The 461,373-nt window shown below is 45.9% G+C and carries 454 protein-coding genes, 8 tRNA genes, 2 other RNA genes, 4 pseudogenes and 1 riboswitch (2 of these 469 only partly in view); of the genes and pseudogenes, 322 read left to right on the top strand and 146 right to left on the bottom strand.

The window, feature by feature from the left end:
* Positions 1-227 carry the 5' end (the start) of a cobalamin biosynthesis protein CobW gene (cobW, locus tag ABXT70_RS13415; protein WP_443640964.1) on the bottom strand. 877 nt of this gene lie to the left of the window's left edge, so only the first 227 of its 1,104 coding nucleotides appear in the window; the start codon lies at positions 225-227; its stop codon lies beyond the left edge, outside the window.
* A gap of 206 nt (positions 228-433) precedes the next feature.
* Here cobW and ABXT70_RS13410 point away from each other — a divergent pair, with 206 nt between their 5' ends.
* Entirely contained in the window at positions 434-646 is a 213-nt protein-coding gene (locus tag ABXT70_RS13410) for a GNAT family N-acetyltransferase (RefSeq protein WP_443642525.1), read from the top strand.
* Between the two features lie 13 nt (positions 647-659).
* Here the strand turns inward: ABXT70_RS13410 and ABXT70_RS13405 are convergent, their stop codons facing one another.
* The 14 genes from ABXT70_RS13405 to ABXT70_RS13340 form a co-directional block, all read right to left on the bottom strand.
* Positions 660-1,901: a multidrug effflux MFS transporter gene (locus ABXT70_RS13405; RefSeq protein ID WP_443640963.1), complete on the bottom strand. Its 1,242-nt coding sequence runs from the start codon at positions 1,899-1,901 to the stop codon at positions 660-662.
* 107 nt (positions 1,902-2,008) lie between these two features.
* Complete coding sequence (cobM, locus tag ABXT70_RS13400) at positions 2,009-2,785, bottom strand: precorrin-4 C(11)-methyltransferase (protein WP_443640962.1); 777 nt, start codon at positions 2,783-2,785, stop codon at positions 2,009-2,011.
* A gap of 54 nt (positions 2,786-2,839) precedes the next feature.
* Complete coding sequence (gene cobJ, locus ABXT70_RS13395) at positions 2,840-3,616, bottom strand: precorrin-3B C(17)-methyltransferase (RefSeq protein ID WP_443640961.1); 777 nt, start codon at positions 3,614-3,616, stop codon at positions 2,840-2,842.
* Positions 3,617-3,649: 33 nt separating this feature from the next.
* Complete coding sequence (locus ABXT70_RS13390) at positions 3,650-4,453, bottom strand: cobalt-precorrin 5A hydrolase (RefSeq protein WP_443640960.1); 804 nt, start codon at positions 4,451-4,453, stop codon at positions 3,650-3,652.
* Positions 4,450-5,181: a precorrin-2 C(20)-methyltransferase gene (gene cobI, locus ABXT70_RS13385; protein ID WP_443640959.1), complete on the bottom strand. Its 732-nt coding sequence runs from the start codon at positions 5,179-5,181 to the stop codon at positions 4,450-4,452. Before cobI ends, ABXT70_RS13390 begins: the two co-directional genes overlap by 4 nt.
* On the bottom strand, positions 5,181-6,443 hold the full coding sequence (cbiE, locus tag ABXT70_RS13380; protein WP_443640958.1) for a precorrin-6y C5,15-methyltransferase (decarboxylating) subunit CbiE: 1,263 nt from the start codon (positions 6,441-6,443) through the stop codon (positions 5,181-5,183). Before cbiE ends, cobI begins: the two co-directional genes overlap by 1 nt.
* Positions 6,443-7,084, bottom strand: a complete 642-nt coding sequence (locus ABXT70_RS13375) for a precorrin-8X methylmutase (RefSeq protein ID WP_443640957.1) — start codon at positions 7,082-7,084, stop codon at positions 6,443-6,445. Before ABXT70_RS13375 ends, cbiE begins: the two co-directional genes overlap by 1 nt.
* A gap of 60 nt (positions 7,085-7,144) precedes the next feature.
* Positions 7,145-7,921, bottom strand: coding sequence for a precorrin-6A/cobalt-precorrin-6A reductase (locus tag ABXT70_RS13370; protein ID WP_443640956.1), 777 nt, complete (start codon positions 7,919-7,921; stop codon positions 7,145-7,147).
* Entirely contained in the window at positions 7,918-9,045 is a 1,128-nt protein-coding gene (locus ABXT70_RS13365) for a cobalt-precorrin-5B (C(1))-methyltransferase (RefSeq protein ID WP_443642524.1), read from the bottom strand. The genes ABXT70_RS13370 and ABXT70_RS13365 overlap by 4 nt, the downstream gene beginning before the upstream one ends.
* Before the next feature lie 14 nt (positions 9,046-9,059).
* The gene (locus tag ABXT70_RS13360; RefSeq protein ID WP_443640955.1) at positions 9,060-10,397 is read right to left on the bottom strand and encodes a cobyrinate a,c-diamide synthase; all 1,338 of its coding nucleotides are present in this window, start codon (positions 10,395-10,397) and stop codon (positions 9,060-9,062) included.
* Positions 10,397-10,987 carry a cob(I)yrinic acid a,c-diamide adenosyltransferase gene (gene cobO / locus ABXT70_RS13355; RefSeq protein WP_443640954.1) on the bottom strand — a complete coding sequence of 197 codons (591 nt, stop codon included), beginning with the start codon at positions 10,985-10,987 and terminating at the stop codon, positions 10,397-10,399. Before cobO (ABXT70_RS13355) ends, ABXT70_RS13360 begins: the two co-directional genes overlap by 1 nt.
* On the bottom strand, positions 10,987-12,672 hold the full coding sequence (locus ABXT70_RS13350; RefSeq protein WP_443640953.1) for an ATP-binding protein: 1,686 nt from the start codon (positions 12,670-12,672) through the stop codon (positions 10,987-10,989). The genes cobO (ABXT70_RS13355) and ABXT70_RS13350 overlap by 1 nt, the downstream gene beginning before the upstream one ends.
* Before the next feature lie 71 nt (positions 12,673-12,743).
* Positions 12,744-12,899: riboswitch (cobalamin riboswitch) on the bottom strand.
* A 250-nt stretch (positions 12,900-13,149) separates the two neighbouring features.
* A complete protein-coding gene (locus tag ABXT70_RS13345) occupies positions 13,150-14,292 on the bottom strand; it encodes a cobalamin-independent methionine synthase II family protein (protein ID WP_443640952.1) in 1,143 nt (380 codons plus the stop codon).
* Between the two features lie 94 nt (positions 14,293-14,386).
* A complete protein-coding gene (locus ABXT70_RS13340; RefSeq protein ID WP_443640951.1) occupies positions 14,387-15,706 on the bottom strand; it encodes an NAD(P)/FAD-dependent oxidoreductase in 1,320 nt (439 codons plus the stop codon).
* A 34-nt stretch (positions 15,707-15,740) separates the two neighbouring features.
* Between ABXT70_RS13340 and pip the strand changes: the two genes are divergently transcribed.
* Together pip and ABXT70_RS13330 are read left to right on the top strand one after the other, a co-directional pair.
* On the top strand, positions 15,741-16,703 hold the full coding sequence (gene pip / locus ABXT70_RS13335; RefSeq protein WP_443640950.1) for a prolyl aminopeptidase: 963 nt from the start codon (positions 15,741-15,743) through the stop codon (positions 16,701-16,703).
* Positions 16,704-16,798: 95 nt separating this feature from the next.
* A complete protein-coding gene (locus tag ABXT70_RS13330) occupies positions 16,799-18,112 on the top strand; it encodes a DASH family cryptochrome (protein ID WP_443640949.1) in 1,314 nt (437 codons plus the stop codon).
* A gap of 173 nt (positions 18,113-18,285) precedes the next feature.
* On the opposite strand, the gene ABXT70_RS13325 is transcribed toward ABXT70_RS13330, so the two are convergent.
* Positions 18,286-18,717 carry a DUF4864 domain-containing protein gene (locus ABXT70_RS13325; protein ID WP_443640948.1) on the bottom strand — a complete coding sequence of 144 codons (432 nt, stop codon included), beginning with the start codon at positions 18,715-18,717 and terminating at the stop codon, positions 18,286-18,288.
* Between the two features lie 689 nt (positions 18,718-19,406).
* Here ABXT70_RS13325 and ABXT70_RS13320 point away from each other — a divergent pair.
* Both ABXT70_RS13320 and dtd read left to right on the top strand, forming a co-directional pair.
* A complete protein-coding gene (locus tag ABXT70_RS13320; RefSeq protein WP_443640947.1) occupies positions 19,407-20,279 on the top strand; it encodes an urea carboxylase-associated family protein in 873 nt (290 codons plus the stop codon).
* Positions 20,276-20,710 carry a D-aminoacyl-tRNA deacylase gene (dtd, locus tag ABXT70_RS13315; protein WP_443640946.1) on the top strand — a complete coding sequence of 145 codons (435 nt, stop codon included), beginning with the start codon at positions 20,276-20,278 and terminating at the stop codon, positions 20,708-20,710. Before ABXT70_RS13320 ends, dtd begins: the two co-directional genes overlap by 4 nt.
* Before the next feature lie 40 nt (positions 20,711-20,750).
* Here the strand turns inward: dtd and ABXT70_RS13310 are convergent, their stop codons facing one another.
* Both ABXT70_RS13310 and uvrD read right to left on the bottom strand, forming a co-directional pair.
* On the bottom strand, positions 20,751-22,244 hold the full coding sequence (locus ABXT70_RS13310) for a protein adenylyltransferase SelO (RefSeq protein WP_443640945.1): 1,494 nt from the start codon (positions 22,242-22,244) through the stop codon (positions 20,751-20,753).
* A gap of 9 nt (positions 22,245-22,253) precedes the next feature.
* On the bottom strand, positions 22,254-24,479 hold the full coding sequence (uvrD, locus tag ABXT70_RS13305) for a DNA helicase II (protein WP_443642523.1): 2,226 nt from the start codon (positions 24,477-24,479) through the stop codon (positions 22,254-22,256).
* Positions 24,480-24,746: 267 nt separating this feature from the next.
* On the opposite strand from uvrD, the gene ABXT70_RS13300 reads away from it, so the two are divergent.
* From ABXT70_RS13300 to ABXT70_RS13265, 8 genes are all read left to right on the top strand, one after another.
* A complete protein-coding gene (locus tag ABXT70_RS13300) occupies positions 24,747-25,847 on the top strand; it encodes a TRAP transporter substrate-binding protein (RefSeq protein ID WP_443640944.1) in 1,101 nt (366 codons plus the stop codon).
* A gap of 93 nt (positions 25,848-25,940) precedes the next feature.
* Positions 25,941-26,954: a TRAP transporter small permease subunit gene (locus ABXT70_RS13295; protein WP_443640943.1), complete on the top strand. Its 1,014-nt coding sequence runs from the start codon at positions 25,941-25,943 to the stop codon at positions 26,952-26,954.
* Positions 26,955-26,965: 11 nt separating this feature from the next.
* On the top strand, positions 26,966-29,626 hold the full coding sequence (locus ABXT70_RS13290; RefSeq protein ID WP_443640942.1) for a TRAP transporter large permease subunit: 2,661 nt from the start codon (positions 26,966-26,968) through the stop codon (positions 29,624-29,626).
* Between the two features lie 72 nt (positions 29,627-29,698).
* A complete protein-coding gene (locus tag ABXT70_RS13285) occupies positions 29,699-30,568 on the top strand; it encodes an SIS domain-containing protein (protein WP_443640941.1) in 870 nt (289 codons plus the stop codon).
* A 314-nt stretch (positions 30,569-30,882) separates the two neighbouring features.
* On the top strand, positions 30,883-31,254 hold the full coding sequence (locus tag ABXT70_RS13280) for a hypothetical protein (protein ID WP_443640940.1): 372 nt from the start codon (positions 30,883-30,885) through the stop codon (positions 31,252-31,254).
* A 224-nt stretch (positions 31,255-31,478) separates the two neighbouring features.
* A complete protein-coding gene (locus ABXT70_RS13275; RefSeq protein ID WP_443640939.1) occupies positions 31,479-32,249 on the top strand; it encodes a methyltransferase domain-containing protein in 771 nt (256 codons plus the stop codon).
* 148 nt (positions 32,250-32,397) lie between these two features.
* On the top strand, positions 32,398-32,976 hold the full coding sequence (locus tag ABXT70_RS13270; protein ID WP_443640938.1) for a hypothetical protein: 579 nt from the start codon (positions 32,398-32,400) through the stop codon (positions 32,974-32,976).
* 47 nt (positions 32,977-33,023) lie between these two features.
* Positions 33,024-33,773, top strand: coding sequence for a dienelactone hydrolase family protein (locus ABXT70_RS13265; RefSeq protein ID WP_443640937.1), 750 nt, complete (start codon positions 33,024-33,026; stop codon positions 33,771-33,773).
* 120 nt (positions 33,774-33,893) lie between these two features.
* Here the strand turns inward: ABXT70_RS13265 and ABXT70_RS13260 are convergent, their stop codons facing one another.
* Complete coding sequence (locus ABXT70_RS13260; RefSeq protein ID WP_443640936.1) at positions 33,894-34,223, bottom strand: hypothetical protein; 330 nt, start codon at positions 34,221-34,223, stop codon at positions 33,894-33,896.
* A 167-nt stretch (positions 34,224-34,390) separates the two neighbouring features.
* Between ABXT70_RS13260 and ABXT70_RS13255 the strand changes: the two genes are divergently transcribed.
* The gene (locus tag ABXT70_RS13255; RefSeq protein ID WP_443640935.1) at positions 34,391-35,341 is read left to right on the top strand and encodes an SDR family NAD(P)-dependent oxidoreductase; all 951 of its coding nucleotides are present in this window, start codon (positions 34,391-34,393) and stop codon (positions 35,339-35,341) included.
* Positions 35,342-35,413: 72 nt separating this feature from the next.
* Here ABXT70_RS13255 and ABXT70_RS13250 read toward each other — a convergent pair whose 3' ends face one another.
* The 3 genes from ABXT70_RS13250 to imuA are packed head-to-tail and all read right to left on the bottom strand — an operon-like array spanning position 35,414 to position 40,632.
* Positions 35,414-38,524: an error-prone DNA polymerase gene (locus ABXT70_RS13250; RefSeq protein ID WP_443640934.1), complete on the bottom strand. Its 3,111-nt coding sequence runs from the start codon at positions 38,522-38,524 to the stop codon at positions 35,414-35,416.
* Positions 38,521-39,927, bottom strand: a complete 1,407-nt coding sequence (locus tag ABXT70_RS13245; protein ID WP_443640933.1) for a Y-family DNA polymerase — start codon at positions 39,925-39,927, stop codon at positions 38,521-38,523. The genes ABXT70_RS13250 and ABXT70_RS13245 overlap by 4 nt, the downstream gene beginning before the upstream one ends.
* Before the next feature lie 3 nt (positions 39,928-39,930).
* Positions 39,931-40,632, bottom strand: a complete 702-nt coding sequence (imuA, locus tag ABXT70_RS13240) for a translesion DNA synthesis-associated protein ImuA (protein WP_443640932.1) — start codon at positions 40,630-40,632, stop codon at positions 39,931-39,933.
* A gap of 352 nt (positions 40,633-40,984) precedes the next feature.
* Here imuA and ABXT70_RS13235 point away from each other — a divergent pair, with 352 nt between their 5' ends.
* The 7 genes from ABXT70_RS13235 (at position 40,985) to ABXT70_RS13205 (ending at position 46,992) form a co-directional block, all read left to right on the top strand.
* Complete coding sequence (locus ABXT70_RS13235; RefSeq protein ID WP_443640931.1) at positions 40,985-41,899, top strand: 3-keto-5-aminohexanoate cleavage protein; 915 nt, start codon at positions 40,985-40,987, stop codon at positions 41,897-41,899.
* Positions 41,896-42,897 (top strand): 3-hydroxyacyl-CoA dehydrogenase NAD-binding domain-containing protein, encoded by a 1,002-nt coding sequence (locus ABXT70_RS13230; RefSeq protein WP_443640930.1) that lies wholly within the window; start codon positions 41,896-41,898, stop codon positions 42,895-42,897. Before ABXT70_RS13235 ends, ABXT70_RS13230 begins: the two co-directional genes overlap by 4 nt.
* 155 nt (positions 42,898-43,052) lie before the next feature.
* Positions 43,053-43,994, top strand: coding sequence for an AEC family transporter (locus tag ABXT70_RS13225; RefSeq protein WP_443640929.1), 942 nt, complete (start codon positions 43,053-43,055; stop codon positions 43,992-43,994).
* On the top strand, positions 43,991-44,788 hold the full coding sequence (gene hutG / locus ABXT70_RS13220; RefSeq protein ID WP_443640928.1) for an N-formylglutamate deformylase: 798 nt from the start codon (positions 43,991-43,993) through the stop codon (positions 44,786-44,788). Before ABXT70_RS13225 ends, hutG begins: the two co-directional genes overlap by 4 nt.
* 14 nt (positions 44,789-44,802) lie before the next feature.
* The gene (locus tag ABXT70_RS13215) at positions 44,803-45,597 is read left to right on the top strand and encodes a phytanoyl-CoA dioxygenase family protein (protein WP_443640927.1); all 795 of its coding nucleotides are present in this window, start codon (positions 44,803-44,805) and stop codon (positions 45,595-45,597) included.
* Complete coding sequence (locus ABXT70_RS13210) at positions 45,587-46,009, top strand: GFA family protein (RefSeq protein ID WP_443640926.1); 423 nt, start codon at positions 45,587-45,589, stop codon at positions 46,007-46,009. The genes ABXT70_RS13215 and ABXT70_RS13210 overlap by 11 nt, the downstream gene beginning before the upstream one ends.
* 323 nt (positions 46,010-46,332) lie before the next feature.
* The gene (locus ABXT70_RS13205) at positions 46,333-46,992 is read left to right on the top strand and encodes an RluA family pseudouridine synthase (RefSeq protein WP_443640925.1); all 660 of its coding nucleotides are present in this window, start codon (positions 46,333-46,335) and stop codon (positions 46,990-46,992) included.
* Position 46,993: 1 nt separating this feature from the next.
* Here the strand turns inward: ABXT70_RS13205 and ABXT70_RS13200 are convergent, their stop codons facing one another.
* Positions 46,994-47,365 (bottom strand): response regulator, encoded by a 372-nt coding sequence (locus ABXT70_RS13200; protein WP_443640924.1) that lies wholly within the window; start codon positions 47,363-47,365, stop codon positions 46,994-46,996.
* A gap of 90 nt (positions 47,366-47,455) precedes the next feature.
* Entirely contained in the window at positions 47,456-48,451 is a 996-nt protein-coding gene (locus ABXT70_RS13195; protein ID WP_443640923.1) for an Ldh family oxidoreductase, read from the bottom strand.
* A 109-nt stretch (positions 48,452-48,560) separates the two neighbouring features.
* Here ABXT70_RS13195 and ABXT70_RS13190 point away from each other — a divergent pair, with 109 nt between their 5' ends.
* The 5 genes from ABXT70_RS13190 to ABXT70_RS13170 all read left to right on the top strand — a co-directional run bounded on the left by ABXT70_RS13190 (position 48,561) and on the right by ABXT70_RS13170 (position 52,342).
* The gene (locus ABXT70_RS13190) at positions 48,561-49,076 is read left to right on the top strand and encodes a GNAT family N-acetyltransferase (protein ID WP_443640922.1); all 516 of its coding nucleotides are present in this window, start codon (positions 48,561-48,563) and stop codon (positions 49,074-49,076) included.
* A gap of 86 nt (positions 49,077-49,162) precedes the next feature.
* Positions 49,163-49,783 (top strand): ZrgA family zinc uptake protein, encoded by a 621-nt coding sequence (locus ABXT70_RS13185; protein ID WP_443640921.1) that lies wholly within the window; start codon positions 49,163-49,165, stop codon positions 49,781-49,783.
* Between the two features lie 44 nt (positions 49,784-49,827).
* Positions 49,828-50,508, top strand: coding sequence for an ABC transporter ATP-binding protein (locus ABXT70_RS13180; RefSeq protein WP_443640920.1), 681 nt, complete (start codon positions 49,828-49,830; stop codon positions 50,506-50,508).
* Positions 50,505-51,755: an ABC transporter permease gene (locus tag ABXT70_RS13175; RefSeq protein WP_443640919.1), complete on the top strand. Its 1,251-nt coding sequence runs from the start codon at positions 50,505-50,507 to the stop codon at positions 51,753-51,755. The genes ABXT70_RS13180 and ABXT70_RS13175 overlap by 4 nt, the downstream gene beginning before the upstream one ends.
* Before the next feature lie 14 nt (positions 51,756-51,769).
* Positions 51,770-52,342 carry a DUF3299 domain-containing protein gene (locus ABXT70_RS13170; protein ID WP_443640918.1) on the top strand — a complete coding sequence of 191 codons (573 nt, stop codon included), beginning with the start codon at positions 51,770-51,772 and terminating at the stop codon, positions 52,340-52,342.
* Between the two features lie 303 nt (positions 52,343-52,645).
* Here the strand turns inward: ABXT70_RS13170 and ABXT70_RS13165 are convergent, their stop codons facing one another.
* Both ABXT70_RS13165 and ABXT70_RS13160 read right to left on the bottom strand, forming a co-directional pair.
* Entirely contained in the window at positions 52,646-54,418 is a 1,773-nt protein-coding gene (locus ABXT70_RS13165; protein WP_443640917.1) for a DEAD/DEAH box helicase, read from the bottom strand.
* Positions 54,419-54,905: 487 nt separating this feature from the next.
* Positions 54,906-55,439, bottom strand: coding sequence for a peroxiredoxin (locus ABXT70_RS13160; protein WP_443640916.1), 534 nt, complete (start codon positions 55,437-55,439; stop codon positions 54,906-54,908).
* A gap of 208 nt (positions 55,440-55,647) precedes the next feature.
* Here ABXT70_RS13160 and ABXT70_RS13155 point away from each other — a divergent pair, with 208 nt between their 5' ends.
* Positions 55,648-55,869 carry a DUF1653 domain-containing protein gene (locus ABXT70_RS13155; protein ID WP_443640915.1) on the top strand — a complete coding sequence of 74 codons (222 nt, stop codon included), beginning with the start codon at positions 55,648-55,650 and terminating at the stop codon, positions 55,867-55,869.
* Here the strand turns inward: ABXT70_RS13155 and ABXT70_RS13150 are convergent.
* The gene (locus ABXT70_RS13150; RefSeq protein WP_443640914.1) at positions 55,842-56,522 is read right to left on the bottom strand and encodes an SDR family oxidoreductase; all 681 of its coding nucleotides are present in this window, start codon (positions 56,520-56,522) and stop codon (positions 55,842-55,844) included. The two genes, ABXT70_RS13155 and ABXT70_RS13150, sit on opposite strands and share 28 nt — an antisense overlap.
* A gap of 177 nt (positions 56,523-56,699) precedes the next feature.
* Here ABXT70_RS13150 and ABXT70_RS13145 point away from each other — a divergent pair, with 177 nt between their 5' ends.
* The 7 genes from ABXT70_RS13145 to ABXT70_RS13115 all read left to right on the top strand — a co-directional run bounded on the left by ABXT70_RS13145 (position 56,700) and on the right by ABXT70_RS13115 (position 62,230).
* Positions 56,700-57,032 carry a hypothetical protein gene (locus ABXT70_RS13145; protein WP_443640913.1) on the top strand — a complete coding sequence of 111 codons (333 nt, stop codon included), beginning with the start codon at positions 56,700-56,702 and terminating at the stop codon, positions 57,030-57,032.
* A gap of 188 nt (positions 57,033-57,220) precedes the next feature.
* On the top strand, positions 57,221-57,628 hold the full coding sequence (locus ABXT70_RS13140; RefSeq protein WP_443640912.1) for a c-type cytochrome: 408 nt from the start codon (positions 57,221-57,223) through the stop codon (positions 57,626-57,628).
* Positions 57,629-57,681: 53 nt separating this feature from the next.
* Positions 57,682-58,092: a c-type cytochrome gene (locus ABXT70_RS13135; protein ID WP_443640911.1), complete on the top strand. Its 411-nt coding sequence runs from the start codon at positions 57,682-57,684 to the stop codon at positions 58,090-58,092.
* Between the two features lie 57 nt (positions 58,093-58,149).
* Positions 58,150-58,620, top strand: a complete 471-nt coding sequence (locus tag ABXT70_RS13130; RefSeq protein ID WP_443640910.1) for a c-type cytochrome — start codon at positions 58,150-58,152, stop codon at positions 58,618-58,620.
* A 5-nt stretch (positions 58,621-58,625) separates the two neighbouring features.
* Entirely contained in the window at positions 58,626-59,483 is an 858-nt protein-coding gene (locus tag ABXT70_RS13125) for a c-type cytochrome (RefSeq protein ID WP_443640909.1), read from the top strand.
* A 73-nt stretch (positions 59,484-59,556) separates the two neighbouring features.
* Positions 59,557-59,991: a MerR family transcriptional regulator gene (locus tag ABXT70_RS13120; protein ID WP_443640908.1), complete on the top strand. Its 435-nt coding sequence runs from the start codon at positions 59,557-59,559 to the stop codon at positions 59,989-59,991.
* Positions 59,984-62,230 (top strand): heavy metal translocating P-type ATPase, encoded by a 2,247-nt coding sequence (locus ABXT70_RS13115; protein WP_443640907.1) that lies wholly within the window; start codon positions 59,984-59,986, stop codon positions 62,228-62,230. Before ABXT70_RS13120 ends, ABXT70_RS13115 begins: the two co-directional genes overlap by 8 nt.
* On the opposite strand, the gene ABXT70_RS13110 is transcribed toward ABXT70_RS13115, so the two are convergent.
* Positions 62,231-63,139 (bottom strand): DMT family transporter, encoded by a 909-nt coding sequence (locus ABXT70_RS13110; protein WP_443640906.1) that lies wholly within the window; start codon positions 63,137-63,139, stop codon positions 62,231-62,233.
* On the bottom strand, positions 63,136-63,558 hold the full coding sequence (locus tag ABXT70_RS13105; RefSeq protein ID WP_443640905.1) for a c-type cytochrome: 423 nt from the start codon (positions 63,556-63,558) through the stop codon (positions 63,136-63,138). Before ABXT70_RS13105 ends, ABXT70_RS13110 begins: the two co-directional genes overlap by 4 nt.
* 156 nt (positions 63,559-63,714) lie before the next feature.
* On the opposite strand from ABXT70_RS13105, the gene ABXT70_RS13100 reads away from it, so the two are divergent.
* From ABXT70_RS13100 to ABXT70_RS13090, 3 genes are read left to right on the top strand one after another with little or no spacing between them, the layout of a single operon-like run.
* The gene (locus tag ABXT70_RS13100; protein WP_443640904.1) at positions 63,715-64,122 is read left to right on the top strand and encodes a GtrA family protein; all 408 of its coding nucleotides are present in this window, start codon (positions 63,715-63,717) and stop codon (positions 64,120-64,122) included.
* The gene (locus ABXT70_RS13095; protein ID WP_443640903.1) at positions 64,103-65,152 is read left to right on the top strand and encodes a glycosyltransferase family 2 protein; all 1,050 of its coding nucleotides are present in this window, start codon (positions 64,103-64,105) and stop codon (positions 65,150-65,152) included. The genes ABXT70_RS13100 and ABXT70_RS13095 overlap by 20 nt, the downstream gene beginning before the upstream one ends.
* Positions 65,136-66,587, top strand: coding sequence for an ArnT family glycosyltransferase (locus tag ABXT70_RS13090; RefSeq protein WP_443640902.1), 1,452 nt, complete (start codon positions 65,136-65,138; stop codon positions 66,585-66,587). The genes ABXT70_RS13095 and ABXT70_RS13090 overlap by 17 nt, the downstream gene beginning before the upstream one ends.
* A 21-nt stretch (positions 66,588-66,608) precedes the next feature.
* Here the strand turns inward: ABXT70_RS13090 and ABXT70_RS13085 are convergent, their stop codons facing one another.
* Genes ABXT70_RS13085 through torT form a run of 3 tightly spaced genes read right to left on the bottom strand, consistent with a single transcriptional unit; the run spans position 66,609 to position 68,933 of the window.
* A complete protein-coding gene (locus ABXT70_RS13085) occupies positions 66,609-67,349 on the bottom strand; it encodes an FAD-dependent oxidoreductase (protein WP_443642522.1) in 741 nt (246 codons plus the stop codon).
* Positions 67,346-67,822 (bottom strand): FAD-dependent oxidoreductase, encoded by a 477-nt coding sequence (locus ABXT70_RS13080; RefSeq protein WP_443640901.1) that lies wholly within the window; start codon positions 67,820-67,822, stop codon positions 67,346-67,348. The genes ABXT70_RS13085 and ABXT70_RS13080 overlap by 4 nt, the downstream gene beginning before the upstream one ends.
* Before the next feature lie 28 nt (positions 67,823-67,850).
* A complete protein-coding gene (gene torT, locus ABXT70_RS13075) occupies positions 67,851-68,933 on the bottom strand; it encodes a TMAO reductase system periplasmic protein TorT (RefSeq protein ID WP_443640900.1) in 1,083 nt (360 codons plus the stop codon).
* A 104-nt stretch (positions 68,934-69,037) separates the two neighbouring features.
* Here torT and torS point away from each other — a divergent pair, with 104 nt between their 5' ends.
* Positions 69,038-71,989 carry a TMAO reductase system sensor histidine kinase/response regulator TorS gene (torS, locus tag ABXT70_RS13070; protein ID WP_443640899.1) on the top strand — a complete coding sequence of 984 codons (2,952 nt, stop codon included), beginning with the start codon at positions 69,038-69,040 and terminating at the stop codon, positions 71,987-71,989.
* A gap of 8 nt (positions 71,990-71,997) precedes the next feature.
* On the opposite strand, the gene torR is transcribed toward torS, so the two are convergent.
* From torR to ABXT70_RS13040, 6 genes are all read right to left on the bottom strand, one after another.
* Positions 71,998-72,708, bottom strand: a complete 711-nt coding sequence (torR, locus tag ABXT70_RS13065; RefSeq protein ID WP_443640898.1) for a two-component system response regulator TorR — start codon at positions 72,706-72,708, stop codon at positions 71,998-72,000.
* 310 nt (positions 72,709-73,018) lie between these two features.
* The gene (locus tag ABXT70_RS13060; RefSeq protein WP_443640897.1) at positions 73,019-75,079 is read right to left on the bottom strand and encodes an ABC transporter permease; all 2,061 of its coding nucleotides are present in this window, start codon (positions 75,077-75,079) and stop codon (positions 73,019-73,021) included.
* The gene (locus tag ABXT70_RS13055) at positions 75,076-76,152 is read right to left on the bottom strand and encodes a quaternary amine ABC transporter ATP-binding protein (protein ID WP_443640896.1); all 1,077 of its coding nucleotides are present in this window, start codon (positions 76,150-76,152) and stop codon (positions 75,076-75,078) included. Before ABXT70_RS13055 ends, ABXT70_RS13060 begins: the two co-directional genes overlap by 4 nt.
* Positions 76,153-76,292: 140 nt before the next feature.
* On the bottom strand, positions 76,293-77,231 hold the full coding sequence (locus ABXT70_RS13050; RefSeq protein ID WP_443640895.1) for an ABC transporter substrate-binding protein: 939 nt from the start codon (positions 77,229-77,231) through the stop codon (positions 76,293-76,295).
* A gap of 196 nt (positions 77,232-77,427) precedes the next feature.
* Positions 77,428-79,716, bottom strand: coding sequence for a DUF1989 domain-containing protein (locus ABXT70_RS13045; protein WP_443640894.1), 2,289 nt, complete (start codon positions 79,714-79,716; stop codon positions 77,428-77,430).
* Positions 79,717-79,872: 156 nt separating this feature from the next.
* Entirely contained in the window at positions 79,873-80,586 is a 714-nt protein-coding gene (locus tag ABXT70_RS13040; protein WP_443640893.1) for a FadR/GntR family transcriptional regulator, read from the bottom strand.
* Positions 80,587-80,928: 342 nt separating this feature from the next.
* Between ABXT70_RS13040 and ABXT70_RS13035 the strand changes: the two genes are divergently transcribed.
* From ABXT70_RS13035 to ABXT70_RS13015, 5 genes are all read left to right on the top strand, one after another.
* A complete protein-coding gene (locus tag ABXT70_RS13035) occupies positions 80,929-82,404 on the top strand; it encodes a glutamine synthetase family protein (RefSeq protein ID WP_443640892.1) in 1,476 nt (491 codons plus the stop codon).
* A 94-nt stretch (positions 82,405-82,498) separates the two neighbouring features.
* Entirely contained in the window at positions 82,499-83,434 is a 936-nt protein-coding gene (locus tag ABXT70_RS13030; protein WP_443640891.1) for a hypothetical protein, read from the top strand.
* Complete coding sequence (locus tag ABXT70_RS13025) at positions 83,422-84,267, top strand: hypothetical protein (RefSeq protein WP_443640890.1); 846 nt, start codon at positions 83,422-83,424, stop codon at positions 84,265-84,267. Before ABXT70_RS13030 ends, ABXT70_RS13025 begins: the two co-directional genes overlap by 13 nt.
* Positions 84,268-84,388: 121 nt before the next feature.
* On the top strand, positions 84,389-85,624 hold the full coding sequence (locus tag ABXT70_RS13020; protein WP_443640889.1) for an FMN-binding glutamate synthase family protein: 1,236 nt from the start codon (positions 84,389-84,391) through the stop codon (positions 85,622-85,624).
* Positions 85,625-85,636: 12 nt separating this feature from the next.
* Positions 85,637-86,020, top strand: coding sequence for a hypothetical protein (locus ABXT70_RS13015; protein WP_443640888.1), 384 nt, complete (start codon positions 85,637-85,639; stop codon positions 86,018-86,020).
* A gap of 117 nt (positions 86,021-86,137) precedes the next feature.
* On the opposite strand, the gene ABXT70_RS13010 is transcribed toward ABXT70_RS13015, so the two are convergent.
* The 14 genes from ABXT70_RS13010 to ndhC all read right to left on the bottom strand — a co-directional run bounded on the left by ABXT70_RS13010 (position 86,138) and on the right by ndhC (position 102,398).
* Positions 86,138-87,118, bottom strand: coding sequence for a GlxA family transcriptional regulator (locus tag ABXT70_RS13010; RefSeq protein WP_443640887.1), 981 nt, complete (start codon positions 87,116-87,118; stop codon positions 86,138-86,140).
* A gap of 472 nt (positions 87,119-87,590) precedes the next feature.
* A complete protein-coding gene (locus tag ABXT70_RS13005; RefSeq protein ID WP_443640886.1) occupies positions 87,591-89,045 on the bottom strand; it encodes an NADH-quinone oxidoreductase subunit N in 1,455 nt (484 codons plus the stop codon).
* Between the two features lie 3 nt (positions 89,046-89,048).
* Complete coding sequence (locus tag ABXT70_RS13000; RefSeq protein ID WP_443640885.1) at positions 89,049-90,527, bottom strand: complex I subunit 4 family protein; 1,479 nt, start codon at positions 90,525-90,527, stop codon at positions 89,049-89,051.
* A gap of 5 nt (positions 90,528-90,532) precedes the next feature.
* Positions 90,533-92,395 (bottom strand): NADH-quinone oxidoreductase subunit L, encoded by a 1,863-nt coding sequence (nuoL, locus tag ABXT70_RS12995; protein WP_443640884.1) that lies wholly within the window; start codon positions 92,393-92,395, stop codon positions 90,533-90,535.
* Between the two features lie 6 nt (positions 92,396-92,401).
* The gene (nuoK, locus tag ABXT70_RS12990) at positions 92,402-92,710 is read right to left on the bottom strand and encodes an NADH-quinone oxidoreductase subunit NuoK (protein WP_443640883.1); all 309 of its coding nucleotides are present in this window, start codon (positions 92,708-92,710) and stop codon (positions 92,402-92,404) included.
* On the bottom strand, positions 92,703-93,257 hold the full coding sequence (nuoJ, locus tag ABXT70_RS12985; RefSeq protein ID WP_443640882.1) for an NADH-quinone oxidoreductase subunit J: 555 nt from the start codon (positions 93,255-93,257) through the stop codon (positions 92,703-92,705). The genes nuoK and nuoJ overlap by 8 nt, the downstream gene beginning before the upstream one ends.
* A gap of 33 nt (positions 93,258-93,290) precedes the next feature.
* Positions 93,291-93,857 (bottom strand): NADH-quinone oxidoreductase subunit NuoI, encoded by a 567-nt coding sequence (gene nuoI / locus ABXT70_RS12980; protein WP_443640881.1) that lies wholly within the window; start codon positions 93,855-93,857, stop codon positions 93,291-93,293.
* A gap of 13 nt (positions 93,858-93,870) precedes the next feature.
* A complete protein-coding gene (gene nuoH / locus ABXT70_RS12975; protein ID WP_443640880.1) occupies positions 93,871-94,821 on the bottom strand; it encodes an NADH-quinone oxidoreductase subunit NuoH in 951 nt (316 codons plus the stop codon).
* Position 94,822: 1 nt separating this feature from the next.
* Entirely contained in the window at positions 94,823-97,600 is a 2,778-nt protein-coding gene (gene nuoG, locus ABXT70_RS12970) for an NADH-quinone oxidoreductase subunit NuoG (protein WP_443640879.1), read from the bottom strand.
* On the bottom strand, positions 97,597-98,940 hold the full coding sequence (nuoF, locus tag ABXT70_RS12965; RefSeq protein ID WP_443640878.1) for an NADH-quinone oxidoreductase subunit NuoF: 1,344 nt from the start codon (positions 98,938-98,940) through the stop codon (positions 97,597-97,599). Before nuoF ends, nuoG begins: the two co-directional genes overlap by 4 nt.
* Entirely contained in the window at positions 98,937-99,467 is a 531-nt protein-coding gene (gene nuoE / locus ABXT70_RS12960; RefSeq protein WP_443640877.1) for an NADH-quinone oxidoreductase subunit NuoE, read from the bottom strand. Before nuoE ends, nuoF begins: the two co-directional genes overlap by 4 nt.
* A gap of 9 nt (positions 99,468-99,476) precedes the next feature.
* Complete coding sequence (gene nuoC / locus ABXT70_RS12955) at positions 99,477-101,255, bottom strand: NADH-quinone oxidoreductase subunit C/D (RefSeq protein WP_443640876.1); 1,779 nt, start codon at positions 101,253-101,255, stop codon at positions 99,477-99,479.
* A gap of 5 nt (positions 101,256-101,260) precedes the next feature.
* Positions 101,261-101,899, bottom strand: coding sequence for an NADH-quinone oxidoreductase subunit B (locus ABXT70_RS12950; RefSeq protein WP_443640875.1), 639 nt, complete (start codon positions 101,897-101,899; stop codon positions 101,261-101,263).
* An 82-nt stretch (positions 101,900-101,981) separates the two neighbouring features.
* Positions 101,982-102,398, bottom strand: a complete 417-nt coding sequence (gene ndhC, locus ABXT70_RS12945) for an NADH-quinone oxidoreductase subunit A (RefSeq protein ID WP_443640874.1) — start codon at positions 102,396-102,398, stop codon at positions 101,982-101,984.
* Positions 102,399-102,719: 321 nt separating this feature from the next.
* Here ndhC and ABXT70_RS12940 point away from each other — a divergent pair, with 321 nt between their 5' ends.
* Entirely contained in the window at positions 102,720-103,139 is a 420-nt protein-coding gene (locus tag ABXT70_RS12940) for a CBS domain-containing protein (protein ID WP_443640873.1), read from the top strand.
* A gap of 74 nt (positions 103,140-103,213) precedes the next feature.
* Here ABXT70_RS12940 and ABXT70_RS12935 read toward each other — a convergent pair whose 3' ends face one another.
* Positions 103,214-103,750 carry a peroxiredoxin-like family protein gene (locus ABXT70_RS12935; RefSeq protein WP_443640872.1) on the bottom strand — a complete coding sequence of 179 codons (537 nt, stop codon included), beginning with the start codon at positions 103,748-103,750 and terminating at the stop codon, positions 103,214-103,216.
* 87 nt (positions 103,751-103,837) lie between these two features.
* Between ABXT70_RS12935 and ABXT70_RS12930 the strand changes: the two genes are divergently transcribed.
* Positions 103,838-104,584, top strand: a complete 747-nt coding sequence (locus tag ABXT70_RS12930) for an AraC family transcriptional regulator (RefSeq protein ID WP_443640871.1) — start codon at positions 103,838-103,840, stop codon at positions 104,582-104,584.
* Between the two features lie 69 nt (positions 104,585-104,653).
* Here ABXT70_RS12930 and ABXT70_RS12925 read toward each other — a convergent pair whose 3' ends face one another.
* Complete coding sequence (locus ABXT70_RS12925; RefSeq protein ID WP_443640870.1) at positions 104,654-105,523, bottom strand: hypothetical protein; 870 nt, start codon at positions 105,521-105,523, stop codon at positions 104,654-104,656.
* Between the two features lie 4 nt (positions 105,524-105,527).
* Positions 105,528-106,328: a phosphodiesterase gene (locus ABXT70_RS12920; protein WP_443640869.1), complete on the bottom strand. Its 801-nt coding sequence runs from the start codon at positions 106,326-106,328 to the stop codon at positions 105,528-105,530.
* Between the two features lie 414 nt (positions 106,329-106,742).
* On the opposite strand from ABXT70_RS12920, the gene ABXT70_RS12915 reads away from it, so the two are divergent.
* The 14 genes from ABXT70_RS12915 (at position 106,743) to ABXT70_RS12850 (ending at position 119,737) form a co-directional block, all read left to right on the top strand.
* Entirely contained in the window at positions 106,743-107,003 is a 261-nt protein-coding gene (locus tag ABXT70_RS12915) for a hypothetical protein (RefSeq protein ID WP_443640868.1), read from the top strand.
* 58 nt (positions 107,004-107,061) lie between these two features.
* On the top strand, positions 107,062-107,247 hold the full coding sequence (locus ABXT70_RS12910) for a hypothetical protein (RefSeq protein WP_443640867.1): 186 nt from the start codon (positions 107,062-107,064) through the stop codon (positions 107,245-107,247).
* On the top strand, positions 107,244-107,408 hold the full coding sequence (locus tag ABXT70_RS12905; RefSeq protein WP_443640866.1) for a hypothetical protein: 165 nt from the start codon (positions 107,244-107,246) through the stop codon (positions 107,406-107,408). Before ABXT70_RS12910 ends, ABXT70_RS12905 begins: the two co-directional genes overlap by 4 nt.
* Before the next feature lie 270 nt (positions 107,409-107,678).
* A complete protein-coding gene (locus tag ABXT70_RS12900) occupies positions 107,679-108,683 on the top strand; it encodes a sulfite exporter TauE/SafE family protein (protein WP_443640865.1) in 1,005 nt (334 codons plus the stop codon).
* The gene (locus tag ABXT70_RS12895) at positions 108,680-109,051 is read left to right on the top strand and encodes a hypothetical protein (protein WP_443640864.1); all 372 of its coding nucleotides are present in this window, start codon (positions 108,680-108,682) and stop codon (positions 109,049-109,051) included. Before ABXT70_RS12900 ends, ABXT70_RS12895 begins: the two co-directional genes overlap by 4 nt.
* A 339-nt stretch (positions 109,052-109,390) precedes the next feature.
* A complete protein-coding gene (locus ABXT70_RS12890; protein WP_443640863.1) occupies positions 109,391-110,923 on the top strand; it encodes an acyl--CoA ligase in 1,533 nt (510 codons plus the stop codon).
* Positions 110,924-110,927: 4 nt separating this feature from the next.
* Positions 110,928-111,899: a 2-dehydropantoate 2-reductase gene (locus ABXT70_RS12885; RefSeq protein ID WP_443640862.1), complete on the top strand. Its 972-nt coding sequence runs from the start codon at positions 110,928-110,930 to the stop codon at positions 111,897-111,899.
* A gap of 108 nt (positions 111,900-112,007) precedes the next feature.
* A complete protein-coding gene (locus ABXT70_RS12880; protein ID WP_443640861.1) occupies positions 112,008-112,790 on the top strand; it encodes a fumarylacetoacetate hydrolase family protein in 783 nt (260 codons plus the stop codon).
* Between the two features lie 535 nt (positions 112,791-113,325).
* Positions 113,326-114,300, top strand: a complete 975-nt coding sequence (locus tag ABXT70_RS12875; protein ID WP_443640860.1) for a Bug family tripartite tricarboxylate transporter substrate binding protein — start codon at positions 113,326-113,328, stop codon at positions 114,298-114,300.
* A 40-nt stretch (positions 114,301-114,340) separates the two neighbouring features.
* Positions 114,341-114,844 (top strand): tripartite tricarboxylate transporter TctB family protein, encoded by a 504-nt coding sequence (locus tag ABXT70_RS12870; RefSeq protein WP_443640859.1) that lies wholly within the window; start codon positions 114,341-114,343, stop codon positions 114,842-114,844.
* 40 nt (positions 114,845-114,884) lie between these two features.
* Positions 114,885-116,405 carry a tripartite tricarboxylate transporter permease gene (locus tag ABXT70_RS12865; RefSeq protein ID WP_443640858.1) on the top strand — a complete coding sequence of 507 codons (1,521 nt, stop codon included), beginning with the start codon at positions 114,885-114,887 and terminating at the stop codon, positions 116,403-116,405.
* 195 nt (positions 116,406-116,600) lie between these two features.
* Entirely contained in the window at positions 116,601-117,359 is a 759-nt protein-coding gene (locus ABXT70_RS12860) for an SDR family NAD(P)-dependent oxidoreductase (protein WP_443640857.1), read from the top strand.
* A 213-nt stretch (positions 117,360-117,572) separates the two neighbouring features.
* Positions 117,573-118,049 (top strand): L-2-amino-thiazoline-4-carboxylic acid hydrolase, encoded by a 477-nt coding sequence (locus ABXT70_RS12855; protein WP_443640856.1) that lies wholly within the window; start codon positions 117,573-117,575, stop codon positions 118,047-118,049.
* A 248-nt stretch (positions 118,050-118,297) separates the two neighbouring features.
* On the top strand, positions 118,298-119,737 hold the full coding sequence (locus ABXT70_RS12850) for a hypothetical protein (protein WP_443640855.1): 1,440 nt from the start codon (positions 118,298-118,300) through the stop codon (positions 119,735-119,737).
* 49 nt (positions 119,738-119,786) lie between these two features.
* On the opposite strand, the gene ABXT70_RS12845 is transcribed toward ABXT70_RS12850, so the two are convergent.
* Complete coding sequence (locus ABXT70_RS12845) at positions 119,787-120,596, bottom strand: phytanoyl-CoA dioxygenase family protein (protein WP_443640854.1); 810 nt, start codon at positions 120,594-120,596, stop codon at positions 119,787-119,789.
* A gap of 431 nt (positions 120,597-121,027) precedes the next feature.
* Between ABXT70_RS12845 and ABXT70_RS12840 the strand changes: the two genes are divergently transcribed.
* Positions 121,028-122,575: an exonuclease domain-containing protein gene (locus tag ABXT70_RS12840; RefSeq protein WP_443640853.1), complete on the top strand. Its 1,548-nt coding sequence runs from the start codon at positions 121,028-121,030 to the stop codon at positions 122,573-122,575.
* A gap of 163 nt (positions 122,576-122,738) precedes the next feature.
* Here ABXT70_RS12840 and ABXT70_RS12835 read toward each other — a convergent pair whose 3' ends face one another.
* From ABXT70_RS12835 to ABXT70_RS12825, 3 genes are all read right to left on the bottom strand, one after another.
* A complete protein-coding gene (locus tag ABXT70_RS12835; RefSeq protein ID WP_443640852.1) occupies positions 122,739-123,125 on the bottom strand; it encodes a DUF4149 domain-containing protein in 387 nt (128 codons plus the stop codon).
* Positions 123,126-123,208: 83 nt separating this feature from the next.
* Positions 123,209-123,943: a HugZ family pyridoxamine 5'-phosphate oxidase gene (locus ABXT70_RS12830; RefSeq protein ID WP_443640851.1), complete on the bottom strand. Its 735-nt coding sequence runs from the start codon at positions 123,941-123,943 to the stop codon at positions 123,209-123,211.
* 152 nt (positions 123,944-124,095) lie between these two features.
* A complete protein-coding gene (locus ABXT70_RS12825) occupies positions 124,096-124,494 on the bottom strand; it encodes a DUF2452 domain-containing protein (RefSeq protein ID WP_443640850.1) in 399 nt (132 codons plus the stop codon).
* A 284-nt stretch (positions 124,495-124,778) separates the two neighbouring features.
* Here ABXT70_RS12825 and ABXT70_RS12820 point away from each other — a divergent pair, with 284 nt between their 5' ends.
* Positions 124,779-125,723, top strand: coding sequence for a DMT family transporter (locus ABXT70_RS12820; protein WP_443640849.1), 945 nt, complete (start codon positions 124,779-124,781; stop codon positions 125,721-125,723).
* A gap of 74 nt (positions 125,724-125,797) precedes the next feature.
* Here the strand turns inward: ABXT70_RS12820 and ABXT70_RS12815 are convergent, their stop codons facing one another.
* The gene (locus tag ABXT70_RS12815; RefSeq protein ID WP_443640848.1) at positions 125,798-126,382 is read right to left on the bottom strand and encodes a CIA30 family protein; all 585 of its coding nucleotides are present in this window, start codon (positions 126,380-126,382) and stop codon (positions 125,798-125,800) included.
* A 755-nt stretch (positions 126,383-127,137) separates the two neighbouring features.
* Between ABXT70_RS12815 and ABXT70_RS12810 the strand changes: the two genes are divergently transcribed.
* Together ABXT70_RS12810 and ABXT70_RS12805 are read left to right on the top strand one after the other, a co-directional pair.
* Positions 127,138-127,806, top strand: coding sequence for an HAD-IA family hydrolase (locus tag ABXT70_RS12810; protein WP_443640847.1), 669 nt, complete (start codon positions 127,138-127,140; stop codon positions 127,804-127,806).
* Between the two features lie 102 nt (positions 127,807-127,908).
* Positions 127,909-128,934, top strand: a complete 1,026-nt coding sequence (locus ABXT70_RS12805) for an MBL fold metallo-hydrolase (protein ID WP_443640846.1) — start codon at positions 127,909-127,911, stop codon at positions 128,932-128,934.
* 107 nt (positions 128,935-129,041) lie between these two features.
* Here ABXT70_RS12805 and ABXT70_RS12800 read toward each other — a convergent pair whose 3' ends face one another.
* The 7 genes from ABXT70_RS12800 to ABXT70_RS12770 form a co-directional block, all read right to left on the bottom strand.
* Positions 129,042-129,494: a MaoC family dehydratase gene (locus tag ABXT70_RS12800; RefSeq protein WP_443640845.1), complete on the bottom strand. Its 453-nt coding sequence runs from the start codon at positions 129,492-129,494 to the stop codon at positions 129,042-129,044.
* 38 nt (positions 129,495-129,532) lie between these two features.
* Positions 129,533-131,218, bottom strand: coding sequence for an acyl-CoA synthetase (locus ABXT70_RS12795; RefSeq protein ID WP_443640844.1), 1,686 nt, complete (start codon positions 131,216-131,218; stop codon positions 129,533-129,535).
* Between the two features lie 62 nt (positions 131,219-131,280).
* Positions 131,281-132,144, bottom strand: a complete 864-nt coding sequence (locus tag ABXT70_RS12790; RefSeq protein ID WP_443640843.1) for a DUF6279 family lipoprotein — start codon at positions 132,142-132,144, stop codon at positions 131,281-131,283.
* A 351-nt stretch (positions 132,145-132,495) separates the two neighbouring features.
* Positions 132,496-134,556 carry a CocE/NonD family hydrolase gene (locus tag ABXT70_RS12785; protein ID WP_443640842.1) on the bottom strand — a complete coding sequence of 687 codons (2,061 nt, stop codon included), beginning with the start codon at positions 134,554-134,556 and terminating at the stop codon, positions 132,496-132,498.
* 58 nt (positions 134,557-134,614) lie between these two features.
* Positions 134,615-134,821 carry a hypothetical protein gene (locus ABXT70_RS12780; RefSeq protein ID WP_443640841.1) on the bottom strand — a complete coding sequence of 69 codons (207 nt, stop codon included), beginning with the start codon at positions 134,819-134,821 and terminating at the stop codon, positions 134,615-134,617.
* Positions 134,821-135,597, bottom strand: coding sequence for a Bax inhibitor-1/YccA family protein (locus tag ABXT70_RS12775; RefSeq protein WP_443640840.1), 777 nt, complete (start codon positions 135,595-135,597; stop codon positions 134,821-134,823). Before ABXT70_RS12775 ends, ABXT70_RS12780 begins: the two co-directional genes overlap by 1 nt.
* Before the next feature lie 213 nt (positions 135,598-135,810).
* Entirely contained in the window at positions 135,811-136,032 is a 222-nt protein-coding gene (locus ABXT70_RS12770) for a hypothetical protein (protein WP_443640839.1), read from the bottom strand.
* A gap of 19 nt (positions 136,033-136,051) precedes the next feature.
* Here ABXT70_RS12770 and ABXT70_RS12765 point away from each other — a divergent pair, with 19 nt between their 5' ends.
* Positions 136,052-137,086 carry a phytoene/squalene synthase family protein gene (locus ABXT70_RS12765; RefSeq protein WP_443640838.1) on the top strand — a complete coding sequence of 345 codons (1,035 nt, stop codon included), beginning with the start codon at positions 136,052-136,054 and terminating at the stop codon, positions 137,084-137,086.
* Between the two features lie 232 nt (positions 137,087-137,318).
* Here the strand turns inward: ABXT70_RS12765 and ABXT70_RS12760 are convergent.
* The 3 genes and pseudogenes from ABXT70_RS12760 to ABXT70_RS12750 form a co-directional block, all read right to left on the bottom strand.
* A pseudogene (locus ABXT70_RS12760) lies at positions 137,319-137,432 on the bottom strand (IS3 family transposase); the annotation flags it as partial.
* 332 nt (positions 137,433-137,764) lie between these two features.
* On the bottom strand, positions 137,765-138,424 hold the full coding sequence (locus tag ABXT70_RS12755; RefSeq protein ID WP_443640837.1) for a uridine kinase: 660 nt from the start codon (positions 138,422-138,424) through the stop codon (positions 137,765-137,767).
* A 409-nt stretch (positions 138,425-138,833) separates the two neighbouring features.
* Positions 138,834-140,003 carry an ROK family transcriptional regulator gene (locus ABXT70_RS12750; protein WP_443640836.1) on the bottom strand — a complete coding sequence of 390 codons (1,170 nt, stop codon included), beginning with the start codon at positions 140,001-140,003 and terminating at the stop codon, positions 138,834-138,836.
* A 315-nt stretch (positions 140,004-140,318) separates the two neighbouring features.
* Between ABXT70_RS12750 and ABXT70_RS12745 the strand changes: the two genes are divergently transcribed.
* From ABXT70_RS12745 to ABXT70_RS12700, 10 genes are all read left to right on the top strand, one after another.
* Complete coding sequence (locus ABXT70_RS12745; protein ID WP_443640835.1) at positions 140,319-141,626, top strand: ABC transporter substrate-binding protein; 1,308 nt, start codon at positions 140,319-140,321, stop codon at positions 141,624-141,626.
* 125 nt (positions 141,627-141,751) lie between these two features.
* Complete coding sequence (locus ABXT70_RS12740; RefSeq protein WP_443640834.1) at positions 141,752-142,618, top strand: carbohydrate ABC transporter permease; 867 nt, start codon at positions 141,752-141,754, stop codon at positions 142,616-142,618.
* An 11-nt stretch (positions 142,619-142,629) separates the two neighbouring features.
* Positions 142,630-143,460 (top strand): carbohydrate ABC transporter permease, encoded by an 831-nt coding sequence (locus ABXT70_RS12735; protein WP_443640833.1) that lies wholly within the window; start codon positions 142,630-142,632, stop codon positions 143,458-143,460.
* A 14-nt stretch (positions 143,461-143,474) separates the two neighbouring features.
* Entirely contained in the window at positions 143,475-144,479 is a 1,005-nt protein-coding gene (locus tag ABXT70_RS12730; RefSeq protein WP_443640832.1) for an ABC transporter ATP-binding protein, read from the top strand.
* On the top strand, positions 144,476-145,249 hold the full coding sequence (locus tag ABXT70_RS12725) for an L-iditol 2-dehydrogenase (protein WP_443640831.1): 774 nt from the start codon (positions 144,476-144,478) through the stop codon (positions 145,247-145,249). Before ABXT70_RS12730 ends, ABXT70_RS12725 begins: the two co-directional genes overlap by 4 nt.
* A complete protein-coding gene (locus ABXT70_RS12720) occupies positions 145,249-146,160 on the top strand; it encodes a mannitol dehydrogenase family protein (RefSeq protein WP_443640830.1) in 912 nt (303 codons plus the stop codon). Before ABXT70_RS12725 ends, ABXT70_RS12720 begins: the two co-directional genes overlap by 1 nt.
* Positions 146,079-146,747: a hypothetical protein gene (locus ABXT70_RS12715; protein ID WP_443640829.1), complete on the top strand. Its 669-nt coding sequence runs from the start codon at positions 146,079-146,081 to the stop codon at positions 146,745-146,747. The genes ABXT70_RS12720 and ABXT70_RS12715 overlap by 82 nt, the downstream gene beginning before the upstream one ends.
* Entirely contained in the window at positions 146,744-147,433 is a 690-nt protein-coding gene (locus ABXT70_RS12710) for a nucleoside/nucleotide kinase family protein (RefSeq protein WP_443640828.1), read from the top strand. Before ABXT70_RS12715 ends, ABXT70_RS12710 begins: the two co-directional genes overlap by 4 nt.
* A 223-nt stretch (positions 147,434-147,656) precedes the next feature.
* Positions 147,657-148,478: an alpha/beta hydrolase gene (locus ABXT70_RS12705; protein WP_443640827.1), complete on the top strand. Its 822-nt coding sequence runs from the start codon at positions 147,657-147,659 to the stop codon at positions 148,476-148,478.
* Between the two features lie 212 nt (positions 148,479-148,690).
* On the top strand, positions 148,691-149,641 hold the full coding sequence (locus ABXT70_RS12700; RefSeq protein WP_443640826.1) for a carbohydrate kinase family protein: 951 nt from the start codon (positions 148,691-148,693) through the stop codon (positions 149,639-149,641).
* Between the two features lie 550 nt (positions 149,642-150,191).
* On the opposite strand, the gene ABXT70_RS12695 is transcribed toward ABXT70_RS12700, so the two are convergent.
* A complete protein-coding gene (locus ABXT70_RS12695) occupies positions 150,192-150,554 on the bottom strand; it encodes a tyrosine-type recombinase/integrase (protein WP_443642521.1) in 363 nt (120 codons plus the stop codon).
* A 420-nt stretch (positions 150,555-150,974) separates the two neighbouring features.
* Positions 150,975-151,329, bottom strand: a transfer-messenger RNA (tmRNA) gene (ssrA, locus tag ABXT70_RS12690).
* Positions 151,330-151,554: 225 nt separating this feature from the next.
* Here ssrA and ABXT70_RS12685 point away from each other — a divergent pair.
* From ABXT70_RS12685 to ABXT70_RS12670, 4 genes and pseudogenes are all read left to right on the top strand, one after another.
* Entirely contained in the window at positions 151,555-152,307 is a 753-nt protein-coding gene (locus ABXT70_RS12685; RefSeq protein WP_443640825.1) for an SDR family NAD(P)-dependent oxidoreductase, read from the top strand.
* Between the two features lie 23 nt (positions 152,308-152,330).
* Positions 152,331-152,732: pseudogene (locus tag ABXT70_RS12680) on the top strand (aromatic ring-hydroxylating oxygenase subunit alpha); the annotation flags it as partial.
* A 141-nt stretch (positions 152,733-152,873) separates the two neighbouring features.
* Positions 152,874-153,485 (top strand): RHO alpha subunit C-terminal catalytic domain-containing protein, encoded by a 612-nt coding sequence (locus ABXT70_RS12675; RefSeq protein ID WP_443642520.1) that lies wholly within the window; start codon positions 152,874-152,876, stop codon positions 153,483-153,485.
* A 12-nt stretch (positions 153,486-153,497) separates the two neighbouring features.
* Positions 153,498-154,433 carry a 3-hydroxyacyl-CoA dehydrogenase family protein gene (locus ABXT70_RS12670; protein ID WP_443640824.1) on the top strand — a complete coding sequence of 312 codons (936 nt, stop codon included), beginning with the start codon at positions 153,498-153,500 and terminating at the stop codon, positions 154,431-154,433.
* Here ABXT70_RS12670 and smpB read toward each other — a convergent pair.
* Positions 154,430-154,909 (bottom strand): SsrA-binding protein SmpB, encoded by a 480-nt coding sequence (gene smpB / locus ABXT70_RS12665; protein WP_443640823.1) that lies wholly within the window; start codon positions 154,907-154,909, stop codon positions 154,430-154,432. The two genes, ABXT70_RS12670 and smpB, sit on opposite strands and share 4 nt — an antisense overlap.
* Before the next feature lie 118 nt (positions 154,910-155,027).
* Here smpB and ABXT70_RS12660 point away from each other — a divergent pair, with 118 nt between their 5' ends.
* Positions 155,028-155,456, top strand: coding sequence for a type II toxin-antitoxin system RatA family toxin (locus tag ABXT70_RS12660; protein ID WP_443640822.1), 429 nt, complete (start codon positions 155,028-155,030; stop codon positions 155,454-155,456).
* Positions 155,457-155,463: 7 nt separating this feature from the next.
* Entirely contained in the window at positions 155,464-155,784 is a 321-nt protein-coding gene (locus ABXT70_RS12655; RefSeq protein ID WP_443640821.1) for an RnfH family protein, read from the top strand.
* Positions 155,785-155,809: 25 nt separating this feature from the next.
* On the opposite strand, the gene ABXT70_RS12650 is transcribed toward ABXT70_RS12655, so the two are convergent.
* On the bottom strand, positions 155,810-156,130 hold the full coding sequence (locus ABXT70_RS12650) for an outer membrane protein assembly factor BamE (protein ID WP_443640820.1): 321 nt from the start codon (positions 156,128-156,130) through the stop codon (positions 155,810-155,812).
* Between the two features lie 79 nt (positions 156,131-156,209).
* Between ABXT70_RS12650 and fur the strand changes: the two genes are divergently transcribed.
* On the top strand, positions 156,210-156,620 hold the full coding sequence (gene fur / locus ABXT70_RS12645) for a ferric iron uptake transcriptional regulator (RefSeq protein ID WP_443640819.1): 411 nt from the start codon (positions 156,210-156,212) through the stop codon (positions 156,618-156,620).
* 31 nt (positions 156,621-156,651) lie between these two features.
* Here fur and recN read toward each other — a convergent pair whose 3' ends face one another.
* Positions 156,652-158,334: a DNA repair protein RecN gene (gene recN / locus ABXT70_RS12640; RefSeq protein ID WP_443640818.1), complete on the bottom strand. Its 1,683-nt coding sequence runs from the start codon at positions 158,332-158,334 to the stop codon at positions 156,652-156,654.
* Positions 158,335-158,541: 207 nt separating this feature from the next.
* Here recN and grpE point away from each other — a divergent pair, with 207 nt between their 5' ends.
* The 7 genes from grpE to greA all read left to right on the top strand — a co-directional run bounded on the left by grpE (position 158,542) and on the right by greA (position 168,402).
* Complete coding sequence (grpE, locus tag ABXT70_RS12635) at positions 158,542-159,111, top strand: nucleotide exchange factor GrpE (RefSeq protein WP_443640817.1); 570 nt, start codon at positions 158,542-158,544, stop codon at positions 159,109-159,111.
* Positions 159,112-159,275: 164 nt separating this feature from the next.
* Complete coding sequence (gene dnaK, locus ABXT70_RS12630) at positions 159,276-161,204, top strand: molecular chaperone DnaK (protein ID WP_443642519.1); 1,929 nt, start codon at positions 159,276-159,278, stop codon at positions 161,202-161,204.
* A gap of 121 nt (positions 161,205-161,325) precedes the next feature.
* Entirely contained in the window at positions 161,326-162,444 is a 1,119-nt protein-coding gene (gene dnaJ, locus ABXT70_RS12625) for a molecular chaperone DnaJ (protein ID WP_443640816.1), read from the top strand.
* Between the two features lie 48 nt (positions 162,445-162,492).
* A complete protein-coding gene (dapB, locus tag ABXT70_RS12620; RefSeq protein WP_443640815.1) occupies positions 162,493-163,299 on the top strand; it encodes a 4-hydroxy-tetrahydrodipicolinate reductase in 807 nt (268 codons plus the stop codon).
* A 220-nt stretch (positions 163,300-163,519) separates the two neighbouring features.
* On the top strand, positions 163,520-164,653 hold the full coding sequence (carA, locus tag ABXT70_RS12615; RefSeq protein WP_443640814.1) for a glutamine-hydrolyzing carbamoyl-phosphate synthase small subunit: 1,134 nt from the start codon (positions 163,520-163,522) through the stop codon (positions 164,651-164,653).
* 28 nt (positions 164,654-164,681) lie between these two features.
* Entirely contained in the window at positions 164,682-167,903 is a 3,222-nt protein-coding gene (gene carB, locus ABXT70_RS12610; RefSeq protein WP_443640813.1) for a carbamoyl-phosphate synthase large subunit, read from the top strand.
* A 19-nt stretch (positions 167,904-167,922) separates the two neighbouring features.
* A complete protein-coding gene (greA, locus tag ABXT70_RS12605) occupies positions 167,923-168,402 on the top strand; it encodes a transcription elongation factor GreA (protein ID WP_443642518.1) in 480 nt (159 codons plus the stop codon).
* Positions 168,403-168,469: 67 nt separating this feature from the next.
* On the opposite strand, the gene ABXT70_RS12600 is transcribed toward greA, so the two are convergent.
* The gene (locus ABXT70_RS12600) at positions 168,470-168,772 is read right to left on the bottom strand and encodes a YhbY family RNA-binding protein (RefSeq protein ID WP_443640812.1); all 303 of its coding nucleotides are present in this window, start codon (positions 168,770-168,772) and stop codon (positions 168,470-168,472) included.
* 143 nt (positions 168,773-168,915) lie between these two features.
* Here ABXT70_RS12600 and rlmE point away from each other — a divergent pair, with 143 nt between their 5' ends.
* The 10 genes from rlmE (at position 168,916) to ABXT70_RS12550 (ending at position 177,261) form a co-directional block, all read left to right on the top strand.
* Positions 168,916-169,539 (top strand): 23S rRNA (uridine(2552)-2'-O)-methyltransferase RlmE, encoded by a 624-nt coding sequence (gene rlmE, locus ABXT70_RS12595; RefSeq protein ID WP_443642517.1) that lies wholly within the window; start codon positions 168,916-168,918, stop codon positions 169,537-169,539.
* A gap of 71 nt (positions 169,540-169,610) precedes the next feature.
* Positions 169,611-171,572: an ATP-dependent zinc metalloprotease FtsH gene (gene ftsH / locus ABXT70_RS12590; protein WP_443642516.1), complete on the top strand. Its 1,962-nt coding sequence runs from the start codon at positions 169,611-169,613 to the stop codon at positions 171,570-171,572.
* Positions 171,550-172,413 (top strand): dihydropteroate synthase, encoded by an 864-nt coding sequence (gene folP, locus ABXT70_RS12585; protein ID WP_443640811.1) that lies wholly within the window; start codon positions 171,550-171,552, stop codon positions 172,411-172,413. Before ftsH ends, folP begins: the two co-directional genes overlap by 23 nt.
* Before the next feature lie 35 nt (positions 172,414-172,448).
* Entirely contained in the window at positions 172,449-173,780 is a 1,332-nt protein-coding gene (glmM, locus tag ABXT70_RS12580) for a phosphoglucosamine mutase (RefSeq protein WP_443640810.1), read from the top strand.
* A 110-nt stretch (positions 173,781-173,890) separates the two neighbouring features.
* Positions 173,891-174,643, top strand: coding sequence for a triose-phosphate isomerase (gene tpiA / locus ABXT70_RS12575; RefSeq protein WP_443640809.1), 753 nt, complete (start codon positions 173,891-173,893; stop codon positions 174,641-174,643).
* A 44-nt stretch (positions 174,644-174,687) separates the two neighbouring features.
* Entirely contained in the window at positions 174,688-175,038 is a 351-nt protein-coding gene (gene secG, locus ABXT70_RS12570) for a preprotein translocase subunit SecG (protein WP_443640808.1), read from the top strand.
* An 8-nt stretch (positions 175,039-175,046) separates the two neighbouring features.
* Positions 175,047-175,132, top strand: a tRNA-Leu gene (locus ABXT70_RS12565).
* A 256-nt stretch (positions 175,133-175,388) separates the two neighbouring features.
* Positions 175,389-175,532 carry a hypothetical protein gene (locus tag ABXT70_RS12560; RefSeq protein ID WP_443640807.1) on the top strand — a complete coding sequence of 48 codons (144 nt, stop codon included), beginning with the start codon at positions 175,389-175,391 and terminating at the stop codon, positions 175,530-175,532.
* 434 nt (positions 175,533-175,966) lie between these two features.
* Positions 175,967-176,677: a rhodanese-like domain-containing protein gene (locus ABXT70_RS12555; RefSeq protein ID WP_443640806.1), complete on the top strand. Its 711-nt coding sequence runs from the start codon at positions 175,967-175,969 to the stop codon at positions 176,675-176,677.
* Positions 176,678-176,889: 212 nt separating this feature from the next.
* On the top strand, positions 176,890-177,261 hold the full coding sequence (locus tag ABXT70_RS12550) for a tetratricopeptide repeat protein (protein WP_443640805.1): 372 nt from the start codon (positions 176,890-176,892) through the stop codon (positions 177,259-177,261).
* 378 nt (positions 177,262-177,639) lie between these two features.
* Here the strand turns inward: ABXT70_RS12550 and ABXT70_RS12545 are convergent, their stop codons facing one another.
* Positions 177,640-177,906: a hypothetical protein gene (locus ABXT70_RS12545; protein WP_443640804.1), complete on the bottom strand. Its 267-nt coding sequence runs from the start codon at positions 177,904-177,906 to the stop codon at positions 177,640-177,642.
* Between the two features lie 296 nt (positions 177,907-178,202).
* On the opposite strand from ABXT70_RS12545, the gene ABXT70_RS12540 reads away from it, so the two are divergent.
* Complete coding sequence (locus tag ABXT70_RS12540; protein ID WP_443640803.1) at positions 178,203-179,792, top strand: tetratricopeptide repeat protein; 1,590 nt, start codon at positions 178,203-178,205, stop codon at positions 179,790-179,792.
* A 229-nt stretch (positions 179,793-180,021) separates the two neighbouring features.
* Here the strand turns inward: ABXT70_RS12540 and ABXT70_RS12535 are convergent, their stop codons facing one another.
* The 5 genes from ABXT70_RS12535 to ABXT70_RS12515 form a co-directional block, all read right to left on the bottom strand.
* Positions 180,022-181,185 carry an MFS transporter gene (locus tag ABXT70_RS12535; RefSeq protein ID WP_443642515.1) on the bottom strand — a complete coding sequence of 388 codons (1,164 nt, stop codon included), beginning with the start codon at positions 181,183-181,185 and terminating at the stop codon, positions 180,022-180,024.
* 491 nt (positions 181,186-181,676) lie between these two features.
* Positions 181,677-182,669 (bottom strand): electron transfer flavoprotein subunit alpha/FixB family protein, encoded by a 993-nt coding sequence (locus ABXT70_RS12530; protein ID WP_443640802.1) that lies wholly within the window; start codon positions 182,667-182,669, stop codon positions 181,677-181,679.
* A gap of 9 nt (positions 182,670-182,678) precedes the next feature.
* Positions 182,679-183,491 (bottom strand): electron transfer flavoprotein subunit beta/FixA family protein, encoded by an 813-nt coding sequence (locus ABXT70_RS12525; protein ID WP_443640801.1) that lies wholly within the window; start codon positions 183,489-183,491, stop codon positions 182,679-182,681.
* Between the two features lie 7 nt (positions 183,492-183,498).
* Positions 183,499-184,764, bottom strand: coding sequence for a molybdopterin-dependent oxidoreductase (locus tag ABXT70_RS12520; protein WP_443640800.1), 1,266 nt, complete (start codon positions 184,762-184,764; stop codon positions 183,499-183,501).
* Positions 184,765-184,823: 59 nt separating this feature from the next.
* The gene (locus tag ABXT70_RS12515; protein WP_443640799.1) at positions 184,824-185,279 is read right to left on the bottom strand and encodes a MaoC family dehydratase; all 456 of its coding nucleotides are present in this window, start codon (positions 185,277-185,279) and stop codon (positions 184,824-184,826) included.
* A 299-nt stretch (positions 185,280-185,578) separates the two neighbouring features.
* On the opposite strand from ABXT70_RS12515, the gene ABXT70_RS12510 reads away from it, so the two are divergent.
* From ABXT70_RS12510 to serA, 16 genes are all read left to right on the top strand, one after another.
* Positions 185,579-185,785: a hypothetical protein gene (locus ABXT70_RS12510; RefSeq protein WP_443640798.1), complete on the top strand. Its 207-nt coding sequence runs from the start codon at positions 185,579-185,581 to the stop codon at positions 185,783-185,785.
* Between the two features lie 132 nt (positions 185,786-185,917).
* Entirely contained in the window at positions 185,918-186,046 is a 129-nt protein-coding gene (locus ABXT70_RS12505) for a hypothetical protein (protein ID WP_443640797.1), read from the top strand.
* Positions 186,047-186,177: 131 nt separating this feature from the next.
* Positions 186,178-186,723 (top strand): TetR/AcrR family transcriptional regulator, encoded by a 546-nt coding sequence (locus tag ABXT70_RS12500; RefSeq protein ID WP_443640796.1) that lies wholly within the window; start codon positions 186,178-186,180, stop codon positions 186,721-186,723.
* A gap of 376 nt (positions 186,724-187,099) precedes the next feature.
* Positions 187,100-187,351, top strand: coding sequence for a TIGR03643 family protein (locus ABXT70_RS12495; RefSeq protein WP_443640795.1), 252 nt, complete (start codon positions 187,100-187,102; stop codon positions 187,349-187,351).
* A gap of 2 nt (positions 187,352-187,353) precedes the next feature.
* Positions 187,354-188,196: a sugar nucleotide-binding protein gene (locus ABXT70_RS12490; protein WP_443640794.1), complete on the top strand. Its 843-nt coding sequence runs from the start codon at positions 187,354-187,356 to the stop codon at positions 188,194-188,196.
* A gap of 494 nt (positions 188,197-188,690) precedes the next feature.
* Positions 188,691-188,990, top strand: coding sequence for a DUF1330 domain-containing protein (locus ABXT70_RS12485; RefSeq protein WP_443640793.1), 300 nt, complete (start codon positions 188,691-188,693; stop codon positions 188,988-188,990).
* A 59-nt stretch (positions 188,991-189,049) separates the two neighbouring features.
* Complete coding sequence (locus ABXT70_RS12480) at positions 189,050-189,493, top strand: VOC family protein (RefSeq protein WP_443640792.1); 444 nt, start codon at positions 189,050-189,052, stop codon at positions 189,491-189,493.
* An 88-nt stretch (positions 189,494-189,581) separates the two neighbouring features.
* Positions 189,582-189,658: transfer RNA gene (locus ABXT70_RS12475), tRNA-Met, on the top strand.
* 160 nt (positions 189,659-189,818) lie between these two features.
* The gene (gene rimP, locus ABXT70_RS12470; RefSeq protein WP_443640791.1) at positions 189,819-190,274 is read left to right on the top strand and encodes a ribosome maturation factor RimP; all 456 of its coding nucleotides are present in this window, start codon (positions 189,819-189,821) and stop codon (positions 190,272-190,274) included.
* 38 nt (positions 190,275-190,312) lie between these two features.
* Complete coding sequence (gene nusA, locus ABXT70_RS12465) at positions 190,313-191,794, top strand: transcription termination factor NusA (protein ID WP_443640790.1); 1,482 nt, start codon at positions 190,313-190,315, stop codon at positions 191,792-191,794.
* A 31-nt stretch (positions 191,795-191,825) separates the two neighbouring features.
* Positions 191,826-194,342, top strand: a complete 2,517-nt coding sequence (gene infB / locus ABXT70_RS12460; protein WP_443640789.1) for a translation initiation factor IF-2 — start codon at positions 191,826-191,828, stop codon at positions 194,340-194,342.
* A gap of 9 nt (positions 194,343-194,351) precedes the next feature.
* On the top strand, positions 194,352-194,738 hold the full coding sequence (gene rbfA, locus ABXT70_RS12455) for a 30S ribosome-binding factor RbfA (protein ID WP_443640788.1): 387 nt from the start codon (positions 194,352-194,354) through the stop codon (positions 194,736-194,738).
* A gap of 6 nt (positions 194,739-194,744) precedes the next feature.
* The gene (truB, locus tag ABXT70_RS12450) at positions 194,745-195,722 is read left to right on the top strand and encodes a tRNA pseudouridine(55) synthase TruB (protein ID WP_443640787.1); all 978 of its coding nucleotides are present in this window, start codon (positions 194,745-194,747) and stop codon (positions 195,720-195,722) included.
* 105 nt (positions 195,723-195,827) lie between these two features.
* Complete coding sequence (rpsO, locus tag ABXT70_RS12445; RefSeq protein ID WP_443640786.1) at positions 195,828-196,097, top strand: 30S ribosomal protein S15; 270 nt, start codon at positions 195,828-195,830, stop codon at positions 196,095-196,097.
* A 276-nt stretch (positions 196,098-196,373) separates the two neighbouring features.
* Positions 196,374-198,464: a polyribonucleotide nucleotidyltransferase gene (gene pnp, locus ABXT70_RS12440; protein WP_443640785.1), complete on the top strand. Its 2,091-nt coding sequence runs from the start codon at positions 196,374-196,376 to the stop codon at positions 198,462-198,464.
* 194 nt (positions 198,465-198,658) lie between these two features.
* On the top strand, positions 198,659-199,897 hold the full coding sequence (gene serA / locus ABXT70_RS12435) for a phosphoglycerate dehydrogenase (protein ID WP_443640784.1): 1,239 nt from the start codon (positions 198,659-198,661) through the stop codon (positions 199,895-199,897).
* On the opposite strand, the gene rpiA is transcribed toward serA, so the two are convergent.
* Complete coding sequence (rpiA, locus tag ABXT70_RS12430; protein ID WP_443640783.1) at positions 199,894-200,565, bottom strand: ribose-5-phosphate isomerase RpiA; 672 nt, start codon at positions 200,563-200,565, stop codon at positions 199,894-199,896. The genes serA and rpiA overlap by 4 nt on opposite strands.
* A 143-nt stretch (positions 200,566-200,708) precedes the next feature.
* Between rpiA and ilvA the strand changes: the two genes are divergently transcribed.
* On the top strand, positions 200,709-202,235 hold the full coding sequence (ilvA, locus tag ABXT70_RS12425) for a threonine ammonia-lyase, biosynthetic (RefSeq protein WP_443642514.1): 1,527 nt from the start codon (positions 200,709-200,711) through the stop codon (positions 202,233-202,235).
* A gap of 63 nt (positions 202,236-202,298) precedes the next feature.
* On the opposite strand, the gene ABXT70_RS12420 is transcribed toward ilvA, so the two are convergent.
* The 5 genes from ABXT70_RS12420 to ABXT70_RS12400 form a co-directional block, all read right to left on the bottom strand.
* A complete protein-coding gene (locus tag ABXT70_RS12420; RefSeq protein ID WP_443640782.1) occupies positions 202,299-203,675 on the bottom strand; it encodes an ATP-binding protein in 1,377 nt (458 codons plus the stop codon).
* Positions 203,659-204,363 carry a response regulator gene (locus tag ABXT70_RS12415; protein ID WP_443640781.1) on the bottom strand — a complete coding sequence of 235 codons (705 nt, stop codon included), beginning with the start codon at positions 204,361-204,363 and terminating at the stop codon, positions 203,659-203,661. The genes ABXT70_RS12420 and ABXT70_RS12415 overlap by 17 nt, the downstream gene beginning before the upstream one ends.
* 148 nt (positions 204,364-204,511) lie before the next feature.
* Positions 204,512-204,689, bottom strand: a non-coding RNA gene (gene ssrS / locus ABXT70_RS12410) — 6S RNA.
* A 57-nt stretch (positions 204,690-204,746) separates the two neighbouring features.
* Complete coding sequence (locus tag ABXT70_RS12405; protein WP_443640780.1) at positions 204,747-205,025, bottom strand: cell division protein ZapA; 279 nt, start codon at positions 205,023-205,025, stop codon at positions 204,747-204,749.
* Entirely contained in the window at positions 205,018-205,275 is a 258-nt protein-coding gene (locus ABXT70_RS12400; protein ID WP_443640779.1) for a hypothetical protein, read from the bottom strand. Before ABXT70_RS12400 ends, ABXT70_RS12405 begins: the two co-directional genes overlap by 8 nt.
* Positions 205,276-205,415: 140 nt before the next feature.
* On the opposite strand from ABXT70_RS12400, the gene ABXT70_RS12395 reads away from it, so the two are divergent.
* Genes ABXT70_RS12395 through ABXT70_RS12370 form a run of 6 tightly spaced genes read left to right on the top strand, consistent with a single transcriptional unit; the run spans position 205,416 to position 211,566 of the window.
* Entirely contained in the window at positions 205,416-206,015 is a 600-nt protein-coding gene (locus tag ABXT70_RS12395) for a UPF0149 family protein (protein ID WP_443640778.1), read from the top strand.
* Positions 206,016-206,068: 53 nt separating this feature from the next.
* Complete coding sequence (gene pepP, locus ABXT70_RS12390) at positions 206,069-207,382, top strand: Xaa-Pro aminopeptidase (protein WP_443640777.1); 1,314 nt, start codon at positions 206,069-206,071, stop codon at positions 207,380-207,382.
* Positions 207,383-207,384: 2 nt separating this feature from the next.
* The gene (locus ABXT70_RS12385) at positions 207,385-208,719 is read left to right on the top strand and encodes an FAD-dependent monooxygenase (protein WP_443640776.1); all 1,335 of its coding nucleotides are present in this window, start codon (positions 207,385-207,387) and stop codon (positions 208,717-208,719) included.
* Entirely contained in the window at positions 208,716-209,978 is a 1,263-nt protein-coding gene (locus ABXT70_RS12380) for a UbiH/UbiF/VisC/COQ6 family ubiquinone biosynthesis hydroxylase (RefSeq protein WP_443640775.1), read from the top strand. The genes ABXT70_RS12385 and ABXT70_RS12380 overlap by 4 nt, the downstream gene beginning before the upstream one ends.
* Before the next feature lie 10 nt (positions 209,979-209,988).
* Positions 209,989-210,375 carry a glycine cleavage system protein GcvH gene (gene gcvH / locus ABXT70_RS12375; protein ID WP_443640774.1) on the top strand — a complete coding sequence of 129 codons (387 nt, stop codon included), beginning with the start codon at positions 209,989-209,991 and terminating at the stop codon, positions 210,373-210,375.
* Positions 210,376-211,566, top strand: coding sequence for a class I SAM-dependent rRNA methyltransferase (locus ABXT70_RS12370; protein WP_443640773.1), 1,191 nt, complete (start codon positions 210,376-210,378; stop codon positions 211,564-211,566). It abuts the gene before it with no gap.
* 49 nt (positions 211,567-211,615) lie between these two features.
* Here ABXT70_RS12370 and ABXT70_RS12365 read toward each other — a convergent pair whose 3' ends face one another.
* On the bottom strand, positions 211,616-212,275 hold the full coding sequence (locus ABXT70_RS12365) for an HAD family hydrolase (protein ID WP_443640772.1): 660 nt from the start codon (positions 212,273-212,275) through the stop codon (positions 211,616-211,618).
* Positions 212,276-212,394: 119 nt separating this feature from the next.
* Between ABXT70_RS12365 and ABXT70_RS12360 the strand changes: the two genes are divergently transcribed.
* Both ABXT70_RS12360 and ptsP read left to right on the top strand, forming a co-directional pair.
* The gene (locus ABXT70_RS12360; RefSeq protein WP_443640771.1) at positions 212,395-212,916 is read left to right on the top strand and encodes an RNA pyrophosphohydrolase; all 522 of its coding nucleotides are present in this window, start codon (positions 212,395-212,397) and stop codon (positions 212,914-212,916) included.
* Between the two features lie 23 nt (positions 212,917-212,939).
* Complete coding sequence (gene ptsP / locus ABXT70_RS12355; RefSeq protein WP_443640770.1) at positions 212,940-215,216, top strand: phosphoenolpyruvate--protein phosphotransferase; 2,277 nt, start codon at positions 212,940-212,942, stop codon at positions 215,214-215,216.
* On the opposite strand, the gene ABXT70_RS12350 is transcribed toward ptsP, so the two are convergent.
* Together ABXT70_RS12350 and ABXT70_RS12345 are read right to left on the bottom strand one after the other, a co-directional pair.
* A complete protein-coding gene (locus ABXT70_RS12350; protein WP_443640769.1) occupies positions 215,190-215,813 on the bottom strand; it encodes a LysE/ArgO family amino acid transporter in 624 nt (207 codons plus the stop codon). The genes ptsP and ABXT70_RS12350 overlap by 27 nt on opposite strands.
* Positions 215,798-216,604, bottom strand: coding sequence for an NRDE family protein (locus ABXT70_RS12345; protein ID WP_443640768.1), 807 nt, complete (start codon positions 216,602-216,604; stop codon positions 215,798-215,800). Before ABXT70_RS12345 ends, ABXT70_RS12350 begins: the two co-directional genes overlap by 16 nt.
* A 79-nt stretch (positions 216,605-216,683) precedes the next feature.
* Here ABXT70_RS12345 and ABXT70_RS12340 point away from each other — a divergent pair, with 79 nt between their 5' ends.
* The 4 genes from ABXT70_RS12340 to ABXT70_RS12325 are packed head-to-tail and all read left to right on the top strand — an operon-like array spanning position 216,684 to position 219,595.
* On the top strand, positions 216,684-217,478 hold the full coding sequence (locus ABXT70_RS12340; RefSeq protein WP_443640767.1) for a sulfite exporter TauE/SafE family protein: 795 nt from the start codon (positions 216,684-216,686) through the stop codon (positions 217,476-217,478).
* Positions 217,479-217,486: 8 nt separating this feature from the next.
* Positions 217,487-218,263 carry a prolipoprotein diacylglyceryl transferase gene (lgt, locus tag ABXT70_RS12335; RefSeq protein WP_443640766.1) on the top strand — a complete coding sequence of 259 codons (777 nt, stop codon included), beginning with the start codon at positions 217,487-217,489 and terminating at the stop codon, positions 218,261-218,263.
* Positions 218,264-218,300: 37 nt separating this feature from the next.
* Positions 218,301-219,095: a thymidylate synthase gene (locus ABXT70_RS12330; RefSeq protein ID WP_443640765.1), complete on the top strand. Its 795-nt coding sequence runs from the start codon at positions 218,301-218,303 to the stop codon at positions 219,093-219,095.
* A complete protein-coding gene (locus ABXT70_RS12325) occupies positions 219,092-219,595 on the top strand; it encodes a dihydrofolate reductase (RefSeq protein WP_443640764.1) in 504 nt (167 codons plus the stop codon). Before ABXT70_RS12330 ends, ABXT70_RS12325 begins: the two co-directional genes overlap by 4 nt.
* 38 nt (positions 219,596-219,633) lie before the next feature.
* Here the strand turns inward: ABXT70_RS12325 and ABXT70_RS12320 are convergent, their stop codons facing one another.
* The 4 genes and pseudogenes from ABXT70_RS12320 to ABXT70_RS12305 all read right to left on the bottom strand — a co-directional run bounded on the left by ABXT70_RS12320 (position 219,634) and on the right by ABXT70_RS12305 (position 223,611).
* Positions 219,634-219,813 carry a hypothetical protein gene (locus ABXT70_RS12320; RefSeq protein ID WP_443642513.1) on the bottom strand — a complete coding sequence of 60 codons (180 nt, stop codon included), beginning with the start codon at positions 219,811-219,813 and terminating at the stop codon, positions 219,634-219,636.
* A 138-nt stretch (positions 219,814-219,951) separates the two neighbouring features.
* A pseudogene (locus ABXT70_RS12315) lies at positions 219,952-220,881 on the bottom strand (dihydroxy-acid dehydratase domain-containing protein); the annotation flags it as partial.
* 36 nt (positions 220,882-220,917) lie between these two features.
* Positions 220,918-222,246 (bottom strand): amino-acid N-acetyltransferase, encoded by a 1,329-nt coding sequence (gene argA, locus ABXT70_RS12310; RefSeq protein WP_443640763.1) that lies wholly within the window; start codon positions 222,244-222,246, stop codon positions 220,918-220,920.
* A gap of 84 nt (positions 222,247-222,330) precedes the next feature.
* A complete protein-coding gene (locus ABXT70_RS12305) occupies positions 222,331-223,611 on the bottom strand; it encodes a sensor histidine kinase (protein WP_443640762.1) in 1,281 nt (426 codons plus the stop codon).
* 179 nt (positions 223,612-223,790) lie between these two features.
* Between ABXT70_RS12305 and glnE the strand changes: the two genes are divergently transcribed.
* Complete coding sequence (gene glnE, locus ABXT70_RS12300; RefSeq protein WP_443640761.1) at positions 223,791-226,709, top strand: bifunctional [glutamate--ammonia ligase]-adenylyl-L-tyrosine phosphorylase/[glutamate--ammonia-ligase] adenylyltransferase; 2,919 nt, start codon at positions 223,791-223,793, stop codon at positions 226,707-226,709.
* 28 nt (positions 226,710-226,737) lie between these two features.
* On the opposite strand, the gene lpxL is transcribed toward glnE, so the two are convergent.
* The gene (lpxL, locus tag ABXT70_RS12295) at positions 226,738-227,655 is read right to left on the bottom strand and encodes an LpxL/LpxP family Kdo(2)-lipid IV(A) lauroyl/palmitoleoyl acyltransferase (RefSeq protein WP_443640760.1); all 918 of its coding nucleotides are present in this window, start codon (positions 227,653-227,655) and stop codon (positions 226,738-226,740) included.
* A 135-nt stretch (positions 227,656-227,790) separates the two neighbouring features.
* Here lpxL and msbA point away from each other — a divergent pair, with 135 nt between their 5' ends.
* Complete coding sequence (gene msbA / locus ABXT70_RS12290; protein ID WP_443640759.1) at positions 227,791-229,572, top strand: lipid A export permease/ATP-binding protein MsbA; 1,782 nt, start codon at positions 227,791-227,793, stop codon at positions 229,570-229,572.
* The gene (locus ABXT70_RS12285; RefSeq protein WP_443640758.1) at positions 229,573-229,932 is read left to right on the top strand and encodes a diacylglycerol kinase; all 360 of its coding nucleotides are present in this window, start codon (positions 229,573-229,575) and stop codon (positions 229,930-229,932) included.
* Here ABXT70_RS12285 and ABXT70_RS12280 read toward each other — a convergent pair.
* The gene (locus ABXT70_RS12280) at positions 229,918-230,991 is read right to left on the bottom strand and encodes a glycosyltransferase family 4 protein (protein ID WP_443640757.1); all 1,074 of its coding nucleotides are present in this window, start codon (positions 230,989-230,991) and stop codon (positions 229,918-229,920) included. The genes ABXT70_RS12285 and ABXT70_RS12280 overlap by 15 nt on opposite strands.
* A gap of 64 nt (positions 230,992-231,055) precedes the next feature.
* Between ABXT70_RS12280 and ABXT70_RS12275 the strand changes: the two genes are divergently transcribed.
* The 23 genes from ABXT70_RS12275 to ABXT70_RS12165 all read left to right on the top strand — a co-directional run bounded on the left by ABXT70_RS12275 (position 231,056) and on the right by ABXT70_RS12165 (position 255,362).
* Positions 231,056-232,345, top strand: coding sequence for a 3-deoxy-D-manno-octulosonic acid transferase (locus ABXT70_RS12275; protein ID WP_443640756.1), 1,290 nt, complete (start codon positions 231,056-231,058; stop codon positions 232,343-232,345).
* A complete protein-coding gene (gene thiP / locus ABXT70_RS12270; protein ID WP_443640755.1) occupies positions 232,342-233,949 on the top strand; it encodes a thiamine/thiamine pyrophosphate ABC transporter permease in 1,608 nt (535 codons plus the stop codon). Before ABXT70_RS12275 ends, thiP begins: the two co-directional genes overlap by 4 nt.
* Positions 233,942-234,649, top strand: a complete 708-nt coding sequence (gene thiQ, locus ABXT70_RS12265; RefSeq protein WP_443640754.1) for a thiamine ABC transporter ATP-binding protein — start codon at positions 233,942-233,944, stop codon at positions 234,647-234,649. The genes thiP and thiQ overlap by 8 nt, the downstream gene beginning before the upstream one ends.
* 32 nt (positions 234,650-234,681) lie before the next feature.
* Complete coding sequence (hemG, locus tag ABXT70_RS12260) at positions 234,682-236,166, top strand: protoporphyrinogen oxidase (RefSeq protein WP_443640753.1); 1,485 nt, start codon at positions 234,682-234,684, stop codon at positions 236,164-236,166.
* Between the two features lie 22 nt (positions 236,167-236,188).
* Positions 236,189-236,815 carry an NUDIX domain-containing protein gene (locus ABXT70_RS12255; protein WP_443640752.1) on the top strand — a complete coding sequence of 209 codons (627 nt, stop codon included), beginning with the start codon at positions 236,189-236,191 and terminating at the stop codon, positions 236,813-236,815.
* Positions 236,812-237,570 carry a metallophosphoesterase gene (locus ABXT70_RS12250; RefSeq protein WP_443640751.1) on the top strand — a complete coding sequence of 253 codons (759 nt, stop codon included), beginning with the start codon at positions 236,812-236,814 and terminating at the stop codon, positions 237,568-237,570. The genes ABXT70_RS12255 and ABXT70_RS12250 overlap by 4 nt, the downstream gene beginning before the upstream one ends.
* A 127-nt stretch (positions 237,571-237,697) precedes the next feature.
* A complete protein-coding gene (gene parE, locus ABXT70_RS12245; RefSeq protein ID WP_443640750.1) occupies positions 237,698-239,596 on the top strand; it encodes a DNA topoisomerase IV subunit B in 1,899 nt (632 codons plus the stop codon).
* 166 nt (positions 239,597-239,762) lie between these two features.
* On the top strand, positions 239,763-240,236 hold the full coding sequence (locus tag ABXT70_RS12240) for a Spy/CpxP family protein refolding chaperone (protein ID WP_443640749.1): 474 nt from the start codon (positions 239,763-239,765) through the stop codon (positions 240,234-240,236).
* Between the two features lie 178 nt (positions 240,237-240,414).
* Positions 240,415-242,214, top strand: coding sequence for a translation elongation factor 4 (lepA, locus tag ABXT70_RS12235; RefSeq protein WP_443640748.1), 1,800 nt, complete (start codon positions 240,415-240,417; stop codon positions 242,212-242,214).
* A 47-nt stretch (positions 242,215-242,261) separates the two neighbouring features.
* Positions 242,262-243,065: a signal peptidase I gene (gene lepB / locus ABXT70_RS12230; RefSeq protein WP_443640747.1), complete on the top strand. Its 804-nt coding sequence runs from the start codon at positions 242,262-242,264 to the stop codon at positions 243,063-243,065.
* A 1-nt stretch (position 243,066) separates the two neighbouring features.
* Positions 243,067-243,774 (top strand): ribonuclease III, encoded by a 708-nt coding sequence (gene rnc, locus ABXT70_RS12225; RefSeq protein ID WP_443640746.1) that lies wholly within the window; start codon positions 243,067-243,069, stop codon positions 243,772-243,774.
* A gap of 13 nt (positions 243,775-243,787) precedes the next feature.
* On the top strand, positions 243,788-244,723 hold the full coding sequence (gene era, locus ABXT70_RS12220) for a GTPase Era (RefSeq protein WP_443640745.1): 936 nt from the start codon (positions 243,788-243,790) through the stop codon (positions 244,721-244,723).
* Positions 244,724-244,729: 6 nt separating this feature from the next.
* The gene (gene recO / locus ABXT70_RS12215) at positions 244,730-245,455 is read left to right on the top strand and encodes a DNA repair protein RecO (RefSeq protein WP_443640744.1); all 726 of its coding nucleotides are present in this window, start codon (positions 244,730-244,732) and stop codon (positions 245,453-245,455) included.
* 52 nt (positions 245,456-245,507) lie between these two features.
* On the top strand, positions 245,508-246,269 hold the full coding sequence (gene pdxJ / locus ABXT70_RS12210; protein WP_443640743.1) for a pyridoxine 5'-phosphate synthase: 762 nt from the start codon (positions 245,508-245,510) through the stop codon (positions 246,267-246,269).
* Between the two features lie 21 nt (positions 246,270-246,290).
* Entirely contained in the window at positions 246,291-246,665 is a 375-nt protein-coding gene (acpS, locus tag ABXT70_RS12205) for a holo-ACP synthase (protein ID WP_443640742.1), read from the top strand.
* 20 nt (positions 246,666-246,685) lie between these two features.
* On the top strand, positions 246,686-247,576 hold the full coding sequence (gene cysM, locus ABXT70_RS12200; RefSeq protein ID WP_443640741.1) for a cysteine synthase CysM: 891 nt from the start codon (positions 246,686-246,688) through the stop codon (positions 247,574-247,576).
* A 2-nt stretch (positions 247,577-247,578) separates the two neighbouring features.
* Entirely contained in the window at positions 247,579-249,006 is a 1,428-nt protein-coding gene (gene rlmD, locus ABXT70_RS12195) for a 23S rRNA (uracil(1939)-C(5))-methyltransferase RlmD (RefSeq protein ID WP_443640740.1), read from the top strand.
* Between the two features lie 70 nt (positions 249,007-249,076).
* A complete protein-coding gene (gene relA, locus ABXT70_RS12190; protein ID WP_443640739.1) occupies positions 249,077-251,332 on the top strand; it encodes a GTP diphosphokinase in 2,256 nt (751 codons plus the stop codon).
* Entirely contained in the window at positions 251,325-252,152 is an 828-nt protein-coding gene (gene mazG, locus ABXT70_RS12185) for a nucleoside triphosphate pyrophosphohydrolase (RefSeq protein ID WP_443640738.1), read from the top strand. Before relA ends, mazG begins: the two co-directional genes overlap by 8 nt.
* A gap of 252 nt (positions 252,153-252,404) precedes the next feature.
* Positions 252,405-253,061 (top strand): adenylate kinase, encoded by a 657-nt coding sequence (gene adk / locus ABXT70_RS12180; protein WP_443640737.1) that lies wholly within the window; start codon positions 252,405-252,407, stop codon positions 253,059-253,061.
* A gap of 8 nt (positions 253,062-253,069) precedes the next feature.
* Positions 253,070-253,771 (top strand): tRNA (adenosine(37)-N6)-threonylcarbamoyltransferase complex dimerization subunit type 1 TsaB, encoded by a 702-nt coding sequence (gene tsaB, locus ABXT70_RS12175; RefSeq protein ID WP_443640736.1) that lies wholly within the window; start codon positions 253,070-253,072, stop codon positions 253,769-253,771.
* 26 nt (positions 253,772-253,797) lie between these two features.
* Complete coding sequence (locus tag ABXT70_RS12170; protein WP_443640735.1) at positions 253,798-254,607, top strand: undecaprenyl-diphosphate phosphatase; 810 nt, start codon at positions 253,798-253,800, stop codon at positions 254,605-254,607.
* The gene (locus ABXT70_RS12165; RefSeq protein WP_443640734.1) at positions 254,577-255,362 is read left to right on the top strand and encodes a class I SAM-dependent methyltransferase; all 786 of its coding nucleotides are present in this window, start codon (positions 254,577-254,579) and stop codon (positions 255,360-255,362) included. Before ABXT70_RS12170 ends, ABXT70_RS12165 begins: the two co-directional genes overlap by 31 nt.
* 1 nt (position 255,363) lies before the next feature.
* Here the strand turns inward: ABXT70_RS12165 and ABXT70_RS12160 are convergent, their stop codons facing one another.
* Positions 255,364-255,582: a SlyX family protein gene (locus tag ABXT70_RS12160; protein WP_443640733.1), complete on the bottom strand. Its 219-nt coding sequence runs from the start codon at positions 255,580-255,582 to the stop codon at positions 255,364-255,366.
* Between the two features lie 182 nt (positions 255,583-255,764).
* On the opposite strand from ABXT70_RS12160, the gene ABXT70_RS12155 reads away from it, so the two are divergent.
* The 3 genes from ABXT70_RS12155 (at position 255,765) to ABXT70_RS12145 (ending at position 257,846) form a co-directional block, all read left to right on the top strand.
* Positions 255,765-256,205, top strand: coding sequence for a cold-shock protein (locus tag ABXT70_RS12155; RefSeq protein WP_443640732.1), 441 nt, complete (start codon positions 255,765-255,767; stop codon positions 256,203-256,205).
* A gap of 141 nt (positions 256,206-256,346) precedes the next feature.
* Complete coding sequence (locus ABXT70_RS12150; protein WP_443640731.1) at positions 256,347-257,114, top strand: maleate cis-trans isomerase family protein; 768 nt, start codon at positions 256,347-256,349, stop codon at positions 257,112-257,114.
* Between the two features lie 138 nt (positions 257,115-257,252).
* Positions 257,253-257,846 (top strand): DUF938 domain-containing protein, encoded by a 594-nt coding sequence (locus ABXT70_RS12145; protein WP_443640730.1) that lies wholly within the window; start codon positions 257,253-257,255, stop codon positions 257,844-257,846.
* 226 nt (positions 257,847-258,072) lie between these two features.
* Here ABXT70_RS12145 and ABXT70_RS12140 read toward each other — a convergent pair whose 3' ends face one another.
* Both ABXT70_RS12140 and ABXT70_RS12135 read right to left on the bottom strand, forming a co-directional pair.
* Entirely contained in the window at positions 258,073-258,291 is a 219-nt protein-coding gene (locus ABXT70_RS12140) for a hypothetical protein (protein WP_443640729.1), read from the bottom strand.
* Between the two features lie 89 nt (positions 258,292-258,380).
* Positions 258,381-258,611: a DUF6538 domain-containing protein gene (locus ABXT70_RS12135; protein ID WP_443640728.1), complete on the bottom strand. Its 231-nt coding sequence runs from the start codon at positions 258,609-258,611 to the stop codon at positions 258,381-258,383.
* Positions 258,612-258,747: 136 nt separating this feature from the next.
* Between ABXT70_RS12135 and ABXT70_RS12130 the strand changes: the two genes are divergently transcribed.
* The 15 genes from ABXT70_RS12130 (at position 258,748) to ABXT70_RS12060 (ending at position 272,207) form a co-directional block, all read left to right on the top strand.
* On the top strand, positions 258,748-258,870 hold the full coding sequence (locus tag ABXT70_RS12130) for a hypothetical protein (RefSeq protein ID WP_443640727.1): 123 nt from the start codon (positions 258,748-258,750) through the stop codon (positions 258,868-258,870).
* A 15-nt stretch (positions 258,871-258,885) separates the two neighbouring features.
* Positions 258,886-259,194: a hypothetical protein gene (locus tag ABXT70_RS12125; protein WP_443640726.1), complete on the top strand. Its 309-nt coding sequence runs from the start codon at positions 258,886-258,888 to the stop codon at positions 259,192-259,194.
* A gap of 468 nt (positions 259,195-259,662) precedes the next feature.
* Entirely contained in the window at positions 259,663-261,996 is a 2,334-nt protein-coding gene (locus ABXT70_RS12120; protein WP_443640725.1) for a bifunctional salicylyl-CoA 5-hydroxylase/oxidoreductase, read from the top strand.
* Between the two features lies 1 nt (position 261,997).
* Positions 261,998-262,750 carry an SDR family NAD(P)-dependent oxidoreductase gene (locus tag ABXT70_RS12115; protein ID WP_443640724.1) on the top strand — a complete coding sequence of 251 codons (753 nt, stop codon included), beginning with the start codon at positions 261,998-262,000 and terminating at the stop codon, positions 262,748-262,750.
* Positions 262,751-263,209, top strand: a complete 459-nt coding sequence (locus tag ABXT70_RS12110; RefSeq protein WP_443640723.1) for a MarR family winged helix-turn-helix transcriptional regulator — start codon at positions 262,751-262,753, stop codon at positions 263,207-263,209. It abuts the gene before it with no gap.
* Positions 263,206-264,018, top strand: a complete 813-nt coding sequence (locus ABXT70_RS12105) for an enoyl-CoA hydratase family protein (RefSeq protein WP_443640722.1) — start codon at positions 263,206-263,208, stop codon at positions 264,016-264,018. Before ABXT70_RS12110 ends, ABXT70_RS12105 begins: the two co-directional genes overlap by 4 nt.
* A gap of 2 nt (positions 264,019-264,020) precedes the next feature.
* Positions 264,021-265,184, top strand: coding sequence for an acyl-CoA dehydrogenase family protein (locus ABXT70_RS12100; RefSeq protein WP_443640721.1), 1,164 nt, complete (start codon positions 264,021-264,023; stop codon positions 265,182-265,184).
* On the top strand, positions 265,181-266,800 hold the full coding sequence (locus ABXT70_RS12095; RefSeq protein WP_443640720.1) for a benzoate-CoA ligase family protein: 1,620 nt from the start codon (positions 265,181-265,183) through the stop codon (positions 266,798-266,800). The genes ABXT70_RS12100 and ABXT70_RS12095 overlap by 4 nt, the downstream gene beginning before the upstream one ends.
* Before the next feature lie 72 nt (positions 266,801-266,872).
* Positions 266,873-268,012, top strand: coding sequence for an ABC transporter substrate-binding protein (locus tag ABXT70_RS12090; RefSeq protein WP_443640719.1), 1,140 nt, complete (start codon positions 266,873-266,875; stop codon positions 268,010-268,012).
* A 55-nt stretch (positions 268,013-268,067) separates the two neighbouring features.
* Complete coding sequence (locus ABXT70_RS12085) at positions 268,068-268,988, top strand: branched-chain amino acid ABC transporter permease (RefSeq protein WP_443640718.1); 921 nt, start codon at positions 268,068-268,070, stop codon at positions 268,986-268,988.
* A 4-nt stretch (positions 268,989-268,992) separates the two neighbouring features.
* Positions 268,993-269,961 carry a branched-chain amino acid ABC transporter permease gene (locus tag ABXT70_RS12080; protein ID WP_443640717.1) on the top strand — a complete coding sequence of 323 codons (969 nt, stop codon included), beginning with the start codon at positions 268,993-268,995 and terminating at the stop codon, positions 269,959-269,961.
* A complete protein-coding gene (locus ABXT70_RS12075) occupies positions 269,954-270,703 on the top strand; it encodes an ABC transporter ATP-binding protein (RefSeq protein WP_443640716.1) in 750 nt (249 codons plus the stop codon). Before ABXT70_RS12080 ends, ABXT70_RS12075 begins: the two co-directional genes overlap by 8 nt.
* Complete coding sequence (locus tag ABXT70_RS12070; RefSeq protein WP_443640715.1) at positions 270,700-271,392, top strand: ABC transporter ATP-binding protein; 693 nt, start codon at positions 270,700-270,702, stop codon at positions 271,390-271,392. Before ABXT70_RS12075 ends, ABXT70_RS12070 begins: the two co-directional genes overlap by 4 nt.
* Positions 271,392-271,808 carry an acyl-CoA thioesterase gene (locus ABXT70_RS12065; RefSeq protein WP_443640714.1) on the top strand — a complete coding sequence of 139 codons (417 nt, stop codon included), beginning with the start codon at positions 271,392-271,394 and terminating at the stop codon, positions 271,806-271,808. Before ABXT70_RS12070 ends, ABXT70_RS12065 begins: the two co-directional genes overlap by 1 nt.
* A gap of 9 nt (positions 271,809-271,817) precedes the next feature.
* Entirely contained in the window at positions 271,818-272,207 is a 390-nt protein-coding gene (locus ABXT70_RS12060; protein WP_443640713.1) for a RidA family protein, read from the top strand.
* A 294-nt stretch (positions 272,208-272,501) separates the two neighbouring features.
* Here the strand turns inward: ABXT70_RS12060 and ABXT70_RS12055 are convergent.
* A tRNA-Leu gene (locus tag ABXT70_RS12055) sits at positions 272,502-272,586 on the bottom strand.
* A 269-nt stretch (positions 272,587-272,855) separates the two neighbouring features.
* Between ABXT70_RS12055 and queA the strand changes: the two genes are divergently transcribed.
* The 5 genes from queA (at position 272,856) to secF (ending at position 278,332) form a co-directional block, all read left to right on the top strand.
* Positions 272,856-273,902 (top strand): tRNA preQ1(34) S-adenosylmethionine ribosyltransferase-isomerase QueA, encoded by a 1,047-nt coding sequence (gene queA / locus ABXT70_RS12050; protein ID WP_443640712.1) that lies wholly within the window; start codon positions 272,856-272,858, stop codon positions 273,900-273,902.
* 14 nt (positions 273,903-273,916) lie between these two features.
* Entirely contained in the window at positions 273,917-275,029 is a 1,113-nt protein-coding gene (gene tgt, locus ABXT70_RS12045) for a tRNA guanosine(34) transglycosylase Tgt (protein WP_443642512.1), read from the top strand.
* A gap of 32 nt (positions 275,030-275,061) precedes the next feature.
* Positions 275,062-275,391, top strand: coding sequence for a preprotein translocase subunit YajC (gene yajC, locus ABXT70_RS12040; protein WP_443640711.1), 330 nt, complete (start codon positions 275,062-275,064; stop codon positions 275,389-275,391).
* Positions 275,392-275,477: 86 nt separating this feature from the next.
* On the top strand, positions 275,478-277,358 hold the full coding sequence (secD, locus tag ABXT70_RS12035; RefSeq protein ID WP_443640710.1) for a protein translocase subunit SecD: 1,881 nt from the start codon (positions 275,478-275,480) through the stop codon (positions 277,356-277,358).
* Complete coding sequence (gene secF, locus ABXT70_RS12030; RefSeq protein ID WP_443640709.1) at positions 277,355-278,332, top strand: protein translocase subunit SecF; 978 nt, start codon at positions 277,355-277,357, stop codon at positions 278,330-278,332. Before secD ends, secF begins: the two co-directional genes overlap by 4 nt.
* A 111-nt stretch (positions 278,333-278,443) precedes the next feature.
* Here secF and ABXT70_RS12025 read toward each other — a convergent pair whose 3' ends face one another.
* Positions 278,444-279,232 (bottom strand): inositol monophosphatase family protein, encoded by a 789-nt coding sequence (locus tag ABXT70_RS12025; RefSeq protein WP_443640708.1) that lies wholly within the window; start codon positions 279,230-279,232, stop codon positions 278,444-278,446.
* Positions 279,233-279,417: 185 nt separating this feature from the next.
* Here ABXT70_RS12025 and trmJ point away from each other — a divergent pair, with 185 nt between their 5' ends.
* The 33 genes from trmJ (at position 279,418) to rpoC (ending at position 310,258) form a co-directional block, all read left to right on the top strand.
* The gene (trmJ, locus tag ABXT70_RS12020; protein WP_443640707.1) at positions 279,418-280,173 is read left to right on the top strand and encodes a tRNA (cytosine(32)/uridine(32)-2'-O)-methyltransferase TrmJ; all 756 of its coding nucleotides are present in this window, start codon (positions 279,418-279,420) and stop codon (positions 280,171-280,173) included.
* A 91-nt stretch (positions 280,174-280,264) separates the two neighbouring features.
* A complete protein-coding gene (gene cysE / locus ABXT70_RS12015) occupies positions 280,265-281,035 on the top strand; it encodes a serine O-acetyltransferase (RefSeq protein ID WP_443640706.1) in 771 nt (256 codons plus the stop codon).
* Positions 281,036-281,124: 89 nt separating this feature from the next.
* On the top strand, positions 281,125-281,598 hold the full coding sequence (gene iscR / locus ABXT70_RS12010) for a Fe-S cluster assembly transcriptional regulator IscR (protein WP_443640705.1): 474 nt from the start codon (positions 281,125-281,127) through the stop codon (positions 281,596-281,598).
* A gap of 60 nt (positions 281,599-281,658) precedes the next feature.
* Positions 281,659-282,873 (top strand): IscS subfamily cysteine desulfurase, encoded by a 1,215-nt coding sequence (locus ABXT70_RS12005; RefSeq protein ID WP_443640704.1) that lies wholly within the window; start codon positions 281,659-281,661, stop codon positions 282,871-282,873.
* A gap of 58 nt (positions 282,874-282,931) precedes the next feature.
* Complete coding sequence (gene iscU / locus ABXT70_RS12000; RefSeq protein ID WP_443640703.1) at positions 282,932-283,309, top strand: Fe-S cluster assembly scaffold IscU; 378 nt, start codon at positions 282,932-282,934, stop codon at positions 283,307-283,309.
* A gap of 40 nt (positions 283,310-283,349) precedes the next feature.
* Positions 283,350-283,673, top strand: a complete 324-nt coding sequence (gene iscA / locus ABXT70_RS11995; protein ID WP_443640702.1) for an iron-sulfur cluster assembly protein IscA — start codon at positions 283,350-283,352, stop codon at positions 283,671-283,673.
* A 23-nt stretch (positions 283,674-283,696) separates the two neighbouring features.
* The gene (gene hscB, locus ABXT70_RS11990) at positions 283,697-284,224 is read left to right on the top strand and encodes a Fe-S protein assembly co-chaperone HscB (protein WP_443640701.1); all 528 of its coding nucleotides are present in this window, start codon (positions 283,697-283,699) and stop codon (positions 284,222-284,224) included.
* A gap of 11 nt (positions 284,225-284,235) precedes the next feature.
* Positions 284,236-286,119, top strand: coding sequence for a Fe-S protein assembly chaperone HscA (hscA, locus tag ABXT70_RS11985; protein ID WP_443640700.1), 1,884 nt, complete (start codon positions 284,236-284,238; stop codon positions 286,117-286,119).
* 42 nt (positions 286,120-286,161) lie between these two features.
* The gene (gene fdx, locus ABXT70_RS11980) at positions 286,162-286,500 is read left to right on the top strand and encodes an ISC system 2Fe-2S type ferredoxin (RefSeq protein WP_443640699.1); all 339 of its coding nucleotides are present in this window, start codon (positions 286,162-286,164) and stop codon (positions 286,498-286,500) included.
* Positions 286,501-286,527: 27 nt separating this feature from the next.
* A complete protein-coding gene (iscX, locus tag ABXT70_RS11975; RefSeq protein ID WP_443640698.1) occupies positions 286,528-286,728 on the top strand; it encodes a Fe-S cluster assembly protein IscX in 201 nt (66 codons plus the stop codon).
* Positions 286,729-286,857: 129 nt separating this feature from the next.
* Positions 286,858-287,265, top strand: a complete 408-nt coding sequence (ndk, locus tag ABXT70_RS11970) for a nucleoside-diphosphate kinase (RefSeq protein ID WP_046485207.1) — start codon at positions 286,858-286,860, stop codon at positions 287,263-287,265.
* A gap of 150 nt (positions 287,266-287,415) precedes the next feature.
* Positions 287,416-288,534 carry a 23S rRNA (adenine(2503)-C(2))-methyltransferase RlmN gene (gene rlmN / locus ABXT70_RS11965; RefSeq protein WP_443640697.1) on the top strand — a complete coding sequence of 373 codons (1,119 nt, stop codon included), beginning with the start codon at positions 287,416-287,418 and terminating at the stop codon, positions 288,532-288,534.
* 121 nt (positions 288,535-288,655) lie between these two features.
* On the top strand, positions 288,656-289,624 hold the full coding sequence (locus ABXT70_RS11960) for a RodZ domain-containing protein (RefSeq protein ID WP_443640696.1): 969 nt from the start codon (positions 288,656-288,658) through the stop codon (positions 289,622-289,624).
* A 41-nt stretch (positions 289,625-289,665) separates the two neighbouring features.
* Positions 289,666-290,943 carry a histidine--tRNA ligase gene (gene hisS, locus ABXT70_RS11955; protein WP_443642511.1) on the top strand — a complete coding sequence of 426 codons (1,278 nt, stop codon included), beginning with the start codon at positions 289,666-289,668 and terminating at the stop codon, positions 290,941-290,943.
* A 44-nt stretch (positions 290,944-290,987) separates the two neighbouring features.
* Positions 290,988-291,620 (top strand): YfgM family protein, encoded by a 633-nt coding sequence (locus tag ABXT70_RS11950; RefSeq protein WP_443642510.1) that lies wholly within the window; start codon positions 290,988-290,990, stop codon positions 291,618-291,620.
* A gap of 54 nt (positions 291,621-291,674) precedes the next feature.
* A complete protein-coding gene (gene bamB / locus ABXT70_RS11945; protein ID WP_443640695.1) occupies positions 291,675-292,820 on the top strand; it encodes an outer membrane protein assembly factor BamB in 1,146 nt (381 codons plus the stop codon).
* Positions 292,821-292,831: 11 nt separating this feature from the next.
* Positions 292,832-294,244 (top strand): ribosome biogenesis GTPase Der, encoded by a 1,413-nt coding sequence (gene der / locus ABXT70_RS11940; RefSeq protein ID WP_443640694.1) that lies wholly within the window; start codon positions 292,832-292,834, stop codon positions 294,242-294,244.
* A 70-nt stretch (positions 294,245-294,314) separates the two neighbouring features.
* On the top strand, positions 294,315-295,286 hold the full coding sequence (gene birA, locus ABXT70_RS11935) for a bifunctional biotin--[acetyl-CoA-carboxylase] ligase/biotin operon repressor BirA (RefSeq protein ID WP_443640693.1): 972 nt from the start codon (positions 294,315-294,317) through the stop codon (positions 295,284-295,286).
* A 1-nt stretch (position 295,287) separates the two neighbouring features.
* A complete protein-coding gene (locus tag ABXT70_RS11930; protein ID WP_443640692.1) occupies positions 295,288-296,013 on the top strand; it encodes a type III pantothenate kinase in 726 nt (241 codons plus the stop codon).
* 92 nt (positions 296,014-296,105) lie between these two features.
* Positions 296,106-296,181 (top strand) — tRNA-Thr (locus tag ABXT70_RS11925).
* Positions 296,182-296,202: 21 nt separating this feature from the next.
* Positions 296,203-296,286: transfer RNA gene (locus tag ABXT70_RS11920), tRNA-Tyr, on the top strand.
* A 6-nt stretch (positions 296,287-296,292) separates the two neighbouring features.
* A tRNA-Gly gene (locus tag ABXT70_RS11915) sits at positions 296,293-296,367 on the top strand.
* A 70-nt stretch (positions 296,368-296,437) separates the two neighbouring features.
* Positions 296,438-296,512 (top strand) — tRNA-Thr (locus ABXT70_RS11910).
* Positions 296,513-296,667: 155 nt separating this feature from the next.
* Complete coding sequence (gene tuf / locus ABXT70_RS11905; RefSeq protein ID WP_443640680.1) at positions 296,668-297,891, top strand: elongation factor Tu; 1,224 nt, start codon at positions 296,668-296,670, stop codon at positions 297,889-297,891.
* A gap of 119 nt (positions 297,892-298,010) precedes the next feature.
* Positions 298,011-298,086, top strand: a tRNA-Trp gene (locus tag ABXT70_RS11900).
* Positions 298,087-298,149: 63 nt separating this feature from the next.
* Positions 298,150-298,518 (top strand): preprotein translocase subunit SecE, encoded by a 369-nt coding sequence (gene secE / locus ABXT70_RS11895; protein WP_443640691.1) that lies wholly within the window; start codon positions 298,150-298,152, stop codon positions 298,516-298,518.
* A 31-nt stretch (positions 298,519-298,549) separates the two neighbouring features.
* Positions 298,550-299,083 carry a transcription termination/antitermination protein NusG gene (nusG, locus tag ABXT70_RS11890; RefSeq protein WP_443640690.1) on the top strand — a complete coding sequence of 178 codons (534 nt, stop codon included), beginning with the start codon at positions 298,550-298,552 and terminating at the stop codon, positions 299,081-299,083.
* Between the two features lie 184 nt (positions 299,084-299,267).
* Positions 299,268-299,702, top strand: a complete 435-nt coding sequence (rplK, locus tag ABXT70_RS11885; protein WP_443640689.1) for a 50S ribosomal protein L11 — start codon at positions 299,268-299,270, stop codon at positions 299,700-299,702.
* Entirely contained in the window at positions 299,702-300,397 is a 696-nt protein-coding gene (gene rplA / locus ABXT70_RS11880; protein WP_443640688.1) for a 50S ribosomal protein L1, read from the top strand. The genes rplK and rplA overlap by 1 nt, the downstream gene beginning before the upstream one ends.
* Before the next feature lie 275 nt (positions 300,398-300,672).
* Positions 300,673-301,173, top strand: coding sequence for a 50S ribosomal protein L10 (gene rplJ, locus ABXT70_RS11875; RefSeq protein ID WP_443640687.1), 501 nt, complete (start codon positions 300,673-300,675; stop codon positions 301,171-301,173).
* Positions 301,174-301,261: 88 nt separating this feature from the next.
* Positions 301,262-301,636, top strand: coding sequence for a 50S ribosomal protein L7/L12 (gene rplL, locus ABXT70_RS11870; RefSeq protein WP_443640686.1), 375 nt, complete (start codon positions 301,262-301,264; stop codon positions 301,634-301,636).
* Positions 301,637-301,923: 287 nt separating this feature from the next.
* Positions 301,924-306,006 (top strand): DNA-directed RNA polymerase subunit beta, encoded by a 4,083-nt coding sequence (gene rpoB / locus ABXT70_RS11865; RefSeq protein ID WP_443640685.1) that lies wholly within the window; start codon positions 301,924-301,926, stop codon positions 306,004-306,006.
* Positions 306,007-306,028: 22 nt separating this feature from the next.
* Positions 306,029-310,258, top strand: a complete 4,230-nt coding sequence (gene rpoC / locus ABXT70_RS11860; RefSeq protein ID WP_443640684.1) for a DNA-directed RNA polymerase subunit beta' — start codon at positions 306,029-306,031, stop codon at positions 310,256-310,258.
* Between the two features lie 123 nt (positions 310,259-310,381).
* On the opposite strand, the gene chrA is transcribed toward rpoC, so the two are convergent.
* Together chrA and fusA (ABXT70_RS11850) are read right to left on the bottom strand one after the other, a co-directional pair.
* Entirely contained in the window at positions 310,382-311,677 is a 1,296-nt protein-coding gene (chrA, locus tag ABXT70_RS11855; protein ID WP_443640683.1) for a chromate efflux transporter, read from the bottom strand.
* Positions 311,678-311,921: 244 nt separating this feature from the next.
* A complete protein-coding gene (gene fusA / locus ABXT70_RS11850; RefSeq protein ID WP_443640682.1) occupies positions 311,922-314,009 on the bottom strand; it encodes an elongation factor G in 2,088 nt (695 codons plus the stop codon).
* Between the two features lie 357 nt (positions 314,010-314,366).
* On the opposite strand from fusA (ABXT70_RS11850), the gene rpsL reads away from it, so the two are divergent.
* The 36 genes from rpsL (at position 314,367) to rplQ (ending at position 337,301) form a co-directional block, all read left to right on the top strand.
* Positions 314,367-314,741: a 30S ribosomal protein S12 gene (gene rpsL / locus ABXT70_RS11845; protein WP_443636287.1), complete on the top strand. Its 375-nt coding sequence runs from the start codon at positions 314,367-314,369 to the stop codon at positions 314,739-314,741.
* A 208-nt stretch (positions 314,742-314,949) separates the two neighbouring features.
* The gene (gene rpsG, locus ABXT70_RS11840; protein WP_443628004.1) at positions 314,950-315,420 is read left to right on the top strand and encodes a 30S ribosomal protein S7; all 471 of its coding nucleotides are present in this window, start codon (positions 314,950-314,952) and stop codon (positions 315,418-315,420) included.
* Between the two features lie 29 nt (positions 315,421-315,449).
* Positions 315,450-317,543: an elongation factor G gene (gene fusA / locus ABXT70_RS11835; protein ID WP_443640681.1), complete on the top strand. Its 2,094-nt coding sequence runs from the start codon at positions 315,450-315,452 to the stop codon at positions 317,541-317,543.
* A 20-nt stretch (positions 317,544-317,563) separates the two neighbouring features.
* Positions 317,564-318,787: an elongation factor Tu gene (gene tuf / locus ABXT70_RS11830; RefSeq protein ID WP_443640680.1), complete on the top strand. Its 1,224-nt coding sequence runs from the start codon at positions 317,564-317,566 to the stop codon at positions 318,785-318,787.
* A gap of 190 nt (positions 318,788-318,977) precedes the next feature.
* Positions 318,978-319,745, top strand: coding sequence for an SDR family NAD(P)-dependent oxidoreductase (locus tag ABXT70_RS11825; RefSeq protein ID WP_443640679.1), 768 nt, complete (start codon positions 318,978-318,980; stop codon positions 319,743-319,745).
* Positions 319,746-320,129: 384 nt separating this feature from the next.
* On the top strand, positions 320,130-320,735 hold the full coding sequence (locus tag ABXT70_RS11820) for a helix-turn-helix domain-containing protein (RefSeq protein ID WP_443640678.1): 606 nt from the start codon (positions 320,130-320,132) through the stop codon (positions 320,733-320,735).
* A gap of 76 nt (positions 320,736-320,811) precedes the next feature.
* The gene (locus ABXT70_RS11815) at positions 320,812-322,011 is read left to right on the top strand and encodes a glycine C-acetyltransferase (RefSeq protein WP_443640677.1); all 1,200 of its coding nucleotides are present in this window, start codon (positions 320,812-320,814) and stop codon (positions 322,009-322,011) included.
* A 53-nt stretch (positions 322,012-322,064) separates the two neighbouring features.
* The gene (gene tdh, locus ABXT70_RS11810) at positions 322,065-323,090 is read left to right on the top strand and encodes an L-threonine 3-dehydrogenase (RefSeq protein WP_443642509.1); all 1,026 of its coding nucleotides are present in this window, start codon (positions 322,065-322,067) and stop codon (positions 323,088-323,090) included.
* A gap of 366 nt (positions 323,091-323,456) precedes the next feature.
* The gene (rpsJ, locus tag ABXT70_RS11805) at positions 323,457-323,768 is read left to right on the top strand and encodes a 30S ribosomal protein S10 (RefSeq protein ID WP_046483976.1); all 312 of its coding nucleotides are present in this window, start codon (positions 323,457-323,459) and stop codon (positions 323,766-323,768) included.
* Between the two features lie 135 nt (positions 323,769-323,903).
* A complete protein-coding gene (gene rplC, locus ABXT70_RS11800; RefSeq protein WP_443640676.1) occupies positions 323,904-324,542 on the top strand; it encodes a 50S ribosomal protein L3 in 639 nt (212 codons plus the stop codon).
* 16 nt (positions 324,543-324,558) lie between these two features.
* Entirely contained in the window at positions 324,559-325,161 is a 603-nt protein-coding gene (gene rplD / locus ABXT70_RS11795; protein ID WP_443640675.1) for a 50S ribosomal protein L4, read from the top strand.
* Positions 325,158-325,454 (top strand): 50S ribosomal protein L23, encoded by a 297-nt coding sequence (gene rplW, locus ABXT70_RS11790; RefSeq protein ID WP_046483971.1) that lies wholly within the window; start codon positions 325,158-325,160, stop codon positions 325,452-325,454. Before rplD ends, rplW begins: the two co-directional genes overlap by 4 nt.
* A gap of 10 nt (positions 325,455-325,464) precedes the next feature.
* Positions 325,465-326,292 carry a 50S ribosomal protein L2 gene (rplB, locus tag ABXT70_RS11785; protein WP_443640674.1) on the top strand — a complete coding sequence of 276 codons (828 nt, stop codon included), beginning with the start codon at positions 325,465-325,467 and terminating at the stop codon, positions 326,290-326,292.
* A gap of 18 nt (positions 326,293-326,310) precedes the next feature.
* Positions 326,311-326,586, top strand: a complete 276-nt coding sequence (gene rpsS, locus ABXT70_RS11780) for a 30S ribosomal protein S19 (RefSeq protein ID WP_046483969.1) — start codon at positions 326,311-326,313, stop codon at positions 326,584-326,586.
* Positions 326,587-326,597: 11 nt separating this feature from the next.
* A complete protein-coding gene (gene rplV / locus ABXT70_RS11775) occupies positions 326,598-326,930 on the top strand; it encodes a 50S ribosomal protein L22 (RefSeq protein ID WP_046483989.1) in 333 nt (110 codons plus the stop codon).
* Positions 326,931-326,938: 8 nt separating this feature from the next.
* Positions 326,939-327,619 carry a 30S ribosomal protein S3 gene (rpsC, locus tag ABXT70_RS11770; protein ID WP_443640673.1) on the top strand — a complete coding sequence of 227 codons (681 nt, stop codon included), beginning with the start codon at positions 326,939-326,941 and terminating at the stop codon, positions 327,617-327,619.
* Positions 327,620-327,630: 11 nt separating this feature from the next.
* Positions 327,631-328,044 carry a 50S ribosomal protein L16 gene (gene rplP / locus ABXT70_RS11765; protein WP_443636276.1) on the top strand — a complete coding sequence of 138 codons (414 nt, stop codon included), beginning with the start codon at positions 327,631-327,633 and terminating at the stop codon, positions 328,042-328,044.
* Positions 328,044-328,235: a 50S ribosomal protein L29 gene (gene rpmC, locus ABXT70_RS11760; protein WP_443636275.1), complete on the top strand. Its 192-nt coding sequence runs from the start codon at positions 328,044-328,046 to the stop codon at positions 328,233-328,235. Before rplP ends, rpmC begins: the two co-directional genes overlap by 1 nt.
* Before the next feature lies 1 nt (position 328,236).
* Positions 328,237-328,500: a 30S ribosomal protein S17 gene (gene rpsQ / locus ABXT70_RS11755; RefSeq protein ID WP_046483962.1), complete on the top strand. Its 264-nt coding sequence runs from the start codon at positions 328,237-328,239 to the stop codon at positions 328,498-328,500.
* 103 nt (positions 328,501-328,603) lie between these two features.
* Positions 328,604-328,972 carry a 50S ribosomal protein L14 gene (gene rplN / locus ABXT70_RS11750; RefSeq protein ID WP_046483961.1) on the top strand — a complete coding sequence of 123 codons (369 nt, stop codon included), beginning with the start codon at positions 328,604-328,606 and terminating at the stop codon, positions 328,970-328,972.
* 103 nt (positions 328,973-329,075) lie between these two features.
* Entirely contained in the window at positions 329,076-329,390 is a 315-nt protein-coding gene (gene rplX / locus ABXT70_RS11745; RefSeq protein WP_443640672.1) for a 50S ribosomal protein L24, read from the top strand.
* Between the two features lie 13 nt (positions 329,391-329,403).
* Positions 329,404-329,943, top strand: coding sequence for a 50S ribosomal protein L5 (rplE, locus tag ABXT70_RS11740; RefSeq protein ID WP_443640671.1), 540 nt, complete (start codon positions 329,404-329,406; stop codon positions 329,941-329,943).
* 9 nt (positions 329,944-329,952) lie between these two features.
* Complete coding sequence (gene rpsN, locus ABXT70_RS11735) at positions 329,953-330,258, top strand: 30S ribosomal protein S14 (RefSeq protein ID WP_443636271.1); 306 nt, start codon at positions 329,953-329,955, stop codon at positions 330,256-330,258.
* Positions 330,259-330,412: 154 nt separating this feature from the next.
* Positions 330,413-330,805: a 30S ribosomal protein S8 gene (gene rpsH / locus ABXT70_RS11730; protein WP_046483987.1), complete on the top strand. Its 393-nt coding sequence runs from the start codon at positions 330,413-330,415 to the stop codon at positions 330,803-330,805.
* A 9-nt stretch (positions 330,806-330,814) separates the two neighbouring features.
* Positions 330,815-331,348, top strand: coding sequence for a 50S ribosomal protein L6 (gene rplF, locus ABXT70_RS11725; RefSeq protein ID WP_443640670.1), 534 nt, complete (start codon positions 330,815-330,817; stop codon positions 331,346-331,348).
* Positions 331,349-331,360: 12 nt separating this feature from the next.
* On the top strand, positions 331,361-331,708 hold the full coding sequence (gene rplR, locus ABXT70_RS11720; protein ID WP_046483952.1) for a 50S ribosomal protein L18: 348 nt from the start codon (positions 331,361-331,363) through the stop codon (positions 331,706-331,708).
* 12 nt (positions 331,709-331,720) lie between these two features.
* On the top strand, positions 331,721-332,221 hold the full coding sequence (gene rpsE / locus ABXT70_RS11715) for a 30S ribosomal protein S5 (RefSeq protein WP_046483951.1): 501 nt from the start codon (positions 331,721-331,723) through the stop codon (positions 332,219-332,221).
* Between the two features lie 6 nt (positions 332,222-332,227).
* Positions 332,228-332,419, top strand: a complete 192-nt coding sequence (rpmD, locus tag ABXT70_RS11710; protein ID WP_046483949.1) for a 50S ribosomal protein L30 — start codon at positions 332,228-332,230, stop codon at positions 332,417-332,419.
* Between the two features lie 11 nt (positions 332,420-332,430).
* Positions 332,431-332,865, top strand: a complete 435-nt coding sequence (gene rplO / locus ABXT70_RS11705; RefSeq protein ID WP_046483947.1) for a 50S ribosomal protein L15 — start codon at positions 332,431-332,433, stop codon at positions 332,863-332,865.
* 1 nt (position 332,866) lies between these two features.
* Positions 332,867-334,192, top strand: coding sequence for a preprotein translocase subunit SecY (gene secY / locus ABXT70_RS11700; protein WP_443640669.1), 1,326 nt, complete (start codon positions 332,867-332,869; stop codon positions 334,190-334,192).
* A gap of 35 nt (positions 334,193-334,227) precedes the next feature.
* Positions 334,228-334,344 carry a 50S ribosomal protein L36 gene (gene rpmJ, locus ABXT70_RS11695; RefSeq protein WP_443627979.1) on the top strand — a complete coding sequence of 39 codons (117 nt, stop codon included), beginning with the start codon at positions 334,228-334,230 and terminating at the stop codon, positions 334,342-334,344.
* Positions 334,345-334,450: 106 nt separating this feature from the next.
* A complete protein-coding gene (rpsM, locus tag ABXT70_RS11690) occupies positions 334,451-334,807 on the top strand; it encodes a 30S ribosomal protein S13 (protein ID WP_443640668.1) in 357 nt (118 codons plus the stop codon).
* 20 nt (positions 334,808-334,827) lie between these two features.
* The gene (rpsK, locus tag ABXT70_RS11685) at positions 334,828-335,217 is read left to right on the top strand and encodes a 30S ribosomal protein S11 (RefSeq protein ID WP_046483944.1); all 390 of its coding nucleotides are present in this window, start codon (positions 334,828-334,830) and stop codon (positions 335,215-335,217) included.
* 14 nt (positions 335,218-335,231) lie between these two features.
* Positions 335,232-335,852 (top strand): 30S ribosomal protein S4, encoded by a 621-nt coding sequence (gene rpsD / locus ABXT70_RS11680; protein WP_443640667.1) that lies wholly within the window; start codon positions 335,232-335,234, stop codon positions 335,850-335,852.
* Between the two features lie 35 nt (positions 335,853-335,887).
* Positions 335,888-336,877 (top strand): DNA-directed RNA polymerase subunit alpha, encoded by a 990-nt coding sequence (locus ABXT70_RS11675; RefSeq protein ID WP_443640666.1) that lies wholly within the window; start codon positions 335,888-335,890, stop codon positions 336,875-336,877.
* A gap of 49 nt (positions 336,878-336,926) precedes the next feature.
* Entirely contained in the window at positions 336,927-337,301 is a 375-nt protein-coding gene (gene rplQ / locus ABXT70_RS11670) for a 50S ribosomal protein L17 (protein WP_443627975.1), read from the top strand.
* A gap of 147 nt (positions 337,302-337,448) precedes the next feature.
* Here rplQ and uvrA read toward each other — a convergent pair whose 3' ends face one another.
* Positions 337,449-340,277, bottom strand: coding sequence for an excinuclease ABC subunit UvrA (uvrA, locus tag ABXT70_RS11665; RefSeq protein ID WP_443640665.1), 2,829 nt, complete (start codon positions 340,275-340,277; stop codon positions 337,449-337,451).
* A gap of 219 nt (positions 340,278-340,496) precedes the next feature.
* On the opposite strand from uvrA, the gene ssb reads away from it, so the two are divergent.
* Both ssb and ABXT70_RS11655 read left to right on the top strand, forming a co-directional pair.
* Positions 340,497-341,051, top strand: coding sequence for a single-stranded DNA-binding protein (ssb, locus tag ABXT70_RS11660; RefSeq protein WP_443640664.1), 555 nt, complete (start codon positions 340,497-340,499; stop codon positions 341,049-341,051).
* A 123-nt stretch (positions 341,052-341,174) separates the two neighbouring features.
* Positions 341,175-342,383 (top strand): MFS transporter, encoded by a 1,209-nt coding sequence (locus tag ABXT70_RS11655; protein WP_443640663.1) that lies wholly within the window; start codon positions 341,175-341,177, stop codon positions 342,381-342,383.
* On the opposite strand, the gene ABXT70_RS11650 is transcribed toward ABXT70_RS11655, so the two are convergent.
* From ABXT70_RS11650 to cobO (ABXT70_RS11640), 3 genes are all read right to left on the bottom strand, one after another.
* Entirely contained in the window at positions 342,339-343,544 is a 1,206-nt protein-coding gene (locus ABXT70_RS11650; protein ID WP_443640662.1) for a CaiB/BaiF CoA transferase family protein, read from the bottom strand. The two genes, ABXT70_RS11655 and ABXT70_RS11650, sit on opposite strands and share 45 nt — an antisense overlap.
* 2 nt (positions 343,545-343,546) lie before the next feature.
* Complete coding sequence (gene fldB, locus ABXT70_RS11645) at positions 343,547-344,062, bottom strand: flavodoxin FldB (RefSeq protein WP_443640661.1); 516 nt, start codon at positions 344,060-344,062, stop codon at positions 343,547-343,549.
* Between the two features lie 306 nt (positions 344,063-344,368).
* The gene (gene cobO / locus ABXT70_RS11640) at positions 344,369-344,974 is read right to left on the bottom strand and encodes a cob(I)yrinic acid a,c-diamide adenosyltransferase (protein WP_443640660.1); all 606 of its coding nucleotides are present in this window, start codon (positions 344,972-344,974) and stop codon (positions 344,369-344,371) included.
* A gap of 164 nt (positions 344,975-345,138) precedes the next feature.
* On the opposite strand from cobO (ABXT70_RS11640), the gene cobU reads away from it, so the two are divergent.
* The 9 genes from cobU to ABXT70_RS11595 all read left to right on the top strand — a co-directional run bounded on the left by cobU (position 345,139) and on the right by ABXT70_RS11595 (position 351,327).
* Entirely contained in the window at positions 345,139-345,690 is a 552-nt protein-coding gene (gene cobU / locus ABXT70_RS11635) for a bifunctional adenosylcobinamide kinase/adenosylcobinamide-phosphate guanylyltransferase (RefSeq protein WP_443640659.1), read from the top strand.
* 18 nt (positions 345,691-345,708) lie between these two features.
* Positions 345,709-346,764 (top strand): nicotinate-nucleotide--dimethylbenzimidazole phosphoribosyltransferase, encoded by a 1,056-nt coding sequence (gene cobT / locus ABXT70_RS11630; RefSeq protein WP_443640658.1) that lies wholly within the window; start codon positions 345,709-345,711, stop codon positions 346,762-346,764.
* Positions 346,765-346,780: 16 nt separating this feature from the next.
* Complete coding sequence (locus tag ABXT70_RS11625) at positions 346,781-347,395, top strand: histidine phosphatase family protein (protein WP_443640657.1); 615 nt, start codon at positions 346,781-346,783, stop codon at positions 347,393-347,395.
* A complete protein-coding gene (locus ABXT70_RS11620) occupies positions 347,392-348,195 on the top strand; it encodes an adenosylcobinamide-GDP ribazoletransferase (RefSeq protein WP_443640656.1) in 804 nt (267 codons plus the stop codon). Before ABXT70_RS11625 ends, ABXT70_RS11620 begins: the two co-directional genes overlap by 4 nt.
* A gap of 126 nt (positions 348,196-348,321) precedes the next feature.
* Entirely contained in the window at positions 348,322-349,167 is an 846-nt protein-coding gene (locus tag ABXT70_RS11615) for a methylenetetrahydrofolate reductase (RefSeq protein ID WP_443640655.1), read from the top strand.
* A 59-nt stretch (positions 349,168-349,226) separates the two neighbouring features.
* Complete coding sequence (gene queC / locus ABXT70_RS11610; RefSeq protein ID WP_443640654.1) at positions 349,227-349,904, top strand: 7-cyano-7-deazaguanine synthase QueC; 678 nt, start codon at positions 349,227-349,229, stop codon at positions 349,902-349,904.
* Positions 349,904-350,554, top strand: coding sequence for a 7-carboxy-7-deazaguanine synthase (gene queE / locus ABXT70_RS11605; protein ID WP_443640653.1), 651 nt, complete (start codon positions 349,904-349,906; stop codon positions 350,552-350,554). The genes queC and queE overlap by 1 nt, the downstream gene beginning before the upstream one ends.
* Positions 350,554-350,910: a 6-carboxytetrahydropterin synthase QueD gene (gene queD, locus ABXT70_RS11600; RefSeq protein WP_443640652.1), complete on the top strand. Its 357-nt coding sequence runs from the start codon at positions 350,554-350,556 to the stop codon at positions 350,908-350,910. The genes queE and queD overlap by 1 nt, the downstream gene beginning before the upstream one ends.
* Before the next feature lie 3 nt (positions 350,911-350,913).
* Positions 350,914-351,327, top strand: a complete 414-nt coding sequence (locus tag ABXT70_RS11595; protein ID WP_443640651.1) for a CoA-binding protein — start codon at positions 350,914-350,916, stop codon at positions 351,325-351,327.
* Between the two features lie 119 nt (positions 351,328-351,446).
* Here ABXT70_RS11595 and ABXT70_RS11590 read toward each other — a convergent pair whose 3' ends face one another.
* Both ABXT70_RS11590 and ABXT70_RS11585 read right to left on the bottom strand, forming a co-directional pair.
* Complete coding sequence (locus tag ABXT70_RS11590) at positions 351,447-352,304, bottom strand: PA4780 family RIO1-like protein kinase (protein ID WP_443640650.1); 858 nt, start codon at positions 352,302-352,304, stop codon at positions 351,447-351,449.
* Positions 352,305-352,355: 51 nt separating this feature from the next.
* Complete coding sequence (locus tag ABXT70_RS11585) at positions 352,356-353,051, bottom strand: GNAT family N-acetyltransferase (protein WP_443640649.1); 696 nt, start codon at positions 353,049-353,051, stop codon at positions 352,356-352,358.
* Between the two features lie 212 nt (positions 353,052-353,263).
* Between ABXT70_RS11585 and prfB the strand changes: the two genes are divergently transcribed.
* From prfB to ABXT70_RS11565, 4 genes are all read left to right on the top strand, one after another.
* Positions 353,264-354,362, top strand: a protein-coding gene (prfB, locus tag ABXT70_RS11580; protein WP_443640648.1) for a peptide chain release factor 2 whose coding sequence is annotated in 2 segments (ribosomal slippage) — positions 353,264-353,338 and positions 353,340-354,362 — 1,098 coding nt in all. Because the reading frame shifts where the segments join, the coding sequence is not laid out codon by codon here.
* Positions 354,363-354,439: 77 nt separating this feature from the next.
* Positions 354,440-355,936 (top strand): lysine--tRNA ligase, encoded by a 1,497-nt coding sequence (gene lysS, locus ABXT70_RS11575; RefSeq protein WP_443640647.1) that lies wholly within the window; start codon positions 354,440-354,442, stop codon positions 355,934-355,936.
* A 15-nt stretch (positions 355,937-355,951) separates the two neighbouring features.
* Positions 355,952-356,701: a uracil-DNA glycosylase gene (gene ung, locus ABXT70_RS11570; protein WP_443640646.1), complete on the top strand. Its 750-nt coding sequence runs from the start codon at positions 355,952-355,954 to the stop codon at positions 356,699-356,701.
* Between the two features lie 41 nt (positions 356,702-356,742).
* On the top strand, positions 356,743-357,114 hold the full coding sequence (locus ABXT70_RS11565; protein ID WP_443640645.1) for a hypothetical protein: 372 nt from the start codon (positions 356,743-356,745) through the stop codon (positions 357,112-357,114).
* A gap of 12 nt (positions 357,115-357,126) precedes the next feature.
* Here ABXT70_RS11565 and ygfZ read toward each other — a convergent pair whose 3' ends face one another.
* On the bottom strand, positions 357,127-358,083 hold the full coding sequence (ygfZ, locus tag ABXT70_RS11560; protein WP_443640644.1) for a CAF17-like 4Fe-4S cluster assembly/insertion protein YgfZ: 957 nt from the start codon (positions 358,081-358,083) through the stop codon (positions 357,127-357,129).
* 104 nt (positions 358,084-358,187) lie between these two features.
* Between ygfZ and ABXT70_RS11555 the strand changes: the two genes are divergently transcribed.
* Together ABXT70_RS11555 and ABXT70_RS11550 are read left to right on the top strand one after the other, a co-directional pair.
* On the top strand, positions 358,188-358,454 hold the full coding sequence (locus ABXT70_RS11555; RefSeq protein ID WP_443640643.1) for an FAD assembly factor SdhE: 267 nt from the start codon (positions 358,188-358,190) through the stop codon (positions 358,452-358,454).
* Complete coding sequence (locus ABXT70_RS11550) at positions 358,426-358,869, top strand: protein YgfX (protein WP_443640642.1); 444 nt, start codon at positions 358,426-358,428, stop codon at positions 358,867-358,869. Before ABXT70_RS11555 ends, ABXT70_RS11550 begins: the two co-directional genes overlap by 29 nt.
* On the opposite strand, the gene nadB is transcribed toward ABXT70_RS11550, so the two are convergent.
* Positions 358,850-360,454 carry an L-aspartate oxidase gene (nadB, locus tag ABXT70_RS11545; RefSeq protein WP_443640641.1) on the bottom strand — a complete coding sequence of 535 codons (1,605 nt, stop codon included), beginning with the start codon at positions 360,452-360,454 and terminating at the stop codon, positions 358,850-358,852. The two genes, ABXT70_RS11550 and nadB, sit on opposite strands and share 20 nt — an antisense overlap.
* A gap of 211 nt (positions 360,455-360,665) precedes the next feature.
* On the opposite strand from nadB, the gene rpoE reads away from it, so the two are divergent.
* The 4 genes from rpoE to ABXT70_RS11525 all read left to right on the top strand — a co-directional run bounded on the left by rpoE (position 360,666) and on the right by ABXT70_RS11525 (position 364,312).
* Positions 360,666-361,268 (top strand): RNA polymerase sigma factor RpoE, encoded by a 603-nt coding sequence (rpoE, locus tag ABXT70_RS11540; protein ID WP_443640640.1) that lies wholly within the window; start codon positions 360,666-360,668, stop codon positions 361,266-361,268.
* A 90-nt stretch (positions 361,269-361,358) separates the two neighbouring features.
* On the top strand, positions 361,359-362,222 hold the full coding sequence (locus tag ABXT70_RS11535) for a sigma-E factor negative regulatory protein (protein WP_443640639.1): 864 nt from the start codon (positions 361,359-361,361) through the stop codon (positions 362,220-362,222).
* A gap of 28 nt (positions 362,223-362,250) precedes the next feature.
* Complete coding sequence (locus tag ABXT70_RS11530) at positions 362,251-362,751, top strand: SoxR reducing system RseC family protein (RefSeq protein WP_443640638.1); 501 nt, start codon at positions 362,251-362,253, stop codon at positions 362,749-362,751.
* Positions 362,752-362,887: 136 nt separating this feature from the next.
* A complete protein-coding gene (locus tag ABXT70_RS11525; protein WP_443640637.1) occupies positions 362,888-364,312 on the top strand; it encodes a DegQ family serine endoprotease in 1,425 nt (474 codons plus the stop codon).
* Positions 364,313-364,329: 17 nt separating this feature from the next.
* On the opposite strand, the gene pyk is transcribed toward ABXT70_RS11525, so the two are convergent.
* Both pyk and gap read right to left on the bottom strand, forming a co-directional pair.
* Positions 364,330-365,778: a pyruvate kinase gene (gene pyk, locus ABXT70_RS11520; RefSeq protein ID WP_443640636.1), complete on the bottom strand. Its 1,449-nt coding sequence runs from the start codon at positions 365,776-365,778 to the stop codon at positions 364,330-364,332.
* Between the two features lie 64 nt (positions 365,779-365,842).
* Complete coding sequence (gene gap, locus ABXT70_RS11515; protein WP_443640635.1) at positions 365,843-366,862, bottom strand: type I glyceraldehyde-3-phosphate dehydrogenase; 1,020 nt, start codon at positions 366,860-366,862, stop codon at positions 365,843-365,845.
* 150 nt (positions 366,863-367,012) lie between these two features.
* Here gap and edd point away from each other — a divergent pair, with 150 nt between their 5' ends.
* The 3 genes from edd to pgi are packed head-to-tail and all read left to right on the top strand — an operon-like array spanning position 367,013 to position 371,456.
* Complete coding sequence (edd, locus tag ABXT70_RS11510; RefSeq protein WP_443642508.1) at positions 367,013-368,815, top strand: phosphogluconate dehydratase; 1,803 nt, start codon at positions 367,013-367,015, stop codon at positions 368,813-368,815.
* 33 nt (positions 368,816-368,848) lie between these two features.
* A complete protein-coding gene (glk, locus tag ABXT70_RS11505) occupies positions 368,849-369,829 on the top strand; it encodes a glucokinase (RefSeq protein WP_443640634.1) in 981 nt (326 codons plus the stop codon).
* The gene (pgi, locus tag ABXT70_RS11500) at positions 369,816-371,456 is read left to right on the top strand and encodes a glucose-6-phosphate isomerase (RefSeq protein WP_443640633.1); all 1,641 of its coding nucleotides are present in this window, start codon (positions 369,816-369,818) and stop codon (positions 371,454-371,456) included. The genes glk and pgi overlap by 14 nt, the downstream gene beginning before the upstream one ends.
* A 71-nt stretch (positions 371,457-371,527) precedes the next feature.
* Here the strand turns inward: pgi and ABXT70_RS11495 are convergent, their stop codons facing one another.
* From ABXT70_RS11495 to zwf, 3 genes are read right to left on the bottom strand one after another with little or no spacing between them, the layout of a single operon-like run.
* A complete protein-coding gene (locus ABXT70_RS11495; protein WP_443640632.1) occupies positions 371,528-372,193 on the bottom strand; it encodes a bifunctional 4-hydroxy-2-oxoglutarate aldolase/2-dehydro-3-deoxy-phosphogluconate aldolase in 666 nt (221 codons plus the stop codon).
* On the bottom strand, positions 372,194-372,919 hold the full coding sequence (pgl, locus tag ABXT70_RS11490) for a 6-phosphogluconolactonase (RefSeq protein ID WP_443640631.1): 726 nt from the start codon (positions 372,917-372,919) through the stop codon (positions 372,194-372,196).
* Positions 372,894-374,411 carry a glucose-6-phosphate dehydrogenase gene (gene zwf, locus ABXT70_RS11485; RefSeq protein ID WP_443640630.1) on the bottom strand — a complete coding sequence of 506 codons (1,518 nt, stop codon included), beginning with the start codon at positions 374,409-374,411 and terminating at the stop codon, positions 372,894-372,896. The genes pgl and zwf overlap by 26 nt, the downstream gene beginning before the upstream one ends.
* Positions 374,412-374,538: 127 nt before the next feature.
* Here zwf and hexR point away from each other — a divergent pair, with 127 nt between their 5' ends.
* Positions 374,539-375,408 (top strand): transcriptional regulator HexR, encoded by an 870-nt coding sequence (gene hexR, locus ABXT70_RS11480; protein ID WP_443640629.1) that lies wholly within the window; start codon positions 374,539-374,541, stop codon positions 375,406-375,408.
* A 25-nt stretch (positions 375,409-375,433) separates the two neighbouring features.
* Positions 375,434-375,577 carry a DUF6726 family protein gene (locus ABXT70_RS11475; RefSeq protein WP_443642507.1) on the top strand — a complete coding sequence of 48 codons (144 nt, stop codon included), beginning with the start codon at positions 375,434-375,436 and terminating at the stop codon, positions 375,575-375,577.
* A gap of 104 nt (positions 375,578-375,681) precedes the next feature.
* On the opposite strand, the gene ABXT70_RS11470 is transcribed toward ABXT70_RS11475, so the two are convergent.
* Positions 375,682-376,065 (bottom strand): DUF3461 family protein, encoded by a 384-nt coding sequence (locus tag ABXT70_RS11470; protein ID WP_443640628.1) that lies wholly within the window; start codon positions 376,063-376,065, stop codon positions 375,682-375,684.
* 367 nt (positions 376,066-376,432) lie between these two features.
* Here ABXT70_RS11470 and parC point away from each other — a divergent pair, with 367 nt between their 5' ends.
* The gene (parC, locus tag ABXT70_RS11465) at positions 376,433-378,727 is read left to right on the top strand and encodes a DNA topoisomerase IV subunit A (protein ID WP_443640627.1); all 2,295 of its coding nucleotides are present in this window, start codon (positions 376,433-376,435) and stop codon (positions 378,725-378,727) included.
* An 8-nt stretch (positions 378,728-378,735) separates the two neighbouring features.
* On the opposite strand, the gene ABXT70_RS11460 is transcribed toward parC, so the two are convergent.
* Positions 378,736-380,331 carry a hypothetical protein gene (locus ABXT70_RS11460; RefSeq protein WP_443640626.1) on the bottom strand — a complete coding sequence of 532 codons (1,596 nt, stop codon included), beginning with the start codon at positions 380,329-380,331 and terminating at the stop codon, positions 378,736-378,738.
* Between the two features lie 127 nt (positions 380,332-380,458).
* Between ABXT70_RS11460 and serB the strand changes: the two genes are divergently transcribed.
* Complete coding sequence (gene serB / locus ABXT70_RS11455) at positions 380,459-381,331, top strand: phosphoserine phosphatase SerB (RefSeq protein WP_443640625.1); 873 nt, start codon at positions 380,459-380,461, stop codon at positions 381,329-381,331.
* On the opposite strand, the gene epmB is transcribed toward serB, so the two are convergent.
* Positions 381,328-382,371 (bottom strand): EF-P beta-lysylation protein EpmB, encoded by a 1,044-nt coding sequence (gene epmB, locus ABXT70_RS11450; protein ID WP_443640624.1) that lies wholly within the window; start codon positions 382,369-382,371, stop codon positions 381,328-381,330. The genes serB and epmB overlap by 4 nt on opposite strands.
* A 41-nt stretch (positions 382,372-382,412) precedes the next feature.
* On the opposite strand from epmB, the gene efp reads away from it, so the two are divergent.
* Both efp and epmA read left to right on the top strand, forming a co-directional pair.
* Positions 382,413-382,979, top strand: a complete 567-nt coding sequence (efp, locus tag ABXT70_RS11445) for an elongation factor P (protein WP_443640623.1) — start codon at positions 382,413-382,415, stop codon at positions 382,977-382,979.
* A 17-nt stretch (positions 382,980-382,996) separates the two neighbouring features.
* Positions 382,997-383,965 carry an EF-P lysine aminoacylase EpmA gene (gene epmA, locus ABXT70_RS11440; RefSeq protein WP_443640622.1) on the top strand — a complete coding sequence of 323 codons (969 nt, stop codon included), beginning with the start codon at positions 382,997-382,999 and terminating at the stop codon, positions 383,963-383,965.
* Between the two features lie 12 nt (positions 383,966-383,977).
* Here the strand turns inward: epmA and asd are convergent, their stop codons facing one another.
* Together asd and rsgA are read right to left on the bottom strand one after the other, a co-directional pair.
* Positions 383,978-384,829 (bottom strand): archaetidylserine decarboxylase, encoded by an 852-nt coding sequence (asd, locus tag ABXT70_RS11435; RefSeq protein ID WP_443640621.1) that lies wholly within the window; start codon positions 384,827-384,829, stop codon positions 383,978-383,980.
* A gap of 9 nt (positions 384,830-384,838) precedes the next feature.
* Entirely contained in the window at positions 384,839-385,876 is a 1,038-nt protein-coding gene (gene rsgA / locus ABXT70_RS11430; RefSeq protein WP_443640620.1) for a small ribosomal subunit biogenesis GTPase RsgA, read from the bottom strand.
* A gap of 95 nt (positions 385,877-385,971) precedes the next feature.
* On the opposite strand from rsgA, the gene orn reads away from it, so the two are divergent.
* Positions 385,972-386,520, top strand: coding sequence for an oligoribonuclease (orn, locus tag ABXT70_RS11425; protein ID WP_443640619.1), 549 nt, complete (start codon positions 385,972-385,974; stop codon positions 386,518-386,520).
* Between the two features lie 40 nt (positions 386,521-386,560).
* Here orn and nudC read toward each other — a convergent pair whose 3' ends face one another.
* Together nudC and queG are read right to left on the bottom strand one after the other, a co-directional pair.
* Positions 386,561-387,412, bottom strand: a complete 852-nt coding sequence (gene nudC, locus ABXT70_RS11420) for an NAD(+) diphosphatase (RefSeq protein WP_443640618.1) — start codon at positions 387,410-387,412, stop codon at positions 386,561-386,563.
* A gap of 166 nt (positions 387,413-387,578) precedes the next feature.
* Entirely contained in the window at positions 387,579-388,751 is a 1,173-nt protein-coding gene (gene queG / locus ABXT70_RS11415) for a tRNA epoxyqueuosine(34) reductase QueG (RefSeq protein WP_443640617.1), read from the bottom strand.
* A gap of 147 nt (positions 388,752-388,898) precedes the next feature.
* On the opposite strand from queG, the gene tsaE reads away from it, so the two are divergent.
* The 13 genes from tsaE (at position 388,899) to rlmB (ending at position 403,581) form a co-directional block, all read left to right on the top strand.
* Positions 388,899-389,381 (top strand): tRNA (adenosine(37)-N6)-threonylcarbamoyltransferase complex ATPase subunit type 1 TsaE, encoded by a 483-nt coding sequence (gene tsaE / locus ABXT70_RS11410; RefSeq protein ID WP_443640616.1) that lies wholly within the window; start codon positions 388,899-388,901, stop codon positions 389,379-389,381.
* Positions 389,378-390,757, top strand: a complete 1,380-nt coding sequence (locus tag ABXT70_RS11405; protein ID WP_443640615.1) for an N-acetylmuramoyl-L-alanine amidase — start codon at positions 389,378-389,380, stop codon at positions 390,755-390,757. Before tsaE ends, ABXT70_RS11405 begins: the two co-directional genes overlap by 4 nt.
* A gap of 34 nt (positions 390,758-390,791) precedes the next feature.
* On the top strand, positions 390,792-392,666 hold the full coding sequence (gene mutL / locus ABXT70_RS11400) for a DNA mismatch repair endonuclease MutL (protein WP_443640614.1): 1,875 nt from the start codon (positions 390,792-390,794) through the stop codon (positions 392,664-392,666).
* A gap of 39 nt (positions 392,667-392,705) precedes the next feature.
* The gene (gene miaA, locus ABXT70_RS11395; RefSeq protein WP_443640613.1) at positions 392,706-393,611 is read left to right on the top strand and encodes a tRNA (adenosine(37)-N6)-dimethylallyltransferase MiaA; all 906 of its coding nucleotides are present in this window, start codon (positions 392,706-392,708) and stop codon (positions 393,609-393,611) included.
* Positions 393,612-393,711: 100 nt separating this feature from the next.
* On the top strand, positions 393,712-393,945 hold the full coding sequence (gene hfq / locus ABXT70_RS11390) for an RNA chaperone Hfq (RefSeq protein WP_046482115.1): 234 nt from the start codon (positions 393,712-393,714) through the stop codon (positions 393,943-393,945).
* A 66-nt stretch (positions 393,946-394,011) separates the two neighbouring features.
* A complete protein-coding gene (gene hflX, locus ABXT70_RS11385) occupies positions 394,012-395,322 on the top strand; it encodes a ribosome rescue GTPase HflX (RefSeq protein WP_443640612.1) in 1,311 nt (436 codons plus the stop codon).
* A gap of 33 nt (positions 395,323-395,355) precedes the next feature.
* Positions 395,356-396,534, top strand: a complete 1,179-nt coding sequence (hflK, locus tag ABXT70_RS11380; RefSeq protein WP_443640611.1) for an FtsH protease activity modulator HflK — start codon at positions 395,356-395,358, stop codon at positions 396,532-396,534.
* Between the two features lies 1 nt (position 396,535).
* On the top strand, positions 396,536-397,408 hold the full coding sequence (gene hflC / locus ABXT70_RS11375) for a protease modulator HflC (RefSeq protein ID WP_443640610.1): 873 nt from the start codon (positions 396,536-396,538) through the stop codon (positions 397,406-397,408).
* Positions 397,409-397,594: 186 nt separating this feature from the next.
* Positions 397,595-397,789, top strand: a complete 195-nt coding sequence (locus tag ABXT70_RS11370; protein WP_443640609.1) for a DUF2065 domain-containing protein — start codon at positions 397,595-397,597, stop codon at positions 397,787-397,789.
* A 33-nt stretch (positions 397,790-397,822) separates the two neighbouring features.
* Positions 397,823-399,019 (top strand): ATP phosphoribosyltransferase regulatory subunit, encoded by a 1,197-nt coding sequence (locus ABXT70_RS11365; RefSeq protein WP_443640608.1) that lies wholly within the window; start codon positions 397,823-397,825, stop codon positions 399,017-399,019.
* Between the two features lie 85 nt (positions 399,020-399,104).
* Positions 399,105-400,400: an adenylosuccinate synthase gene (locus tag ABXT70_RS11360; RefSeq protein ID WP_443640607.1), complete on the top strand. Its 1,296-nt coding sequence runs from the start codon at positions 399,105-399,107 to the stop codon at positions 400,398-400,400.
* 6 nt (positions 400,401-400,406) lie between these two features.
* Positions 400,407-402,818: a ribonuclease R gene (gene rnr / locus ABXT70_RS11355; protein WP_443640606.1), complete on the top strand. Its 2,412-nt coding sequence runs from the start codon at positions 400,407-400,409 to the stop codon at positions 402,816-402,818.
* 25 nt (positions 402,819-402,843) lie between these two features.
* A complete protein-coding gene (gene rlmB / locus ABXT70_RS11350; RefSeq protein ID WP_443640605.1) occupies positions 402,844-403,581 on the top strand; it encodes a 23S rRNA (guanosine(2251)-2'-O)-methyltransferase RlmB in 738 nt (245 codons plus the stop codon).
* Positions 403,582-403,617: 36 nt separating this feature from the next.
* On the opposite strand, the gene ABXT70_RS11345 is transcribed toward rlmB, so the two are convergent.
* From ABXT70_RS11345 to ABXT70_RS11335, 3 genes are read right to left on the bottom strand one after another with little or no spacing between them, the layout of a single operon-like run.
* Positions 403,618-404,079 (bottom strand): DnaJ domain-containing protein, encoded by a 462-nt coding sequence (locus ABXT70_RS11345; RefSeq protein ID WP_443640604.1) that lies wholly within the window; start codon positions 404,077-404,079, stop codon positions 403,618-403,620.
* 16 nt (positions 404,080-404,095) lie between these two features.
* The gene (locus ABXT70_RS11340; protein ID WP_443640603.1) at positions 404,096-405,478 is read right to left on the bottom strand and encodes an MATE family efflux transporter; all 1,383 of its coding nucleotides are present in this window, start codon (positions 405,476-405,478) and stop codon (positions 404,096-404,098) included.
* Between the two features lie 24 nt (positions 405,479-405,502).
* Positions 405,503-405,937, bottom strand: coding sequence for a YtoQ family protein (locus ABXT70_RS11335; protein WP_443640602.1), 435 nt, complete (start codon positions 405,935-405,937; stop codon positions 405,503-405,505).
* 423 nt (positions 405,938-406,360) lie between these two features.
* On the opposite strand from ABXT70_RS11335, the pseudogene rpsF reads away from it, so the two are divergent.
* From rpsF to ABXT70_RS11305, 6 genes and pseudogenes are all read left to right on the top strand, one after another.
* Positions 406,361-406,708 (top strand): annotated as a pseudogene (rpsF, locus tag ABXT70_RS11330) (30S ribosomal protein S6); the annotation flags it as partial.
* Between the two features lie 328 nt (positions 406,709-407,036).
* A complete protein-coding gene (gene rpsR / locus ABXT70_RS11325) occupies positions 407,037-407,264 on the top strand; it encodes a 30S ribosomal protein S18 (RefSeq protein WP_046482048.1) in 228 nt (75 codons plus the stop codon).
* Positions 407,265-407,277: 13 nt separating this feature from the next.
* Positions 407,278-408,120 (top strand): hypothetical protein, encoded by an 843-nt coding sequence (locus tag ABXT70_RS11320; protein ID WP_443640601.1) that lies wholly within the window; start codon positions 407,278-407,280, stop codon positions 408,118-408,120.
* A 47-nt stretch (positions 408,121-408,167) separates the two neighbouring features.
* The gene (rplI, locus tag ABXT70_RS11315; protein WP_443640600.1) at positions 408,168-408,614 is read left to right on the top strand and encodes a 50S ribosomal protein L9; all 447 of its coding nucleotides are present in this window, start codon (positions 408,168-408,170) and stop codon (positions 408,612-408,614) included.
* 201 nt (positions 408,615-408,815) lie between these two features.
* Complete coding sequence (dnaB, locus tag ABXT70_RS11310; RefSeq protein ID WP_443640599.1) at positions 408,816-410,210, top strand: replicative DNA helicase; 1,395 nt, start codon at positions 408,816-408,818, stop codon at positions 410,208-410,210.
* Between the two features lie 34 nt (positions 410,211-410,244).
* Complete coding sequence (locus ABXT70_RS11305; RefSeq protein ID WP_443640598.1) at positions 410,245-410,838, top strand: hypothetical protein; 594 nt, start codon at positions 410,245-410,247, stop codon at positions 410,836-410,838.
* A 283-nt stretch (positions 410,839-411,121) separates the two neighbouring features.
* Here ABXT70_RS11305 and ABXT70_RS11300 read toward each other — a convergent pair whose 3' ends face one another.
* From ABXT70_RS11300 to tsaA, 3 genes are read right to left on the bottom strand one after another with little or no spacing between them, the layout of a single operon-like run.
* Positions 411,122-411,550: an acyl-CoA thioesterase gene (locus ABXT70_RS11300; protein WP_443640597.1), complete on the bottom strand. Its 429-nt coding sequence runs from the start codon at positions 411,548-411,550 to the stop codon at positions 411,122-411,124.
* Complete coding sequence (bioA, locus tag ABXT70_RS11295) at positions 411,537-412,841, bottom strand: adenosylmethionine--8-amino-7-oxononanoate transaminase (protein WP_443640596.1); 1,305 nt, start codon at positions 412,839-412,841, stop codon at positions 411,537-411,539. The genes ABXT70_RS11300 and bioA overlap by 14 nt, the downstream gene beginning before the upstream one ends.
* A 52-nt stretch (positions 412,842-412,893) precedes the next feature.
* Positions 412,894-413,595, bottom strand: a complete 702-nt coding sequence (tsaA, locus tag ABXT70_RS11290; RefSeq protein ID WP_443640595.1) for a tRNA (N6-threonylcarbamoyladenosine(37)-N6)-methyltransferase TrmO — start codon at positions 413,593-413,595, stop codon at positions 412,894-412,896.
* A 92-nt stretch (positions 413,596-413,687) separates the two neighbouring features.
* Here tsaA and ABXT70_RS11285 point away from each other — a divergent pair, with 92 nt between their 5' ends.
* Both ABXT70_RS11285 and ABXT70_RS11280 read left to right on the top strand, forming a co-directional pair.
* On the top strand, positions 413,688-413,993 hold the full coding sequence (locus ABXT70_RS11285; RefSeq protein ID WP_443640594.1) for a hypothetical protein: 306 nt from the start codon (positions 413,688-413,690) through the stop codon (positions 413,991-413,993).
* Complete coding sequence (locus tag ABXT70_RS11280; RefSeq protein ID WP_443640593.1) at positions 413,990-415,315, top strand: NAD(P)/FAD-dependent oxidoreductase; 1,326 nt, start codon at positions 413,990-413,992, stop codon at positions 415,313-415,315. Before ABXT70_RS11285 ends, ABXT70_RS11280 begins: the two co-directional genes overlap by 4 nt.
* Before the next feature lie 47 nt (positions 415,316-415,362).
* On the opposite strand, the gene ABXT70_RS11275 is transcribed toward ABXT70_RS11280, so the two are convergent.
* Together ABXT70_RS11275 and ABXT70_RS11270 are read right to left on the bottom strand one after the other, a co-directional pair.
* Complete coding sequence (locus ABXT70_RS11275) at positions 415,363-416,631, bottom strand: glycosyltransferase (protein ID WP_443640592.1); 1,269 nt, start codon at positions 416,629-416,631, stop codon at positions 415,363-415,365.
* Positions 416,628-418,790, bottom strand: coding sequence for a glycosyltransferase (locus ABXT70_RS11270; protein WP_443640591.1), 2,163 nt, complete (start codon positions 418,788-418,790; stop codon positions 416,628-416,630). Before ABXT70_RS11270 ends, ABXT70_RS11275 begins: the two co-directional genes overlap by 4 nt.
* 859 nt (positions 418,791-419,649) lie before the next feature.
* On the opposite strand from ABXT70_RS11270, the gene rpsP reads away from it, so the two are divergent.
* The 10 genes from rpsP to recJ all read left to right on the top strand — a co-directional run bounded on the left by rpsP (position 419,650) and on the right by recJ (position 428,782).
* The gene (rpsP, locus tag ABXT70_RS11265; protein ID WP_443640590.1) at positions 419,650-419,901 is read left to right on the top strand and encodes a 30S ribosomal protein S16; all 252 of its coding nucleotides are present in this window, start codon (positions 419,650-419,652) and stop codon (positions 419,899-419,901) included.
* 50 nt (positions 419,902-419,951) lie between these two features.
* Positions 419,952-420,476, top strand: coding sequence for a ribosome maturation factor RimM (rimM, locus tag ABXT70_RS11260; RefSeq protein WP_443640589.1), 525 nt, complete (start codon positions 419,952-419,954; stop codon positions 420,474-420,476).
* Positions 420,477-421,223, top strand: a complete 747-nt coding sequence (trmD, locus tag ABXT70_RS11255) for a tRNA (guanosine(37)-N1)-methyltransferase TrmD (RefSeq protein ID WP_443640588.1) — start codon at positions 420,477-420,479, stop codon at positions 421,221-421,223.
* Positions 421,224-421,239: 16 nt separating this feature from the next.
* The gene (rplS, locus tag ABXT70_RS11250) at positions 421,240-421,602 is read left to right on the top strand and encodes a 50S ribosomal protein L19 (protein ID WP_443636180.1); all 363 of its coding nucleotides are present in this window, start codon (positions 421,240-421,242) and stop codon (positions 421,600-421,602) included.
* Positions 421,603-421,827: 225 nt separating this feature from the next.
* Positions 421,828-422,721 (top strand): site-specific tyrosine recombinase XerD, encoded by an 894-nt coding sequence (xerD, locus tag ABXT70_RS11245; RefSeq protein ID WP_443640587.1) that lies wholly within the window; start codon positions 421,828-421,830, stop codon positions 422,719-422,721.
* Positions 422,722-422,729: 8 nt separating this feature from the next.
* Positions 422,730-423,485 (top strand): thioredoxin fold domain-containing protein, encoded by a 756-nt coding sequence (locus ABXT70_RS11240; RefSeq protein WP_443640586.1) that lies wholly within the window; start codon positions 422,730-422,732, stop codon positions 423,483-423,485.
* Between the two features lie 14 nt (positions 423,486-423,499).
* Entirely contained in the window at positions 423,500-424,279 is a 780-nt protein-coding gene (locus tag ABXT70_RS11235; RefSeq protein WP_443640585.1) for a YdcF family protein, read from the top strand.
* Positions 424,280-424,345: 66 nt separating this feature from the next.
* Positions 424,346-425,647, top strand: coding sequence for a homoserine dehydrogenase (locus tag ABXT70_RS11230; RefSeq protein WP_443640584.1), 1,302 nt, complete (start codon positions 424,346-424,348; stop codon positions 425,645-425,647).
* An 8-nt stretch (positions 425,648-425,655) separates the two neighbouring features.
* On the top strand, positions 425,656-427,044 hold the full coding sequence (thrC, locus tag ABXT70_RS11225; protein ID WP_443640583.1) for a threonine synthase: 1,389 nt from the start codon (positions 425,656-425,658) through the stop codon (positions 427,042-427,044).
* A 13-nt stretch (positions 427,045-427,057) separates the two neighbouring features.
* Positions 427,058-428,782 carry a single-stranded-DNA-specific exonuclease RecJ gene (recJ, locus tag ABXT70_RS11220; protein WP_443640582.1) on the top strand — a complete coding sequence of 575 codons (1,725 nt, stop codon included), beginning with the start codon at positions 427,058-427,060 and terminating at the stop codon, positions 428,780-428,782.
* A gap of 5 nt (positions 428,783-428,787) precedes the next feature.
* Here the strand turns inward: recJ and ABXT70_RS11215 are convergent, their stop codons facing one another.
* Together ABXT70_RS11215 and ABXT70_RS11210 are read right to left on the bottom strand one after the other, a co-directional pair.
* The gene (locus tag ABXT70_RS11215; protein WP_443640581.1) at positions 428,788-429,057 is read right to left on the bottom strand and encodes a DUF1289 domain-containing protein; all 270 of its coding nucleotides are present in this window, start codon (positions 429,055-429,057) and stop codon (positions 428,788-428,790) included.
* A 78-nt stretch (positions 429,058-429,135) separates the two neighbouring features.
* Entirely contained in the window at positions 429,136-430,224 is a 1,089-nt protein-coding gene (locus ABXT70_RS11210) for an endonuclease/exonuclease/phosphatase family protein (RefSeq protein WP_443640580.1), read from the bottom strand.
* Positions 430,225-430,386: 162 nt separating this feature from the next.
* Here ABXT70_RS11210 and betB point away from each other — a divergent pair, with 162 nt between their 5' ends.
* From betB to ABXT70_RS11190, 4 genes are read left to right on the top strand one after another with little or no spacing between them, the layout of a single operon-like run.
* Positions 430,387-431,844, top strand: a complete 1,458-nt coding sequence (gene betB / locus ABXT70_RS11205; RefSeq protein ID WP_443640579.1) for a betaine-aldehyde dehydrogenase — start codon at positions 430,387-430,389, stop codon at positions 431,842-431,844.
* Positions 431,845-431,857: 13 nt separating this feature from the next.
* Complete coding sequence (betA, locus tag ABXT70_RS11200; protein ID WP_443640578.1) at positions 431,858-433,561, top strand: choline dehydrogenase; 1,704 nt, start codon at positions 431,858-431,860, stop codon at positions 433,559-433,561.
* Positions 433,562-433,608: 47 nt separating this feature from the next.
* Positions 433,609-435,225 (top strand): ChbG/HpnK family deacetylase, encoded by a 1,617-nt coding sequence (locus ABXT70_RS11195; RefSeq protein ID WP_443640577.1) that lies wholly within the window; start codon positions 433,609-433,611, stop codon positions 435,223-435,225.
* A gap of 27 nt (positions 435,226-435,252) precedes the next feature.
* On the top strand, positions 435,253-435,384 hold the full coding sequence (locus ABXT70_RS11190) for a hypothetical protein (RefSeq protein ID WP_443640576.1): 132 nt from the start codon (positions 435,253-435,255) through the stop codon (positions 435,382-435,384).
* A 4-nt stretch (positions 435,385-435,388) separates the two neighbouring features.
* Here the strand turns inward: ABXT70_RS11190 and betI are convergent, their stop codons facing one another.
* The 4 genes from betI to ilvC form a co-directional block, all read right to left on the bottom strand.
* Positions 435,389-435,979, bottom strand: a complete 591-nt coding sequence (gene betI, locus ABXT70_RS11185; RefSeq protein ID WP_443640575.1) for a transcriptional regulator BetI — start codon at positions 435,977-435,979, stop codon at positions 435,389-435,391.
* A 24-nt stretch (positions 435,980-436,003) separates the two neighbouring features.
* Positions 436,004-436,336, bottom strand: coding sequence for a DMT family transporter (locus ABXT70_RS11180; RefSeq protein ID WP_443640574.1), 333 nt, complete (start codon positions 436,334-436,336; stop codon positions 436,004-436,006).
* A gap of 68 nt (positions 436,337-436,404) precedes the next feature.
* On the bottom strand, positions 436,405-437,832 hold the full coding sequence (modF, locus tag ABXT70_RS11175; protein ID WP_443640573.1) for a molybdate ABC transporter ATP-binding protein ModF: 1,428 nt from the start codon (positions 437,830-437,832) through the stop codon (positions 436,405-436,407).
* A gap of 12 nt (positions 437,833-437,844) precedes the next feature.
* Positions 437,845-439,320: a ketol-acid reductoisomerase gene (gene ilvC, locus ABXT70_RS11170; RefSeq protein ID WP_443640572.1), complete on the bottom strand. Its 1,476-nt coding sequence runs from the start codon at positions 439,318-439,320 to the stop codon at positions 437,845-437,847.
* Between the two features lie 152 nt (positions 439,321-439,472).
* On the opposite strand from ilvC, the gene ilvY reads away from it, so the two are divergent.
* Complete coding sequence (gene ilvY / locus ABXT70_RS11165) at positions 439,473-440,366, top strand: HTH-type transcriptional activator IlvY (RefSeq protein ID WP_443640571.1); 894 nt, start codon at positions 439,473-439,475, stop codon at positions 440,364-440,366.
* A gap of 12 nt (positions 440,367-440,378) precedes the next feature.
* The gene (locus ABXT70_RS11160; protein ID WP_443640570.1) at positions 440,379-441,446 is read left to right on the top strand and encodes a threonine aldolase family protein; all 1,068 of its coding nucleotides are present in this window, start codon (positions 440,379-440,381) and stop codon (positions 441,444-441,446) included.
* Here the strand turns inward: ABXT70_RS11160 and ABXT70_RS11155 are convergent.
* Entirely contained in the window at positions 441,439-442,083 is a 645-nt protein-coding gene (locus ABXT70_RS11155) for a dimethylsulfonioproprionate lyase family protein (RefSeq protein ID WP_443640569.1), read from the bottom strand. The genes ABXT70_RS11160 and ABXT70_RS11155 overlap by 8 nt on opposite strands.
* Before the next feature lie 194 nt (positions 442,084-442,277).
* Positions 442,278-443,513 carry an MFS transporter gene (locus tag ABXT70_RS11150; protein ID WP_443640568.1) on the bottom strand — a complete coding sequence of 412 codons (1,236 nt, stop codon included), beginning with the start codon at positions 443,511-443,513 and terminating at the stop codon, positions 442,278-442,280.
* A gap of 130 nt (positions 443,514-443,643) precedes the next feature.
* On the opposite strand from ABXT70_RS11150, the gene ABXT70_RS11145 reads away from it, so the two are divergent.
* Together ABXT70_RS11145 and ABXT70_RS11140 are read left to right on the top strand one after the other, a co-directional pair.
* Entirely contained in the window at positions 443,644-444,807 is a 1,164-nt protein-coding gene (locus ABXT70_RS11145) for an alcohol dehydrogenase family protein (RefSeq protein ID WP_443640567.1), read from the top strand.
* Positions 444,808-444,849: 42 nt separating this feature from the next.
* Positions 444,850-445,971 (top strand): mandelate racemase/muconate lactonizing enzyme family protein, encoded by a 1,122-nt coding sequence (locus ABXT70_RS11140; RefSeq protein WP_443640566.1) that lies wholly within the window; start codon positions 444,850-444,852, stop codon positions 445,969-445,971.
* An 8-nt stretch (positions 445,972-445,979) separates the two neighbouring features.
* Here the strand turns inward: ABXT70_RS11140 and ABXT70_RS11135 are convergent, their stop codons facing one another.
* Genes ABXT70_RS11135 through ABXT70_RS11125 form a run of 3 tightly spaced genes read right to left on the bottom strand, consistent with a single transcriptional unit; the run spans position 445,980 to position 449,146 of the window.
* Positions 445,980-446,885 carry a DMT family transporter gene (locus ABXT70_RS11135; RefSeq protein WP_443640565.1) on the bottom strand — a complete coding sequence of 302 codons (906 nt, stop codon included), beginning with the start codon at positions 446,883-446,885 and terminating at the stop codon, positions 445,980-445,982.
* A 3-nt stretch (positions 446,886-446,888) separates the two neighbouring features.
* Positions 446,889-448,259 carry an amidase gene (locus ABXT70_RS11130; RefSeq protein WP_443640564.1) on the bottom strand — a complete coding sequence of 457 codons (1,371 nt, stop codon included), beginning with the start codon at positions 448,257-448,259 and terminating at the stop codon, positions 446,889-446,891.
* Positions 448,256-449,146, bottom strand: coding sequence for a MurR/RpiR family transcriptional regulator (locus ABXT70_RS11125; protein WP_443640563.1), 891 nt, complete (start codon positions 449,144-449,146; stop codon positions 448,256-448,258). The genes ABXT70_RS11130 and ABXT70_RS11125 overlap by 4 nt, the downstream gene beginning before the upstream one ends.
* A gap of 180 nt (positions 449,147-449,326) precedes the next feature.
* Here ABXT70_RS11125 and ABXT70_RS11120 point away from each other — a divergent pair, with 180 nt between their 5' ends.
* From ABXT70_RS11120 to ABXT70_RS11105, 4 genes are all read left to right on the top strand, one after another.
* Complete coding sequence (locus tag ABXT70_RS11120) at positions 449,327-450,328, top strand: TAXI family TRAP transporter solute-binding subunit (protein ID WP_443640562.1); 1,002 nt, start codon at positions 449,327-449,329, stop codon at positions 450,326-450,328.
* A 72-nt stretch (positions 450,329-450,400) separates the two neighbouring features.
* Complete coding sequence (locus ABXT70_RS11115; RefSeq protein ID WP_443640561.1) at positions 450,401-452,764, top strand: TRAP transporter permease; 2,364 nt, start codon at positions 450,401-450,403, stop codon at positions 452,762-452,764.
* Positions 452,757-454,097, top strand: a complete 1,341-nt coding sequence (locus ABXT70_RS11110) for an aspartate aminotransferase family protein (protein ID WP_443640560.1) — start codon at positions 452,757-452,759, stop codon at positions 454,095-454,097. Before ABXT70_RS11115 ends, ABXT70_RS11110 begins: the two co-directional genes overlap by 8 nt.
* Positions 454,094-454,915 carry a 3-keto-5-aminohexanoate cleavage protein gene (locus ABXT70_RS11105; protein ID WP_443640559.1) on the top strand — a complete coding sequence of 274 codons (822 nt, stop codon included), beginning with the start codon at positions 454,094-454,096 and terminating at the stop codon, positions 454,913-454,915. The genes ABXT70_RS11110 and ABXT70_RS11105 overlap by 4 nt, the downstream gene beginning before the upstream one ends.
* Here the strand turns inward: ABXT70_RS11105 and ABXT70_RS11100 are convergent, their stop codons facing one another.
* The 3 genes from ABXT70_RS11100 to ABXT70_RS11090 form a co-directional block, all read right to left on the bottom strand.
* Positions 454,916-455,818: a DMT family transporter gene (locus tag ABXT70_RS11100; RefSeq protein WP_443640558.1), complete on the bottom strand. Its 903-nt coding sequence runs from the start codon at positions 455,816-455,818 to the stop codon at positions 454,916-454,918.
* A gap of 78 nt (positions 455,819-455,896) precedes the next feature.
* Positions 455,897-456,772, bottom strand: a complete 876-nt coding sequence (locus tag ABXT70_RS11095; RefSeq protein WP_443640557.1) for a DMT family transporter — start codon at positions 456,770-456,772, stop codon at positions 455,897-455,899.
* Positions 456,773-456,835: 63 nt separating this feature from the next.
* Entirely contained in the window at positions 456,836-457,726 is an 891-nt protein-coding gene (locus tag ABXT70_RS11090; protein WP_443640556.1) for a LysR family transcriptional regulator, read from the bottom strand.
* Positions 457,727-457,858: 132 nt separating this feature from the next.
* Here ABXT70_RS11090 and ABXT70_RS11085 point away from each other — a divergent pair, with 132 nt between their 5' ends.
* Positions 457,859-460,312: an FAD-dependent oxidoreductase gene (locus tag ABXT70_RS11085; protein WP_443640555.1), complete on the top strand. Its 2,454-nt coding sequence runs from the start codon at positions 457,859-457,861 to the stop codon at positions 460,310-460,312.
* On the top strand, positions 460,305-461,373 hold the 5' portion of the coding sequence (locus ABXT70_RS11080) for a trimethylamine methyltransferase family protein (RefSeq protein WP_443640554.1). 443 nt of this gene lie beyond the right edge of the window; 1,069 of the gene's 1,512 nt are visible here — the first part of the coding sequence; its start codon is at positions 460,305-460,307; its stop codon lies off the right edge, out of view. The genes ABXT70_RS11085 and ABXT70_RS11080 overlap by 8 nt, the downstream gene beginning before the upstream one ends.

Genomic DNA, 461,373 nt, shown 5'->3' with positions numbered 1-461,373 from the left:
CCCTGTTGAGTGCTGGATGGTGTTTCGCCATCGTCATCACAATCTAACGGGCAATTACGTAATAAATCAGCATCAATGTCTAGTTCGCCAAATTCGTTAACGATCACGGCAATACGTTTAGGATCTTTACCGCCAGACACCTGACGCAATACATTAGACAATAAAGTGGTCTTGCCACTGCCTAGAAAACCGGTGACAACAGTAGCGGGGATTTTTTTCAGTTGCATGGGATAACCTTGTGCTTAATTGGGTGCTAAAAGGGTGTAGGAAATTGCCGTCATTTTGTCACAAAAAGCCACTAAAATCAGCCTTCTCTGGGCATAAACTATCCATAACGCGACGCTTTTTTCAAGTGGGTAGAGCTGCTTGAGCAGTTCTCATGATCCAAGTACACATAGGCTGCTGGTTAGGAGCGTAAGTACAGGGCCATGGCATTATAACGAAAGTATGCAAGCATCTGATTAGCATAGTATTTAATGAATTATATATGGAGAAAGTTCAACTCACTTCAGTCGAATATAATTTGCCTAGTAGAGCCGTGGCGCAACGTCTTGGTATGACCTTGAAAGGCATAGTCACCAATACTGAGAAGCGTAATGGACGTATTATGGATCATACAGTTAATGGTTTATTTAAGGAGTCCTAATGAGCTTTCGAGCCTAGCTAGACACACCACCGCCAGCTTTGGGCTTACCAAAACCAAACCGTACCCAGTGCATCACCAACATAGAAAGCAGTGAGCAAACAGCCATGCCCAAGGCCACTGGGAAAATATTTGTATCTAGCGACATGCCAATCAAACCCCCAATAGGAATGGAAATGAACATTGATCCAGCACCAACTACAGAAGCGCCCATCCCAGCTACCTGACCCAAAGGTTCCATGGCCAACGCGTTGAGATTGCCAAACTGAAAACCAATGCCAGAAAAAATCACAAACAAAAAAGCCATTGTGTGCATTAGTGGTGGTACACCAGCGTAAAACTGGGCATACAGGTACAGACCTAAAGAACCCATGAAAACCAATACGTTAGTTAGTTGTACCAGCCTAAACATGCCCCAACGTATGACCAGTTTAGCGTTGAGGTAGGAAGAAATTAAGTTAGGAAATACCAAGGCGCCAAAATATAGAGGGAAGGCATCTCCCACGTCGTAAATTTTCTGGAATAGCCACTGGCTGGAGCTTAAATATCCCAAAAAACCACCAAATACCAAACCACTGACTAAAGTATACCCCGCCGCAATACGGTTGCTTAGTACAAGGACAAATGCCTCCCACAGCACTTTAGGGTGAATGGAGCGGCGTTTTTCGTGGGTTAGTGTTTCGTCAAGCCGCAGCCAAGTCCAGATGCACAACAACACCGCCAAGATAATGTACATGGCAAAAATGGTTTGCCAGGGCCCAAACCAAAGCAATACTTGCCCTAGCATAGGTGCACAAATGGGCACTATCATAAATATTGCGCCAGACAGAGACATGATACGCGCCATGGCCCGGCCGCTAAAACAATCTCTCGCTATGGCCGACACCATAATGCGTGGCCCAGATGCGCCTATACCCTGTAAAAAACGGCCTATAAGCACCATCTCTAAAGATTGTGCAGACATCGCCAATATACAGCCCAGTATAAAGAAGGCAAAACCCACGTAAATTCCAGGTAATCGTCCTACACGATCAGAGACAGGGCCATATATGAGTTGGCCTATGGCAAAGCCAGCAAACAGGCTGGTGATGACCAATTGAATTTCACTTCCGCCGACGCTAAATTCCTGCGCCATAAAACCCAATGCAGGCAACACCGCGTCGATGGACAAAGCCACCACAGACATCAATGATGCCATGAGGAAAATGAATTCAACCATGCCAATACGTATCATTGTTGTGGAGGGCTGGTTAGACATAACGTTGCATACGAAACAATAGGGTTAAATATAATAACGAAAAACCCCCTTCATAGGTTTTTTACTTCACGAAGAGGCCGTTGATCTGTTTTTTGAAGGCTCTTTAATTAACCTACCTTTTTATTATGATCTTTCTTGCGGTAAATATGGGCTTTGTTTTCATCATATAGGTATGAATCATCAAAGTTTTCAGCGTCTAACACATGGCCGACTAGGATCAATGCGGTGCGGGTAAATTTCTTCGCGCGCACTTTAGCTACTATATTACCTAGGGTGCCTGTCACCTTGTCTTGGTCTGGCCAGCTGGTGCGGTAACACACGGCTACTGGGCAGTCTTCTCCATAAAAAGGTAGTAGGTCTTCCACAATTTTGTGAATACGAGTGACGCCCAAGTGTATAGCTAAGGTAGCACCTGTGGCGGCCAGTGCTGGCAAACGCTCACGCTCTGGAAAGGGGGTTTTGCCTTCGTAGCGGGTCAGAATGACAGTTTGTGAAATGCCAGACAAAGTAAGCTCTTTGCCCAGCCATGCGGCCGAGGCAGAATAGGCGGTTACACCTGGGATGATTTCGTAATCAATATCCAATGTTTCTAGGCGGCGCATTTGCTCGCCAGTTGCACCATACAAAGAAGGGTCCCCAGAGTGTACGCGGGCCACATGCTGGCCTTTGGCGTGTGCATTGGCCATTAGCTCTACCTGAGCATCCAGTGCTAAGGCGGCAGTGTCTATTACTAGGGCGCCGCGTGAACGAGCCGTCTCCATATTTTCATCTGGGATCAATGATCCTGCAAAAAGCACCACGGGTGCCGCATCTAATAGGCGCTGACCTTTGATGGTCATTAGCTCTGGATCACCTGGGCCTGAACCAATAAAATATACCGTCATGATTTTGTCCTGTGTTGTGCCAAAAGTTGTAATTAAAGCTTTTATAGATTTTGCTTAAAGTTTCTTTTTATAACCACGTGGAGTGTAAACCCACTCTTTGGTGCCATTAACAATATGGCGTGATTCGCTGTTACCAACGGAGACAAGGGTGAACATATCCACGTCTTTGGCATCTAATTCACCCAAACGAATAATATGGATGCTTTCGTCTGGGCGCGTGAGCTGCCGGCCAATTAATACGGGTGTGGCAGCTGGGCGGTGCTGCAATAAAATGTCACGGGCCTTGTTGAGCTGCCAGTCACGCTTTTTAGATACTGGGTTGTAGAAAGACACGACAAAATCCCCTTCGCCAGCTTTCTCAATACGCTTAAGAATGGTTTCCCAAGGTGTGAGTAAATCTGACAAAGAAATAGTGCAAAAGTCATGGCCTAACATAGCGCCTACTCGGCTCGCACCAGCTTGCATGGCAGAAATACCCGGAATAACTTCCAATTCTACATCTAACCATTCTGGGTGACTCTCTTTACCCTCTAACTGCATATCGAGTAGTTCAAATACCAAGGTCGCCATGGCATAAATGCCAATATCACCACTAGAGATGAGTGAGGTCGTCTTGCCGCTGGCAGCCAAATTTAACGCTAAACGTGCCCGACCAATTTCTTCGCCTAGGGGTAAGTCATGATGTTGTTTGCCATCACATACATCACCTAAAATGTCTAGGTAAAGGCCATATGCAACTAGGTCTGTACTGACAGCAATAGCAGCATGAGCGCGAGGTGCCACTAACTGTGAATCACCGGGGCCAGTGCTGACGATAAATAATTTGCTCATGTTAATCTCGTGCTTATTAAATAGGTTTTAGGATTAATCTTGTTCGCCAATTGAACCAGTGCCGGGCGGGAAAGCTCGGGCTATGGCACAAGTCGCTTTAGGTGTTTTTAGTTTGGCTTGTAGCAGCTCTGCTTCATTGCCGGTGGCTTGTTGAGCCGACCAGAGCGCAGCAGATTCCGCCACCCCATACACACCTACAGTGTCGTATACGTACTGTGAAGGGTTAATGAGTTGGTCATTTACTGCGGCCAAAATCTGAGCGGAATAAGTTTGAAAACTTTTGCCAAGGCTTTGAGCCAAGTCGATAAGGCCCTGTTCATCGGCTTTAATGTCAATGCTATTTATGCTGACAATGTCGTTAATAGTGAGGCCTTGTTGGGACAAGCATTGGTTTAAAAAATCCAACAAGTGCTCTTGGCTGCAACCGCGCTCACAACCCATACCCACGGTATAAACTGGCTGCAGGTATGGCTGAGCAGTCGTCATGACTAACTGTGCATTGAGCAGATCGCTTACTTGGCGGCCCCATTCGTTAGCGCCACCTTCATGGCCAGATAACAATGGAATGACAAACTGGCCTTGTTCGTCGAGCACCAACACGGCAGGATCGCGGTATTTATCTAACAATACTGGCGTCAAAGTACGTACTGCAATACCTGTGGCACAGATTAAAATAAGCCGTTCGCCGTGTGTAAAAGCCCCTTGGATGGTCTCCGCAAAAGGCTGAGGTTTAAGCTCAAATGAAACTGAGGCATTTGAATCCTTAGCTAATAGCAGCACTTTTAAACGTTCACCTAGGCGTGCTCCAGCATCTGTTAAGGCAAAAATGCGGATCACGAATTACGCTCCTGCCTAAGCACTACAAACAACGAAAAGTATGGGCCTGCTTGGTTAGCTAATTGTGCCACATCGGTTAAAATTTCTTCGTTTTCACGGCCAATATAGGCAAGGTAATTGGCATCTGCCGTGCGTCCAGCTTTATCAAGTATAGCAAGGATGCGGGGTCTAGCTCGGCCAGCCTTCATAATCACCACACTGTCGTGGCTAATAAGCGCCTGCTCTAATTGAGCATCGGTGTGGCGCCCGCTCATGACCACAAAGGATTCTTGTAATAGAGTAAGGGGTTGTTGTAGGGCAGATGCTGCTCCGTTTACGGAGGAAACCCCAGGCACTACAAAGCACTCATGGGCATCACTTAAGCGCTCAAGCAGGTAACTAAAAGAGCCAAAGAATAGTGGGTCACCTTCACACAAAAAAACTACAGACTTACCCGTTTTTATTTGTTCGGTAATTTTCTTGGCACCCAAATCGTACGCAGCATTAGCAGCCGTTCGATCTGTGCTCATGGGCATAGGAATGGCTATTTCTGTTGCAGGCTCGTTGCGGCTAGCAATGCTAATGTGCGCAATATCACAGGCTTGTGAAGTGCCAACTTGATTAGCTAAATAACAAATTACATCGGCAGATTGAATAAGGTGGTGGGCCTTTAAGGTGATTAATAAAGGATCCCCTGGGCCAACACCTACGCCATAAAATACACCAGCTTGGGCGTGAAAGTTATGCATTATTTCGATTCCTCTAGAGCTTTATGCCAGCACATTAAGGTAACGGGTAATGCAGGGCGCAAGAGATCTTGCCCAGCAATGATGTCGTGGCGGCTTATGGCCACTTGTAAATAATCTGCTGGCCCTTGGTCAATGTGTTGAGTAAATCCCCACAATGTGGCTTTGCTTGGTTCTGTTACAGCGCTGGCTACAAGGCGTCCACCGGGCTTAAGTCGCTGCCAAGCAAGTTGTAATATGGCGCTGAGTTCACCGCCACTGCCGCCAATAAAGACCTTGTCTGGATTAGGTAGTTCTGCAAGGCAATCGGGCGCTCTACCTTGGATAATGTGTAAGTTAGTACTTACTCCAAAGGCTTCCCTGTTAGCATTTAGGCAAGCGATACGTTGGTCGTGATGCTCAATACCATACACCTGGCCTGTGGCGTTCCATAGTGCCCATTCAATAGCTACACCGCCACAACCGGCACCTATATCCCAAGCAGCTTCTTCGGGAGCGGGCTGTAGTAACGTGAGGATATTGAGCCGAACTTCTCGTTTGGTGAGTAGTCCTTTGCCAGACTCGCCATCAGTAACAAAGTGGGCATCTGCAATGCCTGGGAAGTTAGGCATCACATTACCCACGCCTTGGGTATGGACTACGGTAACGTGGAGTTCGTCAAAGCTGGCGCTTGATGTGGCTAATTCTTTTGCTATAAATTGCTGCTGGTTTTGATCGTCGTAACCTAAACGTTCACATACATGTATTGTTGATAATGCCAAATTGGCAGCCACCAAAGCTTGAGCAATAGCTTGAGGATGACTGTTTTGATCAGTAAGAATCAACAGGTTGCGATTAGGCTGTAAGTAGCGATTAAGATTAGTTAACGGGCGCCCATGCAGGCTCACCAGTTGGGCGTCTTGTAATGACAGACCAGTTAATTCACAAGCGCCCTGTAAACTAGACACACCGCTGATACAGGTGACCTGATCATTAAACTGAGACTGCAAATATTTACCGATGCCAAACAGAAGTGGATCACCTGAAGCGAGAACTGTGACGTGATCAAAACCCTTAATGTCATCGGCAATCTGCTTGAGCTTTGGCAAAGGCAGGCGTACTTGGTTTAAATTGCTCTGGTTTGGCAAAGCGTGGATATGTTCTATGCTCTCCAGTTGTCTAGGTGAACCCATAATACAGTCGCACGAATGCAAAGCCTTAAGGGCTGTGGAATTTAGCAACGGCGGCTGGCCGATGCCTAAACCAACGACAGTGATTTTTGGCATTAGTAGCGCTCGCCTATGTTGCAGCGTAACAGAGCATTAACCACGGAAGACGCAGCGGCACTGCCCCCTTGACGTCCAAGCAGTGTAATACACTCGATTCCCAACTCTTCATGAATATCCCAAAGCGCTTGTTTGGATTCAGCAGCACCCACAAAACCTACTGGAATACCTACAATCAACGCAGGCTTAGGTACACCTGCTTTGATCATTTCTAATAAACGGAATAAAGCCGTAGGTGCATTGCCAATGACCACAACGCTAGCTGCAAGCTGGTCACCCCATAGGTCTAACGCAGCCATGGAACGAGTTTCCCCACGCAGTTGAGCAATGGCTGTCGTGTCTTCATGATTGAGGTAGCACAAAGGTGGGTTTTGAATCATACGCTTAGTAATGCCCTGCTTCACCATTTCCACATCACATAGGATGGCTTGGTGATTATGCAAAGCTTTACGGCCCGCTGCACACGCATTGGTGCTTATGCGCATGTGCTGCGCAACTAAGGGGTCGCCCACACTGTGAACCACACGCATGACAACTTGTTGGGCGTCATCACTTAGGCCTGATAAATCCGTTAACTGGCGAATTTGGCGAAAGCTATCCTGCTCTATTGCGTGGGGGTTGGGCTGGTATTCAAAGCTCATATCATCAAGGCCTAGTGCTTATGATCGTGGCTGTGGCCAATAAATAAAATTGCAGGTTTTTTAATACTCATTGTGGTTTCCTTTATTTGCAGGCCTGATAGGTTTTTGAGCCCATGCCTGTAGACGATCTATAAGTACATCAAATTGTTCTTCTGCAGGCCCAGTGACGGCTGGTCGCTGTAACATAAATACGGGCACGTTAAGTGTGCGTGCGGCAGTTAGCTTTGCTTCAGTAGAGCTGCCACCACTATTTTTACTGGCGATTACTTGAATCTGGTGTCGTTTTAATAAAGCCAGTTCAGAGGCTTCATTAAACGGGCCTATGGCTTTAATCCAGCTTACGTTAGCTGGCAAAACATGGGCAGGTTGCACTGCGGTGCGCAACCAAACGTGCTGGTTTGAATTTAATAGCGCCAGGTCTTCAGGGCCAATTTGACCTAGGGTTAGTAACGTCCGCTGATAGCTAGAAAGGGCACGCAGTAGTTCTGTTCTGGTGCCAAACAAGCGCCAATCATCCCCTGCCTTTTGCTGCCACTGGGGCCGCAAAAAACGCCAATACTCTATACCTACCTCGTTACACGCCTGCTCAGCGTGGTTGCCCATGGTGATGCTGAACGGATGGGTAGCATTGACGATGCCGTTAATGTGTTGATTTTTACAGTAAGCGCCTAATCCACCAAACTGGCTGAATCCACCACTCACCACCGTAGCGGGCACCTGCGGTTGACGCACAAGACCAGCTACGCTGTAGACTAATTCCAAACATGGCTGGATTTGGTGCATGGTTGTAGTTAATTGGCGAGCGTCTGCAGTGCCACCTAAGATTAGTAGTTTCATGCAACGCACCCCACAGCACTGCCTAATAACTGACCTTGTCTATTGACGGCGAATATCTCTAGCTGCACCGTGTTTGGCACCGTTTTTTGGGCAAATGTTAGAGCGTTTTGGCACACAGCATTGGCTAAATCAATGCCCTGTTGTTGGCACAGACCCAAAGCCTCTAGGCTGGTGTTGCATGCTTTAATAGACATCACTAAGTGGCTATCTGCGCCTAATTTGTAGGCAATATCCGCTAAATTCGGTAAATTAATCGAAGATTTGCCACTGTGTAAGTCTAAATGGCCATCAGCCAGTTTACTGATTTTTCCAAAACCACCACAAATGCTTAAACGTTTAACAGGGGACTTTTTAAGGTGTTTCAGAACCGCACCTGCAAAGTCCCCCATTTCGATGAGTTGCATGTCACTTAAAGCGTAATATTTGCCAATAAAGGCTTCACTGGTGTTGCCTGTGGAGGCTGCAATATGAGCATAATCGTTGGCTACTGCAACATCTAACCCTTGATGAATGGACGCTATCCACGCACTACACGAGTAGGGGCGTACAATGCCACTGGTGCCTAGAATCGATAATCCACCGACAATACCCAAACGGCCATTCATGGTTTTCTTAGCAATCTCTGCGCCGTTAGCTACTCCAATGGTGACTTCAAAACCACCAGTGTATTGGTACAACTTGGCAACGTGCCTGAGGTGTTCACTCATCATTTGCCGGGGCACAGGGTTAATGGCGGCTTGGCCTATCTCTAAAAGTAAACCGGAACGGGTGACGGTGCCAACGCCAGCGCCGGCGATAAATGTAATATCCTGTTGCGCAACAAGGCTTACAGATACCCAAATGGTAGCACCATGGGTGGCATCTGGGTCATCACCCGCATCTTTAACTGTCTCAGCATACGCCGTAGTTGATCCACGTTGTGCCAAAGCTATGAGCTGCAAATCTACATGTTTGCTGGCATCTTTGGATTTAGACTTTTTGTTAGGCAAGGTAACGCTAACACTGGTTTTTCGGACATTCCCTAGCAATAAATGCCCCACAGCTAAACAACAGGCCGTAGCACAAGTACCGGTAGTTAAACCGGTGCGTAGGGGCTGCTGTTGTTCGCTAGATTCGGGCCACATCACTCAAATTAACCTTATTGCTGCTTTGGTATAAGCGGTTTGGTAAACAACTGAGCCACAGCTTGCGGATTAGACGGGAAGAATAAATGTAAATAACTTGCGGTTAAACCTTGTTGACGGTAAATCGATTCTCCAGGTGCCAGATGACGCTGGCGCTTGCCATGGGCGATAGGCTCAGGTGTGTTTTGGCTGCGAGAGCGGTGGTGAGCATGGGCACGCACTTCGCCTTCTGGCAACATGGCAGCTTGCATGCCTTGGCAACCACGCTTACCGCGCATTGCGCCTTGGCCTGCTAAAATGCCCGTCATGGTGTAGGTGACATCATTGAGGTCGGTTAAGTTTTCTAGGCAATACAAAAATCCACCACACTCGGCCAGAATAGGTTTTTTATTGGCATTAAACTCACGAACGTCCTTTAACATGCTGCTATTTTCTGCCAGTTGTTTGGCGTGGAGCTCGGGATACCCACCTGCAAACCAAAGGGCGTCTGCTTCTGGTAAGTGCTTATCGTTAAGAGGCGAGAAATAACTTAATTCAGCCCCCATGGCTTCTAATAAACGTGTGTTGGCACTATAAATAAAGCTAAACGCGGCGTCACGGGCAATGCCAATCTTGGTGCCCGCCAAAAGCTTTTTGGGTGGTGCAATGTCTTGGCTGGCAAAAGCCACTGGCGCTGGCAAGTCACAAATAGCTTGCTCACCCAACCATGCTTTACCTAAGTTGAACCTTTGTTCTAACTCGTCACGCACTTCATGGGCTTGTACTAAGCCTAAGTGGCGCTCTGGTAAGGATACCTCTGGGTCTCGTGCTAGGTTAGCCAGTAAGGGCATGCGCCCATCAAGGGCATCACGAATCAGTTGAGCGTGGCGTTCTGTGCCACAATTGTTGGCAATGAGCCCACAAAATTCAACATCCTCTCGAAAGTTGGCTAACCCTAAAGCTACCGCTGCCGCCGTTTGCGCCATGCCTTTAACGTCCATAACTAAAGCCACTGGAATGTTAAAGGTGGCTGCTAGATCTGCACTGGAAGGTTCTCCATCAAACAAACCCATAGCACCCTCTACCAAAATTAGGTCGGCTTGTTGAGCTGCTAAATAAAACTGATGGCGGCAATACTCTGCTCCTGCCATCCATAAATCTAACTGAGTTACAGGTTGGCCTGACGCTTGTTCTAGAATTTGTGGGTCTAGGTAATCTGGGCCCATTTTAAACACCCTCACTTTACGACCAAGATCACGGTGATAGCGAGCTAGGGCAGCGGTAATGGTGGTTTTTCCTTGGCCGGACGCTGGTGCCGCTAAAAATAACGCGGGGCAGTGTGCTACGGCTTCTGTTGGGGTTATTTGTGTCATTAAAATTCAATACCAGCTTGGGCCTTAACACCAATACGGAAGGCATGGCCATCATCTTTTACAGTGCTAATAGTGTCGGCATATTCAACTAACGCTTCGGGCATTACACGGCCAGTAATAATCACCGTTTGGTGATGCGGCCGGTTAGCCAAGGCCGCTAATACTGGGTCCAGCGGCAAGTAGTTGTACTTAAACACATAGGCCATTTCATCGAGTACAAGCATATCGATGCTAGGATCTTGTAATAAGCCTTGGGTGATTACCCATGCCTGCTCTGCAGCGGCAATATCGTTGGCCTTATCTTGGGTTTCCCAAGTAAAGCCGTGCCCCATAACGTGCCAATCTAGGTCTGGGTAGTTTCTAAAAAATTTATATTCGCCAGTTTCAACTCGACCTTTTACAAACTGAACTACAGCCGCTTTTTTACCATGGCCTAAGCTGCGCATCATGGTGCCAAAGGCAGAACTACTTTTACCCTTGCCGTTGCCACGTAACAAAATGGTAACACCACGTTCCTCTGTGGCTTTGGCAATTCGAGCATCAATGACAGCTTTTTTAGCAGTCATACGTTCTTCATGGGTTTTACTCATTAAACAAATCTCGCTTGGGATAAGGTTAAATACTGTGCTTTTAAGGTTTGTGCGATTTGTTGACCACGGCCACGCTTCACTTGGCCTTGTTCGGAGTCTACTAGAATAGATTGTCCCAATAAGTGCAGGCCAGATAAGTCCTGTTGCACACGGCCGTCGGTAATAATGGTATTAATAATATGTGTAGCTGGGTTACGTCTAAGCAACCGAGTTGCAAAGGCACTGGCGTGCTGAAGCGCTTGTTTTAATGGTGTACCACCGCCTGCACCGATATTGTTAAGTAGTGGGACCATGGCTTTCGGTGCACGGCCTTGGCTGTATAGCTCGGATACTTGGTCATTACCAAAACCTAATAACACCAGTTGTTGGCGGGCCAAATAGGCGTGTTGAGCAATACCAGCGACCAAGCCTTTAGCCTGACTCTGGCTATCACCATTTAAGGTTGATGCAGATGTATCAAGCAGTACCAGGTGCATGACCGGATCAGCGCCTCGCTGGCGACGGTAGCGTAGGTTGATTCCAGCGGTTTGATTGCGCCCAGCGATCAAGCTGGAAAACCAATTAATACGTTTAGACCACTGCTTAGTAGCTCTGCCTCTGCCTTGACCCTGTAACCCTTTACTAGCACTGGTGATTAAATTGGGTGTGGTTTTGGTGCTGCTCTTATCATTAGTAATATCGCGTAACTGGCCGGTGGTTTGTTTAGTGGGGGCCATTTGTCCCCAGTCGTGTTCCAGCTTGTGGTTTGTGGTTTGTGGTTTGCTGTCGTTTGGGCGCTCGAAAGGTGGTGGGCTCTGGGGTGACTGATGGTCAGGTGAATTGGGTGCGTTAGTATCGTTACGGCGATGCATCAACACCAATTCTTCAACGGCATCAATATCTGCTAGGGTCACCGTATCGCTTTTTTGAAGCGCGGCATGGGCTTGAGCAGCACGCAGCCAAACCAAATCCCCTCGTACCCCATCTACCTGCGCTGTCACACAGCGTTCCGCTATTTGCCAGCGCATCTCGTCACTTGCTGTGATTAAAGTCAGCTGCAGTTGGGCTTGTTGAATATTTATGCGCAAAGCCTGTTGTTGGTCGGCATAGTCTGCCAAGAATGCTACGGGATTAGCATCAAAGTCTTGACGACGACGCACAATTTCCACCCGTTCATGGGCGCTGTAAGTGTTATCAAGGGCCACACCAAAACCAAAACGATCTAGCAACTGTGGGCGTAATTCACCTTCATCTGGGTTCATGGTGCCCATCAAGGTGAATTCGGCTTCATGCTGGTGGCTAATGCCGTCACGTTCTATGTGGTTCACGCCGCTGGCGGCAGCGTCTAGTAGTAAGTCTACTAAGGCGTCGGGTAAAAGGTTCACTTCATCAACGTAAAGTAAGCCATTGTGGGCTTTGCTTAGCAGTCCAGGCGCAAACTTAACCTCTTGTTCACCGAGCACTTTTTGTAAGTCTATAGTGCCGGTAACCATTTCTTCGCTGGCACCTAGGGGTAGAGTAACCAATTGGCTTAGATTAGCAATATTGAGGTCTGCCAAACTGCGGGCCAAGGTAGATTTGGCGCTTCCGCGGGGGCCACTAACAAGCACACCACCAATCGCAGGATTAATAGCTAGCAAGGTTAAGGCGAGCTTAACTTGGGTTTGGCCAACAACGGCGGTAAAAGGGAAGTTTGATTTGATCATAGAAGTATCCACCGCGCCCACCGCACGACCTATGTGAAACCCAAGGCACATAACTGTACATGGCTAGGTTTCTGATTATATTTTGAGGGGCTGGTATCGGACTAAATCGCCTAACGATTCACCGTTGCGGGGGCAGTGTTGGCTCAAGACCGGTTTGCCGTAATCTCGTCCACGCTTCCCATTTAACTGCCCGTTCGCCAAGCAGAACCACTCATTGCCTTCTATTGTAGGCTTATATGGCGAAGAATAATACGTTTACAAGGTGACTAATGGTTTAGGTGCGGCCTAGGCGTATTCAATATCGTCATGGTTTTAGTTAATGTGTAGATCTACTGTTGAGGCCGCGAAATATGGAGCATTCTTACACTTATTTCCTGACTATTAGGAGCAACTAGTAGGGTGGGGAACGACACAATTTTTCTTTATTTAACTTAGTCGAATTTACTAGAATAGTCAGGTTATGGGAAAATATTAAAACTAGATGCCTCGGATTCGATTACTTACAAGTGCAGCGCCCTCAGACAGTGACTTTAATTTGGCAAAAGCAATGTCTGGATCTACTGCACCAAAACCAGCAAAGGTACCAAATCCACAATCAGAGCCTGCAATCACTCTTTCCGTGCCAACAATGTCGACAAACTTTTGAATGCGCTCTGCAACTAATTCAGGGTGTTCAATAAAATTTGTAGTTGTATCCACCACACCAGGAACAAGTATTTTGTTGTCCGGTATTTCGTTCTTACGATCCCGAAAAACTGTCCATTCATGAGCATGACGTGGGTTCGACGTTTCAAACAAAGTATATCTAGCTTTGGCTTTCATTAAAGTTCCAAACACCTTGTTCATATCAATATCACAACAGTGAGGGCCTTCATAATTTCCCCAACAAATATGGATTCTTACTTTTTCTTCCGGTACATTCTTTAGCGCGTGATTGAGTGCTTCTACATGTGATTCTGCAATCTTTATAAACTCTGAGTCTGACAAATGATTAAATAACATATGCCTAGAAAGAGCCAAGTCAGGGCAGTCTAGCTGCAAATCTAATCCTGATGCGACAATGGTTTCGTACTCATCCTGCATAGCATCTGCAAGAGCTGCTAGATAAGCTCCCCTCGTTGGGTAATAGTCATTTTGTAAGAATAAAGAAATAACGCCAGGTGATGCAGCGTTCATAAAGCCTCTTTCGATGCCATTTGTGGCCATGGCTGCTTTTAAATTAGAGATGTCTTTTTGCAATTCTCCCTGACCTTTTGACTTAACCTCACCAGTGCACATTGGCCTAGCATATTGCGGCGTTCCACCATCATCTGATAGCCGTTTAAGAAAGCCTGGAAAAAGCTTCAAATCTTCAGGAGGGTTACGAGGGCTATCACCTGAAAAGCCTGTATACCTATCTTTCACATAGGTTGCATATGAGATTTTTGATGTCTCTCCATCGCTAACGATGTCTATACCTGCAAGTTTTTGCTTCCCCACAGTGTCCAGAACATTGCTTGTCATGCAGTTGTCAAATTTGCTCTCATCATATTGCTGCTGATTTTCTTTTGAAAAAATATGGTCAACAACTTCTTGAGTTCTTGGTAGTGAACCTACATGGCTAGTTAATATTCTACTCATTTATAATCCCTTGATAAAATTCAAAAATATGTTCTGATCTATTGGTTCATTCTGTCTATAAAACCTATAAGCACATGGCCAATGCAAATTTAAGCTATTCGTTTTTCTGCCTAAGTTTACTAAGAGCCTTAGCACGTTGCTTATTGTCCCACCAATCTCTAGTTCGATACCAAGTACTAACAGCGGGCATGTACCACGGGTTACCTTGATGATAAATACGGCTTTGTAAGGGTGTTTGTTCAAACACTGAGTGTTGCTGATCTGGGTAGAGCATTTTAAGAGCAGCTTTGTGGCCTAAGTAAGGCGCCATGGCAACACCATTACCACAGTAACCCATGGCGTGATAAATACCATTATGGCAGCCTATATTAGGTAATTTACTAAAGCTGAAGCCGGTAAACCCTGTCCAACAATGGCTAATTTCTGTGTTCTTTAGACTGGGGAATATTTCTGTTAATTTAGTCGTCAGAGTGGGTAATGCCTGTTGTGGAGTGATGGCGTGCAAGGCCGCACGGGAGCCGAGCATTATGCGTTTGCCGCATGGAGTAGGTCGATAGTAACAGAAGCGCTGGCGGGTTTCGACCATGCAGTGGCCACCGGGCAGTAATGCCTTCACCACTTCTTTCCCTAGCTCTTGGGTGACAATAATGAAGCTAGGAACTGGCAGGATACGTTTGGCAAGAAACATAGAAACGCTAGATTGTGTGTAGCCATTAGTTGCCATAAGCACCTGTTGGCTATGTATATTATCGCCCTTGGTGCTAATGCAAAAGCCGTCTGATTTAGCTTTAACTGCACGCACAGGTTGCTCACCAAATACCTGTACCCCGGCTTGTAATGCCAGTTGCAATAAGCCGTCGTGTAATTTTCTAGGTTGCACCGAAGCATGGCTTTCATACAATAAGCCACCAAAATACAATTCTGTATCAATGTGCTGAGCCATTTCATCTGGCGGCACCATCCGTGCAGCAAACGCTTCTATGTTTTGTAAGCCAGTATTGGCGCTGGCCATGGCCGTGAAATCTTGTGGTGTCCATGCTGTTCGTAAACGACCACATGCTTGCAAACTACAATCGATGTTATGATCAAGAATAAGGCTTTTGGTAAAAGCTAGGGAGGCATTAGCTTCACAATGTAATTGAGCGGCAATGTCTGGGCCATAGTGTTTCTTTGCATCAGCCACAGACACTTTATGGCCAGACCCCAACATGCCACCATTGCGGGTACTTGCACCAAACCCTATGGCTTCGCTGTCGAGTACAACTACCTGACGACCTGCTTGGGCTAGGGTTAGGGCTGCACTTAAACCAGTAAAGCCCGCACCTACAACAACACAATCAGCTTTGGCTGGTGGCGCTTCAGTGTTACGATATTGGGGCTGATCTTGCCACCAATAAGGTGTAAATTGGGTCATTATTGCTAACCATATTTTTCATTGAGTTGACACCATGCAACAACTGTATCCAGAACTCAAACCCTATCGAGAATTCTTTCTGTCAGTAACTCACGGCCACAGCCTTTATGTAGCACTGTGTGGCAACCCTCAGGGTATCCCGGTAGTGGTTATGCATGGTGGGCCGGGTGGTGGGTGTGGGCCTTCTTCGCGGCGATTTTTTGATCCAAATGATTACCATATTATTTTAATGGATCAGCGGGGTGCTGGACGCTCCTTGCCCCATGCCAGTTTGGAGGCTAATACCACACAGCATTTGATTAGTGATTTTGAGGCGTTGCGCCGTGAGCTAGGAATTTCTAAATGGCTATTATTTGGCGGATCTTGGGGCACTACATTGGCTTTGGCCTATGCGCAGGCGCATCCAGATCAGGTATCAGGGCTTATATTACGAGGTATTTTTTTAGGCCGACCCAAAGACGTTGACTGGCTGTATGAAACTGGTGGAGCTAGCCGTATGTTTGCAGATTATTGGAAAGTATTTCAAAAACCTCTGCTAAACACAGATGCTGAAGCCACAGGACAAATGGTTAACCACTATTATCAGTTGTTATGCGGTGCTGATGAATTGAAACGTTTTGCCGCAGCAAAAGCATGGGCCACGTGGGAAGGCAGCATTGCTACGCTTCACCCTAATCCTCATATGGTAGAAGACTTTGCTGATGCTCATTTTGCTTTAGCATTAGCTCGAATTGAGTGCCACTATTTTGTAAATCAGTGCTTTTTATCATCTAATCAATTGCTAGAAAATATGCATAAAATCAGCCACTTACCAGGTATTATTGTGCATGGTCGTTATGATGTGATTTGCCCTGCAGAGCAGGCTTTTGAAGTTCACGAGCTTTGGGAAGAATGCCAATTGCATATCGTGCGGGATGCTGGCCACGCACAACAAGAGCCAGGTATTGTAGATAACCTCATCAAGGCCACGCGTGAGTTTGCAGTTAAGTACGCTTAGGCCTTGTATATTGGCTTATTGTATTAGCCATTATTAGTGTGGATTTAAGCTCAGTAATAGTTAGTGACACAAAGTTTATTAAAAGGTGAGTATTAATGCCCCATCAGGTTGGCCTCTTTCTGTTTAAAAATGATTTACGCTTGCATGATAATCCAGCCTTAGCACTGGCAGCTGCGGAGGTTGATCAACTGATCTGTATCTACTGTCTTGAGCCCAAACAGCCTCCTTCAAGCTTGCGTGCACCGAGTAATTTATCGCCCCATAGGCAGGAGTTTTTGCAGCAATCGCTGTTAGATTTGCACCACAGCCTTGAGCAGTTGGGCCAGCAACTTATTGTTACTAGTGACCCCGTACTGGATATTATTCCCCAGCTCATCACTCAGCATAATATTAGTCGGATTTATTGCAGTGAACATGCGGGCTATCATGAGCAGCAAACTTGGCAGCGTCTGCTTAAACCTTATCCCTTTATAGTGTTTAAGCGCACACCAAGCCACACCCTATTTGATCAAACGGAATTGCCGTTTCAGCTTAGTGAACTGCCTGATAGCTTTACCAAGTTTCGCAAGCTGGTTGAGCCCCTCAACATCAAAGCCCCATTAGCTGCATTAACCCAGTTACCACCCAGCCCAGTATCTGCCATGTCATGGCCACAGCAAACACCCCCGCCTGCGCATGTACCCTTGTTCGAAGGAGGAGAGCAACATGGCCTTGCCCACTTAGAACGTTACTTCAAGTCTAAGCTAGCCAGCAGCTACAAAGACACTCGCAATGGCCTTGATGGTATGGATTATTCAACCAAATTTTCGCCATGGCTAGCCAATGGCAGTTTATCAGTGCGGCAACTCGTGCATTCACTGCGTAATTATGAACGCAGCGTAGGAGCAAATGATTCAACCTACTGGATTTATTTTGAGCTCTTGTGGCGGGAATATTATCAGTTTTATGCCCATCGGCATGGTAAGCGATTATTTGACTTCAGTGGCATTAAAACCAGCAAACCTGCCACCAGTTTTTACCCTGAAAGATTCCAAAAGTGGTGCCATGGAAATACCCCTTACCCGATTGTGAATGCCTGCATGAAACAGCTCAATAGTAGCGGCTATATGAGTAATCGTGGACGCCAGCTAGTGGCCAGTTGCTTTGTGCATGAACTGGGTCTCAATTGGCGTTACGGTGCTGCTTACATGGAACAGCAGTTGATTGACTACGATGTGGCATCTAACTGGGGCAATTGGCAGTACTTAGCAGGTGTGGGTGCTGACCCACGCGGTCACCGGCGCTTTGACTTGATCAAACAAGGTCAAATATACGATCCCAAAGGTAGCTTTATCAAACATTGGGGTGGAGACCAATATGACGCTGCTCTTGATTCGGTAGACGCGGCTGACTGGCCGATTAGTCGATGACGAGAGGCCAGCGGATTAGTGTTAAGACATTCGAAAATAGGCAGGTGATGTGGCAGGTCTCTGTATACTTCACTAGCATTCCCGCTTGACCAATTATTTAGACCCTCATTAAACTCAAATGGTGTTACGTTTGGGGTTAATGAGCTATGCAGCCAGCGCGCGGTGATGTCGTGTCAGACACTGATATCAGCAACATCCAGCAATTGCACACCTGAGATTTTCCATCCGCTTGGTGTTTGCGTTACAAAATATCTCAAATAGTGGGCGGTCCCAGCAGCGTCAAAGATTTGAACGTCTTGTGTGCGCCCTTGAGGGGTTTCTTTGTGTTCAAGAAATGTCACACCTGCGGGTCTCCATACCATTGGATAACCGCGCCGGACCATCTCGCCAAAATTCTGTGGACTTCCAAACATAGAGCGTATTGAGGGGCTAGCGTAGGTAAACGCCCGACTCATATCGTCTTCTAGAAACGCTTGGAATTGACCGTTGATCGTGGCCTGTACATCTTCTTTTTCACTAGCGGTAACTGGGAGGCAAAACAAAAGAAGTACAAAAATACTTGCAAGATAGCGCGTGGGATGAACAATATATTTCTTTAAATTCATTTGTTTTATCTCTATATAATTGTAGTAACAGACTCAATTGACTGCTAAATCTATGATATTTGGCAAAATCATTAAGCAGTGTTTCAGGTCTATGCTGACGCCTTTTTTCCTTGCAGAACTTCCTCCCGTCCGTAATCATAATTATAAGTATTCAACTGTCAGGGTGGGTGTAAATGCTGAAAAGTAATGCAAAGATAATGCTGGTTTCGTGTAAAAAATTACCCATTCTGGACCCAATACATAGGTGGCGGGGGCAGAAGTTGTCTAGATTTAACTGCTGTAGCCTCACGCACATTAATGATCAGTAACACCGCTGACGCTGCGACGAATGCTGCCCGTAGTTCTATACTCATGTATGCTCCACTTAGGTTGATGTACTATTGCCATTATGCACCATAGTATAAGCCTACTTAAATTAGCAGATTACACATAGTAAAAACATATTAGATCAAGTTGCGATGGATTTCCAAAATTGCTTTGTATAACAATGCTTGTTAAAGCCTAAGGTGTTGCAAGTCTGCTTGGCGCATTTCATCTACCATCCTAGCCACCTCTGTATAAAACAGGACAATACTAAGAGTGTATAGTCAGCAAATTCTATACCTACAGCCATTAGCTGATAACCTTCTCAAAGCGACTTGCGAGTTTTCGGTTAAGTACGCGTAGGTATATCAAGGACAAGTCAAGCCATGAAAAACACACATCAATACTCACCACCAGCAGATGCCCAACAACGGTTAGACGTAGCGCCAGTGGTGTGTTATCCCAACGATACCCTGCCTATGTACGATAAGGCTTTTTACACTAACCTACAGCAGGGAATGCAACTTGTAGATAGTGTCATTATTCCAGCCAGAGACGCTCGCAGTTTTGTGGTTCCAAAGGGCCATGTGTTTCGTATCGTGAGTGTAGAAGGCCCCCAAGTAGGTGATTTAAACCTATGGCACAAAGATAACCTTAAAGAACGGTTTTTTAGTGGCAAAACTCGGGCCTTGCACGGCACCCATGTGAGCACTGGCGACAGATTGTGGAGCAATATTCCTTACTTAAGGCCGATGGCAACAGTTGTTGACGACACGTTAGATTGGTACGGTTGGGACCAGTTCGGTGGTAGCGTACATGATGTCATTGGCACCCGGTGTGATCCCTATACTAATGAGGCCCTAGGTCAGGACGAATACCATCAATGTTGCCATTCCAACCTTACGCGAGCCATGTTGGACTATGCCAAACTACCTCTTGATACAACAGAAGCCTTGGTGCATGACGTATTGAACGTGTTTATGTGTACAGGATTTAGCCATGACACCCACCAGTATTTTATGAAAGCTAGCCCTGTAAGGCCTGGGGATCATTTGGCAATGTTTGCAGAAATTGATTTACTTGGTGCGCTCTCAGCGTGCCCAGGTGGTGATTGTAGTAGTGAGCATTCAAGTGATACCTCCAGGTGTTACCCGTTAAAAGTGGAAATATATCAACCAAGGCCAGAGACTTTAGCAGGTTGGTCTAGCCCTAGCATAAACGGCTACAGCCGAAACCATGGAGTAGATCACAACTCATGAAAGCCTTGATGCAGCGAGTCACCCAAGCCAAAGTAGAGGTAGGTGATCAATGTATAGGCCAAATTGGTTACGGCATCATGCTGTTATTGGGTGTTGATAAGGGTGACGACCAAACTAAAGCAGACCAGTTATTGCATAAAGTGCTGCACTACCGTTTTTTTGCTGATGCAGATGGGAAAATGAACAACAACGTGCAGCAAGTGAATGGCAGTATTCTCATTGTAAGCCAGTTTACGCTGGTGGCAGATACCAAAAAAGGGTTAAGGCCTGGTTTCTCTAGCGCCGCTCCCCCAGCCCTTGGCGAACAAATGTATGATTATTTTGTCGCCCAAGCACGGAAAAAAATCACCGTGGCTACAGGGCAATTTGGCGCTGATATGCAGGTAAGCCTAACCAATGACGGGCCTGTGACCTTTATGTTGGAGGTTTAGAGCGGAGCAGTGGCTATGCATGTAACCGTTTTATGTATTGTTAAGTGCCACAGAAAGTATGTTGCACCACTTCTTGTGGCATGGGAGCAAGGGCAAAATTTCTCAGTGTTTGTTGGTAATCACTGGGGGACTGAACAACTTTGAGCAGCGCGTAAAAGGGTTGGTAATCGCCCTTGTCTTCGGCGGCTCTTATTGCCAGCTCAACTTGGTGATTGCGGGCAATAAAGGCTGGATTAGCACGTTTCATTTGTTGATACCGTTGCGTTTGGCCTTGTGGGTCTGTAGCTAAGCGTTGCTGCCATTGTTGCTGCCACACAACGAGCTCGTTGGGGGCAATAAAAGCATCCCCAAGGGGTTGGTGTTTGGCACCTGTTGCTACTTGATCAAGCAAATATCTAAAACACAAAGTGAAATCTAGCTGATGCTCGGCCATGATGGCCAAGAGTTGTTCCGTCAATGCTTGATCGCCACCTTGTGGCTTGCTAATACCAAGCTTGTTACTCATTACTAGTTGATAAGCTGCACCATAATGCTTGACGTAATTGTCCAACGATTGTTGGGCATCCGCCAATGCTTGCTCATCATCTTTGTGCAATAGCGGTAGCAAGGCTTGGGCAAGGCGAGCTAAGTTCCACTGGCCGATACCAGGTTGCTGGTTATAACGGTAGCGGCCTTGTCGATCAATAGAACTAAATACTTTTTCTGGGTCGAACTGATCCATAAAAGCGCAGGGCCCGTAGTCAACCGTGGCACCACAAATAAGCATGTTGTCGGTGTTCATTACGCCGTGAATAAAACCAAAACCTTGCCATTGAGCAATGAGTTTAGCTTGGCGTTCTATGACTGCATTGAGCAATGCTAAGTAAGGCTGTTGGTGCTTAATTAGATGTGAAAAATGGCGTTTAAGGCAATAATCTGCAAGGGTCTTAACGGCTTCTTCATCCCCTTGCATAGCAAAATATTCAAAGGTACCGACACGAATGTGACTTGGAGCGATGCGAGTTAACACGGCTCCAGGTGCCGGACCTTGGCGCATAACACTTTCACCTGTAGCGATCGCTGCAAGACTGCGGGTAGTGGGCACACCTAAACTGGCCATGGCTTCGCTGATGAGGTATTCCCTGATTACGGGCCCTAGAGGTGAGCGACCATCACCACGGCGGGAGTACGGTGTAGGCCCAGATCCTTTGAGCTGTAAGTCAAAACGCTCGCCATTTGGAGCAACTATTTCCCCCAACAAGTGTGCTCTGCCGTCACCTAATTGAGGATTAAACGATCCAAATTGGTGACCTGCATAGGCCTGGGCCATTGGTGCTGAACCCATGGCGGTTTGATTACCTGCCAATACCTGCAAAGCTTCATCGGATGCCAGCCATTGGGGGTCAATGCCTAGTTCTTTGCCAAGGGTTGGGTTATCAATGATAGGCGTTGCGTGAGCTACGGCAACGGGTTGGGTGTAGCTGTAAAAACGTTCTGGCAGGCTGGCAAACGTAGTGTCAAATTCGGGGCTGACGGCTGAAGAGGTGGTGTTCATGATTTATACCTAAAGGTTTTCTAACTTAGCATAGGCTAACACTAGCCATTTACTGCCTTCGTTTTCAAAGTTCACCTGCACTCGTGCTTGTGGGCCAGAACCCTCGGCATTAACTACAACACCCATGCCAAATAAAGGGTGGCGTACGTTCTGCCCTAAGGCAACAACGGGAGTTTCTAAAACTTGGTGGCGGCCCCAACGGTCGTATTGCCTTGTTGGGGTAGGTCTTGCTGTAACGGGGCGGCTGATGCTGGATTTGAGCCGTACCTCGTTCATTAAACCTTCTGGAATTTCACCAATAAAACGAGAAGGGCGGTTAAAGGTGTCTTGGCCGTGTAAGCGGCGACTTTCGGCGTAGGTGATAAACAAGCGCTGCATAGCACGGGTGATTCCCACATAACAAAGACGGCGCTCTTCTTCTAAACGGTCTCCCTCTTCCAGAGACATCTTGTGAGGGAACAAACCTTCTTCTACACCCCCTAAAAACACCATAGGGAACTCAAGGCCCTTGGCAGAGTGCAAAGTCATCAGCTGCACGCTGTCTTCAGATTCATCAGCTTGTTGTTCACCCGCATCAAGTGCGGCTTGGTCAAGCATGGCGGCTAATGGGGTGGTGGCTACTGGGTCTAATTCGGCGTCGGGGTCATCAGACTGTTGTGCGGGGTTCCAAGTGCTGGCAAAACCTTTAGCGGCACTTACTAGTTCCTTAAGGTTATCGATACGTGTTTGAGCCTTTTCACCTTTCTCTTTAAGGTGGTGTTGAATGAGCCCAGATTGCTGGATCACATGGTCCACCATGTCGTGTAATAAGGCTTCACTGGTTTCTTCATCCAGACGGTTGATGAGGTTAACGAAGCTATCAGTAGCGTTATGGGCCCGTGTAGGAAGTACATTGTTGGTGATGATTTGGTTGGTACTATCCCACATGGAGCAGCCTTCAGCGCGCGCGTTCTGGCGGATTTTAGCTACTGTGGCTGCACCCACTCCCCGAGTAGGCACGTTAAATACTCGCTCCATAGCTGCATCATCGTTGCGATTCTTGATGAGGCGCAAATAAGCTAGGGCGTTACGAATTTCTAGGCGATCATAAAAACGCTGGCCACCATAAATGCGATAAGGCATTTGCGCACGAATTAACGCTTCTTCTAACACCCGAGACTGGGCGTTTGAGCGGTATAAAATGGCGCATTCGGCACGTAGTCCACCCTCTTTTTGCCATTGGTCAATTTGATCAACGATAAAGCGTGCTTCGTCCATTTCATTAAATGCTGCATATAAAGCAATCTGTTCGCCGTCACTGCCATCGGTCCACAAGTTCTTGCCAAGGCGGCCGCTATTGTTAGAAATTAAACCATTTGCAGCTTTAAGTATGGTGCCAGTGGAGCGGTAATTTTGTTCTAAGCGCACGGTAATGGCATTGCCAAAATCACGCTCAAAATACTGAATGTTTTCTATTTTCGCACCACGCCATCCGTAGATAGATTGGTCGTCGTCACCTACGGCCATTACTTTAGCGGCAGAGCCAGAAAGTACACGTAACCAAGCATATTGGATGGTGTTGGTGTCTTGAAACTCGTCCACTAACAAGTGTTTAAATCGGCCCTGGTAATGGGCCAATAAAGCGCTATTGTTTAGCCATAGCTCATGACTGCGCAGCAGTAGTTCACCAAAATCGACTAACCCAGCACGCTCGCAAGCTTGGTGGTAGGCGGCGTACACCTTCACTTGAGTGTCGAGTTGAAAGTCGCCATGGGTTTCTATGTGCTGTGGTCGCTTGCCCTCATCTTTACACCCGTTAATGAAATGCTGGAACTGACGCACTGGCCAGCGGCTTTCATCCAACTGCATTTCCTTGCACAAACGTTTAAGGATGCTGAGCTGGTCATCGCTGTCTAGAATTTGAAATTGTTGTTGTAAACCTGCTTCTTGCCAATGTCGGCGCAGTAGTCGATGGGCCAAACCATGGAACGTGCCCACCCATAATTGTTGTGTGTCCAACCCCATCAGGCTTTCAATGCGGGCGCGCATTTCCCGTGCTGCTTTGTTGGTAAACGTCACCGCCATAATGGACCAAGGAGAAATATTTTCCGCTTCGATTAACCATGCAATACGGTGCACCAGTACGCGGGTTTTACCACTGCCGGCGCCAGCTAATATGAGCAAGTTTTCTTCAGGCGCAGCAACGGCCTCGCGTTGTGAGCTGTTGAGTTCATTTAAAAGGCGAGAAACATCCATTATCTTGTCCGTGTGGGCGCTGTGAGTACGCATTTATATATGATCCAAATGAAATTTTTAGATAACAGCTCAACTGATCTGACCACAATACTTTAGTCTAGTTGCTAGCTTTAGACTAAGGGCGTATGTTAATTTCAGTTAAGACATATTTTTGGTTAAATAAGTCATTAAATTATTACCTATTGTAACCACAGATGAGGTAAATATCACCGTTGTGAGTGAGTTACTTTTCTGTTGTCTAGCTTAATAAAAACAACACTGGAGATCATGGAAATGCAAAGACGTGAAATTTTAAAGAAAGGTTTGGTTGGTTTAGGTGGCGCAGCAGCAGCTTCTACCATTGCTGCGCCAGCTATCGCTAAAGAACGAGTAGAAATAGCTATGGTGGCAACTTGGGGTCGAGATTTCCCAGGTTTAGGTACGGGTGCTCAGCGTTTTGCTCAGCGTTTAAATGACATGAGTGACGGTCGTATCCAAGTGACTTACTACGCTGCAAATGAGCGTGTTAAGGCGTTCGACTCATTTGATGAGGTGGCTTCTGGCAACGCTCAGATGTACCACGCTGCTGAATACTATTGGAAAGGCAAGCATCCAGGCTTTGCTTACTTTACCTCAGTTCCTTTTGGCTTAACCTATACCGAGATGAATGCTTGGATTCGCTTTGGTGGTGGTCAAGAACTATGGGACGAGTTGGGTGCAGATTATGGCCTTAAAGGCCTAATGTGTGGCAACACTGGTGTCCAAATGGGTGGCTGGTTCCGTAAGGAAATGAACAGTGTAGACGACTTCAAGGGTTTGAAGATGCGGATGCCAGGTCTTGGTGGCGACGTATTAGCTAAGCTAGGCGGCTCTCCTGTTTCACTACCAGGCGGTCAGATTTATGAAAACCTTATTTCTGGCTCTATTGATGCAACAGAATGGGTTGGACCTTGGAACGACGAAATAATGAAGTTCTACGAAGCAGCTAAGTTCTACTACTACCCAGGCATGCATGAGCCAGGTGCTATGCTGTCTTGTGGCATGAACAAGACCTGGTGGGATGGCTTGAGTAAATCTGATCAAATGATGATTGAAGCGGCCTCCTCTATGGAAAATGACGTGATGATGTCAGAGTACAACGCCAAAAATGGTGCGGCGCTCAAACGTTTAGTGAATGATCAAGGCGTGAAGCTTCGCCAGTTCAATGACGATATTTACGATGGCTTTGCTGAGGCTTCTGAAGAAGTGTTTGCCGAAGTTCAGGAGCATAGTGATTTGGCTAATCGTATTCATCAGAGCTTTGTTACTGCACGAGCTGATATCGGAGCATGGGCAGAGATTTCTGATCAAGCCTATCTAACACAGCGTAACCGTGCGCTAGGTGGTTAGTGGTTGTACCCTAGGTATACCCGTCCATGACGCAGTTATGGACGGGTTTTTCCGTTTTCAGTTCTATTTATCGATACGCTAGTGGTTTTAACCATGCAACACTCGTCTAGCCCTTTGAGCTCATTGAGTTCTTCGAGCGTTTTACTTAAGCAAGATTTACTGCTTCGCAGTCTCGCTTTTACCGTGGTGTATGCCACGGTTATCTTTGTGCTTAATAATTTTTTAAACTTCTGGGCACTTTGGCCAGGAGCATTGAACACCCTAGGGGGTGAATTACCTACTGGCCCTGCTGCAGGTCTTGGATGGCTTCAGGTATTGAGCTATGTGGCGGCGCCTATATTGGCGATGGTGCACGTATTTAGATTACGTACTGAAAGCTATCAAAACCTTTCAATGAGAGTTTCAGATTGGGCGGCCACCAGTATAAAAGCTGCCTTTTGGATGGTTTTATTGGTGGGCATGGCGGACATGTTAGTGTCTTTCTTGCGTATTGAGTTGATGCTAGAACCTATAGTCGGCAGGGACCTCACCAGTGAATTAGGCAAACCAAAGTTTCGGGGTGCTTATGTGCATTTACCTTTGACGTTATTGGCCTGTTTTATTGCCATACGCAGCAAAGGCTTAGGTTTTATATGGCTGCCTTTGTTAGTGGTTGTGGCTGAATTTCTGATTGTAATTACCCGTTTTATATTCTCTTATGAACAAGCCTTTATGGGTGACCTTGTGCGCTTTTGGTACGCCGCACTGTTCTTATTTGCGTCGGCTAATACCTTGCTCGTTGAAGGGCATATTCGGGTCGATGTAGCCTATACTCATTTTAAGGCCCGCACCCAATCTTGGGTCAACATCTTTGGTGTGAGTTTACTTGGGTTACCACTGTGTTTTACCATTCTTACACTAGGAATGTGGGATAGAACTAGCAGTATTAATAGCCCATTACTTAGCGTAGAAGTGTCCCAAAGCGGCTACGGCATGTATGTGAAATACATTATGGTGGGCTTTTTGGCCATATTTGCTTTTTCTATGGTTATTCAATTTTCAAGTTACTTGCTCAAGCACTTTGGTGTGCTACGTGGCGAAACAGCGACAACAACGGCTAAGCCCTAGGACACTCGGTTATGGAACTTTTGTTTTTAGGGATTTTAGTCCTGTTAATGATTACGGCGCTTATTTCTGGTTTTCCTGTGGCATTCTCTTTGCCGGGCTCTTCTATTATTGCCATTGGTCTAGCTGCCTTAGCAGGCTGGATTTTTGCCGATAACCCAAATGCCTACTTCCACGAAGGTGGCCCAGTACAATGGCTTAGTGCAGGTGTGACAAATTTTAGAAGCCTTTATTGGAACGTTGAGCGGGATACTCTGATCGCGATCCCATTATTTATTTTTATGGGCATTATGCTGCAACGGTCTAAAGTTGCAGAAGATTTGTTGGTGACTATGGCCCAGTTGTTTGGGCCAGTACCTGGCGGTTTGGGTATTTCTGTGGTCCTCGTGGGAGCACTTCTGGCCGCCACAACAGGCATTGTCGGCGCAACTGTGATTGCCATGGGCATGATTTCTTTGCCTGCCATGCTGCGTAATAAGTATTCACACTCACTGGCTACGGGCACTATCTGTGCCTCTGGCACCTTAGGTCAGATTATCCCACCGTCAATCGTGCTTATTATTTTAGCTGACCAGCTCAGTAGTGCAGCCGATCAAGCGAGCGCCATGCGCAAGGCTGCATACCGTGAAATTACTGGTGAATTCTCTATGCCCTCAGCGCTGGACATTTCCTCTGCCAGTGCGGGTGATATGTTTATGGGGGCCTTTATCCCCGGCCTTCTATTAGTGGCCTTGTATATATTGTATATCCTCTTCACCGCCATCATTCGTCCTAAAATGGCACCGCCAATAGGATACTCTGGCGCTTATGATCGCCAGTTTCTAGTCAAGGTATTAATGGCATTATTGCCACCTTTGAGTTTGATTTTTGTGGTTCTAGGATCCATCTTAATGGGCGTAGCAACGGTTAATCAGGCTGGAGCCGTCGGAGCGGTGGGGGCTATGTTGATGGCAGGCTATCGTTTACACCATCGTGACGAAAGGCGCTACTGGCCAGCTTTTATAGCTATTTTTTCTGTTATTGCCCTAGGGTTTATCGTTGCCAATTTTGATCTTAATATTAAGAGCATAAATACTGATAAAGATCGCCTAGGTGTGACCCTGGGTTTCGTTGCTTCAGCTACACTGCTTATGGCAATCGCCTGGAGTGGCTGGAGGGTCTTTAAAACAGGCACCACCCTACATGAAGTGATGGGGGAAACGGCTAAAACTACTTCTATGGTATTTATCATTCTTATTGGCGCAGCTATGCTCACCTCGGCATTTCGTGCCTTTGGTGGTGAAGAGCTGGTGAAGGATATGCTCACCAGCCTTCCTGGTGGTTTTTGGATGCAGTTCTTCGTGGTCATGGTGGTGATCTTTATCTTAGGCTTCTTCTTAGACTTTATCGAAATTGCTGTCGTGGTGGTGCCTATTGTGGCGCCCATATTACTGGCAGACCCTAGTGCCAACATTACGGCAGTGTGGTTGGGTGTGATGATTGGCTTGAATATTCAAACCTCGTTCCTTACTCCGCCCTTTGGTTTTGCGCTCTTCTACTTGAGGGGCGTGGCGGACCAACTAGTAAAGACCATTTCCATCTACAAAGGTGTGGTGCCATTTATTGGGCTGCAGCTATTGGCCTTAGTGATTACCGGGTTCTTCCCAAGTTTAGTCAACTACCTGCCTAATCGTACTTACCTCACTTCTGAATCTGCACCACCACCTATGAATCCGCGTATTCAGCCGTGTTTAGAGGAGCAGGTGCTCTCCTTATACGCAAACCAAGAGGTCAGTTTGATAGCCAGTATTGATACCATGGCTGCGGTGGATGCAAGCTATTTGTCTTCTGCTGCAACGAAAATTTTACAAGACAGCCTAGGCAAAGCGCGTCAAACTTTTGTCAAAGTAGAAGGCATCTATCAATCCAAGGCTGAACTAACAGACTTTGAGCAAAGTTATGAGGCCTTGCATTTTCAGGTGCGAGATATTCAGCTTACTGTGCGCCGCAATAAACGTTTGAGTGAAGATGCACGGTTACAGCTGCGTCGCCTCGATGACATTGAACTCAATGCCACTCGTAAGTCTGACTTAGAGCAACGTATAGTTGATCTTCAGCAATTAAATCAGCATTTAGAGGCTAGTATTCCTGCAACATGGGCAATACAAAGACCTATTTTTGAAAAACTGAATAAGGCAGAGAAGAAGTCACGTAATGACTACCGCCGTAACGTCGATGAAGCCTATGAAGGTATTCAAGAATTACGCTTATGGATAACCCAAGCATCCACATTAGCCCAGACAAAAGCTGATGTGGCTGATCTTGCTTCAAGTATTGATCAATTAGATGCCAATGGAGCCATGGCAGCCATCAAACTGCAAGAAAGAAATATGGGCGAGTTCGCTGGTGTAAGTAGCATTAAGTCTAAACTGTCTAAAGCTCGTCGGGCCTTAAAAGGCAGTAAATATGATCCAGAGAAGGCTAAAGGCTACCATAGCCAAGCCATGGAGATGTTAACGGCAGAAATTCTATGGCGCCAGCGTGCTGTAACGGACATGGCTCCTGCTTTAGTGAGTTATGATATGGCCATTAAAGATAGCATTGGTTTGCGCCTGCAGGAACGTATGAGTGTGGATTTAGCCACCACTGTTTCTGCTTGTATGGCTAGCCATAAGGACGTCTCTCTACAATTTTGAGCATTGGCGGTGGATTGAGCCGAAGTGGATGGGGTAGAATGTTAATAATACCTTATTGCTTCGGCCCATTTCATGCCCACTCCTAACCACGATTTATTCAAAACAATCGCTCAGTCCCACTCGCAGTTGCGCAAATCAGAGCGCAAGGTGGCAGACTATGTGCTGGAACATCGAGCAAAAATTGTGCAAATGCGTATTGTTGATTTAGCCGCGGCGGCTTCGGTAAGTGAGCCCACTGTAGTGCGTTTTTGTCGGGCGCTAGACTTTGATGGATTTCAAGATTTTAAGCTTAATTTAGCCCAGTTTGTGGGCACTAATACGTCGTACCAACAATTTCATTTAGATAGCCGCGACTCAGTGGAGCAATTTAAAGAAAAGATTTTTGATTCCACGATGGGTAATCTAATGCGGGTTAAATCTGATTTAGATGCCGCTAACTTAGAAAAAGCCATTGTGGCCTTAGCCCAGTCTAAGCGCGTTGACTGTTATGGTTTTGGGGCTTCTGCACCCATCTGTAGCGATGCACAACATAAGTTTTTCCGCCTCAATATATCGGCTGCAGCCTATTCAGACCCGCACCTACAAACCATGGCTGCGGTTACCTTACAGCCTGGAGATGTGGTGATCGCGATCTCTCAAACGGGCCGCACTAAAGATCTGCTTCACTCTACACAACTTGCTATGGATGCAGGTGCAACAGTCATTGCCTTGTGTCCAAGTGATACGCCCTTAGCTCAACAAGTACAGATTCCTTTGTATATTGACTTGGATGAAGACAAAGAGCTAAACACGCTAATGTCTTCTCGTATCACCCAAATGGTGGTGATAGATGTGCTGGCCGTGGGAGTCACTATGAAGTTAGGTGAAGAAACCATGACCCACTTAAAAACGATTAAGCGTTCTCTTAAGAGTTTGCGCATACCTGTTAAGCGCACTAAATAGTAAATTCACCCCCAGCCAACTCAATCTAGCAAACTATCCTATTACAGAAAACAGACTATCTAGGCCTATTTAAAGGATAGATATTCAATGCATAAACAAAGTACAGTTTATTATCGGCGTCACTAACCAGAATTAGGCCAGTAACACCTGAGTTTTAGATTTCTATTTCCATTCATCTAACCTTGTTTCTGCATTATTTATTTGAAAGTGGGGGCCTAAGGATGACATATGCCCGTTTTATTGTTCGTCCTAAAATAGTCAAATAAAGCTGGCCGTCTTAGGGCCGAGCTATCCGTTTAATCAGGAGAGTAGCAATGAGTTTGTCTTTAATAATACGAATCAGTGCGGGTTATATTGGCCTTTGGGTATTAATGATGGTGTTAACCCCAGCAATGGTAGCTAGTGATCTATTTGGTGTTGAACTAACTGAGACACTCAAAGAGCAAATGCAGTTTACGGCCATAGCTGCTGTTGGTGTAGGTAGTATGCAGTGGATGGTGACCTCATGGGCGCCAGAGTATATGGCTAAGTTTGGTCGCCTAACTGCTGCTTTTTGGGCTGCTTTTGCAATTCTGAATGTATCTCTAATATCCTCTGGCACTATAATAGCCAGTGGGCAAAACTATAGTACATCACTTATTATGGTGGCTTTAGCTGCGTTGTTATGGATAAAGTCTAAAGTCTAAGCGTATAAGTCAAAGTGGTTGGCTGGTGAGGCCTTCTACCTTGGGCAGTCACCACATGGGTTGTAAAAATATGAGGAATTGGTGGCCACAGATTTTAAAACTGTTAAGACGTTATGCCTTTAACTAGTCCAGCAACGTGACTAGTTATGTTGCACTTAGTCTGGTTAACTTAAGTCATCTGAAACTGCTCTGATTATCTGCGTGGCTGATAAAGGATAATACATATGAAATTTGAAGGTAATGCGAGTTTACTGCAGCAAAAAATGGCTGGCAGTAGTGCCGGCGTGGCGCGGCGTCTTGCCGTGATGAATGCCCTTAGCCTGCAAACTGGTGACACCGTGTTAGATGTTGGTTGTGGAGCTGGTCATTTAGTTGAGGATATTGGCCTTGCTGTGGGCTCTGGTGGAAAAGCCTTTGGACTTGATCCAAGCGAAACCCAGTTAGAGTCGGCAAGGGTCCGTTGTGATTTATTGAGCAATGCCACATTCTTATGTGGCATGGCCGATAAGGTTGATTTGCCCAGTGTGTCTTGTGATGCCATTGCCTCAATCCAGACCCTGGACTATATCGAAGATGTCGGTGCTACATTAGCCGAAGTGGCGCGACTATTAAAGCCTAAAGCTCATTTTGTTAATGTTTCTGTACTGTGGGATAACTTCAAATTTCATGGGGCTGATGAGAAGCTTAACGACTTAATCCATGAAACTTTTAAGGCGCATTGTTACCATCAAATGCTGCCAATGGAGCTGTCGGGCAGGATGGCTAAACATGGCATTGGCAACATCCGTACGGAATCATTGGCTTTTGTTATGACACAACGTCATGAAAATTCACCAGCAACCTACGCAGAAATGGTACTCGCTAATTTTGCTATTAGTCAGGGTGTAGAAGAGGAAAAGGTACAGCAATGGCGGTCTCAGTTAGAGCAAGCAGAAGCTGAAGGTAGGTTTGGCTTCACCAGCTTCCCTGTGCTTACTGTGGGTACTAAGCTCTAGAGCACTGGTTGGAATCCATTAAATTGACTTGTGCATGATTGATGCGACTGCTGCGATTGTAAAAATAAGTAAACCATTAGCGCTTTAAGTGTCATTACTATCACTTGAGCGTAGTGTGAAGTTATAGCAAATTTAACTTTTAAACATAATGAAGAAAATACTTTCTGCAGCGTTTCTCCTAGCATTTTTAACACAGGCTTATGCTCACAAGCCTGTGTTAAATGAAAGCTCAACATACCCTGCTGATGCACCGTACGAAATAGAAGAGCCAGAAATATCAAAAGCCATCTATTCAACCCTTACCGGTGATCCACACTACTATCGAATACAATCTGCAATAGACTTTGATTTTTATGCTGGCATTTTGGCTGCTAAGATTGGCGAATGTGCCCTTGAAAGTAAGTTTTCATTTGAAGTTCTAGATTCTGAATTGGATAAAATCTATCTTGCTGATGGTGAAAACTTTGACTGGGTACCTTGGTATGAAGAGTATGGTAAGCAGTGGTACTGGAATGGACCAGAAGTTGGTGAAAAATTTTTATCCAATGAGGTTTTTAAAGCAGGAACCTATTACATTAAAGTATTTAATAAAACAAATACTGGGCAATATGTTATTGCCGTCGGTGACATTGAACAATTCTCGTTTACTGATATTGTTGGTTTAATTTTCTCGATGGGCAAGATAGAGGATGAGTTTTGGGACCCTGATAAATGTAGTAATGGTTAGGCCTTTTTATTGGTCAAGATAACAAGTCAGTTTCAGGAGCAGTTGTTATGGTTAAATATTTTGTATACAGCCTAGCAGTAATTCTAATCTCAACATCAACAGTATTTGCCGCAGGACACTCAAGCGACTTAAAGTATTCGGTTGGTGAAAAAGATTTCAAAGGATATATTTCTAGGCCTGTAGGAAAGTCTTTGGGTAAAGTCTTTATTATTCATGATTGGAATGGGTTAAACGAATACGAGATCAAGCGAGCCGACATGCTGGCAGAATTGGGTTATGAAGCAGTAGCTCTTGATATGTTTGGCGTAGGTGCGAAGCTGGAGGGTTTCGAGGATTATATGCGAGAGAGTGGTGCTCTTTACAAGGACCGAAATGAATTTCAGTCAAGAATTTTAGAAGCGGTAAAAGCTGCGTCTACAAGTTCAGATACTGATGTAGCCGAGTTTCTTATAGGGTATTGTTTTGGTGGAGCCGCAGTTTTGGAAGGCGCCCGTTTGGGCTTAGATTTAGATGGATTTGTTAGCTTTCATGGCGGTTTAGATACACCAGAGGGTCAAGATTACAGTAAAACGACAGCACCCGTTTTGTTACTTCATGGTTCAGCCGACCCAGTTTCTGGAATGGATGCTTTAGCTTCAATTCTTGATCAAATGCAAAAGGCCGAAATATCACACTCCGCAGAGGTTTATGGTGGGGCGCGCCATTCATTCACTATAGAGGGATCAAGAGATTATAATGCGGATGCTGATGAAAAATCTTGGAAAGCTCTTTTAAGGTTTCTTGAAGGAAATTCTTAGAGTTTAGTAAATAAATCTTACGCAATGATTTGAAGTGATCCTATTTTTAGGACCGTTTTGCGGCTTTGCTAGGATGCATCTGGCCTCTATCCGCGCTGCTTCTAGTATAGTTAACTACTCTTATTCCATCTTCGAAGCACCTGTTTCCATACGCACAATTTTACCATTTTCAATCATTTGTACTATGATAATCGACTCACGGGTGCCGTCAGGAAATCGCATTATTGAATGCTCTACTAGAATATCGTCGTTTTCGTAGATACACCGATCCATCAAGCGATCAAATTTACCGCTTTCCATCATAGCTCTAAAATCGTGTTTAAAATCTGACCATAATATTGATGTGCCCGTTTGATGACGGACAAACACACAATCGTCATGAAAAAATTCAGACAATGTGTCAAAATTTCTTGTGTCTCGGGCTTTCTTCATTTCTCGATATATTTTCATGTTAACTCTCTCAATTATTAGGTCGATGACTTTGCTGCACAGCAATAGTTTATTAATTATGAGTTTTTATAGCTAGTACAAAATCAGGAGTGACTTAGTTGAAATAAATATGTTTAACTAGGATCGATACAAATTAGACTGATTAATTTTCATAGGAGCAATATCTTATGCACAAAGTAGCGATTGTCACTGGCGCGTCAAGGGGGTTAGGGCGAGGTATTGCCCTTACGTTGGCAAAAGAAGAAGGTTATATAGTTTACGCCACAGCGCGCAATAAAAAGGCGCTTGAAAGTTTAGCTGCAGAAGTGGCAGCTTCTAATTCTAGTGGTGGTGTTATTCATGCCTGTCCATTAGATCAAAAGGATGATTCTGCAGTGCAGGCCTTTGTTGCACGGGTGGCCGCTGAACAAAAGAGCATTAAGCTTTTAGTCAACAGTGCCTATAGTGGCTTAATCGCTATTGCCCCGCACTTTGGCAAATCGTTTTGGGAGCGCCCGTTGTCTGTCTATGATGAGGCCTTTGATGTTGGTGTGCGCAGCAGCTACGTAATGAGTAAATTTGTAGCCCCGCTCATGATTGAGCAACAACAGGGGCTGATCATTCAAACCTCCAGCACTGGTGCATTCCACTATGCTTTTGATGTTGCTTACGGTGCAGCCCACTCAGCGATGGACCGCCTAACTGCGGATATGGCTCTGGAATTGAAGGATCATAAGGTTAACGCAATCACCCTCCATCCAGTGGGTGGATGCCAGACAGAAGTCGTATCATTCCCGGGTGGAGAAAGTGCGGTTTATGTGGGTAGGGCGGTGGCCGCATTGGTAGAAAAAGCCACTGAAGCAGAGTTAAAGCAAATGAGTGGTCAAGTGGTTATTACTGGAGAATTATCTGAAAGATATAATTTTTCAGATGATAACGACCCTCAAGGAGAGGCTAAGAAAGCAAAAATTGAAGGGGCTAAGGGCCAGCGCTCAATGATGGAGCAGATCCAGTTCCAAAACCAACAGCAGCGAACTCTTGACGTCTATGACACTGATAATGGCTTACCATTTAAGTTCACTGACCTCAACAGTGCTATGTTTGGAGAAATGTTTTCTGGCGCTAAAGACTTCAGTTAGATGAGTTAGTAGGAGCTATGTGGGGGCTAATATAAGAAATTATATAGAGCCTGTGATATGCACTTGCTAAGATTAATGAAAATCCCGAGAGCTGACTTTTAGTTGTTCTAGTAAGTGACTGCAATCGATGAGTTTACCTGCAATTATGTGGGTTACTTGGCTGTCTGGATCGCGCTCTAAAATGCCTTTTACTTTCAATATTTTGGCATTCAAATAAGCCTGTCTTTGGGCGCGTGCGGTGCCTTGCCAGACCACTAGATTGGTATTGCCAGTTTCATCCTCTAGGGTAATAAAAGTCACACCAGAGGCTGTGCCGGGTCTTTGTCGGCCAGTAACTAATCCCGCTGCAGTGACGAGGCTTTGGTGAGGTTTATCGGTCATCTGGCTGGTGCTTAGGCAACCCTGTAGCAGACCTGCATGGCGTAATAAGGCAATGGGATGTTGTTCTAAACTTAGGTGTAGGCTGGCATAGTCTTCTGTTAATGCATCTAAGGCGGCAGGTCCAGGTAATTGATCTGGGTTGGTTTCTCGAACCTCCCGTAGTAATGGTAGATCTTGATGATTATCCAGCAATTGCCAGCGGGCTTGGTAACGGTGGCCACTAAAACAGGTGAGCGCATTAGCACTGGCGAGGGACTCCAGTTGGCCTTTAGCAAGGTGTAATGACTGCACTTGGGGAAGGTCTTTAAATCCTTGTTTGGGCCTGTGTTTTAATAACCGTTGTATATGATCTTGGCGCACCCCCTTCACTTGTCTTAAGCCTAAACGTAATGCTAATTCTGCAGTCTCAGTGGCTTCTAAGCTGTGGTCCCAAACACTGTGATTAATACACACGGGCAACACCTCTACACCGTGGCGGCGGGCGTCTTGCACTAACTGAGATGCACTATAAAAACCCATGGGCTGGCTGTTGAGAATGGCGCAATAAAAGGCTGCAGGATAGTGGTATTTAAGCCAAGCTGAGGCGTAAGTCAAAACGGCAAAACTGGCAGAATGTGATTCGGGGAAACCATATTCACCAAAACCTAATATTTGTCGGTACAAACGCTCTGCAAACTCTGCCTCATAACCCCTTGCCAACATACCGTCTACCAGCTTATGGTGAAATTTATCCATTTCGCCATGACGCTTCCAGTTGGCCATAGCGCGGCGCAAACTATCGGCTTCTCCACCACTAAAGCCAGCTGCCACCATGGCCAGCTTAATGACTTGTTCTTGAAAAATAGGCACACCCAAGGTGCGTTCTAACACCTCTTGCACTTCCTTTGATGGATAATCCACGGTTTCTTTACCGGCTCGGCGGCGCAAAAATGGATGCACCATGTCCCCTTGAATCGGTCCTGGGCGAACAATGGCAATTTGAATTACAAGATCATAAAAACAAGCTGGTTGTAGGCGTGGCAACATGCTCATTTGGGCACGGGATTCTACTTGAAATACCCCTACACTATCGCCCTGTTGGAGCATGGCATACACCTTGGCATCATCATCCATGCGGGTGATATCGGCCAAGCTAAGTTTACGTCCGTGGTGGTGTTGCACCATGTGTAATGCACGCCGTATAGCGCTGAGCATGCCTAAGGCCAAAACGTCTACCTTGAGTAAAGCGAGGCTTTCTAAATCGTTCTTGTCCCACTGAATCACTGTGCGATCAACCATGGCAGCATTCTCTATAGGCACCAGTTCACTTAAGGGCCCTGCACTAATGATAAAACCCCCAACATGTTGTGATAGATGGCGGGGGAACCCTTGCAGGGTTTGCACCAGCTGTAAGAAGCATTGGCCCACATGGCTTTGGCTGTCTAAACCTAGGCTTTGTAATTGCTTATCCCACCCTGTGCTGCGATCTCGGTGGTCTACATTCTTGATAAACAGTTCAAGTTGGGGCAGGTTAATACCCAGGGCTTTGCCTACCTCACGTACAGCGCTTTTAAAACGATAGGTAATTACAGTGGCGGCTAAAGCTGCACGGTGGCGGCCATATTTTTGATAGATATACTGAATGATCTCTTCACGCCTTTGATGCTCAAAATCCACATCAATGTCTGGCGGCTCGGCCCGTTCTTTAGAAATAAAACGCTCGAATAGCACCTGTATTTGGCGAGGGTCTACAGCAGTGATTTCTAAGCAATAACACACTACAGAATTGGCGGAAGAGCCACGGCCTTGATATAAGATTTGCTGGCTTTTAGCGAATTGAACTAGGTCGTACACCGTTAAAAAGAAGTGTGCATAACCTTCTGAGGCAATAAGGCTAAGCTCTTTATCTATGATCAGGGCAATGTCATGGGGTACCCCAGCGGGAAAACGGATGCCTTTACCTTGCTCTACAAGATGGTGCAAATAGCTGTTGGCATCATAACCACTAGGTACCAGCTCGGCAGGGTATTCATAACTGAGTTCTGATAAACAAAAATTACATTGTTGGGCAATGGTTACACTGGCTTGTATCCATTGGAGCGGATACAGTTTGGTAATTTTATCTAACGGCCGCAGGCTATGTTCGCGGTTGGCTTGTAAGGCATAGCCACAGGCATGTACAGGCATACCAACACGAATGGCGGTGAGTGTGTCGTGTAACATTTGTCGATCGGGGCTGTGCATAACTACTTGACCAAGGGCGACTATGGGCAAATCGTAAGCCTTAGCTATGGTTTGACAATGGGCGTGTAGGCTCTGATCTAAGGCGCTTAAACGTCGGTGGCAGCCTATCCATAGGCGTTCTTTATGTTGGCTACTTAATTTTTCTCCTAACTCATTAGTACTGTTGAGGTCGGGGTTCCAGATAAGTAAGCACTCACTTAAGTTATTGAAGTCATCTCCATAAACTTGGTATTTACCTTTTTCACAACGCCGCCTTGCAAGGCTAATGAGCTGGCATAACTGAGCATACCCTTGGCGATTTTTTGCCAACACTACTAAGCTTTCTTGGGCCTCAGATTGATGGGGTTTAAGTAAAAACTCACTACCAATAATGAGTTTAATATTTAAATCATTATCCTTTTTATGCTGATAAGCTCGCACTACTCCTGCTACTGAACATTCGTCCGTGAGGGCAAGGGCTTTATAGCCTAAAGCATCTGCTTGTTGGAGTAATTCTTGTGGGTGGGAAGCAGCCCGTAAAAAGCTAAAATTACTTAAACAATGTAGCTCAGCATAATCGATGACAGGCTCGGTACTCATGAGAAATACCCATGTAAAAACCACTCTTCCCTAGGCGTGCGAAATAACCAGCACACCTGTCCTATGGGGTTGCGAGCAATAAAGTAGTCACGGCAAATACTCACGTTATCCCACCAACCACTTTGAATGCGTTCAGGGCCAGACAAGATACACCAACGGTGATCAGGCTTATGGTTTAAGGCTTGGGGTAGGGTGAATAATAAACTTGGGCGTAGGGCTCTTGTGGCTTGCTGTGATTGGTAATGACTTTGGGGCAGCCCTTGGTAGAAACTTCGTTCGGGGCGATGATCATCCTGCAAATACACTTGTTGTACGGCATGGTCTCCAAGCTTACTTTGTAAGCGACTAATGAGTTGTCCTGCAGTGAGTTTTCCTCCTGGGGGCTCAAATAACTGTGCTGACAAGGGTGCCCATGGCATTTGCCCTTTGGTTTTAAGGCTAACGGCAATAATGGGTGCCTGTAGTTTTAACTGCTCCAGCCTCAGCATGGATAAAGCTAACCAAGATTCTGCACGGTACTCGCCATCGCTACAGCCTATGTGTAATCGTTCAGAGGCATGTTCTTGGTACTCTAGGCCCAAACTAAGTCCTGCAACCCGTAGTTGTCGGGGAGCCAAAAATGCCTCTAGGTCACTTAACAAACGTTTTAATGGAAAACGTAACGCTGTACTGTGTTCAATTTCATAAAGTAATTCTAAACGTTGACGAAAGCGTTCAGGGGGCTGGTATGCAGGCCAGCTAGGTGCGCTGCTGGTCTCTAGTTGTTGTAAAAAAGTGACTAGGGTTTGGCCTAACCGTTGGCCTAGTGCTGATCGAGGTAATGCTTGAGCTTGACCCAGGGTATTAAGACCAAGACGCTCTAATTGTAGGGATAGTTTATGGTCTAGACCTGCGCGATGGATGGGTAATTGGCTGAGCAATCTTGTGGCTTCGTCTTGGTTTGTTAATAAACGATCGTTGCCTGCGCGGGCCAGCACCTGCGCAGCTAAGGGGCTGTGAGCGCTGGCGTAATGATAATGTAAGCCGCGCTCCATAAGAGGTTGCTGCAGCTGTTGCCAGTAAGGGGCAAGGCCCTTATATAACCTTAGCATATCGCTGGTTTGTAACAACAAACCTTGGGGTGGATCAAGGTATAAGGTGGCGCTGGTTTGATACAAGCGCTGGGCAAGTTGAGCTAGAAGTCGCTGCTCTTGTTTGGATTCGTAGGCAATGACTTTAAGTTGAGCGCATAAAAGTGCAGCTTGGGCTAACCCTGTGCCTATTTTTATGCCTAGTTGGCGTGCTTCTGGGTTGGTTTGCACTACCTCGTTTTTATGAACTAAAACGCAGGCTTGGTTATAAGCTTGTTGATGTAAAAGGCTATCTAGTTGAAGGCTAGGAAAGTATAAATAAAGCCACTGCATACATCACCACAGTTTAGATGGCAGTGCCACAATGTTGTTCATCAGTACAGGGACATGATGAGGGGATGAATGGCCAGGTGTTGCTAAAGATGGCCAAAGCTCATGCATATCTACTTGGCATGGGTGTTGTGGCCACAGGCCTTGGTATTTATAGATTTGTAGGCGCAACCCTGTGGCTACAGGGGCGAGTGATAAACGTGCACTAACCGGTAAAGCGCTGGTGCTAGGTTCGGCCTGAGAGTGTAACCAAAACATGAGGGCTTGGTTGTCTTTGGCAGACACTTGTAAACGTTTAGCTTGGGGAGCCGTTAACCTAAGTGCCCACAAAATAAGGTGGCTACAACAACCACTATTAAGGCTCTGTTCGGCACTCCAAAGGGCTTGTTGGGGATTTTGGCAGCGTATTAATAAAGTTTGGCTTAGATCAATACCATGTTGTGCTAAAGCTTGGCCATTTAACTCTGCCGGTGGATTGATCCACACTTGTAAGCGTGATTGAGCTTGGGCCAATAAAGGTAACAGCAAACGTAATTCACCAATACCTGCAGGGCCACAGGCTAATTCCACTAACCCACTGTGGGGCCAGCCTCCTTGTAGATGTGCATCTAAGGTAGGGTAAAAGCTGCTTTGACGGCGATGATCTGGCCCTGCCACTTGCCGAGCTCGCCAGACCAAGCGCTCTTTTTCGAGTTGTAAGAGAACCATGGTAAAATCACAAATACTGTATATATATACAGTATTCTGACATGTTTTTGGCTCAGGTCAAGGGAAAAGCTGCTTTAGTCTCCTCAAAACATTAGCTCGAACTCTCGTGCAGCTCAAATAGGGACTTCAAAATCTTAAAGGCCTTGGTGGAGCCATTAACGAAGGTCAGATTGATTTTTTTACACCCATAAGTAAGCCCGCCCTAGCCCAAAATCTGTACTAGCAAAAAACAACAAGACAATAGATTGTTCGGTATTAAATAATAATTGCTCCTAAAATATCAATTAAATCTGTATGGGCAATGCCATCATTGCGCCATGCAATTGATGTTAATTAATAGAGGAGCTTAACCGTGCCATTACAAGCTAGTCAAAATGTTTTTATTACCTGTGCAGTAACAGGGAGTGGCGGTTCCCAAGACCGCTCTCACCATGTGCCCCGCAGCCCAGAGCAAATCGCCAATAGTGCCATTGATGCAGCTAAGGCCGGTGCTGCAGTGGTACATTGCCATGTACGTGATCCCGAAACAGGTGCGCCAAGCCGCCGCTTGGATTTGTACAAAGAGCTGACTGAACGCATTCGCGCCTCTGAAGTGGACGTAGTGCTTAACCTCACCGCGGGTATGGGCGGGGACATGGTGTTTGGTGATGCTGAGAACCCATTGCCTTTGCAAGAAGCCAGTACAGATATGGCAGGGGCCAGTGAGCGTGTAGAACATGTACGCCAGTGTCAACCAGAAATATGCACCTTAGACTGTGGCACCATGAACTTTGCTGAAGCCGATTACGTCATGACTAACACCCCTGGCATGTTGCGGGCTATGGCAGAAAAGATGACAGCGATGGGTGCACGTATTGAAATTGAAGCTTTTGATACGGGCCACTTATGGTTGGCTAAAAAACTGGTTGAGGAAGGTTTAATGGCTGAGCCAGTCATGGTGCAACTGTGCATGGGTGTTCCTTGGGGTGCGCCAGACGATCTCAATACCTTCATGGCCATGGTTAATAACGTCCCTAAAGAATGGATTATGTCGGCCTTTTCTATTGGTCGTAATCAGATGAATTACGTGGCAGCTGCGGTGTTGGCTGGGGGTAATATTCGTGTTGGTTTAGAAGATAATATTTGGTTAGAAAAAGGTGTGTTGGCGACTAACGCGCAGTTAGTTGAACGGGCAGTAACCATTGCCACTAATATGGGTTCTAAATTGATGACTCCAGCCCAGGTGCGTGAGTTGATCAAAGTAGAAAAACGGGCTCCTTTAGCATGATCGATATGGTACATAAGGACTATAAAACAGCTGCTTGTATAGGTGGTGGTGTCATAGGTGGTGGCTGGGTAGCAAGGTTTTTGTTACACGGTTGGGACGTCAATGTTTATGATCCTGCAGCCGATGCCCAACGTAAATTGGATGCCGTGCTAGACAATGCCCGTGCTGCTTTGCCTCAGTTAGCCGACGTAGCGATGCCCCGGGAAGGTAAACTTACCTTTTGTGGCAGTTTGGAAGAAGCTGTGGCTAATGCCGATTGGATTCAAGAGAGCGTGCCAGAACGTTTAGAGATCAAACATGCGGTGTTTGCTCAAGTGCAGGCTATCTGCACTGAATCGGCTATTATCGGCTCATCTACTTCAGGCTTTAAGCCTTCGCAATTACAAGAGAATGCCCTAAGGCCACAACAAATCATGGTGGCCCACCCGTTTAATCCGGTGTACTTGTTACCTTTAGTAGAACTGGTGCCTAGCCCAGCTAATGGTGCAGACATTATTGAGCAGGCTAAAGCGCTGTTAACCAGCGTAGGCATGAAGCCGTTGCATGTACGTAAAGAAATTGACGCCCATATTGCCGATCGCTTTTTAGAGGCTGTATGGCGCGAAGGGTTGTGGATGATCAAAGATGGCATTGCCACTACCACAGAAATAGACGATGCCATCCGTTATGGCTTTGGGTTGCGTTGGGCGCAAATGGGTTTGTTTGAAACTTATCGTATTGCTGGTGGTGAAGCAGGCATGGCGCATTTTATTGCTCAATTTGGACCTTGTTTAGAGTGGCCGTGGACTAAACTTATGGATGTGCCGGAGCTTACAGACGAACTCATTGCTACCATTGCAGAGCAGTCAGATGCGCAATCTGGGCATCATTCTATTCGCGAGCTAGAGCGTATTCGTGATAAAAATCTCATTGGTATTATGCGTGTGCAAAAAGACAATAACTGGGGAGTAGGTGAGTTATTGAACCAACATGATGAACGTCTAAAACAGTTAGGTTAATCAATTTTGTTTAACCATGTCGAGTGTAGATATTGGTAACTACTTAGGTTTAGTTGTAAAAACTGTAAGCTGTACCTTAATGCGGCAAAAACTGTTAGTTAGTCATGTGCTTGCTGGTATGATGGGGTTATACACTCGCTGTACTGGCTTATTTAATGAACACGATTCTTCCTATTATCAGTTCCATTCTGCTGGTGATGTTATTAGGCTATGGCCTCTCTAAAAAGCTCCTTACAGAAGCCAGTTTTTGGCAAGGTATTTCAAAGCTATCTTACTGGGTGTTATTCCCAGTATTGATTGTACACACCTTAGCTAACGCCACTATTGATGCAGCATTGCTCTTGCCCTTGTGCACCATATTTATTGGGGCGCTCATATTAATTTTGATTTATTGTGTGGTGGTGGCTCGATTGCTCGGTCAAGATGGGCCATCCACCTCATCTATTGTTCAAGGTGGTGTGCGTCACAATGGGTTTATTGGTCTTGCAGTGTTGTTTGATATGTTTGGCCTGCCTGGTCAAGAGTTGGGCGCCTTAATGATTGCGGTGCTGGTGCCTCCCACTAATGTTTTGTCGGTACTTTCTGTCAGTTTGTTAGTGAGTAAAAAACAACACCAATCGTTGACTGCTTTAATTCTCAAAGAGCTGTTGCGTAATCCAATGCTCATTTCAGTTGCTATTGGTCTTTTACTTAATATTTTAGCCATTTCTATACCTGCTATATTAGATCAGTCCATGGCCCTTATGAGCCGTGCCGCCCTACCATTGTTGCTGCTTAGTATTGGTGCTAGTCTAAAGATTCGTGCCTTAAAGGGTAATTGGCTGCCTTTGATTGCTTCCCTTAGCACGAAACTCTTGGTGTTTCCGGCGCTCTTATTAGGTGGTGCATTGTGGTTTAATCTCGCCCCTTTAGTGACCGTAGGCCTGGTGATTTTTGGTGCTTTGCCAACGGCAGTGTCGGCTTACCCCTTTATCCAGCAGATGGGCGGCAACGCAAAACTCATGGCAGACATTATTACCTTGCAAACCTTAGCTAGCTTGGTAGGGTTAACCTTTTGGACCAGCTTGGCGATACACATCACAGGTTTAACACTATGACTTTTTCCGTGTCTTATGACTTTATTAAAGGAGACTCTCCATTATTGGTTAGCATGCCCCACTCTGGATTGCTGCTCACGTCTGAAGTGGCCGACACCTTAATGCCAGAAGCCTTGGCCTTACCCGATACCGATTGGCACATTCCACAACTGTATGATTTTTTAGAGGCCATGGGGGTGAGTGTGGTTAAGGCCAATTATTCTCGTTATGTCATTGACCTCAATCGACCAGAAGATAATAAACCACTCTATGCGGGCAAAACGACTGGCTTATTCCCTCACATTTTGTTCAACGAAAAGTCTATGTTCAAACCAGGAACAGTGGCAGATAAAATGCATCAACAAGCCTGTATAGAACACATCTGGAGGCCGTATCATCAACAGCTGGCTGCAGAATTAGTGCGGATTAAACAAAAGTTTGGTTACGCCATTCTATTCGATGCGCATTCAATTCCAGCACAAGTGCCTATGTTTTTTGAAGGCACCTTACCGGATTTTAATATGGGCACCAATGGCGGTGCAGCGTGTTCTCCAAAGCTATTACAAGCGGCGGAGCAATCTATGTCTGAAACCTCCTACACCCAGGTGAGTAATGGACGTTTTAAGGGTGGTTATATCACCCGCCGCCATGGTCAGCCCAGTGATCATGTACATGCCTTTCAGTTGGAATTGTCACAAGCTACTTATATGCAAGATACCGTTGGTTATGAAGTAGATAACAACAAATGTAAGCAACTTCAACCCCAACTCAAGGCGTTAATTGAAGCTCTTGTAAGCTGCGATCTAACTAACTAATAAGAGATTTTTTAATGTATTTGAGTGAATCACAAATCAACGATTACGAGCGTAACGGCGCTATTGTTATTAAAGGTGTGTTTAAGGATTGGATTGATTGCCTAAGAACAGGTTTTGATAAAGTGTTGGCTGAACCAAGTGAGCACGGGCGCGAAAATGTTGCTAAGGGCGATGCAGGGCGTTTTTTTGAAGATTACTGTAATTGGCAGCGTATTGAAGAGTTTAAGCGTTGGATTGTTGACTCCCCCGCAGCAGAAATAGCGGCTGAAGCCACCCGATCAAAGCGGATTCAAGTGTTCCATGAGCATATTTTAATCAAGGAGCCTGGCACCGCAAAAGCCACACCTTGGCATCAAGACATGCCGTATTATTGTGTTTCGGGTGAACAAACGGCTAGTTACTGGGTTCCTCTTGATCCGGTGACTAAAACCAACACACTGCAGGTGGTATTGGGCTCTCACCTTTGGCCAAAACTAGTGCGTCCTACGCGTTGGTCTACCAATGAGCCTTGGTACAACAGCGATGTGGATTACATGGATATGCCAGTGATTGATGCAAGACAAAATATTATGGTACCAGAGTTAGAGTTAGGAGATTGTGTGTTGTTTAACTTTAAAACGGTACACGGGGCACCGGGCAACTCATTAACTAGTCGCCGGCGTGCTTTTTCCACCCGCTTTATGGGTGATGATGTGCGTTACATAAATCGAGGTGGCCCAACTTCGCCACCGTTCGACGGACTAGTACAAAGTGACGGTGACAAAATGCCGCTAAATTGGTTTCCAGAGGTGTATAACAATGATAAATAATTCCACAGGAAGCTGCCCATGTGGCGCAGTTAAATATCAAGTACTGGGCCCCTTACGCCCCGTGGTAGCTTGCCACTGTGGACAATGCCGAAAGTCTAGTGGTCACCATGTGGCGGCAACATCTGCTAAGCGCGAAGACTTTGCATTGCTAGAAGAACACGGGCTCAAGTGGTTTTCTTCGTCGGCTGGAATTCGACGTGGATTCTGCCAGGAATGTGGCGGCAATCTATTTTGGGACAAGGCTGAATTACCTAGCATTTCGATCTTTGCCGGTACCTTGGATCAACCGAGTGGATTGCAATTGGTGGAACATATTTATGTCGATGCAAAGGCTGATTATTATGAAATAACTGATGGTTTGCCGCAACGGCAAGGCTTTAGTATTACTGCGAGGGCAGATAATGGCCAATAAATGCCCACATTGTGATTTTAAAATCACTTCACGTAATCAGCTGTGTGAGGATTATAAGGACCCTGAGAGAGCTTATGGTTGCCCTGCTTGTGGCACTTTTTATATTTTGCCAAGAAGTGCTGCACCCACATGGAAACAGTGGATATTGTATTTAACTTTAGGTTTTTCTGGGGGCTTAATCTCTAGCTTAGTGCAGCTGAATGGACACAGTCGGTGGTGGTTTTGGAGCTATGTATTGTTTGTTGGAATAGGTCTTGGCCTACACTACATCAGGTCAAAAGCGGTCACCTTAGAAGCTTCTGGGCATAGAGTCACACCCAATAATGACTGATTTCATTGTGCCCTTTTGTGAACAAAAGGTCACTATCCTTTATGCAGACGACGATATTGTAGTGGCTGATAAACCCAGCGGCCTATTGTCTGTACCGGGTAAAAATCCACTTAATAAAGACTGCTTAATTACTCGGATGCAGCAACAATACCCCGATGTACGTATCGTTCATCGATTAGATATGGATACCTCTGGGGTGATGGTGTTGGCCCGTGGTAAGGCGAACCTATCGGCCTTAAGTCGCCAGTTTCAGGAACGGCAAACCCAAAAAGAGTATCTGGCATGGGTGTATGGTGTGTTACAAGATGATGAAGGCGAAATTAATTTGCCTTTACGCTGTGACTGGCCTAACCGGCCTAAACAAATAGTAGACCATGACTTAGGTAAACCTTCGGTAACACATTTTGAGGTGCTTAAGAGGAAGCCTGCAACATTACAAACTAAGGTGTTGTTGAAACCAGTAACGGGACGCTCTCACCAACTGCGCGTACATATGGCGGAACTAGGGCATCCTATAAGTGGCTGTGAGTTTTATGCCCACTCTGAAGCCCTAGAACAAGCAGGACGCTTGCAGTTACATGCCTGGAAGTTAAGTTTTATTCATCCATCAACTGGAGCTTTGCTGACGCAAATAGCCCCCACTGTATTCTAGCTTAAACGTAGGTGTTGATGACTGCCCACAATTCATCTTCAGAAAATGGCTTGTGCACATAATCTGTGATGCCAGCGGCTTGCCAGTGGGCTAATTCGGTAATGGGGTCCCTTGCGGTGGCAGCAATAATTGGCACATCTGCGCTATTGTTCACGCCTAAAGCACGAATGGCTCGAGAGGCGGAAAGTCCATCTAATTTAGGCATCATTAAATCCATAATAATAATGTCATATTGATTATTTTCCACACAACTGATGGCTTCCAAACCATCAGCAGCAAGGTCAATATTCACTTCGCCAAAGGTGAGAAATTCATAGATGATTTCGCGGTTGATGGCGTCATCTTCGACTACCAGCATTCTAATAGAGGACATGGAGGATTCTCAGTTTAGGTCACAAAGTTAAATACATCACCAAATTGTAACCCGAAATAGTGCTGTTGAAAAATAGTTAATTGGCTAGCATCAGGCCCCGGCGAGACGTACCGCACTATTCCACACCTCTGTATCCAACTCTACAGCATTAGGCAGTACTTTTTTGGACCCAGGAAGCCGTGCACCAGGTTGACTGGTTACGGCTTCTGAGATGGTGCTAAGTTTGTCCCAAAATAGGTCGCCAGCGACGTTAGTGGGATCAATAATGATATAGCACTGCCCTAAGTCGTGAGGTTTACCTTCAGTAGCCTTGAGTGGGTCTAGCTGAGTGCTGGTGCTGCCACCAGTAAAGGCTGCAGCAAGGATTTCTGCCATAAGGCCAAACCCATACCCTTTATAACCGCCTGCAGACACAAGTGACCCCCCATGCAGTACAGCATTAGGGTCCTGTGTGGCTTGGCCTTCGCTATCTACCCCCCAGCCAAATGGGATTTGTTCGCCAGCAGTTGCAGCCATGTTGATTTTGCCAAGAGCAATAGCGCTGGTGGATTGATCGAACTGCATGGCTAGGCCACCTTTGCCGTCTGGAACGGACATGGCGATCGGGTTAGTGCCCAGTACGGCCTTAGTTCCGCCTGGAGGGGATACACAGGATTTCGCATTGGTCATGCCAATAGCAATGTAACCTGCACGAGCAATCTGTTCTGTGAAGTAACCCATGGAGGTGCAGGTGTGGGAGTGACAAATCGCCAACGTGGCCACACCATTAGTTTTGGCTGCTAAAAGCGCAGTGCCTAGGCCGCGGGAAAAAGCCGCCTGAGCAAAACCTAACTTTGCATCTACCACAACGCTGGCAGGCTTAGGTTGATGCACTTCTGGCTCAACGTCACCTTTAACTCGGCCTACCTCTAGTTGATTGCAATAGCTCTGTAGGTAAAAGAGCCCACAAATCTTGTTATCATAAGCCTCAGCTACACGCACGGCATGTGCCACAGAATTGGCGACCCATGGTTTTGCACCGTGAGCCTCTAGCGCTTTTGCTGTGGTGGTTTGAATGGTGTCTAAATCAACACGAATAGTGGCCATAAGCGTTTCAACTAAAATAATTATTTGGAGGATGATTTTATGTTGCTTTGCCCATTTGGGTAAAGTAAAAATAACACTTACTATTCTTTAAAATAATGCGATACGACTCATGAAGCAAATTCCTAAGCTTACCATAAGGCCATTTGTAGCAGCAGATAGTGCGCAGGTACAAACCTTGGTGAGTGATGCCAGGGTAGCAAAAATGGCGGGCAACATTCCTTATCCATACCCTCAAGGTTGCGCCCAAGATTGGATAGCATCCCATGCAGCACAACATCGATCTGGTACTGCAATTATTAGAGCTATAGTTTGTTCGGACACAATGCAATGTGTCGGAGCCATAAGCATTGACCAGATGTCTAGGGGTCTAAATAGTAGTGGCAATTTAGGTTATTGGGTAGGTGTGCCCTATTGGAATAGGGGTTTCTGTGAGTCAGCAGGCCGAGTAATACTCGAATTAGCTGAAAAGGAATACGCTATGAAGCGTTTGGTAGCGGCGCACCATATCGATAATCCTGCATCTTCAAGGGTATTAGAGAAGCTAGGATTCAAGGAGCTAGAACCGCAAAGAATGAGCAACCTAGCCGGCCAGTATTTATTTCGTTGCTATGAAAAACTACTGTAAAAAATAAAAAGATGTTTTGATTTGCTTACTCTTTTATATGTGTGCTAAAATAAATGTTATGTTATAACATATCTTAAAGAGTACTTATGAAATCATTCAAATCAATACCTGTAACAGTTGCCAGCCTAATGCTCACATTACCATTTTACCATGCTATAGCTAGCGAACTAGACGCACATGAACACGGTAGTGCTAGTCTCGACATTGCAATAGACACCAACACTATTGAGATGAGATTTGAATCACCAGCAGTGAATATTGTTGGCTTTGAATATGCCACTGATGATGATCAGCAGCTGTTATTAATTCAATTGGCCAAAAATAATCTGTCCAATTTTGATGCTGTTTTTCAATTAGTAGGAGACGCATCCTGCCAAACAGTTGAATCATCCGCGAACTGGGTGACCAAGCATGGAGAAGAAGGTCATGAAGAAGGTCATGAAGAAGGTCATGAAGAAGGTCATGAAGAAGGTCATGAAGAAGGTCATGAAGAAGGTCATGAAGAAGCTCCTGCAAGTGAACATGCAGAATTCATTGCTGAGTATCAATTAACATGTAAACATGTTGATTATTTAACCGCTATCGATGTTAATTTGTTTGAGTTTTTCCCAGACATTAGTGACCTTGATGTTCAGGTTATTTATTCTGGTGGACAAATCAAACAAGAGTTAGACGCCAGTAATACTCTCATTCGATTAGCCAAATAATGATAGAGGCTGTCTCTAAGTCAACCATAATAGGGCTAAAAGAAGTGGATTTTGCTTGGCATGCCAAAGCAAATCTGACTATTAAGTCTGGCAACCTCTGCGTGGAAGAACACGAGCATGTTTTTATTCGGGGGGCTTCTGGCTCTGGAAAGTCCACACTTCTTAATATTATCGGTGGTATTGTCACACCCCAGCGAGGGCAGGTTGAAATTGTAGGGCAGGATTTTTGCCAGCTTAAAGAATTACAGCGCGACAGGCTTAGAGCAGACCACATTGGGTTTATCTTCCAGCAATTTAATTTGATTCCTTATTTATCAATACTCGAAAATGTCACTTTACCGTGCCGTTTCTCAAAACTAAGACGTGCCAATGCGATTGAGCGCTCGGGCAGTGTTGTAGAAGAGGCTGTCTACTTGTTGAGCCGTTTGTATTCTAAGGGTCGTTGTAGCTTCCACCTTACTACCAGTGAACTCAGTGTGGGGCAACAACAGCGTGTGGCAGCTGCTCGGGCGTTGATTGGCCAACCTCAATTAATTATAGCAGACGAGCCTACTTCATCTCTTGACTATGACGCGCGTGAAGCATTTATGGATCTTCTATTTGATGAAATAAAGCTCAGTGGCTCAACCCTACTCTATGTTAGCCACGATCCCACACATCAACATCTATTTAATCGAGTCGTAGACATATCAGCCATCAATCCGCAACAAGAGACAGATCTATGAACCTCAGATCATTAGCCAGCAAGAGTCTGAAAAATCGGCGCTCCACTGCCATTTTGACGATTGTTTCGATCGCAGTGAGTGTTGTTCTTTTGCTAGGTGTTGAGAAGGTTCGGGTCAACGCAAAAAGTAGCTTTGCAAACACAATTTCGGGTACAGATTTAATTGTTGGAGCTCGTAGTGGGTCTATTCAGCTATTACTCTACTCTGTGTTCCGGATTGGTAGCGCCACCAATAACATCACCTGGGAAAGTTATCAGGACATAGCGCAACAAAAAGGTGTCAAATGGACCATCCCCATATCCCTAGGTGATTCACATCGAGGCTTTCGTGTGATGGGCACCAGCAGGGATTATTTTTCAGTCTACCAATATGGTGAAAAGAGAAGGCTTAAGTTTTCTTCTGGCACTCAGTTCGAGGCGGTATTTGATGCGGTCATCGGATCTGAAGTGGCCAATGCACTGAACTATGCTATCGGTGACCAGGTGATTATTTCTCACGGTACTGGCAGCACAAGTTTTGCGCAGCATAAGGATAAGCCATTTGTCATTAGTGGTGTTTTGGAGCATACGGGAACTCCTGTCGATAGAACTATTCATGTAAGCTTGGCTGGTATAGAAGCGATGCATGTTAACTGGCAAGGAGCTGTGAAAAAGCGCAAGGCGAGCAAAGCCCTAACAGAAGCCAATCTGCAACCCGAATCGATTACCGCTTTTCTTGTCGGTTTGGACAGTAAAGTCGTCTCATTTAAAATGCAGCGTTATATTAACGAATATTCATCTGAGCCATTACTCGCTATTTTCCCTGGAATTGCACTGCATGAGCTCTGGAGTTTAATGTCAGTAGCAGAAAAAGCGTTACTGATTATCTCGTTATTTGTGGTGCTGGCTTCACTTACGGGCATGCTTGCTGTCTCGCTAGCAGGGCTTAATGAGCGTAGGCGCGAAGTGGCTATTCTACGATCGGTAGGAGCTAGTCACTGGCATATTATGGGCCTACTCATAACAGAAACAGTATTATTGACTATTTCTGGTATTTTATTAGGGCTGATATTGCTATATTCAGGCATCTGGTTAGCCCAACCCATTATAGAAAAAAACTACGGTTTGTTTATTCCCATCACTGCACCTAATATTAGAGAACTTGGTATGGTTTGCATGTTACTTGCAGCCAGTTTTATCGTTGGCCTAGTGCCTGCTTATCGTGCTTATAGAAACTCATTAGCAGACGGCATGTCCATCCGCTCATAACACAGAAAAAGAAGATGAAAAGTATCAATGTTGCCTATAAACCCTTGCTGCTCGTCATACTGCTTTCATGTTTTAGCTGGAGTGGTGCCTTTGCCGCTGATGCCAATGAAATTGATTGGGAAAGTTTGATTCCTCAAGATTGGAACCCCAATCAAGTTTTCGAAGATATGACCGATGAACAATACTACGCTCTCTCAGACAGTGAGTTAATGATCCTTGAGCAAACGGTACAAGCCATGTTCGATGCAGCTCCTGTGGTCGATGCTTTTGATGGTCAGCAGGTCAAAATACCTGGTTTTGTGTTACCGCTTGAGTTTAATAGCACACTACTTAAGGAATTCCTCCTAGTACCCTATTTCGGTGCATGTACTCATACGCCACCGCCACCAGCTAATCAGATCATTTATGGCAAACTAGAAACAGGGTCTAAGCTAGAGAGCATATACTTACCTGTCTGGATTACCGGTACACTTAATGTAAGTCGTGTACAAAGTGAGCTCAATGAATCGGGCATTGCCAATGGTGTGGAGGTGCAATCGGCTTACTCAATGGATGTTGAGTTGATTGAACCATACTTAGACCAATGATGATCCAGTCCCAAACACTGTTAATCTACTGATTTTAAATAATAACAGATGAACTTACTGAAAGACTTACTAGATCTGAGGATAACCAACTATTTTAAGGATAGAAGTTTGGCTGCCCTCTCAACCGCCAATAACAATATCCAGGGTTGGGAAGGGTGTGAGAGAAGTTAGGCTTTAACGAACTAGAACCACAAAAAATGACAAATTTATCAGGCCAGTATTTATTTTGTTGCTATGAAAAACTACTGTAAGCAATAATAAAGGGCGCCTCTTCGATGCGCCCTTTATGTTAGCTAGGCAATTTTATGAACGGCGTGCTGGGCGGCGGTTTGGGCCATTTTCGCTGCGGGGATCTCTGCGCTGGTTTGGGCGATCGTTGCTGCGCTTAGGCCGAGGCGTCTTGGCGCCAGGGGTGAAATCGTCAGCAGCACCTTGTGATTGAATATTTAAAGGCTGGCTACGTACACGCACTTTCTTAAGTAGCTGTAGCATTTCTGCAGGCATTCCTGCAGGAAGGTCTACTGTAGAGTGGTCATCAAACAAACTGATACGCCCAATGTAGGCGCTGCTTAGATCTGCTTCGTTAGCGATAGCGCCAACAATATCACCTGGTTTAACTTGATGATTGTGGCCTACCTCTAGGCGGAAGCGTTCCATGGCAATAGATTCGCCACTAAATTCTTCTTGCTTGCGCTCTTTGCGACGTGGGCGCTCTTCATCATTAAAGCCAGGTGTCGTATCACGTGAATCACGACGTTCAGTTTTGTTATTTTCTGGCATTGTTAGAGGACGGTCTTGCTGGGCCATAAAGGCTAGGGCAGCAGCGACTTGTTCTGGTGCAACTTCACGCTCTTTAACAAAGGCCTCTACTAGGTCGCTGTAGATGCTCAAATCAGGCTGTTCAAGCGCTTTGTCGATGCTGGCCTTAAACTGGTCTATGCGACGCTCTTTGACTTGCTTACGGCTAGGCAAGTCCATTGGAGTGATAGCTTGGCGTGTGGCTTTTTCGATAGAGCGCAACATGTTGCGTTCACGAGGTGCTACGAACAAGATTGCGTTGCCAGCTCGGCCAGCACGGCCGGTGCGGCCAATACGGTGCACGTAGGCTTCGGTGTCGTACGGGATGTCGTAGTTAATTACGTGGCTAACGCGCGACACGTCAATGCCACGGGCGGCAACATCAGTAGCGACAACGATGTCAATTTTGCTGCTCTTTAGATGCTCAATAGTTCGCTCTCGCAGCTGTTGGGACATATCACCGTTGATGGGAGAGGCGCGATGGCCGCGTGCTTCTAGTTTCTCAGCGAGTTCCACGGTTAGAGTTTTAGTGCGTACAAAAACGATCACGCCATCAAAGTCTTCCGCTTCTAAGATACGCGTCATTGCATCTAGCTTACTGGTACCAACGGCTTTCCAATAACGCTGAGTAACGCTATCTACAGTAGCAGTCTTGGCTTCAATCTTAATTTCTTCTGGATTGTTAAGGTAGGTATTGGCAACCTTACGAATAACAGCAGGCATTGTGGCAGAGAATAGCGCCACTTGGCGTTCTTTAGGGGTATGATCCAAAATCCAAGTTACATCGTCGATAAAGCCCATGCGAAGCATTTCGTCGGCTTCGTCTAAAACAACGGTCTTTAGTTTGTCTAGCTTTAAGGTGCCGCGACGCAGGTGGTCCATAACTCGGCCAGGCGTACCAACAACTACGTGTACGCCACGTTGCAGTTGGCGCAATTGACCGCTCATGCTACTGCCTCCGTAGATAGGCAGTACATGGAATCCGCGCATATCGCTGGCGTAGTTTTGAAAAGCTTCAGCAACCTGAATGGCAAGCTCACGGGTTGGTGCAAGAACTAGGACCTGCGGTGCTTCAAGTTTTAAGTCAATGTTAGATAGTGCAGGTAGCGCAAAAGCAGCAGTTTTGCCTGTGCCTGTTTGTGCGGTACCTAAAATGTCCCTGCCTTCCAAAAGGTGTGGAATAGCAGCGGCTTGAATGGGAGATGGTTGTTCGTAGCCAATGCGGGTAATCGCATTAAGCACTGGCGTAGAAAGTGCCAAGTCTGCAAAAGTGGTCATCGTGTTATCCTAAAATAAGTGATCTGATGGCTCGATGGATACAAATATCCACAAAGTCCGCTCGTAAACAAAGTCACTCTCCTAGGTGTAACAAAAAAGCCGAGATAAAATAGGAGTGACTAGCGAGGCCTTTGTATGGGGCAGCAGCAAAGCCAAAATGAGATTAAACCTTCCTTGTTAAGGAAAAAATGCATGCAATAGCAAGCTATTGCCAAGTTTTTCAACGACAAGTGGAGAGGTTTAGCCATTTTATTTTGATGTTGGCTCGTACAAGGGCCTCGTGCCCTTTGTTCGGTATACATCGGACTCAACTTAATCTTAATTAAGGTACGCCAATGCCCGGCACCTGCTGGTGCCTTACCGTGCCACTTTATTTTGAAGTGTGGCCGAGATAACGCTGATGCAAGTGATATTACGCGCAGTAGTATACATCGATTGCGCTATAAGTGCCATGATATTGCTGCGTTCATAGTAAGGTTTCTATCTTTTATCCTTGGCCTTTCAAGGCGGCGAGCACGGATTCAGCAGAACTTACAGAAAACGGGTCAGGCCCATTGTTATCTTTACGTCCAGGTTCTTCTAACCAATGTTCAACCACACCGTTATTAACCACCATGGCGTAGCGCCACGAACGCTGGCCAAAACCTAGGTTGTGTTTATCTACAAGCATGCCCATCTGACGGGTAAAGTCACCATTGCCATCGGGGATAAACTTAATATTTTTGATGTCTTGGTCGAGCATCCACTTACGCATCACAAAGGTGTCATTGACAGACAATACATATACTTCGTCCACACCAAGCTGTTTTAGCTCTGTGTAAGCCGCTTCAAATCCAGGTACCTGAAAAGTACTGCAGGTGGGCGTAAACGCACCTGGTAGAGAAAACACTACTACTTTTTTATTACTGAAAATCTCATCGCTAGTAACGTCTTGCCAACGGAATGGGTTATCTCCACCGATACTGGCATCACGCACACGGTATTTAAAGGTGATTTGGGGTACTTTAATTCCAGAGTTCATTTACCTTGCTCCTTTTGTTTAGGGATTTTTATTTAATAAACTTGACACTTAAATTATAGCTACTGCCAAGCGGTACTTAAAATCAGGCGCCCGTGCGGCCGCAGCCGTTAATTACTACTTTGGTCGTCGTAATAAAGCGTTGCAAAGAAACTAGATGAAGGTATTGTATCTGCTTGTTAACGAATAGAGTCAAGTGCAGGTGATACAGATGATAAAAGCTGGACTATACCGACATTATAAAGGTGCTGAGTATCAGGTGATTGATACGGTTCGCCATTCAGAAACTGAAGAAGAGCTGGTGTTATACCGCGCTCTTTATGGTGATAAAGGTCTATGGGTAAGGCCGTTGGTTATGTTTACAGAAACCGTATTGGTTGATGGTAAACAACAGCCTCGATTTGCTTACCAAGCAATAGAGGTTCCATCATAGTTAATAAAACGGCCACTGTCGGCTGGGCCAATATGTTCTAATACTTGGCGCATGCCATGGGCACTGGTTTGAGTATCGATTAAGCCATTAGGGCCACCCATGTCAGTACGAACCCAGCCGGGGTGCAGGGCAATAACGTTGATGCCTCGGTCCTTAAGATCGATAGACAAGCTTTTTACCACCTGATTCACCGCCGTTTTAGACGAGCGGTAGAGGTAAAGAGAACCCCCGTCATTATCGTCAATACTGCCCATCCTTGAACTGATAACCGCAAAAGTACCCTGTTTGGTGGCGAGATTATTGTATAGTGCCTGTGCCAGCATAAGAGGAGCTACGCTGTTTACATTAAGTACGTCTAACCACTGTTGCCGAGAGACCGTACCCAGAGTTTGGTCCCTTGGCCCAAATAGGCCTGCGTTGTTGATGATTAAATCTAAATCTATACCACTTAACTGTTCTCTCAGGGCCAAAATACTCGCGTCCTCGGTCACATCTAATGACAGCATTGTAAGCTGATCACAAGCCAATGCGGCAAGTGCTGTGCCCGGTTGCTGACGGTAGGTGGCATAGACATGCCAGCCATTAGCCAAATATTGTTGGGTGAATTCTAGACCAATACCACGATTGGCGCCGGTAATTAAAAGCTGCTTCATGCTTGGGTGCTCTTTGACTCAGAAGGTGCTGTGATCTTAGAGCAACAATGACGCTTGAGCAAATAATCATGACTTTGTCAGGGGTCATTTACTTCTATTTACAAATAAATCTAGTGGTATTGGGCTGTTTTTGTTGTACTGTAGGCCTTCTCAAGTCGATTGTGCCCGATTCTATATATGGCTCGAATTCTCATAACATCACTCGCATTTTGTTTGTTGCTTTTATCAACAGGAAAAAGCTTTGCTATTGGAGATACGCCAAGATCTGATGGTGGCCATGACGTTATGAGTATGCAGCCATGTGATATGGCTATGGCAGAAACCTGTATTGATATGGACAGTGGTACAGGATTGTTTAGCCATTTCCACTGTCACTTAAATGTGACGTGCTTAATCACTGATTATTCTTCTATTAGTCTTGCCGCCCTACCTTCACCTAATTACAAATATCGATTTAGTAGTAAGGTGCATATACAAGCGTTATCTACCAAACCTCCCCAATTCACTTAACTTTTTCTCTGTCGTTGCTATAGGCGTCGCACTATTAGGTGGGCGCTCTAAAACCCAGACTTAGAGTTGAGTATAGTGCGGTCACGCACTTATCCTCTAATTCTTTAGCAAAACTGATTTTCAGTATTAATTTGGATGGTTTAGCGATGTTAAAACCTACTATTGTTCCTGCCAGATGGACATTCTTTATGGCCATTATTGTCTTACTTTCAGCCTGCGGCGATGTAGATAATACAGCTAGTGATATTTCAACAAGATGGTACACCACAGAACAGTTAGCACAAGGTAAGGTTCTTTTTAGCGATAATTGTGCAGCATGCCATGGTTTTAACGGTGAAGGCGCTGCCAACTGGCAAAACCTAGATAAAAATGGCTTTTACCCGGCCCCCCCAATTAATGGCAGTGCTCATGCTTGGCACCACTCCCTTAAAGTGTTGTTGAGTACCATTAATGCCGGTGGTAAACCACTCGGTGGCAGTATGCCTGCTTTTCAAAACCTGTTAACTGTGGACGAACAGAGATCGGTGATCGCAGCATTTCAAGACTACTGGCCTGATGATACCTATGCCCAGTGGCGTGTTATTGATCGCCGATAGCCAAGCCCAAGTCTATGTAAATCAATTTTAATAGCCAACTATTAGGTGAAATAATGAACAGAAAATTTAACGCAGTGATTTTCATATTATCAGGAATATTCCTTGTTAGTCCTCTCTATGCTGATCATAAGAAAAGCCATGTAAATGTTGAGGTTGGTGACTTATCTTCTTTAGCCAGTAAAGGCCAGCTTGTGTTTAACACTAACTGTGCCTCATGCCATGGTGTTGATGCTGCAGGTGGCATTGGTGGTCCACCATTAATACACGACATCTATAATCCTGGCCATCATGCCAACGAATCCTTTATTCACGCTGTACGCAATGGCGTGCGGCAGCACCATTGGAATTTTGGCGATATGCCTCCACAAAAGCACATCGCATTTGGTGATATGGTGTTTTTGATGAAGTTTATTCGTGAAGTTCAGCAACAAAATGGCATTAAGACAGTGACTCATAAAATGTAAATTTATTGGATTAGTTAGTGGCTAAAGGCGCTAAACCAAAAGTGAAACTAAGAGAAAATGATGATGAGTAATCCAGCAAATAAAATTATCGTTATGATGATGTTCGTAGGCCTGCTGAGCAGTCCAAACGCAAGCGCCCATAGTGGTGCAACTGGCGTGGTTAAACAACGTATGGATGCCATGTCAGACATGGCTGATGCGATGAAAGCGATGGCGTCGGTGGTGAAAGGTAAGCAAGAGTTTGATCCCGTGTTATTTATACAAAATGGCGAGGTCATTGTTGGCCATAGTGACACGTTGCTCGGTCTGTTTCCCGAAGGATCTAATGAAGGGAGCAGTGAATCCTTGCCTGCTATTTGGCAGCAGTGGGACGATTTTGTGAGCATCAGCGACCGCACGAAAACTGAAGCTAAAGAGCTGGTTAAAATGGCTAAAAATGGGTCAGAGTTGCGCCCACTGACTAAACAGTTTGTCAAACTTGCTGGCAATTGCAAAGCCTGCCATAAAGACTATCGAAAGAAAAAGTGAAGACTATGAAAAGCATCTATTACCTCACCCTATTGTGGACATTATCTTTTTCAGCATTGTCTACCTCAACAGTACTAACAACGATGGAAGATAAGGCCATATCCCGTGGTGAATATGTGTTTGATCTAGGTGGCTGTGCCTCCTGCCATACCAAGGACCAGTCCCTTGCAGGTGGAGTAGAGTTGGTCACTCCATTCGGGACCTTTTATGGCCCTAATATTAGTCCAGATTTCCAATATGGTATTGGTGGCTGGACTGATAATGAGTTTATCAAAGCCATGCGTGAGGGTGTTAGCCCTGAGGGGGAGCATTATTATCCAGCATTTCCATATACATCATATATCAATATGTCAAAGCAGGATTTAATTGATCTTAAAGCGTATTTAGATGCACAAGACCCTGTCTCTGAGTCCTCATTGTCTCACGCGGTAAGCTTCCCCTTTAACCAACGTGGACTGTTAGGCTTATGGAAGAGTATCAATACTACCGAACCATGGGCGCCAGATCCTAATCAAGATGCTAATTGGAATAGAGGGAGTTACCTCGCTAACGGGCCTGGTCATTGTACTCAGTGTCACACCCCTAGAAATCTTATTGGAGGGCTAAAAAGCAGCACTGGAATGGTGGGTAACGAGCAAGGCCCAGAGGGGGAAAATGTACCACCGTTACTAGATGTTAATAAATTAGCTTTTGGCAATTGGAGTGAAGAAGATATTGCTTTCGCGTTGGAAATTGGGATGACGCCAGAAGGTGATTTTCTGGGTGGCAGTATGAGCCATGTGCTTGAAAATACCACAGGTAAAATGACGGCAGAGGATATACAGGCGATTTCAGAATACTTGTATTCATTGAACAACCCTTGACCTATGTGTAACACTTAGGTTTTATAGTGTAGTTCTAAGCTATATGCTCACGGGTAACTGTAGGAGACAGTGTATGAAAACTGTAAGTCAGCTCGCCAAAACAGCGCAGGTGAGCGCCGAAACCGTGCGTTATTACAGCCGTTTGGGGCTGTTAAAAGCGCAACGGGATGCCCATAACGGCTACCAGCTATTTGACCAAGATGCAGTGCAAAGACTGGTCTTTATTAGCCAGTCTCGGTCTTTGGGTTTTAGCTTAAAAGATATACAGGGTATCTTGCAACATACGACTAAAGGCGACTCCCCCTGCCCTATGGTGAGAGATATGCTACGTCAACGGGTACCACTGGTAGCGGCAAAAATACGCTTTCTAGAAGAACAAATGGCACGCATGCAGCTAGCTTTGGAACAATGGCAAACTATGCCCGACGGCGTCCCTGATGGGCATCATATTTGTCACCTTATTGAAGATTGGGACACGCCAATAATGGAGGTTAACAGCCATGACTAATGCCGTACAAGACAAGATCACACAATTATCCCTGTCTGGAGTGACTTGTGCTGGCTGCGTGGGGCATATTGAAAAGGCGCTTAACCAAGCCCCCGGTGTAGTGGTTGCGCAGGTGAACCTTGCTAGCCGAACTGCAGAAGTTAGTGGTGGAGACGTTCAGCAGCTTATCAAAGCTGTGCAAGATGCAGGTTATGGCGCGAGGCTGATAGAAGACCCTGCCCTAGCTGAGGAACAACAAACCAATGAATTAGGTCAACTTTTGAAGAGCCGGTCTTGGCATGCTGCTTTAGGTGTTGGTTTAGGTGTTGGTTTGATGTTATTTGGTATGGAGATCGCTGATCCGTTTGTACTCCGTGCTGTTGGCTGGCTTACCCTGGCAATAATGTTAATGACGGGTGAGCATTTTTATAAGAGTGGCTTTAAGGCACTGAAGACAGGCCATGCCAACATGGATACTTTGATCGCTATAGGGACCAGTGCCGCTTGGCTGTATTCTATCTTGGTGGTTTATCGGCCAAACATGTTCCCAGAGGCTGCTCGGGGGGTTTATTTTGAAGCCGCTGTAATGATTATTGGCTTAGTTAACCTAGGCCAAGTGTTAGAGATGCGTGCACGCATTAAAACCCAATCTAGCCTTAAAAACTTGCTTGGCCTCCGGCCCAGCCATGCCTGTTTGGTGGGATCAGGCGGCGCAGTGAGGGATGCTGAGGTGCAGGTTAATATTATCCAAGTTAAAGTGGGAGACTTGTTACGTATTAAACCAGGGGAACGGGTGCCGGTGGATGGCAGGGTCACCCAAGGTGAGAGCTACTTTGATGAAGCTATGCTTACCGGTGAGCCTATGCCAGCAATCAAACGACTAGGTGACGAATTGGTGGCTGGTAGCATTAATGGCCAAGGCAGTGTGATATATGAAGTCACGCGTGTGGGCCGAGACACCGCCTTAGCTCGCATTGTTGAGATGGTTAGGCAAGCGCAAAATAGTAAACCGCCTATTAGCCAGTTAGCAGATAAAGTGGCTACGATTTTTGTGCCTGTGGTGATCGTTATCGCCATGATAACAGCGTTATTATGGTACTTTTTTGGCCCTCAACCTGTCCTTACTTATAGTTTTGTCAGCGCCGTATCGGTGCTTATTATTGCCTGCCCATGCGCCTTGGGTTTGGCTACACCCATTTCAGTAATGATTGGTGTGGGTAAAGCCGCACAAATGGGGGTGTTGGTGCGTAATGCCGAAGCGCTGCAACAAGCCAGTAATATCGATTGGGTGGTGCTGGACAAAACCGGTACCATAACCCAGGGTCATCCCAGCGTTGAAGATTATGCCATCTTTAATGGTGCGGATGAGGTGCAAAGTTTAGCTATTGCCGAAACTATAGAACAAGCATCTGAGCACCCTATTGCCTTGGCGATTGTGGCATATTGTCAGCAGCAGCAATCGCTTAAAGACCCAGACTCATCCTTTGCAGCGCCAACTGCCAAACACTTTACTTCTTTACAGGGCATGGGTGTGATCAGTGGTGACTTTATCATGGGTAGTGTGAAGCTAATGCAGGCTCATAAGGTTGATTTAAGCATTGCAAAAGGTTGGTTAAGGGTACAGAAGCACGCTGCTAGAAGTTTAGTATTACTGGCTCATAAAGGTGAATTGATATCGGCATTCGCCCTTGAAGATGCTTTGAAGCAAGACAGTGTGAAAGCTGTAAAACGGCTTAAAGCCCAGGGCATAAAGGTAATGATGTTAACGGGAGACAACCAAGCAACAGCACAAAGGGTGGCTAGTTTGGTGGCTGTGGACGACTATGCTGCAGAACTCATGCCTGAGGACAAACTAAATAACATCAAACAACTACAGGACCAAGGCTATGTGGTGGCCATGGTGGGCGATGGCATTAATGATGCACCGGCCTTAAGCCAAGCTAATGTGGGTGTTGCTATGGGTCAGGGCACTGATGTGGCGATTGAGAGTGCAGATCTATGTTTACTCAACAGTTCATTGCATGGTGTGGCAGATGCCATTGAATTGAGTCACGCTACTTTACGTAATATTAAACAAAACTTGTGGGGCGCCTTTACTTATAACACCTTGGGCATTCCTATTGCTGCAGGTGTGCTATTTCCACTCACGGGCATGTTACTCAGTCCCATGCTAGCAGCCTTGGCTATGTCCTTGTCATCGCTTACTGTGGTAATTAACGCTAACCGCTTGCGTTTGTTTAAGCCTAGCCCCCGCAACTAGTTAAAATATTTGTGGTTGGGGGTGACGACGGCGGGCGCCGATGGCTTGTACCATAACGCCGAGCATGATGATGCTACCACCGACTAACGTCCAATTACCTGGGTGCTCATTAAATAAAAACCACACCCAAATAGGGCTCAAGATGACTTCGAGCATAGTTAGTAAAGTCAGTTCCGCTGCAGGTACGTGTTTTGACCCAGAGATAAACAACACCAAGGCCAACCCCATTTGAAAACACCCTAGGGCTAGACATATACCAAGGTCTGCCCAACTTATGGCAAAATCATCAATGGCAAGGGCCGCCACTAACATAGAAAAAAAGCTAGCAATCACGACAGCAGGTAACATATCGCTACCTTTGCCACGGCGCATGATCACGCTAAAGGCAGCGTAACAAACGGCCATCATTAGAGCAAAAGCCATGCCAATGATGCCGTCTCCACTCAGGGCATGGCCCACCATGACGCTGACCCCAACACTAGTGAGAGCAATGGCGACCCAGGTACGTTTTTTGACACGCTCACCGAGGATAAGCCAGCCAAGCAAGGCAGCTATAAAAGGTGATGAGCTCAATACGAAGGTCACATTCGCCACGCTGGTGTGAAGCAAAGCAAAAATGTTGCCAAAAAATGAAGCACCCATAAAAAGGCCCGCCAACACGCTAAGTTTATTAGTGCGCTTTAAAGGTGTGACAAGGTCGCCTTTATTGCGCCAAGCCATCACCATAAATATGGTGAGAACTAAGCTAATGGAACGAAAAAATACGATATGCCAGCCTGATGCTTCACTGATATAGCGTACGCCAACACCAGCCGTGCTCCACAATAGGCCACATAATATGACCATGATGGCGCTGTTGCGATACAGGTGGTTAGGTGTTGTTGTATGGGGTGTGGCTAGCTGAGTCATGGATTTGCCTTCGACCAAGCTGTGTAGATTGTGGTTGGCCAGCGGCTTTGAACTGAGGCCAAAATAGCCATAATTTCTTCTTCGGTAAGTGTGTCTTTCCAGGCTGGCATGGTGCCGCGACCTTGAGTAACTGTTTGGGTTAGATCAGCTAAAGAATGATGCCAAGCATGGCCACTGCCATTTAAAGGTGGTGCTGGGCGGTTACCATTACTATCAAGTTGCGTCCAATTTTCTGCACCTTGAGCCTGGGTTCCATGGCACCCTGCACAATGGTCTAAATATAAAATCTGACCTTGGCTTACCTGGCCTGGGCTATACCATATATTAGAGCTATTTTGTTTGGCTAAATAGGTATACGTACTTATTATGGCAACCAGCGCTAAGCAGGTGATTAATAGTAAATTTTGAGTCCTACTCATGGGTCAGAACCTATTGATAAATTCATGTCGCCGCACTATATACCAAGCCGATGATCACGGTCTATGTTTGGTGTACTGATTAATTGTTCTGGGAAGGGAATTATTTTATAATTTTGCACTCTTAGCCCCATTATCGCTCACATTTGGCCCTTATAGATGGCAAACGTCTCATCCCTGTTAAAACTTGTTAAGCTAGTGCTACGTTTTTTGGTAAGCGGTGGCATTGCTACGGCGGTCCATTGGGCCACGTTATGGGGTTTAATTAATCTGCACATAGAGGCAGTGTTGGCTTCGAGCATTGGTGCTTTTGTAGGTGCTATTGTGAACTATGTTTTACAGTATTTTTTCACCTTCAAAACTAAGCGCCAACATAAACAAGCGCTGTTGGCTTATATTCCAACTGTGGCAGTTAGTTGGTTGTTGAATTTAGCGCTGTTCTATAGCCTTTACGGTGGGTTATTTCCAGAGCCATTGATGGCCCAAGTGGTGACCACAGCCGTAGTCATGGTAGTTAATTTTCTGTTATATAAAAAGGTAGTGTTTCGTGCAAAATCAGACACCTAGTCAAGCAGCTAGAGCAACTTCAACCGGCGTGACACCGATGATTTCTCTGGTAATTCCTGTGTATAACGAAATGGAAGTGTTGCCACTGTTATTTGAGCGAGTAAGAAAAGTTATGCATGACATTAACTTAGATTACGAAATGGTGATGGTGGACGATGGTAGTAAGGATGCTAGTGCCAATTACCTGATCCAACAAACGCAAGATGACGAATGCGTAAAGGCTGTTATTTTATCCCGCAACTTTGGTAAAGAAGCTGCTTTGTCTGCTGGTTTAGAGCAAGCTCTGGGTGAAGCCATTATCGTGCTCGATGCAGATTTACAAAATCCTCCAGAGTTAATTCCCGAAATGCTAGAACAGTGGCGTGCTGGGGCTGATATCGTGGCCATGAAACGGCGTGATCGAGAGGGTGAGTCGTGGGTCAAAAAATTGGGCTCTTTCATTTACTATCGCATCATGAACCGTATTACAGGCTCTATGAATATCCCAGAGGATACGGGAGATTTTCGGCTTATGAGCCGCAGATCACTAGATTCCCTTAACCGATTACCAGAACGAAATCGATACATGAAAGGCTTATTTGCTTGGGTAGGTTATCCCACTCATGTAATGGAGTATGATGTGGCAGATCGTGCTGCAGGCGAAACCAAGTGGAACTATTTCAACTTATTTGGCTTGGCCTTTGAAGGTATTACGTCTTTTTCTGTCGTGCCACTCAGGGCTATGGTGCTGTTGGGGCTAGTTACAGCCGCATTAGGTGGCTTCTATGGAGCTTGGATAGTCGTTGAAGCGCTCGTTTTTGGCAATGACTCAGCTGGGTTTCCAACAATTATCGCCATGATTACTTTTTTAGGGGGTGTGCAGTTGCTCTCTATAGGTGTGTTGGGGGAATACGTTGGCAAAACGTATTTCGAGGCCAAGCAGCGGCCACTATTTATTATTCAAGATGTGGTGCAAAAGTCAGCTCAAAGAGCTAACAATCACACCCGTACAGCAGCAGAAGGAACCCCAGTTAATGTTACAACGGACTAATCTTATTTGGTTATTAGGCGTCTTGTTATTGGTGCGTGTTATAGCCATGGTGGTGGTGCCATTTGCTGATACTACAGAGCCTAGGTACGCCGAAATTGCCCGTTTAATGATGACAACCAATGATTGGATTACTCCATGGTTTGAGCCAGGGGTACCTTTTTGGGGCAAACCTCCCTTGTCTTTCTGGGCCCAAGCTATCTCGTTCAAATTATTTGGCATCAACGAATTTGCTGGTCGTTTACCTGCATTGTTGGCGTTTCTAGCCACTGCTTGGATGCTTTGGCGTCTTGCTGTGGGTGTTGTTAATACCCAGGTAGCCGCAGCTAGTTTAGTGGTGTATGGCGGGATGGTGCTTACCTTTGTAGCGGCTGGTACAGTGATGACAGATCCATACTTATCTTTGGGTACCACATGGGCCATGGTGGGGTTTTATTTAGCACCTAAGGAAAATGTGTGGTATTGGCGGTATGGGTTTTTTATTGGTTTAGGTATTGGCTTGTTGGCCAAAGGCCCGTTGGCATTAGTGATTAGTGGCGCACCTATAGCTGTATGGGTGTTACTGCAAGGTAAACTCATGTTTTATTTGCGGTCTATGCCTTGGATTCGGGGCACTTTATTAACCTTAGTTATCACGCTGCCATGGTACATATTAGCTGAATTAAAAACCCCGGGGTTTATTAATTACTTTATTGTGGGCGAGCACTTTATGCGCTTTGTGGACCCAGGTTGGATGGGCGATCTATATGGTCATGCCCACAAAGAACCAAAAGGTATGATCTGGTTGCATTGGTTGGGTGGCTCTGCACCCTGGGGGCCTTTGGCCCTATTATTATTGTTAGGCCACCTGTTTAAGACAAGCTGGCGCCAAACCCTATGGCAGGCCGTTAAACAGCCAGTGGTTATCTATGTGTTGTTATGGGCTCTGGTAACACCGGTATTTTTCACCCCTGCAGGCAATGTTATCTGGACCTATGCCCTGCCTTCTATGCCAGCCTTTGCCTTACTTATGGGTTGGGCTATGGTTAAACTTTATAATGGCGAGAGATGGCGTCAACTTGGCTTTACCTTGGTGATGTGGTTTATGCCTGCAGCTGCATTAGTGTTTAGTGTGGTAATTGCGAATAATAACGATTTGATGAAAACTGAAAAACGCATTGCTGAATACGTGGCACAACAACCTCAAAACGGCGGTCACTCCAATTGGTCCAGGCTTTACTACCTTGGTTCTGACTTAGAGTTTTCTGCGCGCTTTTATAGTCACGACAAAGCTAAACCTGTGCAGCTAGATCAGCTGGACAACTTGGCCATACAGAAACAAGGCATATTTGTGGCCGTGCCAACGGATCAATGGGAAACAACAGTAGCTCACTTTGGCACAAGGCTGCAGCCGCGTATTGAGAATATGCGCTTTAAATTAGCGTTTCTTCAACCCTAATATGTTGGGTCTGTGCAGGGTCTACTCAGACCCTTGCTGCTGAACAAGCCATTGCTCTAGTGTATGGTATTGTTGCTGGCTAAATTTTAGTCCAAGCTTGGTACGCCGCCAAAGAATATCTTCGGCGCTTATGGCAAATTCATGCTGTATCAGCCAAGTCACCTCAGTCTGGCTTAGGTTATGGCCAAAATCTATACCTAGATCACTCGTTCGTTGGGCCTTGCTGGCGCCATCATCGAATAAAGGTCGCACACCTGAATAACTCCAGACAATATCTTCAGCAGTGATTGGTTGCTTGAAGAACTCGTTTGCTAAAGCCATAAGGTATTGGCTTTCTTCAGGGCAGCACGCTGCAGATTCTGGAGTGTGCGGATGGTCTTGGTCTGTGGTGCCAATGAGGGTGTAGTCTTCTTCGTAGGGAATAGCAAAGGCGATACGCTGATCACTGGATTGGAAGAAATAAGCGTGGTTATGTTTAAACAGTTGCTTGACGACAATGTGACTACCCCTAACTAAGCGAATTTTATGTTCGGACTTGGTGCCCAAGTGATCCTCAATGACTTGGTTAATCCAAGGCCCAGCAGCGTTGACTAGCGTTTTAGCTTGCAGAGTTTGCAGTTGTTGGTTAGTTGTGTTTTTAACGGTAACTTGCCAAATTCCGTTTTTGCTGTGAGCGGCCACAAACTCTGTGCGAGTCATAATTTTGGCGCCTAATGTGGCTGCATCCTGAGCATTAAGAGCAACTAAGCGAGCATCGTCTATCCAGCAGTCGGAATACTCAAAGGCCTTGGTAAGGGGCTTGGCTTAAGCGGTTTTCCGGCATAGTGGTTGCGTAAATTAAGGGTACTTGTGGCTGGTAGCAATTTGCGGCCACCCAAGTGATCGTAAATAAACAATCCTAAGCGCACTAACCAGACGGGCCGAATACCTTTTACATGGGGTAGTACAAAACGCATAGGCCAGCTGATGTGGGGCATATTATGTAGTAACACTTCACGCTCTTTTAACGCTTGGCGCACTAGGCCGAATTCGTAAAATTCTAAATAACGCAAACCGCCGTGGAATAACTTTGTAGAAGCCGAGGAGGTGCCCTGGGCGAGGTCATTCTTCTCAGCTAAAGCTACGCTTACACCGCGACCTGCAGCATCACGTGCGATGCCACAACCGTTAACGCCACCACCAATAATGAATACATCGTAGACTAGTTGAGTTTGAGGAATTTCTGTTGTGGTCATGGGTGATAATTAGTCTTTAATTTATAGATCATGGTGAATCTGAAATAACTTCAAAAGTGGGCCAAAAGGACGCAGGGGCAAGGGAATTTTCAGTGTTGAACTGGCCTACGTTATGCTGATCAATCATTAATATGCGTGGGCTAAGGTGTGGTTCTGTGAGCTTTCCTTCAAGAATTCGTACTGCCTGATCCACAGCTAAACGGCCTTGCAATACAGGTGAATCTGTCGGTGCTGCTAAAATATGGCCACGCTTAATACCACGAAATACATTATGGGTGAAATAGGTAGATACAATGCCAATTTTACCACGTAAATTACGACTGAGTAGTTCACTTACAGCCGCGTCTGCTGTTAGCGCTGTGCCAACAATGTAATCAAAATCAATACTTTCTTCCAATACCTCTTGGAGCAAATTACGCTGAATTTCCTTGCCAGTATCACCCCATTTCACTGCGACTATCTGCACACCTGAGCCAGCAATACCATCATGGAAACCGTCATCAATAAATTTTACCCATCCCGATTCTTTAGGGCCTGGAAACCACGCCACTTTAGCGTTATTAGCACCCTTAACAGGGTGGCGTTGGGCAAGGTATTGCCCCACTTTTTGTCCCATAGTGTACCAAGACACCGCGGCCTTAGCACTTATGCCAACGTTCTCAATGTCGTTGACAGCAGCAACAACTGGAGTGGTTTGCGCAATTTTGCGGATGCTAGGCGACAGTCCGTTAAAGGAAACAGTGCCCACAATAATGACATCACTGGCTGTGTCGGTGCAATGCTTAAGCTGTTCTATCTGGGTGGTCAGCTGAGGGTAGCCACCGGCTTCAAGAACCGTCATGTTTACCCCTAATCTCTTCACTTCTTCTACCATGCCATAGTTAACACTAAGCCAGTAAGGGTCTTTAAGATGAGGGTAAGTAACACATAGGTGCCATGGCTTACTAGCGTCTTCTATGGGTTGGTATAGCAATGGTCGCATCTGGCCCTGATAATCAAACGGTGGATCCCAGGCCACAATATCCCATACATTTTCCGTCGCAGCATAGGTAGAGGAACTAACCCCAAGGCATAAAATCAAACTCAAACTATGTGTTAAACGAAAAATCATGGTGTTAACTACCTTAGGTGGCACATTTAAGGATTAAAAGCGGCTGTGGTACTACAGTGTATTGTGGTATTTTACGCCTACGTTAGTCTACCTTCTGAGTGCCTATGGCTGTCAACCTTGGCGTCGGCAGTAAATTACTGTTGGCCATGATCTTAACCATTAGTTTGTTATTAGTTGCTGCCGTAATCGGTTGGCAAGGCTATGAACGCGTCGCCAGTAAACAAAACTCAGTCATCGATGAGGCTATCCCTAGCATTATTGCGGCCCACAGCTTAACAGAGATTAACGCTAGCTTAGCCACTGCCGCCCCTGCACTATTAGGTGTGACTAATGAGCCTGAACGTAAGAAGATTACCGCCACTATCGAATATCAATTACAGCAACTAAGAGATTCATCCATTTGGCATGGGGAGACCAGTGACTACCCTTTCGAAAGCCTAGTATTGCAGAGTATGAGCGTTAACATCAGCAATAACTTAGTGCGGCAAATTAGTCTGGTTGAACGACGACTAGACTATCTACAAAAAGCAGGTGTACTGCAAAGTAAAACGTTGCTTGCCATGAGCAAGATCCATAATATTAGCACCTCTTTGGTGGCTAACGCCAACACCATGACCACTGCAGTAGCGTCTAGCTTGTATGACTTGGCAGATGCCAATTCTAATTCCAATACTGATGCTGGGCAAGATGCCTTATATGTTGCTTTTGATCGCCTCATTGAGGTTGATTTAGATCATATGGACCGGATGTACGAATTGCGCCAACGATCTGCACACTTAATGGATTTACTGACCCGAGTGCCCGTGCAAACCACTTTGACAGCGTTATATAAAATTGAGCAGGACATTCAACTTAATATGGCCGTGCTTCAGCGCCGAGTTGCCGAGGTGAATGACCCAGGCCGCCGGCAACAAGGGTTAGATTTGTTGTCGGTAGTTAAAGCTAATATTGCCTCAAGTACTGCGGATAATCTGTTTGCCTTGCAACGAAGTAACATTAATGTGCACAGCCAATTAGTAGTGCTGAATAATGCTAGTGTTAAATTGACCAAAGCATTTAATGAGCAGGCAGATAGTGCCAGTAGGGCTGCAAGTGCAAAAGTGCAAAAGGCTACAGAAGAGGCGCGCACTGCGGTAGCTAATGGGCGCAACATATTATTGATCGCGTGTTTAATTTTGGCCGTAGTGGCGATAAGCGTATTGTGGTTTTATGTAAAACGTAATCTTTTCCGTCGATTAACCCAGTTAAATCAAGCCTTTTTAGCGGTAGCCCAAGGTGACCTGGATTATCAATTGCAAATTAGTGGCCATGATGAGCTAGGTCGTTTGGCCAAAACTGTACAGGTGTTTAAAGAAAATGCGCGCGCTCGCCAGCAACTAGAGCAGCAACAAGAAGCTGTAGAACTGCGTTTAAGGAACTATCAGTCTGAACTGGAGCAAGAGATCCAGATGCGCACAGGGCAACTCCAGCAGCTCAACCAGGAGCTGTTGGCGACAGCTGAGAAGCATGAACTTGCTCGTACGGAAGCGGAGCGAGCGAACCTAGCTAAAACTGAATTTTTGGCCACTATGAGTCATGAGGTACGGACGCCTTTGAGCGGCGTGCTAGGTACCTTAAAGCTGTTGCAAAAAACGCAATTAGACAGCCAGCAAACGGAATATATAGGATTGAGCCAGGCAGCTGCAGAAGCCTTGCTGGGTATTTTGAATGGCATTTTAGACTACGCCAAGGTAGAGCAAGGGCACATGCAGATGGAGCATCTACCCTATCAGCTAGAAAAGGTAGAGGCTAACATGGTGGCCCTAATGTCTGGTGCAGCGGCAGAAAAAGGGCTGCAGCTAGACGTTCATATTCCGCAGCAGCTTAAACAGCACACCCTTGTAGGCGATCAGGGTAAGGTCCAACAAGTGTTATTCAACTTACTGGGCAATGCCATTAAATTCACCACCGTGGGGTATATCGAGCTTTACATTAGTTTGGTTGAAGACGATGGTTTAAGTGAACGCTTACGTTTTGAAGTGACAGATACGGGTTTAGGTATTCCTGAAAACATGCATCAGACGCTCTTTCAGCCGTTTACCCAATACGATGCGTCAACCTCGAGACGTTTTGGTGGCACCGGTTTAGGCTTATCTATTTGTAAAACCTTAGTGGAAGCCATGGAAGGCACTATGGGTATTAGTAGCCGCGTTGAAAATGATGTGAAACAAGGCTCAAAAGTATGGTTTGAATTACCTTATTGGCCAGATTCAGAATACTTACCGTTAACGCCCAGTTTTGCTGAAACTAATACGGCTGTGCCTAGCATGGATGTACTGTTAGTAGAAGATAATGAGATTGGTCGGATAGTTGTAGAAGGCTACTTGAGTCATGAGGGGCACAAAGTGACGTTGGCCAAGGACGGATTTGAGGCTCTAGCTCTGGCGGAAACACATTTCGACCTTATCCTGATGGATATTAGTATGCCAGGCATGGACGGTGTTGAAACCACCTTGCGAATGCACCAAGTACACAAACGCTTGGGGTTAAAGATCCCGATTATTGCCATGTCAGCGCATATCTTCCCTGAGGAAGTTGATTCTTATCTAAGTTCAGGGCTAGATGGTTTTGTTGGCAAACCCATAGATCCAGAACGGTTAAATGAGTTGCTACTAGGGGTTAGCCAAGCACAGAAGAAGTTAATATCTATGCCTAATGAAGCAGAAGCACAGTTGGTTAACGAGAAATTGCTTAACGATGACCTCAGTGTGTTAGGTAAAGTCTGTCTGTTAGAGATGGTTAACCTTTTTGCTCAAGCTTGTAGTAACAATATGGCAGCTATAAAACTTGCACGGCAACATGAGGACTGGGTGAAATTAAGTGATTTAGCACACAATTTTAAAAATGCTGCGGGAAGTTTGGGGCTTGAGACCTTGTACCAATTAGTTAACCAGTTGGAAAGCCAAACTAAGCATGGCCAACCTACGAGTATAGATTTGATTTTAGAAGACTTGCCTGAGCTGGTAAAAGTTTCACAAAAAGCCCTTAACAATTGGAGCGCTGCACATATAGCCTAGTGTTAAGGCTACTGTTCGTCTAGACCGCTGAACAAATAACCTTCTCCATGGACAGTGGTTAACAGCATAGGTTGTTTATAGTCCCGTTCCAACTTTCGCCTTAAACGCATGATTAACACATCTATGGTGCGATCGTTTGGATCCCAGCTGCGATGGGTGACTTGGGATAATAAACGATCACGGTTAAGTACTTGACCTGGGTGGGTCATAAATACATACAAGAGTTCAAATTCAGCTCTAGTCAATTTAATCTCTTGTTGATCTCGGCCCAGTAAATGGCGACGAGAGGCGTCTAACACTAAACCATCAAAAGGGTAGATGGATTTGTGTTGTACGGGTTCTTTACTATGACTATGAATGCGCCGCAACAGGTTAGTCACTCGTGCTAAAAGTTCTCGTGGGTTAAACGGTTTAGTGACATAATCGTCGGCGCCTATTTCTAGTCCAACAATACGGTCTATGTCGTCAGTTTTACCCGTCACCAATACGATGCCCATATTGCTTGTGGCTCTTACTTCGCGGGCCAGCAATAAACCACTTTCATCTGGTAAGTTAATATCTAACAGAAGCATGCTGATGTCTTCTTGGTTGATGACAATTCGCATTTCTCTTGCACAGCTCACAGCAGTGACACGATAACCCTCTGACTCAAAGTAGCCTGCAAGCTTAGTTCGAGTAATAGCTTCATCTTCTACTATGAGGATGTGATGAGTCTTCATAAGGGCTACTCTTGTTATTATTCCAATCTAGTATAGCAGTAGATATAGACATAAAAAAAGCTCCAGTGGGTGGTTCCTTTTTTGAGCTAGGCTTGGGAGTACTACACTAAATCTAATCACCCTGCTGATGGATTGTGGCACTTTAAAATGCTCCCAAGAACCCTCGTTCACAGAGTCTTCTTTGCGAGATAGAACCGCACATTAGAACATCTGCTTTAATACATCATTAAAAAATTAAATTGAGTTTTGTATCTGGATTACTACTATCAGATACCTAATAGGCCGGGTCATAACCCGGCCTATTACTTTTTTAGTTTAACCCCAGAGCCTGTTTTCTCTGGTTGGCCCAAGTTCGTAAAATCTGATCGATAGCGAGGCCAATACAAGCAACACATATTCCAAGAATTAATCCGTTACCAACACCATTTCTATCGGACAGAGAACCCAGGATCAACTGTCCAAGATCATCTGTACCGATCATCGCTCCGATAATAACCATAGAAAGTGCAAATACTACAGTCTGATTGATACCCAGTGCCATATGTGGAAATGACATAGGTAATTCAATAGACAGCCAGCGTTGCAGACGGCCAACGCCAGACATTGTTCCGGCATCCTGCAATGACTCTGGAACACTGAGTAGGCCTTCTACAGTGTAGCGAAGTGCCGGTATCGTGGCATAGATAATAATAGCGATAAGTACAGAGGTGTCTGTCACACCAAATAGCATCATTACTGGGATTAAATAAATAAACGATGGGAAGGTCTGAAACGTATCACAATAGGTCAGAATAAAACGCGTAGATTTCGGATTTTGAGCACACAGTGTGCCAACAAAAATTCCGCTAAAGCCTGCAATGAGCACGGAAACAGTCATTAGGTATGCGGTAATCAGCGCGCGGTCCCACCATTCGGTCAGTGCGATGAACATAAGGAATCCACCCACAATCAGAGCAGAGCGAATGCCGCCTACAATAAATCCAACACCCATTGCCAGAGTAAAGGTGGCAACTACTGGCATACCTAAATAAGCCGCTTTTACGGGCATCAATACCTCAACGGTTAGCCACTCGTTGAAGGCTTTTAGGGAGAAGAAGAACGTATCCCAAATCCAATCAACACCAGACTGCCAAAACACTGCAGTAGAAATGCCTTTATTGTGTGGAATCAGGTAAAGGTAATTGATCCCTTCAGGAAAAATGAAGGTGCCAATATAAGCAAAAATAATACCTAGGATGAAAACAACACCGAACATTAGCAGGTACTTATATTTTTCAGTAAATGTAGGATTGGAAAAGTAATCGGTTTGCTTATTGGCCCATGCTAGTGACATACGGTCGAGAACAATAGCAATTAAGACAATGCAGATACCCATCTCAATCGCAATGCCAATTTTGAGTTGATTAAGAGCGATCAGTAAGTGGATACCCAGCCCTTTTGCACCGATTAATGAGGCCAATACAACCATAGCCAAGCACTGCATAATGACTTGGTTAACACCAATTAAAATGTCGCGACGAGCGGTTGGAATCAGTACTTTGGTTAATAGTTGCCAGTTGTTGCAGCCACTCATCACTCCAGACTCAGCGACTTCTGGCGGCAGCTTTTTAAGGCCTAATAAAGTTAGACGAACCATAGGCGGTGTTGCAAAAATAACCGTTGCGATTGCACCAGCATGATCACCAATGCCAAAAAACACCATGACAGGAATCAAATACGAAAAATGTGGCACGATCTGGGCCATATTTAGCAACGGATTGAGTATTGCTTCTATGCGTTTGCTTCTGAATGCCCACACACCAAACCAGAGGCCGATAAAAACAGAAACCGGTGCAGCTACTAATACGAATGACAGGGTTTGCATTGACGGTTCCCATTGTCCGAACAATGCAATGTAAGAAGTCGAAAGTCCCACCAATAAAGCAAGGCCACGACCGTTTAGTGCATAACCTAGGATTGTGGCACCACCAGCTACAACAGTCCAGGGTAATCCCGGCCATTTTGCCCATGGGTTAGCCGTTGCCCAGTCCCAACCAGAAAAGGTAACGATTGTTTTCACGCCACCCAACATTATTTCTCGGATGAACTCGATCATGAACAGAATGAAGCCCGATATCATACGCGTGAATTGGCTCACTAGCGGCTTCTGTTCATACTCCTGGATATCTGGGTCATACACTTCAATTGGCCACCATTCGAACATCAAGTAACTAATTGAATCATTGATAAAAATGGGGAACGCTTTTATTAATGGAGGAAAACGCCACAGAACATTAGTTTCAGAAGGCCCAATAGACTGATATAGAATAATAAAAATGACCAGCAATAAGATAAATTGCAGGTATTTTCTTTGTCTAAATAGTTCGATCATGAGGCGTTTTCACTCCTCTGGGTTGAATGGCTTCCAAACAGAACATGAACAATTTTAGCAGCGGTTATAGTCCCGACGGCCTTACCTGCGTCATCGACAACTGTTAAAGGTTTGCTAGAGCTTAGAATGACTTCAGCTACGGTTTCAATGATGGCACTATTTTGCACTGTAAGGTCACTCATTGACTCACTTGAATCAAATGCGTCCATAACAGATTCGATCTTTAGTACTTTTTCGCGTGGTACTTCTTCAGTAAATTTACGCACGTATTCAGTCGCTGGGTTAAGCACAATGTTCGCGGGGGTATCAAGTTGTTCTATGATGCCATCTTTCATGATGGCGATGCGGTCAGCTAGGCGCAAGGCTTCGTCGAAATCATGGGTGACGAATAAGATAGTTTTGTGTAGTACTGATTGTAAACGCAGAAACTCATCCTGCATTTCCTTACGAATGAGTGGGTCAAGTGCAGAAAAAGGTTCGTCAAGGAACCAGATATCAGGTTCAATCACCAGCGAACGGGCAATGCCAACGCGCTGCTGTTGTCCACCTGATAGTTGCCGCGGGAAATAGTCTTCGCGCCCAGTAAGGCTAACTAAATCCACCATTTCTTTGGCTTTTTTAACACTCTCTTGAGTGCTAACGCCCTTTACTTGTAATGGGAAAGCAATATTTTCTAATACTGTCTTGTGTGGCAATAAAGCGAAGTTTTGAAACACCATACCCATTTTATTGCGACGTAATTCAATTAACTGCTTGTTATTCATCGTTAGGATATCTTCCCCTTCAATGAATATTTTGCCAGCAGTGGCGTCGGTCAATCTGGAGATACACCTTAATAGGGTTGATTTTCCAGAGCCAGATAAGCCCATGATAATCAGCAGTTCACCTGCATGTATGTCGAAAGAAGCATTATTTACTCCAACGATGCATCCTGCTGCCTGAAATTTTGCAGCATCAACTACACCATTAGCTTTCTTTAACATGCTTTCTGCATTGTTGCCGAAAATTTTGTAAACTGAGTCGCAACGAATAACGGGTTCGTCCGAAGGAGATATTGCATTTTGCATAGACATAGGCGAATTCATTTTTTAAATTTTAGTGGTTAAGGCTGACATCTTAGGTTAGTTAGTAAAGGCCATTATGTCAAAAAATAACCCTCTGCTTGGGTACCAAGCAGAGGGTTGTGTTACTTCAGGTTGCATTGGTTTAAGTATTACTTAGTCCAACGCTTCCAAACAGCTTCGTTTTCAGCAAGCCATTTTGCACCAGCTTCTTCAGCACCTAAATTTTCAAGGTCAACTAGAGCGGCCATTTGACCGATATGTGTAGTATTGAAAGATATTTTGCTATACGCAGAATACGCAGCAGGGTGACTCTTTGGGAACTTATAGCTTGCGGCTTTCTTCAACCAGCCTTTCGGTGATCCACAACTTCCATCACCGCCATCAACTATACGACAACCATCAGTGTACTCTGGGAACTCAATGAACGTAAAGCCTTCTGCGTCAGTAAAGTTTGGTGTCCAGTTAAAGATAATGGTACCACGACCTTCTTTTTTGGCAGAAGCAAGTTCTGCCCACAAAGCTGCACCAGTACCAGCAAACTTAACAGTCCAATCGTCACCAAGACCTAAAGCGGCAACGCGATCTGGCATCAAAGTACCATGCCAGCTTTGTGGGCCTTCTAACCAACGACCTTTTCCGCCTGAATCAGCTGTAGCAAACACATCTTTACAGTTTTTGAGAGCTTCCCAATTAGGAAGGCCAGGGCATAGGTTTTCATCAATAACCCAAGTTGGAACGCCCATTTCTTCAAGCGTAGCCGCTGAGTGAGTGCCAGCATCGATCAAGCCGCCCTTAGCCATTGCATTGTAAAATGAGCCTCCCATACTAGACTGCCAAACTTCGTGTGAAATAGTAACGTCACCATTACGAATAGACTCGTAAACCGCCTGTGAATCTGCTGGTACATATTCAACGTTGCTGCCCATGCTTTCAAAAATGCCACCAATTACATGAGCCATAACAAGTTGGCTAGACCAGTTATGGAGCGGGATAACAATAGGTTGAGTACTATCGGCCGCTTTGGCTACGCCAGTTGCAGATAATAGAATGGCAGAAGCGCCTGCTATAAAAGTATTTCTAAATTTCATTATTTTTTCCTCGGTATTGTTTTTATTAATTGATATTCATGTATTTACAAATTATTAGTAAGTACATAAGCTGTCAAATAACAGCTTTTAACTACGGGTAAAAACACCCTTTTCTTTTAAAGACAGGCAAAAGCCTGTTTATTTTTCGATTCAGCTATGCAGTTGAATTGAAAAGGCTTGCAACATCAACTCCAAATTAAGCCCTCACGCGAGATTTAGTTGGATCGTAGTGAGAAATGCCCACTACGGTTGCAGGAATACGTTTAATGTGGCCATCAAGCTTACCTACCTCTACCTGAGTGCCAGGCTCTATGTGACCGATGGACATACTACATAATGCAATGTTCTGATTTAATATGGGTGAGCGCACAGCGCTGGTAATAGTGCCCACTTGCTGACGTCCTACACGGACACATTCACCATGGCCTGCAATCTCTTCACCTTCTAATACTAAACCGACCAGTTGACGCTGTGGATTAGCTTTACGTTCAATCAAGGCGTCACGGCCAATAAAATCTTCTTCTTTAGTTTTAAGCGGCACTGTGAAACCGATGCCAGCTTCAAACGGATCGGTCTGATCGTTAAATTCGTAATCAGCAAAAATTAATGCAGATTCGATTCTTAGGTTGTCCAAAGCTTCCAACCCTAATGGTGTGATGCCAAATTCTTGGCCAGCTTCCCATACTGCGTCCCATACTTCATATCCATCTTTAGGGTGGCACCACACTTCGTAGCCACGCTCTCCAGTGTAGCCAGTGCGTGACACAGTCACAGGTGCACCTTGTGGCCCACCAATACGACCATGGGTAATGCGGAATGGACGCAGATCTTCAATAGTGGTTTGAGAATCAGGGGTGAAGATCACCTTCTTCAAGGTTTCGCCACTTAGTGGGCCCTGTACTGGTAAGTTGTGCAGTTGGTCGTTGGAATCTTTAATCACTACACTAAAATTCTTTTCGATCGCTACTTTACGCAGCCATTCAATGGCACCGTCGCAACCACCCACCCAACGGAAATTATCAGTTCCAAGGCGGAATACCGTACCGTCGTCTACCATGCAGCCATTGTGATAACACATGGCGGTGTAGATCACTTGTCCTATGGCAAGCTTACGAATATTACGGGTAACAGCGTAATTCAATAAGTTTTCGGCGTCTGGGCCTAAAACTTCACACTTACGTAATGGGCTTAAGTCCATCAATACCACTTTTTCACGACACGCCCAGTATTCAGCGATAGCGCCATAGTTACTGAAGTGGTTTGCTAACCAGTAGCCATTATAATCAACAAAGTGTTGAGTCATGGTGGCGAAGCGGTCGTGAAATGCTGTTTTCTTAGTCATAGTGGAATCTGCTACGGCGTTTTTACGGAAGGCATTGCCTTTCTCAAAGTTGTTATCAGCGGCGTAAATCCGCACGTGAATGTCTGTTGGGTTCCAGCCGTTTGCTGGGCTGGTGTCGTCTGGGCAAGCCGTAGAACCACAAACAAGGTCTACCTGAGCCTGCATTAATATATAGTCACCCGGGCGAGTCCACGGTTGGCACGAGCTATGTTGATCGTAATCGTCGTAGCCTGTGTTAAAGAAAAAGTTAACTGCTGGCCAGCCTTTACGCGGTGCAACACCCATTGGGCCTAACACTGCATTGAGGTTTTCTGTGCAGTTAGTGTGACCAGGGTAGCCGATGTCATCATAATACTTAGCACTACAGGCTAGGTTAAAGGTATCGTGACGGGCTACTGTGTCTTGGATAACATTAAGCACATTAACTTGATCATCGGTATAAAACTTGTCATATAGGCCAGGGCCTGGGAAAGCAGAGGCCATTAAGGTGCGTGTAGTTAATGGGCAAATAAGTTTTTCTACGCCGTGTGCTAAGCGCGCTGCATCTAAGGCAATAAAGTCCGAGCATTGGCGGCCGGCAACGTCAATAATTTGAATGTATTCACCCGCTTTAACTAAGTAGCCTTGGGCAGTGCTGTTGTTAATTCGAATTTCACGATCTACAACCCCTAACGGCGCTGGCAATTCATCATTAACAATTACCCCGGTGCCACTAACGCCAACAATAATGTCCGTAGGTGGTATCAGTTGCTCTTGGCTCATGTCCTCACCTGGGGCAGCGATCAAACATAAGACATCATTGGTAATGGAGTAGCTTTGCTTGCTTAGGGCTTTTGACTTAACCCCAAAGATAGAAATACCTTGGCAGTTGGCGTGGTTGTTAGCGCTCATCCAGTCACGTAAAGGTGCAATATCACTATTAGCTGTTACACCCAAACTTTCAAGGGCCGGATTACCATTACTGTCAAAGGCCATAAGCTGGACTTCTTGCTCACCTTCGGGGTCGTTCAACGTTAAGGTGGAACCCGCAGCCAATTGCAAAGAAATTAAATGCTGTGCAGGCACTCTGTAGCGTTGTGTGCCGTCATCACCCAATACAGGTGATGGCATGGGGTTGGCACTGTAATAGCTAAGCGGTTTCATAGGCCAGGGGGCTCAAATGGTATTAATATAGTCACTGATCACAGCGAGTGTACAAAACTCACGATAACAATATGATATGAACAACCTTTGTCTGCAGTATGTATAGAATGTAATATTTTGTTAATTTTTTTAACAAATGGCTGATAAAACTGGAGATTAGCGCACTAAATCCTTTTGTGCCTTGTCTAAGTGTTCGGTCATGGTGGCTTTGGCTGTTTGTGCATCACGATGGCTGATGGCCTCGAATATGGTTCGGTGATGGGTATTGTACTGGGCCATGTTCTCAGCGCTTAATACTTTGCCCCGGCTAGCGCGCCATAATTCATGGCGACGAACTTCATTCACTTGCTCGTAAATCCACATCATCAGCGGATTGTCACATGCTTGCGCTATGGCTTGGTGAAAGGCTTCGTCGGCAATAGAGAACTGTTCGGCGGTTCTAGCTGCCTCTACCCTTTCAAGGGCTTGGCCCAGTTGTTCAAGATCACGGCCCGCAGCATGGTGCACTGCAAGATCTATAATAGCTGGTTCTAGCATGTTGCGAACCTGCATAAGTTGCATCGGACTTGTAGTGTCGGCAAATTGGCTAGCAGTCTCGTCTGGCGCCTGTGGTCGCACAAAAGTACCACTACCCACTTTACGCTCTACCAAGCCATCTTGTTCTAACAATGTAAGGGCGCTTCGTAAGGTGCCTCGGGAGACATCGTAATGGGCAGCCAAGTCTCGTTCAGCAGGCAGGCGCTCGTTAGCCCTATAAACCTGTTTGCGTATGGCCTCAGAGATGGCCGTAGCTAATGCCCGAGCGCCATTAGGCTTAGACTGGCGTCGATCTAGGGTTCGGTAGTTTAAAGGTGCCTTGCTGGGGAACATGGTCTGCTACTGCTTTTGGTTATTATTGGTATTAAGATTAGCACGTTTATAATGATAATTGGTATAGCTAATGGTTTATAACAACTGAAAAATTAGTTTTGGAGCAAATTACCCTAAAATAATGATTTAAGGGTCAAATAAAAATATGTTTATAAAACATCAATTTAGTTAAAATTCATATCGTTTGTAGAAATAATTAACAAAAAAAGACTTGCCTCACCAATTTCATAAATGGTATATATTTACGGCGCTTTATATGTACCTTTTCTATACCAATATCGTTTTATTGGTTAGAAATTATAGGTCCTTAAGCCCAAACAACAATAATATGAGGAGGCATCGATGACAGATTTACAGCAATACGTTGACGCTCCAGGCCGTGATGACCTGGTTAAGCAAGTGCGCGCTAAAATCGACGAATTAGGTATTACCTATGTTTATTACCAGTTTATCTCTGTAACTGGCCGTATTGTGGGTAAAGGTATCCCGGCACGTCACTGGGAACGTACAGCGGCCAAAGGCTTTCAGCTTGTATATGGTTCAACAGCTAACTTAGCTATTGACCGTCATGGTGAGTACATTGGTTACGGTCCTGAAGCTTCTGAGCTTGTGGGTATCGCTGATCCAGATACATTTGTGCAGCTACCTTGGGACAAGCGTGTTGCACGCGTGTTCTGTACGCTATTCCGTAACCGCGAAGAGCGTGTTAATCCAGGTCAATTTTTGACTTCAGATTGTCGTGGCAACTTACGTCGTATTCACGCAGAATTTAAAGGTAAGCACGGCCTAGAAATGCGCTGTGGCACCGAACCAGAAATGATGTGGTTGAAGAAGGGCGAAGACGGCATGCCAGATGGCGGCGTGACTAAGCCAACTTGCTACCACATTGATCAGTTTGAAGAATTGCGCCCTGTATTTATGCGCGTCATTGAATACTCTGAGAAAATGGGCTTAGATATCATTCAAGGCGACCACGAAGACGCCCCTGGCCAGTTAGAATTGAACACCCAGTATGATGATGTACTGCAAAACGCAGACCGTTTAACCACTTACCGTCAAATCTGTGCACAAGTTGCACGTGAATTTGGTTTGATTGCTTGTTTCATGAGTAAGCCATTTATGGGTGTGTCAGCTTCAGGCTGTCACCATAACATGTCTCTATGGTCTGGCGGCGAAGACGTATGTCATCCAGAAATCGCGGGTACTGATTCGCTTCCAGGTATGCCTGGTCCATTTACCTACCGCGAAGGTGGTCATAACACCTTTATGCCAGTACTTGATATCCATGAATCTAAGCCAGGTCCTATCGGCCTACAATGTATCGGTGGCGTAATTGCTCACTTGCCAGCATTAACTTCAATTGGTTCTTCTACTGTGAACTCGTTCCGTCGCTTATGGGACACTGGCTTCTGGGCACCGATCTTTGCTGACTGGGGTTACCAGAACCGCACGTGTGCTTTGCGTGTATCTGCACCAGGACGCTTTGAGTACCGCTCAGTAGACTCAATGGTTAACCCGTACTTAATGGGTGCGGCACTACTTAAAGCCTTTGACGATGGTATGGACAACGATCTTGACCCAGGCGATCCGGAAGAACGTAACATCTACGCGGCTATGGAGGCTGGTAAGCAAGTTACGAAATTACCAATGTCTTTAGGCGAAGCCATGAATGAGCTTGCAAATGATGAAGTGATCAAGTCCTCTATGCCTGGTGAAATGTACACTGTTTACAGTGGTCATAAGAATGATGAGTGGGAACGCTTTAATCAAACTGTGACTAACTGGGATACAGAAACGTATCTTGATTGCTTGCCATAAACGGCAAGCTTTCAGAAAACCCCGGCTGGCAAGGTTAATAGCCTGCCAGCCAATTTTATAACTACTCTAAAAGTAAATATTAGGAGACGCGACCATGTGTGGTATTGCAGGCCTTATCCATAAGAAGGCGGGCGGTGCAAACATCGGACAAGAAATGACTGATATGCTTCAAGCTCTGAAGCATCGCGGACCAGATTCTACCGGTTATGCGCTATATGGCTCCCCCATTAGTAACTACATAATGCGTATCAACCTTGCAGAGCAAGCTGATACTAAGAAAGGTTTTGACGTTACATCACAGCTTCAATCACGCAACGACTTAGTCGATGCGCGTATGGCAGAATTAGGTGCTAGCGTAGCTAAAAAAGAAAATTCAACTTCTTACGCGTTGCGTTATGAAGTGTCTTTTGATGGCGACCTTAAAAACTTAATCGATTATATTGAAGACATCGAAGGCGTTGAAGTAATGTCTTGTGGTAACGGTCTTGAATTGATCAAAGACTTGGGCGATGCAGCTGTTGTTTCGGCTCAGTATGGCATCAACTCTTTCCAAGGTTCACACGCAATCGGTCACACCCGTATGGCGACTGAGTCTGACGTAGATATTCGTTCAGCTCACCCTTACTGGGCATATCCGTTTGCAGACGTATCTGTAGTACACAACGGCCAGTTAACGAACTACTGGACTAACCGCCGTGCCCTAGAACGTCTTGGTAATCGTTTTAACTCCAACTGTGACTCAGAGCTTATTGCTGTTTATATCGCTAACCGTATTAGTGAAGGCGACGACTTAGAAAAAGCAATGCGTCGTTCAGTAGAAGACTTAGACGGCGTATTTACCTACCTTGTAGCGACTTCTGACTCGCTAGGTATGGCTAAAGACGTTATGGCTGCTAAGCCTATGGTTATCTATGAGAGTGATGACTTCATCGCATTGGCTTCTGAAGAAGTTTCAATCCGTAAAATCTTCGACCACGATATTGATACATTTGACCCCTATGAAGGCGAGGTGCGCGTATGGCAACTGTAAGCACGTCCGGTCAATCCCATGACATGGGTTTGCACACGGAAAAGCTCACAAACAGAACTCAGCAACGTTTTTTTGATGCTGGCGAATCGGCGAATTTTACTTATGCATGGGCTCCAGTAGTCGACACAAACAAAGTAGGTACTTTGGATTGTGAAGGTATGGATGCAACTGCAATTAACATTCGTATTCGAGAATTGATGGCAGAAGGTTGCGGCACTATTAATCTAAGCAACCCAGGCTCTATGCATGGTTTGTGTGTCGGTATTCTAAGCCGTTTACAGCTTAATGTCACAGGTAGCTTGGGCTACTTTGGTTGTGGTTTGATCGACGGACCTAACGTGAACATCTCTGGTCGTGTTGGCTGGTCATGTGGCGAAAACATGATGGCTGGAACTATTATGGTCCAGAAAAATGCGGGTTCTACCTTCGGCGCAGCCATTCGTGGTGGTGACTTAGTTTGTAGAGGTGACGTAGGTTCGCGTACCGGTATTGACCAAAAAGGTGGCACTATCATCGTTGGTGGTAAGACTGGCGCATTCACAGGTTTTATGATGCAACGTGGTCGGATGATCATTCTTGGCGACGCTGGCATCAACCTTGGCGACTCTATGTACGACGGTACTATCTACGTAGGTGGCAAAATTGAAGGCTTAGGTGTAGACGCCGTGCCCGCTGACTTGAACGACCTTGACCGTAAGTGGTTAAAGTCTAAGCTAGATCTATATGGTATGGAAGCGCCTAACGGCATCGATAACATTCAAAAGATCGTTGCTGGTAAGCAGTTGTGGAACTACGACAACCTCGAACCATCAGAGAAGAAGCTAGTTCTTTAAGAGCAGCGAGGATACTTATTATGGCAGTTGTTAATCAAAAAGAAATTATCGGGAAGAGCTTCATGTTCCCGCCGGAAGTCATGAATGACATCCACATAAAGTCCGACCTGGTCGTTACCGTATGCGTGGTTTTTCATTGTTCAAGAAAATCCCAAGCTGGGACGACTTGACCTTCATGCCTGGTACTTTGACACGCTTCGTAATTGAAGGTTACCGTGAAAAGTGCTTAACCAAAACCGTGATCGGCCCTAGAGCTAAGCGTCCTTTGGTACTCGACATCCCTGTGTACATCACTGGTATGAGTTTTGGCGCATTGTCTTACGAAGCTAAGACAGCATTGGCCCGTGGCGCAACCATGGCAGGCACTGCGACCTGTTCTGGCGAAGGCGGCATGATCCCTGATGAGCGTCGCTACTCTGAAAAGTGGTTTTATCAGTGTATTCAATCTCGTTACGGCTTTAACCCACACCACTTGCGTCTAGCTGATGCTTGTGAATTCTTTATCGGCCAAGGCTGTAAAGTTGGATTAGGTGGTCACTTGATGGGCCAGAAAGTAACCGATCAGGTTGCTGAGATGCGTTCACTACCAGCTGGTATCGACCAGCGTTCACCTGCTCGTCATCCAGACTGGTTGGGTCCAGATGACCTTTCTTTGAAGATCAAAGAAATCCGTGAAGCCACTGACTGGCAGATCCCTATTCAGCTTAAGTTGGGTGCGGCTCGTGTATATGATGATGTGCGTATGGCGGCTAAGTGTGAGCCAGACTCTATCTTCATCGATGGCATGGAAGGCGGCACTGGTGCTGGCCCACACGTGGCTACTGAGGAAACTGGTGTTCCTGGTATTGCTGCTATCCGTCAGGCGCGTAATGCCCTTGATGACGTAGGTAAGACTGGTGAAATCAGCCTTGTATACGCTGGTGGTATCCGTAACGGTGGTGACGTGGCTAAAGCTTTGGCACTTGGTGCCGATGCAGTTGCGATTGGTCACTCTTCGCTGATGGCATTGAACTGTAACCGTGACATTGAAGAAGCTGATTTCCCTAACGAAATGGGTGTAGAAGCTGGTTCTTGTTATCACTGTCACACTGGCCGTTGTCCAGTAGGTGTTGCGACTCAAGATCCTAAGCTTCGTGCTCGTCTAAATCCAGACGAAGCTTCTGAGCGTGTATATAACTTCTTGCACACTTTAACCATCGAATGTCAGTTGTTGGCACGTGCCTGTGGTAAGACAAACATCCATTCTCTAGAGCCAGAAGACATTGCGGCCCTAACCATGGAAGCGTCTGCCATGGCTCAAGTACCATTAGCAGGTAGCCAGCATACAGTTGGCCGTCCAGACATGACGCGTTTCTAGGAGGACATTACAATGTCAAAAGAAGTAGATCATTATTTAACTACAGACGGTCTGGATACAGAACGTGAGAAGATGATTGGTCAGACCATCGGTTACCGCTACGACGTTAACTTGGTACCTGACATGGATCATTGTACTCCGTACCTTACGGAATACATGGCCAAAATGAACTGGTCCGACCTTAACTGGTTGGAAGACGTTCATATGGGCTACGAAGAAGACAAAGCTGCTGTTTTCGATCGTAATATCAACGCTTGGGTAACCATCCCTGATTCGATTGATCTTCCAAACAATCAGCAAGACCGCGACATGATTGCGCGTGAGTTGTTGGTAAAGTTCCAGATGTCTGAAAACCATCCTATGGTTCAGTTGCGCGAAGCTTACGCAAAGTTCTAATGGCGATATCTTGGGGCTAGCGCCCCAAGTCTTCAGCATTAAAAAGCCCAGCAATTGCTGGGCTTTTTTGTGGTTTTCATTTTATGTTACGGCGAAGGAAAAGGGTAATTTAATTAATTAAGCGGACCACATTAATGCTTTTTGATGACGCGCTTTTAACGGTGGCAGTCCAAAACGTTTTTTATAACATTTATAAAAACTAGGCAAAGAAGAGAAGCCACTATGTATGGCAATCTTTTCAACTGTAAACTCAGATTCAAATAATAATTTATGGGCATGATTAAGGCGTTTTTCTAAATAATAAATACTTGGAGAAATGCCAATATATACTTTAAATAAACGTTGAATTTGACGCTTCCCCAAACCAGCATATCCACTTATTTCAGAAAGACTTAATGGTTCATCAATATTATTTTCCATTAATGATGCCACTTGCTGTAAAGAATTAGGCCAACCGTAAGGGCTGATCTTATTATCTAAACGATGCTCTTTTGGGGTCCGTAAAATACCACAATTCATCTCTTCTGCTACGGCTATCGCCAACGATTTACCATGGTGGAGATGGATAATATGTAACATCATATCCAAGCTTGTACTGCCACCTTGGCAAGTGAAGCGGTTATTGTTCACATTAAAGATTGCACGGTTTGGTGTAGCACCTTGTTGGCGTAAATCACCTAAATGGCGGTGATCGATGGTCCATCGGCAATCGTCTAGTAAGCCTGCACGGTAGAGGTAGTAAGGCCCAGTGCCCACACCGCCTAACAAAGTGCCATTTTCGGCTAAGCGCGTCAAAGGTGCAGTAAAGCCTTGAAGAGGGAGCTGATGGATGTCTTGGGTTGCACAAATAACTATTGCGTCAAGTTGATCTAAAGCTAGGTAAGAGGTCAAGGGTAACGTATCAATCTGTATGCCGCATGAAGATAGTACGGGGCCACCGTTTAATGAAAACAATTTCCAGCGATAAAGTTCATGCCCAAGGTGGTGGTTGGCAACTTTTAAAGGCTCGACAATATGGCTCATTTCAGCCAAGTTATAACCAGGGATTAATAAGGCCCCTAGCTGCCAATTTTTATTGGAAATTATATTTAGCGACATACATATTCGGTGATTAAACTAGGGTTTAAATAAAAGTATATTTGTAGATCATTTAAACCATATTAATCCTAATTTGTCGTTTTTACAATAAATTTCACCCTAATAGTGTCGCTCTAGGATAATAATGTATACAGGTAAACATAATATATGAACAATAAAATATAATGAAAAGGATATGTTTTAAAATGCAACAATAGATAAATTTATGTTAATTAAATAAACATTTTTTCGCCCATAATAGAGTCCATCTATAAGGTCATCAAGTACCGAAGGGTATTAATTAAATGGTTATTTTTTTAGAAAATTGGTATAAAAATTATTAGAGGCTACGACTTAATGAGTAAGTGAACCTCTTGCATGTCAGAAATAAAAAGCCCCATGTCACAAGCACATGGGCTGAGATGTAGGGTTTTGATTAACTGTAGTCGAAGCTGTAGAAAGAGGTTCTTCCTTAAGTAGGGATGGTAAGGCCCTACGCAATGGCGAGTTGAACCCATTCGATCACGGGTGTTGGATATAGGCCCAACCAAAGGGTAGTCGCTGCCAACAGCAACAATAGCAGTTTTTCACTAGTGCCAAGAACCAGCTGACGATCGCTAACAGGGGTTTTACACAGCACCAATATCACCCGCAAATAGTAATATAAGCCTAGACTACTGCCTAGCACCAGCAAACCCAACAATAGCCAAAGTTGACTGTCGACTGCTACTAGTACTAAATAATATTTACCGATAAAGCCTGCTGTTAAGGGCATTCCTGCTAGGGCCAACATGGCCAGGATTAAACAGCTTGCTAACAGAGGTTGCTGAAACAGGAGGCCTTCATAATGCACCAAAGTACCACTCTCAAAACGTCGGTCTTGGGCTGCTAGTTGGCTTATAACCGCAAACGCTAACATGGTCATGCTGGCGTATGTGAGCAAGTAGATGCCTGCTCCCTCAAGAGCAGTTGATAAGGTAGTGGCCCCATGGGTTGCACTGGCTGCAAGAGTCACAATAACGTATCCCATATGAGCAATACTTGAGTAGCCCAGTAGGCGTTTTAAATTATTTTGCCGCAAAGCTAACAAATTGCCCATAACCATAGACAATACCGCCATCACGGTTAAACCCAAAAGCAGTAAATCTAAATAGTCACCTTGCGCCATCATTAACCAGCGCATAGCAAAGGCAAACACGGCCACTTTAACCGCTCCCGCCAAGAAGCCGGTAACAGGCGCAGGCGCCCCTTGGTAAACATCTGGCGTCCACATATGGAACGGTATCCACGACATCTTAAAGGCAACTCCCACTAACAGCAGGGCCGAGCCAACAACGAAGTACCCCGATTGTAATTGTGGCCCCCCTGCAACGACTTGAAGGTCTATAGATAGATTGCCTGCATAAGCATAAATCAGAGCCACCCCAAACAATAAGAAGCTTGACGACACTCCCGAAAGCACCATGTACTTAACCCCAGCCTCAAGGGTCGTGTTGGTCTGCTGTTTACTATGGGCCATATAACCCACCATGGCAAACAAGGATACACTCATGAGTTCTAGGCCAATAAACATACTGGCAAAATGGTTACTCGCTACCAGCACACAGGCACCCAAGGCCGCCAGGGAGAGCAATATATAATACTCTTCAGAGATTTCATCAGCTGTTTCTAGATAGGCGTAGGACATCCAAGCACAGGCTAAGCTTACCAACAACACAACTCCTCCCAGTAAGCGACTGAAATCATCTATGATCAACAAGGGGGTCACTTGTTGCGCCGTATTGCCCATATCCGTAAAGGCCAAATATGCAGCCATAGAAAATCCAATACAGGTAACCCAACAGATAAGCTTGTGGTCACGTACGAAGGCTATGAGTAGTAATAATATGACACTAATTGAAGCCACTAATAACAACGGCATGAGTGATGTTAATTCGAGCCAGTTCATATACTAACCTCCTTTGCCTAATTGCATCAGATAATCTACTGGTGCAGCAGTTACGGTAAATATAAGATTAGGCCAAAACCCCAGCAATACGAGGCCTGCTACTAACAACCCTAACATCAACATTTCGCGTGCGTTAAGATCCAACGCGTCAGTTTTGCCATCCACTGCGGCACCAAAAAAACCTTTTTGCATGATGATTAAGGCATAGACTGGTGCCAAAATCATGCCCAAGGCCGCCAGTGAAGCCGCCCAAGGCTCTACCTGGAACACCCCTAACAAGATCATGAATTCACCTACAAAGTTTGCTAAACCTGGTAAGCCTAAGGCTGCTACCGCAAACAACATGCTCAAAGCAGCTAACTTAGGCATTTGGCTCCACAAACCACCCATTTCATCCAAGGCACGAGTATGTAAGCGCTGCTGCAACAGACCAGCAATAGCAAATAATCCGGCAGAGCTTAAACCATGACCGACCATTTGCATCACAGTGCCTTGCAAGCTAAGGTGATTCCAAGCAAATATTCCTAAACTAACAAAACCCATGTGGCTAATTGAGGTGTAGGCGATTAGACGCTTAAGGTCATTTTGGGCAAAGGCTAATTTAGCAGCATAGAGCACACTCAACACCCCTAAACCCATGGCAATAGGTGCAAAAGCGGAGGCGGCATCTGGAAATAAAGGCCACACAAAGCGTAACAATCCATAAGCACCAGTTTTTAATAAAATACCAGCTAACAATATGCTACCTGGAGTCGGTGCTTGGGTATGAGCGTCGGGTAGCCAATTATGCACTGGCAAACCTGGCAATTTGACTAAGAAAGCCACATAGAAACCTAGCATCAACCACATACCTATGGTGCCACTGGTATCGGTTTGGTTTAAAGTGAACCAAGAAAAACTTAAGACGCCGGTTTGCTGCTGGTTTAATAATACCAAGCCCACCATGGCGGCCAACATCAGTAAACTGCTGGCCTGCGTATAGATGAAGAACTTGGTGGCAGCATAACGTCGGCCTTCGTGACCCCAAATGGCAATGATGAGGAACATAGGCACCAGCATGACTTCCCAAAACACAAAGAAAAGGAATAAATCCAAGGCACTAAACACGCCTACCACACCGGCTAAAGTGAACAGAAAGTTAAGATAAAACAGGCCACAACGATGGTTAATTTCATGCCATGCCGACAATAATGCCACGTAGCCCAACACTAATGTTAAACCTATGAGAACTAAGCTCAAACCATCAGTGGCCAACAACAAATGAATACCAAAGCGCTCAATCCATGGCCAATCCATATGTAGCAGCCAGATTGAGGTAGATAATGGATTTGTACTATCGAGCCAAAGGCTAGTGTAGAAAACGCTAGCCACTACCAAGCTCGCCAAACTAAGCCAACGACTGGCGACTGGCGATTGGCGCCCCACCATTAAGGCTAATACGCCACCGCCTAATAGGCTGATGATAATGCCGAGTAGTTGCATAGTGTCTATTCTCCCATAGCCTTATTCACCTGCAGCACTTCGATTGCCAATGCCAATGCCAAGACAATGATGGCGGCAGTGGCTAAGGTGGCAATATAAAAGCGTAATTGACCATTTTGTAATTGGCTAAACAACCTGTGTAAAAAGACGCTTAGATGTATCAATAATTTGGGTAGCCCATCAATAACATCGTTACGGTTGAACTGGGCTAAGGCTGTAAAAGGGGTAAGAAGTAGCCGTCTGTATAGGCCGTCAAAACCCCAGCCTTGAAACAGGAATTGCCGCAATCTTTGCCACTGGGCAAATCTTAAGGCCTGCCACTTATTGCGCACATAGACTTGATAGGCAATACCAATGCCCAGCAAAGGCAATCCAATAGCTACCACCAAGGTCCACATGGGTGGATGGCCAGTGGGCGAAGCTGGCAGTACTGCACCTGTGGGCAACACAAACCAACCTGCCACCAGTGACAAGGCGGCCAAAATTATTAATGGGGGATGGAACTGCCAACCTTTTGGCTCGTGTGGCTGCGCTTTTGGAGGGCCAAAAAACACCAGAAATAATAAGCGGAAACTATAAATGGCGGTGATAAATGCGCCTAAAACGCCACCTGCCCAGAACCAAGGGCCGTAAACGGGCAATTGCCAACTGGCATTGAGTATAGCTTCCTTGCTGAAGAAGCCTGACGTCGGTGGCAAGGCCACCAAACAAGCGCTGCCAATGACAAAACACCAGAAAGGTACCGGCAATTGACGCCGCAAACCACCCATAGAACGGATATCCTGCTCATGGTGCAAGGCTAATATAATTGAACCTGCAGTCATAAATAACAGGGCTTTAAAGAGAGCATGAGTCATCAAGTGAAAAATACTCTCGCTCCAAGCACCTACCCCTAAGGCAAAGAACATGTAACCAATTTGACTCATCGTCGAGTAAGCAAGTACACGTTTGATGTCCGTTTGATTGAGGGCGGTGAAGCCAGATACCAATAAGGTAAAAAGGCCTATGAACGCTACCGCCAACAACACATCTGGGGCTTGCAAAAATACAGCATGAGTGCGAGCAATAAGATAAACCCCAGCCGTTACCATAGTAGCTGCGTGAATCAAGGCGCTCACTGGCGTAGGGCCGGCCATAGCATCTGGCAACCAGGTGTGCAGCGGCAACTGCGCCGACTTACCTAAAGCACCAGCTAATAAAAGGGCGGCAATGAGGGTTGGTCGATTGGCTCCCATGACAAATTGCTCAGGCGCCAGCGCCATGATGGAGGGCAGATCCAAAGTACCTAATTCACGGTATAACAAGAATAATCCGATGGCAAAGGCTGTGTCACCGACGCGGGTTACCACAAAAGCTTTGCGAGCGGCATAACCGTTAGCTGGATCTTGGTACCAGAAGCCAATTAGCAAGAAACTACACAAGCCTACCCCTTCCCAACCCAAAAATAATAGTACTAGGTTGTCCGCCAGTACCAGCATTATCATGGCTGCCACAAATAAATTCATATAGGCAAAAAAGCGTTGATAATCTGGATCTTGCCACATGTAGCCGGAGGCATACCAATGAATCAAGCTACCTACCCCGGTAATAACGAACAGCATGCTTAAGGATAAGCCGTCTAAGTAGAGCCCAAAACTCACTTCAAGCCCGCCTGCACTGAGCCAAGGCCACAGTTGCACTTGATAAGTTTGAGCTGCACCTGGGCTATAAAAATCCAGCGCCACCCACAACGTGACCAAAGCTGCCATGGCCACTGAACCGACACCAACTAACCGTGCTAGTGAGCGACTGCAACGGCCATGACCCAACACTAACAGCAAAAAGCCCACTAATGGTAAACAGGGGATAAGCCACAGTTGTTGCATCATCTTCTCCTAGCCTCGTAACTGGTTCAATTGATCTACGTTGACGCTGTTATGGTGACGAAACAGCAGCAAAGTAAGGCCCAATCCCACGGCAACTTCTGCCGCACCTAAGGTAATTACTGCGAGAAACATAATCTGCCCTTCGGCCTGGCCCCAAGCAGAGCCTGCAGCAATAAAGGCCAGCGCAGAGGCATTGAGCATGACCTCAATAGATATCATCATAAATAACAGGTTACGCCTCACCATAACCCCCACCAAGCCTATGCAAAACAAAATACCAGCTAACACTATGGCATGATCTATGTATTGACTATCCATTTTCGGCCTCCTCCAAGGTACTCTGATTCATGTGGGAAGGCATTTTACGGGCAATATGGAAGGCCCCGATAAGTCCGGACAAGAGTAAGAATGAAGCCAATTCCACCACCAACACGTAAGGGCCAAATAGGGCAATGCCCACTTCTTTTACCGTCACACCGTGGACTCCATAGGGTTGCAAAGGTTGTTCGCTATACATGCCAAGCAGTAACAAAGTGAGCAATATAGCCGCCAGCACCGAAGGCATGATCCAGCCACTAACTGGCAGCCAAGAAGCTTCTTGGGCTGCCGATCGTTGTCCTTGGTTAAGCATCATTACAACGAATACAAATAGGATCATCACAGCACCTGCATAAACGATGACTTCTAAAGCAGCAGCAAATGGTGCGCCCAAGAGATAAAAAATAATCGCCAAAGACAAGGACGAAATAATCAAATACAGCAACGCATGCACGGCATTGTGACGACTTATCATGAGTATGGTGGCCACCACAGTGACCCCACAACTCGCATAAAATACAATATTGTAGAGGTAGGCCCAGATCATGTCCCTGCTCCTCGTTGGTAAGTTAAGTTAGATTTATGGCAACAAGCTCTTTAAATTTACCGGTTGCGCTTCTTGGTTGCCGGCGCCTTTAGCACGGCCTGATACGGCCTTGCCACACATTTCATAAAAATTATAATCAGGGTGTTTGCCAGGGCCATCAATAAGTAAATGTTCTTTTTCGTAAACTAGATTTTGGCGTTCATACTCTGCCAGCTCAAAGTCCTGCGTAAGCTGAATAGCATAGGTTGGACAAGCTTCTTCACATAAACCGCAAAATACACAGCGAGAGAAATTAATACGGAAGTATTCAGCTGACCAACGGCCGGTGTCATCTTCGGTTTTTTGTAACGAAATACAATCTGTAGGACAAGCACTTGCACATAAGTTACAGGCCACACAGCGCTCTTCACCAGTGGGGTCTCTGGTAAGCACAATACGGCCGCGAAAACGCGGTGCCAAATAGGGCATTTGCTCTGGATACTCAACTGTATCGGCTTTGGTGAAGGTGTGGGAAGCCACCTTCACTAAGGTTATTATATTGCTGTAAAAATAATCCCAGACGATATATCCAAGATGCACAAGACCTGTCTTCTGTTGCATATGATCCTGCCTCCTATATAAGTATTAACGCGCCGGTAATAAGTAAGTTGACTAGTGATAAAGGCAACATGAATTTCCAGCCAAAGGCCATCAATTGATCATACCTAGGCCGTGGTAACGAGCCTCTAATCAAAATCATCAGTAGCACCAAAGCAATGGTTTTAAGCAAGAACCACGCTAATGGAGGCAGCCAAGCAGGGCCCAACCAGCCACCAAAAAACAACACCGTAATCATCGCTGCACTCATGAGTACACTGACGTATTCACCAATAAAAAACATCGCGAACTTCATGCCAGAATATTCCGTATGAAATCCTGCAGTCAGTTCGTGCTCGGCTTCTGGCAAATCAAAGGGAGTGCGATGGCTTTCGGCGATTCCTGCCATAAAAAAGATAAAGAAGCCGACGATTTGCGGCCCAATAAACCAGCCGTCAGCCTGCGCTAACACTAGTTCACGTAAGTTAAAGGTACCAGCAAGCATCACCACACCCATAAGGGATAGGCCCATAAATACTTCGTAGCTAACCATCTGCGCTGCAGCCCGCAAGCCACCCAACATGGCGTACTTGTTATCTGAAGCATAAGCACCAAACATTACCGCATAAACCCCCAAAGAGGTCATGGCAAGGAAAAATAATAAACCAATGTTTAAATCTACCACCCCAACGCCTGGCGCCATGGGAATTACCGCAAATGCTGCCACCACCACAAACATCGCAAAGGCTGGAGCGACAATAAAGATGAGTCGATCGGCAAAAGGGGGCACCCAATCTTGCTTCATCAACAACTTGATCATGTCAGCAACAATCTGCAGGGTGCCAAAGGGACCGACACGGTTGGGGCCATATCGGTCTTGCCAAATACCGAGTAAACGCCGCTCAAGCCAGGTGAGCAAGGCCGCTCCAAACACCACACACACAAGGATTAGCACCACATTGAGTAAGCTATTCACAAGAGGGTTCATATCAGGTTGCCTCCTGTGTCACGGCGCTAAGGTTTACTGCTGCAGGTAAATGACCTACGCTAATTGGCGCTTGGTAGTGGCTGGGTAGCAGCAGTATATCCATAGCCATAGAAGCATCTAAAGTTAAAGGTAAGTGCCATTGTGCTTGCGCCAATTCAACACAAACCTCTATCACATTTGTTAAGCCCATTTGTGCAGCGGTAACTGGGTGTATGTGGGCACTGAGGGCGCCACTACGCTGCCTTAGAGCCGTGCTTAAATGACTTGCTTGATCACTTCCAAACAGATGGCTTTGGCCGTGAGCCAGTATCTGCCCTACACCAATGGTAATACTAGGAATAAGTGCAACTGATACTAAAGGCAAAGCCTGGGCACCATCCAACAGCCTTAGACCAGCTTCGCCGCCCTTGAGGGGGCCGTTGATCTCTTGTTGGAACTTGTTGATAGCTTCGTTAGAATTCCAGCCTGGGCTCCAAACCTGTGGCATTAATGCGCTGGGTTTATTAATGGGGGTGCCTTCCATGGTATAGCCTAAAGCGGAATCTAAGTCTTCTGGTTGTTTGGCTTCGCTAACGCTCTCATGGGCATGCAGGCTAGTTCGACCCGAATGTCGATGGCTTTGGCGTGGAATCTTCATCCCAGCAACTCGGAAATCAGCATTTGGTGCCACTTCACTCCAATTGGTAAACATGCCCCCTTGCTGGCTCACTAAGTCGCATAGGTGATCGAACTTTGTACAACTGGCCAGTTGTGTGACGGCCGCACTGCAGGTTCCGGTTTGGCTTACCATACGTGCTAAGTTGGCTAAGCTGCGCCATGCATCTGGCCGTCCTTGTTTGTCATGAACGGCAAAGAAACGCTGGGCACGGCCCTCGTTATTTACATAAGTGCCTTCAGTTTCAAGCGCACTGGCGCAGGCGATAACTACATCAGCTTTTTCACTGGTAGCACTAGGCAAGTGATCCAGTACAATCAAATGCCGCAAATCTTTACACACCGCCTCTGCCTCAGTAGACAGGGCAAACAGATCAGTTTGTAACACAATAAGGGCACTAGCTGTGGTTTGTTGCTGCAATCGAAGTGTTAAGTCGCCCACGTGCTTGGGGTCTTTATTAAGCAGCCCCAAACCCATACTGTTGGCGGCCTCTAAGCAATAACTTAGCCAAGCCTCAGAGCCACTATGACGGCCCAAAGCCAAAGCCAATTGAGCTGCACTATCTATTAATTCAGGACTCTGGCTGCTGGAGCCACTGATCACCAGCGGACGTTTGGCGCCAGCCAGCAAGGCTAGACTTTGTTGCACTTGACTCTGCAGTTCGGCAGATAATCCAGAACTGTCGAGGTGGCCATCAATGCCACTAGTCAAGGCCCAAGCATAGTCACACATGTCACTTGGGCTCAGCTGCAAACATAGGCTGCTAATGTCATCCAAATCTGTGGTGGCACTGGTGACGCTGATAATGGGGCTCAGTTGGTTTTGCGCATGAATGCGTACTGGTTCGTCTTGCCACTTGGGAATCCCAATGGCAGCAGCTTTGGCAAAGCCTAAATTGCGACTAGCTTGGCGCACACTCATGGCCATACGTGGTGCAGTATGTAATAGGTCTTCACCTATAATTACAATGGCATCAGCTTGTTCGATTTGTTTTAGGCTTGGACTATAAATACCTGGCTGGGTTAATTGGTGCAGCACTTGACTTTGAATAGCATCTTGCACTGCATTGTGTCCGGCATAGAAATTAGCCTTGCCGACCAAACTTTGCAAGCCAAAGTTTTCTTCCACCGAAGCCCGTGGAGAGCCCAAACCAAAGACGTTTTCGGCACCCAATTCATTGATGATTTGGGCTACATAGTCTAGTCCATCGGCACTATCACAAGTCACTTTTTTACTTTCATCCAGCGGCTGTACTTGGGCTTTTTGCAAAGCGTGCTCGCTATTGCTATGGGCAAAACCATAGCGGCCTTTATCACAGATAAAATATCCATTCACTTGGCTATGGTAGCGATTAGTTACCCGCTTCACCCGCCCTTCGCGTGCACCTACGGACAAGTTACAGCCTAAGCTGCAGTGACTACAAATGCTGGGGGCCGATTGTAAATCCCATTTACGGGTGTAACTATCACTCAGAACTTTGTCATAAAACACGCCTGTAGGGCAGACTTCAGCCAAATTGCCACTAAAGTGACTGCTTAAACAACCGTCTTCATGGCGCCCAAAATACACATTTTCGCTGCTGCCAAGCACTACCAAATCGTCACCACCAGCGTAATCTTGGTAAAATCTCACACACCGATAGCAGCTAATACAGCGATTCATCTCATGGCCAATACAGGGGCCCAAATCTTGGTTATGGTAGGTCTTCTTAGTCCCTTTATAGCGCCTTTGGGTATGTCCTGATTGCAGGGTCATGTCCTGCAAATGGCACTCCCCGCCCTCCTCACATACCGGGCAGTCATGGGGGTGGTCGGCCATGGTCACTTCAATACATTGCTGGCGGAATTCGCTGGCCATAGGTGCTGAGAGACTCACGCGCATGCCTTCGGCAACCGGCGTCATACAGGCCATAACCATGCGGCCCCGCTGATCATCATCATCCTGATACAGCTGTACTGCACATTGGCGGCACGAGCCTACTGAACCTAAGGCTGGGTGCCAACAAAAATACGGCAAATCTTTGGCTAAGCCAAGGCAGGCTTCTAGTAAGTTAACCCCCGCCTTAACTTTATAGGCAGAGTTGTCAACGTAAATGGTGACAAGATGATCGGTTGTGGCATTCATAGCATAGCCTCTTTATCTAACCCGGTATCAGCCGTAGGTGAATTACCATGGGGGCAACACCCCTGCTCGATATGGGCCACGAAATCTTCGCGGAAATACTTAAGGGCACTTTGCAACGGCTCCGCTGCACCGGGGGCTAAGGCACAGAAGGTGTTGCCAATGCCGATGTAGCCACACAGTTGCAATAGATGTTCAAGGTCTTCATGCTGGCCCCTACCTGCCTCTAGGTCAGTCAGAATTTGTCTAATAAAAGGCAAGCCATTGCGACAAGGGGTGCACCAGCCACAGGATTCTTGAGCAAAGAATTGAATCAAATTAAGCACCATGCCCACCACACAGGTTTGATCATCGAGCAAGACCATAGTGCCGGTACCCATGCGACTACCAGCGTGTTGAATGGTGCCATAGTCCATGGCCAAGTCTAAGTGTTCGTGGGTGAGGAAATCTGTGGAGCCACCACCAGGTAAAAACCCCCGCAATTTAACGCCGTCCTGCATGCCACCAGCGAGGGCAATGATATCTGCTACTTTGGTGCCAATAGGTAATTCCCAACAGCCTGGGTTATTGACCCGACCACTAACCCCATAAATTTTGGTGCCATTGTCATCACCAAGACCTAAGTTGGCAAACCAATCAATGCCGTGATACAAAATATGTGGCAAATTGCATAAGGTTTCGGTGTTATTGACTACTGTAGGGCGACCAAATAAGCCACTAACTTGGGGGAAAGGGGGTTTAAAACGTGGGTGGGCACGCTTGCCTTCAAGGGAGTTAATAAGGGCAGTTTCTTCACCACAAATATAACGACCAGCGCTGGTATGCAACAGCATAGTTAAACTAAAACCTGCCTCATTGAGCTGTTCACCCAGCAAACCAGCCGCCTGCGCCTCATCAATAGCATGCTGCAGGCGCTCAGCACATAAGTCGTAATCGGCACGCAGAAAAATAAACGCTGTGTCTGCCTGCACCGCATAAGCTGCAATGGCCAAGCCTTCAATCAATTGATGAGGATCATGCTCCATTAACCAGCGGTCTTTAAAGGTGCCCGGTTCCATTTCATCGGCATTACAAATGACATAGCGCTGGCCTGGCAATTTTTCTAATGGTGGTACAAAACTCCATTTTAATCCAGCCGAAAACCCTGCTCCTCCACGGCCGCGAAGGTTAGCATTTTTAACCCAATCTACCACCTCACCTGGACTCATAGATAAGGCTTTGGCCAGCCCTTGATAACCATAATTCGATTGATATTCGGCGAGGCTGGTAACGCTACCATCGGCTTTAATATGTTGGCTTAAAGGTTGGTTAATACGCTGATTCATAGTTTGATTATCACTCACGAGGACTGCTCCCGCGCTAGTTGAATGAGCGATGCAGGGGTAAGTTGATGCACCAGTTGATCGCCCACCATTGCCACAGGTGCCTGATCACAGGCCCCTAGGCATGGCGTGGGTAGGAGCGTTAAAGCACCATCAGGTGTAGTTTCACCCAAGGCAGTGTTGAATTCTTTAGTTAGTGCTTGGGCCAAACCTTGATAGCCCATAATCCAGCAACTGACGCTATCACAGAGGGAAATCACTGTTCTGCCTACAGGTTGGCGATAAATTTTATTGTAAAACGTCGCCACCGAATCTACCTCATCAGGGCTCATTTGCAGACGTTGGGCAATGGCCTTTAACTTACCATCAGATACCCAACCTTGTTGTTGTTGGACAATTTTCAAGGCCTCAATAGTGGCTGCTTGAGGTTGCGGATAATGATGTATTTCTGCAGCAATAGCCGCTTCCTCATGCTCGTTAAGGGGCTCAATTTGAAGCCGCCAATCGGCACAATTGGTGGCAGCATCGGTGACGATTATAGGTGTCATAATTGCTCCTTAACGGTCCACGTCAGCCATAACAAAATCAATGCTGGCAACGATGGCGATCATGTCAGCCACCATCATGCCGCGGCTCATGGTTGGAATCATTTGTAGGTGGGGAAAGGATGGTGTACGAATACGTGTGCGGTAGGAAGTAGTACTGCCGTCACTAACTAAGTAATAACTATTCAAACCTTTGGCGGCCTCAATGGGCAAACACACTTCTCCAGCTGGTATGGCAGGGCCCCAACTGGAATGCACAAAATGATGAATCAAAGTCTCAATATCCTGCATAGTGCGCTCTTTTGGTGGTGGAGTAGTAAGTGGGTGATCAGCCTTATAGGGGCCTTCTGGCATATTGTCTACGCACTGTTGGATGATGCGCAGGCTTTGGCGAATTTCCTGTAACCGCACCATGGCTCGATCATAACAGTCACCATTGCTACCCAATGGAATGTCGAACTCAAAATTCTCGTAACCGCTATAGGGCATACGCTTACGCATATCCCAATCGTAACCTGTGGCCCGTAAGCCGCCGCCCGTTATGCCCCAATCAATTGCTTCCTCACTGGTATACCGGCCCACACCCACGGTGCGTTGTTTGATGATGCGATTATCCAGTACCATTTTTTGGTATTCATCTAACCGTTTGGGCATGCGCTCTAAAAATTCTCGCATCATCACATCCCAACCTTGGGGGAGGTCTTGTGCAACGCCACCAATACGGAACCAGCTTGGGTGCATGCGTCCACCAGTTATGGCTTCGATGATGCCAAAGAGCATTTCTCGGTCGGCAAAAATATAAAAAATAGGTGACATTTGACCAATATCTTGGGCAAAGGTACCAAAAAACAAGAAGTGGCTTTGAATACGGAAACATTCACATAGCATCACACGAATAGTTTCCACCCGTTGTGATACCTGAATACCGGCGAGCTTCTCTACCCCCATAACATAGGGCAAGTTATTCATTACCCCACCTAAGTAATCAATGCGGTCGGTGTAGGGCATGTAAGTGTGCCAAGCTTGGCGCTCACCCATCTTTTCTGCACCACGATGGTGGTAACCTATGTCGGCCACGGCATCGACCACCTCTTCACCATTGAGCTGCACCGCTATGCGGAACACACCATGCACACTGGGGTGATTAGGCCCCATGTTGAGGAACATATAATCAGTGTTTTTACCTTCGCGCTTCATGCCCCATTGTTCCGGCACAAAACGTAAGGCTTCTTGCTCTTCGTCTTGCATTTGCTCGTCAATGCTAAAGGGCTCCATTTCTGTGGCACGGGCTGGATGTTCCTTACGCAGCGGATGGCCCTTCCAGGTAGGTGGAATAATGAGTGGGTATAAATTAGGGTGGCCAACAAAGTCAATGCCAAACATATCGTGGCACTCTCGCTCATACCAATTGGCGTTAGGCCACAAATCACATTGACTATCGAGACGCAGTTGCGCATCCATTAACGCCACCTTAATGCGCAAAAAAAAGTTGCCTGTTAGGCTTAACAGTTGATATACCACAGTAAAGTCACTGGTGGGCTGGCCTTCTCGGTGACTGCGCACACGTTCATCAATAGCGGTGAGGTCATATAACATGGCGTAGCCAGGCTGCAACTGGTGCTTGCAGTAATGCAACAGGGCACTTACATGCCCGGCATCCACCCATATACTGGGGATACCATCAGCAGTGCTTTGCTCAATTAAAGGATGAGGGAATTGTTGTTGCAACAACAGCACAAGGTCAGGATCACCCATGGCGCAGTTGTTGGGCTGAAGCAAAGGCACAGTCATAGTAATTAAACCCGATCTGGATTGGGTAAATGTGTCATGCGGATACGCTCTGGTGTATGCAGGTCACGTTGCGAGGGCATGGAAGGCTTTTCTACACCATCTGGCCCTAACACCCAACTCAAAGGTCGATTTTCGTGTCGAATTGCATCTTGCAACAACATTAAGCCTTGCAGCAGAGCTTCTGGCCGAGGTGGACAGCCAGGCACATAAACATCTACTGGGAGGAACTTATCAACGCCCTGCACCACACTGTAAATATCATATAAACCCCCTGAGTTGGCACAGGAACCCATGGAAATAATCCATTTAGGTTCTAGAAGTTGCTCATAGAGTCGTTGAATGACGGGTGCCATTTTGCGGAACACAGTGCCCGAGATTACCATTACATCAGCTTGGCGGGGGGTGGCACGGATGACTTCTGCACCAAAACGGCCGATATCATGGCGCGAAGTAAAAGCGGTGGCCATTTCTACATAACAACATGAAAGACCAAAATTAAACGGCCAAAGTGAATTGCTCTGGCCCCATGCAACCAAGTCTTTAACCTTGCCCAATACTAAGCTGTCTTCCACCGACTGGGCAAAGCTCTGATCTTGCGATGCAATAAGGTTAGCGCCGTAGGCGCCAGATTTTAACTGCGGCATAACAATCCCGTGACTCATCTAGAGCCGGTTATTATTTCTAATACACATTGGGTGCCGGTAGTTTAAGTTAAAAATCCAGCAATTAGCGTGCGTCCAAGTTGCGTAAATCAAGTTTTTGTCTACTGGTACGCCAGTCCAGTGCGCCAAGGCGCCACAGGTAAATGAGGGCTGCAAACAAAATCAGTATAAAGATTAGTGCTTCACTAAAACCTAACCAGCCAGTTTCCTTAACGGCCACGGCCCAAGCAAAAAGAAACACCACCTCTAAGTCAAAGATAACGAAGAAAATAGCAAACAGGTAGAAGGGAATGGGCATACGAATATGGGTAGAACCAGCAGGTACGATACCGCACTCATAGGGTTCGTTAACCGCCCGCGACACTCTTCTGCCTCCCAGGAAGGTTGGCAGCGTCAGCATCAACACAATCAGGCCGGCCAGCATTACCAAGAACAATGCCAAGGGCCAAATGTGGCTAACTAATTCCTCTCCATAGGTCATATTTACTGCCTTTCACCAAAACTAGAGACAAAAAAACTAAAAATATATGGGCAAAATAATCGCTGTTCAACTAGCTCAATAACAACCGTCGCTAGCACCACAAGATGTCAATTAGTATAGAAGAGAAAAATACTATTTTGCAACTCATTCGTTATGTTCCTGTAATTATTATAATTTAATCATATAAAACAAAGGTTTACGATATTTTATAAAAAAGACATTAAATCAATGAAATTGACTAACACTAAGAAGTGGCGTAATACTGAATCCACTGCCATTGATATATCCTTTGGGAGCAACTCAATAAAGGAGTTTTCTTACATGCTAAACTCAATCAATATTAAAGACTTCATGTCGGTCAATCCACTTACCTTAACTCCTGCCACGCATATCATGGATGCTATTCATGAAATGTTAGTTCGCAAAGTGACAGGTGGAACTGTGCTGGATGACCAAGGTCGAGTTGTGGGGATTATTTCAGAAATAGATCTGTTGGATAAGCTAGAACAAATAGCCTACTACCAAGAAGGTGACGCCTGCATTGGTGATTTAATGTGCAGCGAAGTAGATGTGCTGCCTGCGGACATAACATTATTTGAAGCGGCGCGCATTTTAATAAAACATAAGCGTCGTCGTATGCCCGTGGTTGAAGATGGCCGGTTTGTTGGCCAAATTAGCTGTCGTAGTATCTTACAAGCGTTTAAAGACTCGATGTTGGCCCATGACAAAAAGGAGGATTAGTAAGGCCTAACCGAGGCCATCGATTAGGCTACCATCTTCTTAGGTAAACGCCTCTACCATTGCATTGTATGCCTCTAAACTTTACCAGAGTATTCACCTCGTGCAGGGTAATCATTGGCGATGGCAAAATCTAGTGCACCTACTAATTCAGAAAAATGTGGACGAGCAAAAGGCATCGTCTGTACTGATCCATAGTAAAGTGATTGGTCTGGGCTTACTAGAAATAGTCCTGGTTCTGCAAATAACGCTGGTTCTTCAATCCCAATAGAGGTTTTTCCTCTAGAGGTAGAGATATAAAGGCCCCATTCTTTAGCCTTAGCGAGGCTCATGCCGTAGCCAAATCGCAGGCTATCCCCACTAACTTTATCCGCCATTTGCCGGGTGCGCTCTTCTCCATCCGAGCTAACTGCAATACAACTAACGCCTCTTTTTGCAAATTCCTCTACATGACGCTGCAAATCGATTAGCTGCTTTGCACAAATCGGGCAATGTAGACCTCGGTAAAAACAGATGACAACGCCACGTTGAGCAATGTCAGTGGATAGATTAAATTTACCGTGGTCAAGGGTTTCTAATTCAAGGTTTGGGGTTTTCTGACGTGGTAATAGCATATTGTTTTTTCTCTCAAGTATATTTGTCATTTACTATAACTGATATTATGATCGATTAAATACGATTTAATTGATTAAAACGCCGATATGTCCGAATTTGACCGCCTTTCTTCCCTCATCAACCGCTTTTCCTTAAAAGTAACCCCTCAGCAGGATGCCCAGGTTAACCTCATCATCCTGCAGGACAGAATATCTGGGGAGCCTACTAAAATATTACTTGCTCCTCTTAGTTTCTTACCTAAACTGCCCCCAGTGGATGAATGCATAATGTTTAGCGCTCGCACAGACTGGGGTGGCCGTGACAACCCTCTGTTTGCCACTCTGCCAAATTTGATAGAGATCAATATACTGTATAACCCAGACTTATCCATGCTGGTGCGTCTGCTCAAGACCGAAGCTGAAGCACAGCGATGTGGGGTTGGTGGTGTGCTTAATCGCCTGGGTGAAGTGTTAATGATTAGCATCCTCCGACAGCAGATAGAACTAGGGGCTACTGCCCCAGGACTGCTTAATGGGCTGGCTGATAGCAGACTAAGCCGAGCGATAGTATCCATACACGAAGCGCCAGGGAAACGTTGGAACAATGAAGGCCTTGCGGCAATTGCTGGATTATCAATCAGCCGTTTTACAGAATTATTCAACCAGCGGGTAGGACAAACTGCGCAATCTTACCTTCGTCACTGGCGCATGCTTTTGGCCTGTCAGGATATAGAGCGGGGTGACCGTATCCAGGCAATTGCTACCCGCTATGGCTATGGTTCGAGCGAAGCTCTGAGTAGGGCGTTCCGGCGCCAATTCGGTAACAACCCCATAGCTCATCGCAAAAGTTTCTGAAAACTGGATTAACTAAAGCACGATAGAAATATACACATTATTTTGTGTAATGGCCGTTGGAAAAAGTACTTATCCTTCAACCATAACCAGCACCACACCACCAGCCAACAAGATTGACCAGGCTAGCCTTGCCAGCAAACGATCTTCTTTTAGAACCAATGCACCGAGCAAAACTGAGAGGGGGATAGACGCTTGACGGGTGGCACTGACTGCCGCCACTTCTCCACCGGCCTGAAAGGCGAACAAGATGAGCACATATGAAGCGTAGGAGAGTGCCCCTGAGGCAATTACTTGCAGTGGCGTGCTGCGCCAGCAGCCGAATAACTGGAGGCTTAGCGACCGTTTGCTGGGGCGGGTGAGGGTAAAAAATATCGTAAAAACTAGTGTCAACGCTGTATAAACCCAAAATAAGAACGGTGCCGGCGCAATGGATTCCATTGCTGCTGAATCTGCTAGACCATAAATGGCAGAACCGATCATGGCCCCTGTGGCCGTAAGGATTAACTTTGGGTGTTGCAGTAAACCGGCACCTCTTCTGTACTGGATCATTATTGCGCCCACTAATGTTAGGCTGATACCCATCAGCGTTACTGGCGAATAGTATCGTTCCAGGAATAGATAGCCGATGGCCACAATGGCTAATGGGGAAGAACGAATAATGGGGTAGTAGACTGACAGGTCGCCAGCTTTCAGGGTTAGCATGACACAAAGATAATAGATAAATAGGCCCAAGGCTGAACCTGCCACCAAAGGCCAAACCTCGGCGGGCAGGGCAAGAGTCTGGTCAAATAGAACTGCTTGGACCGCAGCAAATATCACCCACGAACCCGTTACCCCCAGATAAGCAGATTCTGGAAAACTTTGACCTTTGATTAGTAAATCGCGAAATGGGTGTAACGCCGCAGAACCAAGCACTAAGGCTATAACCATCAATTCCATAAGGTCACTCGCAGTGTTCGTAGTATATGGGTGGGCGACTTAGGAAAGGCTGCAGATGCACAGTGGTCATGTCGTTAGTGATAAGCACTACGCCATATGAGGGTTCCTCTTGGCACAGGGCGAATACACCATTGTCTGGATCCTTATTCAGCAGAAGTGGAACCTGATGGTTGGTGCCGTGTAGGGCAGAAAAACTAATGCCGCGCCACTGTCCACTTATGGGGCGGTGCACATGACCAAAGAATAGGTGGCGGATATCATTATGGCCAGCCAGTGTCTGCGCGAATGCATCACAATTGCGCAGGCGTAGTGCATCCATGTCAGGGATACCAATATCGAATGGTGGATGGTGCATAAATAAATATACAGGGCAGTCATGGTGCTGTGCCAACTGCTCGCGAAGCCATTGATGCCGCTGTTGGCAATAGACCCCCTCGTCTGTGTTTGGGGCATTGGTGTCGAGGAACAGCAGCACTCCTTCAGAGGTTAGTTCAGACCACTGAACAAATCCATTAGGGTCCCGTGGTCTGTTGCTAAAAACGTCACAGAAGCGTTGCCTATGGTCGTGATTGCCCAGCAGTAGGGAGGTGCGCATGGGTAGGCCGGCCAACAGCTCTTTCAATAATACATAGACATCAGTTTGTCCCGCATCGCTTAAGTCCCCTGTTAACACACATAGATCAGCATCGCCGTGGTGAGTGGCAATATCTTCAAAGCATAGCCTTAGCCGCTCAAACGGATCAAGACCGTGCAGCTTTTCACCAGCAGCGACAAGGTGGGTGTCAGTAACATGAATAAGTTTCATGGTGGGTTTGCCTTTGTAGAATCTGGGTTATGTTAGTAACAGCAAACAACAATAGCAGCCACTTTTGTTAAGATCTATTGTTATTGCGAGTCAGATGAACCTGTGTTTCTATTGGTTAGTTATATTGAGGGTAACGTTAGCGTAACCTGAGGCCAAGATCGCCCATAACGGCCACTGTCTAAAACAGGTCTAATATTCCGTTTTTTTGAATGCATAGTTTTGACGGTATACGGCAGGTATTGCATCTGCAACGCAATACTTTACAAGACTTTACTCATCGTCACCTACCCTGAACCAGTGCCCTTTGATTTAATGGAATTTAAATGATCCTTTTGATTATTTGCTTGGCTATCTATAAGCCTAAGAGGTAATCTTTGGATTCAAAAGTTATCCAGAATATTTTTTTAGAGCAAAATGAAAATTACAACAGTGACCGTGAACGACGACAAAAAAACATCATTAGCTAGCGACGAAGGAAATACTTGGAGCGCACTGCGTGTGGTTGGCTGGGCAGGGGTAGTCATTGCCGCTCCATTTTTTCTGTGGGTGCCGATCGGGCTAACCGGACTAGTACCATCCATGATCGATGTATTTGGTCTCGTTGGGGTTCGCATTCCTGCCGCGGTCACGATCGCTGGGTTGTTGCTAGCTGCTGTTGGATTCCATCGAGTTTAAAGGGAAGAATCCGGGCCCTTATCCGGACAAACGTTAACTATTAGGTAAGGAAATTAGTATGTTCAAACTATCAGATTTATTCATCTTGCTGGCTGTTGCGGTGTCCTTTGCAGTTTCTGGGTTGCTCTGGTTTGAGGGTAAACAGATGGAAGGACTATTCACTGCTATATGGGTGCCTTCCATTCTTGCTTTTGGTATTTACTTCAAGTTGTCGAGCCTCTTGGCCCGGGGGGAGAAGTCATGATTTCTGATAACTTGCTCAATATCGCCATGTTTGTAATGTTCATGATGTTAATAGGTCTGGTGTTAACGATCTTAGAGTTTCGCTACGGTGAACCGAAGCGACAGCAGGAGCGTGCAGAAAGGAACCAAGGGTCTGCAGACGCAGGCAAAAACACCCGCTAGGTTCTTGGCATACGTTGGTGCAAAACCTGATGCAAGAGCAGGGAGAAGGAGCTCCATTATATCATTACCGCGTTTTCGCCCGGTGTAACTTGGCTACAAATTAGTGGAAGTGCGTAGTTAACTTGCAAGTGGTTGCTTTGTTTTAAGTGCACTGCAGAGGTGGGTGATTCATAGTAGTCTCACATGCACCCTTAGGAGACTTCTATTGGATGTATAAATTTGGTTAAGTTATAATTTTTTTGTAATAAAAATTCTTATGGATGAGACCAAATGAGTTTGTTTCTTAAAGTACCTGAACTCACACTATTAATAGTACTTTCAATAGCTTGCTACTTTGCTATTGCTCTCGTAGAGCCAATAGAGGCCAGTGAGTTTTTCTCCCTCGGTTCCATTCTAAGTGTAACAATAGCTTCTTTCATTTTATCGGTGGCAATCGCCATCATCGCAGTCATAGCCGGCATTGGTGGTGGCGTCATATTTACCCCCATTGTTTTAGGATTTACTTCTTTTGACTCGTTGGTGGTCAGAGCTACGGGCCTCGTTGTGGCTATGTTCAGTGGGTTGATCTCTGGAGCGCCACTGCTTAAAAAAGGCCTCGTTGATATACGTCTAGTTTATATTTGCGCCCTTCCTACGGTCATTGGTGGTTTGTTGGGTGCGCTTATGGCGTTCCAATTTGCCTCAACCATGGGGCCTAGCAGTGATGCTTTTGTGCGTATGTTGTTAGGGATATTATTGCTCGGTGTGGCGGTATTATTCATCACTGGGGGAGGCCGAAATGATTACCCAAAGGCGTCACGGTTAAGTGGTCTAGCGCGCTTGTTGTCACTTGATATGAGTTATTATGAAGAGTCTGTACAGACTCAGGTCAAGTACAGTGTCAAGCGTTTGGGTCTGGCCATTATTTTGTTTGTTGGGGTTGGTTTCATTGGTGGCTTTTTTGGTTTAGGTGGCGGCTGGGCCATGGTGCCAGTGCTAAACTTGGTGATGGCGGTACCACTCAAAGCCGCTGTTGCATCCAGTGGTGTGTTACTCGCTTTAGGCAATGCAGCGGCCATATGGCCGTATATGCTGTATGGTGCTATGGTGCCGATTCTGGTGGCACCTTGGATGCTAGGGCAAGTTATCGGGGGTATTATTGGTGCCCACATACTGGCCCAAGTTAAAGTGGTGGTGGTCAGGCGTCTGATGATTTTTTTACTATGCCTAACGTCTCTTAAATTGATTTATCGAGGTCTCCAGGACTTGGACTACATAGGCAGGGTGATATCATGAGTCAAGACTCACTTCGGAAAAGTGGCATTATCTATGGGGTGACTATTTATTGGCTCACCATTGCTGGTGCTGTGATAGTGCTGCTGGGTAGTTTTTTGGCCTTAGGCTTGGGCTGGACCGTGATGCCGGTCAGTGAGCAGTTGAACGTGTTGTTGCAAGGCAACTCATTGTCACTTGATAGCCGCATCAACTCAGGGGACATGCTCATCCAGTTGGGTTTAGGCTTGGCAATCTTTGCCATCGTGCCTGCTATTCTTATAGGTGTGCCTGGGCTTTGGCGCTCTGGTTTTCGTATGATAGCACTTTGCGGCTGCGCTAATGTGGTGTTAATTATAGGGGCTTTTGGCGTCTGCTTTGCAAGCCTTTGAGTATTAGTTATATTGCGCTGCGTGCACCGAGCTGTGTACCAAAAATGCTACCCATCGACTTAAATTAAGATTTCATCTTAGTAGGCCAAACAGTGGTATATCCTAAAAAGCTGCAGTTCGCCAGAATTCTAGTGGCAATGATTATTATTTAGCGGACAATTAAGATCTGTAGGGCATGCTAGAGCAGAATATAGTGTGTGCTGTGACACACTTGTTAACAAAGAATCTTATAAGGTAAACTTTACCGCTTATAATTTGGCCGAATGCATGGTAACTGCTTATTAAAAAGCATTACCAACGTGATCGGATTGACTCTAACTCCCTCTGGAAATAATTATTGTGTCTGTTAATACTACTTGCCAGTTACTAAATGTCGGTCATGATGACGCCATCGCCATTCAGGCCCCAGGTCGACCTCCTTTAAACTATTCCTCAATACGGGCGCTGTCAAAACGTACCCGACAAGCACTTACCCAAGCAGGGATTGCAAAAAGTGATCGAGTTGCCATCGTATTGCCAAATGGACCTGAAATGGCAACAGCATTTGTCACCATCTCGGGTGCATCGACCACAGCTCCCCTAAATCCTGCTTATCGCCAGGAGGAGTTTGAGTTTTATTTGGTCGACTTAAAAGCCAAAGCACTCGTTGTTGAGGCTGACAGCGCTTCACCAGCAGTCGCTGCTGCCCAAAAGCTAGGCATTCCGTTAATCACTTTAGTCACAGATAGTAGTCGGGCTGCTGGTGACTTTGACCTAATATTTGATTCTGCAACACCCAGAGCGCCAACAGCAAATGATGAAGTCAACGAAGACGATGTTGCGCTCATATTGCATACTTCTGGGACGACCTCGCGACCAAAGATAGTGCCACTAAATCACAGAAATGTGACCAATTCTGCGGAAAATATCATGAATACCCTGTTACTAGTCCCTGAAGATCGTTGCCTGAATATCATGCCGCTTTTTCATATCCATGGACTAATAGCGACTGTTTTATCGTCTTTAAGAGCGGGCGCCAGCATTTACTGCACGCCTGGATTTAACGCGTTGAAATACTTTGGTTGGATGGATGACGCAAAACCAACCTGGTATTCAGCGGTTCCAACAATGCATCAGGCGATATTAACTCGCGCATCTCGAAATACAGATATTATCAATGCCGTGCCGTTACGTTTTATTCGTTCATCATCATCATCATTGCCACCCCAAGTAATGACTGAATTGGAAAAAACATTCAACGCACCAGTTATCGAAGCCTACGGTATGACAGAAGCTGCTCATCAAATGGCCAGCAACCCGCTGCCTCCTGCAGTTAGAAAAGCAGGAACAGTTGGTATTGCGGCCGGCCCAGAAGTTGGCATTATGAATTTGGAAGGTGAAATACTCCCCAATGGAGAAATTGGCGAAATCGTTATTCGTGGCAGCAATATAACTAAAGGTTATGAAAATAACCCTAAAGCTAATAAAGAAAACTTTACTAATGGTTGGTTTCGCACAGGTGACCAAGGTGTGCTTGATCCAGAAGGTTATGTCTCTATAACAGGCCGATTGAAGGAGATCATTAATCGTGGTGGTGAGAAGATTTCACCCCGTGAGGTAGATGAAATTTTAATGGATCATCCAGCTGTCCAGCAATGTGTCACATTTGCGATGCCACACCCAAAGCTAGGAGAAGAGGTTGCTGCTGCTGTGGTTTTGAAGGAAGGCATGACCGCAGATGAAAAGGATATTCGAACGTTTACCGCCCAACATCTGGCTGATTTTAAGGTTCCTCGCAAAATTCTTATTCTTGATGAAATCCCAAAGGGTGCGACAGGGAAACTGCAACGTATTGGGCTTGCCGAAAAACTAGGATTAGCGGAACCAAAATAATCATATGAAAATTGCAATTTATGGTGCAGGTGCTATTGGCGGGTATATCGCAGCATTATTGACTCAGTCAGGTGAGGAGGTCTCTGTTATTGCTCGCGGCCCACATCTCGCTGCAATAAAAGCCAATGGACTTGCACTCGATATGAACGGTGAGCGCATTATCACTCATCCTGTTGCTACTGATAATCCAGCTGATCTAGGCGAACAAGATTTTGTTATTGTCTCGCTTAAGGCGCATTCAGTTCCTAATGTAGTCGATGCCATGCAACCATTATTGGGAGAGAAGACGGCGGTCGTAACTGCAGTAAATGGAGTCCCCTGGTGGTATTTTTATAAGCTTCCTGGAGAATGGGAAAACCGAAAAATTGAAAGTGTAGACCCGGGCGGTAAGCAATGGGATGGCATTGGTCCAGAACGAGCCATTGGTTGCGTCGTTTATCCTGCCTGTGAAATATTGGAACCAGGTGTAGTTCGGCACATTGATGGCAACCGGTTCACCCTAGGTGAATCGTCTGGTGAAAAAACGGAGCGTGTCCGTGCATTGTCGCAGGCAATGATTAATGCAGGTCTTAAAGCCCCAGTAAGAAATATTCGGGACGAGATATGGGTGAAGCTATGGGGCAACTTATGCTTTAACCCTTTAAGCGCACTCACAAATGCCACACTAGATATTGTGGCAACGGATCCTGGAACCCGTGCTGTGGCAAGAAACATGATGCTTGAAGCACAAGCAATTGGAGAAAAACTGGGCGTACGCTTCGCCATTGACGTCGACAAGCGGATTGCTGGGGCTGCCGCTGTTGGCGCACACACAACATCAATGTTGCAAGATTTCACTTTGGGGCGCCCAATGGAAATTGATGCGCTAGTGACTGCAGTCCAGGAGTTAGGTCGTATCACTGACGTTAAAACACCCACAATCGACACCGTTTTGCCTATAGTGCAGCTGCGTGGTCGCATTGCCGGTTGTTATTAAAACTAATGTTTACTATTCAAAGCCAGAATGAGATATATCCAGGGCAAGCCCTGATCCTAGAAAGAATCTAATTGTAAGACACTTATTTGATAGTGTGGAAATAAGATAATGAATAAATGGGTAAGGTTTGAGCATAATGGCAATATTCATTTTGGTAAAATGGATGACACACATATTACCCACTATCAAGGCGATATGTTTACTGAAAATGAAGCCTTAGGTAGGGTCTTCGCACTTGATGAAGTTACCCTACTAGCCCCTTGTACTCCAACAAAAATAATTGCGTTATGGAATAACTTTTATGCACTGGCTGAAAAACAGGGCAATGAAATTCCCCAAGCGCCTTATTACTTCATTAAACCAAGTAGTTGTGTTGTTGGTATCGGGGCAGCAATCATTCCCCCAGCATCCTATCAAGGTCGAATTTTTTATGAAGGTGAATTAGGCATTGTCATTGGCAAAAAGTGCAAAGAGATCGACGTTTCACAGGCAGAGGATTATATTTTTGGCTATACTTGTGTCAATGATGTCACTGCGATGCAACTCATACATGAAAAAGAGGCCTTTGCACAATGGAGCAGGGCTAAAAGTTTTGACACCTTTGGGGCCATAGGGCCCTGTATTTCTACTCTCAGTAACGCAGACGCCCTAACTGTCAGAACACTAGTTAATGGCCGAGAACGACAAAATTACCCGATAAAAGATATGATTTTTTCACCTGCCCAACTTGTCAGTCTCCTGTCAGCAGACATGACGCTTGAACCAGGTGATGTGATTGCCTGTGGCACCTCGCTAGGGGCTATGCCAATGAAAGTAAATTCAAAAATCGAGGTCATAATTGATGGTATTGGGGTGTTAGAAAATATTTACTCGCCAGAAGTAAGTCTCTAGTCGATATTGTTATAACGATTAGCGCAATCAATCTTTAATGTGCCTTTATATCCACAAGAATTTTGACGTTACTACGCTATTCTTTATTTTGAGGACTGTGTTTGAACTTTAGAGGGTTGGTAGTTAGTAGTATAGTGGATTAATGTGTGGTCTGAGAAAATTATAATCAGCATAGGAAATAAGTTTCTCACGGGGACGTTTCGATGACCTAGCGTACATGCTAATGCACTGTTCAAATAGCGACACTTAATACACATTTGGTGACACAAAATAAAGTAGAAAACTGTAACGCCTAAGCTTTAAGAGCGCATTTACTTAAATATTTAAAAAACCTAACCAATTGTATTAATTAACTAAATGACTAAAAATGGTTAAAATTTACATCAATTGGTAAATTTTTTACAAAATCTCTTTTAATTCACTCACTTACTTCTAATATTAGCATAATTGTATTTTCCTCTTAGCTAGATATACTCGGTGCACGGGAATAAGTTGCTCCCAGAAATAAAAAAAATAAAGCCTGGAGAATTACAAAATGATTAAAAAACTTACGTTATTAGCAATGGTGGGTGCCCTGTCATCTACTACCTTTACGTCGACAGCGATTGCTGCCTGGACACCAGTTAAACCAGTAGAATTTGTGGTTATGGCAGGTAAGGGTGGTGGTGCTGACAAGGCTGTGCGTTTACTGCAGAGCATAATTGCAGCAGATAATATGGCACCAGTGCCCTTTACTCCTATTAATAAACCTGGTGGTTCGGGTGCTGAAGCACTGGTTCACTTAAAAGGTAGGACGGGTGATGACCATACCATTATGTTTACCCTTAACAGCTTTTACACCACTCCATTACGCCAGCCTAAGCTGGGTGTAGACATTGCTACTTTTACACCGATCGCACGCATGGCCGAAGATACCTTCCTGTTGTGGGTTCATTCTGATCGTACAGATATCAACAATATGGCCGATTTCGCTAAAGCAGCAAAAGAAAAAGGTAAAAAGTGGATTATGGCTGGAACGGGTAAAAACTCAGAAGATAATCTACTGACTGACTTCCTGAACAAGGCATATGGTCTACAAATGAAGTATGTCCCTTATAAAGGCGGCGGTAAGGTAGCTAAGGAGCTTGCTGGTAAGAATGCGGACTCTACAGTTAATAACCCCTCTGAGCAGCTAGGATTTTATGAAGCTGGCACAACCAAAGCACTGGCGTCATTTACTGATAAGCGTTTGCCACTGTTCCCGGATGCTCCTACTTTTAAAGAACTAGGCAAGGATTACGTCTATTACATGCAGCGTACCGTTGTTGGTGCACCAGGTATGAGTCAAGAAGCATCGGATTATTACCAGGACCTGTTCCAAAAGGTATTCAACTCCCAGAAATGGCAGGACTACCGCACCAAGAAAAGTTTACAGGGTGATCTGTTGCAGGGCGATGCTTTAATGAGCTATTGGCTGAAAGAGCGTGATGTCCATGAAGTTATGCTTAAAAATATGGGAGCAATTAAGTAAATATTTTTAACGTTTAGGTAGATAGAGGAGATTCTTCATCGTGACAGTGCGTACAGCTGAATTGTTGATGGCTATAATGATGGGGATCTTCTCCATCTACCTTATGTATAAAAGTGCCGAGTTACCCATAGGCTGGGTAGAGGACGAAGGACCTGGTGGAGGTGCATGGCCCTTTTGGTTATCAGGTATTATGTTGATTTCTTGTTTTGGCATTATCTATAACTGGTATCGTAAGAAAGGGCGAATTGCTAGCTCAAAGAAAATTTATATCCAATCTCACGTACTCACAGAGGTTGGTGCCGTTGCTGCTTCACTCATTATCACGGTCGCATTATTCTCGTTTATTGGTATTTATGGTGCGCTACCACTTTTCCTGCTATTTTACTTACGGGTTTTAGGTAAGCATCCATGGTTTTTTTCCATAACATTTGCGATCGTAACCCCTATAATAATTTTTTATTTTTTCGAGATAACACTCAAAATAATTCTACCAAAAGGTATAACAGAGCCGTTATTCATACCTTTATATAAGATGTTCCTTTAGCTCTTAGAATAGTTAAGTATCGACGTATTGAGATAATAAAATGTTAGAAATTTTAGGGCTGTTAGCAGACGGTTTTACTGTCGTTTTCGAACTGCAAAATCTATTGCTGATTATTGGTGGATGTGCGCTGGGTTTATTTATTGGCGCAATGCCTGGTTTAGGCTCTGTTAACGGTGTGGCAATATTGTTGCCCCTTACCTTTTTGGTCCCGCCTACTGGTGCGATCATATTCCTAGCAGCTATTTATTATGGTGCGATGTATGGCGGTGCTATCTCGTCGATTATGCTTGGCATACCTGGGGCATCAACCGCAGTTGCAACTACCTTTGATGGACGTCCATTAGCAAAAAAGGGATTGGCAGACTTAGCTTTAACAGGTGCTGCGTTTGCATCTTTTATTGGCGGCACTATAGCAGTCATTTTATTTACTTTTTTTGCCCCACCACTTGCACATGTAGCATTGGTATTTGGTGCTCCTGAAGAGTTTGCTCTCATGATGTTAGCCTTTGCAACGTTTGTTGGTTTGGGCAATGATGATATATTTAAAACTTTATTTTCAATTTGTATCGGGCTCGTATTGAGTGCGGTTGGATTTGATATTATCTCAGGAGAACCTCGCCTAGTTTTATGGGATATCGTTGGCTTTATGCATGGCGTTAATTTTCTTGTCCTCGCGATAGGCATTTATGGCATCGGAGAAATGCTCTGGACGGTAGAGGAACATTGTCTGGGGGGTGGTAAAAGTATGCTGTCCGACGCTACTGTGACCGTCAAAAGAACACTTAACAATATTAAACTATTAGCTAAAACCTGGAAAGCAACCATCACTGGATCCTTGTTGGGTTATTTTGTTGGTATTCTGCCTGCAGCAGGCGCCACCCCAGGATCATTAATGGCCTATGGCATCGCTAAACAGATGTCAAAAGAGCCTGAGAAGTTTGGTGATGGTGCTTTAGAAGGTGTTTGCGCACCTGAGGCGGCAAATAACGCAGCGAGTACAGGTTCAATGCTACCGATGCTCACACTTGGCATACCTGGGTCACCAACAACAGCGATCCTTTTAGGCGGTATGGTTATCTGGGGGCTAGAACCTGGCCCCAGATTATTTGTCGATCATGGAGATTTTGTTTGGGGGCTTATTGCTTCATTATACGCTGCCAATGTTTTTGCACTTTTAATTAATATAGCGTTTATTCCTGTTTTTATAAAAATATTAAAAACACCGTTTACTATATTAGCTCCTGTAATTTTTGTGTTATGCCTGATTGGAGGTTACGCACCAACGCAAGATATGCATGATGTTTGGTTAATGTTAGCTTTTGGCATTGTTGGCTACTTGATGCGTAAGCTTGATTATCCATTAGCCCCTGCAGTACTAGCGATCGTACTCGGACCACTAGCCGAACCTGCCCTACGCCAGTCTCTAATTATTAGTGATGGTTCTTTTTCTATCTTCTTTGATCGGACATACTCGGGGCCTATTATTGTAGTGGCAATAGTGTTGTTATTCCTGCCATTATTTAAAATTGGGTATAATAAATATCGTAGTTTAAAAGCTTAATAAAAATAGCTGTCTACTAATGGGACCCTGTGTAATTGAAACATTAGGATGTACCCGTTATCAGCAACCACTTCGATTGGCTGCTACGCGGGCTTTATAGACCTTTTTTAACATTCATCCTCCATCTTGATAGGCACCAATAGTACCCTGACCACCAAAAAACACATAAGGACTAGCCAACAGAGGTAATTCATAGTGACTCAATCAACGTTTGCGACATACCCAAGCCTTAAGGGCAAAACAGTCTTCATCACTGGTGGTGCCTCAGGTATTGGAGCCGAACTAGTGCGCAGCTTTGCAGCTCAAGGTGCAAGTGTAGGATTTGTTGATTTAGATGAGGCCAATAGCCAGACATTGTCAGACACGTCAGATGCCATCACCTATGAGATCTGTGATCTCAAAGATATCAAATGCCTGCAGGATGCTCTGGCTAAGCTAGCATCACGGCTTGGTCCCGCCACCGTGTTGGTTAATAATGCAGCTAACGATGACCGCCATAGTTGGCAAGACGTGACCCCAGCCTATTGGGATGATCGTATACAGACTAACCTGCGGCATCATTTTTTTGCTATCCAATCTGTGGCGCCAGGTATGATCGCAGCTGGCGGTGGTTCCATCATTAACATGGGGTCTAACAGTTGGCATGAAACAGGGGGTGGCTTTCCTGCATACGCAACCTCTAAAGCTGCCGTGCATGGGCTTACTAGAACCATGGCGCGAGATCTAGGTGAACATCGCATCCGTGTTAATACTGTGGTTCCAGGGTGGATTATGACTGATCGGCAAAAACAATTATGGGCCACTCCTGAAACTCTAGAAAAACAGCGGCAAAGGCAATGTTTACCAGATCTAATTGAGCCTGTTTACGTTGCTAGAATGGTTGTGTTTTTAGCTTCAGATGACGCCGCTATGTGTTCAGCTAATAATTATATGGTTGAAGGTGGTTCCATTTAGAAAACAAACCTTAATTGAACTCTCCAAGTAATTGAAAACGCTTATTTTTATTACTTCATGTGGTGTTTGGTGGGTGTTGCAACTATGCTTTATATGACCATATGCTGTTTAAGGTTGACTGATAAAAACCATGCAGGCATTTGTATAGCCCATCATGTCTTGTTAAGTTAACAGCTTGAATTTAAATAAACTTGGATCAGTAAGGAACTTATAATGGGCGACTACGATTCACAAGGCGCGTTATATGAGGCAAACAAAGAGCGTGCACTTATTTATCTGGCTATCTTTCGTGAAATCCAAAAACGTCACGGCAAAGAAGAAGCAATCGACGTGATGCGGACAGCTCTAATCAAGCGAGGTCAGGAGTTTGGCAATACGTTAAAACATTTTGCGCCTAGAGACTTTAGAGGACTATGCGATAGTTTTGCGTATGTCCCAGATGGTGGAAAAATGTTTGCTCCAGAGGAGATTCGATGTGATGGATCAGGTCTGGAACTAAAGATGAAAAAATGCCCACTCAAAGAGGCATGGCAAAGCTCCGGAGTATCAGACGAAGAATTGAAGACATTACTAAAGTGCGCATCAGCTATGGATGTTGGCACTATGGACGCTGCTGGTTTTGCGTTAAAAATAAAAACTTGGCAGCCTGGCGAAGAAGGTTGTTGTTATCTAGAGATTACTGAGAAATGAGTGAGATCATTGCCCATATGCTTCTTAACATATGCTGATGTAAGACTGCTTTTACTACTATATCGATTAAGCACCTGACAGCGCATCTGTGCACTGTGTTTGTTCATCCAGCACTATAACGTTACCAATGCTGATTGGCTCTGCTTAGAAAATGTTGCAAGGCTTAAAATAAGAATTCATCCTATATCTAAATCGATCTTACGGCATTAGTATCTATTATAAAGCTTAAGTTGCTAGAGGTAGTTATCATGAATTTCTGTTTGCGGTTGGTTTGTTTACTCATCGCATTCTTAATGGCAACAAATGCATTGTCTCAAGACCTATCAGGTTGGTCTGATAAGACTGTTTGCCGCTTAGTCAAAAGTGATGTTGGTACAGCATATGTAGAGGAGGCTACTAGTCGAGGTCTTGGCTGCAAAGCACCAATCAAAACGTCTAAAGCCAAACCCACCAAATCCAAACCTAATGAGATCACCATCTTTGGAAGTCCTGGTGATACTGAAATACCCGATAAAATTAAATGGCAACCAAACGATGTAACAATTTCTTATTATTACAAGCAGAACGATACAATTCGTTTACATGCGGATCGAGGATACAAAGTAGATCCATCTAACAACCCTGTCGAATTCATTAAAAAAATTGAACAACATAAAGTTATTGACCGTGAAATGGCGACTAAAACGGCGTTTAGTTATCTGTATTATGAGGATGGCTTAGTGATTTATGATGCAATGCCCCCAGATGGTCGCTTTTCAATGGTATTGGATAATAGTTCTTACTTTTCATCTCACTCAATGGGTAAAAGTATAACGTCCTATATCATTGGTCACGCCATTTGTGAAGGCTACATTGCTTCTATAGATGCACCAATAGCAGATTGGCCCTTAATGGAAAACACACTTTATTATGGCCAACCTTTGATCAAACTATTAAATATGACTGCTGGAGATACGAATGTCATAAAGCGCAATGAAGGAAATTTTATTAAAACAGGACGCAATATCCATGGTGGTGCGGCGGCAGGGGGCCTCAGCGCATTTGCAAAAAACCCACTAGAACTAGCTAATACAAAGCCAATTAGCGCACCTAAATTTTCTTACAGCAACTTAACAGCTGACGTTTTGTTTAACTACATGATGCATCGTGTAGGTCTAGACTTTGACAGTTTCATTACTAACTTTTATCAGAATAAAGTGAGAATAAAACACCCAATTTATTTAGACATGAACCCACTTGAGGATCGACAAAGATTTCCATCTACAGAAGACCGCATAAAGCAGGGTGTTGGCCGCTATGGGGTAAGTGCCACACGTTACGATTATCTACGTATCGCAAAGGCAATGTTGGACGATTGGCAGAATAATACTTGTGAGGGGGTGTACCTAAAAAGTATTTATGATCGACGAGTATCAGCTAACCGCCGTGTTGATACTTGGAACAAGAAAGATCGCAGGTGGGGTGAAGCTAGTTTCGGAAGAGTTTCTACAAAGTATGGGGGTCAGTTTTGGACTGATGCTGCAGGCCTCAGTGGGCGTAATGTCTTGATGATGAATGGAGCTAACGGCCAAACAATTGCTATAGATATGGATAAATCTCGGATCGTCGTCATCAGTGCAGGTAAGTCAAATCACGTTAATGAAAAAAAACTAGCCTATGAACCATTAAAATATGGTCGTATTCGTTAACCTAGCGATCGCTGCGGTATGAAGGGTAGTGGTGAGCTGCAAGGTGAGGTTACGAGTTTAGTTCAGGTTTTTTCCATATCAGAGGAAAATCATTGCAGTCCATTTTTGCCCCATCATCAAGCCCAGGATCACTAGTTGGGATGGCAACTTCTCCAGTTAGACGCTTATAACGAGCGTCATCACCAGTCCAACGGGTTGAGTAAGCGCGGCGACGGTTCGCTGATGATTTGTTGCCGGGCGAGCCGTGAACTGTCATAGCCTGGAACACCAAGCAATCACCGGGCTCCATATCCCACGCTAGTATTTCGTATTTTTCAGGCTCGGCATCAATATCTGGAAGTTCGGGTAAGCCTGTCCCTTCGTAGGGGGTATTGTCAGAAAAGTGGTGAGGATTATATGAATCCCAACGATGGCTAGCCTTTATATACTGAAGAGCTGTATCTTTGCCGACAGCGTCAAGGGGCAACCAAATTGATGCTACCTGAAATCCTTTTACGGCCCAATATGGTTGATCCTGGTGCCATGGAGTTTTCTCTCCCGTACGTGGTTCTTTGACCAGTAATTGGTCATAAAAAAAGTTGACGTTATTGGAGGCCATAATAGTGCCGATGATTTGGGCAGCTGGTGATTGGTGAATGAAATCTCTGAATGGATTTTGCCGCTTAGCGACATCCAAGTCACCAAAAAAGCGTCCCCCACCCTTAGCATATTCCTCGCCGTGGGGTCCTGGGTTTGCCATTGCCACATCAGTAGCTTCTCGCAAATACTCAATCCAACCCATAGAGAAAACACGTGGGAGCATTACAACGCCGTTATTTAAGTATTCCTGAGTCTCATCGTGGGTTATTCCCCGTAACATTTGATTGCTTCGCACCACTTCCCCCCATAACTAGAAACTATCTGAACCTCCCATATTACAAATATACTTACCCAATCAACTAGATACCATAATAAAACTCAATAAAGCGCCCAACAGGCTTATAAAACCCTAATTGAACTCAGCCTGAACGAAATATAAGTGAGTCCAGCTTATAGGGTGTGTATTCCTTGGCTACTCGATTAGTTAATTCCCATTGTTCGGATATTTAGTTTGTAAATAAATCGTATAGTCGAGTTAAATTTTTTAGATTTATGTAAAAATACGACCAATAAAACTTGCTCGAAAGCTGTTTTAAGTTAGACTTTTTTGTTGCCCCTAACTTTATATATACCTAGGTTCTTATCACGCCCAACTTCGGTTCAAAATAATCTTATTAGGCCGAATGCTAGGCAGACTTTAGTGAGCACCCTATGCAGTTAAATTTTCTAGACCAACCCACACCTGTAATTCTTTCTTCTGGCTTCCCAGAAAGCATGGTGTTGCTCGACTGTGAGACCACTGGTGGTAAAGCTATTTATCACCGAATTATTGAGATTGGTTTGTTAGTGATTGAAAAGGGTGAAGTCATTGAGAAATGGCAAACATTTATTGATCCAAAAGTTCCGCTGCCAGCCTTTATACAAAAACTTACGGGCATCAGCCCAGGTATGGTTCATGGTGCACCAGAATTTTGTGATATTGCTAAAGAACTATTAAGTAAACTCAAAGGCCGTACCTTGGTCGCCCACAATGCAAGGTTTGACTATAGTTTCTTAAAAAATGAATTTGAACGGGCTGGGATTAGTTATAACGCCAAACCTCTTTGCTCGGTAAAGTTTAGTCGCAACCTCTATCCGCAATTTAAGCGCCACGGCCTGTCGCAAATTATTGAGCGCTTTGATCTGTCTATTGAGAACCGGCACAGAGCGCTTGATGATGCTGAGATGATCTATCAATTCTTTCAAAAGTCCTCTGGCTTATTTGCGGATGATGAAATTGCTGCCACCTGCAAAGTATTGCTGAAACGCCCCACGCTACCCACCTTACTCGACCCTAAAGAGGTAGAAAAATTACCAGCTAGTGCGGGAGTGTATTATTTTTATGATGAAAAAGGTGGGCTACTCTATGTGGGTAAAAGTGTGCATATACGTAATCGGGTTATGAGTCACTTTAGCTCAGACCACAAGAACCCAAAAGACCTGCAGATGAGCACCAAAATTGCTCATGTTGATTTTGAACGAACACCTAGCGATTTTGGTGCTCAAATTCGTGAGAGTAATCAGATCAAAGCGTTGACCCCACTCTACAACCGGCGGTTGCGCAGGGTGAAAAAATTATTCCAGTATCGCAGCACTGAGGATAATAATGGTTATCTGCGGCTTAGTATTGAAACTGTTGAAACTGCAGACACTGAGGTGGAAGAACAGTATGGTTTATTTCGCTCGCCGCGCCAGGCCTCCAAACAAATGGAAAAACTGGCAGATCAGTTTTTCCTGTGTCATAAGCTGTTGGGGTTAGAGGGGGATAGAACCACTCGACAGGCCTGTTTTCGGTCCCAACTTAAAAAGTGTTTTGGTGCCTGCCATGGGGCAGAATCTGCAGCTAGTTATAACGAGCGCATGGGTGCTGCCCTAAAAAATTATCAGATAAAATTATGGCCCCATGTGGGCCCTATTCTTTTGGAAGAGCGTGACCCCCAAAGTCCAGATCAAGTGGCTTTCCATATTGTGGATCGTTGGCGTTACATTGCTAAGCTGTCAATTTTTGAAGATATCTATGACTTAGGTTATCAACTGCTTGACCCAAATAGCCGCACTCCCACTTCAGTTAATGACGCGATCGATTATCCTGATGACGCCGATAATCGCTTCGACCTAGACATTTATTTTATTCTGGTGCGTTTTTTAGTTAACCAAAAAAAAATGAATATGAACTGCCTGAAAATTTGGCCCCTAGTTGATCAGTCCAGTGCAGACTAGCCCACAAACTTAATCCATCATTTTACATCTAGGCTTCATCTTAATGGGTGAAAGTGAGATAAGTTCGACAACTTTGAAGCCCAAATTGAATTAGAAAATACTAATCCTGTATAGGGTTCTGCGTAACTTCTAGGGCTGTTGTTTAATATTCTGGGCTATTTCATTACACCACTGCACTTGCCAAGTTAATCAAGAGCATGATTACAGTCATGGCCACACTGGCGTTATGCAGACGTTTAAACGCCCTTTCATTATTTTCATCACGGCTCCTATTGGTCATAGGAATTAACAGGTATGCAAGCGAAGCCAGGGCAAATGTGGCAACGCCGATGAATGCTTGGCCATTCATATTAGATATGACAGCCATTATGGCATTGAGCATGCCCACTGTAGCGAGAAAAATGAAAAACTTAGGGAATACCTTACGTAAAAATGGACCCGCACGATCAGGCCCTAAGCCTCCAAACACTGTGGGCGCAATGATGGTAGTCTGAAACAAAATAACCCCTACTGATAGGCCGCTAAAAAGTAATGGCAAATTGCTTAACATGGGTAATCCTTTTGTTATTAAAAACCTATAAAAATTATGCTGCTGCTGATGCCGTTGAGCCTAAGCCCTTGGAAACGTTCAACCTAGACCAGTTCAAAGGTACGATAGGCTTTTGCTTGCTTTATTAAGGCTGCGCGAACGTCTGTTTCGCTATAGCAAGGCTGGTGAAAAGGTATAAAAAACTGGCCTTCAGCAGATAAAATATAATAGCCATCGGTGCACAAGGCTAACATCTGTGCCTTAGGGTCAATAATATCAAACATCCCATTGAGCGCAGAGCAGACGACATTAGAATGATCTTCGTTCATATGCTCAATCATCGATTCTTCTCCGCTTTGCCAGTCGGGAACTGCAGCGGTCCAGTGTGTTGTATCTAACCAACCAATTGCACCAAAGCCACCGATCCATCTAGCCTTCAAAATCGTCAATCTATACAAGTGAAAACCATGGATGTGAGAATAACGTTCACTTTCAGGTAAAAATTTAAAGAACCGGCTTTGGTAATTTTTCACCTCGTCCTTAGCAACTCGGGTTAGATCACCCATTAAGCTGAGCCGGGCGCTAGCCTGTTTGTCTCCATCGTTATTAACTGAGGATATAGTTACACACGCTCTTGAGTCATTGAGAATGTTTTTTGTATGCTCTGCAATGTCACTGGCATATATAAATAGCTCTCGATTACTATTTGAGACGAAGGTTACAAAGCTTCCAAATGGGTAATCATCCGTGCTTTTTGACAGGGTTGATAAGATTGCTGTATTACTGGATCTGAATAGATTGACTGCATTTAGCTCGTACTGAATTTTAGATGTATTCATAATTAATGGTAATGAATCGACAATGAATATAGTTAACTGGTTATTGGATCACCATAGCTATGGATGTGGCTATAGTATTTTTAACGCCAAAAAGTTTATTTGTAACTTAGCTGTGATGGATCCGTTATCAGTTATAGAGTTACAAGTTTAGTTCAGGTTTTTTCCACATCAGATGAGACGTCTATTTTTTCCCATGTGTTATCGGAAGTAAACCTGAAACTTCCTTTAAATGTCATTTTTGGCCATCTAGAAGGTTCAATAATACTAAGAAATAACTTATCGTTATTAATGTATAAACTATAGACTTTGCCCACTATAGGAAGAAAGCGATAAGAAGCGTTGTACACTTGCTGTGTGTCTTCTGCAAGCTTTACAAGTTTAAAGTACTCTTCCTTTAGTTCGTCAAACTTTGTTTCAAAATAATGTGTAGCAGTAACGCCACGCTCTTTTTTGTGCTGTAGTACATCTGGAATAGTAAACGCTGGTGCACCGATATTAGTTGGATACGGCAGTGTAGCAGCGAAGTCTGTTACGTTGTCTGGCTTCTTCATTCATTCTCTCGTTTTAACAAATACACTAGGTATTGGATCTTATTATAAATCAAACCCCAACATTAGTGCTATCCTTGTCCAGCTTTCGGAGCAACTTCTACGGCGCTCTGTCTTTGATAAGGTTTAAAGAATATAAGTATTCTAGGTCTAAGTTTTGCCACATTTGTGGTAGTTTTGAATGTGGGGTAATGTCCATTTTAAATTTATGTCACTAATCGAAGTATGATTTAGTGAGGGCCATTAAATCTTAATCTTGTTTTCAGTATTTTTAGAAAAGGCGGTTTGTGTTGTTAGAAAAATTTACCCCCGCGACCCGCGGAGCGATACTTCTTGTTTCTGGAATCTCTATTTTTGGTTTTTCTGATAATCTAACTTTGCTTGTTTCTGATCAGGTGAGCGTGGGGCAATTCCACTTTAGTCGTTCACTGATTGCAATGTTTATGGTCTTCGGACTTGGACGAGTATTTGGACTTTCCGTCATACCCAAGTACTGGAAACCAATTCTTATAAGAACATTTTTTATGGTGACATCAATGCTTCTTTTTTTTGGTGTCATGCCAATGATGCCAATCGCAGAAGCAGGTGCAGGCCTCTTCACTTCACCAATTTTCGTTTTAATTTTTTCAACAATTTTTTTCAAAGAGCGTATTGGCTGGCGAAGGATAGCTGCGGTAATTATTGGAAGCTGTGGTGTCTTATTGGTTTTACAGCCAGGTGCCGATGGCTTCACCTTTTATCAAATAATGCCAATGATGGCCGGGGCATGCTATGCACTAGGCTCAATAATTACCTACCGTTATCTGCGTGACGAGAGCCCTTTAGCCATTCTTATGAGCTTTATAGTGAGTATAGGGTTATGTGGATTTTTAATTACCACATTGCTAACTCTTTTCCCTGTTGCAACTGATTTAGTCGAACAGGCTCCGTTCCTTTTTATGGGTTGGCAAAGTGTTGACGGCATGTTTTGGCTTTGGATGTTGATAATCGCTGCATTATCTTCATGTGCTTTATCTTTAATGACCCGCGCATACCAATTAACTCTAACGAGCTATGCCGCAGTTTTCGAATATGCTTATCTAATTTCGGTTGGGCTTTTCAGCTGGCTATTCTGGGGAATTGTACCGAATGGCATGAGTTCTATTGGAATTTTACTCATTATTTTCGCTGGGGTTATTATTGTGTTGGCGCCCCAACAGCCCAACGAAGAGAAGTTGTATACTGCCGTTTGAAAACGTCAAAGTGACGTTCCTTTAAAATATAATTGCCTATCAACGTGGTTTATTTTTAGTATCTTGGGTCGCCGCTAGTAGTAAAAATCTATTGTTGCGACAGAAATGTCAGATGTGAAATCACGGCCATAAGCAACAATCGCAAAGGTTCTTATGTTTTTAGCGTACAAGGTAGAATTCCGTACGCGTTTACGTTCGAATGTATTAAAAGGTAAGTCAACGACTTCCCAGTTAGGGTTTGCCTGAAATGAGGCTGAATAATAATCAGAATAAGATCGGGTATCATTAGTTCGAATAAAAATATGATAAGTTTCACCATTCCCGCGCACATTCAAGCGGACACCCTGGAGTTCTTTGCCGCCTTTTTCAGAATTTGCAAATGAGATTCCTGAACGTAATTGAATAAAACCACCATTATTCCTTGTGCTCACATTGCCAGTGAGTTTTGCAAACGATATCTCTCCATCTTGCTCTAGAGTAACCTGTCCATTGGACACGCCCCCCATTGTTCTGTCACTAACATACTGCCAATACTGCGCGCTATTGGGAGTAAACGGAAACCTAAGGTCTTCTTCAGCAGCAGAAGTGGTCGCTGTAAGACTTAACATCATTATAAATAGTGCTTTTTGCATATTAAAATTACACGGCAATTTAATCATAGTAATAATCCAACTTTCGTTTGATATGTTCTATTAGTATTCTTGCTGTAGTCGTTGCCCTAGGAGATTTTATAACGAGCGGCACATCGAGCATATGAAACACCCTTATTGGGTAGGCCGTCACAGCACCTTGTGGCAATTATCTTGCTACACCAATCTACTAATGACTTATTCGTCTCTGATCGTGATTATAACTAAGAAATGACCAACAGGAATCGTTTAAAACTTCTGAGATCCAAACAAGGTCTCCGAGATCTTGCAGAATAAAACTCTAGCTGAGCTCAACTTAATCCTTTTTTAAAGGTTTGGCTTTAGGATTACATTAGTTTTACAAAATTTGACTTATTTTTACAGACCAGTTGTAGGATATGTAAATGTAGATTGTTAACATACTGGTTAAAAATAAGGCAAGTCATCAAGTACAGTCTGACTGCAACTCGTCCCCTCATAGTTACCAAATTTTTGCTACACCATGCGCCTGAAAATTGAATCATGGAGTATTAAATCAGACCAAATAAGAAGGGTTTTAAATTGTAAAAATTATTGTACTGATGCACTTAGCAATGACTGCTTTTTTCCATCTCATCTAATGCTAGCTATGCCGAAAAAAGTCATAATCTTCGATTGGAATAGCATATTTTGGTGGTGACTTAGGCTATTCAAATGTTAAATCCACATCTGCGGAAATGCCATCAATTAGCTATTACCAAACACAGTATGTACAACATTAACAATATTTTCAGGAGACCTATATAATGACCACTAGAGCAATTTTCTTTGGATCTATCGGCACCCTTGTTGAAACATCAGAACTTCAACGGCGCGCATTTAACCAGGCCTTCTCTGAAGCTGGGTTAGACTGGAACTGGGGTGTCGAAGAATACCAACAGCTGCTGATAAAGTCAGGGGGCCGTGAGAGAATTCAAGACTTTGCATCCCAATGCGGTATGGATGTAGATGCGCAACAACTGCATCAGCGGAAAACTGAAATTTTTGATATGTTGATGACTAAAGAAGCATTATTGCTTCGCCCTGGAGTATCCAGAGTGATTAGCCATGCATTAGAAAACAATTTACTGCTGGCATTCGTAACAAGTACATCCCAAGCCAATGTTGCTGCAGTGTTTGTTGCACTTGGTGATCAAGTGAAGAGTAGTGATTTTAATTTTATTGGCAACGATTTAATGGTTTCTAAGTCTAAACCAAGCCCTGATATCTACCAAAAAGCATTGGCTGACCTAAACCTCCATGCACAAGAGTGCGTTGCCATAGAAGATACAGCAACCAGCATGAGTGCTGCATTAGCTGCGGGCATCAGATGTATTGGCTTCCCAGGTGCATTTGCAGTAGCCGATGACTTTAGTGGCGCCCTACATACCACAAACCATCTGTCTCCAGATCATTTGGAAGACCTACATGATTAACCAAAGTTTTCTCTTGCATTGCTGTTAGCTCATCGTACTTCCTGAGCCAGTAACTAAGGGGGTTAAAAAATCTTTATAGAGTTTTTATAGGCTAGATAACGTATGTACCTTGTTAACTTTTTATCATATGGAAGGCGTTATTCCCTAGCGCTATTAGCTGGGGTGCTTGTTGTATTCACGCTACAGTCTTGCACTGCCGCTGAAACCTTTAATAATTCAGACTCAAGTGTCATCCCAAAAACACTTGGTGATGTCATTGAATGGCGAATGACGAGAGACCCATCGCCAGAACCCATTGACATAAAAGTTTCTAATGAGTGGCAGAGTCTTGACGCTAAATCAACTCACTACGCAATTTGGATCGGTCATGCAACATACCTACTTAACACTGGTGATGTAACTGTACTGACGGACCCAATTTTTTCGGAGCGGGCATCACCTGTAGGTTGGGCTGGCCCTAAACGGCTAATTCCACCTGCAATGTCACTAGAGCAGTTGCCCAGTATTGATGTCGTAGTAATTAGTCATAATCATTACGATCACCTTGACTTGCCTAGCCTCAAAGTGTTGCAAAAAAATAACCCCAACTTGGTTTTTTTGGTGCCACAAGGAGACAAAACATTATTAGATTCACACGGCTTGAGTAATGTTTCTGAATTCAGGTGGTGGCAAAACATTCAAATTAATCATACTGAGTTTACCTTTACACCTGTGCAACACTGGTCAGGTAGGGGTATAACTGGACGCAACACCAGTTTGTGGGGAGGTTGGTTTCTGAAGAGCCCAAGTCTCTCAGTTTACCATGCGGGTGATACGGGCTACTCCAATGACTTTGTTGTCACCCAAAAGCGGTTGGGGACTCCAGACGTTGCCTTTATTCCCATTGGAGCCTATAAGCCTAGATGGTTTATGAAAAACCAACATGTTAATCCAGCAGAAGCTGTCCAAATTGCCTTGGATTTGCAAACAACGCGTTCATTTGGCATGCACTGGGGTACTTTTGTGTTGACTGATGAGCCGATCATTGAACCGCGCACAATGCTCGGCCAAGTCCTTAAGGAACGCAACTTGGCGCCTGACTTTTTTATAGCGCCAGCACCTGGTGCCATCCTAAGTATAGCTCGATAGGGTATGACAACTTAAGCCATATCTCACGCTCAGCTGCATCAAAAAAGTTGTTTCGATCTACAGTCTTTTCTCTTATACCGTGGCCAGTTTCACTTGGCCACTACAAATCATATGGTAGTGGCTACTCGGTTAAGCAAGAGGATTTTGCCTTTTGCTTCTGCGACTAGTTCGCCGTTTTGATTGATACAACTGGCAGAAATGATGGCGATACCACCTTTATGCTTAGGCTTGTCAATTTTTTCTTCTATGGTCCAAGTCGTGGTAAGGGTATCCATGGCTCGCACTGGTGCGATAAAACGGCAGTTGTGTTCAAGGTAGGCTACTACTGTGCCAGCGAAATAATTCCCCAAAGGGGCTGTCATTAAGGCTGCTGTTAGGGGGCCGTGAAGGATGCGAGTTCCGAATCGAGTGTTCTTGCTGAACTGCTCATTCACATGCAATGGGTTAAAGTCACCGAACAATCCAGCGCCCATCACAATATGTGTTTCTGTTACCGTGAGGCTGGCGCCGAAGCGTTCATTTAGTTCAACTTCATCGAAGGCTTTGCCTTGAATATTCATATTAATCCTCTGATTTTATGTGAGGTTTAAGGTAATGTTTAAGAATCTAACTCACGTAGTTTACGGCGAATTACTTTGCCTGTCGTGGTCATAGGTAACTCCTCGATAAATGCCACTTGTCGCGGGTATTCATGGGCGGCCAAGCGCGACTTTACATGGTTTTGCAGTTCTCTAGCCAATAATCCTGTGCCTTGATAGCCATCATTGAGTACCACAAAGGCCTTGACTATTTCGGTGCGTTTTTCGTTGGGTACGCCAACCACGCCGACCATCTTCACCGCTGGATGTTTGATCAGGCAATTCTCAATTTCACCGGGACCGATGCGGTAGCCGCTGCTGGTAATTAGATCGTCGTCGCGACCCACGAAGAGGATAGAGCCCTGCGGCTGCTGGATGCCCGTATCGCCTGTTAGCAACCAGTCGCCAATGAACTTCTTGCCGGTGGCCTCGGGATCATTCCAATAACCAATAAACATCACCGGGTCTGGCCATTTAACCGCAATATTGCCTAATGTGCCTATGGGCAAGCGCTTGCCCTTCCCGTCGACAATGGCGACCTGATGCCCTGGAACTGGGCGGCCCATGATTCCAGGTTCTTGGGGCATGATCGAGGTGCAGTTTGAGACGATCATATTGCACTCAGTTTGGCCATAAAATTCGTTGATGCGCACGCCAAAGCATTGCTCACCCCACTGCAGCAATGCACTGCCTAAAGATTCGCCACCGCTGGCGATGGAGCGTAATCGGGTGTTCCAGCGTTGTTCGGGATGGTTTACTGTGCGCATCATCTTAAGGGCGGTGGGGGGTAGAAAGACGTTGCGAATGTGGTAATCGGCAATTAGTTTGAAGGCGGCCTCTGGCTCAAATTTAATGAATCGGTGTGAGACTACCGTGATGCCGTGGTGCCACGCAGGCATTAGTACGTCGTAGAGTCCTCCGATCCAAGCCCAGTCCGCTGGGGTCCAGAAGCGATCTCCCGCTTGGGGCAGGAAATCATGCGACATCTCCACTCCTGGTAGGTGTCCTAGCAAGATGCGATGACCGTGCAGGGCGCCTTTAGGCTGGCCAGTGGTGCCAGATGTATAGATAATCAGCGCTGGGTCGTCTAGAAGGGTTTCCACGGGGCAGAACTGGTCACTCTGTTGTTGCCGTTCGGCGTGAAAATCCACACAGTCTTGGTAAGGTCCTTCAATGTTGAAGATGTGACGCAGTTCGGGCAGCTGCTGACGAATTCGGGCCAGTTTGGCTGCGCCTTCACGATTGGTGATGATTGCACGGGCGCCGCTGTTGCCAATCCGGTATACTAGGGCTTCCTCTTCGAAGAGGCAAGAGAGCGGCACCGCAATGGCTCCCAGCTTGTAAGTGGCCACATGACCATAGCCGGTTTCAGGAGCTTGAGGCAGCAGTACACCGATACAATCTCCTTTGCCTAAGCCCCTTGCTTGCAGTAAATTTGCAGTCTGGTTCGACAAGCGCCGAAGGTCGGCGAAACTATACTCTTGTGTCTCCCTGTCTTGGCCTAGGTGAATAAGAGCCAAACGCTCTGGATCCTGCTCGGCCCACTTGTCACACACATCCACGCCTATATTGTACTTCTCGGGCAGTTGCCATACGAAGGAGCGTTCTAGGTCGGTATAGTTTGTAGCTTGGTTTAGCATTTTAAACCTCTGTTGGAGTATTTCATCGGCGAACATTAAAACCAGTTTAGCTGTTGCCTTGCTCAAGGAAATTTATCAATATAATCGAATTAATATACACATTTTATTACAGAGCTATGGCGCTGTAGTTAATCACTTAAATCACGGAAGTCTACGATAAAGCCATTTAGTTTTTTAACTAGCTTACTGCGCTGCTGGTTTGTTAATGTTTGGTTTAAATCAAATAATAACTGCATTATTAGGCGTTTGTTTTTCTCAATAACGCGACGATAGCTAGCTGACCTAAGTTGGTCGGGGTTGGCGAACAATACCATTAGATTTTTTTCCAGTAGCTGTTCATCGTGGCGCTCAGCTATTGCTGCTTGCATTCTAGTGCGCCATTGAATAGCCTGAACTAATGAAAACTCTTTGGTCGGTACCATGCTCCCCGCCCATTGTGCGATTAAGTCGTTTTGCTCCTCATTTAACTTGCCAATGACGTCAACTATTTTTTTACTAACATAGGATTCACGCTTTTCTAAAGTTCGTGCGCTAGTGCCACTTTCAATATCCTTGGCATCCTCTTCTTCTTTTTCAATTAACATCTCAAAGAAGTCGTTAATTTGTTGATCATTCAGATTTGATATAATGTCTGCAGCAGCAGGTAGGGTTTTAATAACGATTCGTTGCCAGCTGTCTCTGAGGCTATTATAGGACTCTTCCAATTGTTCAACTGTCATGCCGCTCTCTAGCCCTATAGAGAGTTTTTCTAGCTGGTCGGCGTATTGGGGCAATTCATCACTACGATGCCAATCAAGTAGTTGGGAAATCTCGTCTTTAACCAGCAAGCGTTGGTCTCGATTAAATTTAACATAATCTTTTAGCTCCCAGTACAAGCCCCAATCTAGAAAATTATAAGCAAGTTTAATGGTGCACCCGCTAGCAGACACGCTAATAACAAGCACTGCCAATAGAGCACGCAAAGCCTTGTAATTCAGCTTTAGTATTCCCATTGATCAAATTACCTCTTAGTTGTTATTAACTTAACTTAACTCACATAGGCGTTGAGGAGTTTGCTAATGCCCGAATGACCAAACTATTTATGACAATATTTACCGTCTACTGCTTTGACATTTTTTATCTGCGTATCGAGGCTAATTATGAGTCTCAATAACAACGCTTGAGACTCATGAGTGCTGGGGATAGGGGAGTCGGAAGTATTATTTATAGCGCTATATATTTGATTATCATTAGTCATATTTATTTACGTGTACCCAAGCGTTTGCCAAAAATCCAATCTGTCTAAGTGAGCTAACCAACAGCGCGTTACTCGGTGGCACACGCCAAACGTGAACGACTTTGGGTTAGAAATGATCGCGTAGATATTTTTTGTTCCATTTTTTTTTGAAAACTTCTCTGCCACCTTCACAGGCTTTAGATTGTGCTTGCAGATAAAAATATTCTTGGTCACAGGTTAGCACTGTTGTTGTCTTAGTGGTGATTTGCCAGTTGCCACGGCCGTGCTCCCAGTTCGATTCGTATTCAGCCCTAGCACTCAATGGGTTGTCGTCAGTTATCGAAAAACGTTGCAAGAATGTTGACCCCATTTCCATTTGAGATTGATCAAATCGGCTTTTGCCATTGTCTGCAAAAATTTCTAATGTGGTGACGGCTTTAGATTTATCTCTGATTTGACTTCTTGTTTGTCTCACTTCGCGCAAAGTTGTAGTGGCAAGTGGTTCGCCCATTTTTGTCTCACCAAACTCCGTGAGTTGTGCATTTTTGGCGCTAGATTTTCTAGTGGGTATATTGACCAAGCTCGATTTTGACCTGATGCCAAGTTTAGTTTTAGTCGGCGATGGCCAGGCCATTGGCCAGTAGCTAGTCGATATTGCTAATCGCAGTTGGTGACCCACTGGCACAATATAACCAACGTGATTAAGCGATACCTCGACTAAATATTCCTGCCCCGGGATTAATGACTCAGGCACCGATTTACCGTTTCTTTGGCTCAGATTTAAGATACCGCGGGTAATGAGGGTGCTCGAACCATCAGGCCAAACGTCGCAAAGCCTTAGCGCAATTAGTGCCTGAGGTTGATCGCTTGTAATGGTTAATTTTGCAATAGCATTGCCAAGTATTTCAATATTTGAATCGAGAATTTGTGTATCAAATGCCAATGAGCCAGCATCTTCCGATTGTTGGTCTGCTGGCAGTTCATCGGCTGGACCGAAGGAGAACCAAGGCATATATTCCCCTGAGGAAAAACCGACCGTCTGTGGCGACTGCACTTCAAAACGACATGCCTCGGAGGGTGTAGTTGAGAGCCCATTGTCTGACAAATGATATTGCTTATTCTCGATTTGCTGCGACGGCCAATAATCCTCGCCCACCCAACGACCAGGTCTCTTATCGTAATAGGTCTGAGGACGAACACTCTCCTGTAAATACACCTGATAGGTTGCCTCATCCATGATGCCCGTATCAATGTTTTTCAACCATTGATCAAACCAACGAGAAGCATCAGGAAGAAAGTTGAGTGTTGGCCCGGGTATCCCAAGATGGGGATAGCGGTGCGACCACGCACCCTGTAAACCACGAACTGGAACCGACAAATTTTCGAGTAATCGTGACACTGTGTTGGGCCAACAGTCTGCATGGCCACTGACGGCATAAACTGGAATTTTTATCGCATCGTAATTAGTTCTGACCGTATTGGTGAGCCAGTAGTCATCTTCGTGCTGGTGGCTTAACCAATGTTCTAGATAGTGAGGTGCATTTTCTAGGCGTTCAAACCATAGGTCTCGCCAACCCTTGCCCGCCAGTTCAGGGTCGGGTGGACGGGTATTGTATCCAAACATCATGGCTGCCCAACCGATGGTTTGGCCGACCATGCAACCCATGTAATACCCTGCATCATCATAGTACCGAGATTCAGTTGCTCCCAGTACAATCACCGTTTTTAGCGCTTCTGGCGCGCGCTGTGCTAATAGCAAACCAATGATGCCACCCCAAGAAATTCCAATAGTGCCTATCTTGCCATTGCACCAACTTTGTTCCACTAGCCATTCAATCACAGCCACACCATCGTCAATTTCTTGATCTGTATACTCATCGTAAAGAACACCATCAGAACTGCCAGAACCACGCATATCAACACGAATGCAGGCGTATCCTTGAGTAGCAAAATAGGCAACGGTGGCTGAATCTCTTAATGCACTGTAATCATCTTTGCGATAGGGTATATATTCAAGAATTGCTGGGACTGATCCACAACCCTCAGGTAACCAGACCCGTGCACCCAAGCGTTTGCCATCAGGCATTGGTATCCATAAGTGTGGCGTGCAAATGACCTTCATATTTATTCCATAGGATAGTGGCAAGTTATCGGCTGCAGCCAATTGTGGACGTTTTGAATTAGCCATGGCAATGGCTTCTTTAGTTCTAAGGCCATGAACATAGAGGTGGTGGCTCCTTCCAAAGCTAAATAAACTGCTGGACCAACACAATGCCGCCGACCAGTGCGAGGGAATACAATAAAATTTTCCATATTGAAAAATTCCGCGCTGACCAGTCAATACGATCATCTCGCTCTGTCTGCTTCTTAGAGGCTTTAAACTGACCGAGATAGAAAAAAACAGCTAATGACAAAACTGCCATGGAGCCAAAGACTAATGTATTGGCATCCATTAGCGACTTCTCAGTTTAGCCAGTAGCCTGAGCATTTCAAGATAGAGCCATATCAGCGTCACCATCAGAGAAAAAGCACCGAACCATTCCATATATTTGGGTGCGCCCATCTCTGAACCCTGTTCAATGAAATCGAAATCCAACACTAGATTAAGTGCGGCAATGGCGACGACAAACAGACTAAAGCCAATACCAAATAAACCGTTTGAGTGAATAAATCCTATGCCGCCAGAACCGAACATATTCATCACCATGCTAACCAAATAAAGCATGCCAATCCCCATGGTGGCTGAAGTCACCATCAAGCGAAAATTTTCTGTGGGCTTAACGATGCCCGTTTTGTACAGGAACAACAATGATGCAAGAGTACCCAACGTCAAACCTACCGCCTGGATCACAATACCTGGATATTGCATCTCAAAGATGCCCGAGATAGCACCCAAAAATAGGCCCTGAGATAAAGCATATAGCGGCGCTGTGATACCAGACCACTGCTTTTTGAATATAGTCACCAGAGCAAATACAAAGCCCATGATCGCACCACCAATCGCGAGCGGCATCACCGCTGCTGCGTTACCACTTTCAAAGAACAGGTTCCAGGTCCAAGACGCTGACAACACCACCAATGCCAGTAAGATACCGGTCTTGTTCACCGTCCCCTGCAGAGTCATGGTCTGTGACGACGTTGATTGAATGCCACCTGTCTGTGATGATGACTGGGCATTTTTGCTGAACGTATCTGCCCTCAACGCCGGGTTGCCTGAACGACCGAACATCTGTAGCGCTCTATGATTTGACATATATTTAATCCCTAGGTCTAAAAATAAAAATTCCTCCCCAAACGCTCCAATGTGCTAGACGTCAGGATCGGTTAAAGCTTATAACAATGATAGCCGAATACACTCCCCAACCCAATATTGTTGGGCAAAAAAAATTTTCCTCAAAGCGCGCGCCTAACTGCACTATCGACCGGTGTGGTTCGGCTAATCTTAAGCTGGCCCTTTGAAAGCTACTAATCGAATTTCCGTAGGCACAAACGGTGTATTAACCTCAAGCGATACAGTTTTTGTTGGCCTGCCATAACCTTGATTAAGTATCGTGGTAGCAGCAGCAATTCTAGCCGAGTCACTCTGGCTTGATTGCATGACATCTACAAGTGTATCCAGTGCGTCATATGCCAATGTGCAGACCAAGACTCGCTTGTTGGCCATTATCGGTTAAACTTAGTTTATGAAACGATTTCGGCTGACAGATACCAGTGACTATACGGACAGTGAGTATCAAGACTATATTCTGCAGGGGGTATCACGGACCTTCGCGTTAACTATTCCGCAGTTGTCAAAGGATCTTGTGCAGGTGGTGGGCAATGCCTATTTATGGTGTCGTATGGCCGATACCATTGAAGATGATCCGCAGGTTTCCTTAGCTCTGAAAGGACAGTTTAGTCACCAACTAACAGGCTTGTTAGAGAGCCAAGAGTCGACGGCTGCTTGGGCGGCCGAATTACAGCGCCAGCTGCACCGCGATACTGCGCCAGCTGAGCTCGATTTGATTGCCAACAGTCAGCGTATCCTGAACTTATTTCGCAGCTTTAGCCCGACCCAGCAAAGCATTATCCAGCAATGTGTAACCACTATGGTGCAAGGCATGATGCACTATCAAGCCCACCAACCCCGCTCGGGGTTACCTAATATACCAGCACTCAACGACTATTGTTATCATGTGGCTGGTATTGTCGGTGAAATGCTGACGCTGCTCTACTGTGATTACTCAAGCAAACTAAGGCACAGTCAAGCCCAGCTTATGCCCTTGGCCGTGTCCTTTGGCCAAGGTTTGCAAATGACCAATATTCTCAAGGATATTTGGCAAGACCAAGATCGTGAGATTTGCTGGTTACCGCAAGATGTTTTTAGCAAGTACAACATTGAATTGCAGGTTTTATCTAAGCAACGCACTAATCCTGATTTTCACCGGGGGGTGAGGGAGCTGGTGGCTATTGCCCATGGGCACCTGCAGGACGCCTTAAGCTACACGTTAATGATCCCAAAGGCGGAGCAGGGCTACCGTAACTTTTGTCTGTGGGCCATTGGTATGGCCTTATTAACCTTAAAGAACATCAATAAGCAGCCAGATTTTCAACAAAGTTCACAGATTAAAATATCCCACAATAAGGTTAAAATCATCTTTGTCGTGACCCGCTTCATTGGTCGCAGTAATGGCTTGGTTAAGTTGTTTTTTAAACGCGTAGCCCGCGGTTTGCCTTAATAGCAGTTCTCTTAAAACAGGGTAATATGGCTACTTTTGGTGTTTCATTGATGACGCGCCTAAGGTCAACCTAAATGTCAGCCTTGTGCAGCACTATGGCCATACTCATGCTCTATAGGCACTGTTACCCTAGGCTCCTGAGACAGCTAAGGACTTGCACTAAACCAACACCAGCAGATGCATTAAGGTTGGTCTAGGGTGCCATAGAGGGCACTGATACGCACCCATTTTTCTAGACACCCGCTTGGTTCCTAAAATAGTTATTTTCAAACTCCATGGGTGACAAGTCACCGTTATTTCCATGGCGTCGTGTTGGATTGTAAAACAGCTCAATATAATTGAACATACCTATGATGGTCCTTTCCAAAAGTTTGGTTAATTGGCCCTGTAGCCGACTAATAAGCATTTATATAATAGTGGTAATAGTAAAGTTATAGAGCGCATGTAACAGTCATAGGAAGGTCATACATCACAATTAAGGAGTTAGTCATAAGAAGCGGCAATTTCAGCTAGTATCGAGTTCAACATGGTTGCTTTTTCATTACCAATTCTTTGGTGAATATCATCATCCTCGATTCTAATCATCAGGTAATTATTAACCAATACTATTTATCCAATTATTGGTACACATCATACTTCAATGCACTTTAAATGGTTTTTTTGCGTCCCCACACCAAATTAGGTGTAGTCCTGCGACAACATCAAATCGCCATCGTAACTATCGCTAATGACCAGTTGCACATTCACTAAATCATTTTGTGTTGCTCGTAACTTAGCCGCTTCTGGGTCTAGCCCATATTTGATCCATCGCTGTTGCAAGCGGTCGCGAAGGGCTTCAATAGGTGGGCAAACCAATACGGTAGCGTCAAACACTTCGCGTAAAGAAGCCCATGGCTCGGTTTTCAGTAATAGGTAGTTACCCTCGACCACAATCACTTGAGTGTCTGGGTGGATGGCAATTGAGTTGGCTATAGCCAAGTCCATATGCCTGTTAAAGTTGGGGTGAAAGGTTTCCACGTTGGTGGTTGAAAGGCTTTTTACCATTTCGCAAAACCCGTGCGCATTGAATGTTTCTGGCGCGCCTTTGCGGTCCAGCAGGCCTCTTGCAATCAACAGTGGGTTATCTAAGTGATAACCGTCCATCGGCAACATTGAAGCCATTGGTACGGTTGCATTGGCATCATTATTGAGGTGTTCAACCACCAACTCTGCAAGTGTTGATTTGCCGGAGGCCGGTGGTCCAGCCACTCCTACAATAGTTCGATGCCCCTTACGTGTCTTGCTCTTTACAAGTTCACAGACCTGAATTATGTCTTGTTCTATAGAGGTTGTGCTCATTGGGTCGTTTTACCTTATGTCCATTAAGTGAATAAAGTGCCCAACCATACCCTTAAATGGTATGGGTTTTGGCAAGTGTTAGTTAAGCAAGGCCAGCAATAGGAAAAGTGTCAAGGCCCCAAAAGCTACTCTCAATATAGTAAATTCTCTGGGCCCAATTAATTCATACTGTAAGGCGCCACGGTTAAGTAATGAATTAGCAGCAAAGGCTAGCAGGGTTACTAGCGTGGTTAATATAAATGGTATGATTTTAGCCCCTATAATTAGGGGCTATCGTCTGTATGTTGAAATGCATTTAAATATCGTCAATTTTTTCATTGTACTTGGCCCTTAAAAATTCACGAATACGCTCTATTGGGCTGTATATATGCTACAAAATGGGATTAGGGCGAGTTATGCCCTGATGCTATTAATGTTCACTGTGTTTAGTGGGGGGGCGTCCCAGAATGCTAAGCATAGGCAAGCATGCTGCTCCAATTGATTGAGCCAATGAACCAAGTTCCCCAAGTTTCACATCACACGTGATGATGCCTTCAGTGTGAAAGTCTTGCACATGATGTAAAGTCCTATTAATGATCCTATGCAAAACAGATTTAGGCAATCCACCATCCAGAACAATGGCCTCAATATCGATGAGTGACCAAACCCCAATTAAGAACTGTGCTAAAGCGCTTGAACAGTCCTCAACCCATTCATCAAGGCAGAGGATGGTCTCTTTGCATGTGATCTCATCCAGTGTAGTAAGGTCTAACTTTAACCCCTTGCGATCAGCATGTTCTATGAGTGAATATAATGATGCCCGGCTGAGCAATGGTTCAAATGAGTGACCTGATTTTTGCGCAGTTGATAGGTGAGATTGTGAGACTGGAAAAGGCGCTACCGCTGCGGAGTTTCCGTGCGGACCTGTGCGAAGGGTGCCGTCAATAACCAACCCTCCACCAATCAAAGTACCAATGTTGACGTACAGAAAATCTTTATGAATTGCGCCTGTGCCAAAAGTTAACTCCCCAAGAGCAGCAGATGAGCCGTCGTTTTCAACGATTAAGCTATCTACACCGGATAATTTGAATAGGCTAGTGACCAAATTTGAGCTCCAAGACTGATCAATGACGTTGTTTGGTGGCAGAATCGATTGCCAACCTTCCCAAAAATAGGGGGTTGATATACCCACACCAACGATATGCCTTCCATTTAATTCTTTTGATGCAAGGAAGTCATCCAATTCCTTTTGACTCAAGGATTTTAGCTTCTCTTGCTGAAGGAATCCAACTGGTATAGTGACGCTTTTCAAAATATTCCCAGTGAGTTCAACGGCTACAAACTCAAAGCGACTGCGCCCAACATGAATCCCAACAAATATGTTTTTGTCTGAAATGCTATAAATAGTGGCCGGCTGGCCGCGTAGGCCTTTGCGCTTTTCGTCATCTTCCTTAAGGTAGCCCAACTGGCAGAGCTTGCGCACAATTTGTGTGACCGCTGGGTGAGTCAAATTTACTTTTAGAGAGACATCAGCTTTCGATGCTCTTTTGTTAAGCCTAAATTCATTAAAGACCCTTTTTTGGTTCTCGTCTAGGCGCATCAGTGAAGTTCCTTTTAGCGATGTGAATGGCTCGAAACCAAGTGCCTAAGGCATTCGATCGTAAATTTAGTTTTATTGGTCGGCCATTTTAAACGTTCTTTAAGTCAATATAAAACAATTTAAGTCAATTTAAATGAGCTGAATAAGCTAAACCTTACTGGCGAGAATAGTCTTATTTATTTATTAAAGCAACTAACATTAATAATTGACAAGTGTAAAAGCTTGAGTATATGATGAGACATCGGCTTGGTCGCCGACGAAGTAAATTATAAAAATATCTATCAAAAATTTATAAATCTAAATCCTCCGGAGGATATGATGAAATTAAAAAATACCATACTTGCTGCGACAGCTCTGTCAGCGGTTAGTGCGCTGGGAGTGCAGGCAGATGTAATCACTGTGGCTACAGTAAACAACGGTGACATGATCCGTATGCAAGGTTTAACAGATGACTTCACTGCTAAAACTGGACACACTGTGGAGTGGGTCACACTTGAAGAAAACGTTTTAAGGCAGCGTGTTACTACGGACATTACCACTAAAGGTGGATCCTTTGACGTGATGACCATCGGTATGTATGAAACCCCAATTTGGGGAGCAAACGGTTGGTTAGTTCCGCTAGATGACCTTTCAGCTGAATATGATGTGGGTGATCTTTTGCCAGCAATGGCAGGTGGTTTGTCTCATGAAGGTACCCTTTATGCTGCACCATTCTATGGTGAAAGTTCAATGGTTATGTACCGCACAGACCTAATGGAAGCTGCAGGCATGGAAATGCCAGCTGCGCCTAGCTGGTCATTTATAGCTAAAGCTGCGCGTGCAATGACAGACCGTGATAACGAAGTTTATGGTGTGTGTATTCGTGGTAAAGCAGGTTGGGGTGAAGGTGGTGCATTTATTACTGCAATGTCCAACTCGTTTGGTGCCCGTTGGTTTGATGAAGATTGGAATGCACAGTTCGATTCACGCGAATGGTCAGACACGCTTAACTTTTACGTTAACATGATGAATGATGCAGGCCCTCCAGGCTACTCAACCAATGGCTTTAACGAAAACCTTTCGCTCTTTCAACAGGGTAAATGTGGCATGTGGATTGACGCCACTGTGGCAGCGTCTTTCGTAACAAATCCTAAAGACTCTACTGTTGCAGACAAGGTTGATTTCGCTCTAGCACCAGATAATGGTTTAGGTGTGCGGTCTAACTGGCTTTGGGCATGGGCTCTAGCAATTCCTGCTGGCACTCAGCAAGAAGCTGCTGCGAAAGAGTTTCTTGAGTGGGCAACTAACAAATCTTACATTGAGCTAGTAGCAGCTAAAGAAGGTTGGGCTAACGTTCCTCCAGGAGCACGTACCTCACTTTACAAGAATCCAAACTACATGGCAGTTCCTTTTGCGCAGATGACATTGGATTCAATCCTGTCGGCTGATCCAACAAACTCAACCGTCGATCCTAGCCCATACGTGGGTATCCAGTTCGCGGCTATTCCAGAGTTTGCTGGTATCGCAACAGAAGTTAGCCAAGAATTCTCTGCAGCCTATGCTGGTCAGCAAACTGTGGCAGAAGCACTAGCGAAGGCGCAAGCCATCACTAACGAAGCTATGGAAGCAGCTGGCTACCGCTAAGCTGTTCGCTTTAAACCAGAGGGCATAAGTTACGGCCCTCTGGTACTATTACCTAACACAACCCACCTTAGTAGACTCTTAATTTCGTGTGATTTGGCACTGTCCTGTCACCGGAGGAAATACATATGTCCACCAATGCATCCCGATCCGCCGCGCGAGTAATGATGGCGCCAGCTGTGATCCTACTTTTAGGCTGGATGTTGGTGCCGTTAACCATGACCTTTTGGTTCTCTTTTAGAAAATTCTTACCCATGCGTGGTGGTGATCTTGGCTTTGCTGGCTTTGACAACTACGTGCGGTTTTTGACATCAAGTAGTTTTTGGCCTGCTGTTCAGACGACGCTTATCATCGTTATCAGTGTATTAGTGATTACGGTTGTGCTTGGCGTCCTTTTAGCCATGCTTTTGGATCAACCCATGTGGGGACAAGGCATTGTGCGTATTTTGGTGATTGCGCCATTTTTTGTCATGCCTACAGTGTCTGCATTACTTTGGAAAAATATGTTCATGGACCCAGTCAACGGTCTATTTGCCCACCTTTTTAAGGCTTTTGGCGCTGAACCGGTAATATGGCTCACTGACGCCGCATTACCCTCCATTATTATGATTGTTTCTTGGCAGTGGCTACCGTTTGCAACTTTAATTTTATTAACGGCTAGACAATCTTTAGACAGTGAACAGATGGAAGCTGCAGAAATGGATGGCGCACCACTTTTAAAGCGTTTTTGGTTTATCGTATTACCTCACTTAGGGCGCGCCATTACAGTGGTTATTTTAATTCAAACCATCTTCATCCTCTCAACTTTCGCTGAGATTTTTGTCACTACGTCAGGCGCTTTCGATACCAGAACACTGACTTATTTAATTTTCCAGCGCATTACTGATTCACAAAATATTGGCCTTGGTTCGGCTGGTGGCGTTTACGCTATCATTTTAGCCAATATTGTAGCGCTGTTTTTAATGCGCATCGTTGGCAAAAACCTAGATGCTTAAGGAAGGCTCAAATGGCACGTTCTAATTCAATGCAGCTGAAGATGCTGACCACCGTTGCTGCATGGTCTATCGGTCTAATGATTTTTTTTCCCATTTTATGGACTATTTTAACGAGTTTCAAAACTGAGGCGCAGGCCATTGCCAGCCCACCTCTTTTTCTTAACTTTGATTGGACCCTAGAAAATTATCAGGTGGTACAAGAACGCTCAAACTATATGCGTTTTTTATGGAACTCAGTTTTCATCGCCGGTGGCTCAACACTTTTGGGTGTGCTAATTGCTGTGCCTGCTGCTTGGTCGATGGCATTTGTGCCATCTAAGCGAACTAAAGATATTTTGCTTTGGATGCTTTCCACTAAGATGTTGCCAGCGGTGGGAGTCCTTTACCCTCTTTACCTGATTTTTATTGAACTGGGCGTACTTGATACTCGCTTGGGTTTGATTGTGGTTTTGATGTTGATTAATCTGCCCATTATTGTGTGGATGCTGTACACCTATTTTAAGGAAATTCCTGGAGAAATACTTGAGGCGGCTCGTATGGATGGGGCGACACTTAAATCAGAAATTTTCTACGTGCTGATGCCCATGGCAGTTCCTGGCATAGCGTCGACGATCCTACTCAATGTCATTTTAGCTTGGAATGAGGCTTTTTGGACACTCAATCTGACTGCTGCAAAGGCTGCACCTCTCACAGCTTTTATCGCCAGTTACTCAAGCCCTGAGGGGTTGTTCTACGCCAAACTAAGCGCTGCCTCAACCATGGCTATCGCTCCAATTCTGATCCTAGGCTGGTTTAGTCAAAAACAACTCGTACGTGGCCTAACTTTCGGCGCCGTAAAATAATAAGGACCTTACTCATGGGACGCATTGTACTTGATCAAGTTAATAAGAGCTTTGACGGTGTGGAAGTTATACCACCCTTGGACTTGACCATAGAAGATGGAGAATTCACCGTATTTGTGGGACCGTCAGGCTGTGGAAAATCGACACTCTTACGCCTTATTGCAGGCCTTGAAGATTTAACAGGAGGCCAAATTCATATCGATGGTAAAGACTCTACACAATTGGCACCGGCCAAGCGTAAATTGGCTATGGTTTTTCAGTCATATGCTCTTTACCCGCATATGACTGTGCGCAACAACATCGCTTTCCCACTTAAAATGGCTAAGCTTGGCCGAGACAAGATTAATAGCAAGGTGATGGCAGCAGCAGAAGTGCTTAACCTAACTGATTATCTTGAGCGCCGACCAGGGCTTTTATCAGGGGGACAACGACAGCGTGTGGCGATTGGTCGAGCCATCGTGCGCGAACCCAAAGCCTTCTTGTTTGACGAACCACTTTCAAACTTGGACGCTGCCTTGCGGGTTGAAATGCGACTTGAAATTGGTGAATTGCACAAACGACTGGCCACAACCATGGTTTATGTAACTCACGATCAGGTTGAGGCCATGACTATGGCTGACCGAATTGTGGTGTTAAAAGCGGGTAATATCGAGCAGGTAGGTAGCCCACTTGAGTTATACAGTAAGCCTAAAAACGTTTTTGTAGCGGGTTTCATTGGCTCGCCTTCTATGAACTTACTTAAAGGACCTGAAGCCGTCAAATTGGGTGCGAAGACCATTGGCATCCGGCCCGAACACCTTTCGATTTCAGACCAAGAAGGGGTATGGTCTGGCATTATTGGTGTATCAGAGCACCTAGGCTCTGATACCTTTTTTCATGTGAAATGTGACGCTTTTCCAGAACCGATTACGGTCAGAGCAAGTGGTGAGGTTAGCCTGCATTATGGAGAAAAAGTGTTTCTTACTCCAAATCATGCACATCTTCATCTGTTTTCAGACGATGGATTGAGGCTTGCATGAAGCGACTTGTTGGTAAGTGTGCCCTCATCACGGGCGCAGCTCGAGGCATTGGACTCGCCTTTGCTGAGGCCTACATAAAAGAAGGTGCTCGGGTAGCAATTGCAGACATTGATATTGAACGCGCGCGCAGATCAGTCAGTGACTTAGGCCCTGCAGCTATTGCTGTGGAGATGGATGTGACCCAACAAAAGAGTATTGATCGTGCTATTAGCCAAGTTGTGGATGCATTTGGACAAATAGATATTTTAATCAACAATGCAGCCATTTTTACAGCTGGCCCCATCGTTGATATAGATCGTGTAGATTATCAGCGTGCGTTCGACATTAATTTTTCAGGCACTCTGTTTACCCTGCAAGCTGTGGCACGACACATGATTGATCAAGGTATTAAGGGCAGCATTATCAATATGGCCAGTCAAGCAGGGCGCCGTGGTGAACCGCTTGTGGCTGTTTATTGCGCAACCAAGGCAGCTGTGATCAGCCTCACGCAATCAGCTGGGCTCAACTTAATTCAACACGGCATTAACGTCAATGCTATCTCTCCTGGAGTTGTTGACGGCGAACATTGGGATGGGGTTGATGCGTTCTTTGCTAAACACGAAGGCAAAGTTCTGGGCCAGAAAAAGCAAGAGGTGGGAGAAGCGGTGCCTTATGGAAGAATGGGGCAGGCCCAAGATTTAACGGGTATGGCTATTTTTTTAGCAAGTGATGAAGCTGAATACATTGTGGCACAAACCTATAATGTTGATGGAGGTCAATGGACAAGCTAATGATATTATCAAATCAAAGTCTGAACAGCCTACCAGATATCATTTCTAAACCCACCTATGACCGCCGGGCACTGACACCTGGCATTGTGCATATTGGACTGGGTAATTTTCATCGTGCGCATCAATCTTGGTATCTTCACCGCTTGCTTGAAATGGGTCTTAATCATGACTGGGCCATCATTGGTGCAGGGGTTCGTCCCTTTGACACTGAGCAACGAGAAAAATTATTATCTCAAGATTGTTTGAGTACTTTAATTGAACTGGACCCGTTGGGAAAATCTGCCGAAGTGGTCGGATCAATGATTGACTACGTGGCCATCGAGGATGGCAATGGCCCTTTGATTGCGCAAATGGCAGATCCTGTAATACGAATTGTCGCCCTTACTGTGACAGAGGGAGGCTATTACATTGATCCTGTGACTAAGGCTTTGAATAGTGCACATCCAGACATTGAGTATGATGCGGCTAACCCCAGTACACCGCGCACTGCCTTTGGCTCAATTATCGCAGCGCTAAAAATACGCTGTGAACGCAACATTGGACCTTTTACCTTACAAAGTTGCGACAACCTTCAAGGTAATGGTGACATCCTACGGCAAACTATTATTTCACTTGCCAGAATGTCAGATGTGAAATTGGCTCAATGGATTGAGGAGCAATGTACTTTTCCAAACTCAATGGTCGACTGCATTGTGCCAGCAACTGGAGCTAGAGAGTTGGAGTTAGCTAAGCAAATTGGAGTTGACGATCAAGTGCCGGTGACCCATGAAAATTTTCGTCAATGGGTACTTGAAGATGCTTTTTGTGCAGGTCACCCAAATGGGAGAAAGTGGGTGCTACCTTTACTGATAACGTGCATGGTTTTGAAACACAGAAGATTCGTATCCTCAACGCAGGTCACCAGATCATAGTTAACATTGCAGAGATTTTGAATATAGAAACGATTTCAGAGGCTATGGAGCATACACAAATTCATGCATTTTTTCTAAAAGTTCAATCTGAGGAGATTGTACACCATGTTGCTCAGGTTCCAGGAATGAATCCTCAACAGTATGTAAACCTGATAGAACGGCGGTTTTCTAATCCAGAAATTATTGATACCGTGCGCCGGGTAGCCTTTGATGGATCGTCGCGCCACCCAGGATTTATATTACCTACAGTTCATGACGGCTTGGCCGCAGGTGTATCAGTTGAAGGGTTAGCTTTTGTAGAGGCAGCATGGGCACGCATGTGCGAGGGAACAAGAGAGGATGGCAGCATTATTGAAGCCAATGATCCTTTTTGGGACACCTTAATGAAAACGGCAAAGAAAGCAAAAACGGAGCCACAAGCTTGGCTAGAAATGCGTAATACCTATGGCAGCTTAGCAGACCAACCCCGGTTTAAAAGTGCTTTTTCTAGATGGTTGTTAATGATTTGGGACCTAGGTGTAGAGACTGCATTAGCGTCTTATTGTGACAACAGGGTGCCAGTGCAATATGAAGAGGGACAAGTATGATCCACTCTGATCACCAGTTTCCAGTCATAAAAAAAGGTGAGCTGTCAGAGGTTTTTCTTGCAGAACTCGCGGCTATGATATTAGAGCGGACGACTAGTGATGGCAGGCTCGTTATTGCTATCGTTGGGGCCCCAGGGTGTGGTAAGTCTACGGCGACCGATGCGTTGGAAGTCTTGCTAGCACAGAACAAAGAAATAAAAGTACAGGTTGTTCCGATGGATGGTTTTCATTATGACAACGCGATCTTGGAGCAGCTTGGGATGACTCAAAGAAAAGGTGTTCCTGAGACGTTTGATGTGGGTGGATTGGACGCAGCCTTAAAGCGACTTACAGACAAAAATCAGACCGAAAGTATTGCCGTTCCTGTATTTGACCGTAACCGTGACATCTCCCTTGCATGTGCCAGATTGATTGACAAAAAAATGACCGTGCTGTTGATTGAAGGTAATTATTTACTCTTGAAAGACGGCCCTTGGTCGCACCTCAAAAAGTATTTCGACCTTTCTGTAATGATTCCATGTGATGAAGTGATCCTGCGCGCAAGATTGATATCACGGTGGAAAAATCTGAACTACAACAACAATAATTCCACCATCAAAGTAGAACAAAACGACATGCCAAACGTGAAACTAATTGTCCAGGAAAGTTGCTCTGCCGATGTGAATTTAAAGTGGAATAAAAGTTAATTGATCATCAATTTTTGAAGGCCTCAGTCTCTGCGCTGCTGGAATTAACTCAACAGCGCAGATGCAATTCGATTTTTGGTAGTTAGTGTTTTGGTTGAACAAGGTTATATAGAATGATATTACAAGCTCAAATTGGCACAATCGAAGCCGCTATAACAGCTAGGGCCACTAGTGTAATACCTTTTAAACTAGGGCAGAAGTCATTGCTTGATGAGGCCTTAGCATGACGAGTGTGATTATTGATCCTATTGTGAAAAAGAAATTCTCATATGGCCCTAATAATGATCAATTTGGGCACTTGTATAGATCTCCTACGGACCAGAAGTTACCCGTTATGGTGGTTATCCATGGTGGCTATTGGCAACACACAACAGACCTAGATGACTATCCAACAAAAGCTATTGTGGAACATTTCCAAAACCATAACTTGGCGGTATGGAACCTTGAGTATCGCCGTATGAATGTCCAAGGAGATAATGTCACTGCGCCTTGGCCAGCGGTATTTGAAGATGTCGCGGCAGGTTTAGACTTTTTGTATTATATTGAAGAAGTTGCCAACTTAGATCTTAATAAAGTTCTCCTAATAGGCCACTCTGCGGGTGGTCACCTTGCAGCATGGGCTAATAGCCGTGATCAAATTAAACCTCACTCTGAGCTTTATAGAGACCATTTTTTGCGACCCAAACATACGATTAGTATCGCTGCAGTGTTGGATTTTGATGGTGCTCATAACCTTAGTCAGCCCCATCAAGTTGAGCGCCTTATGGGTGGCACTAAAGTGGATTGGCCCCTGCGTTATGCTGCATCAGATCCAACACAGCTAGCCCATGGGCAAGCTTCAATATGTTTGGTCCACGGAGGTTTAGACGAAGACGTGCCTATATCTCAGGCTCAAAGCTATGTTGCTCATTCTAGTAACGAAAACTTAACTTTAGAAGAGATGCCCACCGCGGGGCATTTTGGTATGTTGCCGACAGATGAGCAACCGGCTCCATATTGGCCACAACTTATTACTTTGATCAACAGTGCTCTTGCTAGGCTCTAAGTCAGCAGTAATCGACGCGGTGTAAAAATACTGATGCGATTGGTTTCGCGGATGTGGGGTGCTGAAAAGGCCCACTAAAAATTACATTAGATTTTGTTTGAGTAAATGAAAGGTGCAGGATAATTTGAGCTTTGATTAACACGTTATAATTTTTGTTCGGATTTTTCGATATATTATGCCCCATTTGGGCACGTTTAAGAATAGGATTAATTTTGATTATTTGTTGTGGTGAAGCCCTCATTGATATGGTGCAAGTGCTATCCGACTCTGGACAAACAAGTTACGCACCTTTAGTGGGTGGCGCAATATTTAATACTGCCATTGGCTTGGGGCGCTTAGGTATCGAAGTTGGTATAGTGTCAGGAGTTTCCAATGATCTATTTGGCCAACAATTGCATGATGCATTAGTGGTGAGTAAGGTGGATACGTCCTATCTAGTGCGTTCTAACTTGCCTACCACACTGGCTTTTGTCAGCCTTGATGCTGGCCATGCAAGTTATACCTTTTATGATGAAAATAGTGCGGGTCGTTCTTTTCAGGTCACTCATGTGCCCAACTTGTTTGATGTACAGCGTGGCATTAAATCCTGTAATGCCTTGTATTTTGGTGGTATTAGCTTAATTAATGAGCCTGCTGCTGACGCATACTGCTCCATAGCGCAGAAGTATGCTAATGACATGGTGATTGTTTTAGACCCTAATATACGTACCAACTTTATAAGTAATGATCAAACTTACCGGCAACGCTTACAGCATATTATTGATGTGGCGGATATTATTAAGGTTTCTAACGAAGACCTAGATTGGTTAGTTGGAGGCGCAATCCCCGAGCAACAACAGGTGCATTTATTGCGTGGTAAAAATAAGGCGATAGTTATTGTTACTAAGGGCGCTGAAGGAGCAACAGCTTATTTAACTGCTGGTGAAGTGGTACACCAAGATGTGCCTAAGGTGTGTGTGGTAGATACGGTTGGTGCAGGTGATACCTTTAGCGCGGGTTTACTGGCTAAACTTGTTAGCTTAAACCTTATGTCTAAAACTGCATTGGCAAATATTAGTCGCACCGAACTTTTGGAATCATTAGCTTATGCCACTCAGGTTGCCGCCGTTAACGTCTCTCGACAAGGTGCTAACCCCCCTTGGCTGAGTGACTTGAAAGTCTAAGATTACACTTGTCTCAACGTTAATAAAGCGAAAATAAATCGCACTTACTTAGTAAAGTAAGCGCAGTTTTAGCCTAAAAAAAACCGCCAATTAAAGCTAAAGAATAGTGCTAATGAATTTAAAAAAAAGCACTGTTTAAAACGGCCTTCAAATGCTTTATTTACTACAACAGCGTCTAGAGTCATCATCGTTAGGTTTGGTTTTTCTAGGATGAGGCATTTACACAAATTTTTCACAAAGGCCTTATTTGTTAGATTGAATCCAGAACTGACCCATTAGCACTCAATATTTGCATTGAAAACTGACCCATGTATAAACCTCCTGACTGTAGTGGTAAAGTGGGTTTGGCCACCTAACAAGAGATGTTATAATTATCTATGATCCATTAGGTGAGCCAATGGAAAAACTTACAAGGCCGACTTTCAGCCCTGAATTTATACTTGAAGCATTACAGTTTGTGGTGATGCGCATTTCAGGGGCATTCGGCCACTACGTAGGAGTAAGTTGTAAATAGCTCTAGAGGCTGTGTTTCAGTCAAGTATTATAGCTATTAATCGTTGTTGATCAGGCCGTCTATAAATATAGCCCACTCCCTCATCATCATAGTCCTTGCAGGCATTAGCTGTGCCTTGTTGTAAGTACTTCTAACAATATTCTGAGTTACGTGAGCCATCTGAAATTCTATAGCGTCAGCAGGGTATTCAAGCTCATTTAACATGGTGCTGGCGGTATGTCTAAAGCCGTGGCTCGTCATAAAGCCAGTCCCAAAAGGTTTGCCTGTTCTAGGGTCAATCATTCGTCTAATGGCGTTGGTGGTTGCACTTTCACCTATAGGCTTGTTCTTCCCTATACCGATGGTTGACATAAATACGTACTCAAGCTCACCAGTGTCCTTGTGTGCTTCGTTTAGAATGACTAAGGCTTGGTTGCAAGAGGGGCTTTAAGCTCCTTGCCCATCTTCATGGCTTCCTTAGGTATGGTCATTAAGGCTGCATCAAAATCAATGTACGCCCACTTCATAAAGCGGATGTTTTTAGGTCTCAGGAAGACTAGCGGCATGAGCTTTAATGCTAGGGTGACCGCTGTGTCTCGATCAGGATCTGGCTTGTAAATTTGTTGGAGTCATCAGCATGGCATACCAAGGTTGGCATTAAGAATGTGTCTTGAGAAATAACTCAGTACTGATAAACAGCGAGGTAAATATCTCAGCCAACGGATAGAACTTTAGCGTTGGTGAGATGTATTTATAAATACGAACTGTACACCATTCCGTACACTTGAATATTTATAGAAATGAAAAAGCCCTAAGTATCAAATACTTAGGGCTTGTTTGTGGTGGAGATGGGGGGAGTCGAACCCCCGTCCGCCAGTCCTCTGCCATTGGCTCTACATGTTTAGATCACTTTATTGTTTTAACCTACCGCGGCCCAAGTGTCAGGGCGCATAAGGCGATCTCGATTGGTTTTAGGGTTTTCTCCACGAGCGAGGAGTCCACACGATCCTGTTCTGCGAGCCACTTCACAACCGTTTACAGGCATCCAGTGATCAGTGTAAGCGGGATTTAGGCCGCTAGTGCGTAGTTTTCGTCGTTTGCGACTATAACTTTTGCAAGGTGGGATTTACGAGAAACCTTACATTCTCGACATGCACCGCAGGGTTTGTAACCAACGTCGAATCCAGTCATCCCCTTAAGTCGTTGAAGATTATAACAGTAATGGTTTGTTAATGTGGGCTATTCTGTACAGTGAAAGTCTAGGGGCTGACGAAGAAGATCAAATTATGGTCGAAAAATGAGGCAGGACAACACAGGAAAAGATTAAGTATAGTGGGTAACCTGATTTATTAGTGAGATGTGGGTGCTGGACGGTGGTTTGATTGCCCAAGGTACAGCAAATGCTGCTATAGGAGTCTGTATGCAATTATCTGGCAAAGTGGCTCTTGTTACGGGTGGGCGCCAAGGTATTGGTGCCGCTATTGTTGAGCGATTTGTGCGGGAAGGCGCCAAGGTTATTACTTGTGGGCGTGGCGGCAGACCTTCTGATATGGCGGCTAACGTTTATTGGATGCAGACTGATGTGAGTTGTGCTAAACAGGTAGCAGAACTTAAAGAGCAGCTTGTAAGTGACTATGGCGCCTTGAATATTCTGGTGAATAACGCTGGAGTACAGATCGAAAAGACCGTTGTTGATACCACTGACGATGATTGGGAAGTGCTCATGGGAGCCAATGCGCGTGGGGTATTCAATACCATCCGCAGCCTCTTACCCATTATGGCTATGGGTGGTTCTATCATTAATATGGGTTCTGTATCTGGCCTTAATGCTGATCCTGGCCTAGCGCTATACAATGCGTCCAAGGCCTTTGTACATGGTTTAACTCGTTCAGTTGCAGTCGATCACGGCCCTATGGTGAGGTGCAACGCTATATGCCCAGGTTGGATTATGACGGCGATGGCAGGCAGCGCCTTTGCGGTTGCAGAGGATGAGACTGCTGCAAAAAAAGATGCATTGGCTCGGCACCCTGTGGGTCGTTTTGGTGTGCCTTCTGACATAGCTAATATGGCCCTTTGGTTAGCAAGTGAAGAGTCGCGCTTTGTTACGGGACAGATGTTCACTGTTGATGGTGGTTTAACCGCAGCATCACCTTTGAACCCAAGTTTGTTTTAAATTTATACCACTATTAGTGGTTTATGGAGGCCTATGTGGCTGCACATTTAACTCAGTTAGAATTTGATGCAGTTGCATTTGGTTATGCTAAAGATCCTTGTGAATCTTGGTCCATTGGCTCCCAATGCTATATAGAACCTAAGTACCAAATCATAGAGAAAGAACATGTATTTGCCAAATCTTGGCAGTTTGTTTGTCATGAAGAAGCGTTACGGAACGCTGGTGACTATGTGGCTCAGGAGGTCGCTGGCCAACCTATTATTGTGGTGCGTAATATCGAAGGAGGGTTGCAGGCATTTTACAATGTGTGCAAACACCGAGGTCACCTGTTAGTCAAGGGCCAAGGTAATATCAAGAAAATTGTTTGTCCCTACCATGCATGGAATTATGACCTTAAAGGTCAGCTGCTGGCGGCTCCAAGATCCAAGTTGGTGCATAATTTTGACACCCAAGCGGTTTGTTTGGATCAGGTTCAAGTAGAAATTTTTTGTCACTTAGTGTTTGTTAACTTAGATACTGGTGCTGCCTCATTAGCAAGTCAAACAGGTGAGTTGGCGACAGACATTATGGCCTATGCACCTGACCTCAGTAAGCTTACCTATGCCACGCGGTTATCATACCGTATCAAAGCTAACTGGAAAGCTGTCACTGATAATTTTTTGGAGTGTTATCACTGCACTACAGCCCATAAAGACTTTGTGAGTTTGGTGGACATGCAAACCTACAAAGTAAAAACTCACGGCATCTATTCTAGTCATATGGCTAAAGCGATGCGCACTGGCAATGCAGCTTATAGTATTGATGATGCGGCGGTAACCGACCATGCCGTTTGGTTTCTGTGGCCCAACATTGCCTTGATGCGTTACCCCGGTCGAGGCAACTTTATGGTGTGGAGGTTCAACCCGTTAGGCGCAGAAGAAACTTACCAGGAATTTGAATTTTATTTCGAAACTGCAGATGTTACGGACGCCGAAAAAGAAGCGCTTAAATTTATTAACGATGTGCTGCAGGTAGAAGATATTAACCTAGTCGAAAGTGTGCAGCGGGGTATGAATACACCTGCGTTTCAGTCTGGTCGAATCATGGCTAACCCAGATGGTGAACACGGAATGAGCGAGCATGCGGTGCATCATTTTCATGGCATGCTACTTAACGCATACAAAGCTGCGATAAAATAAATAGGACCTGTGATGAATAATCATTTCACTAGCGTTGCCGTCTTAGGTGCCGGTGTCATAGGAGCCAGTTGGTCTGCGCTGTTTGCTTGTGCTGGTTTACGGGTCAAAGTCTATGACCCCATGGCAGACGCTGAACAGAAGGTACGGTCGTATCTTGCTGCTGCCGCACCTATGTTGCAACAACTGGGAATGCATGGCACACCGGGTGAAATTAGCTTTCACACCAGTGCAAAAGAAGCGGTAAAAGACTGCCAGTTTGTCCAGGAATGCGCCCCAGAAAAGCTGCATATTAAACACCAGCTCTACGCTGAAATAGAGGAGCATCTGTTGCCTGATGCAATTGTGGCCTCGTCTGCTTCGGGCCTTATGGTGTCAGAAATGCAAGCTGGCTGGTTAGATCCATCCCGTTTTATATTAGGCCACCCTTTTAATCCACCACATTTAATTCCCTTGGTGGAGCTTGTTGCCAATGACAAGACTGCAGATGGAGTGCTGGAACACGCAGAAGCCTTTTATAAGCTTGTTGGCAAGGTCACTATTAGGGTGCGACGTGAAGTGCCCGCTCATGTGGCTAACCGGCTGCAAGCGGCGTTATGGAAAGAAGCCATACATTTAGTAAAGTCAGGTGTGGCATCTGTTGAAGACGTAGATAAGGCTGTTTGGGCGGGACCTGGCTTGCGCTGGGCTGCCATGGGCCCACATATGTTATTTAATTTGGGGGCAGGCAAAGGCGGTATGGCCGAATTTTGTGACCGTTACAGTGATAGCTTCCATCGTTGGTGGGATGATCTAGGCCAGATTGATTTAAACCCATCAACAGTGGAAATGCTTGTGGATGGTCTGGCATCAGAAGCAGCTAAGCAAACCCCAGAGGAGCTTTCGGAGCAACGTGATGCGCTTATCGTGGCCATGTTAAAAGCGACTACGCCCTTACGAGAGTCGAACTAGGCTTTCATTAAGATCCGGTGTTTTTGCTTGCTCCAATCGCGTTCTTTTTCGGTGGCACGTTTGTCATGCAGCTGCTTGCCTTTAGCAAGGGCAATTTCGCATTTAACACGATGGCCTTTCCAGTACAGGGCTGTAGCAACAATAGTTTGTCCCGTTTGTGAGGATGAGGCAAATAAACGTGATATTTCTTTCTTATTTAACAACAGCTTACGTTCACGGCGTGGTTCTGCAACCACATGGGTGCAAGCGGTCATTAAAGGGGAAATATGCGCTCCTACAAGGAAGGCTTCTTGATCTTTAATGACTACGTATGAATCTACTAGGTTTGCTCGACCATCACGAATACTTTTGATTTCCCATCCAGTTAATACCAAACCTGCTTCAATGCGCTGGTCTAAATGGTATTCGAATTTTGCCCGTTTATTGAGGGCAATTGTGCCAGTGGAGGTCTTTTGAGTTTTTGATTTCTTTGCCATGAGCGCATTCTACCTTAAGCCAGAATCGGCTGCAGTGACATTTATGCAATAATTGATGATATTGCTTTATTGGCGGCTGTTTTAACTTTAATATAGTCTGTTTCCAAGAGGAAATGCTGTGGCTTCGATAAATCGCTCTGCTTTGGTAATGCATTCTGCTGCCAGTATGTATGCGCTTGTGAATGACGTTGAGCGTTACCCAGAGTTTTTGGATGGTTGCTCTAAAGTCGATTTGATAGAGTCATCCGTAACTGCGATGAGCGCACGGTTATACCTAAGTAAAGCGGGGCTAAGTTACCACTTTGTGACACGCAATACGCTGTTAGCAGATGAAAAAATAACCTTAGAGTTGCAAGATGGCCCCTTTGATTATCTCAGGGGTAGCTGGGTATTTACGCCGTTAAGGGGTGATGCATGTAAAGTAGAAATGGTCTTAGAGTTCGGTGTGACAGGGCTTAAAGGTAAGGCGCTGAGTGGGCTGTTTACGCCTATCGCACGCAGTATGGTGGACGCCTTTTGTAAACGTGCAGATAACATATATAAGTGAGAATAACGTGACTGAAACTGTAAGCATGATCGACGTGGAGGTGGCTTTTGCGCTACCAGATCAACAAAAAATTGTGGCTTTACAGGTGCCCCAAGGAACAACTGTTTATGATGCGGCAGTGATGTCGGGCATCGTTGATCAGTTTGAGGGTTTGCAGCTTGCTGGAACCCCTATGGGGATTTTTGGAAAAGCAGTGAAAAATCCACAGGCAGAAAAGATGATGCAGGGCCAGCGAGTAGAGATATACCGTCCATTAACGATTGATCCTAAGGTGGCTAGGGCTAACCGAGCTGCTAAAGCAGCGGCCAAAGCGCAGCTAAAAGGCTAACCAAGGCCACTAGTATGGCCGTGAACTATTGTTCGATACGGATCACTCTGCCTTGCTTAAAAATCACCCTAAGTTTACGTTCTTCCATGCGGCCATCACCATGGCGGTACTGGTAAACATAATCCCAATGGCTTGGGTTGAATGTATCGATCACTAAAGGCGTGCCCATAACATACTGCACTTGCTTCTGGCTTAAACCTGGTCGGAGTAGGTCTACCATCTCATCGGTGATGAGGTTGCCCTGTTGGATATCAATTTTATGGACGCCAGGAAAGCCTAAGCTGTCGATATTTGAACAACCGCCGATAAGCGCGATAAAAAGAGACGTGATAAGATAGCGTTTCATTAACCAAATCTGTGTGTTGAGTCTGTGACACGGAATCATACCTGAATCACCCAACAGTCTAAAGAGTGTAACCAATACTATGGCATCAGAAAGCCAAGAATTACGAAAAGCAGGGTTAAAAGTCACCTTGCCGCGTGTCAAAATCTACCAAATGCTAGAACAAGCCACGGAAGGTGACCATTGGAGTGCAGAAGATATCTATAAGCTGCTCATGGAGCAAGGTGAGGATGTTGGCTTAGCCACCGTTTATCGTGTTTTAACACAGTTTGAGGCTGCTGGCCTAGTAGTGCGCCACCATTTTGAGGGTGGTAACTCAGTGTTTGAATTGGCCACTGAAGGCAGCCACGACCATATTGTCTGTATAAAATCAGGTAAGATTAAAGAGTTCAGCGACCCTGTTCTAAACCAACGTCTAGAAGAAATTGCTGCTGAATTGGGTTATGACCTTACTAGTCGCACTGTCTATTTGTACGGTGTAAGTAAGGACTAACTTTTTGTTAAATTGCACTTAACCCTTCTAGTTAGTGAAGTAAGGCACCAGTACCTAGCATTTCCTTGGCGTGAGCTAGCGTTTGTTGAGTGAGCTTGACACCGCCTAACATACGCGCAATTTCTTGTATTCTCTGATCATCATCCAGTGCGGCAACCTGAGTTTGTGTTGCTTGTCCGTGGCTAGACTTGCTTACTTGTAAATGGTGCTGCGCTTGGCTCGCCACTTGGGGTAGATGGGTGATGCATAATAATTGGCAATGTTGGCCTAATTGAGACAGTAGTCGGCCCACAATCTCTGCAGTGGCTCCACCAATGCCCACATCCACTTCATCAAAGATTAGGCTAGGGGTGATGCTGGTGGTAGCGATCACCACCTGAATGGCTAAGCTAATGCGGGACAGTTCACCGCCGGAGGCGATTTTAGCCAAAGGTTTGGCGATTTGGCCAGGATTGGTGCTAATTAGAATTTCGATATCATCACGTCCTTGGGGTTGTAAACGGATGTCTGACTTGGTTTGCATGCTTAGCTCTAATCGGCAGTTAGGCATGCCTAATAAAGTGAGCTGCTCACCGACAGCTTTTTCAAGTTTTTTAGCTGCTGTTTGCCTTACTTTAGTCAGACTAGTGGCAGCCTCATCGTAAGCGTTGGCGAGTGCTATTTGTTGTTCGTGGATAGCTTCCAGTTGCCCTTCTTGATCTTGATTCTGTTGCAGCTGTTGTTGTAATAGAGTCAGATGTTCGGGTAGATCTGCAGCTTGGATTTTGTGTTTTCTTGCCGTGCTATAAATCTGATCTAAGCGATGCTCTAGGGTTTGCAGGCGCGCTGGATCTTCATCGAATCCCTGCAAGAAATTTTGCAATTCAATTTGGCTCTCTTCTATTTGTATGGCTGCACTGGCGAGCATGTCTACTGCGGCCGTGAGGTGTGGGCTATGTTGGCTAAAGTTTTGTAGCTGTTGTTGCCAGCGTTGCAGGCACGCCATAGGATCTTCATCTAGTGGGTTATTGGGCAACGCACAGCGCACCGCTTGAAGTAGTTGGTCAGCATTGGCTCGTTGCTTGTGCTCTTGTTCTAGAGCTAACACTTCGTCTTCTAATAGATTTAACTGCACAAGTTCATCCACTTGATACTGCAATAGCTGTTGCTCGGCTTCGGAGAGTTGTTGGCCGCCGGTAAGGGCTTTGATTTGGCGATCAAACTCTAGCCATTCATGGCTAATGCTGGACACGGCTTCTTGATGTTTTGGATAATTGCCAAAGGCGTCTAAGAGTGTTTGGTGACTGTCTCGGGCGAGCAGGTGTTGGTGCTCGTGCTGACCGTGTATGTTAATGAGTTGGCGACCTAGTTCTTTAAGGGCAGTTATATTGACTGGTTTGCCATTAATATAACCTCTGGAGCGGCCGTCTTGATTGACGATGCGTCGCAGTATACACGTGTCTGGATCTTCAGCTGACGCCAGGTGCTTGGCCGCTAAATAGTCCTTTACTTGAGGCAGTTGGCTGAGGTCGAACACCGCGTGGATGTCTGCTCGTTCAGCGCCTTGTCGTACACATCCAGATTCAGCTCTATCACCTAAGGTTAAACCTAGGGCGCCCAGAAGTATTGATTTACCAGCACCAGTTTCGCCACTAATGGCGGTCATTTTGTGGCTAAAGTCTAGGTGTAAAAAGTCGACTAAAGTGTAGTGGTGAACAATTAGCTGTTGCAACATGGTGCTGCTCCGGTGAATTATTATACTGTAAGTATAACCAGTACTGGTATTATGTCCAGTATTTTTCTGTAAGCTTTAATATTTTTTGTCTAAAAGCCAATAAAACCAGTCCTAAGTTGCTTGAATCACGCGGGGGTGTCCCCATATAGATGGGCAGTCAAGTAGCCTTATTGTAAAGGTTACGAAAGTTATGTAATGGAGAAGTCAATGAGTGAGCAAGAGCAGCCTTCTGAAGCTGAAGTTGAACTGGAAACCAATGTAGCCGAAGAAAGTGCTGAAACGCCTACTGAGGAAGTGCTGCAGGAAGTGACCGTTGAATCAGTGCAGGCTGAGCTAGAATTAGCCACTGCTCGGGTAGATGAGCAGCAAGCCGATGTATTGAGGGCGCAAGCGGAAGTGCAAAACATTCGTCGCCGCAGTGAGCAGGATGTTGCTAAGGCTCATAAGTTTGGTCAAGAAAAACTGATGACGGAAGTGGTTTCTTTGCTGGATAACCTAGCGCGGGCTATTGAGGCCAGTAAGGCTGAGGGAGCTAGCTTGAAAAGCTTGCTTGAGGGCGTTGAAATGAGTCAAAAAATGCTCCTAGACGGTCTGAAGAAATTTAATGTAGATCAGCTAGATCCGCACGGCGAACCTTTTAATCCAGACTTGCATGAAGCCATGACTGCCGTGCCTAATCCGGATCTTGAACCCAACACCGTAATGGAGGTGTTTCAAAAAGGCTACACCTTAAATGGACGTCTAGTGCGTCCAGCCATGGTAGTGGTTTCTAAATAGAAAAATTAAGGTTTTTTACTTGAAGTTTGGGCAAACGGCCTTACATAAGAGCACAAGCAAGCAGCGCTAAGCCTAAGGTTAAACTGAACCTAAGACCGCTAACGTGGCTGAGCAGAATTGAATCAAAACCCTGATGAAGGGTGAATTAAGAATTGGAGTTTATGATGGGAAAGATCATTGGTATCGACTTAGGCACAACCAACTCATGTGTGTCTGTTTTAGATGGCGGCAGCGCTAAAGTAATTGAGAACGCCGAGGGTGATCGCACCACTCCTTCCATTATCGCTTTCGCTGGAGATGGCGAAATCTTGGTGGGTCAGTCTGCCAAGCGTCAAGCGGTGACTAACCCAGTTAATACGTTGTTTGCTATTAAGCGCTTGATTGGTCGTAAGTTCAAAGACGACGTAGTGCAAAAAGACATCAAGATGGTGCCTTACAAAATTGAAGCAGCTGACAACGGTGATGCTTGGGTTAACGTAGATGGCGAAAGCAAAGCACCACCACAGATTTCTGCTGAAATTTTGAAAAAAATGAAGAAAACTGCTGAGGACTACTTAGGCGAAACTGTGACTGAAGCAGTAATTACCGTGCCTGCTTACTTTAATGACTCGCAGCGCCAGGCCACTAAAGATGCTGGCCGCATTGCGGGCCTTGATGTTAAGCGCATCATCAACGAACCTACAGCCGCTGCATTGGCTTACGGTCTTGATAAGAGCCGTGGCGATTCTACTATTGCCGTATATGACCTGGGTGGTGGTACCTTTGATATCTCCATTATCGAAATTGCTGACGTAGATGGCGAAACTCAGTTTGAAGTGTTAGCTACTAATGGTGACACATTCCTAGGTGGTGAAGACTTCGATCTACGATTGATAGAATTCTTAGCTGCTGAGTTCAAGAAAGAATCTGGTATCGATCTACATAACGATCCGTTAGCCTTGCAGCGTCTTAAAGAAGCTGCAGAAAAAGCTAAGGTTGAATTGTCTAGCTCTAGCCAAACTGACGTTAATCTGCCCTACATTACTGCAGATGCCTCTGGCCCTAAGCACTTAAATGTGAAAATTTCTCGCGCTAAGTTGGAGTCTTTGGTTGAAGATCTGGTATCTGGTACTTTGAAGCCGTGTGCTCAAGCACTCAAAGATGCTGACTTAGACGCCAGCGAAATCAATGAAGTAATTATAGTTGGTGGCCAGAGCCGTATGCCTTTGGTTCAGGCTGAAGTTACAAGTTTCTTTGGCAAAGAGCCCCGTAAAGACGTTAACCCAGACGAAGCTGTGGCCATTGGTGCAGCGATTCAGGGTGGCGTATTGGCTGGTGACGTAACAGACGTATTGTTGCTAGACGTAACACCTTTGACCCTTGGTATTGAAACTATGGGTAGTGTAATGACTTCGGTGATTGATAGGAACACTACCATCCCAACCAAGAAGTCACAGGTGTTCTCTACTGCAGACGATAACCAAGCTGCTGTGACCATCCACGTGTGCCAAGGCGAGCGTAAGCAGGCTATGCAGAATAAGTCTTTGGGTCGTTTTGACCTTAGTGACATTCCACCGGCTCCACGTGGTATGCCACAAATCGAAGTCAGCTTCGATATTGATGCCAACGGTATTTTGAATGTGTCTGCTAAAGACAAAGGTACTGGTAAAGAACAATCCATCATTATTAAAGCTTCTTCAGGTTTGAGTGATGAAGAAATCGAACAAATGGTACAAGATGCGGAAGCTAACGCTGCTGAAGACCAGAAATTCGAAGAAATGGTACAAGCTCGCAACACTGCCGATGGCATGGTTCACTCATCTAAGAAGATGATTGAAGAAGTTGGCGACAAGGCTACAGACGAAGAAAAAGCCGCAGTACAAGTTGCCATTGATGCCCTTGAAGAAGCCCTAAAAGGTGACGACAAGGAGGCTATCGAAACTGCCACTGCTACTCTGACAGAAGCCTCTGGTGCAATTGCTCAAAAGATGTATGCAGAAGATGCTGCTGCCCAAGGTGGTGCTGAAGGTGCCGGTGAAGCTGGCCCAGACGATGCAGTTGATGCAGAGTTTGAAGAAGTTAAAGATGAAGACAAAGACGAAGACAAAAAGTAAGCCTAAACCGCCTGCTAGCGCCACTTAAATGGGGTGTAATGTCATAACGCGGGGCTTAGGTCCTGCGTTCTTGTATCTGCTTCTTGTAGTAAAAATACAATAGAAGCCCAGTGGAATAACTATGTCTAAACGCGATTTTTACGAAGTTCTCGGTGTGGCCAAAGGCACCGATAAAAAAGAAATCAAAAAGGCTTTTCGCCGTATGGCGATGAAGTATCACCCAGATCGTAATCCGGGTGATAAGGCTGCAGAAGAAAGTTTTAAGGAAGTTAACGAAGCTTACGAAATCTTATCTGACGAGCAAAAAAAAGCCGCTTATGACCAATATGGTCATGCTGGTGTAGATCCAAATGCTCGTGGTGGCGCTGGTGGCGCCGGTTTCGGTGATGTGTTCGGCGACATGTTTGGCGACATTTTTGGAGGTGCTGGTGGTGGCGGTCGTTCTAGCGTTCAGCGTGGTTCTGATTTGCGTTACACCATGGATTTGAACCTCGAGCAGGCGGTACGTGGTACAACTAAAGAAATTCGCATACCTACTCAAGTAGAGTGTAAACCATGCGATGGTTCTGGCGCTAGGCCCGGTACCAGCAGCAAGAGCTGTGGCACCTGTCACGGTCAAGGCCAGGTGCGCATGCAACAAGGCTTCTTCTCGGTGCAGCAAACCTGCCCAACTTGTCATGGTAACGGTAAGGTGATCAGCGATCCTTGTAACTCTTGCCACGGTGAAGGCCGAGTACAAGAATACAAAACTTTATCTGTGAAGATTCCATCGGGCGTAGATACTGGTGATCGTATTCGGTTAACAGGTGAAGGCGAAGCGGGCGGGAACGGAGGCCCAAGTGGTGACTTGTACGTGCAAGTTTCTGTGCGTGAGCATAAAATCTTCACTCGTGATGGTAAGAATCTATTCTGTGAAGTGCCTATCAGCTTTACTGATGCAGCATTGGGTGGCGAAATTGAAGTGCCAACCTTAGACGGCCGTGTTAAGTTAAAAATCCCTGAAGGCGCACAAAGTGGAAAAATGTTCCGCTTACGCGGTAAAGGTGTAACGCAGGTACGCGGTGGTGGTCAAGGTGACCTTATGTGTCGTGTGGCGGTAGAAACACCAGTACATCTAAACAAAGAGCAAAAAGATTTGTTGCGTAAATTCCATGACACTATGGAAGCAACTAAAGGCAAACATTCACCTAAAAAATCGTCTTGGTTTGAAGGTGTTAAGAGCTTCTTCGAAGATAGCTAGAACAACCTGTCATTGCGAGTAAAGCGTGGCAATCCATAGAGGTGGAGCATGACACGAATTGCAGTAATGGGTGCCGCAGGGCGCATGGGTAAAGTGCTTGTTGAAGCTGTTCAGCAAGCTCCAGGGGTAACCTTGGGCGCTGCAATCGTTTCACCTAATAGCAGTTTAGTGGGTGCTGATGCTGGCGAGTTAGCGGGTGTTGGAAAATTAGGCATTACCCTTAAAGACTCTTTAGCCTCTGCTGCTGATGACTTTGACGTTCTCATCGACTTCACCAATCCAGAAATATCTATAGCCAGCCTTGCTGAATGTGTACGGCTCAACAAAGCTATAGTGATAGGCACAACAGGGCTAAGTGGTGAGCATAAAAAAACACTATCTGATCAAGGTCAACATATACCCATAGTATTCGCACCTAACATGAGTGTGGGCATTAATCTGCTGCTCGATATTCTCTATCGCGCAGCTAGTGTTCTTCAAGACGGCTACGACGTGGAAATTATTGAAACCCACCACCGGCATAAAGTCGATGCGCCGTCTGGCACAGCGTTACGTTTAGGTGAAGTTGTAGCCGATGCAATGGGCCGTAACTTAGACGAATGTGCAGTTTATGGGCGTGAAGGTATAACTGGCCCGCGTACGGCCAATGAAATTGGTTTTGAAACCATTCGTGCTGGCGATGTTGTTGGCGACCATACGGTTCTATTTGCCAGTGAAGGGGAGCGTATCGAAATTACCCATAAAGCCAGTAGCCGCATGACCTTTGCAAAAGGCGCAGTGCGCGCCTGTACTTGGTTGCAGGACCAGTCTTATGGTTTGTACGATATGCAAGATGTGTTAGGTTTGAAAGACTAGCTTAAGCGCTTTGGAGTAGAGAATCTGCTAGACAAAAGGCCGCATTGTTCTGTATAATTTCGCCAGTTTACAGGCACGAAAATGTAGTTGCCGGTCATAGCATTTATATAAAAGCGGGGCGTGTTTACACACCTCGCTTTTTTGCGACTAGAGGCCGCACTTTCTTGTACCTATAAAAAATATTTGCGCGCATGATGCACCACACCTGAGGAGGCCCCCATTGACTACTCCCGCCATTCTGGCTTTAGAAGACGGCAGCATATTTAAAGGGGTTGCTATTGGCGCTAGCGGCCAAAGTACTGGCGAGGTTGTGTTTAATACCTCAATGACTGGCTATCAAGAAATCCTCACAGATCCTTCTTACGCCCACCAAATCGTCACCCTGACATATCCACATATAGGTAACACTGGAACTAACTCAGAAGACGAAGAGTCTGAGTTTATCTGGTCTGCTGGGTTAGTTATTAGAGACCTACCTCTAACGGCGAGTAACTGGCGTAGCACCCAACCCCTAGATGAATATTTAATAGCCAACAATGTTGTGGCCATTGCTGATATCGACACCCGTCGCCTTACGCGTATTTTGCGCGAAAAAGGTGCGCAGAGTGGTTGCATCATGGCAGGTAACGACATCGACGAAGCTGCAGCCTTGGCAGCGGCGAAGGGTTTTGCTGGTCTAAAAGGCATGGACCTCGCCAAGGAAGTCACGGTTAAAGAGGCTTACAACTGGACCGGCTCTACTTGGGACTTGGTAGAAGGAAACCGCGAAAAGGCTGATGGTCAATTTAATGTTGTAGCATACGACTATGGTGTCAAGCGGAATATTTTGCGGATGTTGGTTGAGCGTGGTTGTAAGTTAACTGTTGTACCTGCACAAACACCGGCTAAAGATGTATTAGCCATGAATCCAGATGGTGTGTTTTTGTCTAACGGCCCTGGTGATCCAGAGCCATGTGATTATGCCATTGCCGCCATCAAAGAAATTCTACAAACAGATACTCCAGTGTTTGGTATTTGCCTAGGGCACCAGTTATTGGCCTTGGCTTCTGGTGCCAAGACAGAGAAAATGAAGTTTGGTCACCACGGTGCCAACCACCCAGTGCAAGATCTTGATTCTAAGGTGGTTATGATCACTAGTCAGAACCACGGTTTTGCCGTGTCAGAAGATGCCATGCCAAGCAACTTGCGGGCTACCCATAAGTCCTTGTTTGATGGATCTTTGCAAGGTATTGAGCGCACTGATAAACAGGCTTTTAGTTTTCAAGGCCACCCAGAAGCGAGTCCAGGCCCACACGATGTAGCGCCATTGTTTGATCGCTTCATTGACATCATGACCGCTCGCAAAGCTAAATGACACAGCAACAGATTATTGGATAACTGACATGCCTAAACGTTCCGACCTCGAAAGTATATTGATCCTTGGTGCTGGTCCTATCATCATTGGTCAAGCTTGTGAATTTGATTACTCTGGTGCTCAAGCCTGTAAAGCCCTTCGCGAAGAAGGCTACCGAGTTATTTTGGTGAACTCTAATCCAGCCACCATCATGACCGACCCCAGCATGGCAGATGCCACCTACATTGAGCCTATTCGTTGGGAAACGGTAGAAAAAATTATTGAAAAAGAACGCCCAAGTGCGATTTTGCCAACTATGGGTGGTCAAACAGCCCTTAACTGTGCGTTAGACCTTAACCGCTTGGGGGTGTTAGAAAAGTACAATGTGGAAATGATTGGTGCTGATGCAGACACCATTGATAAAGCAGAAGATCGCAATCGTTTTGACAAGGCCATGAAAAATATCGGCCTTGAGTGCCCTCGTGCTGAAATTGCCCACACTATGGAACAAGCGTTTGACGTGCAAACGCGAATTGGTTTTCCTGCCATCATCCGGCCATCCTTTACCATGGGTGGTTCAGGTGGTGGTATTGCATATAACCGGGAAGAATTTGAAGAAATCTGTACCCGTGGATTAGACCTATCACCTACCAGTGAGTTACTTATCGATGAGTCTTTGATTGGTTGGAAAGAATATGAAATGGAAGTGGTGCGTGACACCAATGACAACTGCATCATTATTTGTTCCATTGAAAACTTTGACGCCATGGGTGTGCACACCGGTGATTCTATCACTGTAGCCCCAGCCCAAACACTCACTGACAAAGAATACCAAATTATGCGTAATGCTTCATTGGCAGTATTGCGTGAAATTGGTGTGGAAACAGGTGGTTCTAACGTACAGTTTGGTGTCAACCCAGAAGATGGCCGTATGGTGGTTATTGAGATGAATCCACGGGTATCACGATCATCAGCTCTGGCTTCTAAAGCCACCGGTTTCCCTATTGCCAGGGTGGCGGCCAAGTTGGCTGTTGGTTATACCTTAGACGAGCTACAAAACGACATTACAGGTGGTGCTACACCGGCCTCGTTTGAGCCTGCCATTGATTATGTTGTCACCAAAATTCCTCGTTTCACCTTTGAAAAATTTCCTCAAGCAGATGATCGCTTAACCACGCAAATGAAATCTGTGGGCGAGGTTATGGCCATCGGCCGTACCTTCCAAGAGTCGTTGCAGAAGGCCTTGCGTGGTCTAGAAACAGGCATCCATGGTTTGGATCCTATTTTAGACATCACCCAAGAAGATGCCCATAGTAGAATTGTTGCTGAACTAAAAACCCCCCGAGCAGATCGTATTCAATACGTTGGTGATGCCTTACGTATGGGTATGGATGTGCAAGAGATCTATGAATATTCTGGTATCGATCCGTGGTTCTTGGTGCAGCTAGATGATTTGATTCAGGAAGAAGAAAAACTTGCCAAATTAGGCCTTGCAGACCTTAATTACGATCGTGTTTATAGCCTTAAGCGTAAGGGTTTCTCAGATATTCGGCTAGCTAAGTTGTTAGGCCTTACTGAAAAAGGCTTCCGTCAACACCGTCAAAAGTTGGGTATTCGCCCCGTCTATAAACGAGTTGACACCTGTGCTGCGGAGTTCTCAACCGACACTGCATACATGTACTCTACCTATGAAGAAGAGTGCGAGTCACGCCCTAGTAGTCGTGATAAAATCATGATTTTAGGTGGTGGACCTAACCGCATTGGTCAAGGCATTGAGTTTGATTATTGTTGTGTACATGCCGCTTTGACCATGCGTAAGCAGGGTTATGAAACCATCATGGTGAACTGTAACCCAGAGACTGTATCTACAGATTACGACATTTCAGACCGTCTATACTTTGAGTCTGTTACCCTAGAAGACGTGTTGGAAATTGTGCAGATTGAACAGCCTAAAGGCGTTATCGTGCAATACGGTGGTCAAACTCCACTTAAGCTAGCAGTTGATCTAGAGAATGCTGGGGTGCCTATTTTGGGTACTAGCCCAGAGGCCATCGACCGTGCCGAAGACCGTGAGCGTTTCCAGCAAATGATTCAGCGTTTAGGTTTGCTGCAGCCAGAAAACGCCACCGTGCGTACTCAAGAAGAGGCTGTTCGCGCAGCAGAAAAAATTGGATATCCTTTGGTAGTGCGCCCATCCTATGTATTAGGTGGCCGTGCCATGGAGATCGTACACAAAGAAACTGAGCTGAAGCGCTACATGAATGAAGCAGTTCAGGTGTCCCATGACTCTCCAGTGCTGCTGGATCGCTTTTTGAGCAATGCTGTAGAAGTAGATATTGATGCTGTGTGCGACGGTGAGCAAGTGGTGATTGGTGCCATTATGCAACATATTGAGCAAGCGGGTATTCACTCTGGTGACTCAGCCTGTTCGTTGCCGCCATACGACTTGCCACAAGATGTGCAAGAGGCCATGCGTGAGCAAGTGAAGCGTATGGCGTTAGAGCTTGGGGTCATTGGTTTAATGAACACTCAACTGGCATGGCAAGATGGTGAAATATACGTCATTGAAGTGAATCCCCGTGCATCACGCACTGTACCTTTTGTATCTAAGTGTATTGGGGTTTCTTTGGCAGACATCGGTGCTCAGGTTATGGCGGGTAAAAGCCTTGCTGAAATCGGATTCACTAAAGAGATCATCCCAGGGTACTTTAACGTTAAGGAAGCTGTGTTCCCGTTTGACAAGTTCCCAGGTGTTGATCCAATTCTTAGCCCAGAGATGAAGTCAACGGGCGAGGTAATGGGTATTGGCAATAGCTTTGCTGAAGCGTTTTCCAAGGCTCATATAGGTACAGGACAATCCATGCCTGTGGCTGGAAAAGCCTTTGTTTCGGTCCGGGAAGTTGATAAACCCGCCTCTCTCCAGTTGGCAGCAGGGTTAATTCAGCTTGGTTTCACTTTGGTCGCTACCAGTGGTACTCAAAAAACATTGACTGAAGCTGGTTTTGAGTGTGAACTAGTAAACAAGGTGATGGAAGGACGCCCTAACATTGTTGATAAGATTAAGAATGACGAAATTACCTTTGTGGTAAACACCACAGAAGGACGCCAAGCTATTAACGATTCATCGCTCATTCGTCGCTCTGCATTGCAGCATAAAGTAACTTACGCCACGACTCTAACTGGTGGTCTTGCAGTGATGGAAGGTTTGGCGTTTGGGGAAGAACAAGAAGTGCGTCGCTTGCAAGATATGCACGCTACGCTTACAGCGTAAGGAAGTATTAATTATGGCGATTACTAAAGTCCCTATGACGGTGCGTGGTGAGCAATTACTGCGTGCGGAGTTATTGGAATTAAAAAGTATCACTCGGCCGCGAATCATCAAAGACATTGCCACAGCTCGCGAGCATGGCGATTTAAAAGAAAATGCTGAATATCACGCTGCCCGAGAGCAACAAAGTTTTTGCGAAGGCCGTATTCAAGAGGTTGAAGCTAAATTATCTTTAGTACAAGTGATTGATGTTAGCCAAATCCCACACACGGGCAAGGTGATCTTTGGCGCTACGGTCACTATCATTAACTTGGATACTGACGAAGAAAAGACCTACTGTATTGTGGGTCAAGATGAAGCTGACATTAAAGCTGGAAAGATTTCTATCGGTTCACCCATAGCGCGGGCTTTGATCGCCAAAAGTGAAGGTGACGAAGTGCGCGTAACTACACCTGGCGGTATGATTGATTATGAGATTGCTGAGGTTAAGCACATCGTATAAATTAGTGAATAGCCACCTACAGCTCCCACGCTTAACGAAGGAGAGGTCGGTGTTATAGGTCTAAATATTAGCGTTCTAAGTTAGACTTTTTAGGGTCTGCGTCAGGGTTGCTTAAATACACTAGGGCAACGTTGCCGATAGCTTGCACTAGCGTGGCACCAGTTTGTTTACACATGTCTGCAATGAGGGTGTTTTTCACATCACGATCGCCCACAGAAAACTTCACCTTGATTAATTCATGATCGAACAGCGCGCGGCCGATTTCTGTCATTACGTTTTCTGAAAGACCGTTGGTAGCCACAGTGACGAGCGGATGCAAGCCATGGCCAATGGAGCGAAGTTGTTTTTTCTGTGATTGAGCTAAATTCATTGTTGTCCAAAGATAAATTGTTGGGCGCCATAGGTCCCGTGGCTGTGTTAAACTGGTCCACATTATACCGCATGTCTGGTGTTTGCGCTTGTCAGCCGCTAGATTTACCCCACTTACGTTTCGACCTATCAATAGAGATACCCTTGGCTAGATCAAAAACCAGCAGCAACTGGCTAAAAGAGCACTTTGACGACCCCTATGTAAAGCAGGCACAAAAAGATGGCTACCGTTCTCGTGCCAGCTATAAATTGCTTGAAATAAGTAAAAAAGACCGGCTGATGCGCCCAGGAATGACAGTGGTTGATTTAGGTGCAGCCCCAGGTGGCTGGACTCAAGTTGCTATGCAGCTGGTAGGTGAAGAAGGCACAGTGGTGGCTTCAGACATACTGCCAATGGATTCCATTGCCGATGTCACCTTTGTGCAAGGTGACTTTACTGAACAAGCGATCTACGATCAGATCGTAGCGGCTCTAGGTGGTGAAAAAGCAGACCTTGTAATTTCTGATATGGCCCCCAATATGAGTGGTAACCCAGCTATTGATCAGCCAACATCTATGTATTTGGTTGAGTTGGCTTTAGACATGGCCCGTAGTGTATTAAAACCTGGGGGCACATTTGTGGCTAAGGTGTTTCATGGTGAAGGTTTTGATGATTTATTAAAAGACACCCGTAGCAGCTTTACCAGCGTACGGTCACGTAAACCCGATGCTTCTCGTGGACGTTCGCGAGAAGTTTATCAATTGGCAACCGGCTTTAAGGGTCAGTAAACCCAGTTTACCTTTCTTACTGCCTCAAGCCGCCCTCGACACGAGGATTAGGAGTCTAGCACTTGAACAACATGACAAAGAATTTGGTTTTATGGCTCATCATTGCAGCGGTGCTGCTGACGGTGTTTAATAATTTTAGCCAAGAATCTGCTCCCAATCGCGTGAGCTATTCAGAATTTGTGCAGTCAGTACAGCGTGATCAAGTCACCAATGTTGAAGTTGATGGCCTTATGATAACTGGCAAGTTTGGTGATGGCACCAGCTTTGAAGTTGTTCGGCCGGCCTTGTCGGACCCTAAGTTAGTAGATGACCTACTGGACCACGAAGTTGAGATTGTAGGCAAGCAACCAGAACAACAAAGCATCTGGGTACAGCTGTTGGTAGCTAGTGCACCTATTTTAATTATCATTGTGGTGTTTATGTTCTTTATGCGCCAAATGCAAGGTGGTGCTGGTGGCAAGGGCGGCCCAATGTCCTTCGGTAAGAGTAAAGCTCGGTTAATGAGTGAAGATCAAATTAAAACCACCTTTGCCGACGTTGCGGGTGTTGAAGAAGCCAAAGAAGAAGTACAAGAACTGGTGGAGTTTTTACGTGACCCTGGAAAATTCCAGCGTTTAGGTGGGCACATTCCACGTGGTGTGCTGATGTCTGGTGCCCCGGGTACTGGTAAAACGTTGTTAGCTAAAGCCATCGCTGGTGAAGCTAAGGTGCCGTTCTTTAGTATCTCTGGTTCTGATTTTGTTGAAATGTTTGTGGGTGTGGGTGCATCCCGTGTACGTGATATGTTTGAACAAGCTAAAAAACAAGCTCCATGTATTATCTTTATCGATGAAATTGATGCTGTAGGTCGCCATCGTGGTGCTGGCATGGGTGGCGGTAACGACGAGCGCGAACAAACCCTTAACCAACTATTAGTAGAAATGGACGGTTTTGAAGGTAATGAGGGTATTATTGTTATTGCTGCTACCAACCGCCCAGACGTATTAGACAAGGCATTGTTGCGCCCTGGTCGTTTTGATCGTCAGGTCTATGTGCCGTTACCAGATATTCGTGGACGTGAGCAAATTCTTAATGTTCACCTCAAAAAAGTACCCTTAGGTGACGATGTTAAACCAAAGCTTATTGCTCGTGGTACTCCAGGCTTCTCTGGTGCAGATTTAGCCAACCTAGTGAACGAGGCTGCTTTGTTTACTGCACGGTTAAATAAACGCACCGTAGGTATGGATGAACTAGAGAAGGCCAAGGATAAGATCATGATGGGTGCTGAACGCAAATCCATGGTCATGCAACCTAAAGAAAAGCTTAATACAGCCTATCATGAAGCCGGCCATGCTATTGTTGGTCGTTTGGTGCCAGATCACGATCCAGTTTATAAAGTGACCATTATTCCACGTGGCCGTGCCTTAGGCGTGACAATGTTCCTGCCAGAAGAAGATCGTTATAGCTTGTCTCGTCAAGGTATCTTGAGCCAAATATGTAGCCTATACGGTGGTCGTATTGCCGAAGAAATGACCTTAGGCAAGGATGGTGTAACTACGGGTGCATCCAACGACATCCAACGTGCCACACAATTGGCGCGCAACATGGTGACTAAGTGGGGCTTGTCGGAAAAGTTAGGCCCATTGCTTTATGAATCAGAAGATTCTGATCCGTTTAGTGGTGCGCAAGGTCAGGGAGCTAAAGGTTTCTCTGATGAAACTACCGCGGCTATTGATGGCGAAATAAAAGAAATTATTGAAAGTTGCTATGAACGTGCAAGCGTCATTTTACATGATAATCGAGATATTTTAGATGCCATGGCTAATGCTTTGATGAAGTACGAAACCATCGATTCGAGTCAGTTAGATCAATTGTTAGCCCGTGAAGAAGTTTCTGCACCAGAAGGCTGGGACGATCAAGATCGTAACAGCAGTGGCTCAGATACTGATGGTAACGCTAGTGCTACCTCAGCTGAAGACCAGGCTACGGTTGCTGAATCTGACCTAGATGCAGACAACAGTGACGTGCCAGGTGCCGACGAAGCTCCAACCTAAGATGTTGTTTGGTGACCAATGGCTCGACTTAGCTGAGCCACATGTTATGGGAGTGATGAATGTCACTCCCGATTCCTTTTCTGATGGCGGCAGCCTGTTTACTGACCAGTCCTTGTGTCTAGATGCGGCCATGGTGCGTGCGCGTGCAATGGTGGCAGAAGGTGCTAGTTTCCTCGATATTGGTGGCGAATCCACTCGCCCAGGAGCTGATTCTGTATCAGTTCAGCAAGAATTAGATCGTGTTATTCCTGTTATTGAAGCTATCCGAGCTTCTTTAGATGTCGTTGTGTCTATCGATACCAGTACCGCTGAGGTGATTACTGCCGCTGCTAAAGCTGGTGTGGGGCTCATCAATGACGTGCGTGCTCTTGGGCGAGAAGGTGCCTTGCAGGCTGCCGCCGATACACAGTTACCCGTATGCCTAATGCACATGCAGGGTGATCCTAAAACCATGCAAGATAACCCCGTATATGATTCTGTGGTGGGGGATGTTGGCCTTTACTTAGATGAGCGCGTTAAACAATGTAACCGTGTGGGTATACCAGTAGAGCGTATACTCATAGATCCTGGATTTGGCTTTGGCAAATCCTTAGTTCATAATCTACAGTTACTTAAACATCTCAACCTATTAACCAACAAAGGTATGCCTGTGTTAGTGGGTATGTCTCGTAAAAGTATGATTGGCAGTGTATTGGATCGGCCAGTTGATGAAAGACTACACGGTGGCCTAGCAGTTTCTGTGATGGCTTATGAGCGAGGCGCGCGTATTGTGCGGGCCCATGATGTGGCCCCTACCGTAGATGCGCTCCGTATGGCTCATGCAGCTATGATGAGTGATTAAATCAAACTAAGGAAGGTTACATAAAGGAGTTAGGTATGAAGTATTTTGGAACAGACGGTATTCGTGGTTGCTGTGGTGAATACCCGATAACCCCCGACTTTATGCTTAAATTGGGATGGGCTGTGGGCAAAGTGTTTTCAGAGCACGGCCGTAGCAAAATTCTAATTGGTAAAGACACACGTATTTCTGGATATATGTTTGAATCTGCATTGCAGGCAGGCTTGTCTGCAGCAGGTGTGAACGTGCGCTTGTTAGGTCCTATGCCGACACCTGCCGTGGCCTATTTAACGCGTACTTTTCATGCTGAAGCTGGCATAGTGATCAGCGCTTCACACAATGGCTATAAAGATAATGGCATTAAATTTTTCTCTGCCCAGGGTACTAAGCTATCAGACTCAGTTGAAGCGGCAATTGAAGATAAGTTACAAGAAACCATGGTGTGTGTGTCTCCGGAAAATCTAGGCCGCGCCAAGCGCATATCTGACGCTGCAGGCCGGTATATTGAGTTTTGTAAGGGCACTGTTGGCCCTCATACCAGCTTGAAGGGTATGAAAATTGTGCTAGATTGTGCCCATGGTGCTACTTACCATATTGCGCCTAGTGTGCTGCACGAACTTGGTGCCGACGTTACTAGTATTGGAATTGACCCTGACGGATTGAATATCAATCAGGACTGTGGCTCTACGTCCATTGCTATGTTGCGAAAAGTGGTTCGCCTGCAAGAAGCAGATTTAGGTATAGCTTTAGACGGTGACGGTGACCGTGTCATTATGATTGATCACATGGGTGACGAAGTTGATGGCGACGAATTAATGTTTATTATCGCTGCTCACCTGAAACGTAACGGCCAACTTGAGGGTGGCGTAGTAGGCACTCAAATGAGTAACTTAGGAATGGAACTCGGACTAAAAGACCTAGGTATAGATTTTATCCGTGCCCAAGTGGGTGATCGTTATGTGATGCAACAGCTAAAAGAAAAAGGTTGGCTTTTAGGTGGTGAATCGTCAGGCCATCTTATCTGTAGAAATCTGACCACCACTGGAGATGGCATCATCGCTGCTCTGCAGGTCCTGCAAGCGATGCAATCTAGCCGGAAGACGTTGCATGAACTGAAGAATCAAATGCAAAAAATGCCACAAAAACTCATTAACTTACGTCTTGGTAGTAAGGTAAATTTGGCAGAATATCCAGCCATAGATGACGTTGTCAATGCCATGGAAAAGCGCTTGGGCGTTCGAGGACGGGTTTTGCTCAGACCCTCAGGTACAGAACCAGTGGTAAGGGTAATGGTAGAAGGCGAAGATGTTGATCTTGTGAACCAATATGCTCAAGAGTTAGCCCACGATGTAAGCCAGGTGATTTCTTAGGCTAATTGCATGGTAATAACAGCAAATCTCTTGTTTAGGTGCCCTAACTTGAGTATTATGGCGCGCTTAAATTGAATACCCTTGGTTTGTTTTAACGGAAGGTTATAGTAATGGCACACATGATAGTTGCAGGCAACTGGAAAATGAATGCCAGCAAAAATGCTGTAACTGAATTATTAAGTGGCCTGAAACACGGTGCGGTAACGATTAAAAATGCTGAACTGGTGGTGTTTCCACCTTTTCCATACTTAGCGCAAGCCCAGGCAGAGTTAACTGGTACAAGTATTCATATCGGTGCACAAAATATTTGTGCAGCTGATAAAGGAGCTTATACTGGCGAAGTGTCTTTAACCATGGTTAAAGAGTTTGGTGTTAGCTATGTGCTGGTTGGCCATTCAGAGCGACGCGCTCTTTATGCAGAAGATGATGCGCAAGTGGCAGCTAAGTATGTTGCCATTCAAGCGGCGCAGTTAACGCCTATTTTATGTGTGGGTGAAACGTTAGAACAGCGCAAGCAAGGCCTCACATTAAGTGTTGTCACTGGTCAGATTCAGGCTGTTATTGACGCCGCTGGCGGTGCTAGCTTTGCTAATGCGGTCATCGCTTATGAGCCAGTTTGGGCCATAGGCACTGGGTTGACAGCAAGTCCAGGGGAAGCTCAGGAAGTGCATCGAGCTATCCGCGCCCATATAGCGAGTGTGGCTCTAGAACAAGCCAGCGGCTTGAAAATTTTATATGGTGGCAGTGTAACTGCCACCAGTGCTGAAGAGTTATTTGCTCAAGCAGACATTGATGGCGGCCTTGTAGGTGGCGCATCCTTAACAGCTGATTCATTCTTGGCCATTGGCCAGGCGGCGAAATAGATTAGTGCTTATATAAGCGCAATAAGTGTAAAGCGAGAAATTTAATGGAAGTTGCAATTCTAATTGTACATGTGTTGTTAGCCATAGCCTTAATTGGCTTTATCATGATTCAGCAAGGTAAGGGTGCCGATGCGGGCGCTTCTTTTGGTGGCGGTGGTGCTTCACAAACTGTATTTGGCAGTAGTGGATCTGGTAATTTCTTGAGCCGTACTACCGCTGTTATAGCAGCTAGTTTATTTGTAACCAGCTTTGCTTTGGCAATCTATGCCAAGCAGAAAGCTGGCAGCATTTCTGATGTAGGTATTCCCGTCGTTGAGCAAGTAGAGCAACAAACGCTTCCTGAATTTGAAGAAGTTTTAGTGCCTACAGACAGCGACGTTCCTGTAACAGAGTAAAAAGTAATGCCGACGTGGTGGAATTGGTAGACACGCCACCTTGAGGGGGTGGTGAGCTTTGCTCGTGCCGGTTCAACTCCGGCCGCCGGTACCAAATTGACATCTATTATCAATCATAGATGTCCACAAAGCCCCAATATATGGGGCTTTTTTTATGCCTATCATATAATTACTGTCCAGCACTTGTAGAGGCAAAAGTATAATCGGGGGTATGGCAGGCCAACGAAAACCACATCGCTTGAAGTTAACGCGCCTTTTTTTCATACTAAAATACAGCTGGTGGCGCTTTAAATAAATGGATGAAACAATATGTTGAGGATGGGTGCGTAATACATTCATTCAGACATAGTATGCGCGACAGATTGAGAGCAGCTGAGTGCCCCTCGGATATTGTTGACCAAATTGGTGGCTGGAGTCGCTCAAGTGTAGGTCAGAACTATGGTGCAGGTTACCAGCTTCCTGTATTGCATAAATGGTTACAAAAGATTGAATAGGAGTCGCTTGTTGTTAGGTGGACTGTTGTAGGTGCCTAGGTTTACTAAAGGTCGATTTGAACATATAGTAGCGTTAGGTCTTAGGTCGGTATTAGGATGTAAGTGGATTAAATACAGGGGTTCAAGGCTCAAGGTACCTTATATTACGGGGTATATGTTGTCTGTTCTTGAGACCAAGTTATACCAAAGATTCCGATGGACTTTAGCTTCTTTTATTGTTGCAGATAATGGCAGTATTGCAGCTACTTTGGTGTTTTCTCTATATGAGCTGAGGTTTACCAATAACCCCTTTTATGCTGCAATGGTTACACATTAGTGTCATTCTTTATACCAATTAGTACTATTAGACTAAAAAGTATTGTGGTGGGCTTGATAAATTGTCTTTTATCAGTAGGATATAAAGTGTGCGAATAAATATTAATTGGAGGTCTAAAATGAAAAGAATAACAAAAGCGTTCTCATTACTTAGTGCTGGTTTGCTGTTAGGAGTTACCAGCTTTTGTGCCGTTGCAGCAGGTGGGCCTGTTGGCATTACAAGCAAGTTGATGTCTGTAGACGTAAGTCATAACGGGCAGACTGTTCAAATCATACGTAATCAAGACAACAGTAATACGATTATAGACGCGTTTGCAAAAACCTCACGGCCATGCCCCGTTTTTTGCATTCAGCCCATGACCTTTGCTCCCGGTGTGGAAACACTTGGTGAGCTAGAAATTATCGACCATATAGTACGTATGCAAAGTGGTGAAAATATTTTGGTGGTCGATTCACGGACTCCTGATTGGGTTGAGCGTGGCACTATCCCTGGTGCTGTCAACGTGCCATTCACCAAGTTATCCACTTCTAAAGGAGCGACTACTGAAATCATTATGGAGGTGATGATCGACCAGTTTGGCGTTAAATTGGTCGGAGATGCCGATGACTTTACCGTTGATGAAGCTCTCGTGTCTGGCACCGTTAGTGAGGTATTCGATTATTCTGATGCCAAAACTTTGGCCTTATTCTGTAATGGTATGTGGTGTGGTCAATCGCCGGCATCTATGGCAACACTGTTGAAATATGGTTATCCAGCAGAGAAGATTAAGTGGTTCCGTGGTGGTATGCAGACCTGGGAGATACTTGGGTTTAGTACTGTTAAGCCTTAATAAGTTAAGTTACAGTGATTAAAAAAAGGGCCATAGGGCCCTTTTTATCTTTTGTATTTATTAGCTTGAACTGGGCAGGATGGATGCCATTAAGTATGTCGGCCTGAATACCGGGCGCTGGATGATACAGTTAGACAGAAGGATATTGTTTAACCGAGTGTAGATCCAACAATTGTATATGGTTAATATAAGGAGCAAATCAAGGCATATTTATGCAATTAATAAAACTAATTATACGTTCTCTAATACTTAGCGCATGTACAGGGTTAACTCTATTATCGCTTTCCGCCCAAGTGCATGCCACAAGCGACTTAGAGCGAGGTTTTGCGGCACAAAACAATGGTGATTTTTCTAGTGCCGCAAGTTACTTTCAAACGGCTTCTGAATCTGGTAATAGCGAAGCCCAATATCAGCTAGGTTTGCTCTATGCTGAAGGTAGCGGCATTGAAAAAAACCTGTCTAAAGCAATAACTTTAATACAACAAGCTTCCGATACAGCACACCTTCTCGCAATTGAATGGCTAACCCAACACGACGATCTCACAACAACTAGCGAAGAAGATGACCCAGAAGATGACTGCTAGGTGATGCAGTGGGTATATACTTATTAAGGTTGTCCTAATCAGCCAACCTTAGTGGACTTTATGAAGGCGGCTTATATTCAATCTACTGGGAAGAGACACCACCGCTACGTTCACGGTCTTAGGACTAAAGCAGTAGTCACCGTGGTTAAGCTATTATCAGAAATAGATAAATCATTAAAAACCTTTCACAGCAAACCTACTGGCAGGGCAACCTACCTTCGCAGTGGCCTGGCTGATATCGAGACTTGATAACTTCAGGCCATTGCAGAAAACTGTGCCGCAACGCAGAGACATTCACCTGACTTGATCCACTCGGGTCGGACCCGGCTAAATCTGGATGCAGAGACAGTTTCCTGGAAAAAGTGTTGCCGGGTTGTTCTATTCTGTGCCTTTACAATGTTTACACTGGCAGTCATTTAAAAAGAAATGTATTAATGCCATTGTAAACCACATCCAAGTCATTTCTCCAATACCCAGTAGTGTAACACTGTGAGCAGTTGGTTCATGATCCATAGTTGGTGCCATATCTAGATATAAAAATATGATACCCAGTGCGGCAAAAATCAATCCTGCCAAGTTGTGTCTTACTTTTTTCATTTTTAAAACTACCAATCCGTTGTATATAGGTTGATTGATTGTGATCATATGTTAATAATTTTTTTATTTTCTCGATCCCAAATTGAGACTAGCATATTAATAATCAATTGACTAAAAAATGTTTAGTGCATATTGACAATCCTTTTTAGCCTGATATAGTGAAGATTCATTAAAAAAATAATAGGAAAATTCCAAATGTCTCTTGCACCAGTAAATTATAATTTTGGAAACGCTTCAAACTATTCATTCGCTACAACGATTACTTGCAAAAATGAAGATGCACGGAAAATGTTTGTTGAAGCTTTTGGGCATATGCTTAATTATAACCACGAACAAGCAATTGCGTGCTACATGAAAGTTACCGAACTCGGCCGACCTGCGCAATGGCATGGTGGGGTATCGCATACTGTGTCTCCTCAAACTACAACTGGACGCCTGGTTTGGGTTCGGGCTACGACCCAATTCAACAGGCTATTTCTCTCAAAGCGGGTTGTACAGAATTGGAACAAGATCTTATCGATGCATTAGCCGAGCGCCACTCTGAAGAAGCACGTGATGCAGCGGACCCTTCAGTGCTCAACATGGGTAACAGTGCAGAACTCAATGCTGCGTTTGCAGAAGCTATGGCTCCTCTTTACGCAAAGTATAAAGGCAACTTGGACGTCGCTGCAATTTATGTAGAGGCTCTCATGAATCTCAATGCATGGCAACTGTGGAACAAGAACACTGAGACTGGTGAAATCACTCCGTTGGATAACAACACACTACTTTGCGTTCAAGTTATGGAAGATGCCTTTGAGACCATCGACGGCGCAAAGGAACACATTGCATTGTCCCACTTATATTGTCACTGTTTGGAACTGTCTCCATTTCCAGAACGAGCTTTACCTGCAGCTGATTTGCTGCGCACCGCCATGCCTAGTATGGGACACCTCGTTCACATGCCCTCTCATATCGATGCTTGGGTTGGACAATGGAAAGAGGCTATGGACTGTAACATCGATGCTGTAAAAGCCGATGATAAATACGTTGAACTCACTGGTAACGAATCACAGTTTTACAAATTTTACAGAATGCACAACCACCACTTCGTGATCTGGTGTGCTATGTTTGAAGGACAATATGAAACCGCGATGAAATACGCTCGAAAGGCAGCAGCGGCAAATCCTGCAGGTGATGAGAATTCAGGTGTACAATTCATGCTTGCTGGAATCATACCAATGGGCGCAATCTTCCTTGAATCTTATGTCGCCATGCCTTTGCATGTCATGATTCGATTCGGTATGTGGGATAAAATAATTGCTGAACCGATGCACTCTGATAAGGAGGTATTCGCTTCTACTATTGCAACAGAACACTACGCTCGTGGTGTAGCCTATGCCTCCAAGGGCATGGTCTCAGAGGCAGAAGCAGAACAGGTTCTCTTCGATGAAGCAATTCAAAACCCAGCGCTTGCTGGCCGGGTGCTGCACAACAATTTGATGTATCAAGACCCAAGCGAAGGCCCGTGTATTTTATTGGTTAATGGTGCTGTTTTGGCTGGTGAAATCGAATACCGAAAACAGTTCCTAGCCAAGGCTCAAGGTGAAGCGTCTGACTTTACTGCTGCCTTTGACCATCTACGTCGCGGTGTCAATCTCTCACTCAACCTCGCCTATAACGAGCCTTGGGGACAGATGCAACCTGTGCGCCACATCCTTGGTGCACTCCTTCACGAACAAGGCGAAATCGAAGAAGCAGAAGCCGTCTACCGTGCTGACATCAAACTTTGGAAAGACAATATGTGGGGCTTATTGGGTCTTAAACTCTGTCTTGAAGCCCGAGGCGATGCACCTGAGGAACTTGCCGAGGTCACTGCTTTATACAATGAACGTAGCTCTCGTGCTGACATCGTGATAGCAAAAACCTGTTTCTGTGCTCAAGGCAGCATCTAAAAGAGTTGCTGTGAATAAGTCAGTGCTAACTTAATAGCATGAGGGTCGGGTCATTCCGGCCCTCTGTATTTGCCAATGCAATGTCGCAGGTCTTCTCATCATTCGCCGGATTGAGCAACGAGTGTGTGTCAGTAGACCCGGGTTTAACCCAGGAACCGTTAATGTAAAACTTGTCATAGTTATTCTATGCTTTCTCATGAAAGTGCTTGTTAAATAAATTTAAACGTTCTTAGCGCCGGCCATCAGCAAGTAACAGCGATCGATCTTCGCGGCGCAGCAACAGCATTGATAAGGCACCAAGAAAGGGGCCAGGTACAAGTATCAGGAAAACCCAGCGCCAACTACCTAGGTACTCTGCTACGACTGGTAACAACCAGATAACAAATATCGTTATCGCAAACCCAACACCCATTTGAAATGCCAAAGCAGACCCAACCATCGATTGGTCGGAAAGCTCAGTGACCGCGGCTGAAAATTGGGCGCTATCCGCAACTGCTGCTAACCCCCAGATCAATGCAATTGTGATAAATAGCCAAGGGGGACCGTTAAAACAGAGCCCAATGAGGAGCGCGCTTGTGCCTGAAATAACCATGAGGAAAGTAGTTGCGTAACAACGACCTATACGATCTGCTAACCAACCACCCAAAACGCAACCTGGTGCGCCTGCTGCAATAACTAAAAATGTCAGTAACGCGGCATTTTCCAGACCAAGTCCTGTGCTCTTTGCTGCGATGGCGTATGCAAAAAACCAACCCCACATCGCATAGAGCTCCCACATATGACCAAAATAGCCGATATTGGCTAGCATTACTGGACGGTCTCTAATGATACGCCCCAGTTGATTTACATCTGCCTTAGTCTTGGAAAATTGGTGAGGTCCGTCGCGCAAAACAAATGCAAAAAGCACTGCGGCTATAAGACATGCCAGTGAGCTCATGAGAATTACCAATTTCCAGTCAAATTGGACTCCGACAGCACGTATAAGGTGAGGCAAAGCGGATCCGAGCGTCAGGGCACTCAACATTATTCCCATTGCAAAACCACGTCCTTTTTTAAACCAGGTAGCAATGAATTTGATTACTGTGGGGTATATACCTGCTAAAGCCATCCCCGTTATAAATCTAGAAAGAAGCGATAAGACTACTCCAGGTTCCAAAATTAAAAGTGCATTTGCGATACCAGCAACACAAGCAGATATAGCCATAATGGTTGAACTTTTATAAATATCTAACAGGGACAATAGGCTCACAATAAGGGCACTAACGACAAAACCTGCCTGTACACTATTGGTAAACCAGGTTGCTTGGGACAGGCTTAGCGACATTAGCTTAGTCAACTCTGGTATTACAGCTGTTGCTGAAAACCATGTAGTCAACGAAAGAACAAGTGCCACACCAGTAACTACAAGAACAAACCAACGGTTTGATAATACGTTTGACAACTAATATATCTCCAACAAGTTGATATAATTTATCGGTTAGCTGCCTACTTAAATCAACAGTATCTTTAACCTGATTTGTATTTTAATAAGTAACTAGGTGAATTCCGTGGCTTTTTAACACTGAGATCACACAGTAGATTCGCTATTGTTCACCACGGGATGAATAATTTTTTAGCGAGCTAAACCACGACAGCGATTTCATCAAACCCCATTCTTCAATTTAAAAACTGCAAACATAATGTTGACAGTAGGGTTTAACTCTGGGAAGGAAAAAGAGGCACATCGACGAAGCAAATTCTTAAGCATGCCGTCTCTAGAAACGCCAATAGTGGATACACCGAGAAAATCCACACTGGCTTGTTAGGATGTACATCGCCATCAAAACCGTAAAAGAGCTATACTGATAAAAATATCTTGTTTCGTCGACTCTCAGCTCTTTTCCGTTAAGCCTTCAGCTTCCTGATCTCTTCGACCAGCGCAGGCATAATTTCCTGAGAGTTTCCGACTATACCAAAACGAGATGATTTAAAAATTGCTGCATCTGGATCAGAATTGATCGAAACAATGGTCTTAGAGTTACCACAGCCGGCCATGTGGTGACTAGCACCAGAGATTCCGACCGCAAGGTATAGTTCAGGTGCCACTGTGCGTCCGGTCAATCCAATCTGATAAGAGCGTGGGCACCAGTCCAAATCACAGGCGGCGCGACTGGCACCAACAGCTCCGTCGACCAATTCTGCGATTTCATTGAGTGTATTAAATCCTTCTGGGCCGCCTAAACCTAGCCCACCACCGATCACAATTTTTGCACTCTCCAACTTTACTCCAACAGCTTTCTCCCTTTCGCGATTGACAACACGACTGCGTATGGAATTCACATCAAGAATTGAAGTCACATGTTTAACCTCCCCGGCACGCTCCATCATAGGTGTCAGAGCCTGTTGGGTTTTGGAACGGATAGTAGCTACCGCAGGTGTCTTGGTAAAAGTGACCACTTCGCGTGCAAGGCCACCAAAGCAGCTTCGAGTCATGTGTGGTCGTCCGTTGATGATGTCAATCGACTCACAACCGGTAGCTACATCAACATCCAGGCGGAAGGCAAGACGGGGTGCTAGGTCAGTGCCAGATAACGAATGTCCAATAAGGACAATAGCGGGCGCCACCTCAGCAACTATTTTGGACAGATCCGGCAACCAGGCTTCAGCATGGAAGTTGGCAAATATTGCGTTATCATTAATTAAAACTTGATCCGCACCGTATGCAGTCAGTATCTCGCCAGTGGTTTCCAAGCCAGTACCGAAAGCTACCGCGGTGACGGTCCCACCCATACTGTCAGTGAGTCGCCTTGCCAACGCTAACATCTCTAAACCTAGATCGATTGGTTGACTTTCCACCATCTCTACAACTACGAGAACACCATTATTATTGTCAGTCATCTTTTGATCCTATATCAACTTTGCTTCGCGCAAGTGCTGAGCAAGAGTGGCAGCTATCTCGGCCGGTGTATTTCCAACAATGAATTCACACTCTGTATCGTTTACTGGGATATAGAGACGCTCTAGCTTGTAACGCATAGCGCTAGAACCTACCTGTGCCTCATCAAGACCAATATCTTCTGGCATCCATTCCTTAATCGGTTTCTTCGCAGCACGCATAGTCTCGCGCATTGATGCGTAGCGGACTTTACCCAACTCGTTGGAGATAGTTACCAACGCTGGCAAATCCGCTTCAACAGTCTCAATGCCATCCTGAAGCACACGTTGAACTGTGACGACACCATCAGTGGTCTGCACGTCACACGCAAAAGTGATGGCCGGAATATCCAGAATTTCGGCTATTCCAAGGCCTACAACACCAGCATCCCAGTCGGCAGCTTGACGCCCGGTCAGGATCAAGTCCACATCACCAATGGCGCGGATCGTCTCAGCTAGGTTACGAGCGGTGACATACCCGCCACTCCCATCAAACGTTGGTTCGCTGAGCAAAACGGCATTGTCAGCACCCAAAGCGAGCGCCGCTTTAATTACAGCTCGAGCACCCTTTGATGCAATAGTCACAATAGTAATTTCTATGTCTGAGTCTTTTCCCGCCTTATCACGTATCCTCAGAGCAGCTTCAACTGCTTGTTCATCATATGGACTAAGAATAGGTGACAAACCAGATACTGGAATCAACACTTTCGCTTCTTCGTCAATGCGAAACTGAACGGGTGGGATCTCAGGATTCTGAATCTGTTTAACACACACCACAATCTTCATAGAAAAATCACCCTTTCTCAACACTGATTATTTCTGGCACAATTCCGTCAAAGTGCTTACGCTGGAAGTTCCATTCCCAAGTCGGCTGGACTCGATCTTTTTCGTCAATTCCGCGTGCCATAACTTTATACTGACCTGGTTCGGTGACATCCCAAACGTAATGGAAGCGCCGCCATAGCCAACGGTCGTTAGATTCCTCGATGGTTGCATCGTTCCAGCTTTCACCTCCGTTAGTACTGATTTCGACACGAACCACGGCACCCTCACCACTCCAGGTTCGACCAGTTATAGCGTGTGAGCCACACTTGATTGGACCATCTTCGTCTCGAGGTGAAGTAATTAACGCTTTGACTCCAAGAACTTTCATAGGCTTCTTATTGGGATCTTCCGGCGACTTGCCGCTCACAAAATAGTGGGTTTGATAATAAAAATCTGGTGTGTGGTCAAGTATCTCTATCCTATCTATCCATTTTACCCACCAATTTCCAGCCCAACCCGGCACAACTAATCGCAATGGTGCACCGTGCACATGTGTCAAGTACTCACCATTGTGAGCCCATGCTAGGATTGTATCTTCATGGAGAGCTTTTTCTATCGGCATCGCCTTTGAGTAATTGATGATGCCAGGATCAACCACATCGAAGTCAGTGCGTCCGACTGAAAGGTATTGGGTCACTGGGTCAGGTCTGCCTTCATCCCAGCCATGAAGGGCGATAGACACCGCACCTTCTTGTATGCCAGCAAGTTCAAGTACAGTCTTAAAGGGTACTCCAGTCCACTCACCACCACTGACCAGACCCGTAGTTGGAATAGACTCAAGGATATTCTCAATGTCCAGAGCCTCTTCACCATCTCCGGACTGGCGCCAACCACCTTCTTCAGCTTGGGCATCACGCAAAGAGGGCTTCCGCACATTTTTTTTCCCCTCATCGATGTAGTCCCAAAATTCACCATCATTCCCCGCACATTCGGTCACTGCACGCACAGTGCGCCCCGGAAACTTTCGAATTTCCTCAAGAGTGTACTCGATTGGATTGTCAACCATTCCACCGATTGAAAATGAGAAGTCATCTGGATGTACTGGATCAGGCATGTTAAGTTGAGCGATCACATAATAGGCGTCAGTTGGTGTCAGCAATCCCTCTAGATCGAGTACTGGAGAGCGTGCAAAGATAGTCCGTCCTTCCGCATCTTTACTTGGCATTACACGGGCCCGTTTACGATCAGGCCAACCCATTACCCATTCACCTTCAAGTTCAATCTCTTCTGACATATTATTACTCCTGCTTAATTGTATTTCTATTAAAGTAATTTGAAAAAGTCTTCCTCATTCTACAGACCTTTGAGCGCCATGGTGTAAGTTGTTGCGGTACCATCAACACAAAGATCACCAGCACTGTCGGTAATGGTAGTTTTCAGCTTGCAAATGGGTTTGTCGTCTCTTACAGACTCAATTTCAACTCGAGCAGTCAACTCTTCTCCAACCCCTACAGCTTTTAGAAATTTTAGTTCGGTTGATAAAAACACTGTGCCAGGGCCGGGCAAGTCTTCCGCAACACAGGCATTAAGAAGACCAGTTGTTACGCCACCCTGCACTATAAGCTTGCCAAACGGAGTTTTTTTCGCAAGTTCCTCATCATAGTGAACTGGATTTTTATCGCCAGTCATCTCAGTAAACGAATGTATATCGCCCATCTTAGTAGTACGAGAACGTTCACTGAATTGCCCAATTTTTGGTTGGCCGTTTAAAACTCCTACCCAACCATCTTTTTTTTCTGTGTTAGACATATAAATAGTTTCCTTTATTTTAAAACTGTTTTAAAAAACGGCAGAACACGGTCCCCACCTGATTTACATAAAGGTTAATCTTTATTGTACAGACCACTCGGTACAATACAAGTATTAAAAAAGTCATTTTTTTATACTTGTACTTTTTAACATTCGTTCGGAATGTTGAAACTAGTCTAATAACTTGCTATTTTGGGAGATGACTGCGAAATAGTTCAAGACTTTAGCAACTGAGAATTCTTAGTTTGATACGAACCCTATTAAGGCGTGATAAGTATGAATACAGCAGGAGGTCATCCATGACTGACGTTTATATTGGTAGTGCAAAACTAACTCCTATTGGTCAGTTGAATGGAACTCTTGGCAGCCTTTCAGTAGTAGAACTTGGCAGCGCCGTGATCTCTGACCTAATTAATGACATTGACCCATCAGTTTTTGACAAAGTCATAATTGGGCAGGTGCTCAGTGGCGGTGCCGGAAAAAATTCAGCACGCCAACGGCATTGAAAGCAGGACTACTGGTTCAAGTTCCAGCTTTAATGGTTAATCAGGTGTGTGCTGATGCGATGCTGAGTTGATTAGGGTATAAATCTGAAAAGAGTAAATTTATCTGGTGGCGCAATTGCGCTCTGACACCTATTGTCAGGTTCAGGTGCTAGGATGGTTGTAGCCCTAATTCACGAAATGAAACGAATCGGAGCAAAACGCGAACTAGCATCTTTGTGCGTTGGAGGTGGTCAAGGCACTGCTATCTGTTTAGAAATGTAGTAAAATTGACGTACGCGTGGTGATCAGTATCACGTTGAGAGGATATGGGCGAAATCGACTTACCAACTAGGTATTAATTAGCGGATGATAGAAAACTGAAACAAACAGAACAGGCAAAGAAGATAACTAAGGTGGCCGCTTCGTTGTTCGCAAAAAAAGGCTACAATGGAGTTGGCGTCGCGGAAATTGGGGCGGCTTCAGGCTTTGGTCGTGGGACACTCTACCATCACATAGAAAGCAAAGAAGACCTTCTTCACGAAATTGCTTCACAGTACATTTCAGGCCTGGTTCAGTCTGGCCATAGGATAGCGAGAGAGTATCCAGATCCTATTCAGCGCTTGAACGCGCTGAGTCGACACTTGATGGCCGTAATCAGCAGTAGTTTAGCAGAAATAGTAGTCTGTTTTCGCGAAGTCCAGTCTCTAACAGGCACACGACACCATGACGTTATGTGTATGCATACAGAATACCAACAAATCTGGTCTAAAACTATAGAGGAAGGTGTTCAGCAAAATGTGTTTAGAGCAGTCGATAAAATTGCTGTGAAAGGCCTTTTGGGGATGTATTTCTACTCATGCCTATGGCTAAAACCTGATGGTCTTCAATCTCCTGAGGATATCGGAGATGTTTTTAGTGATCTTGTTATCCGTTCTCTTTCTAGACGACCGGACGAATAACGAAGCTTTACTTAGCTTACATAGACCCACACGCTAAAAAATAAACTACTCATTTTACTGTCAAATATCAACCAAATAATACTCTGAAAATAAGTAAAATTTTAGAACATATTCGACTATGTCACTAAGTTCACTTAAAGCTGTCGATACTACCCAACTAGTTAGAAAAACTTAATACTATAATGAAGGATTGGTTACCTTCGTTTTCGCGACTTTTGATTACCTTGTTTAGCAAATAATAGTTTAAAGAGCTGCCCTCGTTAAATGCCTTGTGACTCTGAAACCTACCTGTCAGAAATAAACTATAACGAGATTGGTTTTTTTATTAAATACTGCTATCGGTTTCATTTTAATTATAATTTCTAGGATCGTTTTTATGTCACTGCTTATGGATGAAGAATCAAGAATTATTGAAATGGCTTGGGAAGACCGGACTCCTTTTGAGGCTATAGAAAAACAATTCGGTATTAATGAGACGGAGGTTATCAAATTTATGCGCAGTCGTTTAAAACCCAGAAGTTTTAGGCGATGGCGTGAAAGGGTGAGTGGGCGCTCAACCAAGCATTTAAAACTCCGTAGTCCAGATGTGATTAGAAGCCATTGCCCAACGCAATACAAACACCGTTAATAATGAAAATATTACTAGCAGGCAGTGGTGATATTGCTCAGCGAGTGGCGCTCAAACTGACTGATCAGCACCAGTTCTTTGGTTTAAAACGCCAGCCAGTCAATCTTCCTCATGGCATTACTCCCCTAACAGGTGATCTGACCGATGCCGCATGTTTAGATAGCGTTTTCCGAGAGGGCTTTGATATGGTGGTTGCCACGCTAACACCCGATAGTTTCACTGATGAAGGTTACCAGAAGGCTTACGTTGATTCATCTGCAGCCCTATCCGTAGCTATTAACAATGCAGGTCACAAACCAAAATTAGTGATCTGGGTTTCTAGTACTAGCGTCTATGGCCAGACCTTAGGTTCTTGGGTGAATGAAGATTCTCCAGCAAACTCGGCTACCTTTTCTGGCAGAGCATTACTTCAGGCAGAGCGGCACATACTAGGCTTGCCCTGTGCCAAAGCAGTGGTGAGGTTTTCTGGTATATATGGTCCTGGGCGCACTCGAATGTTAGATCAGGTGTTAGAAGGAGTCGGGTGTCCAGCCGAACCTGAACAATGGAGTAATCGAATTCATAGCGAAGATTGCGCTGGTGTTATTGCACACCTAATCAGGTTGAACGAGCAGCAGGTGCCTTTATCAGAAATCTATGTGGCGACTGACTGTGAACCAGTGACCCAGCATGAGTTATGTAGTTGGTTGACTGCACGTTTGAATGTCAGTTTAGTCAAGGAGCGCACCAATGCACGATCAGCAAGGCGTTGTAGCAACAAAAAATTGTTAGATTCTGGTTATAAGTTCATTTTTCCTACTTACCGAGAGGGCTATTCAGCGCTGATCGAAGAGTTAAAAGGGTGAGTGTGTCCTGTGGATAACCTTACCCTCTGTGCCATAGGCAAATGGCTAACTTGTTCAAGATTAGTGTTTGTCACCCAGACGATCTGCTTTGCTTAGCTTAATTAGCATTGATGCCTTTTAAGTCTAGGTCTAACAATATTCCCCTATTTGATTTAAATCTAGTCCGCTTTACTGTACCGCCATCAGCATTAGCTGTTGCTGGCATTGGATAAGACTAATCATAAGTCATCTGCCCTTAATCACAACTAGCCATAATTCTTTTACTGAAGCGCTATTATGTGACACTAGATTGCTGGATCAATGTGGGGGGCACTATCTTACTCAATTCTGAGATCACATGAATCCTCCTACGCTATGCATGCTCTTCTCCTAGTACAGCAACCGTACTAGACTTTCGTGATGCTGGGGGATATTGTGAGGCCTAGTCTTAAAATGCATTGGCGCTAACTTAGTTCAAGCAATGCTGTCATCATAGTTAAATAGGAGAAATTAGCATGTCCAAAGGGTACTTAATTGCTTTCGTCAAAATGACTAATGAGGACGATTTTAAGACCAACTACAGCGCAAAGGTTGCAGACGTATTTGCACAGTTTGAAGGAACGTTTATAGTGCTAACAGGCAGCACCAGCCATCATGAAGGTCGTCAGTTCGACCGCCATGTCATAGTAGAATTTCCAAGCTTAGCAAAAGCTACGCAAGCGATAGAAAGCCCAGAATATAAAGCGATCAAGCCGCATAGGATAAATAATAGTGATGCAGAGTATGGCTCGTTTATGTTGGTGCCAGGGGTGTAACTGCTTTCTTTTATGTGTATATTTTACTTGACTAAAGTTCCATCATTAAAGGGTTTAAAATGCGTTATCTACATACCATGATCAGAGTAAGAAATTTAAAGGCTTCATTAGAGTTTTGGTGTAATCTGCTGGGCCTCGTTGAGGTGAAACGAACGGACTATGAGTCTGGGCGGTTTACTTTAGTGTTTTTGGCCGCTGCTCTTGATGAGGAGAGTGCTGAGGGTGCTAAAGCGCCGTTATTAGAGCTTACGCATAATTGGGATGGTGATGAAGAATTAAACACAGGTAGAAGTTGGGGGCATTTGGCTTACGAAGTTGATGACATTTACCAGCTTTGTCAAAATTTGATTGACGCAGGGGTTGTGATTAACAGGCCTCCCCGTGATGGGCATATGGCGTTTGTAAAGTCACCAGATAATGTGTCGATCGAATTATTGCAATTTGGGAGTGCTCTGGCGCCCACGGAACCTTGGATTTCAATGCCCAACGTAGGTAGTTGGTAGGCTCAAGATTAAATGCAGCCTTTTGTTAATTAGTTGCAATAAGTGTTTGACGTGTAAGGAGTAAATCGATATTATGTGCGCTCTTTGATGCGGGGTGGAGCAGTATGGTAGCTCGTCGGGCTCATAACCCGAAGGTCGTAGGTTCAAATCCTGCCCCCGCTACCATTTTTCAGGTAGTTGTTTTTTTGCATTTACCTTTGGCGAAAGTCATAAAGAAGTAATTCAGGGGTTCTTAATTTCGCAGTTAGCGTGGTTATGAGACTGAATACATATAGTCAAAAAAAAGCCCCTCTTATGGGGCTTTTTTGCGTTTTAGGATATTGAAATGGCAGGTGCAGCAGCACAAATCGAAGCATTAGTAGCGCCAGCAGTGGCAGCTTGTGGTTGTGATCTTTGGGGTATCGAATATATATCTCAGGGTCGTCATACCACTTTGCGAGTATATATAGACCATGCCAAAGGTATTGGGGTGGAGCAGTGCGCAGACGTGAGTCGGCAAGTTGCTGCAGTGATGGATGTAGAAGATCCTATTACCGGAGAGTACACACTCGAAGTGTCATCACCTGGTTTGGATCGCCCCTTGTTTAGCTTGCAGCAATATCAAGCTAGCATTGGTGAAAAATTAAGTTTGAAATTGCGTTTGGCCTTTGATGGTCGGCGTCGTTTTACCGGTGTGCTAAGCGGCATTGAAGGTGATGATGTGTTATTGCAGATTGATGATGAAGAATATTTGCTGCCTTTTGACAGCATTGAAAAAGCCAATATTGTACCGCGCTTTTAAGCGCGGTTTTATAAGCCCAAATTAAGTGAGAGCTTGAAATGAATAAAGAAATTCTGTTAGTGGCAGAAGCTGTTTCAAATGAAAAGGACGTGTCAAAAGACGTTATTTTTGAAGCGATAGAATTAGCCTTAGCTACTGCAACACGTAAACGTATCCATGAAGAAAGTGATATTAGAGTCGCTATCGACCGCAAAACAGGCGCAGCTACAACCACACGCTGTTGGACTGTGGTTACTGATGAGGTGTACACCAATCCAGAGGCTGAGTTGATTCTTGAAGATGCTCAAGAGGCTAATCCTGGCGTTGAGCTAGGTGATGTCGTGCAAGAAGAATTGCCGACTGAAGTGTTTGGCCGTATTGCAGCACAAACTGCTAAGCAAGTGATTGTGCAAAAGGTCCGTGAAGCTGAGCGTGCTAAGGTAGTGGAGTTGTACCGTGGCCGCATTGGCGAAATCATTAGTGGCAGTGTTAAGAAAGTGACACGTGACAATGTGATTGTGGATTTAGGTAATAATGCAGAAGCGCTGATGGCGCGAGATCAATTGATTGGTCGGGAAACATTCCGCATGGGTGATCGTGTTCGGGCCTTGTTGGCTGAGGTACGTACTGAAAGCCGAGGCCCACAACTTTTCTTAAGCCGCACAGACCCGCAAATGTTGGTAGAGCTTTTTAAGATTGAAGTGCCAGAGATTTTTGAACAAGTTATTGAAATTCGTGCAGCCGCCCGTGATCCAGGATCCCGTGCTAAAATTGCAGTGAAGACTAACGATGGTCGTATCGATCCTATTGGCGCTTGTGTTGGTATGCGAGGTTCGCGTGTGCAAGCTGTTACTGGTGAATTGAACAACGAGCGCGTTGATATTGTGCTTTGGGATGATAATCCCGCGCAGTTGGTTATCAATGCTATGGCTCCTGCAGAAGTCAGTTCTATCGTTGTTGATGAAGACCGCCACGCGATGGATGTTGCTGTTAGTGATGAGAATTTGGCAATGGCTATTGGCCGTAATGGCCAAAACGTCCGTCTAGCCTCCGAGTTGACCGGGTGGACTATTAACGTAATGTCTGAAGAAGATGCCGCCACTAAGCAACAAGACGAAGTGGGTGGTGTGGTACAGACTTTTGTTGACGCTTTAGACATTGATGAGGATTTTGCTGAAATGTTGGTAGAAGAAGGCTTTGCTAGCCTTGAAGAAATCGCCTATGTGCCGTTAGATGAAATGTTGGCAATTGAAGGCTTAGATGCAGACATTGTTGAAGAACTCCGTACTCGTGCAAAAGACAAACTGCTTAACCAAGCGCTTGCAGCGGAAGAACAGTTAGATAAATCTGAGCCTGCTCAAGACCTACTAGACATGGAAGGTATGGATACCCACCTTGCATTTGTATTGGCAAGCCGTGGCATTATAACCATGGAACATTTGGCCGAGCAAGCTGTTGATGAGATCTCGGACATCGAAGGCTTGAGTGATGAAAAAGCAGCAGAATTAATTATGACGGCCCGCGCCCCTTGGTTTGTTTAAACCATTGCCCGACCGACAGGAGAATATGATTATGACAGACCAAACTGTCAACACCTTAGCCGAAACGGTAGGTGTTCCGGTTGAGCGATTGCTGAACCAAATGGAAGAAGCAGGCCTTACCCGGCGTGCGGCTACAGACGCAGTATCAGACGAAGAGCGTAAGTCGCTTTTATCGCACTTGCAAAAGTCCCACGGTGGAGAAGGTGATAACGCTGATGGCCCTAAGAAAATTACTTTGCGTCGCAAGACAACAAGTACGTTAAAAGTTTCTGGTACAGCAGGCAAACGCACCGTTAACGTTGAAGTACGTAAAAAGCGCACCTACGTTAAAGCTGAAGAAGGCGATCAGTCGGTTGTAATTGAGGCGGAAACAGCTGAGTTGGTAGCCGATAAAGCTGGCGAAGTGGCCCAAGTAAAGGTGGAAGCTGATGTTAAGTCTGTAGCTGAAACGGCAGCAAGTGTAGCCACAAATACGGTTGTTCAAAACGAAGCAGATGATCAAGTTAAGGTCAAAGCAGAAGTGGACGCAGCAGCTAAAGTGGCTGCAAATGCTGAGGTGGCTCGTCAAAAAGCGGCTGAAGATGCTAAAAAGAAGCCCGCTCACCAAAAGACGTTCACTTCCCCTGATAAGCCCCGTGGTGGTGCACCCGCAGGTAAGGGCAAAGGTAAGGGCCGTATGTCTAGCGGACGCGATGACCGCAGCCGTGGTAAAGGCGCACGAAACAAAGGCAAACTGGCTGCGCCTAAGCGCTCTGGTAACGGTGAACATGCTTTTGAAGTGCCTACAGAAAAGGTAGTTTATGAAGTGAACTTGCCTGAATCCATCACTGTGGCTGATTTAGCTCAGCGGATGAACGTGAAGGCTGCCGAAGTCATTAAAGTCATGTTTAATATGGGTGCAATGGCAACCATCAACCAAGTCATTGACCAAGATACAGCGACTATTGTTGTTGAAGAAATGGGTCATACAGCGAGATTGGTGATGGATGATGCAATCGAAACAGAAGTTGTCGAAAGCATTAATTACGAAGGCAAAGAAATTGCTCGTGCCCCAGTTGTGACGGTAATGGGCCACGTTGACCACGGTAAAACATCCCTATTGGATAGTATTCGTTCCACTAAAGTTGCGTCGGGTGAATCTGGCGGCATTACACAGCACATTGGTGCTTACCACGTAGAAACTGACAAAGGCATGGTTACTTTCTTAGATACTCCTGGACACGCTGCGTTTACAGCGATGCGTGCCCGTGGCGCTAAGGCAACTGACATTGTTATCTTGGTAGTTGCTGCAGATGATGGTGTGATGCCACAAACTGAAGAAGCGGTTCAGCATGCTAAAGCTGCTGGCGTACCTTTGATTGTTGCGATAAATAAAATGGACAAAGAAGGCGCAGATCCAGATCGAGTGAAGACAGAGTTGTCTAGTCGTGAAGTTGTGCCGGAAGACTGGGGTGGTGTAACTCAGTTTATCCCAGTATCAGCTAAGACTGGCGAAGGCATCGAAGCATTGCTAGACGCCGTATTGCTAGAAGCAGAGGTGTTAGAGCTTACAGCAGTGCCAGAGGCGCCAGCCAAAGGTGTTGTGGTTGAAGCGCGCCTTGATAAAGGCCGTGGTTCTGTAGCTACTATATTGATTCAAAACGGCACCTTGAAGAAAGGTGATATCGTTCTAGCCGGCCAACAGTTTGGTCGTGTTCGAGCTATGTTAGACGAAAATGGAAAGCCTATTGACAGTGCTGGCCCTTCTATTCCCGTAGAAATTCTCGGTTTAGGTGGCACCCCTGATTCCGGTGAAGATTTCGCCGTGGTTGCAGACGAAAAGAAAGCCCGTGAAGTAGCCTTGTTCCGTCAAGGTAAGTACCGCGATGTGAAGCTTGCTCGTCAACAAGCATCTAAATTGGATGCTATGTTTGAGAATATGGGTAAGAACCAAGCCTCTGTATTAAACGTTGTACTTAAGACCGACGTACGTGGTTCTTTGGAAGCTTTAACTAGCTCCCTAATGGATATTGGTACGGAAGAAGTTAAGGTGCAGGTTGTATCCAGCGGAGTAGGTGGTATCGCTGAGTCTGATGTTAACCTTGCTGTGGCATCAAACGCTGTGATCTTTGGTTTTAACGTTCGTGCTGATACGCCAGCCAAGGCTCTTATCGAGAAAGAAGGTATTGATCTACGTTACTACAGCGTAATCTACGACATCATTAACGATGTTAAGGCTGCTCTTTCCGGTATGTTAGCGCCTGAATTACGCGAAACCATTGTTGGTATTGCAGAAGTACGTGAAGTCTTCCGTTCGCCTAAGTTGGGCCAGATTGCTGGCTGTATGGTTACTGAAGGCGCGGTGCATCGTAGCAAGCCTATCCGTGTATTACGAGATAACGTGGTTATTTACGAAGGTGAGTTGGAATCCTTACGTCGTCACAAAGATGCTGTTGCGGAAGTTCGCAATGGTATTGAGTGTGGTATCGGTGTGAAGAGCTACAACGACGTTCGTGTTGGTGACCAAATTGAAGTATTCGACACTGTCGAAGTTGAGCGTAGCTTGTAAGGGCGGATCATGGCACAAGAATATAGCCGTACCCAGCGTGTGGCAGACCAAATTCAGCGTGAGCTAGCAGCCCTAATCCAGCGTGAGGTGAAAGATCCTCGCGTGGGTATGGCGACAGTGAGTGCTGTAGAAGTATCCCGTGATCTGTCTCACGCTAAGGTATTTGTCACCATTTTAAATGGTGGCGAAGACACGCAAGAGATTACAGAATCCGTTAAGGCTCTTAACAATGCCTCAGGGTTTTTACGTAGCCAACTAGGCCAGCGTATGAAACTACGTATTGTACCGACTCTGAGGTTTCATTTTGACGACAGTTTGTCACGTGGTAATTACCTTAGTAACCTAATTGACCAAGCTAGGGCTTCGGACCCAGAGCAAGACACTAATGCTGAATAAGCACTAGTGGCTCGTCAACCGAAAGGCCGTGAAGTAAGCGGCATTCTTATTTTAGATAAACCCACAGGTATGAGTTCAAATCATGCCTTACAGCGTGTTAAGCGGATGTTTGGGGCCCGTAAAGCGGGCCACACCGGCTCGTTAGATCCTCTAGCAACGGGCTTGCTGCCTATTTGCCTAGGTGAGGCTACTAAGTTCAGCCAGTTTCTCCTGGACTCTGACAAACGTTACCAAACTATTGGTCAGCTTGGTGTGCGCACTGATTCAAGTGATGCCGAAGGTAAGATTTTGGAAACCAAACCTTGTGACCATATCACTTTGGCCGATGTAGAAGCCCAGTTGCCACAATTTCGTGGCCTTATTAGCCAAGTGCCTTCCATGTTTTCAGCTCTTAAGCATCAAGGGCAGCCCTTATATAAGTTAGCTCGGGCGGGTAAAACAGTGGAAGTTAAACCACGGCAAGTGACCATTCACAAATTAGAACTGTTGAATTTTAAAAATGCCCAAGTGCAGATGGACATCAGTTGTACCAAAGGCACATATATTCGTAGTATTGTGGAAGATTTGGGATTGGCACTAGGCTGTGGTGCTCATGTAGCGCAGCTCAAGCGCTTGCAGGCAGGGCCTTTTGTGGCCGAGCAAATGGTCACTTTAGAAGATTTGCAAGCCATCATTGACGAGGCAACTAAGGACCAGTTGGTAGAAGAAGGCAAGTGGCCCGACATTACTCCTGCCTTTACAATCCTAGATACGCTATTAATGCCGGCAGATACTGCCGTTTTATCATTAAATGCTGTACAATTGGCCGCCCATGAAATTGAGTCGTTGCAGCAAGGTAAGGTTATAGACCATGCCACTGACTTCGCTGAACTTGATGTGGTGCGAGTGTATAGCTCACATGTTACCGATGCGAATGCCTTTATTGGTTTAGCCGAAGTGCAACAAGAAGGTCGCTTAAAAGCTAAACGCTTAATGAGCACTTAGGCCTTTATTGAAGTTCCGCTGTAAATATGCACGGTGTGAACACTAACGTAGCCCTAGCCCCTCATTTATGAGACTAGTGGGCATATTAATGATTGGAGAATTACCATGGCTCTAACTGCCGTTGAAAAAGCTGCTGTTGTAGCAGATTACCAAACTGCCGAAGGCGACACAGGGTCACCAGAAGTTCAAGTTGCATTGTTAACTTCGAACATCTTGGCACTGCAAGGTCACTTCAAAGAGCATAACCATGATCACCACTCTCGTCGTGGTTTGATCCGTATGGTTAACCAGCGTCGTAAGCTGTTGGACTACCTTAATCGTAAAGACGCTGCGCGTTATACTACGTTGATCGGTCGTTTAGGTCTACGCCGCTAAAATCAGTTTTAAACCTGCTGTATTCGGTGAATGTAGCAGGCTTAAGATCTGATTTAAATGCCGCACTGTGCATTTTTAGGTGTGGCAAATAGAGGCTAGGTAATCTTTTGGTTACTTAGCCTTTATTGTTTTGACTGTAAGCAATAGGAGAGGGTCGGCCCGTACTCTTATTGGCTTGGTGTCGTAGGTAGGTTTAAGCCTAAACCGAGTCAATAAGTGTACTGGTGGATTAGATCGCTCATTTGATTGCAGATTCTTTATTTTATGGAGATACATATGTCTGTCATTACCAAAACATTTCAATACGGTGAACAAACCGTAACGTTAGAAACTGGCCGTATTGCACGTCAAGCTTCTGGTGCTGTACTTGTCACTATCGATGACGCTATCCAAGTATTGGTTGCTGTTGTTGGTTCTAAAAAAGCTAAGCCTGATCAAGGTTTCTTCCCACTTTCTGTACACTACCAAGAAAAGACTTACGCTGTAGGTAAGATCCCTGGTGGTTTCTTTAAGCGTGAAGCGCGTCCATCTGAAAAAGAGACGCTAACTAGCCGCTTGATCGACCGTCCAATTCGTCCATTGTTCCCTAAGGGTTTCATGAACGAAGTACAGGTTATTTGTACTGTTATGTCTGCTGATAAGCAAAACGACACAGATATTGCTGCTTTGATCGGCACATCTGCTGCTTTAGCCATCTCTGGCATTCCTTTTGCGGGCCCAATTGGTGCTGCACGTGTCTCATACTCTGACGACGCTGGCTACCAACTTAACCCAAGCTTTGAAGCCCAAGCCACATCTGATCTAGACATGGTGGTTGCTGGTACTGCTGACGCCGTGTTGATGGTTGAATCAGAAGCCAAAGAATTAAGCGAAGACGTGATGCTGGGCGCTGTTCTTTTTGCCCATGATGAAATGCAAGCTGTGGTTAAGGCGATAGGCGAATTTGCATCAGAAGCTGCCAAGCCTACTTGGGATTGGGTTGCTGCTGAAGAAGATGCAGCGCTTAAGTCTGCTGTCACTGCTGCCGTTGGCGATGCTGTTGGCGAAGCTTACCAACTAAGCGATAAAATGGACCGTTACACGCGTTTAGGTGAAGTTAAGGCGCAAGCTGTTGCTGCCCTATGTAGCGATGACGAAGCTGCACCTTCTAAGTCTGACGTATTAAGCATGGTGAGCAAGCTAGAAAAGCACACTGTACGTTCACGCGCAGTTGCAGGCGAGCCACGTATTGACGGCCGTGATAACAAGACTGTACGTGGTATCAATGTAGAAATTGGTACATTGGCTAAGGCTCACGGTTCTTCATTGTTCACTCGTGGTGAAACTCAGTCTATTGTTGTAGCTACTCTTGGTACTAGCCGTGACCAGCAGATCATTGACGCCCTAGAAGGCTCACGTAAAGATCCGTTTATGTTGCACTACAACTTCCCAAGCTATTCCGTAGGCGAAACAGGCCGTTTCATGGGCCCTGGCCGTCGTGAGATTGGACATGGTCGTTTGGCTCGTCGTGGCATCCAAGCCATGTTGCCAAGCCAAGAAGACTTCCCGTACACCATCCGTGTGGTTTCAGAAATTACTGAATCTAACGGTTCTAGCTCCATGGCTTCTGTATGCGGTGCTTCCCTAGCGCTTATGGACGCTGGTGTGCCGATTAAAGCCCCTGTTGCTGGTATCGCCATGGGTTTGATCAAAGAAGATGCTGGTTTTGCCGTATTGACGGACATATTGGGTGATGAAGATCACTTGGGCGACATGGATTTTAAAGTAGCTGGTTCTGCTGCAGGCATCACTGCTCTGCAAATGGACATCAAAATCCAAGGCGTCACCGAAGAGATTATGGAAATTGCTCTAGAGCAAGCACACGATGCACGTATCCATATCTTGGACGAAATGAACAAGGTTATCGCTACACCTCGCGCTGAGTTGAACGACAACGCACCCACTATGAAAACTATCAAGATCGATCAAGATAAGATCCGTGACGTGATTGGTAAAGGTGGCGCGACCATTCGTGGTTTGTGTGAAGAAACTGGCGCATCAATCGACATTGAAGACGATGGTACTGTGCGCGTATACGCTGATGACAAAGCTGCTGCTGAATTGGCTGAAGCTAAGATTCTAGAAATCACTGCAGAAGCTGAAGTTGGTGCCACCTACGAAGGCAAAGTAGAGCGCATTGTAGACTTCGGAGCATTCATTAGCATTTTGCCTGGTAAAGATGGTTTGTTGCACATTTCTCAAATCTCCAGCGAGCGTGTTGAGAAAGTAACTGACTACCTAGAAGAAGGTCAAATAGTTAAGGTTAAGGTCCTAGATGTTGACGCACGTGGCCGTATTAAGCTTTCTATGAAAGACATGGAAGCCTAATAGTTGCATGAAGGTCTGAGTAAATTGAGAGCAGCTTAAAAAATTAATCTGCTCTGACCCTATTGAACTAACAAAACCTCTGAGCAGCAATGGTTAGGGGTTTTTTTATGTCTGTGAGGCTACTAATGTGTCGCTTTTGGTACTATAATAGTCGCCTTTAGAATCGTGTTAAATTGTATTAAAAAGGCTTCCTCTTGACCCAATCGCAGCAAATTTCCCTTAAAAAACAAAGTATTAAAGTAGTTTTGTTAGAAGGTGTACATCAATCAGCCGTTCAAGCTTTACAGGCTGAAGGCTTTGATAACATTCATTTCTACACCACCGCTTTGCCAAAAAGTGAGTTGGTGAAAGTGTTAAAGGACGCCCACTTTGTAGGCATTCGTTCACGTACTCAGATGACTCGAGAGGTATTAGCGCAAGCCACCAAGCTGATGGCCATAGGCTGTTTTTGCATAGGCACTAATCAAGTGGATCTCCAAGCTGCCCTAGAGATGGGTATTCCCGTATTTAATGCGCCTTATAGTAATACCCGCAGCGTAGCCGAACTGGTCATCGCTGAGGCGGTGTTGTTATTGAGAGGCATCCCAGAAAAAAATGCTAAGGCTCATCGTGGTCAATGGTTCAAATCAGCTCACCAATCTTTTGAGGTGCGGGGTAAAAAGCTAGGTGTGGTGGGATATGGATCTATTGGCTCACAACTGGGTATTATGGCAGAAGCCATGGGCATGGAAGTGATTTATTACGATCAAATCACGAAGTTGAGTTTAGGTAATGCTTCAGCCTGTGGCAATCTAGCTGAACTGCTTATGCGAGCTGACATCGTTACCTTGCATGTACCAGAAACGCCATCGACTCATTGCTTAATAGGCCCAACTCAGCTTGCTCAAATGAAAGATGGGGCGATTCTAATTAATGCCTCCCGTGGCACTGTGGTAGATATTGAGGAGTTGGCCAGTTGCCTGAACAGTGGTAAATTACTAGGGGCAGCCATTGATGTATTTCCCGTAGAACCCCGCTCTAATAAAGATGAGTTTGTTTCTCCACTAAGGGGCCTAGATAACGTCATATTAACGCCACATATTGGCGGTTCAACTGTTGAAGCCCAAGTTAATATTGGTGTAGAAGTGGCAGACAAACTCATTCGTTACTGTGACAATGGTACTAGCCTTTCGGCCGTAAATTTTCCACAAGTGTCGTTACCTAGCCATGAAAATGCGCACCGTTTGTTACATATTCACGAAAATGTGCCTGGGGTGTTGTCTCAGATAAATAATGTATTTTCTGAAAACAGCATTAATATTTCAGGACAGTATTTGAATACTAATGAAAAAGTGGGCTACGTGGTAATCGACGTAGATGCCAGCTGTTCAGAGCTAGCCTTAGTGAAACTCAAACAAGTGAGTGGCACTATAAGTTGCCGCGTGTTGTTTTAGTGTCTGAGGGTTTTAACACCTTCTCCAGTGCCCAGGAATAGAATGTCTGCTGGGCGCTGGGCAAACAGGCCGTTTGTTACAACGCCAGTAAGCTGGTTAATTTGTTGTTCAAGGCCCTTAGGATCAACAATATCCATACCATAAACGTCTAGAATTAAGTTGCCATTGTCGGTCACAAAGCCTTGGCGCCATACGGGTTCGCCACCAAGACCCACTAACTTGCGTGCAACATAACTGCGGGCCATAGGGATGACTTCTACTGGCAGCGGAAAGTCGCCTAACACGTCGACCAGTTTTGATTCATCGGCAATACAAACGAATGTTTCGGCCACTGCTGCAACAATTTTTTCCCGAGTTAAGGCGCCACCACCACCTTTAATTAGGTTGAGATGCACATCACTTTCGTCGGCGCCATCTACATAAAAAGTCATATGTGGCACAGCATTAAGTTCTAATACGTTAATGCCGTGGTTTTTTAGGCGTTGTGCTGTGGCTTCGGAACTCGCTACTGCAGCATCAAAGGTGTGTTTTATGTTGGCTAGAGCATCAATAAAGCAGTTAGCTGTAGACCCTGTGCCAACACCGATGATGGATTCACGGTTAAGGTGTGGAACGATATGGTCTATCGCAGCTTGGGCTACAGCCTGCTTTAACTGGTCTTGGGTCATGACAATGATCAAGTTGGACACTAATAAGGTGATTATACAGGAATTACCACTCTACAATGTAGACGCTAGTGGCTTCAGCCATTAATATGATTGGCTAGTTAAATACTTAAGCTCTGCAAAGAAATCACCCCACTAGAAGAACTATTATGCCTCATCGTTATATCAAGAAAATTCTATCAGCCAATGTCTACGATGTGGCTGTCGAAACTCCCGTTGACTTAGCTCTCAGCCTGTCTAAACGATTGGAAAATAATATCTTGATTAAACGAGAGGATTTACAGCCAATCCATTCTTTTAAAATACGTGGTGCCTATAACTGCATATCACAACTAAGTGATGTGCAGCGGGCCTGTGGTGTAGTGGCAGCGTCTGCTGGTAATCATGCTCAAGGTGTGGCTATGTCTGCTAAGCACTTAGGTATTGACGCTACTATAGTAATGCCTAATACGACACCAGACATTAAAGTAAACTCTGTAAAAGCGCTCGGGGCAAAGGTGATCTTACATGGGGATTCATTCGCTCAAGCTTATACCTATTCGCTAACTTTAGTGGCAGACCACGGGCTAGTGTATATCCACCCTTTCGATGATGAGCACACGATTGCTGGCCAAGGAACTGTAGCGGTTGAGTTGTTGCGTCAGGTTGAAGATAATATTGATGCCATATTCGTGCCCGTGGGTGGTGGTGGGTTAATTGCAGGCATGTCTGTCTACATTAAGTACTTGCGCCCAGATATTAAAATTATAGGTGTGGAACCCGAAGACTCCTGTTGCCTGAAAGCTGCTTTAGATGCAGGTGAGCGGGTGATCTTGCCAGAAGTAGGCACTTTTGCTGAGGGAGTTGCTGTTGCTCAAATAGGTGAGCTAACCTTCGAACTTGCTCAACAGTACGTTGATGAAGTAATTACCGTAACGACGGATGAGCTGTGTGCCGCGATTAAAGATATTTATGATGATACGCGTGCAATCGCAGAGCCTTCAGGTGCTTGTGCCGTAGCAGGGTTAAAAAAATACATAGAACGTGAGCAAGCTCGAGGTCAAACTCTTGTGGCTGTGGCCACTGGTGCTAACCTTAACTTTGACCGCTTACGCCATGTCGCCGAACGGGCTGAAATTGGAGAAGGTCGCGAGGCCATTATTGCGGCGCAGATACCAGAACAACCGGGTAGTTTTAAGCGCTTTTGCACTGCCTTGGGTGAGCGTAATATCACTGAATTTAACTACCGTTATGCGAATGAGGGACAAGCACAAGTGTTTGTTGGCGTCACGCTTAAATCTGAGGAGGGTGGACGTGAGCGATTGATTGCAGAACTCTCTAGTCAGGACATCTCCGCAGTAGATTTGAGCGACAACGAAATGGCTAAAATCCATATACGTTATATGGTCGGTGGCCACGCTGCAGTAGATAACGAAGTGGTTTATCGCTTTACCTTTCCAGAACGACCAGGCGCCTTACTTAAGTTTTTGAATAAACTAGGCCAGCCGTGGAATATTTCAATGTTCCATTATCGTAATCATGGGTCTGCCCATGGCCGAGTGCTGGTAGGGATGCAAGTGCCGTTAGAGGACAAAGTGACGTTTGAGGGCTATTTAGACGAACTGGGTTATGCTTTTAACGAAGAAACTGACAACCCAGCGTATCAGCTATTTTTGGCACCTGAGTCACGTTAACCAGTCTACAAGGGCAACATGGGTATAACTCAACTTGCCAAACAGGTGTGGTCTAAATTGATGTTAAGTTGATATTTTTGGCAAGGTAATTTCAACCCTAAGGCCACCTGAAGAACGATTACTAGCTTCTATGCTGCCGCCTTGAGCCCGTACCGCCTGTTCAGCGATGGCCATGCCGACACCGTAGCCACCACTTTGCTGGTTACGGCTGGCTTCTACGCGGTAGAAGGGCTCAAATAAGTGCTTAAGGGACTCCTCTGGCACACCTTCTCCTTCATCTTCAATGCCAATTACGACGGTGTCTTTATGGGTTTCCACTTGTAAAAATATTTGGCTATCGTCTACCGTGTAACGCATGGCATTACGCAATATGTTTTCTACCGCACGGGACACCAATTCTGGCTGGCCAGTTAATAGGGTTTTGTCAGGCTGTTGTAGGTGTACCTGATGTTTTGATTGCGCCTCAAATTGAGCGTCTTGAGTGAGTTTGTATAGCAAGTCGCTTAAGTCATAGGTTTCGATAGTCGGGGATTGACCATTTTGTTCTATGCGTAACAAGGTTAGCACCTGATCAATCAGATCGTTCATGCGTTCTATTTCCCGCTCAATGCGTTGCAGAGATTGGTGTTCTGTGTCGGGTAGTTTTCGTGCAAGTAGCTCTAGGGCAATTTGCTGTCTAGCTAAGGGGGTTCTTAACTCATGGGAGATGTCTCGAAACAGGCGTTGCTGATTGCTCACTAGCAAACTAATACGTTCTGCCATGTGGTTAAAAGCTAGACCCACTTCACCAATTTCATCTCTCTTGAAGCCTATAAGAATGGGTAGCCGGGTATCAAGATTGCCACGGGCGAATGAGTCAGTTGCTTGCTTGAGTTTACGTAATGGATCTGTGATTCGCCATGTCACAAAAGCGGTCAGCAGGGCTACTATCACTAATGCCGTAATGACTTGTAGTATTGGTAAGTGTTTTAACCAGGCTGGATAAGGTCCACGATTGTCGCGATGGGCGACAAATGTGTAGATGCGACTGCTACTGCTGGATATGCTATACGGTTGAAAGCCCCTCAATTGGCGTTCTGATAATCTATTTTGGGTGAGTGGTAAGGTAAATTCAAGCCAGTTTTTGGGTAGGTTTGCTAGGCTAATGGGACGCCGTTTAGAATCTAACATAAAGCCTTTTACATCAAATTCTTGGTCGATATAACGCAGCCAGACCGTTAGCTCTGCAGTGCCTTTGGTTTCGTATATGTCGGCCGCTTTGATGCCTAATCTCACTACCCGCTGATATTGGTCTTGGGCTCGCTTTTCAACAATAATTTCCGACAAGGTGGCGACAGAAAAAATGGCTGCTATAAGAGTTAGCCAAAAAAAGAAAAATATCTTCCAATATAAGCTTCGGAATATTAATGGTCTTAAAGGCCATTTAATCATTGATGACATACTGGTATCCAACACCGCGTATGGTTTTTATGCGTGGTTCATCACTTGAAAATGGACCCAGTTTACGTCGTAGGTTGCTCATGTGCATGTCGACACTGCGATCATACAAAGCCAACTTGCGGCCTAAAGCGGTTTCTGTGAGTTCTTCTTTGCTCAGTACTTGGCCAGCGTTTTCTAATAAGCTGGCTAAAAGATTAAATTCCGTGCTGGTAAGGTCTAAGGCCTCACCCAGTTTGGATACAATACGTGTATTGTGGTTTAGCTCTACGTCTTCTCGCACCATAACTTGACGGCTACCACTGGCTTGCATGCCTGCTTTATCCATTTCTACACGCCTCAGTATGGCGCGAATACGGGCAACAATTTCTCTTGGGTTGCACGGTTTTGGTAAATAATCGTCGGCCCCCATCTCAAACCCTACAATGCGATCTACTTCATCATTACGAGCGGTCAACATGAGTACAGGTGTTTTATGATTGGTGCGAAATTTTTTGAGTAGGTCTAGGCCGTTCATTTTAGGCATCATTATATCAAGCACTAAAGCATCATAATGACCATTTAAGGCCATGTTGAGGCCTTGTTCTCCATCAAAGGCTTGGTCTACTTCAAAGTTTTCTAGGGCCAAAAATTCGCTCAATAATTCACTGAGTTCTTGGTCGTCTTCGATTAATAAGATGCGCGTAGTCATGAGTGTGAAACCTCAGGGTGGACAGGCCTAATAACTATACAGATACAATTGTGCCATAATTACAGGGTGCATATAGGTATAGCTTAAGGATTTTACAGACTTTTACGTGTTTAGAGTTAGGTGGCAACTCCATTAGAGAGGAAGTTAAAGACTCCCCAAGGTGTCGGTTCCGATGGCTGCCCTGAACCCGGAGGCTCAAGGTGGGTGCTCCTGTTTAGGCGGAAGGCGTTCCGACAAGCGGACGTGCACAGAGCATAAGCGAGAAGCACCCTGGGTATATGAATCGGCTCAAGGACGTTATCGAATATCGAGCACCACAGGGAGTCTGTCACCATTATAGGCTGAGTTTTTTAAGAATGGAACCCAAAATTTGAAACATAAGGTTAATCTAGGCCGTCGCTCACTCTTTTGTCGAGTTGCTCAAGAGCCATTTCTAAGGTGGCGAGTTGCCCCTGGGCCTCTATCAGTTCAGCGCTCATGTTGAGGGCAGCCATTACTGCCATTCGTTCTAAACCCATCACTCGCCCACTAGCTTTAATGCCTCGTAGTGTTTGGTCTAACTTGTCTGCAGCTTGGAGCAAGTTAGCTTCTTTTCCTGAGGGGCAAGTGAGAGTATAGCTTTGTTCTAAAATGGAAACTTCTACTGCTTGTAAGTCAGTCATGTTGCGCTTCCGTTGCTTGGTCAAATAAGCCGACCAAATGATTTAAGTCATCTTCTAGGGCTTGATTATTAGTCTGTTCAGGCTCTGGATGAGTGTCTTTTGTTAGGGTATCGGCAACCTGTTGCTGCTGTGATAGCTGCTGTTCCAATTCTGCCACGCGGCTTTGAAGTTTAGCATGGCCGTGCTGTAAAGCGCGGTGTTGGGTTAACAGCTGGTCAATGTGATGTATCAAAGCGTTGATGGTCGACATTATTGGGCCACTTAAAAGATAATCTACCCATAGATTTTATAGTAAATTGCGCCACTGTCTAGTAACGCTCTGCAAAAGCTCTAGAGAATGCGTACAGCTCAGGTATAATGACTCCATAATTTGCAGCTAGAGCCAAACCAATGACTGATGCCACCCCGCGACTAAACTACGTATTTGACGACTTTGCCGACATGTTCGTTGAGTTAGGTGCCTTCGGTACCCCTTCGGAATTACACGGCCTGTTGGCAGGGCAATTGGCGGCGGGTGTACGAGCTGATGCTGAGGCTTGGTTAGCCATAGTTGTGGCTCATTTAGATGTGCAAGAGGTAGAAGATGACGATGATAAAGCCGAATTGGTTGTGCTTTACGATGTGGTGTTAGAGCAATTGATGGCGGCTGATTTTGGGTTTCAGCTACTGCTTCCAGAAGATGATGCAGAACTGGCAGGTAGAACGGAATCTTTAGGTGCGTGGTGTAGTGGATTTTTAAGTGGGTTTGGCTTGGGTTTTGATCGAAGCAAACAAAAACTCTCGAGTGAAATTACAGACTCCATGGAAGATCTAGCCAACATTGCCCAAGTGTCCTTTGATACAGATGATGAAGAGCAAGAAGGAGACAGCGCTGAAACAAGTTACATAGAACTGGTTGAATATGTACGTTTGGCTGCCATGATGATGTTTGCAGAATTTAATTTGCCGGCCGATAGTGCGCAACAAAAGGTGCCACAGCAATTGCATTAAATGCCACAGCAATTACATTGAGTGCCACAGAAATTACATTAAGGGCAGATGCCATGACTAAACTAGCTACCATAGAATATACAAATCGACGCCAAGCCTTGTTGCAAAGCCTACCACAAGGAGCAGTTGTGGTTATTCAGTGCGCGCCGGTGCATATACGTAACGGTGATGTGGAACAGGACTACCGGCAAGACAGTAGCTTTTATTATTTGTCTGGCATGGTAGAGCAGCAAACCACGCTAGTGCTGACCAATGGGGTAGATGGCCCATGCAGCAGCATTTTTTGTCGCAGCAAGGACAAGTTACAAGAAATTTGGCATGGTCGTCGTTTAGGTGTGGACGCTGCACCACGGGCTTTGATGATGAATCAAGCCTATGCCAGCGAAAGCGTCGCAGAAAAGCTAATTGAATTGTTAGATGGTGCAAGTCAGGTGGTTTATGGGTTTAGCCGTGAAGATACGGGTGACCTAGTAAAGCGGAGCCTATCTAAGCTACGTGGCTTAACTCGGCAGGGAAAAACATGCCCAAGCCAGCTCGTGGATCTTGATCCTTTGGTAGATGCCATGCGTCTGTTCAAATCTTCTGCTGAAGTAGAACAAATGGCAATGGCCTGCGATATTAGTGTGGCCGCCCATAAACGGGCCATGAGTGTTTGTAAAGTGGGCATGAACGAATATCAATTGGCGGCCGAGTTACATCACCAGTTTTCCATACAAGGTAGTCAGCGTGTGGCTTATGGTTCTATAGTGGCTGGTGGTGAAAATGCTTGTATATTGCATTACACCAATAATGATCAAGTATTGCAGGATGGTGATTTAGTATTGATTGATGCAGGCTGCGAGTTAGATCACTATGCGTCAGACATTACCCGTACATTCCCAGTTAATGGCCGTTTTAGTGAATCACAAAAAACTATTTATGAGTTGGTGTTAGCGGCCCGTCAAGCAGCCTTGGCATGTATTAAGCCTGGTGCCGTATTTACTGATATGCAAGATGCTGCAGTCAAGGTAATAACCCAGGGTCTAATTGATATTGGTTTGTTGACAGGCGCACTGGATAAAAACATTGAAGACCAAACTTTTCGTAAATTCTATATGCACAATATAGGCCATTGGCTTGGCATGGATGTACATGATGTTGGTATTTACAAAATAGGTGGTGAGTCTCGACCCCTTATTGCAGGCATGGTGACCACTGTAGAACCCGGTATTTATATTGATCCAGATGATGCTAATATTCCCTCTCAATGGCGTGGTATTGGCGTGCGCATTGAGGATAATATCTTAGTGACAGAAGATGGTTACCGTAACCTGACTGCCTATTTGCCAGTAACTGTGGCAGATATTGAAACCTTGATGGCTGGATGATAGTGGCAAATTCAGATCAATTTCCCACTGGCGCCCAGGTTGCCAATAATTACGATATTGTTATTGTCGGTGGCGGATTAGTAGGTGCAAGCTTGTGTTTGGCGCTTGCCGGCACGGCGAAGACTTACGGGCTATCCATTGCCTTGCTAGATGCTGCACCCATTGAAGCTACAACACCTACGGCGGCAGGTGCTTTAGATGGACGCACAACGGCCCTTGCCCTTGGTAGCCGTAACTTATTACATAGCATCCAATTATGGCAACACTTATACCCCCACGCGCAAGCCATTAGCAATATTGAAGTAAGCGACCAAGGCCAGCCTTGGAAGAGTGAGATGCAGGCCTCTGATATGCAACGAGAAGCCTTGGGGTACGTGTTACAAAACCAGACTATGGGACGGGTATTCTTAGAGCAAATAACCCAACGCTGTTGTGATTTTGTACACCTAATTGACCAGACTCAGGTCACTGCTATAGATAACGCACGCCAAAATAGCCAATTAGAATATCAGCGCCTTGGACAAGGTGGCACTCTCACAGCGCAGCTAGTTGTGATGGCAGATGGTGGCCGATCAGATTTACGCCAACAGCTGGGTATGTTTGATCAAATCCAAAGTTATGACCAAGTGGCACTAGTGGCTAATTTGGAACTAGAGCAACACCATCATGGCCTCGCTTGTGAGCGATTTACTCCATCTGGGCCCTTGGCACTATTACCATTACTTAGTTTCAAGGGTAAACATCGTGCAGCCGTAGTATGGACGCAACCCATTTCCCGCCAGAGTGAATTGCAACAATTGAGTGATGACGAGGTGCTAAAAGAAATTCAGCAACATGTGGGTTATCCCATGGGTGAATTTCGTGCCATTGGTGATCGTCAGGTGTACCCACTCACCTTGAGTGTTGCTCAAGAACAGGCTCGGCAAGGCTTAGCTGTTGTAGGTAATGCAGCCCATACTTTACATCCCATTGCTGGCCAAGGTTTTAACCTAGCGTTACGGGGCAGCTTTGCCCTGGCCGAATCAGTGCTTAAAGCCTGTAAGAAAGGCACACCTATTGGTGACTTAACCAGTTTAAACCAGTTTGTCGAAACCAGCCGGTGGGACCAAGATCGTGTCATTGGTGCCAGTGACAAAGTAATGAAACTTTTTTCTAGCAATAAGTACCATTACTCCGCTTTACGGCAACTAGGGCTATTAACTATGCAGCAAGTACCATTCGTAAAAACTATATTTACTCGTGCAGCCATGGGTTTAGATGTGCCTCTGGCAAAGGTTTTAGCGATGCCTCCGGTGATAGCTGCTAGGTTAGATAGCAGTTGCGAGACAGATTCATGAGCCAGTTTGATGTTGCTATTGTTGGCGCTGGAATGGTTGGTGCAAGCCTTGCTTGTGGCCTTATAGATGCTGGTTTTAAGGTGGCATTAATTGAATCGGGTGAATTGAGTCCGTCGCAAGATTGGCCGCCAGAGCAAGTAGATGCTCGTGTTTCAGCTTTGAGTTTAGCCTCCGAAAACCTATTAAAAAACCTTGAAGCCTGGCCTGTTATAGAAAATATGGCACGTTTACAGGCATACAGTGCCATGCATGTGTGGGATGCCTGTGGCACGGGTCAGCTTAATTTTACTGCTGCCGAACAGCACCTGCCTTATTTGGGGCACATTGTTGAAAATCGCACCATTACTTCAGCCTTGCACCAGGTCCTAGGTCAGAAGCAATACCAATTGTTTGAGCATAGCCAGATTGTCGACATGACTTCACAAGAGATAGCGCCACGGCGCTTAACTTTGGTGAGTGGTGAGCAAATTAGCGCCGCTTTGGTGGTGGGTGCTGATGGAGCCAGCTCTAAGATTAGGCAGTTAGCTGGTTTACCTACCCGCGAGTGGGATTACCCCCATCACGCCTTGGTGACTCGAGTAAAAGTGTCCAAACCACACCAAAATACTGCATGGCAACGGTTTACAGAGGACGGCATATTGGCCTTTTTACCTTTGTCGACTGCTGCCGAAGAAGGCCCAGATAACCATTATTGTTCTATCGTATGGTCGCGCCCAAAGGCGCAAGCAGAGGCGATGCAACAATTGACAGAAAGTGAATTCTGCCTCGCTCTGAGTCAGGCTTTTGAGGGCCAATTAGGTGCTGTGATCGCAAGTGATCAACGCCACGTCATACCTCTCAGACAGCGCCATGCCAAGCGTTATGTGCAATCTGGATTGGTATTAGTGGGCGATGCAGCTCACACCATACACCCGTTAGCGGGCCAAGGGGTTAATTTGGGGCTTCTTGATGTTGCTGCTTTAGTAGAGACGTTAAAGCAAGCCCAACAAAAAGGCTATGATATTTCCAGTCTCGGAGTTTTAGAGAATTATCAGGCCCAAAGGCGCGGTGATAATCTACGCATGATGACCTTGATGGAAAGCTTTTCTCGATTGTTTGGTAACCAACATCCAATGTTGAGTTTGCTACGCAATACTGGCATGAATTGGGTGCAAAAACTGAGCCCTATTAAACAACACTTAGCGCAACAGGCCATGGGTGTGGGTGCACACTTACCTCCATTGTCACAAGCGCCAAAATCCGTCAAAAATACCTTATAAGGACACAATTATGAGCAACTTACCTCAAGGCTTAAGCTACGTCTCAAGCCATGAATGGATCCGCAACGAAGGTGACGGTACTGTCACCATTGGAGTGACAGACTTTGCCCAAGAGCAACTAGGTGATGTGGTATTTGTTGAGCTACCTGACGTTGGCGTGGCGCTTGTGTCTGAAGATGAATTTGGTGTAATCGAGTCTGTTAAAGCTGCGTCGGATCTATTTGCGCCAGTTTCTGGCGAAGTGATTGCTGTAAATGAGCAGTTAGACGATGATCCAGAGTTGGTTAACTCAGATCCCTATGGTGAAGCATGGTTGTTACGAATACGATTAACTAATCCAGAAGAATTAGAGCAGTTGTTAGATGCTGATGCTTATAGTGAATTGTGTGAAGAATAAATGCCAGATCTAATTTTAAAACCAAAGTCTGATCGTCGCTTACGTCAGGGCCACTTGTGGATTTACAGCAATGAAGTTGATGTAAAAAAATCGCCCTTGCAAAGCTTTGCTGCAGGCGAACAAGTGAATGTGCTAGATGCTAATGGTAAAGCCATAGGCACTGCTATCATTAACCCCAAACAGCTTATTTGTGGCCGTTTGGTGAGTCGTAAAGCAGGCGAGCCGCTCAACCTTGAGCGTTTGGTTAGCAGGTTGAAGACTGCTTTAACTAGCAGAGAGCAGTTGTTTGAAGATCGCTGCTACCGCTGGGTCTATGGCGACAGTGATGGTTTGCCAGGGCTGGTGATTGACCGTTTTGATAAGGTTATTGTGGTACAGGTTTCCAATGCGGGTATTGAGTTATTGCTTGAAGAATTACTGGAGGCCATTAATGAAGTTGTACCAGCACTCAATATTTTGCTTAAAAATGATGGCAAAATGCGTGCAATTGAAGGCCTGGATGAATACGTGCGTGTGGCCCAGGGTGATGTACCAAAACTTGTGCCTCTGAAAGAAAATGGTGTGAATTTCATGGCGCCAGTGTGGGATGGCCAAAAAACGGGGTGGTTTTATGACCACCGGTTAAATCGCCGGAGAGTGCAAAAGCTGGCCAATGGTAAGCGGGTTTTGGACATTTTTAGCTACATTGGTGGTTGGGGTGTGCAGGCTGCGGCAGCAGGTGCTAAGGAAGTGATCTGTGTGGATGCCTCTGCTCAAGCGTTAGATTTAGTGCATCAACAAGCCGAATTGAATGGTGTTGGCAATAAGGTACATAGCTTAAAAAGTGATGCTTTTACCGCCATGAAGCAGTTACATGAGGATGGCGAATGTTTTGACATGGTTATCATTGATCCGCCAGCCTTTATCGCTCGTCGAAAAGACATTAAAGCGGGTGAGCTAGCATATCAACGTGTTAATCAGCTAGCGATACGTCTGTTAAAACCAGAAGGTATATTAGTGTCTGCTTCATGTTCCATGCATTTAGAGCGCGCGCGCCTTACTCAGCTATTGCAGGAAGCGTGTCGTAAAAATGGCCGTATGGGACAAGTGTTAGAGCAAGGTGGCCAAGGTGGCGATCACCCTGTTCACCCTGCCATCCCAGAGACTGATTATCTAAAGTCCGTTATTCTGCGCACTTGGTATGAAGTCTAGGAAGGTTTTTAAACCCTACTCAATAATGCAATAGGTAGGAGTGAGGCGTTCATCGCAAACTCATCACTTGCCAACCATTCGCCAAGGCATGGGCTTCGAGCTTTGGATCTGGGTCCACCACGATGGGCTCGTCCACCAGCGCTAATAATGGTAAATCATTGTGGGAGTCACTATAGAAACAGGCGCCTTCAATGTTGTAACCGTTGAGTGCCATCCAAGCATTAAGCTTATCAATTTTACCCGCCTTAAAGCAGGGTGCACCACTCAGTTTTCCTGTATAACGTCCATCTACGCACTCTGTAGGTGTAGCAATGAGGTGAGGTATAGCAAGGTATTCAGCAATGGGCGCTGTTATAAAGTCGCTGGTGGCCGTTACGATTACCAAAACATCTCCAGCATCCCGGTGCTTTTTCAACAAGGCTTGGGTTTTAGGTGCAATCATTGGAATGACAGTGGTTTGCATGAACTTTTGGTGAATGGTTTTAAGTTCAGTGGCGCTGTATTGTGCCAAAGGTGTAAGCGCAAACTCTGCATAGGCGACCATGTCTAAATCTCCTGCGAGATAGTCTTGGTAAAAAGCATCATTTTTTGCGCCATAGTTTGCTCCATCAACAAGACCCTGCGCCACCATGAACTGTCCCCATCCATGGTCGCTGTCTCCAGCTAATAATGTGTTGTCTAAATCAAACAGAGCGAGTCTTCCTTGCATTGGAATTCCTATATTAAATGGTGATAAAACATTATTTTAGCTCATTTTCATCTGTGGTTGTTGTTGCCTACCATTTTGTGGAACAATGGGGTCATATATATTTTCTATGGTGCAAAGCCGTGATCGATAAAGATGGTTTTCGCCCCAATGTAGGTATTATTCTGGCAAATTCCCAGGGCCAAGTGCTGTGGGCAAAGCGTTTGGGTTGGGATGCTTGGCAATTCCCCCAAGGGGGCATCGATGCCCACGAAACGCCAGAAGAAGCCTTATTTAGGGAACTCAAAGAAGAAATTGGTCTGTCGCCAGAACACGTAGAGGTGCTTGCTTGCACTCGTGGTTGGCTAAGGTATCGGTTGCCTAAGCGGATGATTCGCCAGGGCCAGAAACCTTTATGCATTGGTCAAAAACAAAAATGGTTTTTGCTACGTATGTTAGCACCAGATTCGGTGGTTCAAACGGCAACTACCAACAGCCCAGAATTTGATGCCTGGGAGTGGGTTAGTTATTGGTACCCAGTAGATCAAGTGGTGTCGTTTAAGCGTGAGGTTTATCGTCGAGCCATGAAAGAGCTTTGTCTACGCCATTCACGTCTGGTTTATCACCATGGTTTAGTTATTCCAAGCCATGCACAGAGTCAATAAATTATAGCTAGGAACTAAACTGCATGCTGCACAGTCTGCGTAAAATAATCCAAGCGGTGAGCGCTGCAGAGGATTTGCAATCGGCCTTGAAGTTGGTGGTACACCAGGTTAGGAGAGCCATGCGTACTGACGTGTGCTCTATTTACCTATACTTCCCGCAAACTGACAATTACGTCCTCATGGCGAGTGAGGGGCTCAACCAAGCATCCATTGGTCAGGCTTGTTTGTCTTCAGGCAAAGGTTTGGTGGGTTTGGTGGGTCTTAAGGCAGAAACCATTAACCTTAAGCGGGCTGCCGAACACCCTAATTTTTATTACGTGCAAGAGACTGGTGAAGAAGCCTTTAGCTCCTTTCTAGGTGTGCCTATTATTCACCACCGTAAGGTGTTGGGTATCTTAGTGGTGCAGCAGCGCGACGAACGCCAGTTTGGTACCGAAGAAGAGGCCGTACTCATTACCTTGTCGGCCCAGCTTGCAGGCTTTATTGCACACGCTGAAGCCACTGGTGGAGGCTTACGACAGGATGCTTTGGCTGATGGCGAAAGCCTAGACTTACATTACGAAGGGGTCAGTGGCTCTGGTGGTGTGGCTATTGGCCATGTAGCAGTCATCGCCCCGCCGGCAAACTTAGGCAAAGTACCAGACCGCAAGTGCCGCAATCCAGAACAGGAAGTCGAGGCCTTTCAAACGGCTTTGGAAGCTGTTCGACGTAAGATAAAAATCATTAGTCGAACCTTGGCACGCAACCTAAAAAACCAAGAACAAGAATTGTTCGAGGTGTATATGCGCATGCTAGATGACAATGCTCTGGCTGGGGAAGTGATTCAACATATACGCCAAGGACAATGGGCACAAGGCTCCTTGCGTCGAGTCGTGCAACAACACATCCGTGCCTTCGAGGCTATGGACGATCCATATTTACGGGAAAGAGCTTCCGATATTCGCGACCTTGGTCGGCGTATATTAGCAGAGCTACAGCAAACCAATACCGAAGTGCGTGAGTTTGACGATGCTACCGTATTGGTGGCTGAGGAAGTAACTGCGGCTATGTTGGCGGAAGTACCAGCCCATAAACTTAAAGCCATCATCTCTACCTTGGGTTCGAATAACTCCCATGCCGCTATATTGGCTCGTTCCATGGGCATTCCTACGGTCATGGGTGCGGTGGATTTTCCTTATCGACGTATGGAAGGCCAAGAGGTGGTTATTGATGGCTACATGGGGCGTATCTTCCTCAATCCTAGTCAGGACCTGCGCCGTCAATATGAACAAGCCATCGCCGAAGAAGCCTCATTTACCAAAGAGTTAGAAATTCTGCGTAATGTGCCGGCGCAAACACGTGACGGTCACACAGTACCTTTGTTAGTCAATACGAGTTTACCTCTCGATGTCAGCCGTTCGTTAGATCAGGGTGCCGAGGGGGTAGGTCTATATCGTACCGAAGTGCCCTTTATGATTAAGGAACACTTTCCATCAGAAGAAGAACAAACTGATTGTTATCGCACCCAGCTGCAAGGTTTTGCCCCTCTCCCTGTGACTATGCGCACCTTGGATATTGGTGGTGATAAAAACCTACCTTACTTCACCATTGAAGAAGATAATCCGTTTTTAGGTTGGCGCGGCATTCGTATTACTTTAGATCACCCAGAAATATTTTTGGTGCAAATTCGTGCCATGCTCAAGGCCAGTGAAGGCTTAGATAACCTCCGCATCATGTTGCCTATGATTACCCATGTGAGCGAAATTGATGAGTCTATCCGTTGGATCGATCAAGCTTTTTCAGAGTTGTGTGAAGAAGGTTATAAGCTTGTGCGGCCACCCATTGGTGTGATGGTGGAAGTGCCAGCTGCTGTATATCAAGCTAACCACATTGCTGCGCGAGTGGACTTTTTGTCTGTCGGAAGTAATGATTTAACTCAGTATATACTGGCGGTAGACCGAGATAACCCTCGGGTGGCAGACTTGTATCACACCATGCACCCAGCCGTATTAATGGCGCTACAAAATGTGGTTGATGCAGCCAAAGAAGCTGATATTCCCGTGAGTCTATGTGGTGAATTAGCAGGTGACCCAGCTGGGGCGTTATTGCTTATGGGTATGGGTTACGACAGTTTATCGATGAACGCGGCTAGCCTTCCAAAAGTCAAGTCGGTCATCCGTAACTTTAGTTTGAGCCAAGCCCAAGAGATGCTCCAACAAGCACTGCAGCAACCGGGTGCTGATGGTGTCCAGCAAGTGATTAGAGACAACCTTAAAGCTGCTGGTCTAACACGCTTACATAGCCGATATGTGGGTAATTAACCCCGCTGCAATACTCCACATAATAATGCCAATAAGGCTGTCTAGTATCCGCCAAGCCATAGGCTTTTTAAACACAGGCATAAGCCAGCGAGCCCCACAAGCCAAGCCAAAAAACCATATAAAAGAAGCGGTCACCGCGCCAAATCCAAACCATAACTTCTCGCTACCTAGGTACTGACTACTAATACCGCCAAGTAGAATCATAGTATCCAAGTAGACGTGGGGGTTCAGTAAACTAACGCTTGCTGCAACGGTGAGCACTTTAATAAGTGAGTATTCACTTCGACTATAGTCCTCTTCCATATAGTGATTTGTCGCTGCAGACTTAAACGATAAAGCACCATAAATAAACAAAAATACCACCCCACCCCAACTGATCCATAATAATAAATCAGGCAGTGCGTGGACTAAATAACCCATACCAAATATGCCCAAGCATATGAGGCTGGCATCAGTAATACTGCAAAAAAGGGCCACAGCATATTGATGCTGATTGCGCAAAGCGCGGCTCAATAAGTAAGCATTCTGTGCACCAATAGCAACGATTAGCCCCGCGCCAAGAGCGAGGCCGTTAATGAAAATTAAACTGGTATGCATGATGATTTATTGGTCCAGTTGAAGTGCTGGTGTAATGGTGTTGAATGATCAAAACAAGTTTCGTGGACATCCATGTTGCCGAAGCTGTCACGATACAAGCTAATGCAGGTACGGGTGCCATAAGCATATTCAGGTGCATCTATAAAGCAAGCAGATAGACGTCTTTCCCAGGCCATGGCAATACCTGTTTTGGGGAGTCTTTGGTCTGCAGCTATTACTGTATGTTGCATCATCTGTTGTAACTGTTGGTGTTGTGGGGGTTGATGTAAAGACTGCTGCAAAACATCTTTCACATGGTTAACTTTTGGCCAATCGCTATTCAGGCGGCCATTACTTAGACCGTATAATCCGGCAGCCAGTATTTGTGGCTGGCTTTGTTTTTCATTAGAGCAAAAAACGAGTTCGTGGTTGTCCCAAAGCAATAAATTGAAGCCTGCGAATTGGCCCATTTGGAGTTCCTCTACAAAATCCATCGCGGGTTTATTTTGACTGAGAAAGTTGACAGCTAACTGACCTCGGCTTTTGAAAGCTGTTAAATTATTGGCAGTAACCTTATTGGTAGTAACCTTAGTGTTAGTAGTTTGACGGAAGTTTGTTACTGCAGCCCAACGGCCATTCTTGTGCAGAGCCAGCCAGGTGCCGCCAGCTGCAAGATCTTTGCCTGCTAATATGTCAATGTTAGGCCACCAATGCATGTTTTGAGTGGGGCGATGACGAAATTCATCACGGTTAGCTGCCATAATGAGTGGGTAATCGCTATTGAGCTTGTGGGCTAAAACAATGAGGCACATGGCTGATTAGTTATCCTAAACTTTGCGCTTAAGGAGTGGAGCGTAGATAATAGCCTCTTTCTTACCTAGATGTGAACGCATGATTTTTGTTGCTTATATGGCCCTTGGCGCAATCGCTGGAATATTAGCGGGGCTATTCGGCATTGGCGGCGGTATTATTGTGGTGCCAGCTTTGGTGTTGGCATTTAATCTGCAGGGGATTAACCCCGAAATAGTATTCTACATGGCTATTGCAACCTCCCTAGCCAACATTATATTTACTTCTTTAGGTGCTATTCGCACCCACCAAAAAAAACGTGCCATTGAGTGGCATTTAGTTAAGCCAATTGCCGTGGGAATGTTTGGCGGATCCATTATTGGTGTCAATACAGCCCTTGCTATCCCTGCCACTTATCTACAAGCTACTTTTGGTGCTTTTGCCATTTTCTTGAGCTTAAGAATGATGTTCTTGCAACTTGACGCTGGTAAATTGCGCTTGCCAGGAATCATTGGCTTAGGGGTTGCTGGGGCTATGATTGGTTGGGTTTCAGCCCTGTTTGGCATTGGTGGTGGCAACTTTTTAGTGACATGGTTATCTAATCGTAGGTTAGTCATTCAGAAGGCTGTGGCCACAGCCAGCGCTTGCGGTTTTGCTATTGCCATTGCTGGTGCTGTGTCTAATGCCACCTTAGGCTGGGGTAATCCTATGTTGCCGTCATACAGTGTTGGCTACATCTATTTGCCTGCATTGCTTGGTATCGTCTCCACCAGTGTTGTTGCAGCTGCCTACGGTTCTAAAATTGCACATCGTCTATCACCACAAATGCTCAGTCGTATGTTTGCATGGATGTTACTCTTAATGGGTTTGCGAATGTTAACAAGTGTTTGGTTTTAAGGATAACTATGCTTACTTTTCCTAATATTGACCCGGTTGCTATACAGTTAGGCCCCTTGGCTATTCACTGGTATGGGCTGATGTATTTATTTGCCTTTGGATCTGCTTTATGGCTGGGTAATCGCCGTGCAGAGGCAGCCGGATTCACTAAAGAGCAGGTGAGCGACTTGATATTCCTTGGTGCCATTGGAGTGGTACTGGGTGGGCGGATAGGCTACATTTTTTTCTATCAATTTGAAGCTTTTGTAGCACAGCCCAGTATATTGTTAAGAGTGTGGGAAGGTGGTATGTCTTTTCATGGAGGTTTACTAGGGCTTATTGCTGGGGTGATATGGTTTGCTCGCAAACATCAGTTTGAATTTCATCAGGTATTAGATTTTGTGACTCCAATTGGGCCTATTGGTCTAGGTGCAGGGCGCTTAGGTAACTTTATTGGTGGTGAGCTTTGGGGCCGTCCTACGGACTTGCCATGGGGTATGGTATTCCCCCACGTAGACGCATTAGCAAGACATCCTTCTCAGCTCTACCAAATGGTGCTGGAAGGGGTGCTGCTGTTCGCCTTGGTGTGGATCTATTCAGCAAAGCCTAGAGCAGCCTTTCGTGTTTCAGGTCTATTTTTGGTAGGTTATGGCTTACAGAGATTTGTGGTTGAGTTTGCTCGTCAGCCAGATGCCCATTTAAACTATGTGGCCTTCGATTGGATGACTCAAGGGCAGTTATTGTCTTTGCCAATGATTGCTCTAGGGGTGTATTTATTAGTACGCAAGACCTCGATTAAAGGTTAAAATACATCCTCTTTTATTTTTTGTATGGTCTCTTTATATGCAACAGTATCTCCAACTCATGCGTCATGTGCGCGATACCGGTGCTTTGAAGGAAGACCGGACTGGTACTGGCACTCTGAGTGTGTTTGGCTACCAGATGCGCTTTGATTTGCGCCAAGGCTTCCCTGTTCTGACCACTAAAAAGTTACACCTCAAGTCTATCATTCATGAGTTGTTATGGTTCTTGCAAGGCTCTACAAACATCCAATATTTAACAGACAATGGGGTTCGTATCTGGGATGAATGGGCCGATGAAAATGGTGATTTGGGCCCTGTGTATGGATCTCAGTGGCGCTCATGGCCAAAGCCAGATGGTGGCCATATAGATCAAATTGGCCAGCTCATCAGTCAGATAAAAAGCAATCCAGACTCGCGGCGCTTAATTGTGAGTGCGTGGAATGTTGGTGATGTAGAGCGTATGGCTTTGCCTCCATGCCACATGATGTTTCAGTTTTACGTAGCCAATGGCAAGTTGTCCTGTCAGTTGTATCAGCGCAGTGCAGATATCTTCTTAGGCGTGCCGTTTAATATTGCTAGCTACGCTTTATTGACGATGATGGTCGCTCAAGTTTGTGACTTAGAGGTTGGGGATTTTGTCCATACACTAGGTGACGCACACCTCTACTCTAATCATTTGGAACAAGTTGATTTACAGTTGTCCCGTGACACCATGGTATTGCCGCAAATGCACATTAACCCCAAGGTAACTGATATTTTAGGATTTAAGTTTGATGACTTTGAATTGCTTGATTATCAGGCCCACCCGCACATTAAAGGGGCTGTTGCCGTATGAGTATCGCCTTAATTGTTGCCGCTTCTGAAAATAATGTCATAGGACGCAACAATCAATTACCTTGGTATTTACCCGGTGACCTGCAGTATTTTAAAGCCATGACCTTAGGCAAGCCCGTCATCATGGGGCGTAAGACGTTTGAATCTATTGGTAAACCCTTGCCTGGGCGAGACAATATCGTTATTAGTCGCCAAAAGGACTACCCTGCTGAGGGTATTAAATTGGTATCGAGCCTTGATGAAGCGATTATATTAGGTGAGAGTATCAACCTGATTAATGGCGCCGAAGAAGTGATGATTATCGGTGGTGCACAAATTTATGCAGAATCATTAGATTTAGCAGATCGTGTTTACCTAACGCGGGTGCATCACCACTTTGAGGGGGATGCTTATTTTCCTGCTTTAGATGCTCAATCGTGGCATGAGATCGCTCGTGAAGACATTGCAGCAAAAGAGCCTAATCCGTTTGATTTCAGCTACCTAGTGTTAGAGCGGAGTTAACCACGCCATTACATTTTTTATAATGACGTGGTTGGGGTTTAATCCAGCAGACTAATGTCTCGGACTGCGCCTTTATCTGCGCTGGTGACTGTCTTAGCATAAAACTTAAGAGCAGAGCTAACCTTTTGTGGGTGATCAGCCGTGGGCACCCAGCCTTGCTTACCCTTAGCATTCATCCTTTGGCGGCGCTGTTCAAGTTCACTATCGCTCAGCAACACATCAATGCTGCGATTAGGAATATCGATCCGAGTCTGGTCACCTTCTTTCACTTTATTGCCCAATATATCCGCTACAGCTTGGTCTTGGCTTTCACAAATATAAGCCGGGCCTTCAAACAACCAGAAGCTCTCATCAACACCTGCTTGGGAGAGTTTTTTAACAGCAGCGTCATCGGTCACTGTAATGTCCCATTTGGCCAACGCGTCTGCCATGGTTGGGCTATGTACTGTGGGTAATTCTGCGTGAAGTAAATCGGCACGATTGAGTTCGTCCAGAATAGCGAAAACCCCACCAGCGCGATGGACGTCGCCATGTGGTACTTTGGCGTACTGGGTGCAACCTTACATAACCGTGGAATTTTACGAGATAGTTCATCAATGTTGGCCATATCAAAATCAATCTCACCCTCTTGGGCTGCAGCCAATAAGTGTAATATGGTATTAGTTGAACCACCCATAGCAATGTCTAAAGTCATAGCGTTTTCAAAGGCCTTGAAACTAGCAATGTTGCGCGGCAGAGCACTCTCATCATCATTTTCATAATAACGCTTACATAGTTTCACTGCGGTCCGGCCTGCTTCTAAGAACAGCTCTTTGCGGTCTTCTAGCTTAGTTTTACCTGCTTCCATGGGTCCGCCAGAAAAAAACGCACGGAATGTTGAGGCGCATAGCGGCCATGAACATTCCTGGAGTGATTTTGTCACAGTTAGAAATACACACCATGGCATCAGCACAATGGGCGTTTACCATGTACTCAACGGAGTCGGCAATGATGTCCCGTTATGGTAAGGAATAAAGCATGCCGTCATGGCCCATGGCGATACCATCGTCCACAGCAATAGTATTGAACTCTTTTGCAACGCCACCGGCTTTATCAATCTCTCGTGCGACCAATTGACCCATGTTTTTAAGGTGTACGTGACCTGGAATAAATTGGATCAATGAGTTACACACAGCCATAATGGGCTTTTGAAAATCAGAGTCGGTCATACCGGTAGCACGCCATAAAGCACCTGCACCTGCCATGTTGCGGCCAGAGGTAGAGGTTTTAGAACGATAAATGGGCATGGGATAGGTGCCTAATAATAAATGTTGTTAAAGTGGTTAGAGCAATTCTTTGCTAAAGACTTTTGAACTGCGTTGAAAGTTGTATAACGACTGCCTGCTGGTAGGTAGTTCGGCTAAGTCGGCTGCAACAAAACCATTTTCTATAAACCAGTGTGAGGAAGCGGTGGTAAGTACAAAAAGGGTTTGTAGCCCCATGTGGCTAGACTGCTTTTCTATGTGGCGTAATAACACTTGGCCTCGGTCACCGCCACGATAGTTGGAGTCGATAGCCATGCAGGCGAGCTCTCCTTGGCGTGCATCATCGAAAGGGTATAGGGCGGCACAGCCAATAGTAGCACCATCTCGCTCGATCACGCTAAAATAATGAATTTCGGACTCTAGTAATTCACGGGAGCGGCGTACTAAGACCCCATCGTCTTCTAGTGGGCGAATCAGTTGCAAAATGCCACCCACATCATCAATACAGGCATTACGAACTTGTTCGTAGCTTTCTTTGATGACCATGGTGCCTGACCCGTCACGGCTAAAGAGCTCACTGAGCAAGGCACCGTCTTCTTGGTAGCTTAATAAGTGGCCCCGTGCCACCCCTGCATCACACGCTTTGGACAACACGTCAATATGCATGGATAAATCAGTCCAACTATCACCACTGCTTTGATGTTGGTGGACTAAACGGTGGCCAGCCCGGGTGAGTAACTCAACAACCTGCTCGCCGCGAGAGTTACTGATGCCCTTGTCGGCGCCAAAAACAATAAGTTTGTCAGCTTGTAAACTGGCAGCCACACGGCCTGCAACTTGGGCTGCAGCTAGGTTAAAGGTTTCACCTGTAGGGGAGTAACCTAAACAGGATATGAGCACAAGGTTGCCATCATTAAGCTGTTTACCAATGGCTTCTGAATCGACCCTTCTAACTTCACCAGTGTAGGCAAAATCAACCCCATTTTTTACGCCAATGGGGCGAGCAGTGATAAAATTACCACGGCTAGTGCGAATGCGAGAGCCCTGCATGGGTGAATTTGCCAAACCCATAGAAAAACGCGCCTCTAGTTGCATTGCTTGGCGGCCAACTGTGGCCTGCACTAAAGCCAGCTGATCTAAATCGGTAATGCGTAAGCCGTTATGGAACTGGCTCTCCATAGCTGCCTCGCCACAAGCCTTTTGGATTTGTGGGCGGCTGCCATGCACTAAAACCAGCTTGACACCTAAGCTATTGAGGAGGTTAATGTCGTGAATGGTATGGGCAAAGTTATCATGGGCCAAGGCTTCGCCAGGTAAATAAATGACAAAAGTACGACCACGGTGAGCATTGATGTAAGGTGCAGAGTGACGGAACCAGTTCACATATTGCTGATTGGTTTCGATCACTTTAATTACCTATAGTTATGGGTTGAGACAGGTACTATTAAGCCGCGCTGCGGCCCTTCTGTCAATCACACAAAGAGGACTTATTTAGAAAAAGTCTACCTCAGGTACTTGCTCAGCTTTAATTTCCTCATCTAGATGGGTAATGATGGGTAAACTAAAGCGAAAACGGGCGCCGCCATCAGGGTTGCCAGTAGCTGCGATGTAACCATTATGAGCGTTAATAATTTCCTTTACGATGGATAAACCTAAGCCAGTACCACCAGCTCCAGTATTGGTTTTACTACTCTGAATAAACTTGTCAAATATGGTGGTTTCCTCTTCTTGAGGAATTCCTAAGCCTTGGTCATCAACCACGACAGTCAACAAATCCGTTTCGGCATGCTGTACATTGGGTTGAGCACTAATATGCGGGTCAAAGAAAATAGTAATTTGCTTACCAATTGGGGTAAATTTTATAGCGTTAGAAAGTAAATTAATAAGCACTTGAAGAATTTTTTCTTTATCAAAATAAGTGATAGTGTTGAGGTCTGTGGCTTCGATAACAACTGTTAATTCACGATCGGTAATGAGCGTTTCTACCTCTTCAGTTGCGCGTTTAATAATATCTACTAGGTTGCCCTGCTGCATGAGGAATTCCATCTTGCCAGATTCCAATTTAGACAAGTTCAACAAGTCATTTAACAACCGTAGTAAACGATTACCACCCCCCCGAATTCGGTCAAAATAATGGCCAAGCTTTTCCAGTTCGACTTTGTGCAAGCGCGAATGGCCCATGTTGGAAAAGCTTAAGATAGCGTGCATTGGTGTGCGTAATTCGTGTGACATATTAGCCAAAAATTCAGATTTAAAACGACCGGCCTTAGCATCTGATTCAATGGCTTTTATGCGGGCTTCTGCACCATTGAGCAATACTGCTGCGTTATCTTTGACGCGGCCGTGTCGATCCGGTTGATCCAGGGGCATATTGCGAACAAGTAAGCTGATGTGCTCATAGTTAATAATAGTGTGTTCGCCAAAGTCAAATAAGCGACCTTTGTCCTTTAATCGACTGAGGAACTGAAACTCTTGTTCTTGGCCATTAAATTCTTGGTCACAAATATTGATCGTGCCAGATTCAACCCTAAGCTGTAATGCAGACGATAGACCAAACGCACGCATAGCTTTGAATATCAGCTGACCTACCGCAACATGATCTTTGCACGAAAAGCTGTTTTCAAGAAAATTAATGACTACACCAAGCTCACCATTAGCACGCAAAGCCATAAATGCAATATCATTCGCATCCTTAAGGTCTGCTTGTAACTGTGACACATCTGCATCTTTAGGGGCGGTCACGTCGGTCATTTGATTGTGTAATTCTGTCATGGCGTACTTTAGTTACAGGCGAATTAATGGCACAAAAATAATGTATAACTTGATTATAAGTGAATTTTTCCGTTAGGGTCTAGGTTTTCTGTGTAACCCTAATGACACTTTAACCACCCTAGGCTACGATTACTTACTTGTTTTTGGCCCCGTGAAGATTATTTTTGGGAGGAATGTTTATGGCGATTGTTGTGGCGCCCGAAAATCAACACGTAATTGACGCCCTACCAGACGCGCTGCAAGACGAAGTCCTGCAGCGCTTTGCAGCGCTTATGGAGCAAGCTAACGATGCCCAATGGCAACGCGCTGACACACAACTACAACTTATTAATGTCATTGCTGCAAGCCCATTTTCAGTACAGCTTTTTTTGCTTAACCCACATTTACTAGACCACGACTTCCTCACGGCAGCTTTTTTGAAAGATCAATTGCAGGTTCTGTTAGCTGAAACTATGGTTAAGGTCGCTAGCGAAACGGATCTCCACCAGTGCTTGAGACAGTTTAGAAAAGCCCATCAAGTGCGCTTGATTTGGCGTAATCGCTGTTGTTTGGGTACGAGTCAGCAATTAGTAGAAGAGCTATCTAACCTAGCAGACGTTTGTGTGGACGAGGCCTTGAAGTGGTTGCATAACGACTGTGTTAAGCAATGGGGCCAACCCACTAGCCATGACGGAAAGCCGCAGGAATTAGTGGTGTTAGGCATGGGTAAACTCGGTGGTAGGGAGCTCAATTTATCGTCTGACATAGACCTCATATTTAGTTTTCCTGCTGGTGGTGAAACCCAAGGTGGCCGGCGCAGCTTGGATAATCAACAGTTTTTCATTCGTCTAGGGCAGCGCTTAATTCAGGCCATTGATGTGGTGACTGCCGATGGTTTTGTGTTTCGGGTAGATATGCGTCTAAGGCCTTATGGTAAGAGTGGAGCCTTGTCTTTGAGTTTTGATGCCATGGAAATCTATTATCAACAGCAAGGGCGTGAATGGGAAAGATATGCGTTTATTAAAGCCCGGATTGTAGCTGGAAATCAGGCCCAAGGTAGGCAGCTGTTGGAGCTATTACGTCCATTCATATACCGAAGGTACTTAGATTTTAGTGCTATTGAATCCTTGCGCAGCCTCAAGCAAATGATTGCTAGTGAAGTTCGCCGCCGCGGTTTACAGCAAAACGTTAAATTGGGCACTGGTGGTATCCGTGAAGTGGAATTTATTGCCCAAGCATTCCAATTAATTCGAGGTGGCCGGGATATTCGTTTACGAACGAGCAGTTTAATGGTGGTGTTAAACCTGTTGCCAGAGACGGCAGGTTTAGCACTAGCTGATGTAGAAAGGTTGCGTAAATACTATTGGTTTTTGCGTGATGTCGAGCATGCCTTGCAGGCGGTACATGATAACCAAACGCAAGACTTACCCAGCCAAGAGGCCGAACAAGCAAGGCTGGCTTTTGCTCTAGAGTTTTCTTCTTGGCACAGTTTGCAAACGCAGATTAATACCGCTAGAGATTTCATTCATCAACAGTTTGAACTGGTGGTGGCTTTAAAGGACAATAACGAGCACCAAGGACTAGATCATCAATTAAGTCAATTGTGGGCCGAAATATCCCACAGTGCTCGGCAAACTGACCAGCTTACATTACTACCTGAATGGCAGGATATATTAACCCAAGCTGGGTTTGCCGATGCCAGCCATATTCTGCAACATCTTTGGGCGTTGCACCAAAGTCGCCCAGCGCAAACGATGCAGCCAGTAGCGCAAGAGCGCTTAGCTCAATTAATGCCTCAAATTTTACAAATAGCGGCGCAACAAGTCGACCCAGCACTCACTTTATCCCGTGTGCTGGTGCTTATTGAAGCTGTTTTAAGGCGGTCTGTGTATTTGGTTTTACTGCTAGAAAACCCAGCAGCCTTAAGGTTGTTGGTTGAGCTTTGTGCTGCCAGCTCATGGTTTGCAGATTTTCTTGCTCGTCAGCCCTCGTTGCTTGACGAGTTGTTGGACGTCAATAGCTTGTTCAATGTGCCGGATGCGATCGAACTAAAGCAAGAGCTAGAGCAAAACCTCTTACGCCTACCAGAAGATGATACCGAACAATTAATGGAAGCCCTTAGGCACTTTAAACATGCCCATTTATTGCGCGTTGCAGCTCAAGAAGTGACTGGCCGTTTGCCGCTAATGAAGGTCAGTGATCAACTGACGTATGTAGCCGAAGCAGTGGTTGAACAGGTAAAACATTTAGCATGGCGAGAGCTCAGTGATCGTCACGGCAACCCACAAAATGAACAAGGGATTAGTGACGACTTTATTGTCGTGGGCTACGGCAAAGTAGGCGGCTGGGAACTCAGCTATGGTTCGGATTTAGATTTGGTGTTTATTTATGATATGCCTTCTCAAACTGAAACTGACGGGCGCAAACCTGTAGCCAACAGTGTGTTTTTTACTCGCCTCGGCCAACGTATCATCAACTATTTAAATACCGTCACTGCTGCAGGACAGCTGTTTGAAGTGGATATGCGACTGAGGCCAGACGGTGCTAAAGGTTTATTGGTCTCCACTTTGGCCGCTTTTACCCAATACCAATTATACGAGGCTTGGACATGGGAGCACCAGGCCCTAGTACGGGCTCGGCCAATTGCTGGCAGCAACAAACTGTCTACGGACTTTATAGAAGTCCGTAAACAAGTGTTATGCCAAGTTAGACAGCAAGCCGATTTAAAACAAGAAGTTATTGATATGCGAGAAAAAATGCGTCAACAGCTGGCCAGTAAACCCGATGCAGATGGGTTGACTACGCAATTTCACCTTAAGCATGATGAGGGCGGTATCGTCGATATTGAATTCATGGTCCAGTATGGTGTGCTTGCTCACGCCCATAGATGTCAAAAATTACTTACCTACACTGACAACATTCGTATTTTGGAAGGTTTTGAAATACAGGGAATTCTGACAGTGTCTCAAGCCCATGATTTACGTGAGGCCTACCAGACTATGAGAGCTGTTGAACATCGCCTTACTTTGCAGAATCAAGCTGGTGAAGTGTCTACTGATGATTTGCGTGAACAGCGTCAAAAAGTAAAGGCTATATGGGCGACTATGATGTGCTCTTAATAGCCCTAAGGGGTTATAATTTGTGCCTTTAATAAATCTTAGGGCTATTGTCTGGGCGCGTTTTAAAGCGGCGGTGTAACCACAAGTATTGGCTGGGTTTCAGCCGCACCTTCGCCTCAATAGCGGCATTTAGATCTGCAGCATCTGCGACAAGGTCGCCACTAGGGATGTTGGCTAGGCTGTCTGATACTGTGAGTAGATAACGTTGATCTTGATGGGTGCGGTGATGACTAAACTGCAACACCTTAGCCCCTGTAGCCGCAGCTAAGCGACTAACAATAGGAGTGGTGGCGGCCTCTACACCAAAAAAAGGCGCAAATACCGAGCGATCTGGGCCAACATCTTGATCCGGCGCCAACCATACTATCTCCCCTTGTTTGAGTAATCGCATGACTTGGCGAATGTCTTCTCGCTCTACCATGCCTGGTAAATGGTTTAACCGCCCGCGGCGAATGATGCTATCTATTAAAGCATTACTATGGCGTTGGTAAGTAGCATAGTATGGGTAACTAGGTGCCAATAAAATTCCACCTAAATCAAGACTGGTGTAATGGGCACCTACCAATAGCACACCGCGACCTTGTGCTTGTGCTTGTTCAATTAACTTCCCGCCTTCGATAGACACTCGATGACTCAGCGTTTTACGGGAACTCCACCACGCCATCGAGGTCTCAATAATGCCGATACCATTGTCAGCAAAAGTTTGGCGTACCATATGCCGTTGTTCTGCAGCCGTTAAATGGCTAAAGCAGAGGCCAATATTGGTTTCGGCAATGAATCTTCTGCGGCCAGATAACTGATACAATAGCCAACCAAGCGCTCGACCCATTGCTATGCGCCATGCCCAAGGCAGAGCAATGATGCAGCGAATGCAGCCTAAACCAAACCAAATGGGCCAGTATTTAACAGCGTAAAATTTGGTTAACGATGGTTTGTCGGATAGCATATAGAATTCGACTTGAATTAAGGGATAAATTGGCGCCGATAAGCGCTAATTTAATTGATAACAGAGTGTTAGTTTACACTGAGCTAGCGATGCCAGCTAGAGAAACTAGCGTTCTATCTAATACAAGGACAATAAATGAGTAAGCCGGTAGGTCCCGTCACGACTAACAGCGCTCAACCAACTTTAGGTGCTTGGAGTGCCTACAAACGCTTATTGGGCTATGTATTACAGCACGGGTTAATCTTCTGCGTTAGTCTTGTTGGTTTTGTTCTGTTTGCAATAACCCAGCCAGCTTTTGCCAGCCTAATGGAATATATGGTTGATAGTGTTGAGAATAGCGACGGCGCTGCTCGCATTATCATACCTGCTGCAGTACTCGTGATATTTTTGGTGCGTGGCATAGGCTTCTTTTTGGGCAATTACGGTATTACCTACGTGGCCAGACGGGTGATCCACCAGCTACGCTTAGACATATTTGATCGGCTATTGGTGCTACCTGCGAGATTTTACCACCGTAATTCATCGGCAACCCTATTGTCAAAGCTTACCTTTAACGTAGAACAAGTCACTGGCGCAGCAACTGATGCACTAAAGATATTTGTCCGTGAAGGGCTTACCATTGTTGGTTTGCTAGCCTATATTGTGTATTTAAACTGGCAGCTATCGCTGGTATTTTTGACCGTGGGCCCATTTATTGGCTGGGTGGTGAATAAAGCCTCCAAGCGCTTTAGAAATATAAGTGCTAATTTGCAGGACAGTATGGGGCAAGTTACAGCCAGTGCCAGTGAGGCTATTAAAGGTTATGAAGTGGTGCGTGTGTTTGGTGCGCAAGAACAGGAGCGACAAGGCTTTTCGGCTGCGAGTAATAACAATCGGCAGCAGGCTATGAAGCTGGCTTTGGTGGAGTCTATTTCTACGCCCTTGGTACAAATGATCGTGGCGCTAGCGATGGCTAGTTTAATTTATTTGGCGCTACATCCAAGTATAATTAACACTATGAGTGCGGGGCAATTTATCGCATTCATCACCGCCTCAGGCATGCTCACTAAACCATTACGTTCGATGACAGAAATCAATAGTATTTTGCAGCAAGGTATTGCCGCATCTCAGAGCATTTTTGCCCTGCTAGATGAAACGCCAGAAACAGATCAGGGCACTAAACCAATAGCTCGAGCTAACGGTCGAGTAACCTTTGAAAATGTAGACTTCGGCTATGACGAGCAGCCCTTGTTGAAGAAGGTCAATGTTATTATTAAACCAGGGCAGGTGGTCGCCTTGGTGGGACGGTCTGGTAGTGGCAAGTCTACCTTAGTGAATTTGCTGCTACGTTTTTATGAGCCCCAAGGTGGGCGAATTTTGCTTGATGAAGACGATATTCAAGACCTTTCCCGAATCGATTTACGTCGCCAAGTTGCACTGGTTAATCAGCAAGTGGTGTTATTTAATGGCACCATTGCGCAGAATATTGCCTACGGTGCCATGCACGATGCTAGCGATGAGCGCATTATGGCGGCCGCGAAGGCTGCCCGAGTGATAGAGTTTACAGATCGTATGAATTTGGGTTTAGACACCCTGGTAGGTGAATCTGGTGTGCTGTTGTCTGGCGGGCAGCGGCAACGTATAGCTATTGCCAGAGCCCTATTGAAGGATGCGCCCTTGTTGGTGCTCGACGAAGCCACTTCGGCGCTAGACACAGAATCTGAACGTCACATACAAGCGGCATTAGACGAGGTAATGGTAGGTCGGACTACTTTGGTTATTGCCCACCGCCTCTCAACTATTGAGCAGGCAGATATAATTCTAGTGATGGATGAAGGGCAATTGGTGGAGCAAGGCAGTCATCAGCAGCTTATTGCCCAACACGGACTGTACGCCCATCTCCATCAATTACAATTTCAATCAGTTAAGGGTGTCTAAGTGTCGAATGATAAACTCAACGGTGTAAAGCGCTTAGCTAAAGCGTGTGGCTACTCTTGGCACGGTCTGACATTCACATGGCGTAATGAAACAGCCTTTCAGCAAGAGAGTTTGGCCTTTTTAGTGATGTTGCCCTTGGCTTTGTGGTGGCCAGAAACCCATTTAGAAAGTGCCATATTGGTGATGAGTTTGTTTGTTGTGCTCATCACTGAATTAATCAATACGGCAGTCGAAGCGGCTATAGATCGTCATGGAGATGAACGTCACCATTGGTCTGCTGTGGCCAAGGATGTAGCTTCTGCGGCGGTTCTCTTAGCCTTAATACAATGCGCACTGGTTTGGCTACTAGTGCTCTTTTAGCGTGTGAGGCAGGTTGGGTGTAACGTGTTGTTGCAACATAGCTGCTATTTGTTGGCGCACGATCGCAGGGCTGTATTGGTCCCTAACCGTGACATAGGCAGTTTCACACATAGCCTGATAACTGTCAGCTTTTAGTGCGATAGCTTGGGCCAGTGTGTCGGCTAGACTTTCGGCGTTAATGTCACACAATAAGCCATTTTTTAAGTGTTCAATAATGCCTTGTGGGCCTCCGCAACGAGTGGCAACCACAAGACGTTTGCGAGCCATGGTTTCAATCACCACCATGCCAAAGGTTTCACCCCGCGACGGCAGGCAAAAAATGTCCACAGCATCAATAAAATTATCCCGGTCTTGGTTACTAATCCAATCTAAGCGTTGAGTGATAGCGTTCAAATCGAATTGATGAATCCACTTGTTTATTTTTTTATGCCAACGACCTTTACCAGCAATGACTAATTTAAATTCAATGTTGCGACGACGCAGGATAGCTGCAGCCTGCAATAGAATGTCTTGGCCTTTAGTGCGCCGGAGGATGCCCATAGTCGCAATCACTGGGATTGGCTTGGGTGGGCGGCTTGTGGGTTCGATAGGGTTCAGTTCAACTAAATTTGGGATCACCTCTAAAGTGCCAGTAAAGCCCTGCCCACGGGCAAACTCAGCGAGCACAGGAGAGACACAAATGAGTACGTCAGCGGCATTAATGCCGGTAGCAGTGTAGCTGTGTAAAATCAGAATAAGTTGACAGTTTTGAGGCAATGCAGCCCGTGCCAGTGTGGCATCAATCGGTTTGTGGACAATCACAAGATCTGCATTTTGTTGTGAAAATAGCTGCTTGAGTCGGTTGATAGCGACGGTTTTTAACAGTGGTAATCGAGTGCGTGGGTAATCGAGTAGTAAGTAATCTAGCTTACGTTGCTTTAGCAGAGGTTCTAATTGTGCCTTTGGGCGGATGACAGAAGTGACTTGATGGCCTAATTGGCGTAAATTGTCACTGTAATGCAAAAAAGTCTGCTTAGGTCCGCCTAAGTCTTTACCGGATATCAGGTTGACGATCTTCATTGTTGTGGGCGTCTAAAAATAAGAGTTAACATTAGTTTAACAAACAAAAGGTTGTTTTGTACCCGTGGCACTCTTCGTTTATACCTGTTTATGCTATTTAGCTTTACCAATTGGTATTGTATTTCATCTGCTGTTTGTTTGGCGCCGCGCTGAATTTCGTCGTGGTTTTTGGCAACGTTATGGCTGGTTGCCCAAAAAGCAGCATCAACCTGTCTTGGTTCACGCAGCAAGCGTGGGCGAACTCAATGCAATTACCCCCCTAATAGAAGCCATTGTTAGTGACCTAAAACTCCCTGTGCTAGTGACTACTACTAGTGTTACTGGGCAATCACGTTGCCAGCAGTTGTTTGCCGACAACGACCGTGTAAGCTGGGCCTACCTAGCAGTGGATCTTGGTGCGGCCAACTGGCTCATGTTGCAGCGAGTTAAGCCTCGCGCGGTGTTGTTAGTTGAGACGGAACTATGGCCTAACTTAATTACCACTTGTGCCAGAAAAAAAATACCTACTATTTTGGTGAATGGACGTTTGTCTGCACGTTCTGCAAAGGCATATGGTCGCTTGTCTTGGTTAGTGGCTCCCATGCTGCAAAAGCTGACTCAATTGTTAGTGCAAGATCAAGCAGGGGGTCAACGTTTTTTAGACCTAGGGGCGCAGGCTTCTAAGGTGTCAGTTCTGGGCAGCTTAAAATATGATTTAGTGATCCCCGATAGTCAAATAGATATCACATCGGCGGCAGTGCCTGCAGGTCTGTGTTGGGTATGTGGTAGCACTCGCAGTGGTGAAGAGGCTAGTTTATTGCAAGCATGGGCGCAGCTTCCACCACAGATTAGAGGGACCTTGGTGCTAGTGCCTAGGCACCCACAACGATTCGACGAAGTGGCTGACTTATGTCAGCAATCAGGTCTACCTTGGTTAAGGTATAGTCAAATTAATTATCAAGGTGTGGTTGATGTTGATGTGCATAAGGCGCACCCCCGAAGCATACTATTAGTTGATGCCATGGGTTTGCTGATGCATTTTTACCGCCGAGCAGATGTGGTTTTTGTTGGTGGAAGCCTTGCTGACACGGGGGGACATAACCCATTAGAGGCAGCTGCTCTAGGTAAGCCTGTGCTTATGGGTCCTAATTGTTTTAACTTCACTCAAGTGTGTGACCAATTAGAACAAGTTCAAGGCTTACGAGTGACAACTAATGCGTGTTTGTTAGAAGATATTACCCAGCTATTAACTGACCAGTCGTTAAGAGATACCATGGGAGCGGCAGGCGCAGCCTTGGTTGATAAGCAAAAAGGTGCACTTAAACGCCACTTATTGGCTATAGAAGCGACTCTGGAACAGGTATTAGGCGAGTGACCAAAGTATTGTCATTGAGGCGCTGGTTCTGGTTTAGTAGCATTAGCTTTTGTCTGGTGTTGCTACCGTTGCTGCTCGCCATGAGTGCTTTCACTTCTTATCTAGGCCAGGCGCAATGGTTGGCCTATGTGACTGACACCTATACTTGGCGTGTAGTTTGGTTTTCTTGGTGGCAGGCGTGTTTATCTACTTTCATTAGCTTGTCTGCAGCTGTACTAGTGGCCCGCGCGTTAGCTCGTAGGCAATCTTTTGTGGGTCGCTGGTTATTGTTGCGGTGTTTTAGCGTGGCGTTAGTAGTGCCTAGTGTTATTGCAGTGTTTGGCATTATTTTGTTACATGGTAAATATGGCTATTTTAATCAACTCTGGCTATGGTTAGGTGGTCAACCCCACAGCTACGTTTACGGCTTAACGGGGATCTTGTTGGCCCACGTGTTTTTTAACCTACCATTGGCAACACGTATTCTATTGCAGCGATTAGATGCAATAAACGCCGAAACTTGGCGTTTATCAAGCCAGCTAGGGATGACATCAATGGACCTGTGGCGCCATATTGAGTGGCCTCACCTAAAAGGTGTATTGCCACAATTAGCTGCATTGGTGTTTGCCTTGTGCTTCACGAGTTTTGCTATTGTTATGACCTTAGGCGGCGGGCCAAAAGCCACCACTATTGAAGTGGCTATTTTTCAAGCTATACGGTTCGATTTTGATATTGCTAAAGCTGTATATTTGAGCCTGTTACAGATAGTGTTTTGTGGGCTTATTTTGTGGGCTGGTTTGCGCCTAGGAAGGCCCATCGATATATTCACCAGTCTCGAAACATCGGCCAAAAATATGCGCCCAGACCTCAAGCCATTGTTAGGTGTTGTGAGTGATGCGTTGGTGCTACTGTTGGCTACTTTGTTGGTATTATTGCCTTTGTTGGCTGTAGTGATTGCAGGTATTAACACGGCTTGGGCAGACGTTTTGCTTGACCTTCGATTATGGAATGCTTTCAGTAATAGTTTGTGGGTGGCTTTGAGTTCTGCCTTATTGAGCCTGCTAATGGCTTCAGGTTTGTTACTAGCTCAGCGTCATTGGCGTGAGCGCTATGCCGCTGCTGCTCTGGCTGTGGAATGGATGGGTTCTGTCATTTTGGTAGTGCCACCTCTGGTATTAGCGACGGGTTTATTCATAGGATTAAGCCCCCATGTAAACGTGTTTGCTATTAACCTTTATATTGTTGTGCTGGTGAACGCCTTAATGGGGCTGCCTTATATGTTACGCGTATTATCCGTAGCCTACCTTAAAATTGGTAGAGATTACGATCGCCTATGCAGCAGCATAGGGGTACAAGGTTGGTATCGATTGAGACATGTTGAGTGGCCTATATTACGCAAGCCAATTGGCTTAGCTTTGGCTTTAGTGGCGGCTATGTCTGCAGGTGATTTAGGAGTGGTAGCTTTGTTTGGTAGCCCAGATATCCAAACCCTGCCGTTGCTGATGTATCAACGTTTGGGGAGCTACCAAAGTGATGCGGCGGGTGTCACTGCCTTGGTTTTGTTGGGATTATGTCTGGCGATTTTTGTGATTTTAGAGCGTCTTTTAGGAGGCTCCAGTGATTAACTTTAAACAGGTAAGTTGTCGTTTAGGTGAGCAGCAATTTTGTTATGATTTGCAGATTCCTTTAGGCCAAGTGGTGGCAATTATGGGCGCCAGTGGGTCTGGTAAATCTACTTTACTCAACTTGCTGGCTGGATTTATTCAACCTCAAACTGATGCTGCACAAATTTTGCTTGGTGACCAGCGTGTGGATCAACTTGACCCGGCGCAAAGGCCGGTGACAAGCTTGTTCCAAGAACATAATTTATTTGCCCATATGTCGGTGTTTAATAACCTAGCTTTAGGCATACGCCCAAGCCTTAGGCTGACGGCGGATGAAATAGATCAAGTAGAAATCGCTCTGGATCAAGTGGGTTTAAAAGGTCTGGGTTCCCGCTTGCCTAAGCAGCTTTCGGGCGGTCAGCGGCAAAGGGTGGCATTAGGCCGCGCTTTGGTCCGGCGCAAGCCGTTATTATTGTTAGACGAGCCTTTTAGTGCATTAGATCCGGCACTAAGGCAGGAGATGGCGGCGTTGGTTAAAGGCCTAAGTCAGCAACATCAACTCACCGTGCTACTGGTCACTCACGAGCCCAAAGATGCCTTAGAACTAGCTGAAACTGTAGTCTTTATTGCTGATGGAAGAGTGCATTGGCAAGGACCGAGTAAAGATTTTTTGCAACAAAAGGACAGTCATATCAAAGCCTATTTAGGCCAAAGCTGCTAACCTTACAATATTGCCATAAGATGACTCAAACTATGCATAACACTGATACAGCATTGCCCACTAGCCAAAGTGCCGGGCCTTTTCCAGAAGCTCCTGAGCAGTTAGAACAAGCTGATCATGTGCTCATTATTGGTGCGGGTATTTCTGGTTTAGCAAGTGCCTGGTTTTTGCAGCAACAAGGCTTTTCTGTCACTGTGCTGGAGGCAGGAAATCAAGTAGGTGGTAACTTACAAACGGTGCAAAAATATGGCTGTCAGTGGGAGCGTGGCCCCAACTCCTTTATCAACAATCGACCAGCGATGGCCCAACTTATAGAGCAGGCCGGACTAAAGCCTCATATAGTGCTGGCAAAGAAAACTGCTCACAAGCGGTTTATTGGCAAAAGAGGCCGTATGCTAGCCTTACCTATGGGCATCTTTGGCGCCCTTACTACCCGGGTGTTGAGTATTGCTGGAAAAATAAGGGTGCTGTTTGAACCTTTTATTGGCAAGGCCACGCGGGAAGAGAGTATTGCTGAATACGTCAGGCGCCGGCTGGGTCATGAAGTGCTGGATTGGATGATTGACCCGTTTGTTTCGGGTGTCTTTGCAGGTGATCCTGAGAAGCTATCTGTACGAGCTGCGGTGCCTAAAGTTTACGCCCTAGAAGTTGAATATGGCTCTATGATTGTCGGCGGCGTTGCTAAAATGAAAGCTAAGTCGCGCCAGGAAAAACTTCAACAGGAACAGGGGATTACTCCTTTAGACGGGGCTATGATGAGCTTTGCTGGTGGTTTACACCAACTGCCCAAGGTGCTGGCTCAGCAACTTGGGCCAGCGGTAAAGCTAAATGCCCAAGTGGATAGCCTGACCTATAGCACCGAGTTTGGGTACCAGGCAAGATCTGGTGATCAAATTTGGCAGGCATCGCAGGTTGTTCTGGCTGTGCCAGCGGCTCAAGTGGCACGGCTAATAGATGATTTAGCCACTGCCGATGAAGCCTTGCTCGCTAGAGCTAAAGAGTTTTTACGAGATATTGATTACCCTGCTGTGGCAAGTATCACCATGGCCTTTGAAAAGCGTCAAATTAAGCATGCTCTTGATGGTTTTGGGTGTTTGTTACCCACTAAAGAGAACAAGCAGACCTTAGGCGTATTATTTCCTTCAAGTATTTTTTCTGAGCGCTGTCCAGATAACCAACACCTCATCACGGTATTTATTGGCGGTGGCCGTGGGCAACAGGCTATGACTTTAACACCCCAGCGGAGGGTAGAACTGGTTTTGCACGAGTTATCGCCTTACCTTGGTATTGAGGGGCAACCTTTATGGCATGAAGAAAGTTTATGGCCAAAGGCTATTCCACAATATGACTTGGGTCATTTGCAAAAGGTGGCGTTAGTCGATGAGGTGTTAGCTCAATTCCCTGGCTTGTATATGCGTAGTAATTGGCGTGATGGTGTGGCTTTAGGTGATTGCGTTGAAAACGCCCTGCTATTAGCCAAAACTGTGAGCGGCAATATGACTTTGGCCGAAACATAAATAACAGGACTTTATCTAAGCCATGTATAAACCCACATTTAAACGTCCAGATGTACGAATAGCTCATCAAGAAACCGTATACCAAGGTTTCTATCAAGTGCAAAAACTAAAGCTGCAGCATCGTTTGTTCAAGGGTGGTTGGAGCCAAGAACTGCAACGGGAATTAGTTGTGCGGTTGCCGGCGGTGGCCGTGCTTATGTACGATGCCAAGACAGATCAGGTAGTGTTGATTGAACAGTTCCGGGTGGGGGGTATGACCCATGATAATGGCCCTTGGCAGCTCGAAATGGTGGCTGGCATGATTGATACTCAAGAAACCTCCGAACAAGTGGCTGTGCGAGAATGCAAGGAAGAGTCTGGCGCCATCATTGCCCAAAGTGACTTGGAGTTAGTGTGCACATACCTTGTCACTCCAGGAGGTAGTAATGAAAGCTTAGATATTTATTGTGCCCCTGTCGATGCCAGCCAGTTAGGAGGGGTGCACGGTTTACCTACAGAAGGTGAAGACATTAAAGTGCAAGTGATCGAGCGCCAGACATTATGGCAGATGTTGGAGCAAGGTAGGCTGACTAACGCGGCCACCATTATTGCTGCACAATGGTTACAATTACATTACCCAAGACTTAAAACCCAGTGGGGCAGCCTATGAGTTTGCGCATCGCACAAATTACCGATTGCCATCTGCAAGCTGATGCCTTAACTCACTACGAGGGTGTCGATGCTGATGCTCATTTAGACCAGTGTTTGTCTTGGCTGCAGGATCATGCCCAAGTCGATCTGTTAATGCTTACTGGAGACCTTAGCCATTTTGGTAGTGAGGCGGCTTACCGGCGGCTGCAACAAAAGCTCAGTAGCCTAGCTTACCCGTGTATTTGGTTGGCTGGCAACCATGACAACAGTGACACTATGCAACACGTTTCCGGTCAGCCAGTGCAACAACTGCGGGTGTTAGACTATGACCATTGGCGGTTGCTGGTGCTTAATACTACGGATCAGCCAGATGGCATTGGCGGAGGTAGCGTGTCTTCTATTCAGATGGAAGAGCTTAGGCAGGTTTTGGAGGGTGATTCGCAGCTGCCAGTGTGTGTGTTTATGCACCACAATACGATGCCGGTCAATTCCCTATATCAAGACGATATAATGTTGGGTAACGCCAAGCAGTTCAACGCTTTAATTGCATCGCACTCCCAAGTGAAGGCCGTGGTGTGTGGCCATATACATCAAAAATTTGACCAGATAATAGGTAGTGTGCGTTTTCTTGCTACGCCTTCTAGTGCGGTGCAATTTACTTGTCAGCAACAAGAGTTTAAGGTGCAAGCGGAACTTGGTCCGGGTTTAAGATTGCTTACCCTCGCAGCTGATGGCCAAATGCAAACTACAATACAGCGGTTGCCCAAGGTCTAAAACACAAATTTTTATATACACGCGCAAAACGTCTCGCTAGTTAAACAATTACTGCTACTATTACACCTTAGCGATGAGATGTTAGATTGTCGCTAACTCTAATATGACACTATCGGTGAAGCAATTCATGGCACAAGACAACTACACAGCGGATTCCATTGAAGTATTAAGTGGTTTAGACCCAGTTAAAAAACGTCCGGGTATGTATACGGATACCACCCGTCCGAACCATCTTGCCCAAGAAGTTATTGATAACTCAGTGGACGAGGCGCTAGCTGGATATGCTGACCAAATCGATGTGATTCTGCATAGTGACCACTCACTTACAGTTATTGACAATGGTCGTGGTATGCCGGTAGATATGCATGCTGAAGAAGGGGTGAGCGGTGTGGAGCTCATTCTTACACGCTTGCATGCAGGGGGTAAGTTTTCTAACAAAAACTACCAGTTCTCTGGCGGTTTACACGGTGTGGGCATTTCTGTTGTAAACGCTTTGACCTTGGCCCTAGAGGTGAAAATTCGACGTAATGGTGAAGTGCACCGCATTGCTTTTGCCAGTGGCAATAAAGTCAGCGAGCTAGAGGTAGTGGATGCCGTGGGCCAGCGTAACACGGGTACCAGTGTTACTTTTCTGCCTGATCCACAGTATTTTGACTCTGCTAAATTTTCTGTGGTGCGGCTTAAGCATGTGTTGCGAGCTAAGGCCGTGTTATGCAGTGGCTTAAAAGTAACCTTTTTAGATTTAACCAGTGCTACTAAAGAAAAACATGAATGGTATTACCAGGAGGGTTTAGACGATTACCTGCAAGCTGCTAATGAGGGTTATAACTGCCTACCAGAAACGCCTTTTGTAGGTAGCCGTAAAAGTGAAATTGAAGGTGTGGACTGGGCAGTGCAGTGGTTGCCAGAAGGTGGAGACCTAACCCAAGAAGGTTATGTCAACCTGATCCCAACCTCGCAGGGTGGCACTCATGTGAACGGTTTGCGTAGCGGCTTGCTGGAGGCACTGAGGGAATTTTGTGAAATTAGGGCCCTACTCCCTCGTGGTGTGAAGCTTGGCCCAGAAGATATATGGGACCGTTGCTGCTTTGTATTGTCGGTAAAAATGCAAGATCCACAGTTTTCTGGCCAAACAAAAGAGCGACTTTCTTCACGCCAAATTGTGGCTTACGTCTCTGGTGAAGTGAAGGATGCTTTTAGTTTATGGCTCAATAAGCACACGGACGAAGGCGAATTGTTAGCTGAACTGGTGATTAACCATGCTCAAAAACGCTTACGGGCTGGCAAAAAAGTTATCCGTAAAAAAATCACCCAAGGTCCGGCTTTACCTGGAAAATTGGCTGACTGCAGTGGTACCGATGTTAGCCGTGGTGAGCTATTTTTGGTGGAAGGTGACTCTGCTGGTGGTTCTGCCAAGCAAGCACGGGAGCGAGAATTTCAAGCCATTTTGCCTTTGCGGGGTAAGATTCTCAACACTTGGGAAGTTGATTCTGGGCAAATATTGGCCTCTCAGGAAGTGCACCATATCGCTGTTGCTATGGGTGTAGACCCAGGTGCTGACAATTTAGATGGGTTACGATACGGTAAAATTTGTATCTTGGCCGATGCTGATTCAGATGGCTTACATATAGCCACGCTACTATGTGCTTTGTTTGTGCGCCATTTTAAACCACTAGTCGCTGCAGGCCATGTGTATGTGGCTATGCCACCTTTGTATCGTATCGATATTGGCAAAGAAGTATTTTATGCCCTTGATGAAAACGAAAAACAAAGTGTGTTGGATCATATTACCGCTGAGAAAAAGCGCGGCAAGGTTAATGTTCAGCGGTTTAAGGGATTGGGTGAAATGAACCCTTCTCAGTTAAGAGAAACCACCATGAAGCCAGATAGTCGGAGGCTAGTGCAACTTAGCCTAGAAGCAGGTGACGGCACCATGGAAGTGATGGATATGCTGTTAGCGAAAAAACGTTCAGGCGATCGTAAGTCCTGGTTGCAAGAAAAAGGCAATTTAGCCCAAGTGGACTAAATTTAGATGGTGCCTGTGATCTTGTCACAAAACCAACGTTATCTTTGCACTCTTTTGCAGTGTCTGCACCCACCCTTGCAGTTGGACCCCTATAATAGAGCCTTCCCATTAGGGAGACTACTTAGCTAGGGGCAAGACCATTAAAACATATATCAAGCGCAGCTTAATGATCGTACCAACTATAGTGCTGGTAGGTTTGGTGGGTATATCAATGGCAATGGCAGATGGTAAAGGCTGCCATCACGGCGACACTCAGCACACTGATCAAAAAAGTCACGCGTACAAGGACGGCAAACAGGGCCACAAAATGGTTCGCAGGATCGCTAAGTCACTCGACCTGACAGAAGCGCAAGAAGGTGCTATCAAGCACATCATGAAAAGTCAGCATCAAGGCGCGTTAGGTGATCAACGAGCTATGGTGGCGCAGCTTTTAGAGTTAAGGCAGTTAGAGTCTGGCACCGATGCCTACATTGCTAAGGCTACAGCGATTGGCACTTTGCACGGCCAGAACATGGTGCAGCGTTTAATTGAGCGCGCCAATGTTGAAGCGCAAATTGTGGATGTGCTAACGCCAGAGCAGGTAGAACAATATCAAGTCATGCGTGATGAGATGGCTGACAAACGAGCAGAGCATATGTAAAAACGTGACAAAAAAGGTGATCACTCACATTAGCCAGTAAAAATAACCATAAATGGCTTTAACAAAACCGTAGCAGGTGGCCTTGCTGCGGTTTTTTGGCTTCAACTAGGATATAATTCCGCTCTTTTATGCACCCCTGCTCTTGGTTTCTTAGTGGGGGTAACTCGGAAGTCATCGCATGGCCATCAACTCCCTGATCCGCAACTTTTCCATTATCGCTCATATCGATCATGGCAAGTCCACTATTGCAGATCGCTTTATCCAAATGTGTGGCGGCTTGTCAGATCGTGAAATGGAGCAGCAAGTGCTGGATTCCATGGATATTGAACGCGAACGTGGCATCACCATTAAAGCTCAAAGTGTGACTTTGGATTTCCCCAGTAAAGATGGCAAAATCTATCAACTTAACCTTATTGACACTCCTGGACACGTAGACTTTTCCTACGAAGTATCTCGCTCTTTAGAAGCCTGTGAGGGTGCACTTTTAGTGGTGGATGCAGCACAAGGCGTAGAAGCGCAATCTGTTGCCAACTGTTATACGGCACTAGAACTGGGCTTAGAAGTGGTACCCGTGTTAAATAAAATGGACCTGCCTCAAGCCGATCCAGACAAGGTAAAGCAAGAAATTGAAGAAGTCATTGGCATCGATGCCAGTGACGCAGTTGAAGCCTCGGCTAAAAGTGGCTTAGGCATGGAAGCCGTGCTGGAACAATTGATTGAATTAATTCCACCACCCATTGGTGACGAAGATAAGCCACTACAAGCGCTAATTATTGATTCTTGGTTCGATAACTACCTTGGCATTGTGTCATTAGTGCGTATTAAGAATGGCGTGTTACGCAAGAAAGATAAAATCATAGTGAAGTCTACGGGAATACAGTATGGCGTAGAAGATCTTGGTATTTTTACCCCTAAGCGCACGCAAACTGGCATCTTAAGAGCTGGTGAAGTGGGTTATGTGGTTGCTGGTATTAAAGACATTCATGGCGCACCAGTTGGCGATACCTTAACTCACCTTAAAACTGCTGACGTTGAAAGCCTACCTGGGTTTAAGAAAGTTCAGCCCCAGGTATATGCTGGTTTGTTCCCTACTAGCTCTGATGACTATGAAGATTTCCGTGAAGCCTTGGCTAAGCTAAGCCTGAACGATGCCTCCTTGTTTTATGAGCCAGAAAGCTCTGATGCCTTAGGTTTTGGTTTCCGTTGTGGTTTCTTGGGCATGTTGCACATGGAGATTATTCAAGAGCGTTTAGAACGTGAATATAATCTTGATTTGTTAACTACGGCGCCCACTGTAATCTACGAACTAGAGCTCAATAACGGTAAAGTGGTCTATGTGGATAACCCATCAAAACTGCCTGATATGGGTGGTGTGGCAGAAATGCGTGAACCTATTGTGGAAGCTAATATTTTAGTGCCACAAGAGCACTTAGGTAACGTCATTACTTTGTGTGTGTTGAAACGTGGCGTGCAGAAGAATATGCAATTCACCGCCACTCAGGTTGCGTTGACCTATGACATGCCGATGAGTGAGGTGGTCTTAGATTTCTTTGACCGTCTTAAGTCTGTGAGCCGTGGTTATGCGTCTTTAGAATACAACTTTGTGCGTTTTGAAGAGGCCAAACTAGTGCGTTTGGATATTCTTATTAATGGTGAGCGGGTGGATGCTTTAGCGGTGATTATGCATCGCGATAACGCCCAGTCCCGTGGCAGAGCTTTATGTGAGAAAATGAAAGAACTGATTCCTAGACAGATGTTTGATGTTGCGATTCAGGCTGCCATTGGTGGCAATATTGTGTCTCGTACCACGGTTAAAGCCTTGCGTAAAAACGTAACGGCCAAGTGTTACGGTGGCGACATTAGTCGCAAGAAGAAACTTTTGTCGAAACAAAAAGAAGGTAAGAAGCGCATGAAGCAAGTGGGCAGTGTTGAAATCCCACAAGATGCATTCTTAGCCGTACTTAAGCTAGATAACTAAACTGTTAGTTAAGTACACAGTTATTAGAGATAAAGGATACATAGACCATGATGGATTTTGATTTTGAATTGCTGCTCACTGTGCTGGTAGGGGTGTTTGGTATTGGTTATGCGTTAGATGTGTGGTTGTGGAAACCTGCCCGTGTTAAAGCCTTGGTTCTGGCAACGGCTAGTGCTGGTGGTACGTTGCCTGAAGCCGACCAAAACAAAGTGATGCGCGAACCGATGTTTGCAGAATACAGCCGTTCGTTTTTTCCTGTGTTGGCCTTTGTATTGATCCTACGTTCTTTTTTTATGGAGCCTTACCAGATCCCTTCAGGTTCTATGTTGCCTACTCTTACGGTGGGAGATTTTATTGTCGTCAATAAATTCGAATACGGCATACGGTTGCCAGTACTAGGCACTAAGGTATTTAACTACAATGAGCCAAAAGTGGGTGATGTGATGGTTTTTAAGTACCCAAAGGATACGGCGATTAAGTTTATTAAGCGGGTGGTTGCTGTGCCTGGTGATACCTTAGAGCTACGCAATAAAGTCATTTATATCAACGGCGAACAGATGGCTCAGACTTATATCGCTGATCAGTCGCCAACGACGGAAATCTATAAAGAGCAAATAGGTGATGTTGAACACCTTATATGGCGTAATAAAAACCCAGGTAAAAACGGCGTAATCACCATTCCACAGGGAAAGTACTTCACGATGGGTGACAACAGAGATGGCAGTAATGACAGTCGCTATTGGGGCTTTGTGCCACAAGAAAACATTACCGGTAAAGCCATTGCCGTGTGGTTACACTGGGAAAACTTTTTTAGTTTGCCCAATTTTAGTACTGCCGGTAGCATAGATTAATATGAGAGCGCCTGCCGCAACGGCCTATCAGCAAAAAATTAATACATTGTGTGCGGCAATTGGCCATTCCTTTGCCGATTTGACACTGTTGGAGTTGGCGCTAATTCACCGATCTTGTGGCCACCACAATAACGAACGCTTAGAGTTTTTAGGTGATTCAATTGTTAACTTTGTTATTGCTAATGCTTTGTTTGATAAGTTCCCCAAAGCCCGCGAAGGTCAATTAAGTCGTTTGCGTGCAGGCTTAGTAAAAGGTGTGACGCTTGCTGAAGTGGCTAAAGAAATGCACATTGGTCCTTGCTTAAAACTAGGTGTTGGGGAGCTAAAAAGTGGTGGGCAGCGACGTGAATCGATTTTGGCTGATGCTACCGAAGCCATCATTGGAGCTATTTATAAAGATGCGGGGATGGATGTTTGCCAGGTGCGAATTTTGGATTGGTTTGCCTCTAGGCTAGAAAATTTGAGTCTCACTGATACCCAAAAAGATCCTAAAACGCGCTTGCAAGAGTATCTACAAGCAAAGAAATCTGATTTGCCCGTGTACCAGCTGATTGATGTTAAGGGGCAAGATCATGAGCAAATGTTTATCATAGAATGCCACAGCAGCTTACTTGATAAACCAACCAAAGCGGAAGCCTCCAGCCGCCGTATCGCAGAGCAGAAATCGGCCACGTTAGCATTACAGCAACTTGGCCAAGAGTCTTTATAGCAGAAAATATACCATGACAGATTTAGATACCTGGCTAGCAGCCCAAAATGACAGCAACACAAAGTGTGGATATGTAGCTATTGTGGGCCGACCTAATGTAGGCAAATCCACTTTACTTAATCGTATATTGGGCCAAAAAATTAGCATTACTTCTCGTAAGCCGCAAACCACACGCCATCAAATTCTGGGTATTAAAACCGAAGGTGACGTGCAGGTTGTTTATGTGGATACGCCGGGTTTGCATATAGATCAAGCCGACAAAGCTATTAACCGCTACATGAATAAAGCTGCTTCTAGTGCCTTAAAGCACGTAGATTTAGTGATTTTTATGGTAGATCGTACACGCTGGAACGAGGCTGACGAGCACGTCTACGAAAAAGTTAAAGCTGCCAATTGCCCGGTGATTTTAGCCATTAATAAAATTGACATACTCGATGATAAACAGTCCTTATTACCGTATTTACAAGAAGTGCAGCAGCGTTTGCCTAACGCGGTATTGGTGCCTATCGCGGCCCATACAGGTGCTTCAGTCGAGCAGTTAGAGCAATGTGTGCTTGACCAACTACCTAATGGGCGCCACTTTTTTCCTGAAGACCAAGTAACCGACCGCAGTGCGCGTTTTATCACTGCGGAGTTGATTCGTGAAAAAATCATGCGGCAGTTAGGTGATGAACTGCCTTATCAAATGACCGTAGAGATAGAAGAATTTGCCCAAGATGGGCCGGTGCTGCATATAGGAGCTTTAATTTTAGTAGAGCGGAAAGGCCAAAAACGTATCCTTATCGGTGACAAAGGCGACCGAATTAAACAGATCGGACGTGATGCGCGGGTGGATATGGAGCGTATGTTTGAGTGTAAGGTAATGCTCAAACTGTGGGTAAAGGTGAAAAGTGGCTGGTCTGATGATGAGCGAGCTTTACAAAGCTTAGGTTACGACGGCCTCGATTAAACTAGTATGACTGAACAGCAGCCCGCCTACGTATTACACAGCCGCCCATGGCGGGAAAGTAGCGTCATTGCTGATTTGTTTACGCTCCACCAAGGCCGAGTGTCGGTGATTGTTCATGGGGCGCGAAAATCAAAGGGTAAACAGCCGGCTAAACGCGCTTTAGTTCAGCCCTTTACGCCGCTTATGGTGAGCTTTACAGGGCGTGGTGAATTACGTACAAGCCTTCAGTTTGATGGGGCCGGTCCGCCATTAGACATAGTTGGTAACAGCCTTTACGGTGGCCTCTATGTTAATGAGCTGTTGCTCAAGTTACTGGCGTCAGATGACCCTCACCCCAATTTATTTGCCTACTACCAAGCCTTGCTCAATCAGTTGACGGGAAATTCCGTATTAGAACAATGTTTGCGCCCCTTTGAGGTCCATCTAATGGACGAACTGGGGTATCATATGGTGTTAGATAAAGACTATGTAACGGGCGAGCCAGTAGTGGTGGAAGCAGGTTATCAGTTACATCCACTGCAAGGGGTTTGTTTAAGCCAAATCCACCATCGTGAGGGCATTAGTGCCCCTTCGATTAACGGTAAGATATTGCTGCAATTAGCGGCAGGCCAATACACTGATAGCGAGTGCCTTAAAGTCGCTAAGTACATGGCTCGAGCTAACTTAGACCAGCTCTTGGGCGGCAAACCATTACAAAGCCGTAATCTATTCCACACTATCGTTAAAAAGTAACTAATATTAGTTTGCCGAAGTAAGACTAGCGACAATTAAGAGAAGACAAAAAATGGTTGATCCAAATCGAATTTTATTAGGCGTAAATGTAGATCATATCGCGACCCTACGCCAAGCTCGGGGTACACGCTATCCAGACCCAGTAAAAGCCGCTTTAGATGCAGAACAAGCTGGTGCAGATGGTATTACTGTGCATTTGCGGGAAGATGCACGCCACATTCAAGAGCGTGACGTGCGCGTTATGTCCCAAGTGTTACAAACACGCATGAACTTTGAGATAGCAGTAACCGATGCTATGGTTGATTTAGCCGTAGAGATTGCCCCAACTTATGTGTGTTTGGTACCAGAAAAGCGTCAAGAGCTCACCACAGAGGGTGGCTTAGACGTGGCCTCTCAAGAAGCAAAAATCAAGTCTGCATGCCAGCGTATGCAAGCTGTAGGCATTCAGATTTCTTTGTTTATAGATGCCGACAAGCAACAGATAGATGCAGCAAAACGCACAGGTGCAGAGCTTATAGAGATACACACGGGTGCTTATGCCGACGCCACCAATTATGCCCAACAACACGCCGAGCTGGTGCGTATAGCGGAATGCGCAACCTATGCCGCCAGTATTGGGCTTATTGTTAATGGTGGTCACGGACTGACCTTACAAAACGTAGAAGCCATCGCTGCAATCCCTGAATTTAACGAACTTAATATTGGCCACTCTTTAATTGCGGATGCGCTATTTGTTGGCCTGCCTCAGGCGGTAAAAAACATGAAAGCACTGATGTTAGCTGCCCGTGAACCCCAACGCCCTAGCCGCGTCTAACAAGGCACAACGAGACAGCACATGGTTAAGGCAATTGGCACGGATATCGTAGCAACCGCTCGTATTGAAGCGGCCCTAGAACGCTCAGGGCGCAAGTTTGCCCAGCGTATACTCACAGAGTTGGAAATGGCTCAGTTTGATGTAGCCAGCCAGCCAGCTGCTTTTTTGGCCAAACGCTTTGCTGCTAAAGAGGCCGCCGCCAAAGCCTTAGGAACGGGTATTGGCCGTGGTATTTCTTGGCAGCAAATGCACATAGAACACGATGAAATGGGTGCGCCTCTGCTTATCTTTAGTGGGGCAGCTGCACAACGTCAAGCTGATTTGGGTAGCCAAAAAACCCATATCAGTATTGCCGACGAATTGGACCAAGCCTTAGCTTTTGTAGTGCTAAGCTAGGCTGTTAACTAGAGGTCAGTATGCACAAGTTTCCCACCATAGAAGACTATGTAGGCAATACGCCCTTAGTTCGCTTACAGCGTTTGCCGGGTAATACTAGTAATGTCATTCTGGCCAAGCTTGAGGGCAACAATCCAGCAGGCTCGGTGAAAGATCGTCCAGCCCTGAGCATGATTACAGAAGCAGAAAAACGTGGTGATATCCAACCTGGTGATGTGCTTATTGAAGCCACCAGCGGCAACACGGGTATTGCCCTAGCCATGGTGGCAGCTATAAAAGGCTATCAACTGAAGTTAATTATGCCTGATAACATGAGCTTAGAACGTAAGGCGTCTATGGCTGCTTATGGCGCTGAACTGATTGAAGTGACTGCAGCTCAAGGTATGGAAAGTGCTCGGGATTTAGCCCTAGCCATGCAGGCCCGTGGTGAAGGCAAGGTGCTTGACCAGTTCGCCAATAGTGATAACCCATTGGCCCATTACCGCACAACTGGTCCTGAGATGTGGCAGCAAACCCAAGGTAAAATTACCCATTTGGTTAGCTCCATGGGCACCACAGGCACTATCATGGGGTTATCGGCTTATTTAAAGGAACAAAACCCAGAGATACAGATTCATGGCCTGCAGCCTAAGCCAGATTCGCAAATCCCCGGCATTCGTCGCTGGCCTGAAGCCTACTTGCCAAGTATTTTTGACGCCGCAAAAGTGGATGCCATTATTGACATGGACCAGGCTGAAGCGGAAGCAACTATGAAAGCCTTAGCGACAGAGGAAGGCATCTTTGCTGGGGTGTCTTCTGGTGGTTCCGTAGCTGGCGCATTGCGGCTGTCTAAGCAGGTAGAAAATGCTGTTATTGTTTGTATTATTTGTGATCGTGGCGATCGCTACTTATCCACTGGAGTATTTGCTTAATCATGGCCCGTTTATCGCCCTTACAGCGCAAACTTAAACTTAAAAACCCTTCGGCCTCGGCTAAGCAAAAGCGTGCTCAAGCCCAAGAAGACGTTGAAGTGGTCACTTTGCCTGTAGGTAAGCACTTACACATAGAGCTTGAAGACCTAAGTCACGATGGTCGTGGTGTTGGTCGCTGGCAAGGAAAAACTATTTTTGTTGAGGGTGGATTGCAAGGTGAATTGGTGAAGGCAGAAGTGCTTAGCGACCATAAAACCCACGCTGAAGCCCGTTTGTTGGAGCTTAAGCAGGCCAGTGATCAACGAGTTTCACCTTTTTGTCCTGTGTACGACACGTGTGGTGGTTGTCAATTGCAGCACTTAGAGCCAGTGGCTCAAATAAGTTTTAAGCAGGCCGCTATTGCTGAGCAATTACGTCGTCTAGCGGATATCGAACCTAAACAATGGGCGCAACCTATTACTGGTCAAAGCCTTGGCTACCGCCGCCGGGCGCAGCTGGCTACACGTTATTTTGCTGACAGCAAAACCTTATTGCTGGGTTTTCGTCAAAGTGGCCATAAACACATTGTGCCAATCAGCCAGTGTCCCGTATTGGAGCCAGCTCTGTCTAAACTATTAGTGCCTCTACGTGAAATATTAGTGGCTTTGGAACATACACAATGGGTTACCCATGTGGAGCTATTACAAGCTGATGCAAGAGCCTGTATTAGTTTAAAGGTATCGGCCACGCTGACAGCCGAAGATCAGCAGCTGTTGGCTAATTTTGGTGCGCAGCACGCAATTAGTATGGTGTGCCAGCAAACGGACCATGATGACCTATGGTTAAGTGGCAATATAGAGGGGCTAAGCTACAGTTTAGTAGTGGCTGGAATAGACAAGCCCATTGAGTTAGATTTTGCAGTACAAGATTTTGTTCAGGTAAACGCCAAGGTTAACCAAGGCATGGTTGCTCAGGCTCTAGAATGGCTGGAGCCAAAAGCTGGGGACCAAGTGTTAGATTTGTTCAGTGGTGTGGGTAACTTTGCCCTGCCGATTGCAAGCATGGCTGATCAAGGTGTTGCTGTATTGGCCTTAGAAGGTGACTATTCCATGGTAAAACAAGGCCGTAAGAACGCTCAGCGCAATGGTTTGGTTTTGGTCGACTTCGAACATGCAGACTTGTTTGATGCTAGCGCCCGCAAGCTGTGGCAGAAAAAGTCCTTTAATAAAGCCTTATTAGACCCTCCTCGTGCGGGGGCTAAAGGCATTGCCCAGTTACTCAAAGGTCAGCCCTTGGAACGTGTGGTTTATGTGTCATGCAACCCTGCATCTATGGCGAGAGATTTAAAAGAATTTCAGGCCCTTGGGCTAAACGTTGCTAAAGTGGGCTGTATAGACATGTTTCCCCATACCCCTCACTTAGAAGTTATGGCTTTACTTGTTCGAAAATAATGCTCAAGTAATAACAGATGAACTACAATAACGAGCGCGCCTTAGCGCGCTATTTAGACGGAATTTAACCATGGTACAGGTACGCGCAATACACCCAACCCATGCTGACGGTAACGTTGATATCCAAGCCTGGATGGCGGGCTTGCAAAATCAAGTAGAGCTGGCAGATACCAGCCGCCTACAAAAGGCCTGTGAATTGGCCCAAGAAGTTCGTGACCACGCCAGCAAAAGTGAAGATATTTGGGCCACAGAAGAAGTTGACTGCTTTCGCACTGGACTTGAAATGGCCGAAATTTTAACCACCCTGCAGGTGAACGAAGAAACCTTGGTAGCTGCAGTGTTATATCGAGCTGTGCGTGAAAATAAATTGCCCCTTAACGATGTTAAGGAGATCTTTGGTCCAGTGGTAGCCAGGTTGATTGATGGTGTGTTGCAGATGGCTGCTATCAGCAACTTACAAAGTCCCACACGAGATAGCATTTTAGGCCAATCAGATGGCCAGCTAACCAACGTTCGTAAGATGCTGGTGTCCCTAGTAGATGATGTGCGTGTTGCATTGATTAAACTGGCTGAGCGTACCTGCGCCATTCGAGCAGTAAAAAATGTGGATCGAAAAAAACGCTACCTAGTATCCCGAGAAGTTTTTGATGTATACGCGCCTTTGGCTCACCGCCTAGGTATTGGCGCTGTTAAGTGGGAACTTGAAGACCTATCATTTCGTTACCTTCAGCCTAATGCCTATAAAGAAATTGCCTCGTTTTTAGACGAGCGGCGCATGGATAGGCAAGACTACATTGAACGCGTGCTAGCTGATCTAACAGAACAACTCATGGGCGCGGGCGTTGAGCCAGATATCATGGGCCGAGCTAAGCATATTTATAGTATCTGGCGCAAAATGCAACGCAAGAACATTGAGTTTTCTCAAGTTTACGATGTGCGTGCAGTACGTATACTGGTGCCTGAACTTACCGACTGTTATACCGCCTTGGGTATCGTCCATGGTTTGTGGCGTAATATCCCTCAGGAATTTGACGACTATATTGCTACCCCTAAAGAAAACGGCTACCGCTCCTTGCATACGGCGGTGATTGGTCCAGAAGGCAAAGTTGTAGAAATTCAGATTCGTACCTTTGCTATGCACGATGAAGCAGAGCTTGGTGTGTGTGCCCATTGGTTGTACAAAGGCACCGATGTTAATAGCAATGGAAGCTCATACGACGATAAACTAGCATGGCTACGTCAGGTATTGGAGTGGCATGACGAAGTGGGCGATGGAGTTGAGTTTGTCAACCAAGTTAAGAGTGATGCGGAGCAAGATCGTATTTACGTGTTTACTCCTGAAGGCCACGTAGTGGATCTGCCTAATGGGGCTACACCTATTGATTTTGCTTACCGCGTGCACACAGAAGTAGGTAATACCTGTCGTGGGGCAAAAATCCATGGCCGTATAGTGCCCCTCACCTATGGTTTACAAACTGGCGATCAGGTCTCTATCATGACGTCTAAAGGCGGTGCGCCGAGTAGAGATTGGATGAATCCAAACTTAGGCTATGTAAACGCTGGTCGTACGCGGGCTAAAATTAGCCACTATTTTAAACAGCTAGACAAAGATAAAAATGCTACTGCGGGACGCCAGTTGGTGGAGCGTGAAATGCGTCGCATGGCTATTACAGGTCTGGACTATAATCAAATCGCTGCTGCTATCAACTTTAAACATGTAGAAGACATGTATGCGGCTTTAGGTGCCGGCGATGTTCGTTTAGCTCAGGTTATTAATGCTGCCCAACAACAAGTAGAGCCGAATCTTAAGTCTAAGAAGCAGCTAGACCTTAGTCTCTTAAATGGCAAGACTAAGTCTACTTCAGTCGCTGCTAATGATGTTCAAATAGCCGGTGTAGGTAATCTCCTAACCACCATGGCTAATTGTTGCAAGCCAGTGCCAGGTGACCCAATAACTGGCTTCATTACCCTCACTCGTGGTGTTTCTGTGCATCGTCAAGACTGCCTTAATATTATGAATATGGCTGAACGTGACCGTCAACGTATTATCGAAGTGAGCTGGTCTGGCAGTAGTGAGCACACCTACCCTGTAGACATCTTTATTGAAGCGGTAGATCGATCTGGCTTATTGAGTGAAGTTGTTATGGTGTTGGGCAATGAAAACGTTAACTTGGGTAATATCAGCACTAACGTCGACAAAAAAACCCATTCGGCGACGATTTCAATGACCATCGACATACCTCGTTTGGACCTACTCGGCCGCATCTTAGATAAAATAAGCCAACTACCTAACGTGTTGGATGTGAGGCGACAAAAAAATGGCTAAACATACAACTAATACTGACGATGCTATGCAACAGTTGTTGGATATTATGGCTCAATTACGTAACCCAGATGGCGGTTGTCCGTGGGATCTGAAACAAGATTTCCGTAGTATTTTGCCCCATACCTTAGAAGAAGCCTATGAGGTTGCGGACGCCATAGAGTCCGATGATCGGATGCAGTTGCGGGACGAGCTTGGGGACTTGTTATTTCAAGTAGTGTTCTATTGCCAGCTAGCCCGTGAAGAAGGTAGTTTTGAATTTGCCGATGTAGCTCAAACTATGTCTGATAAACTAATTCGTCGCCACCCCCATGTGTTTGGCCCCCAAGCCAATGGACTGAAGCAAGGGGCAACAGGTCTGGATGCTGATCAGGTGTTAGAGCGTTGGGAAAGTATTAAGCAGGCCGAGCGTGATGCTAAGCAGCAGCACTCTGTGTTAGATGATGTGCCTAATGCCTTGCCCGCTATGCAGCGCAGTGCAAAGTTGCAAAAGCGCGCGGCCAATGTGGGTTTTGATTGGCCTGATTTAACGCCCGTGCTGGCCAATATGGCAGAAGAGCTGGAAGAGGTTCAGAAGGCTTTTGCTAGTGGCGACAAGGACCACACTCTAGAAGAGCTAGGTGATTTAATGTTTGCCTGTGTCAATATGGCTAGGCATTTAAAACAAGACCCAGAACAAGTGATGCGAGCTGCTAACGCCAAATTTGAGCGACGTTTTCGCTTCTTAGAATCACAGTTGTTAGAGGCTGGAGAACAGCTAGAAAATGTCAGCTTAGAACGTATGGATGCAGGCTGGGATGCGGCTAAGGCCCAAGGCTTATAGTGTGTTGATAGTGCGCTTATATCCGCTATAAGCCAGTTTTACTTAACGCCCGTGGCACTAAAGTATAGTTTTAGTTACACTACTCGGCCGAGTAAAATGTGTATTTGAATAATGGGTTTCTTAACAAACGGATGGTGATAAAAAGGCCTCCCTTTTTCGTCCCTTTGCTAAGGCATCTTAATATAGTCGAACATGGATTGACTCTACTATTAAATAATGGCCATAGTATCTTAAATTCTTTGGAGTTAAATCATGAAGTTAATCCTTTTGGGGGCGCCTGGCGCAGGTAAAGGTACGCAAGCACAGTACCTTACTGAAAAGTACGGTATTCCTCAGATTTCTACAGGTGATATGCTACGAGCAGCAGTTAAGCTGGGCACCGAGTTAGGCCAAATTGCTAAAAAAGTAATGGACCAAGGTGGCTTAGTCTCCGATGAGTTAGTTGTCAATTTAGTTAAGGAACGTATTACTCACAACGATTGTACAAAGGGCTTTTTGTTTGATGGCTTTCCACGCACAATTCCGCAAGCTCAAGCGTTAAAAGACGCTGGTATCTCAATTGATGGAGTGGTTGAAATTGACGTTGCTGACGAAGAAATTATTAAGCGTATGAGTGGCCGCCGAGTGCACCCTGGTTCTGGCCGCACTTATCACCTTGTTTTTAATGCCCCAAAGCAAACAGGTAAAGACGATGTGACTGGTGAAGATTTGGTTCAACGTGCTGATGATCAAGAAGATACAGTGCGCCAGCGCTTAAGCATATACCATCAGCAAACAGCACCATTAATTGATTTCTACAAGAGTTTAATTGCCTCTGACGGCCCTGCTGCACCGGCATATCATTATATTGCAGGTGTAGGAAGTGTGAGCGACATTAAAGCAGCTGTTTTTTCAGCACTCGACAAGTAACATCGAAGATGACTCACATATTGGCACTGGATACTTCTGGCAATGCCTGCAGTGTCGCTTTATGGAATGACGCTGGCCTTTTAATGGGCAAAGAAGAACCCACGGAGCGGCAACATACAAAGCGGTTGTTGCCCATGGTGAAAGACTTGTTGCTAGCAGCTGATGTAAAAATGTCTAACCTCGACGCGATCGCCTATGGTCGTGGGCCGGGTTCGTTTACAGGTATTCGCATCGCCGCAGGTGTGGCTCAAGGTTTGGCTTTTGGTATCGATTGCAAAGTGCTCCCCATATCAACCCTCGCAGCCCTTGCGTTGCGCCTGCATCAGCAGTCTAATATTGCCAACCTAGCCTATGCCTGTAGTTTAGATGCGCGTATGGGAGAGGTGTACTGGGGTGAATACATCATTGACGAAGATCACCCCGAAATTGCCCTACCTCAAGTTGCAGAAAGAGTGTGCTCACCAACGCAAGTAGAGGTGGTTAATTCGCTTTATGCTGCCTGTGGTAGTGGCATGGCGGTGGCTAATATACCCCAAGCAATTATTGCATCTGCTCAATCGGTATGTTCAGATCTACAGCCAAGAGCATTAGAAATGGCGCGCTTAGCAGGGGCTGACTTTGCTCTAGGGCGCCAATGTGCTCCTGAAGATGCGTTACCTGTATACTTGCGTGATGAGGTTACATGGCAGAAATTGCCGCGCTACCAATAGTCTGCTTTCCCTACTGAGGATTACCCATGGATTGGATCCAAGCTAGTATCATTGCTTTAATTCAGGGCATTACCGAATTCTTACCCATCTCCAGCTCGGCCCACTTATTGTTTCCAAGTTTATTGTTAGGTTGGCCTGATCAAGGCTTAACCTTCGACGTAGCGGTGCATTTGGGTAGCTTATTGGCAGTAGTTATTTATCTGCGAAAAGACTTAATTCGTATGGTTGAAGGCTTGTGTCAATGGCAGCAACAAAAACGCTTGAATCAGCAGGCAACCTTGGCGTTAATGCTGATCGTAGCAACCTTACCAGCGGTGTTTTTTGGTTTGGTACTTAAGGACTGGATAGAAGTGAACGCGCGGGCGCTGTGGGTGGTGGCTGTGACGACTCTTGCTTTTGGTTTACTGCTTGGTTGGGCAGACTGGCGCAGCCGCAGACAGCATCAAATAGCAGCCATGAGTTGGCGTCACACCTTATGCATAGGTTTGGCCCAAGCCTTAGCCTTGTTACCCGGCACCTCCCGCTCCGGCATCACCATGACTGCTGCGCTCATGCTCGGTTACACGCGTGAAGCCGCCGCACGTTTTTCCTTTTTAATGTCTATTCCAATCATCTTAGCAGCATCTAGTCTAATGACCCTTGAATTGGTGACCAGTGCAGTTGCGGTTGTATGGGCGCCTATGCTAATTGGGTTAGTAGTGTCCTTTGCAAGTGCTTGGTTGTGTATCGTGTTGTTTATGCAAGTGATTAGTCGTATGGGCATGTGGCCCTTTGTCGTCTATCGTATGGTCTTGGGAGTGGGCTTATGTTGGCTGATACTACCGACACTAAGTTAGCTGTTGTAGCGGCGGGTTTCCAGTTTTTAGAGTCAGCATTAGCCCTAGAACTTGGTATACCTGTTATCAAGAAAACCAACAAAGGGTATGATTTTTTATTACGTTTTACCCCTGAAGGCTTGGGTTTAGAACCAGTGGACGGGCGCAGTGGTGCCGTGCGGGTTGATTTTTCAGCAGGCAAAGCACGCCACCGAAGGGTCTTCGGTGGCGGCAAAGGGCAGCAGGTTGCCAAGGCCGTGGGTGTGCAAGGCTCAGTGCGCCCGAGTATGCTTGATTTAACTGCGGGGTTAGGTGGCGATGCCTTTGTATTAGCCAGCCTAGGTTGTCAGGTGTCTATGGCAGAGCGTCAGCCGGTAGTGAGGGCTTTGTTGGCAGATGGTTTGTCCAGGGGTGCATTGGACATTGACGTTGGCGGCATTGTGGCAGCAATGTGCCTAAAAGAAGGTGATGCTTTGTCTGTGATGGCCGCTTGGCAGGGCGCAGCACCTCAAGTTATTTATTTAGACCCTATGTTCCCTCATTCAGGAAAATCCGCCCAAGTAAAAAAAGAAATGGCGCTGTTTCGGCAGTTGGTAGGGTTTGATGAAGACGCTGATGATCTGTTGGCACCAGCCCTAGCCTTAGCCAGCCATAGGGTGGTGGTAAAGCGACCAAGAATTGCACCAGACCTTGCTCAGCGCAAGCCCACTTATCGGCTTGAAGGTAAATCTAATCGTTTTGATATTTACGTTAATAGAAGTTTCGGGTCGAACTAAACTAGTAATGTGGGGGTGGCTGATTTGCCTTGGGACCACCTTGGCCAGCATCTGCAGTTTGTTGCAAGCTCGTCATCTGCTGCGCCAATAACCCCAGTGCTCGGTCCATCCTAGTGAGATCCTTTTGCTGTTTGCTCACAACTTCGTTGAGAGTGTCTATTGTTTGTTCTTGAAAGGCAATTTGTTGCTGTAATTCGACGATATCGGCGGCATTATTCATGATATTCTCAAGAAGTTGCAAAAAAATAGTGTTTTATATATCAAGTGTTTGATTGGACGCTGGTTTTTCTATAATCTTGCGTGATTGTACCGACTTTATGCCGCCTAGGATATGCAAATGGACAAAGGTAGCGGTGCAATACTTTAATACTAAAACAATAAAATCTGAGATATCGAGTCATTATGAGACGCACATTATTTATTTATAGCTTCATTATTAGTTTAATCGCCGCTTTGGCATTACCATTTATTTTAGACGAAGTCATTCACGGCTCAAGTATCGTTGATAGTCAATATGAGTTAGTGGCTGCTGTGGCGTTTGCCATGTTCTGGGTTGCTACCCTTGCCACGGGTGTTAAGTTCATTTCTACGGGCGTAGAAGATGATGGGCACTGGGACGAAATGGATGACGATCCAAACCGCGAATCTGGCACTGTAAAATGGTTTAACGTTACCAAGGGGTTTGGTTTTGTAACGCGTGACCAAGGTGATGATGTATTTGTTCACTTCCGTTCTATCCGTGGTAAAGGCCATCGTTCTTTATTAGAAGGTCAGCGTGTGCGCTTCAGTGTGACCGAGAGTGACAAAGGCATTCAAGCAGAAGATGTCTCTATAGTAGGTTAATAGCGAATGTTTTAGCTACTGTGCTGGGGGTTATGTTAGGTATTTTGTACTGCTTATTCGCAATGCCCTAATCAAGAAAGACTAGACGTATTCGGTCTAATTTAATGTAATAAAACCTAAGGTAAGGTGGGAGTTTGCAAAGTGGATAATGCGCAACAACTGCCTTACTCAACAAGTGCAGGCTTAGGCCAAACTGCAAAGATTGGCCTGATTGTATTACAAACTGATCAGACCATAGAAGATGAGTTTCGGCAAATGTTAGCCATCGATGGCGTTGCCTGCTATCACTCCCGTATTGCCAATGCCATGCAGGTCACTCCTCAAACACTGGCGCAGATGCAAGCAGATCTACCCATCGCTGCCAGCCTATTACCTAAAGCCTTTGAATTTAATGCCATTGGTTATGGGTGTACATCGGGCGCTACTATTATTGGCGAAGAACAGGTGGCACAACTGATTTTGGCTGAGCACCCTAACGCCAAAGTCAGCAACCCCCTGAGTGCATGCAAGGCTGCGTGTGCGGTTTTACATCTGCACAAAATTGCATTGCTCACTCCCTACACCCCTCAAGTTACTCAAGCTTTGAGCGACAACCTTTGTGCCAGCGGCATCGTTATCTCTCACACGGGTTATTTTGATATAGAAGATGACTTTGAAGTAGGCAGGGTAGATTCGACCAGCATACTTGATGCTATCATCGCCCTAGGGTCGCATAGTGATTGTGATGGCGTATTTGTTTCTTGTACCAGTTTAAGGGTTGCAAACGTCATCCTTAAGGCGGAGCAACACCTAGGCAAACCTGTGATTTCTAGTAATCAGGCCCTTGCTTGGCACCTGTTGCGGCTATCTGGAGTAAACAAAAACTTAACCCAGTTTGGTTGTCTATTCAGCAAATACTTGCCAAGTTAATGGTTAAAATTTTACCTAAAAGGACCCAGGTTGCCATAAGAATTTGCCTACTAAGTTAAAAGTTGTTCATTACTATTTGGAAATGAAGCCACAGTTGCTAACTATAATAATGCCTATGTTTCAGAGACTATAAAACCTATGGCTAAGCCCTTTTCACAAGCTTGCGCTAATAATCAAGAGATCATCTGTGGGATTTTGGAGCGAGTTTTTGCTGATAAGAAAAGTGTTCTCGAGATCGGCAGTGGAACAGGCCAGCATGGGGTTTGGTTTGCTAGAAAGCTGCCACACCTCAGTTGGCAAATGAGTGACCGAGAACAAAATCACGCCGGTATTAAGTGGTGGATGAACGACTATCCGGCACCCAATCTACTCCCTCCTATCCTATTAGATGTGCTGAATGACCACTGGCCAACAGCTCACTACGATGCTATTTACTCTGCCAATACCGCCCATATAATGCCTTGGGAAGCTGTGGCTGCTATGATTTCTGGCATCGGTGAACGGCTTGTATCTGGTGGTGTGTTTTGTCTCTATGGACCAATGAAATATTTAGGCGTGTTGGATGCGAAGACTAATATTGCATTTAATTATAGGCTACAGCAGCAATTTGCCCATCAGGGTATTAGAGAGTTTCATGATATTAATGGCTTGGCTACTGAAGCTGGACTGGTACTTCGGGAAGATAATCCAATGCCCGCCAATAATCGACTAATCGTCTGGCAAAAGATTTGATATTGATTGCAAAAGTTCCTCAGTTTGAAGGATAGTCCGCTAACATGTGGATAAAGGCCATCAGACTTGATGCTGAATTTTAGGTCATCCTGTCGATCAGTCGTCCCGTAGAAGGTGTCGAATGCTAGGGTTCACAGAACCTCCACACTAGTGGGGATGATTTGCTGACCATAGAATAATAAAAGCCCACATATATGTGGGCTTTTATAGAACCAATGGTTCTGTATTATCTGTTGAATAGAGAGTAAATAATTGCGATTGAGGCTAAACCTATCAACCCTTCACCGCCTAATGTGCTAATAATGCTGATAACATTATCAACAACACCAACACCTACGAATGCCACATTAGCACCAAAAATTACCTCTAAAACGATCGCTAAAGCAACAAGTGCGATGCCCGCTTCAGTTAATTTTCTAATACTACTTACTATACCATCCATCATAAATTTCCCCTTAACAGTTCGTTATTATTATTTTAGCCAAGCTAATGATTAGCATATTGACTAGGGACATCATAGCAATATGCCTGTGATTAGCAAATTATGGGCATTCTATCAGTTTGCTGTACTCGGATTGCACTCCAGTGGTTTTCCAACTGAATGCTGACCTGTTGTGAGCCTCTTAAGGCTGCGCGTTTAGAGTGAGTGCGAAGGCTTACTGCAATACGCTTGGTCTTATATTGTCCACGTATGTCCAACGGGACTCTAAGCGAGTAATAATAAGTGTATTTAGGGAGGACAATGTAAGAATATTCATGGTGCATGGTAGCGGTTCTCATGATAATTAGAAGATAGATATTCTTAATGTATATTAATAGGTTACCGGATTTTCCAAGAATATGTGCTACCAGTGCCCGGACTCGCGTCCTCCAGTAATAGCAGCACTTTGAGGTGATCCGTATGTCAGCAATAAAACTTACACAGCTACAAACCCGCTTTGCTGCCGAGATGATTAAAGATCCCACAAACGCGGCTGAGGCTTACCGACGTGTGGTTGGTCCTAATGTCAGGGGTGCGCGGTAATCGGCACATAAGTTGATGAACCATCCGAAAATGAAGGAATGGTCCGCTAATCAGCGGCTTCAACTCGATAAAGACGCTGCGTATACGCTACGGCGCTGTCACTGGGACCATGAGCAAGCAAAGCTCTCTTCATTGACCGCTAGTGAGTTTTTGATCGCTGTACAAAGCCAGATGAGGTTGCATGGGCTTACCCAGGTTACCAAATCGGTCAATAGCTCAGGCTACACCACCGCCAACTTGCGCTCCATGAGCGATGCTGACCTGGTTAAGTTATTAGGGGCTGACAGAATAGCACAGTTATCTGCTGTTAATAGCTGCGCTTAACGTTGAGCGGCTTGCCGTGAAGCTTTCAGTGCAAACACCATCGGTGCTTTATGGTCCCCTATGCCTTGGACTGTCTGCAGACTCATAGGCGCGGAAGCGACGAGGGGCGCGTTAGCGCCCTTAAGATGCAGACACAGACTACTGCGCAGACGAAATTACACCCCATTCTCCCTTAAAACAAGGTTCCAAACTTTTAAACGTAGATCTCGGATCCGTAAAGTAGAATCGGGGAAGACCCCCTTCTCTGCATAAGGGAACCTATATAGGGGCCGATATTCAGTTTAGTTTATTGCTCTGGTATATGGTGTCTTAGTAATGAAATTTATTCCAGTATATTAACCATAATCACTTTTGACCACGCTCGTCGTGTTCAAATAATTTGTGAGTTAGCCGTTTACTTTAAGCCTAAAATAATATAATTTAAGCTTAAAGTAAATATATGAAGATCTGATTTTAAGGCACACACTCATGAAAATAGCATGTATCGGAGGCGGCCCAGCAGGTCTTTATTTTGCCATCAGTATGAAATTGCGCAATCCCAGTCATCAGATTTTGGTGATTGAAAGAAATCGGCCAGACGATACCTTTGGTTGGGGTGTTGTGTTATCAGATGAGGCTCTCTCCAATGTAGATCGTAACGACCCCATTAGTGCTCAAGCGATTCGTGGTGAGTTTGCCTACTGGGATGATGTGGCAGTTGTTAAAGATGGCGTGCGCTCGGTTTCCGGCGGGCATGGTTTTTGTGGTATTGGCCGCATGAAGTTGTTACAAATACTGCAGCACAGGGCGCAGGAACTAGGTGTTGAATTACGCTTTGAAGCTGAAGCGGGAAAGTATGAAGACTACATGGATAGCTATGATCTTGTGGTTGCATCAGACGGCTTAAGGTCCAAGGCGAGAACTCAATTTGCTACAGTATTTGAGCCACAAATTGATGAGCGCCTATGCCATTTTATCTGGCTGGGTACTCATCAAAAATTTGATGATGCATTTGCTTTCATTTTTGAAAAAACAAAACACGGATGGGTCTGGGCACATGCGTACCAATTTAGTGATGACACTGCCACTTTTATTGTGGAATGTAGTAAAACCACCTTTGAAAAATTTGGTTTTGCGAACCTGACGCAACAAGAATCAATTGCAATTTGTGAGGATATTTTCAAAGAACATCTAGGCGGACATAGCCTAATGACCAATGCCAAGCATATTCGTGGATCGGCATGGATCAACTTTCCTCGTGTTATGTGCAATCGCTGGTCGCACAAAAATTTAGTACTCATGGGAGATGCAGCGGCAACAGCTCATTTTTCTATTGGTTCTGGAAGCCGACTAGCCTTCGACAGTGCCATTGCCTTGGCAGACTATATAGAGCAAGAAGCCGACTTACGCAATGCCTTCACTAAGTATGAAAATGATCGCCGCCTAGAGGTGCTACGTTTACAGTCTGCGGCACGTAATTCTATGGAGTGGTTTGAGCAGATAGAACGTTACCTAGATTTAGACCCAGTACAGTTTAGTTACGCGCTACTCACTCGATCACAGCGTATTAGCCACGAAAACCTGCGCCTTCGTGATCCGAAGTGGTTAGCCGATGCAGAACAATGGTTTCAACATCAAGGTAACAACCTTGTCACTGAGCGCAGTCCGATTTTTACACCCTTTAAGTTGCGTGGGCTTAAGCTTATCAATCGGATTGTGGTGTCTCCAATGGCACAATACAAAGCCGAAGAGGGTTGTCCTACAGACTGGCACTTGGTGCATTATGGCAGCCTAGCCAAAGGTGGTGCAGGGCTGGTCTATGTGGAAATGACATGCACCAGCGCTGATGCTCGTATCACTATAGGCTGTCCTGGCCTTTATGCGCCCGAGCATGGTGTTGCGTGGCGCAGGGTGACCGACTTTGTACACCAAGAAAGTGCAGCAAAAATTTGTGTACAGCTTGGCCATGCCGGCCCTAAAGGCTCTACCCAGCGTGGTTGGGAAAAAATGGACGCTCCTCTCGTTAGTGATAAGTTCAATAATAATTGGCCGCTAAAAGCAGCCTCCGCAGTGGCTTGGTCGGCAGGCAATCAAACGCCATCGGCCATGACTGAAGTCATGATGTGCCAAGTACTAAATGACTTTGTTTTAGCAGCCAAAATGGCCCTTGAAGCGGGTTTTGATATGGTTGAATTACACTGCGCTCATGGTTACTTATTGTCTTCATTCATCACTACTCTAACCAATGAACGAGAAGATCAATACGGTGGTAGTTTGGAGAATCGTCTCCGGTTTCCTTTGCGTGTGTTTACTGCAATTAGAGACGTGTTGCCCAAAGATATGCCTATGTCAGTGCGTATTTCTGCTCATGATTGGGTGGAAGGCATGGGCATGGATCCTTCACAAGCAGTGGCTGTTGCTAAGGCGTTTAAAGAAGCTGGAGCCGACATAATCGATGTTTCCAGTGGTCAAACCAGCAAACAAGCTAAACCAGTTTATGGGCGTATGTACCAAACGCCATTTGCTGATCAAATTCGTCATGAGGCGGACATACCAACCATGGCTGTGGGTAATATATTCGAAGCTGATCATGCCAATTCAATTCTTATGGCTGGCCGTGCCGATTTGGTTTGTTTGGCTCGTCCTCATCTTGCAAACCCTAATTGGACTCATCATGCAGCTGCACAACTGGGTGATGAAGAACAACAATGGCCATTACCTTATGGGCCAGGTAAGGACCAGTTCCATCGCTTAGCCCAGATTGAAGCTCAAAAAGCATTACAAGCTAGCTCAATACCTACTTCAGATAAAGGCAAGGAATAATATGAATTTAATGGATCAGCACGCCCTAGTGACGGGCGCAGGTTCAGGCGTAGGCCTTGCTATCGCCCAACAACTGGATGCACAAGGATGCTGGCTTACTTTGTGTGGCCGTAATGAGGCCCCGCTGAAACAATTAGCGGCCAGCTTACGTAACGCGCAGTTTGTGATATGTGATGTGACTGACAGAGCATCCTTAGATGCCGCATTGAGTAAAGCACGTGACAAGTTCGGACCGTTTTCTATTGCTATAGCCAATGCGGGCAGTGCCGAAGCTCGTCCATTCATCAAGCTGTCTCAACAAGACTGGCAAGATGCTATGGGCGTTAACCTTAACGGGTGTTTCAATACCTTTCAAGCGGTTCTACCCGACCTATTAGCACAAGGGGTTGGCCGCCTAATTGCAGTGTCTTCCACTGCAGGGCTGAGGGGTTACAAATATGCCTCTGCCTATAGCGCCGCCAAACACGGGGTCATTGGTTTGGTCAAGTCTTTGGCAATTGAGCTGGGGCCAAAAAACATCACTACTAACGCAGTGTGTCCGGGATTTACCGACACCCCTATGCTTCAGCGTAGTATCGAGCAGATCATGCAGGCTACTTCTGTTGATCGCCAACAGGCGGAGCAGCAGCTTCTTAAAGACAACCCCATTGGCCGGTTTACTCAAACAGAGGAAGTGGCTGCTGCAGTGGTATTTATGTGTCAGACCGCGGCCTGCAATGGCCACGCTTTGAGGTTGGACGGAGGTGCACTATAGGTGGTTAATTACTATGCAGATAATACACGCCAACATCTTCGAGTATGGCTGAAACTACTCAAAACCAGTAGTAATGTTGAGGCCATGTTACGAGAACGGCTAAGGCGAGAGTGTGGTACCACCTTGCCAAGGTTTGATGTCATGGCAGCACTGGATCATCACCCTGACGGCCTACGAATGTCTCAACTGTCTAGATTTTTGAAGGTGTCCAACGGTAACACTACTGGCATTGTTAATCGTCTGGTTGAGGATGGGATGATTGAGCGCGCACAAGATTCTCTAGATCGCCGCGCTCAAAAGGTTTGCCTTACTCCAAATGGAAAAAAAGAATTTGAACACTTGGCTCAACTCCACGCACAATGGATCGATGACATTATGACCCCCTTAAGCACTGAGCATTCAGCCACGCTAATTTCACTACTAGAAAAACTTACTAAGTTTGGAGTGACACAACCATGAGCGAGTTAGACAACTTTACAGCCCACCATTTCCACTGGCATTGTGACCAGGGCATCGGCTATATACGCCTTAATCGGCCAGAGCGTATGAATCCACTCACATTCGACAGCTATGCCGAACTTACAACGCTGTTTCTCATAGTGACGCAGCAAGACGCCATCAAAACCATTGTCATATTGTCTAATGGGGGCAACTTTTGCTCCGGTGGTGATGTACACGACATTATTGGCCCTTTGTTAGACATGGATACCAAAGGTTTGCTGCGATTCACCCGTATGACGGGTGGCTTAGTTAAATCCATGCTTGCTTGTGGAAAACCCATTATTGCAGCTGTTGATGGTGTTGCCGTTGGTGCTGGAGCTATCCTTGCAATGGCCAGCGACATGCGTATAGCAACACCTGAAGCGAAAACAGCCTTTCTCTTTACACGGGTGGGGTTGGGTGGATGTGACATGGGAGCTTGCGCCATTTTACCGCGTATTATTGGTCAATCTCGAGCCGCCGATTTGCTCTTTACAGGAAGAATGATGAGCGCAGAAGAAGGCGAACGTTGGGGGTTTTACAGCAGAATTGTGGCAGCTGAAGAGCTAAAGGGAGTAGCCTGTAAAATGGCGAAGAAAATCGCTGAGGGACCCAGTTTCGCCCATATGATGACAAAAACCCAACTTAATCACGAATGGAATATGGCGCCCGAGCAAGCCATCGAAGCCGAAGCACAAGCACAAGCACTGTGCATGCAAACGAAAGATTTCAGCCGTGCCTATAAGGCGTTTATCAACAAGCAGAAACCTTGCTTCGAGGGTGATTGATCATGCAACGCGACACTAGTTTTCTAAACTGGCCATTTTTTGACGCTCATCACCGCCAACTGGCCTTACAGCTAGAGCTTTGGTGCGAGACCCACTTGCCAGTTGATCATAGCGATATTGATCAGGCCTGCATCAAGTTGGTGCAAATGTTAGGCGATGGAGGCTGGCTTACACACAGCGCCATTGATCCTGAGATATCCTCGGTACAGGCGCTAGATGTGCGTAGTTTGTGCCTAATCCGTGAAACCTTGGCGCGGCATGACGCCTTAGCTGATTTTGCCTTTGCCATGCAAGGCCTCGGTACAGGCGCAATTAGCCTCTTTGGTACCAAAGACCAGCAGCAATGGCTGTATAAAACCCGGGCGGGTGAGGTCCTAGCAGGATTTGCTCTAACCGAACCACAATCTGGTTCCGATGTCGCTAATATCGAGTTAAGTGCCACATTCGATGGTGATCACTACATACTTAACGGTGAAAAGACCTGGATTTCTAACGGTGGCATTGCCCATGTATATTGCGTCTTTGCACGCACTGGAGAAGCAGCAGGTGCCAAAGGCCTGTCCGCATTTTTAGTGGCAACTGATAGTCCTGGTCTCAAAGTAGCAGAGCGATTACATACCATTGCTCCTCACCCGCTAGCTAGGCTGTCGTTTAACAATGTAACGGTTAATGCGAGTCAGTTACTTGGCCAAGCTGGAGATGGTTTTAAAGTGGCTATGTCTGTGCTCGATATTTTCCGCTCAAGCGTTGGTGCTGCGGCTGTGGGCATGGCCCGGCGAGCATTACATGAATCCTTAGAACGCAGCCAAAACAGACGCTTGTTTGGTGCCCCATTAAACGACCTACAAATGGTGCAAGGGCACTTGGCGGATATGGCCACACAAATTGATGCGGCGGCATTGCTGGTTTATCGCGCAGCATGGACCAAAGATCAAGGTGTACTTAGGGTGTCTAAAGAAGCGGCTATGGCCAAACTTTATGCAACAGAAATGGCCCAAAAGGTGATTGATCAAGCAGTACAAATTCATGGTGCAGAAGGGGTAAGAACTGGCGCTACGGTAGAGTGCTTATATCGGGAAATTCGAGCTTTGCGCATTTATGAAGGCGCCACAGATGTACAAAAGATAATTATTGCCAAGCAATTACAAGCAGGAGCACGTTCATGACATTATTAACTTCTGGCCATGTGGATACTTTTTCTAGTGACAATTTACCGCCTAAGCACCAATGGCCTGAGCTCAATGCTAACCAATATGCCTATCCTCAACAACTCAATGTTGCTGTGGAGCTTACCGACAACATGGTTGAACGAGGATTTGGTGATCATGTTGCGTTAATCGGTAATGGTCGTATGCGTACCTATAAAGAACTCTCTGATTGGACCAATCGTTTAGCTCATGCTTTGGTGGATGATTACGGCATTCAATCAGGTAATCGCATATTGATACGGGCCGCGAATAATCCTGCACTTGTGGCTTGTTGGCTAGCCGCAACAAAAGCAGGGGCAGTGGTGGTGAATACTATGCCGTTGCTTAGAGCAGGTGAGCTCAGTCAAATTGTTGATCTGGCAAATATTAAACTGGCTTTATGTGACACTCGCTTAATGGATGAAATGGACATTTGTGCCCAAACCAGCGATATATTACAGCAAGTCGTTGGTTTTGATGGTACAGCGAATTTTGATGCTGAATTAGACCGAGCGGCGCTCAATAAACCTGTACGCTTTCAGGCTGTTGCCACTAGTGCAGACGATGTGGCTTTATTAGGCTTTACCTCAGGGACGACAGGTAAACCAAAAGCTACTATGCACTTTCATCGCGACTTACTTATTATTGCGGATGGCTACGCTCGTGAAATACTGCAAGTGGCACCAGATGACGTATTTGTAGGATCACCTCCTTTAGCATTTACCTTTGGTCTAGGTGGTTTGGCAATTTTTCCATTACGTTTTGGTGCCACTGCTATTTTGCTGGAAACTGCGTCGCCAAAGGAGATGATCAATATTATTGAAACCTACAAGGCAACTATCTGTTTCACTTCCCCGACAGCCTATCGTGTGATGTTAAACGCTATGGACGAAGGAGCAGATTTGTCTAGTCTGAGGATTGCTGTGTCTGCAGGTGAAACATTACCTGCTTCTGTGTTTGAGGATTGGCAAGCCAAAACTGGGAAACCAATGCTCGATGGCATTGGCGCCACAGAAATGTTACATATTTTTATGTCCAACCGTGTTGGCGACGCTCATCCTGCCTGTACCGGCAAGCCTATCAGTGGTTACCAGGCAAAAATAGTAGATGAACACATGCAAGAAATGCCTCGAGGCGAGGTAGGGAAGCTTGCTGTGCGCGGTCCAACGGGTTGCCGATATTTGAATGATGAGCGCCAAGCTAACTATGTGGTTGATGGCTGGAACCTTACAGGTGACTCATTTTTTCAAGACAAAGATGGCTACTTTCACTTTGCAGCACGTACCGATGACATGATCCTATCTTCTGGCTATAACATCGCTGGGCCAGAAGTGGAGGACTGCTTACTAGGCCATGAAGCCGTGTCTGAATGTGCGGTTATTGGTACCCCAGATGAGCACCGTGGCCAACTTGTGAATGCCTATATTGTACTAAATGAAACTTACCAAGCTTCCGATGAGCTAATACTGAAGCTGCAAGACTATGTCAAAAACACCATTGCACCTTATAAGTATCCCCGGTTAGTGCATTTTATTGATGCGCTACCCAAAACTGAAACAGGAAAAATCCAACGTTTCAAATTAAAAGTCTTGTAGTAACTTATAGTAACTTATAGTTACTAGGGTCGCCGCAGGTCTAAAAATAAAACCAAAATAGGGAGTTCTGCTATGAAAAAGCAATTGATTACCAGTATGTTAAGTGCGGCCTTGTGCTTAGCGCCACAAGTTGAAGCTAGTCCAGTTAAAGTCGGAATGATCACCACGTTGTCTGGTGGAGGATCCGGCCTAGGTGTAGATGTGCGAGACGGCTTTATGTTAGCTGTCAATAAGGCAAATAACAGTGACCTAGAGGTTATCATCGAAGATGATGGTCGCAAGCCTTCACTGGCTGTTCAAATTGCCGATAAAATGATCCAAAAAGATAAGGTTGATATTCTTACCGGCATCATTTGGTCAAACTTAGCCATGGCCGTGGTGCCAAGTAGCGTTAACCAGGGCATACTATATTTGTCACCTAACGCAGGACCATCTGCTTTAGCGGGCAAAGGTTGCAACAAAAACTATTTTAACGTGGCTTGGCAAAATGATAATTTACATGAAGCCATGGGTAGCTATGCTAACGGTGAAGAGCACCAAAATAGTTTTATTTTGGCACCTAATTATCCTGCCGGTAAGGATGCATTAACGGGCTACAAGCGATTCTATCAAGGGCAGCTAGCAGGGGAGCTTTATACTAAGCTGGGTCAAACCGATTATGCAGCCGAAATTGCTCAAATTAGAGCATCCGGTGCCGATAGCGTTTTCTTTTTCCTTCCAGGAGGTATGGGTATCTCCTTTATGAAGCAATACTCTCAAGCAGGTATGACCATACCATTGATGGGTCCAGCGTTCTCCTTTGATCAAGGTATTCTTCAGGCCGTGGGCAAGTCTGCCTTAGGTGTCAGAAACTCCTCACAGTGGAATAAAGATATAGACAACGCCGCGAATAAAACTTTTGTTGCTGACTTTGAAAGCGCCTATGGTCGACTTCCTTCCTTGTACGCAAGCCAAGGCTACGATACTGCTAATCTGATCTTGTCTGCCATGCAGTCTTCCGACATTAACGATAAGGATGCTTTTAGAGCAGCTATCAGGTCGGCTCAGTTTGATTCAGTGCGCGGCAACTTCCGCTTTGGTAACAATCAACACCCTATTCAGGACATATATGTGCGTGAGGTGGTGATGCAAGGTGATGTGCTAACCAACAAAATCATTGGCGTAGCTCTGAAGGACCACCAAGATGCGTACGCAGCAGACTGCGCGCTGTAATTTTTACTGAACCGCAAGCGGCACATCAGTGCCGCTTTATTATGGAGACACTAGTATGGGTGCCATTCTGTTCTTAGAGCAATGCCTCAACGGTTTACAGTTAGGCATCATGCTATTCTTAATGGCGGCAGGGTTAACCCTTATTTTTGGTGTTATGGGCCTGATTAACTTGGCCCATGGTTCTTTGTATATGATAGGCGCCTTTGCTTGTGCTGCTGTTGCCAGTTGGACTGGCTCTTTTACGCTTGGCCTTGTGGCCAGCGTGGTAGTTGCAGCAGCAGCTGGTGCGCTTATTGAGATTGGCGTCATGAGACGCTTGTATCAGCGGGAACACCTTGATCAGGTCCTCGCCACTTTTGCTCTTATTTTAATTAGTTCCGAAGCCATGCGATGGCTGTTCGGATCATATCCTTTATACCTTGATGTACCTGAAATATTTTATGGTGCAATCAATCTGTTTGGCGTACTGCAATATTCTAGATATAGACTTTTTATTATTGTATTAGGGTTACTGACGGCCGTAGGAATTTACCTACTGATCAACAAAACCCGTATCGGTATGCGAATTCGTGCCGGTGCTGCAGATCGTCAAATGACGGCAGCCTTGGGTATAAATATTAGCTTAATTTTCACGTTAGTATTTGCCCTAGGAGCCGCGCTGGCTGGCTTTGCTGGAGCCTTAGTAGGAAGCATTCAATCAGTGGATATCGGCATGGGTGAACCTGTGCTGATCCTCGCCTTTGTAGTGGTAGTTATTGGGGGGATTGGATCTATTAGAGGAGCCTTAGTTGGGGCCATTATTGTAGGCATGGTTGATACTTTGGGCCGTGGTTACTTACCCCAGCTGTTGCAATTGATACTAGATCCAGTCTTTGCTAATACCTTGGGGGCGGCACTGGCCTCTATTGCCATCTATCTGTTAATGATCATAATCTTAATATTCAAACCCCAAGGTTTGTTCCCTGCTCATGGATAATTATATGTCAGAGAAATATCTAAACCGAATCATGATAGCTCTTTTAGTAGGGCTGCCTTGGTTGGCCCATTGGCTAGACGAACCCTATTATGTATCGCTGGCAACTCGAATCGCTATCTTGGCCTTAGCTGGTGTTGGCTTGAATCTTGCCTTAGGCCTAGGAGGTATGGTTTCTTTTGGTCATGCCGCTTTCTTTGGTATAGGTGGCTACGTCACCGGAATTCTCGCAAGCCATGCGTTCAACTCCGAACCTATAATTAGTGGTTTTATGGGCACCACCCACATGCTCATTATTTGGCCGCTAGCGATGTTAATTGCAGCTATAGTTGCAGTTTTTATTGGCTTGCTCAGCTTACGCACCAGCGGTGTTTATTTTATTATGATCACTTTGGCGTTTGCTCAGATGATCTACTATTTCTCCATTTCTTGGCCCACTTATGGCGGCGAAGATGGATTACCCATCTATGTACGTAATGGTTTTCCGGGCCTCAATACGCTCCAGCCAATACAGTTCTTTATGATCTGCTGCACGCTGCTATTAATCACTTTGTGGGGGGTGTCTCGATTACAGAATTCACGTTTTGGCAATGCATTGCAAGCCTTGCGGCAAAATGAAACTCGGGTTACCTCTATTGGCATCAACCCCTTGGGCATCAAACTGACTGCGTTCGTCATCTCCGCCACTATTACCGCATTAGCGGGGTCCCTGTTTGCCGACCTCAACCGTTTTGTGAGTCCTACCATGTTTTCTTGGCACACCTCGGGTGAAATTATGATTTTTGTTATTTTGGGCGGCTTGGGGCGGCTTTACGGACCTTTGGCAGGGGCTGGTTTATTTATCCTTTGCGAGGCCCTCCTTGGGGGGTGGACAGAGTATTGGCAGTTTTTCTTAGGCCTGCTATTACTTGGTGTGGTGCTGTTCGCTAGAGGTGGCCTAATCGGCTTATTAAGCAGAGAACAAAAAAATGCCTAACCCTGTAATAGAAATCACCAATTTAAGCAAAAGCTTTGGCGCTATTCAAGCTACACAAGACCTTAGCCTGACGCTTAATTTTGGCGAAATTCATGCCTTGATTGGTCCCAATGGTGCCGGAAAATCCACACTTATTAAACAAATAACGGGTTACATTCAACCTGATCAGGGTCAGATTCGTTTTTTGGGTCAAGCCATCAATCAATTATCCCCCGCTAACAGAGCCAAGTCGGGCTTAGCCCAAACTTTTCAAGTATCTTCTTTGATCATGGAGTATAGCTGTGTCGATAACTTGCTCTTAGTTGTGCAGGCCCGCAGTGGCTCTAGTTTTAGTTTTTTTGCTGCTGTCAGAGACGATCAGAGGTTATTAGCGCAAGCCCACAACTATCTAGAGCAAGTGGGACTATCAGAACGCCACCACCTACCAGCATCAGCTCTATCACATGGAGAAAGGCGGCAATTGGAAATTGCTATGGCGTTGGCATTAGAACCGAAGGCATTTTTACTGGATGAACCTATGGCTGGCATGGATCCTGCTGGGGTCAAAAATCTTATAGAAAGATTAAAGGAAATGCGTCTACAAGCCCCTATTTTACTAATAGAACATGATATGGCTGCAGTATTTGCTCTTGCCGACCGTATTACAGTGCTGGACTACGGTCGTATCATTGCCACTGGAAGCGTGGATAGCATACGCAATAATGAGCAAGTGCAAACCGCTTACTTGGGAGTGGCCCCATGACTCAGCCGCTACTCCAAGTATTAAAGCTTACTGCGCATTACGGTGTTGCTCAGGCTTTATTTGACGTCAACTTAACCATTCTTCCAGGCCAAGTTGTTGCTCTAATGGGGCGTAACGGTATGGGAAAAACCACCACTGTGAATGTGGTATGTGGACTCTTGGGTTGCACCTCTGGGGAGGTTCATTTTAACGGCCATGATTGTGGTCAAATGGCTAGTTATAAAATTGCCCGCCTAGGTATTGGTTTAGTGCCGGAGGGGCGTCGATGTTTTGCTAATTTAACAGTGGGTGAAAATCTCTTAGTGGCAGCGACACAAGGAGAGTGGACCCTAGAAAAAGTGTGTGGTTTGTTACCGCGATTGAAGGAACGTCTAGACCAGTACGCCAACACCTTATCCGGTGGTGAACAACAAATGTTAGCCATCGGTCGGGCGCTATTAACCAACCCTAAACTACTCATTCTAGACGAGGCCACGGAGGGCTTAGCTCCTGTTATAAGGCAAGAAATCTGGCACATTGTGGCTAGCTTAAAAGATGCTGGTCAATCAATTTTGTTAATTGATAAATCGCTTGCAGAGTTGTTGCCCATAACCGATTTATGCGTGCTTCTTGAAAGGGGCTCCACTGTATGGCAAGGGGCACCGGAGGAACTTAACGCGGATCTTCGTGACCGTTATTTAGGGATATAATGATGACACCTTTCAAATTCCACCACCGCGTATTATTCCAGCATTGTGACCCTGCTGGAATGGTATTCTACCCACGTTATTTTGAAATGATTAATGCCTGTGTTGAAACATGGTTTGAACAAGAAGTAGAGGTGCCTTTTAACGAAATGCACTTGCAGCTTGGCCTGAGTGTGCCCACAGTAGCAACCGAAACCAAGTTCCACGCACCTAGTCACTTAGGAGATCGTTTGATTTTTCAGATGGAGGTGCGTACGTGTGGTAACACCAGCTTACAATTGAATATTTCCGCGAGTTGTGATGAACAACTTCGCCTCACCAACGAAACAACCTTGGTGCTTGTTGAGCAAAAAAATGGGCGCCCAACGCCTTGGAGTGAGCACTCAAACTTCAACAAACTAACTGATACTTATTCATAAGGAAATAACATGAAATTACTTAATCCTCCTCACTGGAAACCAGCCAAAGGCTACGCTAACGGTGTTATGTCTCAAGGTCAGCAAATTTTTGTTGGTGGGCAAATTGGCTGGAATGAAAATCAGATATTCGAAACTCAAGACTTTGTGGCTCAATGCGAGCAAACGTTAATGAACATTGTTGAAGTGCTCGCTCAAGCCAATGCCAAGCCAGAACATTTGGTTCGCTTAACCTGGTACGTAGTGGATAAACAAGTGTACCTGAAGCATCAAAAGGCCCTAGGAGATGTTTTTAGAAAGGTTATTGGTCGTCACTTTCCTGCCATGACTATGGTGCAAGTTGCAGATCTTATTGAGGACCAAGCTCTGGTTGAAATCGAAGCGACTGCAGTCGTCGAATAATTAACATCTCTACAGCGGGCAGTGAACTCAAGGGTGTCAGGGGTAAATTGGATATTAATATATAAAGAGATGCTGTTTGTGTGTTGTACGGAAGGTACGGGTGTGTGTGAAGGAATGTAGTGTTTTCAGTGCGACACCCCTGACTGCCCTGACGCGCCTAGCGCCAGCACAGTCTCTGTGGTGTCAGTTTAATCTAACAAGTGTGACATGACTGTGACATGGATTTCTTACAAGAAACTCAAGACAAAAAAAGATCAACACCATATAAGTTGTTGATCTTTAATACAATATGCGTGGTACCAGTGGACGGACTCGAACCGTCACGCCGTTAAGCAACGGATTTTGAATCCGTCGTGTATACCAATTTCACCACACTGGCACATTGAGGGGCGGATTATACAGAGTTATCTTTTAGCGTCAACGCTTCGATAACTATTTATCTTGTTTTTGATCAATTAACCATGGGTTGGATCACTAAAGAGGATGACTATAAAATATGAGCATTTCATAGTCCAAATGTGAGGTTCAAATTCTAATGCCTCAAAGAAACGCCAAATACGCCTGTGCTGCAGCTGCCTATTTTGTTATTATGGCAGGCCGAATGACCTAGGCCTTGGGATTTTCACCAACAGCCCCCATCAAGACCTCATGCAAGTTTCTGATTTTAGTTTTCATCTCCCTAATGAGCTTATTGCTCGCTACCCAGCTCCGGAACGCACGGCGAGTCGGTTGATGCAGTTGCATGGTGAATCTGGCGCAGTATCCCACGGTGGCTTTACTGATTTGCTTGAATTTATTCAGGCGGATGATTTGTTAGTATTGAATAATACTAAGGTTATCCCTGCACGCTTGTTCGGTGCGAAAGAGTCTGGTGGCAAGATCGAAGTGTTGGTTGAGCGACTTCTGGGCCAGCGTAACTTTGTAGCCCATGTACGTGCGAGTAAATCTCCTAAGGTAGGTGCTCGATTATTGTTAGAAGGTGAAGTGTGGGCCACCATGGTTGCGCGTCACGATGCCTTATTTGAACTCGTTCTAGATGAGGGTGAAGCTGCGTTAGATGTATTACAGCGCTTAGGCCATATGCCATTGCCCCCTTATATCGACCGTCCTGACGACACGGCAGACCGTGATCGCTATCAAACTGTATTTGGCAAATATCATGGTGCCGTGGCCGCGCCTACGGCAGGGTTACATTTTGATCAGCCCCTGTTGGATGCTATAGCGGCTAAAGGTGTGAATTTGGCTTACGTTACATTACACGTAGGTGCGGGTACGTTTCAGCCCGTGAAGGTTGAGCGTCTTGAGGACCATCATATGCATGGTGAGATCGTGGAAGTGGGTGCGGTAGTTTGTAACGCTGTGAAACATACCAGAGCCAAAGGTGGCAGAGTCATTGCTGTGGGTACCACTTGCGTTAGGGCTCTAGAAAGTGCCAGTGCTAATGGCGAAATCACACCGTTTAAGGGTGAAACACATATATTTATTTACCCAGGGTATGGTTTTAAAAGTGTCGATACCTTGCTGACCAATTTTCATTTATCTGAATCGACCTTGTTGATGTTGGTCAGCGCTTTTGCAGGCCGAGATTGTGTTATGAATGCTTACGCCCAAGCTATTGAGCACGGTTATCGTTTTTTTAGTTATGGTGATGCCATGTTAGTGACACCAAAATCTTCTGCTTTGGAGAGGACATGAGTCGCAGTTGTTTTATGAAGTTTGAACGTCTGGCCCAAAGTGGTGAGGCGCGTCGTGGTCGATTAAGTTTTCCCCGTGGTTCGGTAGAAACTCCGTGTTTTATGCCTGTGGGCACCTATGGCACAGTAAAGGGTATGTTGCCTAGAGATATTGAGGCCACCGGTGCGGAAATTATATTAGGTAATACCTTCCATCTAATGTTACGCCCAGGAACTGAAGTGGTGAAGCTGCATGGTGACTTGCATAACTTTACTCAGTGGCAAAAACCAATTCTTACGGATTCTGGCGGCTTTCAAGTATTTAGCTTGGGTGCCAAAATTAACGAAGAAGGTGTGAAGTTTCAGTCACCCGTTAACGGTGATACCGTTTTTATGACGCCAGAATCATCTATGCAGGTGCAGCAAGAATTAGGTTCGGACGTGGTGATGATTTTTGATGAATGCACACCGTACCCAGCTACTGAAGACGAGGTGGCAACGTCAATGCGCCGCTCTATGCGTTGGGCAAAGCGCAGTAAAGACGCCCACGGAGAAAGCCCTTCGGCCTTGTTTGGTATAGTGCAAGGTGGCATGTATGAGCATCTGCGTGATGAATCCCTCGAGGGATTGGCTGATATAGGTTTTGATGGCTTTGCCATTGGTGGGTTGTCTGTAGGTGAACCTAAAGACGACATGTTACGGGTACTTACCCATACGGCGCCTAAACTGCCTGCAGATAAACCGCGCTATTTGATGGGTGTAGGTAAGCCAGAAGATTTGGTTGAAGGAGTGCGTCGCGGTGTTGATATGTTTGACTGCGTGATGCCCACGCGTAATGCACGTAATGGACACCTGTTTATTACTAATGGGGTGGTGAAAATTCGTAACGCTGTGCATAAGACTGATCCTGGCCCACTTGATAAAGAGTGTGATTGTTATACCTGTAGTCATTTTTCTCGGGCTTATTTGTATCATTTGGATAAGTGTCGTGAAATGTTAGGGGCGCAGCTTAATACCATTCACAACCTGCATTACTATCAGCGGCTCATGGCAGGATTGCGTACAGCACTGGAAGCGGGTACATTGGACGACTTTGTCGATGATTTTTACAGCAAGCGCGGTTTAGCTACGCCTGCTTTAAATAAATAATTTATTTTTTAGTTAATAATGTTGGAGATAATATGAGTTTCTTTATTGAATCAGCCATGGCCGAAGGCGAAGCAGCAGCCGGTGGGGATACAGGTTCTCTTGTGATTATGATGGTGATTTTTGCCGCCGTATTTTATTTTATGATTTGGCGTCCACAATCAAAGCGAACTAAAGAGCACAAGAACCTAATGGGCGGTTTGTCCAAAGGTGATGAGGTGGTAACCAACGGCGGTATGATTGGTAAAGTGGCTAAAGTGAGTGATGATTTTGTTACCATCACCCTAGCTGATGGTGTGGATTCTCATTTCCAAAAAGCTGCCGTGGCTTCTGTGTTGCCAAAAGGCACTATTAAGTCTATTTAATTTTGTGGTGTTAAAGCCTTGGTTGTTTTGGCCGTTTGTGGCTGGCAATGAGGCTTTTTTTATGACTCGTTTTTCAAGGAAAGCCTGTGTTAAATCATTATCCCTTATGGAAAAGCCTACTTATTATTGTTGGCTTGGCCCTCGGTGGGCTTTACGCTCTGCCAAACTTATACCCAGATGATCTGGCTATACAAATCTCTGGAGCGAGAAGCGCCACGTTAATTGATGAGCAGGTGCTTAATGAAGCAGCTGATGCCTTGGATAAGGCTGACTTAAATATTATCAGCGTTGAGTTAACGGCTAAAAACGTACTAGTGCGTGTGGCTGATTCCGAGTCTCAATTACATGCTAAAGCAGTTTTGAGTGATGCTTTAGGTGATAAGTACGTTACTGCACTTAACCTTGCCCCCACCACCCCTGATTGGTTAACCAACCTAGGCGCTGGTCCCATGAAGCTCGGTTTGGACCTGCGTGGTGGCGTACACTTTTTGCTTGAAGTTGATATGGTGCAGGCAGTTGCACAGCGCTTAGACGTATACGTGAGTGAAATTAAAACCTCATTGCGTGCTGAAAAACTACGTTACCGTGCTGTTTCTCGCGAAGTGGACGGCAGCTTGCGTATTAAATTTATGGACGCAGAAGTTCGAGATCAAGCACGATCTCAGCTTAAATCTAGTTATAATGAATTTTTGATGAGTACTGAAGACGCAGACAGTGCTTATTACCTTCTTGTTAGCCTTAATGAATCCACTGTTCGTGAAATTGAGAATTACGCTGTGAATCAAAACCTAACCACTTTGCGCAATCGTGTTAATGAACTGGGTGTGGCTGAGCCTTTGGTGCAGCGCCAAGGTCGTAACCGTATTGTTGTGCAGCTACCAGGTGTGCAAGATACAGCTGCAGCCAAGCGCGTGTTAGGCGCCACAGCAAACCTAGAGTTCCGACTTGAAGCCAAGCCGGGCACCGCTAGTGTTGCCACAGAAGAGTTTACCTTTAGGTCTGACCCTAATCGTAAAGCAACCTTAGAAAAAGGCCTCATTATTAGTGGTACTAGCGTCTCTAATGCCCAATCTAATTTTGATGAAACTGGCTCGCCTCAAGTGAATATCGATCTTGACAGTCAGGGTGGTAAGCTGATGAATCGTATTACGCGAAATGCCGTTAAGCGGCGGATGGCTGTGGTGTTTGTAGAGCATAAGTCGCGTATAAAAGTAGTGGAAGTGGACGGCCAGTTGGTTGATCAACGCCAATCCTATGTAGAGAAAAGCATCATTTCTTTGGCCACTATACAAACCGCCTTAGGTAACAGCTTCCGTATTACTGGGCTTGATGGCGCGGGTGAAGCTTCCGAATTAGCTTTGTTGTTGCGTGCTGGCTCTTTAGCGGCCCCGATGTATTTTGTTGAAGAGCGTACCGTGGGACCCAGTTTAGGCCAGGAGAATATTGATCTTGGTTTGACCTCTGTACAAATTGGTTTAGCTCTTGTGGTTGTGTTTATGTTGGCTTTTTATAGTGTCTTTGGTGTCATTGCCAATGTGGCCTTGGCCTTCAACTTACTGTTAGTAGCCGCAGTGATGTCTTTGCTTGGCTTTACCCTGTCTTTACCAGGTATTGCGGGTGTTGTGCTTACGGTGGGTATGGCGGTAGATGCTAACGTGCTCATCTTCTCGCGTATTAAAGAAGAATTAAAAGCGGGTATGGCGCCACAATCGGCTATCCATGCAGGTTACGAAAGAGCCTTCAGCACTATTTTCGATGCCAACATTACTACTTTGTTGGTGGCGGTTATCTTATATGCGGTCGGTACTGGCCCCGTTAAAGGCTTCGCAGTAACCTTATCTATTGGTATTGTTACCTCCATGTTTACAGCCATTATGGTGAGTCGTGCCATGGTGAATGGTGTTTACGGTGGCAAAAAAATCACTGACATTAAAATATGGCCTTTGTTTATGGGAGCAGTTAAATGAGCGACATGAAAATTATTAACTTTATGTCCCTGCGTAAAATAGCAGGAGCTATGTCCATTGCCCTTGTTTTAGGTGCATTAGTCTCCCTAGCAGTTAACCAGCTACAGTTTGGTTTGGATTTTACTGGTGGTACGTTAATTGAAGTAGGCTATGAGCAAGCACCTAGTTTGGTTGATGTGCGTAATCAGTTGCAGGGTGCTGGATTTGATGATGCCGTGGTGCAGAACTTTGGTTCCGAAAAAGATGTTCTGGTTCGTCTTGGGCAAACATTTAACGACAAAGTTGGTGAGCAAGTACTCACTGCCTTGCAATCTGCTTCAACTTCGTCGGTTGAGCTTCGTCGTTCTGAGTATGTTGGCGCTCAAGTAGGTGAGGAACTCACAGAACAAGGTGGCTTAGGTATGCTGCTTGCTTTGGCTATTGTGATGATCTACGTGGCCCTGCGCTTTCAAGTTAAATTCTCTGTGGGTGCAGTGGTTGCTTTAGTCCACGACGTGCTTATTGTATTGGGGATCTTCTCGTTATTTAAACTGGATTTTGATCTAACAGTATTGGCTGCTATTTTGGCGGTCATTGGCTATTCCTTGAACGATACTATTGTTGTGTCTGACCGGATTCGAGAGAACTTCCGTAAAATGCGCAAGGGTACGACCATTGAAATTATTAACGAGTCCCTCACACAGACACTGGGCCGTACTTTGGTGACATCCATCACCACGCTATTGGTGTTAATGTCGCTATTATTGTTTGGTGGTGAGTTGATTCATGGCTTTGCGTTTGCATTAATCATTGGCGTATTGGTGGGAACCTACTCGTCTATTTACGTAGCGGCCAACATGTTGTTGTTGCTTGGTATTAGCCAAGAAGATCTAATTGTTCCGCCTAAAGAAGAAGTCATAGAAGGCGAAGGCTTTGAAGAGGGTGAAGGCTTCGAAGAGGGTGAGGGTTTTGATGAGGACTTAGAGCGGCCTTAGTTGATCGCTTCGCTGCGCTAGCAAAGACAATAAAGTCTATGGCAGCGCAGCGAAGAATCCATGTCTCTTCGAGTTCAGTGACGACACGATCACATGCTTATCGGTTTACAATCAAGCGCTATGTACTGTTTTAAGCATGAGTTTAAGCAGCTTAGGGTTAGCACAGACCAGCTCTCCCTTATTCAAGGCAGCACCGCCAGTAAAATCAGCAGCTAAACCCCCAGCTTCCAATATCAACAATAAACCAGCGTCTGCAGTGTCATCTAAACTGCTATGCCATAAGGCATCTAAGCGGCCAGCGGCAGTGTAAGCCAATGCCATGTTGTTGCTCAGTTGAGCGTAGTTGGTAGCGCCTTGGCTAAACAAGTTGCGAGAAATGGCTTGGCCACGATCGAAATCCGTTAGGTCTTCACGATTTTGGTTACCACCACCGAATATTTGCGCTCCTTTCAGTGTGGCACGCTTACTGGCCCGAATACGGCGGCCATTAAGCTGAGCGCCGCGGCCTTTGCTGGCGCAGAATTCTTCACCGCTGGAAGGACAGATAATAATAGAATGGGCTAATTTTCCCTCTTCGTAGCAGGCCATGGTCAAGGTGAACATGGGTAGGCTATGGGCATATTGGTCAAGGCCGTCAATAGCACTTATACGCCATGCTTTGCTTGGTGCTTCTGCTGGCGCATTCATCTCACCAGCTATAGAGCCAGTAACACCTTGTTCTGGGTGGGCCTTGTGAATTTCATAGGCAATGGTGCGTTCTGCACCTTCACATTGCTTGCGCAAATGGACATCGAGCTCCTGGCCTTCTTCGTGAATAAGATCTAGTCGTTCCATTGATCTGACGAGTTGTTCGCTAGCGATACGCGCGGCACGCAGGCCAATGTTAATTAGCGGAAGCATGGGGGAATTACCTTAAAGTTTATAAAGAACGGGACGCAAATACGTCGATGGCGCGGAGTATAGCAAAAAAGTGGTAAAAAAAACCTATTACGGCTGGAGAATTGCGCTCCAGCCACGACAAAATGGTGGAATATAGCTATTATCGCAACTTCAAAATTTATTCATTTTTTAGGTTAGTGGCTCCCATGCAAAATTTAATGGCCAATGCGCGTATTGTCTTGGTAAATACTTCACATCCTGGCAATATTGGTGGCGTTGCCCGAGCCATGAAAAACATGGGCATTCACAATTTGGTATTGGTTGACCCGCAAGAGTTTCCCAGTGGTAAAGCCGATGCGCGTTCAGCGGGTGCTAAAGATGTGTTGGCAAATGCGCAAGTGGTTGGCAGCTTAGCACAAGCCATAGAGGGGTGTGGTTTAGTGGTAGGTACTAGTGCGCGCAGTCGCAATATTCCGTGGCCTTTGCTGGATCCTCGCCAAACAGCTGCGCAGGCCTTAGCCGAACTGCCAAAACATCAAGTTGCTTTTGTATTTGGCCGTGAAGATCGTGGCCTTACAAACGAGGAGTTACATTTGTGTAATTTCCACGTACATATCCCTTCTCATGAAGACTTTAGCTCACTCAACTTGGCTGCCGCAGTGCAGGTGATCACCTATGAGTTACGTATGGCTTTGTTAGCTGCGCAAAAAGGCGATGCGCCAGCGCCTGTTTGGGGGACTGAATGGGATGAGGAGCTGGCGACCAATGATCAAATGGAAAAGCTGTTTGAGCACATGCAAGAAACTTTAGTAGAAGTGGAGTTTTTGGATCCACAAAGCCCACGCCAGCTGATGGCGCGGTTAAGGCGTTTGTATGTGCGTGCTCGGATGGATCGAATTGAGCATAATATTATGCGCGGTATCTTAACTGCCACACAACGTACGTTGAAAAAACTCCGTTAGCCACCATATAATCCCTGTGCACCCAGTAATATAGCAACGCTACAGCTTAGGCTAGTCACTGGCCTCGCTTCATTAATTTAGGATTAAGGTCATGTTCAGACATCTGAAAGAAGATATCGCCTCCGTTTTCCACCGCGACCCAGCGGCACGAAACTTTGTAGAGGTTCTTACCTGCTATCCTGGTTTACACGCTTTGCTATTGCACCGTATTGCCCATAGTTTTTGGAATGTTGGGCTTAAGTGGTTGGCGCGCTATTTATCCACTGTGACCCGCTGGTTTACTGGAATTGAAATTCACCCTGGAGCACAAATAGGCAACCGCTTTTTTATTGATCACGGCATGGGTGTAGTGATTGGTGAAACAGCCATCATCGGCGATGATGTGACCTTATATCACGGTGTGACCTTAGGTGGCACGACATGGGATAAAGGTAAGCGACATCCCACACTGCATGATGGCGTAGTGGTTGGTGCAGGAGCAAAAATACTAGGTCCATTTGAAGTTGGTAAAAATGCCCGTGTCGGTTCCAACGCTGTGGTAACTAAGGCCGTGCCAGCAAACGCCACAGTGGTGGGTATTCCTGGACGCATTATTGAGCGCCCTAGTGAAGCTGAGCAAAAATTACGCCGAGATCTGGCTGATAAGTTTGACGCCTATGGTATGAGTTCAGACCTGCCAGATCCGGTGGCTAAATCCTTATCAGCTATACTGGATCATATGCACGCAGTGGACAGGAAATTGCATTGTATGGCGGCTAAAATGAAAGAGCTGGATGCTAGTTATATAGACGAAAATCTACCAGAATTGAATGTGGCGGATTTTGAGGCAGCTATAGACCCTAGGGGCGATCATCAGTCATAAAATCAGCTGTCAATGGATGTGCTTTAATACTTGACTAATTTAGTCAGGTTTTAGTAAAATGGCCCTATGTTGAAAACACAGGTTCTCTAATGAAGCTCACAACTAAAGGCCGTTACGCGGTGACTGCGATGTTAGATCTTGCTATCCACGCGTCAGATAAGCCCATAAGTTTGGCAGATATTTCAGAACGTCAAGTGATCTCATTATCCTACCTAGAGCAGCTTTTTTCTAAGTTGCGCCGGCAAGGTTTAGTGGAGAGTGTGCGAGGTCCTGGTGGTGGTTATTGTCTGAGCCGAGGTGCAGAAGTTATCTTTGTGGCACAGGTGATTGATGCAGTAAATGAAGCGGTTGACGCCACTGGCTGCAGGGGTACAGAAAATTGCCAGGCGGGAAACATGTGTTTAACGCACCATTTATGGACTGACCTTAGTAATCAAATTCACTCATTTTTAAGTGACATCAGTTTGGCAGACTTGGTGAGTGAGGGGGAGGTGCAAGAGCATACCCAGCGTCAGATGGGGAAAACTAACACTGCCGAATTACTGAATTTTGTAAGTGAGTGATAACTTGCTTGCCTGTTTTAAAGATTGACTAATAGCTGTTTCTAACAGTGGAGAACATACATGAAATTGCCTATTTTTTTGGACTATTCAGCAACCACACCCGTAGACCCAAGGGTTGCTAAATTGATGTGTGATTGTTTGACGCAAGAGGGTAACTTTGGCAACCCAGCGTCACGGTCCCACGTGTATGGTTGGCAGGCAGAAGAGGCGGTAGAAAACGCTCGTCGTCAGGTTGCTGATCTAATCAATGCTGATCCAAGGGAGATTGTTTGGACATCGGGTGCCACAGAATCAGATAACTTAGCCATTAAGGGTGTGGCGCATTTTTATCACAAAAAAGGTAAGCACATTATCACCTCAAAAATTGAGCATAAGGCAGTCTTAGACACTTGTCGCCAGCTTGAACGTGAAGGTTTTGAAGTGACTTATTTAGACCCTACATCGGAGGGCTTGATTAGTGCTGAACAAGTTGCTGAAGCCCTGCGTGAAGACACTATCTTAGTGTCTTTGATGCATGTAAATAATGAAATTGGAGTGATTACAGACATCACGGCCATTGGTGAGGTAACCCGTGCCAATAAAGTATTGTTTCACGTTGATGCTGCTCAAAGTACTGGTAAAATAGCCATTGATCTAGCAGTATCAAAAGTTGACTTGATGTCCTTCTGTGCCCATAAGACTTATGGCCCTAAAGGCATTGGAGCCTTGTATGTAAGCCGTAAGCCACGTGTGCGTTTAGAGGCTCAAATTCATGGTGGTGGTCATGAGCGTGGCATGCGTTCTGGCACCTTAGCAACCCACCAGATTGTAGGCATGGGCGCTGCGTTTGCGATTGCGCAAGAAGAAATGGTTGCTGATAATGCCCGTATTAAACGCTTAGGTCAGCGTTTGTGGGATGGTGTTAAAGACATGGAAGAAGTCTACATGAACGGCCATGCAACGCAGCGAGTGGCTGGCAATGCAAACATAAGTTTTAACTATGTAGAAGGTGAGTCGTTGCTCATGTCTCTACGTGAATTGGCGGTTTCTTCTGGCTCGGCGTGTACGTCTGCTAGCTTGGAGCCTTCTTATGTATTACGTGCCTTAGGCATGAATGATGAACTGGCCCATAGTTCAATTCGTTTTAGCATTGGACGGTTCACTACGGAAGCGGATATTGATCAGGCGATTGAGTTGTCACTTAACGCAGTGACTAAATTGCGCTCGTTATCGCCTTTGTGGGACATGTACAAAGACGGTATCGATTTGGACTCTGTGCAGTGGGCTGCACACTAATTAAGGCGCAGTGGTTTACCCACTGCCTGCACATAAAATAGCTTGAGAGGATAATCACATGGCATATAGCGAACAGGTTCTCGATCATTACGAAAACCCCCGTAACGTGGGCAAGATGGACGAAGCAGATGCGCACGTAGGTACTGGTATGGTGGGAGCGCCAGCTTGTGGAGACGTGATGCGTCTGCAGATTAAGGTAAATGACGAAGGTGTGATTGAAGACGCCAAATTTAAAACCTATGGCTGTGGCTCTGCCATAGCCTCAAGCTCGTTAGTTACCGAGTGGATGAAAGGTATGACCTTAGATCAGGCTGGCGAAATTCGTAATTCCAACATCTCTGAAGAGTTGGCATTGCCACCAGTAAAAATTCATTGTTCTGTACTTGCCGAAGATGCGATCAAAGCCGCAATTCACAACTATAAGAGCAAGCAATAACGCTTAGGCGTTATTTAAGTATCCATAAGAGGAAGGCATCATGGCCATTACCATTACACAGGCAGCCGCCGACCACGTTACTAGCTACTTAGCTAATCGTGGCGAAGGTGAAGGCGTGCGTCTGGGTGTCCGCACTACGGGCTGCTCAGGAATGGCTTACATTTTAGAATTTGTTGATAAGGTATCTGCAGATGATGCAATCTTTGACAGCAAAGGCGTGAAAGTGGTGATTGATCCAAAAAGTTTGTTGTATTTAGATGGTACAGAACTGGATTACGCCAAAGAAGGTCTTAATGAAGGTTTTCAATTCAATAACCCCAACGCCAAAAGCGAGTGTGGTTGTGGTGAAAGCTTTAACGTTTAGGCAGTCTTTGGTGCTTTAGAGCTATGGATATTAGTCAAGATTATTTCTCTTGTTATGGTTTGCCTTGTGACTTTGCTGTAGATCTTGCGGTGTTGCGTCAATCTCACCGCCGACTGCAGCAACAACACCATCCAGATCGCTTTGTATCTCAGCCTGATAGTGAGCAAAGAAGAGCGGTGCAAATTACGGCCTATTTAAATCAAGCCTACGCTACCTTGCTCGAACCGTTAAAGCGCGGCATTTATCTGCTTCAGTTGCAGGATATGGACCCATTAGCACCTAATAACACACAAATGCCTATGGATTTTTTGTTGCAGCAAATTGAGCTGCGAGAATCCTTAGAAGACATGCCTCGGGCTCAAGACCCGGAAGCAGAAATTGATGTTATGGCATCTCGGCTCCAACTCCAGGCCAGCCAATTAGAAAATGAATTTGCCCAGGCGTATGGTTCGTCAGACTTTGAAATCGCGGAAAAAACCGTACGTAAGCTTCAGTTTATCGTTAAGTTACAGCAGCAACTAGACGCCCTCGAGGGCGCATTGCTCGATTAAGGAATACACACATGGCCTTGTTGCAAATCGCAGAGCCCGGTCAAAGCGCCAAACCTCATCAACGAAAACTCGCTGTCGGTATAGACCTTGGCACCACGCACTCGTTAGTGGCCAGTGTTCGTAGTGGGCAAGCAGAAACCCTGCCTAATAGTCGTGGTGAACACTTATTACCTTCTGTGGTGCGTTACTTGGCTGACGAGTTGCCTCAAGTTGGCGTCAAGGCCCAAGCTCATTTAGTGGATGATGCAGCTAACACGGTAATGTCTGTTAAGCGCCTAATGGGCCGCGGTATTGAAGATGTAAAGCGTCTTGGCGAAAACATGCCTTACCTATTTGAAGCTTGTGATCAGGGCATGCCCCTTATTAACACCGTATCTGGTTTAAAGAGTCCTGTGCAGGTGTCTGCTGATATTTTACGTGCCCTGGTGCAGCGTGGAGAGAGTAGCTTAGGTGGGGAATTGGTTGGTGCTGTGATTACGGTGCCAGCTTATTTTGATGATGCGCAACGCCAAGCAACCAAAGACGCGGCTCAGTTGGCAGGCATCCAGGTATTGCGCCTACTTAATGAACCCACAGCTGCGGCAGTGGCCTATGGTTTGGAGCAGGATCAGCAAGAGCACGGCACTATCGCTGTGTTTGATCTGGGTGGAGGTACTTTTGATATCTCCATATTGCGTATGGAGCAGGGTGTTTTTGAGGTGCTTGCAACTGGTGGCGATTCAGCTTTAGGCGGTGATGATTTTGATCACGCGCTAGCGGAATGGATGCATCAAGAGCGTCAAATACCCGCCAAGCTGGATTTGGCTCAGCAGCGGTTTTTGCTGCGCCTGGCTCGCGCAGGCAAAGAATTGTTAAGTGATTTGCAGAGTACTCAACTATCCTTTGAGGGTTGGCCAGGCACAGAAGCCTATGCCGATCTGGAGCTCACTCGTGAACAAATGAACCTGTTGCTAGATCCTATTATTGGTAAGGCAATTAGAGCGACAAAGCGCACTTTACGTGATGCTAAAGTGACGCCAGATGATGTAGCTCGAATCGTCATGGTGGGTGGTTCAACCCGAAGTTTGCGAGTGCAAGAACGGGTGGCGGAATTATTTCAGCAACAGCTGCTAACCGACATAGATCCAGATCGGGTAGTGGCTTTGGGTGCGGCACGTCAGGCTGATGTGTTGGCAGGTAATCAAAGTGGCGAAGAGTTATTGTTGCTTGATGTGCTGCCGTTATCGTTAGGTTTAGAGACCATGGGCGGTTTAGTGGAACGAGTAATTGACCGTAACACGCCGATTCCTGTGGCCCGCGCCCAAGAATTTACCACATATCAAGATGGTCAAACGGCCATGTCTATTCACGTCTTGCAAGGTGAGCGTGAGTTGGTGCAGGATTGCCGATCTTTGTCTCGCTTTGAGTTGCGAGGTATTCCAGCAATGACGGCTGGTGCGGCTAAAATTCGAGTCACATTTCAGGTGGATGCCGACGGCTTGCTGGAGGTGAGTGCCCGTGAGTTAACTTCGGGTGTGGCTGCATCAGTGCAAGTAAAGCCTTCTTATGGCTTATCTGACGTGCAGATTGCAGACATGATTAAAGCCAGTTGGACTAATGTGGAAGATGATCGCAGCGCCCGTAGTTTGCGTGAGCAGCAAGTTGAGGCAGATCGTCTTGTAGAAGCGGTGACTATGGCGCTTGCAGAAGATGGGGAGCGTCTACTTACGTCACAAGAGCAGCAGGCTATCGTCAAGCAAATGGAGCAATTGGTGTTGGCTCGCAATGGCCAAGATCATCATGCTATCGCGAAACAAATTGAAGTCATGGCTAAGGCCAGTGATGCCTACGCAGCCATGCGTATGGATGATAGTATTAAACGAGCCCTCGCGGGTAAGTCTGTGGATCAGTTGTAACACAGCTGGTCATAATAGCCGCAAGCTTAGGAGCTAACTTAAATGCCACAAATTATTATTTTGCCCCATGCCGAACTTTGCCCAGAGGGGCAAGTGTTTGAGGCGCCTGCTGGGCAGACTATTTTAGATGCTGCCAAAAAGAACGGTATCGACATCGAGCACGCCTGTGAAAAATCATGTGCCTGCACAACGTGTCACGTTGTAGTACGAGAAGGGTTTGACTCAATGATCGAGTCTGACGAATTAGAAGATGATATGTTGGATAAGGCTTGGGGCTTGGAGCCAGATTCTAGACTCAGCTGTCAGGCAGTTATCGCGGAAGACAATTTAGTAGTGGAAATTCCCAAGTACACTATTAATATTGTCTCCGAAGCGCATTAACACTATTAACGGCCTTGGGAGGTTCTTATGAGTATGGTTTGGACGGATACGCTAGATATCGCTATTGAGTTATATGAAACCCATCCAGATGTGGACCCACGGCTAGTGCGGTTTACAGATTTGATGGGTTGGGTTATGGCCTTGCCAGACTTTAATGACGACCCTAAGCGTTGTGGAGAAAAGATTTTAGAAGCCATTCAGCTTGCCTGGATCGCTGAGTTGGATTAGTACCCAGTGGGCTATTAAAGGCGTATAAAACAGCGTACAATTACGCGGTCAAAATTCACGTACGTCTTAGTACGTCTTTATTTTTTTAATATTAACCCATTTAATGGGTCCCACTGTTTGGAGAATACCATGGCGGTAGAACGCACTCTGTCCATCATCAAGCCTGATGCTGTAGCAAAAAATGTAATCGGCAAAATCGTTTCTCGTTTTGAAACTAACGGCCTTAAAGTTGTTAGTATGGAAATGAAGCAGTTGTCCGAAGCCGAAGCTCAAGGCTTCTACGCTGAGCATAGCGAACGTCCTTTTTTTGGCCACTTGGTTTCTTTCATGACTTCTGGTCCTGTTGTTGTGCAGGTTCTTGAAGGTGAAGGCGCAGTAAATAAGAACCGTGATCTAATGGGCGCAACTAACCCACAAGAAGCTGCTGAAGGTACAATTCGTGGTGACTTTGCAGAATCTATAGATGCAAACGCGGTACATGGATCTGACTCTACGACGTCAGCCGCTCGTGAAATTGCCTACTTCTTCGGTGGCTAATAGCTGTTGGTTAAAGTAGGCTGTTATTGCTTTGGCTAATTTTTAGCGGCAATAACAGCATGCAACGTGCGGCGTTCCTAGTGAACGCCGCATTGCGTTTAGACCAAATAAATGGCTGCGCAAAACTATGTATTACTTACAGGTCTTAAAATGTCTGAAGTCAGCACAAAAATTAATATTTTAGGTTTTTCCCAAACGCAAATGGAAACCTTTTTCAAAACTATGGATGAGCCGAAGTTTCGGGCAATTCAGGTGATGAAGTGGATTCATCAGTTTGGTGCAGATGACTTTGAAAGCATGACCAATGTCAGTAAAAAATTGCGTGAAAAACTCACCCTAAGTGCTGAAATCGTAGAACCTGAAGTGCTGTACCGTGGCGATTCTAAAGATGGTACCCGAAAGTGGGTGATCGGAGTGTCAGGTGGCAACAAAGTTGAGATGGTACTTATTCCCGATGGTGATCGGGCGACCTTATGCGTTTCATCTCAAGTGGGTTGTGCTCTGGACTGTAGTTTTTGTTCTACTGGCAAACAAGGTTTTAACCGCAATTTAACTGCGGCTGAAATTGTTGGCCAACTGCGCATTGCTATTAAGTCGTTTGGCCCTGTGGATCCAAACGGCCCACGCCGGGTGACTAATGTAGTATTTATGGGTATGGGCGAACCTCTGCTGAATTTTGATAATGTCACTCCAGCCATTGCGCTTATGATGGATGATAATGCATATAACCTTTCTAAGCGTCGTGTGACCTTAAGTACCGCGGGTGTGGTGCCGGCCATCGACCGTTTGAGCCAGATAACTGATGTATCTTTAGCTGTTTCTTTACACGCCCCTAACGACTTGCTACGCAACCAGCTAGTGCCGGTGAATCAAAAGTACAACATCGATGCCTTGTTAGATGCGTGTAATCGTTATTTAGAAAATCTAAATGATAAACGGGTGATTACCATGGAATACACCATGATTGATGGTATCAATGACCAACCTAAGCATGCCCGTGAATTAGCTCAAGTGCTTAAGCGGGTGCCCTGTAAGCTGAACCTCATTCCTTTTAATCCGTTTCCAGGGTCAGATTATCGTCGTAGCCCAAGGCCACAAATTGAATTATTTCAACGTATTATGGCGAAATCAGGAATTATTACTACCATTAGATCTACTCGTGGCGATGACATTGACGCCGCTTGTGGCCAGTTAGTGGGGCAGGTTAAAGATCGTACGCGCCGAAGTGCAGCACATGCTGCGCGTATTGAAGCTAAGCAAATTTTGTAAAGGAACTTACAGATACTAGCAGTGTCCAAAAATGGGCGTTATGATAGGCCTATGAAAGACTGTCGGTTAGTCTAACTATGATAAGTAATTCAACGTCGAATAATAATAAAGGGTATTGATTGTGATTGATGTGGAACCATTAGATATGCAGGATCAACAGGAATTAGACGGTCAGTTACCAGGCTTTCCTGGTCACTTATTGCGCCAGGCCCGTGAAGAGTTGGGGTTGTCGCAAAAAGAAGCAGCCCGAGATTTACATTTAACATCAAAAGTCATTAATGCTATTGAAGAAGATAACTTTGAATTGATTCCAAGCTCTTTATTTGCTCGAGGCTACATTCGTTCCTTTGCCCGCCATGTAGGCTTGGATGGTCAAGCATTGGTGGCAGAGTTTGATGCGGTGTATGGCGCGCCAAACCACGGCACTAAACCTATGCCAGGTATCCCTAAGGGCGGTTCGCAAAGCAAGCCCAGTGATACTTGGGTTAAGTTGACTTCAATCATTTTTGCTATTGGTTTGCTAGCCGCATCAATTGTTTGGTGGCAAATCCAAAATGGCGGTTTAATGTTTTCCCAATCAACCAGCGTGGTCGTGGACGCTCCTGCGAGTGAAACTGATGATGGCGACGACAGTATTGATTTAGTGCTACTGACTACAACTCAAAGTGACGTGGGAGCAACGGTGCCTGCAGAAGAGCCTGCGTCTGCAGCCGAGCCAAATATACAGTCTGAAGAGGTGGAAGTGGTGGAAGTGGTTGCTGCTAAACCTGACGTTGATGCGGTGACAGAAAGCGTTAAAGAACCAGTACCCCTAGTGGCTGCTGATGTTCTTGTGCTTGCACCTGATGAAGCTCAACTGATAATGGTATTTGATAAAGATTGTTGGGTAGAGATTAAAGATGGCAAAGGTAAGATGATACTGTCGGACTTGTACTCTGCAGGCGACACCATTGACCAAGTGGTAACAGCGCCAATAGAAGTGTTGTTGGGGCGTTCCTCTGGGGTAGCTACAATGACGTTTGACGGCCAAGCCATTGATTTAAAGCCACATACTCGAAAGGACATTGCGCGCCTTACTCTGAACAAATAGATCTGCATTAGTTAGCGACACCTCCATTAAATAAGGAACACATTTTGGCGTCTATAAAAGCCATTCGTGGTATGAACGATATATTGCCGGCTCAAACGCCTTTGTGGCAATTTTTTGAAGCACAAATGAAGTTGGTTTTTGATCAGTATGGTTATCAAGAAATTCGTATGCCCATCGCTGAAAAAACGGATTTATTTTGTCGTTCAATAGGCGAAGCGACAGATGTTGTAGAGAAGGAGATGTATACCTTCGCTGATCGCAATGGCGATAATATGACCCTGAGGCCAGAAGGCACAGCTTCCTGTGTGCGAGCCGCTCAAGAGCATGGGCTAACCTATAACCAAGTGCAGCGTTTGTGGTATCACGGTCCCATGTTTCGCTACGAACGCCCACAAAAAGGGCGTCAGCGACAGTTCCATCAATTTGGTGCAGAAGTGTATGGTTTAGATGGCCCAGATGTAGATGCTGAACTGATTATAATGACAGCGCGTTTGTGGCGGCAGCTGGGCTTGCAAGACGCCGTGACATTGCAGTTGAATACCTTAGGAAGTTCTGCGGCCCGGGCTGCTTATCGAACTGATTTAGTGACGTTTTTGCAAGTTAATATGCACTTACTTGATACTGATAGTCAGCGTCGAGTATCTACTAATCCATTACGGGTGTTGGATAGTAAGGATTCAAACACCCAGGCTTTGTTGGACGGTGCACCTGATTTTTATGGCTATTTGGATGATGAATCTCGCGTTCATTTTCAGCGTTTACGTGAACTTTTAGATGCTGCGGACATTAGTTATGAGATTAACCCTCGCTTGGTGAGGGGTTTAGATTACTACTGCAAGACTGTTTTTGAATGGGTGACCGATAAGTTGGGTGCTCAGGGTACAGTATGTGGTGGTGGTCGTTATGACGGTATGATAGAGCAACTTGGTGGTAAATCCACACCTGCCGTAGGCTGGGCCATGGGCGTAGAACGGATGATTTTGTTGTTACAAGAAATGCAGCAGGAGCCTGCTGGCTTAGGACAGCAAGCTGATGTATACCTAGCCCATATGGGTGATGCTGCAAGTTTGCGCACCATGCAATTAGCAGAACAATTACGCTCTGACATTGCTGGTTTACGCTTACTGTGGCATTGCGGTGGCGGCAGTCTCAAGAATCAAATGAAAAAGGCTGATCGTTGTGGCGCTAAACTGGTGCTTATTATGGGCGAAGATGAGTTAGCCCAGGGTCAAATCCAGTTGAGGCCATTACAAGGTCAGGGTGAACAGCAAAGCATCTCTCTAGATCAAGTATCAGCGCATGTGGCTGAACTTATTTAATAATTACTATAAGCAGCATTAAGGAGTTTTTGGTCGTGGCCGAAATGAAGACAGAAGAAGAGCAGGTAGAAGCACTAAAACGTTGGTGGCAGGAAAATGGCAAGTCATTAATACTGACTGTTGCCGTTACCATTGGTGGCGTACTAAGTTGGAATGGCTATCAGGACCATCAAGTTAATCAAGCAGAAACAGCCAGCGTATACTTTCAGCAGCTAATGAATAGTGCCCCCGTAGGCCAGTTGACTGAAGAGGAAGTGGCTCAAGTCCGCCATAACAGCGGATTGCTTAAAACGGAATTTGGTTCTAGTACCTATGCTCAATTTGCAGCGCTTATGGTAGCGCGTGTTGAGGTTCAAGAAGGCAATTTGACTGCTGCTGCAGCTGAATTACAGTGGGTATTAAAGCAGCAAGGTGATGCTGAAGTTCATGCCTTAGCCACCATTCGTTTGGCTAAGGTGCTAGGCGCGCAAGATCAGTACGATGAGGCGTTAGCTTTATTGGTGGATGGTGATGACGCATGGCAGTTAGGGAGGCTAGAAGCTCGCGGCGATTTGCTGATTGCGAAAGGTGATTTAGATGCTGCTCGAGCAGCTTATACAGAGGCTTCTTTGCTGGTTGCTGCTAGTGGTGCAAACAATCCGCTGTTAGGTTTGAAGCTAGATAATCTTGCCCAGTAGCACTCTTAGTGCCTAAGAGGCCTCCAGATAATGACCAGGATAGGAATTGTAAACATGATCGCTAGGCCGTTAAAGCTATTGATTATTTGTCTAACCTTGATAGCCGTTAGTGGGTGTTCGTCATCTGGTGGTAACCTGCCGGATCCTGCACCATTAAACGCGATTAACCAGCAAGTACAGTTAGTGCAGCACTGGTCCGTGGCTGTAGGTAAAGGTGATGTTAAGAGCAGTTCAGTTATGCAGCCTTTGCTATCAGGAAGCGCTATATTCGCAGCCTCTGGGCAACAGTTGGGGTCTTTTAATGTAGATACAGGAGAGGTTAACTGGAAGATAGATCTCGCAGAGAAAGTTACTGCAGGTGTTGGCCACATAAATCAGCAATTGTTTGTGGTCACTCAAAGTGGGAAATTAGTTGCTGTGAGTAGTGCCGATGGGTCTATATTGTGGCAGGTGAATACCTCTAGTGAGGCTTTAGCTGCACCGCAAGCGAATAGTAAAATTGTTGTGGTGCAAACCGTCGATGGAAAGGTAAGTGCATATGCTGTTAAAGAGGGTAAGTTCCAATGGTCTTATGCGGCAAACCTACCCAGTCTAACCTTGCGAGGGACTAGTACACCGCTAGTCAACGAAAGCTACACCTATGCAGGCTTTGCCAGCGGTAAATTGGTAGCTTTGGATAATCAAGTAGGTAGTGTGGTTTGGCAAAAGAGCATTGGTGCCGCAATAGGTCGTTCAGAAATTGAGCGTTTAGTCGATATAGATGGCGCATTAACGTTGGTGGATGATCTACTTTACGTCAGTAGCTATCAGGGCAATATTGCCGCAATTGATGCCTTAACGGGTACCGTTAGGTGGCAGCAGCCTGTTTCTAGTATTAGTGGCACAGCCTTAGTAGGGGACGCTATTTTGGTAGTAGATGCTCAAGATACGGTGCTTGCTTATGATAGAGAGCGTGGCCATGTACTATGGCAGAACGATGCCCTGAAGCACCGCTTATTGACATCCCCCATGGGATTAGCTAACCAAGCATTGGTGGTTGATACGGAAGGTTATGCCCATGTACTTCAGTTAAGCGATGGCGAATTTATAGGGCGTCAAAAATTGGCTATCAAAGGTGCGCGTATTGGTAGCAAGAGCTACCAAGATAATATTTTCTTACTAAGTCTAGATGGGCGTCTTACGCGTCTTGGCTTGAAATAATTGGTTTATTTATGAATCCCGTAATTGCCCTTGTTGGGCGTCCTAATGTGGGTAAATCCACACTTTTCAATCGCTTAACCCGTTCTCGTGATGCTTTAGTAGCAGATTTTCCAGGCCTCACCCGTGACCGAAAATACGGTGAAGGTAAGACTGGAGAGCGAGACTATATCGTTATTGATACTGGAGGCATCAGTGGTGATGAGGCAGGCATCGACCAGGTGATGGCGGAACAATCTTTGCTCGCCATTGATGAAGCTGATGCGGTATTATTTTTGGTGGATGGTAAGGCTGGACTGAACCCTTCTGATGAGTTGATTGCTGATCACTTGCGCCGTTGTGACAAGCCTGCCTATTTGGTAGTGAATAAAACTGATGGTATTGATGCCGACGTAGCTATGGGTGATTTTTATGGCTTAGGCCTTGAAGGGTTGCCTCGTCCTATCGCAGCGTCCCATGGCCGTGGTGTTAGCCAACTCATTGAAGATGTATTGGCGCCTTTCCCAGAAGACGAAGGTTTTCCATCAGAATCTGAAGGCGGTATTCGTATCGGCGTAGTTGGTCGACCAAACGTAGGCAAGTCTACCTTGGTTAATCGCATGTTGGGCGAAGATCGTGTTGTAGTCTACGACGAAGCCGGTACTACCCGTGACAGCATTTATATCCCTTATCGTCGTAATGACAAACCTTATACCTTAATTGATACGGCCGGTGTGCGCCGTCGTCGTAGTGTTAAAGAAACAGTGGAAAAGTTTTCTATCGTTAAAACCCTACAGGCTATTAAGGATGCTCATGTAGTGGTTTTAGTTGTTGATGCTCACGAAGGTTTAACAGAGCAAGATATGCACTTGTTAGGCTTTGTTATTGATGCAGGCCGTGCCTTAGTGATTGCGGTCAACAAGTGGGACGGCATGACGGTTGATGATAAGGCTCATGTAAAGCATGAGTTACAGACGCGTTTAGAATTTGCCAAGTTCGCACGCATTCACTTTATATCGGCGTTACATGGTTCTGGTGTAGGCGATTTATACCAATCTGTTGAAGAGGCCCATGGCTGTGCCTTCACTAAATGGAGTACCAATAAGTTAACCACTTTGCTTGAAGATGCGTTACTGGATCACCAGCCGCCATTAGTGCATGGTCGCCGAATTAAGTTGCGCTACGCCCATCTTGGTGGCTCTAACCCACCTTTATTTATTGTGCATGGTAATCAAACAAACGCATTACCTACAACCTATAAGCGCTACTTGGAAAACAAGTTCATCAAGGTGCTCAAAATTCGTGGTACCCCTGTGCGTTTTGAATTCCGTACTAGTGATAACCCGTTCGACGGCAAAAAGAACCAGTTATCTCAGCGCCAAATTACTAAGAAACAACGCTTAGTGAAGCACGTTAATAAAGCCAAGAAAAAGGCCAAAAAGAAGTAATGCTTAGGGTCATTGTGAGCAGTTTCTTATTCTGTGTTATTGCGAGGAGCGCGGTGAGGAGACAATCCCCATGTCACTGACCTGCCTTAATCAATTGCTGCACTTGCTGGCTGATGGCCAGTTTCACTCTGGTACCGCTTTAGGGCAGCACCTTAATATGAGCCGAGCTGCCGTATGGAAACAGCTCAAAGGTGTGGAAGCCTTAGGGGTAAAATTGCATCGTGTTCGTGGCCGCGGTTACCGTATTGCCGGTGGCCTTGATTTGTTAGATGTGGAAGCCATACAGCGCCAGCTACCGCTGCTAGATCCTACTTTTAATGTGCAATTGCACATGTCTCTCCCATCAACCAATCAAACCTTAATGCAGCGCCAGCAACAGCAATCTATTCATGGCGAGGTGGTGTTAGCCGAAGTGCAAACCTCAGGCCGAGGACGCTTAGGTCGTCAATGGCAATCACCGTTTGGCCAAAATATCGCATTATCGTTAGGTTGGCAATTTTCTGGAGGAGCAGCTGCGCTAGAAGGGCTGAGCTTGGCAGTGGGTTTGGCGCTGACACAAGCACTGGCCGATTTGGGCGTACAACAAGTACAGGTTAAATGGCCCAACGACCTGTTAGTTGATGGCAAAAAGCTTGCGGGTATTTTGCTAGAAATGAGAGGCGATACAACGGGCCCTTGCCATGTGGTGATTGGTATCGGCCTAAATGTACATTTAACTCATGATGATGCCATTGATCAGCCGTGGGCGAGCCTTACGCAGTTAGGTTATCGGCTAAGCCGTAATGATATCGTGGCGCACATACTCTTGCGTTTAAGCCAGCACTTGCATCGGTTTGTGCAATATGGTTTTTCTGCTTTGCGTGATGAGTGGCAACGGCAGCACTATTACCAAGATCAAAAGGTTCAGCTCTTGCTTCCAGGTAAAAGTGTCGAGGGCATTTGCCGTGGTGTTAATCTGGCTGGTGCGTTAATAATGGAACATGATGGGGTGGTGAAAGCCTACAGCGGTGGCGAGATTAGTTTGAGACCCATGGAGGTGTAAGGTGGCTGAATTATTAGTAGATATGGGTAATGCCCGCCTTAAGTGGAGGTTGCAAGAGCAAGGTGTAGTGCAGTGTTCTGGTGCTATGTTGGTGAGTGTTCTAAGTCTAGGTCAATTGCAGGCAGACTTGCCGGAGTCTGCTAGTGTAGTGTATTGGGCAAGTGTTGCCAGTGATGAAAAGGGCCTCTGTCTTGAAAACTGGGCGCATCAAAAAAATACTCCGTGTCATCAAATTACTACCCAAGACTATTGGCAAGATCTATCCAATGGCTATCAACAACCTCAGCAGTTAGGTGTAGATAGATGGCTGGCCATGGTGGCAGCAAGGCAATATACCCAAAATGCTGTTTGCGTGGTTGATTGTGGCAGCGCCATCACCTTTGACTATGTGAGTGCAGGAGGCCTCCATGAAGGAAGCTATATCATTCCTGGTGCAAGGTTGATGTCGCAAGCACTTGCCCGTGATACTGCACAAATTAATTTCACTTATCAAACCCTTGAGGACGTTCAGCCGGGCACTAGTACAGCCCAAGCCGTATTAGCTGGGTGTTCCCAAATGGCTCATTATGGCGCTTTTGGTTTGGTGAGAGAAGCTCAAGAACGGGGCTACGAAATACTACTGTGTGGAGGTGATGGATTAGTCATTGCCAATGACCTTGGTCTTACTTATGTAGAACAGTTGGTGTTGGATGGCTTGGCGCAAGTAGCTGGGTTACACAAACACTGAAAAACTTTAATAAAATCATCATTGATGCTTGCATCCTACTAATTGGTTCAGTATTATACGCCCCTCCTGAGTTCAGGGGCACAGGCAATTTAGCCGGTATAGCTCAGACGGTAGAGCAACTGACTTGTAATCAGTAGGTCCGGGGTTCGACTCCTCGTGCCGGCACCAGTTCCTGATGAAGAATTATTGGGTGGGATTCCCGAGCGGCCAAAGGGATCAGACTGTAAATCTGACGCGTAAGCTTCGGTGGTTCGAATCCACCTCCCACCACCATTCTTTGCGGGTATGGTATAATGGCTATCACGACAGCCTTCCAAGCTGTATATGCGGGTTCGATTCCCGCTACCCGCTCCACATTGAGCAAGGTTCGCTGAGTTTAGTGAATTGTTTTAAGGCTATATAGAGCCAGTTTTGTGCGTTATAAGCTCTAGTAGCTCAGGGGTAGAGCGCACCCTTGGTAAGGGTGAGGCCGGCGGTTCAATTCCGCCCTAGAGCTCCATTGTCATAAGTGGCGGTGGAGCACGGTAAACTTTAAAGGGTAGATATAGCAATATATCTACCCTTCTTGTTATCTGCAGTTTACTCAATAAGTGGGTAAATTTTGCATTTTTTAACTTAGCGCGGCCCATTGGCCGCCCATTGTCGGAGGCTATCATGGCTAAGGAAAAGTTTGAAAGAAATAAGCCGCACGTAAACGTCGGCACCATTGGTCACGTTGACCACGGTAAAACTACATTAACAGCTGCATTGACTCGTGTTTGTGCAGAAGCTTTTGGTGGAGAACTAAAAGACTTCTCTCAAATCGACAACGCACCTGAAGAGCGCGAGCGTGGTATCACCATCGCCACTTCACACGTTGAGTATGATTCTGAGAATCGTCATTACGCCCACGTTGACTGTCCAGGACACGCCGATTATGTGAAGAACATGATCACTGGTGCTGCACAAATGGACGGTGCTATTTTGGTATGTGGCGCAACTGATGGCCCAATGCCTCAGACCCGTGAGCACATCCTTTTGTCACGTCAGGTAGGTGTACCTTACATCGTGGTATTCCTAAACAAGTCAGACTTGTTGGCTGAAGATTGCGGCGGCGCAGACTCAGAAGAATACGCAGAGATGCTAGAGCTTGTTGAAATGGAGCTTCGTGAGTTGCTAGACGAGTACGAATTCCCAGGCGACGACACGCCAATCATCCCAGGATCTGCCTTGATGGCGTTGAACGGTGAAGACACTAACGAAATGGGAACTACTGCAGTACGTAAGTTGGTTGACGCGCTAGACAGCTACATCCCACAACCAGAGCGTGCGATCGATGGTGATTTCTTGATGCCTATCGAAGACGTATTCTCAATCCAAGGCCGTGGTACCGTAGTAACAGGCCGTATTGAACGTGGCATTGTTAACGTTGGTGACGACATAGAAATGATCGGTATCAAAGACACTACCAAGTCTACTTGTACTGGTGTTGAGATGTTCCGTAAGTTGCTAGACGAAGGTCGTGCAGGTGAAAACGTTGGTGTACTACTACGTGGTACTAAGCGTGAAGAAGTAGAGCGTGGTCAAGTATTGGCTAAGCCTGGTTCAATTACTCCTCACACTAAGTTTGAAGCTGAAGTATATGTGCTAGGCAAAGATGAAGGTGGACGTCACACTCCTTTCTTTAAGGGATATCGTCCACAGTTCTACTTCCGTACAACGGACATCACAGGTGCATGTGAATTGCCAGCAGGCGTAGAAATGGTTATGCCTGGTGACAACATTCAGATGGTTGTTGAGCTGATCAATCCAATCGCTATGGATGAAGGTTTACGCTTCGCCATTCGCGAAGGTGGACGTACAGTTGGCGCTGGAGTTGTAGCTAAAATCCTAGCGTAATTTAAGCTGATGATGTGCAGGCAGTTAGCTCTAACTGCTTGCAAAAAACATGGGACACGTATAATATACGCGTCCCATACTTTTGGCATGTTTTAAATTGTCATGCGGAAAGATGTTCTAGGCCAGTAGTTCCAACGGCAGAACGTCGGTCTCCAAAACCGAATGTTGGGGGTTCGAATCCCTCCTGGCCTGCCATATTTTGAATACTCTTGGTTGTATAGCCAAAAGTGTAAAGTACAGTTAACTTGAGGCTCCAAAATGAGCGCTACACCAACTACACAGAACTCACGTTTTGACACCATTAAGTGGCTATTTGTTCTGGCTTTAGTGATTGCTGGTGTTGTAGGTAACTCTGTATATTCTGATCAATCCTTGTTGTACCGTACGTTGGCTTTAGTGGCTTTGGCGGGTGTAGCTTTGTTTGTAGTATTACAAACAGCTAAAGGCAGGGGTTACGCGGTTAGTTTTAAAGAAGCTCGCAAAGAAATCCGTAAAGTGGTTTGGCCTAATCGGCAGGAAACCACACAAACTACACTCATTGTAGTGGTTGTGGTGTTGATAATGGCTTTGGTTTTGTGGGGTCTGGACTCATTTTTGAGTTGGGCTGTTTCGTCTTTAATTGGCTAGTCAGCTTAAAAAGTTTAGTTAGGGAATTATCATGGCAAAGCGTTGGTACGTTGTTCACGCATACTCAGGTTACGAGAAGCAAGTTATGCGCGCCTTGCATGAGCGCATAGAGCGTTTTGAAATGCAGGATGTGTTTGGCGATGTTTTGGTGCCAACAGAGGAAGTGATCGAAATGCGCGCCGGCAAAAAGCGTCGCAGTGAGCGTAAATTCTACCCTGGCTACGTGCTAGTGAATATGGAATTGAACGACGATACTTGGCACATGGTTAAAGAAACCCCTCGCGTAATGGGTTTTATTGGCGGTACAGCAGACAGGCCGGCCCCTATTACCGAGAGTGAAGCTAATGCCATCTTGGAACGTGTTGAGTCTGGTGCAGAAGCGCCTAGGCCTAAGACTATCTTCGAGCCAGGCGAAATGGTTCGTGTTGTTGATGGGCCGTTTGCAGACTTTAACGGGGTGGTAGAAGAAGTGAATTACGAGAAGAGTCGACTACAAGTAGCCGTACTCATCTTTGGCCGTTCAACACCGGTCGAATTAGAATTTATTCAGGTCGAAAAGGCCTGATCGTTGGCAGCCTAGGCTGCCATCATTAGACCCTGGAGCCGGTAACGGCTCCCAGAGTTTTTGCGCATTCAGCAATAGCGGAATGTTTATTGAATAGGGGAGCTGTTGTTTGCTCTTCAAGTGTCGCCAAGGTGGTAACTTGAAGGATAAAGAAGGCGTTACTACCCATTAGGAGATCACCATCATGGCTAAGAAAGTACAAGCCTACATTAAGCTACAGGTTGCTGCCGGCAAGGCCAACCCAAGTCCACCAGTAGGTCCTGCATTGGGCCAACATGGTGTAAATATCATGGAATTCTGTAAAGCCTTTAATGCTCAAACTCAGAGCATGGAAGCAGGTATGCCTGTACCTGTAGTTATTACAGTATACGCAGATCGTAGCTTTACCTTCATCACTAAGACTCCTCCAGCCGCAGTATTGCTAAAGAAGGCCGCAGGGCTAAAGAGTGGTTCTGGTCGTCCTAACACTGAAAAAGTGGGCACTGTAACTCGAGCGCAGTTGGAAGAGATTGCTACCGTTAAGATGGAAGACTTAACTGCTGCTGACATGGATGCAGCTGTACGTACTATCGCGGGCAGTGCTCGTTCTATGGGTTTAAATGTAGAAGGTGTTAACTAATGGCTAACATGACTAAACGTGCTAAAGCGATCGCTGAAAAGATTGAACTAGGCAAAGTATATGAGATCAACACAGCCGTTGATCTATTGACCGAATTATCTACCGTTAAGTTCGCTGAAGCGATTGATGTGGCTATTAACTTGGGCGTTGACCCACGTAAATCTGACCAGGTTGTTCGTGGTTCTACTGTGCTGCCTAATGGTACTGGTAAAGACGTTCGTGTTGCTGTTTTCACCCAAGGTGAGAACGTTGAAAAAGCAACAGCTGCTGGTGCTGACATTGTAGGTATGGAAGATCTAGCTGCAGAAATTAAAGCCGGTAAGATGGATTTTGACGTAGTAATTGCTACTCCAGATGCTATGCGCGTTGTGGGTCAGCTAGGCCAGGTTCTTGGCCCTCGTGGCTTGATGCCTAACCCTAAGGTTGGCACGGTAACACCGGATGTAGCAACCGCCGTTAAAAACGCTAAGTCGGGCCAAGTACGCTACCGTACAGACAAGGCCGGCATTATTCATTGTTCTCTAGGTAAGGTAGGTTTCTCTGCAGATGCAGTGAAAGAAAACCTAATCTCCCTTTTGGGTGACCTTAAGAAGATGAAGCCAGCTTCTGCTAAAGGCGTTTACGTGCAGAAAGTCACCCTCTCAACCACCATGGGCCCAGGCCTTTCGGTTGATCACGGTGCTGTTAAGTTCTAACGCATTTGGCTCTCCGTGTGGGAGCCATGTTAAGGGTCGCGGTGATGTTAGCTTGTGCCCTTAACAAACCAAACTTTGGGGTCTTGTACTTGTACAAGGCTGTCAAAGACCGTAGGTGGTTTTGATCCTCTTGGTGATAAACCTTAATGATTGCCTACGCAGACGGTGAACCCGATTCAGAATTTTGAATCCAACACCGTTATTAGGTTCTTATGCTTACCTAGCGCAAGCCAAGTAAAGATAAGGAGTTGGATAATTTTTTCAGGAGAAATAGCGTGGCTATAGGTCTCGACGACAAGAAAGCGATTATCGCAGAAGTCAACGAAGCAGCCACCAGTGCTCTATCTGCAGTTGTAGCCGATTCACGCGGCGTTACTGTAGGTGACATGACTGCTCTTCGTAAGCAAGCTCGCGAGAATGGCGTAACCCTACGGGTTGTGCGTAACACTCTTGCTAAGATTGCCGTAGAAGGCACGGATTACGCGTGTTTGCAGGACTCCTTCAAAGGTCCAAGCATTATTGCATTTTCTAACGAACACCCAGGCGCTGGCGCCCGCTTGTTCAAAGACTTTGCAAAAGGCAACGGCAAATTTGAAGTGAAAGCACTGGCGTTTGAAGGCAACCTTATGGGTGCCGATCAAATCGACGTATTGGCATCTTTGCCAACATACGACGAAGCAATTGCTAAGTTGATGAGCGTAATGCAAGGTGCAACCAGCAAGCTGGCACGTACCCTAGCAGCAGTTCGCGATCAAAAAGAACAGGAAGCCGCTTAAATCTACTGGCCTACTTAGGCTGGGTTTAAACCGACTTTACGCATGAACAAATGACCCATGTGGGTCTTATTAAAGAGTAGGAATTGTTATGTCTATCACTAAAGACGATATCATCAATGCCGTAGCCGACATGTCTGTAATGGACGTGGTTGAACTTATCTCCGCTATGGAAGAGAAGTTCGGTGTTACTGCTGCAACTGCATCAGCTGGCCCAGCTGCCAGTGGTGACGCTGGTTCAGCAGCCGTAGAGCAAACTGAATTCGACGTAATTCTAGTTTCTGGCGGCGAAAAGAAAGTTGCAGCTATTAAGGCTGTACGTGGCGCAACTGGTCTTGGCTTGAAAGAAGCTAAAGGCCTAGTTGAAAGTGCTCCAGCAGCAGTTAAGGAAGGTCTTTCTAAAGAAGACGCTGAAGCCCTTAAAGCTGAACTTGAAGCATCTGGTGCTACTGTAGAAATTAAGTAAGCCATCTTTTTAGATGTGCTTGCTTGGGCCTATATTCCTTACGGAACAATGGGTTTGACTGCACACGGCTGGTGGCATATTTGCCACCGGCCTTTTTCGGTTCTATAGCGCTGGCTTTTTACGCCGTGTTTTATAACCAAAAAAGGCTGGATCAAAGTGGTTTAAACCCTTTGTCAGCACTGTTTTGCGGGGAGTATGCCCCCGTCACCTAGGGTGGAACCAGTATATTTGGACATTTGTCCGACCAATTTAACGGTCTGAATACAGACCCAAATCGGGGATTTTTGATGCCTTACTCATACACTGAGAAAAAACGTATCCGCAAGGATTTCGGCAAGCTGCCTCCGGTGATGGATGTGCCTTATCTGTTGGCCATCCAGATCGACTCCTACCGCAAGTTTTTACATTCTGGTCACGGTGTTGACCAACGTAAAGATCTAGGTCTTCATGCTGCTTTTGAATCTGTTTTTCCCATTGTCTCTTTTTCTGGCAATGCGTCTTTAGAATATGTTACCTACAAGCTTGGCGAACCTGTTTTTGACGTTAAAGAATGTCAGTTACGCGGTGTCACTTATGCTGCACCATTACGTGTTAAAGTGCGCTTAGTGATCTATGATCGCGACTCCAAGGCTAAGGCTATCAAGGACATCAAGGAACAAGAAGTCTACATGGGCGAAATGCCTTTGATGACGGACAATGGTACCTTTGTTGTTAACGGCACAGAGCGTGTTATCGTTTCTCAGTTACACCGTTCACCTGGTGTATTCTTCGACCACGACAAGGGCAAGACCCACAGTTCTGGTAAGTTGCTATATAACGCCCGTGTTATTCCTTACCGTGGTTCTTGGTTGGACTTTGAGTTCGACCCTAAAGATACTCTATTTGTACGTATCGACCGTCGTCGTAAGCTACCTGCATCTATCTTGTTACGTTCTTTGGGCTACACCAGCGAACAAATCATCGAAACGTTCTTTGATAATGTCGATGTGACGATTACTGAAGAAGGCTTCACCATGACTTTGGTGCCTAGCCGTTTACGTGGCGAAACAGCAACCTTCGACATTGTCGATCAAAAAGGGTCTGTATTGGTTGAAGAAGGTCGTCGTGTTACTGCGCGCCACATCAAGCAAATGGAAAAGATTGGCTTAAAGCAGCTGCAAATTCCAGAAGCCTACCTAGTAGGCAAGAAAATGGCCCGCGATCAGATTAACCCTGCTACTGGTGAGTTAATCTGTGATTGTAACACCGAAGTGACGCAAGAATTGCTAGTTGCCCTTCGTGCAGCAGGCGTCACCGCGTTGCCATTGATTTACAGCAACGATTTAGATTGTGGCCCGTTCATGTCGGATACGCTGACCGCTGATCCAACCCGCACGCAGCTAGAAGCATTGGTAGAAATTTACCGCATGATGCGTCCCGGTGAGCCACCAACCAAAGAATCTGCAGAAAACTTGTTTAACAACTTGTTCTTCACCAGCGAGCGTTACGATTTATCCGCCGTTGGCCGAATGAAGTTCAACCGTCGTTTAGGTCGCTCTGAAACTACCGGTGAAGGTGTGTTGGGCGACCAAGACATCGTTGCTGTAATGCAAACCCTCATCTCCATTCGTAATGGTAAGGGCATAGTGGATGATATTGACCATTTGGGTAACCGTCGTGTTCGTTCTGTAGGCGAGATGGCAGAAAACCAATTCCGCGTTGGTCTAGTCCGTGTAGAGCGTGCTGTTAAAGAACGTCTAAGCATGGCTGAGTCTGATGGTCTTATGCCACAAGATTTAATCAACGCTAAGCCAGTATCTGCGGCTATCAAAGAATTCTTTGGTTCCAGCCAATTATCCCAGTTTATGGATCAAAACAACCCGTTATCGGAAGTGACACATAAACGCCGTGTTTCTGCCTTAGGCCCAGGTGGTTTGACCCGTGAACGTGCAGGCTTTGAAGTGCGTGACGTACATCCGACTCACTACGGTCGTGTTTGTCCTATCGAAACGCCAGAAGGTCCAAACATTGGTTTGATCAACTCTTTGGCTACCTATGCCCGCACTAACGATTACGGTTTCTTAGAAACGCCGTACCGTAAAGTAGTGGCTGGTAAAGTAACCGCCGATATCGAGTACTTGTCTGCAATTGAAGAAAGCCAACACATCATCGCCCAGGCTAACGCCAAGCTTGATGCCAAGAACAATCTTTCTGAAGACTTAGTCACTGTACGTCACGAAAACGAATTCACCTTGATGTCGCCAGACAACGTAGATTACATGGACGTGTCTCCACGTCAGGTGGTGTCTGTAGCGGCTTCATTGATTCCGTTCTTAGAGCACGATGATGCTAACCGTGCCTTAATGGGCTCGAACATGCAACGTCAAGCGGTACCAACACTACAGGCGCAAAAACCTTTAGTAGGTACGGGTATGGAGCGTCACGTAGCCCAAAACTCTGGTGTATGTGTTGTAGCTGCTCGCGGCGGTGTGATTGAATCGGTTGATGCTACACGTGTTGTAGTTAAGGCTCATGATGCCGAAACAGAAGTGGGTGATGCAGGTGTTGATATATATAACCTGACTAAGTACACCCGCTCTAACCAGAATACCTGTATTAACCAACGTTCTATCGTTAACCTAGGCGATACTGTTGCCCGTGGTGACGTATTGGCCGATGGACCATCTGTTGATCTTGGCGAGTTAGCCTTGGGTCAGAACATGCGTATTGCCTTTATGCCTTGGAATGGTTACAACTTCGAAGACTCGATCTTGATCTCTGAGAACGTGGTTAAAGAAGACCGTTTCACTACTATCCATATTCAGGAATTGACCTGTGTGGCTCGTGACACCAAACTAGGCAGTGAAGAAATCACCTCTGATATTCCTAACGTGGGCGAAAGCGCACTAGCGAAGTTAGACGAAGCTGGCATTGTGCACATTGGTGCCGAAGTGGGCCCTGGTGACATTCTAGTTGGCAAGGTAACGCCTAAAGGTGAAACTCAGCTTACCCCAGAAGAAAAGCTTTTACGTGCTATCTTTGGTGAAAAAGCCTCAGACGTTAAAGACACTTCCTTACGTGTTAAAACTGGAACCAAAGGTACGGTCATCAACGTGCAAGTGTTTACTCGTGACGGCGTTGATAAAGATCAACGTGCGGTTGCCATTGAACAAATGCAGTTGGATCAAGAGCGTAAAGACATCAATGACCGATTCCGTATTGTAGAGTCGGCCACATACGAACGTTTATCGGCGGCCCTAATTGGCAACGCAGTAAACGGTGGCGCTGGCTTCAATAAGGGTGACGTTATTACGGCTGACAACTTAACGGAAGTTGACCGTGCCGATTGGTTCATGTTGCGCATGGCGGATGACGCTCTTCAGCAGCAGCTAGAACTAGCGCAGCAGTCTTTAGAAGAAACCCGCCTTGATCTAGATGCTAAATTTGAAGACAAGAAGAAGAAGCTACAAACTGGTGACGACCTAGCACCTGGTGTGTTGAAAATAGTTAAGGTTTACGTTGCTGTTAAGCGTCGCATCCAGCCGGGCGATAAGATGGCTGGCCGTCATGGTAACAAGGGTGTTATCTCTGTAATCATGCCGGTTGAAGATATGCCTTTTGATGAATTTGGCAAGACTGTAGACATCGTTTTAAACCCGTTAGGTGTGCCTTCGCGTATGAACGTTGGTCAGATCCTAGAAACCCATATGGGTATGGCTGCCAAAGGCTTAGGTGAACGCATTGAAGAAATGATGATGCAAGAACGCGCCAAGTCTGTCAAAGGAATTCGTGCTTTCTTAGACCAAATCTATAACGACGGCAATTGCTATCGATCTGAAGATCTTAATAGCTTCAGCGATGACGAGATCCTTGAATTGGCTAAAAACCTTAAAGCTGGTGTGCCTTTAGCAACACCTGTATTTGACGGCGCCGAAGAAAACGAAATTAAGCGTTTGTTAGAGCTTGGTGGTTTAGATCGTTCTGGTCAAACTTGGTTATACGATGGTCGTACAGGTGATAAGTTTGATCGTCCTGTTACCGTAGGTTACATGTACATGTTGAAGTTGAACCACTTGGTTGACGACAAGATGCACGCCCGCTCTACCGGTTCATACAGCCTTGTAACTCAGCAGCCACTAGGTGGTAAAGCTCAGTTTGGTGGTCAGCGATTTGGTGAGATGGAAGTTTGGGCCCTAGAAGCATACGGCGCCGCTTACACCTTGCAAGAAATGCTAACAGTTAAGTCTGATGACGTGAATGGCCGTACTAAGATGTATAAGAACATTGTAGATGGTGACCATAGCATGGAACCAGGTATGCCTGAATCCTTCAACGTATTGGTTAAGGAGATTCGATCTCTGGGCATCGATATTGAGTTGGAATCTGACTAAGACATTAAGGTAGGAGAAGGCAATGAAAGACTTATTAAAATTATTGAAAGCCCAAGGTCATTCCGACGAATTTGACTCTATCCGTATTGGTTTGGCGTCGCCAGAAATGATCCGATCATGGTCCTTTGGTGAAGTAAAAAAGCCAGAAACCATTAACTACCGTACCTTCAAGCCAGAGCGTGAAGGGTTGTTCTGTGCCAAAATTTTTGGCCCAGTAAAAGACTATGAATGTTTGTGTGGTAAGTACAAGCGTTTGAAGCATCGTGGGGTGATCTGTGAAAAGTGTGGTGTAGAAGTTGCATTGGCTAAAGTACGCCGTGAGCGTATGGGCCACATTGAACTGGCTAGCCCAGTTGCACACATCTGGTTCCTTAAATCATTGCCTTCACGTATTGGTTTATTGCTAGACATCACTTTGCGTGACATTGAGCGTGTGCTTTACTTCGAAAGCTATATTGTTATCGATCCAGGCATGACCACCCTTGAGCGTGGTCAGATGATGAACGATGAGCAGTACTTTGAAGCCATGGAAGAATTTGGCGACGACTTCGATGCGCGCATGGGTGCCGAAGCAATTCAAGCATTGTTGAAAGAATTGGATATGGCCCAGGAAGCGGCCCAGTTGCGTGAAGACATTCCAGCGACTAACTCTGAAACTAAAATCAAGAAACTATCTAAGCGCTTAAAGTTGATGGAAGCCTTCTTGGCTTCTGGTAACAAGCCAGAATGGATGGTGTTAACTGTGTTACCTATCTTGCCACCGGACTTACGTCCGTTGGTTCCGCTAGATGGTGGGCGTTTTGCAACCTCAGATTTGAACGACTTATACCGTCGTGTGATCAACCGTAATAACCGTTTGAAGCGTTTGTTGGATTTGAGCGCACCGGACATCATCGTACGTAACGAAAAACGTATGTTGCAAGAGTCTGTAGATGCCTTGTTGGATAACGGCCGTCGTGGCCGTGCCATCACTGGTTCTAACAAGCGTCCGTTGAAGTCTTTGGCAGATATGATCAAAGGTAAGCAAGGTCGTTTCCGTCAAAACCTATTGGGTAAGCGCGTAGACTATTCTGGCCGTTCCGTTATCGTGGTGGGTCCATACTTGCGTTTGCACCAGTGTGGTTTGCCTAAGAAAATGGCCTTGGAATTGTTCAAGCCCTTCATCTTCTCTAAGCTAGAACTGCGTGGTCTTGCTACCACCATTAAAGCTGCTAAAAAGATGGTAGAGCGTGAAACTGCTGAAGTTTGGGATATTCTTGCTGAAGTAATCCGCGAACATCCAGTGATGCTTAACCGTGCACCCACTCTTCACCGTTTGGGTATCCAAGCTTTTGAACCAGTATTGATCGAAGGTAAAGCCATTCAGCTTCACCCCCTCGTTTGTGCGGCATACAACGCCGACTTCGACGGTGACCAAATGGCTGTGCACGTGCCGCTAACTATTGAAGCTCAGCTTGAATGTCGTGCCTTGATGATGTCTACCAACAACATCTTGTCACCAGCAAACGGCGACCCAATTATTGTACCTTCCCAGGACGTTGTATTGGGCATCTACTTTATGACTCGTGACCGTATCAACGCTAAAGGCGAAGGTATGGTGTTTGCTAACGTGGCTGAAGTGCAGCGTGCCTATGGCGCCAAGCATGTCGACTTGCAAGCCAAAATTAAGGTTCGCGTAGCCGAATATACCAAAGCTGAAGACGGTTCAATGGAAGCTACCCATACGGTGACTGATACCACTGTTGGTCGTGCAATTTTGTCCGAAATCATGCCTAAGGGTCTGCCCTACAGTTTGATCAACCAGACCATGAAGAAGAAAGGTATCTCTACCTTAATTAATGCTTGTTACCGTAATGTTGGACTCAAAGAAACGGTTATCTTTGCTGACCAATTGATGTACACCGGCTTTGCTTACGCTACCCGTTCTGGTGCTTCTGTAGGTGTTAACGACTTTGTTATCCCAGAAAAGAAAGAAATTATTATCAACGGTGCTGAAGATGAAGTGCGCGAGATTGAAGCACAGTTCCGCGACGGTTTGGTAACCCAAGGAGAAAAGTACAATAAGGTCATCGATATTTGGTCCCGTGCTAACGAACTCGTTGCCAGCGCCATGATGGACAGCCTGAAGATCGATACCGTCATTAACGCCGCAGGCGAAGAAGTTGAACAAGAGTCGTTTAACTCTGTTTATATGATGGCCGACTCCGGTGCTCGTGGCAGTGCCGCGCAGATGCGTCAGTTAGGTGGCATGCGTGGTTTGATGGCTAAGCCAGATGGTTCCATTATCGAAACACCAATCACAGCTAACTTTCGTGAAGGCCTTTCAGTACAGGAATATTTCATCTCTACTCACGGTGCTCGTAAGGGTTTAGCCGATACGGCATTGAAAACAGCTAACTCGGGTTACCTAACCCGTCGACTAGTGGACGTGGCACAAGACTTGGTTGTTACCGAAGTGGATTGTGGTACCGAAGCTGGTTTGACTATGCTACCTGTCATTGATGGTGGTGATGTACGGGTACCATTAGGTGACCGTATTTTGGGTCGTATGATTGCAGAAGATGTGATTAACCCAACCACGGGTGTCCTGTTGATTGCTAAAAACACCTTAATTGACGAGGCTTGGGTTGAGCGTTTAGAAAATGACGAAAGCCTATCTTCCGTAGACGAAGTGAAAACTCGCTCTCCAATTACTTGCGACACGCGTTACGGTATTTGTGCTAGCTGCTACGGACGCGACTTAGGTCGTGGCCACTTGGTTAACATCGGTGAAGCTGTGGGCGTAGTTGCCGCGCAGTCTATCGGTGAGCCAGGCACACAGCTAACCATGCGTACCTTCCACATTGGTGGTGCTGCGTCTCGAGCTGCAGCTGAAGATAAGATTCAAGTGAAGAACGGTGGTGAAATCCGTTTACATAACTTGAAGGCTGTAACCCGTTCTGACGGCAACATGGTAACCACCTCTCGTTCTGTAGAAGTGGGCGTAACTGATGAACACGGTCGTGAGCGCGAACGTTATAAGCTACCATACGGCTCATTGATTCAAGTGACTGATGGCGCCCGTGTAGAAGCTGGTGAACTTGCAGCAACTTGGGATCCGCATACTCACCCAATTGTTTCAGAAATGGCGGGAAAAGTGCAGTTTGTGGGGTTAGATGAAGGCCTTACCATTAGTCTTCGGACCGATGATTTGACGGGTCTTAGTTCTATCCAAGTTTTAACTGTAGGCGAACGCCCAGCGGCAGGTAAAGACTTACGCCCAATGATCAAGTTGGTTGATGCTAAAGGCAACGATATTATTAATCCAGAATCTGGAGCTCCAGCCCAATACCTTCTTCCTGGTGGCGCATTACTGTCCATTATCGACGGTGGTCAGGTAGAAATTGGTGACGTAGTTGCTCGTATCCCACAAGAAAGTGCAACCACTAAGGATATCACTGGTGGTCTACCTCGTGTTGCTGACTTATTTGAAGCACGTAAGCCAAAAGAAGCTGCCATCTTGGCAGAAGTGTCTGGTATCGTAAGCTACGGTAAAGAAACTAAGGGTAAGAATCGTCTAGTGATCACGCCTACAGATGGCAGTGACAACTACGAAGAGCTGATTCCTAAGTGGCGTGTACTTAACGTGTTTGAAGGTGAAACGGTAGTGAAGGGCGAAGTTATTGCCGACGGACCATTCAACCCACATGACATCTTGCGTATTTTGGGTGTTGAAGAGCTCGCTCGCTACATCACCACCGAAGTGCAAGACGTATACCGTCTGCAAGGTGTAGTGATCAACGACAAACACATTGAAGTTATCGTACGTCAGATGTTACGTAAGGTTGATGTGGTTGCTTCTGGCGACACTAACTTGATCAAAGGTGATCAGGTTGAATACACTCGCTACTTAGAAGCAAACGAGAAAATGGTTGCAGAAGACAAGATTGTGTCCCACATTCAGCGCGTATTGTTGGGCATTACCAAGTCTTCTTTGGCAACTGAATCCTTCATTTCTGCGGCGTCTTTCCAAGAGACTACCCGTGTATTGACCGAAGGTGCAGTAACTGGCAAGAAGGACCACCTACGTGGCCTCAAGGAAAACGTGGTTGTAGGTCGCTTGATCCCAGCTGGTACTGGTTTGGCATATCACTCAGAGCGCAAGCGCAAACGCCAAGAGCAGCGTGCTGCTGAAGGCGTTTCAACTGTAAGTGCAGAAGAAGTGCAAGCTGCACTGACTGAAGCACTGCGTGCTGAGATGACGGCTAGCTAGGTTGCCTGTCGCTAAACTTCACAGAGTTATTTGAAACCAGTGAAGCCACCAAAAGCCCGACTTGTTCGGGCTTTTTTGTGCCTGCAGATAAAATTCTACTTTTTATCAGCTAGTTGGATAAATTTAGAGCCCCATATCTGCAAGGAAAAAGGCGCCTAGAGCCGCTGTGGCAAGCACCTTAGGAATCTTCCATCGCTTCTTTAGTAACAACCATCCACTTAGTAAAGCCAGTATCACAGCACTGACATCTAACGATGATAACTGTGGCAGCCAAAGTGTGAGGACGCCATACTTTAACGGGGTAACTTGCTGAAAAAATACATGTAGTGCAAACCATATGGAAAGATTCAATATGACACCCACTACCGCAGCCATAATGGCCGTAAGCGCACCTTTCAATTTAGGTTGGTTGTTAATCCATTCTATGTATGGAGCACCAGTAAATATCCACATTAAACATGGCACAAAGGTACACCATAGAGCTATTAAGGCGCCAGCAAGGCCCAGTAGCCAACTATTGTGACTCTGATATGCGGCTAAATAACCAACGAACTCGGTCACCAAAATCAACGGCCCAGGGGTGGTTTCTGCAAGGCCTAAGCCATCCATCATCTGCCCAGAGGTTAGCCATTCATGAGCCACAACCACATCCTGTGCCATATAGGCGAGTACTGCATAAGCGCCGCCAAAGGTCACTACAGCGAGTTTAGAAAAGAACCAGCCAAGCTCGAGGATGACATTTTCCGAACCGACCAACAGCGTTAGAATAAGTAGTGGTAGTAGCCATATGATCAACCACAAAATTGCAGTTTTAAGAGTAGCTGAGATGGCTGGCAAGTTATGCGTTTCTGCTGCCTTCACAGTACCAGGAAATCTGGCGTGCCCAAAGTACCCGTAACAGGCAACTGCAAATACAATCAGTGGGAATGGCAAAGCAAAAAAGAAAATGCTGATAAAGGAAAGTAGTGCAATTAACCAATGTTCTAAAGTTTTAAGAGCTTTATGAGAAATTCGTAGCAGGGCGTCGATCACCACCACCACAATGGCCGCTTTAATACCTACAAATAAGGAGGCCACCACAGTGACTTGTCCAAAAGACACGTATGCTATTGCTAAGGCTAAAATGACTAAGGCGCCTGGGACCACAAACAGTAACCCCGCAGCTAAACCGCCTATAACACCATGCATGCGCCAGCCTGCGTAAGTTGCAAGCTGCATTGCCTCAGGTCCTGGCAGCAGCATACAAAAACTTAGGGCGTCCAAGTACTGCTTTTCAGTAAGCCATTTTCTCTCTTCTACTAACACCCTATGCATCAAAGCCACTTGCGCTGCAGGGCCACCAAAGGAGAGCAAACCTATATAAACCCACACTTTGATTGCTTCTGTAAAAAGAGGAGGACTGTTGTCAGGACTGTTCATAGTTCAATTCTTTGGCCAATGAGAGGTTGAATTATGGTCCTTTCCAGAGCATTTTCATACCATGGGTATAGCGCATACTGCAGTGGCATTGGCGTTAAATACATCGGTCACATCAAGTCTTTCTGTGAACCAAATAAACAGCACATGTGCTTTTGCATAAGCCAAGCGACCTATCAATGAAGAGTAAGCAATAAAAAACCCCACACTAGGTAAGCTAGGGTGGGGTTTTGTCTTGGCAAGCTGCTTACTTAGCTGCTTTCCTTTCTTTTTCTTCTGCGATTACTTTTTCAGCAACACTGTTAGGGCAGTGCGTGTAGTGTTCAAATTCCATTGAGAACTGACCACGGCCAGACGTCATAGTGCGCAAGTGGCCAATGTAACCAAACATTTCTGAAAGAGGTACGTTAGCCTTGATGCGCACACCAGTTACGCCAGCTTCTTGGTCGTTAATCATGCCACGACGACGGTTTAAGTCACCGATCACATCACCCACGTGGTCGTCTGGAGTATACACGTCTACCTTCATGATAGGCTCTAGCAACTGCGGGCCAGCCTTAGGCATGGATTGACGGTAAGCACCTTTAGCAGCGATTTCGAAGGCGATGGCTGAGGAGTCAACTGCGTGGAAACCTCCATCGATCAATTCGATTTCTACATCTAAAAGAGGGAAACCAGCCAGTGGGCCTTCTACCATCATTGTACGAAAGCCTTTCTCGATAGCGGGGAAGAATTCCTTAGGCACGTTACCACCCACAACGGATGACTTAAAGATGAACCCAGAACCAGTTTCACCTGGCGTAACAATGTAGTCGATCTTACCATACTGACCAGAGCCACCAGATTGCTTTTTGTGTGTGTAGCTGTCTTCTAGCTTAGTAGTGATGGTTTCACGATAAGCAACCTGCGGTTGGCCAACAATAAGGTCGACACCATAGGTGCGATTGAGAATATCCACTTTAATATCTAGGTGAAGTTCACCCATACCCTTAAGGATGGTTTCGCCTGAATCTTCGTCTGTTTCAACAATGAAAGAAGGATCTTCTGCAACCATTTTGCCAATGGCAATACCCATTTTCTCAGTAGAGGCCTTATCCTTAGGCGTTACAGAGATAGAGATTACTGGCTCTGGGAAGATCATTGGCTCAAGGGTGCATTCGTGCTTAGGGTCACATATGGTGTGACCAGTCTGTACGTTCTTCATACCTACAATAGCAATAATGTCACCCGCTTGAGCTGAACTCAATTCGGTACGCTCGTCGGCGTGCATTTCTACCATGCGGCCAACACGTTCGCTCTTGCCAGTGTAGGAGTTAAGGATGGTGTCACCCTTCTTCAAGGTGCCAGAGTAAATACGTACGAAGGTTAATGCGCCGTAACGGTCATCCATAATCTTAAATGCTAGGGCGCGTAGTGGCTCATCGATAGCAACAAGAGCAACTTCACCATTAGCTTCACCAGTTTCTTTATTTGTTAAAGGCTGTGGCTTAACTTCTGTTGGGCTAGGTAGGTAGTCGATGACTGCGTCTAGAATTAATTGTACGCCTTTGTTCTTAAAGGCAGAGCCGCAGTATGTTGGGAAGAAATCTAGGGCGATAGTTCCCTTACGAATACAGCGTTTGATCTCGTCCATAGAAGGTATTTCGCCTTCTAGGTATGCTTCCATTAGGTCATCGTCTTGTTCTAAGGCAGTTTCGATCAGTTTCTCATGGTATTCGTCAACCAGATCAACCATGTCTTCTGGAACATCTTGGATTTCGTAGTTTTCTGGCAGGCCAGTGTCATCCCATACAAATGCTTGCTTAGCCAATACGTCTACCATGCCTACAAAGTTTTCTTCAGTACCAATGGGCAGCGTCATTACTAGTGGGTTAGCAGCGAGTACGGTTTCTATTTGGCTAACTACGCGAAGAAAGTCTGCACCCATACGGTCCATCTTGTTAACTAAGATGATACGTGCTACTTCTGATTCGTTAGCGTAACGCCAGTTAGTTTCTGACTGAGGCTCTACGCCGCCAGAACCACAGAATACACCTACACCACCGTCCAGTACTTTAAGTGAACGGTATACTTCTACAGTAAAGTCTACGTGTCCAGGAGTATCGATGATGTTCATGCGATGGTCTTTCCAGAAACACGTGGTTGCTGCAGACTGGATAGTTATTCCGCGCTCAGCTTCCTGTGTCATGAAGTCTGTAGTAGATTCGCCATCATGAACTTCACCTGTCTTATGGATTTTACCCGTAAGCTTAAGAATACGTTCTGTGGTAGTAGTTTTGCCCGCATCTACGTGAGCAAAAATACCGATATTACGGTATAGGTCTAAGTCAGCCATGAGGGCTCCAAATTAGTTACAGTCTTAAAAAGTCGCGGTATTGTACAGGAATGGCGTACTTATATCGAATGAAAAGCAGCGAAAAGCTAGGCTATGTTGAGTTAATTAACGTTGTTTTATGCTTTTTGATGGATTTTGTGCTGTTGCTTGAGATAGATGGGATTAAATTAGTCGTTTTATTTGGTTAGGCAGGCTAAAAATACACCTTGCGTTGCTTGACGCTCCTCTACCAAAGCGAATATAATTCACCGCCCGAAATTGGCAGGCAAATATAGTCCTGTGTATTTTTGGGTATTTCGGCGGTACTAGCAAATAGGTTGTTAGTGTTGTGCCGATGAAGAATGTGGAGTTTGCATAATGGCAACAGTTAACCAGTTGGTTCGTAAGCCTCGTAAGCGTAAAGTCGTTAAGAGTGATGTACCTGCACTGCAGGCCTGTCCTCAACGTCGTGGCGTTTGCACTAGGGTTTATACAACCACCCCTAAGAAGCCTAACTCTGCTCTACGTAAAGTATGTCGTGTGCGTTTGACAAACGGTTTTGAAGTTACTTCCTATATTGGCGGTGAAGGTCATAACCTACAAGAGCATAGCGTTGTATTGATCCGTGGCGGTCGTGTAAAAGACTTGCCAGGTGTTCGTTACCATACAGTGCGTGGTTCTTTGGATACATCCGGCGTGAGCGATCGTAAACAGAGTCGTTCTAAGTACGGTACTAAGCGTCCTAAGTCTTAATGAAACTTTCCTTAGTTGATAGTGTTGTTTCTAACAACCGCCATCATCTAGGACGGGCAGCAAAAACGTAAGTGGTTGCTGTTAGCCAGATTGCTTTTTAGCAGCTGGACATGAGACTTATCGAGAACCGATAAGAGTAAGGCCAGGTAAGCACTTAATTATGAGTGTTAATTCCTGAACATAACCTGAAGTATATTTGAGGCCCATCATGCCAAGAAGAAGAGTTGTCGCCAAACGTGACATCCTGCCAGATCCTAAGTTTGGCAACGTCACCCTAGCCAAGTTCATGAACCATGTCATGATCTCTGGTAAGAAATCTGTCGCAGAGCGTATCGTTTACGGTGCTCTAGAAAAAATCGTTGAGCGTAAAGGCGGTGATCCACTAGAAGTATTTGAAGCGGCTTTAGAAGCTATCCAACCTATGGTCGAAGTTAAATCTCGCCGTGTTGGTGGTGCGACTTACCAAGTTCCAGTTGAAGTACGTCCTGCACGTCGTTCTGCCCTAGCTATGCGCTGGTTGGTAGACTACTCACGCAAGCGTGGCGAAAAGTCTATGGCTTTACGTCTTGCTGGTGAGATTCTAGATGCTGCTGAAGGCAAAGGTGCTGCGGTTAAGAAGCGTGAAGACGTTCACCGTATGGCTGAAGCTAACAAGGCCTTCTCTCACTTCCGCTTCTAAGCAGACCTGAGAGAATAGAGAGAACTGTAATGGCTCGGAAAACTCCAATAGATCGCTACCGTAATATCGGTATCGTGGCTCACGTAGATGCGGGTAAAACCACTACTACAGAGCGCGTGTTGTTTTACACCGGCCGGTCCCATAAAATCGGTGAGGTGCACGATGGTGCAGCCACAATGGATTGGATGGAGCAGGAACAAGAGCGCGGTATCACCATCACTTCGGCGGCGACTACCTGTTTTTGGAAAGGCATGAGCCAACAGTTTGAAGACCATCGAATTAATATCATCGATACTCCAGGGCACGTGGACTTCACTATTGAAGTTGAGCGTTCCTTGCGTGTATTGGATGGTGCGGTGGTGGTATTATGCGGGACTTCTGGGGTACAACCGCAGACAGAAACCGTATGGCGTCAAGCCAACAAGTACGGCGTACCGCGCATGGTATTTGTCAACAAAATGGACCGTGCAGGTGCCGACTTCCTTATGGTGGTTGAGCAACTTAAGGAACGTCTTGGTGCCAATGCTGTGCCGATTCACTTAGCCATTGGCGCAGAAGATGAATTTAAGGGCGTTATCGACCTTGTGCTTATGAAAGCCATCATGTGGAACGAAGAAGACCAAGGTATGACCTATGAGCTGGAAGATATTCCTGCTGACATGCAAGACCAGGCCAACGAATTCCACGAACAACTAGTTGAAACTGCGGCCGAGGCTGATGATGACCTGATGGAAAAGTACCTTGAAGAAGGTGGTCTTTCTGTTGAAGAAGTCAAAGTTGGTTTGCGTAAGCGTACACTAGCCAACGAGATTGTATTGGTACACGCAGGTTCTGCATTTAAGAACAAGGGTGTGCAAGCGGTATTGGATTCAGTGATTGAGTACATGCCTTCGCCAATCGAAGTAAAAGCTATTGAAGGCACGTTAGACGACGGTAAAGGCACATTGGCAACTCGCGCAGCCAGTGACAGTGCGCCGTTTGCTGCCCTAGCATTTAAGATTGCTACGGATCCGTTTGTGGGTACCTTAACCTTTATGCGAGTGTACTCAGGCGTATTGAAATCTGGCGATCATGTGTTTAACTCTGTTAAAGAAAAACGTGAGCGTGTGGGTCGTATGGTACAAATGCACGCCAACGACCGTGAAGAGATTAAAGAAGTCTGTGCGGGTGACATTGCTGCTGCCATCGGTCTTAAAGACGTTACCACGGGTGACACCCTATGTTCAGTGGACAATAAAATTGTCCTTGAGCGCATGGAATTTCCCGAACCTGTTATCTCGGTAGCTGTAGAGCCACGCTCTGTAGCCGATCAAGAGAAAATGGGTGTTGCACTCGGCAAGCTAGCTCAGGAAGATCCGTCTTTTCGCGTTAGAACCGATGAAGAAACAGGCCAAACCATCATCGCCGGTATGGGTGAATTACACCTCGATATCATCGTTGATCGTATGCGCCGAGAATTTAGTGTTGAAGCCAACATTGGTAAGCCACGTGTGGCCTACCGTGAAAAGATTCGTGCTACCGTTGATGCCAACCACAAGTTTGTGCGTCAGTCTGGTGGTCGCGGTCAGTATGGTCACGTGGTTATTGAGTTCAGCCCTTCTGATGAAGAAGGTTTAGAATTTATTAACGAAATCGTGGGTGGTACTATTCCACGTGAATACTTTCCAGCCATACAAAAAGGAATTGAAGAGCAGATGAAAAACGGCGTTATTGCTGGCTATCCTTTGTTGGGTCTCAAAGCCCGTTTGTATGATGGTTCCTTTCACGACGTGGACTCCAACGAAATGGCCTTTAAAATCGCAGCTTCTCAATGTTTGAAGAAGTTTGCTCAATTAGCAGACCCGTGTTTGCTAGAGCCGATGATGAAGGTTGAAGTGGTAACCCCAGAAGAGAACATGGGAGACGTGATGGGAGACCTGAATCGTCGCCGTGGGATAGTTCAGGGTATGGATGACAGCTCTGCTGGTAAAATCATCAATGCACAAGTGCCATTGGGTGAAATGTTTGGTTATGCTACTGATTTGCGTTCCGCAACTCAGGGTCGCGCCAGCTACTCTATGGAATTTGAATGCTATTCAGAAGCGCCTCAGAATATTGCTGAAGCGGTAACTAATCAAGCCTAACTTTTTAGAGGATTCTACTCATGGCTAAGGAAAAGTTTGAAAGAAATAAGCCGCACGTAAACGTCGGCACCATTGGTCACGTTGACCACGGTAAAACTACATTAACAGCTGCATTGACTCGTGTTTGTGCAGAAGCTTTTGGTGGAGAACTAAAAGACTTCTCTCAAATCGACAACGCACCTGAAGAGCGCGAGCGTGGTATCACCATTGCCACTTCACACGTTGAGTATGATTCTGAGAATCGTCATTACGCCCACGTTGACTGTCCAGGACACGCCGATTATGTGAAGAACATGATCACTGGTGCTGCACAAATGGACGGTGCTATTTTGGTATGTGGCGCAACTGATGGCCCAATGCCTCAGACCCGTGAGCACATCCTTTTGTCACGTCAGGTAGGTGTACCTTACATCGTGGTATTCCTAAACAAGTCAGACTTGTTGGCTGAAGATTGCGGCGGCGCAGACTCAGAAGAATACGCAGAGATGCTAGAGCTTGTTGAAATGGAGCTTCGTGAGTTGCTAGACGAGTACGAATTCCCAGGCGACGACACGCCAATCATCCCAGGATCTGCCTTGATGGCGTTGAACGGTGAAGACACTAACGAAATGGGAACTACTGCAGTACGTAAGTTGGTTGACGCGCTAGACAGCTACATCCCACAGCCAGAGCGTGCGATCGATGGTGATTTCTTGATGCCTATCGAAGACGTATTCTCAATCCAAGGCCGTGGTACCGTAGTAACAGGCCGTATTGAACGTGGCATTGTTAACGTTGGTGACGACATAGAAATGATCGGTATCAAAGACACTACCAAGTCTACTTGTACTGGTGTTGAGATGTTCCGTAAGTTGCTAGACGAAGGTCGTGCAGGTGAAAACGTTGGTGTACTACTACGTGGTACTAAGCGTGAAGAAGTAGAGCGTGGTCAAGTATTGGCTAAGCCTGGTTCAATTACTCCTCACACTAAGTTCGAAGCTGAAGTATATGTGCTAGGCAAAGATGAAGGTGGACGTCACACTCCTTTCTTTAAGGGATATCGTCCACAGTTCTACTTCCGTACAACGGACATCACAGGTGCATGTGAATTGCCAGCAGGCGTAGAAATGGTTATGCCTGGTGACAACATTCAGATGGTTGTTGAGCTGATCAACCCAATCGCTATGGATGAAGGTTTACGCTTCGCCATTCGCGAAGGTGGACGTACAGTTGGCGCTGGAGTTGTAGCTAAAATCCTAGCTTAATCGTTAGACATTAAGCAGTTAAAAAGGCTTCCCAGACTTCGGCTTGGGAAGCCTTTTTTGTGCCTGTTGAACTGCGTTAAACAGTTAGTAGGCGCTATCATCGTTTTGGAGAGGTAATTAACTTTGGTTAGGATACCCTCAATAGCCGTGTTAAAATAATTGGCTTATTCGCACTTTCAGGCTACTAAACATGATCCAGCTCCCCCACACCCCTTCCTTTGACCTAAAGGGTAAACATGCGCTCATTACTGGGGCTTCATCTGGTATAGGCTTGGCCTTAGCTGCTGCGGTAGCACAGGCTGGGGCTAAAGTTACGGTGGCGGCTCGGCGTGAGGATCAATTAAAATCTTTGGTAGCTGCGCTTATGGCTGAGGGTCATGCAGCGGATTACTTGATTATGGACATTGCCAATGTGGAGCAAACCATAAGCCAGGTTGAGCAACATGGGCCCTTTGATGTGTTGATTAATAGTGCAGGGCTTGCCATTCATGGTCCTGCTGTAGACACTCAGACAGCTGACTTTGACGCAGTCATAAACCTTAACCTAAAAGGGGCTTATTTTCTGACTCAGGCCGTAGCAAAAGGGCTTATTGCTGCTGGAAAACCAGGATCGTTAATCAATGTGTCCTCTCAAATGGCTGTGGTAGGAGGTATAGAACGAGCCGTTTACTGCGCTACCAAACATGCAGTGGAAGGCTTCACTAAGGCCATGGCCATTGAATTTGGCCCCCATGGTATTCGGGTAAATACATTATGCCCCACCTTTGTTCGTACCGCGCTCACCGCTCCGACCTTTTCTGACCCTGAAAAGCTGGCGTGGATTGAAGATAAAATTAAGTTAGGCCGTGTGGGCGAGGTGGAAGACCTCATGGGCGCAGTGGTTTATTTAGCCAGTGAGGCATCAGCCATGGTTACGGGCATTGGACATTTAGTTGATGGTGGTTGGACTGCTGACTAACTACGTTTTTTATCACAGATGTTGGTGAGGTGGAATAGTTTTTAGCTAGACTATTCTGCTATTGATCCATAATTAGGCCGCTGAATATTTTTACTGTCTTGACCCATAGCCATGATCAAGTCATCAACAGCTAATCACTGGCGTCTGCCTAAGCGCCAAAAATCGATCAGTTCCTTTTAGCGGCTTCTTATCCGCCTCTCAGTTGTCTCTTAACTGTTCCTGAAAACCTTTCTCGGTCCCAGTTCTTTGGATTTTGGTCATTAGTGCCTACTTTTTAGGCATTTAAGATAACCCAAATCAATAAAATAATATATTATAATATGCATTAAGATATATATACTATACTATATAGTGATGTAGTTAATGATCCAAAGGGCAATTAATGTGTTAAAGACTAATCCAGATGTAGGCTTTAAGTTAGCCGGCCAGCGCATGGGTTTGCGTTTGCGTAAGGTGCGCCAGCAGCAGGGTCAATCCCTTGATGCCTTGGCGGTGAAGGTCGGTGTGAATAAACTCACATTAGGCAAGATTGAGCGCGGTGAAGGTAACCCCACCTTGTCGGTGATTTGGAAAATTGCCAATGGTTTAGGTGTGCCTTTTTCTAGCTTGCTGGGTCAAGACATGCCGCCTCAGGTGAGCCGTTTTACGCAACAAGCCGATATGAGCAGTCCTGATGGTCAGTTTTTAGCTCATGCCATGACTAACATGCAAGAACAGTGCACCTTTGATGTGCAGATAGCGCGCATAGAAGCGGGTAATCACTATCAATCTGAGGCCCATGCCGAGGGAGTAGTAGAGTTAGTCTGCCTCATTGAGGGGCAAATAGTTGTCGAAGTAGACGGCGACCATTATACCCTTGAGCCTCTAGACTGCCTGCGTTTTTGTGCTGATCAAGCGCACAGTTATTTTAACCCAGGCCAGACCGAGGCAGTGTTCCATTGCATTATTGCCTATCGACAAATGAGCAGCGACAAAGCCCACAGTTATTAAACCCCACAGTTACTAAAGCCTAAAGTTATTAATGCCCATATAGCCAAGCTGAAAAATCACCACTGAGGAGCGCTTCATGTCCAGCCACCCATTAAACTTAAATACTCGTTTGCAGCAACAGCTAGACAGCCTCCATAAACAAGGTTTGTTTAAGCATGAGCGGGCTCTCACTTCGCCACAAGACGCAAAAATTACTGATGCTCAGGGTGAGAGTGCCATTAATTTGTGTGCTAATAATTACTTGGGATTGGCCAACCACCCAAGCTTAATCGAGGCCACCAAACAGGCTTTAGATAGTCATGGCTTTGGCATGGCTTCGGTGCGTTTTATCTGCGGTACGCAAACCCTGCACCAGCAGTTGGAGCAACGCCTTGCTGACTTTTTGGGTTTTGAAGACGCCATTCTTTACTCCTCTTGCTTTGATGCCAACACGGGTTTATTTGAAACCCTTTTGGATGCTCAAGATGCCATTATTAGTGACAGCCTTAACCATGCCAGCATTATCGATGGCGTGCGGTTATGTAAGGCGCAACGCTTGCGCTATGCCAATAATGACATGCAAGCCTTAGAGCAGCAATTACAGGCAGCCAAAGACGCTCGCACACGTTTGGTGGTAACTGATGGGGTATTTTCCATGGACGGCAGTCTCGCCAACTTGTCTGCTGTGTGTGACCTTGCTGAGCAATATGATGCTATGGTTATGGTGGACGATTCCCATGCTGTGGGTTTTGTTGGCGAACAAGGGCGAGGCAGCCATGAACACTGCAATGTGATGGGCCGTGTGGATATGATGACTGGTACTTTTGGTAAAGCTTTGGGCGGGGCTTCAGGTGGTTACGTGGTGGCTAGCAAAGCGGTTGTTGCTTGGCTAAGGCAGCGTTCGCGGCCCTATCTCTTTTCTAACGCCTTGGCTCCTGCCATTTGTGCAGCCACCCTAAAGGCTCTGGATTTGGTGCATCAGCAGCCTCTATTACGGCAACAATTGTGGCTCAATGCCAGCCACTTTCGTGAGCGCATGCAAGGCTTAGGGTTCAAACTACTGGGGGCTGATCATGCCATTATTCCTGTGCTTTTAAGTGACGCTGTGCTGGCTGCTGAATTCGCCAAACGCATGCAAGCCTTGGGTATTTATGTTGTGAGTTTCTGTTTTCCTGTGGTGCCCCAAGATCAGGCGCGCATTCGTGTCCAAATGTCGGCGGCTTTAAGCCTTCAGCAAATTGATGAAGCTATCCAAGCATTTACTCAAGTAGGCCGTGAACTAGAGGTGATCGAATGAGCACTAACACGTTTACAGAAACCAACACATATACAGGCACCAATACTGAGACGATGCCCGCATTGGTAAAGCAATACGACCGCCCGGGCCTGTGGCTCATGGATATCCCTTTACCAACTATGGGTGATCACGATGTGATGGTTAAAATAAGCCACACCGCTATTTGTGGCACTGACATGCACATCTACAATTGGGATGAGTGGGCGCAGGCGACCATTCCAGTGGGCATGGCCGTGGGCCATGAGTTTGTGGGCCATATTGTGGCCATGGGTAGTCAAGTTAAGGCCCATCATATCGGCCAGCGCGTGTCAGGAGAAGGCCACATTACCTGTGGTCATTGTAGAAATTGCCGAGCTGGCAGGCGCCACCTGTGCATTCATACGGTGGGGGTTGGGGTTAACCGAGCAGGTGCCTTTGCTCAGTACCTCAGCTTGCCAGTTGACAATGTGTTTGTAGTGCCTGATAACATTAATGACCAGCACGCAGCTATCTTCGATCCCTTAGGCAATGCCGTGCATACGGCCCTTAGCTTTGATCTAGTCGGTGAAGATGTGCTTATTACCGGTGCAGGCCCCATTGGCTTAATGGCGGCAGCAATTGCTCGTCATGTGGGCGCCCGCCAAGTGGTAGTGACCGATATTAATCCTCACCGCTTGCAGTTGGCTGAGGCTATGGGCGCCACCCGCAGCGTTAATGTGGCCCATGAAGACATGGCCGAGATAATGACCGAGCTCAACATACAAGAAGGCTTTGACGTGGGTTTAGAAATGTCCGGCGTAGAAACGGCGTTTGAGCAGATGCTTAAACACATGAACCATGGCGGTAAAATCGCCATGCTGGGCATTTTAAGTGGCAAGGTGGCCATCGATTGGGGGCAGATCATCTTTAAAGGCCTTACCATTAAGGGCATTTATGGCCGTGAAATGTACGAAACCTGGTACAAAGCTGCAGCTATGCTGCAATCGGGTCTTAATATAGAACCCATACTCACCCATCGGTTTAGCATTCAAGACTTTGAGCAGGGCTTTGCGGCGATGGCGGCAGGCACTAGTGGCAAGGTAGTGCTGCACTGGGATTAAACTTCTGCATTATTCGCAACAGCACCGCTCTCGCGCTCATCTATCGCCAAAAACCTGTTCCCTAGGTCTTTAGCGCAGACTTTGAAGCCCCTCAGTCGAGCTTCACTCCCCAATTAAGCCAGTTAACGTTAAGTGAGGTCGCTCTGTTTTAAGGTGGTTGATGGTTGATGGCTTTGGTTATCGTTGTGGTTATCGATATGGTGATTAAGGCCACTACTATTGTGTTTTCGTGGCGATATGGCGTTGCTTTCGTTTGGCTAATCCCGTACAATCCCGTACCCATTTTATTTGGGCCTGAAGGCTTTGTGCTTTTTGGTGCGAGAATGGGCTAGATTTAAACCCGTTTAAAGAAGGTTGTAGTCGATAATGCAAAACCAAAAAATCCGTATTCGGTTGAAGGCTTTTGATCATCGTCTGATTGATTCTTCTACGTTGGAAATCGTAGATACTGCTAAACGCACTGGCGCGCAGGTTCGTGGTCCTATTCCACTACCTACTCGTAAAGAACGTTTTACAGTTCTGACTTCACCGCACGTCAACAAAGACGCGCGTGATCAGTACGAAATTCGTACCCATAAGCGTGTTCTAGACATCGTTGACCCTACAGAAAAAACTGTAGATGCATTGATGAAGCTAGATCTTGCTGCGGGCGTAGATGTTCAGATCAGCTTGAGCTAATCGAATTGTAGTGCCGAAAGGCAGCGTGGCAGCGCTATAAATCTGCACTATTATTATTTTTCGTGCAATTGACGTGTATCGTCAGCCGTAGTGGGTAAGCAGCCCCGTGCACAACTGGCAATTTGAGGTAATACAATGACTATTGGATTAGTCGGACGGAAGGCGGGCATGACCCGTGTATTCACCGAAGCAGGTGATTCCGTGCCAGTCACCGTTATCGAGGTTGATCCTAACCGCGTAACGCAAGTGAAGACAGCAGATGCTGATGGCTATGCAGCTATTCAGATTACTGTTGGCGAACGTCGCGCTTCACGCGTTACTAAGGCTGCTGCAGGCCATTTTGCTAAGGCAAATACTGCTGCTGGTCGTGGTTTATGGGAACTGCGCAATGTTGATGGCGAAGAAGTCTCTGTTGGCGATAAGCTATCTGTCGAGCGTTTTGAAGTTGGACAGAAAGTAGACGTAACAGGCCAATCAAAGGGTAAAGGCTTTCAGGGCGGTATTAAGCGGTGGAACTTCACCATGCAGGATGCTACCCACGGCAACTCAGTCTCCCACCGTTCTATCGGTTCTATTGGTCAGTGTCAAACCCCCGGTCGTGTCTGGAAAGGCAAGAAAATGGCGGGTCATATGGGCTCTGAACAAGTTACTACCCAATCACTAGAAATCGTTCGTGTTGACGCAGAAAATAATCTGTTGTTGATCAAGGGCGCTGTTCCCGGTGCACCAGGTGGTGATGTGATCGTTAGACCTACCGTCAAAATCCGTCGGTAAGGCTTAGGAGAATATCATGAATTTAAATCTTGTCGCAGGTGGTTCAATTGAAGTGTCCGAAGTAGCCTTTGGTCGTGACTTTAATGAAGCGCTTGTTCATCAAGTAGTTACCGCATATCTAGCTGGTGGCCGTCAAGGCACTCGCAAGCAAAAGACCCGTTCAGAAGTGAGCGGTGGTGGTCGTAAGCCCTGGAATCAGAAGGGCACAGGTCGTGCTCGTGCTGGTACCATTCGTAGCCCAATTTGGGTTGGTGGTGGTCGTGCATTTGCAGCTCGTCCTCAAGATCACTCACAAAAAGTTAATCGCAAGATGTACCGTGCGGCGATGCAATGCATCCTAGCCGAGCTAGTACGTCAAGAGCGTTTGATCGTTGTTGAAACTTTTGAACTAGCTGAAGCTAAAACGAAGGCAATGCTTGTTAAGCTTGCTGAGTTTGACGCTACCGACGCACTAATTGTGACTGAAGTCGTAGAAACGGGCCTATACTTGGCCGCTCGTAATATTCCTAAAATTGACGTTGTTGATGCCGCTGGCATTAACCCTGTTAGCTTGGTAGGAAGCGAGAAGGTTATTGTTACCGTTGCTGCTCTGAAGAAGATCGAGGAGTTGCTAGGATGAACCAAGAACGTATTTATCAAGTGCTGCTAGGCCCACATATTTCTGAAAAAGCCACAATCGTCGCAGACGACGGTGGTCAGGTTGTTTTCCGCGTTGCCGCGGATGCTACCAAGCCAGAAATTAAAAAGGCTGTTGAGCAGTTGTTCGAAGTTAAAGTGGCTTCTGTCCGTGTACTTAATGCTAAGGGTAAGGCTAAACGCACCCGTTATGGCATTGGTCACAAGGACAATATCCGTAAGGCGTATGTACGCTTAGCGGAAGGTCATGACATCGATTTCATCGCTGAGGCGTAAGGAGAAGCACATGTCAGTAGTTAAGTGTAAACCTACTTCTCCGGGTCGTCGTCACGTCATTAAAGTCGTACACGTTGATCTACACAAGGGTAAGCCATACGCTCCTTTGTTAGAGAAGAAGTCAAAGTCTGGCGGTCGTAATAATAACGGCCGTATCACTACCCGTCATATTGGTGGTGGTCATAAGCAGCATTATCGTATGGTCGATTTCAAGCGCAATAAGGATGGCATTCCAGCCACTGTAGAGCGTATTGAATACGATCCAAACCGTACTGCCAATATTGCACTTGTGCTTTATGCAGACGGCGAACGTCGTTACATCATTGCCTCTAAAGGCATGAAGGCTGGTGATCAAATCATCTCTGGTGCTGATGCACCAATTAAGAGTGGTAACACCATGCCTCTACGCAATATCCCTATGGGTAGCGTAGTGCACTGCGTTGAAATGAAAGTAGGTAAGGGTGCGCAAATCGCCCGTTCTGCTGGTGCCTCTGTGCAACTGGTAGCGCGTGAAGGTGATTACGCCACATTACGTCTACGTTCCGGCGAAATGCGTAAAATTCGTATTGAGTGTAAAGCCACTCTTGGCGAAGTAAGCAACTCCGAGCATAGCCTTCGGTCATTGGGTAAGGCTGGTGCCTCCCGCTGGCGTGGTGTTCGTCCTACCGTTCGCGGTGTGGCAATGAACCCAGTTGATCACCCACATGGTGGTGGTGAAGGTCGTACTTCTGGTGGTCGTCACCCGGTGTCACCATGGGGTACTCCAACTAAGGGTTACAAAACTCGTAGCAACAAGCGCACCGACAAACTTATTGTTCGTCGTCGTAACGCTAAATAACTTAAAGAGGATACGGCTGTGCCACGTTCACTAAAGAAAGGTCCATTCATCGACCTTCATTTGTTGAAAAAGGTTGAGACTGCAGTTGAAACGAACGAACGTCGACCAATTAAAACCTGGTCTCGTCGCTCGACGATCTTCCCTAACTTTGTAGGGTTGACCATTGCAGTCCATAACGGACGCCAACACGTACCTGTCTTCGTAACTGAAGACATGGTAGGGCATAAACTCGGCGAATTTTCTGCTACACGGACCTATAAGGGCCATGCAGCAGATAAGAAAGCCAAGCGTTAATGGAGAATATGATGGAAGTCACCGCAAAACATATGGGTGCCAGAATATCTGCTCAAAAAGCGCGTTTGGTTGTCGATCAAATTCGCGGAAAGCGCGTAGATGAAGCACTTACTATTCTTGCTTACAGCCCCAAAAAGGCGGCTGAGTTAGTAAAGAAGGTATTAGATTCAGCTATCGCTAATGCAGAACATAACAACGGTCTAGACGTTGATGAATTAACGGTTTCTACCGCATTCGTTGACGAAGGTATGACCATGAAACGCATCAGTCCACGTGCCAAAGGCCGTGCTGACCGAATTTTAAAGCGTTCATGTCATATCACCTTGAAAGTCGCTGAGAAATAGGAGCTACCATGGGACAGAAAATACATCCTACGGGTATTCGCCTTGGTATTGTGAAGGACCATACCTCAACTTGGTATGCGAACCGCTCTGCTTACGCGACTAACCTGTTGCAGGACTTAAAAGTTCGTGCCTTCTTGGAGCAACGTCTTGAGCGTGCTTCAGTAAGTCGCATCGAAATTGAGCGTCCTGCTCAAAATGCACGTATTACAATTCACACGGCTCGCCCTGGTATCGTTATCGGTAAGAAAGGCGAAGACGTAGAAAAGCTACGTAATGAATGTTCTAAAATGATGGGTGTGCCTGTGCACATCAACATCGAAGAAATTCGTAAGCCAGAATTGGATGCGAAACTCGTTGCACAAAGTGTAGCTGGCCAATTGGAGCGTCGGGTAATGTTCCGTCGTGCTATGAAGCGTGCTGTGCAGAACGCCATGCGTCTAGGTGCCGAAGGCATCAAGATTCAGCTAGGCGGTCGTCTTGGCGGCGCTGAAATAGCGCGCTCTGAATGGTACCGCGAAGGTCGCGTTCCATTGCACACATTCCGTGCAGACATCGACTACGCACCCTATGAGGCTCATACCACGTATGGCATCATCGGCGTTAAAGTGTGGATTTTTAAAGGCGAAATTCTGGGTGGTTTGGACGAAGTCCGCGCTGCTAAGAGCAACGCTCAGAAAAAAGCTAAATAGGGGATACTGTAATGTTGCAACCTAAACGCACAAAATTCCGCAAAATGCACAAAGGCCGTAACCGCGGTCTTGCGCTTCGCGGAAGTAAAGTAAGCTTTGGTGAATTTGGTCTTAAGGCTACTGGCCGTGGCCGTATTACCGCCCGTCAAATTGAAGCGGCACGTCGTACTATGACGCGTCACATCAAACGTGGCGGTAAGATTTGGATTCGGGTTTTCCCAGACAAGCCGATTACTCAAAAGCCTCTTGAAGTTCGTCAAGGTAAGGGTAAGGGTAACGTTGAATATTGGGTTGCCCAAATTCAGCCAGGCAAAGTCTTGTTTGAAATGGAAGGTGTTTCAGAGCAACTAGCGAACGAAGCGTTCACGCTTGCAGCCGCTAAATTGCCACTCGCCACTACTTTTGTTAAACGGACGGTGATGTAATGAATGCTGTTGAAATGCGTGAAAAATCTGTTGACGAATTGCAAGTGTCTTTACTGGACCTATTAAAGGAACAGTTTAACCTACGCATGCAAAAATCATCAGGTCAGCTAGGTCAGTCTCATTTATTGGGACAGGCGCGCCGCGATATCGCCCGCGTAAAGACTATTCTTAACGAAAAGGCAGGTAATTGATATGACGGCTACTGAACAGTCTCGTCTCGCCACTGGCCGGGTCATCAGCGACAAGATGGAGAAATCCATTACTGTGCTGATTGAACGTCGTGTTAAGCACCCTATTTACCACAAGTATGTGAAGCGCTCTACTAAGCTTCATGCACATGATGAGAATAATGAGTGTAACACCGGTGATCTGGTAACTATTGGTGAAACACGCCCGATTTCAAAGACTAAGTCTTGGTCTTTGGTAAAAATTGAAGAAAGCGTCGCAAAGGTGTAGAATACCCGCCTCGCTTCTAGGGAACTCCAATTTTGGGCGCCTAAATCAGAAGATATTCTGGTTAAGGAGCGTGAAATTGGCCCCTAATAGTTTGGAGTAAACAATGATTCAAACAGAATCAATGCTAGACGTTGCTGATAATAGCGGCGCCAAGCGAGTACAGTGCATTAAGGTACTCGGCGGTTCTCACCGTCGTTACGCAGGCATCGGCGATGTCATCAAAATTACCGTTAAGGAAGCAATTCCTCGCGGTAAGGTGAAGAAAGGCCAGGTGCTTAAAGCTGTTGTAGTACGGACCCGTAAAGGTGTGCGTCGTCCGGATGGTTCAATCATCCGCTTTGACGTTAACTCAGCTGTGTTGTTAAACGCAGCAGATGCCCCTATCGGCACACGTATCTTCGGCCCAGTAACTCGTGAGTTGCGTACCGAGAAATTTATGAAAATTATTTCCCTGGCACCTGAAGTACTTTAAAACTCCTTTAGGAGGCTTAACTACCCCGCTTGTACAGTAGGGTAGATAAAGAGCGCAGCAGCGCTCTTTCTAGTATGAGAAGGTTGTAGGAAAGGATAAAGACATGCTTAAAATTAAGCGCGATGACGAAATAATCGTTATTGCAGGCAGAGACAAGGGCAAGCGCGGCACCATCGCAAAAGTTCTTGATGGTCGCTTTATTGTGTCTGGCATCAATATGGTTAAGAAAAACCAGAAGCCAAACCCAACGACGAACCAACCTGGCGGCATCATTGATATGGAAGCACCAATTGCTGCTTCTAATGTTGCTATTTTCAATTCCGCGACTGGCAAGGGCGACCGTGTTGGCTTCAAGATTCTTGAAGACGGCAGTAAGGTACGTATCTACAAGTCCAGCGGCGAAGTGATCGGCGCATAAGGGGATTCGGACTATGTCAAGACTAAAAGCATTATACAAAAACGAAGTAGCTGCTAAGCTCCACAAAGAGCTACAGCTAGCTAACGTTAACGAAGTTCCAAAGATCACCAAAATCACTCTAAACATGGGTGTAGGTGAAGGCATTGGCGACAAGAAGATGATTGAAAACGCAGTAGCTGATTTACAAGCTATCGCCGGTCAGAAAGTTGTTGTTACCCTAGCGCGTAAGTCTATTGCAGGCTTTAAAGTGCGTGAAGGTTGGCCAGTTGGTTGTAAAGTAACTTTACGCGGCCAGCAAATGTGGGAATTTTTCGACCGTTTGGTAGATATTTCTATACCTCGTATCCGCGACTTCCGTGGCTTAAATCCTAAGTCATTCGATGGTCGTGGTAACTACAGCATGGGTGTGCGCGAGCAGATCATTTTCCCTGAAATCGAATACGATAAAGTGGATAAGCTACGCGGTATGGATATCACTATCACCACCACAGCACGTAACAACGAAGAAGGTTTGGCGCTATTAACAGCCCTTAACTTCCCGTTCAAAAAGTAGGGCGATCACATGGCTAAATCTTCCATGAAGGCGCGTGAAGACAAGCGTGCAAAAACTGTTGCTAAGTTTGCCGCTAAGCGCGATGCAATCAAAGTAATTTTAAACGATGTTAATACCAGCGAAGAAGACCGTTGGGATGCGCAAATGGCTTTGCAAAAGTTGCCACGCAACGCAAGTCCAGTGCGTCAAATGCGTCGTTGTCAAATCACAGGTCGTCCACATGCGGTTTACCGCAAGTTCGGCCTATCACGTATCAAGCTTCGTGAAGCTGCAATGCGTGGTGATGTACCAGGCCTTAAAAAGGCATCCTGGTAAAAAGTTGGCTGTGAAGTCTTTGTGCTTCGCCGCCAGTTTTTAAAAATCGGGTGATTGGAAACCGAAGTCAATACCGGCTTCAGGTCTGGTCACGCTTTTGTTGAGCGAGCCCAAGGGCACGCTGCACTTAAGTTATAATTTGGAGCTCACTCACATGAGTATGCAAGACACATTAGCGGATATGATCACTCGCATCCGTAATGCGCATATGGCTGGTAAAGTATCAGTCACTATGCCTTCTTCAAAGTTGAAGGTATCAGTAGCGCAGGTCCTACAAAGCGAAGGCTACGTTGGCGACATCTCTGTTGCTGAAGGTACTAAGCCTGAACTGACCATTACTTTGAAATATTATGAAGGCAAGCCTGTAATCGAAAAGATTGTGCGCATCTCTAAGCCTTCTCTACGCGTGTACAAAGGCGCTTCTTCTATCCCTACCGTTGAAGGTGGATTAGGTGTTGCAATCGTTACAACTTCTCATGGCGTCATGTCCGACCGTGCAGCTCGTGCTGCTGGTATCGGTGGTGAAGTCATTTGTACTGTATTCTAAGGAGTTGTCATGTCACGAGTAGCAAAAAGCCCTGTAGCTTTGCCTACAGGGGTCACCGTTACAATTAATGGTCGCGATTTGACCGTTAAAGGCAGTAAAGGTTCTTTGGACTTGGTTATTCACCAAGATGTAGAAGTTAACCAAGCTGACAATGAAATCACCTTCGGTGCTCGCAACAATAGCAAGCTCGCCATCGCCATGTCAGGCACTACCCGTGCCCTAGTAAACAACATGGTCAACGGCGTAGTTAACGGTTTCGCGAAGACTTTGTTATTACAAGGTGTTGGTTACCGTGCTGCCGCTAAAGGTTCTGTACTTAATCTAACGTTGGGTTTTTCCCATCCGGTAGATTACCAGTTACCTGAAGGCATCACTGCTGAGTGCCCTAACCAAACTACAGTCGTAGTTTCCGGTGTCGACAAGCAACGTGTTGGCCAAGCGGCCGCCGAGATTCGCGCCTTCCGTCCACCAGAGCCTTATAAAGGTAAGGGTGTCCGCTATGCAGACGAGTATGTGCGTCGTAAAGAAGCTAAGAAGAAGTAAGGTAGGATAACGATGGAAAAGAAAATTGCACGATTACGTCGCGCCGCACGCGCACGTTATAAGATGCGTGACCTAGGTGTGACTCGTTTGTGTGTTAACCGCACGCCGCAGCACATCTACGCACAAGTTATTTCTGGCGATGGTTCTAAGGTATTGGCTCAGGCTTCTACATTAGATTCTAGCTTGCGTTCAGGCGCTACTAGCAACGCTGATGCGGCTGCACAAGTAGGCACGTTGATCGCAACTCGCGCTAAAGAAGCAGGTGTCGAGACGGTTGCGTTTGACCGTTCTGGATTTAAATACCACGGCCGAGTGAAGGCGTTGGCTGATGCCGCGCGTGAAGCTGGCTTGCAGTTCTAAGGAAATATGACAATGGCTAACATTGAACAGAAAGACGGCGACCTGCAAGAAAGTTTGGTACAGGTTAACCGTGTATCTAAAGTGGTTAAAGGTGGTCGTATCTTTAGCTTTACCGCTTTAACAGTGGTAGGTGATGGCGCAGGCCGTGTAGGTTTTGGACGTGGTAAGGCTCGCGAAGTGCCTGCTGCAATCCAAAAAGCTATGGAAGCTGCACGTCGCAACATGATTACAGTGGAATTGGACGGTACTACCCTTCAATACGCAATCAAAGCTCGCCATGGTGCCTCTAAGGTATACATGCAGCCAGCATCTGATGGTACTGGCGTAATTGCTGGTGGCGCAATGCGTGCTGTATTTGAGATGGCTGGTGTCCATAACGTATTAGCTAAGTGCTACGGTTCTACCAATCCGGTAAACGTAGTGCGTGCAACATTCAATGGCCTAAAAGCCATGAACTCTCCCGAAGAGATTGCAGCTAAGCGTGGTAAAACTGTCGAAGAAATTTTGGGGTAATTAGTCATGGCAACAAAAAAGTCTATGATCAAGGTCACCCTTGTACGCAGCGTGCATGGCAAATTGCCACGTCACCGTGATTGCGTCAAAGGTCTCGGCCTCAAGCGCATGTGGCATACAGTAGAAGTGGAAGACACTCCATCTGTACGCGGCATGATCAATAAGGTCAACTACATGGTTCGCGTTGAAGGCGAATAAGGGAAATTGATATGCGTTTAAATACTCTATCCCCAGCTGAAGGTTCTACCCACGCGCCAAAGCGCGTAGGTCGTGGCATCGGTTCAGGTTTGGGCAAGACGTGTGGCCGTGGTCACAAAGGTCAAAAGTCTCGTTCTGGTGGCAGTGTTAAGCCAGGATTTGAAGGCGGCCAGATGCCTCTACAAAGGCGTCTACCTAAGTTTGGTTTTACCTCGCGCAAAGCTGCATTTGTAGCTGAAGTGCGGTTAAGCGAATTGGCAAGTATGAATGTCGACGTGATTGACTTAGCGGCACTACAAGCTGCTGACGTGATCAACGATCGCATGAAAGATGCCAAAATCATTCTTAGTGGCGAGTTAACCCGGGCAGTTACTGTCAAAGGTTTGCGCGTAACTAAGGGCGCAGCAGCTGCTATTGAAGCAGCTGGCGGTAAGATCGAGGCATAGTATGGCAAAGCAAGGTAAGTCGCCAGCGGGCAATCAAGGTGGGTTAAGTGAGCTATGGTCTCGCTTGCGCTTCGTTCTGATCGCCATTTTGGTGTATCGTATCGGGGCACACATTCCAGTTCCTGGAATTAATCCGGACCGCCTTGCCGCTATGTTTGAGCAGAATCAAGGCACTATCCTCGCCATGTTTAACATGTTCTCGGGTGGTGCATTGGAGCGCATGAGTATCTTAGCCTTGGGCATTATGCCTTACATATCGGCTTCGATAATCATGCAGCTTATGACTGTGGTAAGCCCACAGTTAGAGCAGCTGAAGAAGGAAGGTGAAGCTGGTCGACGGAAAATAAGTCAATACACCCGCTACGGTACTGTGATATTAGCCACGGTACAGTCTTTAGCTATGGCGGTCGGTCTTGCTGGGCAAGGAATTGCTTTTAATGCAGACCTCAGCTTTTATTTCGTTGCAGTCATAACCTTGGTGTCGGGTGCAGTATTCTTAATGTGGCTTGGTGAGCAAGTGACAGAAAAGGGCATTGGTAACGGCATCTCAATACTCATCTTTGCAGGTATCGTTTCAGGTCTTCCTGGAGCGGTAGGACAATCGTTTGAGGCAGCCCGTCAGGGTGACTTAAACATTATCGCCCTGCTGGCAATCGCCGTACTGGCGCTCGCGACCATCGCATTTGTGGTGTTCATGGAGCGTGGTCAGCGTCGTATTACCGTTAATTATGCCAAGCGTCAGCAAGGTAATAAGGTATTCGCCGCTCAGTCCAGCCACTTGCCCTTGAAGGTGAATATGGCGGGGGTCATACCGCCAATTTTTGCATCGGCCATTTTAATACTACCGGCTTCAATCGGTCAGTGGTTTGGTCAAGCAGATAGCATGCAATGGGTGCAGGATATTTCCATGGCGCTAGCGCCGGGTCAGCCCCTTTATATACTTCTGTTTGCAGTAAGTATTGTGTTCTTTTGCTTCTTTTATACCGCATTGGTCTTTAACCCGAAAGACGTGGCGGATAACTTGAAGAAGTCTGGGGCTTTTATCCCAGGCATTCGCCCAGGTGAACAATCGGCGCGCTATATCGACACTGTATTGGGTCGGTTAACGTTATTTGGTGCACTTTACATTACCGCGGTTTCGCTAATGCCGCAGTTCTTAGTAATTGCATGGAATGTGCCTTTTTACTTTGGTGGTACATCATTGTTGATCGTTGTAGTTGTGGTCATGGATTTCATGTCCCAAGTGCAATCTCACTTAATGTCTAACCAGTACAGTTCCCTGATGAAGAAATCGAATTTAAAGGGTAATGGCGGTCTTTTAGGTTAAGCCCAATATTAGCCCCAGGAATTTAGGAGTTCGAAATGAAAGTACGTGCATCTGTAAAGAAAATGTGCCGAAACTGTAAAATCGTACGTCGCAGCGGTGTAGTTCGAGTGATCTGCAAAGTTGAACCACGTCATAAGCAACGCCAAGGCTAAGCTTGATTGACGTAGTAAGGTGGGGGGGTGTATAATTCGCCGCCTTCTGTGACGAAGAGAATAAAAAACGAAGCACTTTTTGAGTGCCTCGAACGGAGTAAATTGAATGGCTCGTATAGCTGGCGTCAATGTTCCAGACAATAAGCACACGGTTATCTCGTTGACTTATGTCTTTGGTATTGGCCGACCTACTGCTCAGCAGATCTGCGCCGACCTCAGTATTGAGGAAAGCACCAAGGTTCGTGATTTGAGCGAAGAGAAATTAGATGAGATTCGTAACGCCATTGCTACAATGAACGTCGAAGGCGATTTACGCCGCGAAATCTCAATGAATATTAAGCGATTGATGGACTTAGGTTGTTATCGTGGTGTACGTCATCGTCGTAGCTTACCGCTACGTGGTCAACGTACCAAGACTAACGCTCGGACCCGTAAAGGCCCGACTAAGCCAATTCGCAAATAAGCTAAGTACAGGATATCAACATGGCTAAGCCAGGTACTCGTACACGTAAAAAAGTTAAAAAGCAGGTAGCAGATGGCCTAGCGCACATCCACGCCTCTTTTAACAATACGATCGTTACTTTAACCGATCGCCAGGGCAATACACTGAGCTGGGCAACAGCTGGTGGTTCTGGTTTCCGTGGCTCTCGAAAGAGCACGCCTTTTGCCGCCCAGGTGGCTGCAGAGCGTGCTGGTAAAGCAGCAATGGAATTTGGATTGAAGAACATTGATGTATTTGTTAAAGGCCCAGGACCAGGACGTGAGTCTGCGGTTCGTGCTTTAAACGGTTGCGGCCTTAAGGTTGCCAACATTACAGATGTGACTCCAATTCCACATAATGGTTGTCGCCCGCCTAAAAAGCGTCGCGTATAAAGGGGTAGGATCAAATGGCAAGATATATTGGACCCGTTTGCAAGCTGTCTCGACGTGAAGGAACAGATTTGTTCCTTAAGAGCGGTGTGCGAGCATTAGATTCAAAATGTAAAGCTGATACCATTCCAGGTGTACACGGCGCACGCCGTAGCCGCCTGTCTGAGTTCGGCACACAGTTACGTGAAAAGCAAAAAGTTCGTCGTATGTATGGTGTTCTTGAGCGTCAATTCCGTAATTACTACAAAGAAGCGGATCGTCTTAAAGGCGCAACAGGTATTAACTTGTTGGGCTTGCTAGAGACGCGTTTAGATAACGTTGTTTACCGTATGGGCTTCGGCTCTACCCGTGCCGAAGCACGTCAAATTGTTTCTCATAAGAGCATTTTGGTTAACGGCCAGACAGTAAACATCCCAAGCTATAAAGTGGCTGAAGGTGACGTTATCTCCATCCGTGAAAAGGCAAAAGTGCAGTTGCGCATCAAAAGTGCTCTAGAGTTGGCCGCCCAGCGTGCCGCAGTAGAGTGGTGTGATGTAGATACTACTAAATTGGAAGGTACTTTTAAAAGTACACCCGAGCGTAGCGAGCTGCCTGCCGAAATTAATGAGCAATTGATTGTAGAACTTTACTCTAAGTAAACTCTTTTTTAATTGCCCCAGTGAAAGGTGAGTCCATGACTTCAACCAGCGATATTTTGACACCGCGTAACATCGAAGTGCAACGTGTAAGTGATACCCGCTCTAAGATTACTCTTGAGCCGTTAGAGCGTGGCTTTGGCCACACTTTAGGTAACGCTTTGCGTCGTATTTTACTGTCTTCAATGGCAGGCGCGGCAATCGTTGACGTAGAAATCGACGGTGTTGAGCATGAGTACAGCTCCATTGAGGGAGTGCAAGAAGACGTTATCGAAATCTTGCTTAACCTTAAGGGCGTTGCACTAACTATGCACACTGGCGATGAAGCAGTCCTAACCCTGACTAAACAGGGTCCTGGTACTGTAACTGCTGCCGACATCGCACTGAGCCACGACATTGAGGTGGCTAACCCAGACCATGTGATTGCCCATCTAAATACTGCAACCAAGCTAGTAATGCAGCTTACTGTGCGTGCCGGCGCTGGCTATGAGCCAGCCGACACTCGCGACTTTGGTGAAGATGAAACTCACGCCATTGGTAAGCTACAACTAGACGCTTCTTTCAGCCCTGTATTGCGTGTTGCATACGCGGTTGAAAGTGCGCGTGTAGAGCAGCGTACTAACTTGGACAAGCTAGTGATAGATCTAGAGACCAACGGTACTATAGATCCTGAAGAAGCAATCCGTAGCGCTGCTACTATTCTGCAACGTCAGATGGCAGTGTTTGTGGCTTTGGAAAACGACAACGAACCAGAAGCTAAGATTGATGAGCCGGAAATTGATCCGATTCTTCTACGTCCAGTAGACGATCTTGAGCTGACTGTACGTTCGGCCAACTGCCTAAAAGCAGAAAACTTAAACTTTATTGGTGATCTGATTCAGCGCACCGAAGTTGAGTTGCTTAAAACTCCGAACCTCGGTAAGAAGTCACTGACCGAAATTAAAGACGTACTAGCCTCTCGTGGCTTGTCACTTGGAATGCGTTTAGAAAACTGGCCACCGGCCATGTTGAAAGGCAACCAAGCATAACGTCTTAACCGGCTAAAAATTCAAACTTAGTTTGATAAGGAACTAACAAATGCGTCATCGTAAAAGTGGTCGTCATCTAAATCGTACCAGCTCTCATCGTAAGGCCATGTTCAAGAACATGTCTGTATCTTTGTTCGAGCACGAATTGATTAAAACCACCCTACCTAAAGCGAAGGAATTGCGTCGTGTGGCTGAGCCACTGATCACCCTTGCTAAGGAAGATAGCGTTGCTAACCGCCGTTTGGCCTTTGCTCGCACTCGTAGCAAAGAAGCAGTTGGCAAGCTGTTTAATGAACTGGGCCCTCGTTATGAGGCTCGTCCTGGTGGCTATATCCGCATTATGAAATGTGGCTTTCGCCCTGGTGATAATGCCCCTATGGCCTATGTAGAATTAGTTGATCGTCCTGTAACTAGCGACGAGTAACTTTCTACAGTATTAAAAACCCCAGCCTTGCGCTGGGTTTTTTTTGGCCGAAGTTATATCTAGGTATTAGGGTAAGTGCGTTGGTTAGCAAAGAATAAGCCAGAGATGCTTATGGAGATCAAGCAACTGATCCCCATAAGGTTGGCCCTAACGAAGCAACAAAGGTGCCAAAAATCGCCCCGTATGTGATGCAGGGTTAGCCGCAACTTCCTCTGGAGTGCCGGTAGCAATGATCTGCCCCCCTTTGTTGCCGCCTTCGGGGCCCAAATCCACAAGCCAATCTGCCGTTTTAATTACGTCTAGGTTATGTTCAATCACTACCACGGTATTGCCATGATCACGCAGGCGGTGTAGTACAACTAATAACTGTTGTATATCGGCGAAATGAAGACCTGTGGTGGGTTCGTCCAAAATGTATAAGGTTTGGCCAGTATCACGCTTTGATAGCTCACGGGATAGCTTAACCCGCTGGGCCTCACCACCAGAAAGGGTGGTAGCATTTTGGCCTAAACTAATGTAACTCAAGCCTACGTCCATTAAGGTTTTTAAACGGCGGTGAATCATCGGTACCGCCGCAAAAAACTCAACCGCTGTTTCCACAGTCATGCCTAATACTTCGGTAATATTTTTGCCTTTGTACTGGATTTCTAAGGTTTCCCGATTGTAGCGCTTGCCCTTACATACATCACAAGGTACATAAACATCTGGCAAGAAGTGCATTTCTACCTTGATCACGCCATCACCCTGACAAGCTTCACAGCGTCCGCCTTTGACATTAAAGCTAAAGCGGCCGGGTTTGTAGCCGCGGGAGCGAGACTCTTGAGTGCCAGCAAATAACTCACGAATGGGGGTGAATATGCCGGTATAGGTTGCCGGGTTGGAGCGAGGGGTGCGACCAATGGGGCTTTGGTCTATGTCCACTACCTTGTCCATTAGGTCTAAGCCTTCCACTTTATCATGGGCGGCTGCGACTAGAGTGGTGGCCTTGTTAAGTAGAGTGGCTGCTAATGGATACAGTGTAGCGTTGATGAGGGTCGACTTGCCTGAGCCCGAGACGCCGGTAATGCAAGTCATCAGGCCCGTTGGAATGGCCAGATTGACGTCTTGTAGGTTGTTGCCTCTGGCGCCTAATAGCTTGAGCCATTTATCCTTTTTAGCAGGGTTGCGTTTGCTGGGTACAGGGATGCACTTAACGCCACTGAGATACTGCCCCGTAAGTGAGTTTGGGTTAGCCATGACTTCTTCTGGTGTGCCTTGGGCAACAATGCGACCGCCGTGGACACCCGCGCCAGGGCCTATGTCGATCACATGGTCAGCAAGGCGCACAGCTTCTTCATCGTGCTCTACCACAATTACCGTGTTACCAAGGTCTCGCAGGTGGATAAGGGTTTTTAGCAGGCGTTCATTATCTCGTTGGTGCAATCCAATGGACGGTTCATCAAGGATATACATAACCCCCACCAAGCCAGCGCCAATTTGACTTGCAAGGCGAATACGTTGCGCTTCTCCACCAGAAAGAGTGTCAGCATTGCGGTCAAGGGTAAGGTAGTCTAATCCTACGTTTACCAGAAAGTCTAAGCGCAGGCGGATTTCTTTTAAGATCTTGTCTGCAATCTGACCTTGCTTGCCTGCTAATTTGAGGTTGGCAAAATAGTCTGCACTGGCTCCTACGGCTTTACTGGTGATTTGTGGCAGATTTAACCCGTCAATAAATACGTGACGAGCTTCTACCCGCAGCCGGCTACCATCGCAACTAGGGCAGGGTTGCATGTTGAGGTATTTGCCAAGATCTTCGCGCACCATGTTGGACTCGGTCTCGCGGTAACGCCTTTGCATGTTGTTAATAATGCCTTCAAAGGGGTGGTTACGGCTTATTTTGTCGCCGCGATCATTAATGTAGTTAAATTCAACGGACACTTTTCCTGTGCCGTAAAGAATGAGTTTTTGTACATCATCTGACAACCCATTCCATGCCGTATCCATGCTAAAGCTATAGTGTTTAGCCATGGCGCTGAGCAGGCCGTAGTAATATATAGAGCGTCGATCCCAGCCTCGAATAGCGCCTTCAGACAAACTGTTGGCTGGTTGCTGTACCACTTTTCCTGCATCAAAGAATTGACGAATGCCAAGACCATCACAGGTTTGGCAAGCACCGGAAGGACTGTTGAAGCTAAATAAGCGTGGTTCTAATTCTGCAATAGAGTGGCCACAGGTGGGACACGCAAAACGTGATGAAAAAATCATCTCTTGGGCTGCCGGGTCGTCCATTGAAGCGACTTTGGCGATGCCATCTGTCAAGTTTAGTGCGGTTTCAAAAGACTCAGCCAAACGTAACTGCAAACCTTGCTTGACCTTAAAGCGATCGATGACAACTTCTATAGTGTGTTTTTTGTTCTTTTCTAAATCAGGAGTGTCGTCTAAGTCACATAGAGTTCCATCAATACGAGCACGTATATAACCTTGGCTACGTAGCTCGTCTAGGGTATGTAAGTGCTCACCTTTACGGTTTTGTACCACTGGAGCAAGGAGCATTAAGCGCTGATCGGCTTCTTGGGCTAATACCTGATCCACCATTTGGCTCACAGTTTGCGCAGCGAGTGGAAGATCATGATCTGGGCAGCGGGGTTCTCCAGCGCGGGCAAATAGTAACCGCAGGTAATCGTAGATCTCAGTAATGGTACCAACGGTAGAGCGTGGGTTGTGTGAAGTAGATTTTTGCTCAATGGAAATAGCCGGAGAAAGGCCTTCAATATGATCAATGTCGGGCTTTTCCATTATCGACAGGAACTGTCTTGCGTAAGTCGATAACGATTCTACATAACGCCTTTGGCCTTCTGCATAGAGGGTGTCGAAGGCCAAAGAAGATTTGCCAGAACCAGAAAGACCTGTAATGACAACGAGCTTGTCGCGCGGAATATCTATGTCTATGTTCTTTAAATTGTGGGTGCGCGCGCCGCGTACTATTATAGTATCCATGGATCAATCCGCTAAGGGGCAAACCAGCCATTATAGGCATAACCTCAGCCCTATAACAGCATTTAAAGACGGTCTCGACAGAGCGCAGTAAAATAAGAGGTTTAGGCTTTGAATAATGGCAACATAAGGCCTATAATTTTCACCCAATTTACGATAATTGGACACTTTTAGTGTGCTAACACATACAGCAACTCATTACTCATACATCAGGAGAAAATCATGGCACGAGGCGTCAATAAAGTTATATTAGTAGGTAACGTGGGCGGTGACCCAGAAACAAAATACATGCCTAGCGGCGGTGCGGTAACAAACCTGAGCATAGCGACATCAGAATCTTGGAAAGACAAGCAAACAGGCCAACCCCAAGAGCGCACAGAATGGCACCGAGTGGTATTTTTTAACCGTTTGGCAGAAATTGCTAGCGAATACGTACGTAAAGGTTCAAAGATTTATGTTGAAGGCTCTTTGCGCACACGTCAGTGGGAGCAGGATGGCGTAAAGCGCTACAGCACTGAAATAGTGGCCTCTGAAATGCAAATGTTAGATAGCCGCCAAGGTGGTGCGCAAGATGGCGCTAACGCGGGTGGTTTTGCGCCTAATCAAGGTGGCCAAGGTCAGCAGCAAAATCACAACCAGCAAGCGCCACAGGGTCGTCCACAACAGCAGCAGCAGCCTTACCAGCAGCAACCTCCAGCGCAGCAGCAACCACAAGCCCAGCAACAGCAGCAAGCAGGTGGGTTTGATGATGGTTTTGATGATGATATTCCGTTTTAATAGAAGCTTGATGAATTTCAATTAAGTGTTACATTACAAGCCTCTGATCCTAGGGGCTTTTTTTGTTTTTATTAGACATCTTAATGTACGCAGTGTGTGAACGTCTCTACTAGAGGTAAGTCTATGTTGTTCAAATTGTTTGTGCCTTTTGCTTTTGGTTATTTTTTATCGTTTCTATATCGTGTTGTTAACGTGGCTATCGCACCCGATTTGGTGCAAGAATTTGGTTTAAACGCTAACCAAATGGGCCTGGTGAGTAGCGCCTATTTATTAACCTTCGCATTATGCCAGTTGCCCTTAGGGTTATTGCTAGACCGTTATGAGAGTCGCAAGGTTAGCGCAGCTTTATTGTTAGTTGCGGCATTGGGCTCGCTAGTATTTGCCTCTGCAGATTCTGCCGTGGAATTGTTAATAGGACGCGGGCTTATTGGTATTGGTGTATCGGCTTGCTTAATGGCGGCATTTACTGCCTACGCCAACCTTTTGCCCTCAGAAAAATTACCCTTAGTGAACGGTCTGCAGTTGATGGCTGGTGGCTTAGGTGTGATCTCAGCATCAACCCCTGTGCAGTGGTTTTTAACTTGGGGTGATTGGAGGCTGCTATTCCAAGGTATGGCTGTGGCTTCTATTTTAGCTAGTGTGTTAGTTTATAGCCTAGTGCCAAAGTACGAAATCAGCTCAAAGGGACAGAATTTAAAGCAGCAGCTAGTAGAGCTATGGCAGGTGATTAAAAGCCCCAGCTTCTACCAGATGGCCCCTCTATCTGTAGCCACTCAAGGCGTTTTTGGCGCTTTTGTTGGTTTGTGGTCCGGTTATTGGTTGCGAGATTATTTGGCGTTATCTAATACTGAGGCAGCGCAAATAATTCTCACCATGGCTGTTGCTATGACGGCCGGTTTTGTTGTACTGGGTTGGCTTGCAGCAAGTTTACACCGCTTGGGTATTAGCGGCTATGTGGTCAGTGTTTCAGGCATGCTGGTGTATATGGTCAGCCAGTGGGTGATTATCCATGAATGGAGTGAATGGCATCATTTATGGTGGGGGTTGAGTGGGTTTTTTGGTACTTCAGGGGTGCTTATGTACGCTTATTTATCTCAATCGGTGCCTAAAAGTTTAGTAGGGCGTATTAATACCAGCTTAAATTTGTGTGTATTTATAGTCGCTTTTGGCTGTCAGTGGGGCCTAGGTATAGTGATTAACCTATGGCCTGCAGATGCTGTGGGTGTCTACCCACAAACGGCATACGCCACAGCGTGGATATGGGCGTTAGGTCTTCAGCTAATAGCGTTAATTTGGTTTTTTTATAACGCCATCCTGGGCAAGTTGCGTTAAATCTGCAGCGGATAATCCCAACAACTCACTCAAAACTTGGTGGTTGTGGCTGCCCAATTCTGGCCCAGGCCAGCGTGTGGAACCAGGGGTTTTGTCGAGTTTTGGCAAAATGGCTGGGATCTTTAGTGCTTCTCCGTTTATCTCGACACTTTCGAATAAACCTCGGGCATTAAAGTGCTCGTCATTTACCATGTCTTCTACGTTATAAATTGGCCCACCTGGCACTCTATTTATATCTAGGATTTGAAGGATGCTGGTGGAATCATTTTCTGCACACCAAACAGACAGGGCTTGGTCTATTTTAGCCTCATGTTTTACCCGTCCTGCATTGGAAGACAGACCGGGGTCCTGTGCCATTTCTGGGCACCCTGCAGCGGTCATTAACCGCTGAAAAATTGAATCACCATTACCCCCAATTACCACGTACTTGCCGTCTAAACAGCGGTAAGTGTTGGTGGGGACAATACCAGTGACTGTGCTGCCAGAAGGTTGTCGAATAACATTGGCACTATCGTATTCGGGAACCACCGCCTCCATTAAATTAAACATAGATTCGTACAAAGCCACATCCACTACTTGGCCTGTACCGCTGTTTTTTTGTTCAAGCAGCGCTAAACAGATCCCTAGTGCGGCATGAATGCCAGAAATGGTGTCACCAATGCTTAGATTTGGCCTTACGGGTGCTTGTTCTGGGTGACCGTTTACGTAACGAAAACCACTAATGCCTTCACACACAGAGGCAAAACCTGGTTTGCTGGCATAGGGGCCTGTTTGGCCATAACCAGAGATACGAGCATAAACGAGTTTTGAGTTTGATTGTTTGAATTCATCGGGTCCAATACCCCAATTTTCTACCACCCCTGGGCGAAAGTTTTCTATCACAATATCGGCAGAATTAATCAGTTGTTTCACTAAGGCAATGCCGGCTTTGGTTTTCAGGTCTATAGTGACTGATTTCTTATTTCTAGCTAATGAATACCACCATAACGAGGTGCCATCTTTCATTTGACGCCAATTGCGAATGGGGTCACCTCCATTTGGAGACTCAATTTTAATGACTTCAGCGCCAAAATAACCCAGCATGCAGCCTGCAAAAGGGCCAGCAAGTAACTGCCCTAGTTCAATGACCCGATAGCCTGATAAGGGCCCATTAGAATCCATAACTAGCCCTCATTTATTTCTTCCAATAGTTGCTGGCACCACGCATTAACACGCTGGTCTGTGAGTTCGTGTTGACCGTCTTCATCTACAGCCAAGCCTATAAAGTGGCTGCTATCAGCAGTGGCCGCTTTGGACACTTCGTACTCGTAACCAGTGGTTGGCCAGTAACCAATTGCAGTGGCACCAAGGCCAAGGCATTTGTCATGTAATAGCCCCATAGCGTCTTGGTACCATTCGGGGTAACCAACTTGGTCGCCACATCCAAAGAAAGCCATTTGTATGCCTGTTAGGTCTAATGCGTCTATCTCTTCCCAGATATCTTCCCAATCAGCTTGGAGTTCACCGTAGTCCCAGGTGGGGATGCCGCAAATGACGGTCTCGTACCCTATCATTAGACTTACAGAATCATCAGCTACGTTGTAGATGTCAACTTTATCAGAACCCAAGATGTCACGAATTTGGTCGGCAATGTCTTCCGTATTGCCTGTGGTAGAACCAAAAAATAGTGCAATCGCCATGGTATAAATCTCAAAATAGCTTTAAGGATAAGTATAGGTGTAAATGCAGATATCAACCTAGGTATTCTAAAATAACCTAGGAACTATTCTGAATTCTAAGCCATTTACTTGGCAGGTTGAATAGCTGTAGGTAAAGTGGTGTGGCTTTCCACAGCATTAGTGGCGATTTTATGGCCTGGGGTAACTCAGGCCATTTTTTTATGTACAGAAGTACATTATGCCACGGTAGTATGGATGCCAAAGAACGGCTCGAGTTGAATGTTAATGGAAAAGTTCCAATACCCTATGGGCTGTTTAAAGTTTAGTCTAAAATTCTATGCCGCGTTGGGCTTTAATGCCATTTCTAAAGGCATGTTTAACATCTTTTACTTCGCTCACAGTGTCACATACTGCCATAAGCCCATCTGGCGCACCTCGGCCAGTGACGACAAGGTTCATACTTACTGGGCGTTCAAGTATCGCTTGTGTCACCTTTTCTAGGTCTAGCCAGCCGTGGTTAAACATATAGGTGAGCTCATCTAAAATTAAAAAATGGATGTTAGGGTCTGCTAGTAAGGATGCGGCTAGTGTCCACGCCTTCTCTGCAGCGGCTTTATCTGCATCTTGGTTTTGAGTTTCCCACGTAAATCCAGCACCCATAGCATGGTATGATACGTTGGTTAGTTGACTAAAGAACAACTCTTCGCCGCATTCCCAATCGCCCTTTATAAACTGCACCACTGCGCAATTATGGCCATATCCTAAGCTACGTGCCAGCATGCCAAAGGCGGAACTGCTTTTGCCCTTGCCGTTACCGGTGAGTAATACAGATACGCCTTGTTCTTTATCGGCTTGAGCAATTTTCTTGTCGATTTGCTGCTTAACTTTGCTCATACGTTGTTGGTGTTTTTCATTACTAACAGGTTTTTTCATGGTTACTATCCTCAATATATGCCGCAGTGTACCCATAGGTGCACTAGTCGACAAGGCGTATATTCTAAGATTGATTTAAGAGAGTCGCTTTTAAGTATTAAAGGGCAAAGGATCACTATAAACTGTGGCACATATCAATGACATAAACTTCACGGATACCTGCCATGACGTCTCCCGTAGCATTACGACAGCTGTTTTTAGGTGGTGCTCGATCAGGCAAAAGTGGCCTAGCTGAGCAAGCGGCGATGGATAGTGGCTTAGAGGTGGTCTACGTGGCTACGGCGGAAGTGAATCATAGTGATGAACAAGGCAGCATGATCCACAGAGTGTCTATGCATAAACAACGCAGGCCAAGTCATTGGCGCTTAGTTGAAGAGCCCTTAGCGCTCAGTAAGACCCTGTTTGAGTTAGATCAAACTCCTTGTTGCGTGCTGGTAGATTGCCTAACACTATGGCTTAGTAACCATCTATGCGGGCCTTCTAGGGACCTTGATGCCACATTGGATCAGTTAATAATGCAGGTGAGCAACACGCGTCACCACCTGATCTTAGTAAGCAACGAAGTGGGTTCGGGCATTGTGCCTATGGGTGAGTTAAGCCGTCAATTTCAGGACTATTCGGGGCTGATGAATCAGCGCCTAGCGCAGATATGTGATGAGGTGACTTTGGCTGTAGCTGGATTACCATTAAATTTAAAAAATAAACCTACACATTAACCAGAAGTAATAATTATTATGACTCTTGAATGGATTAATCAGCCGTTAGCAGCACTTGACAATAACGCCAAAGAGCACGGCATAGAGCGCCAAGGACAACTGACCAAACCGCCAGGATCTTTAGGTAGTTTAGAAACCATGGCGGTGCGTTTGTGCGCTATGCAGGGTGTAGATAAACCTAGTGTAGATAATGCTCAAGTAGTAGTTTTTGCGGCTGATCATGGTGTTGCTGCAGAAGGCGTATCTGCTTTTCCTCAAGTGGTGACTGGAGAGATGGTAAAGAATTTCTCCCGTGGTAGAGCCGCTATATGTGCCCTAGCACGACAAAATAACGCCAAGTTTGAGGTGGTAAATTTAGGCACTATAGTGGATTTGTCAGTGATGGAAAATATTGTAGATAATACCGTTATGCCAGGCACTTCTAATTTTGCTCAACAAGCGGCGATGACGCTAGCGCAGCTTTCCCAAGCCATGGCTGCAGGTAAGGCCGCAGTAGATCGTGCAGTGGCCAATAAGGCCACACTCTTTATCGGTGGTGACATGGGTATAGCCAATACCTCAGCAGCCACCGCATTGACTGCATGGGCCACAAGCCAAAGTGTCGCCAGTTTGGTAGGCCCTGGCACTGGTTTAGATGCGCAAGGTGTTTCCCATAAAAGCCAGGTGATAGAGTTGGCATTGGCAAAACATGCTGCTGCCATGACCAGTCCACTGGAAGCGCTGCGCCATGTTGGTGGTTTAGAAATTGCAGCTTTAACGGCGGCTTACCTTCGTGCAGCACAAGTGGGTATGGCCATTTTGGTGGATGGGTTTATTACCACGTCGGCTGCTATCTTAGCCGCCAAAATTCAACCACAAATAGCTGATTGGATGTTCTTTGCACACGCATCTGCGGAACCAGGTCACCAAACTATGATGGCCTCATTGGGTGCAGACACTATTCTTGATTTAGGTATGCGGCTAGGTGAAGGTAGTGGCGCTGGTGTTGCTTTGTCTATACTTAAGAGTGCTTGTGTCACCCATAACGAAATGGCCACCTTTGCAGAAGCTGCTGTTTCTGAAAAGTCGGCCTAACGGCTGCTGATCTGCCATGAGAATTAGCTTGTTGCGCCACGGTAAAACTGAGGCAGACGGTATTTATCGTGGCCACACGGATGTAGCTTTAACTGCTCACGGATTAGCCCAAATGCAGCAGGCTTATGCTGGTTTTTCTTTACCGATAGATTACCTAGTAAGTTCTCAGTTACAACGATGCGCACAATTTGCAGAATTAATTGCGCCTAAGGAGCAACTAGATGAGCGCTTTCAAGAAATATCCTTTGGAGACTGGGACGGAAAATCCCGTGCTGAAATATGGCACAAACAGCCTGAAGCTGTAAGTGCATTTTGGAACAACCCGATGGAAAGCTCGCCACCTAATGGCGAATCAGTTTCGCAATTACAATCAAGGTCTATGGAGGCACTTCATGAGCACGTTGCATGCGCTATTACGCAAAAATGTGAACACATGCTGCTTGTCACTCATGGCGGGGTTATTAGAGCTATCTTAGGTTCTGTTTTACACATGGGTCCTAAAGGGTTGTTTAATTTAAATCTTCCCTATGGCGGCGTAGCTCACTTACATGTGGCGTGTTTTGATGATGCTCGCGGCCAGCCCGACTATCAACTCAGCGTAGACTTTACCGCCAAGCAGGACTTTGTATGATCATTAAGCAACACTATCATGCGTTAATACTCGCTTTTCAGTTCTTAACCCGTATCCCCGTGTATCGCGTATTTTTCATTGCTAATACCACACCATCATCACAAGTGGCAGGTAAAGCGTTGCTCTATTATCCAATCGTAGGCGTGGTCATCGGTGGCTGTTTGGTTTTGTTACCAGTGATGCTAAATTGTTTTGCAGTGGTCGTAAGCCCACAAATGCAGGCGGGTTTGGTGCTGGTACTTTGGGTATGGGTTACTGGTGGATTACATTTAGATGGCTTGGCCGATAGCGCCGATGCTTGGCTTGGCGGTTTTGGTGATAAACAACGTACCTTAGATTTGATGAAAGACCCAACCTGTGGCCCCAGCGCTGTGGTGGTTTTAGTATTGGTGTTATTACTTAAGTGGTTGGCATTAAGTGAGGTGATTGCACATCTTCAAACATTAGCACATTTGTGGTGGTTGGTGCTGGTATTAGTGCCTGTGTTGGCAAGGTTTCAGGTCATGTTATTAGTTGCACACACGCCTTATGTTAGAGGCCTAGGTTTGGGCACAGAGCTTAAAAACCAAGCGCAGGCAAGGTGGATTTGGTTTTGGTTCTCGTCATTAGGTGTATTCATGTTGTATCAGAACCTCTGGTTATCATTAACCATATTGCTAACTGTTGGCCTTGGTTATAGTCTTATGCGCCGTCTGATGATGCAGCGTATTAATGGTTGGACTGGCGATACGGCGGGTGCAAGCATTGAAGTCATTGAGCTACTGTTGCTATTAGTATTGTCTATGTATCTGTATTTGTAAGCGGTTATTAACAGTGCAATAACTTGAATTCCATTCATCTTTAACGTAAAGCTTTCATCCAACGTCTGGCCCCAAACTGACATAATAGAGTCTCCTCTATTTCTTATGTCAACGCTGGAGCCTACTTTGATTGGTCGCTATTCCTTTGAGTTTTTCCCACCTAAATCCAGTGTTAGTAGTTTGGCCTTGGATACCTGTCTTGCAGGGCTCGAGTCTTGGCAACCTGAATTCAGTTCAATGACATATGGTGCGGGTGGTTCGAGCCAGGCTGAGAGTTTTAGCGCCGTTCGGCGGTTACAAAAACGTGGTCATGTTGCTGCTGCCCACATTACCGCAGTGGGTGCGAGTGCAGCCGAAGTGAATCAAGCAGCTCAAGCATTTGCTGGAGCTGGAGTAGATCACCTAGTTGCCCTGCGTGGCGACAGCCTTAATGGGGCGTTCATTCCTCATCCACAAGGCTATTCCTACGGCGCCGATTTAGTGTCAGGGCTGCGGCACTGGTTTGATGGGACCATCTCTGTAGCAGCCTATCCAGAGACTCACCCTGAAGCCAGCAGCGCTAGTGCAGATATAGGGCATTTGGCGGCTAAGGTAGGGGCTGGAGCTAGCCAGATTATGACGCAGTATTGCTATGATACAGATGCCTTACTTGGGTTTGCCGATAGTATTCGTGGGTACGCTATTGATGTGCCTATAGTGGTTGGCATTATGCCTATTCACGATATTCAGGCTATTCAACGCTTTTCAGCTCGTTGCGGCGCTACGGTGCCAACGAAGATAGTGGCACAATTTGAGCGACTAAGTGACTCCAATGATCAATTTCAATTGGCCTTAGAAATTGCCTTAAAACAAATTGACCGATTGGCTGACCAAGGGCTTGATCAAGTGCATTTATATACTTTAAATCGACCCCAGTGGGTGCAAGGAATTTTGCACGCCCTCACTCAATCTGGATTAGCTAAAAGTGCGTAAACACCATGCATAAGGTATACTGCGCGGCTTAATTATTTGTATTGCAGATTAGCCGTACTATGGAACCAAAAGCCAAACCAAAAGCGGTCGTTATCTATTCTGGTGGAATGGATTCCTACACCGTATTACACCTCGCTCTGCAACAAGGTTACAAGGTTTACGCAGTGTCGTTTAACTATGGGCAACGCCATAGTAAAGAGTTAGATGTGGCTGTAAAAGTTTGCGCAGATTTAGGGGTCTCTCATAAGCTGGTGGACATTACCGCTATTAATCAGTTGTTGCAGGGATCTTCCCTTACCTCCACAGAAATTGATATTCCCACGGGCGAATACGAAGAAGACAACATGAAGTCTACTGTGGTGCCTAACCGCAATATGATCTTATTGTCCTTAGCCATCGGTTACGCCGTGTCGTTGGGGTCTACGGAAGTGTTTTATGGTGCCCATTCCGGTGACCATGATATTTACCCAGACTGCCGACCTGAATTTGTGGACGCTATGAACATTGTCTCTTCTATTGCCAACTATGATGATGTACAAATTATTAGCCCCTTCTTGCACCAAACTAAACTAACTATTCTTGAAGTAGGCTTAAACATGGGCTTAGATTATGGCCAAACGTGGACCTGTTACCTAGGCCAAGAAAAAGCCTGTGGTAAATGTGGCTCTTGTGTAGAACGTTTAGAAGCGTTTGCTAAAGTGGGCCTTACAGACCCCGTGCGCTACGAGACGCTGTGATGTTGTATTCCGTTAAAGAAATCTTTTACACCCTGCAAGGGGAAGGCCGGCAAGCAGGGCGACCTGCTGTGTTTTGCCGTTTTGCTGGCTGTAACTTGTGGACGGGTAGCGAAGCTCGCCGTGGTGCTAGCATTTGTGACTTTTGCGACACAGATTTTGTCGGTGTAGATGGCATGTTAGGTGGCCGCTATTCGGCGCAAGAGCTGGCTCAATTAATTGCTAGCTGCTGGCCAGAAGGTATGCCAGGCCATCCACTTGTGGTACTCACAGGTGGTGAACCCATGTTGCAGGTAAACGAAATTTTGGTGCATGTATTACATGATCAAGGGTTTGAAATCGCCATAGAAACCAATGGCACTTTGCCAGTACCTGCTAGTATAGATTGGATTTGTGTAAGTCCTAAAGGCAGTTCCAAAATAGTGCAAACCAAAGGTCATGAGCTTAAACTGGTATACCCGCAGCGTTTGGCGATGCCTGAACAGTTCATTGATTTTGATTTTGAAAATCACTACCTACAACCGTTAGATAAGTCGTATATTGCAACCTCTAACGACGACGATAACTACGTGCAACAAACCATCGATTATTGTTTGCAGCATCCGCAATGGCGTTTGAGTTTGCAAACTCACAAAATTACAGGCATCCGTTAATGGAAATATACAAAGACTTTAGTTTTGATTCAGCTCACGTTTTGCCTAACGTACCAGCAGGACATAAGTGTGGGCGTCTGCATGGCCACACCTTTCAGTTGCGTATTGTTGTTTCTGGCCCCGTGGGTGAAACAACAGGCTGGATCATGGATTTTGGCGATATTAAACAAATATTTAAGCCACTGTACGAACAGTTAGACCATCACTATTTGAACGACATCAAAGGCCTAGAAAACCCTACCAGTGAAGTTATGGTGCAGTGGATTTGGCAGCAGCTTAAACCTCTATTGCCTCAGCTTTCACGCTTAGAGTTGAAAGAAACCTGTACTTCTGGCTGCGTTTATATAGGCTTATAACCCATGGCTATAGATGGTTTGACTAATAGCGACATCAAACATATACGGGATCAGGTAAAAACCGTTGCTGTGGTGGGTTTGTCCCCCAAACCCCATCGCGCAAGTCATCAAGTTGCCTTGTATTTGCAGCACCAAGGTTATCAAGTGATCCCAGTAAACCCGCTACATCAAAAAATATTAGGTTTAACCTGCTACTCAAGCCTTGCGTCTATCCCCTTTGACGTGGATATGGTGGATTGTTTCCGTGCCTGCGAGGCTATGCCTGCCTTGGCTGATGAGGTCGTTGCTAAAGGTGCTAAGGTGATGTGGATGCAGTTAGGTATTTACCATGCCGACGCAGCAGCTAAAGCAAGGGCTGCAGGTATTACTGTGGTGATGGACCGCTGCCCAAAAATTGAGTTTCGTAAGTTTAATTAACCACAATCAATTGTGCTGCACCGCCCTACTATATGCCCATCAAACAAACTCACATTTATAGATAGCCACGAATTGGCTGTTGGTAAATTTTAATTTTCTAAAAATTGCGGTGGAGTTTTCTAACCCGCCGACTCGGCTTCCCTAATACGTTCCAACCTGTTTTGTTCTTCAATAAACGCCTGTTTGATTTCTTCCAGAACGGTATCGACGTCAGCTGATTCAGTATCTTCTTCAAAGTGCCCAGTCAGTTGGGTGTTGGGTTGTAGCTCGCCCGCTTCAAATAAAGCCCACATTTCTGGGGCATAACGGGTGTTGCTTAGTTGGGGTGCATATTGGGCATAGTAGTTAGTAATGTTTTCTACATCGCGCTGGTGCATGCTTTGTGCATTATTATTTGCGGCTGCATCCACAGCTTGTGGCAGGTCTATAATAACCGGGCCATGATCGTCTACCAGCACGTTAAACGGCGAAAGGTCTCCATGAACTAAACCTGCGCACAGCATGCGCATAATGTCGTGCATAAGGGTTTCATGGTCTGCTAGTGCTTGTTCTTCAGTCATGGACACATCGTTTAGGCGAGGGGCTACGTCGCCATCGCCATAGGTAATTAGCTCCATCAATAACACACCATCAAAACAACCATATGGTTTGGGTACACGAACACCAATGTCGGCCAGCTTGTACAGTGCAGATACCTCGGCAGATTGCCACACTTCTTCCTGTTGCTCGCGGCCAAATTTTGAGCCTTTGCCCATGGCGCGGCTTCTGCGGCTGTTGCGAACTTTTCGCCCTTCCTGGTAGGTGACTGCCTGCTTAAACGCTCGTTTTTCAGGTGCTTTGTAAATTTTTGCACAACGGATTTCAGATCCACAGCGCACTACAAAGACATCGGCTTCTTTGCCACTCATTAAGGCGCGGATCACTTCGTCTACTAAACCGTTTTCGACCAGTGGAAGTATTCGTTTTGGAATTTTCATAGCGCTATTGTACATGAGTTAAATGGGGATGGAATACAGAATGTGCGCACGTTATGTGCTTAATTTGCTTAGCTGTATTCCATCAACAGTGAAGTTGTCGGCGGCCAGCCAGCGCTCATATTCTGCCTGTATGGCAGGCCACTGTGTATCAAGTATAGAAAACCACGCGGTGTCTCTATTACGGCCTTTGTAGACCGCAGCTTGCTTAAATAGGCCGTCAAAGCTAAAGCCTAGGCGTCGGGCGGCTTTCTTGGAATGTAAGTTTAAATTATCACACTTCCATTCATAACGACGGTAGCCCAAATCAAAGGCGTTTTTCATCATTAAGTACATGGCTTCTGTGGCCGCTGTGGTTGCCTGCAGGGCGGGGGAGTAATTAATGTGGCCCACCTCAATAACACCCGCTGCTGGCTGAATGCGTAAATAGGTTGCTATGCCCACAGCTTTGCCGCTAGAAGTGCTGATGATGGCGTAAAACAGAGGGTCCTGGATTGCACTATGGTCGGTTAACCACTGTTTAAGTTCGGTTTGGGTGGTGAAGGGGCCATAAGGTAAATAAGTCCAAATGCGGTCTTCTGTGTCAGCACTATAGGCCTGCCATAAGTCTTCACCATGGCGTGTTGCATCAAGAGCCTCTAATCGGCAATAGGCACCCACCATAGTTTTGTTGGCTGGCTTTGGACAGGTGTTCCAAGTGGGCAACGAAGAGCCAATTTCTTGGCCTAGAGAATTGTGACGGGTAGACATAAACACACCTGCATAATAGAAAGTTGTGTAATATTAGGTGATCTTTGGAAAAAAACAAATGACTTTAATGTTGATCCAATACATTGGCTAAAAATGCCTCTGTGAAGTGACTTATAAAGGCATAGGGAAACGGTGCCCTAAATCGCCACTATCGGGTATAATGCGGCCATAATTCTGCACTAACTTGCGCGACCGCTTTCCGGTACAACATAATGTTTGAAATCAATCCCTACATCCAAGCCATGAAAGACCTTGCTGAGCGCACACATGTGCTTAGGGGGTATCTTTGACTATGTTGGTAAACAAGAACGTTTAGTTGAAGTAGAACGTGAGCTTGAGCAACCAGATGTATGGAATGATGCCGAACGAGCCCAGGCTTTAGGTAAAGAACGCTCATTGCTTGAAGGGGTGGTGAATACCATCGACACCATGGACAGCGGCTTAGTAGATGCTCGAGAATTACTTGATCTGGCTGTTGAAGAAAACGACGAAGACACCCTAAACGAGGTTCAGCCTGAACTAGATGCGTTAACGACTAGTTTAGAGAAGCTGGAGTTTAGGCGCATGTTCTCTGGTGAAATGGATCCGAATGCTGCCTTCTTAGATATTCAATCAGGCTCTGGCGGCACTGAAGCTCAGGATTGGGCCAGTATTATTTTGCGTATGTACCTGCGTTGGGGCGAGCAAAAAGGGTTTAAAGTAGAGCTTATGGAAGTAAGTGACGGTGATGTTGCAGGCATCAAAAGTGCCACCATCCGTTTTGAAGGTGACTATGCCTTTGGCTGGTTACGCACAGAAACTGGCGTACACCGGTTAGTGCGTAAGTCTCCGTTTGATTCTAGCAGCCGACGCCATACTTCGTTTGCTTCGGTATTTGTATCTCCAGAAATTGACGACAACATCGACATCGAAATTAATCCAGCAGACTTGCGGGTAGATACCTACCGTGCCAGTGGCGCCGGTGGTCAGCATGTTAACAAGACTGATTCTGCCGTCCGTTTAACCCACGCTCCTTCGGGTATTGTGGTGCAGTGTCAGAATCAGCGCTCGCAACACCAAAACCGTGATTCGGCTATGAAACAGTTACGTGCTAAATTGTACGAGCAAGAAATGCTTAAGCGTCAAGAAGCCTCCCAAGCTTTAGAAGACACTAAATCTGACATTGGCTGGGGTAGCCAGATCCGTTCCTATGTGCTGGATGATCAGCGCATTAAAGACCTCCGCACCAACGTACAAACCGGTGGTTGTGATAAAGTGTTGGATGGTGACTTAGACCAGTTCATTGTTGCCAGCCTGAAAGCTGGTTTGTAAGCGCAGGTTTGTCATAAAAGCCAATACACAGTTAACAACCTAGTAAAGAACATTACACAATTGTAGAACCTAGACCTATGAATGATACTAACGAAAGTTTAATGCAAGATGACAACAAACTGATTGCTGAGCGTCGTGCCAAATTAGCCAAGCGTCGAGAAGAAGGAAATGCGTTTCCAAACGATTTTCGCCGAGACAGCTACGCCCAAGATCTCCAAGATACTCACGGCGAAAAAGATAAACCTGAGTTAGAAGCTTTAGCCCTGCCTGTTAAGGTTGCCGGCCGTATAATTCGTAACCGCGGTGCGTTTATGGAAATTCAGGATGTGTCTGGTCGTATCCAACTTTATGTAAACCGCAAAGGTTTGGCACTAGAACAGTTGGCTGACATTAAGACGTGGGATCTAGGTGATATTGTAGGTGTGGTGGGTATTTTACAAAAATCTGGCAAAGGTGACTTGTTTGTGGACATGTCTGACCCACAGCTATTAACCAAAGCGTTGCGTCCGTTGCCAGATAAACACCACGGTCTTGCAGACCAAGAAATGCGCTATCGCCAGCGTTACGTAGACCTTATCGTTAATGAAGAGTCCCGTAATACTTTTATTATTCGTACGCGCATTGTAGAAGCTATTCGCCAGTATTTAATCACCCGCGAGTTCATGGAAGTAGAAACACCGATGATGCAGGTGATTCCTGGCGGCGCATCTGCCCGCCCATTCATCACCCATCACAATGCACTAGACCGTGATATGTATTTGCGTATTGCCCCAGAGCTTTACCTTAAGCGTTTAGTTGTGGGTGGCTTTGAGCGGGTGTTTGAAATTAACCGTAATTTCCGTAACGAAGGTCTGTCCACTCGCCATAATCCAGAATTCACTATGTTGGAGTTCTACTGGTCCTATGCTGATTACTGTGACCTAATGGACTTAACAGAAGGCATGTTGCGACACATTGCCGAGTCTGTTCTGGGCAACAGTAAAGTAACATACCAAGGTAGCGAGTATGATTTCGCCCAGCCGTTTACGCGCATCTCTGTGTTTGATTCTATTTTACATTATAACCCAGACATTAAGGCAGCAGAGTTGGCTGATGAAGCGGGTGCGCGGGTTATTGCTGAAGGCCTGGGGATTCCACTTAAGCCATATTTTGGTTTGGGTAAGGTGCAAATCGAAATCTTCGAAAAGACTGTAGAAGATCGCTTAGATCAGCCCACCTTTATTACTCAATATCCCGCTGAAGTTTCTCCTTTAGCGCGTCGTAACGATCTTGACCCATTTGTGACAGATCGTTTTGAGTTCTTTGTAGGTGGTCGTGAGATTGCCAACGGTTTCTCAGAGCTTAACGATGCTGAAGACCAAGCCGAACGTTTCTTGGCTCAAGTGGCTGACAAAGATGCGGGTGATGATGAAGCTATGCATTATGATGCAGACTATATAGTGGCCCTAGAGTATGGTATGCCACCCACAGCGGGCGAAGGTATTGGCATTGACCGCTTAGTGATGCTATTTACTGATGCTCCTTCTATTCGTGACGTGTTGTTGTTCCCGCACATGCGTCCTGAAGCTAAATAGCCCCTTTATCAAACAATGGTTCAGTCCATTTGGAAAAATGCACACCTAGAACAGCTCGATGAGGGCTGGCTCAAGGTGTTGCAGCCCTGTTTAAAACAGCCGCAAGTGGAAGTGTTAGCCACCTTCCTCCAAGGTCAGCTAGATCAGAAAATTGACCTTTTACCGCCTCAAAAAGATTGGTTTAACGCCTTTAAATCAACCCCTTTTAAGCAGGTTAAAGTGGTTATTTTGGGTCAAGATCCATACCACGGATTTGAGCAAGGGCAGCCCCAAGCACATGGTTTAAGTTTCTCCGTTAATAAAGGTATTAATACGCCGCCGTCATTACGTAATATACTTAAAGAGCTAAAGGCAGATTTAGCTATTCAACTAGCTACCCATGGCGATTTAACCCAATGGGCGCAACAAGGGGTATTGCTGTTAAATACAGTACTGACCGTAGAGTCGAGCCGAGCGGGTGCCCACCAAGGTAGGGGTTGGGAAAGCCTTACGGAACATGTGATTAGAGCGCTCAATGAGCAACGGACAGGGGTGGTGTTTATGCTGTGGGGTAAACCTGCACAGAAAAAGGCGGGCCTCATTGATGCTAAAAAACACTGTGTTCTTGAAGCCGTTCACCCCTCACCTTTATCGGCCTATCGAGGGTTCTTTGGTTGTGGTCATTTTTCTAAGGCCAATATGTATTTGGTAGAGCAGGGGCTCAAAGCAATCGATTGGCAACGCACACCAGTTCTAACCGAGCCTAGTCAAATTCAATTATTATGATATCTGCTATGCTTATAGTTGTGTAAATACAGGATTTAATCATGGCAGACACATCAGTTTATCGCGGCTGGCTCTATACCGTGCTCATTGCAATTGACCAGTTAGGTAACGCCTTGGCTGGTGGTTATGCGGACTCAACCATTTCCGCACGAGTGGGTTACAATGCCCGTCATGCTAACCCTGCGAGGCAAAATTACTGGCGTTTATTGGAGTGGGTGATTAATTATACCTTCTTGCCTCTTGATGGATCAGACCACTGCTACCAAGCCTATCTGGCTGGCAACAAGACCCACTACCGGGACGGCAGCGACTTGATGCGAGTGATTTTGAGCACCTTGATCTTTTTCAATGCTATGCCAATCGCTATAGCCACTCGTATTCTGGTGCGGCGTAAAAACTCACATCAACCATAATTCCAACTCTATTTAGAGCCTAATGCGCTCGAATACTTGTGGATCAATTTCATAGGGCAGTGGCAACAGGGAAATGGCAGTGCCCTCTTGTTCATGCAAGTGCAGCTGATTGTCCTGCGCCTCCGAAATATTAATGACTGCGGTAAAAGTGTAAGTATTTTCGCCAGTAGTAGAAAAACTAGTGATGCGGCCTACATTTTTTCGTTTACTAGCATTAATTTGTTGGCCCACTTCTAAAGCGTGATTTGTGGTTACTTGGCCGATAAATAAATGGCGCTTAAGTTTGCCTAAGTACTGCATTCGCGCCACAATTTCTTGGCCAGTGTAACAGCCCTTGTTAAAGTTGATGGCACCTGTGGCCTGTAAATTAAGCATTTGTGGTACGTAGCTGTCGCTGATGTCTGGAGTGACGTAAACCAGCCCTTGATTGATTTGCCGAGCTTCCCAAGCATGCACTTCTGTTAAACTAGCCCACTGCTCTAAAGTGGCTGTGACCTGTGCTTTAGTATTGGGGTGACAATAGACAATGAATTCGCTGCTGTCTGCGTTGTTGCTCCAAGCCAAACGGTCTTGGTTTTGAACAGTGGTAAGGTGGCTCTCTGGCACCGAGCCAAAAATGTCATTAATACAGGCTATGGCATCGTCACCCCACACAGCGAAACGGCACCAGTCAGTACTGGCATCGTGGAGGTCTGCGTTAGAAAATACAATGTACTTAGCCATGGCCTTTTGCACAGTATCCACCATGCTTAAGGGCATGTGCAGCAGCAGAGTATCCGTATGTGCTACTAAGTCGAAGTTGGCAATAACGTTGCCTTTTGGGGTGCAGTAAGCGCCAGCTTGGCCTTGTGATGTGCTGACGTTACTTACGTCACAGGTAACTTGGCCTTGTAAAAATGTTTTTGCATCTTGGCCGGTTAAGCTAACACTGCCAAAATGATTTAATGGACAAAAATAGGTCTGTTTCATGGTTTTAAGTGATCTAAAATTTGATGCCTAACAGGCATGCGTTGACAGTTTGCGCTAAAATGAAAGCTTAGTGTCTATGGTATGTGTTACGACAGAGGAATTCAATGTTGAACGAAACAGAATTAAAGCGACAAGTTTGGCATAGCCGCCGTGGCATGTGGGAGTTAGATATTTTGCTAGGGCCATTTGCCGTGCATGCGTTGCCATTAATTAGCGCTGACCAGCAGCAAATTTATGTGCGTCTATTAAGCCAGCAAGACCCCGACTTGTTTACCTGGTTTATGGGTCACGCCACTAGTAGCGATAAAGAACTAGCCGCTATGGTTAAGCAAGTGAAAGACTATGCTAAGTCGAGCCAAATTCCAGCTTAAGGCTTCGGTACATCTTGCTCGAGTCTCCGCGATGGTATGGGTGGTGTTGAGTCTGTGTGGCATGGGTATGTTTAACTGGTCTTGGCTTGCACTAGTGTATCCAGCGTTGGCAGCAGTAGTGATTGGCCGTTGGGTGTGGCGTTACGCCTGGCTCAAATCTAACACTAGTGTGGTAGCAATGAGCTGGACGCCAGATGAGGTTTGTTGCTATTTAAAAAATGGTGATCAGGTGAGTGGACGTATTATGACTAAGTCTGCCTTTAACCCTTACTTTATTACCCTGCATATAATAGCTGCAGATGGGCGTAAATTTTGGTGGCCCTTAATGGCTGATAGTGGTCCAGCAGATGTGCTTCGTAAACTAAGAGTATTCGGCCGTTGGCATAACCAAAACCCTAATGCCAATCAAAATTAGACGGCGTCAAAATGGTGTTGCGGGCCACAGGCAAGGTGTGGGGGTAATCTAAGGTGTAGTGTAAGCCACGGCTTTCTTTGCGTTGCTGGGCGCTGTGGATAATGATGGATGCCACTAAGGCTAAATTACGCAGCTCAATGAGATCGCCACTGATGCGGTAATTGCTATAAAACTCATTAATTTCACTCAACAACATTTCCACGCGGTGCTGGGCTCGAGTCAAGCGTTTGTCCGTCCGTACAATTCCCACGTAATCCCACATAAAACGACGTAACTCGTCCCAATTATGGGAAATGATGACATCTTCATCGGAATCTTTCACTTGGCTTTCATCCCACGGTGGAATAACACTGCTTAGTGCGGCTTCTGTCCAATTAGTTTCAATGTGTCGAGCTGCAGCGTGGCCATATACAAAACATTCGAGTAATGAATTGCTCGCCAAGCGGTTGGCGCCATGTAACCCTGTGAACGCTGTTTCACCTACGGCGTAAAGGCCTTCGATGTCAGTCATGCCATCTTGGTTGGTGATAATGCCACCGCAGGTATAGTGGGCTGCAGGAACAACTGGGATGGGGTCGGTGGCAATGTCGATACCAAGGTCCATGCAGCGCTGATAAATGGTGGGGAAGTGGGATTGTATAAACTCTCGGCCACGGTGGCTAATGTCTAGATAAACGCAGTCATCACCAAGACGTTTCATTTCATGGTCTATGGCACGGGCAACGATATCTCTCGGAGCGAGTTCTAAACGTTCATCGAAACGCTGCATAAAAGGCTCGCCATTAGCCAGTATTAGCTTGCCACCTTCACCGCGTATAGCTTCGGATATTAGAAATGATTTTGCTTGTGTGTGATAGAGGCAAGTGGGGTGAAATTGGTTAAATTCCATGTTGGCTACTCGACAACCTGCTCGCCAAGCCATGGCAATGCCATCGCCAGATGAGCCGTCTGGGTTGCTGGTGTAGAGGTAAACCTTACTGGCGCCACCTGTTGCTAAAATGACACACTGAGCCTTAAAGGTATTCACGTGACCAGTTTTTTGATTCAGCACATAGGCACCTAAACAACGGTTGCCAGGCATGCCTAGCTTGGCATGTGTGATAAGGTCTACGGCCACTTGATGGCATAATAAATGCAAGTTTGGGGCTTCTGTGGCGCGTTCAAGCAGGGTATTAGTCACAGCGAGTCCTGTCCAGTCTGCGGCATGAATAATGCGGCGATGGCTATGACCGCCTTCCTGGGTTAGGTGGTAACCCGAGGCATCATGCCGGTCTTGGGTGAAAGGCACGCGCTGTTCAATAAGCCAGTCTACGCTGGCTTTGGCTTGCTTTACGGTGAACTGTATAGCTTCTGGATTACCAAGGTTGGCACCTGCAATAAGGGTGTCTTGGATATGATTGTCGATGCGGTCTTGTTGATCTAGTACCGCCGCAATGCCACCTTGCGCCCAAGCTGAGGAGCCAGCATTTAATTCATCTTTACTGATCACGGCTACTTTTTTGGTAGTAGCTAACTGTAAACCCAAACTGAGCCCGGCCGCACCTGAACCAATGATAAGTACATCGTATTGGAAGTCTTGTTGCATAGGGTAGTTTAACAAATTTGTCAGGGTAACCCATTATAGCGTGGACAGAGGCAGGGTTAAACGCTTATAGAGTACGATATAAGTCTTAACTCGCCAGATGTGACTTGAATTTCGCGCCAGCTGGGTTAATCTGTTGTACTGTTATTCTATTGTTCAATTGGAAGTATTTTGTTAATTGTATACTTACAGCAGTCTAGATAAGGAAATCTAAGTGCCTAATGTAAAGGCTTTGCCGTCGACCGCCCCATCAGATCAACAGCTTGTCGAACGAGTACAAGCTGGCGATAAGCGTGCCTTTGATTTGCTAGTGCTTAAATATCAGCACAAAATTATTAGTTTAGTGGGCCGTTACGTGAAAGATCACCATGAGGCCATGGATGTAAGCCAAGAGGCATTTATTAAAGCCTACCGTGCGTTGGCTAATTTCCGCGGTGATAGCCAGTTTTATACATGGCTTTACCGGATTGCAATTAACACTGCAAAAAACTATTTAGTGGCACGTAATCGCAGACCACCTGATGTGGATGTAGAAGCCAACGAATACGGTGACTACGGCAGTGCAGACATTATGGCTGACGTTGATACCCCCGAAAACCTCATGGCTCGTGATCAATTACAAGACAAAGTGTTTGCCACCCTAGAAAAATTGCCAGATGACCTAAAGACAGCATTAACCCTGAGGGAGTTTGAAGGCATGAGCTATGAGCAAATTGCCGAAGTGATGGATTGTCCTGTTGGCACCGTGCGTTCACGTATATTTCGTGCTCGAGATGCCATAGACAAAGAAGTGGCAAAGCTTATGGATCGTGATTAGCGATCTATTTCAAGGCTTTGAAAAATTAAATTGAACCAAACGTCCTTTTTGACGTCCAAATTCAGTAAGTTAAATTTAGGAAACGATCTTTTGACACCCACTAAAATCAATGCTCAGTCAATACGCGAATCATTATCTGCAGTGATGGATGATGCTGCCCAGCCACTAGAGCTTCAGCGTGTGCTTAAAGCCAGTCAAGACGATGAGCAAGTGAGGTTGCAATGGGCACGCTATCAGCTTGCTAGCGCGGCCCTAAAGCGTGAAGCAACTCAGGCCTCATTAGAAATTGATTTGGCGCACCGTGTGCGGAATGCAATTGATGCAGAGGCAACTTATACTCAATCGTCATCTTACTCGAACTCGCTCACGGCATCAAAAATCAGCAAGTTTGATCGATTCTGGCAACCTGTTGCTGGGTTAGCGGTAGCGGCAAGTGTCACCATGGTTATGGTATTGGGTGCTCAGCGTATTGGTGTGGCAGTTCAGCCACAAGTAATTCCTGCACAGCAAGGTGTAGTTTTGTTAGAGCCAAGGTATAGCAATAATAGTATTGCCTTGTCTAGCACAGGCTCATCTTATTCTACAGCTGAAAACACCAATAAAATCATTCGCTTACCTGCACCTTTGGAAGCAGCTAATGCGGCAGAAGCACACTGGTTAGCAGCAACGCTGCCAGTAGGGTTTGTATTAACGCAGCGTAGTCTAGATGTTTCAGACCAAGCCGCAAGAGAAGTGCTGACTTATAGCAATGGCGATGCTACTTTTACCCTTTATGTTGAAGGGCTGAATGGGCGCACTATTGCTGAGGGCCACGCTTTTGCAGGTTCCAATTTGGTCTTGGGCCAGTCTATGGTTCATAACGGCGAGCAAATGTTTGTGACCCTAGTAGGCCAATTAAGTTTAGCGGAAGGCGAGCAAGTGGCGAGCTCTGTGGTATCCTTAACGCCTCAATAAACACCTCGTAAGATCGCAGGGCTGCATCATGTCTAATGCACAAGATTCTATGATTGAGCAAGTTGCTCATGTCCACGCCATTGATCAGACCACGGTTTGGCTAGATACCATACGTCTTAGTACCTGTAATTCTTGTAGCATGAAAAGTGGCTGTGGCCAGCGACTTATGAATCAAGCCACGGACTGCAAACGTTCGCGTATCGAATTACCTCTACCCCAAGACATGGCCCTAAATGTGGGTGATGAAGTGGTCCTCGGTATCCCTCAAAAAGCCTTTATCAAAGCCAGCTTGTTAACCTTTGCCATGCCGCTAATGATTATGCTGGCATTTGCTTCGTTGGCTCAATGGGGGGCTCTTTCTGAGCCAGCTGCAGTTGTTGCTGCATTATTGGGTTTAGGTCTTGGTTTGTTATTGTTGCGTTGGTATAGCCAAAGTGATGCCGTTTTAAGTTCCAACCAGTGGCAGCCAATGATTTTGCGCCAGCAGCGGTTAGATCAGGTACAAGAACTTTACTTTACGTCAGAATAATTTTGTCAGTGACAAACTTCGTTAAATAGCTTTGTTAACTGCAAAACTTTGTAAAGGATGGTCGAAATTGACTCTGATTATACAAAACTATCGTATGCTCCATAGTTATCAATTTTGATTGTAGAGGAACTGCGTCATGACCAAGCTAGTATCTTTGAACTATAAACTTCTTCCTGTATTACTGCTCTCCTTGCTTTGGTCAAGTCTTGCGCAGGCTGGACAGTTGCCGGATTTCACACGCTTAGTTGAGGAGGCATCTCCGGCTGTTGTGAACATTAGTACTTCTAGGGTCGCCAGCCAAAAACCTGCAGGGAGTCAATTTGCACTGCCAGGCCAAGAGCAGTTGCCGGAGATATTCAAACACTTCTTTGAACGCCAGTTTCCACAACAAAAATCACCACAACAAGGGCAGGCACCTAAGGCACGGTCCTCTGGTTCGGGTTTTTTGATTAGTGAGGACGGATACATATTAACCAACCATCACGTGGTAAAGGACGCTGATAAAATCATTGTCGCTTTGAGTGATCGCCGTGAAATGGAAGCAGAGTTGGTTGGCACCGACCCACGTTCTGACTTAGCTTTATTAAAAATTGAAGCTGAAGGTTTACCCTACCTTACAATGGCCGACTCTGACCAGCTTAAGGTCGGTGAGTGGGTGCTAGCTATTGGTTCTCCATTTGGGTTTGATTATTCGGTCACTGCCGGCATTGTCAGTGCCAAGGGCCGTAGCCTGCGTTCGGAAACCTATGTGCCTTTTATCCAAACAGACGTAGCTATAAATCCAGGTAATTCAGGTGGTCCTTTGTTTAACTTGGACGGCGAAGTAGTAGGTATTAATTCTCAAATTTATACTCGCTCAGGTGGTTTTATGGGACTTAGCTTTGCCATTCCTAGTAACACAGCTATCTCTGTAGTTGCTCAGTTAAGAGAAACAGGTGAGGTGGCGCGAGGTTGGCTGGGTGTGCAAATTCAAGAAGTTAGCCAAGACCTGGCAGAATCTTTTGGTTTGGATAAAGCGGCAGGGGCGTTAATTGCTCAAGTTTTAGACAAGAGCCCAGCCTTAGCGGCTGGCCTGCAAGCAGGAGATGTAATCACCCAGGTCGATGGCCATGACATTGTCATGTCTGCCCAAGTGGCACATTTTATAGGTGCCATAGCACCGGAAAAGCTCATAGTTATCCAGTTAGTAAGAGACGGTAAAAGTATAGAGGTTGATGTGGTGATTGGACACCTGCCTAAAAACGTAGCGGGTATCCTAAACCCTGCTCAGCAAGGCCAGTATGTTGAACGAATTGGATTGCGCGTGGCAGTCTTGGCGCCAGAAAAGGCGCAGGAATGGCGTATCCGTAATGGCATAGAAATTATAGAAGTGGATGCTGGCGTAGCTCAGGAGTTGGGTTTAAAGGCTGGAGATGTCATTACTAGCATGGCCAATCAACGTATTGCCAGCGTAAAGCAGTTTGTTGAGTTGGCAGCAGCCTTGCCTACTCAACGTTCTATTTCGCTGCGTATTGTGCGTGAGGGCAGACCGCTGTTTGTGGCTTTTCGTTTGAATCAATAAAAACAGAGAAAGGCCATTTACTGAATGTGATTGCCCACGCGCACTACTTTTAACGTATTAGTGCCGCCATGGGCCTTGACGTAATCACCTTTGGTAATAAGTACGATGTCGCCATCTTGCACCACACCTAATTCTTTAAGTTGCTCCACAGCAATATGGTTGACCTTGGCGTTATCCAATACTTCAGAATCGAAAGGGTGAGTAATTACTCCTCGGTATAGGCATACACGGCGCTGGGTTTCCGCTTGTGGGGTAAAGGCAAAGATGGGTATGACTGAGCGTATGCGTGACATGAGTAGTGGGGTCTTGCCTGTTTGAGTCATGCAAATAATGGCTTTAACCCCTTCTAGGTGGTTGGCTGCATACATGGCGCTTAACGCAACACTTTCATCAATGCTGTGTACGGTAATATCAAGCCGGTGAGATGACTTGTAAGCTTTGTGGTGTTGCTCAGCGCCCAAGCAAACCCTCGCCATGGCTTCTACAGTTTGGGCTGGGAAATCACCTACGGCGGTTTCGGCAGACAGCATTACTGCGTCCGTGCCATCCATCACTGCATTGGCAACGTCAGATACTTCTGCACGAGTGGGCATGGGACTAGTGATCATAGACTCCATCATTTGTGTTGCGGTAATGACAATACGGTTGAGGCGGCGTGTGTGTTTAATGATGTCTTTTTGCACTCCCACTAATAGAGCATCTCCTATTTCTACGGCTAGATCGCCTCGGGCCACCATCACACCTTCAGAGGCTTCAATAATACCTTCAAGGACTACAGGGTTAATGGCTTCGGCGCGTTCTATTTTGGCAATTAAACTGGCATTGCTGTTAGCTTTTTCAAGTAACGCGCGGGCTTCGTGCATATCGTCTGCATTGCGCACAAATGAAATGGCAATATAGTCTACGCCAATTTCTGCAGCAGTAATTAGGTCGGCACGGTCTTTATCTGTTAATGCGGGTGCTGATAAGCCGCCGCCCTGTAAATTGATACCTTTGTTATTAGATAGTGGGCCACCAATTTCAACCTGGGTGTGGACTTTCCCTTCGCTTACACGAACAACCTTAAGCACGATGCGACCGTCATCCAGCAAAAGAATGTCATCTTTGTTGAGGTCTTTGCCTAATGCAGGAAAGTCCAAACCTACGGCTTGTTCAGTACCTGTTTCCAGATCCATGGAAGGATCTAATACAAATTCTTGGCCTTCGTGCAGTTGCACTTTGTTGTTGGTAAATCGAGCAACGCGAACTTTAGGGCCTTGCAAATCTGCCAGCAAGGCTACGTGGCGGCCTACCTCCTTGGCGGCTTGAAGTACCGTTTCTGCTCGTTGTTTATGATCGGCTGGGCTGCCATGGGAAAAATTTAGCCTGACTACGTCGGTACCGGCTGCAATAATACTTTTGAGAACTGCTGGGCTACTTGTGGCCGGGCCTAAAGTAGCAACAATTTTAGTACGTCGTAATTGCATGATATTAAGATATTGTCCTTGATGATGAGGTGGTGCGCTAGTAGCGCGGGGCTGCACCTGAGGGTTAATGGTGCATTAGCGCTAGGCTGGTGTCCAGCATTCTGTTGCTAAACCCCCATTCATTGTCATACCAAGCCATTACTTTAACTAAATTGCCTTGGGCTCGGGTGTGGTTAGAGTCAAAGCTTGAGGATTTGGCGCTATGGTTAAAATCTACAGACACTAATGGTTGGTTTACGTAGTCCATAATATAGTCCAGCTCAGGGTCATTTTTAATGGCATTTTTTACATACTGGTTGACGTCATGGGCGCTGGTTTCTTTACCAGCCACAAAAGTAAGGTCTACCAATGAAACGTTGATAGTGGGTACACGAATGGCCATGCCATCTAGGCGGCCGTTAAGCTGGGGGAGCACCAAACCTACTGCTGCTGCAGCACCGGTTTGTGTGGGAATCATTGATGTGGTGGCAGAGCGAGCGCGGTACAAATCGCTGTGCAGGCCGTCTGTGAGTAGTTGGTCGTTGGTATAGGCGTGGATGGTAGTCATTTGTCCTTGTTTTATACCTACGGTCTGGTCCAGTATCTTAGCTAAGGGTGCAAGGCAATTGGTGGTGCAAGACGCATTAGATATGATGCGTTCTTTCCCTGTGAGAGTCTGGTGGTTAACCCCATAGACAATAGTGGCATCTAAATCTTGGCCTGGGGCGGAAATTAATACCTTATGTGCGCCAGCGTCAATATGGGCCTGGGCGTCTTGTCGGTGAGTAAATAAGCCGGTGCATTCAAGCACAAGGTCTATGTTAAGAGTGTGCCATGGCAGTTGGCTTGGATCTCTAACTTGATACAGGTGGATTTTGTCTTGGTTGATGTATAGGTGTTGATCATCGTATTCAACTTGGCCATTAAAACGGCCGTGTACGCTATCAAATTGCAATAAGTGGGCATTGGTTTGAGGATTGCCCAGGTCATTTATAGCAACGATTTCAAAAGCTTGTTGATAGTTGGTAGGGCTATTTTCATAGATAGCGCGGACGATATTGCGGCCAATGCGACCAAATCCGTTGATGGCGATGCGGATGCTCATTTTTCTATCTCTAACGTATTTTGTGGTAATATTACTAACATTATTACATTAAATCAATTAAATTGGTTTATATGTGTTCCAGATTAAAGAAATATTTGTTAATATTACGTAATAAAGTTAAGTAAGAAGAGAGTTATCATGGACAGCGTAATGCACAGTAAAGTAGCGCAGGTAACCCAGGCAATTGTTGAGCGTAGTCGCGCCTCCCGTAGTGATTATTTACAGCGTATTGATGGAGCTAAAGCTAGCAAAGTTAGCCGCTCTAACCTTTCATGTGGCAACTTGGCCCATGGGTTCGCTGCTTGCCCCCAGCAAGATAAAGATCGTTTAACCATGATGGATGAGGCCAACGTTGCTATTGTGTCGGCCTATAACGATATGCTTTCAGCTCATCAGCCCTTCGAGCGCTACCCTCACATTATTAAACAGGCGGTGAGAGAAATGGGTAGTGTGGCGCAATTTGCTGGTGGTGTGCCGGCTATGTGTGATGGTGTTACCCAAGGCCAGCCAGGTATGGAGTTGAGCTTGTTTAGTCGAGATGTCATTGCCATGTCGACTGCAGTAGCTTTGTCTCATAACATGTTTGATGCAGTGCTGTGTTTGGGAGTGTGTGACAAGATTGTCCCTGGGTTGTTAATCGGCGCATTGAGTTTTGGCCACCTTCCCATTGTATTTGTACCCGCAGGCCCCATGTCTTCGGGCTTGCCTAATACCGAAAAAGCGCGCATTCGTCAGCTTTACGCAGAAGGTAAGGTCGGTCGTGATGAATTATTGGCTTGTGAGTCTGAGTCTTACCATAGTGCAGGCACCTGTACTTTTTACGGCACTGCTAATAGCAATCAATTATTGATGGAAGTCATGGGCTTGCATCTGCCAGGCGCCTCGTTTGTGCCACCTGATGGCGAGTTGCGTGACGACTTGACACGTTATGCAGCCCAGCAAGTGGTTAAATTAACCCACCCTTCGCAACAACAAAATCTTGCCCAAATCGTATCTGAAAAAACCATAGTTAATGCCATAGTGGCTTTATTATCTACTGGCGGTTCCACCAATCACACGTTACATTTGATTGCTATTGCTAAGGCTGCGGGGATTATTGTTAATTGGGATGATTTTGCTGAATTGTCTAGCGTGGTGCCGAGTTTGACGCGGATCTACCCCAATGGCCAAGCTGATATTAATGTTTTTCATGGAGCTGGTGGAGTGCCTTATTTAATTCAAACTCTGTTGCACGGAGGCCTGCTGCATGAAGATGTAGAAACAATTATGGGTCATGGCTTAGGTCAATATTGTCAGGAGCCAAAATTACTATCAGGCAAGTTAATATGGCAGCCAGCACCAGAACAAAGTGCCGATCTTGACGTGTTAGCCTGTGTATCAGCCCCCTTTTCCAAAACTGGTGGCTTGGTGACCTTGCAAGGAAATTTAGGTCGGAGTGTGGCCAAGGTATCGGCGGTAAAATCCGAACACTGGCTGGTAGAAGCGGAGGCTGTGGTATTTGATTCACAATTAGAATTTGAGCAGGCGTTTAAGCGAGGAGAGTTAGAGCGAGATCTCATTGCAGTGTTACGTTTTCAAGGCCCACAAGCCTGCGGCATGCCCGAATTACATAAATTGACGCCTTATTTGGGTGTCTTGCAAGACCGAGGTTTTAATGTGGCTTTGGTCACTGATGGTCGAATGTCTGGTGCTTCGGGTAAGGTTCCGGCGGCCATACACCTTCATCCTGAGGCTAAAGTCGGTGGCTTAATAAGCAAAATCGAAAATGGGGATTTGTTAAGGCTAGACTGCCATAATGGGCGTTTAGAGCTGCTAGTTGAAGATAATATCCTACAAGCTCGACCAGTTTCTCAACAGGCGCAAGCCGTGACACACGGCATGGGTCGAGAGCTATTTTCCAATATGCGTAAGCAGGTCAGTAGCGCCGAAATGGGTGCCAGCACTTGTTTGTGATTGTGTGCTGTGATTAAAGGGAAATTTATACTTATGACTAAATATGACTTAGTCGCTGATGTTGGGGCTACCAATGCTCGTTTTGCTTTAACGCAGGGTAGCTCACCGGCTTTGGTGCACATTAAGGTGTTAGCCTGTGCTGATTACCCAAGTTTAGAAGCGGCTGTATCCGCCTACCTTGCAAGCACAGGTGCCGCGGGTTTAATTATCAAGGCTTGTATTGCCATAGCGGCCACCGTACATTTGCCAGAATTTTCCCTGGCCAACAATCATTGGTGTGTTAATAAAGCTCAAGTGAATGCCGTCCTCAAGGTTGAGGCCCTGTGGATCAATGATTTTACGGCCCAAGCTTGGGCGATGTCAGAAATTACTGACGACGAACTGCTAGTTGTGAAGCAAGGCCAGGCAGAAATGTGGGGCAACCGATTAGTAATGGGCCCAGGTACTGGTTTAGGTGTGGCAGGATTGATTGCCTATGATAAGGGTTGGTTGCCGGTCATGGGTGAAGGTGGCCATGTAGGGTTCGCGCCAACCAATAGGTTGCACGCAGAAATACTGACTTACATGTGGGATAACTATGGGCATGTTTCGACGGAACGCCTGTTATCAGGTTCGGGCATGATGGACTTATATGCAGCAGTTGCACATGTCAACGCCACCCATCCGCGCTTAACAAACCCCACTGATGTTTTGCAGCAAGCTCAGCTGTCCACGCCGGACGACTTGGCCCACCAAACCCTATGTCTTTTCTGTGACATGCTGGGCAACGCTGTGGCCAATGGGGCCTTGATGTTTGGTGCAGTGGGTGGGGTTTATTTGACTGGTGGAATTTTACCTCGGATGTATGATTTCTTATTGGCCAGCGAATTTGGTCACAGCTTTACCAACAAGGGCCGGACATCTCCTTATCTGCACCAGATTCCCATTTACCTTTGTACTGCAGAGCAACCTGGCCTGCAAGGTGCATCGATTGCCCTAAAACATGAGTCACGGAGGAAAGATGTTACAGCTTGAAAAATCCAAACACTGGCAGAAATTGCAGCAATTGGCAGTGCAGTACCGCAGCACTCACTTACGTGAACTATTTGCTAATGAAGGTAATCGCTTTAACACCTATTCTATTGAGTTGCCTAACTTATTATTAGATTACTCTAAAAACTGCCTGACACCTGAAATAATGCAGGCGTTATTTGGTTTGGCGCAAGATATGGGTCTGAGCTCCTCCATAGAGAGCATGTACCGAGGCGCAAAAATCAACATAACTGAAGACCGTGCGGTATTGCACACGGCTTTGCGTAACCGCAGTAATTCACCCGTTTACGTAGACCAAACCAACGTGATGGAGATGATCAATAACGAACTAGCGCATATGTGTGAGTTTGTGGAAAAAGTGCGCAGTGGTGAGTGGCTTGGATATTCTGGAAAGCGTATTACTGATGTGGTGAACATCGGTATTGGTGGGTCTAACTTGGGGCCAAAAATGGTTACCCAAGCACTACGCTCATATGCAGATTCCACCATCCGCGTGCACTTTATCTCCAATATAGATGGGGTGGAGATTGCTGAAATTTTACGCCCTTTAAATGCTGAGCAAGTTTTGTTTGTAGTGGCGTCTAAAACCTTTACCACTAGCGAAACGATGACCAATGCCCAAACTGCGCGTAATTGGCTGATGGCGTCGGCATTTGACGAGCGTGCAGTACAACAGCACTTTGTGGCTGTGTCATCCAACACGGAAGCGGTGCAGGCATTTGGTATTGATAAGGAATTTATGTTCTCTATGTGGGATTGGGTAGGGGGTCGATACTCCATCTGGTCTGCCATTGGCTTGCCCATTGCCTTATACCTAGGCTTTGATAAGTTTGAGCAGTTATTAACGGGCGCCCATGACATGGATCGCCACTTTAGAGATGCGCCAGCGCCAGCAAACATGCCTACTATTATGGCGTTAGTGAGCATTTGGAATGGGCTGTTACATGGGGCGCAAAGCCACGTGATATTGCCCTATGACCAACCTTTAGAAAGCTTCACTGCGTATATCCAGCAGGCAGATATGGAGAGTAATGGTAAGCATGTCGATCGTCAAGGTAATCAAGTGGCTTATCCTACAGCGTCTGTCGTGTGGGGCCAGTTAGGTATTGATGGGCAGCATGCATTCTATCAATTATTGCACCAAGGTAACGTCATAGTGCCAGCGGATTTTATAGGCTCGCTGGCTAGTTCTACTCCCGTTAAAGGCCACCATGAAAATCTTATGGCTAACTTCTTTGCCCAGACTGAGGCGCTGATGAATGGTATCAGTGCTGAAGAAGTAAGGAGCCAATTAGAAACTCAGGGATTAGACTCACAAGAGCTTGAAAAACTGTTGCCCCATAAAGTGCACCAAGGTAACCGGCCTAGTAATACCTTATTGCTTAAGCAGATAGATCCAAGAAATTTGGGTGCGCTCATTGCGCTCTATGAGCACAAAATATTTGCCCAGGGAGTGATTTGGGATCTCTGCTCTTTTGATCAATGGGGTGTTGAACTAGGCAAGATCCTAGCTAAGGGCATATTGCAGGAAATTGAAGGTGACGCAGGGCATCAACATGATGACTCTACTAATGCGTTAATTGACTACTTTAAGGGCTCTCGCATTTAGAGTATTTATTATAGGCAGTAGTGCTTTTGCCCTTTAAGTTTAAAGGGCTTTTTTCGTTATATACTTAGGTTTTAAGACGAGGTGAGGGTGCAAGTTTGCTTGGCTAACTCTTCTATGGCTTGCCAATTTCCCTGCTGTACTGCGTCAGTAGGCGTTAACCATGTACCACCTACACACATCACGTTATTCAGCGCTAAATAGTCTGCTGCATTGGTAGGCTTGATGCCTCCAGTTGGGCAAAACTTAAGGTCGCTAATGGGGCCTCCAATGGCCTTTAGAAAATCTACTCCGCCCACTACAGCTGCGGGAAATAGTTTAAACCTTCGGTAACCTAACGCCATGGCTTGCATTGCTTCGCTTACACTGGCGATGCCTGGCAACAATGGCACTGCACTTCGGCTACCGTGATGTAAAAGCTCTGCCGTAAAACCTGGACTAACAATAAAATCAGCCCCCGCTTCAACACATGCGTCATATTGTTCTGGTGTTAGCACAGTGCCGGCACCAATGATGGCTTCTGGTAAAGCTTTTTTGAGCTGTTTGATAGCACTTAAACCATAGTTACTACGTAGGGTAATTTCCAATACTGTTAAGCCTCCAGTCACCAATGCCTTGCCAATACCAATGGCTTGTTCAGGACTATCTAGAGTGAGTACTGGAATCACGGGTACAGTGGCGCAAATTTGATCTAAGCGTTGAGTGTTTTTGTGAATCTGGGCAGAGTTTGAAGCGGACATTTAAGGGCACCAATGTATACTGAGGGGCTGTTGGAGGAAGATGTAAATAGGCATCTGCAAGGAATTTTTTAAGTGAATTGCCTGTTCTAACACTCGGCGCTTTTCGGCACCTTCAATATGTAAGTGTTTATGTCTTGCAAGTCCGAGTGTATTAGCAGACAGGGTCATGCGGTCGGTAGGATCTGCTGGCGCATGCGTGGCGATACAAATATCACTTGTTGAAAGTGCTTGGTGCAATGATGGGCATAAAGGAAACAGAGAAGCTGTATGGCCATCGGTACCCATGCCAAGAATCAGCACATCAATGGGCCAGTGCATATCTTTGAGCCGTTGTTGGCAGTGTTGCCGTCCTTCTGACGCACTTTTTTCGCCAGTGTAAATGGGGTAAAAGGCTGCCTCTACAGCGTTATTTTGAAGTAGCCAAACCCTTACTAAGGCAGCGTTACTGGCGCTATCTTGTTCATCCACCCAACGCTCGTCAGCAAGAGTGATGTCTACCCGGTGCCAATCAAGCTGCTGCTGGCTTAGTTGCTGCAACATAGCTTGTGGTGTGCGGCCTCCAGAAACGACTAAGCTGGCTCTCGACCTGACTGTCAACGCAGCGCGTAATTGATTGGCCACGGTGGCCGCTAATGACGCTGCAAGCTTCTGAGCGCTTACACTTTCTAACCACTGGTTTTGGTTTAGTAAGGTTTCAGGCTTATTTGGCTTCATTGCAGTGTTCATACCATCGATGTCCATGTGTTTCTATCATATTGCTGGCTTGTTGTGGCCCGTTGCTTCCCGCTGAGTAATCTTCAAGTGGAAGCTCTGCACGGTGCCAAGCTTGGCGAATCTGGTCGCACCACTGCCACGCAAGTTCTACTTCATCACGACGCACAAATAAGCTTTGGTTGCCTTTAAGGGCTTCCAATAATAGGCGCTCATAGGCGTCTGGAATGCGAGCTTGAGATTGGGTTTGAGCAAAGTCTAAGTGCAACGGGTCGCGTCGAAGCTGCATGTTTTTGTCGATACCTTGTTCTTTGGTAAGCACTTGTAATGAAATGCTTTCATAGGGCTGCAGGCGAATGATTAGTTTGTTTTGCGCAATCTCGGCCTGGTCTGGGTCAAAAATGTAATGGCTGTTGGACTTATAGTGAATGATAATCTCTGTCACTTTGTTAGCCATGCGTTTTCCCGTGCGCAAATAGAAAGGTGTGCCAGTCCAGCGCCAGTTGGCAATTTCGGTACGTAGGGCAATAAATGTTTCTGTGTCGCTGCTGGTGTTTGCGTCAGCTTCGTTCAGATAGCCAGGCGCTGGCTGTTGTTTAAACTGACCATCGGTATATTGCCCCAATACTAGGTGAGTGCCTATTTTGTCTTGGTCAATTGGCTGTAATGATCGTAATACCTTTACCTTTTCGTCACGTATGCTGTTGGCGGTGAGCTGTGATGGTGGGTCCATGGCTACCATGCACAATAGCTGCAACAAGTGGTTTTGTACCATGTCGCGCATTTGCCCGGCTTTATCAAAGTATCCCCATCGGCCCTCAATACCAACCTCTTCAGCCACACTAATTTCCACATAGTCGATATGCTGGTGGTTCCATTGGCTCTCAAATAGAGGGTTGGCAAAGCGCAATGCGATAAGATTTTGTACGGTTTCTTTACCAAGGTAGTGGTCGATACGAAAAATTTGGCTTTCGTCAAAATATAAAGCCATCTTGTCGTTGATGACCTTTGATGAAGAGAGATCATGGCCAATAGGTTTTTCGACCACAATACGGCAGTGCTCGTTAATGGCATTGGCACCGTGTAAGTGTTGGCAGATATCTTTATATAGGCTTGGCGGTGTGGCTAGGTAGTAGGTAATTTGTGGATGCCACAAGGCTAGTTTTTGCTCTAGTGCAATATAATCCTGTGCATGGGTGAGGTCCACTTTGCAATAGCTTAGGCGTTGTAAGAAACGTGACAGTGAGTTGGCGTTCAATTCATCTGCGCCAATGTATTGGTTTAGTGTATGCTCAATACGCTGCTTCAGTTCGGTGATACTTATTGCGCTACGTGCCACGGCCATGATGTTTAACTCTTTGCTCAATAGTTGAGCATGGTCGAGTTGGTATAGGGCGGGCATGAGTTTGCGGAGTGATAGATCACCTAATGCGCCAAACAGCACAAAACTATGGCTTAATATGCCTTTAGCTGTTGTAAGCTCGTCTGATGAGTTACTGTCCGACATTATTAATGTGACCTTATGTATAAATTAGACTTGTAATAATACTCCTAAATTCAAACAAAAGTCACAAAAATATCTTAAATGTTGGTAATATTACGTACATAAATAAATAAGCTAGATAAAATAAACTATGACCATTAACAATAATTTGCTACAGCGCCTATCTACTCAGCAGGAACAGCTCAATCGATCTGAGCGCAAAGTTGTGCAAGTGATTGTTGCTGATCCCCAATCGGCAACCCGTATGAGTATTGCAGCTTTGGCAGAGTTAGCTCAAGTGAGTGAGCCTACGGTTAACCGTATGTGTCGCAGCTTTGGTCTCAAGGGGTATCCAGACTTTAAGTTAGAGCTAGCTCAAAGTATGGCGCGTGGTACGCCCTACGTGAGCCAGAGTGTCAATCAAAATGATACTGCAACCCAATACACCGATAAAATATTCACCAGCACCATGGCTAGTTTAGATGCTGCGAGGCAGCAGGTTGATAGTAAAGCCATTGAGCGGGCGGTAGATTATTTAAGCCAAGCTCAGCAGATTTGTTTTTATGGCATGGGTGCCTCAGGTGCCGTCGCTCAAGACGCTCTGCATAAGTTTTTTCGTTTCAATATTCCCGTTGTAGCTCATAATGATTCATTGATGATGCGTATGATGGCCGCGGCCTGTAAGCGTGGCGATGTGCTGGTGCTGCTGTCATTTACAGGGCGCACTAAAGAAATGGTAGAGGTGGCTCGCATTGGTCGTGCTGCGGGTGCGGTAGTTATTGCTATTACTGCCGTTGGCTCACCTTTGGCTCAAGAAGCGAGTCTGGTATTAAGTGTAGAAGCACCTGAAGATACTGATGTGTATATGCCCATGCAATCCCGCATGATTCAGCTGACCTTAATAGATGTTCTGGCTACTGGGGTGATATTGCGCCGCGGCGAAGATTTTCATGGTCACTTAAAAACCATTAAGCAAAGTTTAACGGGCACTCGTTTGGCCATAGTAGAGGAGCAACAGTGACATTTTATAGGTTTGGTTTGGTGGTATTGTTGGCTGTTTTCTAACCAATGTGGTGACTGTACCTATGCGGATTGTGGGTGCCGTGGCTTCCGTTGTGCCGGTAATAGGTGATGCTGTGGACGAAATTATAGAAGCTGTCGCTGATGCGGGTGATGATATTCCTTTGTAATATAACGGACAAAGTTAGCAATGTTGATTGGCATATTTTGCTTGAGACACAAAAAAACCGCAACCAGGGTGACCTAGAGCGGTTTTTTATCACCAAAAAAAAGCTTATAGTTGGTCGATTTTAGCTCGGATCTCAACTAGCTTTTCAGACATAATGCGCTCTAGGTGCACTAGGTCCTGTGCTATAGACTCTTTGCTATCTGCAACTTTATTTTCTTCGTGGGCTAGCTTGTTCAATTCTGTAAGGGCGCGCAGTAAGAATGGTGAGATTTCGCTCACTTCTTGCCATTGTTGGCGACCAGAATCGACCATTACAGTGCGTGTAGCACGACCAAAGCGGAACTTTTTGCTACGAGGTAAAAAAGAGCCTTTTTCGCGCTTGTAGTAGATTTTGAGGATATCAAAATCGCCTTCTTGGCGAAGGGTATATTTGCTGATGGATTCAAAGCTAGTGATGCCCATTTCCGTAAGCGTAGGGTGTTGAGACATAATTGTTCTCCTTAGAGATTAAAAGTTAAAGTTTTCTTATGAAAATCAATGACTCAACAAATTATTGTAAGGTAGGCTCTGGCGGCCCTGCCTTGCTGGTCTGATGGTTTATGAGTAAAAGTGTAAGTGCCTACACAAACCGTCATGGGGGTGGTTTTCAGTGATGATATTATAGCTCATTGTTGATTAAAGAGTAACCAAAATCCTTGCCATATGTCAGCGATTTATACTATAGGTCGCATTCATTCAATAAATAGTTATGGGATCTTCACGCAAGCATTATTTGCGGTATACTCAGGCTTAAATTTTTGGTTTACCCATGAGTGCGGTTGGCGCAAAAACCCACTCAATAAGGATTTTTCTTCATATGTCTGGTGTCATCCCTATTGATGAAGGCGTTGAGCGTCTACCCCTCAAAGAATATACAGAAAAAGCGTATTTAGATTACTCCATGTATGTCATTTTAGACCGTGCATTGCCTCATATTGGCGATGGTCTAAAACCTGTACAAAGACGTATTGTTTATGCAATGTCTGAGTTGGGCCTAAAAACGTCTGCTAAGTATAAAAAATCTGCCCGTACTATTGGTGATGTGCTGGGCAAGTTTCACCCACACGGTGATAGCGCTTGTTACGAAGCCATGGTGCACATGGCCCAGACCTTCTCCTATCGTTATACTCTGGTTGATGGCCAAGGCAATTGGGGATCTGCAGATGATCCAAAATCCTTTGCTGCCATGCGCTATACGGAAGCTAAACTCACAGGTTATGCCGATGTCTTATTAGGTGAGCTAGGTCAAGGCACCGTAGACTGGGGTAACAACTTTGATGGCACCCTGCAAGAACCTTTAGTATTGCCTGCTCGTGTGCCTAACGTACTGTTGAATGGCGCCACTGGCATCGCTGTGGGTATGGCGACAGACATCCCTCCTCATAACTTACGAGAAGTGGTGTCGGCCTGTATCCATCTATTGGAGCACCCTGGCGCAAGTACAGAAGAATTGTTCGAATTTGTACAAGGGCCTGATATGCCCACTACGGCAGAAATAATTAGCCCACGAAGTGACCTGTTAGAAATGTACAAAACTGGACGTGGCAGCATTCGCATGCGCGCCGTAGTGGATCATGAAGACGGCGATATTGTCATCACCGCTTTGCCGTACCAGGTTTCTGGGGCGCGCATATTGGAACAGATTGCTGCTCAAATGCAGGCTAAAAAGTTGCCTATGGTGGCTGATTTACGCGATGAGTCTGACCATGAAAAGCCAACCCGTTTGGTGATTGTGCCACGCTCAAATCGGGTGGATACGCAACAGCTATTGAATCACTTGTTCGCTACTACAGATTTAGAACGATCTTATCGAGTTAATTTGAATCTCATTGGTGTGGATGGTAAGCCACAAGTTAAAGGTTTGAGTACTATTTTGAAAGAGTGGTTGTCTTTTCGTATGGAGACAGTGACACGCCGTTTGCAGCATCGCTTAGATAAGGTGCTGGAGCGTTTGCATCTATTAGAAGGTTTGTTAATTGCCTATCTTAATATTGACGAAATTATTGCTATCATCCGTGAAGAAGAAAAACCTAAAGCAGTACTAATGCAGCGGTTTGTGTTATCTGATCGCCAGGCTGATGCCATTTTAGATTTAAAACTGCGCCATTTAGCCAAGCTAGAACAGCACCGCATTGAAGCAGAGCAAGAGGAACTAGTGGCAGAGCGTGACAAGTTAGAGTTGTTGTTGGGTTCTAAAACACGTTTAAAAACCCTCATAAAGCGTGAATTAATTACTGATGCCGAAGCCTTTGGGGACGATCGTCGTTCCCCTATCGTTGTGCGTCAAGAAGCTAAAGCCCTTTCAGAGCGTGATTTACTCACCACCGAGCCTGTTACTGTAGTTCTGTCTAAACAAGGCTGGGTTCGTGGTGCCAAAGGCCACGATATAGACCCTTCTAACATGAGTTATAAATCGGGTGATGACTTCTTGCTCATGGTGCAAGCTCGAAGCAATCAAAGTGTTGCCTTCCTTGATGAAGGTGGCCGTAGTTATTCCCTAGAGGCCCACACATTGCCATCCGCTCGTGGCCAGGGTGAGCCTTTAAGTGGTCGATTTAATGCGCCTAGTGGTGTGCAATTTTCAGCTGCAGTGAGTGCTCAAGTTGATCAATTGTTACTCATGAGCACGGATGCAGGTTATGGCTTCATTTCCACCTTTGAAGACTTGTTAAGCAAAAACAAGGCTGGTAAGGCTGCCATGTCTGTGCCCAAAGGTGCCAAGGTTATTGCGCCGCAGCATATCACCAAGGTGGAAGACACTTGGTTGGTGGCAGTGAGTAATGAAGGGCGTATGTTAGTCTTCCCGTTACAGGATTTACCACAGCTAGCGCGAGGTAAGGGTAATAAGATTATTAGTATATCGTCCACCCGCGTGGCAAACCGTGAAGAATTCATGGTGGCTTGCTCATTGGTCTCTGAGAGCTGCGAGTTATTAGTGCATTCAGGTAAGCGCTATCTACGTTTGAAGGCCTCTGATCTAGTTCACTATCGTGGAGAACGTGGGCGTAGAGGCAATAAACTACCTAGAGGCTTCCAAAAGGTTGATTACTTGGCTGTGGAGAGTGAGGCATCAACTGAAGTGGATGCTGAGTCTATAGATACTGCCTCTTAGTCAGGTGTTTAAAGCGTTGGACTAAAGTGACGGATTTGCAGGTCTAACAAGTCTTGGTATTCACTGCTTAAACGGGCCAAACATACGGCGCCACTGGCGAGTGGCGTGCAGTTGTCGGCTTGTAACACCCGTTGTTGTAACTCTGGGTGGTAGGCTACGTGGCGACTTATTACCATATGGTCTTGCCGTTCACGGCGGGACAATTCTGCAGCTTCTTCTGTGAGCTTACTTAACTCCTCTAAATTACCTGTGTGCACCACAATTTGAATGCTTAAACTAGGTTTGTCGCTAGCCGACCGTTGGGTGTTAAAGGCCTTGTACAAACCAAAGAAAAACTGTGCGGCACATAGGGCATTCACGCAGTGGGTCATGTGCTCATGGGGTTTGTCAAAGGTGACAAGCACATCGTGGTTTTCTTCCGTTTCAATAGTACCGCCATAGATGGCGCACACTTGATCTACCAACCGCTGGTAAGACTTGAGCAACAAGTGTTTTTCAGCGGCTTCCATTGGTCCTTGATCTCTGGTATTTACGTTGATATACAACAAGCTCACCAATGGGTCGTCGTGCAACGGGGTTGGGGTGAACGCAATGGGGTTTATATTGGGCTCATGATCAAGAGTATGTGTTTGGTGTGACACCAATTCTGCGATGGCTGCAGGGGTACGCGTGGGTCGTAATGGTTTGGAATTATCACCATTACGTAGATCATCCATGGTGAATATGGGTAAATTATTTTTCGTGGGGCCCCTAGGTTCTGTCAGTTTAGGTGCAAATAAAGGATCGCCAAGATCGCCTAATTGGGGTTCTGAGGATAATTCACGGGCCAAATCGTGAAGCTCGTGATTAAACGCTTCTTGTTGGTTAGGGGCTTCCAATTCTGGCTGGTGGTCTTGTTGGTCATGGTGAGCCGCGACGACTAAGCCCTTTCCAGCAGGCATTTCTAATTCATATTGATGTTCCGTTTGAGTATGCAGCAAACGTTCTTCGTTAATAGAATTGAAACCCAAATTAATGATGCCCCACTCATCAAGGCGAGTGTCATCTAGTGGCGGTGCTTTGCCGTATTCTAATAGTTGTTCTTGGGCTTCGTGTAAGTCGCGCAACGGCTGCACTAATTTGGCACCGAACCACCAGCCAATAACGATGCAGGCTAATAAGGCAAGGCCCACGGTAGGCCATAGCAATAACACCAACTGGATAAGGCTTGGATGTAAATCTAAATTGGAGTGGCGTAAGTGCAGGCTGCCAATAATTTGCTCATCTAGCTGGATAGGCAAGACTATATAGTTGGCATCATTAAGAAAACCAGTTTTGGCGAGCATTTGGCCGTCTCCATCATAGACGGCTGCACCCTCAATAGCACCTTGTTGTCTGAGTTCCGCTAAAGTAACGTTAAGGCTAATATAGTCTTGTTTTACTAGTAGAGGTGCGCTTAAGTTAGCCAGCTGCTGGCCCATTTTCTGGCCTAAAAAGGCATTTTGTTGATCCGCAACTTGGCTAAGGTGTTGGTAAGTCATCAGCCCCAAAGCCACGCCAACAAGCACAAATGTGGCTATTAACAAAAACACCGTCTTCTGCACCAAGGTGAGGCGAGATTGCATTAAGTGTCTAAAAGAAAGGATTTTATTGGACATTAGGTGTTAATCATTGCTGTGTGGAAGAGGTAAAATCAACCCCATTCTAACCCACTAATGGTAAAATGCTAAGCCCACCCAAGGAGTTGTACCTATGTTTCATCGCCTAACCTTATTTGATATGAACAATGAGCTAAACGTTGTCGCTGTCAATCAGGCATTTCAGGCTCTGCAAGTGAAAACCTATAACAACCTGCACAGTGCTAATGCTAACTTCGCAGTGCACCAATGGCAATGGAACAGTTCGCCTGAATGTGTTTTAGACCTTGAAGTCATCCTTCAAAAATTGTCTAAACAACAAAAACTGGATTATGTGCTCCAGTCTTCTCAACAGCCCATACAAAAAATAAAATTAGCTGTGTTTGATATGGACTCTACCTTGATTCAGGCTGAAGTGATGGACGAGCTGGCTTATGCAATGGGTATTGGTCCACAAGTGGCGCTTATTACTGCCAGCTCCATGGCTGGAGAGTTAGATTTTGAACAGAGCTTTCGTCAGCGACTGGCTTTGTTAAAAGGGTTTGATACTGCCCAACTTTCAGCTATTAACCAAGCCCTTGAATTAATGCCGGGTGCAGAACAACTTATGAAAGGCCTGCAGAAGCAAGGCGTATACTGCGCTATATTATCTGGGGGTTTTAGCTACTTTGCAGATGACTTGGCCCATAGGTTGGGTATGCAACAAGCCTTCTCTAATTCTTTAGAAGAAGTAGATGGCAAACTCACTGGGCAAGTGACAGGGGTGATATTGGATGCTGCCAAAAAAGTAGAGTTGCTGGAGCAGTTACGAAAAACCCTTGGCTTATCTCTAAGCCAGTGTCTTGCTGTGGGCGACGGCGCTAACGATTTGCCGATGCTTAATAAAGCTGGTTTAGGCGTAGCTTTCCATGGTAAACCACTGGTTAGGCAGCAGGCACCTCATCAAATTAACAACTTTGATTTGGATACTTTGTTGCACTTGGCTTAACAGGGAGAGTATAAGCTTTTACTCAACCTTCCAGGCTCTTCACGTACTAGTTTGGGCACCAAATAGCCCGACATACAGGACTGCATTTGTGCCACTATGGATTGTCCACGCTCTAGGCTAACAAAAAAGTGAGTAGTGCCTGCCACTTGGTCTGGTAAGTGCAGGTAATAAGGCATAATGCCTAGTTCAAACAGACGCTCACTGAGGCGCTTTTGGCTGGCTAGGTTGTCGTTCACTTGGGCTAATAACACGCTTTGGTTGAGTAATTGTACCTTGTGTTGGCGCAATCGCTCGCAAGCTTGGGCTACATCTGCTGCTAATTCATTGGCATGATTAGCGTGCACCACCATCACACAGTTCAATCTGGAGTGTTCAAGCTTTTGGCACAGTTCTAGGGTGATTCGTTGTGGCAATACGATGGGCAAGCGACTGTGAATGCGCAAGCGTTTAACGTGTGTAATGGTTTCGATAGCGGTGATTAGCTCAAATAACTTGGGATCTGTTAAGGCGAGTGGATCGCCACCACTAAGGATGATTTCTTCTATATCTGGGTGTTGTTCAATATATTTAAGGCTTTGTTGCCACTCATTACGAGCACGCTTTTGGTCGCTATAGGGATAGTGACGGCGGAAGCAGTAACGGCAGTTAATAGCGCAGTGGCCGGCTGCAATCAACAAGGCCCGCCCTTGGTATTTGTGTACAACGCCGGGTACGGGGTTGAAGCGGAATTCTTGTAATGGGTCATCATTAAAGTTTGGGTCTTTTATTGCTTCTTGAACCCGAGGTAATACTTGCAACAACAATGGATCCGTTGGATCTCGTGGGCGCATTTTTTGTGCAAATGCTCTGGGCACAAGGGTAGTAAAGCCTTGGTCATGGGCTGACAGAGCCGTCTGTTGAGCCAAGTTAAACCCTAAAGCTGTGAGCAATTGTTGAGGCGTACGGTAGGCCTCACGCAGCTGAGTGCGCCAATCTTCTGGTAAGCTTGTGTAGTTAATCAAGCTTAAAGGTTCAACTTGCTTAGCGCTTTGCGGTATCATAAGCGACAAATTTCCCGATATTTATTTCATTAGAGCGAAAAATGGCTAATTATAGCAGCAACGAATTTAAATCTGGCCTTAAAGTTATGTTAGAAGGCGATCCATGTGCCATGGTTGATGTGGAGTTTGTTAAACCCGGTAAAGGTCAAGCATTTACCCGCGTACGTATGAAGAACTTGAAGTCCGGCCGGGTATGGGACCGTACCTTTAAGTCGGGTGAATCCATTGAAATGGCGGACGTGATGGACCGCAACATGGAATACCTATATACCGATGGTGAGTTTTGGCATTTTATGATGGCAGACGGTACTTTCGAGCAATATGGTGCGGATGTCCATGCCGTAGGTGACTGCATTAAGTGGCTTAAGGAACAAGAGATTTACGTGGTCACCTTATGGAATGATGCGCCATTAGCTGTTGCTGCACCTAACTTTGTAGAGTTAGAAGTGACGGAAACTGATCCAGGCCTTAAAGGTGACACAGCTCAAGGAGGCAGTAAACCTGCGACTTTAGCAACGGGTGCTACTGTGCGTGTACCCTTGTTTATTGAGCAAGGTGAGATGCTAAAGATTGACACCCGCACAGGCGATTACGTAAGCCGCGCATAGGCTTAGGATTATCCACTATGCCATGGCAACCGAGTGCTGACATTAACCAGCTTAAGCAACGTGCCAGAGTAATCAGCCAAATACGGGCATTTTTTTCTGCCCGTGATTTGCTTGAAGTCGATACCCCTATAATGTCCCATTATGGGGTATCCGACCCTCATATCGATACTATTCCAGTAGCCTTTACCCAGGATGGCGCTTTCCAATGTCAGCCTATGCACCTCATGTCTTCACCAGAATATGCCATGAAGCGTTTATTAGCAGCAGGTAGTGGCAGTATCTATCAAATTGCTAAAGCGTTTCGTAATGGTGAGGTGGGTTGCCGACACAACCCGGAATTTACCTTATTAGAGTGGTATCGCCTCGATTTTGATCTACAGCAATTGATGCAAGAAGTGGCATGTCTTATCGATACCGTACTAATAGGTGAAGTGCTTGAGTGGCACTTTTGGAGCTACCGTCAGGCTTTTGAAGAAGTTCTTTATATCGACCCTTTAACGGCCAGTGATGACGCTATCAGATCCAAGGCCTTGGATCTGATAGATATTCAAATGGAAGCATCTACCCCGCGAGATACTTGGTTAGACTTATTAATGAGTCACTGTATTGAGCCACAACTACCCAAAGCGTGTTTTGTTTTTGATTACCCAGCCAGCCAATCAGCCTTAGCACAGACTGGCATGGATGACCTGGGTAATAACGTGGCGCGTCGTTTTGAGGTGTATATTAACGGCATTGAATTAGCCAATGGATACCAAGAGCTGACGGATGCTCAAGAACAAGAGCGGCGCTTTGCATTAGACCATGCCACAAGAGCTTTCATGGGTAAAATACCCATGGCTGTTGATATTAGGCTCATTCAGGCGCTACAAGCTGGGCTACCAGAATGTTCTGGCGTAGCTTTAGGGATAGAGCGTTTATTAATGCTTGCCTCTGGCGAAAAAGACATAACTAAGGTAATGGCTTTTAGCCACCACCTTGCTTAGTTTATCTGGGTGTTAATTAAGTTCGGCGAACATTTGGCCTAAACGTGTTGTGGTGCCAGCACTAAGTTCTGTGGGCCATTGGCTTGCGCCTTTTGGTAAACACATGACTAGGGTAGAGCCCAATTTAAAGTGGCCCATTTCTTCACCTTTCTTCAATACGATAGGTTCTTGGTTGGTATAGTTAAATTGGCTTACCACCTTACCTTTAGGGCACACTAAGCCTGCCCAAACCGTTTCCACACTGGCTACAATCATGGCGCCTACTAGCACCATAGCCATAGACCCAAACTCAGTGTCAAAAATGGCCACTACCCTTTCGTTACGGGCAAATAAACCCGGCACTTGGGCGGCGGTTGTTTGGTTCACCGAAAATAATTGACCCGGTACATGCACCATGTGGGTAAGGGTGCCGTCGCAAGGCATATGAATGCGATGGTAGTCTTTAGGTGCCAAATAAATAGTAGCAAAATCACCATCTATAAAAGGAGTAGCGAGTCCACTATTGCCACCTAATAAAGTGGTGAGGTTAAACTCGTGGCCTTTGGCTTGAAATAGGTTTTGTCCGTTTATTTTGCCTAGTTGGCTAATAGCGCCATCTACGGGGCAAGCTAAGTGCTTTGGATTCTTATCTAAGGTGCGTGCCTCAGCCTTAAGACTGCGGGTAAAAAAGTCATTAAAACTGCCATATTGACTTGGGTGCTGACGTTCAGCTTCATCCATGTTGACTTTGAAACGCTTTATAAATGTGCGAATAAAGGGGTCTTTAATTACCGGCATAGAACTGTGGGCCAGTATGCCTACAAGGCGAGAGATTAACTGTTGTGGTAACAAGTATTGCATGAATACAAATAAACGATCGCCCATGAAGAATCCTTAGTTATGTGTGGTGAAGTCGTCTAAAGACGCTTTAATGTGTTGAAAGCTCGACATACGAATGGGGTCAATATGACCATCTTCTAAAGCCTTTAATAAAGCACAGGCAGGTTCATGCTCATGGCTACAATCGCTAAATTTACAGTAGCCTAAATAGGGCCTAAATTCCACAAAACCCTCCAGTAGGGTTGCTGTGTCCATATGCCAAAGACCGAATTCACGTATGCCTGGGGAATCGATTAATTGCCCACCATTAGGGACGTGAAATAGTTTAGCTGTGGTGGTGGTGTGAACACCTTTGTTGGTTTGCTCAGACAAGGCGCTGGTTTTAATGTCTACTCCAGGAAGCAGTACATTCACTAAGCTAGATTTCCCAACACCAGACTGACCCACAAACACGCTAACTTTATTGTTTAGCTCAGTATAAAGTGCTTCAAGGCCCGTTAAGGTTTGAGTAGAGGCGCGAATAATACGGTAACCTAGGGCTTTGTAGCGAGCTAACATGGGTTCAAGGTGGTCTTGGGCCTCTTCGTCTAATAGGTCGGTTTTGTTGAGTAAAAGTATAGGCTCAATTTCACTGGCCTCGGCGGCCACCAAGTAGCGGTCTATCAAATTAGCATGGGCATAAGGTTTGGGAGCAAAGGTCACAATGATTTGATCAATGTTTGCCGCCACAGGTTTAAGATCACCGTATTTATTTGGACGGCTGAGAATACTATTGCGATCATCGCGGGCCACAATTACACCACTTTGATCCGCTGCTTGGCGCCAGGACACTTGATCACCAGTGACGAGGAAGCCTAAATTAGAGCGAATTTTACAGCGAAACACTTGGCCTTGGTATTGGCCATGCAAGGCTTCAACATCTATTAAAGAGCCATAGTGGGCGATAATTAAACCCTGCTGTTCGGCAGACAGGTCACCATGTTCGATAGCGTTTTCTATCACCCCATCTTGTTTATTGGCGCGTGCGCGACGTTCGTCTTGAACTTTATCAATTTGCCACTGTTGGCGGCGGGTTAGTTTACGTTTGGCCATTGAGCATTAATGTACTGGATTGTCAGTAAAGGCTTTATTCTACCGCGAAGTGAGGCATAATTCAGTCTATCAATCTCAGCTAGAGAACTTTTCTTGTGAAACACGCACAAAATCTAATTTGGTTAGACCTTGAAATGACCGGTCTCGACCCAGAGCAAGACGTTATTATTGAAATTGCCACCATTGTCACCGACGCCCATTTAAATGTACTGGCTGAAGGGCCATCCCTTGTCATTCATCAGAACGATACGGTGCTGGAGACTATGAACGATTGGTGTATTAAACAACATGGCCAATCTGGCCTAACCCAACGGGTGCGTGACAGCAAGGTAAGCTGTGCAGAAGCTGAGCAACAAACCATCGCTTTTCTTAAAGCCTTGGTTGATGGTGGTCACTCTCCTATGTGCGGCAATACTATTGGTCAAGATAGACGTTTCTTGGTGAAATACATGCCTCAACTTGAGGCCTATTTTCACTACCGCAACGTGGATGTGAGCACCTTAAAAGAGTTGGCTCGTCGCTGGCGTCCAGAGCTGCTTGATGGTCTTAAAAAAGATGGCAGCCATCTGGCGCTAGATGATGTGCGTGATTCAATTGCGGAGATGGCCTATTACCGAGCGCATTTTTTAAAGATGAAATCGTGAAGGTGTAGGTTAGCAACTTTACTAAAGGTCAATACAGCGGTTACCTAAAGGCCAAGGTAGCCTGTTCCACATAGTATTGGATCAGGCGGCCAGCCATAATTCCTGGTGGCGCCGTATTCCCAGGTAACTGGTCGTAGCGAAACCAGTTCGCCTCAGCGATCTCGATGCCATCCACTTTAATTTCGTCGGTCACGGCATTGGCAATAAAACCAAGCATCAACTGCCCAGGATAAGGCCACGACTGGCTGCCAACATAACGGATATTATCGATTTCGACGCCCACTTCTTCAAAGACCTCTCGATGCAATGCCTGCTCTGCACTCTCTCCGGCCTCAAGATACCCAGCCAAAGCGCCAAATCGGTTAGTGGGCCAACTAGCATTACGCGCCAAAAGGCAGTGATCCCCGCGGGTTACCAGCACAATCACGCAAGGGGAAATCCGTGGGTAATTGTTGATGTTACACTTATGGCAGGTCATAGCATGTTCTTTAGCAGTGGCTTGATTAGGTTCACCACAACTGCCACAAAAGCGGTGCTTATCTTGCCAGTCTAGCAATTGAACGGCTCGACAGGCTAACGAAAAAATCTCCTCGCCTGCGACCGTTAGTAAGTCACGTAGTCCAACCAAACTAAACCCCTCAGTCGCCGTCACTTCTGGCATGAGATCCCAAACCTCACAATCACGGCTGAGCCACTGGCCAAGAGTTATTTTTCGTTGGCAGAAAAAACCTAAGGAGTCGGTCGCGTCACTGTCAATAAGAGGGTTTTTAGCCATTCTGGAACCGTCAGCCAGCAAAATATCCCGACCAACCACAGCAATAATCCACTTTGTTTCCGTATTGACAGATACTGGGCTGGCATAAAAGCCATTTAGGCTTGCGGGGATAGTCACAGGAGAATTTACCTTTCGTGGAGAGTATAAGGTCAGCTAAAAAGTCTGCTAGCAGTTTGCACATTTCGATGTCTACAGTTCAAGGTCCTCAACCTATTCGTATAAGTCTAACATGAATAAATAGGGTCTTGGCCCATCTTTCAAATGCACTAACTATGTTTTTAGCCTAGCAAAGATGCTTTAACTTATGACCAAAATGTTGGGCTAAAGGCACAGGTGTTATGGGGATGAGTTGCGTTTGTCGTTGTATCAATTGATCTACAGCCCAGTCAATATGCTCCATCACCATAGGAGTGGCAGTGGAGCGTTGGTCTTGCAGTGCTTGTAGCGTGAATTTTGTAGCAGGGCCATTACCTAAACCAATCGCTAAATTTCGCTGCCAACCTTCAAAACCAGCACGCCTAATAGGTGATCCTTCCGTTCGTTTAAGAAAATCATCTTTGGTCCACATGAATAGCTCTGCTAATTTTGCTTGGTCTAAGCCGTGGCGAGGTTTGAAATCATCTTCCTGGGTGGCGCCAGGTGCGCGATTCCATGGGCAAGCAAGCTGGCAGTCATCACAACCAAATACCCGATTTCCCATTAGTGGCCGTATATCTAATGGAATACTGCCTTTGTGCTCGATGGTTAAATAAGCGATGCAACGGTTAGCATCCAGTACATAGGGTTGTGGAAAAGCCGCAGTTGGGCATACGGTTATGCAAGATTCGCAGCGGCTACAGTGGTCTTTTTGATAAGGTTCATCTATGGGCAGTGGGAGATCGACAAAGATTTCACCAAGCACGAACCACGACCCTTGTTTACGGTTAATGATTAAGGTGTGTTTGCCTTGCCAGCCCAGACCTGCTTTTTGGGCAAGGGGTTTTTCCAGCACCGGCGCACTGTCAACAAATACCCGATGACCAAATGGGCCGATTAATTTCTCAATGGCTTTACTAAGTTGAGCCAGACGTTTACGAACTAATTTGTGATAATCTCTACCAAGGGCATAACGGGCAATGTAAGCCTGCTCAGCATCTTCTAGGGTGCTTAGGGTAGTTAATTTAGGGTCTAAGTAATCCATACGCAAGCATATTATGCGTTGCGTACCTGGTACCAGTTCTTCAGCGCGATAGCGTTTGCTGCCGTGTTTTTCCATGTAGTCCATATCGGCATGGTAGCCAAGATCTAACCACTGCTCTAACTGTTCGCCTGCGGTTTCATTATCAGTGTCAGTAATTCCGCAGTCAGCAAAGCCAAATTGGCTTGCGAGCTGTTTTATACGTATGGCTAAGTCTGCAAGTTGTTGCATAGTTAGTGGCACGGGTACCGTTAGTGAAGGTGGATTTTGCGTTGGCATGGCGCTTATTCTAACCTAGACGAATAACATGAATCTCTAAAAATGAAACAAAACCAATGAAATACCTACTAGATAGGCGGTTTTTATTGCACTTTTAGGCTATATTGCACTCTAATAAATCATCCATTGAGTAGGGTAGTCGAGTCCATGTCCCTAGAGCACCAACTACAAGCCCACGGCGAAGATGCTATGGTGGCTCTAGGCAGGCAGTTTGGGCACGCATTAAGTGCTGGCGCACAAGGTGCTACAGTGTTTTTGCAGGGTGACTTGGGTATGGGGAAAACCACATTTACTCGAGGCGTTATGCGTCACTTTGGTCATCAAGGTGCGACAAAAAGCCCTACCTATACTCTAGTGGAACCATATCAGTTTGAGCAACAAAAATTACATCACTTTGATCTTTATCGCTTGGGTCACCCAGAAGAATTAGAATATTTAGGTATTCGGGACTACTTTGATGGGTATGCTATTAATTTGATAGAGTGGCCAGATAAAGGGCTGGGTTATTTACCCCAAGCTGATGTTGTATTAACTATTCATCCTCTGGACCGCGGGCGAAAACTCACTTTTGTGGCAAAAACCAGTATGGGTGATGCTATTTTGGATGGCCTAGGCCAGGTTCAACAATGAGAGTGTTTTTGCTGCTTGCATGGGCCTTCTTTTCTATGGGGTCCTGGGCTGCGAAAATAGAAAACATACGCATTTGGCCAGGACCAGATAACACACGATTAGTGTTTGATATTAGCGCCGCGGTGACTTTTGAAGAAATTATTTTAACCAATCCAGACCGTCTAGTGATCGATATTGACCGGAGCATACTGTCTACCTCTGTTGCCAAATTAGACTTTACTAACAGTCCAATACGCAGCATTCGCTCTAGCCAGCGCAGCGATAATAAATTACGCCTAGTGCTGGATTTAGCCTACAAAACTAGCCATAAAACTTTTACCTTGGTGCCTAACCTAAGTTATGGCCATCGGTTGGTGGTAGATCTGTCCAATTATAAACTACCACCCCCAACGCCTACAAAAGGTGCAGTGATAAAGCCATCACTGCCACAAAATACGTCCTTAAGTGGCTTGGCTTTATTGGATAGCCAAAGGGATATTGTGATTGCCATTGATGCAGGCCACGGTGGTGAAGATCCTGGTGCGCTGGGCCCCAAATTTAGTGGTAAAAAACTACAAGAAAAGCATGTGGTTTTAGCTATTGCCAAACACTTACAAGCGCTGATTAAAAAGGAGCCAGGGTTCGAATCTTTGCTCACTCGCAGCGGTGACTATTACATAAGTTTAAGGGGGCGTACTAAAAAAGCCCGTCAGGCCAAGGCCGATTTATTCATTTCTATACACGCAGACGCCTTTAAAAACAGTAAAGCTAAAGGAGCATCTGTTTGGGTACTGTCTAGGAAAGGCTCTGATAGTGAATTGGGAAAGTTTTTGGTAAAAAACGAAAATGATACTGACCCAGCTAGTAGTTACATCGGTGAAATAGATTTGGATGACTATGCTAAAGATCCTGATGTAGTTGAGACCTTGGTTGGTATGCATATGGTTGTCAGTCAAGCTATTGGTAAAGGTGTCGCTCAGCAGGTCCTTGGCAATATAGGCAAGATTGCTAAGCTACATAAAAGACACGTTGAAAAGGCTGGTTTTGTGGTGCTTAAGTCACCGGATGTGCCTTCTATATTGGTCGAAACCGGGTTTATATCAAATCCCGGTGAGGCTGCAAAATTGCGTACCAAAAAGTATCAAAAACAAATGGCCAAGGCTATTTTTAAAGGTTTAAGGAGCTACTTTTATAGCCACCCGATAGCTAATACTTATATTGCCTCTGTAGTAGAAGCAAAGCGCAAGCTACGTTCATATAAGGTAGTGTCTGGAGATACGCTTTCTGCTATTGCTCAAAGATTTGGTAGCAGTGTCAAGCGCCTGCAAGACGCCAATAAAATGACCAGTAAATCTGTATTACTGGTTGGTAAAATACTTATTATCCCGGCAGGCTAAATGGCTTGCCCCACTATAGATTACGAGCGTCCTAATGACTGCAAAAATCCATCAACTCAGCCCACGTTTGGCTAACCAAATTGCCGCTGGTGAAGTGGTAGAGCGCCCTGCTTCGGTGATAAAGGAGTTGCTGGAAAACTGCCTAGACGCAAAAGCTAGTAAAATTGATGTAGACGTTGAGCAGGGTGGCGTAAAACTTATGCGCGTGCGTGATAATGGCACCGGAATTGGTGAACAAGACTTAGCGCTAGCCTTAAGCCGCCACGCGACCAGTAAAATCGCCAGCTTAGATGATTTGGAATCAGTGCAGAGCCTAGGTTTTCGTGGCGAAGCTCTGGCGAGTGTGAGTTCCGTATCGCGCTTAACGCTTACATCAAATACTGAGGGCCAAGAGAGTGCTTGGCAAGTAATGACGCAAGGCCGAGACATGGAAGCTCAATTACAGCCTGCTGCTCATCCTGTTGGTACCAGTGTTGAAGTGAGGGATTTGTTTTTTAATACTCCCGCTCGGCGTAAGTTTTTACGTACAGAAAAAACAGAATTTGGCCACGTAGAAGAAGTGATAAAACGCTTGGCCTTAAGCCGGTTTGATGTAGCTTTTAGCCTTAAACATAATCAAAAAGTGATTCACAACTTGCGCCCAGCAGATACTCAAGCTGCCCAAGAAAAACGTGTAGCGAGTGTTTGTGGCCCTGCTTTTATGCAGCAAGCCTTGCATATCGAAATGGAAGCGCCAGGGTTGAGGCTATGGGGATGGGTTGGCCTGCCGACCTTCTCTCGCAGCCAGATGGACCTTCAGTATTTTTTTGTTAATGGTCGAGTAGTGCGAGATAAGCTAGTAGGGCATGCCGTGCGTCAGGCTTATCGTGATGTGCTTTATCATGGGCGTCATCCGGCGTTTGTATTGTATTTAGAACTAGAGCCTGCAAATGTCGATGTGAACGTTCACCCCACTAAAAACGAAGTGCGTTTTCGTGATGGCCGCATAGTGCATGACTTTATCTTTCGTAGCCTGCACAAAGCCTTGGCTCAAGTGCGGCCAGAAATACCTACAGGTGGTGGCATTGAACAGTTGGGCGTCATGCAGGGCCAGTCTCAGATGCAGCCTCAAGGGCTTGAAATGGGTGTATTTGCTGGCCAAACGCAAGTGGATTTGGGCCAAATTGCCGGTAATCCAACATCATCAACTATGCAGCAAATGCCTTGGCAGAGCGGATCGTTAAACCAGCACTCACCGCATCAAATGCAGGAGCAGGCTAAAGTATATGCCAGTTTGCATGGCGATGCAGATCCATCAATGGGTTCTGCAACTGAGGCCGGGCAGGTGCCACCCTTGGGTTATGCCGTGGCGCAACTCCACGGTATCTATATCGTTTCTGAAAATGCCAAAGGCATGGTACTGGTGGATATGCATGCAGCCCATGAACGCATTGTTTACGAAAAAATGAAAACATCATGGGCAGAGCAAGGCATTAAAGCTCAGCCTCTGTTAGTGCCTATATCCATGGCTGTGAGTTCCCGTGAAGCGGATCAGGTTGAGACGCAGCAAGAATTATTTACTGAGCTAGGTTTTGTTATCGACAGGTCTGGCACGGAAAATTTAGTGGTGAGGCAAGTGCCTAGCTTGTTGCAACACGCCAACGTTGAACAATTAGTGCGAGATGTCCTAGCTGATGTAGTCACCTATGGCAGCAGTGACCGCATTAGGGCAGCTCATAACGAACTGCTAGGCACTATGGCTTGCCACGGTGCGGTGAGGGCTAATAGAAGGCTAAATCATGTAGAAATGAACGCACTGTTACGGGACATGGAAATTACCGAGCGCAGTGGGCAATGCAACCATGGTCGCCCTACATGGACGCAGCTGAGTTTGTCTGAACTAGATAAACTGTTTATGCGGGGGCAATGACAGGTGTGTCCTAGTCAGTTATCACCGGCCATTTTTCTTATGGGCCCAACTGCTGCAGGTAAAACAGATTTAGCTGTAGAGCTGGTGCAGCAACGAGCCTGTGAAATTATTTCTGTAGATTCGGCGCAAATATATCAAGGCATGGATATCGGCAGTGCAAAACCAGATTCCTCCACCCTAGCCGCAGCACCTCATCATCTGATTGATATTTGTGATCCCCTTGAGGCTTATTCGGCAGCTCGGTTTCGCACTGATGCGTTAGCCCTTATGGCACAAATTACCGCTCGTGGTAAGGTGCCCCTGCTGGTGGGGGGCACCATGATGTACTATAAGGCGTTAGTGGATGGTTTAGCGCAATTGCCTATATCAGAGCCGGTTATACGCGGGCAGTTAGAGCAAGAAATACAAGACCACGGCCTAGGGGCAATGCATGTCCGTTTGTGTGAAATTGATCCAGTGGCTGGGGCGCGTATTAATGCTACTGATCCCCAGCGGATTACGCGGGCCATGGAAGTGTTTTTGCTTAGTGGAGAAACCTTAACGGCCCATTGGTCTAGGCAAAAGCAGCAGTCCTTGCCATATCAAGTGACTTCAGTTGGCGTATGGCCGCCAGATCGAGCCTTGTTACACCAGCGCATAGAGCAGCGTTATGAAATAATGTTGCAGCAAGGTTTTAAGCACGAAGTGAAGTCTTTAATGGCCCGTGGAGACCTGCATTTAGATCTGCCCTCCATGCGTTGTGTAGGGTATCGTCAGATGTGGCAACACTTGGCTGGCGAATACGACTACGCAATGATGCAATACAAGGGCATTGTGGCAACTCGGCAATTAGCTAAAAGACAGTTGACTTGGCTGCGCAGTTGGCCAGAATTACAGATGTTTGATAGTTTAGATACAAAATTAGCATTCAAAGTTTTGCAAATATTCGATAGAATAGGGTTTTAGCGTAAAGGCTGCGTAAAACGACTTGCATCTGTTGGTACATTTACGCATCATAATTCTCGAACTTTACCCTAAAGTTATATTAATGTTACAAGGAGCTACCATGTCAAAAGGGCAAACCCTACAAGACCCTTACTTGAACGTATTACGCAAGGAGCGAGTGCCGGTTTCTATTTTTTTGGTAAACGGTATTAAATTACAGGGCCAGATTGAGTCTTTCGATCAATTTGTAATCCTGCTGAAAAATACCGTTTCCCAAATGGTATATAAACATGCCATTTCAACTGTAGTGCCGTCTCGCCCAGTTAAAATGCCAGCTGAAGACGAACTAGATTAATTTTGTTGGCTTTTTTGAAACCCCGACGAGCACCTAAGGGTGCTCGCTTTGATTTAGGTTATTGTTTTGTTTTTTGAACGTCACCAATCAGGCGAACGTGCGATCCTTGTCCATCTTGAAATGGGCCAAGAGGGTGAGCGTGAAGATGCCAATGAATTAAAAGAGCTGGTTTATTCAGCTGGTGCAGATCCCCTAGAAACAATAGGTGGCTCACGCGCAACTCCTCATCCAAAAACCTATGCTGGTTCTGGTAAAGTAGAAGAGATTAAGCTGGCCGTGGAACAACACGAAGCTGAAATTGTCATCTTTAACCATGCCTTAAGCCCTGGTCAAGAAAGAAATTTAGAGCTTGAACTGCAGTGCCGAGTGTTAGACCGCACAGGTTTGATTCTTGATATTTTCGCCCAGCGTGCCCGTACCCATGAGGGTAAGTTGCAAGTTGAGTTGGCTCAGCTAGAGCATATGTCTACTCGCTTGGTTCGAGGCTGGACCCACTTGGAGCGTCAAAAAGGTGGTATTGGTCTGCGTGGTCCAGGTGAAACCCAGTTAGAAACTGACCGTCGTTTACTGCGTGTGCGTATCAATACCATATTAAAGCGCTTAGGTAAGGTGCGTAAGCAACGTGAGCAAGGGCGTCGTGCTCGTCGCCGTGCAGAGGTGCCTACCATTTCTTTGGTGGGCTACACTAACGCTGGTAAGTCCAGTTTGTTTAATCGAATTACCATTGCCGATGTGTATGCTGCAGACCAATTATTTGCCACCTTGGATCCAACCTTTAGACGCCTTGAAATTAAAGATGTTGGCCCCACTATATTGGTAGACACGGTAGGTTTTATTCGTCACTTACCCCATAAGCTTGTAGATGCCTTTCGTGCTACGCTACAAGAAACGGCGGAAGCAACGTTATTACTTCACTTGATTGATGCAAATGATGAAAAACGTGACGATAACATAGAAGAAGTTGAATCGGTGCTGGAAGAAATTGGCGCCGATGATTTACCCCATTTATTGGTGTACAACAAGATTGATATGTTAGAAGATTGCCCCCCACGTATTGACCGTGATGGTTATGGTGTGCCAAGAAGGGTTTGGTTAAGTGCTCTAACGGGTGAGGGTGTAGACCTTCTGGTGCAAGCCATTAGTGAGCGCTTAGGTGGTGAAATTTTTGCTCAACAACTTGTGCTGGAACCTCAGTATGGTAATTTGAGAGCTCAGCTTTATGCCTTAGACGCCGTAGAAAAAGAAGGTATTAACGATCAAGGCCACATGGTGTTGAACGTGCGCTTACAAAAGCGAGATTTTTTACAAACATTGAGTCGTATAGGAATGGATGCAACGCCTTTTGTAGGCAAACCAGCCAACCCATGGGACTCATAACCATTTAATAACTGCAATAATCAGGAGAAGATTATGGCCTGGAATGAACCGGGTAATAACGGTAAAGACCAAGATCCATGGGGCGGCAATCGTCGTCCAAATGGACAAGATCAGGGGCCACCTGATCTAGATGAAGCGTTAGGTAAGCTTATTGAGAAATTCAATGGCTTATTTGGTGGTTCTGGTAATAAAGAGACCTCTGGTTCAGGTGGTGGTAATACCCCAACTTCTACAGGTAAAATTATTGGTTTTGGTGCCGTAATTATTATAGTTTTATGGGCAGGTATGGGTTTCTATACCGTAGACCAACAAGAGCGTGCAGTGATTTTGCGCCTTGGCAAGTTCAGTGAAACTGTGCAGCCTGGCTTGCATTGGAATCCACCGTTGGTTGATCTTGTCACTAAAGTTAATGTCACGGCTGTTCGTAACGTTGAACATCGTGCCTTAATGCTTACAGAAGATGAAAACATCGTTGAAGTGGGTTTATCGGTTCAATACGTTGTGTCTAGTCCTAAAGATTTCTTGTTAGAAGTTAGAGATCCAGAAAATAGCTTATTACAAGCTACGCAAAGTGCCTTGCGTCATGTGGTAGGCGGTTCGGAAATGCACTCTGTGCTGACCGAAGGCCGTGCCCTTCTGGCTTTAGATATTGAAAGCCGATTGCAGGCCTTATTGAATGACTACCAGACTGGCTTAGAAGTCATTAAAGTAAACATAGAAAATACGGCAGCACCTTCGCAAGTGCAGGATGCGTTTGATGACGTGATAAAGGCTCGTGAAGATGAGCAGCGAGTTAAAAACGAGGCCCAAGCCTATGCCAACGGTATCGTGCCAGAATCTCGTGGTCGTGCACAGCGTGTGAGCGAAGAGGCCCAAGCCTACCGTGAGCAGGTGGTTGCCCGCGCAGAAGGTGAAGCAACTCGTTTTACTAAATTACTAACGGAATACCGGAAGGCTCCAGAAGTAACACGTGAGCGCCTTTATATTGTTGCCATGGAAGATGTACTTTCCAATGCTTCTAAGGTCATGGTAGACGTTAAGGGTGGCAATAACATGATGGTGTTACCCCTAGACCAAATCATGCAGAACCAATCTTTGCGTGCAGCAACGGGTGCTGGTGGTAAAATGTCTTCCAGTATGGTGGATGAAATTACTAACCGTGTAATTCAACAGCTAACTCAAGGCGGTTCATCTTCAAGGGAGTCTCGTTAACATGGCTACTCGTACTTTAGTGACCTTAATTGGCTTATTTGTGGCACTTCTTGTCGCCTCTTCTACACTGTTTGTAGTAAAGGAAACAGAACGCGCAATTATGCTTCAGTTTGGTGAGGTGGTGCAGTTTGATATCCAGCCTGGCCTACATGTGAAAGTTCCATTCGTGAACACTGTGCGTATATTTGATGCTCGCGTGCTTACTTTGGATGCTCGTCCACAACGTTACTTAACGCTAGAAAAGAAAGCTTTGATTGTTGATTCTTTCGTCAAGTGGCGTATTCACAACGTGGCTGACTTCTATACTGCAACTTCTGGTGATGAATTTACCGCTGCTAAGTTGTTAGCGTCTCGTGTAGATACCGGTTTGCGTAACCAGTTTGGCGAACGCACCTTAACGGAAGTAGTTTCCGGTGAGCGTGATGAGCTAATGGCTGAACTACGTGAAGAGCTTAACGAAGTAGTTAAGACAGATATGGGCATCGAGGTGGTTGACGTGCGCGTGAAGCGTATCGATTTACCCCAGGAAGTAAGTGAATCTGTTTACGGTCGCATGCGCACAGAGCGTGAGCGTGAAGCCCGTGAACTGCGTTCTAAGGGTAAGGAACTGGCCGAAGGTATTCGTGCCGATGCAGATCGCCAAGAAACGGTCATCGAAGCGAATGCCTACCGTGAGTCAGAGCTTATTCGTGGTGATGGTGATGCCATTGCAGCAGCAACCTACGCTGCAGCCTTCAACAAAGATCCAGAGTTCTATAGTTTTTACCGTAGTTTAGATGCTTACCGTAAAACCTTTGGTGCTGGTGGTGACGTGATGTTGATCGAGCCTGATAGTGAGTTCTTTAAGTACATGAACCAGTCTACTCTGAAGTAAGCCTTCGGCTTGCTTTTAGCAAGACATTAAAAGGGCCTTTCGAGGTCCTTTTTAGTGGCTGCTTTTTAAGCCTGAAAGGTGGTCATTTGTGGCTAAAAGAAGTACAATTGTGTAACCGAGAAGTAGGGTCCGAGATGGGCCGTATGATGCTCGGTTTTTTTGTGTTTGAAGCATTAGTAAAGAACCATGAATGAATTGACCCAACACCTACTGGTGGCTTTTTGCTTGATGCTGATAATAGAAGGTATTTTGCCTTTTTTATACCCACAAAGGTGGCGTCAATTAGTGGTTCAGCTAGCACAGATAAGTGACCGCAATATGCGACTGTTAGGTTTGGGAAGTATGCTTTTAGGGCTTACCTTACTGCTTTTAGTGCGTTGATTTAATGCAATTGTTTGGGAAACAGGAACTCACATGAGTCGTGCAAATCGCTGGTTATTGCCAGATGGCGTAAAAGAAGTATTGCCCCCGGAAGCTGCCCGTATAGAAGACCTGCGCCGCACCGTGGTCGACCTATACCAAGCATGGGGTTACGACCTAGTTATGCCGCCACTCATTGAATACATTGATTCATTGTTGATTGGTACTGGTGATGACTTAGATTTAGCCACCTTTAAGGTGATTGATCAAAAAACTGGCCGTACCATGGGTATTCGCGCAGACATTACGCCTCAAGTTGCCCGTATTGATGCCCACAGTATTGACTGTGATGGTATCAACCGCCTGTGTTACTCCAATACTGTATTGCACACAAGCGCTGCCAACCCCTTAGCCTCTCGCAGCCCGTTACAAGTGGGCGCAGAACTATATGGTCACGCTGGCATTGATAGTGACCTTGAGGTCATTAGTTTGATGTTAGAAACACTCGCCAGGATAGGCATCAAACATCCCATTACCTTAGACTTGGGCCACGTGGGTATCTACCGTGGCTTGATTGATGCTATCGGCTTAGCTGATGATGATGAAAGAGAATTGTTTAATCTGCTGCAAAGTAAAGCAGTAGCCGATATAGATGTCCTGGTGTCAGCTATGGATTTGACGGATGAGGCGAAAACTATACTGTCACAGCTGCCCCGGTTATACGGTGAGACTTCGGTTTTACATCAGGCCGAACAAATATTTGCTAATGTGTCTGCAGAAGTCTCTACAGCCATTGTCTACTTACGTGAGTTGTCAGAGGCAGTTAGCACGCGCTTCCCTCAGGTGACCTTGTACTTTGATTTAGCCGAACTACGTGGTTATGAGTACCATACTGGAGTGGTTTTTGCCGCCCTCACACCAGCTTTTGGCCAAGCCATTGCTAAGGGTGGTCGTTATGATGATATTGGCAAGGTGTTTGGCCGGGCACGGCCTGCAACTGGATTTAGTGCCGACTTAAAGGTGTTGTCGGAACTGTCTGAGGTGCCTTTGGTGCAGGCTGACACCATTGCAATGCCAGCAGAAGTAGGTTTGAGTAGTGCACAGCGTAAAAGTCTATGGATAATGCAATCTCAATTGCGTCTGCAAGGCGAACGTTTGGTTGCACAACTATTTGATAGTCCTGCACCAGAGCGGTGTTCCCGCCAATTAGTTTGGCAAAATGATGTTTGGAAAATAGTCCCAACATCCTAAGTTTAAATAGGCTTCTATTATAAACTATGAATTTTAATTTTGGCGTGATCTCACGTGCAGCAGCAATAAACTAGAGCAAAATATTATGGGTAAGAATGTCGTCGTTTTAGGCACCCAATGGGGTGATGAAGGCAAAGGTAAGATCGTTGACTTGCTCACCGATCAGGCCACGGCAGTGGTGCGTTTTCAAGGGGGCCATAACGCGGGTCATACTTTAGTGATCGAAGGCGAAAAAACTGTTTTGCATTTAATTCCTTCAGGTATTTTGCGTGACACGGTTACCTGCTTTATAGGTAACGGTGTTGTGGTTGCTATGGATGCGTTACTAAAAGAAATGGCAGAGCTAGAAGAGCGTGGTATTCCTGTGCGTGATCGTTTGCGTATTAGCACTGCTTGCCCATTAATATTGCCTTACCACGTTGCCCTAGATCAAGCGCGTGAATTGGCTCGTGGTGATGAGAAAATTGGCACCACAGGGCGTGGGATTGGACCTGCCTATGAAGACAAGGTGGCTCGTCGTGGTTTGCGTTTAGGAGATTTGCTAGATCCACAACGGTTTGCAGTAAAGCTTAAAGAGGTGATGACTTATCATAACTTTGTCTTGCAAAACTTCTACCGTGTTAAACCATTAGATTATACCCAAGTCTTAGAAACTGCATTGGCTCAAGCCGAGCAGATTAAAGCCATGTTTACCGACGTGACTGCAGAAATTCACGATTTGCGCCGTGCAAGTGAAGATATTCTGTTTGAAGGTGCCCAAGGTACATTGCTCGACATTGACCATGGTACATACCCTTATGTAACCTCTTCAAATACCACTGCTGGTGGCACGGCTACAGGTTCTGGCTTTGGCCCAATGTACCTAGATTACATTTTAGGCATCACCAAGGCGTACACTACACGTGTTGGCAGCGGCCCATTCCCAACAGAATTATTCTGTGATGTGGGTTTAGGCCTTGCGAATCGTGGCCATGAATTAGGTGCTACTACAGGCCGCCCACGTCGTTGTGGTTGGTTTGATGCTGTTGCACTTAAACATGCCATTCAGATTAACAGTGTGTCAGGTATCTGCCTGACTAAGCTGGATGTATTGGATGGTATGGACGAAATTAAAATGTGTGTTGCTTACCATGACGCCATGGGTAATGAGGTATCTTGCCCAAGCGATGCTGAAGGTTTTGCAGCCGTGACCCCTATTTACGAAACCATGCCGGGTTGGACTGAGTCTACCGTAGGTACCCAGACAGAAGCACAACTACCCGCTGCTGCGTTGGCCTACATTGCCCGTATTGAAGTCTTGATTGAGGCGCCAGTGGACATCATTTCCACAGGCCCAGATCGAATTGAAACAATTGTTAAACGCCATCCTTTTGGCTCCTAGGAAAAAATGACACAAATCGACGATCCACATGCTCAGCGTGAGGCGCAAAAGTACGACAATCCAATTCCCAGCCGTGAATTTATTATGGATCACTTGCGTGACCGAAGCGGCCCAGCAACGCTTAAACAGGTTAGTTTTGAACTGGCCTTGTTTGAGGCAGAAGATGTAGAAGCACTGCGTCGCCGTTTACGTGCCATGGAACGCGATGGCCAGCTGATAAGTGACCGCAAAGGTGCCTATGGCGCTATCCATAAGATGGACCTTATCCATGGCCGTATCATAGGCCATCGAGATGGCTTTGGTTTCTTAAAGCCCGATGCAGGTGGTGATGATTTATTTCTCAGCCACCGTCAAATGCGAGCTGTGTTAGATGGCGACAAGGCCCTGGCTCGTATTACTGGTGTAGACCGCAAAGGCCGTAGCGAAGGCGCTATTGTTGAAGTGACTGAGCACAATACTCGGCAAGTTGTGGGGCGGTTAACGAAGGAAAATGGCATTTGTTTTGTGCGCCCAGATAATCAGCGTATTAGCCAAGACATTCTAATTTCAAGCGATAGCGTACTTCAAGCTCAGCATGGCCAATATGTTACCGTGCGCATTACTCACCAGCCTAACAAACGCAATCAAGCTGTAGGTGAAGTTGCTGAGATTTTGGGTGAACACATGGCTCCAGGCATGGAGATTGATGTTGCTATTCGAACCCACGAAATACCCCATGAATGGCCGTTAGAGGCCAGTCATGAAGCTGCTAAGCTTGCCCCAGAAGTCACTGAAGCTGATAAGCATGATCGTATTGATCTTCGTGAAATGCCTTTTGTTACCATTGATGGAGAAGACGCTCGCGACTTTGACGACGCAGTTTATTGCCGTAAAAGAACCTTAGGTGGCTGGCGTGTATATGTTGCTATTGCTGATGTAAGCCATTACGTCCGCACGGGCACTGCTTTAGATACAGAAGCTCACAGGCGAGCAACCTCAGTGTATTTTCCTGAGCGTGTAATCCCTATGTTGCCAGAAGCTATTTCCAACGGTTTATGCTCTCTTAATCCCCATGTCGATCGGTTGGTCATGGTGTGCGAGATGACTATCAGCAGTAAGGGTAAGTTGAGTGGCTACGAGTTTTACGAAGGTTTAATCCACTCTCACGCCCGCTTAACTTACACCAAAGTGGGTGCGATGCTGGATTCAGATGATGAGCAATGTCTGGCTTTACGTCAAGAATATAACCATGTAGTAAAGCCTGTAGACCAATTGCATAAGCTGTATTCTGCTTTGCGTTCTGCCCGTGACGCCCGTGGCGCGATTGATTTTGAAACCCAAGAAACACGTATCATCTTTGGCGAAGACCGTAAAATAACTGACATAGTGCCGGTACACCGCAACGATGCCCATAAGTTGATTGAAGAGTGTATGTTAGCGGCTAACGTGAGTACGGCTAAGTTTTTAGCGAAGCATAAACTAGATGGTTTGTTCCGTGTGCACAAAGGCCCTAAGCCTAGCAAGCTAGAAAACTTGCGTGGATTTTTAGGTGAAATGGGTCTTTCATTGCCAGGTGGGGAAGAGCCAAAACCAAAGCATTATCAGGCGCTGTTGAGCTCTATCAAGGGCCGTCCTGACGCACACTTAGTGCAAACTGTGATGTTACGTTCATTAAGTCAGGCCGTTTATACGCCAGAAAACGAAGGCCATTTTGGTTTAGGCTATGACGCATACGCGCACTTTACGTCGCCCATTCGTCGCTACCCTGACTTGCTCGTTCATCGTGCCATACGCAGTGTGATTCAAAGCAAGCGGTTGAGCCGGTATGTGAAGCGAATTAAAGCCACTGAAAAGCAACCACAGTCGCCATGGTATCCATATACCACTGCGGACGTAGTGATTTTGGGCGAACATTGCTCAATGGCTGAGCGTCGAGCAGATGCTGCTGTTTGGGATGTAGAAGGCTGGCTTAAGTGCGAATACATGCAAGGTCATATCGGTGATTACTTCCATGGCACCATTAATGCTGTAACTAGTTTTGGTTTGTTTGTTGAGTTGGCTGATGTTTATGTTGAAGGCCTTGTGCATATTAGTGCGTTACCAGGTGATTATTATCACTTTGATGCAGCTAAGCATCGTCTCCAAGGAGAGCGCAGTGGCAAAAGTTTCCGCTTAGGTGACAGTATTGAAGTACAAGTGGTTCGAGTAGACCTAGACGAAAAGAAAATTGATTTTGAGTTAGCTGATGCGCCACCAAAAATTAAGTCTAAAACGGGTCCAAAACCGAAATCAAGGCCTGTGCCTAAAGCTAAGTCAAAGCCTAAACCTAAGTCGAAGAAGTCCAGTGCTGAAACTTCAGCAGATGCCCCTTTGTTTGATCAAAAGGGTAAGCCTTCTGGCGGTGCAAGAAAACCTCGCCGTAAAAAGACTGCGCCGTAAATAAGGTATTTGAGAGTCGTTAATTATGGCTAACATTGAATATGTCTTTGGCATTCACGCTGTGCAAACTAAATTGCAACGCAACCCCGAGCGGGTGCAAGAAATTTGGCTTCAAGAAGGTCGTGAAGACCAACGCTTAAATCAAGTTAAGGCGCTGGCAGACGAGCAGGGCATTGAATGTCAAATAATGCCCCGCCGTGATTTAGACAATAAAGTTAAGGGTCGACACCAGGGTGTGGTTGCTGGGTGTACTCCAAACCCAGCTAAAGATGAGCATTTCCTAACGCAGTTGTTAGAAGAGCTTAAGGAGCCAGCATTTTTGTTGATCTTAGATGGTGTAACGGATCCCCATAACTTAGGTGCTTGTTTGCGTACCGCAGATGCTGCTGGCGTACATGCAGTCATCGCGCCCAAAGATAAGTCAGCGTCACTTAATAGCACCGTAAGCAAAGTGGCTTGTGGTGCAGCAGAGAGCATACCTTTTGTGCAGGTGACTAATTTAGCCCGCTGCCTCAAAAGTTTGCAGGATGCTGGTGTTTGGATTACAGGTACCGCCGGCGAAGCCATCCAGCATATTCACCAAACCGACCTTACAGGCAACATGGCTTTAGTGATGGGAGCGGAAGGCGAAGGTATGCGTCGCCTTACCCGTGAAGGGTGTGACCAGTTGGTTAAAATTCCTATGGCGGGTGAAGTGAGTAGCCTTAATGTATCTGTGGCTGCGGGTGTGTGTTTATTTGAAGCAGTACGTCAGCGCAGTTAGATTATTCACTAACTCATTTTCCTGCTGGAGATGAGTTTAGTCCTGAAGTAATACGTCTTTAGCTTGGTTGATTTGGCTAGCTAAATAGGTGCTGCCCCCTTTATCAGGGTGATTTTTGGCCATCAAACGTTTGTGGGCAGATATTATTTCTTCATGGCTGGCATCTGCTTCAACATCTAAAACTTGTCTTGCCTGTTGTTTATCCATAACAGATGCACTGGGAGCGTTGCTCTTAGTGCTGGTTTGGCTAAAACGTTTGATCGTCTGCCATAGGCCAAAAGCCTGAAGAACAGGCCTGCCATAGACCGCTAGGCCGCCTAGAAGGCTTATGGCCACAGGCCACAAGCCACTTAATGCCAACCCGATAGCTACTATTGCAATGATCACCACTGCTGTGCGCAATAGAAATGGCTTGCCATTGCTAGGTGCGCTATTCAGTAATAGACGAATCAGCAAAGCAACAATAACAATGCCTAAAACCCATAATATTAAAATCATTTCAATCTCCAGCTTCCTAGGTTAGGTCAGTTTGTTTAGATGTCAAGATGAGACGATGCAGGTTGCCACGCTCGCGAAAAGCAAAATAAATCACCACAACAAAAGCAATCACATCTGCAATAGGGAATGAATACCAAATACCATTGATACCATAAATTGTGGGTAATATGAGTAGCGCAGGTATGAGTATAAAATAAATTCTTAGGGACGATAAGAAAATGGCATGTCTAGCCTTCCCCAAGGCCTGAAATAAAGAGCTAATGACACTGTGGGCATTGGACAGTGGAAATAATAAGAAAGACCAAAAGGCGATGCCGGTTGTGGTGGCCAACAGTGCCGTGTTTTGGGTGAAGATACCAATAATCTGTTGAGGTGCAAGTAACATCAAAGCGCTCACACCTAAGCCGTAACATAGGCTTGAAATAACGCCAAGTTTGATCATGGCTAAAACTCGGTCATATTGTTTAGCGCCATAGTTGTAGCCAGCAATAGTTTGAAAGGAAATAGTCATGGCAATGGCTGGTAATATAAAAAAGATCATTAAGCGGCCAATGAGCCCGTATGAACTTACATACAGGTCACTGTCAACTTCAGTAAACTGGATTACTGTGTAGTTGGTTAAACCTATAAATACAGATACCCCAGCATGGGATATTAGAATGGGTATGCCTAGTAAAGTGACGTCCTTAAGAATCCCCCAGTTCATCTGATAAGCAAACGGGCGTAATTTTAAGTGGGTTCTGCCACCTAAAATGAAGTAAAGCATTAACGCTGCAGCAAATATCTGAGACAGGATGGTGGCATAAGCTACGCCCTCCACGCCCATATCCAAGACGAAGATAAACACGGCATCTAACACAATGTTCAGCAGCGCAGATGACACCATGCTAGCCATCATTAACATGGCCTTGCCTTCCGCTCTGAGTAAATCACCAGGAATACTACTAACAAATACGATTGGGAAGCTCAGCAATACCAAGGGCACGAGATAACCATAGGCGTATGGCCACAATGCTTCTGACACTCCCAGAAATTCGAGTAAGGTATCTATATTTAAATAGATGCCTAGGGTAATGGCTATGGCCATAGTTAAGGCTAAACGGAAGGCGATATCTATTGTGGTATTGGCAGCAGTTTCCTGTTTTGCGCCTAGTTGGCGAGCTACAATTGAAGCCATACCGCTGCCCACCAAAGTGGCCAAAGCAAAGATAAACATTTGAATTGGAAATACAATGGAAATGCCACCCATGGCATTCACACCAATGGCGCGGGTAACAAAAATCGCATCAACGACATTGTAAAGGCCATTCACCATCATACCCACAGCGATAGGAGCAGCCATGCCAAAGAATAGCCCTAGGATGGGTTTAGTGCCTAGGTGGCTGGTGTGCTGGCCCATAGTAAAACGTCCTTGTTATGTTTATTAACTACACACGTGCTGGAGAGTGGTGATGACTTGATTAACATCCGTAGTCCAAGCCATAGCTGCTGCATCCACTTCCTTTAAAGGGTGAACGATGTCTTCGCTATGTAAGGTAATGTATGGCGTACCCATGGCAGCGCAATACCCAGCATCAAAAGCGGCATTCCATTGCTTATATTTGTCGCCAAACCTAATGATGGCGATGTCTGCTTGGGCAATGAGGTTCCTAGTGCGAATGGCATTCACCTTGGCCGATTGGTTGTCACGCCAAAAGCTGGTAGCCGTATCTGCTAAGTGGTCACCTGCTGCATCACTGACTTCGTGGTTGGTGCAGGCGGATGAAAAATTTACAGGCAGGTTTAGTTCTGCACAACGGCTAATGATTTGCTCGCGCCAGTCCGTATGTATTTCGCCAGATAAATAAATGTTCCACATAGTTTTTTCTCAAATTGGTATTGGTTCGTTTCACAGGCACTTAATATATGCTCTTAGCATTGCTGTACTTACATCAAGCTTTTCTCATACCCATGGCGGTAGCTATTCTGCTATTTGTGACACACCGATTAGCCCAACTCAGGCCCCATGTAATATATCAGTCGTTATCGCTCTAGTCTCAAAAAAAGCTGTCATAATGCGTAAAGTTTTGACTTTAATTAGGTAGGTGCGTAGGTGCTTTAGTCTTGGCAATATTCGGGCACTTAAGCAAGTTACTAAAAGCGTGATAACTTGTACCTTTCCATTAGTTTACGTATAATGCGCCATCACATTTTTAGGTGTGATTTTTCTCCTTGCTTTAAGGCTGTAGTTCAATAACGAATTATTAGACGCTTAAGGCTATTTAACCCATAAGGAGCAGCAATGCGTCATTATGAAATTATCTTTTTGGTCCATCCAGACCAAAGTGAACAAGTACCCTCTATGATTGAGCGCTACACCACGACTATTGAAGCTGATGGTGGTGCGATTCATCGTTTAGAAGATTGGGGCCGCCGTCACTTGGCTTACCCAATTAGCAAGATTCACAAAGCTCACTATGTACTAATGAACGTTGAATGTTCAAACGCCGCATTGGTCGAGCTAGACAGCAACTTCCGTTACAATGATGCGGTAATTCGCAACATGGTTGTACGAATGAAAGCTGCTGAAACTGGGGATTCCCCTGTTAAAGCTGCTGAAAGCCGTGAAGACCGTCGTCGTCAAGAACGCGCCCCTCGTGCCGAAGCCTCTGAAGCAGAAGTTCCTCAAGCAGAAGCTCCTCAAGCAGAAGTTCCTCAAGCAGAAGCTCCTCAAGCAGAAGCTCCTCAAGCAGAAGTTCCTCAAGCAGAAGCTCCTCAAGCAGAAGTTCCTCAAGCAGAAGCTCCTCAAGTAGAAGTTCCTCAAGCAGAAGCCTCTGAAGCAGAAGCAGAAGCAGAAGCCAAAGCCAAAGCCGCCAAAGCCGCCAAAGCCAAAGCCGCCAAAGCCGCCAAAGCCGCCAAAGCCAAAGCCGTCAAAGCCGCTGAAGCCGCAGCTGAATAATTAACTGGAGATATTGACCATGGCACGTTTTTTCCGTCGTCGTAAGTACTGTCGTTTCACCGCCGAAGGCGTAACTCAAATCGACTATAAAGATATTGAAGTTTTAAAAGGCTACGTATCTGAAACTGGCAAGATTGTACCTAGCCGTATTACCGGTACTAAAGCACGCTATCAGCGTCAGCTTTCTACCGCTATCAAGCGCGCTCGTTACGTTGCATTGTTGCCATACACTGACGCTCATCAGTAAGCTGTATTAACATATGCGCGGACTAGCTCAATACGCCATGCGTGGCAACAAACAAGTAACTATGGTTGCAGTGTTGTTTGCTATCATTCCTGTGTTGTTTTGGATAAGTGCAGCACTTGTGGCCTTGGTGATCTTGAGAAAAGGTTATCAAGCTGGAGCTAATGTTTTTATGTGGAGCCTATTACCTGCTATAGCTTGGTGGAGTAATGGAGATCCAACACCTGCTTTAACTTTAATAGGTGTGGCAGGTTTGGCTAGCGTTTTACGCTACAGTGCCAGCTGGGCTTATGTGTTGGTTGCTAGCCTATTGGCTGCAATTGTATCTATGCCTATTTTAGCTAGCTACTTGCAAGATGTAATGGCGGTTTTTGCCGAAGCTGGAATTCAGCTAGAAGCGCAACAAAATTTGCCAGAAAATATTGATAAAAAGCTACTACAAACCCTCATGGAGGGTGTGTTAGGTGCCGTACATATGGCTATATTGTTAGCCTGTGTCGTGTTGGCGCGTTGGTGGCAGGCGGCGTTGTATAACCCAGGTGGTTTTCAAACCGAATTTCATCAGTTGCGTTTGCCGATATGGCTTACGGGAACTCTAGCTTTAGCCGTATTCGGCTTAAGCAGTATTACCGACATGACGCAATGGTTGTTTGTGTTATCAATACCATTGCTATTTGCAGGCCTGGCGTTAGTGCATGGACTGATTGAGCAATTAAAATTAGGCCGAGCTTGGCTGATTGCAACCTATTTGGGGTTGCTACTCTCAAGCGCAGTGGTCTTTACTCTATTAGCATTATTAGCCACCTTGGACAGCGTGTTCAAGTTACGGCAACGTTTGCCAGTTAGGGTAAAAAAATAGAATTAGACTCTTCGTGTATACATGTTGAGCAAACTAAGGAATTAAACATGAATGTAATTCTTCTTGAAAAAATTGGTAAGTTAGGCGCGCTGGGTGACACTGTTTCAGTTAAAGCTGGATATGGCCGTAACTTTCTAATCCCAAATGGCAAAGCTGTACCTGCCAACAAAGCTAACGTTGAAGCTTTTGAAGCACGCCGCTCAGAACTAGAAGCTGCTGCTGCTGAAAAGCTATCTGCTGCTCAAGCTCGTGCAGATGCGATGGGCAAATTGACTATCACTATTGCTGTTAACGCTGGCGAAGAAGGTAAGCTGTTTGGTTCTATCGGAACTAACGAAATCGCTGCTGCCCTACTGGAAGCTGGTCATGCCGTTGACAAGACTGAAGTGCGTCTACCTGAAGGTACGTTGCGTGCATTGGGCGAAACTGCCGTTGCTATCCAACTTCACAGTGATATCACTGTAGAGGTGACTGTAGCGCTTATTGCTGAGTAAAGTTCCGCACTCATTATTGCGAGCGTAGCGTAGCAATTCAAGACTTCAGTTAATGCATTGCCACAGGCCTTTGGCCTTCGTAATGACGCAGGCTAAGCACCGTAACAAAGCAATCTCAAAAAGCCCCAGTAAAGGGGCTTTTTTGTGCCTGTGGTAAAGGTTATCATGGGCCAGTATTCATCTTATTAAATCGACATTTTCATGCTACCAGCTTCACATTTACTTAAGTCCGACCCTCAACTTGATGCACTTAAGGTGCCTCCTCAGTCGCTAGAGGCTGAGCAGTCTGTGCTAGGCGGTTTGATGTTGGATGAAATGGCATGGGACCGGGTGTCTGAGGCCGTGGCAGAAGTTGATTTTTACCGTCAAGATCATCGGCTCATCTTCCGTGTAATGACTAAACTGGTAGGCGATTCTCGACCTATAGACGTTATTACTTTATCAGAAGAGTTGAGCCGTATAGATGAATTATCCAATGCTGGTGGTCTAAGTTACCTAGGTGAGTTGGCGAAAAATACTCCGAGTGCGTCAAACATTACCGCTTATGCCAATATTGTCCGTGAAAGGGCTATATTACGTCAGCTCATTGGTGTGGCCAATGACATAGCCGATTCTGCTTTTCATACAGAAGGCCGTTCTTCTGATGATGTATTGGACGAAGCAGAACGTAAAGTGTTTGAAATCGCTGAGGCACGCCCAAAAGAAGGCGGACCACAATATGTTAACCCTATCCTTAAAGGTGCAGTAGAACGCATTGATCAGTTGTTCCGGTCAGACAGTGCAATTACTGGTTTAAGTACGGGCTTTACAGACCTAGATAACAAAACTTCAGGCATGCAAAACTCTGATTTGATTATCGTGGCAGGCCGACCGTCAATGGGCAAAACTACCTTTGCCATGAATATTGTCGAAAATGCCGCAGTAATTGGCGATGCACCCATACTCGTATTCAGTATGGAAATGCCAGCTGAACAGCTGATGATGCGCATGCTGTCATCCCTTGGCCGTATCGACGCCACCCGCATGCGTACGGGTAAACTGGAACAAGATGATTGGCCTAAACTTACAGGTGCGGTAAACTTACTAAAAGATAAGCCGCTCTATATTGATGACAGTGCGGGCTTAAGCCCAACCGAAATACGCACTAGGGCAAGGCGAATTGCCCGTGAACACGGCAGTATTGGCATGATCATGATTGACTATCTTCAGCTGATGCAGATTAAAGGCCACACCGAAGGTCGCACCGCGGAAATTTCAGAAATTTCACGTTCTTTGAAAGCCCTAGCGAAGGAACTTAAGTGCCCGGTGATAGCGCTGTCACAGCTTAATCGTAGTTTGGAAAATCGCCCCAACAAACGGCCAGTAAACTCAGACTTACGTGAATCTGGTGCCATCGAGCAAGATGCTGACCTCATTATGTTCATCTACCGTGATGAAGTCTACAATGAAGACAGTGAAGATAAAGGCAAGGCCGAAATCATCATTGGTAAGCAACGTAATGGCCCTATTGGCACCTCGCGCTTAGCCTTCATTGGTAAATACACCCGTTTTGAAGACCTCGTACATAGCTATGATGGCTATGATGACGTGGAATAACCTAAGTTACGGCATAACCTGTATAGGTAAGACGATGAGTGACTGGTTTAATGATGAAAAAACTCAAGTCGATATGGGCGTTAGCGCCTCTTTGCTAAACCACTTACCTATTGGCTATGAATTAATTACTACGGCAAATGACTTGCGTTTGTATGGCGATCACAACATCGATTTAATGGAATCCTTGCACTTGGCTGGCGGGCATTGGGATCCAGACTTACTGGCCTATAGCATACCCCTAGGGCGTCACGCCCAGCTTGAACATGCCCTTAAGCACTTCACGCAACAGCAACAAGGTATGGCTGATACCATGAGTATTTTGGCGAGGCACATGGCGCCTGACCAACATCAGGTTGAACAACAGCGACGCAAGAAAGCGGTGGATCAGCGTATTAAAATTATCGTCGGTCGTTACCATGCAGGGGACTTGCTCAAAGGTCATGAAATTCTCAGTTTAGGCAAGCATTGGCAAGAATTTCCGGGGTTGCAATGGCAAGTAGTAGATAAAGCCAAGTGTGTTACCTGTAATAAATTTTCCCGGGTATCCTCCACCCAGACATGTCAGCAGTGCGCTGCCAAAGACAGTGGCCTTGAGCCTATTACCTACTGCTACGCCTACTTCGACTAACGCTTTTCAAGAGGGTCAGTGCATCCTGAAAATATGTAGCTAGGGTTGTTGCATGATGAGGCTAAAGTACAGAACTAGGTAATGCTCCTAGTTTTCTATTTTGACAAATGTGATGCTAACCTGTGCCTTAATCGGCTTCAACAATCATCAAAGTAGCTCTTTTGTTACACAGTGGTAGTTTGGTTCCATATATTGCTACTGTCTGATATTTCAGACATTATGAAACCATGAGATTTAATGTGTCTTGAGATGGTTTATATGGGTAACTAGTAGAGCATATAGGTCATTGCAAACGCAGCGCAGCAATCAAAGATACGGGCGCCCGCGTGGGTTTTTGACGCTGGTAGTTAAAGCAGGCCATGTTGGTTTCGCCAAGGGCAATAACTTGGTCGGTCTGGTCGTCTGTGAGTTTATATACTAAGGTGAATCGCGCTTTGCCCACCTCTCGTGCACCTAGTGTTAACGTAAGGAATTGATGTAAGTGTGCTTGCTTAAGGTACTCAATATTAGTGCCTGTCATAATGAGACCGCAGCCACCAACATCGTGCTCGCTGAGGTTATGGTGACTAAGCCATAGCACTCTAACTTCGTGAAAATAGCTCAGAATACGGTCATTACCCAGATGGTTGCCATAATTTAAATCTGCCACTCTTACTTGAAGGTTACAAGCAAATAACACAGTAAAGTTAGGGTCTATTTTAGCTTGTGGCATGGTGCTGCCTAAAATAGCGCTCCAGCACGCTTAACATCCCGCTACACAGCAGAGCTAAGTCTTGTGGGCTCATTACGTAGGGGGGCATTACGTAAACCAGTTTGCCAAATGGCCGCACCCATATGCCTTCTTCTACGAACATCTTTTGAATGATGCCCAGATCTACGGCTTGTGTGACTTCTATTACGCCAATGGCACCTAATACTCGCACATCCTCAACATAGGGTAGGGCTTTGGCTGGTTGTAATAGGATGTTAAGGCCTTTATTTAAACCATTGACCTGACTTTTCCAATCGCTGCGTTCCAGCAAGTCTAAACTAGCGTTGGCCACGGCACAGGCCAAAGGGTTGGCCATAAACGTTGGTCCATGCATAAAGCAACTGGCTTCACCACGTGAAATACTGGTGGCAATTTCGGCCGTGGTTAAGGTTGCAGCAAAGCTCATGGTGCCGCCAGTAATGGCTTTGCCTAGACACATGATATCGGGCTTAACTTGGGCATGGTCGCAGGCGAACAACGCACCACTGCGACCAAACCCTGTGGCAATTTCGTCGGCGATTAAGAGAATGTTATATTGTTTGCAGAGGTCTGCTGCACCTTTTAGCCATTCAGGGCTATAAAAACGCATACCACCCGCACCTTGCACGATAGGCTCCAAGATTAAAGCAGCAATTTCGTTTTGGTACTTGCACATTTTGTCTTCAAGTTCTGCTAAGTCGCCATCTATTAATGGGCGATCAAAGCCCATCGGTGGGGCGTCAACAAAATGATGTTGCGGTAATACGCTGGCAAATAGTGTGTGCATGCCGTTAATTGGATCACACACTGCCATAGCACCAAAGGTATCGCCATGATAACCATTGCGTATAGTGAGCATGCGGTTTTTGTTGGCTTGTGTCTTGGAGTGCCAGTATTGTAGGGCCATTTTTATGGCCACTTCCACGGCCACAGAACCTGAATCTGAAAAAAATACCTTATCTAAGCCTGCAGGTGTGAGATCCACTAATCGGTTAGCGAGGGTTACTGCAGGTTCGTGCGTAATACCACCAAACATCACATGAGACATATCAGAGATTTGCAGTTTCATAGCCTCGTTGAGATGAGGATGATTGTAGCCATGCACCGCACACCACCAAGAAGCCATGCCATCGATTAACTCTTGGCCATTGGCTAAGGTCAATCGCACACCGCTGGCGCCAACAACAGGGTAAGAGGGCGGAGGGTTATCCATGGAGGCATAAGGGTGCCATACGTACTGTTGGTCTAAGGCTATGAGTTGTTCAGGAGTCATAAGTGTTAAATGTTGTCTCTAATTAGTAACATATTAGCATAGCTAAGTAATGTTATTGGTTGATTTCAATCACTTCTATTTGATCAAAACGCACTTTCCAGCGTAGGTTGATATCGGCAATGTTACAGCCATAAATACGTTCAGGGTCCTGCTGATATGCTGGCCTAGGGTCGTGTAGTAAAACTTGCTCAATGAGTTCTGAGAGTTCTGGTCTGCTGGTTAAAGCCTGCTGGGCTTGTTCGCTATAATAAATGGGTAGTTGGAGAACTTGGTCATCACTGGCGAAGCCGCTTTTGGCATCTGCTATAGATTCTACCCAAGGTAGGTAAGGCTTAATGTCTAGGATTGGGGTCTGATCGATTAAATCTGCTCCAGACACGTGGAGGATAACGCCGTTTCTAGTATCAATGGACTCAAGTTTTACTAATGATAACCCCAGAGGATTGGGCCTAAAAGTAGACCGGGTGGCAAATATACCAAGCTTTTTATTGCCACCTAATCTTGGTGGCCGTACTTTGGGCTTCCAGCCTTGTTGCGCTGTTTGATGAAATACAAAGGTCAGCCAAATATGAGAGAACTCCTCTAGTCCAGCAACTGTATCGGCTTGGTTATAAGGTGAGTGGAGTTGTACTTGGGCTAAAGCAGCAGGCACGAGGCCAGGTTGGCGAGGGGCGGCAAATTTTTCCTTAAAGCATGAGTGAATTATACCTATTGGTGTTACTTCAAAGAGCTGTGAGTTTGTGGGTATTGGCATGATTAGATGATTTATTCGCGGTATTTTGGCTGACGCCAAGGTTTAAGCTAGATACAATAGCGTTAGTTTAATCGTCTCGTTTAGGAAAATATATGGCTCGCAAGCCCTACGTCAAAGCTAAGGCCCTGCAAGGTCGAGGACATCTTCAATCGGTTGCCACCGATGGACCCCATGTTGAATGGTTGGGAATGCCAGAATACTACATCCACACCTTAGTGATTGCTGAACAAGAGTATGCCTACTTTTCTGCAAACAAAGCCCTTGAGTTTGAGGTGGGTGCGTATGTTTGTTTCCGTGCCCGGGAATCTAAAAACGGTTTCTACATCGAAAAACGTTCATTAGGTATCGCCATCGACCCTGCAGAGTACATGCGGCAGCTTGAGTCTGGCAACGAATGAACAGTAAGGTGTTCTCACCATTACCCGTAAATGATCAGGCCTGTGGTTGGACACAGGCGCTACCCTCACGCCAGGCCAATGCCAGCTTACAAGACGAACACATAGCGGATTTTGTTATTGTTGGCGCTGGTTATACAGGTTTGTCGGCAGCTAGAAAATTTGCCCAGCTTAATCCTAATGCTAAAATCATCATTATTGACGCTCAGCGAGCTGGAGAAGGTGCGAGTGCGCGTAACTCTGGCTATCTGGTTGATTCAACCCTTAACGATGGTCATATGTCTGATACGGGTCTACAACAATACCGTGAAAAGTATGCCCTAAATAAAGCAGGTGTAGATTGTGTTAGTCGGCTAGTCAATGAATATCAAATAGATTGTGATTGGGATGCGAGTGGAAAATTTCATGCCACGGCAGTGCCCGCACATGAACCTAAGTTGCAGCGCTTTAGTGAGTTGCTGCAAGAGCTGGAACTGGAGCATCGTCTGATCTCAGGTGCTGAGTTGAAGCAGCGGCTAGGTACTGGTTATTATACCCAAGCCTTGTGGACAGCTGGCGGTATTATGTTGCAGCCCGCCAAGCTAGCTCGTGCATACATATCTCTGTTGCCAGACAATGTGACCCTCTATGAAAACAGCCCAGTTTTAACATGGCGCAAACAAGGCGCAGATTTTTTAGTTTCAACACCAATGGGACAAGTTAAAACCCCCAAATTATTGATGGCTGTTAATGGTTTTATGGCCAGTGCTGGGTTGAAGCGTAAGCGCGCGTTTCCACTCACCTTAACAGCTAGTATGACGCGGCCACTAAATGATTCTGAATATGCGTCTATAGGCAGCCCTAGTGCATGGGGCTTGCTGTCTGCGCAAGCTATGGGTGCTACCGTCCGCTTAACTCAGGATCGGCGCATTATGGTGCGTAATACTGCTGAAGTCTGGCCAGCCATGAACATGTCGGCCAGTCAGCTTAACCAACGTAAGCGCATTCACCTGCGTGGCCTCAAGCGCCGTTTTCCAGAATTAGGCACTGACCTCTTTGATAGCTGTTGGGCCGGTGTCACCTGCATTAGTGGCAATAATGGCCAAGTGTTTGACCAATTAGAGTCAAAATTGTTAGTGGCTGGTTGTTACAACGGTGGTGGCATTGGCTTGGCCACCTTATTTGGCGAACAAATGGCCTACCGAGCTAGCGGTCATATGACCGATGCGATCGCCATGATTCAAGCACGGCCAAAGCCTAACCGATTACCTCCCCAGCCTATCTTGAGGTGGGGTGTGCGATTACGTTTAATACGCGATAGCTTTATTGCTCGTAAAGAAAATTAAGCCACACTGTTAACTAAATCTATTAACCAATCTACTAATTAGCACTATTAAATAGTGTGCTTGGGCCTGTTCAAAGCGCTGGCTAACAGAGTGGGGTTTAGTGGCATGACTTTTTTGGGCTTGGACAACGCTACGATGGTTGCTATCACCTCAGCTAATGCGCTTGGACAAATATGGTTGGGTGAGATTACAGTGGCTTGACCGGTGCGCTCTAAATCGGCGGCATTGGCAAACTGATCTGTTGAAAACGGCAGTATGATTTGGTGTACACCCAAGCCTAATGCCTCCTGAACACTATTGTTACCGCCATGATGTATGATTAGATCGCACCCACGCAATAGACCGACCTGCGGCAAGCTTGGTTCAATCAACCAGCCCTGGGGTAAAGGTTCAAATACTGACACAGGGTTTGCACCAATGGCCATAGCCACCCGTACGCCAGCCTGTTGAAGTGCTTCTGATATTTTGCTCAATACGTCTGCCCGATGTGACAAGAAAGTGCCTAGGGCAACATAAACTAGTGGCCTTTCATCCACCTGATCAAGCCAGTGGCGGTATGGCTCTGCAAGTGCTTCGTCACGTATTAGTGGTCCAATAAAATGGTGATGTGCGGGCAAGTGTTCCAGGCGGCCAATAGCGTGATACGGCTTTAGGCTATTATAGAGTACCCGCTCACCGTGGACACGAAAGGCATCCTTAACGGGTTTCATAGTGGGTGCAATCACAGATAGTGCCGCATTCCAGCGGTCGGTAAACGTTGTGGTCACACGGTCTGTAATGTGTTCTTGTTGCGTTAGCAGGTCCGGATCAGGCTGCATGCACCCCGGCCAAGCCGCAGGAATGCCATAACGTTCATTACCTACGGGCAGTTGACTGGGATGGCCAGGTACAAGGGTGGTGAATGTTCTACCTGTTGCATATACGCCCAAAGTTGAACCAAAAGAAACATGGTCAACCAAAATATCATCAGGGTTTATTTGTTCACACAGCAGCGCAATTTGCCTTGCCACCTGCACTGGCTCCCAGAGTAAATCTTTTTCTCTATCTAGTGCCTGGCAGCGAATTGTTGCTAAAGCACCTTCTCGAGTGGCGCTCAAAAAGCGCTTGATGGCGGGATTTTGACTGACAATGCCACTATTGGCTCCTTGGCTTAATTGTAGCAAGGTCCATTCAAACCCCTCTGCTTTCACACGGGGTGCCATACTCGTTCCCGTGGCAAAGATAACGCGTTTGCCTGCTAGCTTAGCGGCACGGGCAACTACAGCCAAAGGGCTGTAGTGGGAAATGAAATCAGGACTAATGACCAGCAAAGTCATTGATTATCTCGCACCGTTAAATACAATGAGGTAAGTTTTTCGGCCATAGTGTCAATGGCGTAGTGCTCTTCAATCATGTTGCGTGCTTTAAGGCTTCTGCCTGGGCGTCCCACTAGCGCAAAGCCTTGATGAATGGCTTGCCCAAGGTCGTGTTCTGGATCCACAAGAATGCCAGTGTCACCGTGGTCTACATAGGTTGAGGGGCCGCCAGTGCTGGGGGCAACAACAACCAAACCTGTGGCAAGGGCTTCGATTAAGGCTAAGCCAAACTCTTCCTTCAAGGCACCATCTACATAAATGCCACCCTGCGCCCAGTAGTCTGAACACCCTTGCATAGTGGCGACCATAAGCTTAGCAATATCAGCCCGTGGGCGGCCACCCACGAGAATGAGTCCATCACGGCGATGATCTTTGATGGGTACCGCACTATCAATGGCTTCCATGACCTTCTTTTCTACGGCTGATGGGTGGTTCAAATTACCCCCAACCAAAACTAGGTTGCAGCTATTATAAAGCAGTGGGTCAGCCGCCCAAGCCTCGGCAATACGAGCCATACCTTTGATGGGGTGAAAGCGCCCAACACTGAGCAATATTGGTAAATGACGGCGGCTTGCACATATTTTGTTAGCTAGGTCGCTAATCACGCCTTTAGAATCATTATAATTTGCTTCATCAGACTCTAACGCCGCCTGCCGAATGAGTTGTATGTCGATACCTTCCGCTATGGTCACCGATTGTTGTTTATGATGGCGCAGGTCTTTGCGGATGTCTTGCAGTAAGAGCTTACACTTGGGTTGAGGAAAGAGCGCCACATGGCCCACGTTACGTCCCATCTGCTCTAGCATGCGAGCCCTGAACCAGAGGTTAGTTTGTGCATCAGCATCAACAAAGGCGCGGCGATTAAACTGCCCTCGAGCATGCAGCGCCTGCACCGTATTTTGAGGGTCTGGAGCAAAGCTAAAGCAAATAGGGATGCTCAGCGTGTTGGCAACATCTGCCGCTGCAAAAGTGGCTGCATCCAGCATGCGAAGATGGATTAGGTCAACTGCCCCAAAATTACCTAGGCACCGTTGGATGCTGCGTTTAAGAACAGGTAAGTGTTCCCATGCATTTGTGCTGTTCATGGGCCGCATGTCATCCCCAGCAGCAATTATACGGTAGGGTTGTGAGGTGTTATCTTTTGCGCTCAGGCTGCTAATGGCCTCTTCAACACTGCCAAGCCCAATAGTCAGGACTTGATCAATACCTGGTTGGCGCACAAGTGCGTCCCCTAGAGACACTAGTAAGCTGGCAACTCCACCGGTTTCTCCACAGCCACCTGAGCTAAGGGTTCTATCCACCTTGGCAAGCACCAGTTGGCATATACGCAAACCACCGCCTCGGTGAGGGAGTGGCGCGAGTTTTAGCATTCTCTGGTCATGAATGGCCAGAGCTGCATGCGCACCAATGTCGTTGTCCTGCTGTTTTAACTGCTGAAGTAAGGTGCTAAATGAGTCCGCACGGCTTCCCATAGCACTAATGGCCGCCACGCGTGCTGGCACAGACTCGTTGGTATCAGTGGCTAGACGAGTAAGCATTCCGTTAACTTTGTCGGCATGTAAGGTGCCCAACAGGTCCGTTAGTCGAGCTCGCGCTATGTCATCGTCATGAGTTAGTAAAGCCTTGCTTAGCATTTGGGTAATTAGTTCAGGCTCAAATTTAGCCCAGTGGCTCAAGGTTTGATGGGCATGCATGGTATCTATGCCACCTAGGCAAAGTTGTTGCAAAAGCAGGGTCAGGGCTGCTGCTGCCGGGCGCCTATCAGATAGTTTCCAGGTGGCCTGGCGGCGGACACTTATGTCTGCATGTGATAAACAATCAATTAGTACCTTGCTGGCGTCTTCATGCTGAACTGCAGCCACTGACTCAATAGCTAAAAAGCTACTTAGCGTGTCTTGTTGGGTCATGGCTGTGAGCTCATCTAGCAAGAGTAGCTGGTTAACCGAGGTTTTGACGAATGTGGCAAGCTTGGCAGATCGGTTGAGCATTTCTTTAAAGTCTACTAGGCTAGCAGCTTGTTGCAGCTCCTCAATGAGAAGACAACCCACCTGTAGGTCAGAAGGAGTTTGAGAAAGTGGCGTTAAACTAGTTGGTAGATAATCAATGTTGTGTTGTTGCATGGTTATTTTGCCATCTAAACGATTTAATAAGCATTCCCAACACTAAGGGCAACACCTACTACTGCAGGCATTTCATCCTAGTGCCATGGTAATTCAACTGGCATGTACAGATCACGAGTAAGCAGCTCTGAAGGTGCCTTTAGTGGCCAGAGTTTGGATCGACATTAATTTATCGTTAAAGCCACGTGGTCTACGTTGATATAACTAACTGTATTGGCTTAGGGGCCATCATAACGTTAAAATACATGGCCGAAAGTGCATTTACAGTGCATTTACAGTGCATTGACAGTGTCTTTACGATCGCTGGATTGTGCTGATTGAAAAAGGCGGCCTCAGCAACTTTATTGCCTCTAGAGATTGGTTTTGGTAACTTTAGGTAGGGTTGCTTGCGCCCATGCATGGGTGGCTGCCAATGAACTAAGTTACGGACATTATTACGATGAAAATTAGCCAGAGACTCCTCAACTACTTTGATCGTTACAAAACTAAATCAACCAAGAAAAGTCGCACGCGATTTAGAAACGATATATGTAACCATTGGGATTTAGACTACATATCGGCAGAAGAGCTTGAAGAGCGTTTACTGGATGAGAAAATTGAAACCACGGTCCCACGGAAAAAACAGGACATGTAGTAACTTCGCATCATCAGGCATCAAACTTAGGTAAAACTTCCAGTTCGATTTAATTGTCTTGGCTCTATAAATACCGTACAATATCCGCCCTGAATTAGGCATGTGTTACATGCTATTAATTTAGGCGGGGTAATGCCCATTTCCGTGATGTCGCCTACAATGGCGCGTTGCATTGATGAATAGTAAGTGATTTCAAAACTTACACGACGTAAAGGGATCTAACGCATGGTAACCATTCGTTTAGCTCGTGGGGGCTCTAAAAAGCGCCCCTTCTATCATTTAACTGTAGCTGATCAGCGCAATCCGCGTGACGGTCGCTTTATTGAGCGTGTGGGTTTTCATAACCCAGTTGCTCGTGGCCAAGAAGAAGTAACTCGGATTGACATGCAGCGCGTTGACTTTTGGATGGAGCAAGGTGCTCAGCCAAGTGAACGTGTTGCAGGACTGATAAAAGCAGCCCGCAAAGTAGCTGTATAATAGCTAACGAAGCATTTGTTTTTAACCTATTGTTGTAAGGATCGTTGAACATGGCTCAAGACCAACGCGTAAAGCTGGGTCGCATCACTACCGTATACGGTGTGAAGGGCTGGGTAAAAGTGTTTTCTAGCACTGAACCAATGAAAAACATCTTTGATTATCAACCTTGGCAAACCTGTATTGACGGCGTTTGGCAAGAATTGAAAATTACACAGGGGAAGACCCACGGCAAGGGATTAATTGCATTACTAGAAGGTTGTGAAGGCCGTGACCAAGCCCGCGAATATTGCGGATTGGATATTTCGGTAGATCGAGCCATATTACCAAACCTAGAGGATGGTGATTATTATTGGCAACAACTGACTGGGCTGAATGTTGAGACTGATGCAGGGGTAAAACTCGGCAAGGTCGACCACCTGATCGCAACGGGCTCTAATGATGTGCTAGTTGTAAAAGGCAATGAAGAAAGTATTGATCGTAACGAGCGTTTAATACCTTATTTGCCAGATCAAGTGATTACAAAGATTGACCTCCTCGGAGGTGTTATTCGGGTCGATTGGGATCCGGAGTTTTAGGTGAAAGTAGGCGTAGTAACGCTGTTCCCAGAAATGCTCAAATCATTAACAGATTTTGGTGTGGTAGGAAGAGCAACGCAGCAAGGTTTGCTGCAAGTTACGGGATATAATCCACGCGACTTTACCCAGGACAAGCACCGCACAGTGGATGACCGGCCATACGGTGGCGGGCCTGGTATGTTGATGAAGGTACAGCCTTTACGAGATGCCATCAGCCAAGCAAAAACTGAACTAGGCCAGCCTAAGGTGATTTATTTATCTCCCCAAGGGCGTAGGTTAGACCAAGCAGGTGTAGTAGAACTGGCCAAGCAGGAGAGCTTGGTATTGGTAGCAGGGCGTTACGAAGGAATCGATGAACGCTTAATTGGTACCGACATAGATGAAGAGTGGTCTCTTGGAGACTTTGTATTAAGTGGCGGTGAGCTTGCAGCCATGACCTTTATAGATGCAGTTTCACGTTTGTTACCTGGTGTATTAGGGCATGCAGAATCGGCACAAGAAGATTCGTTTGCTCAGGGCTTGTTGGATTGCCCTCATTATACCCGCCCAGAAATGGTTGCAGGTATGCCAGTGCCTAAGGTGCTGTTAAGTGGGGATCATGCCGCTATTGCCCGTTGGCGTATGCAGCAGCAGTTAGGTAGAACCTGGCAGCGGCGACCGGATTTACTAGAACAGATGACACTGACGCAGGAACAAGAGCAGTCTTTAGCAGAATTTATTCGCTTAACGGATCAATCCGAAAGGTGAAGAACAGGAGCGTGCCATGAGCAGCAAAAACTTGATTATTCAGCAAATTGAAGCTGAACAAATGAACAAAGAAATGCCAGAATTTGGCCCCGGCGATACTGTTGTGGTCCAAGTTAAGGTAACAGAAGGTACCCGTGAGCGTCTTCAGGCATACGAAGGTGTGGTAATCGGTAAACGTAACCGTGGCCTAAACTCTGCCTTCACAGTACGTAAAATCTCTCACGGTGTGGGTGTTGAGCGTACTTTCCAAACCTTTAGCCACCAGGTTGACAGTGTGTCTGTTAAGCGCCGTGGTGACGTGCGCCAAGCTAAGTTGTACTACTTGCGCGACTTGTCTGGTAAGGCAGCACGTATCAAGGAAAAACTGGCCAAGCGTTAAGCTTAAGCTAATATAAAAACCTGCATCTTGCTTTTTAGTGAGGTGCAGGTTTTTTTTGCAAGAAAAACCATAAATGAGTGTTAATAAATACAGTGGTATTATTTTAATAACTTAGCCCATGCTCAATTATGAATCACGACTTGTAGATACAAGTTTTTCGTTTAACATATTATACTGTTACCTATTGAGTGCTGCCGCACATAGATCTAGGGTTCTTGTTTATCAATGAGTAACGACATCAGGTTCATCGAAAAATACACCGATTCGCTTTGGTTAGAAAAAGGACTGAGTGACAATACCATTGTAAGTTACGCTAGAGATCTGCGTCAGCTAGATAAGTATTTGGCTCAACGCGGTTTGTCTATTGCCTTTGCAGAGTCTGGTGACTTAATGAGTTTTCTGGCTGATCGATCACAAGCTGGAGTTAAAGCTAGTTCATTGGCACGGTATTTGTCGAGCATTAAAGGCTTTTATAAATACATGGTTCGTGAGAATTATTTAGCAGCCAATCCTGCCTCTTTAATTGATGCGCCTAAGCAGGGTCGCCCGTTACCCAAATCACTCACAGAATCAGACGTTGAAGCTTTATTGGCAGCGCCCAATGTGGGCACAGGCATAGGTTTACGTGACCGAGCAATGTTAGAATTACTGTATGCCTGTGGTTTGAGGGTGAGTGAGCTTGTTAACCTTGATATGAGCCAGTTGAATTTATCTGCTGGCGTTGTCAAAGTATTCGGCAAGGGATCTAAAGAGCGCCTAGTTCCCATAGGCGAAGTGGCTCAAAACTGGCTTCAAAAATACATCAAACAAGCGCGACCACAGCTATTAAAAGTAGCTGCTAGTGGTGTGTTGTTTCCGAGTAATAGAGGCCAGCACATGACTCGGCAAACCTTTTGGCACCGCATTAAGCAACACGGTTTAACGGCTGGTATCCAAAAACCACTCTCACCCCATGTGCTGAGGCACGCTTTTGCAACCCATCTGTTGAATCACGGTGCTGACTTACGTGTGATTCAAATGCTCTTAGGCCATAGTGATTTATCCACCACACAGATATATACTCACGTGGCTACCCAGCGATTACAAAACCTACATTCACAACATCACCCTAGGGGTTGAGCTATATTATGCATTTAATGATTACCAAATTCGCTACCGCATTTACCTTTATATTCGCTTTGTTGGCGGCCCATGTGTGGGCAGGAGAATACACAGAAATAAAGTCAAGTTTGGCTAGAATTAATCCAGATTTGAAAGCCTCCAGCATCGAAGTAACGCCTATGTTTGGCATTTACAATATTTTACTAAACAATGGTGATCGTATCTATATGAGTGCCGATGGAGAGTTTTTCTTTGCTGGAACTATGTACCAAAACTCCTTTGGCGAAAACTTAGTGAACATAACAGAGCAAAGTTCTTTAAAGGATAGGCTTGTGGCTATGGGAAGTCCAGCTGCACAGCAGGCGTGGGTATTTCCTGCTCAGGGCGAGAGAAAAGCAACCATCACAATATTTACCGATATAGATTGTTTTTATTGTCAAAAATTACATGCGGAAATGCCTGCTATCAATGCCCTTGGTATTGAAGTGAAATATTTAGCGTTTCCACGCGCTGGCATAGGTTCGTCTAGTTATCAGGCGTTGGTGGACTCCTGGTGTGCCAAAAATGCCAATGAATTTTTAACTGAGGCTAAGTTGCGTTCGCACAATAAACAAGCGCCACAGGCCTCTCCAAAGCCCTGCGAAAACCCAGTGTTGGCTCACTATACTTTGGGGCAACAAATTGGCATTAATGGCACTCCGGCCATCGTGTTCGATTCTGGTGAGCTTTTGCCTGGCTATTTGCCAGCCAATGAATTAGCCAAACGCTTAGGTATTCTTTAACTAGGAATCAGGCTATGGACTCTACGTTTTTCTATGTCGCCAAATTAGCTTGGCTGTTGGTGGCGGTAGATAGTGTGCTGCTTATTTGGTTGGGCTTAGGAGTTTTGTGCCTGTATATGGGTTGGCTTAACGCTGCCCGAAGGCTATTGCTTAACTTAGCTTTAGTATGTCTGACCATTGCCTTGTTTCCGCTTGGCGAATGGTTGTTTTACCCCCTAGAGCAACAACACCTTCCTGCTTCGCTGCCCACACAAGTTGATGGCATAGTAGTGCTTGGGGGAGGTGAAGCTGTTGGCTTAAGTCATGCTTGGCAACAGGTTGCGCTGGGTGATGGCGCAGAACGTTTGACGGCTATGGTAATGCTGGCCAATGCATATCCCCAGGCACCAGTAGTATTTACTGGTGGCTCTGGCAGCATGGTTCAACAGGGTACCACAGGAGCAGAAGTTGCAAAGCAGTTTGTACAGTCTATGGGGCTGTCAAAAAGTCGCTTAACACTAGAGTCACAGTCACGTAATACAGTGGAAAATGCGGTGCTAACTAAGGCCATGATGCAACCAAAACCTGGTCAGCATTGGTTGTTGGTGACGAGTGCTTTTCACATGCCAAGATCCCTCGCAGTGTTTTGCAAAGCAGGCTGGCCAATGCAGCCCTACCCGGTGGATTATCGCGCACAAAAAGGCAATTTGTTGCGTTTTGATTGGGGCTTTGCAGAGCATTTACGTAACCTCAATAACGCCTTTAAAGAATGGCTAGGTCTAGCCGCTTATAAGCTGACAGACAAGGCCTGTTAAGCTACAATATCTCGCTTGTTTTTATACATTAATTAGATACGCGCATTTGGCGCAATGGGGTTTACCTTGAAACCGGTAAGAGTTGGTATTTGTGGATTTGGCACCGTCGGTGGCGGCACGTTTAACGTATTACAGCGTAACTGCGACGAGATTACCCGCCGCACGGGCCGCGCTATTGTGGTTGAACACATTGCCCAACGTCGCCCTAATGTCAATTGCGATACTGGCGACACAGCCATTACAGATGACATCTTTGCCGTAGCCAACAATCCTAACGTTGATGTGTTGGTGGAGCTTATTGGTGGCCATGAACCGGCCAAAGAGCTTGTGCTTACTGCCATTGGTAATGGTAAACACGTGGTTACGGCCAACAAAGCCTTGATTGCTGTGCACGGTAACGAAATTTTTGAAGCCGCTCGTAAACACAACGTTGTAGTGGCGTATGAAGCGGCTATTGCTGGTGGTATTCCTATCGTTAAGGCTTTGCGTGAAGGTTTGGCGGCCAACAGCATAAACTGGTTGGCTGGCATCATTAATGGCACAGGTAACTTCATCCTTACGGAAATGCGCGATAAAGGCCGTGCCTTTGCTGATGTACTTAAAGAAGCCCAAGAGCTAGGTTACGCAGAAGCAGACCCTACCTTTGACGTAGAAGGCATCGATGCCGCTCACAAGCTAACCATTTTGTCCTCAGTCGCTTTTGGTATTCCATTGCAGTTTGACCAGTGTTACACCGAAGGGATTAGCAAAGTGTCTGCCGAAGACGTGGCCAATGCAGAATCTTTAGGTTACCGCATTAAACACTTAGGTCTAACTCGCCGCACTGAAGCTGGTGTAGAACTGCGTGTACATCCAACCATGATTCCAGAAAAGTGTCTGATTGCTAACGTACATGGCGTAATGAACGCTGTGTTAGTTGAAGGCAATGCCGTTGGCCCCACCATGTATTACGGTGCGGGTGCAGGTGCAGAGCCAACCGCTTCTGCCATAGTGGCAGACTTAGTGGATGTTGTGCGAGATATGGCCGTGAATCAGAACGTGCGTATGCCGTCTTTGGCGTTTCAACAAGACGCCATGTCTGATAGCCCTATTTTGCCGATGGATAAGGTAGTCACTGCGTTTTACATGCGTATGATGGTCTCAGAGAAACCTGGTGTTTTAGCTCAAATTACTCAGATCCTTGGCGATGCAGGTATTAGCATCGAAGCTATTCGTCAACAAACCCATGAGTCCTTGCAGGTGCCTGTCATCATACTGACTCGCCCGGTGCAAGAAGGCCATATGAATAATGCAATTGCGGCCATAGAAGCATTGACAGATGTTCATGGTGAAGTGACTCGAATTCGTGTAGAAAACTTAGACGGCTAGGAACAAACATGCGTTATATCAGTACTCGCGGTCAGGCCCCAAGCCTTAGTTTTGAAGATGTATTACTTACTGGCCTGGCCAGCGACGGTGGCCTTTATGTGCCAGAAAAATTACCGCAATTTAGCCATCAAGAAATTGCTTCTTGGTCTAAGCTTAACTACGCTGACTTGGCTCACAAGATTTTGTTGCCATTTGTTGAAGAAGATATTAGCAGTAGCGAACTTAAAAGCATGGTAGATAAAACTTATGCCGGTTTTAGCCACAAGGCTGTGGCGCCGTTAATTCAGTTAGACCATAACGAATGGGTACTGGAATTATTTCATGGCCCTACCTTAGCGTTTAAAGATTTTGCCCTGCAGTTATTAGGCCGTTTAATGGACAATGCCCTGATTAAGCGTGAAAAAAATTTAGTGATTATGGGTGCTACTTCTGGTGATACGGGTTCTGCTGCCATCGAAGGGTGTAAGCACAGTAAACGTGTACAGATGTTCATTTTACACCCCCATGAACGTGTATCAGAAGTGCAGCGCCGTCAGATGACCACCTTGATAGGTGATAATATTCACAACATTGCTGTGCGTGGTAATTTTGATGATTGTCAGCAAATGGTTAAACAAAGCTTTTCTGACCAATCTTTCTTGAAGGGTGGTCAGTTAGGTGCAGTAAACTCCATCAACTGGGCCCGTATCATGGCTCAGATTGTGTACTACTTTTATGCAGCTGTTGCTTTAGGTGGTCCTCATCGCGCCGTATCCTTTAGCGTGCCTACTGGCAACTTTGGTGACATTTACGCGGGTTATTTAGCTAAAAAGATGGGCTTGCCTATTCAGCAGCTCATCGTTGCCACTAACGAAAATGACATCTTGCACCGTTGTATTAGTGCCAACCAATACCAGAAACAGGGCTTAGTACATACCTTGTCCCCAAGTATGGATATCATGGTATCCAGCAACTTTGAACGCTTGCTGTTCGACTTATACGATCGTAATGGAACAACGTTAAGTGAGCTAGTAACAGGCCTTAATAACGGTACCTCTAATAGCTTAGAACCACAACGGTGGGAAAAAGCACGGGAACTGTTTAGTAGTCATCGAGTGGACGATGAAAAAACCTGTGATGTGATTAGCCAAACCGCTCAACATCACAACTACTTACTTGATCCTCACAGTGCCATAGGTCTGGAAGCGGGACGGGTATGTAATCAACACCCGGAAGTGCCCATGGTGACTTTGGCCACTGCCCATCCAGTGAAATTTCCTGATGCAGTGATTAAGGCTGGTCAAGCTGCACCTAAATTACCGATGCACCTAACAGATTTGTTAGAGCGGCCAGAACGTTGTGAAGTGTTGGATAACGACCTTGCTACCGTGCAAACTTACATGATGAACCAGCTCTAAGAGCGCCGCGCATATGTCAGTCCGCTTGCGCGTAGGCAGTTCTAATGTAGCCCTAGACACCGCTTTTGATCCCCTGGTTGCCAGAGTGCTTGCTCACCGTGGTATTAGTGACCCCGCGCAAGTAGATTACCAACTCAAACAACTCCTGCCCTACCATCAGCTTAAAGGTATAAACTTAGCTGTAGCCTTATTGGCACACGCACTCGAAACCCAGCAACATATTGTTATAGTTGGTGATTTTGATTGTGACGGTGCAACCAGTACCAGCCTTGCTATGTTGGCTTTAGGCGCCATGGGAGCCAAAAATGTAAGCTATCTCGTGCCTAATCGGTTTGATTTTGGGTATGGCCTAAGCACTGCTTTGGTGGATTATGCGCAAGCTAGTGAGCCTGATTTAATTGTCACTGTAGACAATGGTATTGCTAGCCATGCTGGTATTAAGCGAGCCCATGAGCTTGGTATAAAAGTATTGGTGACAGACCATCACTTAGCGGCCGAAACCTTGCCCGAAGCCGATGCCATTGTTAACCCGAACCAACCTGGGTGTGAATTTCCTTTTAAGTCTACTGCTGGAGTGGGGGTGATTTTCTATGTCATGTCAGCCTTGCGAAGGCAATTACAAATTCAAGGTTGGTTTGACCAGCAACAGATAGCGCCGCCTAACATGGCACAATACTTAGATTTGGTTGCCTTAGGCACCGTAGCAGACTTAGTGCCTATGGAGCATAACAATCGCATTTTGGTAGCCCAAGGTGTGGCACGTATTCGTGCAGGCAAAGCTAGGCCGGGTTTATTAGCCTTATTAACCATAGCCAAACGCCAGCACCATAATCTACAAGCCTCGGATCTAGGGTTTAGTGTTGGTCCTAGGCTTAATGCTGCAGGCAGGCTAGATGACATGAGTTTGGGTATTGAGTGTTTGTTGAGCGACAGTGAGCAGATTGCCGCCCAGTTGGCCCAAGAATTGGATGACCTCAACGCCCAAAGGCGTAATATAGAAGCGGATATGCAGCAGCAGGCCGGTAATATTTTAACGCACTTAGAAGTCAGTCAAGATAAAGTGATGCCTAAGTGTGTGTGCTTGTATCATCCTGATTGGCATCAGGGTGTAGTAGGTATTGTAGCGTCTCGAATTAAAGAAAAGTGGCACCGGCCGGCGTTGGTTTTTGCTAAAGGTGATGCGGATACCCTCAAGGGTTCTTGTCGGAGTATTGCTGGTTTTCATTTACGTGATGCCCTGGCAGTGGTGGACGCTCAGAACCCAGGCCTAATTATTAAGTTTGGTGGCCATGCCATGGCAGCAGGCTTGAGCATTAAGGCTGATGACTTTAGCGCCTTTGAAGAGGCATTAAATACCTATGCTGAGGAGCACCTTCCCGACAGTTTATTAGCCCAAGAGTGGCGTTCTGATGGTGAATTAAGTGCCCACGAATTGCAGCTTCACCAAGCCTTTGCATTACAACGGGCAGGGCCCTGGGGGCAGGGCTTTGAAGAACCCACTTTTCATGGCCGCTTTATGGTGGTGCAACAACGGATCGTAGGAGAAAAGCATTTAAAGCTAGTATTGGCGCATTTCCAAACGGGCGAGCTAGTGGATGGTATTTATTTCAACATAGATTTGGCAGTGTGGCCCAACACTTGTGAACAGGCAGATTTAGTGTATCGCTTAGATATCAATGAGTTTCGTGGTCGTCAGAGTTTACAGCTCATGGTACAACACATGACACCTGTGCTGTAAATACGTTATATCAAATCAGTTTGAGGTGATTGGGGTTCGGCAAAATTTAGTTCTAGATTAGTGTCACCTTTAGCCTTGATTCGTCTGCGCTCCAACATGCGCTGGTAACGTCGAGCGCACAACTTCATCACCTGAAGCTGTTGGCCAGTGTTCATGTTATTCCACTCAAAACGCTCGTCTCGTGAACGCATACAACCTTTGCAATAACCCTTGGGGCTATTTTCGCATACGCCTATACAAGGGCTTGGGGCTTCGAATAATTCTGACTGTTCCATGGCGCGCAATATAGCAGCTTATGCAGACAAAGTCCTCATTCCGATACCCACCTGCAGTCATTAGTGGCTGCAATCGGGCTATGGCAACTTGATGGTGGCAATCATGGGCAAGTGGTCTGAAATATGCCACGTGTTTTGTTGTAGCACTTGAGCGTCACTTACCTGAATGTGATCGCTATACACAAAGTAATCAATGGTGCGGTCTGGGCCAGATACCTCTTTACGATTAGGAAAGTGAGTAAACCAACTGTTGGCATCGGCACCATTAGTTTGTTCGATACTTGGGATAACATTAAACTGAGCATAGATGCGGGAAAATTCACTATCGGGTTGGTAGTAATTGCGTGCGGTGGCATCCATGTTTTTATATTGACCTGGTGGCAGTAAGTTAAAGTCGCCACCAATAATCCAGGACTCGCCATTTGCATTTTTGCCGCTCAACAACTGCTGTAAATAAGATACTTGTTGCTGCATGGTGTTGGAACCTTGAGCAAAAGCATCAAAGTGAGTGTTCATTAAAGTCAGCTCATTACCGCCAGATATCGGTAGGCTCACTTCTTGGATTGCTCGGCGAAAGTTAAATTGGTCAGTTATTGGGTCAGTTTTTATGATGGCTAGTTGGTGGCGCAATGCATCAGCCAACTTATACTTAGAAATAACTGCTAGTTTCATGCCAACTGAGCCCATGATCTGTGGTACAGGCACAAAGTTCGCTCGCCAGTAAAAAGCTTCGCTGTAGTTTTTGTATTCAACAGGAAGCATGGTTAGTAGACGCTGGAGTTGGTCTTCATAATCTGTACGCTTGGCATTATCATGTAGTTCTTGTAGCAAAATAACGTCTGGGTTTTGTTTAATAATTAGCTGCGAAACCTGATTAAACGTTTGATCAATATCAGCTTTGCTGGCACGAATATCAGGCCCATCGCCATCCAAACGGTCGTACCAAAATTCATAATTCTTACCAGACATGTACTGCAAGTTCCAACTAAGAATCTTTACCTGCTGGCCAGATTCCAAAACCGGTGCACCGACTTGGTTAACTACCACTTCTTTTTGTAATGCGGCAGGGTGAAAGGTGATGCTCCAAATTAATAAAGCCAAAGCAACGGCTAAAATAATCACGCTAATGGTAGTCCATTTAATACTTTTTATTAAAAAATTGAGCATGTTTATTCTCGAATGGTTATGTCTAGGTCAGTAAGTAGCAGTTTACTTGTCTGCACAGCTTTTCGTCCAGTTCCCTGTTATTGACATTGTAATGCATTCAGGTAAAATCTTTATCGAACAATCATTCAATAAAAATGAAATTAACCTCTTTGGCTTAATCCTATGCAACACACACACCTCTATATCAACGGTGCTCATAAGAGTGCAACTTCCAATGAAACCTTTACTAGCATCAACCCTGCCACGGGTCAGTCATTAGCTACCATAGACCGAGCTAGCCAGGCAGATGTGGATGCCGCAGTGGTGTCTTCGCAAGCCGGTTTTGCTATTTGGTCTGCCATGATGCCCGTTGAGCGCGCACGTATCTTGCAAAAGGCTGCGCAAATATTACGTGAACGTAATGATGCGCTTGCAGAGCTAGAGGTATTAGATACCGGTAAACCGTTGCAAGAAGCTAATTGTGTAGATATTGCATCGGGAGCCGATGTGATTGAATATTACGCGGGCCTCATTAGTGGTATGCAAGGCACGCAGCAAGACTTAGGTAAAGATGCTTTTTTCATGTCACGCCGTGAGCCTCTAGGTGTGTGCGCGGGTATTGGGGCATGGAACTACCCCATCCAAATTGCGTGTTGGAAGTCAGGGCCTTGCCTAGCTGCAGGTAACGCCATGATATTTAAACCTTCGGAAGAAACCCCTTTGAGCGTCATGAAATTAGCGGAAATCTTTACTGAAGCAGGTTTACCTGATGGCGTGTTTAACGTTGTTCAAGGTGATTACCGTGTAGGCCAAATGCTCACTGCCCATAAGGACATTGTTAAAGTGTCCTTCACTGGAGAGTCTGGTACTGGCAAAAAAATCATGGTGGACTCCGCATCCAACCTTAAACAGGTGACCATGGAGTTAGGCGGCAAGTCACCCATGTTGGTGTTTGATGATGCCAAGTTAGACAATGCTGTAGCGGGTGCTATGTTGGCTAATTTCTATACCCAAGGTGAAGTGTGCACCAATGGCACGCGAGTGTTTGTGCAAGCCGGTGTATATGATGAGTTTATCGCCAAAGTGGTTCAACGCGCTAATACTATTAAGCTAGGTGATCCGCTAGATTTAGACACTCAAATGGGTGCGTTGATTAGCGCGGAACACCTTGAAAAAGTGTTGGGCTACATTAAAGGAGCCAAACTAACCAGTGCTCGTTTGGCCTGTGGTGGCCATCGTCACCAGTCTGCAGCTACTAAGGATGGGTACTTTGTTGAACCTACTGTATTTACCGATTGTACAGATGACATGGTACATGTAAAAGAAGAAATATTTGGCCCAGTGATGTCCATTTTAAAGTTCACCGATGAAGACGAAGTTATCGCTCGCGCCAATGATTCAGATTATGGTTTGGCCGCAGGTGTGTTTAGCCAAGACATTAGTAGAGCTCACCGAGTTATTAATCAGATGCAAGCCGGTATATGTTGGATCAACAGCTGGGGTGATTCACCTGCAGAAATGCCCGTAGGTGGTTACAAACAATCGGGTGTTGGCAGGGAAAATGGTCCAGAAACACTGCACCATTACACTCAAGTGAAAAGCGTTTTTGTTCGTTTAGACGATTTAGAATCCCCCTATTAAGGAATGCTTAAAGATGACTAAGAAATACGATTATATTATTGTTGGCGCAGGTTCCGCCGGCTGCGTATTGGCCAACAGACTGAGCCATAATGGCCAGCACCAAGTGCTCTTGTTAGAAACGGGTGGCTCAGATAAAAGCATCTTTATTCAAATGCCCACGGCCTTGTCGTACCCCATGAATACAGAAAAGTACGCTTGGCAATTCCACAGCCAAGCAGAACCTGGGCTAGATGGCCGTGAAATGCATTGCCCCCGTGGCAAGGTTTTGGGGGGCTCATCCTCCATCAACGGTATGGTGTATGCGCGTGGTCATGCCATGGATTATGAGCAGTGGCAAGAACAGGGTGCAACGGGCTGGAACTATGCTGATTGCTTGCCATATTTTAAGCAGGCGGAAACTTGGCAAGGTGGTGAAGACGATTACCGTGGAGGTAGCGGCCCAGTAGGTACTTGTGGCGGCAATAACATGCGTCTCAACCCACTATATCAAGCGTTTATCGATGCTGGCCAAGAAGCTGGGTACCCATACACTAAAGACTTTAATGGTGAGCAACAAGAAGGTTTTGGTGCTATGCACATGACCGTGAAAAATGGTGTACGTGCAAGTACCAGTAATGCCCACTTACGCAGAGCCCTTAAGCGACCCAACCTCACTTTAATGAAAAGGGTGACGGCTCAAAAGGTGTTGTTTGATGGTAAACACGCCACGGGCATAGAATACCTGCAAGGCGCACAACTGCAACAAGTACACGCCAGCAAAGAGGTGATATTGAGTGCGGGTTCCATAGGCTCACCACAATTATTACAATTGTCTGGCGTGGGCCCTGCCCAAGTATTGGCAGATGCTCAGGTACCCTTGCTGCACGATTTGCCAGGTGTTGGTGAGAACCTACAAGATCACTTGGAGGTCTACTTCCAGTACCGCTGTAATCAACCTATAAGCCTCAATAGCAAGCTTGATTATTTTAATATGGGTTTAATTGGCGCTCGCTGGCTTCTCACTAAAACTGGATTGGGGGCAACCAACCATTTTGAATCCTGTGGTTTTATTCGCTCCCGTGCAGGTCTTAAGTGGCCAAACATTCAATACCACTTTTTACCAGCAGCCATGCGTTATGACGGTAATGCAGCCTTTGATGGCCATGGTTATCAGGTTCATGTTGGTCCTAATAAGCCAAGCAGCCGTGGTCATATCCGTATTGTGACTAACAAAGCAAGTGACGCACCAGAAATATCGTTTAACTACATTGGCACAGCACAAGACCAGCAGGATTGGCGTGACTGTATTCGCCTTACCCGCGAACTGCTTAATCAACCAGCGCTAGATCCGTTTAAAGGTGAAGAAATTCAGCCAGGCGTAAAAGTGCAAACTGATGATGAGATCGATGCTTGGGTGAAAGAAAATGTTGAAAGTGCCTACCATCCATCATGCACCTGCAAAATGGGTGCAGATGATGATGTTATGGCAGTGCTGGACAGCGAGTGTAAAGTACGTGGCGTCGAAGGTCTAAGGGTAGTGGATTCCTCCATCTTTCCAGTGATAACAAACTGCAACTTAAACGCGCCTACTATTATGGTGGCGGAGAAAGCTGCTGACTTAATTTTAGGTAAAGCACCGTTAACACCATCCAATGTCAACGTGTGGATCGCAGATCAATGGCAAGATCAGCAACGCACTGGCACACCAGTACGCACCCTTGACCCAATAAAAGAATAATTTTTTCAAGTTGCTGTTACCCTCTTGAAAAGTCACGACAGGGGGAGGTGGTTGTATTACAATATTTAGCTGCGCTTATTCTAAGAGATACCTGCCAAGCTATGGTTAATCGAGACCTATCCATTATCATTCCCGCCAAAGCCAGTGGTGGGTTTATTCTAAACAAGGTAGAGAGGTTGCTGGATTATTTACAGCTGCACTGGCACGGTCTGTTTGAAGTGGTTGTGTGTGTTAATGGTGAGTTAACCGAGGTTCATAAAACTCATGCCATGTTAGAGGCGAAGTTTTCTGAGGACTCACGTGTTGTATTACATCAACACTTAGCTCCATCAGGCAAGGGTGCTGCGCTACAATCTGCTTTTTTAAAATCTCAGTACAACTTAATTGCCTTTATCGATGCAGATCTTCCGTTTGATTTGGCCTTCTTATCCCAAGCTGAAGAGGTTGTGAGGGAAGGGTCTAGTTTGGTGGTGGGCAACCGTCGTTTGGCAAAAAGTCGCGTCCATTTACCCACAAAGCTCTTGCCATCGTTATTTAAACGGCATGTTTTTGGCCTATTCTATAATCAAGTAGTTAGACTGTTATTTGGTATTCAACAATCGGACACCCAGTGTGGCATAAAACTTATGACACGAGAGTTTGCTACCAAGCTTTTTTGTCACCTTACCTGTCACGGTTTCTCTTACGATATAGAAATGTTTTTATTGGCTCAAGGGCAAGGTGACAAGGTGGCGTCTATTCCAGTGACCCTAATACACGACCATGACCAATCTACCCTGCGTCTTGGTGGTGAGCTTATTCGTTCCACTAAATCCTTAATACACCTCAAATACAAAAAAAATCGTGGTGAATACCAGCCACGATCACCTCTGAGTAAAAGCCAAAATGAATTACTGCAAATTACCTCCGATGACTGGGGTATTTCTCCAGCCGTTAACGAAGGTATGCTTAAGCTGGCACAGCTAGGTGTTATTAAACGTGTGTCTATTATGGCGAATAGCTTACATAAAGAATATTTGCTTGATGAATTAAAAGCTGTAACTGGCATTCAGCTAGGCCTGCACTTTAACTTAACTAACGGTGTGCTTTTAGGTCAAAAAACTGGCCATCATCATATGGATGGCCTGGCACAAACTGCACCTTTGTTACGTTTAATTAAACAGAGTTGGTTTGGTTGTCGCACTCTTTCAGCGCCATTACTCAAGGACATTGAGGAAGAGTTCACGCTGCAAGTGAAGGCGTTACAGCAGCAGGGGGTGGTGCTAAGCTATTTTGATTCCCATCACCATGTGCACTTGTTACCCGGCATTATTGACCGTATCGCACCACAAGCCAAAAACTTAGGTCTAGGCCACACTAGGCTGGTACTCGATTGGAGTTTATTGGGTAAGCCTCAGTTTTTACTGTGTTGGTTTTCCCTTAGAGCAAAGCGTGCTGTGCAACGGGCCGGTTTGACCTACCTTCCCTTTAGATACCCAAGGCGTAAACAGTTTATGTTGCGTAATCAATGGCAACGGCAGTTAGCTAAACTTACTCAGCCTACTGAAATCATTTGTCATCCGGCTACCCATGGAGACCTGCAACTGTTGCCAAAAGAATACACAGATCATTATGACGGTGCACGGGTTGATGAATTCTGGGCCTTGTATAATTTGAGTCGTTAGCAAGAGTATTCGCAGTTAAGTGTACCAGTGGCATTGGAACATGCATGGCATGGCCGGTCTATGTTCTTGCCTGCTGAAGCAGCAGAGGTATTTGGTGGCTTAGTTGAAGGTGCGTTAGAAGCGGCAGAAAAGTGCTTAATGACCTATGTTATGACGTGAATCGCTAAGACTCTGTCTTTAGGTACAAAGACAAATAATCTGTAATCACTTGACGGGCTAGGTTTGAATCTATGCCCTGTGGATTAAGAGCACTTCGCAGCCAAATTCCGTCAATGAGCGCAGCTATACTTGTCGCTACCATCTGTGCTTGTTGATGGGGCATACGGCACTTTAATTCAAATCTGAGGTACGACAGTAAGCGTTTTTCATTAACCCGCTGTAAGCGATTTAACGCAGGGTCGTGCATGGCTTGAGCCCAGAAGGCTAGCCAAGTCTTCACTACCGCTTCGTCTTTCTGGTGGGGGCTAAAATTCTCCCCCACTATGGCTTCTATGCGTCCCATCATATCGTCTTTGGGTACTTTAGCTAAACGTAAGTTTATGCCCGTTGAAAGGTCTTTCAAAATGCTGCGCATAGTGGCTTCTACTAGGCCACTTTTGCCATCAAAATAGTGATTAATGATGCTTGGGGAAATACCAGCTTGCTGGCCAATTTTGGCGACCGAAGCATTGAGAAAGCCTACTTGATTGATGACTTCCATGGTGGCTCTGATAAGCTGCGGACGTCTAATTTCTGGCATACCCACTTTTGGCATAAGGAAGTCCTATTGCTGATTTATCTAGTGAGCCACGGCCTTAGAAAATACTTGCATAATGATGACGCCCGAAAGAATACAGGTGACGCCGATGATGGCAGGCGTATCGAGGCGCTCGTTAAAGAACCAATGGCCAATGACCGAAATAAGTACGATCCCCATGCCTGACCACACGGCATAGACTACGCCAATAGGCAGTACTTTGAGGGAGAACGTTAATAGATAAAACGACACCACAAAACATACAGCAACTGCTAAAGAAGGCAAGAACTTGGTAAACCCCGCAGACTGCTTAATCGCTGAGGTGCCGACTACTTCAAATATTACGGCTAAAAATAGCAAAAACCAGCTCTTCATTACTAATCCTTGAATATGAATTACTTAGAGCTGAACTTTACCCGATGATAGGTTGCCATGCGAGACAATTAACAATTGTCAGAAGATTTTTCTAAAGCTAAATAGTTATCGATACCGGCAATGCGATCTTGTGCGTGATGATTGACGTAAATGACAGAAGTTTCCCTAGCTGCGCAGATTTTTTCGATCAAGGCTAAAACCAGCTGACGATTGATATCGTCTAGACCCAAACAAGGTTCATCTAGAATTAACAGTGGTGGGTGCTTAACCATAGCTCTAGCGATCAGTAGCAGGCGCTGGTCACCATAAGACAGCTTATTAAAAGGCTGGTCGCCTCGGTTTGGCATGCCTAATAAAGCTAACCATTGATCGGCAATTTGTTTTTGCCGGTCGCTACTTCTACTATACAAGCCGATGGAATCGTAAAAACCAGAAATGATGACATTGCGTAAGCTGGTACCCACGCGGTATTCCCACTGCAAAGCAGTGGAGACGTAACCTATGTACTGTTTAATCTGCCATATGCTTTCGCCATTGCCCCTTTGGTAACCAAAAACAAAAATATCGTTGGTATAGCACTGGGGGTGGTCACCGGTGATGAGTGACAAAAGCGCCGTTTTACCACTGCCGTTAGGGCCGCTGAGTTGCCAATTTTGATTCGGTTCTATGCTCCAATTGAGATCATTAAGCAACACCATGTCGGTGTGCTTGATACAAATGTTGCTAAGTTTCACAAGGGGTTGTTGTGGATCTAACGCTGGGATTACATTATCTGTATCCGCAACGGGAACTTGCAAGTCTGTGGTCTTAAGGTGTAACAGTTGGTATAGCTCAGCATAAGCCTGAGTGTCTTCTCGCTTCACTTGATGACGTAGTTCGCCTTGCTCCATATAAGCAATGTGACTAATAAACTCTGGAATTTCGTCAAAACGATTGAGTACCATAACCACTGGGGTGTGTTGTACTACTTCGGCAAGGTGGTGTTGCAGCAGCGTATGAGCGGTGCTATCGAGGCCATCAAAGGGCTCGTCTAAAATCAACAGGTCTGCATGACAAGACAAGGCCCTAATGAGTATGACTTTTCGAGATTCTCCTGTTGATAACTTTCGGAAGGCGCGATCGAGTATATAATTTAACTCGAACTTGTGAATTAAACCCTGTGCAACAGTTGTATCTATTTCCGCGGTAAAGATAATTTCGCGCACAGGGGTACCGAGGCTTATGACGTCGAGGATGTCGGCATCATCTTTTTTCAGTTCGGCTTGAATTAGCTCAGCTTGGGCCTCAAAGGACACCCAACCAATATTGCAAGGAAGGCCACTAGTGTTGCCAGCTAGGATTTCTCCATAGCCAGCTAACACGGCGGCGAGGGCAGATTTACCCGCGCCATTTGCGCCAGTAATCAGCCAATGCTGGTGCTGCTCAATTTGCCAATTAATGTGTTTAAGTTGAAAACCTTCATCAAACTCTACGGCCAAATTATGCAGCTGGATCATAAAGAATCTCGCTTAGATGATCTTCTTCATGTCTGCCATGTGGCCGCGCAAAGTTGCGCCAATGGCTTCTACAGGGTGGCTACGCAGGGCTTCGTTTACTTCGATTAAACGGGCGTTATCTACGCCATTGTCATCGCTACTAAGGCCACGGCCAATCACGTCTGTGTCGATGTCTTTCATGAAATCATTCAATAAAGGCAAGCAGGCGTGGTTGTACAAGTAACAGCCATATTCTGCAGTATCAGAGATAGTGGCGTTCATTTCGTACAACTTCTTACGGGCAATGGTATTAGCGATCAGCGGTGTTTCATGCAACGACTCGTAGTAAGCAGAATCTGCAATGATACCTGCGGCAGTCATAGTTTCAAAGGCTAGCTCTACACCAGCTTTAACCATGGCTACCATTAAAATGCCGTGGTCGAAGTATTCTTGCTCAGAGATTTCCACGTCACCAGCTACGGTCTTTTCAAAAGCAGTTTCGCCTGTTTCTGCACGCCAGCCCAGTAGATTAATATCATCGTTGGCCCAGTCTGCCATCATGGTGCGAGAGAAAGTGCCGTTGATAATATCGTCTTGGTGCTTGTTGTACAAAGGGCGCATGATTACTTTCAATTCTTCAGAAAGGTCAAAAGCCTTGATCTTAGCCGGGTTAGAAAGACGGTCTAGCATGTTAGTTACGCCGCCGTACTTCAGCGCTTCAGTAATGGTTTCCCAACCGTATTGGATTAGCTTAGAGGCATAGCCTGCATCCACACCCTTGTCGATCATCTTGTCAAAGCACAATAAAGATCCTGTTTGTAGCATGCCACAAAGGATGGTTTGTTCACCCATAAGGTCAGACTTTACTTCAGCAATAAAAGACGACATCAATACGCCAGCCTTATGACCGCCAGTACCTACGGCGTAGGCTTTAGCTAGAGCTAAACCATGGCCTTGTGGATCGTTGTTTTCGTGCACAGCGATCAAGGTGGGTACGCCAAAACCCCGCACGTATTCAGCACGCACTTCAGAACCTGGGCACTTAGGTGCAACCATGATGACGGTTAGATCGTCACGGACCTGCATGCCTTCTTCAACAATGTTAAAACCATGTGAGTAAGACAAACATGCGCCTTGCTTCATTAGCGGCATAACTGCAGTAACCACAGGGGTGTGCTGCTTGTCTGGAGTAAGGTTAAGTACTATATCTGCAGTGGGGATGAGTTCTTCGTAGGTGCCTACGGTAAAGCCGTTCTCAGAAGCGTTCTTAAAAGACTGACGCTTCTCATCGATAGCTGATTGGCGCAGGGTGTAAGATACGTCTAAGCCGCTGTCACGTAGGTTTAAGCCTTGGTTAAGGCCTTGGGCACCACAACCAATGATGACCATTTTTTTGCCTTTTAGGGCATTTACCCCGTCAGTGAATTCATTCATGTGCATAAAACGGCACTTGGCTAGTTGTTCAAGCTGCTCGCGCAAAGGCAAGGTATTAAAGTAGTTATTAGACATGGGGAAACCCTGTGGTTGTAAGATCAATAATTTGAGTCTGGTGAAGCTGGCATCATAATACGCTTTGTTGATGTTTTCGTAAATTGATATATATGCTACATAGTGAGCCATATATAGCAATATTGTTTTGAAACTATGCTAGAGTCTAGTTTATGGACATAAAACACCTCAAGCACTTCTTGGCCCTGACAGAGAACTTACACTTTGGTAAAGCCAGTGCAGCGTGCCACATTAGTTTGTCAGCGTTATCTCGCAATATAAGGCAATTAGAAGAAGGGCTAGGGGCGCCATTGTTCAACCGAGACAACCGCAGCGTGCAACTCACTCCAGAAGGCCAAACCTTTGTGAGCTATGCCCGCTCAGCAGTAGGAGAATGGGATGCTATTCGTAACCAAGTACAAGATGCCCATGGACAACTCCAAGGTGAAGTAAGTTTATATTGCTCTGTTACGGCAGTGTATAGTTTGTTGTTTGACCTGTTTCAGCGTTTTCGCCAAGATCACCCGAACATAGAAATCAAACTCCACACTGGTGATCCAGACCAAGGCATTGCTCATGTTATTTCTAGTGAAGAGGACCTAGCCATCGTTGCCAGGCCAAAAAACTTACCCAGAGAGTTGGCTTTTAAACCGATTACCATATCCCCCTTAGTCTTTATCGCACCCAAAGATCAAAGTAACCTAGAACAACCTTTAATCACTCCAACCAGTCCTAAAGAATGGTCTCAAGTGCCCATGATCTTGGCAGAAGGTGGTTTGTCTCGTCAGCGCACGGACGCCTGGTTTAGGGCTATGGATGTAACCCCAAAAATCTACGCTCAAGTGGCAGGTAATGAAGCTATTGTCATTATGGTAAGCCTCGGCTTAGGTATTGGCGTAGTGCCAAAGATCGTTCTGGATAACAGCCCTACCATTGAGCGAATTCAAATATTAGACGTGAAACCGCAACTTGAAGCCTATGATGTAGGTTTGGTTGCCCTTAAAAAGAACCTTAAAAAACCCTTGGTTAGTGCCTTATGGCAACTAGTGGCACAGGGGTCAAATTAATGGAGAGTAGCAATGGCCCCCAGTAAGGACCAAGTAATGATTAATAAAGTATTTTCTAGTGATAACACAGTAGGTGCAGCACCAGCGGTGTTACAGGCAATTATGGACGCTGGCATAGCTATCCAAAAACCCTATGGTAAAGATCACTATAGCGAGCAGGTGGAGAAGGCCCTTGCAGAAATTTTTGAGTGTCCTGTTAGCGTGTTTTTAGTAGCTACGGGCACGGCCGCCAACGCCTTGGCTCTGAGTGTGTTGACACCGCCATGGGGTGCCGTACTTTGTCACCCCCATAGCCATATCAATGTTGATGAATGTGGTGCCCCAGAATTTTTCACTCACGGTGCTAAGTTGGTTTTCATAGATGGAGACCATAGTAAGCTTTGCCCTAAAACATTGGCACTCAAGGCAACACCAAATATCGCTGATGTGCATTCGGTACAAACCTCTGTGGTGAGTGTGAGCCAAACTACGGAAACAGGCAGCGTTTATAGCCTAGAAGAGTTGTCTAACATCGGGCGGATCTGCAGAGACAATGGCTTAAAGTTTCATATGGATGGCGCTCGTTTTACCAATGCATTGGTCGCTTTGGATTGTTCTCCTGCAGCCATGACATGGCAAGCTGGTGTTGACGTGTTATCTTTTGGGGCGACCAAGAACGGCACTTTAGCAGTGGAAGCAATTGTACTGTTTGACCAGGAATTAGCACAAGAAATGGCATGGAGGCGCAAGCGATCTGGTCATTTAATGTCTAAAATGTACTTGATGTCTGCGCAGCTAGACGCCTACTTTAAGCAGGATTTGTGGCTTAATAACGCCCGCCATGCCAACGCAATGGCGCTGCGGTTGGATCAAGGTTTTCGCACTATTGAGGGTGTAGAGATGCAAGGGAAGACGGCTTCAAATATGTTTTTTTGTAAGCTGCCCAAGGCAATGATTGACGGTTTACTTGAGCAAGGCTTTTATTTTTACAGCGATAGGTGGGGTGAAAATATAGTTCGCCTAGTGACCAGCTTTGCCACTAACGAAACTGATGTTGACTACTTTATAAGTGCTGCTAAAAAGTTGGCAAAGACTATCTAGCAGAAGAGCTAATAGCTGCGCTAAAAGGCGTAAAGGGTTTATCTAGCGGTAAACACCAAAGTGCAACCAAAGGCGTACTAAGGGATTTCATGCCGTGCATTACATCACTAGGGTTATGCACTAAGCCACCTAGGCCTGGTGTATGCCAATCGCCACTGGCTTGGCGCCATCTGCCATCACTCAAGACAACGTATATTTCTTCTGGTTCGTGCTGGTGGTCGGGGTAGTCTATATCGGGGCGCATTAAAGTCACGCCTACAATTAAATCGTGCCGCACTTCTATGCCTTCTGGGCCTATTATTTGAGCGTTTACATGGCTCTCCATGAAGCTTGGATTATTAGCCACAGGCCTTTGGTACCAAGGCAGATTATCAGCTAGGTCTATTATGCTGTTAACCATATTTTGGCAGGGTTCAGGTAAAATTCCATTGGCTCGCTTTATTTGAGGTAACAAATCAGACAAAGGGTTGGCTCGGTGAGCTTGCCGGCCAACATCACTGCGGGAACCCAATCGTTCTATCACTGTATGTACGGTGCTCAGTCCAGCAGAATCTAGATTACTGGCTAGTTGTAGTAGCGAAACTAGATGTTGGCGCAGGCTAGCAAGCTCTCGTTGGATGTTTTTCTGATGTTGCATGTTTTTCTGTTATAGGTTCACTTAAGAGGCATCATAACCTTTTTAAAGCGTGTTATAGAAGTAGGCGAAATACCCCAATACACTGTATAGCAAGACTCATTGTTATGGTCATCATGAGAGTCGTGATCATGGTCGACATCGCAGTCTCTAAGTTCTACCGATGATACATAGACAGGAATATTGATAATTGTGTTTTAGCCTTTGGCTGCCAACCAAGCGGTAGACATAGCCATGCAACCTCCTACAACCCAGAAGGCTACCGTTAGGTCTTGAGTTAAATAAGCTGCTAGGCCTAATAATAAAGCGCCAATTGCATAACCCAAGTCGCGCCAAAATCGATAAATACCAATGGCAGTAGCGCGCCATTGGGGTTGTGAAAAGTCTGCAATGGCAGCGGCTAAATTAGGGTAGAGTAAAGCCATGCCTAAACCCGTAAGGGCGGAGCTGAAGCTCCACCACAAGACCGTTTCGTTGAGGGGCATTACGAGTACGCCAATTGTAGTTAGCGTCATTCCCGTAACGTTAAGTCGTTGGCGGCCATACTTGTCAGACCAATGCCCAGTGAGTAATTGGCTAGCGCCCCAAACTAATCCATATATCGAAATAATCCACCCCGTTAATGGCAAATCTTGAGTCTTTTGATACAAGTAGATGGGATATACAATCCACACCAATGCGTCAACAAATTTTTCAACGCAGCCTGCTTGGGTAATCGCTAGTAGCCGCGAATCGCTCCAACTCATCCGCTTAAATACAGACCATGTTGACACGGTTTGCGTGGCAGTTGTTGGCGCCTCGTGTTGTGTTTGATACAAAGCCCATGGGCGGGTTTCGACAATGTTTAACCATGTGAGGATAAAGGCAAGGCTAATGATTAGAAAGCCAAATACTAACAAACCCGTTTTGAGTCCTAACCACTGGCTGATGTAAGCGCTCGCTAACCCACCTAGAGCAACACCAGTATAGCCTGCAAATTCATTCAAACCGATGGTGAGGCCGCGTTCATCGGCTGCGGTAATATCCAGTTTGGCCGTTTGACTCATAGACCAAGTGAGGCCTTGGTTGATACCCAAAAGCACAGTGGCAAATACTACCCAGGCCCACGATTGGGCAAAATAAAATAATACCGGAATAGGCAAGGCAATAAGCCAACCTGCAAGATGAACAGGTTTGCGACCAATTTTCTCAGCCCAATACCCAGCTACAAAATTCATGCAACCTTTAACCACACCAAAGGCAATAACAAAGGTACTGAGTAGTAAAAGTGAATCTTTAGCTAAGCCAAATTCTTGCTCGGCTAGTGGCGTAATGACTATACGAGTAGTGCCCAACATGAGCCCCACAAAAAATACTTGTAGTAGCCACTGAAAAAGCTGAGGAGAATTGTTTTTCAGTCCATAGGTAAGGGGCTGAGTAAGGAGTGTGATCATGGTGTGCTGCCCTTTTTATAGGCGATTAATTTAAAGGCAATTAATAATGTATTAAACTATTCTAAATAAAAGAACAGGTCAATACTTGACCATAATAGCGTTCATCACTGTCAGCTCAAAAGTCGCTTGTGTGGCGTGCATCAAACTGCTAGATTCATGGCACTTGCCATCGTTACAGCAAAACCTTATGAACCCTACTAATAACCAACTACCAACCACAATGTCTGGTGTGCACCTGATTGGCCATGGCGGCTTAGATCAGCTGGTGTATCGTCATGATATTCCTACCCCCCAACCTAAAGACGGTGAGGTGCTACTGAAAGTGTTGGCAGCCGGGGTAAATAATACTGACATTAATACTCGTATTGGTTGGTACTCAAAACAAGTCACTGGCGATACCAACAGCGGTGCCGATCAAGGTTATGATGAACTTGATGCTACCACTGCCACATGGTCGGGTAGCGCATTACAGTTTCCGCGTATCCAAGGGGCAGACGTGTGTGGCGAAGTGGTTTCTGTAGGATCAGGTGTTAATGCAGAGCGTATAGGTGAACGCGTTCTTGTACGTACTATGCAGCAAGATCCGCAGACCAAAAAACGCTTTGATTGTGTAACCTTTGGGTCTGAATATGATGGTGGTTTTGCGCAATATACCTGTGCCCTGAGCGATGAAGCATATGCGGTAAATACACCTTGGAGTGATGTTGAATTGGCATCTATTCCTTGCGCATATTCTACTGCTGAAAACATGCTCCATAGGGCCAGTTTAAAGTCTGGAGAACGGGTATTAATCACAGGTGCTTCTGGTGGTGTGGGTTCTGCTGCAGTGCAGTTAGCAAAGCGTCGTGGTGCATATGTGATTGCCGTTGCTGGCGTGACCAAACATGATGACGTAAAAGCGTTAGGAGCTGATCAGCTAGTCCCTAGGGGTGTTGACCTTGTTGCTGCTATTGGCGCTGATGAAGTAGATTTAGTTGTAGATTTGGTGGCTGGTCCAGACTGGCCTCAACTGCTCGACGTATTGCGTCGGGGTGGCCGCTATGCCACCTCTGGAGCCATCGCTGGACCTATGGTTGAATTGGATGTTCGTACGTTATATTTAAAAGACCTCACTTTCTTTGGCTGTACGTTTCAAGATCACATTGTATTTAGCAACTTGGTGAGCTATATCGAAGCAGAAGAAATTCGCCCAGTGGTGGCTCAAAGCTACCCACTTAAACAAATTCACAAAGCCCAAACAGACTTCTTGAATAAAGGGTTTACAGGTAAGTTAGTGCTCATTCCTGAGTCGTAAGTTGGGCTGCTTAAGTACTGCATAATAATAAAAGGTAAGCCCGTGAAAATAAGCCAAGTTGATGTTTACCAAGTGGATCTACCTTATTCAGGGGGCATCTATCGTCTCTCAGGTGGCAGAGAATATGCTAATTTTGATGCTACTATAGTGCGGCTTACCAGCGACACAGGCCTCACTGGCTTTGGTGAAAGCACACCCTTTGGCGCCACTTATGTTGCTGCCCACGCACTAGGTGTAAGGGCAGGCATCGCAGAAATAACGCCGGCTATATTAGGCCTTGATCCACGCCGAGTAGACCGAGTTTATGATGTTATGGATGGGGCGTTGGTTGGGCACGGACACGCTAAAACTGCTATAGATGTTGCCTGCTGGGATTTGTTTGGCAAAGCGGTAGGTATGCCTGTATGTGACTTATTAGGCGGGCGTACTCTCCAGCCCATGGGCGTAATATCGTCTGTCTATGCAGGCACTCCAGAAGCCATGCGCAAACGAGTGCAAGCCCATCGGCTGCAAGGTTACCGTGGTCATTCTATTAAAATTGGTGAAGACCCGCAATTAGATGCGGAGAGGGTAATGGCATGTTTGGCTGACCGCCAAGCGGGGGAATATTTCTTAGTGGATGCCAATGGTGGTCTAACCGTAGAAACTGCGTTGCGGTTCTTACGTCTGTTACCTCGCCATGCAGATATTGTGCTTGAAGCACCTTGCGCCACTTGGCGGGAACATATGTCCTTGCGGCGGCGTACGGATATTCCAATGGTGTGGGATGAACTAGCCAACAACGATGCCTCTGTGGCTCAACTCATTAGTGAAGATGGGGCCGAAGGTGTAGGCCTCAAAATATCGAAAAATGGCGGTTTAACGCCTTGTCGCCGCCAACGTGATATGTGCATAAGCGCAGGCTATAGTCTCAGTGTGCAAGACACCGTGGGTTCTGATATTGCTTTTGCAGCTATTGCCCACTTAGGACAAACCATACCTGCGCACCTATTACGCTGCATACTTGATACCCGAGACATGGTAACTATTACCACAGCGGACGCCACCGACAAGGGTGCTTTTAAGCGACATGATGGTTGGGTGACTGCGCCAGAGACTCCGGGACTTGGTATTGAGCCACGCATGGAAGTGCTAGGCGAGCCAGTAATGACTTATTGTTTGTAAGCTAAAGTCTATGATTCAGTAGCTTTATTGCCTCTGCGGCTCAGTACAATACCACCCAGAATGAGCAGTAATCCAAACACCATGGCTTCGGTCAGAGTTTCACCCAGCAATACAACACCAAACAAAACACTGAATAAGGGCACTAGATACCCCACTTGGGCAACGAAGGTGTAGCCGTACATTCTGATCAAGTAAAAGCGCACAAAAAAAGCAGCGCCTGTGGGTATTAAACCCAAATACACCAGAGCAATGATTGCTGAATCAGGTATGCTCTCTCTGCTGGCTAGGGGGTTTTCTAACAGCAGGCTTGCGGGCAGGGTAATAAGGCAGCCTCCCAAAAGAACGCCTGCAGACAACATGGCACTACTCATGCCTTTAACCCGTTTAACCATGGCGCCTGAAATAACGTAGGATGCTGCGGCAACAATAATTGCTAACTGAGGTAATAAGTCTCCCACCCCTGTGCTAAAAGTGTCAAACCCAATGACATACAACACGCCAATAAACCCAAGTATAAAACCTACTGCCTTATAACGGGTTATGTGTTCGTTGGCACTGGTAAAGTGGGCTAGAAGGATTGCAATTAAGGGGCCTGTGGCCATAAAAATTGCCGCTCTACCAGAGTCTAATGATTGCTCCCCCCAAGGAATTAGGAAAAATGGCAGGGCACAGTTGAAGAAACCAATCAGCAAAAAGCTCATCCATATAGAAGCAGATCGAGGTAATCGGTCCCCTTGCATTAAGGCGTAGGCTAATAGCACTAAAGCAGCAATAAGTATGCGCCCAGCAGCAATGCTGATAGGCCCAAATCCCTCTAAGGCATACTTTATAGCCTGAAAAGATGAACCCCACACAGCCCCTTGAACGGCGAGCAGAGTATAGGCTTGAAGACCGGCTGTTTTGATCATCGACATGGCTTAATTGTAGTGATGCTGTGCATCACCAATAATAGATTCCACCGTGCAGCTCCACTGCATGAGCTGTTGATCTTGGCCGTGGCCCATTATAATTTGTAAGCCCAACGGCATATCATAATCATCCAATCCGCACGGCAATGTCGCTGCACAGAGGTGTTGTAAATTGGCCACTTGAGTATTGCGTAGGGCTTTGAAGTTTCGCTCTTTATAATGTTCCATATTGGTTTCAACATAGGCCAAGGTTGGTGCACTTATAGGGCAAGTAGGGCACACAGCAAAATCGACACGTTTTAGCACCACTTCTGCGGCTTGATTAAACGTTTTTATGAGCGCATTTTTGGCTGCGATTTGGGCTGGTGCGTCCGCCATGTCCGCGTCTGTAAGGTGGGCAAAACGCATTTTTGTGCTTGGCGCCAATTGATCAAACCATGGTTTGCGATCTTCAGTTTTGATGAATGCTGGGAACTCTAGCGCCGAGAAACCACCTTGCAGGAACAGCTGGTAAGTTTCTTCTAGGTAAGGCCAATCCAATTCTACTAAAATTGCTCCAACAGCTTCGAGTTGCTCTAAGGCGGATAATACCCGTTTATCGATGCCACCCTCACAGTCCTCAAATAGTGCCGTGATGACACCAATGCGAGCGCCTCGAATGGATTTTTTTGTAAGTGTGTTTTGCTCAATAAATGCCTTTGGATTATTACTGGTGGCTGGGTCGAGCACCGCAAAACCCCAGAGTGCATCGGCAGCACTTAAGGCCAGAAGGCCAGCCGTATCAACGCTGGGTGACAGCGGTACAATACCGTCTTTCTCCCACCTTCCAACGCTTGTTTTAAGGCCAAATGTACCACAAAATGCCGCTGGAACACGCACTGAGCCTGAGGTGTCTGAACCTAAAGCCAGTTGGCAGGCACCCATCCACAATGACACAGGGGCGCCTGAGCTAGAGCCGCCAGGTACCCGATGTTGTTTAGTATCGAATGGGTTAACTGGCACAGGCCAATGAGGGTTGGTACCGAGTCCACCAAAGGCAAATTCTACGGTATGGGTTTTACCACAAACATGCGCACCGGCATCAGTTAGGCGTTTAACCAAGGTGCCTGAGTGATTAAATTCGTGTAATGCCAAAGGTGAGCCTGCATAAGTGTCAAAGCCGGTCACAGCATAAAGGTCTTTAACGGATACGCTGACGCCTGCCAATAACCCCTGAGGGACTGAAGGCGGTGGCTTTCCAATGGATCTAAAAGCTTGCAGTTGGGGTTGATGTTGGTGCAATTTACTGTAGGCGTCAGTAATTAGGGCGAGAGGGTGTGTTTTTTTCTCAACTACTAAGTGATGAATTTGCTTGATGCTCAAGGGAGTTTTACGTGTCATGAGTAAGCAACCTGCATCTGCTCAAACACTTGCTCTCGTTGTTCTAAGGTTTTAATGGCATCTGGACCCAAACGGCGTGCATAGGCAGTGAGTATAGCTTCAATGAGTACCACCCAGGCCGCGGTGCTGTTGCTAAAAAAGCTACCACTTGTAGGTATGGTAAATAGGCAGCTAGCATCACTACTCAATGGCGCTCCATGGGTGTCCGTAAAGACCATGGTGGGGATTTCCATAGCCCTGGCTTGGCGGCAACAATCCACAGCAATACGGCTGTATGGGTGGCTGCCAAATACAATTAATAGATCTTGCTGGTTCAATTGTGCCAGACCATGGGGTACACCGTGGCCTGAGTCTCCTAAGACTCCAACACCATCTCGTAAAAGTCCTAAGCAATAGGAGAAAAATGTTGCAGTTGAGTAAAACTGACGCTGCGCAAAAGTGCGTACATGGCGCGCGTTTTGCAACAATTCTAAGGCTTGCTGCCATTGTTCTGTAGATACCTGTGACATCATTTGTTGAATGTTAGCGATTTCCTCTTGGGCAACTTGCACCAATGAATCGGACTCTTGATCCTGAGATTGATGGGCTCGTTCACTGTAGAAGTGTGGCTCTGCCAAATGTTGACGGAAGATGTTTTGAAGGGCATTAAAGCCACTATACCCTAACCGCGTGGCGAGCCGAGTTAGGGTGGATGCACTCACTCCAAAATTGGAAGCCAGTTGATTAATGGAACTATGGGCTGCAGTATCTGGACTGTTTGCTAGATCTAGCAAGACAGCATAGGAGCGTTGCCCAAGTTTAATTGCACTCTGTTTGGCGGCAATGGCAGCGATCACTTTCCTAAGTTCCAGAAGATCTGCTGCTGGCAGTATGGATGATTGATTCATGCCTTAAAATACTCCTAGTTAAAACGCTGTTGGGATTATCGCTCAATCAAGGCCAACACAAAAGCAAATATAATTCCTTTTTTGTTGCTAAATGCAAAAAAGGTTGCATAATGGGGTTTCGCAACACTCATAAGCATGAGCAGATGGGTGCGAGTGAATCATCTGTACAAGGAATACGTCATGAAATCAATAAAAAAAATTACCATTGGTGCTGTGGTTGGTGCGGCTCTTTCGGTTATCAGCTTAACGTCTCCGCTAACCCAGGCAGCTAATACCTTTATTTCTATTGGTACTGGTGGCCCCACAGGAGTTTACTTTGTGGTAGGTAACTCTATTTGCCGTATGGTGCACAAAGAAGCCGCAGAAGGCCGTAAGAGTGGTCGCAAGCATGGTATTCGCTGTGCTGCCCCATCCACGGGTGGTTCCAACTACAACATTGGCCAAATTGGTGAAGGTGAATTAGATTTCGGTGTTGCCCAATCTGATTGGCAGTATCATGCCTCTAATGGTAGCAGTAAATGGGAAGGTAAAAAGCAAAGTGACTTAAGGGCAGTGTTCTCAGTTCATCCTGAGCCTTTCCATATTATTGTTGGTAAAGACTCTGGCATTAATAGCTGGGGAGATTTAGCTGGAAAACGAGTAAATATTGGTAACCCAGGCTCCGGTCAAAGGGGTACTATGGAAGTCTTAATGACGGCTCATGGCATCAGTAGCAGTGATTTTAAAATTGCCACTGAATTGACTTCTTCTGAACAGTCCAAAGCTTTGTGTGATGGCAAAATTGATGCCTATGGTTATACTGTGGGTGTGCCTAACGCTGGTGTTTCCATTGCAACTGATGGCTGTGATGCGCGTATTATTAACTTGAATAGTGATGTAGAAAAAGGGTTGGTTAATAGTAACCCTTTTTATGCGTTTGCTACCATCCCAGCGGGTACCTACAAAACCAGTAGCCAAGATGTCACTACCTTTGGTGTAAAAGCGACTTTTGTTAGTTCTGCTAAGGTGTCTGCCGATGTAGTGTATGAATTAGTGCGAGCGGTGTTTGAGAACATAGAGGATTTCCGCAAACTTCATCCTGCATTTGCTAACCTCACCCATGATCAGATGATTAGTGATGGTTTGAGTGCGCCGTTGCACGAAGGTGCAGTGCGGTATTATAAAGAACAGGGTTGGATGTAACCACCCATGCTTGGGCTGTGGGCTTATGGGCCTTCAGCCTAGGATTTCAATTACCAAATTTGAGTCCTCCTCATGACTTCTGATCCTCAGTTATTGGCTGAAGAGATCGAGTTCAAATCCAAACCTCTACAAGGGTCATGGGCTATACTCGTCTCTGTAATAGCTTTGTCTTGGTGCCTATTTCAATTGTGGATAGCGTCACCTTTACCCTTCAGTTTAGGTTGGGGCATCTTAATTGATGTGCCGAAGCGGGCTATTCATCTTGCGTTCGCCATGTCCTTGTGTTTTTTGCTATATGGCGCAAGGAAAAGCCACAGTAGGCGTAATTATGTTGCTAAGTGGGACTTGCTGTTGGCATTACTGGCCGTGGCGGTCACCTTATACGTACCCTTGGCTTATGCCAATATTGTTGAACGTCATGGTATGTTGCTCAGTGTGAGCTGGCTGGGTATCGACTGGCCCCTTGAAATGATCATCGGTGTGGTTGGTGTGGCCTTGTTGCTAGAAGCTACTCGCAGAGCCTTGGGTTTACCATTGGTGATAGTGAGTTCGGTGTTTTTAATCTATTCCATATTTGGTCAGTCCATGCCTGAACTGATCTCGCATAAAGGTGTTTCCCTTGAACGGCTTGTGGGGTACCACTGGTTGGGTGGAGAGGCTATCTTTGGCATTCCGCTAGATGTGTCAGTCAGTTTCGTGTTTTTGTTTGTACTTTTTGGCGCATTATTAGAAAGAGCTGGCGCAGGAAAGTACTTTTTAGATTTGGCTTTTGCTATGGTGGGACGCTATCGTGGTGGGCCTGCTAAAGCTGCAATTCTAGCCTCAGGTATGACGGGCACAATTTCTGGGTCGTCCATTGCCAATGTGGTGACTACTGGTACTTTTACTATTCCAGTAATGCGTAAAATGGGTATGCCAGCTGTTAAAGCTGGCGCTATCGAAGTGGCTGCCTCTACTAATGGCCAATTAATGCCGCCTATCATGGGTGCCGCGGCGTTCATAATGGCAGAGTACATTGGCATCAGTTACATGGAAGTGGTTAAGGCTGCAATTGTGCCTGCACTGATTAGCTACATGGCCTTACTCTATATTTCTCACTTGGAAGCCTTGAAACTAGACCTCAAAGGCATGCCTAGAGCAGATATTCCGCATCTATGGAAAACCTTTATTAGTGGACTGCATTATTTATTACCGATAATAGTGCTGGTTTACCTGCTCATGATAAAGCGCTGGACTCCAGGAAGTGCGGTGTTCTATTCCATTTTATTTCTTATGGGCATTATCCTTGTACAACACTTTTGGCGGCCTAACAAAGCTGAAGATTCCATTTGGACACGCTTTAAATCTGGCGCCACTGATGTCATACAGGGCATGGTATCGGGTACACGCAATATGATTACCATCGGTGTGGCCGTGGCTACGGCAGGTATTATTGTTGGTGCTGTGTCATCTACAGGCCTCAATAATGCGATGGTGGGTTTGGTGGAGGCTATTGCTGGCAATAATATATATCTGCTGCTGGGCCTCACGGCTCTGCTGTGCTTGATTTTGGGCATTGGCTTACCCACCACTGCCAACTATCTGGTGGTAGCGTCCTTAATGGCTGGAGTGTTGGTAGAGCTTGGTAGTGCTGCGGGCTTGACCTTGCCCATTATTGCCGTACATTTGTTCGTATTTTATTTTGGCCTATTAGCGGATGACACACCGCCGGTGTGTTTAGCCGCCTATGCGGCCTCAGCAATTTCTCGAGCTGACCCCATCAAAACTGGGATACAGGCATTTACCTACGATATCCGCACGGCAATATTGCCCTTTGTGTTTATCTTTAATCCACAGTTGCTGCTCATAGGGATAACCAGCTGGTGGCATGGTATCAGTGTGTTCTTGGTAGCCTTAGTCGCTATTTTGAGTTTTAGCTCTGCAACGCAAGGGTGGTTACTGATCCGTAACCGCTGGTATGAAAGCCTTGTATTACTTTTAGCGACATGGATTTTGTTTTTACCTAATGCAGCCATGAATCGCATTTGGCCTGAGTATGAAGCTGTTGAATTTGACACCTTTACGCAGGGGCAGTTGGTTCTGACCCAGGGGCAGCAGGTGCGCTTGCACGTGACCCGGCACACCAATTACGGCGATCGATTCAAGTTATTCGTGTTTCCAGTCAACGTCGTTGGACCATTCTCTGCAGAAAATTTAGGCATGAGTCTGGCCTACGAAGAGCAAGATGGCTGGTTTGTACAGAATCTAAGCTACTTGAGCCCAGCGGAAGCTGTAGGCATAGACTATTATGATGCCGTGACGGCCATTGATGTGCAGTCCTTGGATCGCCCACAACGAGAATGGGCATTTGTACCTGCGTTTATGCTCATTGCTTTGGTGTGGTTAAATCAGCGTCGTCGACGCTTAAACTTAAGTGGAGGTGAAATGCATGTCTAAGAGTCTATCAAGTCACGTATTCCACCGACACTGCCATGGCGAAAAACCTGTGGCAGTGAGTGGCCAGGGTTGCTACATCACTGACCATCGAGGCAAACAATATTTGGATGGTTCTGGTGGAGCTGCGGTATCCTGTTTGGGCCATGGTGATCGGGATGTCACCAATGCCATGAAAGCTCAGCTAGATCAGATTGCTTTTGCCCATACTGGTTTTTTCACCTCTGAACCAGCCGAACAACTGGCACGGGTTTTGATACAACATGCACCTGCGGGCTTAGATCGAGTGTATTTAGTCTCAGGTGGATCGGAAGCGGTTGAGTCTGCTTTAAAGCTTGCTCGGCAGTATTTTATTGAGCTAGGCCAACCACAGCGAAGCCGAGTGATCGCCAGACGACAGAGTTACCATGGTAATACCTTAGGCGCATTGGCTGCGGGTGGTAACCAATGGCGGCGCCAACCATTTCTACCCTTGTTAGTGGAGGTAAGTCATATTTCTCCCTGTTATGCCTATAGAGATCAGCAGCGTGGTGAAACAGAACTAGACTATGGTCTGCGTGTTGCTAATGAGCTAGAGCAAGAAATTTTAACACTTGGAGCTGATAACGTGATGGCCTTTGTGGCCGAGCCTGTAGTGGGTGCTACAATGGGTGCAGTCCCTGCTGTTGCTGGTTATTTTTCCCGTATACGAGAAATATGTGATCAATATGGCGTGTTATTGATCTTAGACGAAGTGATGTGTGGCATGGGCCGCATAGGAAAGCTCTTTGCCTGCGAGCAAGATATGGTAGTTCCGGACCTGTTGTGCATGGCAAAAGGTTTAGGTGCTGGGTATCAGCCTATTGGAGCAATGCTTGTAAGTAATAAAATATACCAAGCTGTAGCGCAAGGTAGTGGTTTTTTCCAACATGGCTATACCTACATGGCTCATCCTGTTGCCTGTGCGGCTGCCCTGGCTGTGACTCGTAAAATTCTTGATGAAGATCTATTAAAGCAGGTAGTGCTGCGTGGAGAGTATCTCCACAGTGCCCTCAGTGATGTCTTGGGTGGACACTCTAATGTGGGAGATATTCGTGGCCTTGGGTTGTTTCAAGGTATTGAGTTAGTTGCAGATCGCCATACTAAAGCCCCTCTTTCATCTAACCTAGGCACCGCAGGCAAAGTCAAAAAGGCTGCCTTTGAGGCTGGGTTAATTTGCTACCCTATGGCGGGCACTATCGATGGTATGCAGGGAGATCATATTTTGCTTGCACCACCGTTTATTATTAGCGAAGCCCAAATAGATGAATTAGTTGCCAAGCTATCGCAGTCAATCAATAAGGTATTAGTTAATTGAGCAAGCATCTGCCGTTGATGATTATGGTGGCACCCAACGGTGCCAGACGTAATGAGAAAGATCATCATGGTTTGCCCATGACTATAGAGCAAACAGTTATTGCAGCTTTAGCATGTCAGCAAGCAGGGGCCTGTATATTGCACGCCCATATTCGAGATAAGCAAGGTAAGCACAGCTTGGATGCCTTCATTTATGAAGAATTGTTAGCTGAAATGTCAAATCAAGTGCCAGACATGTTAGTGCAAATTACTACGGAAGCGGTAGGCCAATATAGTACCCAGCAGCAAATGGACCTAGTGACAAAACTGCGCCCCAAGATGGCTAGTGTGGCGTTACGTGAGTTGGTGCCCACTGTTGCAAGCGAAGTTGGGGCCAAGCATTTTTTTAGCTGGGCTAACGAGGCCCAAGTTCAGCTGCAGGTTATTCTTTATGATGCTGCAGACTTAAAGCGCCTCAATGAATTACAAAAAGCTGGCGTGTTGCCTGGAAAAAAAGCCTGTGTACTATACGTGTTGGGCCGGTATCGAGAAAATTTACAGGCCCAGCCCTCAGACTTAGATGAATTCATGAAGCCCAAAAGCCAATCTCCATGGTTTGCCTGTGCTTTTGGTCAGAACGAGCATGCCTGCATAACTAATGCGATCGATATTGGCGGTCATGCAAGGGTTGGGTTTGAAAACAATTTGTGGCTGCCATCTGGTGAACTTGCTGCCAATAATCACACTTTAGTTGCTCAAGTTGCAAGCTATGCCCAAATTCAGGGTCGCAGTCTAGCTAGCGCGCAGGAAGCAAAGCTAATGCTTGGTGTGAGGGAGTAGTTATACTCGCTCACTGTTTGAGGCTCTTGCCTTAACTGAACCTAGCATCACTAACACCCCAGAACCCACTACTAGAGCCATACCCAACATGGCCTCTGAAGTGACCAATTCATCCCACAGGAGCCAGCCCAATAAACTGGCAAAAATCACAGAACCATAGGTAAAGGGACCTAATTGTCCCGCAGCTGCGTACCGATAACCCTTGCTCAAGAGTAATTGCGCCAGGGTCGCAAATCCTGCCATTAACGCCATGCCAGCCAACAACCACAGGCTGGGTGTATTCCATACCAATAAAGCGGGTACTAAGGAAAATAAGGTGTTGAATAGGGATAAGTAAAACACAATCACGATACTGCTTTCGGTCATGGTTAATTTGCGCACTACTACTTTAGCAGTGGCCCCTAATAAAGCACCCAAAATAGCCAGTAAAGCCACCCAAGGTATTTCAGTTTGTTTTTCGGGATTAAGGATGATCCAAACACCAATAAAACCGACTAGGATGGCCATTATGGTCCAGCTAGTAATGCGTTCTTTAAGCCAGATAAAGCCCACGATGGGGATAAAAAAGGGAGCTGTTTGTTTAAGTACGGCTGCTTGGGCTAACGGCAAATGTCCCCAAGAGTAAAACAGGCAATACATGGCCACGATACCAATAAGGGAGCGAGTTAAGTGCAAGGGTAGGTGCTGGGTTGCTATTGAGCGCTGACCGTTATGCAAAAGCCACGGTACAAAGAACATTAAACCCATAGCATTACGCGCCAATACCAAAATCTCTGTAGGTACCTGTCTTGTGAGTTCATGAATCATTACACCTGTGAGAACTAATGCAAGCTCTGAAAGCAGTATTAGCAGGGCGCCTTTGTGAAGGTTAGACAGGAGCATACTGATGTGGCTCATCGCCATTAATTAATTCTAGGCTGGTGAGTGCCTTTATATTATTGAAATTAATTATCATTATCGAAGAAGTCTCAATGTTGCTGATTAATGCACTACCCTATAACGTTGTTCTCTAAACAAAACATAAAGTCCAGCCATAACGATAATGGCTGAACCCAGCAGCATGTATTGATCTACTTCTTCATGCAGTATAAACACACCCACCATCATGCCGAATAATAGACGCGTATAGCGTAATGGGCTAATGACAGATATTTCGCCCAAACGCATTGCTTTAGTTGTGTAATAACTGCCAGATGAGGCTAATAAAATCATCGCCAGTAAATAACCTGCTGCCTCCAATGAAGGCATTTTAGCCCCCCCAAACCACATCATTACCAAACCGATAACCACAAATGTCATAGCCCCATAGAGGGCTAACATTGAAGCAGAAATTGAACTGGGTGATAAGTGTGAACCTACATCGCGCATAGACAGTCCGATCACTGCCAGCACTGCGTAGAGAGAAAATACATCAAAGCTGTCTGCGCCAGGTTGAATGATAAGCAATACCCCAGCAAACCCAACAACCACTGCCAAAAGGTGGCGCATGCCCACTTTTTCGCCCAAAAATAGAAATGATATTAAAGTCATCAATAAAGGCAGGGTTTGTAAAATGGCCGCTACAGAAGTGAAGGCGGAGTTTATTAATGCTAGAAAAATGAAGATTACAGCAACGGCTTCACCCACAGTTCGCAATAGCACTGCGGGTATAAAAAATACGCGGGTTAGAACTTTTTCTTGTTTACGGCTAACGATAGACCAAAACAGGGCGCAGCAACCCAATCCCAGAATGAACATCACCTGCCCTGTGGGTAGTAGTTCACAAGCCCATTTTAAGGCTAAGTCGGCTAGACAGAATGATGCCATGGATAGGGTCATGTAAAACATGCCGGTGAGATTTTCTGATTTGCTAGGCATATGACAAACTATGATGGGAAAACGATCGCTCACTATAGCTAGTTTTCTGACTGATAACACTAGTTAAAATGAGTCTGCGAAAGTTTGTAACCACCGCATTAACAACTGCACTTGTGGATGACTTGAGTGGGGGGTAATAACATAACCATATCCTTGCAATTGGTGAGTGCTCACGGAGATTAGGCTGTGATTGTTAATCTCTGTTTGCATTAAGGCATCTGCCAGCATAATACCTTGGCCATCAATGGCGGCTTGTACCCGCACATTGGCATCTTCGATCATGTGGTGGGGGTTGGCTAAGGGCTGTCCTTGGCACCAGAGTTGCCATAAGTCTAAATCTCTCTCTTCACATAACAAAGGGATGCTGAGCCAGGGTGCTTGGCCAAGATTTGCTGGCGCATCCAAACCCCCCGCCAACAATTGGTATCGTTGGATTAAGCTTGGGCTGGCTACAGCAAACATTGGCATAGGTAAATGGATGCCAGTGTCATTGTTTAAGCTGCCCCCACACTCTTGCCAACGAATACTAATATCCACTCCTTGGTTGCTAAAATGGGGCTGATTAATGGCGTGCTGAATGATCACATTAATGCTGGGGTGCTGCGCACAAAAACTGGCCAATTTTGGGGAAAGCCAGCGCAACGCAACATAGCTAGTCACCGCAATGACCAAATTTTGTTGATGTTGTTGGTTTAGCAGGCGTATTTGGTTGGACAAGTCTTCAAATACTTTTTGGGTGGTTTGGTAAAACATTTGGCCAGCATCGGTAAGTAAAATCTGGCGCGTTGTTCGTTTAAATAATGGGTGCCCAAGGTGTTGCTCTAAGCGTTTAATTTGGTAGCTTACTGCACCTTTAGTGAGGCACAGTTCATCGGCTGCTAAGGTAATGCTTAAGCGCCTTGCGGCAGCTTCAAAAGCTTTTAACGAATCCAGAGGGGGGAGGGAATGTTTCATTAGCCTATTGTTGAATATTTTTGAACCATAATGCAATAGTTTTTACTTGTCTGATGCTTTTTGTGTGAGTAAATTGGGGTTATATTCAAGCAAAGTACTGATGTAGTCAGGCTATTTTTTTGGGGTTGAAGTATGAGCGAACGGGTAGATTCTCACGCGCGCGTGGTGGTGATTGGTGGCGGTATTGCCGGTGCATCAGTATTTTATCATTTGGCTATAGATCACGGCTGGACCGATATTGTGTTAGTTGAACGGGATGAGCTTACCTCTGGCTCCACTTGGCATGCGGCAGCACAAGTGACCCAATTTGGTGCTAATCAAACTGCTATTGCCCTTAAGCGCCACAGTATTCAACTGTATAAACAGTTAGCAGATGATGTGGACTTTCCGTTTTCCTACCATATTACTGGTGGCATGCGCCTTGCGAACACAGCCGCTCAAGTTGATACCTACCAGCACATGGTGGGTATGGCTAATGGCATGGGTGCCGACATGGAATTTATTGACCCAGCCGAAGTCGCTAGGCGCCATCCGCTATTAAACCCAGATGGGTTGCTAGGTGCTTGGTGGGACCCGTTAGATGGTGACATCGACCCAGCCGGTATTACCTTTGCCATGGTGCGTAAAGCCAGAGAAGCGGGGGCTAAGGTGTATCGTTTTAATCCTGTAGAAAACATTACCCGTAAAGCTAATGGCGAGTTCATTGTGCATACCCTCAAAGGCGACATTACCTGCGAAAAAGTGGTCAATGCCACTGGCTACCGTGTAAATGAAGTAGGCAACATGTTGGGCGTTCAGCATCCAGTAACCTCCATGGAACACATGTATTTTCTTACGGAGCCCATGGTAGAACTTGAGGCTTTGGATTTTAGGGTGCCGATTATCCGTGACCCACGGGATGATTTTTATTGCCGACAAGAAAAAAAGGGGTTATTGGTTGGGGTCTATGAACAAGGCTGTAAAACCTTTGGTATGGATGGTATCAGCCCAGACTTTACTAAGGCCCTTTGTGTAGATGATTTAGATCGGTGTTTAGACAATATGGAGGGTATTTTTGAATGTTTACCAGCCTTAAAAAATGTAGGTATTCACACCATTATTAATGGCCCTATTACCTATACGATTGATGGCGCCCCACTAATCGGGCCTATTCCTGGCATTGAAAATGCTTATTGTGCCATTGGCCTGCGTGCTGGTATCGGTGAAAGTGGTGGCCATGGCAAGATTTTGGCAGAGATTATTGTGTCAGGTCAGTCAGAGTGGGATTCTTGGTACACAGACCCACGCCGATTTACTGAATACGCGAATACTGAACACACGTGTCTTAAAGCCATAGAAGACTACCAAAATGAGTTTCACTATCACATGCCCCATGAGCAACGCCCAGCAGCGCGGTTAGCTCGTACAACACCACTCTACAGTGTGTTAGATCAAGTAGGAGCAGTGTGGGGCACAGTAAATGGTTGGGAACGAGTGTTGATGTTCAAACCAACGGCAGATTTTGAAGAAACAGCAACGTATTGCTTTAATGAATCTCATCCCATAGTAGCGCAAGAAATCGCCGCCCTTCAGAAAGACGTGGGCGTAATGGAAGTGTCTGGCTTTAACCGCTATGAACTTAAGGGTGAAGGTGTAGAAGAGTGGCTAGATCATTTGGCGTGTGGTGGCATACCGGAAAATGTGGGTCAGGTACGCTTGTGCTATCTACTCAATCATAATGGCCATATGTTGTGCGAGGCAACCCTTGCTAAGTTAGGTGACAACCACTTCTGGTATGGGTCTGCAGCAGCTGCAGAATGGCATGATAGGGACTATTTATCTACCAGTATGCCAGCCACTGTGAGTCTCAAAGAGATGGCCAACAGCCACACTATTTTGGTTTTGGCGGGCCCTAAATCCCGCGACTTACTGCAATCATTATCGCCTCGTTGTGATTGGAGTGCACAAACCTTTGGTTGGATGCAGGTGCGTTCTATGGGTATTGGTCATGCCCAAGTGCAGGCCATGAGTGTTAGTTTTTCAGGTGAGCTAGCCTACGAATTACATGTGCCTAATGAGCAGCTGTATTTGGTTTGGCAGCTACTAAAAAGTGCTGGAGAAGCCTTTAATTTAAGTAGGTTTGGCCTCTATGCTTCGGAATCCATGCGTTTGGAAAAAGGTTATTTACACTGGAAGGCAGATATCATTGATGAATTTAATCCGATGGAGGCTGGCTTATACCGTTTTGTTCAGCTCAATAAATCTGACTTTGTTGGCAAACAGGCGCTGATTAAAGCCCTTACCAAAGGCTGTTCTAAAAAATTAGTTACTTTGGAAGTGGCATGTGAGACCGCACCTGCCCACGGAGGCGATCCTGTATTTTACCAGGGTAAGCAGGTAGGTGTAGTCACCTCTGGTGGTTATGGCCACAGAGTTGACAAAAACCTCGCCTATGCCTATGTAGAAGCTGAATTCGCGCAGGCAGATCAGTTATTTACGGTACGTATTATTGGCACATATCGAGATGCGCAGGTGATTGAACGCTGTTTATATGATCCAGAGAATCTTAAACCACGCAATAAAGAGCTGGAGGTGACCGGTGGCTAGACGACCTTCTGCACGAGCTGCAAAACATGCTCAACGGGCTAGACCTCCAGTTACCAACCCATGTGCACCAGGGCAATCTGGCGGACAGTATCAACCCTTAACGCCAGCTCAAGTGCGACGTATTTATGCTGAGTCTTTGCGTATTTTAGATGAAATTGGTATGGCTGATGTGCCCCCTGTGCTGCTTGAAAAGGCTTTAGACTATGGTGCAAAGTTAAATGATGGGGGCAGGTTATGCTATCCCCCCGCCATGGTTGAGAAGATCATTGCTGGTGCCTGCAAACAATTCACCTTTTATGGTCGCGACCCAAAGCACGACATTGAGGTAGGTGGTGATAAAGTGTACTTTGGCACCGGTGGTGCTGCGGTGCAAACCCTTGATCTGCACAGTGGTCAGTACAGGCCGTCTACCTTAACCGACCTGCATGACTTTACTCGCTTAGTAGATCAGTTACCTAATGTTGCGTGGTTTACTCGCTGTTGTGTGGCCACTGACGTGCCAGACTTATACGAGTTAGACATCAATACGGCTTATGCGTTATTAAAAGGTACGACCAAGCCTGTGGCTACAAGCTTTACGCTGCCAGAACACGTGGCGCCTATTGTTAAAATGTTTGACATGGCCATGGGTGGGAAGGGTAAATTTGCACAAAGGCCATTTTGTAAAGCCCATATAAGTCCTGTTATTTCGCCACTGAAGTATGGCGAAGATGCGGTGATGGTAGCTTTGGAGTGTATGAAGTATGGCGTGCCTATGAGCAACATCGTTGCAGGTATGACTGGTGCCACTTCACCCGCGCCATTGGCAGGCACCTTGGCTTTAACCTTAGCTGAAACCTTAGCTGCACTTATTATGGTGAATGTGTTTGAACCCGGCTACCCGATGATATTCTCTAACTGGCCTCTAGTCATTGACCTTCGCACCGGGGCTTTTCGTGGAGGTGGTGGTGAAATGGCGCTTCTTAATGCGGCATCAGCGCAGCTTTCAAACAGCTTAGGCCTGCCGTCTGGTTGTGGTTCTAGTATGACAGACGCCAAAGCACCCGATGCGCAAATGGGTA

The sequence above is a fragment of the Candidatus Njordibacter sp. Uisw_039 genome, from assembly GCF_047730075.1.
Lineage (GTDB): Bacteria > Pseudomonadota > Gammaproteobacteria > Pseudomonadales > Balneatricaceae > Njordibacter.
This window is presented reverse-complemented; position numbering and strand designations above follow the sequence as displayed.

Coding starts and splice junctions, on each gene's coding strand:
- ABXT70_RS13405 (WP_443640963.1), bottom strand. CDS start 1,901: ATGTCTAACCAGCCCTCCACAACAATGATACGTATTGGCATGGTTGAA.
- cobM (WP_443640962.1), bottom strand. CDS start 2,785: ATGACGGTATATTTTATTGGTTCAGGCCCAGGTGATCCAGAGCTAATG.
- cobJ (WP_443640961.1), bottom strand. CDS start 3,616: ATGAGCAAATTATTTATCGTCAGCACTGGCCCCGGTGATTCACAGTTA.
- cobI (WP_443640959.1), bottom strand. CDS start 5,181: ATGCATAACTTTCACGCCCAAGCTGGTGTATTTTATGGCGTAGGTGTT.
- cbiE (WP_443640958.1), bottom strand. CDS start 6,443: ATGCCAAAAATCACTGTCGTTGGTTTAGGCATCGGCCAGCCGCCGTTG.
- ABXT70_RS13375 (WP_443640957.1), bottom strand. CDS start 7,084: ATGAGCTTTGAATACCAGCCCAACCCCCACGCAATAGAGCAGGATAGC.
- ABXT70_RS13370 (WP_443640956.1), bottom strand. CDS start 7,921: ATGAAACTACTAATCTTAGGTGGCACTGCAGACGCTCGCCAATTAACT.
- ABXT70_RS13365 (WP_443642524.1), bottom strand. CDS start 9,045: ATGTGGCCCGAATCTAGCGAACAACAGCAGCCCCTACGCACCGGTTTA.
- ABXT70_RS13360 (WP_443640955.1), bottom strand. CDS start 10,397: ATGACACAAATAACCCCAACAGAAGCCGTAGCACACTGCCCCGCGTTA.
- cobO (WP_443640954.1), bottom strand. CDS start 10,987: ATGAGTAAAACCCATGAAGAACGTATGACTGCTAAAAAAGCTGTCATT.
- ABXT70_RS13350 (WP_443640953.1), bottom strand. CDS start 12,672: ATGATCAAATCAAACTTCCCTTTTACCGCCGTTGTTGGCCAAACCCAA.
- ABXT70_RS13345 (WP_443640952.1), bottom strand. CDS start 14,292: ATGAGTAGAATATTAACTAGCCATGTAGGTTCACTACCAAGAACTCAA.
- ABXT70_RS13340 (WP_443640951.1), bottom strand. CDS start 15,706: ATGACCCAATTTACACCTTATTGGTGGCAAGATCAGCCCCAATATCGT.
- pip (WP_443640950.1), top strand. CDS start 15,741: ATGCAACAACTGTATCCAGAACTCAAACCCTATCGAGAATTCTTTCTG.
- ABXT70_RS13330 (WP_443640949.1), top strand. CDS start 16,799: ATGCCCCATCAGGTTGGCCTCTTTCTGTTTAAAAATGATTTACGCTTG.
- ABXT70_RS13325 (WP_443640948.1), bottom strand. CDS start 18,717: ATGAATTTAAAGAAATATATTGTTCATCCCACGCGCTATCTTGCAAGT.
- ABXT70_RS13320 (WP_443640947.1), top strand. CDS start 19,407: ATGAAAAACACACATCAATACTCACCACCAGCAGATGCCCAACAACGG.
- dtd (WP_443640946.1), top strand. CDS start 20,276: ATGAAAGCCTTGATGCAGCGAGTCACCCAAGCCAAAGTAGAGGTAGGT.
- ABXT70_RS13310 (WP_443640945.1), bottom strand. CDS start 22,244: ATGAACACCACCTCTTCAGCCGTCAGCCCCGAATTTGACACTACGTTT.
- uvrD (WP_443642523.1), bottom strand. CDS start 24,479: ATGGATGTTTCTCGCCTTTTAAATGAACTCAACAGCTCACAACGCGAG.
- ABXT70_RS13300 (WP_443640944.1), top strand. CDS start 24,747: ATGGAAATGCAAAGACGTGAAATTTTAAAGAAAGGTTTGGTTGGTTTA.
- ABXT70_RS13295 (WP_443640943.1), top strand. CDS start 25,941: ATGCAACACTCGTCTAGCCCTTTGAGCTCATTGAGTTCTTCGAGCGTT.
- ABXT70_RS13290 (WP_443640942.1), top strand. CDS start 26,966: ATGGAACTTTTGTTTTTAGGGATTTTAGTCCTGTTAATGATTACGGCG.
- ABXT70_RS13285 (WP_443640941.1), top strand. CDS start 29,699: ATGCCCACTCCTAACCACGATTTATTCAAAACAATCGCTCAGTCCCAC.
- ABXT70_RS13280 (WP_443640940.1), top strand. CDS start 30,883: ATGAGTTTGTCTTTAATAATACGAATCAGTGCGGGTTATATTGGCCTT.
- ABXT70_RS13275 (WP_443640939.1), top strand. CDS start 31,479: ATGAAATTTGAAGGTAATGCGAGTTTACTGCAGCAAAAAATGGCTGGC.
- ABXT70_RS13270 (WP_443640938.1), top strand. CDS start 32,398: ATGAAGAAAATACTTTCTGCAGCGTTTCTCCTAGCATTTTTAACACAG.
- ABXT70_RS13265 (WP_443640937.1), top strand. CDS start 33,024: ATGGTTAAATATTTTGTATACAGCCTAGCAGTAATTCTAATCTCAACA.
- ABXT70_RS13260 (WP_443640936.1), bottom strand. CDS start 34,223: ATGAAAATATATCGAGAAATGAAGAAAGCCCGAGACACAAGAAATTTT.
- ABXT70_RS13255 (WP_443640935.1), top strand. CDS start 34,391: ATGCACAAAGTAGCGATTGTCACTGGCGCGTCAAGGGGGTTAGGGCGA.
- ABXT70_RS13250 (WP_443640934.1), bottom strand. CDS start 38,524: ATGAGTACCGAGCCTGTCATCGATTATGCTGAGCTACATTGTTTAAGT.
- ABXT70_RS13245 (WP_443640933.1), bottom strand. CDS start 39,927: ATGCAGTGGCTTTATTTATACTTTCCTAGCCTTCAACTAGATAGCCTT.
- imuA (WP_443640932.1), bottom strand. CDS start 40,632: ATGGTTCTCTTACAACTCGAAAAAGAGCGCTTGGTCTGGCGAGCTCGG.
- ABXT70_RS13230 (WP_443640930.1), top strand. CDS start 41,896: ATGATCGATATGGTACATAAGGACTATAAAACAGCTGCTTGTATAGGT.
- ABXT70_RS13225 (WP_443640929.1), top strand. CDS start 43,053: ATGAACACGATTCTTCCTATTATCAGTTCCATTCTGCTGGTGATGTTA.
- hutG (WP_443640928.1), top strand. CDS start 43,991: ATGACTTTTTCCGTGTCTTATGACTTTATTAAAGGAGACTCTCCATTA.
- ABXT70_RS13215 (WP_443640927.1), top strand. CDS start 44,803: ATGTATTTGAGTGAATCACAAATCAACGATTACGAGCGTAACGGCGCT.
- ABXT70_RS13210 (WP_443640926.1), top strand. CDS start 45,587: ATGATAAATAATTCCACAGGAAGCTGCCCATGTGGCGCAGTTAAATAT.
- ABXT70_RS13205 (WP_443640925.1), top strand. CDS start 46,333: ATGACTGATTTCATTGTGCCCTTTTGTGAACAAAAGGTCACTATCCTT.
- ABXT70_RS13200 (WP_443640924.1), bottom strand. CDS start 47,365: ATGTCCTCTATTAGAATGCTGGTAGTCGAAGATGACGCCATCAACCGC.
- ABXT70_RS13195 (WP_443640923.1), bottom strand. CDS start 48,451: ATGGCCACTATTCGTGTTGATTTAGACACCATTCAAACCACCACAGCA.
- ABXT70_RS13190 (WP_443640922.1), top strand. CDS start 48,561: ATGAAGCAAATTCCTAAGCTTACCATAAGGCCATTTGTAGCAGCAGAT.
- ABXT70_RS13185 (WP_443640921.1), top strand. CDS start 49,163: ATGAAATCATTCAAATCAATACCTGTAACAGTTGCCAGCCTAATGCTC.
- ABXT70_RS13175 (WP_443640919.1), top strand. CDS start 50,505: ATGAACCTCAGATCATTAGCCAGCAAGAGTCTGAAAAATCGGCGCTCC.
- ABXT70_RS13170 (WP_443640918.1), top strand. CDS start 51,770: ATGAAAAGTATCAATGTTGCCTATAAACCCTTGCTGCTCGTCATACTG.
- ABXT70_RS13165 (WP_443640917.1), bottom strand. CDS start 54,418: ATGACCACTTTTGCAGACTTGGCACTTTCTACGCCAGTGCTTAATGCG.
- ABXT70_RS13160 (WP_443640916.1), bottom strand. CDS start 55,439: ATGAACTCTGGAATTAAAGTACCCCAAATCACCTTTAAATACCGTGTG.
- ABXT70_RS13155 (WP_443640915.1), top strand. CDS start 55,648: ATGATAAAAGCTGGACTATACCGACATTATAAAGGTGCTGAGTATCAG.
- ABXT70_RS13150 (WP_443640914.1), bottom strand. CDS start 56,522: ATGAAGCAGCTTTTAATTACCGGCGCCAATCGTGGTATTGGTCTAGAA.
- ABXT70_RS13145 (WP_443640913.1), top strand. CDS start 56,700: ATGGCTCGAATTCTCATAACATCACTCGCATTTTGTTTGTTGCTTTTA.
- ABXT70_RS13140 (WP_443640912.1), top strand. CDS start 57,221: ATGGCCATTATTGTCTTACTTTCAGCCTGCGGCGATGTAGATAATACA.
- ABXT70_RS13135 (WP_443640911.1), top strand. CDS start 57,682: ATGAACAGAAAATTTAACGCAGTGATTTTCATATTATCAGGAATATTC.
- ABXT70_RS13130 (WP_443640910.1), top strand. CDS start 58,150: ATGATGATGAGTAATCCAGCAAATAAAATTATCGTTATGATGATGTTC.
- ABXT70_RS13125 (WP_443640909.1), top strand. CDS start 58,626: ATGAAAAGCATCTATTACCTCACCCTATTGTGGACATTATCTTTTTCA.
- ABXT70_RS13120 (WP_443640908.1), top strand. CDS start 59,557: ATGAAAACTGTAAGTCAGCTCGCCAAAACAGCGCAGGTGAGCGCCGAA.
- ABXT70_RS13115 (WP_443640907.1), top strand. CDS start 59,984: ATGACTAATGCCGTACAAGACAAGATCACACAATTATCCCTGTCTGGA.
- ABXT70_RS13110 (WP_443640906.1), bottom strand. CDS start 63,139: ATGACTCAGCTAGCCACACCCCATACAACAACACCTAACCACCTGTAT.
- ABXT70_RS13105 (WP_443640905.1), bottom strand. CDS start 63,558: ATGAGTAGGACTCAAAATTTACTATTAATCACCTGCTTAGCGCTGGTT.
- ABXT70_RS13100 (WP_443640904.1), top strand. CDS start 63,715: ATGGCAAACGTCTCATCCCTGTTAAAACTTGTTAAGCTAGTGCTACGT.
- ABXT70_RS13090 (WP_443640902.1), top strand. CDS start 65,136: ATGTTACAACGGACTAATCTTATTTGGTTATTAGGCGTCTTGTTATTG.
- ABXT70_RS13080 (WP_443640901.1), bottom strand. CDS start 67,822: ATGACCACAACAGAAATTCCTCAAACTCAACTAGTCTACGATGTATTC.
- torT (WP_443640900.1), bottom strand. CDS start 68,933: ATGATTTTTCGTTTAACACATAGTTTGAGTTTGATTTTATGCCTTGGG.
- torS (WP_443640899.1), top strand. CDS start 69,038: ATGGCTGTCAACCTTGGCGTCGGCAGTAAATTACTGTTGGCCATGATC.
- torR (WP_443640898.1), bottom strand. CDS start 72,708: ATGAAGACTCATCACATCCTCATAGTAGAAGATGAAGCTATTACTCGA.
- ABXT70_RS13060 (WP_443640897.1), bottom strand. CDS start 75,079: ATGATCGAACTATTTAGACAAAGAAAATACCTGCAATTTATCTTATTG.
- ABXT70_RS13055 (WP_443640896.1), bottom strand. CDS start 76,152: ATGTCTATGCAAAATGCAATATCTCCTTCGGACGAACCCGTTATTCGT.
- ABXT70_RS13050 (WP_443640895.1), bottom strand. CDS start 77,231: ATGAAATTTAGAAATACTTTTATAGCAGGCGCTTCTGCCATTCTATTA.
- ABXT70_RS13045 (WP_443640894.1), bottom strand. CDS start 79,716: ATGAAACCGCTTAGCTATTACAGTGCCAACCCCATGCCATCACCTGTA.
- ABXT70_RS13040 (WP_443640893.1), bottom strand. CDS start 80,586: ATGTTCCCCAGCAAGGCACCTTTAAACTACCGAACCCTAGATCGACGC.
- ABXT70_RS13035 (WP_443640892.1), top strand. CDS start 80,929: ATGACAGATTTACAGCAATACGTTGACGCTCCAGGCCGTGATGACCTG.
- ABXT70_RS13030 (WP_443640891.1), top strand. CDS start 82,499: ATGTGTGGTATTGCAGGCCTTATCCATAAGAAGGCGGGCGGTGCAAAC.
- ABXT70_RS13025 (WP_443640890.1), top strand. CDS start 83,422: ATGGCAACTGTAAGCACGTCCGGTCAATCCCATGACATGGGTTTGCAC.
- ABXT70_RS13020 (WP_443640889.1), top strand. CDS start 84,389: ATGCGTGGTTTTTCATTGTTCAAGAAAATCCCAAGCTGGGACGACTTG.
- ABXT70_RS13015 (WP_443640888.1), top strand. CDS start 85,637: ATGTCAAAAGAAGTAGATCATTATTTAACTACAGACGGTCTGGATACA.
- ABXT70_RS13010 (WP_443640887.1), bottom strand. CDS start 87,118: ATGTCGCTAAATATAATTTCCAATAAAAATTGGCAGCTAGGGGCCTTA.
- ABXT70_RS13005 (WP_443640886.1), bottom strand. CDS start 89,045: ATGAACTGGCTCGAATTAACATCACTCATGCCGTTGTTATTAGTGGCT.
- ABXT70_RS13000 (WP_443640885.1), bottom strand. CDS start 90,527: ATGCAACTACTCGGCATTATCATCAGCCTATTAGGCGGTGGCGTATTA.
- nuoL (WP_443640884.1), bottom strand. CDS start 92,395: ATGATGCAACAACTGTGGCTTATCCCCTGTTTACCATTAGTGGGCTTT.
- nuoK (WP_443640883.1), bottom strand. CDS start 92,710: ATGGATAGTCAATACATAGATCATGCCATAGTGTTAGCTGGTATTTTG.
- nuoJ (WP_443640882.1), bottom strand. CDS start 93,257: ATGATCTGGGCCTACCTCTACAATATTGTATTTTATGCGAGTTGTGGG.
- nuoI (WP_443640881.1), bottom strand. CDS start 93,857: ATGCAACAGAAGACAGGTCTTGTGCATCTTGGATATATCGTCTGGGAT.
- nuoH (WP_443640880.1), bottom strand. CDS start 94,821: ATGAACCCTCTTGTGAATAGCTTACTCAATGTGGTGCTAATCCTTGTG.
- nuoG (WP_443640879.1), bottom strand. CDS start 97,600: ATGAATGCCACAACCGATCATCTTGTCACCATTTACGTTGACAACTCT.
- nuoE (WP_443640877.1), bottom strand. CDS start 99,467: ATGACACCTATAATCGTCACCGATGCTGCCACCAATTGTGCCGATTGG.
- nuoC (WP_443640876.1), bottom strand. CDS start 101,255: ATGACTGTGCCTTTGCTTCAGCCCAACAACTGCGCCATGGGTGATCCT.
- ABXT70_RS12950 (WP_443640875.1), bottom strand. CDS start 101,899: ATGCCGCAGTTAAAATCTGGCGCCTACGGCGCTAACCTTATTGCATCG.
- ndhC (WP_443640874.1), bottom strand. CDS start 102,398: ATGACCTATGGAGAGGAATTAGTTAGCCACATTTGGCCCTTGGCATTG.
- ABXT70_RS12940 (WP_443640873.1), top strand. CDS start 102,720: ATGCTAAACTCAATCAATATTAAAGACTTCATGTCGGTCAATCCACTT.
- ABXT70_RS12935 (WP_443640872.1), bottom strand. CDS start 103,750: ATGCTATTACCACGTCAGAAAACCCCAAACCTTGAATTAGAAACCCTT.
- ABXT70_RS12930 (WP_443640871.1), top strand. CDS start 103,838: ATGTCCGAATTTGACCGCCTTTCTTCCCTCATCAACCGCTTTTCCTTA.
- ABXT70_RS12925 (WP_443640870.1), bottom strand. CDS start 105,523: ATGGAATTGATGGTTATAGCCTTAGTGCTTGGTTCTGCGGCGTTACAC.
- ABXT70_RS12920 (WP_443640869.1), bottom strand. CDS start 106,328: ATGAAACTTATTCATGTTACTGACACCCACCTTGTCGCTGCTGGTGAA.
- ABXT70_RS12915 (WP_443640868.1), top strand. CDS start 106,743: ATGAAAATTACAACAGTGACCGTGAACGACGACAAAAAAACATCATTA.
- ABXT70_RS12910 (WP_443640867.1), top strand. CDS start 107,062: ATGTTCAAACTATCAGATTTATTCATCTTGCTGGCTGTTGCGGTGTCC.
- ABXT70_RS12905 (WP_443640866.1), top strand. CDS start 107,244: ATGATTTCTGATAACTTGCTCAATATCGCCATGTTTGTAATGTTCATG.
- ABXT70_RS12900 (WP_443640865.1), top strand. CDS start 107,679: ATGAGTTTGTTTCTTAAAGTACCTGAACTCACACTATTAATAGTACTT.
- ABXT70_RS12895 (WP_443640864.1), top strand. CDS start 108,680: ATGAGTCAAGACTCACTTCGGAAAAGTGGCATTATCTATGGGGTGACT.
- ABXT70_RS12885 (WP_443640862.1), top strand. CDS start 110,928: ATGAAAATTGCAATTTATGGTGCAGGTGCTATTGGCGGGTATATCGCA.
- ABXT70_RS12880 (WP_443640861.1), top strand. CDS start 112,008: ATGAATAAATGGGTAAGGTTTGAGCATAATGGCAATATTCATTTTGGT.
- ABXT70_RS12875 (WP_443640860.1), top strand. CDS start 113,326: ATGATTAAAAAACTTACGTTATTAGCAATGGTGGGTGCCCTGTCATCT.
- ABXT70_RS12865 (WP_443640858.1), top strand. CDS start 114,885: ATGTTAGAAATTTTAGGGCTGTTAGCAGACGGTTTTACTGTCGTTTTC.
- ABXT70_RS12855 (WP_443640856.1), top strand. CDS start 117,573: ATGGGCGACTACGATTCACAAGGCGCGTTATATGAGGCAAACAAAGAG.
- ABXT70_RS12850 (WP_443640855.1), top strand. CDS start 118,298: ATGAATTTCTGTTTGCGGTTGGTTTGTTTACTCATCGCATTCTTAATG.
- ABXT70_RS12845 (WP_443640854.1), bottom strand. CDS start 120,596: ATGTTACGGGGAATAACCCACGATGAGACTCAGGAATACTTAAATAAC.
- ABXT70_RS12840 (WP_443640853.1), top strand. CDS start 121,028: ATGCAGTTAAATTTTCTAGACCAACCCACACCTGTAATTCTTTCTTCT.
- ABXT70_RS12835 (WP_443640852.1), bottom strand. CDS start 123,125: ATGTTAAGCAATTTGCCATTACTTTTTAGCGGCCTATCAGTAGGGGTT.
- ABXT70_RS12830 (WP_443640851.1), bottom strand. CDS start 123,943: ATGAATACATCTAAAATTCAGTACGAGCTAAATGCAGTCAATCTATTC.
- ABXT70_RS12825 (WP_443640850.1), bottom strand. CDS start 124,494: ATGAAGAAGCCAGACAACGTAACAGACTTCGCTGCTACACTGCCGTAT.
- ABXT70_RS12815 (WP_443640848.1), bottom strand. CDS start 126,382: ATGATTAAATTGCCGTGTAATTTTAATATGCAAAAAGCACTATTTATA.
- ABXT70_RS12810 (WP_443640847.1), top strand. CDS start 127,138: ATGACCACTAGAGCAATTTTCTTTGGATCTATCGGCACCCTTGTTGAA.
- ABXT70_RS12805 (WP_443640846.1), top strand. CDS start 127,909: ATGTACCTTGTTAACTTTTTATCATATGGAAGGCGTTATTCCCTAGCG.
- ABXT70_RS12800 (WP_443640845.1), bottom strand. CDS start 129,494: ATGAATATTCAAGGCAAAGCCTTCGATGAAGTTGAACTAAATGAACGC.
- ABXT70_RS12790 (WP_443640843.1), bottom strand. CDS start 132,144: ATGGGAATACTAAAGCTGAATTACAAGGCTTTGCGTGCTCTATTGGCA.
- ABXT70_RS12785 (WP_443640842.1), bottom strand. CDS start 134,556: ATGGCTAATTCAAAACGTCCACAATTGGCTGCAGCCGATAACTTGCCA.
- ABXT70_RS12780 (WP_443640841.1), bottom strand. CDS start 134,821: ATGGATGCCAATACATTAGTCTTTGGCTCCATGGCAGTTTTGTCATTA.
- ABXT70_RS12775 (WP_443640840.1), bottom strand. CDS start 135,597: ATGTTCGGTCGTTCAGGCAACCCGGCGTTGAGGGCAGATACGTTCAGC.
- ABXT70_RS12770 (WP_443640839.1), bottom strand. CDS start 136,032: ATGGCCAACAAGCGAGTCTTGGTCTGCACATTGGCATATGACGCACTG.
- ABXT70_RS12765 (WP_443640838.1), top strand. CDS start 136,052: ATGAAACGATTTCGGCTGACAGATACCAGTGACTATACGGACAGTGAG.
- ABXT70_RS12755 (WP_443640837.1), bottom strand. CDS start 138,424: ATGAGCACAACCTCTATAGAACAAGACATAATTCAGGTCTGTGAACTT.
- ABXT70_RS12750 (WP_443640836.1), bottom strand. CDS start 140,003: ATGCGCCTAGACGAGAACCAAAAAAGGGTCTTTAATGAATTTAGGCTT.
- ABXT70_RS12745 (WP_443640835.1), top strand. CDS start 140,319: ATGATGAAATTAAAAAATACCATACTTGCTGCGACAGCTCTGTCAGCG.
- ABXT70_RS12740 (WP_443640834.1), top strand. CDS start 141,752: ATGTCCACCAATGCATCCCGATCCGCCGCGCGAGTAATGATGGCGCCA.
- ABXT70_RS12735 (WP_443640833.1), top strand. CDS start 142,630: ATGGCACGTTCTAATTCAATGCAGCTGAAGATGCTGACCACCGTTGCT.
- ABXT70_RS12730 (WP_443640832.1), top strand. CDS start 143,475: ATGGGACGCATTGTACTTGATCAAGTTAATAAGAGCTTTGACGGTGTG.
- ABXT70_RS12725 (WP_443640831.1), top strand. CDS start 144,476: ATGAAGCGACTTGTTGGTAAGTGTGCCCTCATCACGGGCGCAGCTCGA.
- ABXT70_RS12720 (WP_443640830.1), top strand. CDS start 145,249: ATGATATTATCAAATCAAAGTCTGAACAGCCTACCAGATATCATTTCT.
- ABXT70_RS12710 (WP_443640828.1), top strand. CDS start 146,744: ATGATCCACTCTGATCACCAGTTTCCAGTCATAAAAAAAGGTGAGCTG.
- ABXT70_RS12705 (WP_443640827.1), top strand. CDS start 147,657: ATGACGAGTGTGATTATTGATCCTATTGTGAAAAAGAAATTCTCATAT.
- ABXT70_RS12685 (WP_443640825.1), top strand. CDS start 151,555: ATGCAATTATCTGGCAAAGTGGCTCTTGTTACGGGTGGGCGCCAAGGT.
- ABXT70_RS12675 (WP_443642520.1), top strand. CDS start 152,874: ATGGCCTATGCACCTGACCTCAGTAAGCTTACCTATGCCACGCGGTTA.
- ABXT70_RS12670 (WP_443640824.1), top strand. CDS start 153,498: ATGAATAATCATTTCACTAGCGTTGCCGTCTTAGGTGCCGGTGTCATA.
- smpB (WP_443640823.1), bottom strand. CDS start 154,909: ATGGCAAAGAAATCAAAAACTCAAAAGACCTCCACTGGCACAATTGCC.
- ABXT70_RS12650 (WP_443640820.1), bottom strand. CDS start 156,130: ATGAAACGCTATCTTATCACGTCTCTTTTTATCGCGCTTATCGGCGGT.
- fur (WP_443640819.1), top strand. CDS start 156,210: ATGGCATCAGAAAGCCAAGAATTACGAAAAGCAGGGTTAAAAGTCACC.
- recN (WP_443640818.1), bottom strand. CDS start 158,334: ATGTTGCAACAGCTAATTGTTCACCACTACACTTTAGTCGACTTTTTA.
- grpE (WP_443640817.1), top strand. CDS start 158,542: ATGAGTGAGCAAGAGCAGCCTTCTGAAGCTGAAGTTGAACTGGAAACC.
- dnaK (WP_443642519.1), top strand. CDS start 159,276: ATGGGAAAGATCATTGGTATCGACTTAGGCACAACCAACTCATGTGTG.
- dnaJ (WP_443640816.1), top strand. CDS start 161,326: ATGTCTAAACGCGATTTTTACGAAGTTCTCGGTGTGGCCAAAGGCACC.
- dapB (WP_443640815.1), top strand. CDS start 162,493: ATGACACGAATTGCAGTAATGGGTGCCGCAGGGCGCATGGGTAAAGTG.
- carB (WP_443640813.1), top strand. CDS start 164,682: ATGCCTAAACGTTCCGACCTCGAAAGTATATTGATCCTTGGTGCTGGT.
- ABXT70_RS12600 (WP_443640812.1), bottom strand. CDS start 168,772: ATGAATTTAGCTCAATCACAGAAAAAACAACTTCGCTCCATTGGCCAT.
- ftsH (WP_443642516.1), top strand. CDS start 169,611: ATGACAAAGAATTTGGTTTTATGGCTCATCATTGCAGCGGTGCTGCTG.
- glmM (WP_443640810.1), top strand. CDS start 172,449: ATGAAGTATTTTGGAACAGACGGTATTCGTGGTTGCTGTGGTGAATAC.
- tpiA (WP_443640809.1), top strand. CDS start 173,891: ATGGCACACATGATAGTTGCAGGCAACTGGAAAATGAATGCCAGCAAA.
- secG (WP_443640808.1), top strand. CDS start 174,688: ATGGAAGTTGCAATTCTAATTGTACATGTGTTGTTAGCCATAGCCTTA.
- ABXT70_RS12560 (WP_443640807.1), top strand. CDS start 175,389: ATGCGCGACAGATTGAGAGCAGCTGAGTGCCCCTCGGATATTGTTGAC.
- ABXT70_RS12555 (WP_443640806.1), top strand. CDS start 175,967: ATGAAAAGAATAACAAAAGCGTTCTCATTACTTAGTGCTGGTTTGCTG.
- ABXT70_RS12550 (WP_443640805.1), top strand. CDS start 176,890: ATGCAATTAATAAAACTAATTATACGTTCTCTAATACTTAGCGCATGT.
- ABXT70_RS12545 (WP_443640804.1), bottom strand. CDS start 177,906: ATGATCACAATCAATCAACCTATATACAACGGATTGGTAGTTTTAAAA.
- ABXT70_RS12530 (WP_443640802.1), bottom strand. CDS start 182,669: ATGACTGACAATAATAATGGTGTTCTCGTAGTTGTAGAGATGGTGGAA.
- ABXT70_RS12525 (WP_443640801.1), bottom strand. CDS start 183,491: ATGAAGATTGTGGTGTGTGTTAAACAGATTCAGAATCCTGAGATCCCA.
- ABXT70_RS12520 (WP_443640800.1), bottom strand. CDS start 184,764: ATGTCAGAAGAGATTGAACTTGAAGGTGAATGGGTAATGGGTTGGCCT.
- ABXT70_RS12515 (WP_443640799.1), bottom strand. CDS start 185,279: ATGTCTAACACAGAAAAAAAAGATGGTTGGGTAGGAGTTTTAAACGGC.
- ABXT70_RS12510 (WP_443640798.1), top strand. CDS start 185,579: ATGACTGACGTTTATATTGGTAGTGCAAAACTAACTCCTATTGGTCAG.
- ABXT70_RS12495 (WP_443640795.1), top strand. CDS start 187,100: ATGTCACTGCTTATGGATGAAGAATCAAGAATTATTGAAATGGCTTGG.
- ABXT70_RS12490 (WP_443640794.1), top strand. CDS start 187,354: ATGAAAATATTACTAGCAGGCAGTGGTGATATTGCTCAGCGAGTGGCG.
- ABXT70_RS12485 (WP_443640793.1), top strand. CDS start 188,691: ATGTCCAAAGGGTACTTAATTGCTTTCGTCAAAATGACTAATGAGGAC.
- ABXT70_RS12480 (WP_443640792.1), top strand. CDS start 189,050: ATGCGTTATCTACATACCATGATCAGAGTAAGAAATTTAAAGGCTTCA.
- rimP (WP_443640791.1), top strand. CDS start 189,819: ATGGCAGGTGCAGCAGCACAAATCGAAGCATTAGTAGCGCCAGCAGTG.
- nusA (WP_443640790.1), top strand. CDS start 190,313: ATGAATAAAGAAATTCTGTTAGTGGCAGAAGCTGTTTCAAATGAAAAG.
- infB (WP_443640789.1), top strand. CDS start 191,826: ATGACAGACCAAACTGTCAACACCTTAGCCGAAACGGTAGGTGTTCCG.
- rbfA (WP_443640788.1), top strand. CDS start 194,352: ATGGCACAAGAATATAGCCGTACCCAGCGTGTGGCAGACCAAATTCAG.
- rpsO (WP_443640786.1), top strand. CDS start 195,828: ATGGCTCTAACTGCCGTTGAAAAAGCTGCTGTTGTAGCAGATTACCAA.
- pnp (WP_443640785.1), top strand. CDS start 196,374: ATGTCTGTCATTACCAAAACATTTCAATACGGTGAACAAACCGTAACG.
- rpiA (WP_443640783.1), bottom strand. CDS start 200,565: ATGACCCAAGACCAGTTAAAGCAGGCTGTAGCCCAAGCTGCGATAGAC.
- ABXT70_RS12420 (WP_443640782.1), bottom strand. CDS start 203,675: ATGTCATCAATGATTAAATGGCCTTTAAGACCATTAATATTCCGAAGC.
- ABXT70_RS12415 (WP_443640781.1), bottom strand. CDS start 204,363: ATGACTACGCGCATCTTATTAATCGAAGACGACCAAGAACTCAGTGAA.
- ABXT70_RS12405 (WP_443640780.1), bottom strand. CDS start 205,025: ATGACTGACTTACAAGCAGTAGAAGTTTCCATTTTAGAACAAAGCTAT.
- ABXT70_RS12400 (WP_443640779.1), bottom strand. CDS start 205,275: ATGTCGACCATCAACGCTTTGATACATCACATTGACCAGCTGTTAACC.
- ABXT70_RS12395 (WP_443640778.1), top strand. CDS start 205,416: ATGACTGATGCCACCCCGCGACTAAACTACGTATTTGACGACTTTGCC.
- pepP (WP_443640777.1), top strand. CDS start 206,069: ATGACTAAACTAGCTACCATAGAATATACAAATCGACGCCAAGCCTTG.
- ABXT70_RS12380 (WP_443640775.1), top strand. CDS start 208,716: ATGAGCCAGTTTGATGTTGCTATTGTTGGCGCTGGAATGGTTGGTGCA.
- gcvH (WP_443640774.1), top strand. CDS start 209,989: ATGAGCAACTTACCTCAAGGCTTAAGCTACGTCTCAAGCCATGAATGG.
- ABXT70_RS12370 (WP_443640773.1), top strand. CDS start 210,376: ATGCCAGATCTAATTTTAAAACCAAAGTCTGATCGTCGCTTACGTCAG.
- ABXT70_RS12365 (WP_443640772.1), bottom strand. CDS start 212,275: ATGCAAGGAAGACTCGCTCTGTTTGATTTAGACAACACATTATTAGCT.
- ptsP (WP_443640770.1), top strand. CDS start 212,940: ATGCTGCACAGTCTGCGTAAAATAATCCAAGCGGTGAGCGCTGCAGAG.
- ABXT70_RS12350 (WP_443640769.1), bottom strand. CDS start 215,813: ATGCATACCAGTTTAATTTTCATTAACGGCCTCGCTCTTGGCGCGGGG.
- ABXT70_RS12345 (WP_443640768.1), bottom strand. CDS start 216,604: ATGTGCCTCATTGTTTTAGCCCACAAGCTCAATAGCGATTACCCACTC.
- ABXT70_RS12340 (WP_443640767.1), top strand. CDS start 216,684: ATGATTTTTGTTGCTTATATGGCCCTTGGCGCAATCGCTGGAATATTA.
- lgt (WP_443640766.1), top strand. CDS start 217,487: ATGCTTACTTTTCCTAATATTGACCCGGTTGCTATACAGTTAGGCCCC.
- ABXT70_RS12330 (WP_443640765.1), top strand. CDS start 218,301: ATGCAACAGTATCTCCAACTCATGCGTCATGTGCGCGATACCGGTGCT.
- ABXT70_RS12325 (WP_443640764.1), top strand. CDS start 219,092: ATGAGTATCGCCTTAATTGTTGCCGCTTCTGAAAATAATGTCATAGGA.
- ABXT70_RS12305 (WP_443640762.1), bottom strand. CDS start 223,611: ATGACAGAATTACACAATCAAATGACCGACGTGACCGCCCCTAAAGAT.
- glnE (WP_443640761.1), top strand. CDS start 223,791: ATGGCGATTGTTGTGGCGCCCGAAAATCAACACGTAATTGACGCCCTA.
- lpxL (WP_443640760.1), bottom strand. CDS start 227,655: ATGCTATCCGACAAACCATCGTTAACCAAATTTTACGCTGTTAAATAC.
- msbA (WP_443640759.1), top strand. CDS start 227,791: ATGAGTAAGCCGGTAGGTCCCGTCACGACTAACAGCGCTCAACCAACT.
- ABXT70_RS12280 (WP_443640757.1), bottom strand. CDS start 230,991: ATGAAGATCGTCAACCTGATATCCGGTAAAGACTTAGGCGGACCTAAG.
- hemG (WP_443640753.1), top strand. CDS start 234,682: ATGCATAACACTGATACAGCATTGCCCACTAGCCAAAGTGCCGGGCCT.
- ABXT70_RS12255 (WP_443640752.1), top strand. CDS start 236,189: ATGTATAAACCCACATTTAAACGTCCAGATGTACGAATAGCTCATCAA.
- ABXT70_RS12250 (WP_443640751.1), top strand. CDS start 236,812: ATGAGTTTGCGCATCGCACAAATTACCGATTGCCATCTGCAAGCTGAT.
- parE (WP_443640750.1), top strand. CDS start 237,698: ATGGCACAAGACAACTACACAGCGGATTCCATTGAAGTATTAAGTGGT.
- ABXT70_RS12240 (WP_443640749.1), top strand. CDS start 239,763: ATGATCGTACCAACTATAGTGCTGGTAGGTTTGGTGGGTATATCAATG.
- lepA (WP_443640748.1), top strand. CDS start 240,415: ATGGCCATCAACTCCCTGATCCGCAACTTTTCCATTATCGCTCATATC.
- lepB (WP_443640747.1), top strand. CDS start 242,262: ATGATGGATTTTGATTTTGAATTGCTGCTCACTGTGCTGGTAGGGGTG.
- rnc (WP_443640746.1), top strand. CDS start 243,067: ATGAGAGCGCCTGCCGCAACGGCCTATCAGCAAAAAATTAATACATTG.
- era (WP_443640745.1), top strand. CDS start 243,788: ATGACAGATTTAGATACCTGGCTAGCAGCCCAAAATGACAGCAACACA.
- recO (WP_443640744.1), top strand. CDS start 244,730: ATGACTGAACAGCAGCCCGCCTACGTATTACACAGCCGCCCATGGCGG.
- pdxJ (WP_443640743.1), top strand. CDS start 245,508: ATGGTTGATCCAAATCGAATTTTATTAGGCGTAAATGTAGATCATATC.
- acpS (WP_443640742.1), top strand. CDS start 246,291: ATGGTTAAGGCAATTGGCACGGATATCGTAGCAACCGCTCGTATTGAA.
- cysM (WP_443640741.1), top strand. CDS start 246,686: ATGCACAAGTTTCCCACCATAGAAGACTATGTAGGCAATACGCCCTTA.
- rlmD (WP_443640740.1), top strand. CDS start 247,579: ATGGCCCGTTTATCGCCCTTACAGCGCAAACTTAAACTTAAAAACCCT.
- relA (WP_443640739.1), top strand. CDS start 249,077: ATGGTACAGGTACGCGCAATACACCCAACCCATGCTGACGGTAACGTT.
- mazG (WP_443640738.1), top strand. CDS start 251,325: ATGGCTAAACATACAACTAATACTGACGATGCTATGCAACAGTTGTTG.
- adk (WP_443640737.1), top strand. CDS start 252,405: ATGAAGTTAATCCTTTTGGGGGCGCCTGGCGCAGGTAAAGGTACGCAA.
- tsaB (WP_443640736.1), top strand. CDS start 253,070: ATGACTCACATATTGGCACTGGATACTTCTGGCAATGCCTGCAGTGTC.
- ABXT70_RS12170 (WP_443640735.1), top strand. CDS start 253,798: ATGGATTGGATCCAAGCTAGTATCATTGCTTTAATTCAGGGCATTACC.
- ABXT70_RS12165 (WP_443640734.1), top strand. CDS start 254,577: ATGTTGGCTGATACTACCGACACTAAGTTAGCTGTTGTAGCGGCGGGT.
- ABXT70_RS12160 (WP_443640733.1), bottom strand. CDS start 255,582: ATGAATAATGCCGCCGATATCGTCGAATTACAGCAACAAATTGCCTTT.
- ABXT70_RS12155 (WP_443640732.1), top strand. CDS start 255,765: ATGAGACGCACATTATTTATTTATAGCTTCATTATTAGTTTAATCGCC.
- ABXT70_RS12145 (WP_443640730.1), top strand. CDS start 257,253: ATGGCTAAGCCCTTTTCACAAGCTTGCGCTAATAATCAAGAGATCATC.
- ABXT70_RS12140 (WP_443640729.1), bottom strand. CDS start 258,291: ATGATGGATGGTATAGTAAGTAGTATTAGAAAATTAACTGAAGCGGGC.
- ABXT70_RS12135 (WP_443640728.1), bottom strand. CDS start 258,611: ATGCACCATGAATATTCTTACATTGTCCTCCCTAAATACACTTATTAT.
- ABXT70_RS12130 (WP_443640727.1), top strand. CDS start 258,748: ATGTCAGCAATAAAACTTACACAGCTACAAACCCGCTTTGCTGCCGAG.
- ABXT70_RS12125 (WP_443640726.1), top strand. CDS start 258,886: ATGAACCATCCGAAAATGAAGGAATGGTCCGCTAATCAGCGGCTTCAA.
- ABXT70_RS12120 (WP_443640725.1), top strand. CDS start 259,663: ATGAAAATAGCATGTATCGGAGGCGGCCCAGCAGGTCTTTATTTTGCC.
- ABXT70_RS12115 (WP_443640724.1), top strand. CDS start 261,998: ATGAATTTAATGGATCAGCACGCCCTAGTGACGGGCGCAGGTTCAGGC.
- ABXT70_RS12105 (WP_443640722.1), top strand. CDS start 263,206: ATGAGCGAGTTAGACAACTTTACAGCCCACCATTTCCACTGGCATTGT.
- ABXT70_RS12100 (WP_443640721.1), top strand. CDS start 264,021: ATGCAACGCGACACTAGTTTTCTAAACTGGCCATTTTTTGACGCTCAT.
- ABXT70_RS12095 (WP_443640720.1), top strand. CDS start 265,181: ATGACATTATTAACTTCTGGCCATGTGGATACTTTTTCTAGTGACAAT.
- ABXT70_RS12090 (WP_443640719.1), top strand. CDS start 266,873: ATGAAAAAGCAATTGATTACCAGTATGTTAAGTGCGGCCTTGTGCTTA.
- ABXT70_RS12085 (WP_443640718.1), top strand. CDS start 268,068: ATGGGTGCCATTCTGTTCTTAGAGCAATGCCTCAACGGTTTACAGTTA.
- ABXT70_RS12080 (WP_443640717.1), top strand. CDS start 268,993: ATGTCAGAGAAATATCTAAACCGAATCATGATAGCTCTTTTAGTAGGG.
- ABXT70_RS12075 (WP_443640716.1), top strand. CDS start 269,954: ATGCCTAACCCTGTAATAGAAATCACCAATTTAAGCAAAAGCTTTGGC.
- ABXT70_RS12070 (WP_443640715.1), top strand. CDS start 270,700: ATGACTCAGCCGCTACTCCAAGTATTAAAGCTTACTGCGCATTACGGT.
- ABXT70_RS12065 (WP_443640714.1), top strand. CDS start 271,392: ATGATGACACCTTTCAAATTCCACCACCGCGTATTATTCCAGCATTGT.
- ABXT70_RS12060 (WP_443640713.1), top strand. CDS start 271,818: ATGAAATTACTTAATCCTCCTCACTGGAAACCAGCCAAAGGCTACGCT.
- queA (WP_443640712.1), top strand. CDS start 272,856: ATGCAAGTTTCTGATTTTAGTTTTCATCTCCCTAATGAGCTTATTGCT.
- tgt (WP_443642512.1), top strand. CDS start 273,917: ATGAAGTTTGAACGTCTGGCCCAAAGTGGTGAGGCGCGTCGTGGTCGA.
- yajC (WP_443640711.1), top strand. CDS start 275,062: ATGAGTTTCTTTATTGAATCAGCCATGGCCGAAGGCGAAGCAGCAGCC.
- secF (WP_443640709.1), top strand. CDS start 277,355: ATGAGCGACATGAAAATTATTAACTTTATGTCCCTGCGTAAAATAGCA.
- ABXT70_RS12025 (WP_443640708.1), bottom strand. CDS start 279,232: ATGCTTCCGCTAATTAACATTGGCCTGCGTGCCGCGCGTATCGCTAGC.
- trmJ (WP_443640707.1), top strand. CDS start 279,418: ATGCAAAATTTAATGGCCAATGCGCGTATTGTCTTGGTAAATACTTCA.
- cysE (WP_443640706.1), top strand. CDS start 280,265: ATGTTCAGACATCTGAAAGAAGATATCGCCTCCGTTTTCCACCGCGAC.
- iscR (WP_443640705.1), top strand. CDS start 281,125: ATGAAGCTCACAACTAAAGGCCGTTACGCGGTGACTGCGATGTTAGAT.
- ABXT70_RS12005 (WP_443640704.1), top strand. CDS start 281,659: ATGAAATTGCCTATTTTTTTGGACTATTCAGCAACCACACCCGTAGAC.
- iscU (WP_443640703.1), top strand. CDS start 282,932: ATGGCATATAGCGAACAGGTTCTCGATCATTACGAAAACCCCCGTAAC.
- iscA (WP_443640702.1), top strand. CDS start 283,350: ATGGCCATTACCATTACACAGGCAGCCGCCGACCACGTTACTAGCTAC.
- hscB (WP_443640701.1), top strand. CDS start 283,697: ATGGATATTAGTCAAGATTATTTCTCTTGTTATGGTTTGCCTTGTGAC.
- hscA (WP_443640700.1), top strand. CDS start 284,236: ATGGCCTTGTTGCAAATCGCAGAGCCCGGTCAAAGCGCCAAACCTCAT.
- fdx (WP_443640699.1), top strand. CDS start 286,162: ATGCCACAAATTATTATTTTGCCCCATGCCGAACTTTGCCCAGAGGGG.
- iscX (WP_443640698.1), top strand. CDS start 286,528: ATGAGTATGGTTTGGACGGATACGCTAGATATCGCTATTGAGTTATAT.
- ndk (WP_046485207.1), top strand. CDS start 286,858: ATGGCGGTAGAACGCACTCTGTCCATCATCAAGCCTGATGCTGTAGCA.
- rlmN (WP_443640697.1), top strand. CDS start 287,416: ATGTCTGAAGTCAGCACAAAAATTAATATTTTAGGTTTTTCCCAAACG.
- ABXT70_RS11950 (WP_443642510.1), top strand. CDS start 290,988: ATGAAGACAGAAGAAGAGCAGGTAGAAGCACTAAAACGTTGGTGGCAG.
- bamB (WP_443640695.1), top strand. CDS start 291,675: ATGATCGCTAGGCCGTTAAAGCTATTGATTATTTGTCTAACCTTGATA.
- der (WP_443640694.1), top strand. CDS start 292,832: ATGAATCCCGTAATTGCCCTTGTTGGGCGTCCTAATGTGGGTAAATCC.
- birA (WP_443640693.1), top strand. CDS start 294,315: ATGTCACTGACCTGCCTTAATCAATTGCTGCACTTGCTGGCTGATGGC.
- tuf (WP_443640680.1), top strand. CDS start 296,668: ATGGCTAAGGAAAAGTTTGAAAGAAATAAGCCGCACGTAAACGTCGGC.
- secE (WP_443640691.1), top strand. CDS start 298,150: ATGAGCGCTACACCAACTACACAGAACTCACGTTTTGACACCATTAAG.
- nusG (WP_443640690.1), top strand. CDS start 298,550: ATGGCAAAGCGTTGGTACGTTGTTCACGCATACTCAGGTTACGAGAAG.
- rplK (WP_443640689.1), top strand. CDS start 299,268: ATGGCTAAGAAAGTACAAGCCTACATTAAGCTACAGGTTGCTGCCGGC.
- rplA (WP_443640688.1), top strand. CDS start 299,702: ATGGCTAACATGACTAAACGTGCTAAAGCGATCGCTGAAAAGATTGAA.
- rplL (WP_443640686.1), top strand. CDS start 301,262: ATGTCTATCACTAAAGACGATATCATCAATGCCGTAGCCGACATGTCT.
- rpoB (WP_443640685.1), top strand. CDS start 301,924: ATGCCTTACTCATACACTGAGAAAAAACGTATCCGCAAGGATTTCGGC.
- rpoC (WP_443640684.1), top strand. CDS start 306,029: ATGAAAGACTTATTAAAATTATTGAAAGCCCAAGGTCATTCCGACGAA.
- chrA (WP_443640683.1), bottom strand. CDS start 311,677: ATGAACAGTCCTGACAACAGTCCTCCTCTTTTTACAGAAGCAATCAAA.
- fusA (WP_443640682.1), bottom strand. CDS start 314,009: ATGGCTGACTTAGACCTATACCGTAATATCGGTATTTTTGCTCACGTA.
- rpsL (WP_443636287.1), top strand. CDS start 314,367: ATGGCAACAGTTAACCAGTTGGTTCGTAAGCCTCGTAAGCGTAAAGTC.
- rpsG (WP_443628004.1), top strand. CDS start 314,950: ATGCCAAGAAGAAGAGTTGTCGCCAAACGTGACATCCTGCCAGATCCT.
- fusA (WP_443640681.1), top strand. CDS start 315,450: ATGGCTCGGAAAACTCCAATAGATCGCTACCGTAATATCGGTATCGTG.
- tuf (WP_443640680.1), top strand. CDS start 317,564: ATGGCTAAGGAAAAGTTTGAAAGAAATAAGCCGCACGTAAACGTCGGC.
- ABXT70_RS11825 (WP_443640679.1), top strand. CDS start 318,978: ATGATCCAGCTCCCCCACACCCCTTCCTTTGACCTAAAGGGTAAACAT.
- ABXT70_RS11815 (WP_443640677.1), top strand. CDS start 320,812: ATGTCCAGCCACCCATTAAACTTAAATACTCGTTTGCAGCAACAGCTA.
- tdh (WP_443642509.1), top strand. CDS start 322,065: ATGCCCGCATTGGTAAAGCAATACGACCGCCCGGGCCTGTGGCTCATG.
- rpsJ (WP_046483976.1), top strand. CDS start 323,457: ATGCAAAACCAAAAAATCCGTATTCGGTTGAAGGCTTTTGATCATCGT.
- rplC (WP_443640676.1), top strand. CDS start 323,904: ATGACTATTGGATTAGTCGGACGGAAGGCGGGCATGACCCGTGTATTC.
- rplD (WP_443640675.1), top strand. CDS start 324,559: ATGAATTTAAATCTTGTCGCAGGTGGTTCAATTGAAGTGTCCGAAGTA.
- rplW (WP_046483971.1), top strand. CDS start 325,158: ATGAACCAAGAACGTATTTATCAAGTGCTGCTAGGCCCACATATTTCT.
- rplB (WP_443640674.1), top strand. CDS start 325,465: ATGTCAGTAGTTAAGTGTAAACCTACTTCTCCGGGTCGTCGTCACGTC.
- rplV (WP_046483989.1), top strand. CDS start 326,598: ATGGAAGTCACCGCAAAACATATGGGTGCCAGAATATCTGCTCAAAAA.
- rpsC (WP_443640673.1), top strand. CDS start 326,939: ATGGGACAGAAAATACATCCTACGGGTATTCGCCTTGGTATTGTGAAG.
- rplP (WP_443636276.1), top strand. CDS start 327,631: ATGTTGCAACCTAAACGCACAAAATTCCGCAAAATGCACAAAGGCCGT.
- rpmC (WP_443636275.1), top strand. CDS start 328,044: ATGAATGCTGTTGAAATGCGTGAAAAATCTGTTGACGAATTGCAAGTG.
- rpsQ (WP_046483962.1), top strand. CDS start 328,237: ATGACGGCTACTGAACAGTCTCGTCTCGCCACTGGCCGGGTCATCAGC.
- rplN (WP_046483961.1), top strand. CDS start 328,604: ATGATTCAAACAGAATCAATGCTAGACGTTGCTGATAATAGCGGCGCC.
- rplX (WP_443640672.1), top strand. CDS start 329,076: ATGCTTAAAATTAAGCGCGATGACGAAATAATCGTTATTGCAGGCAGA.
- rplE (WP_443640671.1), top strand. CDS start 329,404: ATGTCAAGACTAAAAGCATTATACAAAAACGAAGTAGCTGCTAAGCTC.
- rpsN (WP_443636271.1), top strand. CDS start 329,953: ATGGCTAAATCTTCCATGAAGGCGCGTGAAGACAAGCGTGCAAAAACT.
- rpsH (WP_046483987.1), top strand. CDS start 330,413: ATGAGTATGCAAGACACATTAGCGGATATGATCACTCGCATCCGTAAT.
- rplF (WP_443640670.1), top strand. CDS start 330,815: ATGTCACGAGTAGCAAAAAGCCCTGTAGCTTTGCCTACAGGGGTCACC.
- rplR (WP_046483952.1), top strand. CDS start 331,361: ATGGAAAAGAAAATTGCACGATTACGTCGCGCCGCACGCGCACGTTAT.
- rpsE (WP_046483951.1), top strand. CDS start 331,721: ATGGCTAACATTGAACAGAAAGACGGCGACCTGCAAGAAAGTTTGGTA.
- rpmD (WP_046483949.1), top strand. CDS start 332,228: ATGGCAACAAAAAAGTCTATGATCAAGGTCACCCTTGTACGCAGCGTG.
- rplO (WP_046483947.1), top strand. CDS start 332,431: ATGCGTTTAAATACTCTATCCCCAGCTGAAGGTTCTACCCACGCGCCA.
- secY (WP_443640669.1), top strand. CDS start 332,867: ATGGCAAAGCAAGGTAAGTCGCCAGCGGGCAATCAAGGTGGGTTAAGT.
- rpmJ (WP_443627979.1), top strand. CDS start 334,228: ATGAAAGTACGTGCATCTGTAAAGAAAATGTGCCGAAACTGTAAAATC.
- rpsM (WP_443640668.1), top strand. CDS start 334,451: ATGGCTCGTATAGCTGGCGTCAATGTTCCAGACAATAAGCACACGGTT.
- rpsK (WP_046483944.1), top strand. CDS start 334,828: ATGGCTAAGCCAGGTACTCGTACACGTAAAAAAGTTAAAAAGCAGGTA.
- rpsD (WP_443640667.1), top strand. CDS start 335,232: ATGGCAAGATATATTGGACCCGTTTGCAAGCTGTCTCGACGTGAAGGA.
- ABXT70_RS11675 (WP_443640666.1), top strand. CDS start 335,888: ATGACTTCAACCAGCGATATTTTGACACCGCGTAACATCGAAGTGCAA.
- rplQ (WP_443627975.1), top strand. CDS start 336,927: ATGCGTCATCGTAAAAGTGGTCGTCATCTAAATCGTACCAGCTCTCAT.
- uvrA (WP_443640665.1), bottom strand. CDS start 340,277: ATGGATACTATAATAGTACGCGGCGCGCGCACCCACAATTTAAAGAAC.
- ssb (WP_443640664.1), top strand. CDS start 340,497: ATGGCACGAGGCGTCAATAAAGTTATATTAGTAGGTAACGTGGGCGGT.
- ABXT70_RS11655 (WP_443640663.1), top strand. CDS start 341,175: ATGTTGTTCAAATTGTTTGTGCCTTTTGCTTTTGGTTATTTTTTATCG.
- ABXT70_RS11650 (WP_443640662.1), bottom strand. CDS start 343,544: ATGGATTCTAATGGGCCCTTATCAGGCTATCGGGTCATTGAACTAGGG.
- fldB (WP_443640661.1), bottom strand. CDS start 344,062: ATGGCGATTGCACTATTTTTTGGTTCTACCACAGGCAATACGGAAGAC.
- cobO (WP_443640660.1), bottom strand. CDS start 344,974: ATGAAAAAACCTGTTAGTAATGAAAAACACCAACAACGTATGAGCAAA.
- cobU (WP_443640659.1), top strand. CDS start 345,139: ATGACGTCTCCCGTAGCATTACGACAGCTGTTTTTAGGTGGTGCTCGA.
- cobT (WP_443640658.1), top strand. CDS start 345,709: ATGACTCTTGAATGGATTAATCAGCCGTTAGCAGCACTTGACAATAAC.
- ABXT70_RS11625 (WP_443640657.1), top strand. CDS start 346,781: ATGAGAATTAGCTTGTTGCGCCACGGTAAAACTGAGGCAGACGGTATT.
- ABXT70_RS11620 (WP_443640656.1), top strand. CDS start 347,392: ATGATCATTAAGCAACACTATCATGCGTTAATACTCGCTTTTCAGTTC.
- queC (WP_443640654.1), top strand. CDS start 349,227: ATGGAACCAAAAGCCAAACCAAAAGCGGTCGTTATCTATTCTGGTGGA.
- queE (WP_443640653.1), top strand. CDS start 349,904: ATGTTGTATTCCGTTAAAGAAATCTTTTACACCCTGCAAGGGGAAGGC.
- queD (WP_443640652.1), top strand. CDS start 350,554: ATGGAAATATACAAAGACTTTAGTTTTGATTCAGCTCACGTTTTGCCT.
- ABXT70_RS11595 (WP_443640651.1), top strand. CDS start 350,914: ATGGCTATAGATGGTTTGACTAATAGCGACATCAAACATATACGGGAT.
- ABXT70_RS11590 (WP_443640650.1), bottom strand. CDS start 352,304: ATGAAAATTCCAAAACGAATACTTCCACTGGTCGAAAACGGTTTAGTA.
- ABXT70_RS11585 (WP_443640649.1), bottom strand. CDS start 353,051: ATGTCTACCCGTCACAATTCTCTAGGCCAAGAAATTGGCTCTTCGTTG.
- lysS (WP_443640647.1), top strand. CDS start 354,440: ATGAATGATACTAACGAAAGTTTAATGCAAGATGACAACAAACTGATT.
- ung (WP_443640646.1), top strand. CDS start 355,952: ATGGTTCAGTCCATTTGGAAAAATGCACACCTAGAACAGCTCGATGAG.
- ABXT70_RS11565 (WP_443640645.1), top strand. CDS start 356,743: ATGGCAGACACATCAGTTTATCGCGGCTGGCTCTATACCGTGCTCATT.
- ygfZ (WP_443640644.1), bottom strand. CDS start 358,083: ATGAAACAGACCTATTTTTGTCCATTAAATCATTTTGGCAGTGTTAGC.
- ABXT70_RS11555 (WP_443640643.1), top strand. CDS start 358,188: ATGTTGAACGAAACAGAATTAAAGCGACAAGTTTGGCATAGCCGCCGT.
- ABXT70_RS11550 (WP_443640642.1), top strand. CDS start 358,426: ATGCTAAGTCGAGCCAAATTCCAGCTTAAGGCTTCGGTACATCTTGCT.
- nadB (WP_443640641.1), bottom strand. CDS start 360,454: ATGCAACAAGACTTCCAATACGATGTACTTATCATTGGTTCAGGTGCG.
- ABXT70_RS11530 (WP_443640638.1), top strand. CDS start 362,251: ATGTCTAATGCACAAGATTCTATGATTGAGCAAGTTGCTCATGTCCAC.
- ABXT70_RS11525 (WP_443640637.1), top strand. CDS start 362,888: ATGACCAAGCTAGTATCTTTGAACTATAAACTTCTTCCTGTATTACTG.
- pyk (WP_443640636.1), bottom strand. CDS start 365,778: ATGCAATTACGACGTACTAAAATTGTTGCTACTTTAGGCCCGGCCACA.
- gap (WP_443640635.1), bottom strand. CDS start 366,862: ATGAGCATCCGCATCGCCATCAACGGATTTGGTCGCATTGGCCGCAAT.
- edd (WP_443642508.1), top strand. CDS start 367,013: ATGCACAGTAAAGTAGCGCAGGTAACCCAGGCAATTGTTGAGCGTAGT.
- glk (WP_443640634.1), top strand. CDS start 368,849: ATGACTAAATATGACTTAGTCGCTGATGTTGGGGCTACCAATGCTCGT.
- pgi (WP_443640633.1), top strand. CDS start 369,816: ATGTTACAGCTTGAAAAATCCAAACACTGGCAGAAATTGCAGCAATTG.
- ABXT70_RS11495 (WP_443640632.1), bottom strand. CDS start 372,193: ATGTCCGCTTCAAACTCTGCCCAGATTCACAAAAACACTCAACGCTTA.
- pgl (WP_443640631.1), bottom strand. CDS start 372,919: ATGAACACTGCAATGAAGCCAAATAAGCCTGAAACCTTACTAAACCAA.
- zwf (WP_443640630.1), bottom strand. CDS start 374,411: ATGTCGGACAGTAACTCATCAGACGAGCTTACAACAGCTAAAGGCATA.
- hexR (WP_443640629.1), top strand. CDS start 374,539: ATGACCATTAACAATAATTTGCTACAGCGCCTATCTACTCAGCAGGAA.
- ABXT70_RS11470 (WP_443640628.1), bottom strand. CDS start 376,065: ATGTCTCAACACCCTACGCTTACGGAAATGGGCATCACTAGCTTTGAA.
- parC (WP_443640627.1), top strand. CDS start 376,433: ATGTCTGGTGTCATCCCTATTGATGAAGGCGTTGAGCGTCTACCCCTC.
- ABXT70_RS11460 (WP_443640626.1), bottom strand. CDS start 380,331: ATGCAATCTCGCCTCACCTTGGTGCAGAAGACGGTGTTTTTGTTAATA.
- serB (WP_443640625.1), top strand. CDS start 380,459: ATGTTTCATCGCCTAACCTTATTTGATATGAACAATGAGCTAAACGTT.
- epmB (WP_443640624.1), bottom strand. CDS start 382,371: ATGATACCGCAAAGCGCTAAGCAAGTTGAACCTTTAAGCTTGATTAAC.
- efp (WP_443640623.1), top strand. CDS start 382,413: ATGGCTAATTATAGCAGCAACGAATTTAAATCTGGCCTTAAAGTTATG.
- epmA (WP_443640622.1), top strand. CDS start 382,997: ATGCCATGGCAACCGAGTGCTGACATTAACCAGCTTAAGCAACGTGCC.
- asd (WP_443640621.1), bottom strand. CDS start 384,829: ATGGGCGATCGTTTATTTGTATTCATGCAATACTTGTTACCACAACAG.
- rsgA (WP_443640620.1), bottom strand. CDS start 385,876: ATGGCCAAACGTAAACTAACCCGCCGCCAACAGTGGCAAATTGATAAA.
- queG (WP_443640617.1), bottom strand. CDS start 388,751: ATGCCAACGCAAAATCCACCTTCACTAACGGTACCCGTGCCACTAACT.
- tsaE (WP_443640616.1), top strand. CDS start 388,899: ATGTCCCTAGAGCACCAACTACAAGCCCACGGCGAAGATGCTATGGTG.
- ABXT70_RS11405 (WP_443640615.1), top strand. CDS start 389,378: ATGAGAGTGTTTTTGCTGCTTGCATGGGCCTTCTTTTCTATGGGGTCC.
- mutL (WP_443640614.1), top strand. CDS start 390,792: ATGACTGCAAAAATCCATCAACTCAGCCCACGTTTGGCTAACCAAATT.
- miaA (WP_443640613.1), top strand. CDS start 392,706: ATGGGCCCAACTGCTGCAGGTAAAACAGATTTAGCTGTAGAGCTGGTG.
- hfq (WP_046482115.1), top strand. CDS start 393,712: ATGTCAAAAGGGCAAACCCTACAAGACCCTTACTTGAACGTATTACGC.
- hflK (WP_443640611.1), top strand. CDS start 395,356: ATGGCCTGGAATGAACCGGGTAATAACGGTAAAGACCAAGATCCATGG.
- hflC (WP_443640610.1), top strand. CDS start 396,536: ATGGCTACTCGTACTTTAGTGACCTTAATTGGCTTATTTGTGGCACTT.
- ABXT70_RS11370 (WP_443640609.1), top strand. CDS start 397,595: ATGAATGAATTGACCCAACACCTACTGGTGGCTTTTTGCTTGATGCTG.
- ABXT70_RS11365 (WP_443640608.1), top strand. CDS start 397,823: ATGAGTCGTGCAAATCGCTGGTTATTGCCAGATGGCGTAAAAGAAGTA.
- ABXT70_RS11360 (WP_443640607.1), top strand. CDS start 399,105: ATGGGTAAGAATGTCGTCGTTTTAGGCACCCAATGGGGTGATGAAGGC.
- rnr (WP_443640606.1), top strand. CDS start 400,407: ATGACACAAATCGACGATCCACATGCTCAGCGTGAGGCGCAAAAGTAC.
- rlmB (WP_443640605.1), top strand. CDS start 402,844: ATGGCTAACATTGAATATGTCTTTGGCATTCACGCTGTGCAAACTAAA.
- ABXT70_RS11345 (WP_443640604.1), bottom strand. CDS start 404,079: ATGATTTTAATATTATGGGTTTTAGGCATTGTTATTGTTGCTTTGCTG.
- ABXT70_RS11340 (WP_443640603.1), bottom strand. CDS start 405,478: ATGGGCCAGCACACCAGCCACCTAGGCACTAAACCCATCCTAGGGCTA.
- ABXT70_RS11335 (WP_443640602.1), bottom strand. CDS start 405,937: ATGTGGAACATTTATTTATCTGGCGAAATACATACGGACTGGCGCGAG.
- rpsR (WP_046482048.1), top strand. CDS start 407,037: ATGGCACGTTTTTTCCGTCGTCGTAAGTACTGTCGTTTCACCGCCGAA.
- ABXT70_RS11320 (WP_443640601.1), top strand. CDS start 407,278: ATGCGCGGACTAGCTCAATACGCCATGCGTGGCAACAAACAAGTAACT.
- rplI (WP_443640600.1), top strand. CDS start 408,168: ATGAATGTAATTCTTCTTGAAAAAATTGGTAAGTTAGGCGCGCTGGGT.
- dnaB (WP_443640599.1), top strand. CDS start 408,816: ATGCTACCAGCTTCACATTTACTTAAGTCCGACCCTCAACTTGATGCA.
- ABXT70_RS11305 (WP_443640598.1), top strand. CDS start 410,245: ATGAGTGACTGGTTTAATGATGAAAAAACTCAAGTCGATATGGGCGTT.
- ABXT70_RS11300 (WP_443640597.1), bottom strand. CDS start 411,550: ATGCCACAAGCTAAAATAGACCCTAACTTTACTGTGTTATTTGCTTGT.
- bioA (WP_443640596.1), bottom strand. CDS start 412,841: ATGACTCCTGAACAACTCATAGCCTTAGACCAACAGTACGTATGGCAC.
- tsaA (WP_443640595.1), bottom strand. CDS start 413,595: ATGCCAATACCCACAAACTCACAGCTCTTTGAAGTAACACCAATAGGT.
- ABXT70_RS11285 (WP_443640594.1), top strand. CDS start 413,688: ATGGCTCGCAAGCCCTACGTCAAAGCTAAGGCCCTGCAAGGTCGAGGA.
- ABXT70_RS11280 (WP_443640593.1), top strand. CDS start 413,990: ATGAACAGTAAGGTGTTCTCACCATTACCCGTAAATGATCAGGCCTGT.
- ABXT70_RS11275 (WP_443640592.1), bottom strand. CDS start 416,631: ATGACTTTGCTGGTCATTAGTCCTGATTTCATTTCCCACTACAGCCCT.
- ABXT70_RS11270 (WP_443640591.1), bottom strand. CDS start 418,790: ATGCAACAACACAACATTGATTATCTACCAACTAGTTTAACGCCACTT.
- rpsP (WP_443640590.1), top strand. CDS start 419,650: ATGGTAACCATTCGTTTAGCTCGTGGGGGCTCTAAAAAGCGCCCCTTC.
- rimM (WP_443640589.1), top strand. CDS start 419,952: ATGGCTCAAGACCAACGCGTAAAGCTGGGTCGCATCACTACCGTATAC.
- rplS (WP_443636180.1), top strand. CDS start 421,240: ATGAGCAGCAAAAACTTGATTATTCAGCAAATTGAAGCTGAACAAATG.
- xerD (WP_443640587.1), top strand. CDS start 421,828: ATGAGTAACGACATCAGGTTCATCGAAAAATACACCGATTCGCTTTGG.
- ABXT70_RS11240 (WP_443640586.1), top strand. CDS start 422,730: ATGCATTTAATGATTACCAAATTCGCTACCGCATTTACCTTTATATTC.
- ABXT70_RS11235 (WP_443640585.1), top strand. CDS start 423,500: ATGGACTCTACGTTTTTCTATGTCGCCAAATTAGCTTGGCTGTTGGTG.
- thrC (WP_443640583.1), top strand. CDS start 425,656: ATGCGTTATATCAGTACTCGCGGTCAGGCCCCAAGCCTTAGTTTTGAA.
- recJ (WP_443640582.1), top strand. CDS start 427,058: ATGTCAGTCCGCTTGCGCGTAGGCAGTTCTAATGTAGCCCTAGACACC.
- ABXT70_RS11215 (WP_443640581.1), bottom strand. CDS start 429,057: ATGGAACAGTCAGAATTATTCGAAGCCCCAAGCCCTTGTATAGGCGTA.
- ABXT70_RS11210 (WP_443640580.1), bottom strand. CDS start 430,224: ATGCTCAATTTTTTAATAAAAAGTATTAAATGGACTACCATTAGCGTG.
- betB (WP_443640579.1), top strand. CDS start 430,387: ATGCAACACACACACCTCTATATCAACGGTGCTCATAAGAGTGCAACT.
- betA (WP_443640578.1), top strand. CDS start 431,858: ATGACTAAGAAATACGATTATATTATTGTTGGCGCAGGTTCCGCCGGC.
- betI (WP_443640575.1), bottom strand. CDS start 435,979: ATGCCAAAAGTGGGTATGCCAGAAATTAGACGTCCGCAGCTTATCAGA.
- ABXT70_RS11180 (WP_443640574.1), bottom strand. CDS start 436,336: ATGAAGAGCTGGTTTTTGCTATTTTTAGCCGTAATATTTGAAGTAGTC.
- modF (WP_443640573.1), bottom strand. CDS start 437,832: ATGATCCAGCTGCATAATTTGGCCGTAGAGTTTGATGAAGGTTTTCAA.
- ilvC (WP_443640572.1), bottom strand. CDS start 439,320: ATGTCTAATAACTACTTTAATACCTTGCCTTTGCGCGAGCAGCTTGAA.
- ilvY (WP_443640571.1), top strand. CDS start 439,473: ATGGACATAAAACACCTCAAGCACTTCTTGGCCCTGACAGAGAACTTA.
- ABXT70_RS11160 (WP_443640570.1), top strand. CDS start 440,379: ATGGCCCCCAGTAAGGACCAAGTAATGATTAATAAAGTATTTTCTAGT.
- ABXT70_RS11155 (WP_443640569.1), bottom strand. CDS start 442,083: ATGCAACATCAGAAAAACATCCAACGAGAGCTTGCTAGCCTGCGCCAA.
- ABXT70_RS11150 (WP_443640568.1), bottom strand. CDS start 443,513: ATGATCACACTCCTTACTCAGCCCCTTACCTATGGACTGAAAAACAAT.
- ABXT70_RS11135 (WP_443640565.1), bottom strand. CDS start 446,885: ATGTCGATGATCAAAACAGCCGGTCTTCAAGCCTATACTCTGCTCGCC.
- ABXT70_RS11130 (WP_443640564.1), bottom strand. CDS start 448,259: ATGACACGTAAAACTCCCTTGAGCATCAAGCAAATTCATCACTTAGTA.
- ABXT70_RS11125 (WP_443640563.1), bottom strand. CDS start 449,146: ATGAATCAATCATCCATACTGCCAGCAGCAGATCTTCTGGAACTTAGG.
- ABXT70_RS11120 (WP_443640562.1), top strand. CDS start 449,327: ATGAAATCAATAAAAAAAATTACCATTGGTGCTGTGGTTGGTGCGGCT.
- ABXT70_RS11115 (WP_443640561.1), top strand. CDS start 450,401: ATGACTTCTGATCCTCAGTTATTGGCTGAAGAGATCGAGTTCAAATCC.
- ABXT70_RS11110 (WP_443640560.1), top strand. CDS start 452,757: ATGTCTAAGAGTCTATCAAGTCACGTATTCCACCGACACTGCCATGGC.
- ABXT70_RS11100 (WP_443640558.1), bottom strand. CDS start 455,818: ATGGCGATGAGCCACATCAGTATGCTCCTGTCTAACCTTCACAAAGGC.
- ABXT70_RS11095 (WP_443640557.1), bottom strand. CDS start 456,772: ATGCCTAGCAAATCAGAAAATCTCACCGGCATGTTTTACATGACCCTA.
- ABXT70_RS11090 (WP_443640556.1), bottom strand. CDS start 457,726: ATGAAACATTCCCTCCCCCCTCTGGATTCGTTAAAAGCTTTTGAAGCT.
- ABXT70_RS11085 (WP_443640555.1), top strand. CDS start 457,859: ATGAGCGAACGGGTAGATTCTCACGCGCGCGTGGTGGTGATTGGTGGC.